General features: G+C 61.9%; 427 protein-coding genes, 7 tRNA genes, 1 other RNA gene, 1 pseudogene and 5 riboswitches. Of the genes and pseudogenes, 334 read left to right on the top strand and 102 right to left on the bottom strand.

The genetic code is table 11. From position 1 onward, the window contains the following. Positions 1-56 precede the first annotated feature (56 nt). The 7 genes from GS_RS15655 to GS_RS15625 all read left to right on the top strand — a co-directional run bounded on the left by GS_RS15655 (position 57) and on the right by GS_RS15625 (position 6,017). A complete protein-coding gene (locus GS_RS15655; protein ID WP_010943737.1) occupies positions 57-761 on the top strand; it encodes a lysophospholipid acyltransferase family protein in 705 nt (234 codons plus the stop codon). Position 762: 1 nt separating this feature from the next. After that, on the top strand, positions 763-942 hold the full coding sequence (locus GS_RS15650; protein ID WP_010943736.1) for a hypothetical protein: 180 nt from the start codon (positions 763-765) through the stop codon (positions 940-942). 6 nt (positions 943-948) lie between these two features. Continuing rightward, positions 949-1,350: a tetratricopeptide repeat protein gene (locus GS_RS15645; RefSeq protein ID WP_010943735.1), complete on the top strand. Its 402-nt coding sequence runs from the start codon at positions 949-951 to the stop codon at positions 1,348-1,350. 6 nt (positions 1,351-1,356) lie between these two features. Next, entirely contained in the window at positions 1,357-3,042 is a 1,686-nt protein-coding gene (locus GS_RS15640; protein WP_010943734.1) for a ribonuclease J, read from the top strand. 2 nt (positions 3,043-3,044) lie between these two features. Next, positions 3,045-5,333 (top strand): DNA translocase FtsK, encoded by a 2,289-nt coding sequence (locus GS_RS15635; protein WP_010943733.1) that lies wholly within the window; start codon positions 3,045-3,047, stop codon positions 5,331-5,333. Positions 5,334-5,406: 73 nt separating this feature from the next. Beyond that, complete coding sequence (locus tag GS_RS15630; protein WP_010943732.1) at positions 5,407-5,694, top strand: hypothetical protein; 288 nt, start codon at positions 5,407-5,409, stop codon at positions 5,692-5,694. Positions 5,695-5,708: 14 nt separating this feature from the next. Beyond that, positions 5,709-6,017, top strand: coding sequence for a hypothetical protein (locus GS_RS15625; protein WP_010943731.1), 309 nt, complete (start codon positions 5,709-5,711; stop codon positions 6,015-6,017). A gap of 28 nt (positions 6,018-6,045) precedes the next feature. On the opposite strand, the gene GS_RS15620 is transcribed toward GS_RS15625, so the two are convergent. Continuing rightward, positions 6,046-6,846 carry an IclR family transcriptional regulator gene (locus GS_RS15620; protein WP_010943730.1) on the bottom strand — a complete coding sequence of 267 codons (801 nt, stop codon included), beginning with the start codon at positions 6,844-6,846 and terminating at the stop codon, positions 6,046-6,048. A 430-nt stretch (positions 6,847-7,276) separates the two neighbouring features. On the opposite strand from GS_RS15620, the gene rho reads away from it, so the two are divergent. The 26 genes from rho (at position 7,277) to GS_RS15490 (ending at position 29,590) form a co-directional block, all read left to right on the top strand. Next, the gene (rho, locus tag GS_RS15615; protein ID WP_010943729.1) at positions 7,277-8,524 is read left to right on the top strand and encodes a transcription termination factor Rho; all 1,248 of its coding nucleotides are present in this window, start codon (positions 7,277-7,279) and stop codon (positions 8,522-8,524) included. Positions 8,525-8,669: 145 nt separating this feature from the next. Continuing rightward, entirely contained in the window at positions 8,670-8,867 is a 198-nt protein-coding gene (gene rpmE / locus GS_RS15610) for a 50S ribosomal protein L31 (protein ID WP_010943728.1), read from the top strand. Positions 8,868-8,957: 90 nt separating this feature from the next. Continuing rightward, positions 8,958-9,656, top strand: coding sequence for an FAD-dependent thymidylate synthase (thyX, locus tag GS_RS15605; protein ID WP_010943727.1), 699 nt, complete (start codon positions 8,958-8,960; stop codon positions 9,654-9,656). Next, complete coding sequence (locus GS_RS15600; RefSeq protein ID WP_010943726.1) at positions 9,653-10,606, top strand: DUF1385 domain-containing protein; 954 nt, start codon at positions 9,653-9,655, stop codon at positions 10,604-10,606. Before thyX ends, GS_RS15600 begins: the two co-directional genes overlap by 4 nt. Before the next feature lie 19 nt (positions 10,607-10,625). Then, positions 10,626-11,693, top strand: coding sequence for a peptide chain release factor 1 (gene prfA, locus GS_RS15595; protein ID WP_010943725.1), 1,068 nt, complete (start codon positions 10,626-10,628; stop codon positions 11,691-11,693). 25 nt (positions 11,694-11,718) lie between these two features. Beyond that, positions 11,719-12,573: a peptide chain release factor N(5)-glutamine methyltransferase gene (gene prmC, locus GS_RS15590; protein ID WP_010943724.1), complete on the top strand. Its 855-nt coding sequence runs from the start codon at positions 11,719-11,721 to the stop codon at positions 12,571-12,573. A gap of 56 nt (positions 12,574-12,629) precedes the next feature. Further along, on the top strand, positions 12,630-13,883 hold the full coding sequence (gene murA / locus GS_RS15585; RefSeq protein ID WP_010943723.1) for a UDP-N-acetylglucosamine 1-carboxyvinyltransferase: 1,254 nt from the start codon (positions 12,630-12,632) through the stop codon (positions 13,881-13,883). A gap of 64 nt (positions 13,884-13,947) precedes the next feature. Next, on the top strand, positions 13,948-14,586 hold the full coding sequence (gene hisG, locus GS_RS15580; RefSeq protein ID WP_010943722.1) for an ATP phosphoribosyltransferase: 639 nt from the start codon (positions 13,948-13,950) through the stop codon (positions 14,584-14,586). Further along, entirely contained in the window at positions 14,583-15,872 is a 1,290-nt protein-coding gene (hisD, locus tag GS_RS15575; protein ID WP_010943721.1) for a histidinol dehydrogenase, read from the top strand. The genes hisG and hisD overlap by 4 nt, the downstream gene beginning before the upstream one ends. A gap of 22 nt (positions 15,873-15,894) precedes the next feature. Beyond that, complete coding sequence (hisC, locus tag GS_RS15570; protein WP_010943720.1) at positions 15,895-16,947, top strand: histidinol-phosphate transaminase; 1,053 nt, start codon at positions 15,895-15,897, stop codon at positions 16,945-16,947. 25 nt (positions 16,948-16,972) lie between these two features. Continuing rightward, positions 16,973-17,560: an imidazoleglycerol-phosphate dehydratase HisB gene (hisB, locus tag GS_RS15565; protein WP_010943719.1), complete on the top strand. Its 588-nt coding sequence runs from the start codon at positions 16,973-16,975 to the stop codon at positions 17,558-17,560. 1 nt (position 17,561) lies between these two features. Beyond that, complete coding sequence (gene hisH, locus GS_RS15560; protein WP_010943718.1) at positions 17,562-18,191, top strand: imidazole glycerol phosphate synthase subunit HisH; 630 nt, start codon at positions 17,562-17,564, stop codon at positions 18,189-18,191. Beyond that, complete coding sequence (gene hisA, locus GS_RS15555; RefSeq protein WP_010943717.1) at positions 18,188-18,922, top strand: 1-(5-phosphoribosyl)-5-[(5-phosphoribosylamino)methylideneamino]imidazole-4-carboxamide isomerase; 735 nt, start codon at positions 18,188-18,190, stop codon at positions 18,920-18,922. The genes hisH and hisA overlap by 4 nt, the downstream gene beginning before the upstream one ends. Position 18,923: 1 nt before the next feature. After that, positions 18,924-19,685, top strand: a complete 762-nt coding sequence (gene hisF, locus GS_RS15550) for an imidazole glycerol phosphate synthase subunit HisF (protein ID WP_010943716.1) — start codon at positions 18,924-18,926, stop codon at positions 19,683-19,685. Next, complete coding sequence (locus GS_RS15545) at positions 19,682-20,008, top strand: phosphoribosyl-ATP diphosphatase (RefSeq protein ID WP_010943715.1); 327 nt, start codon at positions 19,682-19,684, stop codon at positions 20,006-20,008. Before hisF ends, GS_RS15545 begins: the two co-directional genes overlap by 4 nt. 145 nt (positions 20,009-20,153) lie before the next feature. Next, positions 20,154-20,351 (top strand): 30S ribosomal protein S21, encoded by a 198-nt coding sequence (rpsU, locus tag GS_RS15540; RefSeq protein WP_010943714.1) that lies wholly within the window; start codon positions 20,154-20,156, stop codon positions 20,349-20,351. 123 nt (positions 20,352-20,474) lie between these two features. Further along, positions 20,475-20,915, top strand: coding sequence for a GatB/YqeY domain-containing protein (locus GS_RS15535; RefSeq protein ID WP_010943713.1), 441 nt, complete (start codon positions 20,475-20,477; stop codon positions 20,913-20,915). A 95-nt stretch (positions 20,916-21,010) separates the two neighbouring features. Then, entirely contained in the window at positions 21,011-21,547 is a 537-nt protein-coding gene (locus tag GS_RS15530; protein ID WP_010943712.1) for a CvpA family protein, read from the top strand. Then, entirely contained in the window at positions 21,525-23,288 is a 1,764-nt protein-coding gene (gene dnaG / locus GS_RS15525) for a DNA primase (protein ID WP_010943711.1), read from the top strand. Before GS_RS15530 ends, dnaG begins: the two co-directional genes overlap by 23 nt. A gap of 30 nt (positions 23,289-23,318) precedes the next feature. Continuing rightward, entirely contained in the window at positions 23,319-25,052 is a 1,734-nt protein-coding gene (rpoD, locus tag GS_RS15520; protein ID WP_010943710.1) for an RNA polymerase sigma factor RpoD, read from the top strand. A 108-nt stretch (positions 25,053-25,160) separates the two neighbouring features. Beyond that, entirely contained in the window at positions 25,161-25,643 is a 483-nt protein-coding gene (gene ybaK / locus GS_RS15515) for a Cys-tRNA(Pro) deacylase (RefSeq protein ID WP_010943709.1), read from the top strand. A 35-nt stretch (positions 25,644-25,678) separates the two neighbouring features. Beyond that, positions 25,679-26,506 (top strand): SIR2 family NAD-dependent protein deacylase, encoded by an 828-nt coding sequence (locus tag GS_RS15510; RefSeq protein WP_010943708.1) that lies wholly within the window; start codon positions 25,679-25,681, stop codon positions 26,504-26,506. Between the two features lie 3 nt (positions 26,507-26,509). Then, complete coding sequence (locus GS_RS15505) at positions 26,510-27,685, top strand: THUMP domain-containing class I SAM-dependent RNA methyltransferase (RefSeq protein WP_010943707.1); 1,176 nt, start codon at positions 26,510-26,512, stop codon at positions 27,683-27,685. Positions 27,686-27,767: 82 nt separating this feature from the next. Then, a tRNA-Ile gene (locus GS_RS15500) sits at positions 27,768-27,844 on the top strand. 119 nt (positions 27,845-27,963) lie between these two features. Beyond that, entirely contained in the window at positions 27,964-29,082 is a 1,119-nt protein-coding gene (locus GS_RS15495) for a Nif3-like dinuclear metal center hexameric protein (protein WP_010943706.1), read from the top strand. Positions 29,083-29,131: 49 nt separating this feature from the next. Continuing rightward, entirely contained in the window at positions 29,132-29,590 is a 459-nt protein-coding gene (locus tag GS_RS15490; protein WP_235044920.1) for a hypothetical protein, read from the top strand. Here GS_RS15490 and GS_RS15485 read toward each other — a convergent pair. Both GS_RS15485 and GS_RS15480 read right to left on the bottom strand, forming a co-directional pair. Continuing rightward, on the bottom strand, positions 29,569-30,459 hold the full coding sequence (locus GS_RS15485) for an IS3 family transposase (RefSeq protein ID WP_010941223.1): 891 nt from the start codon (positions 30,457-30,459) through the stop codon (positions 29,569-29,571). The genes GS_RS15490 and GS_RS15485 overlap by 22 nt on opposite strands. Next, a complete protein-coding gene (locus tag GS_RS15480; protein ID WP_010941222.1) occupies positions 30,456-30,818 on the bottom strand; it encodes an IS3 family transposase ISGsu7 in 363 nt (120 codons plus the stop codon). Before GS_RS15480 ends, GS_RS15485 begins: the two co-directional genes overlap by 4 nt. 38 nt (positions 30,819-30,856) lie before the next feature. Between GS_RS15480 and GS_RS15475 the strand changes: the two genes are divergently transcribed. From GS_RS15475 to GS_RS15375, 21 genes are all read left to right on the top strand, one after another. Beyond that, the gene (locus GS_RS15475; RefSeq protein WP_235044919.1) at positions 30,857-31,207 is read left to right on the top strand and encodes a zinc ribbon domain-containing protein; all 351 of its coding nucleotides are present in this window, start codon (positions 30,857-30,859) and stop codon (positions 31,205-31,207) included. 27 nt (positions 31,208-31,234) lie between these two features. After that, positions 31,235-31,602, top strand: an RNA gene (gene rnpB / locus GS_RS15470) — RNase P RNA component class A. A gap of 32 nt (positions 31,603-31,634) precedes the next feature. Beyond that, entirely contained in the window at positions 31,635-32,165 is a 531-nt protein-coding gene (locus GS_RS15465) for a hypothetical protein (protein ID WP_235044918.1), read from the top strand. Between the two features lie 49 nt (positions 32,166-32,214). After that, positions 32,215-32,565 carry a hypothetical protein gene (locus GS_RS15460; protein ID WP_010943704.1) on the top strand — a complete coding sequence of 117 codons (351 nt, stop codon included), beginning with the start codon at positions 32,215-32,217 and terminating at the stop codon, positions 32,563-32,565. Positions 32,566-33,005: 440 nt separating this feature from the next. Beyond that, the gene (gene mraZ, locus GS_RS15455; RefSeq protein WP_010943703.1) at positions 33,006-33,482 is read left to right on the top strand and encodes a division/cell wall cluster transcriptional repressor MraZ; all 477 of its coding nucleotides are present in this window, start codon (positions 33,006-33,008) and stop codon (positions 33,480-33,482) included. 3 nt (positions 33,483-33,485) lie between these two features. Continuing rightward, a complete protein-coding gene (gene rsmH / locus GS_RS15450; protein WP_010943702.1) occupies positions 33,486-34,421 on the top strand; it encodes a 16S rRNA (cytosine(1402)-N(4))-methyltransferase RsmH in 936 nt (311 codons plus the stop codon). Positions 34,422-34,448: 27 nt separating this feature from the next. After that, positions 34,449-34,784 (top strand): cell division protein FtsL, encoded by a 336-nt coding sequence (gene ftsL, locus GS_RS15445; protein ID WP_010943701.1) that lies wholly within the window; start codon positions 34,449-34,451, stop codon positions 34,782-34,784. Beyond that, complete coding sequence (locus GS_RS15440; RefSeq protein ID WP_010943700.1) at positions 34,781-36,754, top strand: penicillin-binding protein; 1,974 nt, start codon at positions 34,781-34,783, stop codon at positions 36,752-36,754. The genes ftsL and GS_RS15440 overlap by 4 nt, the downstream gene beginning before the upstream one ends. A 31-nt stretch (positions 36,755-36,785) precedes the next feature. Then, positions 36,786-38,315 (top strand): UDP-N-acetylmuramoyl-L-alanyl-D-glutamate--2,6-diaminopimelate ligase, encoded by a 1,530-nt coding sequence (locus GS_RS15435; protein WP_010943699.1) that lies wholly within the window; start codon positions 36,786-36,788, stop codon positions 38,313-38,315. A gap of 14 nt (positions 38,316-38,329) precedes the next feature. Then, positions 38,330-39,742, top strand: a complete 1,413-nt coding sequence (gene murF, locus GS_RS15430; RefSeq protein ID WP_010943698.1) for a UDP-N-acetylmuramoyl-tripeptide--D-alanyl-D-alanine ligase — start codon at positions 38,330-38,332, stop codon at positions 39,740-39,742. Then, positions 39,742-40,818, top strand: coding sequence for a phospho-N-acetylmuramoyl-pentapeptide-transferase (mraY, locus tag GS_RS15425; protein WP_010943697.1), 1,077 nt, complete (start codon positions 39,742-39,744; stop codon positions 40,816-40,818). Before murF ends, mraY begins: the two co-directional genes overlap by 1 nt. A 1-nt stretch (position 40,819) precedes the next feature. Continuing rightward, the gene (gene murD / locus GS_RS15420) at positions 40,820-42,178 is read left to right on the top strand and encodes a UDP-N-acetylmuramoyl-L-alanine--D-glutamate ligase (protein ID WP_010943696.1); all 1,359 of its coding nucleotides are present in this window, start codon (positions 40,820-40,822) and stop codon (positions 42,176-42,178) included. Next, complete coding sequence (gene ftsW / locus GS_RS15415; protein ID WP_010943695.1) at positions 42,175-43,296, top strand: putative lipid II flippase FtsW; 1,122 nt, start codon at positions 42,175-42,177, stop codon at positions 43,294-43,296. The genes murD and ftsW overlap by 4 nt, the downstream gene beginning before the upstream one ends. Continuing rightward, positions 43,293-44,387: an undecaprenyldiphospho-muramoylpentapeptide beta-N-acetylglucosaminyltransferase gene (gene murG / locus GS_RS15410; protein WP_010943694.1), complete on the top strand. Its 1,095-nt coding sequence runs from the start codon at positions 43,293-43,295 to the stop codon at positions 44,385-44,387. The genes ftsW and murG overlap by 4 nt, the downstream gene beginning before the upstream one ends. Before the next feature lie 2 nt (positions 44,388-44,389). Continuing rightward, positions 44,390-45,778, top strand: coding sequence for a UDP-N-acetylmuramate--L-alanine ligase (gene murC / locus GS_RS15405; RefSeq protein WP_010943693.1), 1,389 nt, complete (start codon positions 44,390-44,392; stop codon positions 45,776-45,778). 18 nt (positions 45,779-45,796) lie between these two features. Next, positions 45,797-46,699, top strand: a complete 903-nt coding sequence (gene murB, locus GS_RS15400) for a UDP-N-acetylmuramate dehydrogenase (RefSeq protein ID WP_010943692.1) — start codon at positions 45,797-45,799, stop codon at positions 46,697-46,699. Positions 46,700-46,728: 29 nt separating this feature from the next. Then, positions 46,729-47,679 carry a D-alanine--D-alanine ligase gene (locus GS_RS15395; protein ID WP_010943691.1) on the top strand — a complete coding sequence of 317 codons (951 nt, stop codon included), beginning with the start codon at positions 46,729-46,731 and terminating at the stop codon, positions 47,677-47,679. An 11-nt stretch (positions 47,680-47,690) separates the two neighbouring features. Continuing rightward, complete coding sequence (locus GS_RS15390) at positions 47,691-48,521, top strand: cell division protein FtsQ/DivIB (protein WP_010943690.1); 831 nt, start codon at positions 47,691-47,693, stop codon at positions 48,519-48,521. 15 nt (positions 48,522-48,536) lie between these two features. Next, complete coding sequence (gene ftsA / locus GS_RS15385) at positions 48,537-49,772, top strand: cell division protein FtsA (RefSeq protein WP_010943689.1); 1,236 nt, start codon at positions 48,537-48,539, stop codon at positions 49,770-49,772. A gap of 51 nt (positions 49,773-49,823) precedes the next feature. Next, positions 49,824-50,975: a cell division protein FtsZ gene (ftsZ, locus tag GS_RS15380; protein WP_010943688.1), complete on the top strand. Its 1,152-nt coding sequence runs from the start codon at positions 49,824-49,826 to the stop codon at positions 50,973-50,975. A gap of 157 nt (positions 50,976-51,132) precedes the next feature. Continuing rightward, a complete protein-coding gene (locus GS_RS15375; protein ID WP_010943687.1) occupies positions 51,133-52,824 on the top strand; it encodes a radical SAM protein in 1,692 nt (563 codons plus the stop codon). Here the strand turns inward: GS_RS15375 and shc are convergent. Together shc and GS_RS15365 are read right to left on the bottom strand one after the other, a co-directional pair. Next, complete coding sequence (gene shc, locus GS_RS15370; RefSeq protein ID WP_010943686.1) at positions 52,811-55,003, bottom strand: squalene--hopene cyclase; 2,193 nt, start codon at positions 55,001-55,003, stop codon at positions 52,811-52,813. The two genes, GS_RS15375 and shc, sit on opposite strands and share 14 nt — an antisense overlap. Before the next feature lie 80 nt (positions 55,004-55,083). Next, complete coding sequence (locus GS_RS15365; RefSeq protein ID WP_010943685.1) at positions 55,084-55,695, bottom strand: TetR/AcrR family transcriptional regulator; 612 nt, start codon at positions 55,693-55,695, stop codon at positions 55,084-55,086. A 130-nt stretch (positions 55,696-55,825) separates the two neighbouring features. Here GS_RS15365 and GS_RS15360 point away from each other — a divergent pair, with 130 nt between their 5' ends. From GS_RS15360 to GS_RS15235, 26 genes are all read left to right on the top strand, one after another. Next, on the top strand, positions 55,826-56,707 hold the full coding sequence (locus GS_RS15360) for a radical SAM protein (protein ID WP_010943684.1): 882 nt from the start codon (positions 55,826-55,828) through the stop codon (positions 56,705-56,707). Positions 56,708-57,070: 363 nt separating this feature from the next. Further along, the gene (locus GS_RS15355) at positions 57,071-57,907 is read left to right on the top strand and encodes a sulfide/dihydroorotate dehydrogenase-like FAD/NAD-binding protein (protein WP_010943683.1); all 837 of its coding nucleotides are present in this window, start codon (positions 57,071-57,073) and stop codon (positions 57,905-57,907) included. Next, the gene (gltA, locus tag GS_RS15350; protein ID WP_010943682.1) at positions 57,904-59,316 is read left to right on the top strand and encodes an NADPH-dependent glutamate synthase; all 1,413 of its coding nucleotides are present in this window, start codon (positions 57,904-57,906) and stop codon (positions 59,314-59,316) included. Before GS_RS15355 ends, gltA begins: the two co-directional genes overlap by 4 nt. Before the next feature lie 398 nt (positions 59,317-59,714). Then, positions 59,715-61,805, top strand: coding sequence for a flagellar biosynthesis protein FlhA (gene flhA / locus GS_RS15345; protein WP_010943681.1), 2,091 nt, complete (start codon positions 59,715-59,717; stop codon positions 61,803-61,805). Next, positions 61,795-63,150 carry a flagellar biosynthesis protein FlhF gene (gene flhF / locus GS_RS15340; RefSeq protein ID WP_010943680.1) on the top strand — a complete coding sequence of 452 codons (1,356 nt, stop codon included), beginning with the start codon at positions 61,795-61,797 and terminating at the stop codon, positions 63,148-63,150. Before flhA ends, flhF begins: the two co-directional genes overlap by 11 nt. After that, the gene (locus GS_RS15335) at positions 63,147-64,076 is read left to right on the top strand and encodes a MinD/ParA family protein (protein ID WP_010943679.1); all 930 of its coding nucleotides are present in this window, start codon (positions 63,147-63,149) and stop codon (positions 64,074-64,076) included. Before flhF ends, GS_RS15335 begins: the two co-directional genes overlap by 4 nt. After that, positions 64,073-64,825, top strand: coding sequence for a FliA/WhiG family RNA polymerase sigma factor (locus GS_RS15330; RefSeq protein ID WP_010943678.1), 753 nt, complete (start codon positions 64,073-64,075; stop codon positions 64,823-64,825). Before GS_RS15335 ends, GS_RS15330 begins: the two co-directional genes overlap by 4 nt. A 26-nt stretch (positions 64,826-64,851) precedes the next feature. Further along, positions 64,852-65,580, top strand: a complete 729-nt coding sequence (gene flgF, locus GS_RS15325; RefSeq protein ID WP_010943677.1) for a flagellar basal-body rod protein FlgF — start codon at positions 64,852-64,854, stop codon at positions 65,578-65,580. Positions 65,581-65,678: 98 nt separating this feature from the next. Beyond that, on the top strand, positions 65,679-66,467 hold the full coding sequence (flgG, locus tag GS_RS15320; RefSeq protein WP_010943676.1) for a flagellar basal-body rod protein FlgG: 789 nt from the start codon (positions 65,679-65,681) through the stop codon (positions 66,465-66,467). A gap of 7 nt (positions 66,468-66,474) precedes the next feature. Next, positions 66,475-67,221, top strand: a complete 747-nt coding sequence (gene flgA, locus GS_RS15315) for a flagellar basal body P-ring formation chaperone FlgA (RefSeq protein ID WP_010943675.1) — start codon at positions 66,475-66,477, stop codon at positions 67,219-67,221. 99 nt (positions 67,222-67,320) lie between these two features. Continuing rightward, positions 67,321-68,001, top strand: a complete 681-nt coding sequence (locus tag GS_RS15310; protein WP_010943674.1) for a flagellar basal body L-ring protein FlgH — start codon at positions 67,321-67,323, stop codon at positions 67,999-68,001. A gap of 146 nt (positions 68,002-68,147) precedes the next feature. Further along, complete coding sequence (locus GS_RS15305; RefSeq protein WP_010943673.1) at positions 68,148-69,254, top strand: flagellar basal body P-ring protein FlgI; 1,107 nt, start codon at positions 68,148-68,150, stop codon at positions 69,252-69,254. A 142-nt stretch (positions 69,255-69,396) separates the two neighbouring features. Beyond that, the gene (locus GS_RS15300; RefSeq protein ID WP_010943672.1) at positions 69,397-69,777 is read left to right on the top strand and encodes a rod-binding protein; all 381 of its coding nucleotides are present in this window, start codon (positions 69,397-69,399) and stop codon (positions 69,775-69,777) included. 2 nt (positions 69,778-69,779) lie between these two features. After that, positions 69,780-70,067: a flagellar biosynthesis anti-sigma factor FlgM gene (gene flgM / locus GS_RS15295; RefSeq protein ID WP_010943671.1), complete on the top strand. Its 288-nt coding sequence runs from the start codon at positions 69,780-69,782 to the stop codon at positions 70,065-70,067. Between the two features lie 18 nt (positions 70,068-70,085). Further along, complete coding sequence (locus tag GS_RS15290) at positions 70,086-70,577, top strand: flagellar protein FlgN (RefSeq protein ID WP_010943670.1); 492 nt, start codon at positions 70,086-70,088, stop codon at positions 70,575-70,577. Position 70,578: 1 nt separating this feature from the next. Then, positions 70,579-72,012 carry a flagellar hook-associated protein FlgK gene (flgK, locus tag GS_RS15285; RefSeq protein ID WP_010943669.1) on the top strand — a complete coding sequence of 478 codons (1,434 nt, stop codon included), beginning with the start codon at positions 70,579-70,581 and terminating at the stop codon, positions 72,010-72,012. Positions 72,013-72,021: 9 nt separating this feature from the next. Then, positions 72,022-72,918, top strand: a complete 897-nt coding sequence (flgL, locus tag GS_RS15280) for a flagellar hook-associated protein FlgL (RefSeq protein ID WP_010943668.1) — start codon at positions 72,022-72,024, stop codon at positions 72,916-72,918. Positions 72,919-72,941: 23 nt separating this feature from the next. Next, on the top strand, positions 72,942-73,181 hold the full coding sequence (gene csrA, locus GS_RS15275) for a carbon storage regulator CsrA (protein WP_010943667.1): 240 nt from the start codon (positions 72,942-72,944) through the stop codon (positions 73,179-73,181). A 4-nt stretch (positions 73,182-73,185) separates the two neighbouring features. Continuing rightward, positions 73,186-73,665, top strand: coding sequence for a flagellar assembly protein FliW (locus GS_RS15270; protein ID WP_010943666.1), 480 nt, complete (start codon positions 73,186-73,188; stop codon positions 73,663-73,665). 290 nt (positions 73,666-73,955) lie between these two features. Beyond that, on the top strand, positions 73,956-74,786 hold the full coding sequence (locus GS_RS15265; RefSeq protein WP_010943665.1) for a flagellin: 831 nt from the start codon (positions 73,956-73,958) through the stop codon (positions 74,784-74,786). A 369-nt stretch (positions 74,787-75,155) separates the two neighbouring features. After that, positions 75,156-76,565 (top strand): flagellar filament capping protein FliD, encoded by a 1,410-nt coding sequence (gene fliD / locus GS_RS15260; RefSeq protein ID WP_010943664.1) that lies wholly within the window; start codon positions 75,156-75,158, stop codon positions 76,563-76,565. A gap of 33 nt (positions 76,566-76,598) precedes the next feature. Then, positions 76,599-77,033, top strand: coding sequence for a flagellar export chaperone FliS (fliS, locus tag GS_RS15255; protein ID WP_010943663.1), 435 nt, complete (start codon positions 76,599-76,601; stop codon positions 77,031-77,033). Beyond that, a complete protein-coding gene (locus tag GS_RS15250) occupies positions 77,030-77,452 on the top strand; it encodes a hypothetical protein (RefSeq protein WP_010943662.1) in 423 nt (140 codons plus the stop codon). The genes fliS and GS_RS15250 overlap by 4 nt, the downstream gene beginning before the upstream one ends. A gap of 65 nt (positions 77,453-77,517) precedes the next feature. Continuing rightward, positions 77,518-77,973 carry a hypothetical protein gene (locus tag GS_RS15245; RefSeq protein WP_010943661.1) on the top strand — a complete coding sequence of 152 codons (456 nt, stop codon included), beginning with the start codon at positions 77,518-77,520 and terminating at the stop codon, positions 77,971-77,973. A gap of 15 nt (positions 77,974-77,988) precedes the next feature. Continuing rightward, on the top strand, positions 77,989-78,792 hold the full coding sequence (locus GS_RS15240) for a PilZ-like domain-containing protein (protein WP_010943660.1): 804 nt from the start codon (positions 77,989-77,991) through the stop codon (positions 78,790-78,792). After that, positions 78,789-80,447 carry a CgeB family protein gene (locus GS_RS15235; RefSeq protein ID WP_010943659.1) on the top strand — a complete coding sequence of 553 codons (1,659 nt, stop codon included), beginning with the start codon at positions 78,789-78,791 and terminating at the stop codon, positions 80,445-80,447. The genes GS_RS15240 and GS_RS15235 overlap by 4 nt, the downstream gene beginning before the upstream one ends. On the opposite strand, the gene GS_RS15230 is transcribed toward GS_RS15235, so the two are convergent. Further along, a complete protein-coding gene (locus GS_RS15230; protein ID WP_235044917.1) occupies positions 80,444-81,943 on the bottom strand; it encodes a sigma 54-interacting transcriptional regulator in 1,500 nt (499 codons plus the stop codon). The genes GS_RS15235 and GS_RS15230 overlap by 4 nt on opposite strands. Positions 81,944-82,119: 176 nt before the next feature. Between GS_RS15230 and GS_RS15225 the strand changes: the two genes are divergently transcribed. Both GS_RS15225 and GS_RS15220 read left to right on the top strand, forming a co-directional pair. Continuing rightward, complete coding sequence (locus GS_RS15225) at positions 82,120-83,097, top strand: amidohydrolase family protein (RefSeq protein WP_010943657.1); 978 nt, start codon at positions 82,120-82,122, stop codon at positions 83,095-83,097. Between the two features lie 16 nt (positions 83,098-83,113). Further along, on the top strand, positions 83,114-86,524 hold the full coding sequence (locus tag GS_RS15220) for an acyl-[ACP]--phospholipid O-acyltransferase (protein ID WP_010943656.1): 3,411 nt from the start codon (positions 83,114-83,116) through the stop codon (positions 86,522-86,524). A gap of 75 nt (positions 86,525-86,599) precedes the next feature. On the opposite strand, the gene GS_RS15215 is transcribed toward GS_RS15220, so the two are convergent. The 12 genes and pseudogenes from GS_RS15215 to GS_RS15160 form a co-directional block, all read right to left on the bottom strand. Then, positions 86,600-87,400 carry an OmpA/MotB family protein gene (locus GS_RS15215; protein WP_010943655.1) on the bottom strand — a complete coding sequence of 267 codons (801 nt, stop codon included), beginning with the start codon at positions 87,398-87,400 and terminating at the stop codon, positions 86,600-86,602. 9 nt (positions 87,401-87,409) lie between these two features. Beyond that, entirely contained in the window at positions 87,410-88,174 is a 765-nt protein-coding gene (locus GS_RS15210; RefSeq protein ID WP_010943654.1) for a flagellar motor protein, read from the bottom strand. Between the two features lie 20 nt (positions 88,175-88,194). Continuing rightward, the gene (locus tag GS_RS15205; RefSeq protein ID WP_010943653.1) at positions 88,195-88,473 is read right to left on the bottom strand and encodes a flagellar FlbD family protein; all 279 of its coding nucleotides are present in this window, start codon (positions 88,471-88,473) and stop codon (positions 88,195-88,197) included. Positions 88,474-88,538: 65 nt separating this feature from the next. Further along, the gene (locus GS_RS15200) at positions 88,539-90,092 is read right to left on the bottom strand and encodes a glycosyltransferase family 9 protein (RefSeq protein WP_010943652.1); all 1,554 of its coding nucleotides are present in this window, start codon (positions 90,090-90,092) and stop codon (positions 88,539-88,541) included. Further along, positions 90,089-91,888, bottom strand: coding sequence for a CgeB family protein (locus tag GS_RS15195; RefSeq protein WP_235044916.1), 1,800 nt, complete (start codon positions 91,886-91,888; stop codon positions 90,089-90,091). Before GS_RS15195 ends, GS_RS15200 begins: the two co-directional genes overlap by 4 nt. 19 nt (positions 91,889-91,907) lie before the next feature. Continuing rightward, a complete protein-coding gene (locus GS_RS15190; RefSeq protein WP_164930460.1) occupies positions 91,908-99,098 on the bottom strand; it encodes a glycosyltransferase in 7,191 nt (2,396 codons plus the stop codon). An 11-nt stretch (positions 99,099-99,109) separates the two neighbouring features. After that, positions 99,110-102,484, bottom strand: coding sequence for a TDP-N-acetylfucosamine:lipid II N-acetylfucosaminyltransferase (locus GS_RS15185; RefSeq protein ID WP_010943649.1), 3,375 nt, complete (start codon positions 102,482-102,484; stop codon positions 99,110-99,112). A 24-nt stretch (positions 102,485-102,508) separates the two neighbouring features. After that, on the bottom strand, positions 102,509-103,666 hold the full coding sequence (locus tag GS_RS15180; RefSeq protein WP_235044915.1) for an aminotransferase class I/II-fold pyridoxal phosphate-dependent enzyme: 1,158 nt from the start codon (positions 103,664-103,666) through the stop codon (positions 102,509-102,511). A 48-nt stretch (positions 103,667-103,714) separates the two neighbouring features. Beyond that, entirely contained in the window at positions 103,715-104,830 is a 1,116-nt protein-coding gene (locus GS_RS15175; protein WP_010943647.1) for a NeuD/PglB/VioB family sugar acetyltransferase, read from the bottom strand. Next, positions 104,827-106,785, bottom strand: a complete 1,959-nt coding sequence (locus GS_RS15170) for a dehydrogenase E1 component subunit alpha/beta (RefSeq protein WP_010943646.1) — start codon at positions 106,783-106,785, stop codon at positions 104,827-104,829. The genes GS_RS15175 and GS_RS15170 overlap by 4 nt, the downstream gene beginning before the upstream one ends. Positions 106,786-106,825: 40 nt before the next feature. Further along, positions 106,826-107,599, bottom strand: a complete 774-nt coding sequence (locus GS_RS15165; protein WP_223106389.1) for a class I SAM-dependent methyltransferase — start codon at positions 107,597-107,599, stop codon at positions 106,826-106,828. 49 nt (positions 107,600-107,648) lie between these two features. Further along, positions 107,649-107,831: pseudogene (locus GS_RS15160) on the bottom strand (oxidoreductase); the annotation flags it as partial. Positions 107,832-108,397: 566 nt separating this feature from the next. Here GS_RS15160 and GS_RS17655 point away from each other — a divergent pair. Continuing rightward, complete coding sequence (locus GS_RS17655; RefSeq protein ID WP_164930458.1) at positions 108,398-113,836, top strand: chitobiase/beta-hexosaminidase C-terminal domain-containing protein; 5,439 nt, start codon at positions 108,398-108,400, stop codon at positions 113,834-113,836. A 158-nt stretch (positions 113,837-113,994) separates the two neighbouring features. Then, positions 113,995-114,375 carry a flagellar protein FlaG gene (locus GS_RS15150; RefSeq protein ID WP_010943643.1) on the top strand — a complete coding sequence of 127 codons (381 nt, stop codon included), beginning with the start codon at positions 113,995-113,997 and terminating at the stop codon, positions 114,373-114,375. Positions 114,376-114,565: 190 nt separating this feature from the next. On the opposite strand, the gene GS_RS15145 is transcribed toward GS_RS15150, so the two are convergent. Then, the gene (locus tag GS_RS15145) at positions 114,566-115,420 is read right to left on the bottom strand and encodes an HDOD domain-containing protein (protein ID WP_010943642.1); all 855 of its coding nucleotides are present in this window, start codon (positions 115,418-115,420) and stop codon (positions 114,566-114,568) included. A gap of 162 nt (positions 115,421-115,582) precedes the next feature. Here GS_RS15145 and yihA point away from each other — a divergent pair, with 162 nt between their 5' ends. The 23 genes from yihA (at position 115,583) to cobD (ending at position 138,830) form a co-directional block, all read left to right on the top strand. Next, the gene (yihA, locus tag GS_RS15140; protein ID WP_010943641.1) at positions 115,583-116,203 is read left to right on the top strand and encodes a ribosome biogenesis GTP-binding protein YihA/YsxC; all 621 of its coding nucleotides are present in this window, start codon (positions 115,583-115,585) and stop codon (positions 116,201-116,203) included. Between the two features lie 58 nt (positions 116,204-116,261). After that, positions 116,262-116,487: riboswitch (cobalamin riboswitch) on the top strand. Between the two features lie 87 nt (positions 116,488-116,574). Further along, positions 116,575-117,093 carry a bifunctional adenosylcobinamide kinase/adenosylcobinamide-phosphate guanylyltransferase gene (gene cobU / locus GS_RS15135; protein ID WP_010943640.1) on the top strand — a complete coding sequence of 173 codons (519 nt, stop codon included), beginning with the start codon at positions 116,575-116,577 and terminating at the stop codon, positions 117,091-117,093. 22 nt (positions 117,094-117,115) lie between these two features. Continuing rightward, positions 117,116-118,174, top strand: coding sequence for a nicotinate-nucleotide--dimethylbenzimidazole phosphoribosyltransferase (gene cobT / locus GS_RS15130; protein ID WP_010943639.1), 1,059 nt, complete (start codon positions 117,116-117,118; stop codon positions 118,172-118,174). Continuing rightward, a complete protein-coding gene (gene cobS / locus GS_RS15125) occupies positions 118,171-118,911 on the top strand; it encodes an adenosylcobinamide-GDP ribazoletransferase (protein WP_010943638.1) in 741 nt (246 codons plus the stop codon). The genes cobT and cobS overlap by 4 nt, the downstream gene beginning before the upstream one ends. A gap of 130 nt (positions 118,912-119,041) precedes the next feature. Next, a complete protein-coding gene (gene cobC, locus GS_RS15120) occupies positions 119,042-119,644 on the top strand; it encodes an alpha-ribazole phosphatase (RefSeq protein ID WP_041914029.1) in 603 nt (200 codons plus the stop codon). Between the two features lie 3 nt (positions 119,645-119,647). Continuing rightward, entirely contained in the window at positions 119,648-121,042 is a 1,395-nt protein-coding gene (locus tag GS_RS15115) for a cobyrinate a,c-diamide synthase (RefSeq protein ID WP_010943636.1), read from the top strand. After that, the gene (gene thiC / locus GS_RS15110; protein WP_010943635.1) at positions 121,039-122,346 is read left to right on the top strand and encodes a phosphomethylpyrimidine synthase ThiC; all 1,308 of its coding nucleotides are present in this window, start codon (positions 121,039-121,041) and stop codon (positions 122,344-122,346) included. The genes GS_RS15115 and thiC overlap by 4 nt, the downstream gene beginning before the upstream one ends. Then, positions 122,335-122,534: riboswitch (cobalamin riboswitch) on the top strand. It overlaps the preceding gene by 12 nt. A 119-nt stretch (positions 122,535-122,653) precedes the next feature. Beyond that, the gene (locus tag GS_RS15105) at positions 122,654-123,694 is read left to right on the top strand and encodes an energy-coupling factor ABC transporter permease (protein ID WP_010943634.1); all 1,041 of its coding nucleotides are present in this window, start codon (positions 122,654-122,656) and stop codon (positions 123,692-123,694) included. Beyond that, a complete protein-coding gene (locus GS_RS15100) occupies positions 123,681-124,196 on the top strand; it encodes a hypothetical protein (protein WP_010943633.1) in 516 nt (171 codons plus the stop codon). The genes GS_RS15105 and GS_RS15100 overlap by 14 nt, the downstream gene beginning before the upstream one ends. Beyond that, on the top strand, positions 124,193-124,948 hold the full coding sequence (gene cbiQ, locus GS_RS15095; RefSeq protein WP_010943632.1) for a cobalt ECF transporter T component CbiQ: 756 nt from the start codon (positions 124,193-124,195) through the stop codon (positions 124,946-124,948). The genes GS_RS15100 and cbiQ overlap by 4 nt, the downstream gene beginning before the upstream one ends. After that, positions 124,945-125,784, top strand: a complete 840-nt coding sequence (locus tag GS_RS15090) for an energy-coupling factor ABC transporter ATP-binding protein (protein WP_010943631.1) — start codon at positions 124,945-124,947, stop codon at positions 125,782-125,784. The genes cbiQ and GS_RS15090 overlap by 4 nt, the downstream gene beginning before the upstream one ends. A 1-nt stretch (position 125,785) precedes the next feature. Next, complete coding sequence (locus GS_RS15085; RefSeq protein WP_010943630.1) at positions 125,786-126,169, top strand: sirohydrochlorin chelatase; 384 nt, start codon at positions 125,786-125,788, stop codon at positions 126,167-126,169. Next, positions 126,169-126,810, top strand: coding sequence for a precorrin-8X methylmutase (locus tag GS_RS15080; protein WP_010943629.1), 642 nt, complete (start codon positions 126,169-126,171; stop codon positions 126,808-126,810). The genes GS_RS15085 and GS_RS15080 overlap by 1 nt, the downstream gene beginning before the upstream one ends. Next, positions 126,810-127,352, top strand: coding sequence for a pyridoxamine 5'-phosphate oxidase family protein (locus tag GS_RS15075; protein WP_010943628.1), 543 nt, complete (start codon positions 126,810-126,812; stop codon positions 127,350-127,352). The genes GS_RS15080 and GS_RS15075 overlap by 1 nt, the downstream gene beginning before the upstream one ends. A gap of 6 nt (positions 127,353-127,358) precedes the next feature. Beyond that, positions 127,359-128,447 (top strand): cobalt-precorrin-5B (C(1))-methyltransferase, encoded by a 1,089-nt coding sequence (locus GS_RS15070; protein WP_010943627.1) that lies wholly within the window; start codon positions 127,359-127,361, stop codon positions 128,445-128,447. A 44-nt stretch (positions 128,448-128,491) separates the two neighbouring features. Beyond that, positions 128,492-129,709, top strand: coding sequence for a bifunctional cobalt-precorrin-7 (C(5))-methyltransferase/cobalt-precorrin-6B (C(15))-methyltransferase (locus tag GS_RS15065; protein WP_010943626.1), 1,218 nt, complete (start codon positions 128,492-128,494; stop codon positions 129,707-129,709). After that, on the top strand, positions 129,691-130,416 hold the full coding sequence (gene cobI, locus GS_RS15060; protein ID WP_041914028.1) for a precorrin-2 C(20)-methyltransferase: 726 nt from the start codon (positions 129,691-129,693) through the stop codon (positions 130,414-130,416). The genes GS_RS15065 and cobI overlap by 19 nt, the downstream gene beginning before the upstream one ends. A 30-nt stretch (positions 130,417-130,446) precedes the next feature. Next, a complete protein-coding gene (cobM, locus tag GS_RS15055) occupies positions 130,447-131,241 on the top strand; it encodes a precorrin-4 C(11)-methyltransferase (protein WP_010943624.1) in 795 nt (264 codons plus the stop codon). Between the two features lie 30 nt (positions 131,242-131,271). Next, on the top strand, positions 131,272-132,327 hold the full coding sequence (locus GS_RS15050; protein WP_010943623.1) for a cobalt-precorrin 5A hydrolase: 1,056 nt from the start codon (positions 131,272-131,274) through the stop codon (positions 132,325-132,327). A 13-nt stretch (positions 132,328-132,340) separates the two neighbouring features. Then, entirely contained in the window at positions 132,341-134,731 is a 2,391-nt protein-coding gene (locus tag GS_RS15045; RefSeq protein ID WP_010943622.1) for a cobyric acid synthase, read from the top strand. 24 nt (positions 134,732-134,755) lie between these two features. After that, entirely contained in the window at positions 134,756-136,789 is a 2,034-nt protein-coding gene (locus GS_RS15040; RefSeq protein ID WP_010943621.1) for a sensor histidine kinase, read from the top strand. After that, positions 136,786-137,748 carry an adenosylcobinamide-phosphate synthase CbiB gene (cbiB, locus tag GS_RS15035; protein ID WP_010943620.1) on the top strand — a complete coding sequence of 321 codons (963 nt, stop codon included), beginning with the start codon at positions 136,786-136,788 and terminating at the stop codon, positions 137,746-137,748. The genes GS_RS15040 and cbiB overlap by 4 nt, the downstream gene beginning before the upstream one ends. Then, positions 137,745-138,830: a threonine-phosphate decarboxylase CobD gene (gene cobD / locus GS_RS15030; RefSeq protein WP_010943619.1), complete on the top strand. Its 1,086-nt coding sequence runs from the start codon at positions 137,745-137,747 to the stop codon at positions 138,828-138,830. Before cbiB ends, cobD begins: the two co-directional genes overlap by 4 nt. A 29-nt stretch (positions 138,831-138,859) precedes the next feature. Here cobD and GS_RS15025 read toward each other — a convergent pair whose 3' ends face one another. Both GS_RS15025 and GS_RS15020 read right to left on the bottom strand, forming a co-directional pair. Further along, entirely contained in the window at positions 138,860-140,230 is a 1,371-nt protein-coding gene (locus tag GS_RS15025) for a hypothetical protein (protein WP_010943618.1), read from the bottom strand. 13 nt (positions 140,231-140,243) lie between these two features. Continuing rightward, positions 140,244-140,708: a PPC domain-containing DNA-binding protein gene (locus GS_RS15020; protein WP_010943617.1), complete on the bottom strand. Its 465-nt coding sequence runs from the start codon at positions 140,706-140,708 to the stop codon at positions 140,244-140,246. 177 nt (positions 140,709-140,885) lie between these two features. Between GS_RS15020 and GS_RS15015 the strand changes: the two genes are divergently transcribed. From GS_RS15015 to fsa, 11 genes are all read left to right on the top strand, one after another. Continuing rightward, on the top strand, positions 140,886-141,305 hold the full coding sequence (locus tag GS_RS15015; RefSeq protein WP_010943616.1) for a Fur family transcriptional regulator: 420 nt from the start codon (positions 140,886-140,888) through the stop codon (positions 141,303-141,305). Then, the gene (locus tag GS_RS15010; RefSeq protein WP_010943615.1) at positions 141,306-142,286 is read left to right on the top strand and encodes a metal ABC transporter substrate-binding protein; all 981 of its coding nucleotides are present in this window, start codon (positions 141,306-141,308) and stop codon (positions 142,284-142,286) included. Beyond that, on the top strand, positions 142,277-143,029 hold the full coding sequence (locus GS_RS15005) for a metal ABC transporter ATP-binding protein (RefSeq protein WP_010943614.1): 753 nt from the start codon (positions 142,277-142,279) through the stop codon (positions 143,027-143,029). The genes GS_RS15010 and GS_RS15005 overlap by 10 nt, the downstream gene beginning before the upstream one ends. Before the next feature lie 14 nt (positions 143,030-143,043). Further along, a complete protein-coding gene (locus tag GS_RS15000; RefSeq protein ID WP_010943613.1) occupies positions 143,044-143,862 on the top strand; it encodes a metal ABC transporter permease in 819 nt (272 codons plus the stop codon). A 129-nt stretch (positions 143,863-143,991) separates the two neighbouring features. Continuing rightward, positions 143,992-144,441: a hypothetical protein gene (locus GS_RS14995; protein ID WP_010943612.1), complete on the top strand. Its 450-nt coding sequence runs from the start codon at positions 143,992-143,994 to the stop codon at positions 144,439-144,441. Positions 144,442-144,773: 332 nt separating this feature from the next. Further along, positions 144,774-146,873 (top strand): TonB-dependent receptor, encoded by a 2,100-nt coding sequence (locus tag GS_RS14990; RefSeq protein ID WP_010943611.1) that lies wholly within the window; start codon positions 144,774-144,776, stop codon positions 146,871-146,873. A gap of 5 nt (positions 146,874-146,878) precedes the next feature. Continuing rightward, positions 146,879-147,748 (top strand): TonB family protein, encoded by an 870-nt coding sequence (locus GS_RS14985; protein ID WP_235044914.1) that lies wholly within the window; start codon positions 146,879-146,881, stop codon positions 147,746-147,748. Positions 147,749-147,849: 101 nt separating this feature from the next. Then, entirely contained in the window at positions 147,850-148,269 is a 420-nt protein-coding gene (nikR, locus tag GS_RS14980) for a nickel-responsive transcriptional regulator NikR (RefSeq protein ID WP_010943609.1), read from the top strand. A 60-nt stretch (positions 148,270-148,329) separates the two neighbouring features. After that, complete coding sequence (gene folK / locus GS_RS14975; protein WP_010943608.1) at positions 148,330-148,821, top strand: 2-amino-4-hydroxy-6-hydroxymethyldihydropteridine diphosphokinase; 492 nt, start codon at positions 148,330-148,332, stop codon at positions 148,819-148,821. 18 nt (positions 148,822-148,839) lie between these two features. Next, positions 148,840-149,088, top strand: coding sequence for a YHS domain-containing protein (locus GS_RS14970; RefSeq protein WP_010943607.1), 249 nt, complete (start codon positions 148,840-148,842; stop codon positions 149,086-149,088). A gap of 43 nt (positions 149,089-149,131) precedes the next feature. Continuing rightward, positions 149,132-149,776 (top strand): fructose-6-phosphate aldolase, encoded by a 645-nt coding sequence (gene fsa / locus GS_RS14965; protein WP_010943606.1) that lies wholly within the window; start codon positions 149,132-149,134, stop codon positions 149,774-149,776. A gap of 84 nt (positions 149,777-149,860) precedes the next feature. Here fsa and GS_RS14960 read toward each other — a convergent pair whose 3' ends face one another. Further along, a complete protein-coding gene (locus GS_RS14960) occupies positions 149,861-150,457 on the bottom strand; it encodes a DedA family protein (RefSeq protein ID WP_010943605.1) in 597 nt (198 codons plus the stop codon). 89 nt (positions 150,458-150,546) lie between these two features. Between GS_RS14960 and GS_RS14955 the strand changes: the two genes are divergently transcribed. The 4 genes from GS_RS14955 (at position 150,547) to GS_RS14940 (ending at position 154,772) form a co-directional block, all read left to right on the top strand. Next, a complete protein-coding gene (locus tag GS_RS14955; protein WP_010943604.1) occupies positions 150,547-152,199 on the top strand; it encodes a putative manganese-dependent inorganic diphosphatase in 1,653 nt (550 codons plus the stop codon). After that, positions 152,196-154,013, top strand: coding sequence for a bifunctional homocysteine S-methyltransferase/methylenetetrahydrofolate reductase (locus GS_RS14950; RefSeq protein WP_010943603.1), 1,818 nt, complete (start codon positions 152,196-152,198; stop codon positions 154,011-154,013). Before GS_RS14955 ends, GS_RS14950 begins: the two co-directional genes overlap by 4 nt. Positions 154,014-154,031: 18 nt before the next feature. After that, on the top strand, positions 154,032-154,445 hold the full coding sequence (locus GS_RS14945; protein ID WP_010943602.1) for a lipoprotein: 414 nt from the start codon (positions 154,032-154,034) through the stop codon (positions 154,443-154,445). A gap of 81 nt (positions 154,446-154,526) precedes the next feature. Beyond that, entirely contained in the window at positions 154,527-154,772 is a 246-nt protein-coding gene (locus tag GS_RS14940; protein ID WP_010943601.1) for a YtxH domain-containing protein, read from the top strand. Positions 154,773-154,882: 110 nt separating this feature from the next. On the opposite strand, the gene GS_RS14935 is transcribed toward GS_RS14940, so the two are convergent. The 4 genes from GS_RS14935 to GS_RS14920 all read right to left on the bottom strand — a co-directional run bounded on the left by GS_RS14935 (position 154,883) and on the right by GS_RS14920 (position 157,339). After that, positions 154,883-155,173 carry a Dabb family protein gene (locus GS_RS14935; RefSeq protein WP_010943600.1) on the bottom strand — a complete coding sequence of 97 codons (291 nt, stop codon included), beginning with the start codon at positions 155,171-155,173 and terminating at the stop codon, positions 154,883-154,885. 41 nt (positions 155,174-155,214) lie between these two features. Then, positions 155,215-156,162, bottom strand: coding sequence for a sensor domain-containing diguanylate cyclase (locus GS_RS14930; protein ID WP_010943599.1), 948 nt, complete (start codon positions 156,160-156,162; stop codon positions 155,215-155,217). 192 nt (positions 156,163-156,354) lie between these two features. Next, positions 156,355-156,615, bottom strand: a complete 261-nt coding sequence (locus GS_RS14925; protein ID WP_010943598.1) for a hypothetical protein — start codon at positions 156,613-156,615, stop codon at positions 156,355-156,357. A 232-nt stretch (positions 156,616-156,847) separates the two neighbouring features. After that, positions 156,848-157,339 (bottom strand): ferritin-like domain-containing protein, encoded by a 492-nt coding sequence (locus tag GS_RS14920; protein ID WP_010943597.1) that lies wholly within the window; start codon positions 157,337-157,339, stop codon positions 156,848-156,850. A gap of 386 nt (positions 157,340-157,725) precedes the next feature. Here GS_RS14920 and GS_RS14915 point away from each other — a divergent pair, with 386 nt between their 5' ends. The 6 genes from GS_RS14915 to modC all read left to right on the top strand — a co-directional run bounded on the left by GS_RS14915 (position 157,726) and on the right by modC (position 162,829). Further along, entirely contained in the window at positions 157,726-158,274 is a 549-nt protein-coding gene (locus tag GS_RS14915; RefSeq protein ID WP_010943596.1) for a C-GCAxxG-C-C family protein, read from the top strand. A gap of 118 nt (positions 158,275-158,392) precedes the next feature. Further along, a complete protein-coding gene (locus tag GS_RS14910) occupies positions 158,393-159,208 on the top strand; it encodes a TOBE domain-containing protein (protein WP_010943595.1) in 816 nt (271 codons plus the stop codon). A gap of 235 nt (positions 159,209-159,443) precedes the next feature. Beyond that, positions 159,444-160,295, top strand: coding sequence for a ModD protein (gene modD / locus GS_RS14905; protein ID WP_010943594.1), 852 nt, complete (start codon positions 159,444-159,446; stop codon positions 160,293-160,295). 37 nt (positions 160,296-160,332) lie between these two features. Beyond that, a complete protein-coding gene (modA, locus tag GS_RS14900; protein ID WP_010943593.1) occupies positions 160,333-161,085 on the top strand; it encodes a molybdate ABC transporter substrate-binding protein in 753 nt (250 codons plus the stop codon). Between the two features lie 3 nt (positions 161,086-161,088). Next, positions 161,089-161,772 (top strand): molybdate ABC transporter permease subunit, encoded by a 684-nt coding sequence (gene modB / locus GS_RS14895; RefSeq protein ID WP_010943592.1) that lies wholly within the window; start codon positions 161,089-161,091, stop codon positions 161,770-161,772. Position 161,773: 1 nt separating this feature from the next. Next, positions 161,774-162,829: a molybdenum ABC transporter ATP-binding protein gene (gene modC / locus GS_RS14890; protein ID WP_010943591.1), complete on the top strand. Its 1,056-nt coding sequence runs from the start codon at positions 161,774-161,776 to the stop codon at positions 162,827-162,829. A gap of 5 nt (positions 162,830-162,834) precedes the next feature. Here modC and GS_RS14885 read toward each other — a convergent pair whose 3' ends face one another. The 19 genes from GS_RS14885 to GS_RS14795 all read right to left on the bottom strand — a co-directional run bounded on the left by GS_RS14885 (position 162,835) and on the right by GS_RS14795 (position 181,578). Beyond that, complete coding sequence (locus tag GS_RS14885) at positions 162,835-163,494, bottom strand: cation transporter (RefSeq protein WP_010943590.1); 660 nt, start codon at positions 163,492-163,494, stop codon at positions 162,835-162,837. 29 nt (positions 163,495-163,523) lie between these two features. Continuing rightward, the gene (locus GS_RS14880) at positions 163,524-164,210 is read right to left on the bottom strand and encodes a cytochrome c biogenesis CcdA family protein (RefSeq protein ID WP_010943589.1); all 687 of its coding nucleotides are present in this window, start codon (positions 164,208-164,210) and stop codon (positions 163,524-163,526) included. Beyond that, a complete protein-coding gene (locus GS_RS14875; protein WP_010943588.1) occupies positions 164,207-164,584 on the bottom strand; it encodes a thioredoxin family protein in 378 nt (125 codons plus the stop codon). The genes GS_RS14880 and GS_RS14875 overlap by 4 nt, the downstream gene beginning before the upstream one ends. Continuing rightward, the gene (locus tag GS_RS14870; protein ID WP_010943587.1) at positions 164,584-164,811 is read right to left on the bottom strand and encodes a thioredoxin family protein; all 228 of its coding nucleotides are present in this window, start codon (positions 164,809-164,811) and stop codon (positions 164,584-164,586) included. The genes GS_RS14875 and GS_RS14870 overlap by 1 nt, the downstream gene beginning before the upstream one ends. Before the next feature lie 25 nt (positions 164,812-164,836). Continuing rightward, on the bottom strand, positions 164,837-165,784 hold the full coding sequence (locus tag GS_RS14865) for a permease (RefSeq protein WP_010943586.1): 948 nt from the start codon (positions 165,782-165,784) through the stop codon (positions 164,837-164,839). Positions 165,785-165,798: 14 nt separating this feature from the next. Further along, complete coding sequence (gene arsB, locus GS_RS14860) at positions 165,799-166,851, bottom strand: ACR3 family arsenite efflux transporter (protein ID WP_010943585.1); 1,053 nt, start codon at positions 166,849-166,851, stop codon at positions 165,799-165,801. Beyond that, complete coding sequence (locus GS_RS14855; RefSeq protein ID WP_010943584.1) at positions 166,844-167,266, bottom strand: arsenate reductase ArsC; 423 nt, start codon at positions 167,264-167,266, stop codon at positions 166,844-166,846. Before GS_RS14855 ends, arsB begins: the two co-directional genes overlap by 8 nt. Before the next feature lie 55 nt (positions 167,267-167,321). Continuing rightward, positions 167,322-167,663, bottom strand: coding sequence for an ArsR/SmtB family transcription factor (locus GS_RS14850; RefSeq protein ID WP_010943583.1), 342 nt, complete (start codon positions 167,661-167,663; stop codon positions 167,322-167,324). A gap of 50 nt (positions 167,664-167,713) precedes the next feature. Then, entirely contained in the window at positions 167,714-169,021 is a 1,308-nt protein-coding gene (locus GS_RS14845) for an ABC transporter ATP-binding protein (protein ID WP_010943582.1), read from the bottom strand. 9 nt (positions 169,022-169,030) lie between these two features. After that, the gene (locus GS_RS14840) at positions 169,031-170,767 is read right to left on the bottom strand and encodes an ABC transporter permease (protein WP_010943581.1); all 1,737 of its coding nucleotides are present in this window, start codon (positions 170,765-170,767) and stop codon (positions 169,031-169,033) included. Next, a complete protein-coding gene (locus GS_RS14835; protein WP_010943580.1) occupies positions 170,745-171,605 on the bottom strand; it encodes a phosphatase PAP2 family protein in 861 nt (286 codons plus the stop codon). Before GS_RS14835 ends, GS_RS14840 begins: the two co-directional genes overlap by 23 nt. A 2-nt stretch (positions 171,606-171,607) precedes the next feature. Further along, positions 171,608-173,509 carry an LTA synthase family protein gene (locus GS_RS14830; RefSeq protein WP_010943579.1) on the bottom strand — a complete coding sequence of 634 codons (1,902 nt, stop codon included), beginning with the start codon at positions 173,507-173,509 and terminating at the stop codon, positions 171,608-171,610. A 185-nt stretch (positions 173,510-173,694) separates the two neighbouring features. Continuing rightward, positions 173,695-175,122 (bottom strand): heavy metal sensor histidine kinase, encoded by a 1,428-nt coding sequence (locus tag GS_RS14825; protein WP_010943578.1) that lies wholly within the window; start codon positions 175,120-175,122, stop codon positions 173,695-173,697. Then, entirely contained in the window at positions 175,103-175,774 is a 672-nt protein-coding gene (locus GS_RS14820; RefSeq protein WP_010943577.1) for a heavy metal response regulator transcription factor, read from the bottom strand. Before GS_RS14820 ends, GS_RS14825 begins: the two co-directional genes overlap by 20 nt. A 179-nt stretch (positions 175,775-175,953) precedes the next feature. Next, positions 175,954-176,700, bottom strand: a complete 747-nt coding sequence (locus GS_RS14815) for an acyl-CoA dehydratase activase (RefSeq protein WP_010943576.1) — start codon at positions 176,698-176,700, stop codon at positions 175,954-175,956. A 4-nt stretch (positions 176,701-176,704) separates the two neighbouring features. After that, the gene (locus tag GS_RS14810) at positions 176,705-178,000 is read right to left on the bottom strand and encodes a double-cubane-cluster-containing anaerobic reductase (RefSeq protein WP_010943575.1); all 1,296 of its coding nucleotides are present in this window, start codon (positions 177,998-178,000) and stop codon (positions 176,705-176,707) included. Between the two features lie 257 nt (positions 178,001-178,257). Beyond that, on the bottom strand, positions 178,258-178,695 hold the full coding sequence (locus tag GS_RS14805) for a DUF4418 family protein (protein ID WP_010943574.1): 438 nt from the start codon (positions 178,693-178,695) through the stop codon (positions 178,258-178,260). Positions 178,696-178,850: 155 nt separating this feature from the next. Then, entirely contained in the window at positions 178,851-180,485 is a 1,635-nt protein-coding gene (locus GS_RS14800) for a methyl-accepting chemotaxis protein (protein WP_010943573.1), read from the bottom strand. A gap of 157 nt (positions 180,486-180,642) precedes the next feature. Then, complete coding sequence (locus GS_RS14795) at positions 180,643-181,578, bottom strand: LysR family transcriptional regulator (protein ID WP_010943572.1); 936 nt, start codon at positions 181,576-181,578, stop codon at positions 180,643-180,645. Between the two features lie 270 nt (positions 181,579-181,848). On the opposite strand from GS_RS14795, the gene extH reads away from it, so the two are divergent. The 10 genes from extH to extS all read left to right on the top strand — a co-directional run bounded on the left by extH (position 181,849) and on the right by extS (position 191,785). Further along, positions 181,849-183,255, top strand: coding sequence for a selenite/tellurite reduction operon rhodanese-like protein ExtH (extH, locus tag GS_RS14790; protein ID WP_010943571.1), 1,407 nt, complete (start codon positions 181,849-181,851; stop codon positions 183,253-183,255). 67 nt (positions 183,256-183,322) lie between these two features. Continuing rightward, positions 183,323-184,543 carry a selenite/tellurite reduction operon porin ExtI gene (gene extI / locus GS_RS14785; RefSeq protein ID WP_010943570.1) on the top strand — a complete coding sequence of 407 codons (1,221 nt, stop codon included), beginning with the start codon at positions 183,323-183,325 and terminating at the stop codon, positions 184,541-184,543. Between the two features lie 39 nt (positions 184,544-184,582). Continuing rightward, positions 184,583-184,897 carry a selenite/tellurite reduction operon protein ExtJ gene (extJ, locus tag GS_RS14780; protein WP_010943569.1) on the top strand — a complete coding sequence of 105 codons (315 nt, stop codon included), beginning with the start codon at positions 184,583-184,585 and terminating at the stop codon, positions 184,895-184,897. A gap of 112 nt (positions 184,898-185,009) precedes the next feature. After that, positions 185,010-186,362, top strand: a complete 1,353-nt coding sequence (extKL, locus tag GS_RS14775; RefSeq protein ID WP_262421250.1) for a multiheme c-type cytochrome (seleno)protein ExtKL — start codon at positions 185,010-185,012, stop codon at positions 186,360-186,362. 125 nt (positions 186,363-186,487) lie between these two features. Then, entirely contained in the window at positions 186,488-188,359 is a 1,872-nt protein-coding gene (gene extM, locus GS_RS14765) for a selenite/tellurite reduction operon c-type cytochrome ExtM (protein ID WP_010943566.1), read from the top strand. Next, positions 188,292-189,557 carry a selenite/tellurite reduction operon b-type cytochrome iron-sulfur cluster-binding subunit ExtO gene (gene extO, locus GS_RS14760; protein WP_010943565.1) on the top strand — a complete coding sequence of 422 codons (1,266 nt, stop codon included), beginning with the start codon at positions 188,292-188,294 and terminating at the stop codon, positions 189,555-189,557. The genes extM and extO overlap by 68 nt, the downstream gene beginning before the upstream one ends. Further along, positions 189,512-189,907 carry a ubiquinol-cytochrome c reductase iron-sulfur subunit gene (locus GS_RS14755; RefSeq protein ID WP_010943564.1) on the top strand — a complete coding sequence of 132 codons (396 nt, stop codon included), beginning with the start codon at positions 189,512-189,514 and terminating at the stop codon, positions 189,905-189,907. Before extO ends, GS_RS14755 begins: the two co-directional genes overlap by 46 nt. Further along, a complete protein-coding gene (locus tag GS_RS14750; protein WP_010943563.1) occupies positions 189,904-190,524 on the top strand; it encodes a cytochrome b N-terminal domain-containing protein in 621 nt (206 codons plus the stop codon). The genes GS_RS14755 and GS_RS14750 overlap by 4 nt, the downstream gene beginning before the upstream one ends. Positions 190,525-190,538: 14 nt before the next feature. Then, positions 190,539-191,009: a selenite/tellurite reduction operon b-type cytochrome membrane protein ExtQ gene (gene extQ, locus GS_RS14745; protein ID WP_235044913.1), complete on the top strand. Its 471-nt coding sequence runs from the start codon at positions 190,539-190,541 to the stop codon at positions 191,007-191,009. Beyond that, positions 190,985-191,785 (top strand): selenite/tellurite reduction operon c-type cytochrome lipoprotein ExtS, encoded by an 801-nt coding sequence (gene extS, locus GS_RS14740; RefSeq protein ID WP_010943561.1) that lies wholly within the window; start codon positions 190,985-190,987, stop codon positions 191,783-191,785. Before extQ ends, extS begins: the two co-directional genes overlap by 25 nt. A gap of 77 nt (positions 191,786-191,862) precedes the next feature. Here extS and GS_RS14735 read toward each other — a convergent pair whose 3' ends face one another. The 6 genes from GS_RS14735 to GS_RS14710 all read right to left on the bottom strand — a co-directional run bounded on the left by GS_RS14735 (position 191,863) and on the right by GS_RS14710 (position 195,390). Beyond that, entirely contained in the window at positions 191,863-192,258 is a 396-nt protein-coding gene (locus GS_RS14735; RefSeq protein ID WP_010943560.1) for a bacteriohemerythrin, read from the bottom strand. 73 nt (positions 192,259-192,331) lie between these two features. Next, positions 192,332-192,916 (bottom strand): putative metallopeptidase, encoded by a 585-nt coding sequence (locus tag GS_RS14730; protein ID WP_010943559.1) that lies wholly within the window; start codon positions 192,914-192,916, stop codon positions 192,332-192,334. Between the two features lie 7 nt (positions 192,917-192,923). Continuing rightward, positions 192,924-193,208 (bottom strand): cytochrome c, encoded by a 285-nt coding sequence (locus tag GS_RS14725; RefSeq protein WP_010943558.1) that lies wholly within the window; start codon positions 193,206-193,208, stop codon positions 192,924-192,926. Between the two features lie 100 nt (positions 193,209-193,308). Then, complete coding sequence (locus GS_RS14720; RefSeq protein ID WP_010943557.1) at positions 193,309-194,070, bottom strand: acyl-CoA dehydratase activase; 762 nt, start codon at positions 194,068-194,070, stop codon at positions 193,309-193,311. After that, positions 194,067-195,041, bottom strand: coding sequence for a 2-hydroxyacyl-CoA dehydratase family protein (locus GS_RS14715; RefSeq protein ID WP_010943556.1), 975 nt, complete (start codon positions 195,039-195,041; stop codon positions 194,067-194,069). Before GS_RS14715 ends, GS_RS14720 begins: the two co-directional genes overlap by 4 nt. 7 nt (positions 195,042-195,048) lie before the next feature. Further along, the gene (locus GS_RS14710) at positions 195,049-195,390 is read right to left on the bottom strand and encodes a hypothetical protein (protein WP_010943555.1); all 342 of its coding nucleotides are present in this window, start codon (positions 195,388-195,390) and stop codon (positions 195,049-195,051) included. 216 nt (positions 195,391-195,606) lie between these two features. Here GS_RS14710 and murI point away from each other — a divergent pair, with 216 nt between their 5' ends. The 28 genes from murI to GS_RS14570 all read left to right on the top strand — a co-directional run bounded on the left by murI (position 195,607) and on the right by GS_RS14570 (position 238,593). After that, positions 195,607-196,425 (top strand): glutamate racemase, encoded by an 819-nt coding sequence (gene murI, locus GS_RS14705; RefSeq protein ID WP_010943554.1) that lies wholly within the window; start codon positions 195,607-195,609, stop codon positions 196,423-196,425. Further along, a complete protein-coding gene (locus GS_RS14700; protein WP_010943553.1) occupies positions 196,422-197,015 on the top strand; it encodes a GerMN domain-containing protein in 594 nt (197 codons plus the stop codon). The genes murI and GS_RS14700 overlap by 4 nt, the downstream gene beginning before the upstream one ends. Positions 197,016-197,108: 93 nt before the next feature. Next, positions 197,109-199,523, top strand: coding sequence for a homocysteine S-methyltransferase family protein (locus GS_RS14695; RefSeq protein ID WP_010943552.1), 2,415 nt, complete (start codon positions 197,109-197,111; stop codon positions 199,521-199,523). 64 nt (positions 199,524-199,587) lie between these two features. Next, complete coding sequence (locus GS_RS14690) at positions 199,588-200,049, top strand: hypothetical protein (protein WP_010943551.1); 462 nt, start codon at positions 199,588-199,590, stop codon at positions 200,047-200,049. A 39-nt stretch (positions 200,050-200,088) separates the two neighbouring features. Further along, positions 200,089-200,922 carry a transketolase gene (locus GS_RS14685; RefSeq protein ID WP_010943550.1) on the top strand — a complete coding sequence of 278 codons (834 nt, stop codon included), beginning with the start codon at positions 200,089-200,091 and terminating at the stop codon, positions 200,920-200,922. 42 nt (positions 200,923-200,964) lie between these two features. Continuing rightward, on the top strand, positions 200,965-201,909 hold the full coding sequence (locus tag GS_RS14680) for a transketolase family protein (protein ID WP_010943549.1): 945 nt from the start codon (positions 200,965-200,967) through the stop codon (positions 201,907-201,909). A 9-nt stretch (positions 201,910-201,918) separates the two neighbouring features. Next, a complete protein-coding gene (locus GS_RS14675; RefSeq protein WP_010943548.1) occupies positions 201,919-202,452 on the top strand; it encodes a type II secretion system protein in 534 nt (177 codons plus the stop codon). Positions 202,453-202,544: 92 nt separating this feature from the next. Then, positions 202,545-204,035: an ATP-binding protein gene (locus tag GS_RS14670; RefSeq protein ID WP_010943547.1), complete on the top strand. Its 1,491-nt coding sequence runs from the start codon at positions 202,545-202,547 to the stop codon at positions 204,033-204,035. Positions 204,036-204,145: 110 nt separating this feature from the next. Further along, positions 204,146-205,519, top strand: a complete 1,374-nt coding sequence (locus GS_RS14665; protein ID WP_010943546.1) for a sigma-54-dependent transcriptional regulator — start codon at positions 204,146-204,148, stop codon at positions 205,517-205,519. 632 nt (positions 205,520-206,151) lie between these two features. Continuing rightward, positions 206,152-208,578: an Ig-like domain-containing protein gene (locus tag GS_RS14660; RefSeq protein WP_235044912.1), complete on the top strand. Its 2,427-nt coding sequence runs from the start codon at positions 206,152-206,154 to the stop codon at positions 208,576-208,578. 165 nt (positions 208,579-208,743) lie between these two features. After that, the gene (locus tag GS_RS14655; RefSeq protein ID WP_235044911.1) at positions 208,744-209,484 is read left to right on the top strand and encodes a cytochrome c3 family protein; all 741 of its coding nucleotides are present in this window, start codon (positions 208,744-208,746) and stop codon (positions 209,482-209,484) included. A 36-nt stretch (positions 209,485-209,520) separates the two neighbouring features. After that, the gene (locus GS_RS14650) at positions 209,521-212,661 is read left to right on the top strand and encodes a multiheme c-type cytochrome (RefSeq protein ID WP_010943543.1); all 3,141 of its coding nucleotides are present in this window, start codon (positions 209,521-209,523) and stop codon (positions 212,659-212,661) included. A gap of 289 nt (positions 212,662-212,950) precedes the next feature. Then, positions 212,951-215,440 (top strand): right-handed parallel beta-helix repeat-containing protein, encoded by a 2,490-nt coding sequence (locus tag GS_RS14645; protein WP_235044910.1) that lies wholly within the window; start codon positions 212,951-212,953, stop codon positions 215,438-215,440. Then, entirely contained in the window at positions 215,437-216,126 is a 690-nt protein-coding gene (locus GS_RS14640; protein ID WP_010943540.1) for a carboxypeptidase-like regulatory domain-containing protein, read from the top strand. Before GS_RS14645 ends, GS_RS14640 begins: the two co-directional genes overlap by 4 nt. A gap of 72 nt (positions 216,127-216,198) precedes the next feature. Next, the gene (locus GS_RS14635) at positions 216,199-216,756 is read left to right on the top strand and encodes a lipoprotein (RefSeq protein WP_010943539.1); all 558 of its coding nucleotides are present in this window, start codon (positions 216,199-216,201) and stop codon (positions 216,754-216,756) included. A gap of 19 nt (positions 216,757-216,775) precedes the next feature. Further along, positions 216,776-217,684: a ResB-like family cytochrome C biogenesis protein gene (locus tag GS_RS14630; protein WP_010943538.1), complete on the top strand. Its 909-nt coding sequence runs from the start codon at positions 216,776-216,778 to the stop codon at positions 217,682-217,684. Between the two features lie 40 nt (positions 217,685-217,724). After that, entirely contained in the window at positions 217,725-219,638 is a 1,914-nt protein-coding gene (locus tag GS_RS14625) for a permease (RefSeq protein WP_010943537.1), read from the top strand. A gap of 59 nt (positions 219,639-219,697) precedes the next feature. After that, positions 219,698-220,018 (top strand): cupin domain-containing protein, encoded by a 321-nt coding sequence (locus GS_RS14620; RefSeq protein WP_010943536.1) that lies wholly within the window; start codon positions 219,698-219,700, stop codon positions 220,016-220,018. 44 nt (positions 220,019-220,062) lie between these two features. Continuing rightward, a complete protein-coding gene (locus tag GS_RS14615; protein ID WP_010943535.1) occupies positions 220,063-220,377 on the top strand; it encodes a GeoRSP system PqqD family peptide chaperone in 315 nt (104 codons plus the stop codon). A 16-nt stretch (positions 220,378-220,393) separates the two neighbouring features. Continuing rightward, positions 220,394-221,488 (top strand): GeoRSP system radical SAM/SPASM protein, encoded by a 1,095-nt coding sequence (locus GS_RS14610; RefSeq protein WP_010943534.1) that lies wholly within the window; start codon positions 220,394-220,396, stop codon positions 221,486-221,488. Positions 221,489-221,492: 4 nt separating this feature from the next. Further along, entirely contained in the window at positions 221,493-222,362 is an 870-nt protein-coding gene (locus GS_RS14605) for a GeoRSP system SPASM domain protein (RefSeq protein ID WP_010943533.1), read from the top strand. Between the two features lie 37 nt (positions 222,363-222,399). Next, a complete protein-coding gene (locus GS_RS14600; protein WP_010943532.1) occupies positions 222,400-223,305 on the top strand; it encodes a phosphate/phosphite/phosphonate ABC transporter substrate-binding protein in 906 nt (301 codons plus the stop codon). Between the two features lie 22 nt (positions 223,306-223,327). After that, positions 223,328-223,867: a hypothetical protein gene (locus GS_RS14595; RefSeq protein WP_010943531.1), complete on the top strand. Its 540-nt coding sequence runs from the start codon at positions 223,328-223,330 to the stop codon at positions 223,865-223,867. Then, the gene (gene yedE / locus GS_RS14590; protein WP_010943530.1) at positions 223,867-224,928 is read left to right on the top strand and encodes a YedE family putative selenium transporter; all 1,062 of its coding nucleotides are present in this window, start codon (positions 223,867-223,869) and stop codon (positions 224,926-224,928) included. Before GS_RS14595 ends, yedE begins: the two co-directional genes overlap by 1 nt. Before the next feature lie 394 nt (positions 224,929-225,322). Beyond that, entirely contained in the window at positions 225,323-228,262 is a 2,940-nt protein-coding gene (locus tag GS_RS14585; RefSeq protein WP_010943529.1) for a CxxxxCH/CxxCH domain c-type cytochrome, read from the top strand. A gap of 44 nt (positions 228,263-228,306) precedes the next feature. Then, positions 228,307-236,718: a CxxxxCH/CxxCH domain c-type cytochrome gene (locus GS_RS17725; protein WP_010943528.1), complete on the top strand. Its 8,412-nt coding sequence runs from the start codon at positions 228,307-228,309 to the stop codon at positions 236,716-236,718. A gap of 251 nt (positions 236,719-236,969) precedes the next feature. Then, positions 236,970-238,010: an ankyrin repeat domain-containing protein gene (locus tag GS_RS14575; RefSeq protein WP_010943526.1), complete on the top strand. Its 1,041-nt coding sequence runs from the start codon at positions 236,970-236,972 to the stop codon at positions 238,008-238,010. A gap of 49 nt (positions 238,011-238,059) precedes the next feature. Beyond that, the gene (locus GS_RS14570; protein ID WP_010943525.1) at positions 238,060-238,593 is read left to right on the top strand and encodes a hypothetical protein; all 534 of its coding nucleotides are present in this window, start codon (positions 238,060-238,062) and stop codon (positions 238,591-238,593) included. A 28-nt stretch (positions 238,594-238,621) separates the two neighbouring features. Here the strand turns inward: GS_RS14570 and GS_RS14565 are convergent, their stop codons facing one another. Then, on the bottom strand, positions 238,622-239,359 hold the full coding sequence (locus GS_RS14565) for a tetratricopeptide repeat protein (RefSeq protein ID WP_010943524.1): 738 nt from the start codon (positions 239,357-239,359) through the stop codon (positions 238,622-238,624). A 602-nt stretch (positions 239,360-239,961) separates the two neighbouring features. Between GS_RS14565 and GS_RS14555 the strand changes: the two genes are divergently transcribed. From GS_RS14555 to rplQ, 71 genes are all read left to right on the top strand, one after another. Then, positions 239,962-241,182, top strand: a complete 1,221-nt coding sequence (locus GS_RS14555; RefSeq protein WP_235044908.1) for an acyl-protein synthetase — start codon at positions 239,962-239,964, stop codon at positions 241,180-241,182. Beyond that, positions 241,148-241,339, top strand: a complete 192-nt coding sequence (locus GS_RS14550) for a hypothetical protein (RefSeq protein ID WP_010943521.1) — start codon at positions 241,148-241,150, stop codon at positions 241,337-241,339. Before GS_RS14555 ends, GS_RS14550 begins: the two co-directional genes overlap by 35 nt. 91 nt (positions 241,340-241,430) lie before the next feature. Beyond that, complete coding sequence (locus GS_RS14545; protein ID WP_010943520.1) at positions 241,431-242,774, top strand: cytochrome c biogenesis protein ResB; 1,344 nt, start codon at positions 241,431-241,433, stop codon at positions 242,772-242,774. Between the two features lie 47 nt (positions 242,775-242,821). Next, positions 242,822-243,649, top strand: a complete 828-nt coding sequence (locus tag GS_RS14540) for a cytochrome c biogenesis protein (protein ID WP_010943519.1) — start codon at positions 242,822-242,824, stop codon at positions 243,647-243,649. 36 nt (positions 243,650-243,685) lie between these two features. Then, positions 243,686-244,039, top strand: a complete 354-nt coding sequence (locus GS_RS14535; protein WP_010943518.1) for a hypothetical protein — start codon at positions 243,686-243,688, stop codon at positions 244,037-244,039. 259 nt (positions 244,040-244,298) lie between these two features. After that, on the top strand, positions 244,299-245,810 hold the full coding sequence (locus tag GS_RS14530) for a B12-binding domain-containing radical SAM protein (protein ID WP_010943517.1): 1,512 nt from the start codon (positions 244,299-244,301) through the stop codon (positions 245,808-245,810). A 487-nt stretch (positions 245,811-246,297) separates the two neighbouring features. After that, on the top strand, positions 246,298-248,952 hold the full coding sequence (locus tag GS_RS14525; protein WP_010943516.1) for a PKD domain-containing protein: 2,655 nt from the start codon (positions 246,298-246,300) through the stop codon (positions 248,950-248,952). A gap of 53 nt (positions 248,953-249,005) precedes the next feature. Continuing rightward, positions 249,006-250,067, top strand: coding sequence for a cytochrome c (locus tag GS_RS14520; RefSeq protein ID WP_010943515.1), 1,062 nt, complete (start codon positions 249,006-249,008; stop codon positions 250,065-250,067). A gap of 248 nt (positions 250,068-250,315) precedes the next feature. Then, a riboswitch (cyclic di-GMP riboswitch) is annotated at positions 250,316-250,390 on the top strand. A gap of 110 nt (positions 250,391-250,500) precedes the next feature. Continuing rightward, positions 250,501-250,575, top strand: a riboswitch (cyclic di-GMP riboswitch). Between the two features lie 86 nt (positions 250,576-250,661). Next, entirely contained in the window at positions 250,662-253,328 is a 2,667-nt protein-coding gene (locus tag GS_RS14515) for a 6-bladed beta-propeller (RefSeq protein WP_010943514.1), read from the top strand. 10 nt (positions 253,329-253,338) lie between these two features. Continuing rightward, positions 253,339-256,455, top strand: a complete 3,117-nt coding sequence (locus GS_RS14510; protein ID WP_235044907.1) for a cytochrome c3 family protein — start codon at positions 253,339-253,341, stop codon at positions 256,453-256,455. Between the two features lie 102 nt (positions 256,456-256,557). Then, complete coding sequence (locus GS_RS14505) at positions 256,558-259,239, top strand: CxxxxCH/CxxCH domain c-type cytochrome (protein ID WP_235044906.1); 2,682 nt, start codon at positions 256,558-256,560, stop codon at positions 259,237-259,239. A 115-nt stretch (positions 259,240-259,354) separates the two neighbouring features. Continuing rightward, the gene (locus tag GS_RS14500) at positions 259,355-261,487 is read left to right on the top strand and encodes a CxxxxCH/CxxCH domain c-type cytochrome (protein ID WP_010943511.1); all 2,133 of its coding nucleotides are present in this window, start codon (positions 259,355-259,357) and stop codon (positions 261,485-261,487) included. A 137-nt stretch (positions 261,488-261,624) separates the two neighbouring features. Further along, positions 261,625-262,932: a cytochrome c biogenesis protein ResB gene (locus GS_RS14495; RefSeq protein WP_010943510.1), complete on the top strand. Its 1,308-nt coding sequence runs from the start codon at positions 261,625-261,627 to the stop codon at positions 262,930-262,932. After that, positions 262,932-263,765 (top strand): cytochrome c biogenesis protein, encoded by an 834-nt coding sequence (locus GS_RS14490; RefSeq protein WP_010943509.1) that lies wholly within the window; start codon positions 262,932-262,934, stop codon positions 263,763-263,765. The genes GS_RS14495 and GS_RS14490 overlap by 1 nt, the downstream gene beginning before the upstream one ends. 106 nt (positions 263,766-263,871) lie before the next feature. Further along, entirely contained in the window at positions 263,872-264,960 is a 1,089-nt protein-coding gene (leuB, locus tag GS_RS14485; protein WP_010943508.1) for a 3-isopropylmalate dehydrogenase, read from the top strand. Between the two features lie 41 nt (positions 264,961-265,001). Beyond that, the gene (gene asd, locus GS_RS14480) at positions 265,002-266,105 is read left to right on the top strand and encodes an aspartate-semialdehyde dehydrogenase (RefSeq protein ID WP_010943507.1); all 1,104 of its coding nucleotides are present in this window, start codon (positions 265,002-265,004) and stop codon (positions 266,103-266,105) included. 69 nt (positions 266,106-266,174) lie between these two features. Next, on the top strand, positions 266,175-266,909 hold the full coding sequence (gene truA / locus GS_RS14475) for a tRNA pseudouridine(38-40) synthase TruA (protein WP_010943506.1): 735 nt from the start codon (positions 266,175-266,177) through the stop codon (positions 266,907-266,909). A gap of 104 nt (positions 266,910-267,013) precedes the next feature. Beyond that, a complete protein-coding gene (gene rplM, locus GS_RS14470; RefSeq protein ID WP_010943505.1) occupies positions 267,014-267,445 on the top strand; it encodes a 50S ribosomal protein L13 in 432 nt (143 codons plus the stop codon). Between the two features lie 33 nt (positions 267,446-267,478). Then, on the top strand, positions 267,479-267,871 hold the full coding sequence (rpsI, locus tag GS_RS14465) for a 30S ribosomal protein S9 (protein ID WP_010943504.1): 393 nt from the start codon (positions 267,479-267,481) through the stop codon (positions 267,869-267,871). 110 nt (positions 267,872-267,981) lie between these two features. Further along, complete coding sequence (gene argC / locus GS_RS14460) at positions 267,982-269,022, top strand: N-acetyl-gamma-glutamyl-phosphate reductase (RefSeq protein WP_010943503.1); 1,041 nt, start codon at positions 267,982-267,984, stop codon at positions 269,020-269,022. 15 nt (positions 269,023-269,037) lie between these two features. Beyond that, positions 269,038-270,855 carry a YgiQ family radical SAM protein gene (locus GS_RS14455; protein WP_010943502.1) on the top strand — a complete coding sequence of 606 codons (1,818 nt, stop codon included), beginning with the start codon at positions 269,038-269,040 and terminating at the stop codon, positions 270,853-270,855. A gap of 69 nt (positions 270,856-270,924) precedes the next feature. Then, positions 270,925-271,737, top strand: coding sequence for an electron transfer flavoprotein subunit beta/FixA family protein (locus GS_RS14450; protein ID WP_010943501.1), 813 nt, complete (start codon positions 270,925-270,927; stop codon positions 271,735-271,737). Positions 271,738-271,892: 155 nt separating this feature from the next. Continuing rightward, a tRNA-Thr gene (locus GS_RS14445) sits at positions 271,893-271,968 on the top strand. Positions 271,969-271,995: 27 nt separating this feature from the next. Further along, positions 271,996-272,081 (top strand) — tRNA-Tyr (locus tag GS_RS14440). A 110-nt stretch (positions 272,082-272,191) separates the two neighbouring features. After that, positions 272,192-272,268 (top strand) — tRNA-Gly (locus GS_RS14435). Positions 272,269-272,280: 12 nt separating this feature from the next. Continuing rightward, positions 272,281-272,356 (top strand) — tRNA-Thr (locus GS_RS14430). A 54-nt stretch (positions 272,357-272,410) separates the two neighbouring features. After that, entirely contained in the window at positions 272,411-273,601 is a 1,191-nt protein-coding gene (tuf, locus tag GS_RS14425) for an elongation factor Tu (RefSeq protein WP_010943488.1), read from the top strand. 53 nt (positions 273,602-273,654) lie between these two features. After that, the gene (gene rpmG / locus GS_RS14420) at positions 273,655-273,804 is read left to right on the top strand and encodes a 50S ribosomal protein L33 (protein WP_010943500.1); all 150 of its coding nucleotides are present in this window, start codon (positions 273,655-273,657) and stop codon (positions 273,802-273,804) included. A gap of 49 nt (positions 273,805-273,853) precedes the next feature. Next, positions 273,854-273,930: transfer RNA gene (locus GS_RS14415), tRNA-Trp, on the top strand. Between the two features lie 26 nt (positions 273,931-273,956). Continuing rightward, entirely contained in the window at positions 273,957-274,142 is a 186-nt protein-coding gene (secE, locus tag GS_RS14410; protein ID WP_010943499.1) for a preprotein translocase subunit SecE, read from the top strand. Between the two features lie 15 nt (positions 274,143-274,157). Next, positions 274,158-274,685 (top strand): transcription termination/antitermination protein NusG, encoded by a 528-nt coding sequence (gene nusG, locus GS_RS14405; protein ID WP_010943498.1) that lies wholly within the window; start codon positions 274,158-274,160, stop codon positions 274,683-274,685. 61 nt (positions 274,686-274,746) lie between these two features. Continuing rightward, on the top strand, positions 274,747-275,172 hold the full coding sequence (rplK, locus tag GS_RS14400; RefSeq protein ID WP_010943497.1) for a 50S ribosomal protein L11: 426 nt from the start codon (positions 274,747-274,749) through the stop codon (positions 275,170-275,172). Positions 275,173-275,189: 17 nt separating this feature from the next. Further along, the gene (gene rplA / locus GS_RS14395; protein ID WP_010943496.1) at positions 275,190-275,894 is read left to right on the top strand and encodes a 50S ribosomal protein L1; all 705 of its coding nucleotides are present in this window, start codon (positions 275,190-275,192) and stop codon (positions 275,892-275,894) included. 179 nt (positions 275,895-276,073) lie between these two features. Further along, on the top strand, positions 276,074-276,598 hold the full coding sequence (gene rplJ, locus GS_RS14390) for a 50S ribosomal protein L10 (protein WP_010943495.1): 525 nt from the start codon (positions 276,074-276,076) through the stop codon (positions 276,596-276,598). Positions 276,599-276,645: 47 nt separating this feature from the next. Beyond that, a complete protein-coding gene (rplL, locus tag GS_RS14385; protein WP_010943494.1) occupies positions 276,646-277,029 on the top strand; it encodes a 50S ribosomal protein L7/L12 in 384 nt (127 codons plus the stop codon). A gap of 162 nt (positions 277,030-277,191) precedes the next feature. After that, complete coding sequence (gene rpoB, locus GS_RS14380; RefSeq protein WP_010943493.1) at positions 277,192-281,304, top strand: DNA-directed RNA polymerase subunit beta; 4,113 nt, start codon at positions 277,192-277,194, stop codon at positions 281,302-281,304. 89 nt (positions 281,305-281,393) lie between these two features. Further along, positions 281,394-285,581 (top strand): DNA-directed RNA polymerase subunit beta', encoded by a 4,188-nt coding sequence (gene rpoC, locus GS_RS14375; RefSeq protein ID WP_010943492.1) that lies wholly within the window; start codon positions 281,394-281,396, stop codon positions 285,579-285,581. 133 nt (positions 285,582-285,714) lie between these two features. After that, positions 285,715-286,086, top strand: coding sequence for a 30S ribosomal protein S12 (gene rpsL, locus GS_RS14370; protein ID WP_010943491.1), 372 nt, complete (start codon positions 285,715-285,717; stop codon positions 286,084-286,086). 22 nt (positions 286,087-286,108) lie between these two features. Then, the gene (gene rpsG, locus GS_RS14365) at positions 286,109-286,579 is read left to right on the top strand and encodes a 30S ribosomal protein S7 (protein WP_010943490.1); all 471 of its coding nucleotides are present in this window, start codon (positions 286,109-286,111) and stop codon (positions 286,577-286,579) included. 41 nt (positions 286,580-286,620) lie between these two features. Then, positions 286,621-288,699 carry an elongation factor G gene (gene fusA, locus GS_RS14360; protein ID WP_010943489.1) on the top strand — a complete coding sequence of 693 codons (2,079 nt, stop codon included), beginning with the start codon at positions 286,621-286,623 and terminating at the stop codon, positions 288,697-288,699. 27 nt (positions 288,700-288,726) lie between these two features. Beyond that, the gene (tuf, locus tag GS_RS14355) at positions 288,727-289,917 is read left to right on the top strand and encodes an elongation factor Tu (RefSeq protein WP_010943488.1); all 1,191 of its coding nucleotides are present in this window, start codon (positions 288,727-288,729) and stop codon (positions 289,915-289,917) included. Between the two features lie 18 nt (positions 289,918-289,935). Next, positions 289,936-290,244, top strand: coding sequence for a 30S ribosomal protein S10 (rpsJ, locus tag GS_RS14350; protein ID WP_010943487.1), 309 nt, complete (start codon positions 289,936-289,938; stop codon positions 290,242-290,244). Between the two features lie 27 nt (positions 290,245-290,271). Further along, positions 290,272-290,904 carry a 50S ribosomal protein L3 gene (gene rplC / locus GS_RS14345; RefSeq protein ID WP_010943486.1) on the top strand — a complete coding sequence of 211 codons (633 nt, stop codon included), beginning with the start codon at positions 290,272-290,274 and terminating at the stop codon, positions 290,902-290,904. Between the two features lie 24 nt (positions 290,905-290,928). Then, a complete protein-coding gene (gene rplD / locus GS_RS14340) occupies positions 290,929-291,552 on the top strand; it encodes a 50S ribosomal protein L4 (RefSeq protein WP_010943485.1) in 624 nt (207 codons plus the stop codon). After that, a complete protein-coding gene (locus GS_RS14335; RefSeq protein WP_010943484.1) occupies positions 291,549-291,833 on the top strand; it encodes a 50S ribosomal protein L23 in 285 nt (94 codons plus the stop codon). The genes rplD and GS_RS14335 overlap by 4 nt, the downstream gene beginning before the upstream one ends. 24 nt (positions 291,834-291,857) lie before the next feature. Beyond that, a complete protein-coding gene (rplB, locus tag GS_RS14330; protein WP_010943483.1) occupies positions 291,858-292,682 on the top strand; it encodes a 50S ribosomal protein L2 in 825 nt (274 codons plus the stop codon). Between the two features lie 27 nt (positions 292,683-292,709). Continuing rightward, positions 292,710-292,991 carry a 30S ribosomal protein S19 gene (gene rpsS, locus GS_RS14325; protein ID WP_010943482.1) on the top strand — a complete coding sequence of 94 codons (282 nt, stop codon included), beginning with the start codon at positions 292,710-292,712 and terminating at the stop codon, positions 292,989-292,991. A gap of 22 nt (positions 292,992-293,013) precedes the next feature. Then, entirely contained in the window at positions 293,014-293,349 is a 336-nt protein-coding gene (rplV, locus tag GS_RS14320; protein WP_010943481.1) for a 50S ribosomal protein L22, read from the top strand. A gap of 17 nt (positions 293,350-293,366) precedes the next feature. Beyond that, positions 293,367-294,002: a 30S ribosomal protein S3 gene (gene rpsC / locus GS_RS14315; protein ID WP_010943480.1), complete on the top strand. Its 636-nt coding sequence runs from the start codon at positions 293,367-293,369 to the stop codon at positions 294,000-294,002. 18 nt (positions 294,003-294,020) lie between these two features. Further along, positions 294,021-294,443: a 50S ribosomal protein L16 gene (rplP, locus tag GS_RS14310; protein WP_010943479.1), complete on the top strand. Its 423-nt coding sequence runs from the start codon at positions 294,021-294,023 to the stop codon at positions 294,441-294,443. Further along, entirely contained in the window at positions 294,433-294,621 is a 189-nt protein-coding gene (gene rpmC, locus GS_RS14305; protein WP_010943478.1) for a 50S ribosomal protein L29, read from the top strand. Before rplP ends, rpmC begins: the two co-directional genes overlap by 11 nt. A gap of 12 nt (positions 294,622-294,633) precedes the next feature. Then, the gene (rpsQ, locus tag GS_RS14300) at positions 294,634-294,891 is read left to right on the top strand and encodes a 30S ribosomal protein S17 (protein WP_010943477.1); all 258 of its coding nucleotides are present in this window, start codon (positions 294,634-294,636) and stop codon (positions 294,889-294,891) included. Positions 294,892-294,904: 13 nt separating this feature from the next. Continuing rightward, positions 294,905-295,273: a 50S ribosomal protein L14 gene (rplN, locus tag GS_RS14295; RefSeq protein ID WP_010943476.1), complete on the top strand. Its 369-nt coding sequence runs from the start codon at positions 294,905-294,907 to the stop codon at positions 295,271-295,273. Between the two features lie 23 nt (positions 295,274-295,296). Continuing rightward, complete coding sequence (gene rplX / locus GS_RS14290; protein ID WP_010943475.1) at positions 295,297-295,623, top strand: 50S ribosomal protein L24; 327 nt, start codon at positions 295,297-295,299, stop codon at positions 295,621-295,623. A gap of 14 nt (positions 295,624-295,637) precedes the next feature. Then, a complete protein-coding gene (rplE, locus tag GS_RS14285) occupies positions 295,638-296,177 on the top strand; it encodes a 50S ribosomal protein L5 (protein WP_010943474.1) in 540 nt (179 codons plus the stop codon). Between the two features lie 19 nt (positions 296,178-296,196). After that, positions 296,197-296,382, top strand: a complete 186-nt coding sequence (locus tag GS_RS14280) for a type Z 30S ribosomal protein S14 (RefSeq protein WP_010943473.1) — start codon at positions 296,197-296,199, stop codon at positions 296,380-296,382. Positions 296,383-296,418: 36 nt separating this feature from the next. Beyond that, the gene (rpsH, locus tag GS_RS14275; protein WP_010943472.1) at positions 296,419-296,817 is read left to right on the top strand and encodes a 30S ribosomal protein S8; all 399 of its coding nucleotides are present in this window, start codon (positions 296,419-296,421) and stop codon (positions 296,815-296,817) included. A 28-nt stretch (positions 296,818-296,845) separates the two neighbouring features. Continuing rightward, on the top strand, positions 296,846-297,385 hold the full coding sequence (gene rplF, locus GS_RS14270) for a 50S ribosomal protein L6 (protein WP_010943471.1): 540 nt from the start codon (positions 296,846-296,848) through the stop codon (positions 297,383-297,385). Positions 297,386-297,403: 18 nt separating this feature from the next. After that, positions 297,404-297,772 (top strand): 50S ribosomal protein L18, encoded by a 369-nt coding sequence (gene rplR / locus GS_RS14265; RefSeq protein WP_010943470.1) that lies wholly within the window; start codon positions 297,404-297,406, stop codon positions 297,770-297,772. Between the two features lie 22 nt (positions 297,773-297,794). Further along, the gene (gene rpsE, locus GS_RS14260; RefSeq protein ID WP_010943469.1) at positions 297,795-298,283 is read left to right on the top strand and encodes a 30S ribosomal protein S5; all 489 of its coding nucleotides are present in this window, start codon (positions 297,795-297,797) and stop codon (positions 298,281-298,283) included. 21 nt (positions 298,284-298,304) lie between these two features. Beyond that, entirely contained in the window at positions 298,305-298,484 is a 180-nt protein-coding gene (gene rpmD, locus GS_RS14255; RefSeq protein ID WP_010943468.1) for a 50S ribosomal protein L30, read from the top strand. Between the two features lie 19 nt (positions 298,485-298,503). Further along, positions 298,504-298,950 (top strand): 50S ribosomal protein L15, encoded by a 447-nt coding sequence (rplO, locus tag GS_RS14250; protein WP_010943467.1) that lies wholly within the window; start codon positions 298,504-298,506, stop codon positions 298,948-298,950. Continuing rightward, complete coding sequence (gene secY / locus GS_RS14245) at positions 298,947-300,254, top strand: preprotein translocase subunit SecY (RefSeq protein WP_010943466.1); 1,308 nt, start codon at positions 298,947-298,949, stop codon at positions 300,252-300,254. The genes rplO and secY overlap by 4 nt, the downstream gene beginning before the upstream one ends. A 21-nt stretch (positions 300,255-300,275) precedes the next feature. Continuing rightward, complete coding sequence (locus tag GS_RS14240; protein WP_010943465.1) at positions 300,276-300,929, top strand: adenylate kinase; 654 nt, start codon at positions 300,276-300,278, stop codon at positions 300,927-300,929. Continuing rightward, positions 300,926-301,672: a type I methionyl aminopeptidase gene (gene map, locus GS_RS14235; protein ID WP_010943464.1), complete on the top strand. Its 747-nt coding sequence runs from the start codon at positions 300,926-300,928 to the stop codon at positions 301,670-301,672. The genes GS_RS14240 and map overlap by 4 nt, the downstream gene beginning before the upstream one ends. 30 nt (positions 301,673-301,702) lie before the next feature. After that, complete coding sequence (rpmJ, locus tag GS_RS14230; protein WP_010943463.1) at positions 301,703-301,816, top strand: 50S ribosomal protein L36; 114 nt, start codon at positions 301,703-301,705, stop codon at positions 301,814-301,816. Between the two features lie 23 nt (positions 301,817-301,839). Then, positions 301,840-302,208 (top strand): 30S ribosomal protein S13, encoded by a 369-nt coding sequence (rpsM, locus tag GS_RS14225; RefSeq protein ID WP_010943462.1) that lies wholly within the window; start codon positions 301,840-301,842, stop codon positions 302,206-302,208. 21 nt (positions 302,209-302,229) lie between these two features. Continuing rightward, complete coding sequence (gene rpsK, locus GS_RS14220; RefSeq protein ID WP_010943461.1) at positions 302,230-302,625, top strand: 30S ribosomal protein S11; 396 nt, start codon at positions 302,230-302,232, stop codon at positions 302,623-302,625. 37 nt (positions 302,626-302,662) lie between these two features. Then, complete coding sequence (rpsD, locus tag GS_RS14215; protein ID WP_010943460.1) at positions 302,663-303,289, top strand: 30S ribosomal protein S4; 627 nt, start codon at positions 302,663-302,665, stop codon at positions 303,287-303,289. 32 nt (positions 303,290-303,321) lie between these two features. Further along, positions 303,322-304,344 (top strand): DNA-directed RNA polymerase subunit alpha, encoded by a 1,023-nt coding sequence (locus GS_RS14210; RefSeq protein ID WP_010943459.1) that lies wholly within the window; start codon positions 303,322-303,324, stop codon positions 304,342-304,344. Between the two features lie 34 nt (positions 304,345-304,378). Continuing rightward, the gene (gene rplQ / locus GS_RS14205) at positions 304,379-304,906 is read left to right on the top strand and encodes a 50S ribosomal protein L17 (RefSeq protein WP_010943458.1); all 528 of its coding nucleotides are present in this window, start codon (positions 304,379-304,381) and stop codon (positions 304,904-304,906) included. A gap of 74 nt (positions 304,907-304,980) precedes the next feature. Here the strand turns inward: rplQ and GS_RS14200 are convergent, their stop codons facing one another. Continuing rightward, positions 304,981-305,160: a hypothetical protein gene (locus tag GS_RS14200; RefSeq protein ID WP_235044905.1), complete on the bottom strand. Its 180-nt coding sequence runs from the start codon at positions 305,158-305,160 to the stop codon at positions 304,981-304,983. Positions 305,161-305,380: 220 nt separating this feature from the next. Here GS_RS14200 and GS_RS14195 point away from each other — a divergent pair, with 220 nt between their 5' ends. The 3 genes from GS_RS14195 (at position 305,381) to GS_RS14185 (ending at position 308,213) form a co-directional block, all read left to right on the top strand. Continuing rightward, complete coding sequence (locus GS_RS14195) at positions 305,381-306,766, top strand: deoxyribodipyrimidine photo-lyase (protein ID WP_010943456.1); 1,386 nt, start codon at positions 305,381-305,383, stop codon at positions 306,764-306,766. Between the two features lie 127 nt (positions 306,767-306,893). Beyond that, positions 306,894-307,754 (top strand): GGDEF domain-containing protein, encoded by an 861-nt coding sequence (locus tag GS_RS14190; RefSeq protein ID WP_010943455.1) that lies wholly within the window; start codon positions 306,894-306,896, stop codon positions 307,752-307,754. A gap of 117 nt (positions 307,755-307,871) precedes the next feature. Then, the gene (locus GS_RS14185) at positions 307,872-308,213 is read left to right on the top strand and encodes a ferritin family protein (protein WP_010943454.1); all 342 of its coding nucleotides are present in this window, start codon (positions 307,872-307,874) and stop codon (positions 308,211-308,213) included. A 75-nt stretch (positions 308,214-308,288) separates the two neighbouring features. Here the strand turns inward: GS_RS14185 and GS_RS14180 are convergent, their stop codons facing one another. The 5 genes from GS_RS14180 to GS_RS14160 are packed head-to-tail and all read right to left on the bottom strand — an operon-like array spanning position 308,289 to position 313,464. After that, positions 308,289-309,419 carry an ABC transporter permease gene (locus tag GS_RS14180; RefSeq protein WP_010943453.1) on the bottom strand — a complete coding sequence of 377 codons (1,131 nt, stop codon included), beginning with the start codon at positions 309,417-309,419 and terminating at the stop codon, positions 308,289-308,291. Between the two features lie 2 nt (positions 309,420-309,421). Further along, positions 309,422-310,555 (bottom strand): ABC transporter permease, encoded by a 1,134-nt coding sequence (locus GS_RS14175; protein WP_010943452.1) that lies wholly within the window; start codon positions 310,553-310,555, stop codon positions 309,422-309,424. Beyond that, positions 310,552-311,520, bottom strand: a complete 969-nt coding sequence (locus GS_RS14170) for an ABC transporter ATP-binding protein (RefSeq protein WP_010943451.1) — start codon at positions 311,518-311,520, stop codon at positions 310,552-310,554. Before GS_RS14170 ends, GS_RS14175 begins: the two co-directional genes overlap by 4 nt. After that, entirely contained in the window at positions 311,517-312,449 is a 933-nt protein-coding gene (locus tag GS_RS14165) for an ABC transporter ATP-binding protein (protein WP_010943450.1), read from the bottom strand. The genes GS_RS14170 and GS_RS14165 overlap by 4 nt, the downstream gene beginning before the upstream one ends. Before the next feature lie 25 nt (positions 312,450-312,474). Further along, the gene (locus GS_RS14160; RefSeq protein WP_010943449.1) at positions 312,475-313,464 is read right to left on the bottom strand and encodes an efflux RND transporter periplasmic adaptor subunit; all 990 of its coding nucleotides are present in this window, start codon (positions 313,462-313,464) and stop codon (positions 312,475-312,477) included. A 170-nt stretch (positions 313,465-313,634) separates the two neighbouring features. Between GS_RS14160 and gnfR the strand changes: the two genes are divergently transcribed. The 4 genes from gnfR (at position 313,635) to nifK (ending at position 318,699) form a co-directional block, all read left to right on the top strand. Further along, positions 313,635-314,201 (top strand): nitrogen fixation two-component system response regulator GnfR, encoded by a 567-nt coding sequence (gnfR, locus tag GS_RS14155; protein WP_010943448.1) that lies wholly within the window; start codon positions 313,635-313,637, stop codon positions 314,199-314,201. A gap of 373 nt (positions 314,202-314,574) precedes the next feature. Beyond that, entirely contained in the window at positions 314,575-315,444 is an 870-nt protein-coding gene (gene nifH, locus GS_RS14150) for a nitrogenase iron protein (RefSeq protein WP_010943447.1), read from the top strand. Positions 315,445-315,622: 178 nt separating this feature from the next. After that, a complete protein-coding gene (gene nifD, locus GS_RS14145) occupies positions 315,623-317,062 on the top strand; it encodes a nitrogenase molybdenum-iron protein alpha chain (RefSeq protein WP_010943446.1) in 1,440 nt (479 codons plus the stop codon). A 167-nt stretch (positions 317,063-317,229) separates the two neighbouring features. Beyond that, the gene (nifK, locus tag GS_RS14140) at positions 317,230-318,699 is read left to right on the top strand and encodes a nitrogenase molybdenum-iron protein subunit beta (RefSeq protein WP_010943445.1); all 1,470 of its coding nucleotides are present in this window, start codon (positions 317,230-317,232) and stop codon (positions 318,697-318,699) included. Between the two features lie 114 nt (positions 318,700-318,813). Here nifK and GS_RS14135 read toward each other — a convergent pair whose 3' ends face one another. Continuing rightward, positions 318,814-319,746, bottom strand: coding sequence for a YeiH family protein (locus GS_RS14135; protein ID WP_010943444.1), 933 nt, complete (start codon positions 319,744-319,746; stop codon positions 318,814-318,816). Positions 319,747-319,854: 108 nt separating this feature from the next. Here GS_RS14135 and GS_RS14130 point away from each other — a divergent pair, with 108 nt between their 5' ends. Both GS_RS14130 and GS_RS14125 read left to right on the top strand, forming a co-directional pair. Beyond that, the gene (locus GS_RS14130) at positions 319,855-320,745 is read left to right on the top strand and encodes a LysR family transcriptional regulator (RefSeq protein WP_010943443.1); all 891 of its coding nucleotides are present in this window, start codon (positions 319,855-319,857) and stop codon (positions 320,743-320,745) included. A gap of 102 nt (positions 320,746-320,847) precedes the next feature. Next, a complete protein-coding gene (locus GS_RS14125; RefSeq protein ID WP_010943442.1) occupies positions 320,848-323,496 on the top strand; it encodes a hybrid sensor histidine kinase/response regulator in 2,649 nt (882 codons plus the stop codon). 102 nt (positions 323,497-323,598) lie between these two features. Here the strand turns inward: GS_RS14125 and GS_RS14120 are convergent, their stop codons facing one another. The 8 genes from GS_RS14120 to GS_RS14090 form a co-directional block, all read right to left on the bottom strand. Then, positions 323,599-325,848: a PAS domain-containing sensor histidine kinase gene (locus GS_RS14120; RefSeq protein ID WP_010943441.1), complete on the bottom strand. Its 2,250-nt coding sequence runs from the start codon at positions 325,846-325,848 to the stop codon at positions 323,599-323,601. 235 nt (positions 325,849-326,083) lie between these two features. Beyond that, positions 326,084-326,656 (bottom strand): rubrerythrin, encoded by a 573-nt coding sequence (rbr, locus tag GS_RS14115; protein ID WP_010943440.1) that lies wholly within the window; start codon positions 326,654-326,656, stop codon positions 326,084-326,086. 134 nt (positions 326,657-326,790) lie between these two features. Next, positions 326,791-327,828 (bottom strand): cytochrome-c peroxidase, encoded by a 1,038-nt coding sequence (locus GS_RS14110; protein ID WP_010943439.1) that lies wholly within the window; start codon positions 327,826-327,828, stop codon positions 326,791-326,793. Positions 327,829-327,908: 80 nt separating this feature from the next. After that, positions 327,909-328,310, bottom strand: coding sequence for a glutaredoxin family protein (locus GS_RS14105; RefSeq protein WP_010943438.1), 402 nt, complete (start codon positions 328,308-328,310; stop codon positions 327,909-327,911). Positions 328,311-328,343: 33 nt separating this feature from the next. After that, a complete protein-coding gene (locus GS_RS14100) occupies positions 328,344-329,747 on the bottom strand; it encodes a cytochrome b6 (RefSeq protein ID WP_010943437.1) in 1,404 nt (467 codons plus the stop codon). Between the two features lie 109 nt (positions 329,748-329,856). After that, positions 329,857-329,979 carry a hypothetical protein gene (locus tag GS_RS17720; RefSeq protein WP_262421247.1) on the bottom strand — a complete coding sequence of 41 codons (123 nt, stop codon included), beginning with the start codon at positions 329,977-329,979 and terminating at the stop codon, positions 329,857-329,859. A gap of 163 nt (positions 329,980-330,142) precedes the next feature. Continuing rightward, entirely contained in the window at positions 330,143-330,601 is a 459-nt protein-coding gene (locus GS_RS14095; RefSeq protein ID WP_010943436.1) for a Fur family transcriptional regulator, read from the bottom strand. A 233-nt stretch (positions 330,602-330,834) separates the two neighbouring features. Continuing rightward, complete coding sequence (locus tag GS_RS14090) at positions 330,835-331,404, bottom strand: cytochrome c3 family protein (protein ID WP_010943435.1); 570 nt, start codon at positions 331,402-331,404, stop codon at positions 330,835-330,837. A gap of 103 nt (positions 331,405-331,507) precedes the next feature. Here GS_RS14090 and GS_RS14085 point away from each other — a divergent pair, with 103 nt between their 5' ends. From GS_RS14085 to GS_RS14060, 6 genes are all read left to right on the top strand, one after another. Beyond that, positions 331,508-332,194: a YcbK family protein gene (locus GS_RS14085; RefSeq protein ID WP_235044904.1), complete on the top strand. Its 687-nt coding sequence runs from the start codon at positions 331,508-331,510 to the stop codon at positions 332,192-332,194. A gap of 215 nt (positions 332,195-332,409) precedes the next feature. Further along, positions 332,410-335,169: a bifunctional nitrogenase iron-molybdenum cofactor biosynthesis protein NifEN gene (locus GS_RS14080; RefSeq protein ID WP_010943433.1), complete on the top strand. Its 2,760-nt coding sequence runs from the start codon at positions 332,410-332,412 to the stop codon at positions 335,167-335,169. A gap of 81 nt (positions 335,170-335,250) precedes the next feature. Then, on the top strand, positions 335,251-335,640 hold the full coding sequence (nifX, locus tag GS_RS14075; RefSeq protein WP_010943432.1) for a nitrogen fixation protein NifX: 390 nt from the start codon (positions 335,251-335,253) through the stop codon (positions 335,638-335,640). A gap of 67 nt (positions 335,641-335,707) precedes the next feature. Next, positions 335,708-335,971, top strand: a complete 264-nt coding sequence (gene fdxB, locus GS_RS14070; protein ID WP_010943431.1) for a ferredoxin III, nif-specific — start codon at positions 335,708-335,710, stop codon at positions 335,969-335,971. A 28-nt stretch (positions 335,972-335,999) separates the two neighbouring features. After that, positions 336,000-336,329, top strand: coding sequence for a NifB/NifX family molybdenum-iron cluster-binding protein (locus GS_RS14065; protein ID WP_010943430.1), 330 nt, complete (start codon positions 336,000-336,002; stop codon positions 336,327-336,329). Between the two features lie 58 nt (positions 336,330-336,387). After that, complete coding sequence (locus tag GS_RS14060; RefSeq protein ID WP_010943429.1) at positions 336,388-337,185, top strand: NAD(+)--dinitrogen-reductase ADP-D-ribosyltransferase; 798 nt, start codon at positions 336,388-336,390, stop codon at positions 337,183-337,185. Between the two features lie 95 nt (positions 337,186-337,280). On the opposite strand, the gene GS_RS14055 is transcribed toward GS_RS14060, so the two are convergent. Then, entirely contained in the window at positions 337,281-338,747 is a 1,467-nt protein-coding gene (locus GS_RS14055) for a cytochrome c family protein (RefSeq protein WP_010943428.1), read from the bottom strand. An 86-nt stretch (positions 338,748-338,833) separates the two neighbouring features. Beyond that, entirely contained in the window at positions 338,834-339,763 is a 930-nt protein-coding gene (draG, locus tag GS_RS14050) for an ADP-ribosyl-[dinitrogen reductase] hydrolase (RefSeq protein WP_010943427.1), read from the bottom strand. A 440-nt stretch (positions 339,764-340,203) separates the two neighbouring features. On the opposite strand from draG, the gene GS_RS14045 reads away from it, so the two are divergent. From GS_RS14045 to GS_RS14025, 5 genes are all read left to right on the top strand, one after another. Next, on the top strand, positions 340,204-341,076 hold the full coding sequence (locus tag GS_RS14045) for a radical SAM protein (protein ID WP_010943426.1): 873 nt from the start codon (positions 340,204-340,206) through the stop codon (positions 341,074-341,076). 4 nt (positions 341,077-341,080) lie between these two features. Continuing rightward, complete coding sequence (locus tag GS_RS14040) at positions 341,081-341,884, top strand: GNAT family N-acetyltransferase (RefSeq protein ID WP_010943425.1); 804 nt, start codon at positions 341,081-341,083, stop codon at positions 341,882-341,884. Positions 341,885-342,081: 197 nt separating this feature from the next. Continuing rightward, positions 342,082-342,900, top strand: coding sequence for an electron transfer flavoprotein subunit beta/FixA family protein (locus GS_RS14035; RefSeq protein ID WP_010943424.1), 819 nt, complete (start codon positions 342,082-342,084; stop codon positions 342,898-342,900). 43 nt (positions 342,901-342,943) lie between these two features. Next, positions 342,944-344,287: an electron transfer flavoprotein subunit alpha gene (locus tag GS_RS14030; protein WP_010943423.1), complete on the top strand. Its 1,344-nt coding sequence runs from the start codon at positions 342,944-342,946 to the stop codon at positions 344,285-344,287. A gap of 55 nt (positions 344,288-344,342) precedes the next feature. Beyond that, complete coding sequence (locus GS_RS14025; RefSeq protein ID WP_010943422.1) at positions 344,343-346,328, top strand: heterodisulfide reductase-related iron-sulfur binding cluster; 1,986 nt, start codon at positions 344,343-344,345, stop codon at positions 346,326-346,328. Positions 346,329-346,436: 108 nt separating this feature from the next. On the opposite strand, the gene mscL is transcribed toward GS_RS14025, so the two are convergent. Next, the gene (gene mscL / locus GS_RS14020) at positions 346,437-346,868 is read right to left on the bottom strand and encodes a large conductance mechanosensitive channel protein MscL (protein ID WP_010943421.1); all 432 of its coding nucleotides are present in this window, start codon (positions 346,866-346,868) and stop codon (positions 346,437-346,439) included. A 199-nt stretch (positions 346,869-347,067) separates the two neighbouring features. Between mscL and GS_RS14015 the strand changes: the two genes are divergently transcribed. After that, on the top strand, positions 347,068-347,256 hold the full coding sequence (locus tag GS_RS14015) for a hypothetical protein (RefSeq protein WP_010943420.1): 189 nt from the start codon (positions 347,068-347,070) through the stop codon (positions 347,254-347,256). Positions 347,257-347,263: 7 nt separating this feature from the next. On the opposite strand, the gene GS_RS14010 is transcribed toward GS_RS14015, so the two are convergent. Together GS_RS14010 and GS_RS14005 are read right to left on the bottom strand one after the other, a co-directional pair. Then, the gene (locus GS_RS14010) at positions 347,264-348,016 is read right to left on the bottom strand and encodes a class I SAM-dependent methyltransferase (RefSeq protein ID WP_010943419.1); all 753 of its coding nucleotides are present in this window, start codon (positions 348,014-348,016) and stop codon (positions 347,264-347,266) included. Positions 348,017-348,032: 16 nt separating this feature from the next. Continuing rightward, positions 348,033-348,353: a heavy metal-binding domain-containing protein gene (locus tag GS_RS14005; protein ID WP_010943418.1), complete on the bottom strand. Its 321-nt coding sequence runs from the start codon at positions 348,351-348,353 to the stop codon at positions 348,033-348,035. A gap of 194 nt (positions 348,354-348,547) precedes the next feature. On the opposite strand from GS_RS14005, the gene GS_RS14000 reads away from it, so the two are divergent. Together GS_RS14000 and GS_RS13995 are read left to right on the top strand one after the other, a co-directional pair. Further along, on the top strand, positions 348,548-348,970 hold the full coding sequence (locus GS_RS14000; protein ID WP_010943417.1) for a GSU0071 family protein: 423 nt from the start codon (positions 348,548-348,550) through the stop codon (positions 348,968-348,970). A gap of 138 nt (positions 348,971-349,108) precedes the next feature. Then, on the top strand, positions 349,109-351,364 hold the full coding sequence (locus tag GS_RS13995; protein WP_235044903.1) for a PAS domain S-box protein: 2,256 nt from the start codon (positions 349,109-349,111) through the stop codon (positions 351,362-351,364). A 129-nt stretch (positions 351,365-351,493) separates the two neighbouring features. Here GS_RS13995 and GS_RS13990 read toward each other — a convergent pair whose 3' ends face one another. Both GS_RS13990 and GS_RS13985 read right to left on the bottom strand, forming a co-directional pair. Continuing rightward, positions 351,494-352,054: an OsmC family protein gene (locus GS_RS13990; RefSeq protein ID WP_010943415.1), complete on the bottom strand. Its 561-nt coding sequence runs from the start codon at positions 352,052-352,054 to the stop codon at positions 351,494-351,496. A gap of 155 nt (positions 352,055-352,209) precedes the next feature. Beyond that, entirely contained in the window at positions 352,210-353,127 is a 918-nt protein-coding gene (locus tag GS_RS13985) for a LysR family transcriptional regulator (RefSeq protein WP_010943414.1), read from the bottom strand. 307 nt (positions 353,128-353,434) lie between these two features. Between GS_RS13985 and GS_RS13980 the strand changes: the two genes are divergently transcribed. From GS_RS13980 to GS_RS13970, 3 genes are read left to right on the top strand one after another with little or no spacing between them, the layout of a single operon-like run. Beyond that, positions 353,435-354,571 (top strand): cysteine desulfurase family protein, encoded by a 1,137-nt coding sequence (locus tag GS_RS13980; protein ID WP_010943413.1) that lies wholly within the window; start codon positions 353,435-353,437, stop codon positions 354,569-354,571. A 13-nt stretch (positions 354,572-354,584) separates the two neighbouring features. Continuing rightward, positions 354,585-354,833 (top strand): GSU3529 family protein, encoded by a 249-nt coding sequence (locus GS_RS13975; RefSeq protein ID WP_010943412.1) that lies wholly within the window; start codon positions 354,585-354,587, stop codon positions 354,831-354,833. Positions 354,834-354,844: 11 nt separating this feature from the next. Then, positions 354,845-355,117: a GSU3529 family protein gene (locus tag GS_RS13970; RefSeq protein ID WP_010943411.1), complete on the top strand. Its 273-nt coding sequence runs from the start codon at positions 354,845-354,847 to the stop codon at positions 355,115-355,117. A gap of 56 nt (positions 355,118-355,173) precedes the next feature. Here GS_RS13970 and GS_RS13965 read toward each other — a convergent pair whose 3' ends face one another. The 3 genes from GS_RS13965 to GS_RS13955 all read right to left on the bottom strand — a co-directional run bounded on the left by GS_RS13965 (position 355,174) and on the right by GS_RS13955 (position 360,170). Further along, complete coding sequence (locus GS_RS13965) at positions 355,174-355,749, bottom strand: HDIG domain-containing metalloprotein (protein WP_010943410.1); 576 nt, start codon at positions 355,747-355,749, stop codon at positions 355,174-355,176. Between the two features lie 15 nt (positions 355,750-355,764). Next, positions 355,765-358,875, bottom strand: a complete 3,111-nt coding sequence (locus GS_RS13960) for an efflux RND transporter permease subunit (protein ID WP_010943409.1) — start codon at positions 358,873-358,875, stop codon at positions 355,765-355,767. Between the two features lie 176 nt (positions 358,876-359,051). Beyond that, positions 359,052-360,170, bottom strand: a complete 1,119-nt coding sequence (locus GS_RS13955; RefSeq protein WP_010943408.1) for an efflux RND transporter periplasmic adaptor subunit — start codon at positions 360,168-360,170, stop codon at positions 359,052-359,054. A 304-nt stretch (positions 360,171-360,474) separates the two neighbouring features. On the opposite strand from GS_RS13955, the gene GS_RS13950 reads away from it, so the two are divergent. Beyond that, on the top strand, positions 360,475-360,768 hold the full coding sequence (locus GS_RS13950; protein WP_010943407.1) for a hypothetical protein: 294 nt from the start codon (positions 360,475-360,477) through the stop codon (positions 360,766-360,768). 24 nt (positions 360,769-360,792) lie between these two features. On the opposite strand, the gene GS_RS13945 is transcribed toward GS_RS13950, so the two are convergent. The 3 genes from GS_RS13945 to GS_RS13935 form a co-directional block, all read right to left on the bottom strand. Then, positions 360,793-361,350, bottom strand: coding sequence for a MerR family transcriptional regulator (locus tag GS_RS13945; RefSeq protein WP_010943406.1), 558 nt, complete (start codon positions 361,348-361,350; stop codon positions 360,793-360,795). Between the two features lie 45 nt (positions 361,351-361,395). Then, positions 361,396-361,581 (bottom strand): hypothetical protein, encoded by a 186-nt coding sequence (locus GS_RS13940; protein ID WP_010943405.1) that lies wholly within the window; start codon positions 361,579-361,581, stop codon positions 361,396-361,398. A gap of 116 nt (positions 361,582-361,697) precedes the next feature. Further along, the gene (locus tag GS_RS13935) at positions 361,698-362,336 is read right to left on the bottom strand and encodes a LysE/ArgO family amino acid transporter (RefSeq protein ID WP_010943404.1); all 639 of its coding nucleotides are present in this window, start codon (positions 362,334-362,336) and stop codon (positions 361,698-361,700) included. A gap of 172 nt (positions 362,337-362,508) precedes the next feature. Between GS_RS13935 and GS_RS13930 the strand changes: the two genes are divergently transcribed. The 5 genes from GS_RS13930 (at position 362,509) to GS_RS13910 (ending at position 366,800) form a co-directional block, all read left to right on the top strand. Further along, the gene (locus tag GS_RS13930; protein WP_010943403.1) at positions 362,509-362,850 is read left to right on the top strand and encodes a DUF2845 domain-containing protein; all 342 of its coding nucleotides are present in this window, start codon (positions 362,509-362,511) and stop codon (positions 362,848-362,850) included. Positions 362,851-362,866: 16 nt separating this feature from the next. Then, positions 362,867-363,232 (top strand): hypothetical protein, encoded by a 366-nt coding sequence (locus GS_RS13925; RefSeq protein ID WP_010943402.1) that lies wholly within the window; start codon positions 362,867-362,869, stop codon positions 363,230-363,232. A 581-nt stretch (positions 363,233-363,813) separates the two neighbouring features. After that, complete coding sequence (locus GS_RS13920; protein ID WP_010943401.1) at positions 363,814-364,479, top strand: hypothetical protein; 666 nt, start codon at positions 363,814-363,816, stop codon at positions 364,477-364,479. A gap of 77 nt (positions 364,480-364,556) precedes the next feature. Then, positions 364,557-365,528, top strand: coding sequence for an SDH family Clp fold serine proteinase (locus GS_RS13915; protein WP_010943400.1), 972 nt, complete (start codon positions 364,557-364,559; stop codon positions 365,526-365,528). 183 nt (positions 365,529-365,711) lie between these two features. Then, complete coding sequence (locus GS_RS13910) at positions 365,712-366,800, top strand: IS5-like element ISGsu3 family transposase (RefSeq protein WP_010943399.1); 1,089 nt, start codon at positions 365,712-365,714, stop codon at positions 366,798-366,800. Between the two features lie 147 nt (positions 366,801-366,947). Here GS_RS13910 and GS_RS17640 read toward each other — a convergent pair whose 3' ends face one another. Further along, positions 366,948-367,196, bottom strand: a complete 249-nt coding sequence (locus GS_RS17640) for a hypothetical protein (RefSeq protein ID WP_235045040.1) — start codon at positions 367,194-367,196, stop codon at positions 366,948-366,950. On the opposite strand from GS_RS17640, the gene GS_RS13905 reads away from it, so the two are divergent. The 3 genes from GS_RS13905 to GS_RS13895 all read left to right on the top strand — a co-directional run bounded on the left by GS_RS13905 (position 367,092) and on the right by GS_RS13895 (position 370,678). Next, positions 367,092-367,973: a transposase gene (locus GS_RS13905; protein WP_235045033.1), complete on the top strand. Its 882-nt coding sequence runs from the start codon at positions 367,092-367,094 to the stop codon at positions 367,971-367,973. The two genes, GS_RS17640 and GS_RS13905, sit on opposite strands and share 105 nt — an antisense overlap. 127 nt (positions 367,974-368,100) lie before the next feature. Next, positions 368,101-369,459 carry a lipoprotein gene (locus tag GS_RS13900; RefSeq protein ID WP_010943397.1) on the top strand — a complete coding sequence of 453 codons (1,359 nt, stop codon included), beginning with the start codon at positions 368,101-368,103 and terminating at the stop codon, positions 369,457-369,459. Between the two features lie 331 nt (positions 369,460-369,790). Continuing rightward, entirely contained in the window at positions 369,791-370,678 is an 888-nt protein-coding gene (locus GS_RS13895; protein ID WP_010943396.1) for an MBL fold metallo-hydrolase, read from the top strand. A 39-nt stretch (positions 370,679-370,717) separates the two neighbouring features. Here GS_RS13895 and GS_RS13890 read toward each other — a convergent pair whose 3' ends face one another. Beyond that, positions 370,718-372,394, bottom strand: coding sequence for a metallophosphoesterase family protein (locus tag GS_RS13890; RefSeq protein WP_010943395.1), 1,677 nt, complete (start codon positions 372,392-372,394; stop codon positions 370,718-370,720). Positions 372,395-372,648: 254 nt separating this feature from the next. Here GS_RS13890 and GS_RS13885 point away from each other — a divergent pair, with 254 nt between their 5' ends. The 11 genes from GS_RS13885 to GS_RS13830 all read left to right on the top strand — a co-directional run bounded on the left by GS_RS13885 (position 372,649) and on the right by GS_RS13830 (position 387,429). Continuing rightward, a complete protein-coding gene (locus GS_RS13885) occupies positions 372,649-372,924 on the top strand; it encodes a cytochrome c (RefSeq protein ID WP_010943394.1) in 276 nt (91 codons plus the stop codon). A 290-nt stretch (positions 372,925-373,214) separates the two neighbouring features. After that, positions 373,215-373,805 carry a TIGR00730 family Rossman fold protein gene (locus GS_RS13880; protein ID WP_010943393.1) on the top strand — a complete coding sequence of 197 codons (591 nt, stop codon included), beginning with the start codon at positions 373,215-373,217 and terminating at the stop codon, positions 373,803-373,805. Positions 373,806-373,979: 174 nt separating this feature from the next. Then, positions 373,980-374,354: a hypothetical protein gene (locus tag GS_RS13870; protein ID WP_010943392.1), complete on the top strand. Its 375-nt coding sequence runs from the start codon at positions 373,980-373,982 to the stop codon at positions 374,352-374,354. A gap of 30 nt (positions 374,355-374,384) precedes the next feature. Further along, entirely contained in the window at positions 374,385-374,861 is a 477-nt protein-coding gene (locus tag GS_RS13865) for a DUF1003 domain-containing protein (protein WP_010943391.1), read from the top strand. Between the two features lie 42 nt (positions 374,862-374,903). After that, on the top strand, positions 374,904-376,394 hold the full coding sequence (gene glpK / locus GS_RS13860) for a glycerol kinase GlpK (RefSeq protein ID WP_010943390.1): 1,491 nt from the start codon (positions 374,904-374,906) through the stop codon (positions 376,392-376,394). Beyond that, positions 376,391-377,944 (top strand): glycerol-3-phosphate dehydrogenase/oxidase, encoded by a 1,554-nt coding sequence (locus GS_RS13855; RefSeq protein WP_010943389.1) that lies wholly within the window; start codon positions 376,391-376,393, stop codon positions 377,942-377,944. Before glpK ends, GS_RS13855 begins: the two co-directional genes overlap by 4 nt. 322 nt (positions 377,945-378,266) lie before the next feature. Next, positions 378,267-378,875: an NAD(P)H-dependent oxidoreductase gene (locus tag GS_RS13850; RefSeq protein WP_010943388.1), complete on the top strand. Its 609-nt coding sequence runs from the start codon at positions 378,267-378,269 to the stop codon at positions 378,873-378,875. After that, complete coding sequence (locus tag GS_RS13845) at positions 378,872-380,755, top strand: monovalent cation:proton antiporter-2 (CPA2) family protein (RefSeq protein ID WP_010943387.1); 1,884 nt, start codon at positions 378,872-378,874, stop codon at positions 380,753-380,755. Before GS_RS13850 ends, GS_RS13845 begins: the two co-directional genes overlap by 4 nt. A 75-nt stretch (positions 380,756-380,830) precedes the next feature. Then, positions 380,831-386,398: an excinuclease ABC subunit UvrA gene (uvrA, locus tag GS_RS17775; protein ID WP_010943386.1), complete on the top strand. Its 5,568-nt coding sequence runs from the start codon at positions 380,831-380,833 to the stop codon at positions 386,396-386,398. Between the two features lie 73 nt (positions 386,399-386,471). Further along, on the top strand, positions 386,472-386,867 hold the full coding sequence (locus GS_RS13835) for a response regulator (RefSeq protein WP_010943385.1): 396 nt from the start codon (positions 386,472-386,474) through the stop codon (positions 386,865-386,867). Beyond that, positions 386,860-387,429, top strand: coding sequence for a CheB methylesterase domain-containing protein (locus GS_RS13830; protein ID WP_010943384.1), 570 nt, complete (start codon positions 386,860-386,862; stop codon positions 387,427-387,429). The genes GS_RS13835 and GS_RS13830 overlap by 8 nt, the downstream gene beginning before the upstream one ends. Before the next feature lie 3 nt (positions 387,430-387,432). Here GS_RS13830 and GS_RS13825 read toward each other — a convergent pair whose 3' ends face one another. Further along, positions 387,433-388,200 carry a J domain-containing protein gene (locus tag GS_RS13825; RefSeq protein ID WP_010943383.1) on the bottom strand — a complete coding sequence of 256 codons (768 nt, stop codon included), beginning with the start codon at positions 388,198-388,200 and terminating at the stop codon, positions 387,433-387,435. 122 nt (positions 388,201-388,322) lie between these two features. On the opposite strand from GS_RS13825, the gene GS_RS13820 reads away from it, so the two are divergent. From GS_RS13820 to GS_RS13805, 4 genes are all read left to right on the top strand, one after another. Beyond that, positions 388,323-390,095, top strand: coding sequence for a transporter substrate-binding domain-containing protein (locus GS_RS13820; protein WP_010943382.1), 1,773 nt, complete (start codon positions 388,323-388,325; stop codon positions 390,093-390,095). 236 nt (positions 390,096-390,331) lie between these two features. Next, complete coding sequence (locus GS_RS13815; RefSeq protein WP_010943381.1) at positions 390,332-391,738, top strand: sigma-54-dependent transcriptional regulator; 1,407 nt, start codon at positions 390,332-390,334, stop codon at positions 391,736-391,738. 271 nt (positions 391,739-392,009) lie between these two features. Beyond that, complete coding sequence (locus GS_RS13810) at positions 392,010-393,338, top strand: anaerobic C4-dicarboxylate transporter (RefSeq protein WP_010943380.1); 1,329 nt, start codon at positions 392,010-392,012, stop codon at positions 393,336-393,338. 77 nt (positions 393,339-393,415) lie between these two features. After that, positions 393,416-393,787, top strand: a complete 372-nt coding sequence (locus GS_RS13805) for a response regulator (protein ID WP_010943379.1) — start codon at positions 393,416-393,418, stop codon at positions 393,785-393,787. Positions 393,788-393,860: 73 nt separating this feature from the next. On the opposite strand, the gene GS_RS13800 is transcribed toward GS_RS13805, so the two are convergent. Together GS_RS13800 and GS_RS13795 are read right to left on the bottom strand one after the other, a co-directional pair. Next, positions 393,861-394,820, bottom strand: a complete 960-nt coding sequence (locus tag GS_RS13800) for an RsmB/NOP family class I SAM-dependent RNA methyltransferase (RefSeq protein ID WP_010943378.1) — start codon at positions 394,818-394,820, stop codon at positions 393,861-393,863. Further along, positions 394,817-395,335 (bottom strand): FmdB family zinc ribbon protein, encoded by a 519-nt coding sequence (locus GS_RS13795; protein ID WP_010943377.1) that lies wholly within the window; start codon positions 395,333-395,335, stop codon positions 394,817-394,819. Before GS_RS13795 ends, GS_RS13800 begins: the two co-directional genes overlap by 4 nt. Positions 395,336-395,475: 140 nt before the next feature. Between GS_RS13795 and GS_RS13790 the strand changes: the two genes are divergently transcribed. Further along, positions 395,476-395,664: a hypothetical protein gene (locus tag GS_RS13790; RefSeq protein WP_010943376.1), complete on the top strand. Its 189-nt coding sequence runs from the start codon at positions 395,476-395,478 to the stop codon at positions 395,662-395,664. An 83-nt stretch (positions 395,665-395,747) separates the two neighbouring features. On the opposite strand, the gene GS_RS13785 is transcribed toward GS_RS13790, so the two are convergent. After that, a complete protein-coding gene (locus GS_RS13785) occupies positions 395,748-396,827 on the bottom strand; it encodes a hypothetical protein (RefSeq protein ID WP_010943375.1) in 1,080 nt (359 codons plus the stop codon). A 224-nt stretch (positions 396,828-397,051) separates the two neighbouring features. On the opposite strand from GS_RS13785, the gene GS_RS13780 reads away from it, so the two are divergent. From GS_RS13780 to GS_RS13715, 14 genes are all read left to right on the top strand, one after another. Then, entirely contained in the window at positions 397,052-398,539 is a 1,488-nt protein-coding gene (locus tag GS_RS13780; protein ID WP_010943374.1) for an AAA family ATPase, read from the top strand. A 21-nt stretch (positions 398,540-398,560) separates the two neighbouring features. Further along, positions 398,561-399,742 (top strand): MFS transporter, encoded by a 1,182-nt coding sequence (locus GS_RS13775; RefSeq protein WP_010943373.1) that lies wholly within the window; start codon positions 398,561-398,563, stop codon positions 399,740-399,742. 113 nt (positions 399,743-399,855) lie between these two features. Beyond that, positions 399,856-400,191 (top strand): c-type cytochrome, encoded by a 336-nt coding sequence (locus GS_RS13770; RefSeq protein WP_010943372.1) that lies wholly within the window; start codon positions 399,856-399,858, stop codon positions 400,189-400,191. A gap of 33 nt (positions 400,192-400,224) precedes the next feature. Next, positions 400,225-400,653, top strand: a complete 429-nt coding sequence (locus GS_RS13765) for a surface-adhesin E family protein (RefSeq protein WP_010943371.1) — start codon at positions 400,225-400,227, stop codon at positions 400,651-400,653. Between the two features lie 98 nt (positions 400,654-400,751). Beyond that, the gene (locus GS_RS13760; RefSeq protein WP_144011897.1) at positions 400,752-400,961 is read left to right on the top strand and encodes a hypothetical protein; all 210 of its coding nucleotides are present in this window, start codon (positions 400,752-400,754) and stop codon (positions 400,959-400,961) included. A 128-nt stretch (positions 400,962-401,089) separates the two neighbouring features. Beyond that, positions 401,090-401,737 (top strand): TetR/AcrR family transcriptional regulator, encoded by a 648-nt coding sequence (locus tag GS_RS13755; protein WP_010943370.1) that lies wholly within the window; start codon positions 401,090-401,092, stop codon positions 401,735-401,737. A gap of 143 nt (positions 401,738-401,880) precedes the next feature. After that, positions 401,881-403,092, top strand: a complete 1,212-nt coding sequence (locus tag GS_RS13750) for a hypothetical protein (RefSeq protein ID WP_010943367.1) — start codon at positions 401,881-401,883, stop codon at positions 403,090-403,092. Between the two features lie 15 nt (positions 403,093-403,107). Continuing rightward, complete coding sequence (locus GS_RS13745) at positions 403,108-403,803, top strand: cytochrome c (RefSeq protein ID WP_010943366.1); 696 nt, start codon at positions 403,108-403,110, stop codon at positions 403,801-403,803. Positions 403,804-403,837: 34 nt separating this feature from the next. Beyond that, positions 403,838-406,072 carry a C-type polyheme cytochrome OmcB gene (omcB, locus tag GS_RS13740; protein ID WP_010943369.1) on the top strand — a complete coding sequence of 745 codons (2,235 nt, stop codon included), beginning with the start codon at positions 403,838-403,840 and terminating at the stop codon, positions 406,070-406,072. Between the two features lie 478 nt (positions 406,073-406,550). Beyond that, complete coding sequence (locus tag GS_RS13735; RefSeq protein ID WP_010943368.1) at positions 406,551-407,204, top strand: TetR/AcrR family transcriptional regulator; 654 nt, start codon at positions 406,551-406,553, stop codon at positions 407,202-407,204. Between the two features lie 143 nt (positions 407,205-407,347). Beyond that, on the top strand, positions 407,348-408,559 hold the full coding sequence (locus GS_RS13730; RefSeq protein WP_010943367.1) for a hypothetical protein: 1,212 nt from the start codon (positions 407,348-407,350) through the stop codon (positions 408,557-408,559). A 15-nt stretch (positions 408,560-408,574) separates the two neighbouring features. Then, positions 408,575-409,270 carry a cytochrome c gene (locus GS_RS13725; protein WP_010943366.1) on the top strand — a complete coding sequence of 232 codons (696 nt, stop codon included), beginning with the start codon at positions 408,575-408,577 and terminating at the stop codon, positions 409,268-409,270. Positions 409,271-409,304: 34 nt separating this feature from the next. Continuing rightward, positions 409,305-411,611: a C-type polyheme cytochrome OmcC gene (omcC, locus tag GS_RS13720; protein ID WP_010943365.1), complete on the top strand. Its 2,307-nt coding sequence runs from the start codon at positions 409,305-409,307 to the stop codon at positions 411,609-411,611. A gap of 205 nt (positions 411,612-411,816) precedes the next feature. After that, positions 411,817-412,278, top strand: coding sequence for a hypothetical protein (locus GS_RS13715; RefSeq protein WP_010943364.1), 462 nt, complete (start codon positions 411,817-411,819; stop codon positions 412,276-412,278). Here GS_RS13715 and GS_RS13710 read toward each other — a convergent pair. After that, the gene (locus GS_RS13710) at positions 412,275-412,448 is read right to left on the bottom strand and encodes a hypothetical protein (RefSeq protein WP_164930457.1); all 174 of its coding nucleotides are present in this window, start codon (positions 412,446-412,448) and stop codon (positions 412,275-412,277) included. The two genes, GS_RS13715 and GS_RS13710, sit on opposite strands and share 4 nt — an antisense overlap. Before the next feature lie 90 nt (positions 412,449-412,538). On the opposite strand from GS_RS13710, the gene GS_RS13705 reads away from it, so the two are divergent. Further along, complete coding sequence (locus GS_RS13705) at positions 412,539-413,642, top strand: DUF3108 domain-containing protein (RefSeq protein WP_235044902.1); 1,104 nt, start codon at positions 412,539-412,541, stop codon at positions 413,640-413,642. Positions 413,643-413,662: 20 nt separating this feature from the next. On the opposite strand, the gene GS_RS13700 is transcribed toward GS_RS13705, so the two are convergent. Then, the gene (locus GS_RS13700) at positions 413,663-414,115 is read right to left on the bottom strand and encodes a hypothetical protein (RefSeq protein WP_010943362.1); all 453 of its coding nucleotides are present in this window, start codon (positions 414,113-414,115) and stop codon (positions 413,663-413,665) included. 371 nt (positions 414,116-414,486) lie between these two features. Between GS_RS13700 and GS_RS13695 the strand changes: the two genes are divergently transcribed. The 10 genes from GS_RS13695 to GS_RS13650 all read left to right on the top strand — a co-directional run bounded on the left by GS_RS13695 (position 414,487) and on the right by GS_RS13650 (position 424,990). Beyond that, positions 414,487-415,782 (top strand): hypothetical protein, encoded by a 1,296-nt coding sequence (locus GS_RS13695; RefSeq protein ID WP_010943361.1) that lies wholly within the window; start codon positions 414,487-414,489, stop codon positions 415,780-415,782. Beyond that, on the top strand, positions 415,779-416,252 hold the full coding sequence (locus tag GS_RS13690) for a cytochrome c (protein ID WP_010943360.1): 474 nt from the start codon (positions 415,779-415,781) through the stop codon (positions 416,250-416,252). The genes GS_RS13695 and GS_RS13690 overlap by 4 nt, the downstream gene beginning before the upstream one ends. Before the next feature lie 10 nt (positions 416,253-416,262). Beyond that, positions 416,263-418,338: a CxxxxCH/CxxCH domain c-type cytochrome gene (locus GS_RS13685; protein WP_010943359.1), complete on the top strand. Its 2,076-nt coding sequence runs from the start codon at positions 416,263-416,265 to the stop codon at positions 418,336-418,338. 69 nt (positions 418,339-418,407) lie between these two features. Continuing rightward, positions 418,408-419,385 carry a protein-methionine-sulfoxide reductase catalytic subunit MsrP gene (gene msrP, locus GS_RS13680; RefSeq protein WP_010943358.1) on the top strand — a complete coding sequence of 326 codons (978 nt, stop codon included), beginning with the start codon at positions 418,408-418,410 and terminating at the stop codon, positions 419,383-419,385. 104 nt (positions 419,386-419,489) lie between these two features. Beyond that, positions 419,490-420,065: a bidirectional hydrogenase complex protein HoxE gene (hoxE, locus tag GS_RS13675; protein WP_010943357.1), complete on the top strand. Its 576-nt coding sequence runs from the start codon at positions 419,490-419,492 to the stop codon at positions 420,063-420,065. Continuing rightward, a complete protein-coding gene (locus GS_RS13670; protein WP_010943356.1) occupies positions 420,062-421,774 on the top strand; it encodes a NuoF family protein in 1,713 nt (570 codons plus the stop codon). The genes hoxE and GS_RS13670 overlap by 4 nt, the downstream gene beginning before the upstream one ends. After that, positions 421,774-422,490 carry a bidirectional hydrogenase complex protein HoxU gene (gene hoxU, locus GS_RS13665; protein ID WP_010943355.1) on the top strand — a complete coding sequence of 239 codons (717 nt, stop codon included), beginning with the start codon at positions 421,774-421,776 and terminating at the stop codon, positions 422,488-422,490. Before GS_RS13670 ends, hoxU begins: the two co-directional genes overlap by 1 nt. A 38-nt stretch (positions 422,491-422,528) precedes the next feature. Next, complete coding sequence (locus GS_RS13660; protein WP_010943354.1) at positions 422,529-423,074, top strand: oxidoreductase; 546 nt, start codon at positions 422,529-422,531, stop codon at positions 423,072-423,074. An 8-nt stretch (positions 423,075-423,082) separates the two neighbouring features. Continuing rightward, positions 423,083-424,519: a Ni/Fe hydrogenase subunit alpha gene (locus tag GS_RS13655; protein ID WP_010943353.1), complete on the top strand. Its 1,437-nt coding sequence runs from the start codon at positions 423,083-423,085 to the stop codon at positions 424,517-424,519. 15 nt (positions 424,520-424,534) lie between these two features. Further along, positions 424,535-424,990, top strand: coding sequence for a hydrogenase (locus GS_RS13650; protein WP_010943352.1), 456 nt, complete (start codon positions 424,535-424,537; stop codon positions 424,988-424,990). Between the two features lie 4 nt (positions 424,991-424,994). On the opposite strand, the gene sfsA is transcribed toward GS_RS13650, so the two are convergent. Next, positions 424,995-425,693, bottom strand: a complete 699-nt coding sequence (sfsA, locus tag GS_RS13645; RefSeq protein ID WP_010943351.1) for a DNA/RNA nuclease SfsA — start codon at positions 425,691-425,693, stop codon at positions 424,995-424,997. Positions 425,694-425,832: 139 nt separating this feature from the next. Between sfsA and GS_RS13640 the strand changes: the two genes are divergently transcribed. Then, a complete protein-coding gene (locus GS_RS13640; protein WP_010943350.1) occupies positions 425,833-428,427 on the top strand; it encodes an InlB B-repeat-containing protein in 2,595 nt (864 codons plus the stop codon). Between the two features lie 85 nt (positions 428,428-428,512). On the opposite strand, the gene GS_RS13635 is transcribed toward GS_RS13640, so the two are convergent. Next, positions 428,513-428,589 (bottom strand) — tRNA-Arg (locus tag GS_RS13635). 140 nt (positions 428,590-428,729) lie between these two features. Between GS_RS13635 and GS_RS13630 the strand changes: the two genes are divergently transcribed. Further along, the gene (locus GS_RS13630; RefSeq protein ID WP_010943349.1) at positions 428,730-429,623 is read left to right on the top strand and encodes an MBL fold metallo-hydrolase; all 894 of its coding nucleotides are present in this window, start codon (positions 428,730-428,732) and stop codon (positions 429,621-429,623) included. Here the strand turns inward: GS_RS13630 and GS_RS13625 are convergent. Continuing rightward, positions 429,589-430,278: a DUF1573 domain-containing protein gene (locus GS_RS13625; RefSeq protein WP_010943348.1), complete on the bottom strand. Its 690-nt coding sequence runs from the start codon at positions 430,276-430,278 to the stop codon at positions 429,589-429,591. The two genes, GS_RS13630 and GS_RS13625, sit on opposite strands and share 35 nt — an antisense overlap. 217 nt (positions 430,279-430,495) lie before the next feature. On the opposite strand from GS_RS13625, the gene GS_RS13620 reads away from it, so the two are divergent. Continuing rightward, positions 430,496-431,953 (top strand): DUF3426 domain-containing protein, encoded by a 1,458-nt coding sequence (locus GS_RS13620; RefSeq protein WP_010943347.1) that lies wholly within the window; start codon positions 430,496-430,498, stop codon positions 431,951-431,953. Positions 431,954-432,155: 202 nt separating this feature from the next. Here the strand turns inward: GS_RS13620 and GS_RS13615 are convergent, their stop codons facing one another. Then, entirely contained in the window at positions 432,156-432,326 is a 171-nt protein-coding gene (locus tag GS_RS13615) for an indolepyruvate ferredoxin oxidoreductase subunit alpha (RefSeq protein ID WP_010943346.1), read from the bottom strand. A gap of 254 nt (positions 432,327-432,580) precedes the next feature. Between GS_RS13615 and GS_RS13610 the strand changes: the two genes are divergently transcribed. Continuing rightward, a complete protein-coding gene (locus tag GS_RS13610) occupies positions 432,581-433,846 on the top strand; it encodes an acetate kinase (protein WP_010943345.1) in 1,266 nt (421 codons plus the stop codon). Between the two features lie 144 nt (positions 433,847-433,990). Here GS_RS13610 and pta read toward each other — a convergent pair whose 3' ends face one another. The 8 genes from pta to GS_RS13570 form a co-directional block, all read right to left on the bottom strand. Next, positions 433,991-434,992, bottom strand: a complete 1,002-nt coding sequence (pta, locus tag GS_RS13605; protein WP_010943344.1) for a phosphate acetyltransferase — start codon at positions 434,990-434,992, stop codon at positions 433,991-433,993. Positions 434,993-435,112: 120 nt separating this feature from the next. Beyond that, positions 435,113-435,604, bottom strand: coding sequence for a molybdopterin adenylyltransferase (mog, locus tag GS_RS13600; RefSeq protein ID WP_010943343.1), 492 nt, complete (start codon positions 435,602-435,604; stop codon positions 435,113-435,115). Continuing rightward, positions 435,601-436,083: a cyclic pyranopterin monophosphate synthase MoaC gene (gene moaC / locus GS_RS13595; RefSeq protein WP_010943342.1), complete on the bottom strand. Its 483-nt coding sequence runs from the start codon at positions 436,081-436,083 to the stop codon at positions 435,601-435,603. Before moaC ends, mog begins: the two co-directional genes overlap by 4 nt. A 12-nt stretch (positions 436,084-436,095) precedes the next feature. Next, complete coding sequence (gene glp / locus GS_RS13590) at positions 436,096-437,313, bottom strand: molybdopterin molybdotransferase MoeA (protein ID WP_010943341.1); 1,218 nt, start codon at positions 437,311-437,313, stop codon at positions 436,096-436,098. After that, positions 437,268-438,008, bottom strand: coding sequence for an energy-coupling factor ABC transporter ATP-binding protein (locus GS_RS13585; RefSeq protein WP_010943340.1), 741 nt, complete (start codon positions 438,006-438,008; stop codon positions 437,268-437,270). Before GS_RS13585 ends, glp begins: the two co-directional genes overlap by 46 nt. 7 nt (positions 438,009-438,015) lie before the next feature. Then, a complete protein-coding gene (locus GS_RS13580) occupies positions 438,016-438,702 on the bottom strand; it encodes an ABC transporter permease (protein WP_010943339.1) in 687 nt (228 codons plus the stop codon). 72 nt (positions 438,703-438,774) lie between these two features. After that, complete coding sequence (locus GS_RS13575; protein WP_010943338.1) at positions 438,775-439,584, bottom strand: substrate-binding domain-containing protein; 810 nt, start codon at positions 439,582-439,584, stop codon at positions 438,775-438,777. Positions 439,585-439,612: 28 nt separating this feature from the next. Continuing rightward, positions 439,613-439,996, bottom strand: a complete 384-nt coding sequence (locus tag GS_RS13570) for a molybdenum cofactor biosynthesis protein MoaE (RefSeq protein ID WP_010943337.1) — start codon at positions 439,994-439,996, stop codon at positions 439,613-439,615. A gap of 72 nt (positions 439,997-440,068) precedes the next feature. Next, positions 440,069-440,187, bottom strand: a riboswitch (molybdenum cofactor riboswitch). Positions 440,188-440,385: 198 nt separating this feature from the next. Here GS_RS13570 and GS_RS13565 point away from each other — a divergent pair. The 17 genes from GS_RS13565 (at position 440,386) to GS_RS13485 (ending at position 460,363) form a co-directional block, all read left to right on the top strand. Next, positions 440,386-440,961: a TetR/AcrR family transcriptional regulator gene (locus GS_RS13565; protein ID WP_010943336.1), complete on the top strand. Its 576-nt coding sequence runs from the start codon at positions 440,386-440,388 to the stop codon at positions 440,959-440,961. 40 nt (positions 440,962-441,001) lie between these two features. Continuing rightward, positions 441,002-441,172 (top strand): hypothetical protein, encoded by a 171-nt coding sequence (locus GS_RS13560; protein WP_153304317.1) that lies wholly within the window; start codon positions 441,002-441,004, stop codon positions 441,170-441,172. 17 nt (positions 441,173-441,189) lie between these two features. Beyond that, a complete protein-coding gene (locus GS_RS13555) occupies positions 441,190-442,392 on the top strand; it encodes an efflux RND transporter periplasmic adaptor subunit (protein ID WP_010943335.1) in 1,203 nt (400 codons plus the stop codon). A gap of 73 nt (positions 442,393-442,465) precedes the next feature. Beyond that, positions 442,466-445,624: an efflux RND transporter permease subunit gene (locus GS_RS13550; RefSeq protein WP_010943334.1), complete on the top strand. Its 3,159-nt coding sequence runs from the start codon at positions 442,466-442,468 to the stop codon at positions 445,622-445,624. A gap of 157 nt (positions 445,625-445,781) precedes the next feature. Further along, entirely contained in the window at positions 445,782-447,164 is a 1,383-nt protein-coding gene (gene adeC / locus GS_RS13545) for an AdeC/AdeK/OprM family multidrug efflux complex outer membrane factor (protein ID WP_153304094.1), read from the top strand. A gap of 519 nt (positions 447,165-447,683) precedes the next feature. Further along, positions 447,684-448,070 (top strand): response regulator, encoded by a 387-nt coding sequence (locus tag GS_RS13535; protein ID WP_010943331.1) that lies wholly within the window; start codon positions 447,684-447,686, stop codon positions 448,068-448,070. A 171-nt stretch (positions 448,071-448,241) separates the two neighbouring features. After that, positions 448,242-449,204 (top strand): TAXI family TRAP transporter solute-binding subunit, encoded by a 963-nt coding sequence (locus GS_RS13530; RefSeq protein ID WP_235044901.1) that lies wholly within the window; start codon positions 448,242-448,244, stop codon positions 449,202-449,204. A gap of 42 nt (positions 449,205-449,246) precedes the next feature. Beyond that, entirely contained in the window at positions 449,247-450,533 is a 1,287-nt protein-coding gene (locus tag GS_RS13525) for an alpha/beta hydrolase (protein ID WP_010943329.1), read from the top strand. A 3-nt stretch (positions 450,534-450,536) separates the two neighbouring features. Next, positions 450,537-451,301, top strand: coding sequence for an MlaA family lipoprotein (locus tag GS_RS13520; protein WP_010943328.1), 765 nt, complete (start codon positions 450,537-450,539; stop codon positions 451,299-451,301). Positions 451,302-451,441: 140 nt separating this feature from the next. Next, positions 451,442-451,573, top strand: coding sequence for a hypothetical protein (locus GS_RS17715; protein ID WP_010943326.1), 132 nt, complete (start codon positions 451,442-451,444; stop codon positions 451,571-451,573). Positions 451,574-451,609: 36 nt separating this feature from the next. Beyond that, positions 451,610-452,683, top strand: coding sequence for an HlyD family secretion protein (locus GS_RS13515; RefSeq protein ID WP_010943325.1), 1,074 nt, complete (start codon positions 451,610-451,612; stop codon positions 452,681-452,683). Next, positions 452,680-455,472: a ribosome-associated ATPase/putative transporter RbbA gene (rbbA, locus tag GS_RS13510; protein ID WP_010943324.1), complete on the top strand. Its 2,793-nt coding sequence runs from the start codon at positions 452,680-452,682 to the stop codon at positions 455,470-455,472. The genes GS_RS13515 and rbbA overlap by 4 nt, the downstream gene beginning before the upstream one ends. Before the next feature lie 2 nt (positions 455,473-455,474). Then, positions 455,475-456,596 (top strand): ABC transporter permease, encoded by a 1,122-nt coding sequence (locus GS_RS13505; protein ID WP_010943323.1) that lies wholly within the window; start codon positions 455,475-455,477, stop codon positions 456,594-456,596. A 53-nt stretch (positions 456,597-456,649) separates the two neighbouring features. Continuing rightward, positions 456,650-456,928, top strand: coding sequence for a hypothetical protein (locus GS_RS13500; protein ID WP_164930456.1), 279 nt, complete (start codon positions 456,650-456,652; stop codon positions 456,926-456,928). Beyond that, positions 456,928-457,836 carry a putative 2-dehydropantoate 2-reductase gene (locus GS_RS13495; protein ID WP_010943321.1) on the top strand — a complete coding sequence of 303 codons (909 nt, stop codon included), beginning with the start codon at positions 456,928-456,930 and terminating at the stop codon, positions 457,834-457,836. The genes GS_RS13500 and GS_RS13495 overlap by 1 nt, the downstream gene beginning before the upstream one ends. 74 nt (positions 457,837-457,910) lie before the next feature. After that, complete coding sequence (locus GS_RS13490) at positions 457,911-458,792, top strand: DUF362 domain-containing protein (RefSeq protein ID WP_010943320.1); 882 nt, start codon at positions 457,911-457,913, stop codon at positions 458,790-458,792. 14 nt (positions 458,793-458,806) lie between these two features. Continuing rightward, a complete protein-coding gene (locus tag GS_RS13485) occupies positions 458,807-460,363 on the top strand; it encodes a 4Fe-4S binding protein (RefSeq protein ID WP_010943319.1) in 1,557 nt (518 codons plus the stop codon). 11 nt (positions 460,364-460,374) lie between these two features. Here the strand turns inward: GS_RS13485 and GS_RS13480 are convergent, their stop codons facing one another. Further along, positions 460,375-460,836 carry a DUF2127 domain-containing protein gene (locus GS_RS13480; RefSeq protein ID WP_010943318.1) on the bottom strand — a complete coding sequence of 154 codons (462 nt, stop codon included), beginning with the start codon at positions 460,834-460,836 and terminating at the stop codon, positions 460,375-460,377. 22 nt (positions 460,837-460,858) lie between these two features. Continuing rightward, the gene (locus tag GS_RS13475) at positions 460,859-461,296 is read right to left on the bottom strand and encodes a DMT family transporter (protein ID WP_010943317.1); all 438 of its coding nucleotides are present in this window, start codon (positions 461,294-461,296) and stop codon (positions 460,859-460,861) included. Positions 461,297-461,373: the final 77 nt, after the last annotated feature.

Here is a 461,373-nt window from a genome sequence, read left to right as displayed (position 1 = left end):
TTGACTCCCCTGCCAAAAAGCAGTAAGGTTAATCGGATATTTCCCCGGAGCCACCAATGCTTAACGGACTGATTTACCTCGCCTTTTTTATTCCGCTCTCCGGCTTCTTCAGCTTTGCGGCCCTTGTGGGGAGCCTGGTGGATGCCAGTGGCGGCTTTGCCCACCGCTGTGCCCTCGCCTGGAGCCGGATCGGCCTCATGATGGCCGGGGTGCGCCTCGACGTGAGCGGAACCGAGAATGTGCCGGCGGGAGAGCCGGTCATCTTCATGGGGAACCACCAGGGAAACTTCGACATTCTCGTCCTGTCGCGGGCCATTCCGCGCCGCTTCTCCTGGCTCGCCAAGGAGGAGCTCTTCCGTATCCCCCTGTTCGGCGCCGCCATGCAACGGGCAGGCTACATCCCCGTTGACCGGAGCGACGGCCGTAAGGCCCTGCGGAGTCTCGATGCCGCAGCAAAGCGGATCAGGGCAGGGGCCAGCGTCATCGTCTTCCCCGAAGGGACCCGCACCGCCGACGGATCGCTCCTTCCGTTCAAAAAAGGGGGATTTGTCCTGGCCGAACGGGCCGGGGTGCCCATTATTCCGTTCACCATCAACGGGAGCATGCAGGTGAATCCGCGCAACACCGTGAAGCTTGTGCGGGGTGCCAGGATCGCCGTCCGGTTCGGGACCCCGATTCCGACCTCCGGTGCCGGCGCCCTCAAGGGGACGCCGCTCATGGAACAGGTACGGTCCGCCATTCAGTCGGGGCTGGAGGGGTAGGATGCTCGCCTTGTCTTTTGTTCTCATCGGTGGCGGCCTCCTGGTGACGGCGTGGGGGCTTCCGGCGGCCCACCGGCTCCGGCGACCCTGGGGTGCGGTGGCTGCCCTTGCCGTGCTCGGCGGCGTGGTTTCCGCCCTTACGGGGGTTCTGCTGGCCGTGGTGCCGCACTTTTTCGGATAGGCTGCCATGACGGAACAAACCAAAACAGTCCTTGTCAATGTGACGGCGATTGCTCTTATCTCTGTCCTGCTCATCGTCGGGAATACCCTGTGGCGGCAGCGCACCCAGTTTTTGCGGGGTGAGGAGGCCATGGCGCGGGGAGATTACATGGCCGCCGTATCGGCCTATGAGGCGGCGCTCCACATGTATACCCCCCTGGGCCCCCATGTGGAGAAGTCGGCCAGCCGGCTCTGGGAGATCGGGGCCGGGCTCGAGCGGATCGGCGACACGGAGCGGGCGCTCATTGCCTACCGGGCACTGCGCAGCTCCTTTTACGCGGCGGCGTGGCTCGTTCAGCCGGGCCGCGAATGGATTGCCCGGTGCGATATGAAGATTGCGATGCTCGCCGGACGCGGCGGGCCGAGATGATACCCCATGGACACGGCACCCGCTGACATTACGGATAATGGGGGGCTGCGCATCATCCCCCTGGGGGGGCTGGGCGAAATCGGCCTCAACATGATGGCCTACGAGCACGGCGAGGACATCATCGTCGCCGACTGCGGCCTCATGTTCCCCGAGCCGCAGATGCTCGGCATCGACCTGGTCATTCCGGATATCACCTACCTGCGGGAACGGGCCGGCCGGGTGCGCGGCATACTCCTCACCCACGGCCACGAGGACCACATCGGTGCTCTTCCGTATGTCCTTCAGGAGCTCTCGCTCCCTCTCTATGGCACGGCCCTCACCCTTGGCTTCATTCGGGAAAAACTGAAGGAGTTCGACCTGGAGAGCGAGGTGGAGCTGAATGTCGTCAAGCCCCGCGACGTGGTGACGCTCGGCTGCTTCTCCGTGGAGTTCATCAGGGTGTCCCACTCCATCGTGGACGGTTGCGCCCTTGCCATTCGGACCCCGGAGGGGGTGGTGATCCATACGGGGGACTTCAAGATCGACCAGACCCCGGTGGATGGCGAACTGACCGACCTGGCCACCTTCTCCCGTTACGGGGACGAGGGGGTTCTGGCGCTCCTGGCCGACTCCACCAACGTGGAGCGCGAGGGGTACACCCTTTCCGAGCGGGTGGTGGGGGAGGCCTTTGACGAAATTTTCCCCCGCTGCGAGGGGCGGATCATCGTGGCCGCCTTCTCCAGCAACATCCACCGGGTCCAGCAGGCGGTGGACGCGGCGGTCCGCTGTGGCCGCAAGGTATTGCTCAACGGGCGCTCAATGGTGGCGAACGTGGCCATCGCGCGGCAACTGGGCTACCTGCGGATGCCGGAGGGGGTACTGACCGATCTGAAGGAACTCCAGCACCTTCCCAAAGAGCAGGTCTGCATGATTACCACCGGTTCCCAGGGCGAGCCCATGAGCTCGCTGGCCCGCATCGCCATGGACGATCACAAGCAGATCAAGCTGGAGGCCGGCGACACGGTCATCCTCTCGTCCCGTTTCATCCCGGGCAACGAGAAGACCATCTCCGACCTCATCAACCATCTCTATCGCCGGGGGGCCGAGGTCTTTCACGAGAAGGTCTCGGAGGTCCATGTTTCGGGCCATGCGTCGCAGGAGGAGCTGAAGCTGATGCTCAACCTCACGCGGCCCCGCCACTTTGTGCCGGTCCACGGAGAATACCGCCATCTGGTCAAGCATGCCCGGCTGGCACAGCGGGTCGGTGTGCCGGCGGAGCGCTGTCTGGTGGCGGTGAACGGCGACGTGATCCGCTTCGCTGACGGCCGGGGTGAGATCGCCGGCGCCGTGGAGAGCGGACGGGTCTACATCGACGGTAAGGGAATCGGCGATGTGGGCGAGGTTGTCCTCAAGGACCGCAAGCACCTGTCCGAGGACGGCATGGTGGTGGTGATCATCGCCATCAACCAGGCTTCCGGCGAGGTCATCTACGGGCCGGATATTGTTTCCCGCGGGTTCGTTTTCGAGGACGAAAGCCAGCAGTATCTGGACGAAACGAAAAAGATCGTCCTGGACCTCCTGGCCGGCATGAGCATCGAAACCCTGGGTGAGTGGGGCGAGGTCAAGCAGGAAGTGCGACGTATTTTGAGACGCTTCTTCAATAAAACGATAGAACGGCGACCGGTGATCCTGCCGGTTATCCTGGAAATGTAGGCATGGACGAACAGATCGATAAAAAGGAAAAACTGAAAAAGGAGATCCAGGGTATGGCCCTGGGCGCGCTGGGCGTTTTCATTCTCATCGCGCTCCTGTCGTTCAACGCCGGGGACCAGTCCTTCAACACCTACTCGTCGGAAGGTCAGCTCCACAACTTCGGGGGCAGGCTGGGGGCGGATCTGTCGGACCTGCTGCTCCAGGTGCTCGGTCTTGCCTCCTACGCCATCCCGGCAGGGCTCCTCTTTCTCTCCTACAAGCTGTTGCGCTTCAAGGAGCTTCGCTGGAAAGCCTACAAGGGAATCGCCTTCGGTACCCTCGTAGTCTCGCTGGCGGCCCTTTTCGCCTTCAATCTGGCAAAGACCGAGTTTCTGGGGCAGCCGGTTCTCACGGGCGGCGCCGTGGGATATAAGACGGCCTCGTTTCTCAAAACCTATTTCGGAATCACCGGAGCGCTGCTGATCATCTTGCCGCTTCTGGCCGCCTCGTCCATGGTGCTGTCGCGGTTCTCCTTCGTCCTGTTCGCCGATTGGTGGGTAGGGAGCCTCAGGGAGCGCTGGACGCGCCATCGGGAGCGGAAGGAGCTGAACCGGCAGCTGATGGATGCGGGTGATAAGCCCGAGAAGAAAAAGGCGCCGGAGATCAAGCCGGTTCATGTTGCGCTGCCGCCGCCGGAGCCGGTACGCAAGAAGGAGAAAAAGAAGGACGACGCCAAACAGGCCCCGCTCCAGGAGGCCTTCGATTTCGTCAAAGTGGAGGGTGAGCACCGGACCCCGCCCCTGTCGTTGCTCGATTCGCCGCCCGCGACCGAACGGAAGGTAGACCGAGATATTCTCACCATGAACGCCCGGCTTCTGGAGAAAAAGCTCAAGGACTTCGGCATCGACGGTGAAGTGGTGGAGATCTGCCCGGGGCCGGTCATCACCATGTACGAATTCGCGCCCGGCCCGGGCATCAAGGTGAGCCGGATCGCCTCCCTGTCCGACGATCTCTCCATGGCGCTCCAGTCGCTCTCCATCCGGATCGTTGCCCCCATCCCCGGCAAGGGGGTCGTGGGGATCGAGATTCCAAACCGGGAGCGGGAAACGGTCTTTCTCAGGGAGATATTCAGCGGCGAAGAGTTTCATGCCAGCAAGTGCAAGCTGCCGCTGGCCCTCGGTAAAGACATCGCCGGTGCGCCGGTGGTGGCCGACCTTGCCCGGATGCCGCACCTGCTGGTGGCCGGCGCCACCGGCAGCGGCAAGTCGGTGTCGGTTAACACCATGATCCTGTCGCTTCTCTACACCGCCACTCCCCGAGACGTGCGGATCATCATGGTGGACCCCAAGATGCTGGAACTCTCCGTTTACGAGGGGATTCCGCACCTGCTCCTGCCGGTGGTCACCAACCCCAAGAAGGCCGCTCTCGCCCTCAAGTGGGCCGTGGAGGAAATGGGCCGCCGTTACCGCCTCATGGCCGACAAGGGGGTCCGCAATATCGATTCCTACAACCGGACCATCGAGAAGCTGGAAAAGGAGGCCGAGGAGCTCAAGGCCCAGGAAACCGTGGTTGTGGAGGATGTGTCCGAGGAGCTCCCGGACGACGAGGCCGCCGCCATCGAGGAGTTCCTGGCAAGGAGCGACGAGCTGGAGCACGGTCACCTGCCGTATATCGTCGTTATCGTGGATGAGCTGGCCGACCTCATGATGGTGGCCGGCAGGGAGATCGAGGAGTCCATCGCGCGACTTGCCCAGATGGCTCGAGCCGCGGGCATCCATCTGATTCTCGCCACCCAGCGTCCATCCGTGGACGTCATTACCGGCCTCATCAAGGCCAATTTCCCGGCCCGGATATCGTTCCAGGTATCCTCCAAGATCGACTCGCGCACCATCCTCGACACTATCGGCGCCGAGGCCCTCCTTGGGATGGGCGACATGCTTTTCTTGCCGCCCGGCACCGCTAAAATGCAGCGGGTTCACGGCGCCTTCGTCTCCGACGCCGAGGTCCAGAGGGTGGTCGACTTCCTCAAGAAGCAGGGTAAGCCGGTCTACGACAAGTCGATTCTGGAGATGAAGGATGACGGCGGCAAGGGTGACGGCGAAGGCGATGAGGACCTGGTGGACGAGCGCTACGACGATGCCGTGCGGCTTGTGGCGGAAACGCGCCAGGCATCCATTTCCATGGTCCAGCGTCGGCTGAGGATCGGGTATAACCGCGCCGCCCGTATCATCGAGCGGATGGAGCAGGAAGGGATCGTCGGCCCCTCGGACGGCACGAGCAAGCCGCGAGAAGTGTTCATCAACAAGCTGTGACGGGCAGGAACCGCCGGAAGTCGTTTCCGCGGCAGCTGCCCGGAACTCGCCGGGCGGAAAAAGGAGGTGTCCCATGAGCTACAAAAAGGTCGTCGGGTTGGCCCTGCTGCTTCTGATGTCCGCCGCTCCCGCCAGGCCGGCTGACGGACCGGCCCCGGCACAGGGGAAAGACACCTGTCTTCTCTATCACGATAATTGTCCTGATCGGAAGGATGACATTTATCAGCGGATAGCGCGCCTCAGGCGGGAAATCGCCAAAGGTCCAGCAGTCTATACGCCCGAAGAATTGCGCACGCTCCAGCAGATGCTCGACGAGTATGAACAGCTTCTTGACCGACTCCTCTATCACAATACGGACTGATTGCCGCCGCTCACATGGACAAATTCCTGCTGCCCCTCTTTGTAATCAATCTGCTTCTTACCCTCACCGACGCCGCCGTGGGCTACCACGCGGCGCCGGCGCTCATGCGCCACTTCACTCCTGACGAGGTAACCGCCGAGCACTCCACGGCCGGCATGCGCGGCATGCTTGGGCTGGTTGTGGCGCTGTACATGTTTTTCAATTGTTACGGCTATTACCGGGGGAGCGGTGTGATTCTTCTCGTCGTTACCGGCGTGATCCTGGCCGACATGGTCGCCCAGATAGCGCTCAGGAAGCGGGCCGATCGACGAGGCGGAGAGTGACGCGGATGGAGTTCAGTACGGAGCGGCGTTACAGACCCGCGGTAGGAGCGGCATACCCGAGTTTCACCGAGATGGCCTCGGCGGTCCGGCATGCCAGGGGAGTCAGTTCGTCGCGTACCCGGCCATCGGTGAAGCGCATGGCCGGGCCTGAGATGATCACCGCACCGACCACCACCGACCGGTAGTCATGGATAGGGGCTGCTACGCCGCGGACGCCGATTTCCAGCTCTTCATTGTCAATGGCATGCCCCTGGGCAGCCACTTCTTTCAGGTGTTCCCGCAGCTTGTCCCGCTCAACGATGGTATTGGGGGTGAAGGGGGCCAGTTCCGTCCGGGAGAGATACCGTTCGAGGTCGTTTTCGGGAAGTCCCGCGAGCATTACCTTGCCCGCGGCGGTGCAGTAGGCCGGCAGGCGCGAGCCGAGGCGCGAAACGACCCGGACCGTGGCGTGGCTCTCCACACCGTAAAGGTAGACGCTCAGATTCTCCTTGAGAACGGCCACGTAAGCCGTTTCGTCGCACTCCTTCACGAGTTCTTCGAGGGCCGGCTTGGCGTAGGGGAGCAGCGCCATCTGGCGGATCATTGACTGGCGCAGCTCAAGTGTCCTGAGGCCGAGGCGGTAATTGCCGGTTATGGGGTTCTGCTCCACGTAGCCGCGCGACTCGAGGGTCGCCAAGAGCCTGAACACGTTGTTTTTGTGAAGCTTGAGCCTTCTGGATATCTCCGTGACGCCCAACTCGACCGCGTCCTCGGCATGAAACTGCTCAAGCAGGTCTAACGCATGGGAAACGGCCAGGATCATGTAGTCTGACTTGTCTTTTTTCTGCACGGTGGATCGCCTCTGGTTGGATTATTCCTCCCTGCGGGCAAGGGGGCCGGGGAGGGGCGCGGGAGAGAGCCCGTGCCAAACCGTTGATTCTTCGGACTATAGGACTCTGTCCTGTCTACGTCAACAGGTAATTGAGCTCATAAATGCTATTGACAAATGCCACGGAATCGGTTTAATTGAATTCCGTACGACCACGTTCCGCCGATTGACCTAGCAGACTACCCACAGCACAATTCATTTCGAGACAGGACCACTCAGCCGGTCTCACGATTCATACTGAACTTCAGCGTACGCACTATACTTCACAAAGAGCAACGTCCAGGGAACGCCTCCCCCACATTTAACGCGTCCACTTGCCTACTTATGATATCCATGTCCAGCAAAGCGCTCGCATGCGTCGGGGTCCATGCGCGCGCGTACAGGAGAGCCGATGAACCTGCAGGAGCTTAAAGGGAAAAAAATCAACGAACTGGCTGCCATTGCCAAGGGGTTGAACATTGAGGGCGCGTCCAGTCTGCGCAAGCAGGACCTGATCTTCGCCATTCTCAACGCCCAGACCGAAAAGAACGGCATGATCTTCGGCGAGGGGGTTCTGGAGTGCCTTCCCGACGGCTTCGGCTTTCTGAGGGCGCCGGATTACAACTACCTGCCGGGCCCCGACGACATCTACGTATCGCCGTCGCAGATCCGCCGCTTCAACCTCCATACGGGCGATACCGTTTCGGGGCAGATCCGTCCTCCCAAGGAGGGTGAGCGCTATTTCGCTCTTCTCAAGGTGGAGACGGTCAACTTCGAGCCCCCTGAGGTCGCCCGCGACAAGATTCTGTTCGACAACCTGACTCCTCTCTATCCCGACGAAAAGCTCAAACTCGAAACCGCGCCGGACAATATGTCGATGCGCGTCATGGAGCTTGTCTCCCCTATCGGCAAGGGGCAACGGGGGCTCATCGTGGCGCCGCCGCGTACCGGCAAGACGATGCTCATTCAGAACATCGCCAATTCCATTGCCGAAAATCACCCCGAAGTCTATCTGATCGTGCTGCTCATCGACGAACGGCCCGAAGAGGTGACCGACATGCAGCGCTCGGTCAAGGGGGAAGTAGTCTCCTCCACCTTTGACGAACCGGCCACCCGCCACGTGCAGGTGGCTGAGATGGTCATCGAAAAGGCCAAGCGCCTGGTGGAGCACAAGCGCGACGTGGTGATTCTCCTCGACTCCATAACCCGTCTTGCCCGGGCTTACAATACGGTGCTTCCTCCTTCCGGCAAAATCCTCACCGGCGGGGTTGACGCCAACGCCCTCCAGAAGCCCAAGCGCTTTTTCGGCGCTGCCCGCAATATCGAAGAGGGGGGGTCTCTGACCATCATCGCGTCGGCCCTGGTGGATACCGGCAGCAAGATGGATGAGGTTATCTTCGAAGAGTTCAAGGGGACCGGAAACATGGAGGTTCACCTGGACCGCAAACTGGTGGAGAAGCGGACCTTCCCGGCCATCGACATCAACAAGTCCGGCACCCGCAAGGAAGAGCTGCTGGTGGAGAAGAGCGCGCTCAACCGCATCTGGATTCTGCGCAAGGTCCTCCATCCCATGAACGTGGTCGACAGCATGGAGTTCCTCTTGGAGAAGCTCTCCGAGACCAAGGACAATCAGGCGTTTCTCGACTCCATGAGCAGGTAGCGGCACGGTTGCCGGCCAACCGCAAGCCCGGCCCGCATAGGCAAAAAAGCCTTGAAAAAATAAAATCAGGGTGCTAAATTCATACCTTTCCAGCACATAAAACGTGTTCATGACGCCGGGGTCGATGCCCCGCAAGGAGGACCATATGAAAGAAGGGATTCATCCGAAGTACAACGACGTGATGGTCAAGTGCGCCTGTGGCAACTCGTTCCAGACCCGTTCCACCAAAACCGAGATTTCGACCGAAATCTGCTCCGCCTGCCATCCTTTCTTCACCGGCAAGCAAAAGCTCATTGACACTGCCGGCCGCGTCGAGCGCTTCAGGAAGAAGTACGGCATGTAACATGGCCTCCGGCCATGCGGTTCCAGTGGAAGGGGATTTTGTCCAGGGCGAAATCCCCTTTGTTTTTAGTCTCTGGTTGGCGACGACAGTATGAAAATTGCCCTCCTCCAGCATACTCCCGATCCTGAAGCCGCCGTGGCGCTCGCGGCGCGGCTCTGCTACGCCTCCGTCGGCATCGATGAGTTGCGGGAAAAGCTTTCCGCCTCGGACGTGACGGCGTTCCTTGACAAGATCATGTCGCTTGGGCATCAGTCGGTGCTGGAGCATGCATCGTTCACCTTCGGCATCGAGGGGATTTCCCGGGCCGCCAGCCACCAGCTCGTGCGCCACCGCATCGCCTCTTATTCACAGCAGTCCCAGCGCTACGTGACCTTCCGCGGTGACGGCTTCCCCCGGGTTGTGCCCGGGAGCGTATCCGCCACGGAGAAGCGCCGGCAGGTGTTCGAATCGGCCATGCAGGCCTGCGCCGATGCCTACCGGGCTCTGGTGGACGACGGGGTTCCCGCCGAAGATGCCCGTTTCGTCCTCCCCAACGCCGCGGAGACGAAGATCATAGTGACCATGAATGCCCGTGAGCTCATTCACTTTTTCGGCCTCCGCTGCTGCGAGCGGGCCCAGTGGGAAATCCGGGCGCTGGCGGTGGAGATGCTGCGGCTTGTGAAGGGCGTTGCCCCCACCATTTTCCGGGATGCCGGTCCCGGCTGCCTGACCGGCCCCTGCCCCGAAGGAGGCATGACCTGCGGGAAAGCAGCGGAGGTGAAACGGTTGTTCAGGGAGATGTCCATATGACGCAACGGCTGAGAATGTTTCTGGTGCAGCTGCTCCTGGTTGCCGAACGGATCAATGTGGGCGGGCAGGCCGTGCTGGAAGGGGTGATGATGCGTGCCCCCCGGTCCATGGCTATTGCCGTGCGCCGGCCGGGCGGCGATATCGCCGTCAAACGGGAGGAGGTACCCCCTCTCTCTGAACGGTATCCCATTGTCAAATTGCCTGTTCTCCGGGGGGCGGTGGCGCTCTTTACCTCGCTGGCCATGGGGCTCAAGGCGCTCAATTTCTCGGCCAACGAGGCCATTGCGGAGGAAGAAGGGGAGAAGGAGGAGATTTCGTCCTGGGCCCTCGGGGGAACCATGGCGGTTGCCCTCGGCTTCGGTATCCTGCTCTTTTTCGTGCTGCCCCTCTATCTCACCAAGCTTCTGGTGCCGGTCATCGGCTCGTCCAATATCGTTTTCAACCTGGTGGACGGCGTCATCCGGGTTGTGGTGTTTCTCCTCTATATCGTATCGATCTCCCGCATGAGCGATATCGAGCGAGTATTTCAGTATCACGGGGCCGAGCACAAAACCATCTACGCCTTCGAGGCCGGCGATGAACTAACGGCGGCTACGGTGCAGAAATACAGCCGTCTCCACCCCCGGTGCGGCACGAGCTTTCTTCTCATTGTCATGCTTGTGAGCATCGTTATCTTCTCGCTCATTCCCAAGCTCTGGCCCTTCTGGATGAAAGCGGGCGCCCGGGTGGTGCTGCTGCCCGTCATCGCCGGGGTTTCCTACGAGTTTCTCAAGTGGAGCGCAAAAAATGACCAGAACCCACTGGTGAAGCTCATTATCGCCCCGGGCCTCGCGCTTCAGCGACTCACCACGCGCGAACCCGACGACAGCCAGGTGGAGGTGGCGATCCGCTCTATGACCGAGGCCCTGGAAGTGAACGACGGCTACCGGGATGATCGTCTGGTGGTGTAATCAACAAAGGACGCAGTGAATGTTCGAGAAGATAGAAGAACTGGAAGTACGTTACCACGAGCTCGAATCGTTGCTGGCCGACCCCGCGGTGCTTGGCAATCAGCCCGAATTCCGCAGGCTGTCCCGGGAGCATAACGACCTGACGCCGCTCATCGAGTCCTATCGCACGTACAAAAAGGTGCTGGAGGAGATGGAGGGGAACCGGGAGTTGCTGGCCGATCCCGAGATGAAGGAAATGGCCCAGGCCGAGCTGGAGGAACTGGAGCAGCGACAGGAGGAACTGGAAGGCGAAATCAAGCTCCTTCTCCTGCCCAGGGATCCAAACGACGACCGCAACGTAATTCTGGAAATCCGCGCCGGCACCGGCGGCGACGAATCGGCCCTCTTCGCGGGCGACCTGTTCCGGATGTATTCCCGCTTTGCCGAGCGCAACCGCTGGAAGGTGGAGGTCATGTCCGCCTCCGAGTCGGAGCGGGGGGGCTTCAAGGAGATCGTGGCCCTCATCGAGGGGCAGGGGGTATTTGCCAAGCTCAAGTACGAATCGGGGACCCACCGGGTACAACGGGTGCCGGAGACCGAGGCTCAGGGGCGCATCCACACGAGCGCCTGCACCGTTGCGGTTCTGCCCGAGGCCGAAGATATCGAGGTGGACATCAACCCGGCCGATCTCAAGATCGACGTCTACCGTGCCTCCGGGGCCGGCGGGCAGCACGTCAACAAGACCGAATCGGCAGTCCGGATCACCCACATTCCCACCGGGATCGTGGTGGAGTGCCAGGACGAGCGGAGCCAGATCAAGAACCGGGCCAAGGCCATGAAGGTTCTGAAGACCAAGATCCTCGACGGTCTCCATCAGGAGCAGAACGCACGGATCGCCGCGGACCGGAAACAGCAAGTGGGAAGCGGCGACCGGAGCGAGCGGATCCGTACCTACAACTTCCCCCAGGGCCGGATGACTGATCACCGGATCGGCCTCACCCTCTACCGCCTCGACTCTCTCATGGAAGGAGACATCGCCGAGGTGGTGGATGCGCTCCGCACTCATTATCAGATGGAGGCCCTGAAGGCCCAGGCCGAAGCGGCCTGATCCGCGCGGACAGCGGAGGCGGCAGATGACGGAAAAGCCGGAAATCTGGACCATTCGCAAGGTTCTCGACTGGACCAGGGGCTACCTGGCTGAAAAGGGAGTCGAGAATGCTCGCCTGGAAACCGAATGGCTCCTGAGCGCCGCCCTGGGGCTTGATCGGGTGGGGCTCTACGTCAATTTCGACAAACCCCTGAACCCGGAGGAACTGGCCGCCTGCCGCGGACTCGTGGCGCGCCGGGCCAAGCGGGAACCACTTCAGTATATTCTCGGTACCCAGGAGTTCTGCGGTCTCGACTTCGTCGTGACGCCGTCGGTTCTCATCCCCCGGCATGACACCGAGGTGATTGTGGAAGAGGCGCTCCGTCGCGCCCCCCATGCTGCTGCGGTCCTCGATATCGGTGTGGGCAGCGGCTGTATCGCCGTGGCCTTGGCCAAGCAACTTCCCCACGCCCAGGTAGTGGGAGTGGAGCAGTCTCCCGGCGCCATCGCCCTGGCCCAGCGGAACGCGGAACGGCACGGCGCGCGGGTGACCCTCTTCGAGGGTTCCCTGTTCGAACCCTTAGGAGACCAGCGGTTCGACCTGATCGTCTCCAATCCCCCTTATATCCCCACCGCCGACCTGGAGGCGCTTCAGCCGGAGGTTCGGGAGTACGAGCCCCGTGCCGCCCTGGACGGTGGATCCGACGGTCTCGATTTCTATCGGCTTATCGTTCCGGCCGCTCCGGAGTACCTGAATCCCGGCGGCTGGCTCATGGTCGAACTGGGCATCGGTCAGGCGGAGACGGTGCTCGGCATGTTCTCCCGTACCGGTTTCTGCGATTGTTTTACCGCTCAAGACCCCAACGGCATAGACCGGGTGGTCGGCGGAAGGATCGGATAGGCCGGGTTTCACGCGAGACTTGGCCCCGAACACACTATCACGACAGAGGCATTCCATTGGACAAGCTGATCATCAAAGGTGGAAAGAAACTGATCGGAGAGGTCTCGGTCAGTGGCTCCAAGAACGCGGCTCTCCCCATTTTCGTTTCCACCATCCTCGCCCCCGGCCTCAACGAGATCCGTAACGTTCCTTTCCTGCGCGATATCAACACAACCATCAAGGTCCTGGAATCCCTGGGTGCCGTGGTGGAAGGAAACGGCAACATCGTCAGGATCGATACGACCCACGTGAACAACGTGGAGGCCACCTATGATCTCGTGAAGACCATGCGGGCGTCGGTCCTGGTATTGGGTCCGCTGCTGGCCCGCCACGGCCGGGCACGGGTTTCCCTTCCCGGCGGTTGCGCCATCGGTGCCCGTCCCATCAACCTCCACCTCAAGGGGCTTGCCGCACTGGGCGCCGACATCCGGCTGGAGCACGGCTACGTGGAGGCCAAGGCGAAAAAGCTCAAGGGTGCCCGCATCAATTTCGACATTTCCACCGTTGGCGGCACTGAGCAGCTGATGATGGCGGCGGCCCTGGCCAAAGGGGAAACGGTTCTGGAGAACGCCGCCCGGGAGCCCGAGATCATCGATCTGGCCGAGATACTGATCAAGATGGGGGCGAAGATTGACGGTGCCGGCACCGACACCATCCGGATCACCGGGGTTAAGGAGTTGGCGCCGGTTGCCCACGACGTCATGCCCGACCGGATCGAAGCGGGCACGTTCATGGTGGCGGCGGCCATCACCGGCGGCGACATCAAGATCCGCAACATGAAGCTGGAGCACCTGGATGCGCTCGTGTTCAAGCTTCAGGATGCCGGCGTGGAGATCACCAATCGCGACAACGTGGTGCGGGTGAAGGGCCCCCGCCGTCCCAAGGCCGTGAACATCAAGACGCGCCCCTATCCGGGCTTTCCCACCGATATGCAGGCCCAGTTCATGGCCCTCATGTGCGTGGCCGACGGAGCGAGTGTCATCAGCGAGAATATTTTCGAGAACCGTTTCATGCACGTCTCGGAGCTGTTGCGCTTCGGTGCCGACATCACGGTCGAGGGGAGCACCGCCACCGTGAAAGGGGTGAAGAAACTGTCGGGCGCGCCGGTCATGGCCACGGATCTCCGGGCCTCGGCGTCGCTCATTCTCGCCGGCCTGGCAGCCGACAATACTACCGAGATCTCACGTATCTACCACCTGGACCGGGGATACGAGTCCATCGAAAAGAAGCTGGCCGGCCTCGGTGCCGATATCCAACGTGTAAAGGAGTGACCCGACGGCAGGCGCGGGTGCCGATGCAGGCCCCCGGCTCCTGGTCGCCGGTCCCTGACATGTCATGACCGACTACATTACCATCGCCATCCCCAAGGGGCGGATTCTCGAAGAATCAGTAACCCTCTTCGGCAAGATTGGAATCAACTGCGACGAGCTCCTCTCCAACACCCGAAAGCTCATCTTTGAAAACCACGAGCAGCGGATGCGGTACATGATCGTCCGGGCCACTGACGTTCCCACGTATGTGGAGTACGGCTGCGCCGACCTCGGTATCGTCGGCAAGGACACTCTCATGGAGCAGGAAAAGGACCTCTATGAGCCCCTGGACCTCAAGTTCGGCTACTGCCGGATGATGGTGGCCGAGCCGGCAGGACTTGCCCTGGACGACGACCCCTCCAGCTGGACCAACATCCGGATCGCCACCAAGTATCCCAACGTGACCGAGAAGTATTTCGCCCGCAAGGGGGTTCAGGTGGAGATCATCAAGCTCTACGGGTCCATCGAGTTGGCCCCGCTGGTCGGGCTTTCCGAGCGGATCGTGGACCTGGTGTCCACCGGGGAGACCCTGCGCCAGAACGGCCTGGTCGAGGTTGAGACCATCGCCGAGATCACCACGCGTCTCATCGTCAACCGGGCGAGCCTCAAGACCAAGCATCCCCGGATTACCGAGATCATCGAAGGGCTGGAGAAGCACGTATGAGATTCCTCGACATCAGGGATACGAACTTTGACGCGGAATTCGCTGCCATCCTCGCCCGGGGCGAGGAGACCGGCCGCGAGGTGGAGCAGGTGGTTCTCGACATCATCGCCGATGTCCGTGCACGGGGAGACGAGGCGCTCCTGGAGTACACCCGGCGCTTCGACCGGCTTGAGGCCGACTCCGTCGCCGCCCTCCAGGTGACCGAGGACGAGATCGAGTACGCCTTTGCCAAGGTGAAGGACGAGGAGATTGCCGCCCTCAAGCTGGCGGTGGAGCGGGTGGCCCGCTTCCACGAGAAGCAGAAGCAGGAGACCTGGCTCTCCACCACCGAGCCAGACATCCTTCTCGGTCAGATGGTGACGCCCCTGGAGCGGGTCGGGATCTACGTTCCCGGCGGCAAGGCGAGCTACCCTTCCAGTGTCATCATGAATGCAGTTCCGGCCCGAGTGGCCGGCGTCGGCGAGATCGTCATGGTGGCCCCTACCCCCGGCGGCGAGATCAACCCGCACGTTCTGGTGGCGGCGCGGCTTTCCGGTGTTGACCGGATTTTCCGGATGGGAGGCGCCCAGGCGGTGGCGGCCCTGGCCTATGGGACCGCGACGGTGCCCCGGGTGGACAAGATCACCGGCCCGGGGAACATCTACGTGGCCACCGCCAAAAAGCTCGTCTTCGGCCAGGTGGGGATCGACATGATCGCCGGACCCAGCGAGATTCTCGTCATCAACGACGGGAGCGGCACCCCGGCCCACATCGCCGCCGACCTCCTTTCCCAGGCGGAGCACGACGAACTTGCTTCATCCATCCTCATCACCACCGACCGCGGTTTCGGCGAGCAGGTGGCGACGGAGGTGGAGCGGCAACTGGCGCAACTCTCCCGGGAGACCATCGCCCGCACGTCGTGGGAGACCTACGGCGCGGTCATCGTGGCCGGTAGCCTGGACGAGGCCATCGCTTTCTCGAACCGGATCGCCCCGGAGCACCTGGAGCTTGCTGTGGCAAATCCCTTCGAGATACTGCCGCGGATCAAAAACGCCGGTGCTATCTTCCTCGGCCACTTCACCCCCGAGGCGGCCGGCGACTACCTGGCCGGCCCGAACCACACCCTTCCCACCGGCGGTACGGCCCGTTTCTTCTCCCCACTGTCGGTGGACGATTTCGTGAAGAAATCCTCTATCGTCTACTTCAGTGCGGCGGGGTTGAACCGTCTGGGCCGCGACATCGTCAGTATTGCCGAGATGGAGGGGCTGGAGGCCCACGGCAGGTCGGTAAGCATCCGCCTGAAATAACGAGAAACGACAGGAGCGCGCCATGCTTCCCTTTCGCTCAAATATTGCCGCCATGGCAGGCTATGTCCCCGGTTACCAACCTCCGGACGTGGCGTCGTGGATCAAGCTGAACACCAATGAGAACCCCTATCCGCCGTCGCCCGAGGTGGTGAAGGCAATCCTGGCGGAGTTAGGGGGTGACGGGGCGCTCCTGCGCACCTATCCCAGCGCTTCGAGCCAGGTGCTGCGGGAGACCGTGGGCGAGCTGTTCGGCTTCGATCCCGCGTGGATCATCATGGCCAACGGCTCTGACGAGGTCCTCAATAACCTGATACGGGCCTTTGCCGGCGAGGGGGAGGAAATTGGCTACGTGCATCCCTCCTACTCCTACTACGCGACCCTGGCCGAAATCCAGGGGGCACGGGTGCGGACTTTCGGCCTTACGGATGACCTTCGCATTGCCGGTTTTCCCGGCCGCTACGAGGGAAAGCTCTTCTTCCTGACCACCCCGAATTCGCCGCTGGGCTTCGCTTTTCCCCTTGCCTACATCGAGGAACTGGCAACCCGCTGTGCCGGGGTCCTGGTGGTTGACGAGGCCTATGCCGATTTCGCCGACGGTGATGCCTTGGATCTGGTGCGGCGACACGAGAACGTGGTCGTGACCCGTACCCTGTCCAAGAGCTATTCCCTGGCCGGGATGCGGCTTGGTTTCGCCGTGGCCCGTCCGGCGGTGATTGCGGCCCTGGACAAGATCCGCGATCACTATAACCTTGACCGTCTCGCCCAGGCCGCCTGCGTGGCCTCCCTGCGGGATCAGACATACTTTGCCGGGTGTACCCGCCTGATCCGCGAGACCCGCGAGTGGTTTTCCGCTGAAATCCGGACGCTCGGCTACGAGGTGATCCCCTCCCAGGGGAACTTCGTGTTTGCCGCGCCGCCGGACCGTGACGGTAAACGGGTCTACGACGGCCTCTACTCCCGAAAGATCCTGGTTCGTCATTTCTCCGACCCGCTCCTGGCCCATGGCATGAGGATTTCCATCGGCACGCGGGAGGAGATGGAGGCGACTCTCGCCGCCCTGAAAGAGATTGGCTAACTTCGATTCCCACGAGGAGGGTTCCATGTCCCGGAAAGCCACCATTGAGCGCGTCACCAAGGAAACCCAGATCAAGCTCTCCCTTGAAATAGACGGGACGGGCGAGGCGAAGATCTGTACCTCCGTGCCGTTTCTCGACCATATGCTCGACCTCTTTGCCCGCCACGGGCTCTTCAATCTTCAGGTGGACGCCACGGGGGACATCGATATCGATTTTCACCACACGGTGGAGGACATCGGCATCGTCCTCGGCCAGGCGCTCAAGGAGGCCTTGGGCGACAAGAAGGGGATCAGGCGCTACGGCCAAGCCACAGTCCCCATGGACGAAACCCTTGCCAGCGTGGCGGTGGACATCTCGGGGCGCCCCTACCTCGTCTACCACGTCTCTCTGCCCAAGGTGAAGATCGGCGAGTTTGACGTGGAACTGGTGCGGGAATTTTTTCAGGCCGTGGTAAACAACCTGGGCGCCAACATCCATGTGAACGTCATGTACGGCGACAATGTCCATCACATCGTCGAGGCGTGCTTCAAGGCGTTTGCCCGGGCCGTGGACCAGGCAACCCAGGTGGACTCCCGGATTCAGGGGGTCATGTCGACGAAGGGCAAGCTCTGATATGACCAAGATTGCAATTATCGACTACGGCATGGGGAATCTCCGGTCGGTCCAGAAGGGGTTCGAGAAGGTGGGCTTCGAGGCGGTTGTGACTGCCGACCCCAAGGTGGTGCTGGAGGCGGAAAAGATCGTCCTTCCCGGCGTGGGAGCCTTTCGCGACTGCATGCGCAACCTGGAGCAGGGGGGGTTCGTGGAGCCGATCCTCAGGGTGATCCGGGAGGGGCGCCCCTTTCTCGGCATCTGCGTCGGGATGCAGCTCCTCTTGACCGACAGCGTGGAGTTCGGCCTCTACCAGGGGCTGAACGTCATTCCTGGCCACGTCCTCCGTTTTCCCGAGGGGATGCGCGAAGGAGGCGAGGAACTCAAAGTCCCCCACATGGGGTGGAACCAGCTCTCCATCAAACGCCGCCCACCGGCCTTTGCCGAGGTGGAGGACGGGGCCAACGTCTATTTCGTCCATTCATACTATGAAATGCCCGACGACGAGAGTGTCATCGCCGCCACCTGCACCTACGGCGTCGAGTTCTGCGCCGCCATCTGGAAGGACAACATCGTCGCCACCCAGTTCCATCCCGAGAAGTCACAGGCGGTGGGGCTGTCCATACTCAAGAACTTCGGAGAGATGAAGTGATCGTCATACCTGCCATTGACCTGAAAGAAGGAAAGTGCGTCCGCCTCGAACAGGGGCTCATGGAAAAGGATACCGTTTTCTGTGACAATCCCGCCGACCAGGCCAGGGAGTGGGAGCGCCAGGGGGCGGAGCTGCTCCACATTGTCGACCTGGACGGCGCCTTTGCCGGCGAACCCAAGAACCGCGCCTCCATCGAGGCCATCGTCAAGGCCATTGCCATCCCAACCCAGCTGGGGGGCGGCATCCGGGACATTCCCACCATCGAGGCGTATCTCTCCCTCGGCATTGGCCGGGTGATCCTCGGTACTGCGGCCCAGCGGAACCCCGAACTGGTGGAGGAGGCCTGCCGCCTCTTCCCCGGCCGGATCGTGGTGGGGATCGACGCAAAGAACGGCATGGTGGCGGTCCAGGGGTGGGCCGAGGTCACCGGCGTCACGGCGGTGGATCTGGCAAAACGGTTCGAGGGATACGGCGTCGCCGCCATCATTTACACCGACATCGCCCGGGACGGCATGATGCAGGGGCCGAACATTGAAGCGACCAGGGCTCTGGCCGAGGCGATCTCGATCCCGGTCATCGCCTCCGGAGGGGTGTCGTCCCTGAAGGATATCGAGAACCTTATGGCCATTGAGACGAGCGGCATCGCCGGCGCCATCACCGGCAAGGCGGTCTACACCGGGGCCATCAATCTGGCTGAAGCGGTAGCACTCACGAAGCGGGGAGGGGCCTGAGATGCTGACCAAGCGGATCATCCCGTGTCTGGACGTGAAGGGCGGCCGGGTCGTCAAAGGGGTCCAGTTCCTGGAGCTGCGTGATGCCGGCGATCCGGTTGAGATCGCCGAGCTCTATGACCGCCAGGGGGCCGACGAGCTCACGTTCCTCGACATCACCGCCTCTTCCGACGAGCGGAGCATCATCATTGACGTGGTGCGCCGCACCGCCGAGCGGGTTTTCATGCCCCTCACCGTGGGTGGCGGGGTGCGGACCGTGGACGATATCCGCAATCTCCTCAACGCCGGGGCCGACAAGGTGTCCATCAACACGGCGGCGGTCCACCGGCCCGAATTCGTACGGGAAGCGGCGGAGCGCTTCGGTTCCCAGTGCACCGTGGTGGCTATCGACGCCCGGCAGGTTCCCGGCGAGAACCGCTGGGAGGTTTACACTCACGGCGGCCGCAACCCCACCGGCATCGACGCGGTGGAGTGGGCCCGTAGGATGGAGGAGTACGGCGCCGGCGAGATCCTCCTCACCAGCATGGACCGGGATGGCACCAAGGACGGCTATGACATCCCCCTGACCCGCGCCATTGTCGACGCGGTCTCCATTCCGGTCATCGCCTCCGGCGGGGTGGGAAACCTTGAGCATCTGTACGACGGCTTCGTCAAGGCAGGGGCAAGCGCCTGTCTTGCTGCGTCCATCTTTCACTATAAGGAGTACACCATCGGCGAGGCCAAGGAGTATCTCCGTCAACGGGGGGTTCCGGTCCGGTTATGAACGAGCGTGACGACATCCTGCAGGCAGTCTATGAGGTGATTCTCGACCGGAAAGGTGCTCTGCCCGAGAGCTCCTATACGGCGTCCCTCTTTCACAAGGGGATCGACAAGATTCTCAAGAAGGTCGGTGAAGAGGCGACGGAAGTCATTATCGCCGGTAAAGGGGGGAAGCGGGAGGAGATCGTTTACGAGACCGCTGACCTGCTTTTTCATACGCTGGTTCTTCTCGGTCATTATGATATTGCCCCGGCAGATGTGTACAATGAGCTCCGCCGTCGTTTCGGTACCTCCGGGCACGCCGAAAAGGCGAGCAGAAACGAGTAGTAGCGCCTCGGTATCCGAATAAAAACTTGACATTGACGCTTCTGCTGCTATTATGTCTCTTCTCGTAAAATTTTTCCGGCTCGTCGTCTGACTCTATCAGCTCAGATTTGCAGCGAATTTACATAGAGGAGGGAGGGGAATATGGATGCCGGGAGTAAAGGTCAAGGAAACTGAATCGTTTGAGCTCGCGCTGAAGAAGTTTAAGAAGCAGTGTGAAAAGGCGGGAATCCTCTCCGAGGTCCGCAAGCGTGAGCACTATGAGAAGCCGAGTATCAAAAGAAAGAAAAAGGCCATTGCCGCGCGCAAGCGTGCAATGAAAAAACAGCGCAAAATGATGGACTAGCGCGCTGAGGCCGTTACGTGTATGCCCGCGTGGCATGGAACGGTGTTGCGGACGCCTCCGCTTGGGGGGCGTCCGTTTGCCGCTTTCAGCGCTGGATATGGACTTGCGGGCCGGGGAGTTGCCATGTTGAGGGATCGCCTGAACGAGGAGATGAAAGCGGCCATGAAGGCCAGGGATGAGGTGCGACTTTCCGCCATCCGCCTCGTTCGCTCTTCGGTGAAGAACCGTGAGATCGAGGCGCGGCGTGAACTCTCCGAACAGGAAGTGACGGAAGTCGTTTCATCCCTCGTCAAACAACGCCGGGAATCGATCCGGATGTTCGGCGAGGCCGGACGTACCGACCTCGTGGAAAAAGAAGAGCGGGAGCTTCAGGTTCTGCTCGGCTTTCTCCCCCAACAGCTCACCAGGGAGGAGATCGGGGGGCTGGTGGCCTCGGCCATTGCGGAGACCGGTGCCCAGGGCGTCAAAGACATGGGGCGGGTGATGAAGGCCCTCATGCCCCACGTGGCCGGCAGGGCTGACGGATCGCTGGTTAGTGCCATCGTGAAGGAACAGCTTGCCTAGACGAACGTTTTCCGGTCTCTGAGTTCCGCGATCAGACCCTGGGGGCGATTCTCTGAATTGCCCCTTCTTCTTTTGATTCCAACAAGGTGCATGGCATGGGCCTTCTCGATATCCTGCTCTGGGGCGTAGTACTGGCATTTGCCGTCAAAGGGGTTCTCAAGGGGCTCGTCCGCGAGGTGTGTTCCCTGCTCGGATTTGTGGTTGGAGGATGGGCGGCGTTCTCCTTCCATCCCGCCGTCGGCGGGGTTCTTGTCTCCATGATTCATCTGCCCGCCCGCATTTCGTCCGCCGTGGCGTTTGTCGTCATTTTTCTGGGAGCTGCCCTTCTTTTTTACCTTCTTGGCCATTTTCTCACCGTGGTGATGTCGATTACGCTGCTCGGCGGGGTCAACCGGGTTGGCGGTGCCGTGTTCGGTTTGCTGGAAGGGGCATTTCTCCTCAGTATCATTCTCTACCTAGCCAGCGCGCCGCCTGTGCCGGCGGGGCTCCGGACATGGCTTGTCCGCTCGGCGACGGCGCGGGCGTTCATCGACGCCGGAAAAGGGATGGCCGAGGGGTGGCGCGGAAGCCATGGGTCGGAAGCTCAGACCCCGCAAATACGGGCTAAAGATGTCAAACATCCCCGACGATAAGATTAGGGAGATACGCGAGCGAGCTCCGATTCTGGAGGTGGTCTCGGATTATGTGAGCCTCCGGAAATCGGGCGCCAATTACCAGGGACTCTGTCCGTTCCACGGCGAGAAGACCCCCTCCTTCAACGTGAATCCGGCCCGGGGGATCTTTCACTGTTTCGGTTGCGGCGTTGGCGGAAATGCCATCACCTTTGTCATGAAGATGGAGGGACTGTCGTTTCCCGAAGCGGTCAAGTTCCTGGGCAAGCGGGTCGGTGTCGAAATCGAGGACCGTCCCGTTACCGCCGCAGAGAAACGGCGGCAGGACGAACGCGAAGAGCTCTATGGGATCATGGACCTGGCTGCCAGGCTCTATCGCGAGGCCCTGGAGCGAAACGAAGAGGCCGGCGCGGCCCGGCGCTACCTTGAAACGCGCGGTGTGGACCGGGAGACGTCCGAGGCGTACCGTCTCGGGTTCGCGCCGGACCGGTGGGATTATCTCTCGCGGCACCTGCAACACCGCAAGGTCTCCATGGATCTGGCGGAACGGCTGGGACTCGTGCGTCGGCGCGAGGGGGGCGGCTACTTCGATATCTTCCGCAACCGTCTCTTGTTTGCCATCACCGATATCCACGGACGCACGATCGGGTTTGGCGGCAGAGTCCTGGATGACTCGCTGCCCAAATACATCAACTCTCCCGAGTCGCCCATCTATCACAAGAGCGACGTGCTCTTCGGCGTCCACCTGGCAAAGGGCGCTCTGCGGGAGCAGGGCAGCGCCATTATCGTAGAGGGTTATTTCGATCATCTTGCCCTCTATCAGGCAGGGGTCCGGAACGTGGTCGCCACTTGCGGCACGGCCTTGACCGAAGGCCATGTGAAGCTTTTGCGGCGCTACGCCGGGAAAGCCTACACCCTGTTCGATGCGGATAGTGCCGGACGGAAGGCGACCGTGCGGGCGATCGACCTCTTTCTTGCGGAAAACTTCCCGGCCCACGTGGTGGAGTTGACCCAGGGAGAAGACCCGGACAGTTTCGTCAAGAAAGAGGGGGCGGACATCTTCCGGACACGGCTCGCCAAGGCCCGGCCGGCATTTGATTTTCTCTTCCGCGACCTGCTCGGACAGGTGGATGCGGGTACGGTAGAGGGAAAGCTGAAGGTGGCGAACGAGTTGGCGCCCCGCTTGGCAAAGCTCGCCAATCCCATCGAGCGGGAACTCTACGTGAAGGAGATCGCACGGGTTCTGGGTATTGATGTCCGTTCCCTGCTGCGTGCGTCGGGCGGAGCAGCCGGATCACGCCCTGACCCCCTTCCCCGCCCGACTGCGGAGCGCCGGCCACGTGGCGCCGGTCCCGAAGAGATGCTGCTTGCTCTCATGGCGCGATCCGCTGAAGTGGCAGATCGAGTCCGCCGCGGTGAGGCGGCGGGGCTATTCCGTCCCGAGCTTGCTCCCGTTGCCGATGCCATACTTGAGCGGCACAGCCGGCGGGTGGAGATTGACTGGGGGGAGCTTCTCGAACTGGTTGCATCCCCCGAGGAAAAGGGACGCATTGCGGCGTTCCTCGTCAACGACGATCATCTCGCGGACGTTGATGTCCATAAGGCCTTTGACCAGTGTCGCCAAGCCCTGGAGCGTGGTTCCCTCAAGCGGCTCAAGGACTTGGCCAGAGAGCTGGCTGCGGCTGATTCGGATACCCCCCGGTACCGGGAGCTGCTTGCCGAAATAGAGGCCTTGCGAAACAGGAAATCGCAGTTATCTTAAAGAGACCATGTGTGCAATGAGGTGAACTTGATGGCCAAGAAAAGCACGGACGAAGTCAAGCAACTCATCGACCTGGGAAAGGAAAAGGGATTCCTCACCTATGATGAGGTAAACGACCTTCTTCCTCCCGATATTTCATCCGAGCAGATCGACGACGTAATGAGCATGTTCGGTGAGATGGATATTGACATCGTCGATTCGGCCCAGAAGGTAAAAATCCCCAAGATGAAACTCGACCTGGAGGAAGAGGAAGAGATTGAAGGGGAACAGGAAGACTTCGAGTACGAGCCGGGCGCTCTGGGAAGGACAAGCGATCCGGTACGGATGTATCTGCGCGAGATGGGATCGGTGTCGCTACTCACCCGCGAGGGTGAGGTGGAAATTGCCAAGCGTATTGAGGAGGGCGAGCGGGATATCGCCGGCGTCATCCTCAATACCCCCATCACGGTGAAGGAGATCATCGCACTTGGCGAGAAGCTCCTGAGGGGGCAGGTCAGCGCCGCCGAGATCAGCAAGGAGGTGGAGGAAGAGGAGCTGGAGGAGGATGAAGAGGATGTGCAGAAGACCCGTCTTCTTGCCCAGGTGGAGGAAATTGCCGCCGTCGATGTCCGCCTTGCTGCCCTGAATGCCGAGCTGGAGGAGGAATCCCTTTCCGCCTCCCGTCGGCAGGAGTTGCTCGCTGAACGGCAGGAGTTGAAGGAAAAGCTTGCCGAGATGGTTACCTCCCTGCGTCTCAAGGATCGGCACATAGCCAAGATCGCCCAGCGGCTCAAGGAGTTGTCGGCCAAGGTTGATACCATTATGGCGGAGATTGCCGCCATTGAGAAGGAGGCGGGAGTCTCCGCCGACACCCTCAAGGAGATTGCCGCCAGCGAAGCTGTGGGAAAGGGGATCAAGCTTTCTCTGGAAGATGCTCAGAAGCACGAGAAGAAGGTGCGCTCAGCTGAGAAGAAACTGAAGAAGGTTGAGGAAGAGTCCGGGTTCAAGGCCCGTGAGCTTTCCGACGCCCTCAGGGCCATCGATCGGGGTGAAGCCAAGTCGAAGCTGGCCAAGTCGGAACTGGTGGAGGCGAACCTGCGGCTCGTGGTATCCATTGCCAAGAAGTACACCAACCGGGGGCTCCAGTTTCTCGACCTCATTCAGGAGGGGAACATCGGTCTCATGAAGGCGGTGGACAAGTTTGAGTACCAGCGCGGGTACAAGTTCTCGACGTACGCCACTTGGTGGATTCGACAGGCCATTACCCGAGCTATCGCCGACCAGGCCCGCACCATCCGGATTCCGGTCCATATGATCGAGACCATCAACAAGCTGATCCGGACCAGTCGCCAACTGGTGCAGGAAATCGGTCGTGAGCCGTCGCCGGAGGAAATCGCCGAACGGATGAATCTCCCCCTCGACAAGGTACGCAAGGTCCTCAAGATCGCCAAGGAGCCCATCTCACTCGAAACTCCCATCGGGGAAGAGGAAGATTCACACCTGGGGGATTTCATCGAAGACAAGGGTGTGGTTTCGCCTCTGGAGGCGGTCATCAAGGCCAACCTTTCGGAGCAGACCGCCCGCGTGCTTGCCACCCTCACCCCCCGGGAGGAAAAAGTTCTGCGGATGCGTTTCGGCATCGGCGAGAAGAGCGATCATACCCTTGAGGAGGTGGGGCAGGACTTCGAGGTGACCCGGGAGCGGATTCGTCAGATCGAGGCCAAGGCCCTGCGCAAGCTCCGCCATCCGAGCCGGGCCAAGAAACTCCGCAGCTTCGTGGAATAGCCGGCCTGCGCCGGAAAAACCAGAGGCCGCGCCGGTCAGACCCGACGCGGCCTCGCTGTTTTTGTGCCGAGCCGTCCGACCCTGACCGGCGGCACCGGGGAGGCTTTAATGGCCAAGGACAAGGCGCCGGTTACTCCGGCCATACGTCAACTACGGGCCGCAGGTGTAACGTTTACGGACCACGTGTATGCCTATGAGGAAAAAGGCGGAACAGCCGTCTCCGCCCGGGAGCTCGGCGTGGACGAGCATTGCGTGGTGAAAACGCTCATTATGGAAGACGAGGCGAAACGGCCGCTCATCGTCCTGATGCACGGCGACCGGCAGGTCTCCACCAAGGAACTGGCGCGGGTCATGGGTGTCAAAAGCGTGTCTCCTTGCTCCCCCGATACGGCAAACCGGCATTCGGGCTACCAGGTAGGTGGGACTTCTCCCTTCGGCACGCGGCATGCCATGCCGGTTTATATGGAGGAGTCGATTCTCGGTCTCCCGAGGATATATATCAATGGCGGCAAGCGTGGGTATCTGGTAGGACTCGACCCGTGCGAGGCGTGCCGCCTGCTTGATCCCATCCTCGTGCGGGTGGCCATCTGACGTTCGGATCAACTGGGTGTCGCGGGAGGTGATCCATGGAACTGCGTGAGCGATTCCTGCGTGCGGCCGAAGCGCTGCGGCGGGCCGAAGTGCTGGTCATCACTTCAGGGGCCGGCATGGGTGTCGATTCGGGGCTGCCCGACTTCCGAGGGGATAGCGGTTTCTGGAAGGCGTATCCGCCCTATGAACGGCTCGGCATTACCTTCGTTGGCGCCGCCAACCCGGCTCATTTTGAGAAAGATCCCGCCTTTGGCTGGGGATTCTACGGCCATCGGACCAACCTCTACCGTGCCACAGTCCCTCACGCCGGGTTCGGAATCATCAGGGCATGGATCGAACGCTACGGCCTCGACCATTTCGTGGTGACCTCCAACGTGGACGGCCAGTTCCAGAAGGCCGGGTTCGCCGAAGACCGTATTCTGGAAGTGCACGGTTCCATTCACCATCTCCAGTGCACCAAACCATGCACAATGGCTGTTTGGGAGAACCGGGAAACCATTCCCGTTGACGAGTCGACCATGCGGGCGGGACACATTCCCCGCTGCATCCACTGCGGCGACGTGGCGCGACCCAATATCCTCATGTTCGGGGACTATGGCTGGATCAGCGGACGAACCGCCCGGCAGCAGCGGAACTTCGACGAGTTTCTGACTGAAGTCAGAGGCCGGCGCGCGGTGGTGGTGGAGCTGGGGGCAGGAACGGCAATTCCCACAATTCGCTACCTGACGGAAGAAGTCGGCTCCCTTCACCAGGCCGTGGCAATCCGGATCAATCCCCGGGAGGCTCAGATCGGCGCCCCCCATATTTCTCTCGCATGCGGCGCCCTTGAAGGGCTTGCCGGCATCAAATCCTGTCTGGAGTAATTCATGTCGTCGGTTATTGTGCGCAAACGTACCGCAGTCACTCCCCTTTCGGGCGAGCATGCCTTCTTCGCCACCACAGCCAAGGGGGTTGAGGATGTCCTGGCCGCCGAGATGCGCGGCCTCGGTTTTCGCGGGGTGGCCATAGAGCGCGGAGGAGTGCGTTTCGCGGGCGATCTTGCCGCCTGCTACCGGGCCAACCTCTGGCTGCGGACCGCGAGCCGCATCCTCGTGCCGCTTGCCCAATTCCCCTGCGATTCACCCCAGCGGCTATATGACGGTGTCCGCTCCATCCAGTGGAACGACTGGCTCACCCCCGACATGACCCTGGCAGTTGAGTGCAATCTTCGCGATTCGGTTCTGACCCATTCAGGGTTCGTGGCTCTCAAGACCAAGGACGCTATAGTCGACACCATCCGTGACCGCCACGGCAGGCGACCCAGCGTGAATCCCAAGCAGCCGGATCTCGGGGTCCATGTTCATCTGGTCCGTAACGTCTGCACCGTGAGCCTTGACAGTTCCGGCGCCAGCCTCGACCGGCGCGGCTACCGTACCGAGGCGGGTGAGGCCCCGTTGCGGGAAACTCTTGCCGCCGCCCTCGTGGAGATGACGGGGTGGGACGGCACCGTTCCTCTCCTAGACCCCATGTGCGGCTCGGGTACCATCCTCGTGGAGGCGGCGCTCAAGGCGCTCAATCGGGCGCCCGGTCTCATTCGGGAGCGTTTCGGATTCCAGCACTGGCCCAGCTTCGACTCTTCACTCTGGCTCCGTCTTGTAACCGAAGCACGCCAGGGGGAGCGCACTTCACTTGAGTCCCCCCTCCTGGGGAGCGATCAGCAGGCTGACCTTCTCTCTGTCGCCGCAGCCAATGCCCGGCGGGCCGGTGTCGAGCAGCACATTTCCTTTACGTCTGGCGATGTGCGTGGCCTGACACCACCTCCCGCTCCTGGCATTATTCTCTTCAACCCTCCTTATGGCAGGAGGCTCGGCGATGAAGAAGGGCTTCGGGTCCTCTACCGCCAGATCGGTGACGTTCTGAAGCAGCGCTGCGCCGGCTATACCGCCTGGCTGCTCACCGGTGGGCCCGAGTTGGCCAAGGCGGTGGGGCTCAGGGCATCCCGGCGGATCGTCCTCTTCAACGGCCCCCTTGAGTGCCGTTTCCTGAGGTTTGATCTCTACTGACGGGTGCATTGGTCCGAGGGTGGCATTTCACAATTCCCTTGACGCCTTGCGTGGTTTGCCGTAAAGTTAAAGTTCGCTTTTCGGGCCTATAGCTCAGTTGGCTAGAGCAACCGGCTCATAACCGGTCGGTCCCAGGTTCGAGTCCTGGTGGGCCCACCACCCGACAACCAGGTAGGAAGATGCGGGGATGCCCCGAGAGCTCCGATTACGATCGCAGGAACTGATCAGACGAAAAAGAGTGCACGCCGAACGGTGGCACTCTTTTTCTTTTGCCTTTGATGATGACGCCAAAAGTCTCTGACATACTCGGAATTATTAATAAATTTGCTCCACCAGTTCTTGCCGAAGAGTGGGACAACGTGGGGTTGCTGGTTGGGGACCCGACCTGTGCCGTTTCACGGATCATGGTCGCCCTGGACGGCACCCGGGAAACCGTGGATGCCGCCATCGCCGCAGACTGCCAGCTCCTGCTCACCCACCACCCGTTCCTTTTCCGTCCCCTCAAGCGAATAACCGCCAACGATCCGACCGGGGCAACCGTGCTGCGGGCCATTTCAGGCGGGTTAGCCGTTATTTCGCTCCACACCAACTACGATATCGCCGATGGCGGCATGAATGACCTTCTGGCGCAACGGCTCGACATGTGCTCTGCTCACCCCCTGTCGGTGACGGCGACCGAAGAGCTGGTCAAGCTTGCGGTCTTTGTTCCCCTAGGCCATGAAGAGCAGGTGTCCGAGGCCTTGTTTCGCTTCAGCGGCACTGTGGGCACCTACCGGGACTGTTCGTTCAGAAGCGGCGGTACCGGCACGTTTCGTCCCCTTGAAGGGGCACGTCCCTTCCTGGGGACAGTCGGGGTCAGGGAGCAGGTGGCGGAAACCCGTATCGAGGTTCTGGTGCGCAAGGATGCGGTTTCGTCCGCGGTCTCAGCTCTCCTGAAAGCTCATCCCTACGAGGAGCCCGCCTTTGATCTCTACCCGCTTCTCAATCGCGGGGCTGCACAAGGCCTCGGCAGGATCGGCTATCTGGCGGAGGAGACGACGCTGGCTCTCTTTGCCGATGCCGTGAAAGCAAAGCTGGGACTTGCTGGCGTCAGGCTCGTGGGTGACGCGGGGAAGCGGGTGAAGAAGGTCGCACTCTGCGGTGGCAGCGGTATGTCACTGTTGCGTGATGCCCACCGTCAGGGAGCGGACGTATTCGTTACCGGGGATGTGAAGTATCATGAAGCACGGGATGCGGAGGCTCTCGGTATCGCTCTGCTGGATGCCGGGCATTTCGGCACGGAGGCCATCATGGTATCCGGAGTCGCGGAGCGGCTGACGGCTGATCTGGTCCTGAAGGGGTTCGAGGCTGACGTGGTTGCGTTCAATGGTGAGCGGGATCCATTCGTCTGGCGATAAACGGTTTCTTCCGGGAGACTGACAAACGGAGAACAGAGGGAGGTTGGTGTTGCGTAAACATCTCATACTGCTTGAGGAACTGCAGGAGCTCGATCTGAAGATCGACGGTCGCCAGGGAGAACGGCAGGCGCTTCTCGATCAGCTCGCCGAGCTGGACCGGCAGGTGGAAGAGGCACGGCTCGCCGTGGACGGCATCAAGGCCGAGCTGGCGGCTGCCGAAGAGGAGAAACTGAGCCTTGAAGCGAATCTGGCCGCGGAGGATGAGAATATTGTCCGCTCAGAGGCGCGGCAGAAGGAAATCAAAACCCAGAAAGAGTACCAGGCGATTCTGAAAGAGATCACTGCTGCCAAGAAGCAGAAGGGTGAGCTTGAGGAGCAACTCCTCCAGAAAACGGGACAAGTTGAGCAGTTCGTTGCCGATATTGTTGCCCGTGAGGGAGATATCAGCAGTGTAGCGCGCCCGGTACCCTGGACACAAGATAAGAGTCACGCAGCCTTCTTGAGTTGATACTCCTCGAAAGCCTGTCGTGGGCTTCTGAACCCGAGCTTTTCAACCAGCCACAGCCGGTTGTAACGATCCATGAAGTCAGCTACTGCCATCCTTACTTCTTCGATTGTGCGGTAATGGCGGCCATAGATGACCTGCTCTTTGATAGTCCGATTAAACCGTTCCGTCACCCCGTTGGTCTGCGGTTCGGCAACAAATGAGAAACTTGGGGCAATTCCCCAGAACTTGATCTGATTCTGGAAATGCTCTGAGAGGTATTGGCTGCCGTGATCCATCCTCAGTGCCAACCCTCGAGCAGCAGCGGCACCGACCGAGCCGAAACGGGCCTTGATTCCCATGGCGAGCGGCTGCAATGCGGCAAACCGGTCGCCATTCTTGGTCACATGCCAACCGACGCACTCGGCATTCCAATGCTCGACGGCGGTAAACAACCAGCACCACCCTTCTTCCAGGGTGAAGATCTTGGTGCCATCGGTACCCCACATGACGTTGGGGGCCGCCGTGATGATCTTGCCGGCGTGGTCCTTGGGCTGTCCCTGAACAACCCGGTGAGGGGAGAGCAGATTGTTCTCCCGCATGAGACGCAACACTCGTTTGCGGCCGACTTTTATCCCTTTGACGAAGCGTAGTCGTCCCCAGACCTTACGGTGCCCTTCGCCGACAAAGGGGGATGTCTCCAGGTCGGTCCGGATGAGAGAAAGTACCTCGTCGTCAGAGAGCGGTGTTTTTGGACCACGCTTGAGCAGTACAGCAGGCAATGTTTTTCTGCCTGCACGGCTATAGAACGACGAGCGGGGCACTCCCCAGGCAAGGCAGACGCGCTGAACGCCATAGGCTTTACCGGTGGCAGGGGAGATCGTAGCACTCATTTCTTCGATCTCCTCTGGGCCAAAGGGTGGGCACGCCTCGCTTTCTCCCGCAGTAGCTCGTTTTCCATGGTGATCTCACCGATGCGCTTGAAGGCTGCATCGAGTTCCGCTGCCAACGGATCACCTTCACGAGCCTTGAGAGCAGATTCTATCCCCTGGAGTGCTTTCTGATGCCACTCTTCCAGGCGATAGATTTCGATGCCCAACTCACGGGACAAGGCATCGATTGGTTCACCGCGCATCAACCGCAGGACAACCTCCTTTTTGCGGTTGGCGCTCCAACGTTTGACTTCCGGTGCTGCTCCAGTCGAGCTACGCTCTCCTTCCGCCGCACCGGAGACACTGACATCCTTTTCCATTGACGACCTCCTTGAACACCTAGATTTACCTCATTTTCGTGTCCAAGAAAACCGGGGCCGCCATAGGAGATATCAGCAGTCTGGAGGAGAATCTCGGAGCCCGCAAGGCGGAGCTTACGGCCGCGCTGGAGCGTCTCGATCAGGAGATTGCCTCTGATGCCTCCGCCAAGGCCGACACTGCCAAGGGGATTCCGGCGTCACTGCTCAAGCGGTACGAAGCCTTGCGCCTTCGCCGACAGGGCGTGGCTCTCGTGGCTGCCAGGAGCGGTAACTGCTCGGGCTGCAACATGAACCTGCCACCCCAGCTTTACAACTCGCTCTACAAAGGGGACGATCTGGTCCTCTGTCCTCACTGCCAGCGGATGCTGGTGCTCCGTCAGGACGCCTGACGCGGGCTTATTGAATAACGGCTTGGTCGAAGCAGAACAGATGGCCGCCCTTCGCGTGCGGGGGGAGGAAAGTCCGGGCTCCACAGGGCATGGTGCTGGATAACGTCCAGCGGGGGCGACCCCAGGGATAGTGCCACAGAGAGAAGTCCGCCCGCTCAGGCGGGTAAGGGTGAAAGGGTGAGGTAAGAGCTCACCGGGTTCGGCGGTGACGTCGGATGCCAGGTAAACCCCACCAGGAGCAAGGCCGAATAGGGAAGCGTCAAGGATGGCCCGTCCGTGCTTCCGGGTTGGCTGCTTGAGGCCGTCGGTAACGGCGGTCCCAGAGGAATGGTCATCGCCCGCCAAGGGGTAACCCGCGGCGGGAACAGAACCCGGCTTATGGGCTGCTTCGACCAGTTTTTTACAAGCCATGCGGTACCCCACCGCAATGAACTTGAAGAAATCGACTCTCTTCATGAATGATCAGAACGTCTGGCATGCCGCGGTGGCGGCGATCACCGGTCAATACCACCGACTTCCGCAGCCGGTCAGAGCGATGCTCCGGGAGAAGGGGGGCGCCATTTGCTCGGCCAAGGAGGAGTTGCACCGCTTGGCCCATGAGATGGGCAGTTCGGTGATCTGTGCCTCCTGCGGCGGCGAGTGTTGCCTGCGGGGAAAGTACCATTTTACGGTGGCGGACCTGCTGATTTATCGATCAACGAATGCTGAGCTTTTCGAGCCCCGCTTCGGCCGCGACTTCTGCCCCTATCTCGGCGACGCAGGCTGTCTCATGCAACCGTCACTGCGACCCTTCAATTGCATAACGTTTAACTGTGAGCGGGTTGAAGGGCTGTGGGAGCCGGAGCGGATTGAAGAGTTCTATCGCCGCGAACGGGAGCTTCGCCGTCTTTACAACGAGTTGGAGGTAGCTCTTGGCTCCCAGGTCCGCCAGGGACTTCTCATGGGCCAGTCCGACTGATCACGGCCGTTGTAAGATTCTATTTTCGAATACGGAGCAAGGGGGAGCAATGTCAACGGCCATCAACGATCTGGTCCTGGTCCACATCGACGGCAAGCCGGGATTCTATGCCCGCATCGAAGATGTTTCACCCGATGTGAAGCCCGGTTGGTGGCGGGTAAAGCTCTTGGTCCTCACGGTGCCCCTGGAAATCTATACCTGGATCCTTGAGGAGGCCCAGATCAACGGAACCCCCTTCACCATGGGAGGGACACCGATCCGGATGGAAAAAGTCGTGTCGCCCCTGGCGCGGGAGTCCGTCCCTCAGCCCCAGTCGCTGGAGCCCCCTCTCGACGAACCGCCGGACAAGGGGAAGGGGGCGAAGGTCGTTTCCCTTCTGGACCGGAAAAAAGATAAGTAATCCAAGGGGCCTCGCGCCCCTTTTTTCTTTCCTTCCTGCGTAGCTCTGCGTCGGACTTCATTCTCTCTCCGCTTCGGCGGCCTGTCCTCATGTCTGCTGTGCCCGCTCCGGCTCTGACGATCACCGTTACCGGTTTGTGTCCTGTCGGGAGATGAAAGACGGATTGTCCGGGGTGTTTCTTTCAGCTGTTTCACTGGCTTGAGGGCGTGCCGACATTGTTGGCCTGGATCGCCCGTTGGGCTGTTTGGCCGCCTGAGGTTGTTCGTGGGTGAAGTTCGGTATTTCACAGGCTTCAGGAGAGCGGTAACTGGTTGAAATAGAACTAAAACAATCACCTGAGTAATGGCCAGATTTGCCTTGACAACCCTTGGGGTGGCGGGTATAGTTTTTGGCACTAAGTGGTAAATTGTGGTAAATCGTGGCAAGGTGTGCCGGGGAATATGTTCAGGGGAATCTACGAGACAACTATTGACGCCAAGGGGCGAACGAGTCTTCCCGCCAAGTTCCGGGAGGTTCTCGTTGACGTTCATGGTGACGATCGTTTCGTGATAACCAACTCCGCGCCCGTTGATCTGGGGGCTGGCACCTTTAGCAGCGGTCTCCTGATATTTCCCTATGCCAAGTGGGTGGAGTTCGAGGAAAACTTTCGTTCCAGCAAGGGGCTGACCTCGGCCCAGCGCAACAGTATCATGCGGACGATCATCTCTCCCGCGGTTGAGTGTTGTGCCGACAAGCTGGGGCGCCTGCTGATTCCTCCCCATCTGAGAAAAGGGGCTGCCCTTGAGCGGGATATCCTTTTTGTCGGCGTGATGGACAAGATAGAAGTGTGGAGCCAAGCGGAGCGGGAGAAGGTTCGGATTCAGGATCTGAAGAATTTCCCGTCCGACTCTGAGACAGTAGCAGAGTTGGGGCTCTAGGTGATGACGTTTTCGCACCGTCCGGTCATGCCGGCCGAGGTGCTGGAGTATTTATCCCCCCGCCCCGGTGGGGTGTATGTGGACGGAACGCTGGGGGGGGCGGGGCATGCCCGGCTGATCCTTGAAGCGACGTCCCCTGATGGGATGTTGATCGGGTTTGACCGTGACCCTGCCGCCCTGGAGGTCGCTCGGGAGCGACTTGCATTATTTGGTGAGCGCTTCAGGCCTGTCCCCGGCAACTTTTCGGAAATGGGCCGCGTTCTGGCCGAGCTGGGAGTTGACGGTGTCGACGGATTTCTCCTGGATGTGGGGGTCTCCTCACATCAGCTGGACACGGCGGAGCGGGGGTTCAGCTTTCTGACCGATGCGCCTCTCGATATGCGGATGAATACCTTGGTGCCCGGCACCGCCGCGGACCTGGTCAACGATCTAAACGAACACGAGCTGGCCCGCATCATAAAAGAATATGGCGAAGAGCGATGGGCGCGGCGAATCGCCTCGTTCATCGTCAAGGCCCGGGTTGACGGACCAATCGAGCGAACGCTCCAGTTGGTCGACATCATCAAAGGGGCAATTCCGCGGGGAGCCTGGGAAGAGCGGATTCACCCGGCTACCCGGACCTTTCAGGCCCTTCGGATAGCGGTGAACGACGAACTTGGAAGCCTGGAGCGGGGCCTTGAATCCGCCCTGGGGCTGTTGAGGCCTGGCGGACGGGGGGTTGTGATCTCCTTTCACTCGCTGGAGGACCGGATCGTTAAAACCATGTTCCGCCGTTACGCCCAGGGGTGCACCTGTCCGAAGGAGCTTCCCCGCTGCGTGTGTGGCGGTGTTCCCCGGCTCCGTATCCTGACGGGACGGCCGGTAGTGGCGGGTGACGTCGAGGTGGCGGAGAACCCGAGAGCGCGCAGCGCCAAGCTGCGGGCGGCAGAAAAACTGTAGTATTTGCGGATGCTGAAGGAGGCGGAGATGGCGCAGGCACGGACGGAATTCAGCAAGGTTGCGGCTCCCAGGAAGCTGGAGGAGATGTACGCCCAGCGGGGCGATCTGTTTCCGTACCTTCTTGCGGTGCTGGTTCTGTTGACCCTCGTCTCGGTCTTTCACGTCTGGTCCCGCGTGCGTGTCGTTGACCTGAACCTGGAGGTCGCCGAGGTTGCCCGTCAACTCAAGGTGGCTCAGGAGGAGCAGAATCGCCTCAAGCTCGAGGTGGCTTCCCTCAAGACCCCGGCTCGAATTGAAGCTGTCGCCAAGGGTGAGTTGGGCATGGCACTTCCCACTGATCAGCAGGTGGTTGTTGTGAAATGAGATATGACGCGGAGAAATGGATAACTCTGCGCATCCGCTTTATTGGCGGTTTCTTCGTTCTCTTTTTCTCTCTCGTCGTTTGTCGGGCCTTTTATCTCCAGGTGGTCAAGCGCGACCACCTGCTCAAGCTTGCCGACCGCCAGCACCAGAAGATTGTCCCTCTGACGCCTGCCCGAGGGACCATATACGACGCAAATGGTTCGGCCCTCGCCGTGTCGGTGGAGATGGACTCCTGTTTCGCCGAGCCCAAGTCAATTGCGGACCTGGATGACGCGGCTGCGCGACTCTCCCCGGTTCTGGGTTTTCCGAAAGAAACCCTGCTCCGCAAGCTGCAGGGGAACAAGAATTTTGTCTGGCTCCAGCGCCGGCTGACGCCCGATGTGGTGAAAAGAATCCGGGCTCTGAATATTGATGGGATCGGTTTCGTCAAGGAAACCAAGCGGTTTTATCCCAACTCTGAAGTGGCCGCCCATGTCATTGGTTTTACCGGAGTCGACCCTGAAGGACTTGAGGGCATCGAGCTGCGTTACGACTCAACCATCCTGGGCGGCACCGGTTATCTGGTGACCGAGCGGGACGCCCTAGGCCGGGATGTGGCGCTGAAGGGGACAGTGATTCAGGACGGTGCCATGGGGCACAATGTCGTTCTGACCCTTGACAAGAATATCCAGTACATCGCTGAAAAGGAGCTTGCCAAGGCCGTTGACGGCAGCGGCGCCCGGGCCGGCACCGCGATCGTTATGGATCCCCATACCGGGCGGGTCCTGGCCATGGCCAACTATCCGACATTCAATCTGAACGCCCACGGCGCCTATCATCAGTCCCTCTGGCGCAACAGAGCAGTGGCCGACAGCTATGAGCCGGGATCAACCTTCAAGGTGTTCCTCATCGCCTCGGCCCTTGAAGAAAAAGTGATCCGACCGGGCGACAGGATCAACTGCGAGGGGGGCAGTTTTTCCATCGGCGGGCGGACCATTCACGATACCCACAAGTATGGGAGCCTGAGCATCCCGGAGATTTTGAAATATTCGAGCAACATCGGGTCAGCAAAGATCGGGAGTCGCCTCGGTGCCTCGAGGCTGTATTCATACCTGAGAAATTTCGGTTTCGGTGCGCGGACCGGTATTGACCTCCCCGGAGAGGCGGGGGGGACCCTCAGGGACTGGAACCAGTGGTACGGCATCGATCTGGCCACCGTCTCCTTCGGCCAGGGGGTGACCGCCAGTTCGATCCAGCTGGCCGCGGCCTTTTCCGCCATAGCCAATGGCGGAACGCTCATGAAACCGTACCTAGTTGAACGTGTCGTCGACAGCGAGGGTAACGTCATCAAGAGCTCCTCGCCGCAACCGCTGCGGCGGGTGGTTTCAGAGACAACTGCCAAAAACGTAGCCCGCATGATGGAAGGGGTAGCGGTGGAAGGCGGAACCGGTACCAACGCAGCAGTGGAAGGGTTCCGGGTGGCGGGCAAGACGGGAACGGCCCAGAAAGTCGACCCGGTGACGCGAGGCTACTCGCTCACCAAGCGGACGGCCTCATTCATCGGCTTTGTCCCGGCCGACCGGCCCCGTCTCACTATCCTCGTCATGGTCGATGAGCCCAAGACAAGCCCCTATGGCGGAGTTGTAGCGGCACCCGCCTTCAGCTCCATTGCGCTGCAGTCCCTCTGCTACCTGAAGGTGCCGCCCGACGGCATTGTCAGGAGCAAGCCGAAGGTGGTCGAGGCAAAGGCGGACCAGCCCACTGGAGACGATCTGTCCGCCGCGGAAGGAGAGATCGTCGACGCCGGGGAAGGGGTGGTGATGCCGAACTTTCGGGGTATGAGCATGCGTCAGGCGCTCAAAACCATGGAGGAGCGGGGGATCAACGTGAGGCTCATGGGAAGCGGTCGGGCTGTCGAGCAAAGCCCGCTTCCCGGTCACAGGGTTGGGCCGTCGGATCAGGTGTGGGTGAAGTTCGTACCATCGGCATGACGCCATCAAATACGCTCAATGGCGAGGAACCATGCGACTAGAAGATCTGGCACGGGTTGTTGATCCCATCGCGGTACGGGGGGATCTGACGCGGGAGATCAACGGGCTCTACTGCGATTCACGGCAGGTGAGGTCCGGTGGTCTCTTTTTCGCGTTAAAAGGGGTCGCGTCCGACGGGCATGACTTTATTGCGTCAGCCCGCGAACGGGGCGCCGTCGCCGTTGTGCTGGAGGACGAAACGCGAGCACCCTGCGGGATGGAATGGATCCGGGTCGGGGATGCGCGCCTCGCCATGTCGCGTATGGCGGCGCTTTTTTACGGACAGCCCACCGACGGCGTACCGGTCGTGGGCATTACCGGTACCAACGGCAAGACCACCACCACCTATCTGGTCGAGGCGATCATGTCCCGGGCCGGCATCCCGGCGGCAGTGCTCGGAACCATCAGCTACCGCTTCGGCTCGAAGCTCGTTCCCGCACCTCACACCACGCCGGAATCCGTTGAGTTGCAGGCAACAATCCGTGATCTGGTGGATGAGGGGGCGAAGGCTGTGGTAATGGAGGTTTCGTCCCACGCCCTGGAACAGCGGCGGGTAGATAGCTGCCGTTTCGATGTGGCGGTCTTCACGAATCTGACGCGTGACCACCTGGACTATCACCGGGACATGGAGTCCTATTTCGGCAGCAAGGCGCGGCTCTTTACGGAGTTGGTTGCGCCCGACGGGGTCAAGCCGCGGCGCGCAGCCGCCATCAACAGGGATGACTCCTACGGTGCCCGGCTGGTCGAGACTGCCGTCGCGCCGGTGATTTCCTACGGACTCGCGGCCGATGCAGCCGTGCGAGCCGAAAACGTTGTCTTCTCTGTGGACGGCATTGCGGGGACCCTGGTCACTCCGTTCGGGACGGCCCCGTTTCACTCGCACCTGCTGGGACGGTTCAACCTGTATAACATCCTCGCCGCCGTTGCCGCGGGGGTCGGCCTCGGGCTTTCCCTTGACGTCATTCTGGGGGGAATCGAGGGTGATGTCCGGGTCCCTGGACGGCTGGAGCGGGTTCACAATGAGCGCGGCGTAACGGTCCTGGTTGACTACGCCCACACTGGCGATGCCCTGGAGAATGTTCTGAAGACCGTGTCGGAGCTTGCGACAGGGCGGATTATTACTGTCTTCGGCTGCGGCGGCGACCGCGACCGCGGCAAACGGCCCGTGATGGCGGAAATCAGCGGACGCTACAGCCACCTGACCATCGTTACTTCCGACAACCCCAGGACCGAGGAGCCCGCGGCGATCATCAAGGAGGTTCTGACCGGAATCATACCCATGGGATTGCGGGAATACGATGCCCGTGAACTGAACCGGGGCTTTGTGGAGAAGGGGTTCACTTCGCTGGTATCCCGTCACGACGCTATCCGGCTTGCTGCAACGGTTGCCGTGGCGGGCGACATCGTGTTGCTGGCGGGCAAGGGGCACGAGGACTACCAGATCATCGGAACGGAAAAATTCCACTTTGACGATCGCGAAGAGGCGATCGCCGCATTCCGCTCATCGGACAGCGGAGAATAGGGTTGGACGGGGACGTGCTGTTTACGCTCGATGACATACTGGGGGCTACAGGCGGGGAGATCGTGGCGGGAGGCGAGACAATCGGAGCCTCCGGCGTTTCCACCGATTCGCGTACCGTGGAGCCCGGCGAGCTCTTCATCCCGTTGCGGGGTGAGCGATTTGACGGGCACGATTACCTGGACGCGGCACGTGCCCGGGGTGTGCGGCTGACCCTGGTTGAGCGGCAGTGGCTGGCGGGGCGTCAGCTCCCGGCCGATGTGACCTGTATTGTCGTGGACGACACGTTGCGGGCGTTGGGCGACCTGGCGGCATGCCACCGTCGGCGGTTTGACATCCCCGTTGTGGCGGTGACCGGGAGCAATGGCAAGACCACCACCAAGGAGATGTTGGCGGCGATTCTGGCCCGGACCGGCGAGGGACTGAAGACGGAGGGGAACCTCAATAACCTGATCGGTGTGCCCCGCATGCTGTTCCGGCTCTCCGGGGTCCACCGGTGGGCGGTGCTGGAAATAGGGATGAGCGAATTCGGTGAGATCGACCGGCTCGCCGAGATCGTTCGGCCCGACGTGGGTATCATCACCAATGCCTATCCGGCACACCTGGAAACCCTCGGCAGCGTGGAAGGGGTTGCCCGGGCCAAGGGGGAACTCTTTTTGAGGCTTGAGCCGGGCTCCAGTGCCGTCTATAACGCCGATGACCCGCTCATTGCCCGCTGTCCCAGCCCTGAAGGAGTGAAGCGCGTCTCTTTTGGGCTCAGGGGCGGCGACGTGACAGCGGAAGACGTGGAGAATCTGGGGAAAAAAGGGCAGCGGTTCACGTTACGGTTGCCCAACGGTCGTGTCACCGTTACCTTGCACGCCTTTGGCAGCCACAATGTGGCCAACGCCTTGGCCGCCGCTGCAGCAGCCCGCGTGCTCGGCGTTGCGCCCGAGGAGATCGCCCGTGGGCTCGGCGAATTCATGCCCTATGCTCGGCGCTTCAACCTGGAAGAAGTGGGGGACGTGGTGCTGATCGACGACAGCTACAACGCCAATCCAGCCTCTATGGCCGCAGCCCTGACCACCTTGCGGGAGATCAAAGGGAGCGGCCGGGCCGTCGCGGTGCTGGGTGACATGCTTGAACTGGGTATCGGAGCAGAAGAAGCTCATCGGCAATTGGGGCGGCTGGCCGCCACGTGCGTCGACCGGCTCTACGTGCTTGGTGCCATGGCGGGGACCGTTGCCGCCGGTGCCCTTGAAGGGGGGCTGGAAGAGCGCCACGTAACGATCGCCGCCGATCACGGCGAGATTGTTGCCGATCTGCGGCGGACGGCTGCAACGGGCGAGATGATTCTGGTGAAGGGCTCCCGCGGCATGGCCATGGATCGGGTCGCCGAGGGAATCAGAGAGGCGTTCGCCGCCTCCGGCGGCAAAGGGGGCCACGTCTAATGCTGTATCATCTGCTCTATCCACTGGCCGCCGACTTTCGGATCTTCAACGTCTTCAAATATCTGACGTTCCGGACCATCTATGCCGTCATCACTGCCCTGGTGGTTTCGTTCATCCTGGGACCGTGGGTCATCCGAAAGCTGGAGGCGCTCCAGGCCCGTCAGGTGATCCGAACCGATGGCCCCGAGTCGCACCTGAAAAAATCGGGAACCCCCACGATGGGGGGGATCCTCATCCTCGCATCCATCGTCATTCCGACACTGCTCTGGGCCGATCTGACGAACCGGTACGTCTGGACGACACTTTTCGTGATCCTCGGCTACGGCCTTATCGGCTTCACCGACGATTACAAAAAGGTGGTGGAAAAGGATACCAAGGGGCTCTCGCCTCGTCAGAAGATGTTCTGGCAGATGCTCATCGCGGGCGGAGCCGTCTGCTTCCTCGTCCTCGTCGCCGGCATGTCCACGGAGCTTTCGGTGCCCTTCTTCAAGCGGCTGCACCCTGACCTTTCCTATCTCTATATTCCCTTCGGCATGCTGGTTGTCGTGGGGGCGAGCAATGCCGTGAACCTGACCGACGGTCTCGACGGCCTCGCTATCGGGCCGGTTGCCATCAATGCAGCCACGTTTCTGCTTTTTGCCTACATTGCGGGGAATGCCAAACTTTCCAGTTATCTCCAGACTCCCTATGTGCCGGGAGCCGGTGAGCTGGCGGTCCTCTGTGGCGCCATGGTGGGCGCCGGCATCGGGTTTCTCTGGTACAACGCCTATCCCGCCGAGGTCTTCATGGGAGACGTGGGCTCGCTTTCTCTGGGGGGCGGGCTCGGCATCCTGGCGGTCATCACCAAGCAGGAGATGCTGCTGGTGATCGTGGGCGGCATTTTCGTGGTGGAGGCCCTGTCGGTCATCTTCCAGGTCGGGTCGTACAAGTACCGGGGCAAGCGGATCTTCCGGATGGCGCCCATCCACCACCACTTCGAACTGAAAGGGGTGGCGGAGCCGAAGATCATCGTCAGGTTCTGGATCATCACCATCATTCTTGCGCTAGTCGCCATTTCGACGCTGAAGCTGAGATAGCATGGACCTCAAAGGAAAGAACATACTCGTTGTGGGCCTCGCCCGGACCGGCGTGGCGGTTGCCCGTTTCCTCGCGGCGCAGGGCGCCCGGGTGACCGTGACCGATTTGCGGGACGAGGCCGCCCTGGCCGGGCCCCTGGAGCAACTGGCCGGCCACCCTGTGAGCTACGTGCTGGGACGTCACGACGAGGCCGACTTCGCTGCCGCCGAAACGGTGGTGGTAAGCCCGGGCGTCCCCCAGGAAAGCCCCTATCTCCAGGCGGCACGACGGGCCGGACGTGAGGTCATTACCGAGATCGAGCTTGCGTCCAGGTTCATCACTGCGCCTCTGGTGGCCATCACGGGCACCAACGGCAAGACGACCACCACGACCCTCACCGGCGAACTCTTCGCGGGATGCGGGTTCCGGACGTTCGTTGGAGGAAATATCGGCAACCCGCTCATCGAACTGGTGGAGACCGGGGCGGCAGTGGACCGGGTGGTGGTGGAGATCAGCTCCTTCCAGCTCGAATGGATCCGCTCGTTCCGGCCCACGGTCGCGGTGCTCCTCAACATCACCGAAGACCACCTGGACCGGTACGCCACCTATCAGGAGTACATCGACGCCAAGGCCCGGATTTTCAAGAACCAGACCGCGTCGGACTGGGCGGTCCTCAACGTGGACGATCCGATCGTGGCAGGTCTGGCCGGCAGGACGTGCGCTGCAGTGTTCCCCATGAGCCGGCAACGGGAGCTTGGCGAGGGGATATTCTATCGGGACGGGGCCATCATCTTCCGCCACGCCGGTCGCCAGGAGCGGTTTCCCACGGACCGCTTCAGGATCACCGGGGTCCACAACATTGAGAACATCATGGCGTCCCTTGCCGCCGCGCTGCTTCTGGGATGCGATGCCGACCGGGCGTTGGCGTGCGTTGAGGCGTTCGGCGGACTCCCCCACCGGATGGAACTGGTGCGCGAACTCAACGGTGTCCGGTACTTCGAGGACAGCAAGGCCACCAACGTGGGGAGCGTGGAAAAGGCGCTGGCTAGCTTCAACGACATCACCCTCATCGCCGGCGGCAAAGACAAGGGGGGCAGCTATGCCCCCCTCGCCGGACTCGTGGCCGAGCGCGTACGGCATATGATCCTGATCGGCGAGGCAAAGGATCGAATGGCCCGTGAACTGGGGCATCTCACGGACACCCGCATGGCAGTAACCCTGGAAGATGCCGTGGAACTGGCCGCCTCACTGACGCAGCCGGGGGGAGTGGTCCTCTTCTCGCCCGCCTGTTCCAGCTTCGACATGTTCCGCGATTACGAAGAGCGGGCGCAGCGGTTCCGCGCCGCCGTTGATGCGCTGAGTCCGGGAGGCACGCCGTGAACCTGGGCCTGAACGTAAAGGAGATCGAACGCTACGACCTCGTGATCCTCCTCATGGCGGTGGCTCTCACCTGCTTCGGGGTGGTGATGGTCTACTCGGCCTCCTCGGTCATGGCTACCAAAAAGTTTCACGACGGGTTCTACTTTCTCAAGCGCCAAGGGGTATACGCGCTTCTCGGCTTCGGCGTCATGGCCGTTGCCATGCGGATCGACTACCGCACCTGGCGCGAGTACGCTGTCCCGATCCTGCTGGGCTGCCTCTTTCTCCTGTTTCTCGTCTTCATCCCGGGGATCGGCGGAGCGGCCAAAGGGGCGTCCCGATGGATCAGACTGCCGGGATTCAACTTCCAGCCGTCGGAGCTAACCAAGATTGCGCTCATCGTCTACATGGCCTATTCACTCGATAAAAAGCAGGATAAGGTGAAATTCTTTTCCACGGGCTTTCTCCCGTACATGGTGCTCCTGTCCGTCGTCCTGCTGATTCTTCTCAAGCAGCACGACCTGGGCGCGGCCCTGACCATGGGACTGGTGGCAATTATCATGCTCTTCGCGGCGGGGACCCGGCCGCGCTACATCATCGCCATGGGAATGATGGCTCTGCCGATCCTCTACTTCCTCGTCATGAACGTTGATTACCGGCGGCGGCGCATCCTTGCCTATCTCAACCCGTGGGAGGACCCCACCGACACCGGTTTCCAGATCATCCAATCATGGCTTGCCTTCGGCAATGGTGGGGTGCTCGGCCAGGGTCTCGGTGAGGGCAAACAGAAAATGTTCTATCTCCCCGAGGCCCATACGGACTTCATTCTGTCGGTAACCGGCGAAGAACTGGGGCTTATCGGCGTAACGGTCATCGCCGCCATGTTCCTCATGCTGGTCCTGCGCGGCGTCCGGGTAGCGCTCATGGCCCAGGAGCCCTTCGGGCGGTTCCTGGCATTCGGCATTGCCACGCTGCTCGGGATCCAGTCGTTCGTCAACATGGCGGTGGTGACGGGACTCCTTCCCACCAAAGGCCTGGCGCTTCCCTTTATCAGCTACGGAGGAAGTTCATTGATCGTGACACTGTTCGCAGTGGGTATCCTTCTCAATATCTCGACGCGGCTCAAGGGGGCACCATGAAGCTGCTGATAGCCGGAGGGGGAACGGGCGGGCATCTCTTCCCGGGCATAGCGGTGGCCGAGGAGTTCCTCGCCCGCGACAAACAGAATGAAGTCCTCTTCGTGGGAACCTGGAAAGGGATCGAGGCGAGGGTGCTGCCGAAAACGGGGTACCGGCTCGAATGCATCACCGCAGCCGGTATTCGGGGCAAGGGAAGCCTGGCCCGGGCCAAGGGGCTTGCCAAATTCCTCTACGGCTACGCCCAGTCGCGCAAGATACTGAAGGAGTTCAGGCCGGACCTGGTGCTCGGCGTCGGCGGATACGCTTCGGCGCCCACCCTGATGGCGGCGCGGGGAATGCAGATCCCGCGCTTCATCCACGAGCAGAACGCTATCCCGGGCTTCACCAACCGGATGTTGGCCAAGGTGGCAGACAAGATATTCATCTCTCTTGAGGAGTCGCGGACGTATTTCCCCGAGGACAAGACGCTCCTGACCGGCAATCCGCTTCGCCGCCAGATACTGGAGCAGGTTGCCCTGGCGGAGTCCCGGGAGAGAGGCGATGACGCCTTCCATCTCCTGGTCTTCGGCGGGAGTGCCGGCGCTCACCGGATCAACCTGACCATGGGCGAGGCTCTGCCCTCCCTGAAGGAGGCGAAGGGGAGACTGCGGATCACCCACCAGACCGGTGAGAACGATCTGGAGGATGTCACCGCCGCCTATGAAGAGCAAGGCTTTACGGCTGATGTGGTGGCCTTCATCGACTCCATGGCCGATGCCTATCGCTGGGCCGACCTGATCGTCTGCCGGGCAGGGGCCACCACCCTCGCCGAGGTAACCGCCTGCGGCAAGCCCTGCATCTTCATCCCTTACCCCCATGCCGTGGACGACCACCAGCGCCGCAACGCCGAATCGCTTCTCAAGCGGGGAGCCGGGTTCGTCATAATCGAGCAGGAACTTTCAGGCGAGGTGCTGGCACAGGCGATCCGCGATCTCATGGACGACCCGGCGCGGCTCAAGGCTGTCGGCGAGGCGGCCCAGGAGCTTGCCCGGCTTGATGCGGCCCAGGCCATCGTCGACGAGATGGTGGCAAGCACAAGGAAAGAAGAGTAACCATGTACGGTAAAATAGAGAAAATTCACTTCGTCGGCATCGGCGGCATCGGCATGAGCGGCATTGCCGAGGTTCTCCTCAACCTGGGATATAAGGTGTCGGGCTCCGATCTGAAACAGTCCGATACCACCGACCGCCTCGCCTCGCTCGGGGGAGAAATCCGCTTCGGGCATGGCCGGGAGAATGTGGCCGATGTGGACGTGGTGGTAACCTCTACGGCGGTCCGTGATGACAATCCTGAGGTGGTCGAGGCCAAGCGGCGGATGATTCCGGTTATCCCCCGGGCCGAGATGCTGGCGGAACTGATGCGGATGAAGTACGGCATCGCCATCGCGGGCACCCACGGCAAGACCACCACCACTTCCATGGTGGCGACGGTTCTTACCCACGGCGGCATCGACCCTACCATCGTGATCGGCGGCAAGCTCAACACCCTCGGCACCAACGCCAAGCTCGGCCAGGGTCAGTTCCTGGTGGCGGAAGCCGACGAGTCGGACGGTTCGTTCCTGAAGCTTTCGCCCACCATTGCGGTGGTGACCAATATCGACGCCGACCACCTCGACTTCTATACCGGCGGGATCGAACAGATCAAAGACACCTTTGTCGACTTCATAAACAAGATTCCCTTCTACGGACTGGCGGTGCTCTGCCTGGAAGACCGCAACATCGCCGAGATCCTCCCGCGGGTGAAGAAGCGTTTCGTCACCTACGGCCTTTCGTCCCAGGCCGACATCCGTGCGACGCATATCCGGCTCGAAGGGGGCACCACCTCTTTTGTGGCCCATTACAAGGGATACCGCATGGGTGAGGTGTCCTTTTCCATGCCCGGCGCCCACAACGTGCTGAATGCCCTTGCCTGTATCGCAGTGGCCATGGAACTGGATGTCCCCTTCTCCCAGATCCAGGAAGGGTTCGCCACGTTCGGCGGGGTAGGACGGCGTTTCCAGGTGAAGGGAGAGGTGAACGGCATCACCGTGGTGGATGACTACGGCCACCATCCGGCGGAGATCCGGGCCACCCTGGCCGCCGGCAAGAGCGGCTGGCCCGAGAGGCGGCTCGTGGTGGCGTTCCAGCCCCACCGGTTCAGCCGGACCAGGGAACTGTTCGCCGAGTTCGTCACCTGCTTCTACGACGCAGATGTGCTGGTACTGACGGATATCTATCCGGCCGGCGAGGCCCCCATTGAAGGTGTGTCGGCCGAGCGGCTGGCCGAGGAGATCCGTAAGCACGGCCAGCGCGACGTGACCTACGTGGCCGATCGGGAGGCGCTTCCCGAGCACCTGCTGACGATCGTGCAGCCCGGGGACATCGTGCTGACCCTTGGAGCGGGAAATATCTGGCAGTCAGGCGAGGCGTTCCTCGCGAAGCTGGAAGAAGCCCGGCAGGCCTAGCGGGCACGGGACGGTTCTTTGAACGATCGGTTGGCGGCACGGCTTGAGGCGGAAGTGCGGGGGGAGATCCTCCGGGACGAGCCCATGGCGCGCCATACGTCGCTGAGGGTGGGCGGTCCGGCGGACTTCTTCGTCACCCCGGCCGATCCCGACGACATGCGAGCGCTCCTGGCGATTCTGGCCGAAACCGGCACTCCCTGGCTGGCTGTGGGGGGAGGCTACAATCTCCTGATCCGCGACGGAGGCTTTCGGGGCGTTGTTATTTCGTCGGCGCGCATGACTAGCCTGGAGCGGCTCGAAGGAAACCGGGCCGTGGTGGGGGCCGGGGTGGCCAACGGCAGGCTGACGGCCTTTCTCCGGAACGAAGGCCTTGCCGGCCTGGAGTTTCTTTGCGGGATTCCCGGAACCGTTGGCGGTGCCCTTGCCATGAATGCCGGAGCCCACGGCGGTGCCATTCTCGACCGGGTCGAAGAGATCCTGACCATTGGCACTGCAGGCTTCGAATGCAAGGGGCGCGAATTGCTCGATTACGGCTACCGGTACCTCAAGCTGCAACCGGGAGAGATCATCATCGGGGCTACGTTCGTGCTCGATTCCGACGATCCCCGACGGATCAGTGAGCGGATCGACGGGTGCCGGGCCCACCGGACCGCCAGCCAGCAGGTCGGCTTCCCCAATGCCGGGTCCTTCTTCAAGAACCCGCCCGGTCAGGCGGCCTGGCGACTGATCGAAGATGCGGGGCTCAGGGGAGCTCGGGTGGGGGGAGCCCAGGTGTCCGAGGTCCACACCAACTTTCTGGTGAACCGGGGTGGTGCCACGGCCGCCGATTTTCTGGCCCTGGCAGCGCGCATCAAGGATGCGGTGAAGCTCAAAAGCGGCACGGCTCTTGAAGAAGAAGTCAAAATTTTCGGCGATGAGTAAGGGGCTGTAGTGTCCCGCGCGGAGCGGCAATGACGAGGGATGAGCTGAAAACCACGAAGATAGGCGTACTTATGGGAGGACTCTCGGCTGAGCGCGAAGTGTCCCTTGCCAGCGGCGGCGCTGTGCTGAAGGCCCTCCAGAGCCGGGGATATGACGCGGTCCCCGTGGACGTCGGCCGGGATCTCCCGCAGGTTCTGGTCCGGGAGTGGATCGATGTTGCTTTTATCTGTCTCCACGGCCGCTACGGGGAAGACGGAACCGTCCAGGGGCTGCTGGAGCTCATGGGCATTCCCTACACCGGATCGGGGGTCCTGGCCAGCGCCCTTGCCATGAACAAGATCGTCGCCAAGGAGGTTTTCGCCGCGCGGGGGCTCACGATCGCTCCCTACCGGGTTGTGCGCCGGGGCGAGACAGTTGATCCCGTGGCGGAAGGGTTCGGCTACCCGGTGGTGGTGAAGCCGTCTCAGGAAGGGTCATCGGTGGGGGTGAGCATCGTCAAGTCGCCGGAAGAGCTCCCTTCTGCCCTGGAGCTCGCCTTCCGCTATGATGACGATATCCTGGTGGAGCGCTTCATCAAGGGGCGCGAGATCCAGATCGGGATACTGGACGACCGGGCCATGGGGGCCATCGAGATCGTTCCCGTGAACGAGTTCTACGACTTCGAGGCCAAGTATACCGCCGGCAAGGCCGAGCATATCTGCCCACCGGTACTCCCGGCGGAACTGCACCGCAGGCTCCTGGCCGAAGGGGAAGCGGCTCACCGCGCCCTGGGATGCTCCGGTTACAGCAGAGTCGATTTCCTCGTAACGGAAGGGGGCGAGTGTTATCTCCTGGAGGTGAACACCCTGCCGGGAATGACCGCGTTGAGCCTTCTGCCCGAGATCGCCCTCAAGGAGTCCGGGATCGGTTTCGAGGACCTGGTGGAGAGAATTCTGATTTCCGCTGAGCTGAAAATCAAGGGGGAAGGGGCCGGAAGCTAGGCGCGGAGCATATGCGCGATCTGCACGTCAAGACACGGATAAAGCCGGCCCAGACCCGCAACCGCGTGAAGCGGGAGCGTAAGCCGATCAACTGGCGCCCCCTCATTACCTGGGGAAGCCGGCTGGTCTGCGGCCTGGCCGGGCTGGCCACGGTGGGAGGCATCTGCTATGGCGGATACCGCTACCTATCCCAGTGGGAATTCGCGCCGCTGCCGCTGAAGGAGATCGAGGTTTCGAAGCTTCAGCGCCTGAAGCGGGACGATGTGATCGCACAGGCCGGGGTTCGTCCCGGTGATTCCATGCTCGGGCTGAGGCTGCGTGACATCGGCAGCCAGCTGGCCAAGAACCCCTGGATCGACAAGGTTCAGGTCAGGCGCTATTTCCCCCACACCCTCGCCATCGAGGTGGTGGAACGGGTGCCGGTGGCCGTGGTGAACATGGGATTCCTCTACTACATGGATGCCGGCGGCACGGTCTTCAAGCCGCTCACCCAGGGTGACAGTCTCGATTACCCGGTTATCACCGGAGTCGCCGAGGAGGACTTGGCGCGGGACCCCGTCGGTACCCGCGAGGCCCTGAAGGGGGCCGTGGCGCTCATGGATCAGTTGCGCAGGGGCAAAGAATTCACCCTGGCCGACGTATCGGAGATACACCTGGACAAGGGGTTCGGCCTTACGCTCTTTACCGCGGCCGGCGGAGTGCCGGTCCGACTGGGCAACGGCGGATACGAGGCCAAGCTCGCCCGCTTCGTCCGTATTTACGGGGAGCTCAGGGAGCACATGGCGGCGGTGGAATACATCGATTGCGACTATCTGGACAAGATCATAGTGAAAAAAGGCTAGCGAGGGGGGAACGGTATGTCGGGAAGAAGGGATAATCTGATCGTCGGGCTCGATATCGGCACGACGAAGATCTGTGCCATCGTCGGTAACGTGACCGAAGACGGCATCGACATCGTCGGCATCGGCACAAGTCCCTCCCGGGGGATGCGCAAGGGGGTCGTGATCAACATCGAGAGCACCGTCGAGTCGATCAAGAAGGCGGTCTCCGAGGCTGAACTCATGGCTGGCTGCGACATCCGCTCGGTCTACGCCGGCATTGCCGGCGGCCACATCAAGGGGATCAACTCCCAGGGTGTCATCGCCATCAAGAACCGCGAGGTGAGCTCCGAGGACGTGAAGCGGGTCATCGATGCGGCCAAGGCCATTGCTATTCCCATGGACCGGGAAGTGATCCACATTCTTCCCCAGGAGTTCATCATCGACGATCAGGACGGCATCCGTGAACCCCTCGGCATGAGCGGGGTGCGGCTTGAGGCCCGGGTCCACATCGTCACCGGCGCCGTGGCCAGCGCCCAGAACATCATCAAGGCCTGCAACCGCGCAGGGCTCGACGTGGCCGACATCGTCCTTGAGCAACTCGCCTCCTCCGAATCGGTCCTGTCGGCCGACGAAAAGGAGCTGGGTGTGGCGCTCATCGATATCGGCGGCGGCACCACCGACATTGCCATCTTCGTGGACGGCGCCATCAAGCACACGGCGGTTCTGTCGCTGGGAGGCAACCACCTGACCAACGACATCGCCGTGGGGCTGCGCACGCCCATGGCCGAGGCGGAGAAGATCAAGCAGAAGTACGGCTGCTGCATGGCATCCATGGTGGGCAAGGACGAAACCATCGAGGTGCCCAGCGTGGGCGGCCGCAAGCCGCGGGTTCTTTCCCGCCAACTCCTGGCTGAGATCCTGGAACCCCGGGTGGAAGAGATCTTCACCCTGGTCAACCGGGAGATCGTTAAGAGCGGCTTCGAGGATCTTATCGCTTCCGGGATCGTTATCACCGGTGGAACCACCATTCTGGAGGGGATGCCGGAACTGGCCGAGCAGGTCTTCAACCTGCCCGTGCGCCGGGGCCTTCCCCAGCAGATCGGCGGGCTCACCGACGTGGTCAACTCACCGGTCTATGCCACCGGCGTGGGACTCGTCGTGTATGGGAGCAAGAATGTGGGCATCCGTGAATTCCCCACGGCCCAGACCGACGAGAACATGTTCCGGCGGGTAACGCGCCGGATGAAAGAGTGGTTCGGGGAATTCTTCTGATTCGGTTCATTCACTTGCATCATCATAGTTAGACCAACAAGGGGGTAGGGTATGTTCGAGTTCGATGAAAGCATTGACCAGTGCGCAAAGATCAAGGTAGTCGGCGTAGGCGGCAGCGGAGGAAACGCAGTTAACACCATGATTGACAGCCAAGTAGGAGGGGTTGACTTCCTCGTGGCCAATACCGATGTGCAGGCCCTGCGCATCTCCAAGGCACCCACCAAAATCCAGATCGGGCGGCAACTCACCAAGGGGCTTGGGGCGGGCGCCGATCCCTCCAAGGGGCGCGAGGCCGCTCTGGAAGACCGGGAGCAGGTGGCGGAACTCCTCAAGGGCGCGGACATGATCTTCGTGGCCGCCGGTATGGGGGGCGGCACCGGTACCGGCGCGGCTCCGGTCATTGCCGAGGTGGCCAAGGAAGTGGGCGCCCTCACCGTGGGCGTGGTTACCAAACCCTTCTCCCGCGAGGGCAAGCAGCGCCTTTCCAAGGCCGACGAAGGTATTCGCGAACTCAAAAAACACGTGGATTCGCTCATCGTTATCCCCAATGACCGGCTCATTGGCCTCGCCGGTAAGTCCATGTCGATCATCGATGCCTTCAAGCCGGCTGACGACGTGCTCCGCCAGGCGGTCCAGGGGATTTCGGACCTCATTACCACCAGCGGCTTCATCAACGTGGACTTTGCCGACGTGAAGGCGATCATGAGCGAGCGCGGCATGGCCATGATGGGTATCGGCATCGCCTCCGGCGAGAATCGGGCCGTGGAAGCCGCCCTGCGCGCCATCTCCAGCCCGCTGCTGGAAGAGGTGGACATCTCCGGCGCCAAGGGTGTCCTGGTGAACATCGCCGGTTCCTCCTCCATGACCATGGACGAGTTCGAGGCGGTGAACCGGTCCATCCACGAGAAGGTCCACGAGGACGCCAACATCATCATCGGCGTCAGCATCGACGAAACCCTGGGTGACCAGCTCAAGGTGACGGCTATTGCCACCGGCTTCGGCGACCGCTTCGACATGGAGAAGGCCCGCCAGGAGCTGAAGAACGTCACCCCCTTCGGCAAGGCCGAGGTGAACCGCGACATCCCGACTTTTGTCCGCAACCAGCAGACCCGCGAGTCCTCGCTTTCGCGGCAGAAGGCGTTCTTCATCGACGACGAGGACCAGTACGACATCCCGACCTTCCTGAGGAAGTCCGTCGACTAGCAGCATTTTCCGGCGTGCCGTTCGCTGGTCGCGGCCGGCACGCCGGAACAGTTCCGGTCTCTGCTTTCATTCCCCGGCTCCCCATTTACCCCCTCCAGGGGGGCCGGGTCTTTTTTCCCTTTTTCCCTCTTCTCCCTTCGTGGTACCCTGATCCCCCATGTCGTGGAAAATCATCGAGAAAAACCGCCGTCTCCTGAGCCGGGAGGAGGGCTTTTCCCCCAAGCGGCGCGGTGGCAAACTGACCGTCTGCCTGGTCTACCCCAACCGTTATGCCGTGGGGATGAGCAACCTGGGATTCCAGTCGGTTCACGCCCTGTTGAACGAAGAGCCTGACATCCTCTGTGACCGGGCCTTCCTCCCCGATGCCGATGATCTGCGGGAGTATCGCAGGAGCGGCACGAAGCTCCTCTCCCTGGAGTCGGGGGAGCCTCTCGGCTCCTTTGACATCATCGCCTTTTCGGTTTCCTTCGAGAACGACTATCTGAACATCCCGGTCATCTTCGACCTGGCCGGCATTCCGCCCCTGGCATCGGAGCGGAGGCCCGCCCATCCCCTCGTTATGGCCGGAGGCGCGGCCCTGTTCCTCAATCCCGAGCCGGTGGCGGATTTTCTCGACCTGGTCTGCGTGGGGGAGGGGGAAGAGCTGCTCCAGTCGCTGCTGGAACTGATGCGGGCCGAGGGGATCGTCGAGCGGGAGTCTTTCCTTGCCCGGGCCGCGCGTCTGCCGGGGATCTATATTCCTGCCTTGTATGACGTGAGCTATGACGGCGTTCGCGTGGCCGGCCGCCGTGCGGGCCACGGGGCGCCGGAGCAGGTTGCCCGGTTGATGATGGCTGATCCTGACCGTCGGGAGAGCGTGTCCGGGATTTTGACGCCGGACACGGAGTTTTCCGACATGTACCTCATGGAGGTCTCCCGGGGGTGCCCCCGCGGATGCCGCTTCTGTGCGGCCGGGTTCATCTATTTCCCCTACCGCCAGCGCTCCCTTGATGAATTAAAGCGTCAGGCAGTGGAGGGACTGGCCCGTCGTGGGAAGATCGGCCTCGTTGGCGCAGCGGTCTCCGATCACCGGGACATCGGCGAACTCTGCCGGTTCATCCTTGAGCAGGGGGGGAAGGTGTCGGTCTCGTCCCTGCGGATCGACCGGCTCGACGACGGCATGATCGAAGTGCTCAAGGCGAGCGGCCACAAGACGGTGGCCCTGGCCCCGGAGGGGGGCAGCCAGCGGATGCGTGACCTGGTGCGCAAGAACCTGACCGAAGAGCAGATTCTAGCCGCCTGCGACCTCCTGATCGGCCACGATATCCTGAACCTGAAGCTCTACTTCATCATCGGCCTCCCCACCGAAACCATGGACGACCTGGAGGAAATGACGGCCCTGGTGGGAAAGATCCGCGAACGGGTCATTGATGCTGCCCGGAAGAACAAGCGGCTCGGGGAGATCATCCTTTCGGTGAATCCCTTTGTACCCAAACCGTTTACCCCGTTCCAGTGGTGCGGCATGGAGGATACGGCTTCTCTGGAGAAGAAGCTTAAATACCTCCAGCAAGCGGTAGGGAAGCTGTCAAACGTCCGGCTCATTGCCGAGAGCCCCAAGGACGCCTATCTTCAGGCGCTCCTCTCCCGGGGCGACCGCCGGCTCTCGGCGTTTCTGCTCCGTTCCGCCGAACTGGGGAGCTGGAAACGGGCCGCCCGGGAGTTCGATGTCGACACCGATTTGCTCGTCTACCGAAACATTCCCCTTGACGAAACGCTGCCGTGGGACGTCATCGGCAGCGCCGGCGTCGACCGGCTCAGGCGGGAATATCTGGAGGCGTTCCCCCGCCGTGAGGCCGTTATCGTTTCTTGATCCTCTCCAGCCAAGGCAGATGGAGGTCGCCGGGGGATGCATGGCGACGCTCGTCCTGACAGGCCTTTTGTCCTGAGCTGAGCCGTGAATAGACGCCGAGCGCCCACAGGGGAAAGAAGTGGCGGTACCCGTGGTAGCGCAGGTAAAAGACCCTCGGGAAACCGGTTCCGGTAAAATGTTTTTCCTCCCAGGTTCCCCATTGGTTCTGGTGGTCGAGCAGGTAGCGTACACCCCGCCGAACGGCCAAGCTGTTGACTTCTCCCGCGGCCATGAGCCCCAGGAGGCTCCAGGCCGTCTGGGACGGGGTGCTTGCCCCCTTGCCGGCCAGCGAAGGATCGTCATAGGAATAGCAGGTTTCTCCCCATCCACCGTCGTGGTTCTGGCATGACGCCAGCCATCCCACCGCCTTGCGGATATAGGGCTGCTGCATATCTTCACCGGCCTGCCTGAGGCCTGACAGCACCGACCAGGTACCGTAGATGTAGTTCACCCCCCAGCGGCCGAACCAGGCGCCGTTTTCTTCCTGTTCCGAGCGCAGGAACCCGATCCCCCGCGCGATGGGCGGAAACGTCCTGTCGAAACCGACCATGGAGAGAAGCTCGATGCAGCGTCCCGTCAGGTCAGATGTGCTCGGGTCGAGGAGCGCCCCATGGTCGGCGAACGGGATGTCGTTCAGGTAGTGGTAGTTGTTGTCGATGTCAAAGGCGGCCCACCCGCCGTCACTGCTCTGCATCCCGAGCACCCAGTTCACGCCGCGGGCGATCCGGTCGCGATAGCGCTCATTCTCCAGCGCGCCGGCCCGTAGAAGCGACATGATGACCTTCGAGGTGTCGTCCAGGTCGGGGTAGAGGGTGTTCTCGAACTGGAACGCCCATCCGCCCCCCTCCAGGTCGGGCACCTTCAGCGACCAGTCGCCGGGCGAGAGGATCTGCTGTGACAAGAGCCATTCAACAGCCTGCGTCGCCGCGGGGTGGCTCGCGGGCATGCCCGCTTCCATGAGCGCCGAAAGGCTCAGGCAGGTGTCCCAGATCGGAGAATTGCACGGCTGGCAGATGCTGCTGCTCCCTGTACCGTCCGCTGCCGCGTGGGCAGAGGGGGTGAGGGCAAAAGCCGCCGACATGCCGCTGTCAATGCACGTACCGTCTGTGCGGGGGGGGTCTGCTTCCTGCGGAGTCCGGTGCTGGAGCAGGTCGTCGATGGCCTGCAGTCCGCGAATATAGTCAGGGTCCCCTTCTCCGCAGCCGAGTACGCGGAGGGCCATGACCGCATAGGCCATGGCCGGGAAAATGGCGCCGATCCCGCCGCTGCCCTGCATGTGGGACCTGGTCCACTGTTCTGCTTCGGCAATGGCTTTCCGGTGCAGGGCGGAAGGAATGAATCGGTTGAAGCGCTTGAGCAGGCGGTCAAAGATGATGAAGGCGTTTTTCCGCCAGTACCCCGGTTGAAAGCCATCCAGGTGACGCAGTTTATCGGGCGGCGTGCTGAACAGTTCGGGGATCCCCTCCTCGGGCCGCAGCCGACACACGGGCTGTTTGGCGTAGAGCAGCAGCAGAGGGACAATGACGGTTCTCGACCAGTAGGAGACTTTGCTCAAATGGAAGAAAAACCACTGGGGGAGAAGCACGATTTCCACGGGCATTGCCGGCGGGGTATGCCAGGGAATCTGACCGAACAGGGCCAGCAGGATGCGCGTGAACACATTGCATCTGGCCGCGCCGCCGAGGCTGAGGACCATGAGGCGCGCGCGTATCATGTGGGGTGCCTGGGGTGAATGCCCCAGCACCTTGAGGGCGAGATACGCCTTGACCGTGGCGCTGATGTTGGCGAATCCGTCCTCGGCGTAGAGGGGCCAGCCGCCGTCGGGCAGTTGCCGGTCCAGGAGATAGTTCTCCAGCCGCTTCCCCAGTTCCGGGGAAATCTCCCTGCCGAGGAACCGCTGAAGCATGATGTACTCAGACGGTATCGTGACGTCCGCTTCTAGCTCGAAAACCCAGTACCCCTCCGGGTTCTGGAGCGCCAGGAGATACTCCTCCGCCTTTTTGACAGCCTGACTGCAGTGGACGGCCTTTCCCGATATCTCTTTTATGGGTGCGATGACGGTGCGTTCTTCCCCGGCCGGAGGTCCGGCCTTCTTGGTGCCGGCTATCACGGCAAACTTGTTGAGTATACCCTTTGCCATTCGTAGCTCCTTTCCCTTAGGCGGCAAGAAAATTAACTGCGATATCTTTGATTAACAGTGTAAATAATGCGATAAAAATTTTACGTGCCGAAGCCGGCGAGCAGCCCGTCCACCAGCGTTTCTGCCTGGAGGGCAGCGTCCACCAAGGGGAAGTCGGCAGTGTAAATTCGCGATGCCACGACGCCATGGGCAGCGGTCCACAACGTCTGTGCGAGGAGGTCCGCGTCCATGGGGCGAAGCATGCCAGCCGCCATAGCCTCTTCGACGGTCCGGAGAATATGAAAGTACATGCGCCGTCCCATGCTGTCCTTTTGTAGAAATTCCGTCGGCGAACCATAGACCACAGGACTGGTGAAGAACGCGACCTTGTAGTGGCCTGGATTCGCTAACCCGAACTCGATATAGCTCAGGAGGCAGAGACGCAAAACCTGCAGCGGCTCGCTGTGCCCCTTCGAGATGTCCAGGTAGTTCTGGAATAACGTGGCAAACAACTCTTCGCAGAGAGAGTAGAGGAGATCGTCCTTGTCGCGGAAATAGAGGTAGATGGTTGTGGGGGAATGCTCAATTTTGGCCGCAAGCTTGCGCATGGAGAACCGCTCGTACCCGATCTGGGAGAACAGTTCCCGGGCGGCGTCAAGAATCTCCTGGCGAAAAAGTGCCTTGTGCTTTTGTCTGCGTTCTCGTAAAGTCATAACGCTTAACACTGTTAATCGAGCTTTCCGCAAAGTAGAGGATCAAGAGTGTGCTGTCAAGCTTTGAATGGATGGGAGGATCGCCTGGTGCGGGACTATCGGCCGGCGTTCGGGGGGTGAGGAAGTGACCATGCCCACCTACATCGAACCCGTGTTCCGTCCGCCGAGCGAGGCGCGCAGTCTCATCTTTCAGATAACCATCGGCTGTTCCCAGAACCACTGCGTCTTCTGCGGCATGTACAAGATGAAGCGGTTCCGCCTGAAGCCCGAAGCCGAAGTCATGGCTGAGATCGACGGCATTCCGGCACGCTATCGCCCTGCTGTGGACCGGGTATTCCTTGCCGACGGCGATGCCCTTGTCTATCCCTTCGACGGGCTTGCCGCCATCCTCGACCGGCTGGCTGCGGTGTTCCCTAACCTCACGCGGGTGGGTTCCTATGCATCGCCCCGGAGCCTGACCACCAAGAACGTCGAGGAACTCAGGCACCTGCGGGAGAAAAAGCTCCGCATCCTCTATTTCGGGCTGGAATCGGGGGACGACGCGACGCTGGCCGCGGTCAACAAGGGATTTACGGCGGAAGAGATGGTCCGGGAAGCGTGCAAGGCCCGGGAGGCTGGCATGAAGCTCTCGGTGACTGCCATCCTGGGACTGGCCGGTCGCAGTCGCAGTCTTGAGCACGCCCGGGCCACGGCGGAATGGGTCAACCGGGTCAGTCCGGAGTATTTTTCCCTCCTCACCCTCTTCCACCGTCACAACGACGAATTCATCCGCACCCTCGACCAGTGCACAAGACGGGAGCTCTTGCACGAAGCGCGGGAGCTCCTTGCCCATCTGGCTCCGGCCAGGACGATTCTTCGCTCCAACCATGTCTCCAATTTCCTGGAACTGGCCGGCAGCTACCCCAAGGACCGGGAACGGCTCATTGCCGAGGTGGATACCGCTCTGGCACGGCTCGGCAGAATGCCCGGCTTCCTCGACGAGGTTCCCGCCTACGGGGAAGAATACTACTGAGGCGGAGTCCTGTTCCTTCCGCGGGCCTGGTCGCGGGCGGACAGGCGGCGCCGTGCCGGAGCTTTCGCATTGTAGCATGCCGATATTATTGGCAGTATTCTGTTCTGAAGTGTATGGCTGTATACGGTCTTGTCCCTGCTCTCCCCATTTGCTACCATTCTGCCCATAGCACGGCGGCTGCCCCGGAGTGTCACGCAACGGCATGATACGTCGCGGCTGCCGGACGTCTGCCGTATTCCCGCCAGCTTCGGCCGCACTCCGCTTCCCTCCGTTACAACGACGTAACCCCTGCGCCCCACGAGTCCATGAAGGCTCCGGCCGCCGCGAGATACCGGCGTTCATTTCTCCAGGAAAGGTGAGCGTATGTTCGATGTCATCAGCAACGAAGTCCTTGCCCCGAATCTCCACCAGTTGGTGGTCCGGGCACCCCGGATCGCATCGTCCCGCCTGCCGGGCCAGTTTGTCATAGTCAGGGCCGAGGCTGGCGAGGAACGGATTCCTCTTACCATCGGCGATGCCGATGCAGCGGCAGGGACCATTACTCTCTTTGTCCAGGCCATCGGGGCCTCCACCCAGCGCATCGTTGCCGTGCCCGCCGGAGGCCGGCTCCGCGATGTGGCCGGTCCTCTGGGCCTGCCGACCCACATCAGGAACTGGGGGCGCGTCGCCTGCATCGGCGGAGGGGTCGGAACGGCGGTTCTCTTTCCGCTGGCAAAGGCTCTGGCCGAAGCAGGCAATGAGGTGACTACCATCATCGGAGGCAGATCGGCCCGGTACATCATCCTCGCGGATGAACTGGGCGCCCTGTCCCGGGAACTTCTGGTAACGACCGAGGACGGAAGTCTGGGCGTTCAGGGATTCGTGACCCAACCTCTGGAGGGGCTCGTGGCCGATCCGGCGCGACGGCCCGGTGCGGTCTTTGCCGTGGGGCCTGTGCCGATGATGAGGGCGGTTGCCGAATTGACCCGTCCCCACGGCATCGAAACGGTGGTGAGCCTCAACCCGATCATGATCGACGGTACCGGCATGTGCGGCGGGTGCCGGGTTCTGGTGGGAGGCGAAGCAAAGTTCGCCTGTGTGGATGGTCCGGAATTCGACGGCCATCTGGTGGATTTCGACAACCTGGCCGATCGGCTGGCAACCTATCGCGAGTCCGAGGCCAGTCACGTCTGCCGGGTCGCCGGAAAGGAGGTCGCATGAGCACGGGTATGACCACCAGAGAGCGATTGGCCATTGACCGGGTCCACATGGTCGAACTCGATGCCGACAGCCGCAGCCGAAATTTTGACGAAGTGAACCGGGGCCTCACCCCGGAGGAGGCCGTGCGCGAGGCCCAGCGCTGCATTCGCTGCACGAACCGCCAGTGCGTGGCAGGCTGTCCCGTGGGGGTGTCGATCCCGGAATTTATCACGGCCCTGGCCGACGGCAACCTCAGGGAGGCTGCCCGGATCCTGACCAGGGACAATGCGTTGCCTGCCGTGTGTGGCCGGGTCTGTCCCCAGGAAACCCAATGCGAGGCCAGGTGCGTGCGTGGGATCAAGGGAGAGCCCGTGGCCATCGGGTATCTGGAGCGTTTTGTGGCGGACTGGGCCACGGCCAATGTCGCCGAGCTCGGTGACGAGCCGCTGCCGCCGCCAACAGGCAGGCGGGTGGCAGTGGTCGGCTGTGGTCCGGCCGGATTGACTGCCGCCGGGGAGTTGGCCCGCAAGGGACATGGCGTGACTATCTTCGAGGCGCTCCACGACACGGGCGGGGTGCTTCGCTACGGCATTCCGGAGTTCCGCCTGCCCAAAACCATTATCGATGCCGAGGTGGCGCGGCTTCTTGCACTGGGGGTGACGGTTGAGTGCAATGTCATCATCGGCAAGACGCTGACCCTCGCCCAGCTGCGGGAAGAATTCGACGCGGTATTCATCGCCAATGGCGCCGGCCTGCCGGTGATGCTCTCCATCCCGGGCGAGAATCTCAAGGGGGTCTATTCCGCCAACGAATACCTGACCCGGGTTAACCTCATGGGGGCCGGCCGCGACCCCGGCTCCACCACTCCCATCATTGCCGGTAAGCGCGTGGCCGTCATCGGCGGGGGCAACACCGCCATGGACTGCGTCCGAACCGCTCGCCGTCTGGGCGCCGAGCGGGCCATGATCATCTACCGCAGGAGCGAGGAGCAGATGCCGGCCCGGGTGGAGGAGATCAAGCACGCCAAGGAGGAAGGGGTCGAGTTCGTAATGCTGACAGCCCCCATCGCCATCGGGGGCGACAAGGACGGGTGGGTGGCCACCCTGCGCTGCCTGCGAATGGAGCTGGGCGCGCCCGATTCGTCGGGACGCCGATCACCGGTGCCGGTGGAAGGTTCCGCATACGACATTGCCGTGGATGTGGTGGTGAATGCCGTCGGTACCCGGGCCAATCCGCTCCTGACCGCCACGGCGCCGGAACTTAAACTGAACCGGTGGGGCAACATCGCCACCGATGACAACGGTGCCACGAGCGTTGCCGGCGTCTATGCCGGTGGCGACATCGTGCGAGGGGGCGCCACGGTAATCCTTGCCATGGGCGATGGGAAGCAGGCGGCTGCCGCGATCCACGACTGGCTGAACAGGCGGTGAGCTGATGACGGACTGTCCGTGTCCGTAACCGTGCGGGCGCCAAGCGCGTAACAGTGCGCTGCGGACAAAAAAAAGCCGCTCCTCCAGAGGGGGCGGCTTTTTTTTGTCCCTCTGGCACAATTCGGGTGCGGCAGGGATAATTCGTTTAATTTCAATAGGGTAAGTGGTGTGCAGTCAAAACATTGACGGGCAGATTTCAAAAACCTGTCGATGTGAATGACTATAATTCATATCGGTCAACTCTCAATATTCTTTAGCCCTTTCCATAAAAAAAGATTTTCCGCCCACCACGTTTCATCCAATGTTACCTGCTCGTTTCTACTTTAGTTAGCTGGCACAACGGTTGCACATAGAGTGGTGCGCACGAAAAGCGCTTGATTTTACGAGAGGAATTTCTCATGGCCAACACGGCGGTGGACGCAGTCGATCTCCAGCCTGCAAAAAGCAATTCGGATATCTATATGGCTGTGGCGCTGATCGGCGTCCTGGCCCTAATGATCATCCCGTTGCCGGCGTTTCTGCTGGACCTGTTCCTGGCCGCCAACATAACCATTGCGCTGGCAATTCTGCTGGTGGCCCTCTACACCCAGCAGCCTCTGGATTTCTCGGTATTCCCGTCGGTACTGCTGGTTACAACGCTTTTCCGGCTGGCGCTGAACGTGGCCGGCACCCGGCTCATTCTCCTCCACGGCAACGAAGGAGTCGATGCCGCCGGGCACGTGATCAAGGCCTTCGGCCAGTTCGTGGTCGGCGGCAACTATGTGGTCGGCGCGGTCATCTTCCTGATTCTGGTCATCATCAACTTCGTGGTCATCACCAAGGGTGCCGGCAGGGTGGCCGAGGTGGCGGCCCGCTTCACCCTCGATGCAATGCCCGGCAAGCAGATGGCCATCGATGCGGATCTCTCCTCGGGGCTCATCAACGAGAAAGAGGCCCGGCGCCGCCGGTCGCGGGTGTCACGCGAAGCCGATTTCTACGGCTCCATGGACGGTGCCAGCAAGTTCGTGCGTGGCGATGCGGTCGCCGGCATCCTGATCATGCTGGTCAACATCATTGGCGGGTTCATTATCGGGGTCTGGCAGAACGGCATGCCCCTGGAGGCCGCCCTCTCGAACTACACGCTGCTGACCATCGGCGAGGGGCTCGTGGCCCAGATCCCGGCACTCATCATCTCCACTGCCGCCGGTATTATCGTAACGCGCTCGGCCGACGAGAAGAACTTCGGCCACGAGATTTCGGGCCAGTTCCTCAACTATCCCAAGGCATTCTATGTCTCCTCGGGGGTTCTCTTCGCCTTCGGCCTCATCCCGGGGCTTCCCCATGTGGCCTTCTTCCTCCTGTCCGGAGCGGCCTACATGGCGGGCAGGCTGGCCAAGGAGAGAGCCCAGGTGGTGGAGGACGACCTCATGACGCTGCCGGCACCGGCGGAGACCGGGGAGTCCGGCGACCAGGCCGGCGCCATCCGCCCTCTGGACATGCTGGAGCTGGAGGTCGGGTACGGTCTCGTCCCCATGGTGGATGCGGCCCAGGAAGGCGAGCTTCTGGAGCGGATTCGCTCGATTCGTCGCCAGTATGCCCAGAAGATGGGATTCGTGGTGCCTCCGGTCCACATCCACGACAACCTGCAACTCAAGCCCCACGAGTACAACATCCTCATCAAGGGTGCCAAGGTCGGCGGCGGCGAGATGATCGGCCAGTACCTGGCCATGGATTCGGGCGCCGTTTCCATGCCGGTCGAGGGCGTCCGGACCACGGAGCCGGTATTCGGGCTCCCCGCAATCTGGATCAGACCCGAACTGAAGGAACAGGCACAGCTGGCGGGCTACACCGTGGTGGACAGCACCACCATCATCGCCACGCACATCAGCGAGATCATCCGCAAGCATTCCCACGAAATGGTGGGACGCCAGGAGCTCCAGCAGCTGCTGGACAACCTTTCCTCCTCCTTCCCCAAGGTTGTGGAAGACCTGGTGCCGAACCTCCTGAACTTGGGAACCGTGCTGCGTGTCGTCAGGAACCTGCTGCGGGAAGGGGTTTCCATCCGCGATCTGCGGACCGTGCTGGAGACCCTGGCCGACTACGGCGGGCTTACCAAGGACCCGGACACCCTGACCGAGTTCGTCCGCCAGGGACTGGGCCGCTCCATCGTGGAGCAATACAAGCGGGACGACGACACCCTGTGTCTCATCAGCCTCGACCGCCGGGTCGAGGAGGTCGTGGCCGAGGCGATCCAACCGTCGGATCAGGGGAGCTACCTGGCCATCGAACCCAATACGGCCCAGCTGATCCTCTCCGGGATTCGGCAGGAGATGGAAAAATTCAACCAGATCGGAACCCAGCCGGTACTGCTGGCTTCGCCGTCCATCCGGCGGCATGTCAAAAAGCTCACCGAGCGGTTCGTGCCCAATCTGGTCGTTCTGTCGCACAACGAGGTGCCGTCAGGCATAAAAATCCAATCGTTAGGGGTGGTGACGCTCAATGCTGGTTAAGACTTTCGAAGCGGTGGATATGTCCGAAGCCCTCCGGATGGTGAAGGCCGAACTGGGGCCCGACGCCATGATCATTTCTTCCAAGAAGGAGCGGAAGAAAGGTTTCCTCGGCTTCTTCAGCAAGCCCGTGATCAAGGTGACGGCGGCCCTTGAGGTGAAGCCGCGCCAGCCGGCGCCCAATCCCTACCGGGAAGCCCAGGAGCAGCACCTCTCGGCCAAGGAGATGCTGGAGAACTCCATGCTTGCCCCCCTGGCCCGCGAGCTGAAAGACCTGCGCCTGAAGGTGGAGCAGATGACGCGCCAGGAGGCGGAGGCCAAGGCCAAGGCCGCCGAGGCGCAAAGTCGCGAGGAAAGTGCCGCAGCCGCAGAGGCTCCGGCTGCCCGTGAGTTCAATCCGCGCTCCATCCCCAAGCAGGACCTGGAAGAGATGAAGAAGATCCTCTTCAAGACCCTGGCCGCAAAGGAAGCGGGGGCGGAGCAGTCCGCCGAGAAAGCAGATGCAGATCCGGCGCCGGCCAAGGCACCTCAGACCGAAACCGAAAAGGCATCTGGCGGCATCAAGGCGGCGCTCCGGGTGGTGGTGACCGAACTCCATCGCAAGGGGCTCGAGCGGGGCGCCATCAGGGCCGTCATGGACCACCTGAAGCCGGAGGCCCGCAAGGGGGGGACCGTGGAGGCGATCCGTTCGTTCCTGCCCCAGGCATTCAAGAGCGCCATCAAGTGCTCCGGCCCCCTGACCGTCAAAAAGAACGGCCCGCGGATCATCGCCCTGGTGGGACCGACAGGGGTCGGCAAGACGACCACCATTGCCAAGCTGGCCGCCCACTATGCCCTGCGCGAAGGGCACCGGGCCGCCCTGATCACCATCGACAACTTCCGGGTGGGTGCCGTGGAGCAGTTGAAGACCTACTCGCGCATCATGGGCGTGCCGGTGGAGGTGGCTGCCACCGCGGCTGAGTTGGAGGCGGCAATCGAGCTCCACTCCGACAAGGAGCTGATCCTGATCGATACGGCCGGCCGCAGCCACAAGGACAGCGAGAAGATCGAAGAGCTCAAGGGGTTCCTGGAATCGCGCTTCGCCATTGAGATTCATCTCTGTCTGGCAGCCACCACCAGGGACCGTGAGGTGCTGGAAATAGTGGAGCGGTTCGGTGTACTGTCGGTTTCCCGCGTGATCTTCACCAAGCTGGACGAGAGCGAGAGCTACGGCAGTATCGTTAACGCGCATCTGCGGACCAAATTCCCGCTTTCCTACTTCACCACCGGGCAACGGGTGCCCGAAGATCTTGAAATTGCAACTCCCGGCAGGCTTGCCGGGCTGGTTTTGGGGGAGAGTAAGCAATGAACCTCGCGGCGACAACGGGTGACCAGGCTGACAGCCTCCGTCAGCTTGCCACTTCCGTGAAAAAACAGCGCAAGGCAACGAAGCCCTCTGCCGGCGAAGGCCAGAACCAGAAGGGGGTTCGAGTCATCTCCGTGACCAGCGGCAAGGGCGGAGTCGGCAAGAGCAACGTGGTGGTGAACCTGGCTCTGGCCTTGGCCCGGCGCGGCAAAAAGGTCCTGGTCATCGACGCCGACTTGGGGCTCGGCAACATCGACGTGCTGATCGGCATTGCCCCCGATCATACCCTGAACGATGTCTTCTCCGGCAAGAAGCGCCTTGACGAGATCATAACCGAGGGGCCCGGCGGCATCCGCGTCATCCCGGCCGGCTCCGGGCTGCCCGACTTCACGTCCCTGGGGCTCCAGGAACGGGTGAAGATCATGGATGAACTGGACGCCTTGGAAGAGGATTTCGACATTCTCGTCATTGATACCGAGGCCGGCATATCGGACAACGTCACCTACTTCAACAGCGCCTCTCAGGAAATCGTGGTGGTGGTTACCCCCGAGCCGACCTCCATAACCGACGTCTATGCCCTGATCAAGCTTCTGGCGACACGCCATTCGGAACGCTACTTCAAGGTTCTGGTCAACATGGCCCGGGATACGGACGACGCCCTGCAGGTGTTTGCCAAACTGTCGAACGTGACGAGCCGGTTTCTTGACATCTCTCTCGATTACCTTGGATGCGTGGTGCGCGACGATGCCGTGCTTGAAGCGGTGAAGAGCCAGAAGCCGGTGCTGGAGCTCTGCCCCGATTCGGCTGCGGCCGGCTGCTTCACCACGCTGGCGCGGCGCATCCTTGAAAACAGCGGCGAGCGGCGCGTGAAGGGGAACGTTCAGTTCTTCTTCCGGCGCTTCCTCGGCGCACCGGTGGAGAACCTATGAATTGCATGCTGAAGGCATACGAGCAGGAGGCCCAACGGTCGGTGGCCCAGACCCGCGACGAACTCATCGTGAACCATCTGCCACTGGTCAAATTCCTGGTCGGGCGGATTGCCTCCCAGCTTCCCCCGCATCTGGACCAGGAAGACCTCATGAGCGCGGCGATCATTGGTCTGATCACCGCTGCGGAGCGCTTTGACCCGACCCGGGGCGTACAGTTCAAGACTTTTGCCGAGCAGCGGATCCGGGGAACCATTATCGATGAACTCCGTTCCCAGGACTGGCTGACCCGGTCTCTGCGGGACAAGTTCAAGAAACTGGAGAAGGAATTCGTGCTCCTGGAGCACCAGTTGGGGCGCAATCCCACCAGCGAAGAGGTGGCCACCGCCCTCAAGATGAGTGTGGACGAGTATTACCAGATGCTGGAGGAGATTCATCTCCTCTCCTTCGTCAGTCTGGATGAGTCCTGGGAGGACGACGACGGCAGCCCCTTCGGGCTCCTGGATATCCTGGCCGACACCTCCATCGAGAACCCCCAGAGCCAGCTCATGGCGCGCCAGATGCTCGATTCGCTCACCGAGTCCATTGAGTCGCTTCCCGAAAAGGAACGGTTGGTCATTACCCTCTACTACTACGAGGAACTGAACCTGAAGGAAATCGGCGCCGTGCTGGAACTGTCGGAGTCGCGCATCTCCCAGCTTCACAGCCAGGCCATCGTGCGGCTGCGGGCCAAGATGAAGAACATGAGGTAGGGGCGGCGCCCCGTGGAGGATACTCTATGAACAGCGGCATCTATTCGGCACTTTCCGGCAATATCGCAGCCATGAAGCGGCTCGACGTCCTTTCCAACAACCTGGCCAACGTGAACACCCCCGGCTTCAAGAAGGACCGGATGACCTTCGAAAGCCTCCTCCAGGCCGCCGGCAAGGTTCCCCAGGCCGGCACAACCGACGCTCCGGTCTACTCCGAAACCGCATTTTTCACCGACCATTCCCGTGGCTCGGTCTCCCAGACCGGCAATACGTTCGATCTGGCCATCGACGGCGACGGTTTCTTCGTGGTCAACACTCCTGAAGGGAAGGCATACACCCGGCAGGGGAACTTCAAGCTCGACGCAACGGGCAAGCTGGTGACCGCAGATGGTTACGAGGTTTCGGGCGGCGGTCCCATCGTCATCAACGGGAGTCGGGTGGAGATCAACGCCAGGGGGGAAATCCTGGTGGACGGCAGTCCGGTGGGAACTCTGGAGGTGGTTGATTTCCCCAAGCCCTACGCCCTCCAGAAGAACGGCAACGCCCTCTTCGTGCCCACCGATCCCCAGGCCGTGCCGCAGCCCGTACAGGGCGAGCCGGTGCGCCAGGGCTACCTGGAGCTGTCGAACGTGAGTGCCATCCAGGAGATGGTCCAACTGATCGAGACCCAGCGTTTCTTTGAAATGTGCTCGAAGGCGGTCAAAGCCTACGACGATATGGCCGGCAAGGCTGCCAACGAAGTCGGCAAAATCTAGGGATCCGGGACCTGTAATCCCGAGGGCGGATCGCGTCCGCCCAAGGCGCGCGCAATGCGCCCCTACAGAGTGCACAGGAACCATACAAGGAGAAAAACATGATCAGAGCATTGTGGACGGCGGCCTCAGGGATGCAGGCCCAGCAGACGAACATCGACGTCGTCGCCAACAACCTGGCCAACGTCAACACCGCGGGCTTCAAGAAGAGCCGAGCCGATTTCCAGGATCTCATGTACCAGAACCTGAAAACCTCCGGCGCCCCCTCCACGAGCTCGACCCAGGTACCGAGCGGCATCCAGATCGGCCTCGGCGCCAAGCTGGCCGCCGTGACGAAGCTGTTCAGCGAGGGGAACATCAATCAGACCGGCAATGAGCTCGATATCGCCATCGAAGGGGACGGCTTCTTCCAGATCCAGATGCCCGACGGCACCACGACCTACTCCCGCGCCGGATCCTTCAAGCGCGACGACCAGGGCAGGGTGGTCACTTCCGACGGCTATCCCATGCTCCCCGAGCTGGTGGTGCCCAGTAACGCCACCTCCATCAGCGTTGGCAACGACGGCACCGTGTCGGTCACGCAGGCGGGCCAGACGTCGCCCACCAATATCGGCAACATTCAGCTGGCCACCTTCTCCAATCCGTCGGGGCTCACCGCCCTCGGGCGCAATCTCTTCCAGGAGTCGGATTCCTCGGGCACTCCCACCACCGGCACCCCGGGGCAGAACGGGATCGGCACGCTGGCCCAGGGGTTCCTGGAGATGAGCAACGTGAGCGTCATGGAAGAGATGGTGAACATGATCGTGGGGCAGCGGGCCTATGAAGTCAACTCCAAGGCGGTCCAGGCAGCCGACGAGATGCTCCAGCAGGCCAACAATCTGCGGCGGTAAGTGAACCGTGAACGGTAAACAGCTGGCAAAGGGATGGTCGGTGATGCGCGCCGCGGCGATGGCCCTCATCGCCTGCATGATGTGCATCGGGGTCGCGTTCGCGACCACCGGGACCCAGGTGGTCAAGGAAGCCGGGATTCGGGCCGTGGTTGCCGAGTACGTGCGGGAGCGGACCGCCGGACTGGGGGTCGAGACGGAGATCCGTAAGATGGCTCCCATTGGTGATCTGAAATTGCCGGCGGGGACGGTATCCTACGAGGTTCAGGCGCCCCGCTCCTGGGAAGGGTGGGGCCGGGCCAACCTGGCCCTGATCGTCCGGGTCGACGACCGGGTGCAGCGGAACATCCCCGTGACCGTCGACGTGGAAGCTCTGGCTGATGCGGTGGTTGCCGCCCATCCTCTGGCACGGGGAGACATTATCACCAGCGACGATGTGACAGTGCAGAAGCGGGATATCTCTTCGGTAAACGGCAGGGTGTACCGGAGCATCGACGAGGTGGTGGGCAAGCGCGTCAAGAATGCGGTTCGGGCCAATACCCCCCTGAGCGGCGCAAGCATTGAAAAGGTGCCCCTGGTGAAAAGCGGCCAACTGGTGACCATCATCGCCGAAAGTCCCGCCCTGCGCCTCACAGCCACCGGCAAGGCTCGGGGCAACGGCGCCGAGGGAGACATTATCAAGGTCCAGAATATGGGGTCCTTGAAGGAGATCCCCGCGCGGGTGATCGATGTGGGCACCGTGCAGGTGGATTTCTAGGGGGAAACGAGCCTTTTTCGCCTTGACGGCGTCAGGTTGAGGGTTTGCTTGTCAGGACGAAAAATCTCGTTTTCTGACAGGGAGTGAGGAGATACGTCAGTGAAACGATTGGCCATGTCAATAATCTGTCTCGCCCTGGCCGGCTGCGCCGTGGAGAAGACCGAGGTGCGGACACCGACCTTTGACGAACAGCTCCGGCCGGCCCCGCCCAGCTATGCCAACGGCTCCATCTGGCAGGCGTCAACCACCGGCCTTGCCGTCGATCACAAAGCACGCAGCCGGGGCGACATCATCACCGTCCTGATCGTCGAGCAGGCGAGCGCCAGCAAAGAGGCCACCACCGACACCGAGCGCAAGGCCGAGGTGTCGGCCAGCGTCCCCTATCTCATGGGGCTGGAAAAGAGCTCAACCCTTTTCAGCAAGCTGACCAACGCCAATCCCAACAACCTGCTCGGGGCCAGCACCAACTCCAAGTACGAAGGGAGTGGCGCCACCACCCGCAAGGAAAACCTGCTGGCAACCATGACGGCCAAGATTACCGATGTCCTTCCCAACGGCAACTTCCTGATCGAAGGCCGGCGTAACGTGAAGGTTAACAACGAAGACCAGATCCTGGTGCTCCAGGGGACCATCCGCCCCCGGGACGTATCTCCGGACAACACCATCAGCTCGACCATGATCGCCGACGCGCGGATTTCCTACACCGGCAACGGCGTCATCAGCGACCGGCAGCGGCCGGGGTGGCTCATGAATATCCTGGATTATATCTGGCCCTTCTAGTGGAGGGAAACGCGCCTTTTCCGCAATCTCGGCGTTGGGCGTCGGAATTTCCTTGTGCGGCGTACCCCGGTACGCCTCCGCGGAATTCCTAGCCCGCCTTGACCTTGCAAAAAAATCGCGTTTCCGGAACCGAAGGTGGTTTGAAAATGGATAAACCCATGAAACGAATTTTTGTAGTCTTAGTCATTCTTCTGGTGCTTCCCCAGTTGGCCCTGGCGATCAGGATCAAGGATATCGCCAGTTTTGACGGGGTACGGGACAACCAGCTCATCGGCTACGGCCTCATCGTGGGCCTGAACGGTACGGGCGACAGCGACCAGACCAAGTTTCCGGTCCAGTCCCTGGCCAACGTGCTGGAGCGGATGGGCATCACCGTGAACCGCGACGATATCAAGGTGAAGAACGTGGCCGCGGTCATGGTGACCGCCGAGCTTCCCCCCTTCTCCAAGCAGGGGACCAGAGTGGACGTGCTCGTCTCATCCCTGGGAGACGCCAAGAGCCTTGCCGGCGGCACGCTGCTCATGACCCCTCTCAAGGGAGCCGACGGCCAGGTCTATGCCGTGGCCCAGGGAGGTCTGCTCACCAACTCTTTCTCCTACGGCGGCCAGGCGGCAACGGCCCAGAAAAATCACCCCACGGCCGGCCGGATTCCCAACGGAGCGCTGGTGGAGCGGGAGCTGCCCAACGTCCTGGCGGATCGGTCGCAACTGCGGCTCAACCTGCACCAGCCGGATTTCACCACGGCCACGCGCATCGCCCGGGCGGTCAACGAACAGTTCAAGGCCGGCGTAGCCAGCTGCAATGATCCCGGTTCGGTCGTGATCTCCCTCCCCGACGCCTATCAAGGACGGGTGGTTGAGTTTGTCGCCGATATGGAGCGCCTCGAGGTTCGCCCCGATAATCCGGCGAAGGTGGTCCTGAACGAACGGACCGGCACCATCGTCATCGGCGAGAACGTCCGCATCGACACCGTTGCGGTCTCCCATGGCAACCTGACTCTCCTGATCAAGGAAACGCCGAGGGTTTCCCAACCCCAGCCTCTGAGCCGCACGGGCGAGACCGTCGTAGTGCCTCGCACCGGCATCAAGGTTTCCGAGGAGAGCGGCGGATTGGCCGTGTTGCGCGAAGGTGCCAGCATCGGTGACGTGGTGCGCGCCCTCAATGCCCTGGGGGTGACGCCGCGGGACCTGATCGGCATTCTCCAGGCAATCAAGGCTGCCGGGGCCATGCAGGCAGAACTGTCGGTCATCTGACACCTGTCCTTGACTATACAGTATTTGCTGCACGAGAGGGCGCCCGCGGGTGCCCTCTCGTGCAGTTTGGCACATAACATGCTGTCCTCAGAACAGGGCCGGTAAGGCTAAAGTTTTTCAGAAGTTGGCCGATAGGTGAATCATGCGTACAAGTATGCCGACCGAAACTCTCATGTCAGACGCCGAAACGGCACGCGTCCAGCAACTGGCTTCCCGGGCCGGGAAGGCCGAGCAGGAACGGATGGCGGCAAAAAAGGTGGCCCGGGAGTTCGAGGCCGTATTCATCGGAATGATGCTCAAGTCCATGCGCGACACCGTGGCCAAGGATGACCTCACCGGCGGCGGCAGGGGTGAAGAGATATTCCGCTCCATGCTCGACCAGGAGTATGCCACGGCCTGTGCGGCGTCGGGCGGGCTCGGGCTGGCCCCCCTCATCGAGCAGCAGCTCCTGCCCCACGAAACGCAACCCTCCGTAGTGCCGGCGGCGAAGCCGGACGCGGATAAAAAGACCGGTGCCCGATAGCCATGCTGATTGATAACGATATCGTATCCCTTTCCAGCGTGGGGGCGCTTCCCGTTGCACCGCCGAAGGCGGACGCGGGGCAAGCAGCAGCGGCCGGAACGACGCCGGTAGCGGAGCGGGTAGAGCTCTCCATCGGCAAGTCGGCCATTGACAGCCTGAAGGATGCGGCCGGCAACGGCGAGTCATTCCGTGCCGAGCGGGTAGCGGAGGTCAGGCAGCAGATGATCGAAGGGGCGTACCGGGTCGACGCCCGCTCGGTGGCGATGCGCATGATAGGAACGAACGTTTAGCGAGAGGAGAAGCAGGGGATGGACAAAGGACTGTCACGGCTTGTTGAGCTTCTGAACGCCCGGGGGGCGAGCATGGAGGAAATGGTCAGGCTGCTGGAAGAGGAACGCGCGAGCATCGTGGCGCTCCAGGCCGAGCGCCTCCAGGCCGCGGTCGAGCAGAAGGTGCAGGTGGCGGCTCGCATGGAAGCACTGGACGGCGACTGCCGTCGGGTCATCGCCGACGAGGCCCGGGTCAGGGGCTTGGGCGAGGCAACCCTGTCACCCCTCCTGGCCGGAAACCCCTCGCCAGAGAAGACAGAGCTTGCCGGCCTCCAGACCAAGCTCTCGACCCTTGCCCAGGAGATAAAGGGAATGATTGCCGATAACCGGCGGCTGCTCGAAACTTCCATGGTTACGGTGGGTCGGTCCCTGGCATTTTTCCAGAGCCGGTTGACGGTTGCCGAGACGTATGGCAATTCCGGCTCCATGGTGGAACGTTCCTCCGGCGGCATCCTCCGGAAGGAGATCTGACATGAGTATCCTGAGCCTCCTCGACATAGCCAAATCGGGCATCACCGCGCAGCGTCTCGCTCTTGAGGTCACCAGCGAGAATATCACCAACGTGAACACGCCCGGCTATTCAAAGCAGACCACCGTCTTCACCACCGCCACCGTTTCACAGGAGCGAGGGTTCCCCCTCGGCAACGGGGTAAGGGTCGCGGAAATCCAGCGGGCCTATGACGATTTCCTCCAGATGCAGCTCAAGTCCGAAAACACCACCAAGGGGTGGAGCGACACGGTGCTTGCCTCCATGACGCGGGCCGAGCAGCTCTTCAACGAGTTTACCACCGATGGCCTGGGCAAGTCGCTGCAGGATTTTTTCAGTGCCTGGCAGGATCTGACCGCCAACCCCCAAGGCCAGCCCGAGCGGCAGGCGATCCTGGCGCGGGGACAGCAGCTTGCGGACCAGTTCAAGCGGGTCAACAGCTACCTCAATGACATCAGGACCGAGGCAAACCAGTCCCTGGAGGGGGTTACCGCCGACGTCAACGACAAGCTGCGGAAGATTGCCTCCCTCAACGAGCAGATCAAGCAGATCGAGGTTCAGGGCGCCCGGGCCAATGAGCTGCGCGATCAGCGCGATCTGGCCGTGCGCCAGCTCGCCGAAAAGGTCGGCATCACGTACATGGAGCAGACCGACGGCACCCTTAACGTGAGCCTCTCCCTCGGCCAGCCGCTGGTTCTGGGTAAGGATGCGGCAGTCCTTTCGCTGCAGCCCGATGCGGCCAATTCGGGCTTTTACAGGATCTACTCCACCGCCCCAGGCGGCAAGACTGCCGTGGACATCAGCTCCATCGTGGGAGGGCCGGGGAACGGCCAGGGTGAAATGGGGGGGACGCTCCAGGTCCGTGATTCTCTGGTGAACGGCTTTCTGGCCGACCTCGACGAGTTGGCCTATACGCTGGCAACCGAGGTGAACGCAGTGCACTCCAGCGGCTTCGGCCTCACCGGCTCCACTGGCCTCGACTTCTTCTCCACGCCGGCGACCATGGCGGGATACAGCGGGCTGGGCGGGATATCCGTCGCCATCTCCAATAGCAACGACATTGCCGCCGCCAATGCCGACCCCTCAGTGGGGGGGACCGGCAACAACACCAATGCCAAGGATATCGCCTCCCTGTTCGACAAGATCCTGCCCCTGTCGGGCGGAAATATGACCCTCGGCGGTTTCTACAACTCCCTGGTGGGGAAGGTGGGCGTATCGGTCCAGAATGCAGAGCGGAGCGCAACGCTGTCCGAGGGCGTTCTGAAGCAGTTGGACAATCTGCGTGAATCCCAATCGGGGGTCTCTCTGGATGAGGAGCTGGCAAACCTCATCAAGTATCAGAAGGCCTTTGAGGGGGCCGCGAAACTCATCAATACGGGAACCGAGATGATGGATGTCATCCTCGGGCTCGTTCGATAGGAAGGTGCCATGAGAGTTACTCAAAACACCACGGCAAACCTGGTTCTCAACAGCCTTCAGACGATCAGGCGGAGGACCGAAGAGCTGGAGCAGCAGGCTGCCACTGGCGTGAAGATCAACGCGCCGGGGGACGATCCGGTCACCGCCCAGCAGATTCTCCACATGAAATCGCTCATGGCGGCAGGGGACCAGTATTCGCGCAATATCTCCAACGGCATTTCCTGGCTCTCCATGACCGAGGCAGCCATGGACGAGATGGGGAACGTGCTCACCCGGGCCAAGGAGCTGACGGTACAGATGGCCAACGCCACCAGCGACGCCAAGGCCCGGGAGTCGGGCATGAACGAGATCGTCCAGCTCCGCAATCAGCTCATTCAGCTCGGCAACACCCAGCTCAACGGTCGCTACGTGTTCGGAGGATTCAAGAACGACACCCCTCCCTTCGATTCAACGGGCGCTTTCAACGGCACCGATGACAGCATTACCATCGAGATCGACCGGGGGGCCTTCGTGCCGATCAACTACTCCGGCGGCGAGCTGCTCAGGGGGGGGACTCCGCCGGGCTCCACCGGCACAGACATTATCGGGGTGTTCGACAACCTGATCACCGCTTTGGGTGCCAACGACCAGACCGCCGTCCAGGCGGAACTGCCGAACCTGGAGGATGCCCTTTCCCAGGTCCTGTCTACCCGCACCGATCTCGGTGCCCGCATGAACCGGCTCGAAGGTCAGAAGAACGTCATCGAGGAGATGAAGTTCAGTCTCACAAAAGTCCTCTCCGACAAGCAGGATGTGGACTTCATGCAGGTCATCAGCGACCTGACCAAGCAGCAGACGGCCTTTGAAGCGGCAATCGCGGCATCGGGGAAAATTTCACAGATTTCACTTCTTGACTACCTCTCGTAGGGGGAAGGGCGCCAGGAGGGCGTATGTTAGTACTGACCAGAAAAATGGGAGAAGTAGTCACCATCGGCGATTCCATCAGGATCAAGGTGGTGGAGATGAAAGGAAACCAAGTGCGGCTCGGCATCGAGGCTCCCAACGACATGCGCATCTACCGTGAGGAAATCTATATCAAGGTTCAGCGCGAAAACCAGATTGCCGCTTCGTGGAGCCTGGCGGACCTGGAGAAGGCGGTAACCTGCCTCGGCGCGGACGGGAAGGAGTAATAACGTGAACGTGACCACCACGCGCTTCGGCGAGATAGCAGTTGAAGAGGCGAAAATCATCACCCTCCCCGACGGGATGCTCGGATTCTCCGAGAAACGCTTTGTCCTGCTCACCCCGCAAAACATAACTCCCTTCTGTTGGCTCCAGTCAGTGGAAAACCCGGAACTGGCCTTCGTGGTGGTAGACACCAAGGAGTGTGCGTCGGACTATGCGGTGAAGCTCACCGCCGAGGAGAGCGAAAAGCTCTGCGTGAACGACGGCGATGAGGTAGTGCTGCTGGCGGTCGTGACCATGGCCTCCGATCCCTTCAATATTACGGTCAACCTCCAGGGGCCCATCGCTCTCAACCCGAAGCGGATGCTTGCCAAGCAGATCGTTCTGGAGGGGAGCAGGTATACCACCAAGCATCCCTTCTTTGATCAGGCTGCCAGGAGCAAGGCGCCCGGCAAGAGGAACGCGTCCGGCGAGGTTACGGCGGCGTGATCTGGTAACCAGCTGTAATCTTTGAACTGCCTTCCTGTTGTTCGTGGGAAGGCAGTTTTTTGCGAAAAAAATGAAGACGCAGCGATTTTTTTTCTAAAGCTTTTCCGGCTGCCGCCGATACGTGAACTAAAAGGCGGCGCTTCGCACGCTGACCGAAGATGAAAGCTGAAAGACGGGGCGTGAACGGCAACCGCGTCGGGCCCGGGTGGGCGCCGGCAACGTCAAGGCTTTCGGCTCACACACCCAAGGGGTAAGGAAACCCCGAATCACACTCAAGGAGGAAGTACACCATGGCACTCACAGTCAACACCAACGTCGCATCCATCAACGCCCAGCGGAACCTCAACGTAACTCAGCTCGCACTCGGCAAGTCCCTCGAGCGCCTCTCCTCCGGCTACCGGATCAACCGCGCCGGTGACGACGCCGCCGGTCTGGCCATCTCCGAGAACATGAGAGCCCAAGTCCGCTCCATGAACCAGGCCGTCCGTAACGCCAACGACGGCGTGTCGCTTGTGCAGACCGCTGAAGGCGCGCTGAACGAGGTCAGCAACATCCTGGTCCGGATGAGGGAGCTCGCCACCCAGGCCGCTACCGGTACCGTTTCTTCCGAGCAGCGTGGTTACATCGACTCCGAGTTCCAGGCCCTCAAGGGCGAGATCGACCGGATCGCCAGCTCCAGCGAGTTCAACGGCGCCAAGCTGCTGGACGGCACCTCCGCCACCTACTCGTTCCAGGTCGGTTCCCGCAACACCGGCAATGACGTGATCTCCGTCTCCATCAGCGCCGCCGGCGCCAGCTCCATCGGCGTGGGAACCGCCAGCGTCACCGGCAACAACGGTGCCGCCGCCAAGGCCGCCCTCGACTCCATCGACTCGGCAATCGCGAACGTGTCGAGCATCCGTGGTACCCTGGGTGCGGTCCAGAACCGCCTCCAGTCCACCATCAACAACCTCCAGGTGTCGGTGGAGAACCTCTCCGCCGCCGAATCCCGGATCCGCGACGTTGACGTTGCTTCCGAGACCGCAGCCCTGACCCGTGCCCAGATCCTGACCCAGGCCGGCACCGCCATCCTGGCCCAGGCCAACCAGACCCCGCAGTCGGCCCTTTCGCTCCTGCGTTAATCCGACTGGCAGCTCAGGTCATGCAGAGGGAGGGAGGCTTTGCCTCCCTCCCTCTTTTTGTGCATGAGGCGTACGCTGTCCCGCACCTACTTCTCCCGTAGCATTTCTTGTCGAAAATCTGACTTTTACTGTCCTGCTTCAGTGCAGACTCGGTCGGATTTTTGACTCCTTCCGCCACTCATCACTAAAGTTTTTCCCAGTCAGGTCGATACATATAAACAGGGGCAGCACCCCGGCAGGGTGATGCACCCACGGCAAGGGAGCTGCGTGGCCTGGAAGCGCCATACTCCTTCCCCGGAAGCGTTTTTTTGCCGTACTGTTCAAGGTGGAGCCGGTTTTGCATCTCCGGTTCCCGAGGAGGAAACGCACATGGCAAGTGTATCGTTTGGCGGATTGGCAACGGGACTGGACTCAAATACGCTCATTTCCCAGCTTATGTACCTGGAGCGCGCACCCGAGCGGATCCTGGAGAGCAAGAAGAGCACGATCAGCAGTCAGATCGATGTCTATACTCAGGTCACGAACTTGCTGAATTCGTTCAAGACCCTGGCTGCCGGGATGAATACCGCCACCGGTTTCATGGGCAAGACCACGTCAGTGGGGGACAGTACGGTCGCGACGGCCACATCGTCCAGCATCGCATCGCCGGGCAGCTTTAACCTGACGGTGAACTCCCTGGCAAAGAACGAGCGGCAGGTTGTTGACCAGGGATATGCCTCGGCAGACGCGCTCAATTTCAAGACCGGCACCTTCACCATCAGCGGCGTGGCCACTCCCATCACCATTGCCGAAGGCCAGAATTCCCTTCAGGGGATCGCCTCGGCCATCAATGCTTCCGGTGCGAACGTGACCGCGTCGATCATCAACGACGGTTCGGCGAATCCCTACCGGCTTGTTATCACCGGCAAGGACACGAACAATTACACCCTGAACTTCTCGGGGCTCACCGGCGATCCGGCCAGCGGCTCCGCCTATACCACGCCCACCATCACCAAGTCGGGTCCGACCTACCAGGCGGGAGCGGCTGCCAGTTTCTCCGTAAACGGCATCGCCATTACCAAGACCTCCAACATCGTCACCGACGTAATCCCGGGCGTGACTCTCACCCTGCTCAAGGAGGGGGGGGCAACCACTACGGTGACCGTGGGGAACGACACATCCGGCGTCACCAAGAAGATCAACGACTTTGTCGGCGCCTACAACGCAGCCATGTCGCAGATCAACAAGCAGTCCGAATACAATGCGACCACCAAGAAAGGAGGGGTCCTCTCCGGGGACTCTACCCTCCGCAGCGTGAAGACGCAGCTCCAGAACGTCCTGACCACTCCCGTGGCAGGGATAACCGGCAAATACTCCACCCTGGCCGATATCGGCATTACTACCGACCGGTCCAACGGCACGCTCACCGTTGACGCGACCAAGCTTGCCGATGCACTGGGCAGCAATTTCAACGATGTGGTGGAGCTCTTTACGAAAAACGGCGGCGTCTCCAACCTGGACACGGAAAAATATGGCGTTGCCGAGCAATTCAGGAAGGTCATCGATCGCTTTACCCATGCCTACGAGGGGCCGTCCTCCACTGCCAACGGCATCATTTCGAGTCGGGTGCGGGGGCTCAACGACACCATCAAGAGCATCGACGATCAGATCGATGCCATGGAAGTGAGGATGGAGCGCAAGGAAGAGGCCCTGAAGAAGCAGTTTACCGCCATGGAGACCCTTGTCAGCAGTCTTACAACGCAGGGGAATTCGCTTATAAGTTACCTGTACGGGTCGTAGCGATCGCACGAGTCAACACCAGGAGGAACAGGAATGCTGACCCCTTTCAACCAGTATCAGAACACCCAGGTCGGGACTGCCAGCCCGGAAAAGATCCTGATCATGCTCTATGACGGCGCTATCAACTTTTCGAAGATCGCCCTCGAGCGAATGGAGAAAAAAGATCTCGCCGGTAAGGGAAAGTACATCAGCAAGGCCCAGGCAATCGTTTCCGAATTGATGAATACCCTCAATCATGACGTGGGCGGCGGCATCGCGCAGCGCCTCGAGCAGCTTTATATCTATGTCATTGATGAGTATATCAACGCCAACATCAACAATTCGCCCCGGGCTCTGGAGAACGCGATCAGGATCCTGACCGTGCTCCGCGATTCCTGGGTCGAGGCGATCGATATCTGGAAGCGGGAGCGCGACGCCGTACCCCCTTCCGTGCATCAGCCGGGTTACGTGGCGGGACAGGCACGATGACAGCCGCGGACCTGACGGCATTACTGGCCAGTGGTGAAGAGCTCTACAACCTTCTCTTGTCCGAGGCGGAGGCGCTGCTGCGCAACTTCGACACCAACAGCTCCGAGGATTTCGAACAGGCGGTGGCGTGCCGCGAACGCATCATGACGTCCCTCGATGATTTTAACGGCCGCCTTTCCTCTCTGGCCTCCCAGGACAGTGGGCACGGGGATGCCGAGCAACTCCTGTCGTCATTTCGTCGTCTCCAGGAGGAGTCGACCAAGAAAATCGTCGAGCTTGACTCCCTCGTAATCGCCCTTGCCCGAGAACGCCTTGTTACCCTCGGCGAGGAGATGTCGGCCCTTGCCCGGGGCAGAAGCGCCCTCCATAGTTATGAGGGAGGACGGGAGGAGAGGCACAACATGAGCAGGACCGCCTGAGACCGGGCGGCCGTGCGGACCGGCTTGTCACTGGGCGCACAGCACCACATGCAAGGAGGCATTTGATGAATACCTATGCTGAAGCCAACAAGCGGCAGACGCCGCCCGGCCAGACCCCGGAAGACGGAACACTGATCGTTCGGGCCGTCCTCGATGACGGGGCCTCGCACGCTGCCGAACTGCAGCGGTTCACGCTGACCACGGCCGGCCTGTTCCGGGCGGGTAACGAGCGAGCGGCCCTGGACCACTATATTGAACTCCTGGGCGGTTTCGATATGCTCATCAGGGCGCTTGCCGATGTCGCCTTCGTACTCGGCGTCGATTTCTCCACCACCCCTGTCGGCAACGTGACGCTTGAGCGATTCGTGAGTCAACTCAACACGCTCCTCCAGGAAACCATGGCCGCCCAGCAGCGCAAAGACTGGGTCCTGATAGCCGATCTCCTCGAATACGAGCTCGCACCTCACCTGGAGCAGTGGCGGGAACTGTTTGCCGCGCTCGGGGATAAGGCTGCCCGTTGATCCCGGAGTACCGCCATGTCCGCTGATGGTTCCGAGTACGGACGGTACTTCGAGCAGCTCCAGAAGGTCAATCTCACGGTACGGCTGGGCGATACCGGCTCGTTTGACGGAACTGCCGCCATTACCTCGCTGAAGGGAAGCCTTGCCTGGCTCGAGTTGTTCGGCGCCGAGCAGCCGCCCCCCAATACACTCAGCGAGGGTGCCGAGGTTTCCGTCTCCGTCTGGACCGGAGGGGCCCTCTGCCGGTGCGATGGCCGGGTTGAGACGCTGCGTGACGACCGGCAGTTCGCCATCCGTCTCGTGGGAAGGGTTCGTGAGCTGCAGCGGCGCGAATATTTTCGCCTCGACGTCTCGATTCCGTTCAGCTACGAACTGCTGGCGGGGGTGTCGCCCGAAGAAGCCCAGGAGCGTTGGCTTCACGAGAGAATGGACTCATGGCGCTCTCCGGCAATGGTCCAGGAGGGGTCAAGCTGGCGGGTCGTGGACTGGAACGGTCGCGACATCCCATCCGCCCGGGCCAATCTGAGCGGCGGCGGCATGAGGTTCAGGGTTTCCGAGGATGTGGCATCGGGGACCCTCATGCTGGTCAGTCTCTTTCTCCCGCATCCCCAGCCCCGGGTGATCTGCGTCCTGGCCGAGGCCCTGCGCTGCGCCGAAATCACTCTTACGCTCCAGGCGGGAACCCACTACTCCCTCTCCATGAGGTTCATCACCATCAGCGACAAGGACCGCGAAGCGGTCATCTCCTACCTTTTTTCCGAGCAGCGTCGTGAGTTGATGTCGAAAAGCGATCGTTTTCAGATCGGGGGACGACGGTGAGCGCAGACCGGCCGGGGGCTCCGTCCTCCGGGGTGCGGATCATGCACGGCCGCAGGGGGCACCCTACGGCCCTGGTCATGGGCGAGGACGGCACCGAGACCTGTCTTCACTCCCTCTACGATCCGATCCACGAGGCAGACTCCTTTGTTGCGGGGCCAGTGGATGCTGCGGTCCTCGTTTTCCTCGGTACCGGCCTCGGCTACCACCTGCCCCGGTCCCTGGCGAACAATCCGCACGTCAGCCGCGTCATCCTCGTGGAGCGGTACCCGGAGCTGGCCGAACTTGCCGCGGCCCGGCTCGCCCAAGGATGGAGCGGACGGATCGACGTGGTTACGCTTCCCTCAGCCGGCAGGTTTCCACCTGACCCTGAGGAGCTTGATGCCGCAGCACTGTATGTCGTCCCCCATCCTCCCTCCGTGCGGGCACACCCTGCCTGGTACGACCACTACCGCATCCTGCTTGCCACCGTGGGACGGACGAATTCCGCCACGGATCGCCCGCACGCGGCTGGGCGCCCCTTCACGATCCTTGTTCCCTTTGAAGCCTACTATGTCCAGCGAGAGTGTATCCACGGGCTCGAATCCCTGGGGCACCGGGTCGTTGTTCTGGACTGCCGGGGGCGAGAAGGGGACGAAGCATCGCTTTTCGGTGAGGCGCTCCGTGGCGAACGGCCAGACCTGGTGCTGAGCGTCAACATGCGCGGTCTCGACCGGCGCGGCGTTGCGGCGGAAATGTTGCGGCGGCTCGGTATCCCGCTCGCCCTCTGGTTCGTGGACTCGCCGGAATTCATCCTCTACGGTGAGGCGTTGCCTCCCGCCGACGGATGCCATGTCTTTCTGTGGGAAAAGAGCTACCTGCCTGCAGTGGCCGCGCAGGGGTACCGGGTGTCGTACCTGCCGCTGGCAGCCGATGTCGGTTTGGCCAAGGCAGCCCGCGTGGATGAACGGTTCAGCGCAGGATTGTCCTTTGTGGGAAACTCGCTGGTGAGCGGTTTTCTGGCCCGTCTGGCCGTCAAGTTTCCGGTTACGCCTCAGGTCATGGCGTTCGCCGGCGAGGCGGTTGAGCGAATCATCGCCGCCCGGGGCGACCAGCTGCGGCTTGCCGACCAGCTTGTGGCCGAGGGTGCCCGTTTTCTGCCGGATGATGATGCCCGTCTTTTCTTCCGGGCCTACCTGCTCCACAGCGCCACCTCCGCCTACCGGACAAGGCTTCTGGGGCAGTTGCTTCCCCTGGGGCTTACCTTTTTCGGCGATCCGGACGGTTGGCGAAAGGTGTTCGGCAGCACCATAGATGCCCGTCCCGACGTGAATTACTTCAGGGAAACCCCGGCGGTCTACGCTTCCAGCGCTGTGAATGTCAACGCCACCAGCCTCCAGATGCCCCACACTGTCAACCAGCGGGTCTTTGACGTGCCCCTGTGCGGCGGTTTTCTCCTGACCGACCGGCAAGGGGCTCTGGATGAGCTCTTTGCCGAGAATGAGGTGGCGCTTTACGACGGGATCAGCGATGTGGCTGAAACGGCCCGGTTTTACCTGGAGCGGAAGGGGTTGCGACGGGAGATCGCGGAACGTGCCCGGTGCAGAGTGCTTGGCGAGCACACCTACGGGCACCGGATGCAGAAGGTGATTGCAGAGATTTTCGGGCGCCCGGTCTAGGGCCGGCCACGATTATCGCCGCGGGCGCACTGCTCCCGCTGCAGGTACTTTTTCACGGTTCTCCGGTCGAGATTGGCCCGCCTCGCCACCTCCTCGAAAGTCCCGTGGCGTTCATAGAGCAGGCGACAATATCCTGCCAGCAGTTCCTGAGCGTCACACTCCCTCTCTGCCGCCTCTTTGAGATACCGCGGCAAGTCACCGGCCGGTTCCGGTTTCGCCTCACCCCGGTAGTGTCCCGTCACCAGCACCCGCCGTACCGCCTGCTCCAGTTCCCGCACATTCCCCGGCCAGTGATACTCTTTCCCCACATCGCGCTCGATGGCCCGACGCAGCACTTGTACCTCCTTGTCCGGAGCAGCACCCGCCAGTCGGCGGAGGATGCCAGCGATGAGCTCGTTCAGTTCCTCGGGGCGCTCCCGTACCCGCTGCCGTAAAGGCGGAATGGTGATGACATCCGAACAAAGACGGTAGTAGAAGTCATCCCTGAACGCTCCCTCTTGGCGCAGGCGGGTCAGGTCTCGATTGGTGGCCGCGATGAGCCGTCCGCTGAAGCGGAGCCGCTGGTGACTTCCCACGGGGGAGAAAATCCGCTCTTGCACCACTTGTAGAAGTTTTACCTGTACCGGCAGTGAAACCTCGCCTATCTCGTCCAGGAATATGGCGCCGTGGGGAGTGCAACGACTGAAGACACCCTCGTGGTGGTCAATGGCACCGGTAAAGGCTCCCTTCCGGTGGCCGAAGAGCTCTGACTCCAGAATTCCCTCCGGGTACTGGGACAGGTTCACCGCCAGAAAGTTGCGGGTGAAACTCTCGCTGAACCGGCCGCTTCCCGGGTCAAAGGGGATGAACCCCGAACGGCCGATGGCCGCAGCAGCTGTGCCCTTGCCGGTGCCGGTCTCCCCGAGGATCAGAACGGAAAAGTCCTCCATGCGGTCCCAGAGATGCTGCTCGAACCAACGGATGTTGTGGGTGAAAAGGGTCTGCCAGAGATGTTCGCGCACCCGCCGCAGGGAAGCGCTGGAGCCGGCAAGTCCCTCGCGGATGAAGTAAAAGGCCCGGCGAATCTGGTAGAAGAGGGCAAGATAGCGGCGACTTTCACCACCCGGGAATCCCGCCTCGTCGAATGCGGCTTGGAATTTCCCGGCAAAGGGGACGGGGCAGGGCGTGTCGCCGGCCGCGGCCTGGTCGCGGATCAGCCGGTCGAAATCGTCGAGAAAACGGTGGTACAGATCAAAGAGGAGCACCGTTCGTATCGTTTCCCTCTCTGAGACTGGGACGCGGGTCAGACTGCCGCTCAGGGCTTCCCGCAGGGCGGCGGAGCGGTCCGCCACGCGGGCTATGGCGGCATCCAGCGCGCCTTTGCGGTCGACATCGTTTCCGGCCAGGGACTGGTCAAGCTCATCCCGGCTTTCGCTGAAGGGGTTGAGAAAGGCGGCCCGGGCGACCCGGCTGAAAAACTCACGCTCGGAATGCAGGATGGCTGTTAAACGCGTCATGCATTTTATGTATAGTATGTATGCATTAAATGTCAATATGGCTCGTGGAAAAGTGCCCCGGCTTCGGAGCTGCAGGAGCTAACCTCTTGACAGGATGATAGAATCTAGTGCATGGGGGGCTTGGCACATTCCCGGCAAAGGAGGAGGGAATCCAACATCCATTCTCCGGGGGATCCATGAGCGTCATAGACATTCATTGTCACACCGCAGGGGTCGGAGCCGGCGGCAGCGGCTGCTTCATTTCGACCCGTCTGAGGGAAAGCTGGAGGTACCGGTTCTATCTGGCATCCTTCGGAGTCACCGATGCGGAGCTCGAACGGGAAGGGGACGGCCTGGTCCTGCGCCGCCTTGCGGAACGGTTGGCAGTCTCGACCCGGGTCCAGGCCGCCGTGGTGCTGGCACTGGACGGTGCCATCGACTCCCGGGGAAACCTGGACCAGACCCGGACCGAATTGTTCATTCCCAATGACTTTCTCTCCGGCCAGTGTCGCAGGTATCCCAACCTCCTGTTCGGCGCCAGCGTCAACCCCCTGCGGCCCGACGCCCTGGACCGGCTCGATGCCGCGGCTGCCGCCAGCGCGGTGCTGGTCAAGTGGCTGCCCTCGATCCAGGGAACCGATCCGGCGGACCGGCGGCTGGTTCCCTTTTACCGGCGCCTTGCGGAACTCGGGTTGCCGCTGCTCACCCACACCGGCGAGGAGCAATCATTCACCCGGGCTGACAACAGTCTGTCAGATCCGAACCGCCTCCGCCTGCCCCTCGATGAAGGGGTTACGGTCATTGCCGCCCACTGTGCCACCAGCGGCAGGAGCGAGGGCCAACGGAACCGGCACCGGCTTCTGGCCCTGTTTGCAGCCTATCCCAACCTCCATGCCGATATCTCATCCCTTACCCAGGTTAACCGCCTGGGGCACCTTCAATGGGTCCTGAAGCACCGGGAACTCCACGAGCGGCTCCTGTACGGCACCGATATGCCCTTGCCCGCCACGGCGCTCACCTCGCCCTGGTTTCACCTCTTCTCTCTCGGTCCGTTCGCAGCCAGGCGCCTGGCTGCCATCCGCAACCCCTGGGACCGGGACGTGGCCCTGAAGCTGGCATTAGGGATGCCCGAGCAGATTCTACACAACGCGGCCGGTCTCTTGCGACTCGCCTGACGACACCGAGGTTACCATGAACTCCACAGACACCGGAACTGACACACTCCCTTCATCGTTCAAACGCCTCAATCTTGCTCAGGCCCTTGGGGCGCTGAACGACAACGTCATCAAGCTGATCATAGTCTTCTTTCTCATCAGTCATTTCGGTCAGGAGCGGGCGGCAACCGTGGCCGCCATCGGCAGCGCCGCCTTTGTGGCCCCGTTCCTCTTTTTTTCGGCCCTGGCCGGTTCTCTTGCCGACCGGTTCCCCAAGGGATGGATCATCGTTCGGGTGAAGGCCTTAGAGGTCGGGATTGCGCTGCTGGCCGTGGCAGGTCTCCTGATCGCCAGCCCGTTGCTGCTCGGAGCGGTGATCTTTTTGCTTGGCACCCACAGCGCCCTCTTTGCGCCTGCAAAATACGGGGTAGTGCCGGAGTTGGTGGCGCGGGAGGAGCTCTCCCGGGCCAATAGCCTCCTGGAGATGTGGTCGTTCCTGGCAATCGTGGGGGGAACGGCCCTGGCACCGTTTCTGGTTCAACTGGCCGGCGGCCGCCATGGCGTTGCGCTACTGGCCGGAGTTGCGGTGGCCTTGTGCGGACTCCTGGTAGCCCGCACCCTGCCGGAAACCAGTGCCGCCGCGCCGGAGCGTCAGGTGGTGTTGTCCCCGGCCGCCTACTGGCGTACCCTGCGGAGCCTGAAGCATGACGGGTACCTTCTTCTGGCGGTGCTTGGCGCAGCCTATTTCCTGTTTGTGGGGGCCTTCTGCCAGCTGAATCTTTTGCCCTATGGCATGAAGCTGCTGGGGTTGCCCGAGGAACAGAGCGGCTATCTCTTCGTAGCGGCTGCCGTGGGGATCGGCGTCGGTTCCCTGCTTGCGGGGCGTCTCTCGGGACGTACGGTGGAATTCGGCGTAGTCCCCATCGGTGCCGCGGGGCTCACCCTCTGCTCGTTCCTGCTGGCAACGCTGCCGGCACATCTCCCTTCTGTCCTGGTCGCGGTGACCCTGTTCGGGATGAGTGCCGGTCTTTTCATCGTGCCCCTCCAATCCTTCATTCAGCTCCGCGCTCCCGCCGACCGGCGCGGGGAGATTCTTGCCGCCTCAACCTTCCTTAGCTGGGTCGGTGTGCTCCTTGCGTCGGCATTGCTCTGGACCCTCACCGGTCCGCTGGGGATCTCACCTGCAGGGTGTTTCGGCGTCCTGGGTGCCATCACCCTGGTGCTTACCCTGGCGACACTCCGGGTGCTCCCCGACTTCCTGCTCCGCTTCGTGGCCCTGGTTGCCATGCGGCTTTGCTACCGCCTTGCCGTCATCGATGACCGCCACGTGCCGGTGGAAGGAGGAGCGCTCCTGGTGGCCAACCACGTTTCCTGGCTCGACGCGCTGCTGCTCATCGCCACGCAGCAGCGGCGGATCCGCTTTGTCATGGAGCGGGAAATCTACCGTACCCCCGTTTTGAAGCAGCTCTGCTCTCTGATGGGGGTGATTCCGGTGTCGTCAAAGGACGGGAGGAAAGGGCTTCTGGAGTTCATCGCGAGCGCCCGCGGAGCACTGGACCAGGGATACCTGGTCTGCATTTTCGCCGAGGGGGCCATTACCCGCAACGGTATGCTCAACCAGTTCAAGGGCGGCTTCGAGCGGATCGTGAGGGGCACGAGCCATCCCATCATCCCGGTTTACATCGGCGGAGCGTGGGGGAGCATCCTCTCCTATGCCCACGGCAAGCTCCTTTCCCGTTTCCCGTCGCTTCTCCCCTACCGGGTGACGGTCCTCTTCGGTGCGCCGCTCCGGGCGGGGAGCAGTGTCCACGACGTGCGCCGGGCCGTGATGGAGCTTTCCTGTGCCTGGTTCCAGACCCGCAAGTCCCGGCGTCGTCCGCTGGGAGAGCTTTTCGCCGAAACAGCCCGGGAGAACTGGCACCGTCTCGCCGTGGCCGACACCGGCGGCCGGGAGCTCACCTACGGCAGAGCCCTGACCGGCGCCGTGGCCCTGGCGGCCAGACTGAAGCCTTTCACTGCCGGGCAGGAGATGGCAGGGGTCTGTCTGCCCCCCACCGTGGCGGGCGCCCTGGTCAATCTCGCCCTCACTCTCAACGGCACCGTGCCGGTGAACCTCAACTACACCGCTTCAGCCGACGGCATACGCTCATCGCTTGACCAGTGCGGCATCAAGGTAACCATAACCTCCCGGCGCTTTCAGGAGAAGCTCGGTTCGTTGCCGGAATTCCCCGGCGTTCTGTACGTGGAGGATCTCCTGGCAGGCCTGACCGGCGGCGACAAGTGCCAGGCTTTCCTGAAGGCCCGCTTTCTGCCTCTGCGCCTGCTGGCAGGAAAGGCCGGATTCAGCGCCGACCAGCCGGCCACGGTCATCTTCTCTTCGGGCAGCACCGGTGAGCCCAAAGGGGTGATGCTGTCGCACCACAACATCATCTCCAACCTGGAGGCGCTCCGCATGGTCTTCCGCGCTACCCGGCGGGACAATATCTGCTCTGCCCTGCCGTTCTTCCATTCCCTGGGATTCACCGGTACGCTCTGGCTGCCCCTTCTTTCCGGTTTTTCCGTGGTCTACCATGCCAATCCCCTGGACGGCGAGACCATTGCCGCGACGGTCCGGGAGCGGCGGTCGACGCTCCTCATCGCTACCCCCACCTTTCTGATGGCCTATCTCCGTCGGGCAAAGCCGGAGGATTTCGCGTCATTGCGGCTCGTCATCACCGGAGCCGAGAAATTGAAGCCGAAACTGGCCGACAGCTTCCAGGAGAAATTCGGCATCCGGCCCATGGAAGGATACGGTGCCACTGAGCTGTCGCCGGTCATCTCCCTGTCACTGCCCGACGTGGAGATCGACGGTGTCCGTCAGGCCGGTTTCCGGGAGGGGAGCGTGGGGCTGCCCGTCCCCGGCGTGGTGGTGAAGATCGTGGAGCCTGAAACCCTTGAGCCGGTTGCCGAAGGGGTGACGGGGCTGATCCTCGTCAAGGGGCCCAACGTCATGCTCGGCTACCTCGGCAAGCCGGAGAAGACCGCCGAGGTCATCCGCGATGGGTGGTACGTCACCGGTGACCTGGGATACCTGGACGACCATGGCTTCCTCCACATCACCGACCGCCTTTCACGCTTCAGTAAGGTCGCCGGAGAGATGGTTCCCCATGGCGCGGTCGAGGATGCCCTCCATGTCCGCCTGGGTCAGGCGGGGTTGGTGGCGGTGACCGGGGTTCCGGATGAACGGAAGGGGGAAAGGATTGTAGTGGTCTACACCCCCGAGGCAGGGGACGCCGAAACGCTCCACAGGTTCATGACGGAGAGCGAGTTGCCCAATCTCTGGAAACCGGCACGGGACTGTTACGTTGCAGTGGAGACGCTGCCGGTTCTCGGCACCGGCAAGCTCGATCTGCGGGGGGTAAGGGCTGTCGCGCTGGCGGCAGTGGGGCTGGGCGGGGGATCCGTGTGAAAAGAACCCGCACGAAGTCGGTTGTCGTGTTGTAGAAGGTGCAAACGGAACGAGACGCGGCCGCAGGGACGGGCGTTACTGCGCCCTCTCCGGTTCTCCCCGCTCCCCTTCGCCGGAGAGGAGAACGATATCCACCCGCCGGTTCTTGGAGCGGCCTTCAGCGGTGTTGTTGTCGGCGATGGGGCGGTATTCGCCGAAGCCGGCAGCTGAAATGGCACCGGGATCAAAGTCGTAGGAGCGGGTGAGGAAGTGGACAATGTTGGTGGCTCGGGCCGTGGAGAGTTCCCAGTTGGAGGGGAACTGGACCGAGCTGATCGGCATGGTGTCGGTATGCCCCTCTACCCGGACCGGGTTGGAGTAGGCGGACAGAGACTCGGCAACCTTGGCCAGGAGCGGATAGGCGCTTTCCTTGACGATGGCGCTCCCCGAGTCGAAGAACCCCGCTTCCTTGAGACTCACCACCAGACCCCGCCGGTTTATGCCCACATTAACCTTATCCTGGGCTCCCTGCTTGATGAGATAGGCCTCGATGGACGATTTGATGGCCTGGAAATCCTTCTCCGTTGCCCGGATCCTCCCCTTGCTGTCGGCATTTTTGCCCTGACCCCGTCCCTTGTTGGTGAGATCCGGCGCGATTGACGGCATGATCCGCATGTCGGACGAATCCAGTACTGCCGGCCGGGGTGCCGAGCCGGTGGCGGTGAACCCGAACGATTCCCGCATGGACTGCATGACTTGCTCGATCTTTTCCTTGTCCGACTGGCCCATGGCGTAGAGGGTCACGAACACGGCAAACAGCAGAGTGATGAAGTCCGCGTAGGAGACGAGCCACCGCTCGTGGTTGGGTTCTTTCTCATGCTTCTTCGGCTTGGCCATGACGGAATGCTATCCCTTCTTGTCACCGGCGCCGTGCTGGAGGAACGCCTTGAGCTTCTGCTCGATGAAGTGGGGGTTCTCGCCGTTCTGGATGGCGATGAGCCCTTCGATGATCATGTTCTTGCAGATGAGTTCTTCCTTGATGCCGTGCTTGATCTTTGTGCCGAAGGGGAGACAGATGATGTTGGCGGTCATGAGGCCGTAAATGGTCGCAACGAAGGCCACGGCAATACCTGCCCCCAGTTTGGAGGAGTCGGACAGGTTGCCCATGACGTGGATGAGACCGAGCACGGCACCGATGATACCGATGGTGGGGGCGTAGCCGCCGGCCGCCTCGAAGAACTCGGCGCTCTGCTTAGCGTGTTCTTCGTAGTAGGTGACCTCGATCTCCAGGGTTTCCCGCAGTTTCTGAGGGTCGATGCCGTCCACGACAAGGGATATCCCTTTCTTGGTGAAGGGATCCTTCACGTTCTGGGCTTCCTGCTCCAGAGAGATGAGGCCGTTGCGCCGGGCCTTGGCCGCGTAGCCGATCAGGTCCTTGATGACCTTTTCAGGGTCGTTCTGGGCCGGCATCAATACCTTTTTGATATCCTTGGCCGCGCCAATGATCGTCTTCATGGGGAAGCTGACGAACGCCGCCCCGAAGGTGCCCCCGAGCACGATGATGGCCGCTGTGGGCTGGATGAGGGCGGTCAGGTGCAAACCTTCCAGCAGCGCTCCGCCGAACACCGCCCCGAATCCCATGACGAGGCCTATGATTGTCGCTATGTCCATACGTCGCCTGACCTTTCCTGTTAGTCGGTGTTATGGCCCGGTTTCAAGGGGCAGCGGGGGAGGTAGCTTCCCTCCATCTTGCGCCGGAGATACTTGCGGCCGTGGCCGCCGAGAGCGCGTTTCATCACCGACGACTTGAAGCTGATGATACGGGCGACGATGGCGTCGGTTTTTTCGATGACCAAGTAGCGACGGCCGTTGGAAAGAACGATATGGGTGTCCGGGGTTTCCTCGATGGCCTCGATGAGATCCGGGTTCACGAAAAAAACATCGCCGTCGAGACGTGTCAGTCTGATCATTGGAGTTCCTCTTCAGAAAATGGTCCGCTATGATATCGTTTCGGCCGCGGACCGGAAAACTTTAGCTACAGCAGTGCCGCCAGGCAGCGCCCGGTCTCGTAAAGGGAACGCGTCTCCCGCGCGATCCGCCCCAGCTCCTCGCCGGTGATGTTTTCACGCATGAGCGTCAGGAATTCGGTGACCGGGGCCAGAGGTTCGTGACGATAGCCCATGAGCTTCACCTCCGCCTCGATGGCCGACTCCTTCTCGCCGAGGCGCCGGATCTCGTCCACGGGCAGGGGCTTTTTCCGAGCCGCCCGGATGATGGCCTCTGTTGCTTCAATCCCCCGCCCCGTGAGCTCCCAGAAGGCCCGCAAGGTCTCGTCGCCGGGAGCACCGCACCCCTTCGTGCTTCCGTCGAAACATCCCTTCCAGGCGGATTCGCGCCGCTTGACCTGCTCTTCTTCCCAGGCGTCCACATTGAACAGGCCATCCCATGTCAGGTATCCGTCGGGAGCAAATGAACTCCGATAGACCCTCACGCCGGAAAAATCGGCATTCCCCAACCCATCAGCGCCGGCCAGGATCATGCGGCAAGCCGAGAAGACCGCCTCGGGAGAAATGGTGTCGCGGCAGACCGGATCGGCGCAGACCAGGCTGTAGGGGCAGGGCGAGCAGGGCAGGTCGGGCTGGAGCGCCAGGTGCCCTTCGCCATAGGGGCCGGTGCAGCGGAAAAAAGCCGGGCCAATGCAGAGCATGACCGCGGGCACGCCGGCCGCGGCGGCGAAGTGCATGGTGCCGGTGTCGTTGGATACCAGGGCCGCGCAGCGCCCCACCAGGGAGTAGAGTTCTTCGATCCCGGTTTCGCCCACCGCGTCCACGGCCGGCATTTCCATGGCGGCCATAGCCTGCCCGGCCAGGTGCTTTTCCACGGGAGCCCCGAAGAGGATGGTCCGTACCCCCAGTTCCCGCTGGAGCCGATCCGAGATGCGGGCGAAGTGCTCGGCAGGCCAGATCCGGGTCGCCTCGCTGGCCCCCAGCTGCAGTCCCACGAGGCGCTGCCCCCTGAGCCCATGGCGGTCCAGGAAGTCGTCGGCGAATCGCTCCCCCTTCTCCGTGGCGACCAGTTCTACCCGGCGCCCGTCTGGAGGGACCTCGCCCAGCCGGGTGAAGATATCCACCAGGTTGATGGCGTTATACTTGCGGATGTTGTCGTTGAACCAGCTGAAGATGTACTGCCCCCAGAGGGTCACGATGTTCCGCTCCCCGGCCTCGTCGGCCGAGATGCCGGTGCGGCGGCGGCTCGTGACGCAGGAGGCGAAAAAGGCGGAGAGGCGCGAACAGGTGATGTTGACCAGCAGGTCGTAGCTCCCCTCCTCCAGCTTCCGGACGAACTCATCCATCTTGAGGTAGGGCACCAGGGGAGAATCGCCGGTGGCGATGTCCCAGGCGATGTCCTGCTTGTTGAGGACGATGGTTCGGTCGATGCCGGGGAGCAGCGGCAGGATGCCGCAAAAGCGGTCCTCCACGATGGCGGTGATCCGGGCGCCGGGGTGGGCGCGGCGCAACGCCCGCACCAGCGGCGTCGTCTGGATCAGGTCCCCGTATCGGGCTATGGCGAGAAGGGCGATCTCTTTCATTCCGGAATTTTCTCCCAGAGGACCTCGACGTTCTGGAGCATGAGGAACAGCTTTTCGGCCCGGGAGAGTTTCCCCTGGCCGGTCACGATGGTGCCGAGCACATCGTTGAGGGTGAACCAGCGCTGGTCGGGGAGCGTGGCGAGCAGGCCGGCGAGCCCGGGATGCCGGTCCAGGTCGGCCATGATTTCGTCCCGCTGGTCTGCCCGCTGTCGGATCCGCTCGGCCAGGTGGGGGAAGGTGCCAGTCATGAGGGCCACCAGTTCAGCCATGCGGTGTTCGTAGGTATGCTCAGCCAGGACCCGGGCCATGCCGCGGCCCGCAACCTGCCGCCGTTCTTCGGGATCGGCCAGGAAGCGGCTGATCTTTTCCCGTGCTTCGTCAAGACAGCCGAAGGTTTCCAGCTCTCCCTCATCGAACAGCTCCGGCAGAAGCGCGCGGCGGTCCACCAGCTGGAAGGCCCCGCAGGCGGCCAGCTCGAAGGTCCGGGGGTTCACGAAGTCTCCGTCGGGCACCACCCCGTCGCAGGTGGTGGAGGAGTGGAGGTTCAGGTTCACGGCTGACGCATTGAAAATCTTGACCGTGGTCTCCGTGTCGATTCGTGCGCCACCCCGCTGGATGAAGGGGACCAGGGGCGAGGGGAAGGGCCAGTCGCTCCCCCAGATCCGGAAGGGGAAGTCGGTGAGTCCCTTGAAGAATATCTGCCGGTTGTAGTAGCCGGCCCCCACGAAGGAAAGGGGGCTGCCGAACTCTTCCCGTTCGGCCGGGGTCAGCTCCATTGGCCGGTGGACCGACGGTTCGGCGCAGGTGGGGAGGTAGGCATAACGGGTAACCCCGGCCCGGGCCAGTTCAGCGGCGAAGTTGTCCGTCTGGATGCCGAAGAAATAGGACGCAGCCGGTGCCGAGTCGCGCCAGTAGGGGAGTACCCGGTAGTCCTCCACGAACCAGAATGCCGTGGGGATTCCCCGGGCCTCGATCCGTTTCATGGTCTCGGGGAGGAGCGGCGCCTGGGCCAGGGCCAGGATCATGTCGGGCCGGGTCTCCCGGGCCCGCAGCTCAACCGCCTGGGAGAGGAGCGAGGTGAGCCCGGCGTGGAACGCCCGGCGGCTCTGGTTGAAGATGAATTCCTTGCCGAAATCCATGGCCGCGGCCAGCCGTTCGCTCTCGAAGGGGATCACCTGGTGCCCCAGGGCCCGCAGGGCACGTGCCGCGTGGTGGGCCGCCGGCAGAGAGCCGCCGTAGATGGGGTTCACCAGCAGGATTTTGAGTCCCCCCCGGGCCGCCGGGTCGTATCCGTCGGCGTACTGGGCAAGGGTGGCCATGTCCGGGCTGATCCGGACCGTGGCCGGATGGGCCGTGGTGTTGCCCCGCAGGAGGTGGTTATGGCGGCGTCGGATCAAGTCGGCGGGAATCCCTGCCATCAGTTCGAAACGCTCCAGAACGGGTACCAGGTCCGACGCCTCCAGGGCGGCTTTCAACAGCGCCAGGCTTTTTTCGATGACCGTACCGCCAAAGCCGAGGGTTGCCAGTTCCCGCAGATGGTGGCCGAGGCCGAAGCCGACCACGGTGAGCGGGGCATCCGGCGTGAACCGCTCTGCCTGTGCCCGTGCCCATTCCTGGGCCTCCCGTGTGGGGTTGTAGGGGGAATGGAGCCAGACCTCGCCGCTGCGGGCCGTGGGCTCGCCGTTGCGGGCCTCGCCGAGATGGAGATCTCCGCCCGGCGTCACGGCCTCAAGGCATTCGGCCAGGGGCGGATTGCGGCGATGCAGGGCCGCTATGTTCTTCTCGAAATGGGACATGGCCAACCGTTCTGCCTTCCTACATGGCTTGGGTGATCGCTTCCCGCAATTCCAGCCCCCCTTCGTAGTCGGAGGCAAAGAGGAGCACCGTCTCGATGCTCGACAGGGCCTCGGCATAGCGGCCCGCCTTGAAGCGGATGCCTGCCTGGGCGAAGACCATGTCCAGGTCTGCGGGGTGGTGCATCAGGTACCGGTCGAGCCGTTCTCCCGCTTCATCGAACCGGCCGGTGGCATAGGAGAGCCGGATCAGTTCGTGAAGGGCCGTGAGGCCCTCGGGGTCCGCATCAACGGCCCGGGCAAGGAGGCTGAACGCCTCGTCATGCTTGTTTTGCATGTTCCGGACCATCCCGAGCCCGCAGAGAGCCTTTGCGTTGGCGGGGTCCGCCTTGAGGGCCCTGTTGAACCAAGTGACCGCCTTCACCTGTTTCCCCTGGACCAGCGATACCACTCCGAGCCCCACCAGGGCTTTGAGGTTTGCTCCGTCGGCATCCAGGGCTTCCAGGTAACGGGCGGCCGCCTCGTCGAGCCGTCCCAGCTGGGCAAGGCAGTCCCCCATGTCGGCCAGGGCCGATGAATCGCCGGCCTCTGCGACCCGGGAGAAGGCCGTCAGGGCCTCCTCGTACTTCCCGTCTTCCTTGAGCCTGCGGGCTTCAGCTTCCGTGGCTCTTTCACCCGGCTCTTGGTCCTGCTCCTCCAGCTTCGCCAGCAACTCCATGGCCCCGCTGTAATCGGGGGAGAACACCAGCAGCCGCTCCAGGGCGTCACGGGCCTCGGCGTTCCTGCCGGCCATGTGAAGGAGTCCGGCACTGGCAAAGAGGATGTCGATGTCGCCCGGATGATGGCGCAGGTATGACTCAAGTCGCTTGGCCGCCTCGCTGAAGCGTCCCAGCTCATAGGCAAGCCTCACCGATTCGTGCACTGCGGTCAGGTTCTCCGGCTCGGCCTCAAGCGCCCGGCCGTAGAGCTCGAACCCTTCCGCGTTCCGTCCCTGGGCGCAGCGGGCCATGCCCAGGCCGCAAAGGGCCTTCGGGTCGGCAGGGTCGGTTTCCAGTGCCCGGCTGAAGGCGTCGGCCGCCTCGGCGATCCGTCGTGTCATATATCTGACAACACCGACCCCCACCAGCGCCCGCCCGTTGGTGGGGCACAGGGCAAGGCTTTCCTCGTAAAGGGCCAGGGCGTCGTCGTATTTCTCCAGGCTCGCCAGGCAGTCGCCGAGATCGACGAGCACGGAGTTGTCACCCGCTGTCACAATTTTGACCAGATGCTCGATGGCCTCCACGTACCGTCCTTCCGCCTTCAGGGCAAGGGCCTTTTCCCGCCCCGAAACGGACGGCGTTGCCGCCGCAGCCCCGGTGCCCGGTGTCGGCGTGACCTGCTGCGGAGCCGTCGGAGCTGACGACACGGGCGCCACGTCTGCCTGGTAGATGCGCAGCCTGCCGTCGGCCTGCCGTTCGGCCCGGTACCCCTCGGAACGGTAGATATCCTGATGATCGCAGCGGACCTTCCCTTCCCAGCGGGCCAGGAAGCGGCGGATGTTGGGGGTGTCGTGGTCCTTGCGACCCTCGCTGGTCTCCTCGAAGTGGATCAAAACGCTTTCGGGGGTGTAGAGGATGCGGCGGCCCCGCTCCCCGGCCCGGAGGCAGAAATCCACATCCTCGAAGCCGTTCACGTACCCCTCGTCAAAGCCGCCGAGCTCCGCGAAGAGCTCCTGTTTCACCAGCATGCAGGCGGCGGTCACGCACTGCATGAACCGCTTGCGGTTGACGGCCGGCGAGTCTGCCGGGAAGCCGTTGAAGATGTGGTAGCCGATGGACTGCTCGTTGAAGGCCACCCCGGCGTGCTGGACCCGGCCGTTGGGGTAGAGGAGCCTGGCCCCCACGATGTCGGCGCCGTCCTGCTCCGCGCCCTTGATGAGCCCGTCGAGCCACCCCGGATGGGGGATGGTGTCGTTGTTCAGGAAAACCAGGTACCGCCCCCGGGCGATCCGCCCCCCTTGGTTGCACGCCTTGGCAAAGCCCAGGTTCTTCAGGTTGGTCACGATGGTCACGTCCCCCGAAAGGGTGCGCAGGTACTCGGCGGTGCCGTCGCTCGAAGCGTTGTCCACGAGGATGACCTCGTAGTTCAGGGCCTGCTCCGTATTGAGGGCCAGGGCCTCCAGGCACTGCTTGGTGTACTCCGCCTTGTTGTAGAGGGGGACGATGATGGATACCTTCGGGGCGTCTGAGCCAGTGGCTGCGGCGACCGGCGCGAACGGTTGCGGTGAGATGGGCATCTGCTGCTCCTTGGCTGTGGTATCGGCACGGCCGGCGATCCGGCGCCAAGTGTCGAGGAAAAGGTGGCCGCGGCTCTTGAGGGTGTAGTTGGCGAGGACCTCGGTGCGGGCCGCCAGGGCCATGGCATGGCGGCGGGCCGGGTTGTCGATGAGGCTTTCGATGGCCGCCACCCAGGCGTCCACGTCGTAGCCAGCTATCAGGAGCCCCGTTTCCCCTTCCTTCACGCACGAGCGGTAGGGGGGGAGGTCGGCGTAGATGCCGGCTATGCCGCAGGCCGAGTATTCGAGCCACTTGATGTTGCTCTTGCAGCGGTTGAAGCGGTTGTCCTCCAGGGGGACGAGGCCGATGTCGATGCCGGAATTTTGCAAGGTGGCTGCGTATTCAGAGTAATTGCCTGTGAAGGGTATGAAGGTATAGCCAGGAAGTTTCCTGATACGCTCGGTGGCGCAGCCGAAAAAGCGGAACGCTACCCGGTGTCCGTACATTCGGGCGATGCGCTCCAGCGCCTCCTCGATCGGCGCCAGGTCCGCCTCATGCCCTGGTGTACCGGCATAGCCAATAATTACCGGAGCGCCGGTCGGGCGTGACGCCGGCGGAGCGGCCCAGAGCTTCTCGTCAAGGAGGTTCGGCAGAACATGGACTGTTCCCTTTCTTGGGAGAAGAGCACTGGCGAGAAGGTCGGTGGATACCGTTACCCCGTCTGCCTTGGCAAGAAGTGCGGAAACGAAAGGAGCACAGAGGGTGCTCAATTCCCGGTGCGGATTGTCCGGAGAATGGTCGGTCAGGAGGTCGTCAAACTCGTAGATGATCGGTTTGCCCGACGCCAGGGCCTTCTGCAGATGACGCTCTGTTTCTGGCCGAGGGAAGAACCGCTGGACGATGATCAGGTCGGCCCGGTCTATGGAGTCGGAGTTGATGAGATACTTTGTCCCGTCATTGGTAACGGCTTGAAGCAGCTCCACCTCATCAGAGAAGGCGCTTGCGGGGCCGGTGATCCTGAGCTGCATGCAGGCATGGGAGGGAAGGTCGAGGGAAAGCAGGGTGATGGTGAGCTTGCCCCCCGTTGTTTTCAGTGGCGAAACGTCAATGTCCGGTCGGTGAGTCCGCAACCACTCTGTGGCAAAGCGCGATTGCTGGAAGAGTGAAGTCGGGTCGTGAGCATAACGCTCCAAGTTTCGCTTGAAAGGACCGTGTACGTTTTTGCGACGCAGTTCGTCCTTCCACTTGCGGTAGTCTGCGTGGAGGTCCTCCTCCTGCCCGTCAAGGGCCACCAGGGTTGCACTGTCGATGGTCGCCGCTTTGCCCGCAGGAAGGTGGAAGCCAATCTCCTCGTCCTCCATGTAGGCGTTGAGAAGACCGGCGCAGCGGATCCGGAAGCCATAATCGGCGTCCTCCTCACCGTAAAGGCCATAATCCTCGCACCAGTTGCCGAGGAGCCGTTCGGTCCGCTTCGGGATCAGGATGCATGCCCCCCCCAGATTCCCCGGTTCCTTGATCCTGACCTGGCAGCCGTTCAGCTCGTAGAGGGGATAGCTGACGGGCTCGAAGTTGTAACCCGCCGCCCCGATCTGCGGCACCCTTTCAATCACCTCCACCAGTCGGGAGAGCCACCCCATTTTCTGGAAGACGATGTCATTGTCGAGCTTCATGTAGTACGGGGCATCGGGCTCCATTGCCCAGGCGAGGTTCGACGCCTTGGCCACCCCAACGTTTTCGTTCAAGAGGATCAGGTTGTGGATGACGCCCTGGGCTTGCAGCTTCCGCAGGAACTCCACGGTCCCGTCCTGGCTGTTGTTGTCGATGACGGTAAGCCGGTGAGGATAGTCGACGGTCCGCTCGAACGCCTCCAGGCAGAGTTTCGTGAAATCAAGGCGGTTGTAGGTGATCATGCCGATGTTGACGAAGCCCTGAGAGGAGTTCACCGGCACGGGGGGGGGCGGTGAAAAATGCTTCGCCACCAGTTCGGCGGTCTTCGCTGGGGTGAGCTGTGCCTTGGTCAGGGCAAGCACCTCCTTAATGAACGCCTCGTATCGGTCGCTGTAAGGTTTGTCGATGCCGGTATAGAGCCCCATGTTGTAGTCGGAGTATGGGCCGGAGATCCAGCTGGTCGGGTGCTTGAAGTGGAAGCAGAGGCCGTCCTGGTAGAGCATGGCGAAGCGAGAGTGGCATGCCATGATGGCCGCGTAGGCGTCGTCCCAGGCCCGTTCGCCGTAGATATATGGCTGGAAGCGGTGACGGTTCGACTGCCACCAGGAGCTCCTGCAGAGGAAGATATCGTAGCCGTTCACCTCCAGGTAGCCAGGGACGAGCCTGCCGTCCCCCTCCACCCGTTCCACCTCGTTGCGTGAGATGGCAACCGTTTCGATGCCGTCGGCTTGAAGGCGCCGCAACTCGGCGATGAGCGCGTCTGTCAGGACGATATCGCTGTTGGTGATGGCGAACCACGTAATTCCGTGGGCTGTTGCCCACTGGGCGGCGATATCGAAGAGGTCGATGACGAACGGCTTGCGCTTGCCGTCGATCTTCAGTTCTACGTTCGCGCTGCGCTCGAGCATTGTTGCTGTCTGCCAGTCGGCCGGCTCTAGGAGTTCGTCCGGGTAGCAGATGTTGAGGGGAATGATGCCCTTCGCTACAAGGGCGGTGATGCTAGCTATGCCGGTATCCTGCCGTTGCCGCTGCCCCGCGTCCCGGAAGGGGACCAGGTTGGCGGCGATGAGGATCGAGTCCGCCGAACAGGCAGGTGCTGCCAAAGATTTGACGGCACTTTTCCCTAGGAGTATGTTCTCATAGAGGTTGGTATAGCTCTCAGCCTGAACCCGCTGGGAATACTCCAGCTCAACCTTCTCCCTGCACCGTTCGCCAAGTTTGAGTGCTGATGCATTTGCGAGGCACCAACGGATTCCCTCAGTGAGCCCTGTGACATCCCCTGGTTGAGCCAGGTAGCCGTTCACCTTGTGTTCGATCATGTCGGGCATGCCCCCGATCTTGAAGCCGACCACCGGTATTCCGCAGGCCATCGACTCAATGACTGTGTTCGGGAGGTTGTCCTCCATTGACGGTAGGACAAAGAGATCGGCAAGGCTGTAGATTTGGGCTAGGCGAGTCTCATTGGAGATCGAACCGAAGTTCATCGTGAGGAATTCGCTGCTGAACTTGGTCTCCGGGAGAGGCCCGAATGACGCGAGCACCAGGTTGCGCTTGTCGGGAAGAGCTCTCAGGGCATCTACAAGATAGTGGAAACCTTTGCGACGGGTATCATAATCGGCACCGAACAATATCACCCGGGCGTGTTCGGGGATGTTGAACGACCGGCGGAGCTCGTCCTTCGGATGTGGGCGGAAAATGTCCGTGGGGAGTCCGTTGGGTATGACGTGGACCGGGAAGCGGGAAAGGAGCGAGCTGTTGCGGGCGCATTCAGCCAGCCAGCGACTCGGGGTTACGATAGTCAGGTCCAGGTCGGCGTACGCGGCCCGTTTGTCTTCCCAAATTTTTCGTGAAAGATCTTCTTTGTCACTGGAACCGAGTTGGGGACACGTACCGCATGAGCGGAGATATCCGGTGCACTCGCCGGCATAGTGGCAGCCGCCGGTGAAGGGATTCATGTCGTGGAGGGTCCAGACGATTTTTTTTCCCTTCAGGGCCGAGGAAGACGTCGGATAGTTGAGCAGTCCGGCCATCCAGTGAAAGTTGAGTATGTCGGCTCTCTGGAGTTCGGGGATATCCTCCAGGGAGAACCGGGAACGGGAGTCGGTAAAAATTTCAAGTCCTTCCGGCCGGTTTGTATAGCCTGCCAACTGTCCGCGCCACTTCCGGAAGAGTTCTTCCCATCGTCCTGCACCTTCGGCTGAGACAGTCGTCAAACCTCCGGCAGAATTGCTCAACAGCTTTATGGATGGATCTTCTGTGCTTTTACATAGCACAGCCATCAGTGCGTCGCTGCCGTACGCCTGAAGACCCCTGAGGAGACGATGGGTTGCTTTGCCGGCACCACCGAAGTCCATGGTGGAAAGGAGAGCAACGTTCAGCGGAGCCTTTCTGGATGCAGCCTCGGGAACGGCGTTCAAGCCGGCAGGTTCCCTTGGGGGCGGAGTTACAACAGGACCTCCGAAATACATATTGTAATGACTGATAAGGTCATAGTTCAGGACCACATCCGACGGGAACCGAATTGCGGGTGAATCGGCAAGAATGGTTTGGAAAAGGTCGGATTTTCCGCAGTGGACACCGGTGCCATCGAATCCTATGTTGTTGATGTGGGACTTGGTGGGGTAGATGTAATAGCCCTTGTTGAGATATACGGTGAGAACCCAGTTCAGGGTCCACACATCCTTCAATGTCCCGCGAAGAAGTCCCTCAATGTTGACCGGGATATCAACACCTCCTTGCGTTAAGTCGATGTTTGATTCCAGAGCTTTCCGGCAAAGCTTTACGAGATCGGTGTCGTAATGTTGCCATGCCCGTTTCCACGTTCCCCATCCCCAACTGCCAATGCGAGGATAGAAATAGAGGTCATAGGGGTGTTGCTCCTGCAGTCTGGACGGGATCGGAACCGTGTATCCGCTGATGCCGAAAATCTTCTCATTTTCTTCGTACCTGTCCAGGCAGTTTGACATGAAGTCGAAGAAGTGGCGTTGGGGTACGCAATCATCTTCAAGCAGGACCAGCCGGTCATGTAGTGAAAAAGCATAATTCGCAGACGAAACGATTGATTTTGCGAGCCCTTGGTTTTCTGTCTGGAATACGATTTCGGGGTGGGTCCACCGGATGCCTTCGAGCAGTTTCCTTGTTGCGCGAACTCCCTCCACGTCCTTGTCCGATTTGGGTGCATCGGCGAAAATGATCAGGTTCTGGATATTGTGGACCTCAAGGGCCTTGAGCATCTCCGCCGTGTGGTGCGGCCTATTGTAGCAAACAAGAATGACGGGCGTGGTATTCATTGGCGTTATGCTCACTTTCTGCGGGCAACTATCCGAATCTGGTAATTATTGTTCTGAATAGCCGTTTGCCGGCATATCCGGTGAAATTCCGCTTCGCCGACCTGGGCATAGACCTCTGCGAAATTGGGCGGCCATTGGTGCTGGATCGCCTCGACGCGTTCAACAGAGAATCCTGCCTGCCGGAACAGATTGCCCAGCGTCAACTGGTTCCAGGTGTAGAGGTGCATGTTGATGTCGTCGGGATTGTATTCTTCCCGTGTATCCTGGTGGGGGACGACAAAAACGGTCATCCCCCCCGGCTTGAGCGTCTTGATCAGGGCTTGGAGCGTTTCGAGCGGTGACAGCACATGTTCCAGCGCGTGGTTGGAGATCACCAGGTCTGCAGTTCCAAAGGGGATCTCCTCCGGAGACGCGAATGCTTCTACCCCCTGTGCCCATGCGGTTCTTCGGGCTGCTTCGTTCAGTTCTACTCCGATCTTCCTTGCACAGGTGATGTTTGAGAGGAGATATCCTTCTCCGCAGCCGAAGTCGAGTATAGTGTCGGAAGGTGTTATGAATTCGCTGAACTTAAAGAGGTTGGCTCTTCCGCCGAACGCACCGATGTTCTTTTGCCAATTGAAGTAGTCTTCATTGTAATGATTGGATCTGGACCGATTCCCCTCATAGGGATAGATGCTTTCAGATGAAAGGGTGGCTTTGATGTTTTCACGTGCCTCCCGATGTGACGGCATGAGGGCCAGTGCTGATCTGAAGTGTTCAAGAGCGTTATCGAGTTCATGGCGGCCCTGGTGGATTACGCCAAGATTGTTGTGGGCGGTGGCAAGCGGCTCTTGCATGACGAGGAGAGCGTTGAAGCATCCCTCTGCATCTGCGGTGTATCCTTCAGAATAGAGCTTTTCACCCGCCTGCAATATTCGGCTTGCGGTTTCGGCGATGGAGTGAGCATCGGTGCCGCCAACATTCGTATTCGCGTGAGATGCGGAGTTGTTGAATGAAGAAAATATTCTTACGTCTCTTTTTGTCAGGTCTACGACTAGAGACATCGGACGGTAGGGTGTTTGCACCCGCGGGTCGTGGTCCGGGGGCCTCTGAATAAATCCCTTCGCATAGTCGATCTCCCGCATCGCCGGAAGGTTATGCTCGTCGTAGTAGTGAAGGAATGAAATTTCTCCCGCTGTTCCAAAATTAGATTTTTCGACCAGGGTCTTAACCGTCTCGTAGCGGGGGAACCAGGCGTGCCCCGGATTTTCTCTGGTACCTCCTCCGCCGGGATCGAAGACGGGCGCTCCCGTTGCGTCCTTTTCCGTTCTGGCGTCAAGGATATCGCAACGATAGTCGGGGACGGAGAGCCGGAACACTGCGCCCGGTTTGAGTACACGATGGATTTCGTTAAGAACGGGGACGATCCGGTCATAGGCGATATGCTCCAGCACATCTTCAGCCTGGAAAGCGTCCACCGAGTTGTCGGCGAAGGGAAGGGGTCGGGTGATGTCGTGCCGGATATGGCGGTCGTTTTCCTGGGTTAGCGAGAGGCCGAGCCAGCCTTCGTACTCGGGGCGGTTGGGGATGTCGCCGGCGTAAAGGCGGAGGGGTGAGTTCCCCGCGCTCGTCGAGATCCCATGTGTAGGCTTGGGGAGGGTCCTGGTATCCTGCGGTTTTTTGCAGATAATCCAGTTGGCGCAGGGCACACCACGATGACCGTTCCGTGCTGATGCATCAAATCCAAATTCTTGGAGGAAATATTTTCCGAGGTCCCCGAAGTTTCCTTCTTCCATGATTTCAAACCCAGCCTGTTTGACCAGAAGACGGAAGCCGTCACGCCCGAAACGCCAATAGTCAGGCTCAAGGTGCCCATCGATGTAGGCGAAGGGTGCCCAGAAGAAAACGGTGCCTCCGGGGCGGAGTAACTTGTAAAGATTATTTACCATGGACAAGGGATTGGTGCAGTGTTCCAGGATGCTCAGGCAGAGGATGGTGTCGAACGTTTCCGGAGCCACTGGCAGATTCGGATCGCAGAAATCGGCTACTATGTCTACCGATGAGCTCTTGCCGTATTTGGTTACGGTGTCGCATCCCATCTCGCTGATGACGACACGAGAAACCGATTCCATGGTATGAATGAATTCGTGCCAATAACGGGGTGTGGACATGTCAAGGACGGTTCCTTTGATCAGATGGCGATGTGCCCACAGCCACTGCTCTTCATAGATGGATGGGGCGTGGCCGTTTTGCTCGTAAGGGCCTACGAAGTTGGAGCCGGGGAAATATTGGTGCTTGAGTTTTTGAATTAGTGAACCCTTCTCATTCGGTACCGTCATCTTAGATTGTCTTCCCTTTGAGCTGAAAATTGACTTCCATAGCTTTACGCATGCATCGTCCGAGAATTCCCTGCCGATGATCTCTGTGTTTCGCGCCGCCACATCCTCTTCAATATGCGAAAACTCGGCAAATGAAGCATGCCCCAAATTCCGCATATCGTAGACGGTGATTCCGTGTTTCATCAGCCAACTGTAGGACGTCGTGTCATGCCGCATATATACTTTCCTGCCGAGATACAACAACGCTACTGTGTTGCCGAGCCCTTGCTGACGGTTGTGGTTCATAACGGCGACATCAACTGAGCTGAGGTGGTCGGAATACTCCTTGAATGGGAGAACATCGGTCAGGGGGCAGAACCGACTTCCGAACAGTTTCATCCCCAACCGAATAATCTCGTTGCCATAGGATTTGTCACCGTAGGAGAGGGGACAGCAGACTCTCATGTTGTCGTTGTCGAGATGGATGAGGTGTTCGAATGCTTCTTCGTGGCAGTTTTCGCGTGTTGCAGAGTTGCCGACTTGAACGGTGATTATCTCCGACGGAGCGCGAGGTTTTCGTAGCGAATCAAGGTAGTCGTAATTGAGCAGCAACGGGTAGAACCCATGTGCACGGGTGGCCTTGGTGTCGTATACCTGTCGGGCGAGTTGATAATCCTCCTCTAAGACACAGATTATCCGACCGAAGTTCCGGATGACCTGTCTCCTTTTCTCCTCATATTCAGCAGGAAAGTCTGTCGTTCCTGCATTCCTGTAACAGTAAAGGTCGCCGCCCCAGAGCTTCCAACTGGTCTTGGGCAGAAGATCCTGGTTGCGGTGAAAGTAGTCGACCACTTCCCCGAAAAATAAGCCATGAATAATAATCTGTTCCGACTCGCAGAGGAGTCGCCGGACTTCCTGAGAGTTCAGGTCTGCGACCTTAACGCTGTTTCTGTATTGAAATTGTTTCGTCGAATCCCATGAGGCTCTGCCGCATATCAGAAAAATATGCTCGTTGATATCGAAGTGTTTCAAGAGCAGGTTGTGTAGCGCGAAAGAGTAGTCGCTTTCGAAAGCAATGTGACAGATCATAACGTGGCTATTCCTGTTTCATGTCTAGGAGAGTATGGAGCCGTTGATGATTCGTTTTATGAGAACGCAGATTGCATCAATATGCTCCAGTTCGACTGCCGTGCCCGTCGGCAGCAGCATGACCCGTCTCGCCAATCTTTCTGTCTTCGGCAGGAGCAGCCGTGAGTGTGGAAAGTACGAGCGATACGGTTCCATCCGGTGGCAGCCTGGGTAGAAATACCTCCGGGCGATGACGTTTTTCGCATGGAGTGCCTCTACCAAACGATCTCTGGATACTCCCGCCATCTTCTCGTCGATCTCCAGTACCACGTATTGATAATTGTTCCGTTCGGCCTCGTTGTACTCAATCACCGACACGCCCGGCAGCCCGGAGAGCCCCTGACGATAACGGTAATAGTTGGTGTGGTTGGTCTGGATGAACTCGTCGAGGCTTTCAAGGTTCGTGAGCCCCATGGCCGCGCAGATCTCCGTCATTTTGCCGTTGGTGCCAATATAGATGACGTTGTCGTAACCCTCGAAGCCGAAGTTCTTCATGAGCCTGATCTTCTGGGCCAACTCGTCATTGTCGGTTGCGACGAGTCCCCCCTCGAAGGTATTGAAGAACTTGGTGGCATGGAAGCTGAACACCTCTGCGTCGCCGAAGCCGCCTATCATTCGGCCGCCGTGCGAGCAGCCGAAAGCGTGAGCCGCGTCGAAGATAAGTTTTAACTTATGTTTTGCTGCTATCTCCGTAAGGGTGTTGACTGCACAAGGGCGTCCCCAGAGATGAACTCCGACGATGCCGGTTGTGCGGGGCGTGATCATTGATTCGATCTTCTTGGGATCGATATGGTGGGTCGTCGGGTCGATGTCGCAGAATACGGGGGTTATCTCCTGCCATTGCAAAGCGTGAGCGGTCGCCACGAAAGTGAACGGAGGCACTATCACCTCGCCGCTCATGCCGAGTGCCCGGGTGGTGATCTCGAGGGCGATGGTTGCATTGCACATGGCGATGCAGTTTCGAACGCCGAGAAACTCACTCATTTTTTGCTCGAGCTCTTGGACAAAAGGACCGTTATTGGTGAGCCAACGGCGGTCGAGCATGTCGTTGATGCGGGCAAGAAGTGCTTCCCGATTGCCGACATTGGGGCGCCCAACGTGGAGTTTTTCCTTGAATGAAGGGGGGGCGCTGGATTCAGTCATATTGTCGAAACTTGCATTAGGGTTCATATTCATTTGGCAACCATTACGTCAAATCTTGACGACGGTGTTGTCCGGCACATCGTGAAACACGTTGGCGCCGTTGGCTATAACTACGTTGCTTCCTATTGTTACTTTTGCGTAGATTGTAACGCCCATGCCGATCAAAGAGTTTCTTCCAACTCTGACTGCTCCTGCAAGCAGCGCACCGGGGGCCAGGTGGACGTGGTCGTCGATGATACAGTCGTGCGAGACGACGACTCCCGAGTTTATGAGACAGTAGTTTCCTACTGTGACATCGCTCCCGATAATGGCTCCTGCCATGATCTGGTTCCCTTCGCCGAGTTTTGCCGAAGGTTCGATTGATGCCTTGGGGTGTATGAGGTTAGGGAGATGAAAGCCGGCCTCCAATAGCCTCTCAAAAAGCTTGCATCTGTTCCGGTGATCCGGAATGAGTCCAATCCCGTTAACCGCAAGGGAGATGCCACTCTCTCTGGTCTTGAGTAGTTCCGGCATTGTGTCTCTTCCAATGACCGGGATTCCCAGCACTTCTGCGCCAATGTCCTGGATAGAGTCGAGAATTCCTGCGATTGTGAAAGATTGTGCCTGGCGCAGTATGTCTATGCATACTTTTGAATGTCCTCCGCCACCAAGGATGATGATTTTCTGCCTATTTACGGAAGATGGAGCTACTGTCGCTTTAACGGCTTTTTCCCTGCTGGAGAGATAGTGCTCTACGTCCTGCGCCGTAACCATCCCGAGACCATCAAATGCTCCTACATCGATATTGTGCTGTTTCATCAGAAGCAATGCCTTCTTGGAGCACCTCACGCCAGACAATGAAACGTCCTCGCTCTTTGTCTCACTCTCCTTGCGACGCTGAGAGTTCTTGTTGGAATTCTCTATTTCAACCTGTAATGCCTCCTTGGTTGATGCGAGCAAGGCCAACCTCTCGCCGACACTCACAATGTCTCCTTCGTCAGAGAAAAAATAGACATAGCCATCAGCCGGACTCGTAACGTCAATGACAGATTTTGATGATTCGATCAGGGCAAGTATCTCTCCTTCTTTTACAAAGTCATTGTTCACGACACAGAGTTTCTGGAGCAGGTACTGGTCGTCGCTGACAAATTCTCTGGGAATGATTATGTCCATTGTTTTCATCATTTGAAAATCTCCACAATACGTTCAAAGATTGATTCGGCATTTGTTATCAATCTGGATTCACGGCTGGCTGATGATGGAATGGTAGAGTCGTAACCGATACGACTGTAATGGGCAATGGGAAGCGAATGTTCAAGTATTCGGGCGGCTACCTCGCTGCCCAGGGCGGCTATGCTCGGTCCTTCTTCTACGGTTATCAGCCTCCTGGTTTTCCGTGCCGACTCAAGAATGGGGTATGCATTGAGAGGATTGATAATGCTCGGACATATGATCTCGCAGAGTATTTCGTTTTCGTCGAAAGCCGCGGCTGCGGCTATCTCAACCTCCGCAAGCATTCCCCCGTAACAGACAAGCGTCACTTGCGGATCTCCGGTACTTGGCGATATTCTGACGGTTGGGAATAGTTCGTCGGAAATATTGATGCGGAATCCAGGCATGGGAGTACTGTCTACGTGCTGAGTATAGAGGACCTTGTTTTCGATGATGAGAGTTGGCCTGCGGATCGTCTTGCACAGATTTCCAAAGATCAGGGCGGGAGAAACTCTATGGTTGTACGCAATGACCTCCAGATTCGGTATGCCGAGAAAAAATTTCTCCAAAGATTGGCTGTGTGTTGGGCCATAACCCCGACGTCCGCCCATGGGAGTGCGAATGATCAAGGGTACGTCGAGATCCTTGCCATACATCTCACAGAATTTACCGGCGTGTTGAAGCAGTTGGTCAAAGGTTAGAGTCATGAAGTCGCCGAACATTATCTCCACAACGGGAAGAAATCCGCTCAGTGCCAGACCGATGCCTACGCCTGTAATCGCTCCCTCGCTGATGGGGGTGTTCTTGACTCTTCCCGGGAACAACGTACTCAGATCCTTTGTGGCTTTGAAAGCTCCTCCGTAGGGGGCTTCAATGTCCTCCCCGATAATTACTGCCTTAGAGTTGTTTTCCAGAAGCGATTGCAATGATAAATTGATTGAGGTGATTATTCTTTGTCTGGCAAAGGATTCAGTTCTCCACGTAACTGATTGATACTGTCGAACACTGTTCGATGCCGGAGCGAAAGAACATAATGTCGCTTCCCTGGCTTTGGTGATTGCCTGTTGGATATTGCTGTCGATTTGATTGACGGTTTCAGCGACTCTTGGAACGTCAGATTCCAGTAGAGCATTTATGCTGTCCTGCCCAGCGTAGCGGCTGATCTCTACAGGGTCTCTAAGATCATCTCCCTTCGAGTGGGCTTTCAGCCGGTATGTATCAATTTCGAGCAATACAGGCTTTTGGTTCTTGCGTACGCAATCAACGGCCTCTTTTGCAGAGTCAAGCAGCCCGGCGATGTCCCATGTGTCACACTTGATATATTCTATGCCGAAGCCACGTACGCGGTCCCGTATATTGCCTGCCAATGTCAGGGATGTGGGTGTGGACTGAGCGTACTGATTGTTTTCCAGGACAACTAACAGTGGCAACTGCCATTTGGATGCGATGTTAAACGTTTCATAGATAACACCTTCTCCAAGAGTTCCATCTCCGATAAAAACCACTGAAATTGCATTGTTGCCTTGAAGCGCGTTTGCCAAGGCTCTTCCAGCCGCGACCGGCACCATTCCGCCTTGAATCCCGTTAGAGAAGAAGTTTTCTGTATGTAGATGCTGGCTACCTCCAACGCCTCCGCAGACACCGTCGTCTTTGCCCATGATTTCTGCGATAAGTCCATAAACATCACCAGTCAGGGCAATATAATGTCCATGACCGCGGTGATTGGAGAAAACTGTATCTCCCGCTTGCAGTGCGTTTGCAACCGCCACTCCGGTCCACTCCTGTCCGATACAGGTGTGGATTGTTCCGTTGAGTACTCCTTCAGAAAAGAGCTCCAATAGACGTTCTTCAACTTTTCTGATTGTGAGGGCAGTGACAGTCAGCTCATAGCAGTCTTTCATGAGCATATCGATCTTGCGCTTGTTCATTGAATCGCCATCCCTGAAAATACCAAGCTGTGTACAAATACTATTTTTTGCAAATGGCATATAAGGCACTGCAAAAATCAGGATATTCCATTCCCAGCCTGTAGAGTCCGTTGAGGTGTTCTGTCTGGAGGATTCCAGTATCAATGAGCTTGTCCATCTGAAAATCCGCAAGGGGTTTGAGCATTATACCGCCTTGAGCGATTATTGAAAGTCCGGCTCCTTCCAGATCGCGATTGAATGCTACCCGATCGTACACTCTCCTATGTCCATGGTTGATGTCGTTTTCGGTAAGGCCCTTAAGATCATCGATAAGGCCCATGTGGAGTGCAAGTTGACGTGAAAACGCTCGGGCATTGGGGACAACTGAAAAAATCAATCCGTCATCTTTAAGCATCTCTTTCAAAGACGACAGAACAATGGTAACGTTTTCAACGTGTTCGAGCACATAATTAGCACAAATGTAATCATACTTTTTGTTGTTCTCAGGTATAAAATCTTCAAATAAGGAATAGTGGAGTGTAACATTTGCGATGTTGTCTTCCAATCCTTGTTCATAGAATTGCTGAGATCCTTCTATGACATCAAGTTCTTTCACGCATTCGGAAAGTATCTTAGCCTCATACCCTTCAGCATATCCCAAAGACAGACATACAGATTTTGTATTGTTTGTCATGTAGGGCAAAAAAGTCCGCAATATAAGGTCCTTCATTGCCTGCTGCTGGTAAGAGCCAGCAGTTTTGTAGGTGCTGCATGCTTTATCCAGGAATTTCTTTTCGCATTGCATACCTGATGTACCCATGAACATATCCTCCATGCAAACTTAAGGAGTTTTCGTTTTCGCGCTAATGATGTCAGGCGACCGCGTGGAGATCGAACCGCTCGAACTCGACGAAAAACGAGACATTGTCGAAGTGTCGGTCGAGAATTCTCACAGATTCGCTCTTTTCGAGAGCCGCCACGAGCCGGTTGCCGGTGTCCCTGATTGCTTGGAGATGACGGGGTGCGATGTAGCCACCTGCGCCGATAAGGGCAAAATTATTGGTCATGGTCGGTTCTCCGGGGTTGTGGACTATTAGTCCAAGGATATATTGTCAGGAATAGTGACTGCAACCTACGTGCCGACGGCTTGGTGTGATGTAAGTTGCAAGAATTGCGTGTCAATTAGCGATTTTGCTTTTGTGGGTCAAAATGTTGAATGCTGTTGGGGCGAAATAATTGCGGCTCGCCGTTTTGTAGTTTGTTTTAGAGGGATTTCTCTAATTTTGATTCTGACTTGAACGCTTATACGTTCTGACCTCAGACAAAATGCATGCTTCGGTATTGAGGGAGAGAGTATTTCTCTTTGTCTAGCCTTGTGTCAATTTTGTGACATTGGTTAGTCAGTTCCTCCGCGTTCACCTAAATAGCTTGGAGTAGTTCCTCGATATCGATTTCGTTGAATCGAATAGATGTAAAGTTTTCTCCGTACCTGCCGATATATGTAAATAATGGGAAAACAACGATTCTCCCGCTGGAGTGTTTGTCAAGCATACTTCCCAGGGACGGGGCCATTCAGATGTATGGAGGTACTGTCATGGGAAGTTGGGGGAGAGGGATTTGGCGGCTGGCTGTAATGCGCGGTGGACTGGTGGTTGTGGTTTCTGCCCTGCTGCTCTTCGGGGGGGCGGCTGTGGCCATGCAACTCCCGGAGCCGGGCGAGATCGAGCGGCTCAAGGAGTCGGGCGAGTTCGAGAACCGGAAAAAGTTCGCCGAGGAGATCGGCAACCACAAGATTGATCCCGAGCTGGTGAAGAGGGCCGTCAACAAGGCTAAGAAGAAAGCCCTCCGCCAGCAGGGGTTCACGGCAAACGAGGCCGACCAGATGGCGGGAGCCTACGCACCGCCTCCCGCCTGGAGCGGCATGCCCACCACTGGCAGCGTGAAACTCTTTGCCCTCCTCATCGACTTCTCCGATTACCCTGCCGTAACGCCCCAGGCCACGGTCCATGACAAGCTCTTCGGCGCCGGTAACCCAGCCGAAGCCCCCTACGAGAGTCTCGCCGCATTCTACAGCCGCTCATCCTACGGCCTTCTCGATTTTTCCGGCGGGACGACGCTGGGGTGGTACCGGCCCGGCTACAGCCGGAGTGCAGTAACCCAGACGCCCGCCGGCCGCGAGAACCTCATCAAGGAGGCCCTCAACTACTTTAATACCCAGGGCCACGACTTCTCCCAGTACGACAACAACAGCGACGGCAAGATCGACTACTTCCTCGTGATCTGGACCGGGCCGGCCGGCCCCTGGGCATCGTTCTGGTGGGGCTACGCCACCTCGTTTTCGGACTTCAACTATCTCCTCGACGGGAAGCGCCTCGGCAAGTACTCCTGGCAGTGGGAGGGGAGCCCCTACGGTCAGCAGTTCGGCCCCCTGGTCACGATTCACGAGACCGGCCATGCCCTGGGGCTTCCCGACTACTACGACTACAGTGCTACTGCAGGACCCAAGGGCGGGGTTGGCGGCCTCGACATGATGGACCACAACTGGGGGGACCACAGCGCCTTCAGCAAGTGGGTTCTGGACTGGATCGACCCGGTGGTGGTGGCCGGCGGCTCCCAGACCATTACCCTCAACCCCTCCGCCACCTCCACCGACGCGGTCCTCATCATGCCGGGGATCACCTCCAGCGACCTCTTCGACGAGTATTTCCTGGTCCAGAACCGGCACCGCGCCGGCAACGACGTCCACTACCCCAACGACGGGCTCCTCATCTGGCATGTGGATGCGACACTCAACTCCTCCGGGACCAACTACCTCTATAACAATTCGGACACCGCCCGCAAACTGCTGCGGCTCATGGAGGCCGACGGCCTGGAGGAGATAGAGAAGAACCTTTCCTACAACACTGCCGACGCGGGGGACTACTACGTTCCCGGTGCTTCCTTCGGTCCGGCCACGGTTCCGTCGAGCAGGAGCTACGGGGGGCTCAATACCGGTGTCACGGTCACCAATATCACCCGTTCCGGCAACCAGGTGACGGCAGCGTTCAGCATCGGCGCCGCTGCTCCCTCGGGGACCGTCAAGATCAACGGCGGCGCCGCGGCCACCAATTCTACGACCGTTACCCTGAACCTCACGGCGGGGGGCGGGGCCAACCCGGTCTCCCAGATGCGCTTCAGCAACGATGACGCCACCTGGAGCGCCTGGGAAGCGTACAAAACCACCAGGACCGGCTGGACCATCCCTGCCAGCGACGGCGAGAAGACGGTTTATGCCCAGTTCCGGGACAACCTCCAGATCGAGTCGTCCAGCTACTACGATACCATTGACCTCGACACGGTTGCGCCGGTGGCGGTGGTTGTGGCCAACAGCCCCCTGGCGGGTCCGACCAAGGCGACCACGTTCGGCTTTGGCGTGAACGGCGGCGACGTCGTTTCATACAAGTACAAGATCAATAGCGGTGCCTGGTCGGCCGAGATCCCGGTTAAGACCTCCATGAATATCGTGGGGTTGGTAAATGGTTCCTATACCCTTTCGGTTGTCGGCAAAGATGCCGCAGGAAACTGGCAGTCCACGGCTTCGCCTACCACTGTTTCCTGGGATGTTGACACCATCAAGCCGGTGACGACGGCCTCTCCGGCGGGTGGGACCTATGCCGCCGCCCAGACCGTGACCCTTTCCTCCAGTGAAACCGCCACCATTTACTACACCACCAATGGAACAACGCCGACGACCGCCTCGCCCCAGTACAGCGGGCCCATCACGGTGACTCCCACGTCCACACTCAAGTTTTTTGCCGTGGATCAGGCCGGCAATGCGGAAGCAGTGAAGAGCCTGGTTTACCAGCTTCCTCCCGTGGCAGCGCTGACAGGTGTGCCGGCCGCCAGGACCAAGGCAACGGTCGCAGCCATCACGGTGGGGGGGGCTACGGCCGTTGCATACAAATTCCGGCTCGACAATGGCACTTGGTCGGCTGAAACGCCAATTGCCACGAAGATCAGCCTATCCGCGCTGGCCGCCGGCTCCCACACGGTGGACGTGATTGCCAAAAACGCGCTTGGCGCCTGGCAGACGACGGCGACCACCGCCTCCTGGACGGTGGACCTTGCCGCTCCGGTTACAACCGCGTCACTCGCCGCAGGGATCTACAAGCCGGGCCAGACAGTGAGCCTCTCCGCCAGTGAAACCGCCACCGTCTATTACACGACGAACGGGACCACGCCGACCACCGCGTCGGCCAAGTACTCGGCTCCGCTGGCCATCAATACGTCCACGACCCTGAAATTCTTCGCCGTTGACCAAGCCGGGAATGCGGAGGCGATAAAAACAAACATCTATACCATCACCCTGGTCAGCGGGACTCCTCCGACCACGACGAAGCTTGCCACCGCGACCCTGACGGTGGCGGGCATCGGTGTCTCGGCCTACAAATACTCGCTTGACGGCGGAGCACTGTCGGCCGAAATACCGGTTGCCACCAAAATCAGCCTGACCGCCCTTGGGACCGGTTTGCACACGGTATCGGTAATCGGCAAAACCGCAGCAGGGGTATGGCAGGTAGCCCCGACCGCTGTCAGCTGGACGGTCGAGCAGACCGCGCCGACCACCACTGCCTCCCCTGCCGGCGGCACCTATGCCGCATCCCAGACCGTCACCCTGACGGCGGACGAGACCGCGACCATTTACTATACGATCACCGGCCTTGCACCCACGACCTCTTCGGCAAAGTATACAGGCCCGATCACGGTTGCTCCGACCAAGGTGCTCAAGTTCTTTGCCGTGGACCAGGCGGGCAACGCGGAAGCGGTGAAGACCGAGATTTACGCTTTGCCTGTCACGGCAATTATTGCCGGAACACCGGCAGCGAAGACCAAGTACACGACCGCTACCCTGACGGTGGGAGGGAGCGGAGTGGTAGCCTACAAACGGAGTGTGGACGGTGGTGCGTGGTCGGCGGAAACCCCGGTTGCGACCAAGATCGCACTGACCGGCCTTGCCGCCGGCGCCCACAGGGTGGATGTCATTGCCAAGAACGCCGCCGGCGGGTGGCAGGATGATCAGGCCCCGACCACGGTCCAGTGGACGGTTGATCTAACTCCTCCAGTTACCACCGCATCACCGGCGGGAGGGACCTATGCGACGCCCCAGACCGTAAACCTTTCGGCCGACGAGACGGCCACCATCTACTACACGACGAACGGGACGACTCCCACGACCGCGTCGGCCAAATATGTCGGGCCGATTCCGTTGCCGGCCACCGCCACCCTCAAGTACTTCGCCATTGACCCCGCAGGCAATGCCGAGGCGGTGAAGACCCAGAGCTACGCCCTTCCGCCGTTGGCCGTGATCAACGGCGTACCTGTTGCGAGCAAGGCTACGTCCGTCACGCTCACCATCGGTGGTGTTGGTGTGGTTGCCTATAAATACAAGCTCGACGGCGGCTCCTGGTCCGCCGAGATCCCGGTGGCGACAAAAACGGCCATAACCGGCCTTTCGGAAGGGGCGCATACCGTCTCGGTCATTGGGAAGAGCGTGGCGGGCACGTGGCAGGCTACGTCGGTTGCCTCCTCGAAGTCCTGGATCGTCGACCTCACTGCTCCCACGACGGCCGCCTCGCTTGCCGCCGGAGTCTACAAGGGGGGGCAGGCAGTCACGCTGTCGCCCGACGAGACGGCCACCGTCTACTACACGACCAACGGCACAACACCCACGACCGCGTCTGCCAAGTACACCGCGCCGCTGACCGTTAATGCTACGTCAACGCTGAAATTTTTCGCAATCGATACGGCGGGGAACGTCGAGGCGGTCAAGACCTTCTCTTACGTCATCGTAACCCTGGCCGGTGCACCGGGCGGCACAACCAAGCTCACGAGCGCCACTCTGACCGTGGGCGGCTCCGGTGTTGCCGCCTACAAGTTCAAGCTCGACAACGGGGCCTGGTCGGCCGAGACGCCGCTGGCGACCAAAATCTCCCTTGCCGGTCTTGCTGCCGGAACTCACACGGTTTCCGTGGTCGGCAGGAATGGTTCCGGCGTCTGGCAGGCCAATGCCGACGCGACCACAGCTTCCTGGACCGTCGAGGTGGCGCCGCCTGTAACCAGTGCCTCGCCGGCGGGGGGCACCTATGATGCGCCCCAGGTGGTAACTCTCTCGGCCAATGAGACGGCCACCATCTACTACACCCTCACCGGTGCCGCGCCGACCACCGCCTCGTCCAAATACGCGGCGCCTGTCTCCGTTGCCCCCGGCAAAACCCTGAAGTTCTTCGCCGTTGATCAGCACGGCAACGCCGAGGCGGTTAAAACCGAAATTTATGCTCCGTCTCCTCTCGCGGTACTTTCCGGGACGCCGGCGACTTTTTCCCGTGCCACCTCAGCGACGCTCACGGTCGGCGGCACCGGGGTGGTCGCCTACAGGTGGAAGCTCGATAGCGGCGCCTGGTCTTCGGAAACCCCGGTTGCCACGAAAATTGTTCTTTCCGGCCTCGCCTCCGGTTCCCATGCGGTTGCCGTCCTTGGCAAAAACCTGGTCGGAACCTGGCAGGATGTGCCCACTGCCGTCGCGTGGACGGTTGATATTTCCGCGCCGGTGACCACCGCCTCGGTGCCCGGCGGAACCTATGCGAGTGCCCAGAGCGTAGAGCTTTACTCCAGCGAGACGGCCACCATTTACTACACTGTCAACGGTGCGGCGCCGACCACGGCTTCGCCGAAATATACCGGCCCGATCGTCATCGGTACGACCCAGAGCCTCAAATACTTTGCTGTCGATCAGGCAGGCAACGTCGAGGGGGTCAAGGCACAATCCTTCACGATAAAGCCGGCAGCCGTCATCAATGGTATTCCGGCTGATCCTACCACTGCGACAACGGCGACCTTTACCGTCGGCGGACCATACGTGGTTTCCTACAAGTACAAGCTCGACAATGGCGTCTGGTCAGTCGAGATCCCCGTTACGCAGGCACGGAGTCTTGCGGGGCTTGCTGATGGAACGCATATGCTTTCGGTGCTGGGCAAAAATGCTGGGGGCACGTGGCAGACCGTAGAGACAACGGCTGTCTGGACGATCCAATAGGGTCGTTACCCGAAGGACGAAGCCTGTCAGAACGAAGAGAGGGAGCACCGGGCTTCCTCTCTTCGTTTTTTTGTCCACTGTCATTTTCCTGCTAAAGTTTCCCTGCAGTCATCCGATATGAGGTCATAGGGAGTGTTATATTTTCAGGGAGAGATGCCATGAACATCGAAGCCACCAGTGGAACAGGGCCTTCCGCGGTTGCGGTTGTTCCGACAATCGTGGCCAAGTCACGGCAGGATGAAGAGGAAAAGCGCGCGGCGCGGCCCGTGGAGCAGGCTCGTGAGCCCGAGAAGGAGAGTGACAAGGGCAAGAGCGAAGAGGAGCGGGTCAAGGAGGCGACTGAACGGATCAACGAGTTCATCGAGTCGGTCAGCCGTGATCTCGAATTCTCGGTGGACAAGGACACCAACAGAACGGTCGTCAAGGTCCTGGCACGGGAAAGCGGTGAGGTGATCCGGCAGATCCCCGCGGAAGAGGTGCTCAAGATCGCCAGGATGCTTGACGAGCTCAAGGGGCTCATTATCCGGGAAAAGGCCTGATATGCGCTGAGCGTCGCTGTGGCGGCATCGTGCCGGGCGGGGAAGAGGGGAGCGACGGAGCGTTGAATTCCGTCTGCCGGCAGGGTGTTTGATCCAGTGTAATAAATCGGGTATTGACTGAAACGCAAAGACGCGCGGCAGAGAGTCGCGCGTCTTTTTTGTGCCTGTAAGAACCTGTTCGGGGCTGCGCTCAGTCGTTGATGAAGAAGCTCTTGTTCTCCTCGAAGGTCTGGGCGAACTGGTCCACGTCCCGCAAGATGGTCTCGGGCGTGTAGCCGAGCAGGTGTGCCTCCTGTGTTTTTGCCAGATCAAGCTCCTCGTCCGGGTGGCGTTCGCCGATGCCGAGTTTTTTGCAGAACTTGTCGGCCAGGCATGTGGTCGCGGTCAGGAAAAGATCGTACTGGTCCGTGAGCGTGGGGTTCGGAAAGTCATGGTGGTTCATGACCGCGGTGGAAAGGGCCTCCGGGAAGTTCCATTTGCGGATGACGAGCGCTCCCACCTCCGCATGGGAAAAGGAATAAATACTCCGCTCCACTTCCTCGAAGGGCAGCCCTTCATTGTAGCAACGCATCATCACCTGCTGGAATTTCGAAGGATCCAGGTCGTTCATGATGGTTTTGCCGATGTCGTGGAACAAGCCGGCCAGAAATGCCGTCTCTTCGTTGATGAACTTGCCGTTGGCACTGATGATCCGCGCGGCAATGGCGGCGCCGACGGCATGTTCCCAGAGCATTTTCTCCGTCAGGCCGAAGCGTTTGCATATCTGCTTGAGGGACGCGGCCACCACCAGGCTTTTCAGGGTCCTGAACCCAAGGAGCATGATTGCTCCGGACAGGGTGTTGATCTGGCGCTGGCAGCCATAGTAGGCCGAATTGGAGAGCTTGAGGATCCGCGCGGCCACGGCCGGGTCGGCGGAGACCGTCTGGGCGATTTTCTCGATCGTCACGTCCTCCTGCTCGATCATTTCAATGACCTTGGTGGCGACGAGCGGGATGGTCGGCAGGTCCACGGCGGAGAGAATGAGGGTTTCCAGTTCCTTGTTCATTAGGCACCTGTTCGTGGTCAGCGACAGCGGACGACAATAGTTCAAGTTTGTCATGCAATTTTCTCGCCGAAAGCGTGGTGTGCAGCCGGTCGCTTCCTCCGATTGCATTGGGGGAACCGAGGTGCTATTGTCGCACGGGCAGTTACTGTTTCAGGGGGGTCCATGGTGAATATCACGAGCGCGGAATTTGTTACGAGCGGTACGAGACCCGAGCACTATCCGCCCGGCGATCTGCTCGAGATCGCTTTTGTGGGGCGATCCAATGTCGGAAAATCGTCACTTATCAACGTGCTTGTTAATCGCAAGAGCCTGGTCCGGACCAGTTCGACGCCGGGACGTACCCAGCTCATCAACTTTTTCAGGGTGAACGGCAGCCTGATGCTGGTGGACCTTCCGGGCTACGGGTTCGCCCGTGTCCCGCCTGAGGTGAAGAGGCAGTGGGGCCCCATGGTCGAAACCTATCTGGCGGGCCGCTCCTGTCTCGCCTGCGTGGTGCTGATCGTGGATGTCCGCCGGACGCCGGCTGAAGAGGACCGGCTCATGCTCCAGTGGCTGCGGGCCTACGACATCCCCGTCCTGGTGGTCATCACCAAGTGCGACAAGGTCTCGAAGAACGAGCGGGCCAAGCAGGCGAGCCTGATCAGCCGGACCCTCGGCCTGGCTCCGGACGAGATGGCTTTCTTCTCGGCCCTTTCCCGCGAGGGGCGTGACGCCATCTGGGCGCGGATCGAGGCGATCATGGCCGAAGGACACTCCCCGTCAGTGGATGGCGCCCCGGAGTGACCGGCCGTCATGGGCGTTGACTTTTACTGCCCGCTCTGCTACAAGTCTTTGAACAATCGAATATTTCAAGCGTTCAGGTGCTTCCACTCCCACGGTGGAAGGTAAAAGGGAAAAGGGTGAGAATCCCTTGCTGTCCCGCAACTGTGAACGGTGATGAAAGCCGCAGCGATGCCACTGGAGAGTCCTTGTTGATGTGAAGGCGTGAAATACGCCTTCTTCCGGGAAGGCGCGGCGAGTAAAGTGATCCGTGAGCCAGGAAACCTGCCCGAACGCATGAGCAGCGGCCTCCGAGGAAGAGGTGCCGAAGCCATCGTCAATTCATCCACGGTATTCGAGCCCCGCCCCTTGTCAGGAGGCGGGGTTTTTCATTCATGGCACAGATCATTTTCTTAACGGGCGGCGCCCGTAGCGGCAAAAGCCGCTTGGCCGAAGAACTGGCAACCAGGCGGGGTACTCCCCTCGGCTACCTGGCCACCGGCTCTGCCGGTGACGGGGAGATGGCCGAGCGGATCGCCCGGCACCGGGAGCGCCGCGGCGATGCCTGGACCACCATCGAAGAACCCCTGGCCCTTGCCGAGTCCCTGGCGGCCCATGACGGCCGGTTCGCCGCAATCCTCGTGGATTGCGTCACCCTCTGGCTCTCCAATCTCCTCTTTTCCCTGGACGATCCAGCCCGCGTGCTCAAAGAAGTCGAACTATTGACACGGACATTCTCCTCCCTCCGGACTCCGCTCATCATCGTATCCAACGAGGTGGGCATGGGGATAGTGCCGGAGAACCGCCTGGCGCGCCAGTTCCGTGACCTGGCCGGCGAGGCCAACGAGCGGATCGCCGCCGCGGCCGACGAAGTCTATGTGACATTCAGCGGGCTCCCGCTACGCCTGAAATGAACCCTGAAAGACGAGGTACCCCATGACGCTGCTGACCGAAGCCCTGTCAAAAATATGTCCCGTAGATGCCGAACTCATGGCCCAGGCCCAGGCGCGGCTTGACAACAAGACCAAACCCATTGGCTCCCTCGGACGGTTGGAGGAGTTCGCCCGGCGCATGGTGGCCATCACCGGCAGCGTTGCGCCCGATACGAAGAAGAAGGTGGTCTTCACCTTTGCCGGTGATCATGGCGTGACCGATGAAGGTGTGTCGGCCTTTCCCCGGGAAGTGACCCCCCAGATGGTCTATAATTTCCTGCGGGGAGGAGCCGGCATCAATGTCCTTGCGCGCCACGTGGGAGCCCAGGTACGGGTGGTCGACATCGGGGTGGATCACGATTTCGGCGACACCCCCGGCCTCATTGTCCGGAAGGTGGCCCGGGGCACCCGTAATTTCGCTCGAGGCCCGGCCATGACCAGGGAGGAGGCGGTCGCCGCCCTGGAGGTGGGGATAGATCTGGCGAATGAGGCCAAGCGGGAAGGGATCGCCCTGGTCGGTACCGGCGAGATGGGTATCGGTAACACTACCCCGTCGGCTGCCATTATCGCCGCCTTCTCGGGGCTGCCGGTCCCGGCGGTGACCCACCGGGGGACCGGCATCGGCGATGAGGCCCTTGCCAACAAGGTCCGGGTTATCGAGGCGGGGCTGGCCCTGAACCAACCCGATCCGAAAGATCCTATCGATGTGCTGGCAAAAGTCGGAGGACTGGAGATCGCCGGCATTGCAGGCCTGATCCTCGGCTGCGCCGCAAACCGGCTGCCGGTGGTGGTGGACGGCTTCATCTCCACGGCCGGGGCCCTGGTGGCCTGCGAGCTCAATCCCCATGTGCGGGATTACCTCTTTGCGGCCCACCAGTCGGTGGAAGTGGGGCACCGGGTCATGCTCGACCGCATCGGCGCCGCCCCGATCCTGGACCTCCAGCTGCGGCTCGGCGAGGGGACTGGTGGGGCACTGGCCATGGGACTCATCGAGGCCGGAGTCAGAATTTTGACGGAAATGGCCACCTTTGAGGAAGCGGGCGTGGCGGAAGGGGACTATTGAAACTCTATTTCATCGCCCTTCAGTTTCTGACCGTCGTCCCGCTGCCGTTCCGGCTGCGCTGGGACGAGCGCGCCCTGGGACGCTCCATGGCATTCTTCCCCCTGGCGGGGCTCACTCTGGGAACACTGCTGGCCGGGGCCGACATGCTTTTCGCAGCGCTGGTGCCAAGGCCCGTCAGCGATCTCCTGCTGGTGGCGCTGCTGGCCGGGGTAACCGGTGCGTTGCACCTGGACGGTCTGGCCGATGTCTGCGACGGGCTGGCGGCTCGTGGCGGCAGGGAGCGTTTCCTGGCGGTCATGAAGGATCCCCGGGTGGGAGCCGTGGGGGTAGTGGGGCTCGTGCTCGGGCTGGCGCTCAAGTACCAGGCCCTGCTGGCGGTGCCGGACGACCTCAAGCGTCAGGCGCTCTTGCTCTTCCCTGCCGTGGCCCGCTACGCCCAGGTGCAGATGACCGTCGGCGCCAACCGCGCCCGACAGGATGGCCTCGGCGCCGCTTTCATCGCCGGGACCGGGATGTTCCAGCTGGTGACGGCCGGCACGATCACGGCCGTTGCAGCCTGGTTGCTGCTGGGCCCGGCGGGCATGGCCGTGCTTGCGGCATCCGTTCTTTTCACCGGCGGGTTCCGGTGGTGGTTCCATCGGCATCTCGGCGGGGTTACCGGCGATGTCATCGGCTGCGCCAGCGAACTGAACGAAATTCTCTGCCTGCTGGTCATCCTGGCCCTGCACCGGGGCTGACAGCCCCGTACGGAGACTGTCCTTCCATACTTCGATTCCTTGCCGGGAACACACAGGATGTAGAGGCAGGGGCTATGCCGTGAGGCTGCCCGAACAAACAACAGGGATATTTCCCTCTCTGGAACGGAACATGACACGCAAAACACGCATCTATCTCATCCGTCACGGCGAAGTGGAGGGGGCCGGCGTCCCCCGTTACAACGGACACAACGACGTGGGCCTCTCCGAGCGGGGTAAGGCCCAGTACCTGGAACTCCGCAAGCGGTTCGACGGGGTTCGGATCGCCGCCTGCTACACCAGCGACCTTACCCGCTGCGTCTGGGGTGCCGAGTCCCTGGCCGCCCACCTGAACGTTCAGCCGCAGCGCCACCCGGAACTGCGGGAAATCTGCATGGGCGAATGGGAGGCGAAGAGCTGGCAAGAGCTCCAGGACCGCTATCCCCACCAGTGGCAGGCACGGCTCAACGACCTGGAAGGCTACCGGGTGCCGGGGGGGGAAAACCTGCTGGACGTCCGGGCCCGGGTTATGCCCGCCGTCAATGCCATCGTTGAGCGGCACCGGGGGGAAGACGTCCTGGTGGTGGCCCACGGCGGCGTGAACCGGATCATCCTCCTGGAGGCCATCGGTGCACCCCTGGCCAACCTCTTTTCCCTTGAGCAGACTTACTGCTGCATGAACATCATCGACTACTTCGAGGATGGGCGTGCGGTGGTGAAGCTGGTGAACGGGTAGACCATGAAATCGATCATCATCGCCGCCCCGCACAGTGGCTCCGGCAAGACAACCATCACCGTGGGCATCATGGAATGCTTCAGGCGGCGCGGCCTCACCGTGGCACCCTTCAAGGTGGGTCCGGACTTCATCGATCCGGGCTACCACCGGCTGGTGACGGGGTTGCCCTCGGCCAACCTGGACGGCTGGATCTGTCCTCCCGAGTTTGTCCGGGCATCCTTTGCCCACCATGCCCTCAACGCCGACATGGCCATCATCGAGGGAGTCATGGGGCTCTTCGACGGGTTCGGAGGGATCGCCGACGAGGGGAGTACGGCCCAGGTGGCCCGGCTGACCGGTGCGCCGGTGATCCTGGTGGTGGATGCCCGTGGGCTGGCCAGGAGCGCCGCCGCCATCCTCAAGGGGTTCGCCGAATTCGATCCCTCGGTGCGGGTGGCCGGGGTCATCTTCAATAACGTGGGCAGCGACAGTCACGAGCGAATTCTGCGGGAGGCGGTGGGGCAGTCCCTGCCGGAGCTGAAGGTGTTCGGCTGTATCCCCCGGGACGACGGGCTTCACATCCCTGCACGCCACCTGGGACTTCTCACGGCGGAGGAACATCCCCTGTCGGGCGAGTTCCTGGATCACCTGGTGGAGGTGATTCGCGACCGGGTTGACCTGGGGCTGCTCTGGGGAGCGGCCAACCCCTTGGGCGCGCCGGTGCCCCGCGCCGAACCGATTCCCTGCCAGACCCTGGGCGGTTCGGTCCGACTGGCAGTCGCCCGGGACGAAGCCTTTTGTTTCGTCTATGAGGACAACCTCTGCCTGCTGCGCCGCGCCGGCGCCGAGATAGTCACCTTTTCCCCCCTGCGCGACGAGCGCCTGCCAGAGGATGTGGCCGGCGTCTACCTGCCGGGCGGCTACCCCGAGGTCTTCGCCGATGCCCTGGCCGCCAACACCGGGATGAAGGAGTCTTTGGCCCGGGCCGTGAACGAGGGGATGCCGGTTTACGCCGAATGCGGCGGTTTCATCTACCTTACGCGCGGGGTTACGGACAGCGCCGGGGAGCCTGAATCGCTCCACGAGTTCGTAGGGATATTCCCCGTGACAACCCGGATGCTTCCCCGCCGCAAGGCCCTCGGCTATCGCGAGGTTGAACTGGCGGCGGATACCATCATCGGCCCCGCCGGCACCCTGGCCCGGGGGCACGAGTTCCACTACTCGGAGATGGAAGAGATGCCCGCCGACGTGGAGCGTGCCTACCGGGTCCGCCGGGGCCCGGTTGACCTGGGGATGGAAGGATACCGTTACCGCAACTGTCTTGCCTCCTACGTCCACCTCCACTTCGGGAGCAACCCGGAGCTGGCCGCGGCGTTTGTGGCACGCTGCAGATCGTTCGTCACAAGGAGCCGTGTGTGAAAACCCAGATCGAACAGGCCCGCGAGGGCATCATTACCCCTCAGATGGCGGCCGTGGCCGCGGAGGAGCACGTCTCCCCCGAGTATGTCTGCCGGATGGTGGCCGAGGGGAAGGTCGTCATCCCCTGGAACCACGTGCGCGCGCCAAAGGCAGTCGGCATCGGCAAGGGGCTGCGGACCAAGGTGAATGCCTCCATCGGCACCTCATCGGACATCGTTGACTACGAGGCCGAGGTGCGCAAGGCCCGGGCCGCCCAGGAGTCAGGCGCCGACACCCTCATGGAGCTGTCCGTGGGCGGCGACCTGGACCGGGTCCGGCGCGAGGTCATCGCGGCCGTGGACCTGCCGGTGGGAAACGTTCCGCTCTACCAGGCCTTCTGCGAGGCGGCGAGGAAATACGGCGACCCCAACCGGCTCGACCCTGAGATGCTCTTTGACCTGATTGAGCGCCAGTGCGCCGACGGCATGGCCTTCATGGCGGTCCACTGCGGCATCAATCTCTACACCATCGAACGGCTCCGTCGCCAGGGGTACCGCTACGGCGGCCTCGTCTCAAAGGGAGGGGTGAGCATGGTGGGCTGGATGATGGCCAACGGCCGCGAGAATCCCCTCTACGAACAGTTCGACCGGGTGGTCGGTATCCTGAAGAAATACGACACGGTCCTTTCCCTGGGCAACGGCCTGCGGGCCGGCGCCATCCACGATTCATCGGACCGGGCCCAGATCCAGGAGCTGCTGATCAACTGCGAACTGGCGGAGATGGGGCGCGAGATGGGCTGCCAGATGCTGGTGGAGGGCCCCGGTCACGTCCCCCTGGACGAGGTGGAGGGGAACATCCAGCTCCAGAAGCGGATGAGCGGCGGCGCACCCTACTATATGCTCGGGCCCATCTCCACCGACGTGGCCCCCGGCTTCGACCACATCACCGCCGCCATTGGCGCGGCCCAGTCGAGCCGCTTCGGCGCCGACCTGATCTGCTACATCACCCCGGCCGAGCACCTGGCCCTCCCCAACGAAGAGGACGTCCGCCAGGGGGTAAAGGCGGCCCGGGTCGCCGCCTACATCGGCGACATGAACAAGTACCCGGAGAAGGGGCGCGAGCGGGACCGGGAGATGAGCAAGGCCCGTCGCGACCTGGACTGGCAGAGGCAGTTCGAGCTGGCCCTCTATCCAGAGGACGCCCGGGCGATCAGGGCCAGCCGTACTCCCGAGGATGAGGCCACCTGCACCATGTGCGGCGACTTCTGCGCCTCCCGGGGGGCCGGCAGGCTGTTTGCCGGCGATCTCAGGGGGGATAAGGTGTAGGGCTCAGGCAGTTTCAATCTGAAGAAGCATCCTTCCGGCGTAAGGGAAACCGGTGCAATACCGGTGCTGCCCCGCAACTGTGAGGGGGGACCGATGCCGCAGTGATGCCACTGTCCGAAGGGACGGGAAGGCGCGGCAGGCGGGATGATCCCCGAGCCAGGAGACCTGGCTGGAAGGCGACAACACACTCCGACCGAGGGGAAGGGAGGTTGTATGGGGAGCAGAGCATATCCACTGCGGCTATGAGGTCGTTCCGGCACGCGAGGGCAAGAACGGCGACGGATCATAACTTCATAGGGAGCACGCAATGAAACGAATTACCTTATATGCTGCCGGTTCGGCAATCATTGGCGCAATGCTGCTGGCCGGGCCCGCCCACGCCATGCACATCTCCGAGGGAATCCTCCCCCTGGGGTGGGCGGCGCTCTGGTTCGCCGTGGCGGCGCCCTTTCTGGCCCTGGGAATTCGGCGGGTGAACGAGCTGTCCCGCCACGATCTCTCCTTCAAGCCCCTGGTGGGACTCATGGCGGCGGTGGTATTCATCATCTCCTGCATGCCGATTCCGGTGCCCACCGCCGGTACCTGCTCCCATCCCTGCGGCACGGGGATCGCCGCGATCCTGGTGGGGCCCCTGGTCAGCGTGGTCATCACCACGGTAGCGCTCCTCATCCAGGCCCTCTTTCTGGCCCACGGCGGGCTTTCAACGCTCGGCGCCGACGTGGTGTCCATGGGGGTGGCGGGCTCCTTTGCCGGCTGGTTCGTCTTCCGGGGCATGCGCCGGCTGGGCGCGGGCCTTGCGGTGGCCGCCTTTGTCGCCGGGCTGCTGGCAGACTGGGCCACCTACCTGACCACTGCCCTGGAGCTGTCCTCGGGCGTGCGCGGGAGTGAGCCGTTTTACCCGCTGTTCTTGAAGATCGTTGCCGCCTTTGTCCCGACCCAGCTTCCTCTCGGCGTGCTGGAAGGGGCCATGACCGCCGGTATGGTGGTCCTGCTCCACCGCAAGCGCCCCGATCTGCTGGCGAAAATGGGGGTGGTCGATGCCGGTGGCCCGGGAGCCGGTCCCCGCCGGGCAACCGTGGTCATGCTGGCGCTGTTTTGCCTGCTCGCCTCGCTCCTTGTGGCGGGACCGTCGCGCGCATCGGAAAAATGGCCTGGCGTGGACGAAACCGTTGTGGAAAAGATTGCCGCGGAACACGGCCGTGAACCGCGGGACCCCCTCATCAATACCGACCAGGGTGACCTGCTTCTCTTCGTTTTTCTGCTGGCCGGCACAGTCGGGGGCTTTGCGGCGGGCTATTTCTGGCGTATGCTGGTGGCGGAACGGAGAACGTACGATGACCATACTTGAAACCTCCTGGGTCCAGGGCAATGACCGCGAGATTGAAGAGCTGGTGCGGCTCGTGAACGAGGCGATCGCGCTGGAGCTCAACGCATCCCGGCTCTACGCCCTGTTCCAGGACCTCTTTCCCGATGACGGTGAGTTCTGGCAGACGCTTTCCATCGAGGAGGAGAACCACGCGAACCTCCTGCGAAACGGTCGCCGCCTTTTCCTGCCCGAGGGGAGGTTCCCCCGGGAGCTCCTGCCCGAATCCCTCGAACCCCTGGTGGAGAAGAACCGGGAGCTGGAGACCCTGTTCGACCGTTACGAACAGACCCCTCCCAGCCGGGAGGAAGCCTTCAGGACCGCTCTCGTCCTTGAGGAGTCGGCGGGGGAGCTCCACTTTCAGCGGGCCATGGAGAGCCGGGCTCCCTCCTGGACCCTCAAGGTGTTTCAGACGTTGAACAATGATGACCGCGATCATGCCAACCGGCTTCGCGACTACATGGCGGCGAAGGGAATTGCCGAATGAAGCACGTCCTCAGCGCGTCTCCGGCCGATCATCCCCTGTCGCGGCTCGACCCGCGGGTCAAGCTCCTGACGGCCGGGGCACTGCTCGCCATGGTCATCAGCTGCACCGGCGGGCTGTTCCCGCTGCTGGCGGCGATCCTCTCCCTGGGGATCGTCGTCTCGTTGGGGGTGCCGCTCCGCCTGATCCTGCTCCGCTTTGCGGAACCGGCGTTCATCGCCGCCGTGGTCCTCCTGCTCAAGCTTTTCTTCAGCGGCGTCACGCCGCTTTTCACACTCCAGCTGCCCTGGCTGGAGCTTACCGCATACCGGGAGGGACTGCGGGAAGGGCTCCTCATCGCCGGCCGCATTGCCGCCGCCGTGTCGGTTGTATCGGCGGTCGGCTTCTCCTCCTCGTTCACCGACCTGATGGCGGCCCTGGCATGGCTGCGGGTGCCGCGCAGCTTCATCGAGGTGGCGCTGTTCGCCTGGCGCTACCTGTTCCTGCTCCTGGACGACGCCCAGGTGATCCACGCGGCCCAGCGGAATCGCCTGGGCTACAGCGGGCTGCGCCGGGGGATGCGCTCCTTCGGCACCTTGGCCGGCGCCCTGGTTCTTAAGGCCTTCGACAACAGCCAGACCATTACCACCGCCATGGTTCAGAGGGGGTACGACGGGAACCTGCCGCTGTTCAGGCACCGTCCGTTCCGGCCGGCCGAGGTGGCTCTGTCCGCCCTCTTCGTGGTGGCCATGGGAACCCTCTGGGGGATGCAGTGAGGTTTTCCGTGGACCTGAAGGCCTATGCCTATCCCGACGGTACCGTGGCCCTGTCGGATATCCGTTTCCAGGTGGCGCGGGGAGAATTTTGCGGCATCCTCGGCTCCAACGGCTCGGGCAAGACGACACTGCTCAAGATCATGGACGGGCTGATCAGGGAGTACGACGGCAGCGTGCTCCTGGACGGCCGGGACGTGCGGAGCCTCCAGCCGAAGGATATCTACCGCACGGTCGGGCTCGTGTTCCAGAACCCGGACGATCAGTTGTTCGCCCACACGGTCTTCGAGGATGTGGCCTTCGGCCCCCGCAACATGGGATTTGCCGAGGCCGAGGTCAAGGCGCGGGTGGAGCGGGCCCTGGAAGCCGTCGACCTGGCGGGCGCCGCGGCCAAGCAGATCCACCACCTGAGCTACGGCCAGAAAAAGCGCGCCTGCATCGCAGGGCTCCTGGCCATGGGGCATGAGGTGCTCCTCATGGACGAACCCACCGCCGGCCTCGATCCCATGGGAGAGTACCGGATGATGGAGCTGCTCACGCGGCTCAACCGCCAGGAGGGGGTGACCATCGTCATGGCGACCCACAGCGTCGATCTGGTGCCCCTGTTCCTTCACCGGCTCTACATCCTGAGCCGGGGGCGGATCGTTCGCGGCGGGCCGCCCGAGGAGGTCTTCACCGCTCCGGCCGAGATGGAGAGCGTCAAGCTGCGGCTTCCCCACATAGCCGAGCTCATCCACCGCCTGAAGCACGAAGATGGTGTCCCGTTCCGGCGCACGCCCCTCACCATCGGCGAGGCCCGGCGGGAAATCATGGAATTGATGGAAACCACAAGGAGTTGACATGAAGACTGCTATTCTGTTGATGGCCCATGGCAGCCGTATCCCCGAGGCGAATGACGCCGTGCGGGAGATCGCCGCCATGGTGAAGGAAATGACTGGGTTCGAGATTGTGGAGGTGTCGTTCCGGGAACAGCACCTGCCGGACATCCAGCAAGGGATCGATGCCTGCGTGGCCCAAGGCGCGGAGCGGGTTCTGCTGATGCCCTACTTCCTCTTTGTGGGGGCCCACGTGCAGGAGGACCTCCCCGAGGAGATGGCCGAGGCCCGCACCCGTTACCCTGCCGTGGAGTTCGCCATGGGAGGGCATCTGGGCGTGCACCGCAAGCTGGCCGAGGTGGCGGCTGACCGGATCGCCGAAGCCCTCGCCGCCACGGGGTGGCGCTGATGTCGGTCCACCTCCGCCCCGAGGAGATCGAGGCCGAGTCGTTCCGGATCATCGATGCCGAAGCGGGCTCCCACTCCTGGGGGCCGGACCAGTGGCCGGTGGTGCGCCGCGTCATCCATACCTCCGCCGATTTCGACTATGCCCGGAGCATGGTCTTCTCCCCCGACGCCGTGCCGCGCGCCCTGGCCGCGCTCAAGGCGGGAAGAGGCATCGTCACCGACACCACCATGGCCCTGTCGGGCATCGCCAAGCCGCGCCTGGAGCGATTCGGCATCTCCGTCTCCTGTTTCGTGGCTGATCCCGATGTGGCACGCCGGGCCCGGGAGCAGGGGATCACCCGCTCTATCCTGGCTCTACGTGCGGGGGCGTCGGACCGGGGTAACGGCATCTTCGTCATCGGCAACGCACCCACGGCCCTCTTCGAGCTGATCCGCCTGGTGCGGGAAGAGGGTCTGCGTCCCGACTTGGTGGTGGGCTTGCCGGTGGGGTTCGTTGGGGCCGCGGAGAGCAAAGAGGCGCTCCTGGCCCTGGAGCATGAGGTCCCGGAAGTCCCCTTCATCACCAACCGGGGACGCAAGGGGGGGTCCAACGTGGCGGCGGCGGTGGTGAACGCCCTGCTCATCATGGCTATGGAGGGGTAATGCGCAAAGCCAACAAGCGAATCACCGATTTCGACATCATCCGCCGGATGCTCGACACCTGTCACGTGGGGCGGCTCGGCACCCTGGGAGCCGACGGCTGGCCCCGGATCAAGCCCCTCAACTTCGCTTGGCACGAGGGGCGGATCTATTTCCACTGTGCCCTGGAAGGGGAGAAGCTCGACGATATCCGCCACGAGGACCGGGTCTGCTTTGAGGTGGACCTGCCCATCGCCTATGTGCGGGGAACGACGGAAACCCCCTGCCGGGCCGAGTACCTCTACCGCAGCGTGATCATGCGGGGCAGGGCGCGATTGGTTGAGGAGGCGGCCGAGAAGGTGCTTGCCCTCGACTGTCTCATGCGCAAATACCAGCCCGACGGTACCTGGGGTTCCTTCCCGGAGGAAAAACTGGCCATCACCGGCATCGTGCGGATCGACGTGGAGGAAGTGGTGGGCAAGGAAGAGCTGGGCAAGGACGAACTGCGGGAGCAGGCCCTGGCCATGCTTGCGTCGGGTGTTCCCCTCCCGGCGATCCTGGGGTAGGGTGCGGTGTCTGGCCGGGAGCTTCGCCACGGCTACACCACTGGTGCCTGCGCCGCGGCCGCGGCTGCCGGAGCGGCCCGGATGCTCCGGCGCCAGGAGCTGGCGGACGAGGCCGAGATCGTCCTGCCCCGGGGAGAGCGGGTGGCCTTCCGTCTCCACGGCCAGGAGTTCACCGAGACCTGGGCCACCTGCCACGTGGTGAAGGACGCCGGCGACGACCCAGATGTGACCAACGGCGCCGAAATCCACGCAACCGTCCGGCGCGAGGCCCTCAACCGGCCCGGCGCCCGGACCATGGTCTTTGTCACCGGCGGCCGCGGGGTGGGGACGATCACCAAGCCGGGGCTTGCCGTGCCGGTGGGTGAACCTGCCATCAACCCCGTGCCCATGCGCATGATCACCGAGGCGGTCAAGGCCGAGTTTTCGGTTGTCTGCCTTCCCCAGATCCTCACGGTCACCGTCTCCATTCCCAATGGCGAAGAACTGGCGAAAAAGACCCTCAATGCCCGCCTGGGCATCGTGGGGGGGCTCTCCATCCTCGGGACCACCGGCATCGTCCGGCCCATCTCGGCCAAGGCCTGGACCGACACCCTCGACGCCGCCATTGATGTGGCCCTGGCCTGCGGCTGCCGGACCCTGGTCCTCTCCACCGGCCGGACGAGTGAGCTGGTGGTCCAGGGGGCTCTGGCCGGGGAGCATCTGCGGGAAGAGGCCTGCGTGATGATGGGCGATCACGTGGGGTACGCGCTCCGGGCCTGCGCCCGCAAGGGGGCGGAACAGGCGGTTCTCGCGGGTCAGTTCGCCAAGCTCCTGAAGATCGCCTGCGGCCATGAGCAGACCCATGTCTCCTCCTCCGAACTTGACTTGCGGCTGCTGGCCGAATGGATCGCCGCCACCCCTGCCGCCTCGCATCTGGCGTCGCTCGTTGAAGGTGCCAACACCGCCCGGCAGGTGCTGGAGGCGTCGGGCAATGACCCCGCCCTCATGGAGCTGGTCTGCAGCCGGGCCCGGGAAGCGGCCCGGCTGCTGGCTCCTTCCCTGCGCATCAAGGTTTTGCTGGCGGGCTACGATTCAACGGTGCTATATTTCGGATAAAATGTTCGCTCTGTCCTGCAATTTGCCATAAAGGAGGTTTCCCCATGCCTCATCAGAAAATTTATCTCGTCGGCGCCGGCATCGAAGGGTGGGAGGGGTTCGGCTCCAAGGCCCTCGAAGTCATCAACGAGGCCGAGGTTCTCATCGGCCACCGGCGTCATCTGGACACCTTTCCCGAGTTCAAGGGGAAGAAGCAGGAACTGGGCGATCTCTCCATCCTCCTGGAGCAGCTGAAGAACACCGACAAGCGGACCGTTGTCCTTGGCTCCGGGGACCCCAACTTTTTCGGCATCGCCCGCTTCCTGCTCCGCAATCTCTCCAAGGACCGGATCGAGATCTTTCCCAACGTGACGAGCGTGCAGTACGCCTTTGCCCGGATCAAGGAACCCTGGGACGACGCCATCTTCGTCTCGGTGCACGGCCGGGGGCTCAAGCCCGCCGTGGACCGGATCGTGGCCGCCGAGAAGGTGGCGGTTCTTACCGACAAGATCAATACCCCCGCAGCCATCGCCCGCGAACTGATCGAGCGCGGCGCCGAGGGGTACGAGGCGTGGCTCTGCGAGGACATGGGGACGCCGGCCGAGAAGTTCACCCGCACCGATGTGAAGGGGCTGCTGGACATTGCCGCCTCGGAACTCAACATCCTCATCCTCGTGAAGGCATGGGAACCCCAGCTGGCCCAGTACCCGGTCATGGGCATCGCGGACGACGAGTTCGCCACGGCCAAGAAGCTGATCACCAAGCAGGAAGTGCGGGCCGTCACCCTGGCCAAGCTCCGGCTCCAGGACGACCTGGTCATGTGGGACATCGGCGCGGGCAGCGGCTCGGTATCCATCGAGGCGTCCAACCTCATGCCCAATGGCCGGCTCTTCGCCCTGGAGCGCAATCCCCAGTACGTGACCTTCCTGCGGGAGAACCTGAAGAAATTCGTGGCCCGCAACGTCGTGCTGGTGGAGGCGTTCGCCCCCGAGGGGCTCGATGAGCTGCCCGACCCCGACCGGGTTTTCATCGGCGGTTCCGGCGGCATGCTGGAGGAGATCATCGAGGCCGTGGACCGCCGGCTCAAGCCCGAGGGGGTCATCGTCCTCAACGCCGTGACCCTGGATACCCTCACCAAGGCGGTGGAGTTCCTGGAAGACCACGGCTACCTGGTGGAGGTGGCGTGCGTCAACGTGGCCAAGACCCGAGGGCTCACCGAGTACAAGATGTTCGAGGCCCAGAATCCGGTCTACATCATCTCGGCATGGAAAGGCGAAGAGTGAGCGGTTTCGCCAAAATTTACGCCGTCGGGGTCGGCCCCGGCGACCCGGAACTCCTGACCCGGAAGGCCGAGCGGATCATCCGCTCGGCCGATGTCATCTGTGCCCCCACCGGCGCCGCCGATGCCGCCAGCTATGCCCTTTCCATCGTGGAGGACCTCATCGATCCCTCCCGTCAGGAGGTGCTGCCCCTGGTCTTTCCCATGCGCAAGGACCAGGAGGGGCTCGACGCCTTCTGGGAAGATGCGGCCGCCCAGGTGGCCGAGCGGGTCCGGCACGGCAGGGATGTGGCGTTCATCACCATCGGCGATCCGTTTCTCTACTCCACGTTCCTCTACCTCTACCGTATCTTCCGGGAGTGCTATCCGGAAATAGCCGTTGAGATTGTGCCGGGAATTTCCAGCATTACTGCCGCCGCCGCGGTTGCCGGTGTCCCCTTGGGGATGGCTGCCGAGCGGATCGCCATCCTCCCCACCACCTACGAGGATGCGGACCTGCGCGAAACCTTCGCCCGGTACGACACCGTGGTCCTTATGAAGGTCAACCGGGTCTTCGACCGGGTCTACGCCCTGCTGAAGGAGCTGGGGCTGGAGCGGTGCGGGGTGTTCGTGCGCCGGGTCGGTTCTGCCGACGAGGAGGTGGTGTTCGATCTGGAGCGGCTCGTGGGGGAGAAGCTCGACTACCTGTCGCTGCTGATTGTCAGGAAGTAGCACCGAACGCCATTGGAAAGGTTGTTCCCCGTGTCATCTGTCGCTGATAACCCCATTGTCCACTTCGTCGGCGCCGGCCCCGGCGATGCCGAATTGATCACCGTGAAGGGTGCCCGGCTCCTGCGGGAGGCCAAGGTGGTGGTCTATGCCGGGAGCCTGGTGGACCGCGAACTGGTCCGCACCTACGCCCCCGGCGCCGAGGTGCATGACTCCGCCGCCCTGACCCTGGAGGAGACCACGGCGCTCCTGGCCCGGGCCGTGGCCGACGGCCGGCGGGCCGTGCGCCTCCACACCGGCGACCCCTCCATCTACGGGGCCATCCAGGAGCAGATGGTTGAACTGGACCGGCTCGGCATCGGCTACGAGGTGGTTCCCGGCGTGACGAGCGCCTTTGCCGCAGCGGCATCCCTGAAGCAGGAGCTGACCCTGCCGGAGGTATCACAAACGGTCATCATAACCAGGCTGGCCGGTCGGACCCCGGTGCCCGAGCGGGAGCGGCTGGCGGAGATCGCCCGGATCGGGGCGACGCTCGTCATCTACCTGTCGGTCGGCATGATCGAGCAGGTGGTGGCGGAACTCCTCCAGGGGGCCTACACGCCGGCTACCCCCGCGGCGGTGGTGTCCCGGGCGTCCTGGCCCGACGAGCAGGCGGTGGAGGGAACCCTTGCCGACATCGCCGACAAGGTGCGGAGCTCCGGCATCGGCAAACAGGCGATCATCCTCGTGGGGGACGTGCTGAAGGCGCGCCGGGAAGGGCTGAAGGCCCGGTCGCTCCTGTACGACGGCGGATTCTCGCACGAGTTCCGCACGGGGATTATCACGTAGCATTTCCCGCGGCAAAGGAGGTTAGGCGTCATGCGCATCGCCATCATCGCCATAACCCGCAACGGGGCCCGGCTCGGCTCCCAGCTGCGGGAGGGACTGGGCACCGCTGACCTCCACGTCCTCCAGAAGTTCGCGGGCCAGGCCGGGAAGGTGGCCGTGCCGTTTGCGGGGGATCTGAAGGGGCTTGTGGCGCGCCTCTGGCCGGACGTGAAGGGCTTTGTCTTCATCATGGCGGCCGGCATCGTGGTGCGGATGATCGCGCCATTGCTGGAGTCAAAGGACAAGGACCCGGCAGTGGTGGTCATGGACGAAGGGGGGCGGTTCGCCGTGTCGCTCCTCTCCGGCCACCTGGGCGGGGCCAATGAACTGGCTTGCCGTTGCGCCCACGTCACCGGGGCCCGTGAGGTGATCACTACCGCCACCGATGCCAACGATCTTCCCTCCTTCGATCTGCTCGCCAAGGAGGCCGGCTGGGCCATCGAGGACCTTTCCCGCATCAAGACGCTGAACGCCCTGCTGCTGGAGGGGGAAGAAATTGCCGTGGTGGACCCGACGGACCGGGTCAGGGCCTATTTCAACGGCAAGGCACGGCTCACGTTTCACGATACCTTTGTGCAGGCCCTCCAGAGCGGCGCCAAGGGGTTCGTCTTCGCCACCAATCGCCGGCTGCCGCCCCAATCGCAGTCCGACGCCCTGTTGATCCTGCGCCCGCGGAACCTGGCCCTGGGGATCGGCTGTAACAGCGGGACCCCGGCCGAGGAGATCGAAGAGGTCGTCACGGTCCAGCTCAAGCGCCTCTTCCTCGCCCTCAAGAGCGTGGCGGTCATCGGCTCGGCCATGGCCAAGCGCGGCGAGGAGGGGTTGCTCCGGTTTGCCGAGCGCCACTGCATTGAGCTCCGGTTCTACGAGAGCGAGGAGTTGAACGGCGTTGCCGTGCCGTCGCCGCCGTCGGCCCACGCCCTGGAGGCCATCGGCGCCGTTGGTGTGGCCGAGCCGTCGGCGGTGCTCGCGTCCAACGGGGGGAGCCTTCTGCTCAAGAAGGTCAAGAGCGGCAACGTGACCCTGGCCATAGCTGAAATCGTCTGATACGAGGTTTGTGATGTCCATACTCTACGTCGTCGGGATCGGTCCCGGCGACCTCGACCATATGACGTTCCACGCCACCGAAGCCATCGAGCGGGCCCAGGTGGTGGTAGGCTACAAGACCTACCTGGGGTTCATCGAGCCCCTGCTTGACGGCAAGGAGGTTGTCTCCTCGGGGATGATGAAGGAGGTTGACCGCTGCCGCGAGGCCCTGGATGCCGCTGCGGCGGGCAAAACCGTGGCGCTGGTCTCCAGCGGCGACGCGGGGGTCTACGGCATGGCTGGGCTGGCCATGGAGCTTGCGGCCACGATGACAGCCCCCCCCGAGATCGTGGTGGTGCCGGGAGTGTCGGCGGTGCAGGCGGCTGCTTCCGTTCTCGGCGCGCCGCTGATGCACGATTTTGCAGTCATCTCCCTGTCGGATCTCCTGACCCCCTGGGATGTCATCGAGCGCCGGCTCGTGGCCGCCGCGGCCGCCGACTTCGTGGTTGCCCTCTACAACCCCCGGAGCAAGGGGCGGGTCACGCAGATCGAGGAGGCCCGGACGATCCTGCTGGCGGCCCGCGCCTCCACCACGCCGGTCGGCATTGTCCGCAACGCCTGCCGGGAAGGGGAGACCCGGGTTGTGACCACCCTGGCGTCAATGCTCGACCATGAGATCGACATGTTTTCCCTGGTCATCATCGGCAACTCCGCCACCTTCGTGGATCGGGAGGGCCGGATGGTTACGCCGCGGGGCTATAAGGCCGGGCCCGGGGCCGAGGGACCAGGGGCCGGGGAACAGCAAAAGAACTCAGTCGATGGACAGTTGTCCGATTCTCCGTCTCGGATTTTGAATTCCCGGTCCCCGATTCCCGATCCCGGGTCCCCGGCTTCACATTCCCGGTCCCTGATGGTCGTCGGCACTGCCTCCGACGTGGGGAAGTCGGTTGTTACGGCCGGTATCTGCCGCATCATGAAAAACCGGGGCTTCTCCGTGGCGCCGTTCAAGTCCCAGAACATGGCCCTCAACTCGGCCGTTACACCGGAAGGCGGAGAGATCGGCCGGGCCCAGGCGGTGCAGGCGGAGGCCTGCGGCATCGAGCCCCACACCGACATGAACCCCATACTCCTTAAGCCGACCACCGACTGCGGCAGCCAGGTGATCGTCCAGGGGGCGGTGGTGGGGAACATGACGGTTCGGGAATACAACGACTACAAGCCCACCGCCTTCGAGAAGGCGCGCGAGAGCTTCGGGCGACTCGCCGCCGGCCATGACCTGGTGGTGATCGAGGGGGCCGGCAGCATCGCCGAGATCAACCTGAAGCGCCATGACATCGCCAACCTGAAGGTGGCGGAGATGGCTGGCTGCAAGGCCGTGCTGGTGGCGGACATAGACCGTGGCGGGGTGTTCGCCCAGATCGTCGGTACCCTGGAGCTTCTGGAGCCCCATGAGCGGGAGCGGATCGCCGGCGTGATCATCAACAAGTTCCGGGGGGATGCATCGCTCCTGGCGCCGGGCATCGGTTTCATTGAGGAGCGCACCGGTGTGCCTGTTTTGGGAGTGGTGCCCTGTTTCAGCGGCTTCCGTCTTCCCGAGGAAGACAGCGTGGCCCTGGAAAAGCGGAAAGCGGAAAACGGCGATCGGGGCCCGGCGGCAGATCGGCTGAACATCGGCGTGGTGAAGCTGTCACGCATCTCCAACTACACCGATTTCGACGCCCTGGAGGCGGAGCCGGATGTCCAGCTCACGTATGTGGAGGGTGAAGAGCAGCTGCGAGGACTCGATCTCCTCGTTATCCCGGGGAGCAAGGCGACCACCACCGATCTCTTCTTTCTCATGGAGCGGGGATTGTTTCCGGCGATACAATCGTTCACCGGCCCCATCGTGGGCATCTGCGGCGGGTACCAGATGCTCGGCAAGCGGGTTGCCGATCCCCATGCAGTGGAGTCCGACATCCGCGAGGCCGAGGGGCTCGGGCTGCTGGACGTGGTCACGGTGATGCTGGAGCAGAAATCCACCCATCGGGCCGCGGCCGAGCTGCTGCCGTCGGGGTTCCTGGTGGCGCCCCGCTGCCGGGGGGGGCTGGCCGGCTATGAAATCCACATGGGAGAGACGATCCTCGGCCCGTCGGTCCGTCCCTTTGCCCGGATCACGAGCCGTTCCGGCGCGCCGGTGGAGGTGCTGGACGGCGCCGTCTCCAGTGACGGCCGCGTGTTCGGCACCTACCTGCACGGTATCTTCGACAATGCCGTGTTTCGCACCTCGCTCCTCAACCGGCTGCGCAAGGCGAAGGGGTTGGCGGAGCGCCGGCCCGGACAGGGGGGCGACGATCCCTTCAACCTGCTTGCCGCGCACCTGGAGAAGCATCTGAACATTGATCGCATGCTGGAACTCTGCGGCCTCGGCGGGATGTTGCCGGAGTAGTGGTCTTTTCAGAGGAGATTCCCCGTGACCATAAAACGGAAAGTGCAAATCGTCATCATCCTGATCGCAATACATGTTGCAGTGTTCGTGGGATACCTGTTTCACTCGTCGGCCCAGGTCCATACGCGGGTGCGCCATCTCATCCCGGCGGTCGAATACCTGAGGGGCATTGCCCTGGCCCGGGCCGGCATGATTCAGCAGATGAAGGAGGTGGTCGATTATCTGGCCATCTCCGATCCTGCCGCCCGGGATGAATTCCGCAAGGGCGGCCAGTTGGCCGATGAGTCCTTTTCCGTCTGGATCGATGCCATCAAGGCGCAGAGGGCGCTGGGCGTTGCCGGCGAGGACGACGATCTTGAACTGGTCCAGGAGGTGCAGACCCGCTATGCCTCATGGGTTCGCACGGCCGAATGGTTTTTTGAGCTCCAGGACGCGGGCCGCGGCGATGAGGCGATGGCGCTGTTCCGCGATCGGCTTGAGCCCTATTTCGATCGGGAGGTGCTCCTGCCCGTGGACAAGGCCCTCGATGACGGAGCGGTGGAGGTGCACGTCGCCTTTCACAATCTATTAATGGCCGTGGGGCGGATCCCCTGGATGTCCGCGGAGGGAGTCCGGAACATCGAGCGGGGCGAAGCGGCCCTGGACGGCTTTCTTGCCGCCAACCACCTGCTGTTCGAGGTGACCGGGCAGCTCAAGGAGCTGATGAAGTATCTGCTCAACCAGCGCCAGGGCATCGAGACCGATCTTTCGCGGCTGGACTGGCAGGCCGGCCATGCCCTGGAGAATTTCCGGCAGCAGATGTGGAGCCTGGCACGCCAGGGTGACCCGACGGCATTGAAGGACGCTGAGACCGTTACACGGAGCTTCCAGGAGCTGACCGGGCTCATGCATCAGGCCGTGGCGCTCAAAAGGGCTGGGCGCGGGCATGAGGCGGTGGCTCTGGCCAACTCCCGCATGGAGGCGGTTCTCTACAAGACGCTCATGCCCATCATTTCCCGATCGCTGGATTCGGGCAGTGCCCAGATGCTCACCCTGACCGCCGCGGCCCGCTGGCAGGGCGTTCTTGCCGTTTCGCTCTTCCTGGTGATGGCGGTGAGCCTCATCCTCGGAACGAGCCGGTCCGTTCTCCGGGCCCTGGATTCGCTCATGGCCGGTACCTCGGCCATTGCCGAAGGGGATTTCTCCCACCGGCTCGATGCCCGGCGTTCGGACGAGCTGGGCGCCCTTGCCGTCTCCTTCAACACCATGGTGGAGCGCCTCCAGAAATCCCGACGCGACCTGGACTCGTTCGCCCGGCTTCTGGAGCAGCGAGTGTACGACCGGACCGTCCAGCTGGAAGAGGCGAACGAGGATCTGAGGCAATTCAGTTCATCCCTGAGCCATGATATCCGAACGCCCCTGTCGAGCATCGCCGGCTACGTGCAACTGGCGCGCGCCGAATGCGACGGCACCGAGAGCGAGCTGCTGCCGGATTTATTCACGGCCATTGAGCTTGCCACGGCAAGGATGAACGCCCTCGTCGACGCGCAGCTCGCCCTTGCCCGCGCCACCTGCAAGGAGTTGAACCTCGAGCCGGTGGACATGGCGGAAATAGGTCAGGCCGTGATAGATAACCTCCAATTCGCCGAGCCGCAACGGAAGGTAGGCTTCCAGGTGGCGGGCGATCTGACTGTGGATGGGGACATGGACCTGCTGGGCCTTGCGGTGGAGAACCTGCTCAGCAACGCGTGGAAGTACACGGCCATCAGGGATGAAGCCGTCATCGAGTTCGGGTCCCGGGACGAGGGGGATCGGCGGATTTACTTTGTCCGCGATAACGGTGCGGGATTCGATCCGGAGGAGATCAATCGTCTCTTCCGACCCTTCAGCCGGCTGCATGCAGCCGAGCAGTTCCCGGGGACCGGCGTCGGCCTCGCCACCGTGGCTCGGGTGATCCGCCGGCACGGTGGCCGCACCTGGGCCGAAGGTGCCGTGGACCGGGGTGCCACGTTCTTCTTTACGCTCAACGAAACGCCGCTGCCGGTGGTTGTGCCGCCACAGCCGGAGGAGAGCGCGTGACCGGCCCTGACCGGGTGGCCCTGCTGGTCCTTGCCGCCCTTGTTCTCGACTGGCTGCTGGGCGATCCTCGCTGGCTCCCCCATCCGGTGGTGGCCGTGGGCAGGCTTGTGACCGCCCTTGAACGGCAACTCCGCCGCCTGGTGACGAACGAGCGAGCAGCAGGTGTGATTCTGCTGGTTCTGACCGTCGGGATCACCGGGGGCACCGCCTGGCTGCTCGTTCTGGGCGCCGGACTGGTGCACCCCGTGGCCGGGTTCGCGGTAGAGGCGCTGTTGGGCTGGACCTGTCTGGCTGCCCGCTCGCTCCACGGGGAGTCGAAGCTCGTGGCGGATGCCTTGGCCGCCGGCGATCTCGCCGAGGCGCGCTTTTTCCTTTCCCGCATCGTAGGGCGCGATACCGCGGAACTCACCGAGCCGGAGATCTGGCGCGGCGTCGTGGAGACCGTGGCCGAAAACACCTCCGACGGCGTGATCGCCCCCCTGTTCTGGTTCATGATCGGCGGGGCCCCGCTGGCGCTCGCCTACAAGGCGGTAAACACTCTCGATTCCATGGTCGGGTACAAAAACGAGCGGTATCTTCATTTCGGCTGGGCTTCGGCACGGTTCGACGATCTGGTGAACCTGCTGCCGGCCAGGATCACCGGCCTGCTCATGGTGCTGTCCGCCCCGCTGGCGGGACTTTCCGGGCCGGGCGCCTGGCGGATCATGCGCCGGGACGGCCGCAACCATTCCTCCCCCAACGCCGGCATCCCCGAGGCTGCCGCGGCCGGAGCCCTTGGGGTGCGCCTCGGCGGCATGAATGTCTACTTTGGCCGGCCGGTGGCGAAACCGACCATCGGCGATCCCCTGAACCCTCTCGATCGCACGGCATGGCGCGGCGCCGTCCGGCTCATGTACGGCTCCGAGATCCTGCTGACGGGGTTCATGTTGTGCTACCTTTTTGTCCTGGAGCGTCCGTGACGAGCACCTTCGATCATGGCGGCACGGTCTTCGCCGTGGCCCGCGAACTCGGTATCCGGCCGGAGGATCTTCTGGACTTCTCCGCCAGCATAAATCCTCTGGGGCCGGCCCCTGCGGTGCGGGAGGCGGTGATGGCGGCCTTCGACCGGCTGGTGCACTATCCCGATAGCCAGGCGGCCGAGCTGCGAGATTCCCTGGCCCGCCATCACGGGCTGCCGGCAGAGTGCATCTGTGCCGCCAACGGCTCCACAGAACTCATCTACCTGCTGCCGCGCCTCGTGGGAGGCGGGCGTGGGCTAGTGGTGGCGCCGCCGTTCTCGGAGTACGCCAGGAGCCTGACCCGCGCCGGCTGGGAAGTGGGCTACCTGGACCTGGCGCCGGAGGAGGGGTTCGCCCTGGCGCCGGCCCTCCTCGACCAGCGTCTGGCCGAGGGATGGAACCTCGTCGTCCTGGCCAATCCGGGCAATCCCACCGGCAGTCTGATCCCCCATGACGACATGGTTGCGGTCCACCGGCTGTGCCGTGCCCGCGGGACCTTTCTGGTGGTGGACGAGGCCTTCATGGATTTCCGGGAAGAGGAGTCGGTGACGGGGTATGTGGCCCGCCAGGGGGGTGGCGTCGTGCTCCGCTCCCTGACCAAGTTTCATGCAATTCCCGGTCTGCGCCTCGGCTTTGCCGTGGCGGCTCCGGAGGATGCGGCCCGGCTGGCCGATCTGCGGGCACCGTGGAGCGTCAACACCCTGGCCCAGGCGGCCGGGCTCGCCACCCTGGTGGATGGGGAGTACGCGGCGCGAACGCGGAGACTGATCGAAGAGGAGCGGGCGGTTCTGGCGGCGGGGCTTGCCGCCATTCCGGGGGTGCGGGTCTATCCGTCCGCGGCCAACTACCTGCTGGCGGAACTGACGACCGGGCCGACGGTGCCGGCGCTGGCCGAGGCCCTGCTGCGGCAGCGGATACTGATCCGGGACTGCTCTTTGTTCCGGGGGCTGAACGACCGTTTCTTCCGGGTCGCGGTCCGGTCGCGCGCCGACAATGAGCGTCTTCTGGCGGCTTGTGCCGCGGTCCTTGCCCGGACCATGTGAGCGGGGGTGGACAGGAAGTGTGGCGGAGGTCAGGCTTTGCCGCCGCTGCGGAGGACCACTACCCGGCAGGCGGGAAGGGAGAGCTTTAGGCGGTCGATGCCGTGTTCGGTGACCGGGGCATTGCAGAGGGTGACGGAGCGGAGGCGGGGGAGGTGTCTGAGGGCCATGAGCCCCGCGTCGGTGACTGACGTATCGTAGAGGTACAGGCGCTCGAGCCCTTTCAGCTCCAGCAGGTGGGCCAACCCTTCGCCGGAGATGCCGGCGCCGGACAGGTAGATTTCCTCGATGCCGATGAGCTTCAGCAGGTGGGTGAGGTCGTCGTCGCCGGCGCCGTAGAGGAAGCAGGCCTGGAGGTCATGGGGAGCCAGGGTGCCGAGCAGGTCGAGACTGCCGGTGTCTCCCTCCGGTACATCAAGGCGCAGGGCCTTGCCCGTTGGGACCGCCACATCGCCCATGGCCTCGCCGAGGCGCTTCCAGTCCAGGAAGCTCCCTGAGCGCAGATCGCGCACGTAGAGCACGCCGAGGCTGCGTTCGGTCGGAAAGCGGACGGTGCGCAGGGACGCCTGGGGTGTGTTGATCGGCTCCGGAGGTGCGTCGCTCCGGGGGCTGACCTGGCTGACCTCGTTCAAATGCCGGCATGCGGCAAGGATTTCCGCATCCAGTTTCGCCGCCATCTCGGCGATTATGTCCCGCCCGCGCCAGCGAGCCTCCTGCACCCGCTGGACCAGCCGGTAGATGTCGCTGTTGCGCAGTTTTGCCGTTTCACGCTCCACTGATCTGATCCGGTCGATCACCCGAGCGATCCGCCGGTTCACCAGCTCCAGCTGGCCGGCCATCCCCACGACCACAGTCATCTCGGGTCCCGCTTCCCACTCCTCCATAATGGCGTGGAGCGTCACCCGGTCCTCCTCGGCGTAGGCCCTGTTCGCCTCGGCCATGAGCTTCTGCCGCAGCCGCCGGTTTTCGTCGTTTTCGGCCAGGTCGGGATGGATCGCCTTGGCGACCCGCCGGTACACATCCCGCAGGCTTTCGCCGGTCCCCGAATTCATCGTGGCGGGTTTCACCCGGGGGATTTCCGTTTCCGTCTCCCCGCCGCGCTCCTCGAACCGGCGCTCCTCGCTGAACCCGTCCCGCTCGCCCTCAGCCGTACGCTCTTCCCCATCGGCCATGGCCGCCTGTCGGCGTGCCCGCGCCAGTTCGGCCTTCAACTGGTCCAACTCGCTGATCCGGTCGGCCATTTTGTCGGCGTAGAGCTGCTCGAACTCCCGAATCTCTTCCCGCAGATCCTCCAGGTCGTGCTCCAGCCTGGAGAGGCGGCGCTCCAGGGCGTGGAACTCCCGTCGCTTGCGTTCAAGCTCCTGTTCGTCCGGGGTTGTTGTGCGATGGTAGCCAGTTCTCATGAAGTATCGGGGGTCAGGGAATGAACAGGGCCCGCTGGATGTCGGCAGGAAGCTCAGACGCGGGGCCGGAGCCGTAGCGCTCACGCTCCCAGAGGAAGAGGCCCGTGGTTTCGTCATGCACCCGCACCGGCGTCGTGCCGGCGAGGGGGATAATGGCATATTCCGCAGCGAAGACCGTGCATCCTGCCACGGCGTGCCCTCCGGTCATCGCTCCTTCCTGGTCGGCCAGGGAGAGATGGAGGTGGACAAAGGGGGTGCCGTCCTTGAGCGAGATGTTGCCGAGCCCTGCCGTGATCTCCAGGGGGGTATCGAGGGAAAACTCCCGGTAGCGCCGGGCCCTCTGGTCGTAGAAGGCGAGTCTCGCACGCTCCAGGGAGCCGATGACCTGGATGAGGCCGGCCTTGACGCCGCCTTCCACTGCCGCGGCCGTCAGCCCGCCCAGCAGGTCACCTTTGTGGGGAAGTCTGCCGATGAGCATGGGACCTCGCTTTCCGTCGGCCTTCGCGCGCCCGGAATTCCCGCCGCCGCGACCGACAGGGGCACTGTAGCCCATCTGTTTCCCCGAGTCAACGGAGGGATTTCCCCTCTTGACAAACAGCGGCACGGGGGTATTTTAAATGGAAATGATTTCTGTTTAACAGGAAACCTCCTGACCATGAAGCACTTTGACGATCTTCTCAGGGACCTCAACCTCCGCATTACCCCCAAGCGGCGTGCCGTGCTCGACATTCTTGCCGGCGAGGAGGGGTATGCGAGCCCCGAGGAGGTCTGGCGCAAGCTGAAGCTCCGTTTCGACCGGGTGGGGCTCCCCACGGTCTACCGAAATCTTGAGGAACTGGCCGCCGGCGGGGTGATAACCACCATCATTCATCCGAACCGGCAGCTTTACTACTATTACTGCGACCGTCGCGAGCATCACCACCACTTCGTCTGCCTCTCGTGCCGACGGGTGGAGGAGGTTGACGTCTGCGCACTGCCGGATCTGGAGAAACTCGTGGCCGGGCGGGTCGTGTCGCATATTTTCCAGGCCAACGGTTATTGCCGCGAGTGCCTGGCGCGGCAGCAGGGGGGATGAATGATGGGAAGCGTGCGTATCCTGGCGCTGGGAGTGCTGTGCGCCCTGGCGATCGTTCTGGTCGGATGCTCGAAAAAGGATGAGGGCAGGACTCCGGCGGCGCACGCCGGCATGTCGGTGGTGACGACGCTTTTTCCGCTCTATGATTTTGCCCGCAACGTGGCCGGCGATCGGGCCGAGGTGACGCTCCTCCTTCCGCCGGGGATGGAGCCTCACAGTTTCGAACCCCGGCCCGAGGATATCGTCCGTGTGAGCCGGGCAAGCCTATTCGTCTATACGAACCGCGCCATGGAGCCCTGGGCCGCGGACATTCTCAAGGGTGTCGGGGGCGGCGGACCCACGGTGGTGGATGCGAGCCGCGGCGCCCGACTGCTCGCTGCTGCGGGGATCCATGAGCACGGAGATCATCACAACGAAGGTGATCACCATGACGGGCCGCACGATGAGACGCGGATGGATCCTCACCTCTGGCTCGACTTCGCCAACGCCCAGCGGATGGTGGACAACATCGCTGCAGGGATGGCCGAGCGCGACCCTGCCAACCGGGAGGCCTACCTGGCCAATGCCGCCGCCTACAAGGCAAAGCTGGCCCACCTGGATGAACGCTATCGGCAGGGGCTCGCGTCCTGCTCCTCGCGGACCGTGGTTCACGGGGGACACTTTGCTTTCGGCTACCTTGCCGCCCGTTACGGCCTGCGCTACGAGGCCGCCTTTGCCGCCTCCGCCGATGCGGAACCGACCCCGGCCAAGCTGGCGGCCCTGGTGAAGCGGATCCGAACAGAAGGGGTCCGCACTATCTATACCGAGGAACTCATCGATCCCCGTACCGCCGAGACCATCGCCCGGGAGACGGGGGCGGCCATCCTGCCGCTCAACGGCGCCCACACCGTAAGCCGCGATGACTTGGCGCGGGGAGTCACGTTCATTTCTCTCATGGAAAAGAACCTGGAGAATCTGCGAAAGGGGCTTCAATGCCGGTAGATGCGGTAGCGGTCACGGGGGTGACGCTGGGATACCAGGGGACCGAGGCGTTGACCGACGTCTCCTTTGCCGTGGCGGCGGGGGACTACGTCGGCATCGTGGGGCCCAACGGGTCGGGGAAAAGCACTCTCATCCGCTGCATCCTGGGGCTCGCCCGCCCCGACCGGGGTGAAATTCGTCTCTTCGGCACCCCTCTGGCCGGTTTCGACCAGTGGCAGCGGGTCGGCTATCTTCCCCAGGGCCTCCAGTATTTCAATCCCCACTTCCCGGCCACCGTGGCCGAGGTGGTGGGGCTCGGCCTGCTGGCGGGACGCCGCTTTCCCCGCCGTCCCCGTTCCGGTGACGGTGCTGCGGTGACCCATGCCCTGGAACTCATGGGGATTGAATCCATAAGGGACCGGCTGGTGGGAGAACTGTCCGGCGGGCTGCGGCAGCGGGCGCTCCTGGCCCGGGCGCTGGTCAGCGGACCCGAGCTGCTGGTGCTGGACGAGCCGACCACGGCCCTGGACCCGGAGACGCGGGAGAGCTTCTACCAGACCATCCGCGACCTGAACCGTTCCCGGGGTACCACCGTCATCCTGGTAACCCACGACAGCGGCACCATCGGCAGTCATGCCTCCCGTTTCCTCTACCTGGACAAGCGGGTGGTTTTCTACGGCGGGTTCGACGAATTCTGCGGCTCCCAGGCCATGTCCGACTTTTTCGGCATTCATTCCCAGCACCTCATCTGCCACCGGCACTGAGGGGGGCGGTTTCCATGACGCTTCTCGACATCTTCCAGTACGGGTTTCTTCTGCGGGCCATGGTTGCCGGGTCGCTTATCGCAGCGCTCTGCGCCATCCTGGGCATCTTCCTGGTGCTGCGCCGCCTGTCGCTTATCGGTGACGGACTTGCCCATGTGACCTTCGGAAGCGTGGCCCTTTCACTCTTCTTCCGTCTGCCGTCGGTCCACGCGGCCCTGGCCGCCATTCCCTGCGTGCTCCTTTCGGCTCTGGGCATCCTGCGCCTTGCTGAGCGGGCCCGCATCTACGGCGATGCCGCCATCGGCATCGTCTCGTCCCTGGGCATTGCCACCGGCATCATGCTGGCAAGTATGGCGGGCGGATTCAATGTTGACCTGTTCAGCTACCTTTTCGGCAACATCCTGTCCATCAGCCCCTCTGAGCTGGTTCAGACCGGGATTCTCTTTCTGGTGGTGGTCATCGCGGTGGGGCTCTTTTCCCGGGAACTCTTCGCCATCACCTTCGATGAGGAGCTGGCCCGTACCTCCGGCATCCGGGTAGACCGGATCAACGGGGTGCTGGTGCTGCTGACCGGCCTCACGGTGGTGCTCGCCATGAAGGTGGTGGGGGTCATGCTCATCTCCGCACTCCTCATCCTGCCCGCAGTGGCCTCGCTCCAGCTGGCGCGGGGCTTTCGGACCGCCATCATCCTTGCTGTCGTCTTCGGCGTCCTGTCGGTGGTGACCGGGGTGGTGGTCTCCTTCCTGGCCAACCTTCCCACCGGCGCCACAATTATCATGATCAACTTCCTGGCTTTCGCCCTTGCCTTTACCCTGCGGAGGCTGCGGCGGTAATGGCCGCAGGAGTGGCACGCACGGTTGCATGCTGCTTGACAATTGAGTGAGGTCCAGTATTGTTACGTGACTGTTGATCGCTTGGATTGCGCCGACATTTTGCCTTGTTTCAAGGCCGGACGTTCCTACATGGGCACTAGACGCACTACCATCGCCATCGCATCACTGCAGCTGCTCCTCGTTCTGTTCGTCCAGGTCGTGCCGCTCATTCATGCCGTTGCCGGGGCACAGGCCGGTTTCGTGAAAAAGGCGGGGTGTCACTGCACCGACGGCGAGTGCTGCGCCGCCATGGCCGGCATGGCCCAGGAGTGTCGGTGCGAAGGCTCCTGCGCGGCCAATCGCCATAAGAAGGAACCCGACTGTTGCTCAACGGGTGAGGAAGTGCCCGTTATCTCCTGCGGTTGTTGTAACCGCGATCCCCTTTCCCCAGCCGCCGTCCCTCTCATCAAGTGGGAGTGCATTCCCCCTCTGTTCATCCTTGAGGCCGGGGTTACCCGGTGTACCGTCAACCTCTCGTCCTATTCGGGCATGCTGACCGCTTTCCGGCCCGAGCCCTCCATCCCTCCTCCAGAAGCCTAGTGTCCCGATTGGTTGGTTCTTCCTCGTAATTGTGCCCCTTTTGACTGCTGCCGTCGTTATGGCTGGGCCAGGTCTGTGTCGCCGCGCCTTGGCAGCAGGCAAAATGCCTCACATTACTTCCAAGGGCCAACCAAGCGAGACATCAGACCTGCTCCTATCGTGAGCGGCTGCAGCGTTTCCCAACAGGGAGCGGCCGGCGGCCGTTCATCGTATCCCCGACGCGGACTGTGTGCCGGTACGGCTGCGGTCTATCCGTACGCCGTCGCGCGGGGCGGGGTGCCTGCAGCGGCATCCTTGCGTCCTCTACGTCTATCCATTCACGGAGATATGTCATGCGAACTATCATATCCATGCTCTGCTGCACTCTTGCGGCCGCCGTGCCGGCGGCTGCCGAAAACCTCATCCTCGACGAAATCGTTGTCCGGGGCCAGAAAGAGTCCCCGCGCGAAGAGAGTCTGACCATCCGCGAAGTCCGCGAAAGCCCGGCCCGGGACATGGGGGAGGCCCTCCGCCAGGTGGAGGGGCTTTCCTACGTCCGCAAGGGAGCCATTGCCAATGACGTGGTTATCCGCGGGCTCCAGCGTGACAACATCAACGTCCTTATCGACGGGGTCCGCCTCTACGGCGCCTGTCCCAACAGAATGGATTCGCCCGCGTTCCACTTCGACTTCGCCGAGGTCGAGCAGATCCGGATCGTGAAGGGCCCCTATGATGTTGAAAACGCCGGCAGTCTCGGCGGCCTGGTAGACGCCGTGGGAAAGAAGCCTAAAAAGGGGTTCGGCAGCGATCTGTCGTTCACCTACGGCTCCTATGACAGCATCAATGCCTCGGGCACCGCATCCTATGGAACTGACCGTCTCGATGGCCTCCTGGGATACGCCTACAAGTATTCCAAACCGCCCGAGTCGGGTGATGGCAAGCGGATAACCGAGATATACCCAGCCACCAGCAACAACCGCTACCGCCCCGGCAGCATCGATTCGACCGCCTACGAGATCAACACCGGCTGGGCGCGCTTCGGCATCAACCCGACGGATAATTCCCGGACCGAGTTTTCCTACTCCTACCAGGATGCCGATCATGTCCTTTATCCCTATCTCCTCATGGACGCCGACTATGACCGGACCCACCGGTTCAACTGGAGCTACAGGATCGAGAAACTTTCGCCCCTGGTGAGCGAAGTGAAGCTCCAGGCATACTGGAACCGGGTCAAGCATCTCATGGACGACCGGTACCGGGAGACCTCAAATCCCGACAATGCCGCCCTCATGTACCGGACGTTCCTGACGCGGAACTACTTTATGTCGACCCTGGCCGAGACGGAGACCTGGGGTGCGAAGATGAACACCTCCCTGGCAGTGGGCTCCGGCACCCTCAAGGCGGGCATCGACTACTACAATCGCGGGTGGGACGCCACCAACACCATGCTCATGCGCAACGGCACGGATTGGGTCTATGGGGATTCCCCCATGATTCCCGACGTGACCATCCACAACACCGGCATGTTCCTGGAGTACACGGTGCCCCTGGCGGAACGCCTCAAACTCACGGCGGCCGCGCGAGGAGACCTGACCAGGGCTGAGGCCGACCGGCTTACCGCCGGGCGCATTGCCACGCTCTATCAGCCCTACTACCCGGGTCGTACTCTCTCCGCCGACACCGACTTCGGCGAGGCCAGCGGCAACCTCCAGCTTACCTGGACGCCGATCACGGGGCTTGAACTGTTCGCCGGCTTCGGCCGCGGCATCCGTACCCCTGACCCCCAGGAGCTCTACACGGGGCTTCAGCGGATGGGGAGCAACTGGGTCGGCAACCCGCTCCTGGAGCCCACCGTCAACAATCAGGGCGACGTGGGGGTCAAGTATGCGACGGACAGCTACTACGTGAATGCTTCTTTCTTCTACGGTTATCTCCATAACTACATCAATGTGACCGATCTTCCCGACCCCGACGGCGCCGGGCCGCTTCTGCGTGCCCGCAGCTACCGCAATGTGAACGCCACTCTCTGGGGTGGGGAATTCGGCTCCCAGTTCTCGCTGCCAGCCAACTTCTTCCTGAAGGCATCCCTGTCCTACACGAGGGGGAACAACGAGAGTGATGACCGTCCCCTGTCCGAGATCCCGCCCCTGCGGGGCACCATGGCCCTGCGCTACGACGTGGATTCCTGGTTTCTGGAGGTGGCCGAGAACTTCGCCGACCGGCAGGATCGGGTCGACGCCGCCCTCCAGGAGCAGGAGACCGCCGGCTGGTTCACCACTGACCTGAAGGGGGGTTTCACCTATGGGGGCCTTTCGGTCTACGCCGGGGTCAACAACCTGTTCGACAAGTACTATTTATCCCATCTTTCCTACCAGCGGGATCCCTTCAGCACCGGGGCCAAGGTGCCGGAGAACGGGAGAAACTACTACCTGACCCTGGCTTACCGGTTCTGACGGACATGGGCAGCGCCATGCGGTTCAGCGCGGCCACACCCGATCACGCCCCGGCGGAGGCATTGCGTGCCTCCGCCGGGGAGCGGCGGATTCTGGCCCGTGCGTTCCTCCTGTCAGGGGTGGCCCATGTGGCGGCTGCAGTGTGTGTGATGATGCCGGCTGGGGGGGGCACGCGGCTTCCTCCTGCCAACATCATCGTCGTTGAGCTGGGTGGTTCGGTCCTGTCTGCGGAGAAGCCGGTACCGGCCCTTTTGCCTCTGCCGCAACCTTCGCCTGTCCGGCGGCCCCCACTTCCGCTGCCGGTGAAGCCGTCGCCGGTACGGGACTCGTCGCCCCCTGTCGCGTTGTCGCCACCATCCGGCCGGACGCAGCCGACAGCCCCTGCCATTGCCCCCCTTGCCGCAGATCCGGCAGGTGCGATGGCTCCCTCACCTTCCGCCATGATGGTACCCGTGGCTCCCCCACAACCGGTTCAGGCGGCAGTGCCGCAGGCACGGGGCGATGGTCCGCAGGTAACGGTGCCGACAGTCCGCAGCCCCGAACCCCCGGCAGCCTCCACCGGTGCGGCCGATGCCGGCCGGATCCGCGTGGGTTACCAGTCCGTCCTCAGGGGGCTCATCGAGCGGTGCAAGGAATATCCGCCCCTGGCCCGTCGGGGACGGATGGAGGGAACAGCCGTCGTACGCGTGGTCCTGGCCCGCAGCGGAGCCGTCCGGCGCGATGAGGTGGCCCGTTCCTCGAGCCACGCGCTCCTGGACAACGCGGCGCTGCGGGCCGTCCGCACAGTGGGCCGCTTCCCCGCCGTGCCGCCTGAACTCGGCGGCGAGGAGCTCACCTTCGAGGTGCCTATCACCTTCCGGCTCACGGAGAAGTGACCGGGCACCCACTACGGCGGTTTTCTGTTTATCTCCCGTTGAAAGTGGTCTATCATTTCATCCGTTTTTGTGCTGTTCGCATCCCCGCATCGGAGTGTTCTATGGGAGAAACCATCAGATTCGGCGTATCCATCGACGAGAAGCTGCTGGAGAGCTTTGACGGGCTCATCGAGGAGAAGGGGTACATGAACCGCTCCGAAGCGATCCGCGACCTGATCCGCGCGGCATTGGTGGAGCTGAAGTGGGAAGTGGGAGACGAGGAGACCGTGGGTACGGTGACGCTCGTCTACGATCACCATGTCCGCGACCTTTCCGATAAGTTGACCGAACAGCAACACGCTCACCACGACAAGGTCATCTCGGCCCTCCACGTCCATCTGGATGCCCACAACTGTCTGGAGGTCCTGGTGGTGCGCGGCAAGGCCCGGGAGGTGAAGAAGATCGCCGACGAGCTCATCGGCGTGAAGGGGGTTAAGCACGGCAAGCTGGTCATGACCACCACCGGCGAGGAGTTGCACTGACGCTTTCCGGAGCGCGGCTCATGGATTGCAAAAATATCCCCGTTATGCTCTAATCGTCCGGTGGAATCCAACGTCTTCATAGCCCTCGGTTCGAACATGGGGGACCGGGAGCTGAACCTGCTGCGCGCAGTTGCCGAGATCGGCAAACTGCCGGAAACCCGAATAACCGCTCTTTCCGGCTTCTACGAAACCGAGCCGGTGGGGCCGGTGCCGGAACAGCCCGACTTCCTCAACGCGGTCCTGCGGATCGAAACCTCGCTCACCCCTCACCGGCTCCTCGAAGAACTCCAGCGGATCGAAACCGGCCTGTTCGGCAGGCGCCGGGAGATGTATCAGGGGCCGCGTTCAATGGATCTGGATATCCTCCTCTACGGGAGCCTGACCGTTGCCGTCGAAGGGCTCGTCATTCCCCATCCCCGGCTCCATCAGCGGCACTTCGTACTGGTCCCCTTGGCGGAGATTGCGCCGGATATGATTCATCCCGTGCAGGAGAAGCCGGTGCGGGAGCTGCTCGCTTCCCTGCCGCCGGGGGAGCGCGTCACCAAAACTTAGGAGATCAGAGTGGGACTTATGCGTCTGCTCGTCTGGGCTGTCCTCATCTACGTGGGATACAAAATCGTCAAGGGCTTCGTCTCCGACAAGAAGAAGGACGAGCCTGCGCCGCCCGAGCCGGTCCGGGAGGAGACCTATCAGGACCCGGTCTGCGGCGTCTATGTGACGGAGGAGGATGCCGTCATTGGTCGTCACGAGGGGGAGCGCCTCCACTTCTGCTCCATGGAGTGTCTGGAAAAGTACCGGCAGCAGCTCGAAAGCAAGTAATTGTCGCCATGGCGCCATCAATAATCAACCGGAGGTTTGCAGCATGAAATTTTTCATCGACACCGCTGACGTTAAGGAAATCCGCCAAGCCCACGACCTGGGACTCGTGGACGGGGTTACCACCAATCCGTCGCTTATCGCCAAGTCCGGCCGCAAGTTTGAGGACGTCATCAAGGAGATCACCGAGATCGTCGACGGTCCCATCTCCGCGGAAGTGGTTTCTCTGGAGGCTGCCGGCATGATCAGGGAGGCCGGGGAGCTGGCCAAGATCCACAAGAACATCGTCATCAAGCTCCCCATGACCCCCGAGGGGCTCAAGGCGTGTGCCGCCCTTACCCGTGAGGGGATCAAGACCAACGTCACCCTGATCTTCACCCCCATGCAGGCCCTGCTTGCCGCCAAGGCCGGCGCTACCTACGTCTCCCCCTTCGTGGGACGCCTGGACGATATCTCCCAGGACGGCATGGGGATCATCGACGACATCAAGACCATCTTCGACAACTACGGCTACCAGTCCGAGATCATCGTGGCCAGCGTCCGCAACCCCGTTCATGTCCTGAACGCGGCCCTCATCGGTGCGGACATCGCCACCATCCCCTACTCGGTCATGCTCCAGCTGGCCAAGCACCCCCTCACCGACTCCGGCATCGAGCGGTTCCTGAAGGACTGGGAAAGCGTGCCCAAGTAAGGGGAGAAGTGCAGTGCACCATGCAAAAAAGCCCCGGCGATGCTGTCCATTGCCGGGGCTTTTCATTCACTGGCGCCGATGCGCTTACTTCTTTCGCCGGTGCCTCCACACATAGACTGCTACCAGAGCCACGCTGAAGATCACTACTCCGATGAGGGCCTGGTGGGAATACTCCATGATCAGGTCGCGGTTCTCGCCGATGACGTAGCCGATCCAGGCGAGGATGGTACACCAGATGAAGGCTCCCAGCAGGGTGTAGAGGGTGAACGTGCCGTGGTGCATCCCGGCCAGGCCCGCGGGGAGGGAAATAAGGTGCCGGACCACCGGCAGCAGGCGCCCGATGAAGGTTGAAATCTCCCCGTGCTTGTGGAAGAATGACTCGACCCGAGCGAATTTCTCCTCGGTAATCCAGACATATTTCCCGTACTTGAGCAGGAGCGGCCGTCCCAGGTAGTGGGCGGCGAAGTAGTTGGCATAGGCCCCGGCGAGGCTCCCCGCGGTTCCCAGGAAGATGGCGAGCCAGATGTTCATCTCGCCCTGCTGGGCGAGATAGCCGGCCGGGGGCATGACCAGTTCGCTGGGCACCGGGAAGACCGAACTCTCCATGGCCATGAGGATGAAGATGCCCGGGTAGCCCATGGCGCCGATGGTGGCGACGAGCCAGTCGATGGCTTGATGCATGGCGGTCGAACCTCGTGTCGCTGGAGTGTGAAAGCACACCTCTATACCACGGAAACGGTGCCGGAGCCACAAAAAGAGCAGGAGCGGCAATGAAGAAGCAGATTTACGTCATCGGGCACCGCAATCCCGACACCGATTCCATTGCGTCGGCCATTGCCTACGCCCAATTCAAGAAGAAGCAGGGGGTGGCGAACGTGACCGCCGCCATGGCCGGCCAGCCGAACCCCCAAACCCGCTACATCCTGGAGCGGCTCGGGATCGAGCCGCCGGTCTACCTGGCCGATGTAAATCCCAAGGTGCGCGACGTGCTGAACCGCCGCCCGGTCACCGCCCGGCCGGAGGTCGCCCTCAGGGACGCTCTGGGGCTCTTTCACCGCCACGGGATTCGTGTTCTGCCGGTGGTCGACGCCGAGGGAACCCCGGTGGGGGTGGTTTCGCTTCTGAGGCTGTCGGAAAAGCACTTGGTGGCCGGCACCGACCGCAGGCGGGGTGTCGACACCTCACTGCGCTCCCTTGCCGCCTGCCTCGACGGAACCTTCCTTTCCGGCGGGCCTGCCGACGAGGTGGAGCACCTGCACCTGTTCATCGGCGCCATGCTGGAAGAATCCTTTTCCAGCCGGATCGAGGGGTATGACCCGGCAACGCTCCTGATCATGACCGGCGACCGGCGGAGTATCCACCAGGCCGCCATCGAGCGGGGTGTGCGCCTGCTGGTGGTGACCGGCGGGCTCCCCATTGCCGACGAGCTGGTGGCCCGCGCCCGGGAGAAGGGCGTAGTCGTCCTTTCAACCCCCCATGATACCGCCACCGCCGCCTGGCTGGCACGGCTCGCCTCTCCTCTCTCCCTGTTCATGGAGCCCGGCTTCGAACGGATCGGCGTGGCCGAGCCACTGGAGCACCTGCGGCTCAAGCTCCTCCATAGTCAGGAGCCGGCGGTCATTGCGGTGGAGGAAGACGGCACCATCGCCGGGGTGGCCACCAAGTCGTCCCTGCTGGCGCCGGTCCCCTACGCATTGATCCTCATGGATCACAATGAGCTGAGTCAGGCGGTGCCCGGCGCAGAAACAGTGGATATCCTCGAGGTCATCGACCATCACAAGCTCGGCAATCCGCCCACCAATCAACCCATCACCTTCATGGCGGCGCCGGTGGGGAGCACCTGCACCGTGGTTGCCTCCCTCTACCGCGAGGCCGGGATCGAGCCGGGCGAGCGGACCGCGGCCCTGCTGCTTGCCGGCATCCTCACGGATACGGTGATCCTCAAATCTCCCACCAGCACCGTCCGGGACCGTGAGATGATCGCCTGGCTAGAGGAACGGTCCGGGCTGGAACATCTTGCCTTTGGCAAGGAGATCTTCTCCGCCTGCGGCGGATTTGCCTCCCATGGTACGCCGGAGCAGGCCCTGCGCTCCGATTTCAAGCAGTTCACCGCTGGCGGCATGCAGTTCGGCGTGGGGCAGGTGGAGGTGGTGGGCTTCGACGAGTTTTTCGAGCTGAAGGATGCCCTGCGCGACTGTCTCCGGCGGGTGAAGGAGGTCGACCGCCTCGACCTGGCCGGCCTCATGGTGACCGACATCTATACCGAAACCACGCTGTTCCTGGCCGAGGGGAAGAACGAGATCGCCCACGTGATGGGGTATCCCCAAGTGGAGCCTCACCTCTATGAGCTCAAGGGGGTCATGTCCCGCAAGAAGCAGATGGTTCCCCACTTGCTCGGGGTGCTCGGGAAGGTGCAGGCATGACCTTTCTCGAACGGCTGCATGACGAGGTCCTCATCGGCGACGGAGCCATCGGCACCATGCTTTATGCCAAGGGGGTATCCCTCGACGCCAACGTTGAGCACCTGAACCTGGTGCGCCCGTCGCTGGTGCTGGAACTCCACCGGGAGTACCTGGCGGCCGGGGCCCGCGTTATCGAAACCAACACCTTCGGCGCCAACTGGACCCGGCTCGCGGCCATCGGTCTTGAGAAGAAGGAGCGTGAGATCAACCTCCGGGGTGCCCAACTGGCCCGGGAGGCCGCCCAGGGCACCGACGCCTTCGTGGCCGGCTCCGTGGGGCCCCTGGTCCGGATGAAGGGGGACGAACAGGAACTCTCCGCCCAAGAAACCGTCGACATCTTCCGGAGGCAGACCCATGCCCTGGCCGAGGGGGAGGTGGATCTCCTGATCCTGGAGACCTTCACCGATCTGGCGCAGATGAGGCACGCCCTGACCGCGGCCCGGGAAACGGGGCTGCCGGTGGTGGCCAACATGGCGTTCCTGGAAAACGGGAGACTCGCCGGCGGGATCGAGGTGGAGCGGGTAGCCGTGGAGCTGACTGCCGCCGGTGCCTGCGTGGTGGGCGCCAACTGCGGCGCCGGGCCATTGGAAATCCTCGGCACCATCCAGCGGATGGGCCGGGTGACGGATCTTCCCCTGGCGGCCTATCCCAACAGCGGATTTCCCGAATACGTGAACGGCCGCCATGTCTACCGGACCACCCCTGATTACTTCGCGGACCGGGCCGTGGAGATGGTCGGGGCGGGAGCGGCACTGGTGGGGGGATGCTGCGGCACCACGCCGGAGCACGTGCGGTGCCTGGCGCAGCGGCTGGCGGGGCTGCGGCCCGCGGCACGCACGGTTGCCGTTTCCGCCCTGCCCAAGGATGAGCGCAGACCGGAGTCCCGCGAGTATGCCGGCTTCCTGGCCCGCTGGGGACGTGAGCCCATTGTCACCGTGGAGCTGGATCCGCCCAAGGGGCTCGACTGCGCGAAGATCATCGAGGGGAGCAGGGCGCTGCGGGAGGCTGGGGCGGACGCCATCAACATCGCCGAGAACCCGCTGGCCCGGATCCGGATGGGTAACATCGCCCTGGGGAGCCTCATTCAGCGGGAGGCGGGAATCGACGTCATTGTTCACGTGACCTGCCGGGACCGCAACCTGCTGGGGCTCCAGTCGGACCTCATGGGGGCGAGCCTGTTGGGGATTCGCCACGTGCTGGCCGTCACCGGTGATCCCGCCCGTATCGGCGAACAGGCCGGGGCCACATCGGTGTACGATCTGAATTCCTTCGGCCTCATCAAGCTGCTGGCCGATTTGAACGCCGGAGTGAACGCTCTGGGCTCGCCCATAGGCGGAGGGACGGGGTTCGTCATCGGAGCCGCTTTCAATCCCAACAGCGCCCGGATGGAGGTCCAGGTGGAGCGCTTGGCCAGGAAGGTGGCCAACGGCGCCCGTTTTGTCCAAACCCAGCCCCTCTATGATGTGGCGCGGCTGGAGGAGATGGCGGAGCGGACGGCGCACCTGGGTATCCCCATCCTGCCCGGAATTCTGCCACTGGTGAGCGAGCGCAACTGCGAATTTCTCCATAACGAGGTGCCGGGCATCGTGATCCCCGAAGAAATCCGGCACCGGATGCGGGGAAAGGAAAAAGAGGACGGAGTGAGGGAAGGCCTCGCCATCGCCCGGGAGTTCATTGATGCGGTGCGGGACCGGGTGGGCGGATTCTACCTCATCCCTCCCTTCGGCAAATACGGTATTGCCGTGGAGTTGACGCGGTACATCAAGGGGACCTGATCCCCAGCGAGGCTGCCCATGAACGTTCGTCGAAACCTGTCACTTCTCCTCCTGGCCCTTGTCCTTGCCGGCTGCCGCAACCCCTACCTCATTGCTCAGCGTTTCGAGGACAGCTCCCGGGAGCACAATCGTCTCATGCGTTGGCAGGGCCTCGAACAGTCATGCGTCATCTTTGCCGGAGAACAAGTGAAGGATGTCTGCCTGGAGCGGGCCAGGGCGGCCAAGGATGTGTCCGTGGCCGACTACCGGGTGACGAGCACGGAGCTTGACGTGAACAAGGGGACAGCCACGGTCAGGGTTGAGGTTGATTATTTCATCCTTCCCTCAACCCGTCTCAAGACCTTGGTTGATGAGCAGCAGTGGCGTTATGTGGAGGACGAGGAGAAGGGAAGTCGATGGCTCCTGGTGACTCCGCCCCCCGAATTCAGGTAGGGTGAGCATCGGATGGTTTTATTGTCGGCCATTCTGTGCTATGTATAGAGGAACATCCAATCAACCACAAGGAGCGACAGCATGGCAGACAGCAAACACACGGAAACCGCGGCTATCCTCGCCTTCTTCGCCGGCGCCGCCCTTGCGGCTGGGGCGGCTCTCCTGCTGACCCCCAAGACCGGCCGCGAGGTGCGTGAAAAACTGGGTGATGTTACCGATGACGCGGTGTGCAAGCTCCGGTCGGCCGTCCGTGAGGCGAAATACAAGGTTGCCCCCAAGTCCAAGGACGACACCGGCGAATACGAAGGCGGCGGTTGCTGGATCTGACCCCGCACGTGTTCCCGCTTTCCGTGATATGAGAAAGCCCCGCGGCGCGCTGTTTGTGAACAGACGCACTGCGGGGCTTTTTTTGTGCTGGATGCGCTCCCGGCCGGCAGCTACGACTCGTAGTCCACGGCCACGATGGAGGAGCAGACCGACTTCATGTGCGGTACCACTTCTCCGGCATGGTACGGGTCTACCTGGTAGGCCTGGAGATCCGCCAGAGAGTCGAAGCGGGTCACGAGGGCCAGATCGTAGGACCGTTCGGACCGGATCACGTCAACCCCCACTTCAATGTGTCTGAGCAGGGGAACCTTGCCACGCATGCTCTCCAGCTTTTCGCGGGTGGCGGCGATGGTGGGGGCTGAAGGGTCGGTCAGCTTGAAAAATACGATATGCGTTATCATGGGGTTCCTCGTTGCAGTCGGTAGTGGACGGGTGCCCCGCGTCAGGGTGACGCGGACGGGGTGGCCGATGTTTCCGGCATCTCTTCGCCGAAGCCGATGCTCACACAGTTGCGGCCTGCCTGCTTGCTCCGGTACATGAGCGTGTCGGCCCGCTGCACCAGTGATTCGACCGTGTCATCCAGGTGGGACATGGTGGCGCCAACGGAGACAGTGACCCGGAGCAGCCGATCGTCCAGACGGAAACTCGACTGTTCAACCAGGTGCCGGAACCTGTCTGCGATGCGCGGCAGCTGCCGACGCGATATGTTGGCGAGCACGGCAATGAACTCCTCGCCCCCCCAGCGGCCAACCACGTCGAAAGAGCGGGCGCTGTTCACCAGGGTCTTGGCCACCATCTTGAGTACCCGGTCGCCGGTGTCGTGGCCATGGGTGTCGTTGATCTGCTTGAAGTGGTCAACGTCCAGGAAGAGGATGCCGAAGTGCCAGCCGTACCGTCGCATTTCTTCCAGGCGCGAGTTGAGGCTCATTTCCACGTAGCGGCGGTTGGCGATGGTGGTAAGTGGGTCGCAGAGGGCGAGGCGCTGGAGATTTTCCAGCTGCTGGCGCAGGGCGTGGCGCGGGGAGTGGTCGCCGGTCACCTCGACTGCCACCACCATCTGGCCATCGGTATCCTGAATCGGAGCCACCCTGAGGCAGACCGGAACCAGGTGGCCGTCCTTGTGGTGGAGAAAGCTCTCCTCATCCCGTTTTCGGCCGTCGGTGATGGTCTTTTCGATGGGGCACGCATCGGAGCAAATGCCGTTGCCGTTGGAATCGAGGTGGAGAAAGATGTCATGACAATTTCGGCCGATGACTTCCTTCTCCCCATAGCCCGTCAGCATCTGCGCACCCTTGTTCCAGTAGGTGATCCGACGCTGTTCGTCCACAAAGTAGATGCCGTCGTAGAGATTGTCGAGGACCTTCTTGTAGAAGCTGTCGTTGTTGGGCATGGGCGCTCCGCATCCCGCTCACGGTGACATAACGCATGATGGCAGAACTTGAAAACGCCTAACACTATCACAATCGTATGCGTATTACCAGTGCGGATGACATGCCGTAAGTCGGCGGGGCGCACACCCTCCCCCGGTCGGCCATGACGGTTGGCGACCCGGGGGGAGGGTGGACGGCTGTGGCGGCGGGTATCACGTGCCACCGTCGCCGGTTTCGGCGATGGCAGCGTGGTTCGGGCTGACCGTCTCCTCATCGATGATGGATGCGAAGCGGATGATGCCCGGAATAAGCTTGGTGGCCACTACAAAGGAGGCAAACCCCAGGAGCGCTCCCGCGAGCATGCCCGGATCCTCGGGTTCCGGCGGAACGGGAGCGGCCGCATGGGCCAGGACGGAGAGGACGACGAGCAGCGCCAGAAGCATGACGGCAAAGGTTAAACCAAGTACTTTCATTGCTTCCTCCTTTCAGGAGCGACGTCGGGCCTCTGTCTTCCAGCAGGTACTATCAGCGGATGAACGGGGACCGGCGACCCTCCCGCAGAAAAAACACGCGTTATCCTCGCGCCAACCATTGCCGCCAGGAACAGCCCGCCCGGCAGATCGTCGATAAGATTGCAGCCCCGCGCTCCGCGGCGGCGTGAGCCGGGCTCCAATGGTCAGCTGCGGGGAAACGCCCTGATGGCGACTACATCTCCCGCAGGTTACAGGATTCGCCCCAGCAGAGGTGCCACCGGGGCGCAGCGACAAAGTCGTGAATGCTCTCTACCGTGTCGTAGTGCCGGCGCTCCTCGGCGGCTATTTCCCGCAGGAGCGCCCGGGCTTCCTCGTCGCGCTCCCGCTCGGCCAGTTCTTCGCAGAAGCTGACGATGGCCGCTTCCACCTGCATGGCGTGCTCGTAGGCTGCCAGGTCGGTCTTGAGCAGGGCAAGGTGGGCGCCATCGGGGGCGAATATCTTCGCAAAGGCTTCCCGTGCCCGCTCCAGAGCTTGGGAGTCCGCATTGCAGTGGGCTGACGCTCCCCGTTTTATGGCCAGAAAGGTGTCGTAGAGTTCCTGCTGCTCCTCCGCAAGAATGGTAAAGACGGTTCTCACCCCATTCATGCTCGCTTCGGAAGCCAGGCGTCGAAAGTAGTCTTTTCCCATCTCCTCCATTTCCAAGGCAAAATCAATGACTTTCATTCCTTTCTCCTCCTCTTTTGCCATCGGTGGAATTGGTTAGACAAATTTCATGGTAGCACTGTGAATTTTGTTTACAATATGTATATTTTTTTTATGCCTCATTTTTTTCCAGTACCTAATGAAACAACAGCTCTGCCGGGTAATTAGGCAGGGCCGATTGTGGCGCGGAAAGGCGAGTTGTCAAATGTCCCATGATTAAAGGCTGTTGCGATGCGGAGGAGTGTGCGGCATGAAACCTGCTGAAAGCTTCGACAGGCTGTGGCCGGAAGCTGGCGCGATGGGTCGGTACCGGCAGGGCGATTGCTGCTCCGAATGGTTCTGCTATACTGATGCGGCTCAACCGGGGGAATCCCGGTCGAATTCACAACCGATAAGAGGTGACAGGAATGGATGTGGTCGATAAGGACAGTGCGGTAAGTAGGCGCCAGGTCCTGAAAATATCCGTAGACGCGGCCGGTGTGCTGCTGTCCGGCAGGGGGCTTGCCGTCGCCGCCGAGGCGGCCGGGCCGATTGAGAAACCGGTTGATCGGCCCGCGAAAGCGTCGAAACGCTTTCTTGCATCCATGAACTGCTCGCAGGCCATCTGCGAAGTCTACGGACCGTCCTTCGGCGTGCCGGCTGACGTTGCGGGTAAGATGGGAACCGGGTTTGCCGGCGGCATGGGGCTGGGGAGCGAGTGCGGAGCCGTCGCCGGCGCGGTGGCCGTGCTGGGGCTGAAATATGGTCCCGACACCGGCAGGACCATGGTAAAAGTTACAGAATTCATAGCCGAATTCCGCAAGAGATGCGGAGAGACCTCCTGCTCGAAACTTCTCAAAGTGGACATGGGGACCGCCGAGGGGATCAAGGCGGCAGCCGACAAGGGTCTCTTCACCAGCGCCTGTCCCGGTTACGTGAAAACGGCCGGCGAAATCCTCGAGAAGATGCTGGCCTGAGTCGGGCCGGGCATGTCCGGACTTTGAACCCTTCGCGCTTTACAGGCGGGATTACGGCGATATGCTTGATTACTAAATGCTGCGCCGGAGTGCTTCGTCTGGTTACCACGGGATACCAATGACCATGAAATGCAGTGGGCATGATATGGAGGTGGCGGGAACACTCTGGCTCCACAAGGCGGACCGCAAGTTTCTGGGGAGCGATCGGATTGGGCTCCTGGAAAAGATCGGAGAGTACGGCTCCATAACCAAAGCTGCCAAGGCCGTGGGGGTCAGCTACAAGACCGCCTGGGACATGGTGAACCACCTGAACAACATGGCCGATCGGCCGCTGGTGGAGCGGACGGCCGGCGGCAAGGGGGGAGGGGGTACCCGTCTCACCCAGGCGGGGACAGAGCTCATTGAGCAGTTCAGCATCATCCAGGAGGAACATCGCAGATTTCTCGACTCCATTTCGGAGCGGCTCGTCAACGGCGACAGCCTCTACACATTCCTGAGGAGGATAGCCATGAAAGTAAGCGCGCGGAACGTATTTCTCGGCACGGTCAGCGGGATCACCAAGGGGGCGGTCAACGCCGAAGTGTCCCTCACGCTCAAGGGAGGAACCCCCGTAACGGCGGTCGTGACCAATGCCAGCATCGACAGCCTGGGGCTTGCCGTTGGCAAGGACGCCTATGCCATCGTCAAGGCCAGTTCGATCATTATCGGCACTGACCTGCACGACGCCAAGGTGAGTGCCCGCAACATCATGTGCGGCACCATCGTCAAGGTAATCGAGGGGCCGGTCAGTACTGAGGTGGATGTGGAGATCGGCGCCGGGAATACCATCAGTGCCGTCATTACCCATGAAAGCGCCGTACGGCTCGGCCTCAAGGAGGGTGGACACGCCTGCGCCCTGTTCAAGGCATCGAGTGTGATTCTCGGCGTCAGCTGACAGGGGGCCGTTGTTCCGGGGGAGAGCACAGGGGTCGGCCTGCCCAAAGAATGTGCGCTCCCCTTTTTTTGTGCCTATCGTTATGTCATGAAGGTTATAGCGTTTGCCTGGCGAGAATGAGGTGTTGTCGGAAAAGACAATCAAACAAATGGGTTAGGCCCGGGCGGGCTTTTCGGCATCTAGCTTGCGTAAAGGAAATTGAAGGGCACCGCCAGGGGGGCCCCGGGAGAACAACATGTTGGACCGTCTGCCGGACAGCGAGCTCGATCGCTTTTTTGAAGAGGATTGTCCCTACGGCGACCTCACCACACATCTTCTCGGCATTGGCCGTCAGAAGGGGCGAATCACCTTTTCCACCCGGGAAGAAACCGTTCTCTGCGGTACCGAGGAGGCCGGCCGCCTCCTGGATCGGTGCGGTGCCCGTGTGGGGCGGATGGAGGAAAGCGGAACCCGCCTTTCTGCCGGGGTGGAGTTTCTGGTTGCCGACGGAGAGGCCGGATCCCTCCATGCGGGCTGGAAGGTGGCCCTCAACCTTCTGGAGTATGCCTCGGGGATTGCCACCCGCACTGCCCGGATCATTGCGGTGGCCCGGGCCGTCAACCCGGCCGTTGTGGTGACTACCACCCGCAAGTCGTTCCCCGGCACGAGGAAGATTTCCATCAAGGCAATTACCGCGGCCGGTGCAGTCCCTCACCGGCTCGGTTTGTCGGAGACGATTCTTGTTTTCCGGCAGCACACTGCGTTCCTGGGCGGACTGGAGCCGTTCCTCGGCATGATCGGCGACCTTAGGAAAAGGGCGCCGGAGACCGCCATCATGGTCGAGGCGGAGAGTGTCGCCGATGCTGTGGCCGTGGCCGCCGCCGGTCCCGATGTCCTTCAGATCGACAAGGTTGCTCCCGCCGATCTTTCGGCGCTTGTACCGCAACTGAGAAAGCTGGCGCCGATGACCAGGATTTCGGCCGCAGGCGGCATCAACGAGTCGAACGCGGCGGTTTACGCCGCCACCGGCGTTGACATCCTGGTCCTCTCGTCGGCCTATTTCGGCCGGCCGGCTGACATCGGCGTGCGGTTGGAGCCGGTGGTGTGAAGCCAGGGGGTACTCTTATACAAAAGGAGATTCATCGATGCGAACCGTTATGAAAAACCTGGTCTTCGCCTTCTGTTGCATCCTGTTTCTGTCGAACGCCGCCCCGGCCGCCGAGCTCAGCCTTTCCGTGGCCGCGAGTCTCAAGGAGGCGATCAATGAGCTCACGGCCGAGTACGGGAAAAAGAAGCCCGGAATCACGTTTCTGAAGAACTACGGCGCATCGGGCGCCTTGGCCAAGCAGATCGAGCAGGGGGCGCCGGCCGACCTGTTCATTTCCGCGAACAGGGAGTGGGTGGATTATCTCCAGAACCGCAAACTTACAGACGAGGCGAGCCGTTGCGCTTTTGCGTATAACTCGCTGGTGTTCGCGGGCACCACGAAACAGCCGGTAGCGGGGATGAAGGACCTGGCGAAACTCAGGAAGATCGCCATCGGCAGCCCTGGCAGCGTACCAGCTGGCGAGTACGCCATGGAATCGTTCAAGGCTGCCGGCATCGACAAGGCGCTGGATGGTAAGCTCGTCATGGCCAAGGACGTGCGTGAAGCGATGAAGTACGCCGAGCTGGGTGAAGTGGATGGCGCGTTCGTCTACCGGACCGACGCGCTGCTACTGGGGAAGCAGGCCCGTATTCTGTTCGCCGTGCCCGAAGGGCTCCATGATCGGGTCATCTACCCCATGGCCCTCACCACGACCGGGACCGGCAAGAAGGAGGCCGTGGAGTTCCTGCGCTTCCTCCAGTCGGCCGAGGCCCGGAAGGTTCTCGAAAAATACGGCTTTGCGGTGAAGTAGCCCATGGGTCCATTCACCCCGGCAGACATTGATGCCATACGATTGTCGGCGAAGGTGGCCGTGGCGGCTACCGTCGTATCCCTTCCCTTCGGCATTGCCGTCGCGTATGTCATGAGCTATCTCCCGTTCCGGGGGAAGACGCTGGTGGAGGCGTTTCTCAATCTGCCGCTTACGCTGCCGCCGGTGGTGATCGGTTACCTGCTCCTGTTACTGCTGGGGAAAAAGGGCTGGCTCGGCGGGATGCTGAACGAGGTGGGCATCCGGATCATTTTTACCTGGTATGCCGCGGTGATCGCTTCCGCGGTGGTGGGCTTTCCGCTTCTGGTCCGCTCCATCCGCATTGCCATGGAATCCATCGATGAACGTCTGATCCAGGCATCCCGCAGTCTGGGCGCCCACTGGTACGATACCCTGCTCACGGTCATTCTGCCCCTTTCGCTCCGGGGGATCGTGGCCGGCTCATCTCTCATGTTCGGCCGCAGTCTCGGCGAGTTCGGAGCAACGATCATCATCGCCGGCAACATTCCCGGTGTCACCCAGACCATGCCCCTGGCCATCTACGAGTATGCCGGCTCTCCGGGCGGCGAACAGGCTGCACTCACCCTCTGCCTCGTGTCGGCGGGGCTTTCCCTGGCTGTTCTCTTTGTTCACGAATATGTGGGGCGGCGCATGATGAGGAGGGACTGAGGTGGAGTTGATAGTGAGGATGGCGAAGTCCTTCGGCGAGTTCCGTCTCCGCGCCGACTTTACGGCTTCGGGGAGCAGGATCGGTATCTTTGGGGAGTCGGGGAGCGGCAAGTCGACCCTGGTCAATGTGCTGGCCGGCCTCGCATGCCCCGACAGCGGTGAAATTGTCCTGGACGGCGAGACGCTTTTCTCCGGTGCCGCCCGGCTGGATCTGCCGCCCGAGAAGCGCCGGATCGCGCTGGTCTTCCAGCATCCGCACCTGTTTCCCCACCTGTCGGTCAAGGGCAATCTCCTCTACGGCTGGAAACGCTGTGCCGTGGCCAACCGTCACATCCACATCGATGATATCGTTGACGTGCTCAGGATCGGCCACCTCCTGGGCCGCGGTGTCACGAATCTTTCCGGCGGCGAGAAACAGCGCGTGGCCCTTGGGCGCGCTCTCCTTTCCAATCCGCGGCTGCTGTTGATGGATGAGCCCCTGTCGGCGCTGGACGATTCCCTGCGCTTCCAGATCATCCCGTATCTGCGTGGGGCCTGCGAAACGTTCTCCATCCCGTACCTCTTCATTTCCCATTCCCTGGTGGAGATGCGCCTGATGACCGACCGGGTGATCGTCTACGATCGGGGACGCCAGGCAGCCGATACCACGCCGGACGAGCTTGCCCGCGTCCGGATGGGAACCAGTCCGGTCGGGTACATCAATCTCCTTCGGTTGACCGACCCGCAGCCTCGGGGAACCCTTTTTTCCTATGCCTGGGGCGACAGCCGGCTGGTGCTCAACACCCCTCCCGCCGGAGAAGAGCACCTCTTCGAGCTGTCATCCAAGGACATGATCCTGTTCAGGAAACATCCCGAGGCCATCAGTGCCCGGAATCTCCTCCGGTGCACCGTGGCGGGCGTATTCAAATCGGGGCGCAAGGAAGGGGTCGAGCTTGCCTGCGGCAGGGAGCGCCTGGTGGCGGAGGTGGCCGCCGAGGCGGCCCGGGAGCTGGAGCTGGTGGTGGGGAGCGAGGTCTACGTGGCGATCAAGGCGTCGGCGTTTCGTCGGCTGGGGTAGGGCCGTTAGCCTCCGTTGCTGCATCCGCAGGAGCAGGGGCATGCCATTCCGTCGGCTTTGCCGAAGGCCTCCCGCCCCTCTCGCACTGAGAGCCAGGCAATGGCCAGGGAGCCGAGGGAATCGAGCCAGGCGATGCCGGTCAGCTCATAGCCGGCGCTGGCAGCCAGGAGGACTGCCGACAACAGCAAGCAGGCCCGGCTGCAGGCGGCATCGGCCAAGATGGCCGGAGAGTTGAGCGCTCTCCCCACGTTCGTCTTGTGATGGATCAGCAGCCACATGAACGAGATCGATACCAGTGACACTGCGATCCCCCAGACGGTACTCTCGGGGCGGTGGCCGCTGTATATGCTGAGCCCCGCCGTCACTACCAGTCCTGCCGCCAGGAGGTAGAAGGCGCCTCCGGTGATCCGCAGTGCCCGGCGCTCGAAGGCGTCCCGGTCTTCCGTTCCCCCCCGCCGCACCCGTTGTACCATATGCCATATCCCCACTCCGGAGATCACTTCCACAAAGGAGTCGAGACCGAAGCCGAAGAGGGAGAGGGTCTCGTCCGCTACGCCTAACCCTACAGATACGGCCCCCTCAGCGATGTTGTAGATGATGGTGATGAGGGCCAGGAGCGCCGCTTTGCGGTAGAGTTCCGGGGAATGAGGAGATGTGGCTGGCATGGGGAATGAGTCTCCTTGGGCCTATAGGGTCAGAACGCCCGCCAGATGAACCATGCCCCGGCCAGGGCGATGACGGCACCGCTCCCCCGCTTTGCCCAGTGGGAGACGTTGGCCACTCCCCGGGAGGCGGCGAAGGCTTCAACGAAGCCGGTAAAGGTGCCGGCCGCGAGCATGAGGAGGCAGTGGCCGAGGGCGTAGGTGAAGAGGAGAAGCGTGCCGTAGAGGATGTTTCCTTGCAGGGCAGCGAAGGAGAGGATGACGACGAGAACCGGCGTGGCACACGGGGATGAGGCGACCCCGAAGAAGAGTCCCAGGAGGAGGGCCCCCCAGAATCCGCCCCGTTTCGGTCTGAATTGCGGCAGGACCGGGAGCCGCAGTTCGTAGAACCCCATCATCTGGAGCCCCATGGCCACCGCCACGGCGCCCACGGCCGCATACCACCATCCCCCCACCGTGCCGAACATGGTCCCCAGGAGGGCCGCCGCTGCGCCGAAGATGGTGAAGGTGAGCGATAGGCCCACGATGAAGGACAGAGAGTAGAGAAATGCCTTTTTCCGGCTCTCTGCCGCATAGCCTCCCACGAACCCCACCACCAGGGGAATCGTGGCCAGGACGCAGGGGGAGGCCGACGAGAGCACTCCCCCGACAAAGACCGCAACGAAGGCCAGGAAAGGCTGAGTCGCGACAATCTGTTCAATGTTGTCGAGGAAGCTCACCGTACCCCCAGGACACTCAGCTCCCTGACGATGTCGGCCCTGTCCATGAAGCCCATGTGGCGCTTCACTTCCGTTCCCCGGGCGTCGAAGAATATCTGGGTCGGGATCATCTGCACCCGGAACCGCTTCGCCGCGGCCTGGTTTCCATTGACGTCAATGAACAGGATGTTTGCCCTGCCCCGGTATTCCGCCGCCAGGGATTCCAAAATCGGCGCCATTTTTTTGCAGGGGATGCAGTATCTGGCCCCCAGGTCGATGACCGCCGGTTTTCCCGACGCAAGGGCCTGGCTGATGGCGGCGTCGCTGGCCGAGGGGAGTTCCGCGTGGGCAACGGTTGCGATGAGGAGAAGGGACAGGGCGGCAAGAGAGCGCATCACAGCATCCCCTTTATTTCATCCGCTGCCGGTACCTTACCGGAAAATTTGACGACGCCGTCAATCACCAGAGCGGGAGTGCTCATTACGCCGTACTTCATGATCTTCTGGATTTCCTCCACCTTGACCACTTCCGCCTCTTTGCCGCTCATCTCCACGGCCTTTTGCACATTTTCATAGAGGGTTTTGCATTTGGCGCAGCCGGTACCGAGCACTTCGATTTTCATGATCCGCATCTCCTTTCGCCAGCGACTACAGAATTGCGTTGAACAGGTATCCTACCATGGTTATGGCCACGGCGACCGTGCCGAAAAAGACCGCAAGGAGCCGATTTTTGAGGACGTTCTTCAGGATGATAGCTTCGGGGAGCGACAGGGCCGTCACCGCCATCATGAAGGCGAGGACCGTTCCCATGGCCATCCCCTTGGCTGTCAGAGCCTGGACAATGGGAATAACTCCTGCGGCGTTACTGTAGAGGGGGACCCCAAGGGCCACGGCCACGGGAACTGCGAAGGGGTTGTCGCGACCGGCCCAGTGTGCCAGGAAGTCCTGGGGGACGTAGCCGTGGATGAAGCCGCCAATGCCGATGCCAACGATCACGTAGGGCCAGATTTTCTTCAGAAGCCCCATTGTGTACTCCTTGCCGTAGGCGAACCGCTCCGGCCAGCTTTGCTCAGCTATCTCGGCATTACCCACCTGCATTTCCCAGACATAATCCTGGACGTATCTTTCCATCTTTAACCGGCCGATGACTGCGCCCGAAACAATTGCCACCAGGAGTCCCGTGCCGATGTAGAGTAGCGCGATTTTCCAGCCGAACATGCCCCATAGCATGATGAGAGCCACCTCGTTCACCATGGGAGAAGAAATGAGGAACGAGAAGGTGACGCCTAGGGGGACTCCCGATTCCACAAAGCCGATGAAGAGGGGCACCGCCGAACAGGAGCAAAAGGGGGTGACTACCCCGAGGAGTGCCGCCATGATGTTTCCGACATATTCCCGCTTGTGGGAGAGGATGCGTTTTGTCCGCTCCGGCGGGAACCAGGAGCGGATGATTGCCACGACGAAGATGATGACGGTCAGGAGGAAAAAGATCTTAAGGGTGTCGTAGATGAAGAAATTGAGGGCATCTCCCAGGTGGCTGCCGGGGGTGAGGCCGAAGAGATCGAAAACAAGGTAGTCGGCGAAGGGTTTGAACACGTGATACTCCCTTTTCAGGCAGCGGCCCGGAACCAGTGTCGTTGCAGCCAGAACGCCACGTTCACCAGCCCGATCATCACCGGCACCTCCACCAGGGGGCCGATGACTGCCGCGAAAGCCGCCCCCGAGTTGAGACCGAAGACCGCCACCGCTACGGCTATGGCCAGCTCGAAGTTGTTGCTGGCCGCCGTGAAGGCGAGGGTGGTGGTCTTCGAGTAGTCGGCCCCGAGCCGCTTTCCCATCCAAAAGGAGATCAGGAACATCACCACGAAGTAGATGAGCAGCGGCATGGCGATCCGCACCACATCAAAGGGAAGCTGGACGATGAGGTTCCCCTTGAGGCTGAACATGACCACGATCGTGAAGAGGAGCGCGATGAGGGTGATGGGGCCGATGCGGGGGACAACCTCCCGGTGGTAGCGCTCTTTACCCATAACGTTAACGCCGATGAGGCGGGTCAGCGCTCCGGCGAGGCACGGAATCCCCAGGTAAACGAAGACGCTTTCCGCGATCTGGCCGATGCTCACTTCCACAAGGCTCCCCGACAGGCCGAAGAGGGGGGGGAGCACTGTGATGAAGACCCAGGCGTAGGCGCTGTAGAAGAGGACCTGGAAAATGCTGTTGAAGGCCACGAGCCCGGCGGCGTACTCGGTGTTTCCTTTGGCCAGTTCGTTCCAGACGATGACCATGGCGATGCAGCGGGCCAGGCCGATCATGATGAGCCCTACCATGTATTCGGGCTTGTCGGGGAGAAATACGACGGCCAGGACAAACATGAGAACGGGGCCGATGAGCCAGTTCTGGACCAGCGACAGGGCGAGGATCTTCTTGTTCCTGAAGACCTCGGGCATCTCCTCGTACTTCACCTTGGCGAAGGGGGGATACATCATGAGGATGAGGCCGGCGGCGATGGGGAGGTTGGTGGTCCCCACCTGAAAGCGGTTGATGAACTGCTCCACGCCGGGGACAAGCCAGCCGAGCCCCACGCCCAGGGCCATGGCGGCAAAGATCCACACGGTGAGCCACCGGTCGAGGAAGGAGAGCCTGCGGGAGACATGCTCACTCATGGTCGCCTCTGTTCAGGCAGGAGATTAGTATGCACCTCATCTCGTCCCGCACCCGGCGATACTCGTCCATGATCTCCTCGTCCGTGCCCGCCGCCCGTGATGGGTCGTCGAACCCCAGGTGCTTCCGCCGGACTCCGCCGACGAAGATGGGACAGGTATCGGCAGCCTCGCTGCACAGGGTGATGACCCGGTCGAAGGTCTGACCGTCGAGCTCGGTGAGGTTTTTTGAGCGCTGGCCGGAGATGTCGATCCCCAATTCGGCCATGGCCCTGATCGCCCGGGGATTGACCGAGGTTGCGGCTGTTCCCGCGGAGCAGGCCTCCCACCGGTCGCTGAGGAAGTAGTTCACCAGCCCCTCGGCCATCTGGGATCGGTTGGCGTTATGGGTGCAGAGAAGGAGGACCCGCTGTTTCATTGAATCTCCTGGATAGTGGATATCCGGATAGGCGGATGGTTTGTCGCAAAAAAAATCAGGCGCAACGATTTCCCTGACCGAATCCGACGAGACGATCATGGTCGGCCCGGGCAACCGGATCCGAGTGAAGGTGTCGCGTCAGGATGGCCTGCAGTTCCCGGCGCTGGGGCGAGTCGGGCGCTACAAGGGAATAGTACACCCACACCCCTTCCCGGCGGTCGTCGACCCAGCCGGCGTTTTTGAGCTGGGCCAAGTGTCTCGATACGGTGGATTGAGGGAGTTCCAGCGCCGCCATGAGATCGCAGACGCAGAGCTTCTCTTCGGCCAGAAGGAGCGCCAGGATCCGGAGACGGGTTTCATCGGCAAGGGACTTGAATAAACGGGCCGCCTGTTTCATGAGGCTAGTGTATCCGGATAAGCGGATACGGTCAAGGCGTTAGTTGTGACTTACTGCCCCTCTTCGATGGGATTCTCCAGGCTCAGGAAGCCGGAGCTTTCATCATAGGCAAAGATCTCCGCGTTGCGCCCCCACTCAATGACGACCCGCAGTACCCGCTGAGCCTCGTCCTCGCTCAGGAAATCCTCCAGTTCCCGGAGGAAACGTTCTTCCGGCGCCTGGTTGCCGGGGCGCTCATCCAATACCCGGCGGATGTGAGCCGCGAGAGGGACCCGGCGCACCAGGTGCTCGGCAAAGATCTCCTTCTGCCGGAGGATGTCGGCCTCGGCAAAGCTTCGGCCCGACGGGGTGAGTTCCACGTCGCCGGCTTCCACCCGGGCGAAGCCCAGAATCTCCAGGGCCTCCAGGAGGGGGAAGAGGTGATCGACGCCGAGCCCCTGATCATCGGCGATTTCAGGAAGATCGGCCCGTCCACGGTAGGGTTCTCGGGCCAGGGCGTCGATGAGGCCCGTCAGGCGGGAGACGGACGCATCAGGGAGGCGGTGACCGATGGTGACCCCCTCGGGGCGTACGGCACCGCGCGGCTGCTCGGTCATGAGGGCGTAGACGTCGTCCACGAGCTTGCGGAACTGGGGAGCTTCCCGGTCCCGGGGGTGGGGGAGGGGGATCGGGACCTCTGCCACGAGCCGGCCGGGATTGGTTCCCAGGATGACGATCCGGTCGGCCAGGAGGACCGATTCCTCGATGTTGTGGGAGACGAGGATAATGCCGCGGGTGGGAATTCTCCGCTCGATCCAGAGTTCGATCAGGTCGGTCCGGAGGGTTTCTGCGGTGAGGACGTCCAGGGCCGAGAACGGCTCATCCATGAGGAGGAGGTCCGGCTCCACCACCAGGGCCCGGGCAAAGCCGACCCGCTGCCGCATGCCGCCGGAGAGTTCTTTGGGGAAGGCCGACTCGAAACCGTCTAGGCCGATCAGGTCGATGGCCTCCAGGGCGCGCCGGCGGCGCTCCGCTGCCGGTATCCGGCGGGCCCGCAGGCCCAGCTCCACGTTATCCAGGACCGTGAGCCACGGCATGAGGGCGAATGTCTGGAAGACCATTGCCACCCCTTCCACGGGGCCGGTAACCGGGCTGCCGCCGTAGCTGACGGTGCCGCCGCCGGGGGGGATGAGCCCGGCAATTATCCGGAGAAGGGTTGATTTGCCGGACCCCGACCGCCCCAGTAGCGCAACGATCTCCCCCTCGCGGACGGTGAGGGTCACGCCGTCGAGGACCAGGTGCTCGTCCCCTTCGGTCTTGCGATACGATTGCCGGATGCCGTCGAGCCGCAGCAGCTCGGCTGAAACTGGTTGGGTCATGGCGGGCTCCTAGTCGAGGCGGTACCTGGTCTGGGCCAGGAGGTAGAGCCTGCGCCAGAAGAAGCGGTTCAGGCAGACGACATACATGCTCATGACGGCGATACCCAGGACGATGTGGGGGTAGTCGCCCTGCTCCGTCCAACGGGCGATGGCCGAGCCGAGGCCGGTGGCGGTAAGGGTGGTTGGCCCCCAGCTCACCACCTCGGCGACGATGCTTGCGTTCCAGGTTCCCCCCGACGCAGTGACGAGCCCCGTGATCAGGGAGGGGAAGATGCCGGGAAGGAGGAGTCGCCGCCACAGCTCCCACCCCGACAACCCCAGGTTGGCGGCTGCCTCCCGCAGATCGTTGGGGATGGCCGAAGCTCCCGCGATGACGTTGAAGAGGATGTACCACTGGGTGCCGAGGATCATGAGGGGAGCGGTCCATATCTCCGGGTTGAGGCGGAAGCGCACGATCAGGACCACTGCCGCGGGAAAGAGGAGGTTCGCGGGGAAGGCGGCCAGAAACTGGGCCACCGGCTGGACGCGCGTTGTCCACCGGGGATTGAGGCCGATTGTTACCCCGATGGGGACCCAAAACAGCGAGGCCATGATCAGAAGGACAGCAACCCGCGCCATGGTTGCCAGGCCGAGGCCGAAGACGGAGAGGATCTCGCCGAAGGGGATCACGCTCACGAAGCGCGCCAGCTTCCAGAGTGCCCAGAGTGCCGCAACTGCGAACGCCGCGTTCCAGATCCGATCCATGATGCGCGCCGCAGGTCGCCCGCGATGCCGATGTTCGCCGGTGCGAGGTCTCCGTCTCCGGGGAAGGCGTTCGGTGAGCAGCTCAGGGAGGGCGCCGGCCAGGCTCAGTGCCCGGGCCAGAAACCGTGTCCGGGCAAAGAGGGTGAGGCACCACGACTCCGGCGCGATGCGCGCCTGGGAGAGTTCCACCCGGAATTTTTCGGCCCATGCCACGAGGGGACGGAAAAAGAGCTGATCATACAGGAGGATTACCGCAAGCATGGTTGCCAGTGCCCAGGCGATGGCCCCCATGTCCTGCCGGTGAATGGCAAGGGCCACGTAGGAGCCGATTCCGGGGAGGGTGACGGCGGTCTTGCCCACGGTGATCGCCTCGGAGGCCACCACGAAGAACCATCCCCCCGAAACGGACATCATGATATTCCAGACCAGCGGCGGTACCGCGAATGGGGCCTCCACCCGCCAGAACCGCTGCCAGCCGGAGAGGCCGAAGAGGGTGGCCGCTTCGCCCAGATCCCGGGGAATGGTCTTCAGGGACTGGTAGAAGCTGAAAGCCATGTTCCACGCCTGGGATGTGAAGATGGCGAAGATGGAGGCAGCCTCCACCCCCATGAGGCTGCCGGGGAACAGGGCGATAAAGCCGGTAACGGTCACCGAGAGGAAGCCGAGGATCGGCACCGACTGGAGTATGTCGAGGGTCGGGACGAGGATCGGGCTGAGCCGCCGGCTCTTGGCCGCCAAAGTGCCGTAGGTGAGGGTGAAGGCGAGGGACAGGCAGAGTGCCGCTCCCATGCGGATTACGGTGCGCAGGGCATAATAGGGGAGATGCCGGGGGTCCAGGGAGAGCGAGGGCACGATTTTCCCCGGAACAAAGGTTGCGGCCATTTCCCGGCTCCCCCATGCCAGGAGTGCCACGACTCCCAGGACGAGCAGGAATGCCGCCACGTCCCAGAGATTCGGCAGTGAGAGCGTTTCACGAAAGCTATGGCCGGCGCGGGACGACAAGGGTTTCTCCTGCGTCGTGCGCCGACTGCGTCATGCCCGGCATGTCGGGAACGGTCTGATGCGGCCTCCGCTCGTTCCAACCGTCGTCCGGTCCATTGTTTCCTGATCGATCCATGATGGTGCTGTTGCGCACCGATGGGGCCAAGAGCGGCCTGAATGCAGCGTAGAGCACCAGTGCCGCGAACCAGCAGACCGCAGCGGACCAGATGGTGTGGGAGAGGAAATGGGCGCCGCGGGCCATCTGGCCGTAGCCGTAGATGGTCCCGAGGGCAATGCCTGCCGTGAGCCCTGCCCGGGCGGTCGCCACCCGACGGTCCCGCAGGGCGAAGTAGATTCCCATGAGGGCATAGCCGCCTGCCGCGTGCCCCGCGGGGAAGCAGCGCCCTTTGTCGGGTCCGGGAGTAGGACCTTCAAAGAGCCTGGTGTAGGGAACGGTTCCGCCGTAACGCTCCATATCCCAGGGGCAGTGGCGGCCGGTCAGGTTTTTGCCGACGGCGACCAGGCCGGTGCCGAGACAGATGACCAGCAACAGGTAGAGCGCCTGCCACCGCCAGCGCTTGAGGCGTGCGATCTGGAACGAGAGGACCCATGCGATCAGTGAGAAACTCGCCACGACCACCACCAGGTCTCTGCCCCGCTTGTGGATGAGCCACTGGGCCCACCATGACTCCCGGGCGGGCCAGGTGCCTGAAGCGAAATCGTAAAATCGGTCGGCCAGGGCCAGGTCCACGTGGGTTATTTCGCAGGCCGCGACGGCGAAGCCGAACAAAAGGAGCGGTACGGCAAAGTGCCGGAGCCAGAACCCTGCATCCAGGGGGGCTGAGGATCGCGTCTCCATGGCTAGGGTATCCTGTTGAGCCGGTTTTTATAGATGTAGTTGGCCCCCTGGTACCAGGCGAGGGCTTCCTGGAGGAGCCGTTCATCCATGGGGAGCGGCTCGGTGGCACCGCTCCGGCGGTCGAAGCGGACGACGCCCACCCCCTTCTGGGGGCTCAGGATAAGGAGCCGGTCACCCTCGATGTAACCCAGTTTCTGGTAGGTGGAGATGAAGGCCCGCTCCGGACGGTTGGCAGCCTTGAGTATGTCGTGACCCAGGAAATCGGTGGTGTAGCTCATGTTCAGGAGCCCGAGCACGGTGGGGGCCACGTCGATCTGGGCCATCATCCGATCGACCCGTCCCGGCTTGACGTGATGGGGTGCGTAGACCAGGAGCGGGATCTCGTACTTTTTCACCGGCAGATCTGTTTTGCCGGCGCTGCTGGCACAGTGGTCGGCCACGAAGACGAACACCGTATCCTTGAACCAGGGTTCTTTGCGCGCCTCTGCGAGGAACCTGCCGATAGCATAGTCGGCGTACTTTACCCCCCCGTCGCGGCCGGTTTTTGAAGGGATGTCGATCTTTCCCGCCGGGTAGGTGAAGGGGCGGTGGTTGGAGGTGGTCATCACCATGCTGAAGAACGGCCTGCCCGCGGCAAAGGATGCGCGCGACTCCCGGATGGTTTTGCGGAAGAGGTCTTCGTCGCAGACTCCCCAGATGTTGGCGAAGGTGATTTCGTCCTGGGCAAAGCTGTTCCGGTCCACGATATCGAAGCCGTTGGCGGAAAAGAAGGCGTTCATGTTGTCGAAGTAGCCGTAACCGGCATAGATGTAGCGGGTATCGTACCCCTTTTCCTTCATGACCTCGCCCCAGGAGCGGAATCCGCCGTTGTCGGGGCGCTTGACGATGGAGGTCCCGGGGAGCGGCGGAATGGAGAGGCTGAGGGCTTCGAGCCCCCGGATGGTCCTCGTGCCGCTGGCGTAGAGATGAGAGAAGACGAGGGATTCCCGGGCCAGGCGGTCGATGTTCGGCGACAGCCCCCGCGTGTCGCCCCAGGCTCCCAGGAATTCGGCGCTCAGGCTCTCTTCCACCACCACGATGACGTTGAGCCGTTTCTCCCTCCCTTCGCCGGTTATCTGGCGGGTCATGCGGGGTGGGGGCGCAACGAAGTGGTTGTTCCGTTCTTCTACCATGTCCCGGAGGCGGGCCATGACCTGCTGGTTGTCACGGGTTGCGTAGAAGCGCGTGAAGTCCAGCTCGTTGTTGCGGAAGGCGGCGAACAGGCCGTAGAGACCGTTGCCTGCCAGTTCGTTGGCATAGCTGTTGGCGGAGATTGCAGTCGTGGAGATGTTCACAAAGAGAAGGGCTGCCAGGGGAAGGGCCAGGAGCGCTGCGCCGAGGCGACGCCTGCGTCCCGAAAAGGTGATGGCTGCTGCACGGTCGATGGCGCCCTGCAGCAGCCGGGTGAGGATCAGGGCCGCGGCCAGGATCGCGCCGAGGATCGGAACGAGGGGGTATGATTCGCGGATGTTGCCGATCACCTCGCCGGTGTAGATCAGATAGTCCACGGCAATGAAGTTGAAGCGGGTGGCGAATTCCTCGAAGAAGAAGTATTCGGCCACGGCGCCGAAGATGAGGGCGGCGATGATGACCAGGAACGCCGCCTGGACCAGCCAGGCGTGCTTCCTGTGTTCCACGAGCCGTCGTGGTGCGAGGATCAGGTAGAGGGCTGCCGGGATGAGAAGATAGGCAAGGGCGGCAACGTCGAACAGAAGCCCCGCCGCGTAGGCCTTTGCCACAAGGGGGAGCGTGAGCCCCGACCCCTTCGGAACCATGGTGAGGAGCACGGTTCGGGTCACGGTGGCGATGGCCAGGTAGATGAGCGAAAAGAGGGTGATGATGCCAAGGTTACGGCGCAGGTTCATGAAGGCTCCGCATGAAGGGATCATACTTCAGCAGACCATCATATCTGTGAGAACCTGACCGGATCATGACGGAAGGATGACAATTTTGTCATCCTGGTGTAACTGGAGCGTGGCGAGGCGGTGGCTGAGGATCTCTCTCCGTCCCCTTCGGGAGCCTCCAATGGTAGTTCGAAAGAAAAGAAAAACTACTGGCTGGCGAGTGGGAAGCGGAGCGTCACGGCGGTCCCCCTGCCCGGAGCGCTATCGATGGTCACGCTCCCCCGGTGAAGTTCCATGATAGAACGAACGATGGCGAGGCCGAGCCCGGTTCCCTGGGCATTGAGGGTACGGGCCTCGCTGCTGCGGTAGAACCGGTCGAAGACCCGTGGGAGGTCGTCCGCGGAGATACCGATGCCCGTGTCGATGACGGTCAGGAGTGCGGCGCCGTCATCGGCCCGATCGATGCTGACGGTAATCGTTCCCCCTGCTGGGGTGTAGCGGATGGCGTTGGAGAGGACGTTCCCGACGGCCCGTTGGAACAGGAGCGGATCGGCCGAAATCGTTCCTTCGCCGGTGCACGAGATGGCGATTCCCTTTTCCTCTGCCAGGGTGCCGTAGTAGTCCTGAAGCAGTTCCAGTTCATGGCCCGCGTCCAGGGGGACCGGTTCGATCCGCTGCTCGGCCCGGGCCAGGAAGAGAATGTTGTCGATGAGCCGCGAGAGCCGCTCGTACTCCTCAAGGCTCGACTCGATGACCCGGCGGTATTCTTCCGGAGAACGGGCCCGGGAGAGGGTCACTTCCGCTTCGCCCCGCAGGATGTTGAGGGGGGTGCGGATTTCGTGGGCCAGGTTGGCGGAGGAGGATTCAAGCCGCTCAAAGGAGGATTCGAGCCGGGTGAGCATCGCGTCGAAGGCGGCGGCGAAACGGGCCAGCTCACGAGGCCATACCCGGGCATCGATCCGTTCGTGGAGGGTTGTCACGTCAATGCGGCCAGCCGTCTCCGTGAGTTGGACCAGGGGGCGCAGCCCCCGTCGCACCACCACCACGTTGAGACCTGCCGAGAGAAAGAGTCCGGCCAGAAACACAAAAGCCATCTTCTGCTTGTATCCTTCAAGCATCTCCTCTTCTTCGGTTACGTCCAGCGCCACCTGGATCTGGCGGCTGTCCGGCGCTCGTCCCCCGTCGGTCCAGGCTGCGTTTACCAGGTAGACGCGGCCCTCGGGGGTCTTGAGCTTCTTCCCCCGGCCGATGGCGTGCGTGTCCCGGGCCGGCCGGGGAAACATGGCGGGCGGGGCAATGCGGTCCATTCCCCGCGTCTCCATTATGATATTTTTCCGGGCGTCGGCGATGCGGACCAGGTACCGGCTATCCTCGCGCATGCTCCCTTCCCACTGGACTTCCTGCTCAAGGTGCACTCTGTCTTCGGGGTAACGGACGATGATCGCCTCGATAACCCGGATCTTGTCGATGATGAAGTCGTTGTCCTCGAACTCCAGGTCGCTTACCAGGGCAAGGAACTGAAACACGATGGCAAAGAGGAGGACGCCGGTGGTGGCGAGGGTGGAGAGGACGGTGAGACGCGCGGCAAGGGAGAGCGTTCCCGGGGAGGGGCCGTCACTTCGCTTCAAGTACATAGCCTGCTCCGCGGACGGTGTGGATGAGCTTCCTCTCGAAGGGGTCGTCGACCTTGCGCCGTAGCCGACGGATCGCTACGTCGACGATGTTAGTGTCGCTGTCGAAATTGATTCCCCACACCTGTTCGGCGATGAGGGTGCGGGAAAGTACCTCGCCTTTACGGCGCAAAAGCAGCGATAACAGGATGAATTCCTTGGCGGTGAGGTCGATGGGCCTTCCCTCCCGCCGGGCCTTGTGCCCCACGAGATCCATCTCCAGGTCGTCAGCCCGCAGACGTTCCGGCTGGCGGGACGGCCCTCGCCGGAGAATGGTCCGTGCCCGCGCCAGGAGTTCCGAGAAGGCGAAGGGCTTCACCAGGTAGTCGTCGGCCCCCAGTTCAAGCCCTCGCACCCGGTCGTGCACCGCATCCCGGGCCGACAGGTAGATGACCGGCACCTCGCTCCCTTCTTTCCGCAGCTCTTCCAGTACTTCCCATCCGTCCCGGCCGGGCAGCATGATGTCGAGGATGATCAGGTCATAGTTCTCGGTACGCGCCAAGTGGAGGCCGTCGTCGCCGGATGCGGCGGTGTCGGCCGTGAAGCCGTTCTCCGCGAACCCCTTTTGGAGGTAGGCGGCGGCCTTCTTTTCGTCTTCGATGATCAGGACGCGCATGGAGATGTCGGGGCGCCGGGGTGGCGGATGGGGTGGATTTTTCTGGTGATTTTAGCGTCTGCGTCGGGATGTCGCAACCATTTTAACTGAGGGAGCGCCCGGCCGGCGATGCGCTGCCGATCGGGCGCTCCGGTGAGAGGGGAGGTAGTGGCCTGGCAGGGGGAAGGGGGCCGGTGATGTCAGTCAAGGGTGCCGGCGTGAAGGGCTGCACCCAGTGCCCCCATTATTTCCGGGCGCTCCGGCACCGTGAACCGAACCCCCAGCCGTTCCTCCAGCAGCCCGACCAGTGCACGATTGCGGGCGGCACCGCCGGAGAAGACGAGCCGGCGACCGTGGCCGGCTTTGTTCAGCATGGCGGCCAGGCGGTCGACGATGGCAAGGTGAACGGACCGCGCAATCGCCTCCGGAGGTGTCCCCCGGTTCTTGAGGGAGATGACTTCCGATTCGGCGAACACGGCGCACATGCTTCCGATGGCGTTCCCTTCCCGGGCGGCCAGGGCCGCCTCGCCGAACTCGGCAAGGGTGTAGCCGAGGGTGGCGGCCATGATCTCCAGAAACCGACCCGTGCCGGCCGCGCACTTGTCGTTCATCTGGAAGTTTTTCACCCGCCCCGCGCCGTCCAGGTTGATCACCTTGGAATCCTGTCCCCCCACGTCCAGTACCGTCTCGCATGAGGGGTCCGCGTGTCGCGCCCCCAGGGCATGGGCCTTGATCTCGGTGATGATCTCCCCGGCGAAGTGCCGCTGGGCCAAGTGGCGGCCGTAACCGGTGGACACCACCCGCCGGGCGTTGAAGCGGGCCAGGAGCAGTGCTGCCTGGTCGTGGGGGGCGAACCCGCTCTCCACGACCAGGCTTTCCGCCAGGATTCCATCCTTAACCGCGGCCAGCTTGATGGAACGCGAGCCCAGGTCGATCCCGATCAGCATCGTTTCAGCCCCGGATCTGCTCTATGAACGCTTCGATCCGCGTCTGGAGCTGCCCCACATCTTCGGGGGAGTAGTCGGTCTCGATGGCCAGGAACGGTATCCCCTCCCGCTCACACATCTCCCGCAGCTTGACCGCTTCGATGTTGTAGGTGTGGCAGAACTGGAGGCAGTAGTCGATGAGTCCCTGGGCGCCGGACGCCCGGTATTCGACCAGCACCTGCTCGATCCGGTCGTCGTTGGGGGTGAAGCAGGAGCAGTCGATCTTCATGTACCGGTCGGTCAGCAGGCTCAGTTGCTCGTCGACGGTGGCGGTGCTCTCGTCGGTCAGGTCCTTGTAGTACCGGGTACCGATACAGCTTTCCTCATTAACTACCACGGCGCCGGCGGATTCGATCAGGTGATGGAGCTTCCAGTTGGGGAGGGCCATCGGAGTGCCCGATACCATAACCCGTGGGGTGGCAGCGGGGGCAACGGCCACGCCGGCGGCGATCCGCTCATCCAGTTCATCGCAGAGCTCGTTCACGTTGGCGGTGAAGCGGGCCGGATCATCATAGAACGCGATCTGCTGGATGAGGAGCATATCCTTGCCGCTGATGGGCGAGGGGGTGTGGTGGCGCAGGTCGTTGAGGCGCTGGAGGGCGAGGCGCTTGGCGTTCATGACCCGGATGGCGGCGCCGATCCCTTCGGCCGTTGCCTTCCTGCCGGATACCTCCTCCATCTTTGAGGTAAAATCCTTTACCTCCTCCAGCCAGAGGGCTTTGTCCCGCGCCCGCTTCATCTGGGGAATCTCCATTACGTGAGTCGGCACTTCGCGGTCCAGGAGCTCCCAGGTCTTTTTCTTGGCATCGCAGGTAGTTTCGCCGTAGACCAGGTCGACGGCCTGGAAGTAGGGGCAAATCTTGCCGAGCTTGAATCCGAAGGCCGACTTCACCATGGGGCAGATGTTACGGGGCAGGACTTTCTCCGCATCGGGAATGGATCCCTGGGAGCCGCCGCACAGCCCCACGCAGATGCCGCCCACTGCCATGATGACCTCTTCGGGCACATATACGCAGAACGTTCCCACTACGGGGCGGCCGGCGTCCTTGGCCGTCACGAGCTCCTCGACCCGGCCGCTGTGGAGCTCGGCAATCATGCCGTCGAAGTACTCCATCCGCGCCGGCCTGTTCTTCTGGCTCAGATAGATGCCTCGGAATGCCTCGGTCAGCATTTTCGGCATGCCGCTAAACCGTTCAACGTTCATCCCCAGGCGTTCCCACAGTGCCGGGTTGGCCTTCACTTCAAACTGTTCCGGTGTCATCCGTTCCCCTCCTCAACAAGCGGTAAAATAATGCGTATTTCAATTGCATTGTATGCATATGTCAAATTGATAATATTTATGATTTAAAACAATGGCATTGTAATTATGAATAGAGTTGGAGAGATTGCACGAAGGTGAACCCGATGGGATAGTGCATGTTACCGTTCGGGGGCGGGTGAGCGGAGCATGGTTGCTGTGATCGACTTGTTGAGGGGGCTGGGTGTAAGGGTAAAAGGGGCTCTCCGACGGGTTACTGCTCAGGTGCGGCGGCGAAGCGAGGCGCGGAACCGGTCGAGTGATCCGATCGAGAAAAGGCCCAGCAGGCTGAAGAACACCTGAAAGGCTCCCAGGGCGAGGGCCGCTGGCAGGGTGCTTGCCCGGCACGGCATTCCCTCCGCGTGGCAGACGCCGGGAGTCAGCAGGTAGCCGTAGAAGAGGAGCCCCGCCAGCGTCAGGCACAACCAGAGAGCCCCTTTCGCAGTCGCAGTGTCGGGGGCGAACATGACAGCGCAACTGCATGCCATGGTGATGGCCCCGATTACGTAGGTCATGGCAGCCGCATCGCTGCACGGCATGAATGCGCCGAGCTTAGGGTCGATGTTCGAAGCGTGGATGCAGACGGGGGCAAGAATCCGGGGCAAAAGGAGCAGCAGGGCTCCGGATATGAAAAGTGCGGCCGCACTGAGTTGCTTCATGTGTACTCCCATTAGCGTTTGCCCATAGTTACCATTGAGTCCGTTGTTTGTCATCAAAAATGTACTCGCCCGATAGCGTTCCCTGCCTGCGTCACGTAACGAAAAAAGGACCCCCCGGATCGGAGGGTCCTTTTTTCGTTAACAGATGAAGACGGTCAGGCTGCGAGATGGAACTGGCCGATCAGGTGCTGCAGCTCTGCCGACAGCTGCGAGAGTTGCCGCGCGGCCGCCGCGGTTTCCTGGGCACCCCGGGCCGTCTGCTGAACCACATCGGTAATCTGCTGGATGTTGCCGCTGATCTCCGACGTGGTCGAGGTCTGCTGCTCGGCTGCCGTTGCTATCTGGTTGATCTGCATGGTCACACAGCCCACCTGCTCCAGGATCTCTTCCAAGGCCTTGCCCGACTGGGATGCCTCGGCCGTGCCGCGTTCCACTTCCCGCACCCCCTGCTCCATGGAGGCGACGGCCCCCTTGGTCTCCTGCTGGATCGCCTTGATCATGGTACTGATTTCCCTGGTAGCGCGGGATGTCCGCTCCGCCAGTGCCCGGACCTCGTCGGCGACCACGGCGAAGCCGCGCCCCTGTTCACCGGCCCGGGCCGCCTCGATGGCCGCGTTCAGGGCCAGAAGGTTCGTCTGGTCGGCGATATCCTCAATGGTGCCGATGATTTCACCGATCTGATCACTCCGGGCCCCGAGACTTTCCACGGTTCTGGCCGTCTCGCGGACCCGCTCGGCGATTCGCTCCATCTCGCCGACCGTATGGCGAATGACCTCCGAACCCTGGACCGCCGTATCGCTTGCCCGTCGGGACTCTTCAGCAGCGGCGGTGCAGTTCTGGGCGATCTCCGCCGAGGTGGACGCCATTTCCTCGCTGGCCGTGGCCACGGTACCGGTTTGTGCCGCCACCTCCTCCGCGCCGGTCGCCATTTGCTCTGCATTGGAGGTGAGCTGGCTCGCCGCCGCCGCCACCTGGGATGCATTTTCGGCCACGCCGGCAATGAGCCGGTTGAGCCGATCCGCCATGGTGTTGACGGCCTCGGCCAGTTGCCCGGTCTCGTCATTCTGTTCCATATCCAGGCGGTGAGCCAGGTCGCCCTGGGCGATGGCCTGGGCAAAGTCTACGACCTTCCTGAGCGGTACCGTGATCTGGCGAGAGACAAAGAGGCCGAGGACCACGGCGACAACCATGCCGATGAGGGCAAGAAGCATCATCTGGGTCAGTGCGCTTTGTGCCGCTGCCGCATTCATGTCTTTTCGCTTTTTCGCCCCGGCGATCTTCATGTCGAAGAGCTTCTTGATCGATTCATCGATCTTCTTTTCGAAGGCCAGCCCCTGGCTCCGCATGAGAGCCAGCGCTGTTTCCCGGTCTCCGTCAAGGGTCGCGGTGACGATTTCTTCCCGCACCGGTGCATACTCAGCGATGGTGTTTCTGAGGGCGTCGAATTCCTGCCGGATATCTTTGCTGAGGATGCTCTTGCCGAAATCCGCCAGCCCTTCGTCGATCTCCTTGTAGAACTTGGCGATGGAGTTTGCGTTGGCCTGGGCTCGGGCGGGATTGTCGTCAAGGATCATGCCGCGAATGTTGACCCGTGCCTTCTGGAAGGCGATGGCCACTCCGCCCATGGTGCCGAGGGGTTCGGTAACCAGATCGTACATTTCAGTGCCGGCCGTTTCCATGACGCGGATCTTCAGGGTGCCGATGAGGCCGACCAATCCTGCTATAACGGCCACGAGTACGAAACCCGCCACCAGTTTTGTGCTCAGATGCAAGTTCCTGATAACGCGCATCGTTCTCCTCTCCTTTCGGTCCAGCCCAATCGGATGGCTCGGCGTTGGCCGGATCCTTGATCGTGAACACACGTCGCGTGTGGTTATCTGTTGTTGCGTATCGGAGCATACCCGAATAACTTTAAGGAAAATTGAGATCGCCTGGAAGGTGGCGGCCTTACCGGGTGCGCCGGGAGGAGAACAGGGCAGCGGAGGAGGGGATGTCGTGGGCTGCAAAGAGCGTTTCAGTGAAGGCGTGAATAGCGGGAGAACACTCCATGTGCGGGCTGAATACAATGGTGCGGGGACGGAACGGGTCGAATCCGGCGATCCGGTGTGCGCGCAGTGTGCCGGCGCGAAGCTCGGCCTGAACGATCGTTGCCGAGACAAAGGCGATGCCGTTGCCGGCGCGTACCTGGCTGAGGATGAACGGGCAGTCGTCAAAGTATACGGTGTTGACGAACTCGTTGCCGTCGCGCCCGATGGAGCGCATGTTCCGGTCGAGAAAACGTTTGGCGCAACCGGTTTCGTTCTTGAGGTAGAGCCGCTCCCCCAGCAACCGGTCGATGTCCGGTGCAGGCATGTCGATGCCGCGCGCGGGGGCGCTGATGAAGATCATCTCGTCGGGGGGGAGCGGATACGTCCGGTAGCCGTTCAGGTCAAGATCGTCGCAGTGCTCGATGAGGGCGAGATCGAACCTGCCGCTTCTGATCCCGTCAAGAGCCTCCTCGGGCATGGCGAAAACGAACTTGAGATCTGTTTTCTCCCCTTTGTCGGCCAGAAAGGAGTCGAGGATTGCCGGAAGGCTGCCGATGCCGAAGGACGGGGTGCAGCAGAAGGATATCTTCTGCCTCGTTTCCTTGACACCAAGGCTGTCGAGAATTTGGCGCTCGATGTCAAGGATCGACTTGGCCTTTTCGATCAGCATTTTTCCGGCAGGGGTGGGTCTCAGCGTGGTTCCGGTACGCTCCAGGAGGGGGCGGCCGTAGTGTTCTTCCAGCAACTTGATGCGTCGCGAAACCGCGGACTGGGTGACGCAAAGCAGCCCTGCAGCCTTTGAGATGCTGCCGATGGTCGCGACCTTTATAAAAGTATTAAGAAGGATCAAATCCATTGTTTTATAGTGAGTTATGGATGTTATGCGTGTTGCGCATGGCTGTTATGAAAATGTTTCACTTCAAGTTATTACAAAAACGACGATATAGTTCAAGATGAAAAAAGAAAGTCATGATAAGCGGTTGCTTTGTGCGGCATTATTTGGCTCTAATTGTGTGGCACTTTTGTTGCAATAGCTGACGGGATAGTCGTTGTATTGCCTCGCACCGCGTGCGTGCGAGGCGCCGTTTCCTTCGGGGAGGGGCAATAACCAGTTAAAGGAGGTTGTATGGCGAAACAGGCATGGAGAAAGGGACGTGTCATGCTGGCGAGCATGCTCGGCGTTGTTGCGCTGACGCTGCTCACTCTGTGGGGCTGCGGTGGCGGGGGCTATGATCAGCCGGCCACATCTGCCGTCACGATGCAGACGGCCAATGCCCTGGTAACAGCAGAGCAACTCAAGGCATGGATTGACGCAGGACTGGTGAACAAGGCGAGCGGAAGCTACGACCGCGTTGTGATTCTCGACGTCTCCAGCAATGAAACCGATGGTTCCAACAAATACAACACCGTCGGACACATCCCCGGGGCACAATTGATTTCTGCCGGAGCGAATGCTTTCCAGGACAATACCCGTGCTGAAGGGCCCCTGAGTGTCACGGGCAACATGGTCTGCACCGGCGCAACCATGGACGCTCTGATTCAAAACGCGGGCATCGACGGAAATACGACCATCGTGCTCACCAATAACGCCAACAACACCATCAACGTGGCGCGGGCGTACACGACGTTCCGTTACTGGGGCTTCCCCAAAGCCCGTCTTAAGGTTCTGCAAGGCGGAAACCCCGCCTGGGTTGCCGCGGGTTATTCGCTGACCACGGCCGTGCCGACGATCCAGAAGTCAACTTACGGTGTGGCCCAGAACGGCACGAGCCGGGTAAACACCGACATGCGCGTCTCCCTGCCCGAGATGATCGCCTATGTTCAGGGAGTCGTTGCCGGTAACGCAAACAAAGTCTTTATTCTTGACACGATTCGTCCCGGCACGGTGTCCTCGACAACGGACCTCCTCGACGGCAACTTCTATACTCCGTTCGACGGCGCCATCAAGGGCTCGTACCGCTTCCCGTACGCCAACGTGGTTTCGCCTGCAAGCACTCTCTATTTCAAAGACGCGGCAACCCTGCAAACCGACATCAGTGCCGCAGTGGCCGGAGACGGTGTTACCACCCTGGGGGATGCGAACCGCGATTCTGCAAAGACCTTCATCGTCTTCTGTCGGGCCGGCAACGCTGCATCCGTGGCCTATTTCGCACTTGACGGCATCGCCTACTACAACTCCAACGTTGACGTCAAATGGTATGACGGCTCGCTGGGTCAATGGAACCTGATGGCCTCGTCGAGCCATACCGCCACCGATACGACCGGCGCTACGGTCAATGCCGGCGGCAAGCTGGCCGTCGGGTCTATCTGGGACACCACCCTCCTGACCGACAACCTGACCTGGAACGTTGGGCGGACCATCAGCACCACGAATCTTGCCCAGCGGCCTATTATCAACTACACGTCCCGGGTCTTCGGGGTTGAGCCGAGCTTCGCGCAAGGCAACCAGATTGAAGATGCCGACAGGGCCTACCGCAGCACCGTTACCGGTACGACCGGTGGTGGCGGCTCGACCGGTGGCGGTGGCTGCTAGCAGTGAGCGACGTTCTTGATCCCCGCCCCTCGGGGCGGGGGACTTCTCAATTAAAAGGAGCGAATGCATGATGAATATGCGCAAGATATCGACCATCTCCGGCGTCGCCCTCGGTACGGCCCTCCTGGCCGGCACGGCGTTCGCCGGTCCCCGGATCACCTTTGGCCCCGAAGACCAGGGCGCCCTCCAGATCGACTACAAGGGCCAGTTCCAGATGTCGATCCGCGACAACGGCTCCGGCGCCAACGGTGACGATACCACCACCAACTTCAACTTCCGCCGCAACCGTCTCGCCTTTATGGGCAAGTACGGCGATATGCTGAGCCTTTATGTTCAGACCGAATTCACCGAAGATCCCAACGTGGGTACCCTCGGAGTCGGCGACAACAGCGCCGACACGGAGTTCCAGCTTCTCGACGCCGTTATGCGTTTCAAATTCCACGATGGGTTCCGGGTCAATGTGGGTAAATTCAAGCACAACCTGACCCGTGAGAATCTCGAAGCGTGCGAAATGCCTCTGACCCTGGACCGGTCCCTCTTTATCCGCGCCCCCTATGTTTCGACCCGCGACGTGGGTGTGGCGGTCTGGGGTAACCTGTTCAACGACGTCTTCCAGTATCGCCTCGACGCGATGGAAGGCCGCAAGGCCGGCGACCGGGATGCCAACGGCTATTCTTCGCCTGATTCGAACTTCCGCTATACGGCCCGCGCTCACGTGACACTGCTCGATCCCGAGAAGGATTACGGCTACAAGGGTACCTACATGGGCGAGAAGCAGGTCCTGACCGTGGGCGCCGGGGTTCAGTACGAGCCGAACGTCGCTTATGGCAATGCCGCCACTCAGTCCGACTCCAAGGATTACACCGCCTGGACTGTTGACGGTTATTTCGAGTATCCGGTCGAAGGCTTCGGCACCATCACCGCTTCTGCCGCCTACGCCGACTTCAGCATGGATGACGCATATACCGTATCCACCAATGTGGACAGCGGTGCCATTGGCCTCAACGGCGAGAAAAACGGCTGGTATGCCAAGGCCGGTTACATGCTCCCCAACTTCCCGCTCCAGATCTTCGGCCGCTACGAGCGGTGGAGCTTCGCCAGCCTCAACAATGTGGTGGACCAGGACATCAACTGGTACGGCGTCGGCGCCAACTACTACATCTGGGGCCAGAACCTGAAACTGACGGCCGAGATCAGCAAGACCGACTTCGACAAGGAAGGCACGTACAACGGAGTCAAGAGCGAGGACTTCACCACGTTCATCACCCAGCTCCAGCTCCTTTTCTAGGGCTGAGCGCAGCACAACCACACGCAGGAGGTAAGAACAATGAAGAAGATCATGATGTCGATCGCGGCGGCTCTCGTGGCCCTTTCCATGGCGGCATTCGCCTTTGCCGCCGGCTCCTTCTCGGGGAAGGTCGTCAAGGTTGATGGCGAGAAGGTTACCGTCAAGGCCGAGAAAGTACCCGCCTGGGCCAAGAAGGGCGCCCATGTTCAGGCCAGCGGCGGTATGCCGACCATTGTCGAGGTGAAAGGCGACGAAGTCGTCCTCAAGTTCGGCAAGGCCAAGGCTGCCAAGATCAAGACGGACTCTTCCATGACCATCTCCGAATCCGCCGGCGACGCTCTCCAGGGCTGCTAGTCGGTTGTTATGACCGCCTCCCCGTCCTGGGGCGGGGAGGTTTCTTTTTATGGGCTGAAATTCGTTTATTGCAATACGGTTATTTATGTATGGCACAAAAAAGGAGTAGACCATGAAGCACAAAACCGCATGGCTGACCCTTGCTGCCGCAGCGCTTGCGCTCTGTGCCGCCGCACCGGTTTTTGCCGAAAAGGCGGGCATCGGCTGGCAGGAGACGATCGTTGCCAAGAGCGGCAAGGCAAAGACCATGGCCGAGTTGGCAAAGATGTATGATTCCAGCTCCTGCATCGAGTGTCACCAGGAAGTCCACGATGAATGGGAGCAGTCGATCCATGCCCGCTCAATCTTCGGTACCGGCCGGACTGCCGCCACCTTCATGACTGCTGTGGTCAACGGCCTCATGGAATGGGAATATTCGGGGGTGAAAAGCCCGTCGGACGTGAAAGTTGAGCACCTGATGGGATGCGCCAAGTGCCATCTCCCCCAACTGGCCGACGCCGAGGACTCGGTGGCCAAGGAGATCATCTCCACCATCGGCAGCTGGCAGGATGCACTGAGGAAAAAGGATTCGGCAAAGGCGGTTGAAGAGGCCGACAAGCTCAAGAGCCTCAACATCAATTGCCTCGTTTGCCATAACCGTAACGCCATCACCCACAAGTGGACCGACGGCTATCCCCAGGCCGGGGTAGTCTACGGCTCCAAGGAAGGGGAACACCCCTCTGCGGCATTCCCCACGATGAAGGTCAGTCCGATCATGTCAGAGTCCATCCAGTGCGGCCAATGCCACGGCTTGGGGCCGAACCTGGAATTGGATAACCCGACCCAGTGCTGCACCAGCTATGCGAGCTACCTCTGGGCCTACAAGGCCGAGGGCGGGCGGGAAAACTGCCAGGAATGCCACATGAAGAAGAGCAAGCTCGGGCACAACATGCAGAGCTACCGTGACCCGGGCATGGCCAAGGCCGCCGTTGAGTTCAAGGCCGAGGCCTATGGCTATCACTGGCGGGACGGGGCGCTGGTGACGCCCAAGGCAGTGGTGAAGGTCGAGATGACCAATCACGCGGGCCACTCGATCCCCGATGGCTGACCGACCCCCAACCGACTGGTTCTGTCGGTCATTGCAAAGACAAAAGACGGCGAAGAAGTGTTCAATCAGGAAAAGATCTACATGCCGGTGCCCCAGCAGCTGGCCCGGGGTGACCGGATGGGGCGCGGCCCCTATGAGAAAAGCGGTATGATCGAGGATACGGGTCTGCCGCCGGGCAAGAAGATCCACGAGCGCTTCGATATCCTCTTCCCCACCGAGGATGTGGTGGAGGACGGGAAGAAGGTTCGCAAGACCCTGGCCCACGATCTGGAAGTGGAGGTGAAACTCTGGTATCTCCCCTTCGGTTCAATGAATTCCGATCCGTTCCTCTGGCATGAGTTCACCCAGAAGGTGAGCATCAGCGCCAAGGGCAAGTAGCACCCACGCAGCACCTCCTTCATGTGATGGCCGGCAGCCGAACCGCTGCCGGCCCTTTTTTGCAGGGACCTTTGCCCGCATTCTGTGGTACCATTGCCCCCGTGCGTCATCGAGCGAACCATGCCATGAACAGGATTTCCGACGTCGTTCTCATGCTGGCGGTCGCCGTTATGTTCCTTAGTGCTGCCGGGTGCGGCAGCAGCGGGGGAGAGAACGCCTCGTGTCTCTCCTGCCACGGGAAGATCGAGCACGCCTCACCGGCCCATCCCTCCTGTGTCTCCTGCCACGGCGGCGACGGCCGGGCCCGGAGCAAAGAGGACGCCCACCGGACCATGTTCGCCCCGCGGAACCCCTCGGACCCGGCTGTCTGGGAAAAGAGTTGCGGTGCCTGCCACCCCTATCAGCTGGGCCGGGTCCGCTCGGGACTCATGTATACCAATACGGGGATCATCAGGAATATCCAGCTTACCTGGGAAGGGGAGGATGGCCGGCGCTACGGAGCACGGCAGGACGACCTTTACGACGCAGAGGGGAAGCGGGTCAGGGTCAACGGCGTGGCCGAACTGAACAACCTCTCGGGGGAGCTCTACCGCAAGTTCTGCTCCCTCTGCCACGTGGGGATCGAAAACCGCTATGCCTGGGGCGTGGGGCACGGCTCCGGCTGCGCGGCCTGCCACTTTCCCCGCAATGCCGATTCCGCCTATGAGGGCAGCGACCTGACCATGCGACTGCGTGGGCCCGCCGCGTCCAGCCACCGGATGGAAGGGCTCCCCGGCAACGACGTCTGCTTCCGCTGCCACAACCGCAGCGGCCGCATCGCTCTCTCCTACCTGGGGTTGAACGACGGCAACAACGGTCTCGTGCCGACCAGGGGAGGCTTCCCGGGCCCCCAGCTCACCAGCGGCAACCGGAACGTGACGAGCATCCCTCCCGACATTCACCACGCCCGGGGGATGGAGTGCATCGACTGCCACACCTCCCGCGACATCATGGGTGACGGTTATGCCTACGAGAACCTCTACCACCAGGTGGAGATTCGCTGCGAGGATTGCCACGGCAGTGCAACTTCGCCGCCCCGCTGGCGGGAGATCGTGCGGGAGAACGAGGAGGCGGTGCGGGAGTCGGCCCGCTACCCCGTGCAGATGCGGCCGGGCATGCGCATGATCGTTACCGCCAAGGGGCGCCCCTACTCAAATGTCTTCGTGAAGGATGGCAGGGTTGCGGTGCTCGGCAAGCGGAGCGGCAGGGTATTCACCAGCAAGGTCATTACCGGCTCCCCGGCCCACACCGTGGTCGGACACGACCGGCTCGAATGCACCGCCTGCCATTCCCGGGCGGTCCCCCAATGCTACGGCTGTCATACGAAATACGACAAGGGCCGCACCGGCACCGACTTCATCAAGGGAATGGACACCCCCGGGCTCTTCACGGAAACCGAGGATTACCGGATGCTCTATCCCTTTCCCCTGGCTCTGAACCAGCGCGGGGGCATTGCGCCGGTCACCCCCGGCTGCCAGACGTTCGTCACCGTGGTGGAGCCGGACGGCACCCTGTCCCGGGAGGGCTACGTCTCTACCTTCAAGGGGAAAAAGCAGCTCCGGTTCGCGCCGTTCTACTCCCATAACACCGGCGAACGGGCCATCGGCTGCGGCGAATGCCACGCCAACCCCGCCTTCCTCGGCTTTGGCCAGCATGTGACGGGAAAAGGGCGGATCGATGGCACATTGCGTTGTACCAAGAACGAAGCGAAGCCCCTGGACGGTTTCCAGACCATGGAGGGTGGTCTGGTACGGGCATTCTCCGCCATCACCCGCGAGAACTCACGCCCCCTGAACGACACGGAGGCAAAACGGGTTTGGCGGGCAAACCTTTGCATCGTCTGCCACACCCGGGCCGACGATCCCATCTACCGCAAGGAGCTCGACTATCGTGCGCTGGATGATGCTCTGCATCGCCGCCTGCTTACTGGCAGCGCCGGTCGCGCCGTGGCCCGCTGACGCCGCCACGGGCGAAAATTGCCGCGTCTGCCATCGGGATGTCCTTACCGGCCCCCATGCAGGCATCGGCTGTTCCCCCTGCCACGGCGACGACCGGGCCACTGTGCGCAACCCGGCACTCGTGGCCGACCGCGCCGCCCGGTGCGTGGCTTGCCACCGTGGATACGACCGTCTCTTCGACCACCCCATGACCACCCGGAGCGCGGAACGGCGCTTCGTGGCCGATACCCTGGGGCGAGCCGACGGAGCATTCTTCCGCAACCAGTGCGGCGGCTGCCACGTAACGGGCTGCCTCGACTGCCATCCCGGCGGCGGCCATGCCTTGGCCCGCCCCCGGGATGCCCAGTGTCTCTCCTGCCACCGGGGCTACTTCGTGGGCACCGACTACCACGGCCGGGCGCCCCGGGAGGATGCCCTGCGCTACCAGCGGGGTGAGCTGGCCAACGGCGAGACCTTCCTCCCCATGCTGCCCGACGTCCATGCCGAGGCAGGGATGGGGTGCGCCGACTGCCACTCCATGGCGAGCCTGGCTGCCGGCAAGCGGACCGCAAAGAGGTGCACCGACTGTCACACGCCGGATCCGCGGGTGGTTGAACACCGCATCGCCGCCCACCAGGACCGGCTCGAATGCGTTGCCTGCCATGCCGCGTGGGCACCCCAGGAGTACGGTACCTTCTGGCTGCGCTTCACCAACAGCCCCCGGCTCCAGTCCCGCTTCCAGGTGGTCACCCGTCAGGACGACTGGGTAAAGAGTGCCTATCTCAAGCGGCAGGACGCCCCCCCCCTCGCGCTCAACGAAGCGGGGCGGGTGAGCCCGGCCCGGCCCCAGTTCATCCTTTACCATTCGGATTTCCGCAACGAACGGGTAGTGGGGCAGGAGAACCGGCTCCTGGCAGCCCGCTGGAAGACCTTCGCCCCTCACACCATCCGGCGCGAAACGGTCATGTGCGACGGCTGTCACGACAACCCGCGGCGCTTTCTGCTGGAACCGCCCCACGAGCGGATCTACCGGACCCGGGCCGATGGCCTTTCTCTCGATTCCTTCTGGGACCGCACCGGCCAGCGGATTGCCAACGGTACGTTCATGGAGCCGGAGCGGGTGCGGCGCATGGGGGTGCGGACCCCCGAATACACGAAAGGGTATCTGGAACGATGGCGGGATTTGACCGGGGACGCCGGCGGTTCATCGCGGCGTTAGCCGCATTCACGGCCTCGCTGGCGGCGGCGTGGCGCTTTCTCGTTCCCGCGGGGCGGGGCGGGGGAGAGCGATTCACCGTTGCCAAGGCATCGATCCCCCCACGGGGCGCCCTTGTGTTCAAGGAACGGCACCTGGCGGTCATGAGGGATGGGGATACGCTCTATGCCCTTGACCTCACCTGCACCCATCTGGGCTGCACGGTAACCGTCACGCCGTCGGAGATTGTCTGTCCCTGTCACGGCAGCCGCTTCGACCTGAAGGGAAACGTTGCCAAAGGTCCCGCCGACCGTCCCCTGGCCCGCCATCGGGTGGAGGACCGGGGCGAGCGGGTGGAGATTGTCATCGGATGATCAAGGAATTCGCCAAACATCTCTTCCCCCGGGTGGTCCTGCGGGAGAACCTGCGGTTCAGCTACACATTCTGTCTGGGCGGACTCGCCTTTACGGCATTCTTCGCCCTGATCGTGTCCGGGGTACTGCTGCTGTTCTACTACCAGCCGACCCCCGACCGGGCCTTTGATTCGATTCTGTTCCTGGAGTCGACGGTTGTGGGGGGAAAGTACCTGCGGGCGCTTCACCGGCTTGCCTCCCACGGGTTCCTTTGTCTGATGTTCCTCCACATCCTGCGGGTCGTGCTCACCGGTGCCTTCCGGCCGCCCCGCGAACTGACCTGGGTGGTGGGGGTGGGACTCCTGGGACTGTCGGTGTTCGAGGCATACACCGGCTATCTGCTCCCCATGGACCAACTGGCCTTCTGGGCCACCCGTACCGGCATGGAGTTGCTGGCCACCTTTCCGGGCGGCGGCTGGCTCCGGGCCGTCCTTGTTCCCGACGGGGTGGGAGAGTCTCTATCGCTCCTGCGCTTCTACGCCCTGCACGTGGTCATCGTTCCGTTGGGCATCATGGGGCTGTCGTTTCTCCATTTCTACCGGGTACGCAAGACCAAGGGGCTGCTTCCCTATCTGTGAGAGGAGCGGATGCCGTGAGAGAACCTATGCATTGCGGTGAACCGGAGCGGGACCTGCGCCGCGGGCCCCGGGGTGGCGGGGAATACGTCCGGAGTTCTCCCTACTTTTTCCGTCCGGTCAAACGGGCCTTTGCCGCCGGACTGCTCCTGCTGGCGCTCCTCGCCCTGGTTGTCCCCGCGCCGCTCCTGGCCCCCGCCAACCCGGCCGCCCCGCCAAACCCGGCCAAATCGGCCTGGTTTCTCCTCTGGACCCAGGAGGTCGTGAGCCACGGCAACGGCTTCGCCTGGGGCATTGTGGCCCTCTCTCTCTGGTTCCTGCTCATGCCGTGGCTTGGCAGGCACCGGCCCGAGCGGGCCGTCTGGTTCGGTGAGGGTAACCGCGCCTCCTCGTGGCTCACGCTGGGAGCCTTTGCCGTCATTGTAGCCCTGACTGTGCTCGCCATGGTCTTCCGGGGGGAGAATTGGTCGCTCGTCTGGCCCTTCTGATCCTGATCGCCGCTCTTCTGTCCGCCTGCGTCGGACCGCCGCCGGGCGAGGGATGCCGCTCCTGCCACCGCCCCCACCATGCGGAAAAGGGCACCTGCGTCTCCTGTCACCGGGGTAACGGCAGAAGCACGCGTCTGGCCATCGCCCACTATCGGCTCGTGCCGGCGGAACTGTCTCATTTTACGATTCCCGGCAGCGTCCGGGTGAAGGAGGGAAAGCGCTTGGCAGAGCGGTTCGGCTGCCGCCGCTGCCATCGCCTGGGAGGAACGGGGACGCGCTTGGCCGCCGACCTGGACCGTCTGGTCGGCGATGACCCGGTGAGACTCTTCGTGGCAATCCGGCAGCCGGTTCTCTTCATGCCCGACTTCCGGTTCGACGATCGCCGGGCCTCCGATGTGGTGAATGCCATCATGGCCTTTGCCGGGGCCGCTCCCGCACAAGGGACCGCTGCCGTCCCTCTTGTCGTCCACTTCGAGGCCGTCCGCGCGAAGGAAGACAACCTGTTCGTCACCAAGTGCGGCGGCTGCCACCGGCTCCTTACCGCCGGCGAGGGAGGGCTGGGTGCCGGCACCGTCGCGCCGAACCTTTCCGGGCTCTTCTCCCCGTTTTACCCTACCCCCTTCAAGCCGGGCGAGCCCTGGACCCCCGAACGTCTCGGCCGCTGGCTCGACAATCCCCGCAGCGTCCGTCCCGGCGCCCTCATGTCACCGGTACCCCTCAACAAGGAAGAGAAGGCAAAGCTGGTTCTTTTCTTTCGCGTCAATCTCGAAAACTGAAGCATTACGGCTGAACGCAAAAGGGCCGCCATGCATCGTGCACGGCGGCCCGCCACTGCGAAACGTCTGCTTGCAGACTACTTGACGTACTTCGCGATTTCCTTGTCCATTTTCTCGATATGCCGCGATAGCCACTCGATCATCACATGGTTGGTGGTGATCACCAGAGAGAGCCCCGCTCCTTCGTCCCGGAACTGGCGCTTGAGCTCTTCCAGCCGGCGGGTGAACCCCTGGTGCTGCTGCTTGTGCTCCAGATAGTCGGGGTAGCCGTGCTGGCGCATGATCCGCTCTTCCGCGGCGAAGTGCTTCACCACGTAGTCGTCCAGGAAGTTGAAGAGCCGCAGGACCTCTTCGCCTCCTTTTCCTTGATTGCAGGCGGTCAACAGTTCACCGAACCTCCGGAACAGTTCCTTGTGCTGATCGTCGACTTCGACGACACCCGTCAGCAGATCATCTCTCCAGCCGATTGCCATGGCGATACCCTCGTGGTGGACGTTGTTACTTGTAGCATATCGGCAGCGTGCAGAGACTCTTTAGCACTCTTTTTTAAACACGTTCGCTTTTGATGCGCGGCACCGGGAACCTTCGCCCCACCAGGGTCCGGTGCCGGGTGCGCAGCTCCAGCATGTTTCCCTCAAGAAAGGCAAGCAGTTCAGTATCGCCATGGTCAGCCAGATAGATGTCAACCAGTTCTCCCATGCGGGTGTTGTAGCGGCGGGTCGAGCTGCCGTGGGCATAGTTACGGCCCGGAAAACGGCGGATGTCGCCGTCAAAGGCGGGGGAGATATGATACAGCTCGTGGAAGACCGTAATGAGTTTCTCGCGGAGGGAGAGATCAAGGAAGCGGGGGACCAGGAAGTAGATGACGTACAGAATCTCCACCTGGCGGTGAACAACCGTCGGCATGGTGCTGACCCAGGTATGGCGCCCCCGCCGCCGCTCCACCGACCGGGCTCCGCCGGGAAAACGGAGGGGGTGGATGCGGGCGTAGGTGCCGCGCACGCCGGTCCCCCGCGTAGAGGAAATGCAGACCAGGAGCCGGGTCGGATCGATATGCGCCAGCTCGGGAACACGGTCCGTCACGTGGGCGATGAGCCGCTCCAGTTCCCGGGTGACGTTCAGCACCCCCATGGTGCGGCTACTTGAACTTGTGGCAGAAAAGGCAGCGCATGGGGCCGTCCGCCGGTTTCACGGGGTGGTTCTTTGGGAACGGGATGCCGCCGGGCTTTTCGTGGTGGCATTCCACGCACTGGCGGTCCAGATCCAGCTTGCCCGCTCCTTGGGCGAATGCGTCGTAGAATCGCTTGTGATTGGTGTCGAGGGGAACCTTTTTTGTCCTTACTTCACCGGAGATGGCCCAGAATACTCCGACCACAACCACGATGAGAACAATAAAAAACCAGTCCTTTTTTGCAAGTTTCACAGGAAAACCTCCGGCCTTCTGGGATAGTTGTTCACGCATTCATGGGGGGGGAGCGCAAGCGGCCTCCCGCGGTAACCCGCTTGCGGCGCGACCGCGCTCCCTACATGCTGGCGCAGCCGATGGCGCCGTTGTGCTGCGGGTGCTCCGGCACGACCAGGGTACGCCCGGTAGCCTCCTCGAGGAGGCGGACCAGTGCCCGATTGTGGGCTACCCCGCCGGTGAGCACCACCGTCTCGGACGGAAAGCGCCTGAGCATGGGGAGCACCCGCTTTACCAGGGTCTGGTTGACTCCGGCGCAGAGCCGCTCCACGGGATATCCTCGCAGGATCTGGCCGATGAGTTCCGATTCGCCGAAGATGCCGCAGGTGGCATCGAGGGGCACAGGATCGTGCCAGTGGGACGAGAGTTCGGCGAGGGATACCTCCAGGATTGCCGCCATATTTTCCAGATAGCGGCCGCTGGAGGCGGCGCACTTGTCGTTCATCACGAAGTCGGTGAGCTTGCCGGCCTTCACGAGGGCCACCTTGGTGTCCTGCCCTCCCATGTCCAGGAGGGTGAAGTCGGCGAGTCCTGTCTGGGCAAGAGCTCCTGCCACGTGGGCCCGTATTTCCGACACCACCCGTGCGCCCCGCAGCGACAGGGTATTGCGGCCGTACCCCGTGACCACCACCGTTGCCCCCTCCAGCTCTTCGGCCGAGAAGAGACCGCTGGCGGCCAGGTCCAGGACCAGCTCTTCCCCTTCGAGTCGGCCGTAGCGCTTGTAGAAGGGGACCGTGTCGTGGTCCGCCAGGCGAATCACGTGCCCCTCCTGCACCAGGGCGAATTTCGCCTTTCTGCTGCCGAGATCGATCCCCAGATTCATGCCAGCATCTCCAGGAACCCTTCGATCCGGATTCTGGTTCGTGCATCCAGGGGGCCGGGTTTGTCACCTTCCAGGGTCAGCACCGGCAGGGGGAGCTTCTGGCGAACGATCATATCTTCGATCTGCCGGAAACAGAAGGACTGGACGTAGTGGATCACCGCGTCGACCTTGCGCCGCTCCAGCTCCATCAGGATGTCCGAGAGGCGGTGGAAGATGTCGTAGGGATAGGTATAGGCCCGGTACTGCTCAACCAGGTCCGGCGTGTCGAAGGGCATGGCGAACTGGCGCTGGGTTTCGTTGAAGACCACCCGGGCGTCGAGCGTTTCCACAAAAGGGTAGAGGTCGGTCATGATGGGGGGGACGCCGATGTAGGCGAGCCGTAGCCGCTGCCGGAAGGGCTCCCGCTGCCGCGCTTTTTCCAGGAAGGCGTCGACTTCCGCCTCGAACCGGTCCGGGTCGCTGTTCATGTCGCTCGTGCAGACCTGGAAGTAGTGGTTTTCCTGGCCGCTTACCCGGTTTTCATCCCAGGTGAGGCGGTCAATCTCCTTGACTTTGCGCCGAATTCGCCCCAGTCGCTCCCGCGAGAGCTTCACCGCGTCCCAGCCGACCCCGAACCGGCGCATGAGTTTTTCGATTTCGAAGCGCAGCCCTGCCGGGTCCCGGTCGTGGGGGTAGGCAAAGGGGATCGTCTCCACCCCCTTCAGCGACAGCACCTCCATGAGTGCCCTGGTGTTGCTGCAATCCCCCTCGGTCACGGCGATCAACTCGTGGATGCCGCACTCGACCACCGCCGCATAGATCCCCTTGATCCAGCCGCAGATGCTGCGGGGGAAGCCGTCCACCTCGGCCTCCTCGATCATCCGGGTGGCGTGGGGGCTGGTGATGAAGACATTGTTCAGGTCAACGGGAGTCATGCCCGCCGCCAGGACAATCTCCAGCGGGATGGTGGTTGTGAATCCGACACGGTGCACTGGGATGTTACTCCGATTTGATGAAGATGAAATAGATGAGAAATGCGCCAATCACGAGGCCGCCGAAGGCAAAGGGAAGGGTGGAGCCGAGAGTCAGCTCGTTTCCCTCTCCCGTCGGCAGGGTGAGCCGGATGAGAAGCGTAATGGAGATGATGGCGAAAACCGTCGACAGGACGAATTTCGATCTCTTGAACACCCCGTAAAAGATGACGATGGCCAGGATGCTGATGATCCACGGATTTTCCATGGCGCTTTTGAGCGTCAGGCTCTTTATGTACGCGATGATGTTTCCCGTCTCGAAGGGGCTGAGGGTCTCACGGGTCTTATCGAGCAGTTCCTGTTTTTCCATGGGAGCTCCAGGCGGCTATCGGTCTTTCACCTTGAAATGAAGCGGGGTTACACCATTGGGTGTCCGGGCAAATGGCTTGACAAGGTAATATGGCTTCCCTAGTATATACATTTTTAAGCGACGCAACAACTGAAAGCGCCGACCGTTTTCCCGGCAGGGATGCCCGTTGCCCACGGGCCGGCGATATCGGCGAGCGTCCGCGTGCGGAGAAGAATCGTGCCCTGGAAAGCCATAGGTATTTTCGACTCGGGGGTCGGAGGACTGACCGTCCTCAAGGAGATCATCAAGGTCCTCCCCCAGGAGGATACCATCTATTTGGGCGATACCGCCCGGGTCCCCTACGGGACCAAATCCCCTGAAACCGTCACCCGCTATAGCCTCGAAATCGCATCGTTCCTGGTGAAGCGCGACATCAAGCTCCTGGTGGTGGCCTGCAACACCGCTTCGGCCGCTTCCCTCGAAGCCCTCACCGAGCGGCTTCCCATCCCGGTAGTCGGCGTCATCGAGCCGGGTGCCCGCCGGGCCGTGGCCACCACGCGAACCGGCAAGGTCGGGGTTATCGGCACCGAGGGGACTATCCGGAGCAGTGCTTACGCCAAGGCCATCAAGCGACTTAATCCCGAGGTTGAGGTGATCACCCGTGCCTGTCCGCTCTTCGTTCCCCTGGCCGAAGAGGGGTGGACCGACAACGAGGTGGCGCGCCTGACGGCCCGCACCTACCTGGCCGGTCTGCGGGAGCAGGGGGTCGACACCATCGTACTCGGCTGTACCCACTACCCCCTCCTCAAGAGGGTCATCGGTGAAACCGTTGGTGAAGACGTCAGGCTCGTGGATTCGGCCGAAGAGACGGCGCGCACCGTGGCCGACATCCTGAGAGGGCGTGACCTGCTCCGGCCGGACGGTGAGCAGGGCAATCACCACTTCTTCGTCACTGATGTGCCTGCCGGCTTCATTCGGGTCGGCAACCGCTTCATCGGCGGCAGGCTCGGTGATGTCTACCAGGTGAGTCTCGATGCGGAAAAGGAGCGGCCATGAAGCGTTCCACCCCCCGTCGCCGGAGCCTTGTTCTGCTGGCGGCTTTCACCGCAGCGGCGCTGGTCATCGGTCTTCTCATGTTCGACAAATATCGTCAGCGTCACGAGCTTCCCACGGTTCAGCCCGTGCCTGGGGCTACCGGAAGTTTCAGGGTGACCCTGTTCTTTGCCGCCCCTGAGGGCGACGGGCTTGCCCGGGAAGGGCGCGAAGTCCCCGCCTGTGATCAGCTTGCCGATTGTGTCGATGCGGTCCTGGACGAGTTGATCAATGGTCCGTTGGGAGCGCTTCAGCCCACGGTTCCCCCCACGACAACCGTGCGTCACGTGCGAATCGAGGGACATACGGCGGTGATCGACTTCGGGCGTGAGTTGGCCGATGGTCTCCCCGGCGGCAGTTCCTCCGAGATGACAGCGGTCTATTCGGTGGTGAATACCGTCTGCTTCAATTTCCCCCAGCTCAAACAGGTCAGGTTCCTTCTGGACGGCGCCGAGGCCGAATCACTCACGGGACACCTGGACCTGCGCCAGCCGATAGAGCCCGATTACTCCAAAGAGCGTCCCGCCGAGCCGGAGCCCCGTCAGCCCCAGTGAGCGGGTGAGGGCAACGTCCGGTCGCCGGGCACTGGGGCTGCCCCGGGCGGCCGATCGAATCGATCCGTAACTATTGCCAAAGGTTGGTGAACCATGAAACAACCCTTTCTTCAGGCTATTGCCGAGCGGGTCCTCGTCCTTGACGGCGCCATGGGGACCATGCTCCAGGAGCGGGGGCTCAGACCCGGCCAGTCCCCCGAGGAACTCAACCTGACCCTGCCCGAGGTGGTTGCCGGCGTCCACCGGGAATACCTGGATGCCGGCGCCGATATCATCGTTACAAATACATTTGGCGGCAGCCGTGCCAAGCTGGAGCACTATGGCCTTCAGGACCGGGTCGCCGAGATCAATGCCCGGGCCGTGGCCATCGCGCGGGAGGTCTGCGGCGACCGGGCCTACGTGGCCGCATCAATCGGCCCCACGGGGCAGTTCGTGGAGCCGGTGGGAGATGTGTCGTTCGACGAGATGGCCGCCATCTTCCGCGAGCAGGCACAGGCGCTCATCAACGCCGGGGCGGACCTGATCACCCTGGAGACCTTTCTCGACATCAAGGAAATCCGTGCTGCGGTCATCGCCATTCGCGAGATTTCGCCGGAAACCCCCGTCATTGCCCAGCTTACCTTTGACAACGAGGGGCGGACCGTCCTCGGCACCTCGCCCGAGGCCGCCGCGGTGACCCTGGAGGCGGCCGGTGCCGACATCGTCGGCTCCAACTGCGGCCTGGGTCCCGACGGCATCTGCGATGTCATGGCGGCCATGCGACGGGTTACGCGGCTTCCTCTCATTTCCCAGGCCAACGCGGGGCTGCCGACGCTTGTGGACGGCGCCACCGTCTTCCCCGGCACTCCCGACGACATGACGGCGTTCCATGACCGGTTGCTGGATCTGAACGTCCGGGTCATCGGCGGCTGCTGCGGCACCACGCCCGCCCACATCCGCGCCATCAGGGAGGCCCTGGCCCTGCGGGATCAGTCCCTGCGCGCCTGTGGCCCGGCCGAGGGAGTTACCTTCCTCTCCAGTCGCACCACCGTGGTGGCCATTGGCGCAGGGCTTCCTGCCGCCATCATCGGCGAACGGATCAACCCCACGGGCAAGAAGGGATTTGCCCAGGAACTGCAGGATGGAAAGGTCTCCTACATCCGGCGGGAGGCCCTGGAGCAGACCGCCCGCGGCGCCGTCCTTCTGGACGTTAACGTGGGTACGCCGGGAATCGACGAACCGGCCGCCATGGAACGGGCCGTCGTTACCGTTGCCACTGCAGTTGGCGCGCCGCTGGTCCTTGATTCGTCCGATCCCGCCGCCCTGGAGCGGGGGCTTAAGGCCGCCGACGGCAAGGTGCTCCTTAATTCCGTGAACGGCGAAGCAAAGAGCATGGAGCGCGTTCTGCCCCTGGCACGGAAGTACGGGGCGGCCGTGATCGGACTTGCACTGGACGAGACGGGGATCCCAGAGACCGCCGAGGGGCGTCTGGCCGTGGCGGAGCGGATCGTCAAGGCGGCCGGCAAGGCGGGTATCCGGCGGCCGGACGTGGTGATCGATTGCCTCACCCTTACCGTGAGCGCCGAGCAGAAGCGGGCCATGGAAACCTTGAGAGCGGTGCGGCTCGTCAAGGAGCGGCTCGGCTGCCCCACGGTCCTCGGGGTCAGCAACATCTCCTTCGGCCTTCCCCGCCGGCCGCTCATCTCTTCGGCATTCTTCGCCATGGCCCTGGCTGCCGGGCTCGATGCCGCCATCGTGAACCCGAAGGAAGAGGAGATGATGGCTGCCTGGCATTCGTCAATGGTGCTTCTGAACCGGGATCCGAACGCCGCCGCCTACATCGCCGCCTATGCCGGCGTTGCTCCTCCCGCGGCCGAGCCGGCAGCGACGGGCGAGCTTCCCGATATCCGGCAGCGGCTCGCGCGGGCCGTAATAACCGGCGACGGAGAGGGAATCGTCTCCCTGGTGGAGGAAGCCCTTTCCCATGGGCTTGAGCCGCTCCAGGTGAGCAACGAGGGACTCCTGCCGGGACTGGAGGAGGTGGGGCGCCGCTTCGAGAAAAACCAGGTGTTCCTCCCCCAGGTCATGCAGTCGGCCGAGGCCATGCAGGCCGCGTTCGCGCGGCTCAAGCAGGAGATGACAGGAGAGGCGGAATCGAAGGGGACCATCCTCATGGCCACGGTGGAAGGGGATATCCACGATATCGGCAAGAACATCGTCTGCACTCTGCTGGAAAACCACGGGTTCCGGGTCATCGATCTGGGCAAGAACGTGCCGGCGGACCGGATCGTGGCGGAAGCCGAGCGCAACGGGGCCGATGCGGTGGGGCTCTCGGCCCTCATGACCACAACCATGACCGAGATGGAAAACGTGCTCGCCCGCCTCAGGGCTGCCGGCATCCGGACTTTCACCATGGTGGGGGGAGCGGTGGTGACCCAGGAGTATGCCGACCGGATCGGCGCAGACCTTTATGCCCGGGATGCCATGGACGCGGTGGCGCGTATAAAGGCGCTCCTCGGGGTGGATTAGTCATTGCGTTACGCGGAGTTGCGTGCTAGTTTAACCTGTTGCGTCTCTTGATGGATGGACAGCCATGAACGTCGGATTCAACCACAACGTCATGTACCGGGGCGAGATCTTCCATGTTCAGACGGAAGACAGCGGCATTGCCAATCCCCACATCATAACCCTCCTCTATCGGGGGGGGACCATCATCTGTTCCCGCAAGACGAGCTACGCCGATATCATCAAGATGGATAACCTGGATCAGGTGGTTCAGGAGCTCATGAAGGAACAACACAAGGACATGCTCCGCCGGCTCAAGAACGGCGAGTTTGACGACCGGGCCTTCCCCTCCCGGCAGCCGGCGCCGGCTGCCAAGCCTGCCGCTGCGCCGGAACAAGCGCCCGCAGTCGCCTCCACGCAGGTTGCGCCGGCCCCGCCGGCTGCCGCCCCGTCATCCCCACCACCGAAACCTCCCGCCAAACCACAGGAAAAACCGTCCAGCCTCGATGAGGTTATCCTCGATTTTCTCTTGGCAGACGATAAAGACTGAGACGAAATACACCCAACATCACCCACGGAAAGGACCATTGTGGACAGCGAAAAGATCAAGCAACTCGAAGAGACGGCCCGGCGGCTCAGGGTCGACATTGTCAAGACACTCCATTCGTCCCAGTCGGGGCATACCGGTGGTTCCCTGTCTGCCATCGATATGGTGACCGCCCTCTACTTCCACGAAATGAAGCATGATCCGACCAATCCGGCCTGGTCCGAACGGGACCGGTTCGTCCTCTGCAAGGGACATGCGGCGCCGGCTCTTTACGTGGCCCTTGCCGCGACGGGGTATTTCCCGAAAGAAGATCTGATGATGCTGCGGCGTCTCGGCAGCCACCTGCAGGGACATCCGGACAGCAAGCAGACCCCCGGTGTCGAGGTCTGCACCGGATCGCTGGGGCAGGGGCTTTCCATGGCCAACGGCATGGCCCTCGGCCTGCGTCTTGACGGCAGTGCGAGCCGGGTCTACGCCCTGTTGGGCGACGGCGAACTCCAGGAGGGACAGGTCTGGGAAGCGGCCATGGCCGCCGGTCACTTCAAGCTCGACAACCTCTGTGCCCTCATTGATGTGAACCGCCTCCAGATCGACGGCGAGGTTGAAAAGGTCATGAACGTGGAGCCGGTCACCGACAAGTTCCGCGCCTTCGGCTGGAACGTCATCGATATCGACGGTCACGACATGGCCGCCATCGTCGGCGCGCTGGCCCAGGCCGCGGAGGTCAACGGCCGGCCGACCGCCATCGTTGCCCGCACCGTCAAGGGGAAAGGTGTTTCCTTCTTCGAGAACAAGGCGTCCTACCACGGCGTCGCTCCCAGTGACGAGGAGCTTCCCAAGGCACTGGAGTGTCTCGGGGAGCAGTGCTACCTGTAACGTGCCGCGCGCCACATCACTGATCAGAAAGGACATTGACATATGAGCACCATGATCGCCACCCGCGACGCCTACGGCCAGACCCTCGCCGAACTTGGAGAGGAGAACGGCAGTGTCGTCGTCCTCGACGCCGACCTGTCCGGCTCCACCAAGACGTCGGTCTTTGCCAAGAAATTCCCGGACCGTTTCTTCAATATGGGGATCGCCGAGGCCAATATGGTCGGCACGGCCGCGGGCCTTGCCGCGGCAGGTAAAATCCCCTTTGTATCAACGTTCGCTATCTTTGCCGTGGGACGGGCCTGGGAGCAGGTTCGCCAGTCGCTGGCCTATCCCAAGGCCAACGTCAAGGTGGTGGCCACCCACGGCGGCATCACCGTTGGCGAGGACGGTGGCTCCCACCAGTCGGTGGAGGATATTGCCATCATGCGGGCGGTGCCGAACATGACGGTTATCGTCCCGGCCGATGGCCCGGAAACGGCCAGGGCGATCCGTGCCGCCGCCGCCCATCGCGGCCCGGTATACGTACGCCTGGGCCGCAACAAGGTCCCCACCGTCACCTCGACCGATACTCCCTTCGAGATCGGTAAAGGGGTCCAGCTTGCGGACGGTACGGACCTGACCTTCGTAACCACCGGCCTCATGACCGCTCAGGCTTTGGCCGCCGCGGAACTCCTGTCTCAGGAGGGTATCTCGGCGCGGGTGATCCATATGGCCACCATCAAGCCTCTGGACGGCGAGATTCTGCAGCGCGCCGCTCAAGAAACCGGTGCCATCGTTACCGCCGAAGAGCATTCCATAGTGGGCGGGCTTGGTGGGGCCGCTGCCGAATTCCTTGCGGAGAACTGTCCGGTGCCCCTCAAGCGGGTCGGAATTAATGACCGCTTCGGCCTGTCCGGCAAAGCCGAGGAACTGCTGAAATATTTCGGACTCATGCCGGCCGATCTGGCCGAGGCGGGGCGCGAGGTGCTCACGCGCAAGCGGCCCTGAGGAACGAGGGTGAGGAGAATCCTTGCATCCTCCGGCGGCTTCACCTTTGTCGGCGCCCTGATGATCGTGATTGTCATGGGAATCATGCTGGGGATCGTGGGGCAGAGCTGGCAGATGGTGATGAAGCGGGAGCGGGAGGAAGAGCTCCTGTTCAGGGGGAACCAGTACCGGATCGCCCTGGAGCAGTGGCACACTCCGACCAGATCGGGCGGAGGAGCCCCCAGGCCGCTCAATGACCTGAAGGATCTCCTCAAGGATCCCCAGAGCGCCGCGCGGCAGAAGTATCTGCGACGGCTCTACAAGGACCCGATCACCGGCAAGGATTTCGCGACCATCGTCCAGCCGGGCAAGGGGATCGTCGGCGTCATGAGCACCAGTGAGCAGGAGCCGCTCAAAAAGACGAACTTCCCCGATGAGCTGGCCACCTTCGAGAACCAGGACCAGTACAAGAAGTGGGTGTTCACCATCGTTGCCCCGGCCGGACAGCAGAATCAGGGGGCGCGGACGCAGGCAACCACATCGTCTCAGCAGTTGATTCAGTAGACGCGCTTCGGCTCCGGCCACGCTGATGTTTTTCTCGCTACTTACATTACCCGGCGGCTGTTCTTCGTGAACAGCCGGCCCATGGGGGCAGGTTGGTATTCAGAAGCCTCACAACACGTGTGATAATCATCCTGGTCGGCCTGCTTTCCGTGGGGATCGGTACCTTTACCTATCTTAACTTCAAGCGGGAGAAGCGCCAGCTGATCGCGGCGGCCCGCGAGAATACACTCCTGCTCCTCAATACCATTGAGCGGAGCATCTATCGTTCCATGAGCATCGGCGATACCCAGGACGTCCAGCGCATGCTGGAGATGGTCGGCAAGAGCCACTCTAAGCTCCTGGGGGTGCGGATATTCCATCCCCAGGGGGTTGTCCTCAAGTCGTCGCTCCCCTCTGAGATGGGCGGAACGGTGCCGGACGGAGACTACCAGCTCTTTGCCAACAATCTGCGGGAAGGGATCTTCGCCAGCGGCAGCCACGGTGAAGTCTTCGGCATGATCAAGCCGATCTACAACGAGGAGCAGTGCCACATCTGCCACGGTCGCAAGCGGCGGGTCATCGGAGTGCTCAACGTCAACTACTCCCTGGCGGATACCAATCGGCGCATCAACGAGGCGACCCGTCTCTTCCTCTTCTCCACCGGCGCCATCATCCTTTTTAGCGCGGCTGCTGTTTCTCTCGTCATGGTGCGTTTCGTGAGGCAGCCGCTCAATCGTATCGTGGAGAGCATGGCCCGGGTGGAGCAGGGCGATCTGAAGGTCAGGATGGTCAACGGCGGCCGGGATGAGATCGGTCGGCTCATAACCAGTTTTGACTCCATGGTCGACAAGCTCGACAAGGCCAAGCAAGAGCTGGAGCAGTATCACTTCCAGCAGATGGAGCGGGCCGACCGGCTTGCGTCCGTGGGAGAAATGGCCGCTGGTATCGCCCATGAGATCAAGAACCCGCTGGCCGGGATATCCGCAGCAATGACCATCATCCGCCAGGATTTCCAGGAGGAGGATCCCCGCCGGGAAATCATCGGCGAGGTAATCGAGCAGGTCAACCGTCTGGACAAGACGGTCAACGATCTTCTCTTCTTCGGCAAGCCGACCCATCCGGAGCCCGCTCCCACCGATCTGAACGATGTCTTGCGCAAGACCCTGCTCTTTGCCCTTCAGCACAAAGGCGGGAAGAACATCGAGAAACGGTTGGAGTTGCAGGAGCCGCTCCCCCTCGTTTTCGTGGACCCCAAGCAGGTGCAGCAGGTGGTGCTCAACCTGATCCTGAACGCCATCCAGGCCATGCAGGAGACCGGTGGCACCCTCACCGTTGCCAGCCGTATCGCGGAGCGCGAGGGAGGTTTGTGGGTCCGCGTGGAGGTGGCCGATACGGGGCCGGGTATTCCCGAGCCGATCATCAGCAAAATCTTCACTCCGTTTTTCACCACCAAGGCCCAGGGGACGGGGCTTGGCCTGGCCATTTGCCAGAAGCTCATCACGCAGCACGGCGGAACCCTCCATGTCTCGAGTGTGCTTAACCAGGGCACGGTTTTTTCCATCGACCTCCCCATGACCGAACTGGAGGCCGACGGTGCCGTATGAGGAATGGCCGGCGCGGGAAGAGCGCTGTGTGCATCAAAGGATTTCCCTATCTGCTGCCGGTAATGCTATAGTGGGTTCATTATACGATTCAATGCGTTAAAGGAGCTGCCGTGAGAAAGACAAAGATACTGGTGGTGGATGACGAACATCTCATCCGTTGGTCCCTCGAGCAGAACCTGAAGAAGCAGGGGTATGACGTGGTTTCCGCCGGTAACGGCGAGGATGCCCTGCGGATCGTCCGCGAGGAGCAGCCCGACTTGGTGCTGCTCGATATCCAGCTGCCGGGAATAAGCGGCCTGGAGGCTCTGGAAAAGATCAAAGAATACGATGAGGAAATCCTCGTCATCATGGTGACCGCTCACGGCGCCCTGGAAACAGCGGTTCATGCCATGAGGCTCGGCGCCTACGATTACATCAACAAGCCGTTCAATCTGGACGAAATGTCCATCGTCATCCGCAAGGCCCTGGAAACCTCCGATCTGCGTCGGGAGGTCCAGCGGCTCCGCAGCGAACAGTCGCGCAAGTTCGGCCCCCCAGACATCATCGGTGCCAGCCGGCACATGAAAAACGTCCTGGAAATGATGGAAAAGGTTGCCAAGAGTGATGCCTCCACGGTCCTGATCCAGGGGGAATCCGGCACCGGCAAGGAACTGGTGGCCAAGTGGATCCATTACCAGTCTGCCCGCGCGGAAAAGCCGTTTGTGGCCATCAACTGCGCGGCAGTACCTGCCACGCTTCTGGAAAGCGAGCTTTTCGGCCATGAGAAAGGCGCCTTTACTGACGCCAAGGTGATGAAAAAAGGGCTCTTCGAGTTGGCCGACGGGGGTACCGTTTTCCTCGACGAAATCGGCGACATGGAGATGGGAATGCAGGCGAAGCTCCTGCGCTTCCTGGAGGAAAGGACCTTCCGCCGGATCGGCGGCACCAAAGCCTTTGCCGTTGATGTCCGGATCATCTCCGCCACCAACCGCGACCTGCTGAAGGCCATTGAGGAGAAGAATTTCCGCAACGATCTCTACTACCGGCTCCAGGTGATTCCCATTTACCTGCCCCCGCTCCGGGAGCGCAAGGAAGACATCCTGCAACTGGTCAACCACTTCATCGAGGTGTTCAACCGCGAATTCAACAAGCACGTGACCGGCATCTCGAAGATGGCCGAGAAGCTGCTCCTGGAATACCACTGGCCCGGCAATATCCGTGAGCTCAAGAACGTGATCGAGCGGGCCATCATCCTCGGCAACGAAGATACGCTGCTGCTGGAGCACCTGCCCCTGGAGATCGTTGCCAAGGCATCGAACCAGACCACGGGCTTGGCGACCTTCAAGCTGCCGCCTGACGGGGTCGATATTGAAGAGGTTGAAAAGGAGCTGATCCGCCAGTCCCTGGAGATGAGTGAGTGGAACCAGTCCAAGGCTGCCAAGAAGCTGAACCTGGGAATCGATGCGTTCCGTTACCGGATGAAGAAGTTCGGCTTCCTTAAATAACCCGCCTCACCACTCGGTGGTTCTACGTCAAATAACGGCCCCCTGTCCCCTTTCGGGAATGCGCAGGGGGCCGTTTCCATTGGCCTGTCTGCCGCTTCTTGTGTCGCCGTGTCGATAATTTGTCAGTCTGAAGGCGTTTGCCAGTGGGCTTTTTTCGCTAGTGCCAATCCTGTCAAGGCCGCGGGCGGTATGAGAAGGGGAGTGGCAACGGGCTGTTGTCCCGCGTGAGCGGCGACTGTGTCAATAGGCCGTTTTGCAGTGTCTTTGGCACCATAATTGCTGTTCCTTAATGTAGGAGAACTATAATTTTGCCGTGCAATGGGGAGCCGCACGGTTCTCCCAATAACTCCGGAGGCATTGCCATGGTGCACAGGTCACCAGGACGATCGCTGTTTACTGCCTTCTCGCTGGCGTTAATTGTTATTTCGCTGGTTTCGAGCGCTTTTGCCATACCCGCTCCCGGGGTGGCAACACACGCTCCCATTACGGAGGGGATTCGCTCTCCACTTAGAATTGCGGGAGATGCCGCGGGCAACTTCTATGTCACCGATGCGCTTTCCGGTGGTGTGCTGAAGTATGACAATTCTGGTTATTTAACGGATGTCATCAGGACGGTCAAGTCTGCACAAGGCGTGGCTGTCGCCTCGGACGGCAGTCTGATAGTCAGTCAGGGTAATGGCGTGGTCATCGTCGACGGTGCCGGTTCCGTGACGGGACAGCTCGGCATCGGCGCCGGCCAGTTCAAAATGGCCAACGGTATCGCCGTCGATGATACCGGCTACATCTACGTGGTTGACAGCCTCGACAACTGCGTACAGGTATTCAATCCGGCCGGCGGTTTCGTGCGGCGGTTCGGCACGTTCGGTGCTGCTGCGGGCCAGTTTTCCACCCCCACGGGCATTGCCTTCGAGAAGCGAGCCCGCCACCTGGCGGTTGTTGACACGAGAAACGGGCGTATCCAGTTTTTCGATACGAACGGCACCTTTGTGAGGAGCATCGGCGCATTCGGTTCCGGTCCCCTGAAATTTACCGCCCCCCAAGGGGTTGCTTTCGAGTATTCCAACGATCCGACACCGGTTCTCAAACGGATGTATGTGGTGGACACCTTCCAGGGCCAGGTCCAGGTGGTGGAGCCGGCCGCGGTGCCGGTGTTTCTGGCCTATATCGGGGGATACGGTACCACCAACGGCAAGCTGATGGTCCCCTCGGATCTTCGCTTTGATCAGGCCAACGGCCGTCTGCTGGTTGTGAACGGCTACGGTAATCTGACTGTCTACGGCATTGACGGCGGTGGTCTGACAACCGACACCATCCCCCCCGCCCTTGACATCGATCCGCTGGTGAGCCCCTTCTACGCGCCGTCGCTCGAACTCCACGGCACCGTGGAAGCGGGGGCGTCGGTAACGGTGACGGCCGGCGGCAGGACCACGGTGGGTACGCTTTCCTTCCCGACGCCCACAACGTGGAGGGTTTCCCTGGCCGGCTTTGCCCCCGGCGAAACCGTCCTGACGGTCATTGCCCGGGATGCGGCCGGCAATACCAGCACCAAAACCGCATCGGTCACCTATCTGCAGCAGGCCCCCTATCTGACGGTCGACAGTGTTCCCGCAGCCGTGACCAATGTTTTTGCCCAGCACATCTCCGGGGCAGTCGAACCCGGTTGCGCGGTTACTGTGACCAACGCGGCCACCGGCATTACCGCCAACGCCACCGTGTTCGGCGATACCTGGAGCCATACGGTGGCACTCGCTCCCGGCGTGAACAGCGTGACAGTCAAGGCGGTGCGCCCCCTGAGCGCGGCAGCCCTGGCCGCTTTCTCCGCGATTCTCGATACCGCCGCTCCGGTCCTTACGGTCTCGGCCCTTGCCGACGGCAGCTATACCAGCGAACAGGTTCAGAACGTACGGATCGAGGCGAGCGATGCGCATCCGGGTGAGGTTGCCGTGAACGGCCGGCCGGTCACGATGACGAACGGTTCCGGCAGCACGGCGGTGACGCTCAGTCCCGGGGCCAACGTTATCACTGTTGCCGCTGCCGACCTTGCGGGCAACCTGACCGTGAATACGCGCACCATCTTCTACGATTGCGACCTCCCGGTGGTGACCTTCACGTCACCTGCTGACGGGGCCTTCGTTGCCGTCGATCATGTGACCGTCAGCGGTACCGTTGACCAGGCAGCCACCGTGACGGTTGCGGGCCATCCGGCACGGTTCGACGGCAGCGCCTGGAGTGCCGACGTGCCGCTCGTTCAGGGGCTCAATACGATCGAGGTGGTGGCGGTGGATTTTGCCGGCAATACGACCGCGGTGAAGCGGACCCTCACCTATGATGCGGGCAGTCCGGCGATCGTCATCACCTCTCCGGCCCAGGACATGGCGGTCAATCGTCAGGTCGTGGGACTGGTGGGGAGCGCGAACGACACGAGTCCCGTGACTGTAACAGCCGATGTGGACGGTGTGCCGGTTGAGGTAAGCACGGTCGAAGGGTCGTTCTCCCTGTCGGTGCATCTTGGCGAGGAAGGTGCCCACGCGGTCACCGTCCGGGCCACGGACGCCGCGGGCAACGCCGGTGTGGTGACGCGGACCCTTATCTACGACGTAACCCCTCCCGTCCTTACGCTTAATGAGGTTAACACCGTCTATCCGGCTGAACTCTCGGGAACGGTGGAGCGGGGCGCGACCGTGGCCGTAGAGGACCACAGCGGTACCGTCGGAGAGGTCGTCATCACAGAGGGCGCCTGGCACGCCGTCCTGACACTGGGAAGTTACGATCCCCATTCGCTGGCGGTGAAGGCCACCGATGCCGCGGGCAACAGCACGGTCCGGTCTCTGGTGGTGCGGGCACCTGACGGCGATGTCGACGGCGACGGCAGGATCACGGTGGCCGATGCCCTGGTGGCTCTCAGGATTTTCACCGGACAGCTGTCTCCCTCCGCATCCCATTTGGCCAGCGGGGACATCGGCCCTCTCTATCAGGGCAAGTCCCGGCCCAACGGGGTTATTGACCTGGTGGACGCGCTCCTGATCCTGAGAAAGGCACTCGGATTGCAAAGCTGGTAGTGAGCGGGCCGGATTGGTGCCGGGACGCAGCCTGAAGATGGATATATACGGAACGAGGTCGCACGGATGAAGAGTGTTGTGCAAGCGGTGATACTAGGGATGGTGATGACGGCCTGGACGGCTGTCTACGCGGGGAACAACAATATCCGCTGGACGGCACACAATATGTCCAACAATACGGATGCGGGCAGTGGGCTCACCCAGGGCCAGCGCCATTTCGTGAGCCTCGGTGTCGATCAGGTCTGCATTTTCTGCCATACGCCGCACTATTCAGAGCCGGCCAAGCCGCTCTGGAACAAGGTCATGCCGACACAGACATTTAAAATGTACACATCATCGGCAACCTTGACGAATACGGCCAAAGCGGTGACTGCGCCGGGACCCGAGTCCCTGCTCTGCCTCTCCTGCCATGACGGCAGGACCGCCATCAACGTCATCCATACCGGCAACTACGGGATTGCCGTGGGCAGCGACCAGAAAGTCGACATCGGGGGAGACTACGACGACCCCTTCGGCGCGCATCCGACCGGGGACTTCTCCCTCAACCTTCCCATGTTCGGCAGCGGGTACCGGGCTAACCTGGGGAAGACCGATGCGGACCCCTATGCGGGGAGCAACCTCATGGACGATCACCCCATCTCCTTCTCCTATGCCGCCGCCTACCAGGAAAAGGTGGATGCGGGGCTCTCGTCGCTGAGGCCCATTGAGACCCCCAAGTCCCAGGGTCTGCGGTTCTTCGGTCCCAACCGCGACCGGATGGAGTGTTCCACCTGCCACGACCCCCACGTGGCTTACGGTTACACCTATGATCGGCAGGATACCGGCGTGGGGGACAAATCCCTGACGCCCTTCCTCACCCGCAGCAATGAGGGGAGTGCCATGTGCCTCGCCTGCCATAACAAGTAATTGTACTGTCTTGTTTAGTTTATTCGGGAGCCAACCATGAACGGAATACTACAGAGGACTTTCGTCACGGCATTAGTGACGCTCTTCGTCCCGATCGCCGCGTGGGCCATCGACTATCCCCACGAACTCGGCAGCGTCAAGGGCTACAAGTGTTCCTCCTGCCATACCGTTCACAGCACCCTCGGTTCCACGGGGTACAACAACGTCTGCCTCACCTGCCACAACCCGAGCGATCCCTACGGCTCAGGCAAGCCCTTTGCCATGACCGACTTCGCCAACCCCTTCCGCACCTGGACGAGTGCCCGGCCGGCGGTGACGTACCAGACCTCCCACAACTGGATCGGCAAGGACGTGGTGCCCAAGGCGGGCGCGGTGGCTCCCACGGACGTCAGGCTCACCAAGTCGCTCCTCATCGGAACCGTGTCCTGCGCCCGCTGCCACAACATCCACGACCTCTATTCATCGGCCTACAACTCGAAACCGTTCCTCCGGGTGCGCAACGACGAGGACCAGCTCTGCCTCGACTGCCACCGGCCCCGCAAGACCGTTGACCACACCAGGGGATCCCACCCCGTCACGGTGAACTACTCGACCAAGGCCGCGGCCCGGCCCGACGAATTCTACAGCCCGCCGCGCAACAGCAACCCGGCCAACCCCACATCGGCCATGAGGATGTCGCGCAGCGGCGCGGTCGTCTGCACCACCTGTCACGGGGTGCACTACACCGACTCCAACAGCCGCACCTTCGACAATGCATCAAGCGCCCGGATGGGGCTCCTTTCCACGTCCCGGGGCATGCTGCTGCGCACGGACCTGAAGGGAAGGACCGTCAGCGATCCCAACATCTGCACCAACTGCCACAAGTCGGCCGACGACCCGGCAAACACCACTGCCCGCGTCAAGAACCACAACGGCACCAAGAACCAGAACGTCCAGTGCGCCGACTGCCACGGCGGCCACGTGGACGAGGCTGACGGGACCGCCCCCAACGCCTATCTCATCAACCGGTACATGAACATCTCCACCCAGTACGGAGCGGTCCGCAACGCCAAGGTCATGTACCAGTACACCTCGGTTACCCGGAAAAACTGGAACAAGGATGCCTTCGGCGTCTGCCTGGCCTGCCACTCGCCCCTGCCGGGAACCATCGGGCAGCACTCGAGCACCAACGCAGCCGACTGCCGGAGCTGCCACACCCACTCCCAGGGCTTTTCGGCCAACTGTACCCAGTGCCACGGCTTCCCCCCCACCGTCAACACGGCCGGCGGGCCTTCGGGCTACGGCAAGGACGGCGTTCGTGACTATTCAACCTCCGGTGTGTTCAAGAACGAAACCCAGACCCCCCACGCCCGGCATGCCGGCGGCGGTGCCAACTACAGCATAGCGTGCGACCAGTGCCACAAGGGCTTCAGTCACAATACCGGCACGTTCCAGGATGTGTTCGTCGACAAGACCGGCATCATCGCCAGTATCGGCTCCGGCGCCAACCCCACCTACAACCCGGCCGGCAACGGCACCTGTACGGCGACCTACTGCCACTCGGACGGCGCTCCCCGCAACGCTTCGCTGCAGGCCGTGGTCGGCGCGCCGGGCAATACGACGTTCACGTGGGGCAACGGCGTGGGCAAGCTGTCGGGCTGCAGTTCGTGCCACGCGGCATTTCCCCTGACCAACGCCCACCCGGCCCACTTCAACGCAGGGATCATGAACTGCCAGAACTGCCACTACGCGACGCTCAGCGGCCCCTCCACCATCAAGGACAAATCGGTCCACGTGGATGGCGTGAAAACCGTCGTCTTCAACGGCGTCGCCCGGGGAACCATCAACGTCGGCAGCGGTACCTACAATGTGAACACGGCGACCTGCAGCGTTGCCGGATGCCACGGCGACGGCCGCGGCGGCGCGCCGGTGACGACTCCCCAGTGGGTCGATCCGACGACCGGCGCGTGCGGTAAGTGCCACTACGCCACCCCCACCATCGCCGCCACGAGCGCCCAGACCATCGGGACCAACGGCCACGCGGCCCACCTGACCCTCGGCTATGGTCCCAAGGCCATCCTGGGGGCAACGGTATCCGCCTGCCAGAGCTGCCACACCTACACGACCTCAACGGCGATCACCCACGTGAACGGCTCCGTCCAGGTGGTTTCGGCCAACTGTACGTCCAGTTGCCACAAGAACGGCGCCACCTGGACCTCGGGCCGCGTGACCTGCGAAAGTTGTCACACGGGGCTCCTCTCGGTCATCGGCGGCAAGACCGCACCGGCAAAAACGAATTTCACCGCCAGCGGCCACGGCCAGGCCGGGGCCGGCTTCAACGCCAGCCGCCAGTGCGCAAGCTGTCACGATGCCGACAGCGGGCACATCAACGGCACTTCGGGCGACCAGAAGCGGATCGCCGTGAACGACTACACCCTCTGCGCAGGCTGCCACAATGACGCCATCAAGGTCCCCACCGCCACCAGGCGCAACGTGACCCGCCATGCCGTGGACCTGGGCAACTACACCATGGAGTGCAAGACCTGCCATGACGTCCACGGCACCGGCAACCGGGCCATGGTCCGGACCACCCTTGTTTTCGGGGCACTGACCTCCACCATCAGCTATGCCACCACGGCCGATCTCGTGCAGCTACAGGCTCCGTACCGCGGCGTATGCCAGACCTGCCACACCAAAACGAGCCATTATCGGCGCGGCGTCAACGAAGGATCCGGCCACCCCACAACCGGCTGCCTGAACTGCCACTCCCACCGCAACACGTTTGCCTTCAAGCCTAAGGCTTGCGACGAGTGTCACGGCTACCCGCCGACACCCAAGGGCTTCGTTGCCAGCCAGGCCAACTACTCGACGGCACGTCTCGAGAACTACTCGGGCGGCGGCGGCGCCCACGTGAAGCTGGGTCACCTCATGTCGAACCTGCGGCCGTCCCAGGGCTTCACCCCATGCCTCACCTGCCACTACGACGGTGCCGCGGCCCACGTGGGCGACGAGTCGGTCTGGGCCGGCGGCAGCACCCAGCAGAAGAAGTCGGCAGTGAACGTGAAGATCGATCCGACGTACAAGTTCAACGCTGATAAGGGACAGTGGTACTCGAAGCAGTCCCCGGATGCCACCGGCAGTTGCTGGAACGTCAGTTGCCACTTCCAGCCGACGCCGCGCTGGTCCGACGACAAGTAGCAGGCGAGACCGGAGCAGGGCAGCCGGCGAAATCATCGGCGGCTGCGAGCCCGGCACCGGAACGATAAGGGCATCGGCCGGAAGGTCGTTCCCGGCAGATGCACAGAGTGCGGTACGCACGGAAACAAAGGAGGAAAATCAGGTGAAGAAAAAAAGCTATATTCGTCCGAGGGTTGTCGGGAGCGCAGTGGTTCATCCCTGCTGAGAAACCGATCACAATCCCTAAAAGAGGTGCCGAACCGTATTCGTCGGCACCTCTTTTGCTTTTTGTGAGACTATGCTCGAACCCATGTCGCTCGCCAGAATCGCCGCCCTTTCCCTGACGCTGCTGTCCGCCCTGCTGTTCGGCCTCCCCGCCGGCGCGATCGCCGGGGTGATAACGTCCGATACGGTCTGGCAGGGGAACGTCACGGTCACGGAAGACGTCGTCGTGCCCGAGGGGGTCACCCTGACCGTCCGGGCCGGCACCGTCGTCACGGTCGCGGCCGCGGAAAGCACCAAGACCGACCCCGAATATCTCTCGCCCCTCACGGAGATAACCATCCGGGGGAGGCTGGCGGTTGAGGGCACCGTGACGGCTCCGGTCCGGTTTTCCGGCCAGGAGAAGAGGGCGGGAAGCTGGGCGGGAATCCTCATCGACGGCGGCACCGCCGCCATCAGGGAATGCCTGGTCGCCGACGCCGACAGCGGGATCTCCGTGGCGGAGGGGACGCTGCATCTCTCCTCGTCGACGCTTCGGGAAAACCGGTACGGCCTGGTGGCGCAGGGGGCAGCGTCGCGGATCACGGTGGAGGGGGCGAGGATCATCGAGAACGATTACGGCGTCCTATCCCTTCAGGGTGCCCGGGTGACCGCCCATGCCACCGAGGTGGCCCGCAACCGGAAGAAAGACGCCCACACGGCAGCGGTCCGGCCCCACACCCTGCCGAAGGGGCCGCCGGTCAACGAGGAGGCGCCGGTCAGCCGCCGGTACCAGGACATGGTCCTGCTGGGCGAGACCCTGTGGCAGGGGAGAATCCTGGTGGACGGCACGGTGAGGGTGCCGGAGGGGAGCCGCCTGGTCATCCTGCCGGGAACGATCGTCGAGTTTACCCGGCGGGACACCAACGGCGACGGCATCGGCGAAAACGGGATCATGATCCAGGGGCGCCTTTTGGCCAAGGGGACTCCCGACCGGCCCATCACCTTCCGTTCCGCCGAAAAGGACCGGCGCATGGGCGACTGGGATGCCGTCAACATCATGAACAGCTCGGCAGGCCAGAACCTGGTGGAACACTGCCGGATTGAGCACGCCTACCGGGGACTTCACTTCCACTTCTCCACGGTGGCGATCCACAACACCACCCTCACGAACAATTACCGCGGCATCCAGTTCCAGGAGTCGGTGGTGGCCTTGCACGGCAACACCCTTTGCGGCAATAAGAGCGGGGTTCAGGGGCGCGATTCTGAGGTTGAACTGGTGGACAACCTGCTCTGCGGCAACCAGGTGGGAGGGAATTTCTTCCGCACCACCCTCACGGTCCGCGGGAACAGGATCGTGGCCAACGGCAGGGAAGGGCTCCGCCTGCGCGAAGGAGCGGTAACGGTCAGGGAGAACCTGTTCGACGGCAACCGGTTCGGCCTCATGGCGGCCGATCTCTACCACGGCGAGGTCAACCGCAACAGCATCTCCGGCAACGCCGAAACGGGCATCTCCCTGAAAAACGTCGACTCTGTCGAGTTCGCAGGCAACGCGGTGACGGCCAACGGCCTGAGCGGCTTCAACATCCAGGATTCCGGCTCCCTGATCACGGGGAACCTGATTGCCGACAACGGCGAACGGGGGATGGGAATCCTGTCCTTTGCCGGGATCATCAGCGGCAACAATTTCGCCGGGAACGGTCTCTATGCCATCGATCTGGACGGTAGCGGCGATGTTTCCGCCCCCGGCAACTGGTGGGGGGGACGGGACCCGGCCCTGGTGATCAACGACCAGCGGGACGATCCGCGGCTGGGGCGTGTCGATTACGGCCGGCCGGGGGCCGCTCCCACCCCCTTTGTCTGGCCGCTGGCGACCGTGGCCGCCGATACGGTCTGGCGCGGCGTCATCACCGTGGCCGTCCCCACGACGGTACTCCCCGGCGCGGCCCTGACCGTTGCCCCGGGAACAACGGTGCAGTTCGCCGCCGGCACCGGCCTTGAGATCAAGGGCAAGCTCCTTGCATCGGGACAACGGGACGGCACGATCCGGTTCACCTCAGTCGACCGCAAAGGGCCCTCCGACTGGAACGAAATCCTGCTGGAATACGCCACGGGAAGCGTCATCTCCAACTGCATCGTCGAGTACGCCACCTGGGGCATTCACAGTCATTTCACGGATCTCGCCGTCACCGATTGCCTGATTCGGCACAATTACGGCGGCATGCGCTTCAGAAGCGGCCCGGTCCGGATCCGCCGCTCGATCTTTCGGGACAACACCATCGGCATCCGCTCGTACATCGGCAACGCCCTCATCGCGGAGAACCTGATCACGGCGAATGAAACGGGGATCTTCGTGCGGGAGAAGGGGGGCGGGCTGACGGTGACGGGCAACAGTCTCGTGGGCAACAGCGGCTACAACATGCGGATCGGCGATTTCAACGACCAGGACGTGAACGCCCGGGGCAACTGGTGGGGCGAGGGGGATCCGGGCGGGACGATCTTTGACGGCCGCCAGGAGCCGGGCATCGGCATGGTCCTCTACGAGCCCTGGCTGGACAAGCCGGGCCCGGTTGGGCCGGCAAACGGAGGGACGCCATGAGGGGAGCGGCGCTCCGGGCGACACTCTGGCTGGCGCTCACCGGCTTCCTGGCCGGCGCTGCGGATGCGGCGGTCCTCAGGGGCCGGGTGACGGACGTGGACGGCAAGCCCATGGCAGGGGTGAAGCTCTTTGTCTATGACTCGGCCCATGTCCGGCGGCCCGCAACCTTCATCTCACCGCCGTCGGCCGGGGACGGCACCACGGCCGTCAGGGTGCCGCCGGGAACCTACTGGGTGGTGGCGCGGCTCAAGCTGGACGAATCATACGGTCCGCTCATGCCGGGCGACAAGCACTCGGGGGAACCGGCCGTCATGGACCTGACCGCGGATGCCGAGATCGAGCAGGACTTTACGGTAGCCGATATCCGGGACCTGGGGCGCATGCGCCGGCCCTTGGTCGCAGATTTCGTGAAGCTGGCGGGACGGGTTCTGGACGGCGACGGGAACCCGGTGGCCAATGCCTTTGTGTTTGCGTCGGCCACCAGCGACAACAGCCGCATGCCCGACTACATCTCGGCCTGGACGGGGGCGGACGGCCGATACACCCTCATCGTCCCCGCGGGCCACAAGCAGTACGTGGGGAGCTCCAGGCGGTTTCCGCCGTCCACATGGCGCGCCTCGGCGGAATTCGTACCTTCCCCGGGCACAGCGGATAGTGCCCTGGACGTGGGGCTGGGGCCAGACTGAGAGCGCTCGTCACGGGCACGCTCCGAATCAACGCAGACAGCGGTCTGCACCACCATGGTAGACAGGTGACCAATGAAAAAGCTTATTTGCTGCATTGTTGCGGTTTCGGTTCTCGTGGGTGCGCACCTGGCAGGGGCCTGTGTCGGCAGGACCCTCCACATCGGCGTTCCCAACACGCCCCAGGAGAGATTGCTGGCGGAAATGATGTCCCTGCTCATCACCGAGCGGACCGGCACCGCGGTGAAGGTCCAGGTCTACCGGGACAGCCGGGAGCTCTACGGTGCCGTGAAAAAGGGCGACGTCAACCTGCTCGTGGAAACCCCCGAGCGCGCGCTGGAGGTGCTGGGTAAACCGAAGGCGGGTGACGGGGCGGCACGGGAGGCGATCAAGAGCGGCTATCGTTCAACCCTGAACCTTGCCTGGCTTGAGCCCTTCGGCGGCACGCCCTCGTATGCTCCCGTCCTGACGGTGGAAACTCTGAACAACTACCCGGCCCTGCCCAAGCTGCTGGCCAAGCTCTCCGGGGTGCTCACCAACGACGCCTACGCCCGGCTGCTGAAGTCGGCGGACGCCGGCGACAAGTCCAGAAAAGCGGTCAGAGACTTCCTGAAGTCGAAAAAACTGATCTGACCAGAGCGGACCATTCCCGGTGACTCTACTGAAACGGATAGGCCGGTTCCTGGCTTCCATGGAACTGGCGGTGGCCCTGTTCCTGATCGTTGCCGTGGCGGCGATCCCCGGCACGTTCGCCGGGACCAGGGCTCTCTACGCCCATCCGGCGTTTCTCTGCCTGCTGGCGGGAGTGGCGCTGAATCTCGTCTGCTGCACGCTGCGCCGGTTCCGGTCCCTTTCGGTGCCGGTGCTGATTCTGCATCTGGGCGTGCTGGTAATCTGCGGGGGCGTTGCGGCCCGGACGTTCGGCCACGTGGCGACCGTCAACGTCTACGAGGGAACCTCTGTTGACCAGGCCTACCGGTGGGACCTGGAGCGGGACGCTCCCCTCGGTGCCGACCTGACGGTCACGCGGATCAATCGGGAGTTTTACCCGATTCCGGTCAGGGTGGGGGTCCTCAGGGGCAGCGCGAAGGAGGCGCTCCACACTCTGAAGACCGGTGACAGCTTCACGGCGGGGCCCTATCGCGTGACGGCGGATTCCCTCCAGTTTCCCTCGGAGGTCCTCAGGCTCTCGGTTTTTCGCAACGGGCAGCTCGTCGGCACCTGCGATACCTCGGGAGAACGCAGCCTCCCCGCCGAGTTCCCCTACGACTTCAGGCTGGTGGCGTTTCAAAATCCGGTCCTGAAGCGGCTCTGGGTCGACCTGGCCTTGAGCCGCGATGGCGTTGCCATAGCGGAGGGTACGGCCGAGGTGAACGCCCCCTTCATCTGGAACGGCCTCTATTTCTACAACACCCAGGTCGGTACGGATGCGATGGGCATGTCTTTTGCTGGTATTCAGGTGGTCAGGGACCCGGGGAGGCCGTGTGTTTTCGCCGGGTTCGCCATGGTGGGGCTCGGTGCGGTACTGGCGTGCGCCAGGCGGTTGAGGAGGAAACAATGAATATCTCCGGCATCGGAACAGCCGGCACGGGCAGGGTATCGTGCTCGTGAATCCGTTCAGGGCAAAACCGAGGGAGGCCTGCGAGGTCCACGGACACCAGGCTGAGTCGGGGAACCGGATGCTGATCGTCATGGTTCTGATCTCGTTGTCCCTAGTGGTCTGGCACGTGTGGGGCACGGGCACCGGCGGGCACCTGGTCTCCTCCGATGCCGCGCCGGTTTCGTTCCCCGTGCTGCTCGGCAGCGAGCTCTGGGACCTGTTTTTCAGCGACCACGGGGTAATGGCCGAGCTCCGTGACGTGCTGCCCTATTTCATCGTGGGCATTCTCATTGCCGGCTACCTCCGGACCTTCAAGGTTGCCGTGAAACTCCAGGCATCCCTCAGAAAGTACGGGGCCCTGAGCGTCTTTCTCGCGTCCTTCGTGGGGATCATCACCCCCCTGTGCGCCTGCGGCACGGTGACCACCGCCATCAGCCTCCTGGTGGCGGGGATTCCCCTGGCGCCGGTCATGGCCCTGATGGTGACCTCGCCGCTGTTGAGCCCGTCAACCTATCTCCTTACCCTGAACGACCTGGGTCCCGAGTGGACCGTGGTCAGGACCATCTCCGCCTTCTCCATGGGGATCTTCGCCGGGCTGGTGACCCTTGCCCTCAGCAAGCGGCCCGGTTTCCGGAAGAACGAGATCTTCGTCGAAGGGGGGATCGTGCGGGGCGATTTCCACGACGAGGACTACCCGGACGAGCGGCTGCGGTGCAACTGCCGGCGGAAATTCGGCAACCGGGTCGCCGTCAGGACCGGCAACAAGTTCCTCATCTTCCTGGCCAAGTCCGCGGAGATGGTCTGGGTGGTGGGGAAGTACGTCATCGTGGGGGTGGTCATCGGCGCGGTGGTGGAGCGCTACCTGCCCAAGGAGTGGATTTACCGCTTCTTCGGCCGGACGGATCCCCTGAACATCGTCTGGGTGACCCTGGCGTCGGTACCAATGTTCCTGCACCAGATCAGCGCGTCCAGCATCGTCTACCATATCAAGGGAGCCCTGGGCGGGACCATGGACGCCGGGGCGGCCCTTGCGTTCATGATCGGCGGACCGGTGACCGCGGTGCCCACCATGGTGCTCTTCTGGACCTTTTTCAAGAAGCGGGTCTTCTTCCTCTACATGTTCGCCTGCCTTTCGGGGACGCTCCTGATTGCTTACGCCTTCCGGCTCCTGGTGTTCGTGCCGGGCGTGGATGTGGGCAATCCTCTCCTGCGGGGGGTCGCGTCGTTGTCCGGCGGCACATCCGCCGTGGTCCTGAAGCACGATCCCAACGTGCGGATGGTGATGGACCCCGCCGGCAAGGGGACCGTCGCCACCTACACCAATGCCGTGGACGGGCGGGGGGGGGTCGTGTTCGACGGGACGTACGGACGGTTCACCGCAGCCATGGCCGACCGCTACGACACCGGGGCCTACATCGGCAACATCGCCGACTGGCTCGAAGAGAATTCCCTCTCGGCCGCCTCCACCAGAATCCTCGTCTGCCGCCTCGGGGACGGTGCCGGCGGTGCCGCGGTGCTGCTGGGGGAGAAGGTCTTGGCCGAACTCGCGGCGCGGGGCTTCACCGTGAAGACGGTGGACCGGCGCGAGGTGCCGCGCCTCACCGGAGGGCTGCTGGCGGAGTGGGGCCAGGTCTGGCTCTTCTGCGGCGATGACGGCGCCGCCGGGCTCAGCGATGCCGAGGCGAAACTCCTGGCGGACCATAACGCCCGGGGAGGCGCCGCCCTGGTCGTGCCGCTGCCGTCAGCCGGCGCAGCGGATTTCCGCGGGGCCAACCTCTTCGCTTCCCGTTACGGGGTGACCTTCTCCGGTGTCGCCGACACGGGCGGGGAGGTGCGGGTTTCCACCGCCTCATCCGTCTTCAACCGGGCCTCCGCGTGGCTCGGCTCTGTTCTGAAGCTTGTCAGGAAGGCCTGAAGCGGGTACCTTGGGTACCCCATGAGCCGGGATGACACAACCACATTCAGGAGGAATGCATGAAATCACAGGTGCTCGACGTCCAGACCCTCAAAACGTTCAACGATGAAAAACGTCACCAGGAAACCATCTGGTCCGATGATCACGCCCGGGTGAGCCTCATCTGCATGAAGCCCGGCCAGGAGATCGTGACCCACACCCACCACGGCAGCCATATCTGGATGGTCATGGAGGGTACCGGCCAGTTCCAGTCCGGCGGCAAGACCCAGTCCATCACCACGGGGCAGATCGTGATCGTTCCCGCGTTCGAGGACCACGGCATCCGCAACGCTTCCCAGGAGAATCTGGTCATTGCCTCCATAACGGCGCAGGGGGATTAGGGCATTCACAACAACGGATTGTGAGAGCAAGGAAGGTAAGAAACGTGAAGACGATTCATCGCAACCCCGACGTCATGTGGCGCGAGGAGGCCGATGCCCTGGCCCGGGTCCTGGAGGCCCTGGACCGGGGCGAGGCGGTGGAGGAGACCGGCACCTCGGTCCTGTTCTCCGGTGGGACCATGCTCTCCCTCAACTATCTCGGCACTGAAATCTGGAAGCTCTGTGACGGCCGGACCCCGGAGGGCATCGTGGCGGAGCTGCTCCCCCAGTTCGAGGTGGACGAGGCGGTGCTGCGGGAAGATGTCCAGGCATTCCTGGACGAACTGGCCGTCAAGGGATTTATCCGCTATGCAGAATGACAGGGAAACCGCGACGGTGAGTTCGCGTGGCGAGCGCGGCGGCACAGGGGAGGCAACGCAGGCGCATCCGGCGATACGCCGGGGAGCCGGCGATGAGGCCACCGCTGCCAGCCGAGCGGACGCGCCGTCACTGGAAGCGCCCCTCACCATCAACTGGGCCATCAACAACACCTGCAACTTCGCCTGCCGCCACTGCTACAGCCGGGGGGACACCCACGAGGAACTCCCCCGGGACGTCCTTCTGGCATGCCTGGGAAAGGCGGCCGCTGCCGGGGTCTTTTCCGTCAATTTCGGCGGCGGGGAACCCCTCCTGCACCCGGGGCTGCTGGAGATCGCCCGGCACGCCAGCGGGTCGGGATTGCGGATTTCCCTGAACAGCAACGGCTGGCTCATTGACCGGGACACGGCGGCGGCCCTGCGGGACGCCGGGTTCACCAGGGTGGGTATCAGCATCGACAGCCACCTCCCCCGGGTCCACGACCGGTTCCGCGGCGTTGACGGCAGCCACGGCCGGGCCGTGGCTGCCCTGCGGCATCTGGCCGGGGCGGGCATCGCCACCTCTATCTCCACGGTGATCTGCCGGATCAATCACACGGCCATCGACGATCTGGTGACCTTTGCCCGGGAGCAGGGGGTGGGACAGCTCAACTTCCACAATTTCAAGTGCTCGGGGCTGGGTCTGTCCCACAGGGATGAACTGGACCTTTCGCCCGCCGAGTGGCGGGAGTTCTACCGGGGCGCCCTGGCCGCCAGGGAGCGGGAGTCGGGGCTCGACGTCTCCCTGGACGACCCGATCATCGCCCTCCTGGGAGCCCGCGATGCGGGGAGCCTCGTGAAGGGTAGCGTCTGCGGCAAGCTCTCCCTGAACATCAAGACCAACGGCGACATGACCCCCTGCGGCTTCATTCCCGTTGTCATCGGCAACATCGTGCGGGACGACCTGAAGCAGGTCTGGCGGGACTCGGCAGTACTGGCGGCGCTGCGTACCAAGAAGCCCACCGGCAAGTGCGCCGGCTGCAGCGCGTACGAGGACTGCCTCGGCGGCTGCTCCGCCCGGGCCCTGGCCCTCACCGGCGACCTTAACAGTCCCGACCCCCACTGCTGGGCATGATTCTATGGAACTTTCGTCTCCCATAACCATCTACTGGGATCTCCCCGCTACCGCGGCCGATCCGTCGCTCCTGCTGGCGATCGCCGCCGGGATCATCGACTGCCGGCCCCTCATGCTGAATGTAACGAGCACCGCGCCAACCTCTCCCGGCTGGCTCGGCGAAGTGCTGGAGCGGTTCCGGGGCGGCCCGGCCGCCGTTACCCTCACGATCCCCCCGCAGGCCCATGACGATACCGTCCGGGCCCTTGTTGCCCACGGGGCGGTGCGGGAGCTGCTCCTTGACGTGGACCATGCCGATCTGCTCGACTCCGGGGAGTGGCAGGACGAGCCGTCCGCCGGCGTATCCTATGCGGTGACCCACGGGAACTGGCGCGAACTCCCGACCCTTGTGCATTACTGTCTCGACCGGGGGATCACCCGGCTCGTCCTCCCCATGCAACGCCTGTACGGAGGCGAGCCCCCGTTCTTCCTCACCATGAACGAACAGCGGGAGCTGGCGAACGCCCTGGACGCCGAAGGCGGCGCCCAGCGCCTTGCCCTGACCATTCACGATCCGTTCCTCTGGCGGGCCTTCAACCCCGGCGTACCCTTTCCCCAGGGGGGATGCCAGGCGGCCAACACCATGATCGCCATCGCCCCCGACGGCGGTGTCTATCCCTGTCCCACCCTGCCGGTGAGGCTCGGCACCGCGGGCGAGATGCCCCTGCAGGAGCTCATTGCCTCGGAAGCGAAAAAGGCCCTCCGGCGCCGGCTCCTGGAGCATCCCCGCGCCTGCGGTGCCTGCGGCGAGCTGGCGGAATGCCGGGGGGGATGCCGCGGCAGGGCATACGTCATGCATCAATCCCTTGAGGGTGAAGACCCCTCGTGCTGGTAGCGGGTTAACCGCCCGGACAACGACAGGACTCCATGTAATGAATTTTTCGACCCTGACGCGATGTTTCATGCTGGCCCTCTTTGCCGCCTTCCTTGCCGGCTGCAAGCCCGAGGGGGCCCGGCCCGTGGTGAAGATCGGCTACATGCTCTGCAACAACGAGCAGGAGACCATGTCCCGCTTCCTCCCACTCACCCGCTATCTGTCCGACAGGTGCGGGGTCGACTTCGTGGCGGTGCCGGTGGATACCCACGATTTCGAGAAACGGTTCAAGTCCGGCGAGTTCACCTTTACCCACACCAACTCCCTGATCTACGTCATCCTGCGGGAGAACCACGGCGTCGAGCTGGTGGCATCGGAAAAGCGCGGCACCTTCGGCTCCCGTTCCGCGGGCGCCCTCATCGCCCGCAAGGGGAGCGGCATCGAAACACTCGACCACATCCGGGGGAAGAGGCTGGCCTTCGGCCCCATGCTGGCTCCCACCGGCTACCTGGCCGAGTACGACCTGATGCTCTCGGCCGGCATCAACCCGGAGCACGACCTGGGGACCTATTCCATCCCCTCGGGCTCCTTCAAGCACGAAAAACTCATCTACGGCGTCCTGCACGGCAAGTATGACGTGGCCGCCGCGCCGGTCCTCGACCTGGAAACCATGGCACAGGAAGGAAAGATCTCGGCGGACGACTTCGTCATCCTCGCCCAGAGCAAGCCGATCCCCTACTGCACCTTTGCCGTGGCCAAGGGAACCGATCCGGCCCTGGTGAAGAAGGTGAAGGACGCCCTCCTGGCCCTGAAGCCCGGCGACACCGCCGAGGTGGACGGGGAGCGGCTCAAGGTGCTGAAGGCCGCCTGGATCGACGGCTATGAAGATCTGCTGGACAGCGATTACGACCTTATCCGTGAAATGGCGAAGCGTGTCAATATGCCGCCATATCAGACGTACTGACCTGAAAAGGCTGGTTTTTCCAATGTTCACCGACACCTTCGACAAAATAACCTGGCTGCTCCTGGCCGTCGTCATTGCGGCTCTGGCCGGTGTTCTTGCAACGAATCACGGGGCAGGAGCAGGCAGGGCCGCGGGCCTCGGCAAGGCCGTGGAGCGTGAGATGGCCTATCGCGCCCGCGTCGAGCTGATCGCCAGGCTCTATGGGCCGGTGGAGGAGTTGCGCACGGCCGGCAACGACCAGGAAGCCCTCCTGAGGCTGAACGAGCTGATCCGAAGCTACCCCGGCGAGGCCCACGGCTACATCCTCAGGGGGGAGATCCTCCGGAAGATGGGGGCACTGGACGAGGCCGTGGCTTCCTTTGAGGAAGGGGTCAGGCTCAATGGCGATTACGTGGACGCACAGAGCCCCCTGTCACGGCGCCGCGCCATCGAGGGCCTGGTGGTCGAGGGGCTGGCGGGCATCGGCGGCCGGGCAGCCGCCAACCCTGGCAACCGGAGCCTGGCGGCGTCCCTGCGCAAGGTCAACTACCTGAAGAGTCGGCTGGCGGGAGGGTGCGAGTAGTGCTGCGGGATCGGCATTTCTGGATGGTGGTGGCGGCGGGGCTTTTCCTCGGCGGCCTCGGTGCGCTTCTGGCGGTCTGGGGTAATCCGGAGAACTCGGGAATCTGCGTTTCCTGCTTCATGGAGAACAGCGCCGGGGCCCTGGGGATGCACGACAACCCCCGCATGCAGTACCTGCGGCCTGAACTGATCGGCTTCGTGCTCGGCGCCGCGGCCAGCGCACTGCTCTTTCGCGAGTTCCGCTCCCGCGGCGGGGGCGCCCCCCTGCCGCGCCTCGTTGCGGGAGTGTTCCTCATTGTCGGCTGTGCCATCTTCATCGGCTGCCCCATCAAGCTCTTCCTGCGCCTGGCTGCCGGCGACCTGACCGCCGTTGCCGGCGTCGTGGGGCTGGTCGCCGGGGTCTGGGCCGGTCTCCGGGGGCTCGCCAACGGGGTGGAGCCGGGGCACCCGTCACCGGGCGTTGGTCACGGCGGCCCGCTGATCCCGGCCTTCTTTCTCCTGCTCCTGGTCTTTCTTCTCGTTCGCCCCGGTTTCATCATCTTTTCCGGCCAGGGGAGCGCGGCACAGCACGCTCCCGTTCCCCTTGCCCTGGGCGCCGGCGCGCTGCTCGGCGCCATGGCCCAGCGGAGCCGCTTCTGCATAACCGGCAGCATCCGTGATGCGTTCATCATGGGCAGACGGACCCCGGCCCTCTGGGGTGTGGTGGCCTTTCTGGCTGCGGCGGTGGCCGCCAACGTAGCCTTCGGCAGATTCAACCCCGGTCTCCACGGCCAGCCCGGCGCCCATCCGGAGCACCTCTGGAGCTTCCTCGGCATGGGGCTCGTGGGGTGGATTTCCGTCCTCATCGGCGGCTGCCCCTTCCGCCAGCTCATCAAGGCGGGCGAGGGGGACGCCGATGCGGGGCTCGTGGTGGTGGGGATGCTCATCGGCGGCGCCCTGGTCCAGTCGTGGGGCATTGCCGCCACGGCAGCCGGCGTTTCCCTTGCCGGCAAGGCCGCCCTTCTGGCGGGATTCGCCGCTGTTCTCGCCGCCTGCCTTTTCTGGCGGGCCCGTACCGCCTGACAGCCGATTATTTGAGTGTTTTTGTAGTGTTCTGAGGCGCATCCCTCCGGTGTTGTTCCTTTTTTTTCTCAAATGTAACAATGACTGTCTGCGACTGACTTTTCACCACATGAGTGTATATGCCATTTCACAGGGATCTCCGGGATAAAAGGCTCGGTTTTTGCTTTGCTTATTGACGCAGTGAAATAACAGTTAGTGATTTTGACATTTCATATTGTATTAAAACGGTAGGGTTAGAAATATCAAACGGTTAACCGATTTCACGCTGAATTAGTCTGTAATAATTAATATTTGTTATGCTTGCTGGTCGGTGATAAGGCGACAGCGGGCCGTTAAGGGGCTGCAAGAATTGTCAGTTGTCGGGTACTCCTGCGGAAAGAGGCGGAGGGTCGTCATGATTAATGTGTATATGAAATGGCACAGGGGCTGTGCACTGGCCGGTGCGGCAGTCCTGTCGGCGCTGGCATGTGCGGCTGCGCTCTTCGCGCTCGCCGGTACGGCCGCAGCCGGCACCATTACCGACTGTTCCGGCTGCCACGGCATGCCGCCGGTTGATGCCCCCTATCGCAACATCTCCACCGGCCGGTTCATGGGAAGCCACGACACCCATGCCTGGCTTAGCGCCGGAACCCCCAACTGCGCCATCTGCCACAAGATGCCCGCCACCTACAACCACCGCAACAACAACGTGGACTTTGTGACCACTATCAATAACTCGCGGCTCACGGCCCGTTACAGGAACCTTACGTCCTTCACCCGCACGGCGAGCCCGAGCTTCGGCACCTGCTCCAACGTCAACTGCCACTTCGAGAAGACGACCCCCCAGAACGGGGCCACGCCGCTCTACCTGGACGGCGGCAAGACGATCCAGCAGAAATGCGCCACCTGCCACAGCGCCCCTCCGGCGGACGCTCGCCACGCAAAGCATGCCCAGTACTACGGGGATGTGACCACGGCCTGCGTCAAGTGTCACCCCGACCATGCGGCCAAGCCGGGCAAGGGGGCGTTCTCCCATGCCACGAGCGCCGGCCGGCGGGGGCTGGTGATCCAGTTCACGGCATTTCCCAACACCGGCGGCTCCTTCAGCGGCGATGTGAGCTATCCCCTCTATCTCTACAACCCGTCCCGCACCGGCGCGTGCACCAACCTCTACTGCCACAGCCCCGGCACCAAGGCCGGCAGCTACGACCCTCCCAATCAGTCGCCCGACTGGGCAGGCACGCTCGGCACCAGTTGTCTCGGCTGTCACCGGGGGGATGCCGACTCCGGCTCTCCCATGCAGACCGGGTCCCACGGGGCGCACGTGGGGGTGAATGCCGCGGCGCAGATCGGTTGTGTCCAGTGCCATGGCGCAACAGTGACGAATTCCCGCCAGATCGGCGATCCGACGCAGCACGTGAACAAGAAGGCCGATATCTCCTTCGAGGCCGCCATCGGCAGCGCCGGAACCTACGGCGGCGCCGCCGGGCATGTGGCCAAGGACGTGGGCACCGCCTACGGCACCTGCCGGAATATCTACTGCCACTCCGACGGCGCCACCACCACGCCGCCGTTCAACGACTACGCCGTGACCTGGGGGGCGGCCGACTTCCCGACAGGCTGCACCGGCTGCCATGGCGGTCAGCAGGGGAGCGGCAACGTCATTGCGTCAAACAACCACCGCAAACACGTGGATGCAAGCTACAACGGCGGGCTCGGCACGGGTATCGGCTGCGTGGAGTGCCACGCCCCTACCGTTTCCGGGAACCTGACCATTGCCGATAAGGCCAGGCACGTAAACCGCTTCAAGGATTACTCCGGACAGCGGGCCGGCACGATCGCCGCCGGCACCTGCTCGAATGTCTACTGCCACAGCTCGGGCCAGCGCTCCCCGGCATACCGGACCATGGTGCCCTGGAGCGATACGGCGACCACCTACGGCTGCTCGTCCTGTCACGGCGCGTCCACCGCCGGCCCGGCCGGGGTCTTTGTCAGCCGGTTCGGCGAGCCCAACTACAACAACTACAGCTCTGCCGACCGTAACTGGTTCAACTCCCACAACCCGAAACACGTCAGGTCGGCCGGCGACTGCAGCACCTGCCACGCCGGCACCACCCAGAACGGCGTCTCCCTGGTGCCCGGCACGACCCTGCACGCCAACACCCAGAAGAACGTCACCTTCAACACCGCGGTCGCGGGCGGCAACAGCCCGTCCTACAACGACCTCAGCCGCCGCTGCACCAACGTCTACTGCCACTCCAACGGCCGGCAGACCGGCAGGGCCTACGCGACCCCCCGCTGGGGCGGTTCCGCCCAGAACTGCAACGCCTGCCACCCCATCGCCGGGTTGGGAGGCGCCCATGGCATCCACGTGGGAGGGATGATCCCGACCTTCTATGCCTATACCGGCAACCACCCGGTGGGAGCGGCCTATCGCTACGGCTGCGCCAACTGCCATCCGATGGATCCGGTGCACCACATCGACGGCCACATCGACCTCTCCCTCAGCAAGAACGATGTGAATGCCGGCGGGCTGAAAACGAAAAACGGCGCGACCAACGGCAGCGGACTCAATTCAGCCGGCAGCGGCCTGACCGGCACCACCGGCGCGTCGGTCAGGTGCGCGTCGGTCTACTGCCACAGCAACGGCTACGCCGCAAACCTGGTCTACGCCGCCACGCCCGACTGGTACGGCGGCAGCTTTGCCGGCGACCGCTGCGCCGCCTGTCACGGCAACTCGCCCAACAGCACCATTGCCGGGTCCTCGTCCCACTACAACAACCGTTTCCTCGGCTACACCGGCGTGGCAGGCGGCCACCAGATCGGCATCCACGCCATGAACATCTACAGCAGCCCGGGCAAGCGCGCCACGGCCGGCACCACCGGCAGCAGCAGCCATGGCAATGCAGCCACCGCCACCACCATCAGCTGCAACATCTGCCACTACGAGACCGTCACCACCGCCCGCAACGACGACAACGCGGTCTGCAAGACCTGCCATTACGACGGCAACGCCGTCGGTGCCCTGTCGGGCAATCGGGCTGCGATCGCGGACCGGTCGAAGCACGTCAACGGCCTCGTGGATGTGGCGTTCAAACCCGTGGCCGTCATCTCCAAAGCCCAGATGCGGCCGGCAAGCTTCGCCATCGCCACCTACAGCAGCGTCTGGAAGCGCAACGGCGGCTACAAGGTCTCCGGTGCCAACGATTCAGCCAAGCAGGCGCTCGACACGGCCACCATGTGGGACGGCGGCACCAAGACCTGCTCCAACATCGCCTGCCACAACGGCCAGAGCGTGAAGTGGACCGACAACAACGGCATTACCGAGTGCGTCAGTTGCCATTCGGCCATGTAGCCATGCAATAGACTTTCCGCCATCTACGCCACACGAGGGATTTTATGGAAACAGCGCTCGTCAGGAAAATCAGGGGAATGGGGATACGGACTAAAATCGGCATTACCGTAATGCTGGTGATGGCCTGTTTCCTGTACCAGGCCATGTTCCGGCCCCTGATCGGCGATACGGCCACCAATACCTATTACTTCACCCTTGATTCTGCAGCCGTAAACCTGGGCGCCGACGGCTACACCACGACCAGGACCAGCCGCGACGGCAAAATTTCCATGAAACCGGGTGTCTATACCACCTCCCGGTACGTTACCGCCTCCGTCAGCACCGCCGAGCAGAACATGATCAGGGCCTACGGGCCGGTCTATGCCACCAAGCAGACCCTCACCGCCCCGTCGGTCACCATCGGGATGCGGGATCGCAACGGCACCACCAACAACATGTACTGGAAGGCGTACGTGTACGCCTACAATCCGAAGGGGACCGCCAATAACGGCGTGCTGCTCTGGACCTCGGACGAGAAAGAGGCCCACCCGGCGGTCCAGACGCCGCTGGAGCTGACGTTTACCAACCCCCAGCCGAAGGATGTCGAGGCCGGCTACCGGCTCAAGGTGGTCGTCACCTGCCGGATGGCGAGCACCTCGTCGTCGGCGCGCTTCTACTGGGGCAACAGCACCAACTACTCCTATTTCACCGTGACCGAGGCCCCCTATGTGGCCAACTCGGTGACGGTCAACAACCTGTCCGACTACTACAGCGGCCAGCTCGCGTCGGTGACCCAGGGGGACGGCGCTATCCCCATGCTCAAGATGGACCTGTACTCCAACGTGAGCGGCGGAGCCACCTGGAGCGGCGGCAAGCTCGACAAGATCGGCACCAACACCAGCGTCTACGTGAACGAGGACGAGCCGGGCGACGTCACCTTCTCCATCTTCAAGGATGCCAACGGCGACGGGTTGTTCCAGAAGACCGACACCCAGGTCGGCGGGCCCTACACCTTTACCCAGCTCACCGGCCAGGCCTATGAGCTGGCAACCCCGCAGACCATTACCACGACGCCGCAGCGCTATTTCATCGTCTATAGTATCGCCCGGAACTCCACCTACGGCACCACCGTGGGAGCCCGGGTGGCCAACAGCTCCTACTTCGCGGTCACCGGCGCGGCCGGCGGCGTGGTGAACGTTACGAGCACCTCCTCCTCAACCCCCACCATCCAGTACGGCGGCACCGCGGTCACGAAGATCTATGCCGCGGACTGGGACGAGGGCACGACCCTGGCGGGGATTTCCGAAACGGGCGGCCCCTCCGCCACCGACACCGCCTGCATCACCAGCAACACCACCGGGTCAGGCTTCCCCCTCGTGGGCCTGCTCAATTACCCGAGCCACACCTGCGCCAGCGTTGCCGGGCGGGGATACTCCGCCACCACCGCCCAGCCCGATTTCATCAGGCTCTACTTCGCCGGGGCCGGATATCATTCGGTCATGAAAACCATCAAGGGCGGATCCTTTGTCTACCGGGTCTATACCCCCTTCGGCGGCGGCACGGTGACGCTGCAGCTCTTCTACGTGACCAGCGACGGGGTCAGGGTCAACGCCCCCATAACCTCCCGCTACACCACCGGCAGCTCGATCAGCCAGACCATCACCACCTCCCTGGCCGGACAGGATTTCAGCAATGTGCCGGCCGGCGCCCGGCTCGGCATCCAGATCGGCGTCACCGCCGGCATGCGCATCGGTCTCGGCAGCTCGGTCAATGCCCAGCTTATGGTGCAGGAGACTGCGGCCGAGAACGAAAACGTGGACGTGGGCAACGGCTCGGCCATTCCCAATGCCACTGTCTATGCCTCGGACGTCAATAAGGTCATCGACAGCTTCACCCTGACTGCGGCCAAGGCCAAGACGGTCACGGCCGTCACCATCAAGGGGAACGCCACGTTCACCGGCACCAATATCAAAGAGGTGAAGCTGTACGCCGATGCCGGCACCATCGGCACCCTTGACGGCAGCGACACCCTGCTCGGCTCCACCGCCACGATTTCCGGCAACACCGCGACCATCTCCGGGCTCAACCTGGCGATCAGCACCGCGGTCAGGCGCTACCTGGTGGTGGTGAACATCGGCGATGCCCCCAACACCAACGTGATCCTCACCGCCGTTGTCGACGACCTGACGGTAGCCTCCACCGGGGGGATCGGGGTGGACAACGACAGTACGTCGGCCACGCTGACCATTCTGCCCACGACCACCCTGAGCGATTTCATCGCCGCCGAGCCCCCCAACGCGATCATTCCCTGGAACGCCGGCCCCACCAAAGTGGATGCCTTCGGACTCAGGACCAACGGCGGCGTCAACGACACGATCCGCAACGTCACGGTCACCCTGTCGACCACCAGCGGGCTGCCGGCCGGCAAGGTCATCTCCGACTACGTGGGACGGGTGGATATCGTCACTGCCGCGGGCACGTCCCTGGGGCACCTGACCGCCCCCACCATGGCCGACAACTGGCAGGTCCCCACCACCGGCCTGGCCGCCACCCAGATCCCCACCGACTACTACGTGGCCATCACCCCCAAGGGGAACCAGGGGATCACCTTCACCGTCAAGGGCCGGGTAACGTCGGTGACCCATTCCAGGACGACGAACGCCCTGCTGGTGAACGATGCCGGCAGCGCCACCATCCTGATGGACGAAGAGCCTCCCAACGAATCGTCCCTCACGGCCGTCACCGGGACCTACCACAACGACACCGACCGGGCCGAAGTCAACCTGAGCTGGCTCGGCACCACCGATGCCGGCGGCCAGCCGGTCACCTACAAGCTGGTGCGCGGCCTGGGCAACGCGCCGGCCCCGCGTACCTGCACGGTGGATAACGCCAAGACCTTCCTGGCCTACCAGGGCCCCGCCACCTCCGTGGTCGACAAGGGGCTGGACGAAGGGGTCAACTACGGTTATCGCCTCTGTGTCATCGACTCGGTCAACAATATCAACGCCGGCGTCACCGCCAGCGCAACGGCGGCCATCAAGAACCGGTGCAACGAGCTGCCGGAGCTGATCGTCAACCCCACGGCGTCCTATGTCAAGGCGGGCACCACCGTCAAGCTGACCATCGGCATCAAGAACAAGGATACCGGGGTCTGCGGACCCACCACCTTCAGCCTCGTCACCCAAGGCACGAACATCGACGACAGCAACTTCACCGTTGCCGCCTTCGAGGCCAACGATTTTGTCATTTCGACCAACAACGGCTCGAAATACACGCACCTGGACATCACGGCCAAGCCGGGAGCCATCGAGGGGGCGGTCAAGACCTTCCACGTGAAAGTGGTCAAGAGCAGCGGCGGGGAAACCGTGTGCCCCGATCCCATCGAGGTCGTGGTCAACAAGTATGGCACCATGATGCACAGCAGCCTGCAGCTCGGTACCCAGAAGTACGGCAAGTGGGGTGTCAATTTTACCTGCAGTACGTGTCATTCTCCCGACGCGACCAACATCAAGCAGGTCAGGAATGTGATAACCACGCCCACCGGACCCCGTCCGGTCCTCTTCGACACGATCTCCACGGCCATCAATGCGAATGTCGCGGGCGTGTTCGGCAATGACAGGAGGAGCGGCACCGCATCCACCAACGTGTGCGAGGTCTGCCATCACCGGGCCCGGTTCCACCAGTACAGCGCCGCCAAGGTTGCCTGGAAGGATCATAACAACAACGGCGACTGCCTGAAGTGCCATCCCCACAGCATCGGCTTCAAGACGAAAGCCACCGGCCAGTCCTGCGACGACTGCCACGGCAATCCGCCCACCAGCTACGAGATGCTGGTGGTGCCGCCGACCGAGGTCCTGTTCCCCTTTGCCAGCAATGCCGGCTCCCATGGGAAGCACAATGCGCGGCAGGTGACATGTACGGCCTGTCACAGCAACGCCAACCACCTGGTCACGGCGACCCCCGACATGCAGTTGAACCTGGGTTTCAGCGTCGCTAACGGAACCTTCCCCGGCTTCGTGGGGAGCGTCACCACGGGCACGATACGCACCCTCGCGCCGGGCAACGACTATTCCTGGTCCGGCGCCGCGGGCACCACCATCCAGCAGGCCCCCAATACCATCATGACCTGCAGCGTCTATTGCCACGGCTGGGAGGGCAACGGCGGCTACAACACCGAACCGGCCTGGACCGGCATCACCCAGGTGGGGTGCGGCTCGTGCCATGCCGCCACGGCAGATGTCCCGCCGCCGTCGGGGAGCCATGCCAAGCATGCCGGCAACGAGCCCGGCTACGGCAACGGCATCGCCTGCGCCAAGTGCCACGGCTTTCGCAACTATTCCACCAGCGCGTCCCACATCAACGGCAACGTGGAATGGGACCTCGCCGCCAACAGCACTACTGCCAGGTACGCCGGAGTCGCGGCAGGCTCCACCGGCGCCAAGGCCCCCACCGCCCCGGGCAGCTACGGCACCTGCTCCAACCTGTACTGCCACAGTGATGTCCAGTCCAACAACGGCACCGGCGGTCCCACCAGCTTTGCAACGCCGGTCTGGGGCGGCTCCACCAACTGCAACAGTTGCCACCAGGCCGATCCCAACACCACCGGCGGCCATCCCCAGCACGCCGGAGAAGAGGTGACCGGCTTCGACTGCCGCATCTGTCACGCCAACGGCGGGAGCACCAACTCCCTCAACCATGGCAACAGCAAGATCAACTTCATGTTCACGGGCCTTGGGGAGAATACCCACTATTCCTACAGTTCCGCCAAGACGCCCGGTTCCGCCCCCTACGGCACCTGCTACAACGGCAACTGCCACGGCGCCCGCCGGACCCTCGCCTGGGAACCGCCGAACCACGCCGTTCCGCTCTGCGAGAAGTGCCACACCACCAGCCCGTCCGCCGCAGGGTTCTACAGCACCTCCGGACCCGGCAGCACCACGTCCAAGACCGATGCCTACGTGGGAGCGCACTTCCAGCACATCACCTCCATGCCCTTCAGGTATTCGGCCAGGATCGACTGCTCCGGCTGCCACCTGAAGCCCACGGGCCCCTACACCCCTGGCCACATCGATTCGGCCCTGCCGGCCGAGGTCATCTTCGGCGCCATTGCCGGCAGCGGCGTGCAGAACGGCTATTCCAGCGCAGAGCACCAGCCGTCCTACAACTATGCGAGCAGGGAGTGCAGCAACGTCTGGTGCCACGGCGGCGGCATGGCCTCCAACGTGGGGGCCGGCCCCTACGGCTCTGCCGTCACAGACGGCGCTTCCCTCGGCTCGCCGGCGCCCGCCGTCTGGAATTCTCCCTATCTCACCGGCGTGGGCACCAACGACTGCGTCAAGTGCCATGCTTTCCCGCCGGCAGCGCCGCTGCCCGGCTACACCCACTGGGACGACAACAACAACAGGCCGTTCGTCGCCAACCAGTGCATCCTCTGCCACAAGCATGTGGACAACACGGGATACGCCTTCAAGGACCCGAAACTGCACGTCAACGGCGTTGTGGACAGTTGCAATACCTGTCACGGCCGGCCGCCCGTCGACGAGGCCGGCATGACCATCCCGGCCGTGGGAGCCCTTACCCCCGGCATGGTGGGCGCGCACCAGGCCCACGCCCTCAATCCGAGCATCGGCAAGGATTGCAACGTCTGCCACTACCAGTACTCGCAGGAGATGCCGAGCTACGACATGGAGATGGGCTTCAACGCCTATGGCGGCAGGGTCACCAGCGGCACGTTCTACGGCTATTCGACCCTGTCCGACAACTACTCGCCGAGAATCGTCTACAAATCCACCAATGCGGGAACGGTGGTCCGCCGGACGACCAACGCGGATACCCTCAACACCTGTGCGAACCTCTACTGCCACGGCGGCGGAACGTCCACCCGGGCGGCGCTGCAGGGTGGGAGCAACACCAGGCCCAACTGGGAAGGCGGTTCGTCCCAGGCCGCGTGCGGCACCTGCCACGGCGTGACCGCCGACACCTACCATGCCACCGGGTCCCATGACGCCCACGTGAGCACCGCCTTTGGCAAGCCGCGTCTCGGCTGCTCCAACTGCCACGGCGTCAAGGAGAACAACTACCACGTGGACGGCAAGGTGGAATGGGCGTTCTACAGCACGGCCCAACGCCTGAACCAGAAGGTCGCCAACCCGCAGTACACCCCGGCCGCCGGCAACGGCACTGCCGGTGCCAGCGGCGCGACCAACGGCCTGGCGCCGAGCACCGCCTTCGGCACTTGCGCCGTCTACTGCCACAGCGACGGCAGGGGCAACTACGCCAGCCCGCTGCCGGTCTGGGGCGGCGCGCCCATGAACTGCGGCAGCTGCCACAAGAACCAGACCTCGGCCTTCACCGACAGCCACCAGAAGCATTCCGCCAGCTCCGCCAACGGCGGCTACGGCATCGACTGCTTCATCTGCCACCTGGGTTCCGGTTCCGGCAATCCCAAGCACGTGAACGGCGATATCGACGTGGTCTTCAACTCTACGGTGGTGGGCGTGACGGCCACTTACGACAGCGGTGCCAAGAAGTGCTTCAGCATCCTCTGCCACGACACCACGGCGGTGGCCGGACCCACCTGGGGCGTCCCGAGCACCGGCACCTATGACGGCGGCACCCACAAGCCCACCTGCATCGGCTGCCACAGTGGCGAGGTGAACACCCGCGCCGCGGTGATCCCGCAGTTCGGCGGCGAGTCGCACCACGTGCAGGGCGTGCAGATCAGCAACACGGTCTGCTACCAGTGCCACTGGGAGGCCAACGCAAACGGCACCGCCAATACGACCTATCACACCAGAACGGCCGGCCAGCCGGTCAACCTGGTCATCCGGACCACTACCTCAAGACCGGTAGCCTACACCGAGGGGAGCACCGGCACCGCCTATACCTCCAACGGCACCCGGACGGAGCTTGCCAAGCTCAACAGCAACTGCCTCGGCTGCCACAATGCCACCAACGCGGCCAGCCAGCCCTTCGGCGACGGCATGACGCCGACGCAGTACGCATGGGACGGCAAGAGCATTGCCGAGCGGTACAGCGTTGCCACTACCACCACGTGGGCCAAGGTCACCGGCAACAACACGGTAGCCAAGAGCCTCACCAAGGCCTATTCGGCCCACGGCCGCGCAGACCTGAACCAGCGGGGCTGGACCGTCGGGAACAGCACCACCGGCGAGGTCTATGCCAATACCAGCGGCACGGTCAACGTGCTCTGCTATGACTGCCACAACTCCCACGGCACCAGCGCCACCGGCATCATGAGCAGCTACTCCAGCGCCACCGGCCGCAACATGGGCGGTATCCTCAAGGCAACCAGCAACGGCATCGGCGGCTACACCGCCGACTACACGCCGTATGCGGGGGGCGATGCCGTCGAGCCCAACAAGAACGCCTACAACCCGGGTGCGGCCCTCTGCTTCGACTGCCACAATACCGCCAGCGCCGGCGCAACCGCTCCCTGGGGGTACGGTCCGACGGCCAGCGGCGGGACCTTCGGCTCCACCCAGGCCATCTACGGCTACCACGATACGCCGTACTTCGGCAGCGGCACCTTCGCCAACACCCAGACCTATGCCTACAAGGCATTGAACCCCGACAACAAGGGCGGGCACTTCGGCGCATCCTCCAGCCTGACCACCACCGCCGCCAAGCCCATCAACGGCCTCTGCACGCCGTGCCACGACCCCCACGGCGTGAGCCCGTCCCTGGGAGCCAACCAGGCCTATGCCGTACCCCTCCTCAAGGGGACCTGGGTCACCTCGCCGTACAAGCAGGATGCGGCGCCGGCCAGCAAAACCGAAGCCCGCGGCGGCGGCAAAAAGAGAAGTGCCATGAACGTCGGCAGCACGCCGGGCTACCGGATCGACCAGAACAGCATGGGGATTGCCGCAGCAGCGACACGCAGCCAGTGGACCTTCCCCAACAACGCATCCAGCCAGACACCGAGTACCATGCAGGGTACCACCGATGCCCAGTTCGCCGGACTCTGCACCGGCTGTCACGCCCAGGCCGACCTCAACAACACGGCAGCGCCGGCCACCTCGAACTGGAAGACCATGCGGCGGGTCCACAACACGGTCAAGGGATGGGCGACCGCCAGCGGGGGCAATGCCAACAACAAGGTCCACGCCTTTACCTGCTCCAAGTGCCACACGCCGCACAACGCCAAGCTGCCGCGCCTGCTGGTGACCAACTGCCTCGACGTGAAGCACCGCGGCCGGGCGGCCTCCGGCGGCAGCATGACCGGCCCAGCATCCCAGAGCGGATCCAAGGGGGCGGGTGTGGGTCGCTTCCCGCAGGGGGGCGGCGGTACGGGAGACCAGCCCTTGGGCACTGCGGGCAAGTGGTTCTTCGGCAAGGCCACTCAATCTACCAGCATAACCACAAACAGCCAGACCCTCTGCCACCAGAGCGCCACCGCCGGCGGCTCGACCTACTCGCAGGACGGGCAGTTGTGGAATACGAAGTCACCGTGGTAGGAACGCTACACACCGGATAGTGCACCTGCGGGTGCGGAAAGGACGTGATCAGATGAAAAAGCGCAGCTATGTCAAACCGCGGATCGTCGGCTCCGCCAACGTGCATCCCTGTTAGTCGACAGCCGGCCCGAGCACGGAGAGGTGAGGCTGCAGGGCGCCCCACCTCTCTTTGTTTGCAGCAGCATGGGGGCGGCGGGCCGGGAGAGGGCGCTGCGGCTGCGGCCCCACGCGGCGCGATTCAGGAGAAGGGAATGATAACGAGACTAGTGCTGGCGACCGCCGGTGCCGCGGTGGCGCTGGGCCTCCCCGCGGATGTCCGTGCCTATGAATACGAGCAGGAAGCGACCACGAAGCTCATGACGGACATGATCGTCGATCTGGGGGGGCACGACACGGTACGCAGAAACAGCGGCAAGACCGTGCGTTGCGGCGACGGCGGGACCAGAAGGGTTTCGATCGTCAGGCGGGGCGCGACCACCACCTATCGCGGCGACTACCGCAACTGCCGCGAACGGGGCTTAACCCGCGACGGTTTCTATGAAATCGTCTTCAAGGGGGACGAGATCGTCAGCAGCACGTCGAAACGCTCCGTCAACGGCGAGCTCTTTGACGCGGCCATGGCGGGAAACGCGGCCGGGGTGCGGAAGCTGATCCGGGCCCGGGCGGATGTGAACTACACCGAAAGCGTCGACAGAACCGAGGGCGGCACCATTGACGGGGTCTCTCCCCTGATGGTGGCGACCATGGCGGGGAGCCTGGATACGGTGAAGCTGCTGGTTGCCAATGGTGCCTGGGTGAACTATCTGAACAGTATGGCCGTCAATGCGCTCTGGATCGCGGCCCACAACGGACATCCGGAGATCGTCAGGTACCTGGCAGGGCGTGGGGCCTACCTCAACAACAGCAATGTCGAGGATGTCACGCCGCTGATGGCGGCCGCCATGAACGGCCACCTGGCGGTGGTGAAATTCCTGGTGGGAGCAAAGGCCGACATCAATGCGGTGCACAGGGACGGGGATACCGCGCTCATGTTTGCCCTGGCTCAAAACCGGACTGATATCGCACGGTTCCTGATCGATGCCGGGGCGGACGTTGCTGTCCGGAACAGGCACGGCGTCACCGCCCTGCTGATTGCCGTTGCCGAGGGTAACGAGGAAATCGTCAGGGCGTTGCTGGAGCGCAAGGCGGATGTCTCTGTCCGGACCGCTGACGGAAAGTCGGCCCTGGACGTGGCCCGGGCCAGGGGGATGGACGGAATCGCGAAGCTGCTGGAGGCGGCCGGCAGTTACTGACAGCGTGTTCCCGCTGACGGAAACGGAGACGCCGAGGGAGGTGCTGGAGATGAGGATTCCGTTCACACTGGTTTGTCTGCTGGCTGTCGGCCTGTGGGGGCCTGCGACGCGCGCCTCTGCCGCCGGAGCGGGAGTGGTGAATTTCGTCAAACCGGTCGTGCCGCCATCTGCCCTGGATGCCACCGATGACGGCAAGGGCAACCCGCTCTGCGGGGATGGGCTGGTGTTGCAGAAAAACGGGCGCTGCTGCCCCGAGGGGACCGCCAATGACCTCTGGCCCGGGGTGTGCACCCCCGTCGGGACCATCGAGGACCAGCTCTTTAACCAGGACGATATCACCTACTACTGCCCCAGTGCCGACATGTACATTGTCAGCGACAGGAGCAGGAACTGGTTTTCCTGCGCGGACAGCGGGTCGGTGCCTCTGTATGCGGCGGCACGGCAGTCCACGTTCTGCCGTGACCACGGGTATGGCTATCTGTTGAAGATCAGGCCCTGGGGGGTGGCCGGCTGCGTCCGGGTCGGCGACAGCCTGGGTGACGGCTGCATTGAAGCCGGCACCTGCTCCTTCAGCGGCCCGTAGCCGGCAGCAGAACCCCGTTCAGTCCCATTTACTGGCTCAGGCTTGCCAGGTCCATTTGGGCTTTGGTGTGCCCGCCTTCCGCGGCCTTGCGCAGCCATTTCACGGCTTCCGCCCGATCCTGCCTGACGCCTTCGCCCTTGAGGAAAAGGAGCGCAATGGTGTACTGGGCCCTGCTGTGCCCCTGCTCCGCTGCCCGGAGATACCACTTCGCCGCCTCGGAGATGTCCTTTTTCAGCTCCCTGCCCGTCTCGTACATGGTCGCTATTTCGTACTGGGCCCTGATGTTTCCCATCTTGGCCGCCTGCTGCAGCCATTTGACCCCCAGCGCCACGTCCTGTTTGACCCCCTTTCCGGTGTAATACATGTCGCCCACCTTGAACTGGGCGATCGCCATTCCCTGCTCGGCAGCCTTCAGATACCAGCTCAGGGCGGTGACCGGGTTCTCTTCGACGCCGCGCCCGTTGTCGTACATTTCTCCGATCCGGTGCTGTGCCTGGTCCAGGCCGAGATCTGCCGCCTTGTGGTACCACTTCAGGGCCTCCTGCTTGTTTTCGGGGACCCCGAACCCGTTGTCGTAGAGGGTTCCGATCCGGTAACAGGCCTGGGCGCCCCCGTCCTCCCTGTACTCCCGCAACGCCGTCTCATAGTCGCCGTTCCGGAATGCCTGCTGCCCGGCGGCAAAATCTGCCCATGACAGCGACGGAAGGGCAAGAGCCAGGGACAGGCCGGTAACCAGGGCGATCTTTCTTGTGGTGCGATTCAGCATGCTTTCCTCCGGTGATGTCTGTCTTTCCTCCGGTGATGTCTGTCTGTTCCCGCGCCAGAGTGGGTTTGCCCGCGTTGCCGCGGAGCTCCGGGGCGGCACGGGCCCCTTTTTCGCCTTGCCGGACAACGATTCGTCCGGATTCGCACATCATTGCCAGAAATGTACCAATCGTGGGCAGGTTGAAGGTGCCGCGGCCGCCGCAGCGAATGCGGGCGGCCTGCCGCGGGCTCGGGGCCGGGAACGGAGTGCGGGCAAGGCTCTGCATTGAGTCTGGTATATTCTTTGCTTTTAATTGGTGCTTTTGCATAATGGGCCTCATTTGCGGTGAAACAGCGGTGACTTTGTGGCTCGCATCGGCAGTAATCCGGTTATTCGGGTCGATTTTTGGCACGTTCGATCACCTGAGGCTATTCGCCGGCCTGTACGCGAAATCACGTGGCAGTATCAGCGGCGGAGCTGTCTGTCCCGGTCGTTGGCCTGCCGGCAGCGCTGCGATGGAAGATAAAAGTGTTGGGAAATTTTGACTAACGATTTATGATGCGCGCTCCGCCCTTGCTGACGCAGGTCGGCTTGCCAAGCGTGCCGCGGAAGGAGATCATTTGTTGAAAGACTACTCGCTCGAATCCGACTTTGTCCGGGAACTGGACCGGGACATCCTCTCCTACGTGGAAAAGGGGCTGGAAAACCGTGACGAGGACGGATTCAACGACCTGGCGCTGCGCTGCTTCGAGCTCCAGTTCAATACGGTGGAGCCCTACCGCCGCTTCTGTCTCGACAAGGGGAGGTCGCCCGGAAAGGTGGAGCGGTGGGAGGATATCCCGGCGGTCCCGTCCATGGCCTTCAAGAAGTTCGTCATGACCTCGTTTCCGGCGGAGCGGGCGGAGCAGCGCTACTTCACCAGCGGCACCACCGACCCCCTGAACAAGGGGAAGATACTGCGGGACCCGGCGGGGGTGACCCTCATCAATGCGGCCAACGGCCTCCTCACCAGGGAGTACGTGTTCCCCGACGTGGACCGGATGCGCATGTTCCTCATGGTTCCCTCCCCCGACATCGCGCCGGGCATGGGGATGGCGGTGGGGCTGGATGTGGTGCGGCGGATGTTCGGCTCCCCCGACAGCCGCTACCTCATCGACCGCCGGGGCCTGGACCTGGCCTTTCTCCTGTCCGCGCTCATGGAGGCGGAACGGACCGGGGAGCCGATCGTCATCATCGGGTCGACCGCCGGTTTCGTCTATTTCATGAATGCCTGTGAGCGGGACGGGGTCCGGTTCCGGCTTCCCCCGGGCAGCCGCCTCTGCGACGGCGGCGGCTATCTGGCCCAGTTCGGGGAGTGCTCCCGGGAGGAGTTCTATCTCAAATCAGCGGAGATCCTCCAGGTGGACGAGCACCACTGCGTGAACGTCCTCGGCATGGGCGAGGTGAGCACCAACTTTTTCGATAATGTCCTGAAGGATCACCTGGCCGGACGTCCCCTTGCCAGGGCCAAGGTCGTTCCACCCTGGACCCGGACCCGGGTGGTGGACGTGGAGACGCTCGAACCGGTACCCGACGGCGATCCGGGGCTGCTGCGCCACTACGACCTGGTCAACCGGGGGATGGTGGTGGCCGTCCAGACCGACAACGTGGGATTCATGACCCCCGGCGGCTTCGAGATCATCGGCCGCTGGAAGAAAACCTCCTGGGAGCTGGAAACCGAGGCCATCAAGCAGGCCCACGGCCCCCGCTTCATGACCCCCATTATCGAGTTCCTGTTGAAACGAAGTCTCAAAAAGGTGGGTAAGCTCCATGATAAGATTACTCGAACGAATGCGGGCCGCTGACGGGTCCGGGGAGCGGATATCCGACAGGATGCTCGGTACCGGCGAGGCCATGTGCACCTGTGCCGCCCTGGTGGCCGACATGATCATCGATGCCGGTCAGGAGGGGGCATCGGTCGCGGCCCTGCTGGAGAAGGCGAAGCGGGAGGGCGCGGGGTAGGAGCTCCTGGCGGAGGGTACTGTGCCTCCGCGCCGGATTCTTCCGTGCGTGGTCCGTTGGCGGCCCGTGCCGCCCGATGCAGGTTGAGGATATGATCAAACGTTTCTTTCTTGCCCGCTCAACGGTTCTGACCCTGATCATCCTGGTGCTGGGAGCGGTGGTTGTCGGCTATCTCTTCCCCCAGCGGTTCCTGCTCTCTCCGGCGGGCATGGACCGGTGGGCGCTTGACCACCCCTTTCTCGCAACCCTTTCGCGCACGCTGGCACTGGACCACGTGTACACGTCGCCCTGGTTTGCGGTCCTCCTGGCGCTGTTCATGGTTTCGCTGCTCTTCTCCACCTGGGAGCAGTTCACGCGCGCGCTCCGGCTGACCCGGGAAGGGGGGGTCGGCGGCAAAAGCCTGGTCCTTGCCTGCGCTCCGGAAACGGTTGCCGCCGCTGCCGGCAGGCTGGGCTATCTCCGGGTCCGCTCCGATGGCGATTCGATCCGCCTCGTAAAGAATCCCTGGGGCTACTGGGGCAATGTCCTGCTCCATCTGGGCATTGTCGCGGCAGTGGCTGCATCGCTTGTCATCCTCCTCTATGAAAAGCGGGGGTCGGTCGATCTCCTGGAAGGGGAGGTCCACGGAGTGGGGGATCCGTGGACACGGCAGGATATGGGGCTGCTGGCGGGGACATTCGCGCTTCCCGAGGCGGTGCGTCTCGACCGTGTGGTCCCCGAGTTCTGGCCCAACGGCAATCTCAAGCAGCTCACGACCGATTTCACGTTCATCGGCCCGGACGGCCGGAACAGCCCCTACTCCATGCATGTCAACAAGACGATCCGGCACAGCGGGATCAGGGTCTTCCAGGGCAAGTCGTTCGGCAGGGCCTTCTACGTGGGATTTCAGGATGCGAACGGGGCCTGGCAGGGCGATATCTTCATGGTCGACAGCCGCTTCACCGGCGACGACGCCCCGTTCAAGGACTTTACGGTCCCCTGGACCTCGTCGACGATCAGGGCCAAATACTATCCCGACAGTGACCGGCGGGCGCCCGTGGGTGACAACCCCCTGCTCCTGCTGCAACTGGTGAAGGCGGGGAAGGTGGTGGAGGAACTCTCCCTCACCGCCGGCGCGTCCGGGACCCTTGGCGGCCATCCCGTCACTCTCGTAAAGTCGGAGTGGTGGGGCGGCATCATTTTTATCGATACCACGGGCATGGAAGGAATATTCTTCGCCTTTCTGGTCATTGCCCTCGGCGGGGGGATGAGTTACCTGTCCCCGCCCCGCGAGCTCCTGGCCGTGAAGGAGGGGGAGGGATGCCGGCTCGCCTGGCGTGCCCCCCGGTTCGCGGAGCTCTACCGGGAGGAGTTCGAGCGCATCTGCCGCGAGTGCCTGCCGGCGGACGAGGCAGCCGGCGGGGACCGGGTACCGGGCGGGGGGCATCGGGGATGAGCCGCGTACGGCGCGGCCACACGTTCACACAGGGGTAAGGAGTACTCATGGATTCATCCTTTGCACACATCACCATAATTCACTGGGTAGCGGTGGTTGTCTACGTCATCGCCACCATCTTCAACGTATCGGGCCTCATGTTCCGCAAGGAGCGCGCCGTTGCCGTCAGCGAGGCCCTGGTGCTCGGGGGGCTCCTGGTGCACGGGATCGGCATCCTCTGGTGGTGGAAGATCGTCGGCCACGGCCCCTACATCGGCCGGTTCGAGGTCCTCTCCTCCCACGCCTGGGCCGTGCTGGCCCTGTTCATGGCATCCTCACGCTTTTTCCCCCGCATCAAGGCGGCGAGCATCCTGGTTTTCCCGGTCACCTTCCTCATGATCGCCGTGGGCCTGTTCATCGAGCCCCAGGCCAAGATGCTCCCCCCCACGCTGAGGAGCGTCTGGCTCGTCCTGCACGTGATCTTCTACAAGATATCGCTCTTCACCCTGCTGGTGGCCCTGGCGTTCTCCCTCTTCTACCTTCTCCGGAAGCGGACCGGGATCTCCTGGCTCCAGCGGCTCCCCGAACTGGAGATCCTCGATATCCTGTCATTTCGTTTTGCCGGCTTCAGCTTCACCTTCTGGGGTATCGCCATGGTGGCCGGAAGCATCTGGGCATACCAGTCGTGGGGGCGTTTCTGGGGCTGGGATCCGGTGGAGACCTGGTCCCTCATGACATGGATCGCCTTCGGCATTTACCTCCACCTGCGCCGTTTCTTCGGCTGGAACGGTGAGCGGGCGGCCTACCTCTACCTGATCTGCTTCGTTCTCTCGGTGATTTCGCTCCTCTTTACGCCGCTCATCGGTTCGTCGATCCATTCGGAGTATTTCAAGTAGAGATCCGGCGACCCTGCCTTCAGAAAGAGGCCTTGCATGAACGTGAAAAATGCAGCAGTGATTCTCAACGGCTTTGTCCATGACTTCGCGGCCGGCATCTGGCTTGCCGCCATTGCCGCCATTGTCCTGATCCACCGGATGCACGGCGGGCAGGCCGCGGAGATCGTTGCGATTCTCAACCGGCTGGAGCATATCTTCTTCTGGGCCAGCGTCGTTGCCATGGTGGTGATCATGGCCACGGGCGCCGGCCGGACCTTCACCTATGTGGAGAACTGGTACGGACCCGATGCGGAGAAGGTCCGCCGCCGGATGCTCATCATCAAGCACCTGGTCCTGTTTGCCGCGTTCGGCGCCGGTTATCTGTGCGTGTACGGCATGGTATTCCATTGAGGCATGGCCGCGTGTACGGCAGGTCAGTGACGCATCCGGCGGCTTCATCCGCGAACAGCCTCCCAGTCTTTCGACGACCCGGCTAAATGACGTTTTTTTGCCGTGACTCCACCGGAACCGCACTGCAGTTCCTTTTGGAGAAAATCGTTGTGTTCTGGTGAGGAATGTGGGATTTTTGAATTTTTATTAAACGCGGTCCATTTTTTGCTTTAGGCAACCCGTTGCGGTTTCCGCCTGTTATGGAATAGAGGAGCTATTGATGAAAAAAATAAAGCGTGTGGCGCTCATCACGCCCCCCTATCACTCGGGGGTCGTGGAATCAGCCGGCACCTGGCTTAATGTCGGATTTGTCTACATCGCCGGGTCTCTCAGGGCAGCGGGGTATGAGGTCGATTACTATGATGCCATGTCCCTGTGGCACACGTGGCCCGACATCAGGAGGCGGATCGAGGCGTTCCGCCCCGACGTGGTGGCCACCACCGCCTTCACCGCGTCCATCGTCGACGCGATCAGGCTGCTGCGCTTCGCCAAGGAGATCGATCCCGGCATCGTGACCGTGCTCGGCAATGTGCACGCCACCTTCTGCTACGACGAGATCCTCGCCCATGACCACGACGCCGTCGACTTCATCGTCCGGGGCGAGGGTGAAGTAACGCTGCCCCGGCTCTGTACCTGCCTCAATGCCGGAGACGATCCGTACAAGGTGGAAGGGCTCGCCTTCCGGCGGGACGGCGGCGTGGTGGTAACGCCGCGGGCGCCGTACATTCACGACCTTGACGGGCTCCCCATGGCCTGGGATCTGGTGGAATGGCCCATTTACACCTACCGGGCAAAGAACGACGCCCGGCTCGCCATCGTCTCCTCGTCCCGGGGGTGCAAGCAGCAGTGCTCCTTTTGTTCCCAGCAGCTCTTCTGGTCACAGTCGTGGCGGGCCCGCTCCGCCGAGAACTTCGTGGCGGAGCTTGAGATGCTCCACACCGTGCACGGCGTCCAGGTGGCCATGCTTTCGGACGAGATTCCCACCTTTGACCGGCAGCGATGGGTCCGCATCCTGGACCTGATGATCGAGCGGCAGGTTCCGGTCAAGCTCCTCATGGAAACGAGGGTGGACGACATCCTGCGTGATGCGGACATTATGGACAGGTACCGGGAAGGGGGCGTCGAGCATATCTACGTGGGGGTGGAGGCCGGCACCCAGGAGACCCTGGACCTTTTCAAGAAGGACACCCAGGTGGAGCAGTCCAAGCAGGCTATCGACCTGATCAACAACGCCGACATCGTCTCGGAAACCTCCTTCGTGCTCGGCATGCCCGACGATACGCCGGAATCCATTGCCCAGACCATTGAGCTGGCCAAGCACTACAATCCTGACATGGCCTTTTTCCTGGCCATAGCGCCCTGGCCCTACGCCGAGCTCTATCCCCAACTGGAGGAGTACGTGGCCACCAAGGACTACCGCAAGTACAACCTGGTGGAGCCGGTCATCAAGCCGAAGCACATGACCCTGGAAGAGCTGGAGCGCCAACTCGGCAAGGCGTCCCAGCAGTTTTTCATGCACAAATTCCAGAATCTGCACCAGCTATCGGCATGGAAGCAGGAATTCATGCTCTCGGTACTGGATCTCCTCATCAATCATTCCTACCTGGCCGGCCAGATGCGGGCCATGCTCAAGGAGGGAAAGGAGATGCCGGCCGAGGTAAAGGCGCTGCTGCGCGCGGTCGGCGAGCGCACGGGCGCAGCCCATCCCCACGCGGTGGCGCCGATCCCCTGATCGTCCCCGCCACTGTTCCCCCGGACACGGCTTTTCACGGCCCGGTCTTATCGCGAAGATGACCGGGCCGTTGTGTTTTCTTTGCGCACGGCAACCATAACCCCGTGAGGACACTCGCGTGTGTCGAATTTTTGAAGGCATCTGTCATTCTGTGGGCAGTTTGGCACAGGTACTGCTTAACGGTCTCTCATGTACCGGCAGTTGCGCAGTTACGTTGCATTGTCCGGCTATTTCGCCGGACATGACGGTTAAATGACTGTTGAGATGCCGCACTTGTTTGATTTTATGTGTGTTTTGAGGAGCCTTTCCGTATCTCTGTAAACGCTGCAATGTGTTGATTTGTCGTATTTTTCCCCTTGTTTTTTTAAGTAAGATGCGTTAATTTGTTCCGCCTGTGATGTGTTTTTGACATCGCTGTATATTGAATTGTGTATTTGTATTGTTAACCCGCCAGTGTGAAGAATCATTGAAAGGAGGACTTTGCGCTTTGAACAGGTCGAGGATTATCACCATTTTCCCGCAGATTCTGATGTGCCTGTGGGGGGTAGCCGTCATGCTGACGGCCGGTCCGGGAATTGTCCGGGATGCCCAGGCTCTTACCGCAACCGACTGCACGACGTGCCACACCGGGAGCACCTACGGCTCTATTCCCCAGCAACACCATGCGGTAGCCAGCAGCAAGGGCATCACCTGCCTCCAGTGCCACCGGGCGATCCCCGACGGATCGGGCGGATTCACCATCGAGGTGATCACCGACTGTATCGTCTGCCACGGCCAAGTGGACCACGCTGCGGCCCACAACATGGTTGCCACCGCGGCCGATTGCGCCCAGTGCCACACCCAGACCCCCGTGGCCGAGCACCTGAGCAGAACGTCGTCCTGCTCCACCTGCCATTCCAGCACGGCTCCCGCGGTGCAGAAGGCCATCACCGACGGCCGGGCCGGCGTCATGGTCAATTGTATCACCTGCCACGGCGCGGTGAACCACATTGTCCAGCATGACAGGGCATTCCCCTCTCCCGACTGCGTGCAGTGCCACGCCCAAGGGGTCGTCTTCGAACACCTGAACCGGACCTCCACCTGCGCCACCTGTCACGCCAGCACCCAGCCCGCGGTGCAGAAAGCCATCGCCGACGGCCGGGCCGGCATCGCCGTGTACTGTGTTACCTGCCACGGCACGGTGAACCACGTGCTTCAGCACGACAAGGTTTCCACGCCGGCGGATTGCTCCGGCTGCCACAATCAGGGGCCGGTCCAGGAGCACACCAACCGGACCTCCACCTGCGCCACCTGCCACAACAGTTCCAGCACCACGGTGCAGCAGACGATCACCCTCGGCCGGACCGGCACCATGGTTTCCTGCGCCAACTGTCACGGCGCCGTGAACCACATCCAGCAACACGACAAGGCCATGGCCAATGCCGACTGTGCCCAGTGCCACAACCTGGGGGTGGTGAACGAGCACCTTTCGCGGGCTTCAACCTGCGCCACCTGCCACTCGAGCGCCGCTCCCGCGGTCCAGCAGGCCATTGCCGCCGGCAAGGCGGGCACCACGGTCTACTGCTCCAACTGCCACGCGAACGTGAACCACGTCCAGCAGCACGACAAGGTGACCACCCCTGCCGATTGCGCCTCGTGCCATGGCCAGGGCGTGGTGTACGAGCACACGAACCGCTCTTCCACCTGCGCCACCTGCCACAACAGCACCAACGCCGCGGTGCAGAAGACGATAAGCGACGGCCGCGCCGGGATCACGGTCTCCTGCGCCAGCTGCCACGGGGCGGTTAACCACGTGGCCCAGCACGATCAGGCGCTTGCCTCTCCGGCCTGTGCCCAGTGCCACACCAAGAGCGTGCTCGACGAGCACCTGACCCGCACGTCTACCTGCGCCACCTGCCACTCCAGCAGCAGCACGGCGGTCCAGCAGGCCATTGCCGCGGGGCGGAGCGGCCAGGCGGTCTCCTGCGTGGACTGCCACGGCCAGGTGACCCACCAGAGCGCCCACGACGGCAAGGTGCTGGTCCCGTACGGCGACTGCAGCTCCTGTCATATTCCGAACCTGGTTGAGCTGCACGCTGTGAAGGGCTTTCAGTGCGCGGCCTGCCACGCCAGCGATAACGCGTCGGTGACGGCGGCGGTGCAGAAGGGGCTGGGCGGCACGCTCGTCTATTGTGCTGACTGCCACAGCGCCATCGGCGGCTTCGGCAACCACGCCGGGCAGCACGACATGGTGGGACTGCCCGCCCCCAACTGCGGCCAGTGCCATTCGGACAACGCGGTGACAGCCCATGAGAAGGCCGCCACACCGGTCTACTGCAACGGCTGCCATACGAGCACCAATGAGCTGTACGTCAAGACCATCAGCGACGGCATGGCTGGAATCCAGCAGAACTGCCGCAGTTGCCACACCATGATCCACGGCGGCGCCAACCGGGGCCCTTCGGCCAACGCGGGGGCTGACCGGACCGTTACCGTCGGCCAGGCCATCACCTTCTCCGGTTCGGGCTCCAGCGATCCTGACGGAAGTATCGTGGGGTATGTGTGGAACTTCGGCGACGGCACCACGGGAAGCGGGGTGAGCGTCACCAAAACCTACACCACGGCAGGCACCTACACGGTGACCCTTACCGTGACCGACAACAGCGGCGACACGGCCAGCGACACGGCGGTGGTGACGGTTCAGAGCCAGGCGGGCAGCAGTTCGGTGTTTGCGGACCAGGTGCTGTACCTGCAGCGGCTGAGCAGCGTCACCTCCTCTGACAGCAACAGCAACGACCTGACCTCGAAGTTCCGCGACAGCAACCTTGCAGACCGGTATCTGCTGCAGTACAAGAGTGGCGAGAACTACGTCATCGCCATGAAGCTGAACCGCGACGCCCTGACCGCAAGCAAGGTAGTGCTGCGGCTGTATGTCTCCTCCATCAGTTCGTCGCGGACGCTGCGCATCTATCCGTACCAGTCCAACGGCACATCGGTGAACAGCTACTACTCGGTGAGCTACAGCACGAGCAGCGCCGGCTGGAAAGATATCGACGTCACCTCCATCGCGCAGCGGATGAACGGCTACGGCTGGATGAAGTTCCGTGTCACCACCACCTCGAGCAGCCTCTATGTTGCCGAGGGGGCCTTCCTGGTGCAGTAGCGGGGAGGCGAGACGTGAACCACATCCAACTGACCGATCAATGGAGGAGCCCTATGAAACGCATAGTCATGACATTCGCAGCACTGCTCGCCATGGCCGTTCCGGCCATGGCGGGGCATGTGGCCGCGGTGGGGCAGGGGACCTGCTCCTTCTGTCACAAGAACAACCTGATCACGCAACACGGCGGCTTTGCGGCCACCGTCTGCCAGACCTGTCACAACAGTACGAACCAGGATGTAATGGACACCATCACCGCCGGTGTGGCGGGCCAGCAGTATGCCTGCTCCAATTGCCACGGCGCCCAGTCCCACCTGGACAAGCACGGCGACTACGTCGCCAACTTCAGCCAGTACAACGGGGTCCAGCCGAATGCTACGGCGGCGTGGACCTCGCCGACCGGGTACACGGCCGTGCAGCCTGCGACCAAGGAGTACCAGCTGTGCTATAAGTGTCACTCCACCTATGCGTTCTCCGCCACCAACGGCGTGAGCGCCATCGTCGGCCCGTCGGGCAAGCCCTTTACCGACAAGGCCCGGGAGTTCAACCCGGCCAACGCGTCGGCCCACCCGGTCCAGGTGCCCCTCAACAGCCAGACCGGCTCCGCCGCGCCGCGGGCTCTGCGGGCAAACCAGATGAAGGCACCCTGGACCGCCGTCGGCACCCAGGTGATGAAGTGCAGCGACTGTCACACCCCCGGCTCGACCGGTAAGTCCATGCTGATTACCGGCACCACCTGGCCCGCGCGCTCCGACGGCAAGCTCTGGACCTTGGGAGACGTGCGTAACAACACCGGCAACTGGCAGACCACCCTGTTCTGCGCCAAGTGTCACCCCCTCAAGGGAAGTGGCGGCTCCAGCGGCTGGTACAACAACGTTCACAGCGAAAGCGACCACGAGAACAATGTGGCCTGTGTCGCGTGCCATTCGGTGAGTCCGCACGGCCTGAACCACGGCCGGTTCATCGGCTACAACTCCGACCCCGCGCCCTATGCCTATATCGATTCCACCGGCAAGAAGGCGCAGGTCATGACGAACTTCAGGAAGGCATCGTCGCCGACCTCCTACGGGGAGGGGAACTGCACCGCCCTCACCAGTGCCTGCGACGAGCACAGGTAGTGGAAGACGTGGCCGGCAGCCGTCATTGGCTGCCGGTCGTTTTCCGGTCCTGGCGGGCTGCATGACCGGGTGCTCATCGCGGGTGTTTTCTTGAATGGTTGGGCCCGATCCGCGTCCGGGCATCCGGTGATTTCGCCGATGAAGACGCCAAGAGCCGGTTAGGCAACAATAATTGTTGTCTTGTTGCTTTTTTGTTTGAATTTTGATATCCGGTAAACATATCCGAAATAATAAATAGATAGCTGGATAGCCGATAAGACTAAACCATCCGCGAGGGTGGGGCGGAAAGCCCAGGGTCTCAAGGAGATGGCCGGGATGCCGAAGTATCTGATGATATGAGGCTCCCGGCTTTTTATTTTTTCTGTGCCATTTCTGCTGGTTGGCTTGTTTGTTGCATAAATAAAACGCAAAAGTAACAAAATAAATACTGGATACACGATAAGACTAAACCGTCCGCGAGGGCGGGGCGGAAAGCCTAGGGTCTCCTAGAGACAGCCGGGATGCCGAATTATCCGAAGGATAAGTGGCCCCGGCTTTTCTGCGCCCGCTGGACGGCGGGAAGCGGCAGACGCGGGGCGCCGGGAGGCTCGGGTGATGGTTGGTACGGTCCGGAAGCTGTTGGCGGCGGTAGTTGTCATTGTTGGTGCCCAAGCGGTCGGCATTGCGGGCGGCCTGGCGGCAACCCCGCCGCAGGTGACACCATTGCCGTCAGTGACGGACGGTCTCCGGTCTCCGGTCCGTCTCGCCACAGACTCTTCCGGCAACCTGTATGTCACCGATTCCCGGGGCGGCGGTATCGTGCGCTTCACCTCCACCGGCCGTTTCGACCGGTTGATCCCCACTGCCAAGGCGCCCCAGGGGGTTGCACTTACCGCGACGGGAAACCTGGTGGTGAGCCAGGGCGATTTTGTGGCCCTCATGGACCAGACCGGGAAAGAGTTGCGCCGTCTGGGTTCCGGCACGGGACAATTCAAGATGGCCAACGGTGTTGTTCTGGATGCGGCAGGCAGGATTTACGTAACAGACAGTCTGGGTAACTGCGTCCAGGTATTCACTGCCACGGGTGACTACCTGAGCCGTTTCGGAACGGCCGGCTTTGGCAGTGGCCAGTTCAATATGCCGACCGGCATTGCCTACGAGAAGATTTCCGGTCAGTTGGCCGTTGTCGACTCGCTGAACGGACGCATTCAGTTTTTTGACACAAACGGCATCTTTCAGCGGACCCTTTGTTCCTTCGGGTCCGGCCCCCTCAAACTCACGTTGCCCCAGGGCATCACCTTCGAGTATTCGGCCGGCGCAACCCCCACGCTGCTCAGAATGTACGTGGTCGACTCCTTCCAGAGCACCGTCCAGGTGATCGACCCGGCAGGAAGCGGCGCGTTCCTCGCGTTCATCGGTTCCTACGGCGCCGGCACCGGCCTGTTGAACGCACCCTCCGATGCCCTGTTCGATGCCGCGGGCAGTCGGCTCGTGGTGGCCAACGGCGCCGGCGACATGGTGCTGTACGGCATCGGCGCAGGCTATCTGCCGGTGGATACGACTCCGCCGGCGATCACCCTTGATCCGCTACCCGTGTCGACCCTGACCGCCTCGCTGGCCGTGGGCGGGTCCGTAGAGGCCGGGGCCACGGTGACGGTGTCGGTAAACGGCGGGGTCGCCAAGCCGGCCGTGACGAGCGGCTCGGGCTGGAGCGCCACTGTCGCCCTTACTCCCGGTCTCAACAGTATTACGGTGCAGGCCGTTGACGCGGCTGGCAATATTGCCACCGTCGGCGGGTCGGTGGTGCTGACTGTGACCAATACGTTCTTCTCCATCGGCCCCGTCCCGCCCCTGCTGAACACCACCAGCGTCACCCTGACCGGTTCCCGCGCCGCCGGCGTGTCCCTTGCGATTCTCAACGGGACGACGGGAGCAACCGCCGCCGTCACCTATCCCACTTCCTCCACCTGGCGCAGTGTGCTGAGCGGCCTCGCCGAGGGCGCCAACCTCATAACCCTCTCAACGGGTGGCGCCTCAGAAAGCCTGGTGGTGACCGTGGATACCCGCGCGCCGCAGTTGGTGGTCTCCACCCTCGCCAATGGAAGCCGGAGCGGGGTCAGGGTCCACAACGTGACCATCGCCGCCGTTGATCCTCACCTCCAGGGCGTTACGGTCAACGGCAAGGCTGTGACGCTGCTGAACGGTAGTGCCAGTATGCCGCTGGTCCTTGCCAACGGCGTCACCACGCTAACGGTCACGGCCACTGACCAGGCCGGCAACAGCGTAACCGACGGCCGCAGCGTTACCTTTGATCCGGCTGCGCCCGAACTGGCGGTGGTTGCGCCCTCCGATGGCAGCCGCACGAGGACGCCCGTTGTGGAGGTTGCCGGCACCGCCCCGGCCGGCGTCACCGTGACGGTGAACGGCGTAGTCGCCACGGTGAGCGATACGGGCTGGAGCAGGCGGGTGACTCTCGCCCCTGGCCTGAACACCATCGAGATCGGCGTTGCCGCCTCGTCGGGAGCCACGGCGCGCCTCAAACGCACGGTCTTTTACGATGCCGACGCACCCCAGGCGGTAATCGTCTCGCCGGCCGAAGACCTGGCAACCGTTGCCGAAAGCATCGTCATCTCGGGTGCCGTGGAAGATGGTGTAACCCTCTCTGCCACCGTGGACGGGGCTGCCGTGCCGGTTACCCTGACCGGCAGCGCCTTCAGCCTTACGGTGCCGGCGGGGCTCGAAGGGGCCCATGCCGTGACCGTGACCGCTACCGACGCAACCGGTGCCTCTGCCAGCACCACCCGCAACCTGGTGGTCGACCGGACTCCGCCGTTGCTGCTCATCGCCGGTCAGACCTCGCCGCCGCCGGCCGTCCTTGCCGGCACCGCCGGCCGGGATGCCACGGTGATGGTAAGCGATCGGTCCGGCACTCTCGGCCTGTTCGCCTCCTCCGATGGGGCCTGGAGCATCAATCTCGCCGGTACGCCCCATGACCCGGCGACCCTGCGGATTACCGCCACCGACGCTGCCGGCAACGTCACGGCGCGGAGCCTGTCTGCCCCCGTGCCGACAGGTGATGTGAACAGCGATGGCACGGTAACCATCGCAGACGTCCTGCGGGTTCTCAGGATCGCGGTAGGGGCCGTGGCGCCGACCGCCGACGACTACGCCGCAGCCGACGTGGGCCCCCTGGTCAACGGCATAGTTCGCCCCGACGGGAAGATTGACCTGCAGGATGCTATACTGATTCTGCGTAAGTCCATCGGCGTTCAAACCTGGTAGGGGGATCGCTATGAACAGGTGTGATCTTGGCAACCTTCGCCCCCGGCGGCAGTCGTTCGTTGAGAAACTGATGCAGGCCGGTGTCGTGGCGCTGGCCGCGACACTGGTTCTGGTCGCGGCTGCCCGGGCCATTGATCCTCCCCACGGCGCGGTCAGCGGCTTTACCTGTTCCACCTGCCACTCCTCCCATCTCTCCCTGGGGAGCACCGGCTACAACAACATCTGTCTTTCCTGCCACCGGCCCGGCGTACCCTTGGGTGGGAACCGCCCCCTCACCATGAACGACATGGCCAACCCCTTCGGCACGTACACGGGAGCCCGCCGCGGCATCATCTACCAGAATTCCCATGCCTGGACCGGTTCCGACACGGTGCTTCCCGCCGGCGCCCTGCCGCCGCTCTCGGCGGGGCTCACGGCCGGCGCGACGACTGGCGCGCTCTCCTGCACCCGCTGCCACGATCCCCACAACAACACCTATCCCCCCTACCTGCGGGGGGCCAACGATCAGGATCAACTTTGCCTGGACTGCCACCGGGTACGCAATACGTCGGACCACACGCGGGGGACCCACCCGGTGAACGTGAACTACGGGGCCGCAGCGGCAAAAGACCCCGCCGGGTTCCATCCGGCGCCGGTCAATGCCAATCCGGCCAACCCCACGGCCGCCATGAAGCTCGCGAACGGCGCGGTCCTCTGCTCCACCTGCCACGGGGTCCACTACGCCGACTCCAACAGCGCCACCTTCGACAACCATTCGGGGCACGGCACGCTGACCCCGTCGGCCGGGTTTCTCCTGCGGACCGACCTGAGGGGCGCCACTGCCGCGTCGGTCAACATCTGCACCAACTGCCACCGGCTGCCGAACCACGGGGCCAAGGGGCAGAACATCCAGTGCGCCGACTGTCACGGCGGCCACGTGGACCTGGCGGACGGCACCGTGCCCAACGTCTTCCTGGTGAACCGCTACATCAACGCCTCGTCCTCGTTCGGAGCCGTGCGCGGCAGGATGGTGTTCCTCCAGTACACCGCGGCAGCCCGCCGTATCTACAAGAATCCGGCCGGCACCGGCATCTGCCAGGCATGCCACCCTGTCCCCACCGGCGGCAGCTATCCGGCGGAGCACGCACTCGCCACGGGCACTGCGGCCGACTGCGCGGCCTGCCACTCTCACGGGAATGGTACCGGTGCCTTCTCCGCTGCCGGCGCCAGCTGCACCTCTTGTCACGGCAATCCTCCCCGGAGCTCAGCCACGGGCGGTCCTGACGGCGCCGCGGCCGGCTATGCGGTCACCGGCGTCAGCGAGGCGGCCACCCCCCACCGGCGCCACGCGGGAGGTGGGTCCGACTACGGTTACGGCTGTGCCCAGTGCCACCAGGGGAACAGCCACAACACCGGCACGTTCCAGGATGTTTTCAGGAATACGGCAGGTCTCGTGGCGGCCATGGCCGGCGCCGCACCGGCTTACAACTCAGCTTCGCGCACCTGTTCCGCCATCTACTGTCACAGTGACGGCGCCCCGCGCAACAGCGCGCTCACGCCGGTCCTGGCCCTGAAACCGGTGCCGGCCTGGACCAACGGTTCTGGTACCATCACCGGCTGCGCATCGTGCCACGCGGCACAGCCCGCCACCAACGCCCACGCCGCACACCTGGCCAAAGGGTACGGCTGTGCCCTCTGTCATGCGGCAACCGTGAGCGACAACGTCACCATATCCGACCGGAGCCGACACGCCGACGGCGTGAAAACGGTTTCCTTCAGCGCGACGAACCCGCTGGCCGCCGGCACTTCCTGGAACGCGGCCACCGCATCCTGCTCCGCCAGCCGGTGCCATTCCAGCGGCACCTCGGGGAGCGCCGGGGCGCCGGTCACGACGCCGGTCTGGACCAATCCCGCCACGGGCACCTGCGGCTCCTGCCACGCCACGTCGCCCGCCATCGCGGCGACCAGCAGCCAGACCATTGCCACGGGCCTTCACACCACCCACTTCTCGGCTGCTTACGGGGTCAAGCTCGGTACCTCGCTCACCGCCTGCCAGAAGTGCCATGACTACACAACGGCCAAGCACGTGAACGGCTCTGTCGATCTCCTGGCTTCTGCCTGTACCGGCTGCCATCCCCAGGGCGCTTCCTGGACGGTCGCGACGCGGTTCGCCTGCACCAGCTGTCACGCCGCCGTCCCCTCGATCATCAATGGCGTGGCTGCTCCTTACAAGGCCCGCTACGCGGTGAGCGGCCATGGACAGCCCGCCGCCACCTATGCCGCCAGCCGCGCCTGCGAAAGCTGCCATAACCCCGATGCGCCCCACATCTCCGGCGTTTCGGGGGATGCAACACGGCTCACCCTTCCCAACAACAATACCCTTTGTGCCTCCTGCCATGGCGATGCGGCCAAGGTTCCGACCGCGGCCAAGCGTAACCTTGCCACGCACGTGACTGCCAAGGGCGGGGCGGCAACGAGCCTCTGTTCGAGCTGCCACGACGTTCACGGCACCACCAACCTGGCCATGATCAGGACGGTCATCGGTGGCAAGGCCATCAGCTTCAGCAACCTGTCCAGCGGGTTTGTGAAGACAGTGTCCCCCTATGACGGCCTTTGTCAGGTCTGCCACACCGCCACCGGCCACTTCCGTGCCGGCCAGGCCCTGGATGGGCATCCCACCAAGAATTGTCTCTCCTGCCACTCCCATCAGGGGAGCTACGCCTTCCAACCGGTGGGAGGCGGTGCCTGCGACTCGTGCCACGGCTACCCGCCAGTGCCGGCCGGGTTTGTTACCGGCGCGGGCAACTACGCGGCCGGCAAGCCCGAAGACTACGCCGGGGGCGGTGGCGCCCACGTGGTGGCCAGGCACGTGCCGAAGACGGCTTCGCCGGTGGAGGGCTGGGCCAACTGCACCCCGTGCCACGGCAACGGTTCCCTTTCTCCGGCTACCCACACCATGGTCCTGCCGGTTACGCCAAGCAAGGTAACCATCGACCCGAGCGACCGGTACAAGTTCAACCATGCCCTGCCGCTGGGGGGTCAGCAGTACTCGGGCAAGCTTCTGGACAGCGGCGCCAACGCCACCGGCAGCTGCTTCAATGTCCGGTGCCACTTCAAGCCCTCAAAGAAGTGGAGCACGACGAAATAACAGGCCTGGCGCCGCAGGGTTGTCCGGCAGTCTGGCCGGTCGAAAGCGAGCCGACCGAGCCACGGAGATGACGCAATGGACGTGAATGGAAGGAGTACTGCAGTGAGAAGGATCGTTTCGACGGTAGCGGCGCTGGCACTGGCGCTCGTTCTCGGCGGCCATGCCCGGGCCGCCTCCACCTGTACTGACTGCCACGGCATGCCCCCCATCGATGCGGCCTACCGCAACATCACCACCGGCGGGTTCAAGGGGAGTCACCAGACCCACCAGCCGGCCACGGCCACCGACTGTGCCGTCTGCCACGCCGGCAGCGCCACCTTCGCCACGGACCACATGAACGAGAAGGTGGAGCTCTCCTCCAACATCAATGCATCTCCCCTGGCGGCGACTTACAGCAAGGGGGTCTTCTTCAACCAGACCTCCAATCCGGTCATGGGGACCTGCTCCAACGTCAACTGCCATTTCGAGAAGACCACCCCCACCTGGGCGGGAGCCAAGCTCGTCTCCCCCACGGACTGCGGCGTCTGCCACGGCTCGGCCCCTGCCACCGGCAGCCACCCGTCGCTTCTGGCCGCCGGCAAGAAGCACGGCGACTACTACGGCACCGGCACCGGTTCCTGCGTCAAGTGCCACCCGGATCACACGGTGGAGGCCAAGCCCTTTGCCCATGCCACGAGCGCCGGCAAGCGCCCCCTGTCGCTCCGCTTCACCGCGGCCCCCAACAACGGCGGTACCTACTCCAAGACGGCCAATCTTACCTATCCCAACTACCTTCCGAGCCGCAATCCCGCGCGGGACGGTTCATGCTCCGCCATGTACTGCCACAGCGACGGCAACGGCGGCGCAGCCAGGGCCACCGCCACCTGGGGCGGGACGCTTGCTGCCGACTGTACCGGCTGCCACGGGGGCAACGCCGCTTCGGCCGCTCCCATCATCACCGGGCTCCACGCCCAGCACGTGGACGCCGCAGCGGTCCTCGGAACCACCATCGAATGCGCCCGCTGCCACAACGGACCGGTCAGCGCCGGCAATGACCGTGCGGTTACCGGTGTGGCTGCCCACGTTGACGGCGTCAAAACGGTCGCCTTTGTGGGGGGCGGCACCTGGAATGCCACCGCCAAAACCTGTTCCGCCACTACCTGTCACTCCTCGGGCAAGGCCACGGCTCCCCAGCCGCCAACCCCCGCTTGGACCGGTGCGGCCATGGGGTGCAACGGCTGCCACGGTATCGTCGGCGGCACCTTCACGAGCATCGCCGGCGAGCCCAACTACGCCAACGCGGGCGCCGGCCTCCCCCTGGCCAACAGCCACCGCAAGCACGTGGTCATCGCCGCCGACTGCGGCGTCTGCCACGCCAATACCTCCACCACCGGAACTGCCATCAAAGCCGGCTCGACGATTCATACCAACGGCGTTATCAACGTGAACTTCAATACCCAGGCCGGCGCCACCGCCACCTGGGCCGCGTCCACCAAGACCTGCTCCAATATTTCGTGCCACGGCACCGCCAATCCGGTCTGGGGCGGAACCCTGCCGGCCGATTGTACGGGCTGCCACGGTGGCGGCGTAACGAGCGCTGCACCCATCGCCACCCTCAATCACCCGACCCACCTCTCCCGCGCCTATGGTCCCGGGAACTACCTGGGGACGGCCACGGCCGCCTGCCAGAGCTGCCACGACTACAGCGCCACCCAGCCCGACGCGAAGCACGCCGACGGCACTGTCCAGGTCCTGAACGCCGCGGGCAGCGCCTGCGTCAAATGCCACCCCGGTGCGCTCCCCGCCTGGACCAGCACCACCCGCATCGCCTGCACCTCGTGCCATGCGGCGACTCCGTCGGTTCTCGCCAACGGCGTGGCCGCCCCCTACAAGGCCAACTACGCTACCAGGGGCCACGGTCAGGCGGCCGTCACCTACAACGCCAGTCGTGCCTGCGAGAGCTGCCACGACGCCAATGGCGCCCATATTTCCGGTGTCCTGGGCGATGCCGTGCGGCTCGCGCTCCCCAACGACAACACCCAGTGCGCCTCGTGCCATAATGACCCGGCCAAGGTGCCGACCCCCAACGAGCAGAACGTGCTTTCCCATGTGACCGTCGCCGGGGGCGCGGCCACGAGCCTCTGCAAATCGTGCCACGATCCCCACGGCACCACGAACCTGGCCATGGTCCGCACCTCCATCGGAGGCAAGACCATCACCTTCACCAACCTGTCCAGCGGATTCGTGAAGACCGTGGCTCCCTATGACGGACTCTGCCAGGTGTGCCACACCGCCACCGGCCACTTCCGCTCCGGTCAGGCAATGGACGGACACCCGACCAAAAACTGCCTCTCCTGCCACGGTCACAAGGGTGGCGCCTACGCCTTCGCGCCGGCCACCGCCTGCGACTCGTGCCACGGCTACCCGCCGGTCCCGGCCGGGTTCGTCACCGGCACGGGCAACTACGCGGCCGGCAAGCCTGAAGACTATGCGGGGGGGGGCGGCGCTCACGTAGTGGCCAAACACGTTCCCAAAACCGCAGTCCCGGCGGAGGGTTGGGCCAACTGCACCATGTGTCACGGCAACGGCGCGCTCAACCCGGCCACCCACCAGATGGCCCTGCCGGTAATCCCGAGCAAGATCACCGTGGATGTCCGCGACCGGCTCAAGTTCAACCATAGTCTGCCGCTCGGACCCCAGCAGTACGACGGCAAGCTTCTTGACGGCGGTGCCAACGCCACCGGCAGCTGCTTCAACGTGAACTGCCACTTCAAGCCGTCCAGGAAGTGGAGCACCTCCAGGTAGAAAACTTCGCCACCGGCCGGAGGGAACATTTCCCCCGGCCCGGCATCCGGACAATGTTCTGCTACACTTGAGGGAATGTCCGTTTCAGTTCCGTTCTGCCGGAAAGGGAAAGACGATGGCGATCGATACAACGAGCGACAGGAAAGGGGTGGGCAGCGCGTTTGTCGGGGCACTGGCCCTGATGCTTGCCGTCGGCCTGGCGGACACGGCGGCTGCGGCCTCCACCTGCAGCGACTGCCACGGCATGCCTCCCATAGACGCGGCCTATCGCAACATCACTACCGGCGGGTTCAAGGGGAGCCATCAGACCCATCAGCCCGCAACAGCCCCGGCGGGAGCCTGCGCCGTCTGCCACACCGGCAGCGGGTCCTACGCCATGGACCACATGAACGGCACCATCGAGATGGCGTCGAACATCAATGCATCGCCTCTGGCAGCAACCTACGGCAAGGGGGTCTTCTTCAACCAGACCTCCAACCCGGTCATGGGGACCTGCTCCAACGTCAACTGCCATTTCGAGAAGACCACCCCTGTCTGGAGCAGCGGTCCCCTCACCGTGCCCGCCGGTTGTTCCATCTGCCATGGGCTTCCCCCTGCCGATGGGAGCCATCCTGCGGCCACGGCAGGCTCCGGCAGGAAGCATGGTGACTACTACGGTACCGGCACCGGTTCCTGCGTGAAATGTCACCCGGACCATGCGGCGGCGGCCAAGCCCTTTGCCCATGCCTCCAGCGCCGGCAACCGCGGGTTGATCCTCCGTTTTACCGCGGCACCCAATACGGCGGGAACCTACTCTAAGACCGCCAACCTGAACTATCCCAATTACCTGCCGAGCCAGACCACCGCCGCCAACCGCAACGGCACCTGCACGGCCATGTACTGCCACAGCGACGGCAACGGCGGCGCAGCCAGGGCCACCGCCACCTGGGGCGGGACGCTTGCTGCCGACTGTACCGGCTGCCACGGGGGCAACGCCGCTTCGGCCGCTCCCATCATCACCGGGCTCCACGCCCAGCACGTGAACGCCGCAGCGGTCCTCGGAACCACCATCGAATGCGCCCGCTGCCACAACGGACCGGTCAGCGCCGGCAATGACCGTGCGGTTACCGGTGTGGCTGCCCACGTTGACGGCGTCAAAACGGTCGCCTTTGTGGGGGGCGGCACCTGGAATGCCACCGCCAAAACCTGTTCCGCCACTACCTGTCACTCCTCGGGCAAGGCCACGGCTCCCCAGCCGCCAACCCCCGCTTGGACCGGTGCGGCCATGGGGTGCAACGGCTGCCACGGGACCTTGAACCCACTCGGTACCCCCGACTACGCCAGCGGCGGCTCCGGTACGGCCCTGGCCAACAGCCACGCCAAGCACGTGGCCGCGGCCGCCGACTGTGCCCTCTGCCACGCGAACACCACGACCACGGGCACCGCCATCAAGGCCGGATCGACGCTCCACACCAATGGAGCCATTGATGTGAACCTGGACACCACCAATGCTCGGGTGGGGGCCACGGCCACCTGGACAGCCGGAACCAAGACCTGCGCCACTGTTTACTGCCACGGCGCAACCCTCACGGGCGGCACCACAAAGAGCCCCGTATGGGGAGCGACTCTCACCGGTTGCGGCACTTGCCACGGCTTCCCGCCGGCAACTTCCGTTCATACAGGCAAGGTGGCCACCGACTGCACCGGCTGTCACCCCCACGTGAACGCCTCGGGCACCGGCTTCACCGACGCATCGAAGCATATCAACGGAGTTGTGGAGGCTTCGGGCGGCCACGCGGTTCCTTACTACACCCACAAGTCGCCGGCCCCCACCACGGCCCAGTGTTCGGGCTGCCACGCCAATGCCAGCGCAACTGCCCCCTATCCGGCCGGGACGTCTCCCAACTATACGGCGCCAGACTGCCGTTCGTGCCATGTGGTGAAGAGCCCCTACGGCGTTGCCGACTGCTCTTCCTGCCACGGCACCGCCGGCGCTACCGGCGTCAATCTGGGGCGCCCAACCGGCTCCACGTTCCCGAACATCGCCGGCCAGCACGGCAAGTCGGACCACCGGGTGGCCTGCAGCACCTGTCACGGAACCTACGGCACCGGACGTACCGACGGCACCCACGGGCCGGGCAACCACACGCCGTCGACCGTCTCTACCCGGGCCACCAAGGTCAACGTGACGCTGTCCACCTGGAACCCCACCACCCGCACCTGCGGGACGGTCTGCAGCTACAACCACGGTTCGAAGACCTGGTACTGACAATGCGTTGGAGCGTGGTTTCGCGGGGAGGACCGAGTCAGGCAGTCCTCCCCGCGAAACCGCCTTGCGACGGACGGCCAACGGCGGTAAGCTGAAGCGACGGCACTCATCAATCATCCCGGATCACCCCGATCTTCATGGATATCAGGCGATTCTTTCTTTCACGGACAACAGTCATCACCCTGATTGCGCTCCTGTTGGCGGCCGTCGTGGCGGCGTCCCTGGTGCCCCAGGCATTCCTCGCCACTCCCGATCAGATGGTGACCTGGCATCGGGCATATCCGTCTCTGGTCCCCCTGGCCGGGGTCCTGGGGCTTCATCATGTCTTCACCACCCCGTGGTTCGCGGGCATCCTCCTGCTTGCCCTCGTTTCCCTGACCCTCTCCACCGCGGAGCAGTGCCGGTCCGCCTGGCGGAAGACCTTTGCCCCGGCGCCTCCCGTTGATGAGGGGAGAACGGTTCAATTCGGGCGGGAAGAACTGACGGCCCGGCTCAGGCGCCGTGGCTATCTGCCCGTCGCGTCGGGCGAGACGCTCCGCTTCGTCAAGCACCCCTGGGGACACTGGGGCAATGCCTTTCTCCACGGCGGCATGGTGGCGGTCATCGCCGCCTCGCTCCTCATCGCCCTCACTCAGCAGCGAGGTTCCCTCGCCATGTTCGAGGGGGAGGTGTTCTACCCGACCGATCCCTGGAGCGTTGAGGAGAGGGGGCTCCTGGCCGGAAGGCTCGAGCTGCCGGAGCCGGTCCGCCTCGATCGGGTGCGCCTCACCTTCCGTCCCAATAACAAGGTGAGGCAGATCGCATCGGATCTGAGCTTTCTTCCTCCCGGCGCGCCCGAACATCGTGCGACCGTGGAAGTGAACGCCATGGTGAATCGGCGGGGAATCGTGGTGTATCAGTCCACCGACGCGGGGGACGCCTTCAGCGTAGAGTTCACCGATCCAGCCGGCCGCAGCGAGATCTTCCGTCTCCCCATCAATCATCCGGAGAGCCTGGCGGAGGCCGGTTACAACGATTTCCGCTTCCCCTGGAACCCCCTCAAGCTCCAGGCAAAATACTATGTGGATGCGGAGAGTAAGAGAATCGACAGCGAGCGTCCCCTTCTTGTCCTTCGGATGATGGACGACGAGCGGGAAACGGGGCGGGTCTCCCTTACGCCGGGGGCCACCGGCACCCTCGGCGAGTACCGGGTGCGACTTGCCGGCGTGCAGCGCTGGACCACCATCATCTTCGTGAAACTCACCGGCATGTCCGGCGTGTTCCTGGGGTTCTTTCTCATTATCCTGGGGGCGGCCCTGACCTTCTGCACCCCGCCCCGTGAACTGGCGGCCACCCCGAGAGCACCCGGCTGGCGCGTTGCCTGGCGGACGACCCGGTTCGGCGATTTCTACCGGGATGAAGGCGAGGCCCTGCTCAGGGAACTGGAAGGAAAGGGGCAGTTCTGATGACACCGACACCTTCATTCGCCGCCTACGTGGGGGCCCACTGGGCCGCCGTCGTCATCTACGTTATCGCCACCGTCGTCAATGTCTACGGCCTGCTCTTCAGGAGCGAGCCGGCCGAGCGGTGGAGCTATCGCCTGATCTCCGTCGGGTGGATGATCCATAGCGTTGTCATCGCCTATTGGTGGTGGGTGACGGGGCACGGTCCCTACCTCTCCCGCAATGAGGTCCTCTCCTCCGACGCCTGGATCGCCCTCACGGTTTTCATGTGCTTCCAGCGCCTCTATCCACGGGTCCGTCCGGCCAGTATCGTGGTCTTCCCGTCCGTCTTCCTGATGATCGCCCTGGGTCTTTTCTTCGATGTCCAGATCCGCACGCTTCCCCCCACCTTCAGCGGCATCTGGCTCGTGATCCACATTGCCTTCTACAAGATCGCCCTCGGCACCATCCTCATCGCACTGGCCTGCTCCATCTTTCTTGTCCTTAAAAAGCGTACCCCCTTTGCCTGGCTCCAGCGGCTCCCGGACCTGGAGAGCCTGGATCTCCACGCCTACCGCTTCGCCGGCTTCGGCTTCATCATCTGGGCCATCGCCATGCTGGCCGGCAGCATCTGGGCCTACAAATCGTGGGGACGGTTCTGGGGGTGGGACCCGGTGGAAAACTGGTCCCTCATTACCTGGATCCTCTTCGGCATCCACCTCCACCTCCGCCGCTTCTTCCGCTGGAGCGGCGAGCGGGCCGCCTTGTTTTACGTGGTCTGTTTCATTTTCTCCCTGGTGGCGCTCTTCTACACGTCGCACATGGATACCTCGATCCACATGGAATACTTCCGGTAGCGGTGTCGGGCCCCTTTTCGGATTTCCGGATTTTTGTTGACAACCATTTGTATTCACCAATAGAATTGAGAACTTTTGGAATTTTTACTGCAAGAAGGGGGTTCGGATGGCTCAGGTGTTCAAGGTGGCGGTTCTTCCCGGCGACGGCATCGGTCCCGAGGTGATGGCCGAGGCGCTCCGGGTGCTGGATGCCGTGGAGGCAAAATACGACGTGAAGTTCGAGCGGACCCACGCCAACGTGGGTGGCGCCGGCATTGATATCGAGGGGAAAGCTCTCCCCGAAACCACCGTGAACATCTGCAAGGCTGCCGACGCCATCCTCTTCGGCTCCGTGGGCGGACCCAAGTGGGAGTCGCTCCCTCCGGACGAGCAGCCCGAGCGGGGCGCGCTCCTGCCGCTGCGGAAGATCTTCGGTCTCTACGCCAACCTGCGGCCGGCCATCATTTTCCCGTCCCTCACCGGCGCCTCCTCCCTCAAGGAAGAGGTAATAGCCGGGGGCTTCAACGTGCTGGTCATCCGGGAGCTCACCGGCGGCATCTACTTTGCCCAGCCCAAGGGGATCGAAGGCGAAGGGCGCGACCGGGTCGGCTTCGACACCATGCGCTACAGCGTGCCCGAGATCGAGCGGATAACCCATGTGGCCTTCCAGGCTGCCCGCAAGCGGGGCAAGAAGGTCTGCTCCATCGACAAGGCCAACGTCCTCTCCTCGTCGGTTCTCTGGCGCGAGGTGGTCACCGGCATTGCCAAGGAATACCCGGACGTGGAACTCTCCCACATGTACGTGGACAACGCCGCCATGCAACTGGTCCGCTGGCCCAAGCAGTTCGACGTGATCCTGTGCGAGAACATGTTCGGCGACATCCTCTCGGACGAGGCGGCCATGCTGACCGGCTCCCTCGGGATGCTGCCTTCCGCGTCCCTGGCCGAGGGGACCTTCGGCATGTACGAGCCCTCCGGCGGCAGCGCCCCTGACATAGCTGGCCAGGGGATCGCCAACCCCATCGCCCAGATCCTCTCCATGGGGATGATGCTCAAGTTCTCCTTCGGCATGGTCGACGCGGCCGACGCCATCGACAACGCGGTGGCAACGGTGCTTGACCAGGGCTTCCGGACCCGCGACATCTACCAGCAGAAAGACGGCGAGAAACTCGTCAACACCAAGGAGATGGGCGACGCGATCATCGCAGCCCTGTAACGGCTCAACCAAAATTCATTCCCGAAAAAGGAGTTCTGCCTATGAAAGTCGGAATCGTCGGTTGGCGCGGTATGGTCGGTTCGGTCCTCCTCCAGCGGATGGTGGAGGAAGGTGATTTTGGCATCGGCATCGAGCCGGTCTTCTTCTCCACCTCCCAGGCGGGCCAGCCCGCCCCCATGAACGCGGGAACGCTCAAGAGCGCCGATGACATCGCAGAGCTGAAGAAGCTCGACATCATCATCACCTGCCAGGGGGGCGACTACACCAAGGCGGTTCATCCTGAACTCCGCAAGCAGGGATGGCAGGGTTACTGGATCGATGCGGCCTCAACCCTCCGGATGGAGCCCGATGCGGTCATCATCCTCGACCCGATCAACCGCAACGTCATCGACGCGGCCCTGGCCAAGGGGCAGAAGGACTTCATCGGCGGCAACTGCACCGTCAGCCTCATGCTCATGGGACTGGGCGGTCTGTTCCGCGCCGGTCTGGTGGAGTGGATGTCGTCCATGACCTATCAGGCCGCTTCCGGCGCCGGCGCTCCCAATATGCGCGAGCTCCTCTCCCAGATGGGTGTGCTACAGGGAGTAGTTGCCGAGGAGCTGAAGAATCCGGGGTCGGCGATCCTGGAGATCGACAAGAAGGTGACCGCTACCCTGCGCGACGGGTCCATGCCGATGAAGGAATTCGGCGGCTTCCCGTTGGCCGGCAACGTGCTCCCCTGGATCGACCGCGAGGTTGAGGACGGCCAGAGCCGCGAAGAGTGGAAAGGGTTTGCCGAGACCAACAAGATCCTCGGTACCTCCACCCCGATCCCGGTCGATGGCATCTGCGTCCGCGTCGGCGCCATGCGCTGCCACAGTCAGGCGATCACCATCAAGCTGAACAAGGACCTGCCGCTGGCCGACATCGAGCAGATCATCGCCAACGACAATGCGTGGGCAAAGCTGGTCCCCAACACCAAGGCCGATACCCTTGCCCAGCTCACGCCGGCAGCGGTTTCCGGGCTCCTCACGGTTCCCGTGGGCCGCGTGCGTAAGATGAAGATGGGGCCCCAGTTCGTGCAGGCCTTCACCTGCGGCGACCAGCTCCTCTGGGGTGCCGCAGAGCCCCTGCGCCGGATGCTCCGCATCCTGGTGGAAAAGTAGCGGCTCAGCCGCGAACGTACCGTCACGCAGTACCAGGACGCCCCGCCAGCGGGGCGTCTTCACGTTTCCATGCGGACCATCAAACTCATACTCGAATATGACGGCACCAACTATGCCGGCTGGCAGCTGCAGCCCAACGGTCTTTCCATTCAGGAGGTGGTGGAGGGCGCCTTGGCGCGCCTGCTCAAGGAGCCCGTGCGGTTGCGTGCATCGGGACGCACCGATGCCGGGGTCCATGCCCGGGGGATGGTGGCTGCCTTTGACACGGACCGGTCGATTCCCCTGCGCGCGTTTTCGGATGGTCTCAATGCCCTGCTTCCGCCGGACATCGCCGTGCGAAGCGCCGATGAGGCCCTGCCGGGCTTCAACCCGCGGTTTGCGGCCACCGGCAAGCATTATCGGTACACCATCCATCGGGGAGAGCGCCGCTCCCCCTTGGTCCGCCTCCAGTCATGGCACGTGCGGGGGGCGCTCAACCTCGCCGCCATGCGCGAAGCGGCCCGTCACCTGACAGGTGAGCGGGATTTCGCCTCCTTCCGCACTGCCGGCTGTGCCGCACGGACCACCATTCGCCGGGTGGATGCCGTGGAGATCAGTGACGACGGGGAGATGCTTACGGTGGATGTCCATGGCTCGGGCTTTCTGCGCAACATGGTCCGGATCATGGTGGGCACGCTGGTGGAGGTGGGGCGGGGGAAGCTGACGCCGGAGCACGTGGCGCAGATGGTTGTCTGCCCGGGCGTCGTTCCGGCCGGTCCCACCGCTCCTCCCCAGGGACTCTGTCTCCAAAAGGTCCGTTTCTGAGGAAAAGTTTTTGCTTGACAGCGTGTTGAGCCCATAGTACCATCCGTCCTTCGCTGAGAAAAGCTCGGTTTACACATTCATTCCATCCATGCTGTGAGGGTTCGATGAAAACGACGAAGGTTGCAAAGAAAGAAGAAGTGACCAGGGATTGGTACCTGGTTGATGCCGATAACAAGGTGCTTGGTCGCATGGCCACCGAGATCGCCAACATCCTGCGCGGCAAGAAAAAGCCGATCTACACGCCTAGCGTCGATACGGGCGACTTCGTCGTCGTTGTCAACGCCGCGAAGCTTCAGCTTACCGGCAACAAGCTGGCAGATAAGATGTACTATCATCACACCGGCTTCCCCGGCGGCATCAAGTCCATCACTGCCGGCAAGCTCATCGAGAAGAAGCCCGAGGACCTGATCCGCAAGGCGGTCAAGGGGATGCTCCCCAAGAACAAGCTTGCCCGCCACATGCTCAAGAAACTCAAGGTCTATGCCGGCCCCGAGCATCCGCACGAGGCCCAGCAGCCCAAGACCCTCGACATTTAATCGGATTACGAACGAACCATCAGGAGATTACGAATGGCAGGAATCAGCTACTACGGTACGGGTAAGCGCAAGTCGTCGGTCGCAAGGGTCTGGCTCAAGCCGGGCACGGGCGCCATCGTCATCAACAACAAGCCGATCGACGAGTACTTCGGTCGCGAGACCTCCAAGATGATCGTCAAGCAGCCCCTGGAGCTCGTTGAGAAGGTCGGCGCCTTCGACATCTATGTCAATGTCAGGGGCGGCGGTGACTCCGGTCAGGCCGGCGCCATCAAGCACGGCATAACCAAGGCCCTGCTGGAAGTGGATGTTGCCCTGCGTGGCACCCTGAAGAAGGCCGGCTTCATCACCCGCGACTCCCGCATCAAGGAGCGGAAAAAGTACGGCAAGCGGGCCGCTCGCAGAAGCTGCCAGTTCTCCAAGCGTTAATCGGCTTACGCCGTTTTCGGATGGACAGAGGGGAAAACCTGCGGGTTTTCCCCTTTTGCGTATTCAGGTTTCCGGTTCATCGTTCATTTCTCCAGGAAGGGGAGCGTGCCATGCTGAAAGTAGCCGTTGTCGGAGCAAGCGGATATACCGGTGTCGAACTTCTGCGCATCCTCCATTGTCACCCGGAGGTGGCGGTCACCTGCATCACGTCGGAGCAGAGCGCCGGCAAGCCCGTGTCCGACCTGTTTCCGTCCCTGCGGGGGCGCTACGCCCAGGTGCTGGAAAACCTCGAACCGATCCGGGTGGCGGAGAAAGCGGACATCATCTTCACGGCACTGCCCCACAAGGCGGCCATGGAAGTGGTTCCTACCTTCCTGAAGCTCGGCAAGCGGGTGATCGACCTGTCGGCCGACTATCGCTTCAACGATGCCGCCACATACGAGCAATGGTACGAGCCCCACATGAATCCGCACCTCCTGCCCAAGGCGGTCTACGGCCTGCCTGAAGTGCGCCGGGCTGCCGTCAAGGGTGCCAAGCTCGTGGCCAATCCCGGCTGTTATCCCACAAGCGTGATTCTCGGGCTGCAACCGCTCCTGAAGCATAAGCTTATCGAAACGGCGGGCATCATCTCCGATTCGGCCTCCGGTGTTTCGGGGGCAGGGCGTGGGGCCAAGGTGGACAATCTCTACTGCGAGGTCAACGAGGGGTTCAAGGCCTACGGCGTCGGCGGCGTCCATCGCCATACCCCCGAGATGGAGCAGGAGCTGTCGTTGCTGGCTGATGAGCGGATCACTATCACCTTTACCCCCCACCTTGCTCCCATGGATCGCGGGATTCTCTCCACCATCTACGGCAGGCTGCTCACTCCCGCCACTACCGCCGAGCTAGCCGGGCTCTATGCCGAGTTCTACGGGGGCGAGCCCTTCGTGCGGGTCCTTCCCGCCGGCGGTGTGCCGTCCACCGCCCATGTGCGCGGCTCTAACTTCTGTGACATTGGAGTGGTCGTGGATCAGCGTACCGGCAGGGTCATCGTGGTTTCAGCCATCGACAACCTGGTCAAGGGCGCCTCGGGGCAGGCGGTGCAGAATATGAACATCATGTGCGGGCTGCCCGAAGGGCTCGGCCTGGAGGGGCTGGCGCTCGTCCCCTGACGGCGCCTTCCGGCCATGTCGTTTCTCCCTGTCACCCGCGGCGAAGCCCTGAAGCGCGGCTGGGACGAGCTGGACATCGTCTTCGTCACCGGCGACGCCTACGTGGACCATCCCGCCTTTGGCGTGCCGCTCCTGGCGCGCTGGCTCGAGTTCCACGGTTTCCGCGTCGGGATCATTCCCCAGCCGGACTGGCGCTCCTGCGAGCCGTTCATGGCGCTGGGGCGCCCCCGGCTCTTCTTTGCCGTTTCCTCCGGTGCCATGGATTCCATGGTGGCCCACTACACGCCCGCCAGGAAGCTCCGGCACGACGATGCCTACACCCCCGGCAACCGTCACGGCGCCCGGCCCAATCGCGCCACCATCGTCTATACCTCCCGGCTGAAAGAGGCCTACCGTGACGTGCCGGTGGTGATCGGCGGCATCGAAGCGAGCCTGCGGCGCTTTGCCCACTACGACTACTGGGAGGACAAGGTCCGCCGCTCGCTGCTGCTGGACGCCAAGGCCGACCTGCTCGTCCATGGCATGGGCGAGCGCCCCATCCTGGAGCTGGCCCGCCGGGTGCGCACCGGCGAACCGTTCCAGGCCATTGCCGACATCAGGGGGACGGCGGTCGTTCTCGGCCGTGGTGCCGCGCCTCCTGCCGGAGTTGTGGAACTTCCCCCCTTCGAAGAGGTGGCCGCCGACCGTCACCGTTACGCCGAGGCGTTTCGCCTCCTTTCCCGCGAGCAGAATCCGCACTGTGCGCACCCCCTGGTGCAGCGGCACGGCGACCGGACCCTCCTGTGCAATCCTCCGGCCTATCCTCTGGAAGAAGCGGAACTGGACTCGGTCTATGCGCTCCCGTTTCAGCGGGCGCCTCATCCCTCCCATGGTGAGCCGATTCCCGCCTACGAACAGATCCGGGCCTCGGTCACTACTCACCGTGGTTGCTTCGGCGGGTGCTCCTTCTGCGCCATTACCCACCACCAGGGCAAGGTCATCCAGTCCCGCAGCGAACGCTCGGTGCTCGCCGAGGTGGAGCGGATGGCCGCCATGGCCTGGTTCCGCGGGAGCGTGAGTGACGTGGGCGGGCCCACCGCGAACATGTACGGCGTGCACTGCGGCAACACCCGGGGCGGTCACGCGTGCCGCCGGGAAAGCTGTCTCTATCCCTCGCCCTGTCGATACCTGGCGGTGGGCGGGGAGCGGGGAGCCGCTCTGCTGCGGGCGGTGCGGGGTGTCCGGGGGGTGCGGAATGTGGCGGTTTCTTCGGGCATCCGTTACGATCTGATGGAGCGGCAACCCGCCTACTTCCGGGAGCTGGTCGCCCACCACGTGGGCGGATTGCTCAAGGTTGCCCCCGAGCACATGGTTGCGCGGGTCACCGACCTCATGCGAAAGCCCGGCAAGGAGTCCTTCGACCGCTTCTTGGAACGCTTCCGCCGCGAATCCGCCCGGCTCGGAAAAAAGCAGTACATCATACCCTATCTCATGTCAGGTCATCCCGGTTGCACCCTGGATGATATGGTCGAGCTCGCTCTGTTCCTGAAACGGGCGGGGCTGAGGGTTGAGCAGGTGCAGGATTTCACTCCCACCCCCGGAACCCTTTCCACCTGCATGTACCACACGGGGCTCGATCCTTTTGCCGGGGCGCCTGTTCACGTGCCGCGGGGGGATCGGGAGAAGAGGTTGCAGAAAGCCCTGTTGCTCTGGCATCTGCCGACCGAGCGGCGTAACGTGCTCGATGCCTTGCGGGCTTGTGGCAGGGAGTCGGTAGCTCGTGAGCTTCTGGGGGGGGCGGCCGGTGGAGGAGGGGGGCGGTCCGGAAGCGGATTCCGGCCGGGAAGGACTTGACCGGGGTGGTGAGATGTTTTTTAATTGAAGCAGATCGAATTGCCGCCCCGCGAACCCAGGAGTGCCGCCATGCTCGTTATCTGTTGTGTGAAGCAGGTACCCGACACGACTCAGGTGCAGATCGATCCCGTTACCAATACCCTGGTGCGGGAGGGGATCCCATTTATCGTCAATCCTTACGATACTCACGCCCTGGAGGAAAGCCTGCGGCTCAAGGATCGTTATGGCGTTCGGGTGGCCGCTATCTCCATGGGGCCGCCCAATGCCGAAGCAACCATCCGCAAGGCAGTGGCGCTTGGCGTTGACCGGGCGATTCTGCTGTCCGATCGCGCCTTCGGCGGGGCGGACACCCTCGCCACGAGCAATGTCCTCTCCGCCGCAATCCGCAAACTTGCCGAAGAGGACGAAGTGGCGCTGGTCCTTTGCGGGAAGCAGACCATTGATGGCGATACGGCGCAGGTGGGGCCCGGCATCGCCACCCGTCTGGGTATGACCCAGCTTACGCTGGTGGACCGCATCGAGGGCATCGACATGGATGCCCGCACGATCCAGGTGCGCCGCAAGCTGGAGGGGCGGTACGAACTGGTTAAGGGACCGATCCCTGCCATGTTGACGGTGGTGCGGGAGATCAACCGGCCACGCTACCCCGCAGTTCCTGCCCGGCTCATGGCGGCTTCCTGCGCGGTGGAGGTCTGGAACAACGAGGTGTTGCGGCTTGATTCTGCCTCCATTGGACTCAAGGGCTCACCAACCTGGGTCAGCAGGATCTTTTCACCCGAGCGCGCAAAGGGACAGATCCTCGGTGACGGCGAGAAGGACCCTGCCGGGACGGCATGTCTTCTTGTCGATACGCTTCGCGCCAAGGATTTGCTGCCGTTCTAGTTCTCGGAGCGCTTGAGCGGAATCCATCGAGACCCCGGTCGAGGAGAGATAAATTTTCGCTTGACACGTGCGCGATAGTGGATTACAAATCTGATTCTTGTTTTTGCGAAAAAAACTTGACTCTGCGCGTGAAAGCGTGCATAAGAGTTTTTCGCGCTGGCGTAGCTCAACTGGTAGAGCAGCTGACTTGTAATCAGCAGGTTGCGGGTTCAAGTCCTGTCGCCAGCTCCATAAGCAACAAGGCTGTCTTCTTCGTCTGGAGGGATTCCCGAGCGGCCAAAGGGAACAGACTGTAAATCTGTCGTCGAACGACTTCGGAGGTTCGAATCCTCCTCCCTCCACCATACAATCTGCAGAAGTCCCGCATGGTCGGCCGTATACCCAGGAGACCTTAGGTTGCCCGTACTGGGGGCGACGTCGTGCGGAGACTTCAAGACGCTTCGATGACGATTTGGCGGGAGTAGCTCAGTTGGCTAGAGCATCAGCCTTCCAAGCTGAGGGTCGCGGGTTCGAGTCCCGTTTCCCGCTCCAAATTTCACATGCGCCCACATAGCTCAGGAGGTAGAGCACTTCCTTGGTAAGGAAGAGGTCACCGGTTCGAGTCCGGTTGTGGGCTCCACTTATTTCAACGAGAAGCTAATTCTCAAAATTGAACAGCTCGGAGGAATCCTGCATGGCAAAGGCAAAATTCGAGAGGACGAAACCGCACGTCAACATAGGAACGATCGGCCACGTAGACCATGGCAAGACCACGCTGACGGCGGCCATAACCAAGGTATTGGCAGAGCGCGGCCAGGCAGAGTTCCGTGGTTTTGACCAGATTGACAACGCTCCGGAAGAGCGCGAGCGCGGTATCACCATCGCCACGTCCCATGTGGAGTACGAGACCGAGAAGCGTCACTACGCCCACGTGGACTGCCCGGGTCACGCCGACTATGTAAAGAACATGATCACCGGTGCGGCGCAGATGGACGGCGCGATCCTCGTCGTATCCGCCGCCGATGGCCCCATGCCGCAGACCCGCGAGCACATCCTGCTTGCCCGTCAGGTTGGCGTGCCCTACATTGTCGTGTTCCTGAACAAGGCCGACATGGTAGACGACGAAGAGCTGCTCGAGCTGGTAGAGCTCGAGATTCGCGAGCTGCTCTCCTCCTACGACTTCCCGGGTGACGACATCCCGATCATCAAGGGGAGCGCGCTCAAGGGGCTCAATGGCGACAAGGACGAGCTGGGCGAAGAAGCCATCCTGAAGCTGATGGAAGCCGTTGACAACTATATTCCCGAGCCCGAGCGGGCCGTAGACAAGCCGTTCCTGATGCCTGTGGAGGACGTATTCTCGATCTCCGGTCGCGGTACCGTAGCCACGGGGCGTGTGGAGCGCGGAATTGTCAAGGTGGGTGAGGAGGTCGAGATCGTCGGGATCAAGGCCACTGCCAAGACCACGGTGACCGGAGTCGAGATGTTCCGCAAGCTTCTGGACGAAGGCCGCGCCGGTGACAACATCGGTGCCCTTCTGCGGGGGGTGAAGCGTGAAGACATCGAGCGTGGCCAGGTGCTTGCGAAGCCGGGGAGCATCACTCCGCACACCAAGTTCAAGGCCGAGGCGTACATCCTGACGAAGGAAGAAGGTGGCCGTCACACGCCGTTCTTCAACGGGTACCGTCCGCAGTTCTACTTCCGTACGACGGACGTGACTGGCGTAGTAGACCTTCCTGCCGGGACTGAGATGGTAATGCCTGGCGACAACGTGGCGGTGACGATCAACCTGATCACGCCGATCGCGATGGATGAAGGTCTTCGGTTCGCGATTCGCGAAGGTGGCCGTACCGTGGGCGCCGGCGTCGTCAGCTCCATTATCGAATAGTTCGGGCCGGGGCGGATATTATCCGCCCCGGTTTATGTGTGAAGGGATAAGCAATGAGAGATATCATCACCCTCGGCTGCACCGAGTGCAAGCAGAGGAACTACACGACCACCAAAAACAAGAAGAACACGCCTCAGAAGCTGGAGTTCAAGAAATACTGCCGCTTCTGCCGTACCCATACCGTGCACAAGGAAACCAAGTAGCAGCCTGTCGGTTCGGGGCTGCGAGTGTTTCGCGGCCCCCCCTGAACGCAGGCCAGTAGCTCTAACGGCTAGAGCGCCGGTCTCCAAAACCGGATGTTGGGGGTTCGAATCCCTCCTGGCCTGCCATTTTACAAGCATTGTGGGGTCCACGCGTGATCGCCAAAACAAAAGAATTTCTCACGGAAGTCAAAGCCGAGCTTGACAAGGTAACTTGGCCTACCCGCAAAGAAACCGTCTCAACCACCTGGGTCGTTGTCGCGATCGTCCTGCTCATCTCCGTCTATCTCGGCGTCTGCGATGTTGTGCTCGCCAAGCTGATGCGCATCATCCTGGGGTAAAGGACTCAATCAACTATGTCGAAGAAGTGGTACGGGGTACATACGTACTCCGGATTTGAAAATAAAGTGCGTCTTTCTCTTCAGGAGCGGGTCAAGAATCTGGGGCTCGAAGAGTTTTTCGGCGAAATACTCATTCCCTCCGAGACCGTTGTCGAGTTGAAGAAGGGCGAGAAGAAGACGTCGTCGCGCAAGTTTTTCCCGGGTTACATTCTCGTCAACATGGAACTAAACGACGAGACGTGGCATGTGGTCAAGGAAACCTCGAAGGTCACCGGTTTTGTGGGGGGGAACAATCCCTTCGCGATTCCCGACGAAGAGGTCGCGAAGATCACGCGGCGCATGGAGGAGGGGGCTGAAAAACCCCGTCCGAAGGTTGAGTTCGAGGTGGGCGAAACCGTCAGGGTCGTGGATGGCCCGTTCCTCAACTTTGCCGGCGTAGTGGAGGACGTCAAGCCCGACAAAGGGAAGCTGCGGGTCATGGTGAGCATCTTCGGACGCGCAACTCCCGTGGAGCTTGAATTCATGCAGGTAGAAAAGCAGTAGGACGCCGACTCCTGCTGACCAGATACGGAAAACGTCTCGTACGAGAAACAAGGAGTAAGCAATGGCCAAGAAGATTACCGGTTACATCAAGCTGCAAATCCCGGCAGCCAAGGCGAACCCGTCCCCCCCGATCGGTCCTGCACTGGGTCAGCACGGCGTCAATATCATGGAGTTCTGCAAGGCATTCAATGCCAAGACCCAGGCTGACGAAGGGACCATCATCCCCGTCGTCATAACTGTATATGCCGACCGCTCGTTCACCTTCATCACGAAGGTTCCGCCCATGTCGGTGCTCATCAAGAAAGCCGTCGGCATTGAGAGCGGTTCCAGTGTTCCCAATAAGAACAAGGTGGGCAAGCTTACCCGCGAACAGGTCAGGGAAATCGCCACCAAAAAGCTGCCCGACATGAATGCGGCCTCTCTTGAGGCGGCCATGAGGACGGTTGAAGGTACCGCCCGCAGCATGGGCGTTGAAATAGTCAACTAGAGAAAGGGTGGAAAGCGATGCCGAATACTGCGAAAAAGCACAGGGAGGCCCTGGCCAAGATTGACCGGAGCCGGACGTATCCCCTCGTGGAAGGTATAGAGAGCGTTAAGTCCGCAGCCTATGCCAAGTTCGACGAGACCGTCGAGGTTGCCGTGCGGCTGGGGGTTGACCCCCGCCACGCCGATCAGATGGTCCGGGGCGCCGTTGTTCTGCCCAACGGTCTCGGCAAGGACGTTCGCGTCCTCGTTTTCGCCAAGGGCGAAAAGGAGAAGGAGGCCCGCGAGGCCGGCGCCGATTACGTTGGAGCCGAGGATCTTGTCACCAAGATCCAGGAAGGCTGGTTCGAGTTCGATACCGCCATCGCCACCCCCGACATGATGGGCGTTGTCGGCAAGATCGGTAAGCTGCTCGGTCCCCGCGGTCTCATGCCCAACCCCAAGGTCGGCACGGTCACCTTCGATGTGGGGCGCGCCGTGAAGGAGTCGAAGGCCGGTAAGGTCGAGTTCCGAGTCGAAAAGGCCGGTATCGTTCACGCCCCTGTGGGTAAAGTCTCCTTCGACGCCGATAAGCTCAAGGAAAACCTGCTTGCTCTCGTGGAGGCGCTCCTCAAGGCCAAGCCCTCTGCGGCCAAGGGTACCTATGTCAAGAAGATCAGCATCTCTTCGACCATGGGCCCAGGCCTCAACCTCGACATTTCTGATGTCCAGGCAAAGCTTGTCTAGACGTCAATCCATATAAAGCCAAAGTCAAAGACAGCAGGTGTCCGGATGCTCATGTCCGGGCCTAAGCACACACAGGGCCTGCCGAGACTTGTGGTTAGTCGTAGGAATCAGTTATTCCCGCACTTTCTGACTTTGGCTGGGGCTCAGGCCCTCATACCAGACAGAAAGGAGGAAGGCGCTTGAATAAGGAAACCAAGCAACAACAAGTGGCGGAACTGCACGACAAGCTCCAGCGGGCCAAGGCGGTGTTTCTCGCCGATTTCCGCGGCATGAATGTCGAGCAGGCCACGACACTGAGAAATGAGCTGCGCTCGGCGGCCGTCGAGTACAAGGTTGTCAAGAATACGCTGCTGGAGCTTGCTTCCCGCGACACCGACAAAGAGTCGCTCTCCCAGCATTTTGCAGGGCCGACCGCCATCGCCCTGAGCTATGACGATCCGGTCTCCGCTGCCAAGGTGCTGTCGAAGTTTGCAAAGACCCAGCCGAACACCTTCAAGCTCAAAGCCGGCGTATTGACCGGCAAGGCTATCAGTGTTGCCGATATCCAGTCCTTGGCAGACCTTCCGAGCCGTGAGGTTCTCATCGCCAAACTGCTCGGAACGATCAACGCTCCGGTGGCGAACTTTGTTGGCGTTCTGGCTGCCGTACCGGGTAGCTTCGTCCGTGCGCTCAACGCGATCAAGGTCCAGAAGGAAGGCAACTGATTTTTTCAACCATCAACGGTAAGAACACATAACGGAGGAATAGGAAAATGGCAGAAATCACCAAGGCCGATGTCATCAGCTTCATTGAAAATATGACTGTTCTCGAACTTGCCGAGCTCGTGAAGGAGCTCGAGGACAAGTTCGGCGTCTCCGCCGCCGCTCCGGTGGCTGTTGCTGCCGCTGCTGCTCCGGCAGCCGCTGCCGAGGCCGCTGAAGAGAAGACTGAGTTCGACGTTATCCTCAAGAGCGCCGGCGCCAACAAAATCGGCGTCATCAAGGTCGTTCGCGCCCTTACCGGTCTTGGCCTCAAGGAAGCCAAAGACCTCGTTGACGGCGCTCCGAAGCCGGTCAAGAACGGCGTGTCCAAGGAAGAGGCTGAAGAGGCCAAGAAGCAGCTTGTCGAGTCCGGCGCTGAAGTCGAGATCAAGTAAGGCATCAGCCCACTGCTTCAGCATGCAGCCAAGGTCGCCACGCGCGGCCTTGGCTCTTCTATTTTAGTTCTGAAGCGGTGACCGTAGTGACGGGAGTGGGTGCCTAGTTTCCAATAATTCCAGTGGGTTGAATGCCCCAAGGGCATCGCCGAAGGAGAATATATGGCTTATTCAATTGCGAATAACCAGCTTCTGCGCAAGAATTTCGCCAAGATCAAGAAGATCATCGACATCCCCAATCTGATTGACATCCAGAAGAATTCCTACAAACGATTCCTCCAGATCGACACTCCCCCCGAGGCCCGCAAGAACAGTGGGCTTGAGGCGGTTTTTAAAAGCGTCTTTCCCATAAAGGATTTCAGCGATACTGCCTCGCTTGAGTACGTTACCTATACTCTTGGCGCTCCCAAGTATGATGTTGAGGAGTGCCACCAGCGCGGGATGACCTTCGCCGCTCCCATGAAGGTGAAGGTTCGGCTCGTGGTCTGGGACGTGAATAAGGATACCGGCGTCCGTTCCATCCGCGATATCAAGGAGCAGGAGGTCTACTTCGGCGAGATCCCGCTCATGACCGAGAACGGTACGTTCATCATAAATGGTACGGAGAGGGTTATCGTCAGCCAGCTCCACCGCTCACCGGGCGTTTTCTACGACCATGACAAAGGCAAGACCCACTCCAGTGGCAAGGTGCTTTATTCGGCACGGGTAATTCCCTACCGCGGCTCCTGGCTCGATTTCGAGTTCGACCACAAAGATATCCTCTTCGTGCGGATCGACCGCCGCCGCAAGATGCCGGCGACCGTGCTGCTCAAGGCACTTGGCTATTCCGCCGAAGCTCTGCTGAACTACTTTTATAAGAGCGAAGAGATCCTCGTCGCCGCCGAGGGCATGTGGAAGAAAGCCGATCCGGAGCTGCTCGCGAGCCAGAAGGCATCTGTCGACATCGTTGCGCCTAAGACGGGCGAAGTGCTGCTCAAGGCCAACCGCAAGTTCACCAAGGCAGCAATCCGCAAGATGACTGAGCACGGCATCACGCAGATTCCGATTACCATGGAGGAAGTGCTCGGCAAGTATGCCTCCAACGATATCGTTGACCCGTCCACCGGGGAAGTCATCGTAGAGTGCAACGACGAGATCACCCAGGCGCGCCTCGATGACATCAAGGCTAAGGGGATCACTGAGTTCAAGGTGCTCTTCATCGACAACCTCCATGTGACTTCATCGCTTCGCGATACGCTCATCGCCGACAAGATTGCGGCAACGGAAGAGGCTCTCATCGAGATTTACCGCCGCCTGCGCCCCGGCGATCCGCCGACCCTCAAGAGCGCACAGGCCCTCTTCGAGAACCTGTTTTTCAATGCCGAGCGGTATGACCTTTCTGCCGTTGGTCGTCTCAAGCTGAATTTCAAGCTTGGGCTGAACGTTCCCCTCGACTGCCAGACGCTGACGAAAGACGACGTGCTCGAGGTGGTGCGCTACCTGATCGACCTCAAGAACGGCAAGGGCACCATCGATGACATCGATCACCTGGGTAACCGCCGCGTGCGCGCCGTGGGCGAGCTGCTGGAGAACCAGTACCGGATCGGCCTCGTCCGTATGGAGCGGGCCATTAAAGAGCGGATGAGTCTCCAGGAGGTCGAGAACCTCATGCCGCACGACCTGATCAACTCCAAGCCCGTCTCAGCGGTCGTCAAGGAGTTCTTCGGTTCGTCCCAGCTCTCGCAGTTCATGGACCAGACGAACCCCCTCTCCGAGGTTACCCACAAGCGACGGCTCTCGGCCCTCGGACCGGGCGGTCTGACTCGCGAACGTGCTGGCTTCGAGGTCCGCGACGTACACCCGACCCACTACGGCCGGGTCTGCCCCATCGAGACTCCTGAAGGTCCGAACATCGGTCTCATCGCGTCCCTCTCCACTTACGCGCGCATCAATGAGCACGGCTTTGTGGAGACCCCTTACCGCATCGTCCAGGACGGCAAGGTAACAAGCGACGTCAAGTTTTTCTCGGCTCTGGAGGAAGAGGGGCATGCAATCGCCCAGGCCAACGCCGAGATGGACGCAGACGGCCGCTTCGTTAACGAATACGTATCGGCCCGCAAGTCGGGCGAGTTTCTGCTGGTCCACCGGGACGAACTCGAACTCATGGACGTTGCTCCCATGCAGCTCGTCTCCGTGGCCGCATCGCTCATCCCGTTCCTGGAGAATGATGACGCCAACCGCGCACTCATGGGGTCGAACATGCAGCGCCAGGCCGTGCCGCTCCTCAAGGCCGATTCGCCCCTCGTGGGCACTGGTATGGAGCGCGTCGTTGCCAAGGATTCCGGGGTGTCAGTGGTGGCGCGCCATACCGGCATCGTCGAGTCGGTCGATGCCTCTCGCATCGTTGTCAAGATCGACGAGGACGAGTTCGATGAAACCGGCACCGGTGTCGACATCTACAATCTGATCAAGTTCGCCCGTTCAAACCAGAACACCTGCATCAACCAGCGGCCGGTGGTCAAGGTGGGCGACCATGTCAAGCGGGGCGACGTCATTGCCGACGGTCCCTCCACCGACATGGGCGAACTCGCCCTTGGGCAGAATGTGGTTGTTGCCTTCATGCCGTGGGGCGGGTACAACTTCGAGGACTCCATCCTCGTGTCCGAAAAGCTCGTGAAGGACGACCGCTACACCTCGATCCACATTGAGGAGTTCGAGTGCGTTGCTCGCGACACCAAACTCGGCAAGGAGGAAATCACCTCCGATATCCCGAACCTCGGCGAAGAGGCCCTAAAGGACCTGGACGAGTCGGGGATCATCCGGATCGGTGCGGAGGTGAAGCCGGGAGACATCCTCGTGGGCAAGATAACCCCCAAGGGCGAAACCCAGCTTTCGCCGGAGGAAAAGCTCCTCCGTGCCATCTTCGGCGAGAAGGCGGGAGATGTCCGCGATACCTCCCTGCGCGTCCCGCCGGGGGTCGAGGGAACCGTCATCGGGGCCAAAATCTTCTCGCGCAAGGGGGCTGATAAGGACTCCCGTACCGAGATGATCGAGCGGATGGAAGAGGACAAACTGCGCAAGGATGAGCAGGACGAGATCCGCATCATCCGCAATTCCGCCGTGGGCAAGCTCAAGAAGCTCCTCGTCGGCAAGTCCGCTGCGGTCAAGGTGGAGGACAAGAGCGGCCGGACCGTCATCGCCAAGGGTGCCGCCATTACCGAAGAGGCCCTTGACGCGATCCCGCTCGATCGTTGGGACGAGATTTCCGTGTCCGGCGAGGCGGGGGTCGATGAGAAAGTGTCGGCGATTCTCCAGACACTCCAGCAGCAGATCGATATAATCCGTTACGTGTTCGATGACAAGGTCCAGAAGCTGAAGCGTGGCGACGACCTGCCGCCGGGCGTCATCAAGATGGTGAAGGTCTACATCGCCATCAAGAGAAAGCTCCAGGTGGGGGACAAGATGGCCGGGCGCCACGGTAACAAGGGTGTCGTCTCCCGTATCCTCCCCGAAGAAGACATGCCATACATGGAGGACGGTCGTCCGGTCGAGATCGTTCTGAACCCCCTCGGTGTTCCGTCCCGTATGAACGTGGGCCAGATTCTCGAAACCCACTTGGGATGGGCAGCCAAGGGCATCGGCTGGAAGATCGAAGAGATGCTTGAAAGCTACTCGCCGGCCGACCACATCAAGGGCTACCTCAAGGATGTGTATGGCACCACAGAGATGGACACATTCCTTGACTCTCTCGACAAAGACGAGCTCATGAACGTTGCAAAGCGGCTCCAGCGGGGCGTTGCTATGGCATCCCCCGTCTTCGAGGGGGCCTCGGAGGAGCAGATCCGGAGCATGCTCGATAAAGCCGGATTTGATGAAACCGCGCAGGTTTCCCTCTATGACGGCAAGAGCGGTGAGCCCTTCAAGCATAAGGTCACCGTCGGGGTCATGTATGTCCTCAAACTTCATCACTTGGTCGACGATAAGATCCATGCCCGCTCCATTGGACCCTACAGCCTTGTGACCCAGCAGCCGCTCGGCGGCAAGGCTCAGTTCGGCGGCCAGCGCCTCGGGGAGATGGAAGTCTGGGCCATGGAAGCCTACGGTGCCGCCTATGCGCTTCAGGAATTCCTGACCGTCAAGTCCGACGACGTGGCGGGCCGGACGCGGATGTACGAGGCCATCGTCAAAGGCAAGCACACCCTTGAGCCGGGGCTTCCAGAATCCTTCAACGTTCTTATCAAGGAACTCCAGTCCCTCTGCCTCGATGTGGAACTGCTCGAAGGGGATGAAGACTAGCAGCTTGTCCGGGCCGGCCGGCATCGTCCCACCGGCCCGTTGAAACGTACACGGAAAGCACTCACTCCTACGCTGAGGAGGATCAGACATTGGAAGATTTTTTCAGCTTTTTTGATAAACCGAAAGACCCGCTTCACTTCTCGGCCATTCGCATCTCCATTTCGTCCCCGGACAAGATCCGCGAACGCTCTTTTGGGGAGGTCAAGAAGCCGGAGACCATAAACTACCGGACGTTCAAGCCGGAGCGCGACGGTCTCTTCTGCGCCAAGATATTCGGTCCCACCAAGGACTATGAGTGCAACTGCGGCAAGTACAAGCGGATGAAGCACCGCGGCATCGTCTGCGAGAAGTGCGGCGTCGAGGTCATCCCCTCGAAAGTGCGTCGCGAGCGTCTCGGTCACATCGACCTTGCCACGCCCGTTGCCCATATCTGGTTCCTCAAGTCTCTCCCGTCGCGGATCGGCAACCTGCTCGACATCTCTCTAAAGGATCTTGAGAAGGTGCTCTATTTCGAGGCGTATGCCGTGACCAGCCCCGGAGACACGGGGCTTTCCATGGCTGAAGTCCTGACGGAAGACAGGTATCTCAAGGCCCGTGAGGAGCATGGCGACCGCTTCGAGGCCGGCATGGGAGCTGCGGCGATCCGCGACTGCCTCAAGGCCCTCGATCTGGACCAGCTTGCTGAACAGCTCCGGATAGAGATGATGGAGGCAACCAGTGAGGCCAAGCGGAAGAAGACCGCCAAGCGCCTCAAGGTAGTTGAGGCGTTCAAGGAGTCGGGCAACCGCCCTGAGTGGATGATTCTGGAGTGCATTCCGGTCCTCCCGCCGGAACTCCGTCCCCTGGTTCCGCTGGATGGCGGCCGTTTCGCCACTTCGGACCTGAACGATCTTTACCGGCGTGTCATTAACCGCAACAACCGCCTCAAGCGCCTCATGGAACTGCAGGCTCCGGAGGTCATCATCCGCAACGAGAAGCGGATGCTTCAGGAAGCGGTTGATGCCCTGTTCGACAACGGCCGCCGTGGCCGCGCCATTGCCGGTCCCAACAAGCGCCCCCTCAAGTCCCTTTCGGACATGTTGAAAGGGAAATCGGGCCGCTTCCGGCAGAACCTGCTCGGTAAGCGGGTCGACTATTCGGGCCGTTCAGTTATCGTAGTGGGCCCCGAGCTTCGCCTGCATCAGTGCGGCCTTCCCAAGAAGATGGCTCTGGAGCTCTTCAAGCCGTTCATCTATAACAAGCTGGAGGAGAGGGGCTTCGTCACCACCATCAAGAGCGCCAAGAAGATGGTGGAGAAGGAGCGGCCCGAGGTGTGGGACGTGCTCGAAGAGGTTATCAAGGAGCACCCGGTCATGCTTAACCGGGCGCCGACCCTGCACCGTCTCGGCATTCAGGCCTTTGAGCCGGTGCTCATCGAAGGCAAGGCGATCCAGCTCCATCCGCTCGTTTGTACCGCGTTCAACGCCGACTTCGACGGTGACCAGATGGCGGTTCACCTGCCGCTTTCCATCGAGAGCCAGGTGGAAGCCCGTGTACTCATGATGAGTACCAACAACATCCTCTCGCCTGCCCATGGCAAGCCGATCATCGTGCCGTCCCAGGACATGGTTCTCGGGATTTACTACATGACGCGCGAGCGGAATTTCGCCAAAGGCGAGGGCAAGATATTCTCGTCTCCCGACGAGGTCCGCATCGCTTTCGACGCGGGCGAGGTCGACATCCAGGCCCGCATCAAGGTCCGGATGAAGAACGTCCAGGCCGATGAGCAGGAACTGCCCGAGATCATTGACACCACCGTCGGCCGGATCATTCTGCGGGAGATTCTGCCCGAGGTGATTCCTTACTCCGCCATCAATAAGGTGATGAGCAAGAAGGAGCTTACGAACCTGATCGACGTCTGCTACCGCCTGGCGGGTAACAAGGAGACCGTTATCCTGGCCGACCGGCTCAAGGAAACCGGTTTCCGCTACTCGACCCTGGCGGGTATCTCCATCTGCATGAATGACATGGTGATCCCGGAAGGGAAGCAGGTGATCATCGAGAAGGCGACTGAAGAGGTTCAGGAAATCCAGAACCAGTACACCGAGGGTCTCATTACGGATGGCGAGCGCTACAACAAGGTTATCGACATCTGGGCGAAAGCCACGGAGGAGATTGCCAAGGAGATGCTCGACAACCTCTCCAAGGACACGGTCGTTTCCCCGGAGGGGCAGGAGATCAAGATTCCGTCCTTCAACTCCATCCACATGATGGCCGATTCGGGTGCCCGGGGTTCGGCCCAGCAGATTCGCCAGCTTGCCGGGATGCGGGGCCTCATGGCCAAGCCGTCGGGCGAGATCATCGAGACGCCGATTACCGCCAACTTCCGCGAAGGTCTGAACGTACTCCAGTACTTCATTTCGACGCACGGCGCCCGGAAAGGTCTCGCCGACACGGCCCTCAAGACCGCAAACTCCGGCTACCTCACCCGGCGACTCGTGGACGTGGCGCAGGATGCCATAATCACCGAGAATGACTGCGGTACCCTCGACGGGCTTGTCGTCTCCGCCCTCACCGAGGGGGGAGAGATCATCGAGCACATCGGCGACCGCATCCTCGGCCGGGTTGCACTTGACGATATCCTCGATCCGGTCACCGGCGAGGTTCTCGTCGCAGCAAGCCAGGAGATCGATGAAAACCTGGTGAAAAAGGTCGAGGACTCGGGGCTTGAGCGAGTCAAGATCCGGTCAGTGCTCACCTGCCAGAGCAGGCGCGGTATCTGCGCCAAGTGCTATGGCCGCGACCTGGCTCGCGGTCACTTGGTCAACCTCGGTGAAGCGGTCGGCGTCATTGCCGCCCAGTCGATCGGCGAGCCGGGTACGCAGCTCACCATGCGTACCTTCCACATCGGTGGTACCGCATCGCGGCATGCCGAGCAGACCTCGCTGGAAGCCCGGACCGAGGGACGCGTGAAGTTCATCAATATCAACAGCGTTGTCAACTCGGAAGGGCACCACATCGTCATGAACCGCAACGGTGAACTGGCGGTTGTCGATGAGACCGGCCGCGAGCGCGAGAAATACGCCATCGTCTATGGTGCCAAGATCAAGGCTGGTCCCGACCATGTGGTCAAGCCGGGCGAGACCCTTGCCGAGTGGGACCCCTACACCATCCCCATCCTCACTGAGGTTACTGGTCGGATCAAGTTCGGCGACATCGTCGAAGGGGTAACCATGGAGGAGCAGCTCGACGAAGTCACCGGGCTTTCCCGCAAGGTGATCATCGAGTCCCGCGATCCCGACAAGCGGCCACGTATCACGATCAAGGACGAGGCCGGCAAAACCGTCAAGATCAGTGAAATCGCCATGGGCCGCTATTTCCTTCCGGTTGGCGCCAATATCTCGGTCCAGGAAGACTCTTTTGTCAACGCTGGTGACGTTATCGCCAAGATTCCGCGGGAGACCACCAAGACCAAGGATATTACGGGCGGTCTGCCCCGCGTTGCCGAGCTTTTCGAAGCCCGCAAGCCGAAGGACTTTGCCGTCATTTCGGAAATCGACGGTCTCGTCACTTTCGGCAAGGATGCTAAGGGCAAGCGGAAGGTCATCGTTACCCCTGAGATGGGTGAGCCCAAGGAATACCTCATCCCCAAAGGCAAGCACATAAGTGTTCATGAGAACGATTATGTGCGGGCCGGTGAGGCTCTGATGGACGGGTCATCCAATCCCCACGACATCCTGAGGGTCCTCGGCCTCAAGGAGCTCGCGCGGTACCTCGTCGACGAAGTTCAGGAAGTCTACCGGCTCCAGGGCGTCAAGATCAACGACAAGCACATTGAGGTCATTGTCCGCCAGATGCTGCGCCGCGTTCGCATCAAAGACGTGGGGGACACGAGCTTCCTTATCGACGATCAACTCGAACGGTCTGTGTTCGAGGAGGAAAACGATCGTGTCCTCACTAAAGGAGGACGGCCGGCCATCGCTGAGCCGCTGTTGCTCGGTATCACCAAGGCGTCTCTCTCGACGGAGTCGTTCATATCGGCGGCTTCCTTCCGGGAGACGACAAAAGTGTTGACACAGGCTGCCATTGAAGGTAAAGTCGACAGCCTTCGTGGGCTTAAGGAAAATGTTATTATGGGCCGGCTCATCCCTGCTGGGACTGGGCTTTCTCGTTACCGTAACCTCAAGCTTGTTGCCGAGCAGGCTGCCGTTGAAGAGTTTGAGGTGGTTGAGCCCATGCGGCCCCAGGATGACTTTGATGTCGACATGGAGGATGATGTCGACTCGTTTGACGAGTAGAAAACAGACGAGGAGGGGTCAGCCCCTCCTCGAAAAAAATGAAAAAAGACTTGACAGTGTCTTGTCTGACTGATATTTTTGTCGCTTCCGCAGGGAGAATGCCCCTTTGGGCGGGTATTGGGAGAAGGGATATATGCCTACGATTAACCAGTTGATTCGCAGTGGCAGGCAGGGTAAGAAGGTAAAGTCGGATTCGCCTGCTCTCAAGAGTTGTCCGCAAAAGCGGGGGGTGTGCACCAGGGTGTATACCACGACCCCGAAGAAGCCGAACTCCGCGCTCCGTAAGGTTGCGCGGGTCCGCTTGACGAACGGAATCGAGGTCACTTCGTATATTCCGGGTGTCGGGCACAACCTGCAGGAGCACTCCGTTGTTCTTATTCGGGGTGGAAGGGTCAAGGACCTTCCTGGTGTCCGTTATCATATTGTTCGTGGAACACTCGACTCTGTGGGTGTTAAGGACCGGAAGCAGGGTCGTTCCAAGTATGGCGCCAAGCGGCCCAAGTAAACGACTTTGGTGAGAGGGTAATATGCCGAGAAGAAGAGAAGTTGCCAAAAGGGTTATTCTTCCCGACCCCAAGTTCAATGATCGGGTTGTTGCCAAGCTTGTGAGCGTCATAATGCTTGATGGCAAGAAGAGTACGGCTGAGCGCGCGCTTTATGGTGCGCTTGATATCGTGTCGCAGAAGGCTGGCGAGGAGCCTGTGAAGGTTCTTAAGAAGTGTCTCGATAATATTAAGCCTATGCTCGGAGTGAAGTCGCGGCGCGTTGGTGGCTCCACCTACCAGGTGCCGGTTGAGGTTCGGGCCGACCGCCGGGTGTCGCTTGCTATGCGTTGGCTTGTTCGTTATGCCAATGAGCGTTCCGAGAAGACTATCACCGACAAGCTCGCCGGTGAGATTCTCGATGCTTACAATAACCGCGGGGCTGCGGTGAAGAAGCGCGAGGATACGCATCGTATGGCTGAGGCTAACAGGGCTTTTGCGCATTATCGCTGGTAGTAGTAAGTAGCTGGTCTTTGAAACGCTAACTGGAGGGATTCGTGGCACGTCAGGTTTCGCTTGAAAAAACCCGTAACATCGGGATTATGGCTCATATTGACGCCGGCAAGACGACGACAACTGAGCGCATACTCTATTATACCGGTGTGACGCATAAGATTGGTGAGGTTCACGAAGGGGCCGCCACCATGGACTGGATGGAGCAGGAGCAGGAGCGGGGGATTACGATAACCTCGGCAGCTACGACCTGTTTCTGGGGCGACCATCGGGTCAATATCATTGATACTCCTGGTCACGTGGATTTCACTATCGAGGTCGAGCGTTCCCTGCGTGTGCTTGATGGGGCTGTTGCTGTATTCTGTTCCGTTGGCGGTGTTGAGCCGCAGTCGGAAACAGTCTGGCGCCAGGCCGACAAGTATCGCGTTCCTCGCATTGCCTTTATTAATAAGATGGATCGAGTCGGTGCCGACTTTTTTCGCGGCGTCGGCATGATTCGTGATCGCCTCAAGGCTAATCCTGTGCCGATTCAGCTGCCGATCGGGGCCGAAGATACCTATCGCGGGGTTGTTGACCTCGTCGAGATGAAGGCGATTATTTGGGACGAGGAGTCCCTGGGCGCCAAGTATCATGAGGCGGAGATTCCTGCTGATCTGGCAGAGATGGCGCAAGAGTACCGTGAGAAGCTCATAGAAGAAATTGCTACGTTTGATGATGCGCTGATGGAGAAGTATCTCGGCGGTGAAGAGCTCACTACTGACGAAATCAAGGCTGCCGTTCGCAAGGCAACGATCGATATACAAATCTGTCCGGTCATCTGTGGTTCTGCATTCAAGAACAAGGGGGTTCAGAACCTTCTTGACTCAGTGGTCGCATATCTTCCTTCGCCGCTGGACATTCCCGCAATTACCGGTATCGATGCCAAGTCCGGCGAGGAAATAACCCGCAAGGCGTCCGATGACGAGCCGTTCTCGGCTCTTGCCTTCAAGATCATGACAGACCCCTTTGTGGGTCAGCTCTGCTTCTTCCGTGTATATTCCGGCGTGCTCAACTCCGGTTCCTACGTGTATAACTCCACGAAAGAAAAGAAAGAGCGTATTGGCCGCCTGCTGAAAATGCACGCCAATAAGCGTGAAGAAATCAAAGAGGTCTATGCTGGCGACATCGCGGCGGCGGTTGGCCTCAAGTATACGACGACCGGCGATACGCTTTGCCCTGAAGATTCCCCGGTAGTGCTCGAGTCTATTGAGTTCCCCGAGCCGGTTATCGCTATTGCCATTGAGCCCAAGACGAAGGCCGATCAGGAGAAGCTCGGCATCAGTCTTCAGAAGCTTGCGAGTGAAGATCCTTCGTTCCGTGTCAGAACGGATGAGGAGACGGGTCAGACCATCATTTCGGGCATGGGTGAACTGCACCTCGAGATTATCGTTGACCGCCTCATGCGCGAATTCAAGGTTGAGGCAAACGTTGGTAAGCCGCAGGTTGCCTATCGCGAGACTGTTACCAAAAAGGTTAAAGTCGAAGGCAAATTCGTCCGGCAGTCCGGTGGTCGTGGTCAGTATGGCCATGTCTGGATCGAGCTTGAGCCTCAAGAGGCTGGCAAGGGCTACGAGTTTGTGGACGCGATCAAGGGTGGTGTTGTTCCCAGGGAGTATATCCCGGCAGTTGACAAGGGGATTCAGGAGGCGATGGAAACCGGGGTTCTCGCTGGTTATCCGACGGTTGATTTCAAGGTCGCCCTCGTTGACGGATCGTACCACGAGGTTGACTCCTCAGAAATGGCATTTAAAATTGCCGGTTCCATGGCCTTCAAAGAGGCGGCGGCTAAAGCAGGCCCCGTGCTGCTCGAGCCGATCATGTCGGTGGAGGTCGTTGTTCCGGAAGAATACATGGGCGATGTGATCGGCGACCTGAACTCCCGCCGTGGCAGAATCATGGGGATGGAGGGGCGTGCCGGCGCTCAGGTTGTCAGCGCAATGGTTCCGCTGGCTCAGATGTTCGGTTACGCCACGGACCTCCGTTCCGCCACACAGGGCCGGGCAACCTACACGATGACATTCGATCATTACGAGCAGGTGCCTAAGTCGGTATCCGAAGAAATCGTCGCAAAGGTTAAAGGCTAGTCAAATTCAGCGAGGGAGGAATCCTGCATGGCAAAGGCAAAATTCGAGAGGACGAAACCGCACGTCAACATAGGAACGATCGGCCACGTAGACCATGGCAAGACCACGCTGACGGCGGCCATAACCAAGGTATTGGCAGAGCGCGGCCAGGCAGAGTTCCGTGGTTTTGACCAGATTGACAACGCTCCGGAAGAGCGCGAGCGCGGTATCACCATCGCCACGTCCCATGTGGAGTACGAGACCGAGAAGCGTCACTACGCCCACGTGGACTGCCCGGGTCACGCCGACTATGTAAAGAACATGATCACCGGTGCGGCGCAGATGGACGGCGCGATCCTCGTCGTATCCGCCGCCGATGGCCCCATGCCGCAGACCCGCGAGCACATCCTGCTTGCCCGTCAGGTTGGCGTGCCCTACATTGTCGTGTTCCTGAACAAGGCCGACATGGTAGACGACGAAGAGCTGCTCGAGCTGGTAGAGCTCGAGATTCGCGAGCTGCTCTCCTCCTACGACTTCCCGGGTGACGACATCCCGATCATCAAGGGGAGCGCGCTCAAGGGGCTCAATGGCGACAAGGACGAGCTGGGCGAAGAAGCCATCCTGAAGCTGATGGAAGCCGTTGACAACTATATTCCCGAGCCCGAGCGGGCCGTAGACAAGCCGTTCCTGATGCCTGTGGAGGACGTATTCTCGATCTCCGGTCGCGGTACCGTAGCCACGGGGCGTGTGGAGCGCGGAATTGTCAAGGTGGGTGAGGAGGTCGAGATCGTCGGGATCAAGGCCACTGCCAAGACCACGGTGACCGGAGTCGAGATGTTCCGCAAGCTTCTGGACGAAGGCCGCGCCGGTGACAACATCGGTGCCCTTCTGCGGGGGGTGAAGCGTGAAGACATCGAGCGTGGCCAGGTGCTTGCGAAGCCGGGGAGCATCACTCCGCACACCAAGTTCAAGGCCGAGGCGTACATCCTGACGAAGGAAGAAGGTGGCCGTCACACGCCGTTCTTCAACGGGTACCGTCCGCAGTTCTACTTCCGTACGACGGACGTGACTGGCGTAGTAGACCTTCCTGCCGGGACTGAGATGGTAATGCCTGGCGACAACGTGGCGGTGACGATCAACCTGATCACGCCGATCGCGATGGATGAAGGTCTTCGGTTCGCGATTCGCGAAGGTGGCCGTACTGTGGGCGCCGGCGTCGTCAGCTCCATTATCGAATAACGTTGTTGCGAGGAAGAGATGCCAAGTCAAAAGATTAGAATCCGCCTTAAGGCATTTGATCATAAACTCCTCGACCAATCGGTCGGAGAGATTGTTGACACGGCGAAGCGCACCGGCGCCCGTGTGGCGGGTCCGATTCCGCTTCCCACCGTAATCAACAAGTACTGCGTACTTCGTGGACCGCACGTGGACAAGAAATCTCGCGAGCAGTTCGAGATTAGGACCCACAAGCGTCTCATCGACATTCTCGACCCGACCCAGCAAACGGTTGATGCGCTTATGAAGCTCGACCTTTCGGCCGGTGTGGATGTTGAAATCAAGCTCTAGCGAGAACTCTAGAATAGGACTGCAACCATGAAGAAGGGACTTATAGCGAAAAAGCTGGGGATGACCCAGATCTTTGCAGAAGACGGCAAGCGCATTCCGGTTACTGTCGTTCAGGCCGGTCCGTGTGTCGTGCTCCAGAAGAAGACCAGTGCAACTGACGGCTATGATGCTATTCAGGTTGGTTTTCTGTCCCAGGAGGCAAGAAAAGTCACCAAGCCTATGCTCGGCCACATCAAGGCGGCCGGCCAAGGCGCATTCGCACACATTCGCGAGTTCAGGCTCGATGATGTCGACCGCTATAATGTTGGCGACGTTATATCCGCGGACGCGTTTGAAGTTGGTGAGTATATCGATGTTACCGGCACCAGTATCGGTAAGGGCTTTCAAGGCGTTATCAAGCGCTGGGGCTTCCGTGGCGGGCGTTCTTCACACGGTTCCTGCTTTCATCGCGCCCCCGGTTCGATCGGCAGCTCAGCCTACCCCTCACGCGTCTTCAAGAACAAGAAGATGCCCGGCCAGCTCGGTAATGAAAGGGTGACCGTGCAGAGACTGCAGGTGGTTCGCGTTGATGCCGCCGACAATATACTGCTCATCAAAGGGGCGATTCCCGGGGCGAAAAATGGAATCGTCCTTGTGAAGGATACCGTCAAGCCTCGATAGACCGGCAGATTCTGGAGAATGAGTATGGCAACCATTGATGTGTTTGATATCAGCAAAAACAAAGTGGGTGTAATGGATCTCAATGACAACGTCTTCAATGGCGAGGTCAAAGAATATCTCATCCACGAGGCTATAAAGGTTCAACTTGCCAATCGCCGCGCGGGAACCGTGTCGGTAAAGAACCGTGCAATTGTTTCCGGTGGCGGCAAGAAACCCTATCGTCAGAAGGGTACCGGTCAAGCCCGTCAGGGCTGCATTCGAGCACCGCACTTCGTCGGAGGTGGTGTTGCGTTCGGTCCCCGTCCGAAGGTGTACAACCTCTCAATGAATAAAAAGGCGCGCAAGGCAGCCGTACGGTCTGCGCTCTCGATGCTTTACAAGGAGAACAAACTGTCCGTTCTTGACTCCTTTACTCTCCCGTCTATCTCTACCAAGGGATTCGTGACGGTGCTGAAGGCATTCGATCTGGCCAAGACGCTCGTGGTTGTGGACGAGCCGAATCTCAACCTTGAACTGTCGGCCCGTAACGTGAAAGATGTCAAAGTACTCAAGGCAGAACACCTGAATGTTTTCGACATCGTCAAATATAATAACATCATCGTTACCCAGTCGGCTGTTCGTACGATCGAAGGAGTGTTGCAGTCATGAACCTGTACGACGTGATAAAGAAGCCACTCATCACTGAAAAGACAACCATCGAGAAGGATTCGAAGAACGTCGTCTCCTTCGAGGTCGACCGCGACGCGAACAAGATCGAGATCAAGGAAGCTGTTGAGAAGCTTTTCAAGGTCGAGGTCGCCGAAGTTAACACGGTCAATGTCGCTGGGAAGGTCAAGCGTTTCGGCCGTCACTATGGCAAGCGTTCCAACTGGAAGAAGGCGTACGTGACCCTGAAAGAGGGAAGCAGCGTCGATTTCTTCGAAATATAAACCTGAGCAGTGGAGTGACATACCATGGCGATCAAGACATATAAACCTACTTCGGCGGGACGCAGGCACCAGACGTGCTCTGCGTTTGATGAGATTACAACATCAACTCCCGAAAAGTCTCTCATTGTCACCATAAAGAAGACTGGCGGCCGTAATAGCTTCGGCAGGATTACTGCCCGTCATATCGGTGGTGGACACAAGAAAAAGTACCGCATAATTGATTTCCGCAGGAACAAAGTGGAAGTCCCGGCCAAAGTCGCGAGCATCGAGTACGATCCCAACAGAAGTGCGCGGATTGCTCTGCTCCACTATGCAGACGGTGCAAAGCGTTATATCCTCGCTCCGCTCGATCTCAAGGTGGGCGACAGCATCGTTGCCAGTTCGAATGCTGATATCAAGCCGGGCAATGCGCTTCCTTTGCGCGCAATCCCGCTGGGTACAATCATTCATAACATCGAGCTTAAAATCGGGAAGGGTGGCCAGCTTGCCCGCAGCGCAGGTACCTTTGCTCAGCTCATGGCCAAAGAAGGCAAGTATGCTCAGGTGAAGCTTCCGTCCGGCGAAGTGAGGATGGTGCTGCTTGATTGCATGGCTACCATCGGCCAGGTTGGCAATATCGATCACGAGAATGTGTCTATTGGCAAGGCGGGGCGTTCTCGCTGGCTTGGGCGCAGACCGAAGGTTCGCGGTGTTGCTATGAACCCGGTCGATCACCCCCATGGTGGTGGTGAGGGTCGTACTTCCGGTGGTCGTCACCCCGTAACTCCGTGGGGTATTCCGACCAAGGGTTACAAGACGCGCAAGAACAAGACTTCAACCCGCTTCATTGTTAAGAAGCGTTCGAAATAACAAACAATAGTCCAAAGGATTGACACCATGGCTCGTTCGATAAAAAAAGGCCCCTTTGTAGATGATCATGTTGCCAAGAAGGTTGCCGCAGAGAGTGCAGGCTCCAAAAAGGTCATCAAGACATGGTCCAGGCGCTCTACCATTACTCCTGATTTCATCGGATTGACCTTTGCCGTGCACAACGGGAAGAAGTTTATTCCTGTCTTTGTCACTGAAAACATGGTGGGACATAAGCTTGGCGAATTCGCCCCGACGCGGACCTTTCACGGTCATGCGGCCGACAAGAAGAGCAAGCTCAAGAAGAAGTAATTCTTAAAAGGAGCATTCACAGATGGAAGCCAGCGCAAAATTGACATTTGCCCGCCTTTCACCGCGCAAGACACGTCTTGTCGTAGACATGGTCAGGGGCAAGGGAATACAGGACGCACTCACTATTCTGCGTTTTTCGCCGCAGGCGTCTGCGAAACTCGTATCCAAGCTTCTTCGGTCAGCTGTTGCCAATGCCGAGCAGAAAGGCGCTTCAGACGTTGACCGCCTCTACGTAAAGAGCATTTCCGTGGACGGTGGACCGGTACTCAAGCGCTTCGTGCCGCGGGCAATGGGCAGGGCAAGCAAGATCAGAAAACCGACCAGCCACATCACGGTGGTTCTGGCAGACAAGCAATAACGACTGGAGGTGGTGTCTTGGGTCAGAAAGTAAATCCTGTTGGATTCAGGCTTGGTGTTATACGGACGTGGGATTCGCGGTGGTACGCGGAGGCCGATTACTCGAAGCTTCTGCACGAGGATCTCAAGCTTCGTAATTTTCTTAAAAAGCGTCTCTACAATTCAGGCGTTTCCAAGATAGAGATTGAGCGGGCCGCGAATAAGGCCAAGATCAACATCTATACCGCCCGGCCCGGCCTTATCATCGGTAAGAAGGGCGCTGAGGTGGAAACCCTGAAGAAAGAGCTTGCCAAGCTCACTGACAAAGAGATCTACCTCAATATTCAGGAAGTCAGGAAGCCTGAGCTCGATGCGCAGCTCGTGGCGGAGAACGTTGCCCTTCAGCTCGAACGTCGTGTCGCATTTCGCCGCGCGATGAAGAAGAGTGTTACGTCCTCCCTCAAGTTCGGCGCCAAAGGTATCAGGATAACCTGCTCGGGACGTCTTGGCGGTGCTGAGATGTCGCGGACCGAATGGTACCGTGAAGGCAGGGTGCCGCTTCATACGCTGAGAGCTGATATTGACTACGGCTTTGCGGAAGCGAAGACGACCTACGGTATTATTGGTGTCAAGGTCCTCATCTTTAAGGGCGAAGTTCTCCCCGGTCAAAAATAGAAACAGGAGCTTTTAGCAATGTTGATGCCCAAAAGAGTTAAGCATAGAAAGCAGATGAAAGGGCGCATGAAGGGAGATGCGCAGCGCGGCGCTTCCCTCGCGTTCGGGGAATTCGGCCTCCAGGCGACTGAATGTGGCTGGGTTGATTCACGGCAGATTGAGGCCGCCCGTATCGCAATGACCCGTTACATTAAGCGGGGAGGAAAAATCTGGATTCGGCTCTTCCCGGACAAGCCCCTCACGTCTAAGCCTGCTGAAACTCGTATGGGCAAGGGCAAGGGATCCCCTGACTCCTGGGTTTGCGTGGTGAAACCCGGTAAGGTTCTGTACGAGATGGAAGGGGTAACCGAAGAGATCGCACGCGAGGCTTTCCGCCTTGCTGCCCATAAGCTTCCTGTTGGAACGAAATTTATCTCCAGGAAGGATGGCCATGAAAGCTAGTGAACTGAAAAATAAATCAATGGAAGAGTTGACGGCTAAGGCTGCAGAACTCTCGCAAGAGTTGTTCAACCTTCGTTTCCAGCTTCATACCGGGCGGTTGGAGAATACGGCGAAGATATCCTCCGTCAAGAAAGATATCGCCCGGATCAAGACCATCCTTAGTGAGAAAAGAGGCTAAAGAGAGGAAGCTATGAGTCAGCGCGGGAACAGAAAGACCCAGGTTGGGGTTGTTGTCAGTGACAAGATGGACAAGACAGTTGTTGTCAGGGTCTCGCATCTTGTGAAACATCCCGTCTATAATAAGTACATTAAGCGTAGTGTTAAATATAAGGCACACGATACTGATAATAGCTGCAAAACAGGAGACAGGGTGCTGATTGTGGAAACGCGCCCCCTGAGCAAAGACAAGCGCTGGAAAGTTCGTCAGATTATCGACAGGGTCGAATAGCAGGAGTGTTCACATGATTCAGATGCAAACTGTACTCGATGTGGCGGACAACTCGGGGGCCAAAAAACTTTTCTGCATAAAAGTGCTCGGCGGATCGAAGCGCAAGTATGCCGGGGTTGGCGACATCGTTGTTTGTTCAGTCAGGGAAGCTGTTCCTAACGCAAAAGTCAAAAAGGGCGATGTGGTCAAGGTTGTCATTGTTCGCACCGCAAAGGAAATCGGGCGTCCGGACGGTTCCTACATCCGATTTGACGATAACTCTGGTGTTGTAATCAACAACCAGCGCGAACCCGTTGGCACCCGTATTTTCGGGCCGGTCGCCAGGGAACTCAGGGCCCAGAAGTTCATGAAGATTATTTCTCTGGCCCCAGAGGTTCTGTAAATCATCTCCGTGGAGAAAGTTCAATGCTCGATAAAAAGTTTCATATCAAAAAGGGCGATACCGTCTCTGTCGTAACAGGCAAGGACAAGAGCAAGACCGGCACGGTCCTCCGTATTCTTCCGAAAAGAGATGGAGTGCTTGTGGAAGGACTCAATATCGTCAAGCGCCACACGCGTGCACGTGGTAATGAGCCTGGCGGCATAGTGGAAAAAGAGGCCCCCCTCCATGTGTCTAACGTAATGCTCTACTGTGGCAAGTGCGAAAAGCCGGTGAGGGCAAAGAAGGCCATCCTCGAAGACGGCAAGAAGGTTCGCGTCTGCGTCAAGTGCGGCGAAGCCTTTGATAAATAGGACTGGAGGGGAAGATGGCAAGGCTTAAAGAGCTTTATCATAAAGAGATCGTCGAACAGCTGACAAAAGACTTCGGTTATTCGAACGTCATGCAGGTACCGAAGATCGAAAAAATCGTCGTCAATATGGGGCTTGGTGAAGCGATCCAGAATGTCAAGATCCTTGACTCGGCTGTCGAGGAGCTTGCCGCAATAGCGGGACAAAAGGCCGTCATCACCAAGGCAAAGAAGTCGATCGCTGGCTTCAAACTTCGCCAGGGGATGCCGATCGGCTGCATGGTCACCCTGCGCCGCGAAAAGATGTATGAGTTCCTTGATCGACTCATCAACGTGGCGCTCCCTCGCGTTCGCGACTTCAAAGGCGTTTCTGCCAAAGGGTTCGACGGACGGGGCAACTACTCGCTTGGTGTTAAAGAGCAGCTTATTTTTCCTGAGATCAACTACGACAAAATCGACAAGATCAAGGGTCTGAACATAACCATTGTAACGTCGGCAAAGACTGATGAGGAGAGCAGGGCTCTTCTCAAGCATCTCGGCATGCCGTTCAGGCACTAACATCTGTGGAGGACTACCAGTGGCAAAGACATCAATGATCATAAAGGCTCAAAGGGGCAGCAAATTCAAGGTTCGCGAGTATAATCGCTGTCCTCTGTGCGGGAGACCACGGGCCTATTATCGCAAGTTCGATATGTGCCGGATCTGCCTGCGTAAGCTTGCCTCGGCCGGACAGATTCCCGGCGTGATCAAGTCAAGCTGGTAACCAGTTAAACGGTAAATATAAAGAGGAGTACGTTCCATGTCGATGACAGACCCCATTGCCGATATGCTGACGAGGATACGCAACGCCAACATGGCGCGACTGCAGAAGGTCGACATTCCCTCGTCGAACCTCAAGGTGAACCTTGCCAATGTTCTTAAGGCAGAAGGCTTCATCAAGAACTACAAAGTTATAGCTGACAGCCGCCAGGGCGTTTTGCGCGTCTACCTGAAGTATATTGACGAAAAGGACCCCGTGATCAACGAGATCAAGCGGGTCAGCAAGCCCGGGAGTCGTGTCTATGTCGGGAGCGATAAGATTCCGAGCGTGAAAAACGGTATGGGTGTAGCGATATTGTCGACCTCCAAAGGACTGATCACCGACAAGTCAGCCCGCGAAGCCGGGGTTGGCGGAGAAGTTCTCTGCACGGTGTGGTAATTATAAGGGATCAAGGAGTCATAACGTCATGTCCAGGATTGGCAAACGTCCTATTGAAATACCGAGCGGGGTCAAGGTCGAATTCAGTGATTCCGTCCTGACGATCGAAGGGCCCAAGGGAAAACTGTCGCGGCAGGTGATGGATGGAGTATCCCTTGAAATCACCCCTTCAAGCATTGAGGTCAAGCGTGCGGATGACGGCCTGAAAGCACGGTCTGCACATGGTCTCACCCGTACACTCGTGAACAATATGGTTGTCGGGGTAACGAAAGGCTTCGAGCGTGCCCTTGAGATCAACGGGGTTGGCTACCGGGCTGAAGCGAAGGGCGATGTGCTCAACCTCAGTCTCGGGTACTCCCACCCGATCAACTATGCGCTTCCGGCGGGAATCATCGTCGAGGTCGATAAGATGACCAAGCTTGTCGTGAAGGGGATAGACAAGGAACTCGTTGGTCAGACAGCGGCAAAGATTCGCTCGTTCCGCGGCCCTGAGCCCTACAAAGGGAAGGGGATCAAGTACGCTGACGAGAAGATTTTGAGAAAAGCCGGCAAAACAGGTAAAAAATAGCCGTTAAGGAGAAGAGAATTGAGTCCTCTTGCTCAGAAAAAAGTGGCCCACCTCAAGCGTAAGACGAGGGTGAGAAAGAAGATCCGCGGTACGACCGAGCGTCCGCGTCTTAATGTGTTCAAGAGCGCACAGCACATTTACGCTCAGATCATTGATGACACGACTGGAACCACGCTCGTTTCTGCCTCAACGGTACAGAAAGAGGCTTCAGAGAGCCTGAATCACTGCGGTAATGTCGAGGCTGCAAAACGGGTTGGCGCCCTGATTGCGAAGCGCGCTCTCGAAAAGAACATTGCGACCGTCGTGTTCGATAGAAACGGTTTCTTATATCACGGACGAATCAAGGCGCTGGCGGATTCGGCCCGTGAAAACGGCCTGACCTTCTAATCGGGAACAAGGAGGCATCAACTTGTACAAGATCAACCCCAATGATTTGAATCTTACGGACAAGGTTGTCCATATCAGCCGTGTTGCCAAGGTTGTTAAAGGCGGTAGGCGGTTCAGTTTTTCAGCCTTGGTTGTCGTCGGCGACGGTAATGGCTGTGTCGGTTACGGACTCGGCAAGGCGAACGAAGTCCCCGAAGCCATTCGCAAAGGGGTGGAGCAGGCAAAGAAGAACCTGATCAAAGTCCCGATTGTAGAAGGCCATACCATACCGTATGAAGTGCTTGGTCACTTTGGTGCGGGGCGCGTACTTATCAAGCCGGCTTCTGCCGGTACTGGTGTGATCGCGGGTGGCGCTGCCAGAGCCGTCTTCGAGGCGGCAGGTCTGCATAACGTGCTGTCTAAGTGCCTTGGATCTAACAACCCTCACAACGTGGTCAAGGCTGCTTTCAACGGTCTGGCGCAGCTGCGGAGCCCTGAAGAGATCATGGCACGCAGAGGCGTGACGGAATAGTGTGAGTTAACGGGGGAACGCATGTCGGCTGAACTTAAAATTACACTCGTCCGGAGCCATATCGGGACGACCAGCAAGCAACGCGCCGTACTCAACGGCCTCGGTCTGACCAAGGTCAACAAGACGGTCGTACTCAAGAACACTCCTGAAATCGTGGGTATGGTTCAGAAGGTCGCCCACATGGTGAAGGTAGTAGAGTAATCTCTCCAGAGGTGTATGAATGGAACTCAATGAACTCAGGCCTGCAGTTGGGGCAACCAAAGATAGAAAGCGGATCGGTCGTGGGCCGGGCTCAGGTCACGGTAAGACTGCAACCAAGGGACATAAGGGTCAGAAGGCCCGTAGTGGCGGCAGCGTCAAGCCCGGTTTTGAAGGCGGTCAGATGCCCATGCAGCGTCGTCTGCCCAAGCGTGGTTTTACTCCTTTGACCCGCAAGGAATACGCTCTCGTCAATGTCGGTCAGCTGGAAGTTTTTGAGGCTGGAAGCTGCATCGATGTTGAAGCGCTTCTCAATGCTGGGCTGATTGGGGGAGTCAAGGACGGTCTGAAGGTCCTCGCTGATGGCGATCTGACCAAGCCACTTACCGTCAAAGCGCATAAGTTCAGCGCAAAGGCTAAAGAAAAAATCGCGGCGGCAGGTGGTACTGTCGAGGAGATTTCACTTTGATCGATGCATTCCAGAACATCTTCCGAATACCTGAACTGAAGAAACGAGTGCTTTTTTCGCTGGGAATGCTGGCAGTTTACCGGGTCGGTTGTCATATCCCGACCCCAGGCATCGACAGCAACGCACTTGCGCACTTCTTCGCTCAAGCCCGTGGTACACTCCTCGGGCTTTTCGACATGTTTTCGGGGGGCGCGCTGGAGAAGCTGACCGTCTTCGCTCTGGGCATCATGCCCTATATTTCATCGTCCATCATTTTCCAGTTGTTGACGGTGGTTGTGCCTTCCATTGAGAAATTGTCCAAGGAAGGGGAGTCCGGCAGGAAAAAGATCATACAGTACACACGCTACGGTACGATAGTGCTCAGCGTGGTTCAGGCACTCGGTATCAGCATTGGCCTTGAGAGCATGCGCGGACCGGCAGGTGAACTTGTCGTTCCTAATCCCGGATGGGGCTTCAGGCTGATGACAGTCATCACATTGACCGCTGGGACGGCATTCATTATGTGGCTCGGTGAGCAGATGTCCGAGAAGGGGATCGGCAACGGAATCTCTCTTATCATCTTTGCTGGAATTGTCGCACGGATACCGACGGCCCTTCTCAATACTGGCCGCCTGATCAAGACGGGGCAGCTGTCACTGTTTGTGATCCTGCTTGTTGTGGCACTGATGTTTCTGGTAATTGCTGCAATCGTGTACGTTGAGCGAGGGCAGCGACGGTTGCCGATTCACTACGCGAAACGGGTTGTCGGGCTGAAGACATATGGTGGGCAGACCTCGCACTTACCACTCAAGGTGAATATGGCCGGTGTTATCCCGCCGATCTTTGCATCGTCCATCATCATGTTCCCGGCAACGGTCGCAAACTTTATAAACGTACCATGGGTCCAGACGGTTGCCAAAAGTCTGACTCCCGGCAACCTAGCCTACGAAATCTTTTATGTTGCCTTTATTATCTTCTTCTGTTATTTCTATACGGCTGTTTCGTTTAATCCCGTTGATGTTGCGGAGAACGTTAAAAAGCACGGCGGATATATACCCGGGATTCGTCCGGGCAAGGAAACGTCCGACTATCTTGATCGGGTGCTGACAAAGCTTACCTTTGCCGGAGCCTTGTATATCTCGGCTGTATGCGTTCTCCCGTCTGTGCTTGTCGGCAAGTTCAATTTGCCGTTCTACTTCGGCGGCACTGCTCTGCTCATTGCTGTAGGGGTTGGCATGGACACCGCGGCACAGATTGAATCCCATCTCATCACCCGAAGCTATGAGGGTTTTATGAAGGGTGTGCGGGTGCGGGGCGGGCGGTAATACTGGCGTGGAGTGTGCTGCATGAATCTGGTGTTTCTCGGTCCGCCTGGTGCCGGCAAGGGGACGCAGGCAAACCTGTTAACTCGTACGTATGAAGTCCCGCAGATTTCAACCGGCGAAATACTTCGCGCAGCCGTTAAGTCAAAGACCCCTATGGGGGTCAAGGCTAAAGAGTACATGGATCAGGGTGCACTCGTCCCTGACAGTGTCGTTGTCGGTATTGTAGAGGAGCGGCTAGCTTCGCCTGATTGTGCGTCCGGCTTTATCCTTGACGGATTTCCCCGTACCGTTGCCCAGGCCGATGCACTCAAGCAGGTGCTTGGTGCGTTGGGTAAGCAGATAGAGCACGTCGTCTCGTTTGAAGTCGACAAGGGTGTGCTTCTGGAGCGTATCGTCGGTCGCAGGGTGTGCCGTGCATGCGGACGGGCATTTCATGTCAAATTTGATCCACCCCTCGTTGACGGTGTCTGTGATGCGTGTGGTGGAGAGCTCTATCAGCGTGATGACGACCGCGAAGACACCATGCGGCGTAGGCTTGAAGTTTATGATGAGCAGACAGCGCCCCTGAAATCATATTATGAGGGTGAGAGGCTCCTGCGGAAAGTGAATGCTCTGGAGCCGATCGAAGATGTACAGCGTCAGATTGTGAAGCTTGTCGAGAGTTGTAACGGGTGATCATACTCAAGTCACCTCGTGAAATTGAAAAGATGCGGGTGTCCGCCAGGATAGTCGCTGAAGTTCTTGAGATTCTCAAGGCTTGCATTAGGCCGGGCGTAACCACTCTGGAGCTCAACGAGCTGGCCGAGCTTGAGGCGAAGAAGCGCAAGGCGCGACCGGCATTCAAGGGTTATAACGGTTTTCCCTATTCGCTCTGTTGTTCGGTTAACGAGCAGGTTGTTCACGGTATGCCGAATAGCCGGGAGTTGGTCGAGGGTGACATAATCAGCCTCGATTTTGGTGTTGTTGTTGACGGGTTTTATGGCGATGCAGCCGTTACCGTTCCCGTCGGAAGGGTAAAGCCCGGTGTGCTTGATCTCCTTGCCGTAACCGAAGAGTCGCTTTGTCGGGCGGTTGAGGCATCAGTAGTCGGCAACCGGCTTTCGGATATATCGCACGCAGTGCAAAGCTTTGTTGAGGAACGCGGCTATTCTGTTGTGCGCGAATTCGTTGGACACGGCATTGGTAAAAATCTTCACGAAAGCCCCCAGGTGCCCAACTTCGGAGAGCCGGGGCGCGGCGTGAAGCTCAAGGCCGGGATGGTACTGGCCATCGAGCCGATGATCAACGAAAAGGGGCATCAAGTTAAAATCCTCAGTGATGGATGGACCGCAGTCACCTGTGACAAGGGCATGTCGGCTCACTTTGAGCATACAGTGGCAATTACGGAGAATGGTCCGGATATACTGAGCAAGTTATAGCACCAGCGAAGCACGCGAAAGGAAATGTCTATGAAAGTCAGGGCATCCGTAAAAAAGATTTGCGACAAGTGCAAAATTGTTAAACGCAAGGGTGTTGTGCGCGTTATTTGTGAAACCCCGAAGCATTCCCAAAGACAGGGTTAAGAGACTAAGAGGAGGAGCTGGCATTGGCACGCATTGCAGGCATTGACCTACCGAGGAATAAGCGCATTGAGATAGCGCTCACGTACATTTTCGGAATCGGGCGCACGACCGCTCAGCGGATTCTGGCCGAGACCGGCGTTAGCGCAGACACGCGGACCGACAATCTTGCCGAGTCAGAGGTCGCCAAGATCAGGGACTACATCGACAAGAACCTCAAGGTGGAGGGTGACCTCCGTCGCGATGTGTCCATGGATATTAAGCGTCTCATGGATCTTGGATGCTATCGCGGCTTGCGCCATCGGAAAGGGCTTCCGGTGCGTGGCCAACGGACCAAGACCAATGCCCGTACGCGCAAAGGGCCTGCCAGAACTGTTGCAGGCAAGAAGAAATAGAACAAGCATTCTGGAGGAATAATGGCTAGCCCTTCTAAAAAAGTCGTTAGGAAAAAAAAGGAAAAGAAGAATATCCCCAACGGCGTTGCACATATCCAGGCAACGTTTAACAATACGATCATAACCATCACCGATCCCGTGGGGAACGTCGTGGCATGGTCTTCAGCCGGCTCCAAGGGCTTCAAGGGGTCGCGCAAGAGCACTCCCTTCGCCGCTCAGATCGCGGCTGAGGAGTGTGCACGCAAGGCTCAGGAGCATGGCATGCGGAGCGTGGAGGTTTTCGTAAAGGGACCGGGGTCCGGACGCGAGTCGGCCCTTCGCGCACTCCAGGCTGCCGGCTTCCACGTCAATTTCATACGGGACGTGACGCCGATTCCTCATAACGGCTGCCGTCCTCCCAAGCGCAGAAGAGTCTAACATTTCTCATTTATAGACACGAATAAGGAGGTCAGAGTTGGCTAGATATACAGGTCCTTCCTGCCGGCTGTGCAGAAGGGAGAACATGGAGCTGTTTCTGAAGGGTGAGCGGTGCTATACCGATAAGTGTGCCATTAAGCGGCGTAATTATCCGCCGGGACAGCATGGGCAGGGACGGCCGAAGGTCTCCAACTACGGCGTTCAGCTGCGCGAAAAGCAAAAAGTGAGGAGGATCTACGGCATCCTCGAGAAGCAATTTCGGAGCTATTTCCAAGAGGCGGATCGTCTCAAGGGAGTTACTGGTGAGAATCTGCTCTCGCTGCTTGAGCGCCGTCTGGACAATGTGGTGTACCGGCTTGGTTTTGCCGCTTCCCGCACCGAGGCCAGAATCCTCGTTCGGCATAATCACTTCACGCTGAACGGCAAGAAGGCGAATATTCCTTCGATCCAGCTCCGTGCTGGCGATGTCGTTGAACTCAAGGAAAAAAGCCGGAAGATAGCGTGTATCAATGAGTCTCTTGATGCGGTTGTGCGCAGGGGCATTCCCCAGTGGCTTGAGCTTGAGAAGGACGCTTACAAAGGTGTCGTGAAAACTCTTCCCGTGCGTGAAGACATTACGATGCCGATCCAGGAGCAACTGATCGTCGAGCTCTATTCGAAGTAATGTTCGCATAACCCGTCACAGGGAGGATATACATGTATAGAAACTGGCGCGACCTGATCAGTCCGAAGAAACTTCAGGTTGAAAGCGAGACGCTTACCAATAAATATGGAAAATTTTATGCAGAACCGTTTGAGCGCGGATTCGGCACGACTCTCGGCAACTCACTTCGCAGGGTCTTGCTTTCTTCGCTCCAAGGTGCAGGAATTACCTCTGTAAGGATCAAGGGGGTGCTTCACGAATTTTCTTCCATCCCCGGCGTAACCGAGGATGTTACCAATATCATTCTCAACCTTAAGGGCGTCAGCCTCAAAATGTACGGTACTGAGCCTAAGACCGTCCGGATTATCCATAAGGGTGACGGTATTATCACGGCAGGTGATATCATTACCGACCCCCAAGTCGAGATCCTGAATCCGGAACACCACATCGCCACATGCTCCAAGGATGCAAATCTTGAAATGGAGATGGTGGTGAAGGTTGGCAAGGGCTATGTGCCCGCAGACCGGAATCGCGATGAGAAGGCTCCCGTTGGCACGATTCCGATTGATGCCCTGTTTTCACCGATCCGCAAGGTTAACTTTACGGTTTCAAACGCCCGCGTCGGTCAGATGACCGATTATGACAAGCTGACGCTTGAGGTGTGGACCAACGGCAGCGTGATCCCGGAAGACGCGGTCGCCTTTGCCGCCAAGATCCTCAAGGAACAACTGAGCATTTTCATTAACTTTGACGAGGAAGCTGAACCGAGCGGCGAGGCTGAAGTTGGCGAAGGGGAAAGCCCCATCAACGAGAACCTCTATCGTTCGGTCGATGAACTCGAGCTTTCCGTGCGCTCTGCTAACTGCCTCAAGAACGCAGGCATTAAGCTTATTGGCGAGCTTGTGTCCCGGACCGAGGCCGAGATGCTCAAAACGCAGAACTTCGGCCGCAAGTCGTTGAACGAGATCAAGGATATACTCGCTGAGATGGGCCTTACGCTTGGTATGAAACTGGAAGGGTTCCCCGATCCGGAAGTCATGCGCAGGCTGCGCGGCGAGCGCAAGGATGAAGAATAATTCGTACGGTTGCCGGAAGAAAGGAACATAGGTCATGCGTCACAATAAGGCGGGAAGAAGGCTGGGAAGAACGACGAGTCACCGTATCGCCATGTTCAGGAACATGGTGACCTCGCTCTTTGCCCACGAGCGGATCACTACGACTGATGCCAAGGCAAAGGAGCTGCGCTCCATAGCCGAGAAGATGATCACCCTCGGCAAAAGGGGTGATCTCCACGCGGTGCGTCAGGCAGCCTCATATATTCGCGACAAGAAGGTCGTCACTAAGCTTTTCTCCACTATCGCGCCCCGTTATAAAGAGCGCGACGGAGGCTATACCCGTATCATCAAGCTGGGCATCCGGCCAGGTGATTGTGCACCTCTTTCCGTAATCGAACTCGTTGAAGAACAGTTCGAGAAGAAGGTGAAGAAGAGCAAGCCGACTGCGCCTGCGCAAGCTGTTGCCACCAAACCTGCGGTAGAGGAAACGCGCGAGGCTGCCGCTGCGCAGCCCCAAGAGCCTGAAGTCGAAATCTCCGAAGTCAAGGATCCGGCAGAGGAGTGCGAAGCCAAGGCCGACTAAGCCTGCACGATAGCTGAGTATGCAACAGAGAGGCACGGGAAACCGTGCCTCTCTTTTTGCGCTAACCCGATAGGTTACACGTACACGTCAATAAGTGCGCCCGAGCTGCCGGCCACAGCGCCCGCACCGCTGATGAGCGAAACAGCTGCACGCCCCTCCAGTTTCTGAGACTCCAGTACCTTATCCGCTACAAGCACGGATGATTCAGCTGCTCGCGCAACCGAGATGCCGGATGCTACGCTGCTTATGTTCACGTGAGCCCTCCTTTCCGACGTCAGGCCATATCGAGATGAACCCAACCGATAGTCACTAGGCGTGTCGGATATATCCTACGCATGTCCCCTCTGATATCTCATCGGCGCCGGGCGCCAGGACTTGAGCCGTGGAATGATACGCTCCGCTGAAAGGCGGTTGCATCGTCTCGGGGGAGCGATACAATAATGTTCCTGAACTTCGACAGTCACTGGGGGGACCATGAACTGCGGACGGATTCGTTCCCTGCTTCAGGGGGGGGAGGCCACGGCCGGGCCGGTGATATACTGGATGAGCAGGGACCAGCGCGTTGCCGACAACTGGGCTTTAATCCACGCCCAGAAGCTCGCACTGGCCCGTAGCGCACCGCTTGGGGTGCTCTTCTGTCTTGCCCCACGTTTTCTCGGCGCGACCGCACGCCAGTATCGGTTCATGCTCAAAGGGCTGGAGCAGGTTCGGGCCGCGCTGAATCGGCTTGATATTCCCTTCTTTCTCGTGACCGGTGATCCCAAGGGGGCGGTCGCGGCCTTCACGAGGCGGCACAGGGTTTCGTATCTGGTTACCGATTTTGATCCGCTTCGTGTCAAACGGGAGTGGAAACGGCAGGTGGCAGGGGAGATATCAATCCCGTTCGACGAGGTGGATGCCCATAATATAGTCCCCTGCTGGATCACATCACAGCGTCAGGAGTGGGGGGCATACACCATCCGCCCAAAGATACACCGGCTGCTTCCCGATTTCATGGAGCCGTTTCCGCCTCTGCAACGTCACCCGTTTCCGTGGCAGGGAGCGCTGCCTTCAGACGCCGAGTGGCGTGAGACTTTTACGGGGATGACCTTGGACGAATCGGTGCCCGAGGTCAGCTGGCTCGCGTCGGGAGAAGAGGCAGCGCAGGCCGCTTTGGCCAGATTTCTTGAAGACGGTCTGGCGGGCTACGCAACCCGGCGCAATAATCCTGCAGTAATGGGACAGTCGGGATTATCCCCCTGGCTCCATTTCGGCCAGCTTTCCGCCCAGAGGGTCGCGCAGGCAGCGTTTGCTGCCGCCGCGCCGATAGAATCGCGTGATGCCTTTCTTGAAGAATTGATCGTACGTCGGGAGCTTGCCGACAATTTTTGCTATTACAACGATGCCTACGACCGCTTCGACGGTTTTCCCGAGTGGGCGCAAAGAACCCTCAACCGGCATCGGCACGATCCTCGCCCCCAGTGCTATGAGCATGACGTGCTGGAGCAGGGACAGACCCACGATTCTCTCTGGAATGCAGCACAACTGGAAATGGTACGCTGGGGCAGGATGCACGGCTACCTGAGAATGTACTGGGCAAAGAAACTGCTCGAGTGGACCTCTTCGCCCGAAGATGCCCTCATGATTGCCATTCAACTCAACGACCGCTATCAGCTCGACGGCAGGGACCCCAACGGATACGCTGGCATTGCCTGGAGCATCGGCGGTGTCCATGATCGTCCCTGGGCAGAGAGACCCGTCTTTGGCACGATTCGCTTCATGAGCCGCGACGGCTGCCGGAGAAAGTTCGATACAGATGCCTACGAACGCCGGGTGATTATTAGTCCTGCCACATGTGCGGGAATAGCTCTGTGTAAATAACGGCACGTACAAGCAAGTTATTGATGAACGTCCTGATTTCTGGTAAGAATATCCAGCCGGGACAGTCGGAATAACCAGGGGCGCCCAAGGAGACTCCGGGGGGGCAGCCGCGGAGACGGGTGATCGTATGACTGAATTGACGGAGTTCGTAGAACGACAGTCGCGTCAAGTGCTGGTGGCGCTTGGCTACGTGCTCCTCATTCTTTTCGGCTTGGTCGACCACTTGGCTGACGGTCCGGGATTTGAACCGTTCTATGCCATCCCCGTGGCTCTCGTGACCTGGTATGGTGCGCGCACGGCCGGTTTTGCGGCCGCCTGCGCCGGCGGAATCGTCTGGGGGCTGGCAAACGGCGTGTTCATGGGTGAAGAGTTGAAGCCCGGCCCTACGCTGTGGACGCTTCTGTGGCAATTCGGACTGCTGCTCGCAATCGTTTTTCTGGTAGATACGGTCAAAAAATCCCGCCGGTTCATGGCGGCAACGGCGCGGACCGATCTGCTGACCGGCCTTGCCACGCGCACCTGCTTCGAAGAGCTCGCCCGGAGCGAAATCAGCAGGTCGAAACGGTACGGCCGACCTTTTACATTCATCGTTATCAGATTCAGCCCGCCTAATGGCGAACAGGCGGTCGGGCCAGGCTCTTTGCGGGATATCATGCCTGCGGCAGCTGTAGCCATCAGGCCGCAGCTTCGGGAAACCGATCTGTTCGCCCGGCTTGACGAGTTCACCCTGGCGGCGCTGCTGCCCGAGGCTACCCACGATCCGTCAAAGGTTGTGGTTCAGAAGATACTGGGCCTCCTTGCAGCGGTGCAGCGTGACCGGCGGTGGCAGCTGCGCTTTGGCGTCGGTGCGGTAACGTACGAGGCAGCGCCGGAGTCGACGGACGAGATGGTGAGACGCGGGGTGAAACTTGCCGATTCCGCAAGTCGTGCCGGTGGCGGAGCCGTCAAGTATGAAACCTGTCGGGACCCCGGCGCAGTGAACGGATGATTGGCGGCCGGGTGGCGATGCGTCTCCTGAGGGCAGCGGTCACTCCGCCGCTTTCGACAATGAGTGCCGGACGTATTCCGCGGGAACGCGATGAAACCATGGAAAGGGAGGTATCACATGCCTGACTTCGGAAATCCTTTTGCCGGACTAGCCAATGGACGCAAACTGACCCACGCGGAGCTCGTACGGGCAATCCGCTTCATGGTTGCAGCCGAGTACGAGGCGATCCAACTCTACATGCAGTTGGCCGAGTCCACGGACGACGAACTCGCCATTGCCGTTCTCAAGGATATTGCCGATGAGGAGCGGGTTCATGCCGGCGAGTTCCTGAAGCTGCTCTATCACTTGGCCCCTGATGAGGAAAAGTTTTACGCAGAAGGAGCCGAGGAGGTTGAGGAACTCGCGGAAGAGGTGAAAAAGCGGGCCAAGACCAAGGGTGGGAAATCGAAAAAGTCCTGACAGTGAGTATTGTCTTGGCATTCAGCTGAGCGCCCCGGAGCAATCCGGGGCGTTTTTCGTTCGAGAAGTGACGGGTTACCCCACCGATTTTTTGAATCGACCGACCGCAAAGAGCAGCACGACCGAACCCAGCAGTGCCAATGCGGCTAGCTGAGGCCACAAGATGCCGAGACCGATCCCTTTGAGGAAAATACCTCGAACAATGACGAGGTAGTAGCGGAGCGGGTTCAGATAGGTGGCATACTGGATGCTCGTGGGCATGTTTTCGATGGGAAACGCAAAGCCCGACAGGAGCATGGCCGGGAACGTGAACATGAACGAACTCATCATGGCCTGCTGCTGTGTCCGGCTGATGGTTGATATGAGCAGCCCGAATCCGAGGGTGCTCATCAGGAACAGGGCGGTTGAGCCGATGAGCAATAGGATACTGCCCCTGAGAGGGATTTTGAACCAGAAGAGCGCAATGCAGGTCACGATGGTGACGTTGATGTAGCCCACGATAGCGAACGGCACCAATTTGCCGACAATGAATTCCCATCGCTGGATTGGCGTGACGATGATCTGCTCCATGGTGCCGATTTCCTTTTCGCGCACCACGGCCATGCTGGAGAGCATCATTGTGGTGATCAGGACCATTGAGGCGATGACCCCCGGAACATAGTAGTTGCGGCTCTCCAGGTTTGCGTTGAACCACGCGCGGCTTTCCAGTTCGATGCCGTTGCCTCCCGTGGTCCTGCCGCTCTTTCGCAGGGAATAGTCGGTCAGGATCTGATCGCTGAACCGTTCGGCAATGGTTACCGAATAGCTCACGACGATCCTGGCGGTGCTCGGGTCAGTGCCGTCGACAATAATCGGGAGCGTTGCGGTTCGCCCGGCGCGGATGTTCTCTTCGAATCCCCGATTTATCTGCACCGCGGCCCGAACTTTTCCCCGATCCAGCAGATCGCGCAGTTCATCCCCCCGCTGCACCCGCTGGACGATGTCGAAGTAGCCGGAGCGCTCCAGCCGGGCAACGAGGTCGCGGCTCAGGGCACTGTTGTCCAGATCGTAAACCGCCGTGGCGATGTGCTTGACATCGGTGTTGACTGCGTAGCCGAAGAGGGTGATCTGGATCGCCGGGATAACGAGGATGATGAACCGCATCTTCGGGTCCCGCAGGATCTGGATTGCCTCTTTTATGAGCATGGTTTTCAAGCGATCAAACATGGCTAGCCCATTTTTTTGCGGAACTTCCGTACGGCCAGGGCGAAAATGAGCGTCCCGAACACGGCCAGGAAGAGGATGTCGCCGGCCAGCACCCTGATCCCGATCCCCTTCAGATAGATCCCCCGCAGGATGGTGACGAAATAGCGGGCCGGGATGGCGTGGGTGATTGCCTGAAGGGGGATGGGCATGTTGGCGATGGGGAAGACGAAGCCCGACAGGAGGAAGGCGGGGAGCAGCGTCGCCACCATGGCGAATTGGCTGGCCGCGAACTGACTTTTGCCGACGATGCTGATGAAGACGCCGAGGGCCAGGGCCACCAGGAGGAAGAGGATGGACGTTGCCAGAAGCAGCGGCCGGTCTCCCCGCGTGGGTACCTGGAAGATGAAGCGCCCCGCCAGGAGCGCCACCACGAGGTCGAAGAGGCCGATGCAGAAGTAGGGGACGAGTTTGCCTATGATTAGCTCCGCCCCGGTGAGAGGCGTGGAGATGAGCTGCTCCATGGTGCCGGTTTCCCACTCCCGCGCCACGGTGAGGGAGGTGAGGAGCGCGGCGATGACCATCATGATGACGGCGATGAGGCCGGGAACGATGGCGTTGCGGGAAACCAGGTCGGCATTGAACCAGACCCGCGGTTCCGGGGCCAGCGGCGGGCGGGGCGGCTGATCGGCCGAGCGCCGGATCTGGGCGATGATGAGGGACCGGCTGTACGTGCTGACGATGAATTCGGCATAGCCCAGGGCGGTGGTGGCCGTATTGGAATCGCTTCCGTCGACAATGGCCTGGACCCGGACCTGGCGGCCCGCCTGGAGATCCCCGGCAAAGCCGCGGGGGATGACGAGCGCCATAAGGGCGTCGCGCCGGTCGATGGCCCGTTCGATCTCCCGGTAGTCACCGGCGTATCCCCTGAGCGAGAAATAGCGCGAACCGCTGAACCGGCTCACCAGGTCGCGGCTGGCGGGCGTGGCGCTCTGATCCCAGACCACGAGGGGCACGTTGTCCACGTCAAGGGTCAGGGCGTAGCCGAAGAGAAAGAGCAGCATCATCGGGATGGCGATTCCCATGATGAGGCTCCGGATGTCCCGGAAGACGTGAATGAACTCCTTTCGGGCAACCGCTGTAATCCGCTGCAGCTTCATCGGCTGAACTCCCGCAGGGCGCCTTCTTCCCGATCGCGTGCTTCAATGAGGGATACGAAAACGTCTTCCAGCGAAGGAATGATCTTTTCGATGCGGTCGGCGGTGATTCTCCGGGCCGCGAGAACCCCTGCGATGGCCGGGACCGTTGCCACGGCGTCTTCCGTCACCACATGGAGCCCCCGGCCGAAGAGGGCGGCGTGCTTTACCCCGGGAATCGCCTCGATCTCTTCCATCAGTTCCTGGGGGCGGTCGCAGGCTACCTCCACGATTTCCTCAACCATCCGCTCGGTCTTTAACTCTTCCGGCGTGCCGAGGGCGATGAGCTCTCCCCGGTAGATGAGGGCGAGGCGGTCGCAGTACTCGGCCTCATCCATGTAGTGGGTAGTGACGAAGACCGTGACCCCCGCGCCGGCCAGGCGGTAGATCAGGTCCCAGAACGCACGACGGCTGATGGGGTCGACGCCGGAGGTGGGTTCGTCGAGAAAGACGATGGGGGGCTCGTGGAGGATAGCGCAGCCCAGCGACAGGCGCTGCTTCCAGCCGCCGGAGAGAATGGCGGTGCGGCTGCGGCGATGCTCTGCTAGCCCTGCCATGCCGATTACCCACTCCTTCCGCTCCTGCCGCCGCTCGACCGGAATTCTGTAGATGCCGGCGTAGAAGTCGATGTTCTCCTCCACGGTCAGGTCTTCGTAAAGTGAAAACTTCTGGCTCATGTAGCCGATGTTTTTTTTGATCTCCTCGGCCTGGCGGACGATGTCGAACCCGGCCACGGTGCCGCTGCCGGAACTCGGCGGCAGGATGCCGCAGAGCATCCGGATGGTGGTCGATTTGCCGGCCCCGTTGGGGCCCAGGAACCCGAAGATCTCCCCCCGCCGCACATCGAGGGATATCCGGTTCACGGCGATGAAGTCGCCGAAGCGGCGCTCCAGGTCCTGCAGGGTGACGGCGAATTCGGGCGCGGTCATGGCGCACCGTCCCGGGCGGGGAGGACCGACACGAAGACGTCCTCCAGGCTCGGTTCGATGGGGCGCAGACCCCTGAGAGGAAGCCCTTCCCGGGCCATGAGCGCCTCGACGGCGGAGCGGGTCCGATCCGGCGCCTCGGTCACCACGTGGACCCGGTCGCCGAAGAGCCCCACGGACGTGGTCCCGTCGAGTCCGGAGCGAAGGATGCGCGCCGCCTGGCGGGCGGCATCGGTGCGCACTTCGAGGATCGTTCCCCGCATCAGCCCCTTGAGCCGGTCAGGGGCGTCACAGGCCAAAAGCCGACCCTGGTGGATCAGGCCCACCCGGTTGCAGCGCTCCGCCTCGTCCAGGTAGGCAGTGGTCACGAAGATGGTCACCCCCTCCCGCAGGAGCTGGTAGAGGATGCGCCAGAAATCCCGGCGGGAAACCGGGTCGACGCCGTTGGTGGGCTCGTCGAGGAAGAGGATCCGGGGGGTGTGGATCAGGGCGCAGGCGAGCCCCAGCTTCTGCTTCATGCCGCCGGAGAGGTTGCCCGCTTGGCGGCGCCGGAATGGGGCCAGGTTGCTGAAGGCGAGCAGCCGGTCGATTGTTGCGTCGCGTCCCCGGCGGGGGATGCCGTAGATGTCGGCATAGAAGTGGATGTTCTCCAGCACCGTGAGGTCCGGGTAGAGGCCGAACCGCTGGCTCATGTAGCCGATTTCGGCCTTGATCGCCTCGGCCTCGCGCACCGTGTCCCGACCAAGCACTCGGGCCCGGCCTTCGGTTGGGTCCATGATGCCGCAGAGCATCCGCATGGTGGTGGTTTTCCCGGCCCCGTCGGAGCCCACGAGGCCGAAGAGTTCGCCCGGGGCGATGGTGAGGGTGAGGCCGTCCACGGCGGTGAGCTCGCCAAAGCGTTTGGTCAGGTTTTCGGTGTCGATGGCATGCATGGGTCAGGTATCCGGCGCTTTCCGGTCATGGACTCCCGGTGATGATCTCGGCATCGGCCGGCATCCCCGGCTTGAGCTCCCGGTTCGGGTTCGGGATGGCGATCTTGATGCGGTAGACGAGTTTCACCCGTTCCTTGTCGGTTTGAACGTTCTTGGGGGTGAACTCGGCCTCGGGAGAGATGAAGGTGATGGTCCCTTCGTAGCGCCGATCGGGCCAGGTGTCGTTTTTGATCCGCGCCTTCTGTCCCACCTTGATCCGCCCCAGGTCGGTTTCCGGGATGTAGGCCCTCAGCCAGGTGTTCGACAGGTCGCCGATCGTGATGATGGGGGTGCCTGCCGCCACCTGTTCCCCCGGCTCCACGTGCTTCGAGAGAACCAGCCCGTTCAGGGGGGCGGCCAGGGTGGCGTGGGAGAGGCGGGTACGTGCCAGGGCCAGGGCCTCGCGCGCCTGGTTGAGGCGGGCGCGGGCGGCGTCGATCTGTTCGCGGCGAGGTCCCCGGTGCATGAGCTCCTGCCGGGCCTGCACTTCGTGCAACTGGGCCTGGGAGGCATCTCGGGCAGCCTTTGCCGCATCGTAGTCGCGCCGGGAGATGACCTCGCGCCTGAAGAGCGCCTCCTGGCGGGCAAAGTCGGCCTCCAGCCGGTCGGCATCGGCCTGGGCGCGCTTCACGGCTGCGTCAGCCTGAGCGATCTCCTCCCGCCGGAAGCCGGTTTCCAGTTCACGCAATTGGGCCGCCAGTGCCTCTGCCTGCCGCCCCTCCCGGGCCACCTCCAGGCGGAGTTCATCGTCGTCCAGCCGCGCCACCACCTGGCCCGTCTCGACCATCACGCCTTCATCCACCAGGCGTTCGCGCACTGTGCCCGGTATCTTGAAGCCCAGTTCCACATCGGTGACCTCGATGTTGCCCGAAACCCTGACAATACCATCCGCAGTGCCGTTGCGACGCAGGAGCAGGGCGGCAATCACAGCCGCCGCCAGGAGAATCGCCGCGGCAATGAGTAGAGTCCTTTTCATGCACAACCCTCCGGAGCTTTCAGACGCTTTTTCTATTCTGGCACGATGAGCGGTGATGTAAAGACGTAATGACGGGGCCGGGCGAGAATAGGATTGGAACACTTTATGCTGAATAGAGGGGGAACAGAGGCGGGTTTTGGTGGATAAAACGAGATAAGGTGGTGATTTTAGTGCGAAGTGTCCTTATATGCGACGATGAACCGATTATCAGGATGAGCTTAAAAAATAAGCTCACGGAGCTTGGTTTCGATGAAATCGTGGAGTGCGGGGATGGCGAGCAGGCCGTTCGGATGGCGTTTGCCAAGCTTCCCGACGTCATCATTCTCGACGTGTCGATGCCGAAGAAAGACGGCATCGCGGCGGCCCGCGAGATCCGGCAGCGTCTGAAGGTGCCCATTATCCTGCTGACGGCCTGCTATGATGCAGACACGGTTGCGCGAGCACGGGAAAGCGGCATCGGCGGCTTCCTTGCCAAGCCGTTCCGGGAGCAGGACCTCTGGCCGGCCATCGAGCTGGCCTGTGCCCATGCCGAAGAGGTGGAGCTCCTCAAGGAGCAGGTTGAGGACCTGAAGGAAACCCTGGAGAGTCGCAAGATCGTTGAAAAGGCCAAGGGTATCCTGATGCAGAACCAGGGGCTCACGGAGCCCGAAGCGTTCCGCAAGATGCAGAAGCTGGCCATGGACAAGCGCAAGAGCATGCGCCAGATTGCCGAGGCGATTCTGCTGACCGAAGCGTAGCGGCGGGAACGGATGGTGGTAAGGGGGCGCCCGGTGGGCGCCCTTTCTATTTTTTAGGCAGTTGAAGGACTGCTGCGGACGGATGGATGAAAAACACAATGTGGCATGCTGTGTGTGATTAATTGTTGTGCAGATGCATGGGAAAGAGGCGGCCGTGGAAATTGCTTGCCTGTAAAGCTTAGTTAATTCAGTGTGTTGCTGGTTGGCATGGACGGTGCTATACCACTATCAAACATACAGACGAGAATACGCCGGAGTATTCGCTGCTGAACGCAGGCAAGGGCGCCACCATTAAACGGAAATGGGGCGCCTTTTTTGTTGCCCCGAACATTCCCAGGCAGTCCACGGATTGGTGGACGAAAGGAGACAGGACATGAGACAGGTAGCGATCTACGGCAAAGGCGGCATCGGCAAATCGACCACGACCCAGAACACGGTGGCAGGTCTCGCGACCCTCGGCAAGAAGGTCATGATTGTCGGCTGCGATCCCAAGGCGGATTCCACACGCCTCATCCTCCACGCTAAGGCACAGGACACGGTCATGGACCTCGTTCGCGATATGGGTACGGTCGAGGATCTGGAGCTGGAGGACGTGCTCAAGGTCGGCTTCAAGGATATCAAGTGCGTTGAGTCCGGTGGTCCCGAGCCGGGCGTTGGCTGCGCCGGCCGCGGCGTCATCACCGCCATCAACTTCCTGGAAGAGAACGGCGCCTACACCCCCGACCTGGACTTCGTCTTCTACGATGTTCTCGGCGACGTTGTCTGCGGCGGGTTCGCCATGCCGATCCGCGAGAACAAGGCCGAAGAGATCTACATCGTCTGTTCGGGCGAGATGATGGCCATGTACGCTGCCAACAACATCTCCAAGGGCATTCTCAAGTATTCTTCTTCCGGCAAGGTACGCCTCGGCGGCCTCATCTGCAACTCCCGCAACACGGACCGTGAGGCCGACCTTATCGAGGCCCTGGCCGCCAAGCTCGGCACTCAGATGATCCACTTCGTTCCCCGCGACAACCAGGTCCAGCGCGCCGAGCTGCGCCGGATGACGGTCATCGAGTATTCTCCCGAGCACAAGCAGGCCCAGGAGTACCTGACCCTGGCCCAGAAGATCATCGACAACAAGATGCTCGTGGTGCCCACCCCGCTGGAGATGGAAGAGCTGGAAGATCTCCTCATGGAATTCGGCATCATCGAGGCCGAGGACGAGTCGATCGTGGGTGTGGCCGAGGTGGCAGCGAAGTAGCGAATGCGTGGAGGCAATCCCGGCACCGGCGTTCGGGAGCGTGTGATGCGGCGCAGCACTGCTGTGCTCATGCCCTGCTACCCACCCCCTCACCGGGCCGGCCTCAAAATCGTTCGCCAACGGTTCCGCGCAACCAGGTAAGGGCGCACACTGTGCGGCCTTTGACAGGAGAATACTTATGTCCAATGCAGCCAAAAGAGTTGAAGGAATAACCAAAGAGTCGACTCAGGAGATGATCGACAAGGTGTTGGAGGTTTACCCGGAAAAAGGGCGTAAGAAGCGCGCTCCACACCTGGCCCCCAACGACGGCGTCAGTTCCTGCGTAAAGTCCAACCGCAAGACCGTTCCCGGCGTCATGAGCGCCCGGGGCTGCGCCTACGCCGGCGCCAAGGGGGTCGTCTGGGGCCCCATCCGCGACATGGTTCACATCTCCCATGGTCCGGTGGGGTGCGGCTGGTACTCCTGGGGTACTCGCCGCAACCTGATGAGCGGCATCAACGGGGTCACCAACTTCGGCATGCAGTTCACGTCGGATTTCCAGGAAAAGGATATCGTCTACGGCGGGGACAAGAAGTTGAAGCAACTGCTGGAGGAGGCCAAGGGACTGTTCCCGCTGGCCAAGGGGATTTCGGTCCTGTCCGAGTGTCCGGTGGGCCTCATCGGCGACGACATCAACGCCGTGGCCAAGCAGTCCGCCAAGGAGCTGGACATCCCGGTCATACCCTGTAACTGCGAAGGGTTCCGCGGGGTCAGCCAGTCCCTGGGCCACCACATTTCCAACGACACCATCCGCGACTTCATCATCGGCACCCGGGAGTTTGCCGAGCCCGAGAGCCCGTACGACATCGCCCTTATCGGCGACTACAACATCGGCGGTGACGTCTGGAGCGCCAAGGCGCTGCTGGAGGAGATCGGCCTCAACGTGAAGGCCACCTGGACCGGCGACGGCGAGTTGGACCGGATCGCCGCCACCCACACGGTGAAGCTCAACCTCATCCACTGCTACCGCTCCATGAACTACATGTGCCGCGTGATGGAAGAGAAGTACGGCATCCCCTGGCTGGAGTTCAACTTCTTCGGCCCCAGCAAGATCAAGGAGAGCCTGCGCGCGATTGGTGAGCGGTTCGACGACAGGATCAAGGAGAACGTGGAAAAGGTCATTGCCAAGTACGACCCGATCATGCAGGCGGTGATCGACGAGTATCGGCCGCGGCTCGAAGGGAAGAAGGTCATGATCTACGTCGGCGGTCTCCGTCCCCGCCACACCGTGGGCGCCTACGAGGACCTGGGGATGGTGGTTGTCGGCACCGGCTACGAGTTCGCCCACGGCGACGACTACGAGCGGACCTCCCCCGAGATGCCGGTCGATACGGTCATTTTTGACGATGCCTCCGAGTTCGAGCTGGAGAAGTTCGCCCATCAGATCAAGCCCGACCTGGTTGCCTCCGGCATCAAAGAGAAGTACGTGTTCCAGAAAATGGGGCTTCCCTTCCGCCAGATGCACAGCTGGGACTACTCCGGTCCCTATCACGGCTACCAGGGATTCCCGATCTTTGCCCGGGACATTGACATGGCGGTGAATAGCCCCACGTGGTCGCTGATCAAGTCGCCGTTCTAGACGGAGTCCGCTTTTCCGCCATCTCGGCGTGCCTTCGTCATCGTTTGTGCGGCCTCCGCGCTCTTCATCGGCGCCACGGTCCTGACGAAAATCGGCGTCGGATGGAAAAAACAAAACCAAACCCGGTCGTGGGACGGATTGGTCCCCGGCCGTAAAGGAGAATCGCCATGAGCAACCAACTCGGACTCGCCGTCAAGCCGGTCACCGAATACGATGACGCAGAAGTAAAGAGAGTCGCCGAATGGATCAACACTGAAGAGTACAAGGAGAAGAACTTCGCCCGCCAGGCCCTGGTGATCAACCCGGCCCACGCCTGTCAGCCCCTGGGGGCCGAACTGGTGGCCCACGCCTTCGAGGGGACCCTGCCATTCGTTCACGGTTCCCAGGGGTGCGCCTCCTACTACCGCTCCACCCTCAACCGGCACTTCCGGGAGCCGGCGCCGGCCGTTTCCGATGCCATGACCGAGGACGGCGCCGTGTTCGGCGGCCAGAACAACCTCCACGAGGGGCTGGAAAACGCCATCGCTCTCTACAAGCCCAAGATGGTCGCCGTCTTCACCTCGTGCATGCCGGAGATCATCGGCGACGACCTGACCGCGTTCCTGAAGAACGCCCGCAACAAGGGGATCATCCCGGCGGACATGCCGACCCCGTACGCCAACACCCCGAGCTTCAACGGCTCACACATCCACGGCTACGACGCCATGCTCCTTTCCATCCTGCAGACTCTGACCGCGGGCAAACAGGTGGAGGGTCGCTGCACGGGCAAGCTTAACCTGATCCCCGGCTTCGACGCCAATACCGGCAACTTCAGGGAGTACAAGCGGATTCTCGAGGCCTTCGGCATTCCCTACACCATCCTCGGCGACATCTCCGACGTGTTCGATTCGCCCCTGGACGGCACGTACCGCCCCTATCCGGGCGGCACCACGCTGGATGACGCCGCCGACTCCATCAACGGCAAGGCCACCCTCAACCTGGGGCCCTATTCGGCGGCAAAGACCTTCTCTTGGGTTAAAGACTCCTATTCCGGTAAGCATGCGTCCCTTCCCATGCCCATGGGAGTCACCAAGACCGACGACTTCCTCAAGAAGCTGTCGGAGCTCTTCGGCAAGCCGGTCCCCGAGAGTCTGAAGGAGGAGCGGGGCCGGGCCGTGGACGCCATGACCGATGCCCACCAGTACATCCACAACAAAAAGTTCGCCGTCTACGGCGATCCCGACCAGCTCCTCGGCTACGTCTCCTTTCTGCTGGAGATGGGCGCCAAGCCCTATCACATCCTCTGCAGCAAGGGGACAAAGAAGCTGGAGAAGGAAATCCAGGCGTTGCTCGATACCTCTCCCTACGGCGCCGGCTGCAAGATCTACATCAACAAGGATCTCTGGCACATGCGGAGCCTGCTCATGACCGACCCGGTGGACGCCATGATCGGTGACACCCACGGCAAGTTCGCGGCCCGCGACGCCGGTATCCCGCTTTTCCGCTTCGGCTTCCCGATCTTCGACCGGGTCAACAAGCACCGCTACCCGATCATCGGCTACCAGGGCGTGGTCAATATGCTGACCGAGATCTGCAACAAGTTCCTCGACATCACCGACGAGACTTGTGAGGACCGGTTCTTCGAGATGATGCGGTAAGTTGACTGCGTAGGTGCCTGTAGCTCTGCAGGCTGTGAGTGGGAGCCGGATAGGGATTCCACTTGCAGCCTGCAGAAATGTATGATGTCGGCACAGTATGCGTGTGCTCCTCCCTTATGCCGACCACGGCAATTTCAGAGCGACGAGCGTAAGCGCGCTCACCAGAACCCACAGACTAACCGCCTGAACCAGAGGCCTGATTCCGACCTGTTTCACTACCTCCCTGCTCAGCCCGGCTCCGACCAAGAACAAGGTTACGACAAGGCATTGCTTGGCGACGCCAGCCAGTTCTCCCCAGAAATGTTCATAGGACGGCAACAGTGTCCTGATGGCTGCCGCGCCGAGAAATCCGATGATAAACAGCGGAATCCGGGCTTGCTGCTCGCCACCCTTGATCAGGGAGGCCGCCATGACGACCGGTGCTATCCAGATGGCTCTGGTAAGTTTGACTGTCGTCCCGATGGCCAATGCCGTGGCGCCATATGCCGATGTGGCGCCTACAACGCTGCTGGTATCATGGATGGCCAGTCCCGACCAGACGCCAAAGGTATTCTGGTCAAGCTGCAACCAGTGCCCTACCAGTGGAAACAGCAGCAACGCAGCGGAATTAAGGGTAAAGACCGTTGCCAGCGCTACGGCGGTTTCGTCACTTTTCGCCTTCAGAACCGGCGCCATGGCTGCGATTGCGCTGCCGCCGCAAATGGCGGTGCCGAACGAAATAAGGGCCGAGGTGTTGGTGCCCGTCTTGAACAGCTTGCCGAGGCCATAGCCCACCAAGAGCGTGCACGAGATACCGATTACGCTGTACCAGATGGAATCCTTTCCGGTTTGTATCACCTCGCCGAGGCTGAGCCCGAAGCCAAGTCCGACTACCGAGGCCTGCAGGAGCATTTTGCTATACCGGGCGGTCTGCCGTGGCCACGGATTTGCCTGCAAAAGGCCGAGGGCTATTCCCATGACCAGGGCCTGGGCCGTGCCGACCCACGGGGTTGCGCACAACGCCAGAAGTATGGTGAATGTCCCCCTGCGCAGGTTGCTGCCGTTCATGTCGCACTCCTTTCTGCATCTATTTAGTTGCATCATAGACCACCTTGAATATAATAAAAAATGAGTAATAAAAATTATTATGATCAGTATTATTTATAAGGGAAGACGATGGCGATTAGTCTGAGGCAGCTGGAAATATTCGAAAAAGTTGCACAATGCGAGCATGTAACACAGGCAAGCACTCAACTCTTTCTGACTCAATCGGCCGTGAGCATGGCTATCGCCGAATTGGAGCGAGTGGCGGGGGCTCCGCTTTTCGAGAGGCGCGGCAAGCGGCTGCTCCTGAATGACCGCGGCCGGAAAATACTGCCTGAAGCAGAAGAGGTGGTCAGGAGAACCCGGGCGATAGAGCAGTTTTTGGAAGATTCCGCCGGCGAGCCAAGGGGGGTCCTGAATGTCGGCGCAAGCACCACGATCGGCAACTATATCCTGCCTGAGCTGATTGCCGAATTTTCGGGGAACTATCCCGATGCAAAGGTATTGCTTACTATCGGAAATGCCCACCAGATAGAGCACGCATTGGAAAAGGGAGAACTTGATCTCGGCTTGATCGAAGGGATTCCGCATTCCGGCGTTCTTGACTCCACTCCCTGGAAAAAAGATGAGCTCGTTGTCGTGGTCGGCAAAGGGCACCCATGGGCATGCGATGGCGCAGCGTCGGTGGAGATGCTGGGAAATGCCCCGTGGATCATGCGTGAAACGGGCTCCGGGACAAGGGAGGTTTTTGAGGGCGCGATGGCGGGGAAAGGCATCTCCTTCTCGATCAGCCTGGAATTAGGGCATACCGAGGCGATCAAGAAAGCAATTGAGGCGGGGCTGGGGGTAGGCTGCCTTTCGAGGATTGCCGTTAACAGGGAACTGGAACATGGTTGGCTGGTTGAAATTGCGTGTCCGCTGGATTTGAAAAGAACCCTGTCACTCCAGACCAGGCAATCCGGGTACAAGACCAGATTGCTGTGCGCGTTTTGGTCGCTACTGAATCGGCATAAGGATATATAGCCATGTCTGCGGTTTAGGTGTAGAATTCAGTTGCCTTTCGGCCTGAACCAAAGCTCCAATGCAGTGCCCGAAAGACCCGAACAGGCAGATTGTGGAGGGATAATGAAATTGATCCGGCAACTGCTGTCTGCTGCGGCCCTGACAGTCACAATCGGGGTTGTCACCTACTTCGCCGTTACCAGGTACGTCGTACACAAGGCGGAGGAGAACCTCAAGAGCATTATCCTCTCTCATCGATCATTCCATGCGTACATCCAGCAGGTGATGCATCCCACCTACTACAAGGCCAAGGATGAGGGCAAGATTGCCCGTGATTTCTATGCGCCGCAACTCCTCTCTTCATCCTACATGACCAGAGTCATGCACGGCCTCTTCAACAAGGAGCGGGAAAAGGAGGGGCTCCCGCTGGTGTACTACAAAATGGCTTCGCAAAATCCAAGGAACCCGGTGAACATTGCGGACGAGCGGGAGGCCTATCTCCTCGGGCTATTCAATACCCGGCGCGACCTCAAATCCCATTCCGAGATCAGGACCATTGACGGGAAAAAGTACCTTCTCTACGCCAAACCGTTTCTCGAAACCAATCAGGCGTGCCTGCGCTGCCACGGCAATCGCGCTGATTCGCCAATCGGGCTGCAGCAGATCTATTCCGGCCAGGGCGGTTTCAATGAGTCGGCCGGGACAATTCGTGCGATCGAATCGATCCGCATCCCTCTGGACGATGAATTTACAGCGGCATTCGTTGCCACGACCGCCTCATTGACGGCGGCAGTGATCCTCGCCGGCCTCTTTTTCTTCAACACGAGGCTGCGTCAACGCGTCAGGCAAAGCACCGAAGCACTTGCGGAAAGCGAAGAGAACTATCGCCACTTCACCACCCTCACATCGGACTATGTCCACAAGTGCTCGCGCAAGGGGAAGGAGCCATATCGAATCAAGTGGATCGGCGGTGCATTGAATGCAATCTCCGGCTACAGCAGCGAGGAGATGTTCGCGCGCGGTTGCTGGCTCTCAATAGTCCACCCTGACGATAAGCACCCGACGGCAGAGGCCCTTGCTAGCCTCAAGCCGGGCGATATCAGGGATATATCGTTCAGGATCATAGCCAAAGATGAGAGTATCCGGTGGATAACGGATTCCTGCCAGTGCGAACAAGGTGCAACGGAGGACGAACTGATCCTCTACGGTGCGGCCTCGGACACCACCGACCGCAAGAAGGCCGAAGCGTTGCTGCATTTAACCCGCGCCAGCGTCAATGCCGTATCCGACGCGATTTTCTGGATCACGCCCGACGCCCGTTTTGTAGATGTCAACGAGGCCGCGTGCCGCACTCTTGGCTATTCCCGCGAAGAACTGTTGAACCGTGGGGTCTTCGATGTAGACCCCGACTCCCCGCCTGAAGTATGGGCGCAGCACTTCCCGGAACTTCGCAGGCAGGGAACCCTCCGGTTCGAGTCGCGCCATCGCACTAAAGATGGCCGCATTATTCCGGTCGAGATCGTTGCCAACTATATTCGTCACGACAACGATGAGTTCAATTGTGCTGTTGTCAGGGACATCACCGAACGCAAGCGCGCTGAAGAAGAACACGAGAGCCTTGAGAAACAGCTCCTTCATGCCCAGAAACTGGAGAGCCTCGGCGTGCTCGCCGGCGGCATCGCCCATGACTTCAATAACATCCTGACGGCAATCGTCGGCAATACCGACCTCGCACTGATGCGTCTCAATCCCGAATCACCGGTGCGCGACAACCTGGCGCGAATCGAACGGGCTGCCAACCGGGCATCCGATCTTGCCAAGCAGATGCTCGCCTATTCCGGCAAGGGTAAATTCGTCATCGAACCGATCGATCTGAACCGGCTGGTCGAAGAGATGACCCATATGCTGCAAGTCTCCATTTCCAAGAAGGCCGTGCTCCGCTTCAATTTTGCCGACTCTCTGCCCACGGTCGATGCCGATGCCACCCAACTCCGCCAGATCATCATGAACCTGGTTATCAATGCCTCAGAGGCGATTGCCGATAAGAGCGGCGTCATCGCCATCAGCACGGGGTGCATGCAGTGCGACAGGAAGTATTTAAGCAACGCCTGGCTCAATGAGTCGATCCCCGAAGGACTCTACGTCTGGCTGGAGGTTGCCGACACCGGTTGCGGCATGGACAGGGAGACCGTGTCGAAGATCTTCGACCCGTTCTTCACAACCAAGTTTACCGGCCGCGGCCTGGGGATGGCTGCGGTGCTGGGCATCGTACGCGGGCACAAGGGGGCGATACGGGTCTACAGCGAGCCCGGCCGGGGCACGACGTTCAAGGTGCTCCTGCCGGCCGGCGACAAACCCAAAGACCTGTTCAATGGCGATCAGCAGAAGCAGGCGGTGTGGAAAGGATGCGGCACTGTCCTGTTGGTCGATGACGAGGAAACGGTTATCGGCATCGGTGCTGAGATGCTGAAAGAACTCGGGTTCGATGTCCTGACCGCCATGGACGGCCGCGAGGCGCTCGAAGTGTTTGCGCAGCACCAGGAAAAGATCTGCTGTATCATTCTCGATCTCACGATGCCCCATCTGGACGGCGAACAGACCTTCCGGGAGCTGCGGCAGCTCAAGCCCGACGTTAAGGTAATCATGTCCAGCGGCTATAACGAGCAGGAGATCAACCAGCGCTTTGCCGGAAAGGGGCTGGCAGGGTTCATCCAGAAGCCGTACCGGCTGTCCATGCTTAAGGAGACCATCAGGAACGTTCAGCAAGACTGACGTGAACCGCTTGATGTACCAGTCGAACTCTGTGTCCGCAGCAAAAAGGGCGCTCTCCATCGGGGAACGCCCTTTTCGCTGCAGGGAGGGAGTGCACGATCGTCAGATTTCAGGCAGGGAGAAATAGAACGTTGCTCCGCCGTTGACTTTGCCCTCTGCCCAGACCCGGCCGCCGTGCCGTTGGATGATCCGCTGGACTGTTGCCAGACCGATGCCGGTGCCGGGGAACTCGCCGCCGTGCAGCCGCTGGAAGGGGCGGAACAGTTTGTTCACGTAAGCCATGTCGAAACCGGCGCCGTTGTCCCTGACGAAGAAGACCGTCTCGCCATCGATCACGGCGCTGCCGATCTCGATTCGCGCCCGGGACGTCTTGGCGGTGTACTTCAGGGCGTTGCCCATCAGGTTGAGCAACACCTGCCGGATCAGGGTCCGGTCGGCCTGCGCCGTAAGATCGCCGGCAATGACCCAATCAACGGCGCGGTAGGGCTCGGTTTCCTGAAGCATCGATGCGACCGATGCCGCATTTTTGCTCAGGTTAACGGTGCCTTTACGCAACTCGACCCGGCCCACCCGCGAAAGCTCCAGCAGATCGTCGATCAGTTGCCCCATCTTGCCGCTTGCCGTACAGATGCGTTCGAGGTAGTAGCGGGCCTCCACGGGGATCTGATCGCTGTAGTCCTCGATAACCAGATTGCTGTAGCTGTTGATGTGCCGCAGCGGCGCCCGCAGATCATGGGAAACCGAATAGCTGAAGGATTCCTGCTCCCGGATGGCTTCTTCCAATTGGCCGGTTCGTTCCATGACGCGCCTGTCGAGTTCCCGGTTGAGCTTGCCGATGGTTTCCTCTGTCTGCTTGCGTTCGGTGATGTCCTGGATCGTCCCGATCATGCGGACCGGCCTGCCCTCGTTGTCGCGGGTGAACTCTCCCGTGCCGTAAACCCAGCGTTCCTGGCCGTCAGACGGGCGGATGATCTTGTACTCCATGTTGAACCATGTCCGCTCGGTGAGAAGCGACGCGAAGTAGTCCTTCATCTTCTCCCTGAACTCCGGGTGAATCAGATCGAGCCAGAATTCAAGGTTTTTGGGGGTAGCCGTGTGTATGCCGAAGATCCGGTCCAACTCGGCGGAGCATTCCCAATTGTCGTGCACGATATCGTAATCGTAGGTGCCGAGACAGCCGATCCGCTGGGCCTCCCGCAGCAGCCACTCGCGGTTGCGCAGCGCCTCTTCCGCTGTTTTGCGTTCGGTGATGTCCTGATGGGTGCCGATGAGGCGCAGGGCTTTTCCCCGGCGATCCCTGTTCACGGCCGACCCCCGGCCGAGAATCCAGCGCCAACTGCCGTCCTTGGCCTTCATGCGGAACTCTGCCTGGAAGCCCTGTGTTCTCCCCTCGACACAGTCTATGTTGGTGCTGATGGCCCGTTCCCGATCTTCCGGGTGCAGGAGCTCCATCCACACCTGGAAAGAGGGGGAGAAGTCCTCCGGCTCGTACCCCAGGATCCGGTAGTAGGCCGGGCTGAAGTAACCACTATCAGCCGCGATATTCCAGTCCCAGATGCCGTCGGTGGTTGCCTCCATGGCAAGGCGGAAGCGTTCCTCGCTTTTCCGGAGGGCCTCTTCGGTCTGCTTGCGTTCGCTGATGTCCCGGATAAAGGTGTGGAAGCAGCGCGAAGCGGGCTGAAACGTCGTGCTGACCTCAACGTCGATGACGGTGCCGTCTTTGCGGCGGTGGCGGACTTCGAAGCGCTCGGAACCTTGTTCGACGATGTCCCGGATGTGTTTCTGCGTCTCCTCCACGCTTTCGGTCGCGTCGATGTCGTGAAGGGACATGGTCAGCAGTTCTTCCCGGCTGTATCCCAGAATGTGGCAGCATGCGTCGTTGACTTCCACGACGTTGCCGTGGAGGTCTACCACCCAGAAGCCGTCCATGGATGTGCTCTTGATGATCCGGTAGCGCTCCGCGTGCTCCTGCAGCTGCAGCCGGACGTCCATGAGGTCGGTGATGTCATGCAGGATGCACATCAACTTGCCGCAGATCGACCCCGCGACCTCTACCAGGCGCCGGCTCCCGTCCTTCCTGGTTATGATTTCCCGCCGCACAACGGGAAACCCGGTTGCCCGGTCGGCGTCGAACCGACTCCTGGCCCTTTCGTGCTCGGAGCCGAACAGGGAGCGGAACCACGCGTCAAGGGATGAGAGTTCATCTCGCCGGTACCCGGTGAGGGCTTCAGTCGCACGGTTACAGAACACCCGCTCGTCCTCGATCAAAAGGGCCGGCGCCGGCATGCAGTCCACAACTGCTGTGAGGGTGCTCAGATCGGCTATATCACGTGACGGGGCTTCTGTGCTCATTCAGTCACCGGAGTGCAATGTTTGTGGGGGGAGTGTCGAGAGAAATGTTTATTCTATTTGTTTAGTATGCGCAGTGCAAATTAGTTTTTGTTACCATAATGCAACCAGCCTGGATGACGATTGCGCGTCCGGGGCCGCGGGCAGTCATCCCGGGGTGAAAACTGCATGTTCCGTGCCTTAAATAAAAAGGCGCGTCCCGCACCGGGACGCGCCTTGATGCTGCACCGGCGGCGCTTTACCAGTTTTCTCCGAGCAGTTCGAAGTGTGCCTTGGGATGGGCGCAGGCAGGGCACAGCTCCGGCGCTCCGGCGGCGGTGTGGAGGTAGCCGCAGTTGCGGCAGCGCCAGACTACTTCACCTTCGCGGGTGAAGACCCGGTTGTTCTCGATATTGGCGAGCAGGTCACGATAACGCTTCTCGTGCTGCTTTTCCGCCACGGAAATGGCCCGCCAGACCGCCGCGATTGCCGGAAATCCCTCTTCCTGGGCCACCTGGGCGAACGCCGGGTAGAGGTCGGAATGCTCTTCATGCTCGCCCATGGCGGCGGCCAGCAGGTTTTCGGCAGTGGTCCCGATCTTGCCAGAGGGGAAGCAGGCGGTGATTTCCAGGTCTCCCCCCTCCAGGAACTTGAAAAAGCGCTTGGCGTGCTCCTTCTCCTGGTTGGCGGTTTCCTCGAAGATGTCGGCGATCTGCACGTACCCTTCCTTGCGGGCGGCGGCGGCAAAGTAGGTGTAGCGGTTGCGTGCCTGGCTTTCGCCGGCAAATGACTTCAGCAGGTTCTGCTCGGTTTTGGTGCCTTTCAGTGACATGTACAGCTCTCCTTTCCAGCAGTGGTTGGAATATGTTCTATACCAGAATCGATGCGGCAACACCAGCGTGGGCCGCTGGCCGCTTCATTCATGAGGCCCCGCTTCGGCACGAGGAGGGGCGCAACGGGAGTCGCTTACAGTCTGGGGCGCGGTGTTGCGTCGGTGCTGGCCGGCATGATCGGATACACGACTTTGGGTTGCTTGCCGGTGAGGCTGCCGAGGAAGGCTGCAATGGCCTCGCTTTCATCATCGCTCAGCTTGATGCCGAACTGGGCGGAACCCATGACGGCCACCGCTTCCTTCAGGCTCCAGACGACGCCCGAATGGAAGTAGGGATAGGTGATGGCGACGTTGCGCAGGGAGGGCGCCCGGAACACGTACTCGTCCTTGGCGGTGTTCGTGACCGCAAACCTTCCCTTGTCGCCGAGGGGAAGGATGTTCTCCGCGGGCTTTTCCACGACCCCGAACGGGAAGTAGCCGGTACCGCCCAGATTGAGGCCGCCATGGCAGGCGACGCAGCCTTTGTCGAGGAAAAGCTTGAGGCCGGCGGTCTGTTTTCCGTCAAGGGCCTTTTTCTTCCCTTTGAGATACTGGTCGAAGGGGGAGTCGGGGGTGATCAGGGTCGCCTCGAACACCTCGATGGCCTTTGCCATGTTGTCGAAGGTCACCGGGTCCTTTTCGCCCGGGAACGCCTTTTTAAACAGGGCGACATAGTCGGGGATGCTGTTCAGGGTCTTAACCACCTGATCCGGCGTGTTGTTCATCTCGACCGAGGCCTGCACCGGACCTTTGGCCTGTTCGGCCAGATCCTTGGCCCTGCCGTCCCAGAACTGGGCGGTGTTGAAGACCGAGTTGAGAACCGTCGGTGCATTGCGGGGCCCCTTTTGCCAGCCGTGGCCGGTGGAGGTTGCCTGGAGGTCCCCGCCGCCCAGTCCCACGTTGTGACAGGTATTGCAGCTGATGAGATGGGAGGCGGACAGCCGCGGGTCGAAATAGAGCATCTTGCCGAGCTCCACTTTAACCGGCGATGCCGGGTTGCCCTTCAGGGTGGGCGCCTTGGCAGGAACCGGCTTGAAGAGGCCCTGGGCACGCTGCTGCAGCTCATCGGCGGCGAATGCCTCGCTGGTTGCGACTGCACAGAGGATGGCAAGCGACACGGACAATTGTTTCATGGATGATCTCCTCGATAGTTGTGTATTGAGTTGCTGCGTGCGACGGGCCCTGTCTTTCACCCACTCACCCGCGGGCATGGTCATTTTTCGGCCCCGCCATTGATCGCCTCTTCGAGCTTGGCCTTGTCGAATCCCTGCAGCCGCGTTTTTCCGGCGACAACGAACAGCGGGACTCCGCGACGTTCGTCCGGAACCTTCATGTCGTCAAAGATCTTTATCAGCTCCGCCATATACTCGTCGTCGGTGTCCACTTCCCGGTTTGTGAAGGGGATGCCCCGTTTGGCGAGGTATGCCTTCGCCTCGGCGCAGTGGGGGCAGGTGGACAGGGTATAGATAATGACATCGGGGAACTCTGTCGCTTCTTTCTGCTGCGGCGTCACTGCCGACTGGGGGGCGCTACCCGCCGCGGCAGTGCCGGCGGCGGGCAGTGCGAACATCCCTGCCAGCAGGGTCATGAGAACAAAACGGTACGATGCGGTCATTGAAGTATTTCCCCTGCCTGTCTCTGACGATTCTCACAGCTGGCGCATGAAGGCGACCAGGTCAAGCTTTTCCTGCTCGGTCAGGGTGGTTTCGGTGAGCAGATTGAAAAACTCCACGGTATCTTCCAGGGTCAGCAGACGGCCGTCGTGCAGGTAGGGGGGCGAATCTTTGATGCCGCGCAGCGGGAAGGTCTTGATGGGGCCATCGGCCGAAGCCATTCTGCCGTTGATCATCTGGGGCTTGAAGAAACGCTCCGCGCGAAGGTTGTGCATGGTGTTGTCCGTATAGTACGGGGCGGGATGGCAAACCCCGCATTTGGCCTTGCCGAAGAACAGCTCCTGTCCGCGCATCTCCGACTCGGTGGCCTTTCTCGGATCCAGTTTGCCGTCTATGCCCAGCTTGGGGGCCGGCGGGAAGTCCAAGAGGGCCATGAATTCCGCCATAGCGTGGACCTGGTGGCCCCGGTCGAGGATATTGATCCCTTTTTTGGTGGCAATGACCGGGTCACCGTCGAAATAGGCGGCCCGCTGCTCGAACTCGGTGAAGTCTTCAACGCTCTTCAGCGCCCGCTGCGAACCGAACAGCCGCTGGATATTCACCCCCCTGAGGGTCGGGGTGTCAAGGCGATGCCGGAATTCCTGGGGCCTGATATCGCCGACCAGGTGGGTTGTGGAGTTGCTGTGCCCGTTGGCGTGGCAGTCAAAGCAGGTGACGCCCCGGCTCGGCTGCTCCGAGCGCCGATCCTCGGTCTGGTTGAATTGCTGCTGCGGGAAGGGCGTCACCAGCAGTCTCAGCCCTTCCAGCTGCTTGGGGTTCAGGATGCCGTTGAACAGCTCATAGTAGTTGTTGATCGTGACCAGTTTCCCTTTCGACACATCGCCCAGGTCGGGGCGGGTCGTCAGGTAGATCGGTGCCGGGAATTCGGGCAGGAAATGATCGGGCAGGTCAAAGTCCAGGTCGAACCGGGTCAGATCCCGCGCCTCCTGCTTTTTGATCTCATCGATATGGAACTTGGGAAACAGCATTCCCCCCTCCGGATGATTGGGGTGGGGGAGGGGGAAAAATCCTGCCGGGTACAAATTCTTGTCCCGGATTTCCTCGGGGCTCATCCGGGCCAGCTTCTCCCAGGTCATTCCCTTGGGTAGCTTGACGCGGACACCTTCTTGCACTGCCTTGCCGTTGGCCATGGTGATGCCCTTGGCCGGGTGGTTGCCGAGATCGTAGCGCTCTGCCAGCAGATTCTGCTGCCGCTTCATGATCTCCGGTTTCGCGGCTTTCATCCGGGAGATGACCGAGGAGATACTTTCCGTTACCGCCACCGGAGCATAGCTGGTCACACTCTTTTCCGCCTGTGCCTGAACCATGGCTACCCCGGCCAGCACCCCGAGACACCCTCCCGCCAGAAGCCTCGTGAGCATCAACGTCCTTTTTTTCATGAGTTCCTCCTTGTGTTCTGTTGCGCCAATGGATCGACTTGCCATGGAATCGCCGGGCGGGAGGCCGGAAGTCTGCCCTGCCCGGCGCTGATCGGAAATTTCCCCGTTGTCAGTCGGCAGTCACATCGTTCAGCGGGATAGCCTGGGTGTCGACCACCTCTGTGCCGTAGGCCTGGTCGGCCTTGAGGCAGAGGGGGGCGACGGAATTGGTTGTGAGACGTTTCCTCTCCATTGGTCATCTCCTTTACGAATGGAATGCGCAACCGTCCGGGTCGCGTCGCTGCCGGACGCGGCAGCCTCGCAATCAGTCGGTTTATGGGCATGGAAGGGAGGTGGAAGCCTGGCTGTAATAATTATCAGGTAAGAATAATTACTAGTGGCTGGGCACAAAAAAGTTACGATGCCTTTTTCGCCTCAAGGCACTTGTTGCACACGCCGTATATCACGACGTTCTTGTTGTCGATCCGCCCCCAGGTTCTGGTCTCTTCGGGCAGGGGGGCCTCGTCGATGTGGTGCCACTGGAAATCGATTATTTCCTTGCATCTGCTGCAGATCAGGTGGTGATGCCGCATGCGTTTCGCCTCGAATCGCGACTGGCTTTCGACCGTCTCGACTTTATTGATTATACCGTGGTGCGCGAAGACCGCCAGGGTCCGGTAGACCGTATCAAGGGAGAGGGTGGGGTTGTCCCGGCGCAACCGTTGATGGAGCGTCTCCGCCGACGGATGGTCAGTAGAGGTGGCCAGTTGACGGTAGATCTCCAGGCGCTGATGGGTGAGCCGCAACCCGGCATCTCTGCATGCCTTTTCAAAGGCGTCCTCTTGTCCTGTGGTAAGTATGTTTGATTTCGGCATGGCACATGACCGTCCGCTTGTTGACTAATGATTCCATGTAAGAAAAATACCTAACAACTGGGGGTGAGTCAAGCCTTGGGTGAATTTTTTCCAAAAATGGCATTTCCCAGGTTTATGCGTTGTTCCGTTCGCAAGACATGAACATGGTTCTTTATGCCGGGCTGCACGCACGAAGAGCCGGAACATGTGCTGCCCCGGCCCTTCGCATGATTCCTCGTCCTTATCAGTCCCGGTCAGCGCCCCCAGGTGCCTCCCCAACTGTGGGGGTTGCTACCGTGGCAGTCGGTGCAGTAAACGGTCTGTCCGCTCACACCCTTCGCGATGGTCGCCTTGACCTTGGCATTGGTGCTGGTGTGACAGAGGTAGCAGACCGACAATGTGCTGGTGTATGAACGCCACCCCGAGTGGATGTTGATGACGTCGCTGCCGTGGCAACGGCTACAGGTGCTGACATTGTGCTGGACGTTGTCGTGGACGGAGGATGTGTGACAGGCCTGGCAGTCCCGCTGGACCTGAACGGTATATTGCCCCGAGTTGTCCGCCGTCATGGTGTGGCAGGCGAGGCACTGCTTACCCTTTTTCGTGATCAGGTCGTGGTGTCGGTTGACGTTGTTAGTGGAGGTATGGCATTTCGCGCAATCAGTGAACGCAAGGTTTAGATTCAGGGATGACCCCGAACCGCCCCAGGTACTCCTACTGTCACCCGAAGTGCCCCACCCCATGGCGTTTCCCGCCCAGCATGCCAGGGTGATGAACAGAATCCCCGCCGCAACCGGATTCGTTTTGTTGGAATGTCTGCGCATATATCCTCCTGTGAAAGACTTTATTGAGATTATTTTATGTGGAGTGATTCTATAAAAATTAAAGTAGTAGGGCAATGCAAAATTACGCATCAGTACCTATTTGGTGTTACTGGATAATGCGGACCGGGTGGTGCTACTCACTGAAAAAGAGCGGCCCCGGGGACGCAAGATTGACATCTCCCTCACCTTTTTGCTACCACATGACAACTGGTTTTCGGTGGAGGATGGCGTGTCGGATCATTATTTCAGCAGGCGGGGATTTCTCAGGGCATCACTGCTGGGGGTGCTCTGTCTCAGGGGCATAGGGTCTGCCCTGGCCACGGAATTTCTGGAAGAGAGCTACCCTGTCGGCAGGCTCTCCCTGCGTAACATTCACACGGGCGAGCACCTGTCGGTGACCTACCGGACTCCGGACGGCGAGGTGGACCTGGATGCCCTCAACTCCATCAACTGGCTGCTCCGCTGCCACTTCACCAACCAGCATACCGAAATGGACCTGGCGGTGATCGAATACCTGAACATGGTCGACAAGGTACTGGGGGGCGGCAGGGAGTTCCGCATCATCTCCGGCTACCGGTCCCCCGAATACAACCGGATACTCAGCGAACACAACGGCGCGGTGGCAAAGCAGAGCCTCCACATGGAGGGGAAGGCCATCGACATCGCCGTGCCCGGGGTCAGCCTGGCGGTCCTGCGGGATCTGGCCGCGGGCTTCCGGTGCGGCGGGGTCGGCTACTATCCGCACTCGGGCTTTGTCCACCTGGATTCGGGGCGCTTCCGCACCTGGTAGTGCATAAAAAATGAGCAAATCCATCCCGCAACGCTGGTTGTCCGGCAGCAATCCTGGTTGCAATTTCCCATGAAAACAGCACGTTATCGATTGGCACGTGGGGTGCAAAGGAGCGTTTGAACCATCAGTGAGCAGGGCAGAGACCGACGCGGCAACGACGCCGCCATTCTCCGGAATGGCGGCGTTTTCTTTTGCAGGAAACATTCGAGGTCACCATGGCAAGACCCGATTATTACGACACAACCGACTGCGAAACCCACGAAAAGGGTGCCCCGAAATTCTGCAAGAAATCGGAACCGGGGGAGGGCACCGAGCGCTCCTGTGCCTATGACGGCGCCCGGGTGGTGCTCATGCCGGTCACCGACGTGATCCATCTGGTGCACGGCCCCATCGCCTGCGCCGGCAACTCCTGGGATAACCGGGGTGCCCGCTCTTCGGGCTCCCAGCTCTACCGCAGGGGCTTTACCACCGAGATGCTGGAAAACGACGTGATCTTCGGCGGCGAGAAGAAGCTCTACCGGGCCATCCTGGAGCTGGCGGAGCGCTATGCGGGCCAGGCAAAGGCCATGTTCGTCTATGCCACCTGCGTCACCGCCATGACCGGCGACGACGTGGAGGCGGTCTGCAAGGCGGCCCAGAAAAAGGTCGCCATCCCCCTGATCCCGGTCAACACTCCCGGCTTCATCGGCGACAAGAACATCGGCAACCGCCTGGCCGGCGAGGTGCTCCTGAAGCACGTCATCGGCACCGCCGAGCCGCCGGTGCTGGGAGAGTATCCCATCAACCTGATCGGCGAATACAACATCGCCGGCGACCTTTGGGGGATGCTGCCGCTGTTCGACCGGCTCGGTATCCAGATTCTCTCCTGTTTCAGCGGTGACGCCAAATTCGAGGATCTCCGCTACGCCCACCGGGCGAAGCTGAACGTCATCATCTGCTCCAAGAGTCTCACCAACCTCGCCAGGAAGATGCAGAAGAACTACGGCATGCCCTACCTGGAGGAGTCCTTTTACGGCATGACCGACACGGCCAAGGCCCTGCGGGACATCGCCCGGGAGCTGGATGACGCCGTGGGCGGGCTGGAGAAGCGGATCATGCAGGACCGGGTGGAGAAGCTCCTGGAAGAGGAAGAGGCGCAATGCCGGGAGCGGCTTGCCCCCTACCGGGCACGGCTCGAAGGGAAGCGCTCGGTTCTTTTCACCGGCGGGGTCAAGACCTGGTCCATGGTGAACGCCCTGCGGGAGCTGGGGGTGGAGATCCTGGCCGCCGGCACCCAGAACTCGACCCTGGAGGATTTCTACCGGATGAAGGCCCTCATGCACCAGGATGCCGGGATCATCGAGGACACTTCCAGCGCCGGGCTCCTCAAGGTCATGTATGACAAGATGCCCGATCTGATCGTTGCCGGCGGGAAGACCAAGTTCCTGGCCCTGAAAACCAAGACGCCGTTCCTGGATATCAACCATGGGCGTTCCCATCCCTATGCGGGGTACGAGGGGATGGTGACCTTTGCGAAGCAGCTCGACCTGACGGTAAACAACCCCATCTGGCCAGTGTTGAACGCCAAGTCCCCCTGGGAGAAGTCCGATGAGGAACTGGCTGCGAGCGTGGCCAGGGCGGCCGGCCATGCCCGGGCCTACCTGGACGAGGACCTGAAGGATTCACGGGTCAAGGTCCCCACCAAGCCGGCCACGGTGAACCCCCAGAAGAATTCGCCTGCCCTGGGCGCAACGTTGGCTTACCTGGGCATCGACCAGATGCTGGCGCTCCTGCACGGAGCCCAGGGCTGCTCCACCTTCATCCGGCTCCAGCTCTCCCGCCACTTCAAGGAGCCCATCGCCCTCAACTCCACCGCCATGAGCGAGGACACCGCCATCTTCGGCGGCTGGGAGAACCTGAAGGCGGGGCTCGCGCGGGTCATGGAGAAATTCAGGCCAACGGTGGTCGGCGTCATGACCTCAGGTCTCACGGAAACCATGGGGGATGACGTCCGGAGCGCCATCCACCAGTTCCGGGAGGAGCACCCGGAGCATGACAACGTGCCCGTGGTTTGGGCGTCCACGCCCGACTACTGCGGTTCGCTCCAGGAGGGATACGCGGCGGCGGTGGAGGCCATTGTCCGGAGCGTGCCGGAGCCCGGCGCATCCATCCCGGACCAGGTGACGGTTCTCCCCGGCGCCCACCTGACCCCCGCCGATGTGGAGGAGGTCCGGGAGATCTGCGAGGCCTTCGGGCTCGATCCCATCATTGTGCCGGACATCGCCAATGCCCTGGACGGCCATATCGACGAAACGGTTTCGCCCCTGTCAACCGGGGGTGTCTCCCCCGAGCGGATCCGTCAGGCCGGCCGCAGCGCCGCCGCCATCTTCATCGGCGACTCGCTGGCAAAGGCGGCAGAAGCGCTCACCACCACCTGCGGCATGCCCAACTACGGTTTCACCTCCCTCACGGGCCTGGCCGAGGTCGACCGCTTCATGGAAACCCTGTCGGCCATTTCGGGCCGGCCGATCCCGGAGAAGTTCAACCGCTGGCGGAGCCGGCTCATGGACGCCATGGTCGACTCCCACTACCAGTTCGGGCTGAAGAAGGTTACCGTTGCCCTGGAAGGCGACAACCTGAAGGTTCTGACGAATTTCCTGGCAGGCATGGGATGCGAGATCCGGGCGGCCATTGCCGCCACCAGGGTCCGGGGGCTGGACGCCCTCCCGGCCGGGGACGTCTTCGTGGGCGACCTGGAAGACCTGGAGACGACCGCCAAGGGGTGCGACCTGATCGTAGCCAACTCCAACGGCCGCCAGGCCGCGGCCAAACTCGGCATCAAGGCCCATCTGCGGGCCGGGCTTCCGGTTTTCGACCGCCTCGGCGCCCACCAGAAAATGTGGGTTGGATACCGGGGAACCATGAATCTGCTGTTCGAAACGGCCAACCTGTTCCAGGCCAACGCGGGGGATGCCCAGAAGCTGGCCCATAACTGATTCGAGCCGAAATGCCTGCCGACTTCGCCGCGGCGCTGCCCGCACGCGCGAATCGGGCGGAGCTCAAGAAAGGAAGAACACATGAAAGTCGCATTCACAAGTACGACCGGCGAGATGATCGACGAGCACTTCGGCATGGCGAAGCAGTTCCAGATCTGGGACATCACGCCCGAGGGGGCGTCCTTCGTGGAAACTATCGCCATCGGCGCCCACGGCGATGACGAGGAAGACAAGATCGCGGCCCGGGCCAATGCCCTGAAGGAGTGCGCCATCGTCTACACCATGGCCATCGGCGGACCGGCCGCGGCCAAGCTCGTGGCCCTGAAGATCCACCCCATGAAGACCAATACGCCGGTGAGCCTGCAGGAAACCGTCGGCCGGCTCCGGGACGTCCTGAAGGGTAACCCGCCGCCGTGGCTCCGCAAGGCCATGAACAAGGGTGCGGAAGTGTCGTTCGAGGACAACGAATAGGCTAACCCGCTGCAGCGCACAACGGCGTGATCCTGCGCGATACATCACAGGATACGGAGGAAGGACAATGGCTTACATCACAGGGCTTAGAAGAAACAAGACGGAATACACCCCCCAGTTCGTCGTCTCCATCGACGAGGAAACCTGCATCGGCTGTGCCCGCTGCTACAAGGTCTGCGCCCACGACGTGCTCACCTTCGAAGAGGTGGACGAAGACGATTCGGCCAAGATGTACATGAAAGTGACGAACCCGGACAACTGTATCGGCTGTCAGGCCTGCGGCCGGACCTGCTCGAAGAAGTGCTTCAGCTTCGCGCCGGTTGAAATGTAACCGCCGATCTCCGGAACAGGAGGTACCCATGCTCATCGCGGTGACGTCCAGGGACGGCAGGGAGATCAATCAACATTTCGGTCATGCCGAGCGTTTCCTCATCTACGAAGTCGACGGCGGCGATGCCCGGCTGGTGGATGAGCGCAAGATCGAGCGTTACTGCACCGGTGAGTCCGACCACTCCCAGCGGGCTCATATCCTTTCGTCCATAGCCGGAGCCCTCGTCGGCTGCCGGGCGCTCGTCTGCGCCCAGATCGGACCGGGGCCACTGATGGAGCTGGAGCGGCTCGGCCTGGAAGCCTTCACGGCCGACGGCCCCATCAAGGCAACGCTCGTGGAGCTTGCGAAGGTTCTGTAGCTCTGGTGTCTCCGGGGTTCCGGAGCACCCCATTTCCTTCACAACGAGGTGACGGCCCATGCTCAGTTCGGGATTCAATCTCTGCAATCTCCCCCCGTGGGTCATCGCCTCCCGCCACTTCAACGATAACCCGCACCCTCTGGAAGTTCAGGGGGTGCGGCCCGCCAACCGGTTCCTCTTCGAAAAACTCGACGGTATTGCCTCGGCCGAAGAGCGCGGCACGGTCTTCAATGACTACATGTCGGTCAAGTTCCAGCTCCACCACTGGCAGGCCCAGCAGACGGACACGGCGCGCAAGAGCCTGAAGAACAGTTACCTGCGCTACCTGCGCGGCTGGATGATGGATTCCAACTCAGTCGAGGGGGCCGTGCTCAAGGGGTGGGTAGAGAGCCGCATGGGCATCGTCCCAACCTTCCACAAGGCCCGCATCGGCGGCATCCAGAGCGAGTCCTACTACACCTACGTGATGGACCGCACCGCCGGGAGCAAGAGGACCAATGCCATCAACTCCCAGCTGGACATCCTCTACGAATTCTGCCAGTACGAGCAGGCGCGCCGCATGGCCGGCGAACGCTGGATCACCCTCTACCGCGGCACCTTCGACGCCGATGACTATGACGTGGTGGAGGAGCTTGGCAAGCGGGAGAAGATCGTCCGCTTCAACAACCTGGTTTCCTTCACATCCGTAGAGGAGCGCGCATGGGAGTTCGGGTTCACCGTCTGGGAGATCCGGGCGCCGCTGTCGAAGATCTTCTTCTTCAACGACCTGCTGCCCAACAGCATCATGAAGGGGGAGGGGGAATACCTGGTGATCGGCGGCGAGTACCGGGTACGGCAGATCATGTGCACCATCTGACGGTACACCTCTGATGCAAAAAAGCCCCGGCGCCATGGCGGCCGGGGCTTTTTCGCAGGTATGCAACCGGAAGGGGCGCGGCAATTTCCTTGCTGCTAGGGCGCCGTCTTTACCGTCTCCTGTTTCACCACCATATCCACCACCGGCAGGGGGGGCACGCTCTTGATGCCGTAGATCTGCTCCAGGTCAATATCTTTGGGCACCGCTCCGAGCAGGGCCTCGGCCACCTTCTGGTCCGCCTGGCGGAAGCGGAGCTTCGCCTCCACGGTGATCCGGCCGACCCCCTCGGGCACCTGGATGCCGTAGTGGACGTCCTTCCACCCCTTGGGCGGAATGGTTTCATGCTTGGAGAAAGCCGTCACCACCCAGGGGTCGATGGCGAAATGGAAATCGCTCCCCATGCCGTCCGAGGTGAAGGCGCGCGCTTCAGCCGGCAGGCTTCCGTCGGGGTTGAGGGTGCCGCTGGTCATCAGGACCGTTCCCTGTTCATCTCTGGCCGTAATCTCGAGCCACATCTGCCGCACGTTGGTGAGTGATGTGGGCAGGTTGTGCCCGGCACGGATGTTTTTCACCCGCACCTTTAGCTCGGCGAGCCTGCCGCTCCGATAGACCGGGGTCACTTCAAGGTCGGCGGCCATCTTCAGTCGCTGGATCGCCATTTCGTACTGCCGCATGAGATTCCTGGCCAGTTCCTCGTCCCCGGCCTTTTTCGCGGCTCCCGCGGCCAGGTAGGTCAGCAGGAAGTTGGCGCCGTTGAAGTAGTGGCGGTACTCCTTGCGGTCGGGGATCACGAACTGGTCGGCTGAGCGCTTGAAGGTGTCGAGATCGACCATGTGACAGTCCTGGCAGAGGATCGACTTCTGGGCGTAGGGGCCGTGCTTCCACTCCAGGTAGGTTGCCTCGATGGGGAAGTGGGCATCATAGTGATAGACCTGGTGGCAGGAGGCACACAGGTCGGCCCGCAGGTGGAGGTCGGATTCCTCGCACTGGTGAAACCCACCGCCGCACTCCGGCGAGGGCTTGAAGGGGCCGCGCTTGACCAGCACCTGCCCATTGGCCGTTTCCACGCCGGGGGTCAGGATAAATGAACCGTTTTCGGGCTCATGGGACGGGGTCTGCCAGTGGGTGACGCCGCTGATGGAGTGGCAGACGTCGCAGGAGACACCCGCCATGGCCATGGAGGAAAGACCCTGGAAGCCGGGGCCCTTGATTTCGCCGGTGACCACGCCGACGGGGGAGTGACAGCCTTCGCACTGGCGGGAGATGCTGTGGCCCACGGCCTTCACGGCCTTGTTCAGCTCGCCCTGGTAGATCGGGTCCCTGAAGGCGAGGCTGTGGACCGATCCGTTCCATTCGTTGAACTGCTGCTCATGACAGGAACCGCAGACCTCGGGCGCGTTGAACGGCACGGTCGACTTGTTCCATTTGATGAGGGAAGGGTAGTAGGGGTAGAACTCCTTGTCCACGTCGAAGACCGGTGAGCGGGCCTGAACAGCTCCGGCGGCCGCCAGCAGCGCCGCGACAACGGCCAGAATCGTGAACAGGGCAGAGCGTTGCCTCATTGTTTCCTCCTTGAATCTAAATACGTGAGTTGTTTCGCACCGTTAGTTAAGGCGCACTAAAGGTGTACCAGCCCGGGGGGGAACCGTCAAGCGGGAGGCAACAAAATTCCGTTTCCGCTCCGAAGCGCCGGTGATAGTGAAATAAGGAGATCCGACAGGGTGTCGATCTCGTCCAGCACTTGCCGGTCCATCTTTTTGAGCCAGCGCCGGGGAATTTCCTCCATGCCGTAGTAGGCGCCGGCGACCATGCCGATGATGGCGCCGGTGGTGTCGGCATCCCCCCCTTGGTTGACGGTGGAGACGAGGCACTCTTCGAAGTCGCGGCCGCGGAAGAAAAAATGGAGCACGGTCTGCATGGTGTCGACCACGTAGCCCGTGGCGAGCCCCCGGTAGGGCTCAAAGGAAAAGGTGGGATGGCTTTCCGTGAGCCGGTCCGCTTCACGGCGCAGACGCGGCTTGGAAAAGCCGAGGACGGAGAGGTGGACGAGCCTGCCCAGTGTGATGCAGGCTGCGTCGGAAAGGGGGTGGTTGTGGGTCAGGTGTCCCTGCTCCACGGCACAGCGGCACAGGAGGTTGTCGTCCCCCATGGTGAACAGGGCTGTCGGCAGCATCCGCATGGCGGCGCCGTTGCCGGCATCCCACTGGTTGAACGGGGTTTCGAGCAGCCCCTTGAGCATGTAGTTGCGGATGCCGCGGCGGCAAGTGTCTCCAACGTCCACGGGCTTGGAGCGGAGCCATGCGGCGAATTCCTCGGCAATGGCCGTCAGGTTCCACTCCCCTGCCTTCGCCACTCCCCGGGCCACGCACAGTGACATGTCGGTATCGTCAGTCACCTGCCCCGGTTTGAGGCGCAGCCAGCCGCCGCCGACGATCTCACGCAGGACGCCGTGCTTGGCCTTGATCTCGCCCGTGGTCATGAATTCCACCGGCGCCCCCAGGGCGTCTCCCACTGCCAGGCCGATGAAGGCCGCCTTGGCGCGGGAACGAAGTTCTGCCGGCTCGCAGGAAAAGGTCATGCGGCATCGATTGCAAAAAACTGACCGGCATGCCCCAGCGATCCTCAACGCCCGACCGCCGGTTCTTTGCAACGCGGAGCCCTCCCGCGCTGCGACGATTGAGGCATACATGTGCCTAATGCCTGTCAGTCACTGCCCAACAATTAGTCACACTAGTGTGCGTGTATACGTTTGGCCCGGGTAAATGTTCTGCGATTTAAGGGTGTTGCCATGTGGGCGGGGACGCTTCTTCATTGTGGCACGCTTAGTGTTAAGGGAATGATACGGCATACGAAGACGTATCGCACACCACATACGAGGGAGCGCCCCGGCGGCGCCCCATTCACGCAGGCAAGGGAGCCCGGCGGTCGAGAGACCCCGGGCTCGTTGCGTTTCACGGCAAGGGCGCTGGGGATCCAAGATCGGCGCCCTTTTCAGTTCATCATCCACGGAGGTCGACTATGGCAACGTCCTGTGACCAGTTGAAGAAGATACAGGGACACCCCTGTTTTGGCGGCAATCACCACAAGAACGGCCGGATGCACCTTGCCGTGGCGCCCCGCTGCAACATCAAGTGCGGCTACTGTTCCCGCAAGCATGACTGTGCCAACGAGTCACGCCCCGGGGTGACGAGCCGGCTGCTCACCCCGGACGAGGCCATCGTCAAGGTGCGCGAGGTCATGGCGAGTCCGGTTGTGGGACCGATCATCAAGGTCATCGGCATCGCCGGCCCCGGCGATCCCCTGGCCAATGAGGAGACCTTCGAGACCTTCAGGCTCGTGGGGGAAGAGTTCCCTCACCTCATCAAGTGCATGAGCACCAACGGCCTCCTGCTCCCCGAAAGCATCGACCGGCTCCACGACCTGGGGCTCCACAGCCTCACGGTGACCCTCAACGCCCTCGACCCAGCCGTCGGCAGCCGCATCTACGGCCACATCCTCTATCACGGCACGGTGTACCGGGGGGAAGAGGGGGCGCGGATTCTCATCGAAAACCAGCTGGAGGGAATCCGGCGCGCCGTCGGCCTGGGCATGACCGTCAAGGTCAACACCGTCCTCATTCCCGGGATCAATGACGGGCAGGTCAGCGACATAGGACGTACGGTGAAAGAGTTCGGCGCCTTTGTCATGAACATCATGCCCCTCATTCCCCAGGCGGAACTGGCCCATGTCGTGCCGCCGACGCCGAAAGAACTGGACGTGGTCCGCCGCGCCAACGAAGCGGTCATCGGCCAGTTCAAGCATTGCCGCCAGTGCCGGGCGGATGCCGTGGGGCTCATCGGCGCCGAGTTGACCGTGGGCGAGTCGGCCTGCGCGCTGCCGCCCGCCCCCTGAGATCATGGAGATCGGTCCGTTCAACGGCGAATCCCTGGACCTGTTCCTGGCCCTGGCCCGTGCCGAAGGGTGGATCAGCGACCCCTGGGAGCTCACATTCCTGCAGCGGGCCTTTCCCGCTGGCTGTCTCGCCGCCACCCTGGCCGGTCGCCCCGTGGGCTTTGTCACGGCGGTCAGGCATGGCACTGGAGGGTGGGTCGGCAATCTCCTCGTCGAACGGGAATTCAGGGGGCGCGGGATCGGCGCCCGGCTCATGGAACGGGCCATGGAGGAGCTGATTGCCGCCGGCACGGAAACGGTCTGGCTGACCGCGTCACCGGCGGGCCGTCCTCTCTATGAGCGCATGGGGTTCCGCGAGCTGGACACCGTTACCCGCTGGGTCGGTGCCGGAGCTCCGGGAGAGGCGTCCGCCGGCGTGATGCCCCTGGAGGGGATGGTGGCGCTGGACCGGCAGGGGTGGGACGACCGGCGCGAGGCGCTCCTGGCGGCCGTGGCGGAGCGCGGCACCCTGCTGGCCGGAGACGGGGGGTTTCTCGTGGTACAGCCCTGCGGTGACGGCGTTCAGATCGGCCCCTGGTGCGGCGGCAACGGCTGCGCCACGGCCCTGCTCGCCGGGGCGCGCGCCGTGGCCGGGTCGGCAGGGAGGGTTGTGCTCGATACGCCGGCACGCAACGTGTCAGCTGCGGCGCTGCTGAACGCTGCCGGCTTCTCCGTGGCCGGCAGGACCTCGCTCATGTGCGTGGGGCGCAGTCCGGCATATGATCCCTCGACGCTATTCTCCCTGGCCAGTCTGGGGAGTATGGGGTAGGTTGCGGCGGTACCGGCATGGCGCATCGTCAGCCCAAATAATGGGCATGTTTTAGTGTAGATAAAAATATATGCCTACATTTTAAGCACACTATGCTTGATTAGCACTTTCTGTTTCTGTTATAGTGCCCGTCTGTTTAAAGTAAGGGCAGAACCCCTGCCTTCACGGCTGAGCCCTTGACGGGCCGGAGGATATGAATGCTCGCCATTTCCTGCATCAAACAAGTGCCGGATACCACCCAGGTCCAGATCGATCCGGTGACCAACACCCTCGTGCGGGAGGGTATCCCGTTCATCGTCAACCCCTATGACACCCATGCCCTGGAAGAGGGGCTGCGGATCAAGGACCGCTACGGCTTCAGGGCCGTGGCGCTTTCCATGGGGCCGCCCAATGCCGAAGCCGCCCTCAAGAAGGCGCTGGCCATGGGCGCCGATGAGGCGATCCTCTGCTCCGACCGCTGTTTCGGCGGTGCCGACACCCTATCCACCAGTAACGTGCTGGCCGCCGCCATCAAGCGGATCGCCGATGAGGCCGGCGACGAGATCGGCATCGTCTTCTGCGGCAAGCAAACCATTGACGGCGATACGGCCCAGGTGGGGCCGGGCATTGCCGTTCGCCTCGGGTTCAGCCAGCTCACGCTGGTGGACCGGATCGAGCACCTGGACGCGGCGGCCCGCACGATCAGGGTGCGGCGCAAGCTGGAGGGACGCTACGAGGTGGTGGAGGCGCCGCTGCCGGTCATGATTACCGTGGTGCGCGAGCTGAACCGCCCTCGCTATCCCACCGTTCCGCTGCGGCTTGCCTCCGTTGACGCCGCGGTCAAAGTCTGGAACAATGAGGTCCTGCGCCTTGACGTGAACAGCGTCGGCCTCAAGGGGTCGCCCACCTGGGTGAGCCGGATCTTTTCGCCGGAGCGGGCCAAGGGAGAGATCATCGGCGACGGCATGGTAGATCCGGTGGGCACGGCCAACCTGCTGATCAATCAACTGCTGGCAAAGGATCTGCTGGCGGTGTGACGAATCAACGCCTGAACGCGTGAACGCATAGACGAGGTATTCAATGACTCAACCGGTAAAACCGAAGAAACCCCGGGGCCGGGCACGGCTGATCGAAGGAAAGTGCATCGCCTGCGGCGCCCGGTGCCAGAGCGCCTGCCCAGTCAACTGTATCGACATGAACGACGCCGGCGAGCCGATCATTCTCAGCGAGAAGTGCATCGGCTGCGTCAAGTGCGTCAAGGTCTGCCCGGCCGAGGCCCTGGAGATGTTCTTCACCCCCGAGGAGCTGAAGATCCTCGAAGAGCTGGCTCGCCAGCAGGAGGCCGCCGGAGCCGGCGGGGCCGCCGAAGAGGTGGACGAGGAAGAAGCTGCCCTGGCCCGGATGCTCGCCGCTTATCGGGGGGTTTGGGTCTTCATTGAGCAGACCGAGGGTGAGCCGGCCAAGGTTTCCTGGGAACTGCTTGGGGTGGGGGGCGAGCTCGCCCGCAGCCTCGGCACGGAGCTGTGCGCCGTGGTCATCGGCCGCGACGTGGAGCATCTCTGCCGCGAGTCGTTCGCCTACGGCGCCACCAAGGCCTATCTGCTGGACCAAGAAGTCTTCCTTCACTACCGGACCGAACCCTACCTGGAAGCCTGCTGCTACCTGATCGGGAAGTACAAGCCCGAGATCATCCTCATGGGCGCCACCGGCATGGGCCGCGACCTGGCGGGCGCGGTGGCCACGCGGGTCAAGACCGGCCTGACCGCAGACTGCACCGGGCTGGACGTGGACGACAAGAGGAACCTGAAGCAGACCCGCCCCGCCTTCGGCGGGAACATCATGGCCACCATCATGTGCGACCGGTTCCGCCCCCAGATGGCCACGGTGCGGCCCCACGTCATGAAGATGCCGGAGCGGATCGAGGGTGCCACGGGCGAGATCGTCCGCGAACAGTGCGCCATCAACGAGGCCGACATCCTGACCAAGGTGCTGGAGATCATCCGGGACAAGAAGGGCGACCACGTGGACCTGGCCGGTGCCGAGTTCATCGTTTCCGGCGGCCGCGGCATGATGGCGCCGGAGAACTTCTCCATCCTCAAGGAACTGGCCGACGAACTGGGCGGGGTTGTGGGTGCGTCGCGCAGCGCCGTGGACGCCGGCTGGATGCCCCACGAGCGCCAGGTGGGCCAGACGGGCAAGACGGTGCGACCCAAGATTTACATCGCCTGCGGGATCTCGGGCGCAATCCAGCACCTGGTGGGGATGCAGGATTCCGACGTGGTCATCGCCATTAACCGCGACAAGGACGCCCCCATCTTTCAGGTGGCCACCTACGGCATCGTGGGTGACCTGTTCCAGATCGTCCCGGCCATTACCCAGCGCATCCGGGAGCTGAAGAATCAGGGTCCTGTGACCGGCGGCTAGAGGTCACAGCCCGACCAGTTCGCACTTCATCATCTCGCTCATTGCTACGAGGTTCATGTACATGCATCCGAATCCTGCCGTTTTTGCTCCACTGCTCCTGGCGTCCCTGGCATTCTTTGCCTGGAGCCTCTACCGCAAGCTGAGCCTTGTTACCCTCGGCCGCCCCGGCTACACGTTCCGGGGGGTCGGCGAGGGACTCAGGGAGATGCTGCTGTACGCCTTCGTCCAGAAGCGGGTGCTCCATAAATTCTTCGGCCTGAACCACCTGGTCATCTTCTGGGCCTGCATGGTTCTGGCCTTCGTGAACGTGGAATTCGTGGTGAGCGGCGTTTTCCCGGCGGCCCGCCTGTCGGCGCTGCCCGATGCCCTCTACGTGCCGATCCGGTTCCTGTCGGACGTCATGTCGGCCCTCACGCTGGTGGCCATTGCCATCGCCCTGGTGCGGCGGACCTTCTTCCCCCCTTATCCCGAGGCCCGCAGTTTCGAGTCGTACCTGATCCTCGTGCTCATCGCCGTCCACATGATCGCCTTTTTCGGGGTGAGCGCCGCCGAGATCGCCCGGGGCGAGGAGCGGGCCGCAGCCTTCATGCCGATCGCCTCCTTCTTCGGCGAATTCCTGGCCGATCTGACCCCCAAGCACATCGAGGCCACCTTCAATTTCTACTGGTGGCTCCATGCCGCCGCGCTCCTCTCCTTCATAACGGTGCTGATCCCCTTCACCAAGCATCTGCACGTCTTTACGGCCATCGCCAACTGCTTCCTCCATCCGGAGGCACGGCCCAACACCCAGCTCCCCGAAGTCTTCGAGGCGGGGCGCGCCTTCGGTGTCGGCCAGGTGGACCGGTTCACGGTCAAGGATCTCTTCGACCCCTTTGCCTGTACCAAGTGCGGTCGCTGTCAGCAGGTCTGCCCCGCCAACATCACCGGCAAGCCCCTGAACCCGCGCCAGGTGGTGAATGACATCAAGGTGAACCTCCTGGCCAACGGGCCGCTCCTTAAGCGGGGCGGGGTGCCGACCCTGCCGCTCATCGGCGACGGCGGCCCGGGGAGCGTGTCCGAGGAGTCCATCTGGGCCTGCACCTCCTGCGGGGCCTGCATGGAGGCCTGCCCGGTCTTTATCGAGCACCTGCCCAAGATCGTGGGAATGCGGCGTCACCTGGTCGAGATGGAGGCCCGGTTCCCGGAAGAGCTTCTGAACCTTTTCGAGAACATGGAGCAGCGCTCCAACCCCTGGGGCATCGCCCCCGGTGAGCGGACCAAGTGGGCGTCCCTCCTGGATGTAAAACCCTTTGCCAAGGGCGAGACCGAGTATCTCCTCTACGTGGGGTGCGCCGGCTCCTTCGACTCCCGCAGCAAGCAGGTGACGGTCAACCTGGCGACGATCCTCGACGCGGCCGGCATATCCTGGGGAATCCTCGGCAAGGACGAGAAGTGCTGCGGCGACAGCCTCAGGCGCCTGGGGAACGAGTACGTCTTTGACCGGATGGCCCGGGAGAATGTGGCTCTCTTCCGGGGGCGGGGGGTGACCAAGGTCATTGCCCAATGCCCCCACTGTTTCACCACCCTCAAGAACGACTACCGCCAGTACGGCATCGAGCTCGAGGTGATCCACCACGCGGAACTGATCCGGCAGCTCCTGGCCGAGGGCCGGCTGAAGCTCGACCGCCGGGTGAGCGATCTGGGGAAGATCATTCTCCACGACTCCTGCTACCTCGGGCGGCACAACGACGTCTATGAAGCCCCGCGGGAGGTGGTGGCCACGGTCACCGGCACTGCACCGACCGAGTTCGACCGGGCCCGGGATGAGTCGTTCTGCTGCGGCGCCGGCGGCGGTCGCATGTGGATGGAGGAGCAGACCGGCACCCGGATCAACCTGAACCGGGTCTCCGAAGCCCTGTCGAAGAACCCCGACACCATCTGCGTTGCCTGCCCCTACTGCATGACCATGTTTGAGGACGGGCTCAAGGACAAGCAGGCCGGCCAGACCCGGGTAAGAGACATTGCCGAGGTGGTGGCCGAGGGGATGCGGCCGGTTTCGTAGCACAGCATTCGGCAGTGGTTGGCAATGAAAAAGGGCGCTCCCGGCGGAGCGCCCTTTTTCGTGCCATCAAGCCGTTGAAGCGGTAATCGTGTCTCCGCCCGGATAAAGCTATTTCTGTTCCGACGTGCAGTGGGGGCAGCGGGTGGCCTTGATGGGGATGGCGGAGCAGCAGAAGGCGCACTCCTTGGTGTCGGGCGGGGCGGGCACCGGCTCCTTTTTCAGGCGGTTGATCTGCTTGATCACCAGGAAGATCACGAAGGCCACGATGACGAAGTCCAGGACCGTGTTGATGAAGGCACCGTAGCTGATGACCGGCGCGCCTGCGTCCTTGGCGGCCTTGAGGCTCTCGTAGCCCTTGCCCGACAGGTCGATGAAAAGGTTCGAGAAGTCCATTTTGCCCATCAGGAGGCCGATGGGAGGCATCACGATATCATTGACCACCGACGTGACGATCTTGCCGAATGCGCCGCCGATGATAACGCCGATGGCCAGATCGACCACATTTCCCTTCATGGCGAATTCCTTGAACTCCTTGAACATCATGCACCTCCGTGTAGTGGGCTGGTCGTTGGGCCGGCAATAACCTTTGTTGTACCACATCCCCGCCCGATTGGAAGGGAGAACGTGCCTCTTTTTGCAGGGCACTTGCCAGCGGGGGCGGGGCGGCTATACTGGTTTTCGTCGGCCACCGGGGATAATGGAGGATGATCGGCGCGGCCGAACGGGAGGAGGGGATACTATGACACACATCGAGACATCGCGGGTCAATGAGCTGCTGGCAGGGCACATGGCGATCATCAAGGAGTTTGCCGACAAGCTGGACGTGAACGGCGACCTCGAAGAAATCGAGGCAAACGTGGCGGAGATCGAGCAGGCCCTGGCGGACCTCAAGGGGGCCCTGGCATCCATACCCCACCGGCGGGGCTGACACCGCCCTACGCGATGCGCCCCACCCGCAGCGCCAGGGGCCAGACAATGGTTCGTCCCTCCTCCGGGATGCCCCAGGCGTCCCGCACCTCCCGGGCAAGCTCCGGCAGCGGATCGGTGCCGAGCCGTTGCCGGTATTCCCTGACTGCAGACCAGGTTGCCAGGTAGCCGAGCAGGTGCTCCAGTTCCCAGCGTGCCTCCATGGCAAAGGGAGGCGCAGCGATTTCGGGGAACGGGAAGGGGATGGAGCGGTAGCCGTCGTCCACGTGGGCCCGTTCGGGGGGCCAGTAGCGACCGATCACCTCGCGGTAGAACCGGCCGATGATCCGGTCCAGGTCCGCGTCGATGGAAAGCAGGCCGTAGCTGAAGGCGGCGAATACGGAGCCGGGTCGCCCGACCCGGCGCACCTCCGGGTAGAACCGGTCGAAGTCGAACCAGTGGAGAGCCTGGGCGGCCACCACCAGGTCAACGCTCGCACCGGGCAGCCCTGTCTGTTCCGCCGGGGCCACGCGGTACACGACCCCCTCGTGGGGGACGGCGCTGGCTATCTGGCCGGCGCTGGGGTCCACCGCGTAGACCCGGGGAAAGTAGCTGGCAAGGACCACCGATGCCTGGCCGGTGCCGCAGCCGCAATCGAGGGCGGCGTCCCGGCGGGGCGGAAGCCCGGCCAGCCACGCGAAGAGCGCGTCCGGATACTCGGGGCGATAGGTCCGGTACGCATCGGAAGTGTCGGAAAAATAGTCCTTGAACCCCTCCGCCATGGCGTCCTCTCCCTTTCTACTCGACCACCACCGCCGTACCGCTGGCCGAGACCATCAGCATCCCGTTCCCCTGTCCCATGACCTCGTAGTCAAGATCGACCCCCACCACGGCCGTGGCGCCCAGTTCTTCGGCCCGCTCCTCCAGTTCCCGCAGGGCGATGTCGCGCGCCCGCTGCAATTCCCGCTCGTAGGTGGCCGACCGGCCGCCCACCATGTCGCGGATATTGGCAAACAGATCCTTGAACAGGTTTGCGCCGAGGATAGCCTCGCCGGCAACAACGCCGCAGTAGCGGACGATCCGCTTTCCTTCGATGGTGGGAGTTGTGGTGATGATCATGGCGTTCTTGGTCTCCTTCCGGGGTGTGGATATCATGGAAAGCATACCCTCTCCGGCCGAACTCGCAAATGGCCCCGTGCCGGCCGGAGGGAACGCGACCGTCTCATATGACACGATGATGTGTAAAATGTTGTTTTGGAAGATTTTTTTAAGAGTTGATCAATTGCGCCGATACGTGTCACAGGGAGGTTGATATGGACACGTATATGATCGACGCGGAACTTGAACACTACCTGGGCGAACGCCTTTCCTCATCGAGCAGGCAGGCGCTGTGCCGTCTGCACGTACGGGCCTGCGCCCGGTTTCACGGTGCCGAGCTGGAGGAGTACCGGCGCCGCCTGCGGGCCCATGCCCGCGCTTACGCCCGCCTCGGGCGGATGCTCCAGTCCCCCTTCCGGCACATGGAGACGGCCCTCTTCCTGTCGAGCTTCACCCTGTTCGTTGCGGGCATCATTATGGTCGTCAATGGAGATCTCTCCGCCCTGGTGGCTTGCGGTACCGCAGCCGGACTCGTGGGGATGATCGAATGTGCCCGCAAGCTGGCCGGCCACTGGCACCGTTACGGTGTCATGGAAGCGGTCTACCGAGAGTTGGAAGAACAACTGGCGAACGGATAGTAGGCGTCGAACGCCCCCCCCTGACTGATCTCACGGTTCACGGTACCCGCATCGGCGTGATCATAACTGTTTGTTTGATCAATGATAATCTGCTATGCTCAGCCGACATTGCACAGAGATATCACCTGGTCGGCAAGGATGGTCGATTTCATGGCTTACGACGCGGCAAACGAAGAGTACAACGGACCCCCTGTGGACGCGGCAGCCTTCTGCGTTGCCGACGGCCAGGGGCGGCTGCTCGACGTCGGCGAGGGATTGTGTCTTTTGAGCGGCTACCCGCGGGCCGAGCTTCTCTCCCTGTCCCTGGCCGAGCTTGAAGCCGGCGGTTCCGGCACATGGCACACCGCGTTGATAAACACGGCAACCTCGGGCAGCCCGGCCCGCGCCGAGATCGGGCTCAGGCAGCGGGAAGGCGGTGTCAGGCAGGTGGAGGTGGAGGCGGCCTTCCTGCCGGCGCTGGGGCAGGTGATCCTCACCTTCAGGGACAGTGCGATATTCTCGCGAGTCCTGGCAGAGTTGAGGCAGAAGTCGGAAGAATGCGACACCTACTTCCGCAACAGCCTCGACCTGCTCTGCGTGGCCGACAACAGTGGGTATTTCCGGCGGCTCAACCCTGCATGGGAAGAGGTGCTCGGTTTCCCTCTCCATGAGCTGCTCGGCAGGAAGTTCATCGACTTGGTGCACCCCGACGACCGCGAGGCGACGATGGGGGCTATGTCCGACCTTGCGCACCAACGGCAGGTGAAGGATTTTACCAATCGCTACCGCGTCCGGGACGGTTCGTACCGGTGGCTCGAATGGCGCGCCGCACCGGCGGGGGACCTGGTGTTCGCCGTCGCGCGCGACGTGACGGACAGAATTCTCGCCCAGGAAAGGCTCTGCCGGAGCGAAGAGCGATATCGCCTCCTGTTCGAGGAGATGATGAGCGGCTGCGCTCTCCACGAGTTGATCTGCGACCGGGACGGCAATCCCGCGGACTACCGGTTCCTGGCGGTGAACGGGGCCTTTGAGCGGATGACGGGGCTTCGGGCCGCCGACATCGTCGGCAAGACGGTCCTTGAGGTGATGCCGGGCACCGAGCGCCACTGGATCGAGCGGTACGGGGACGTTGCCCTGTCGGGGCGGTCGGCGGAGTTCGAAGAATACGCGGGCGCGATCGGGAGATACTACAGCGTCCGCGCCTACTGCCCTGAGAGGGGGAAGTTCGCGGCGGTCTTCAACGACATCACCGAGCGCCGCCTCATGGAAGACGAGCTGCGGAGGCAGGAGCAGAGCCACCGGCTCGTCCTCGACAACATCCCGGACATCATCGCGCGGTTCGACCGCGAGCTGCGCCATCTCTATGTGAGCGCCGCCATAACAAGGGTGACGGGGTTCCCGCCGGAGCACTTCATTGGCAGGACCAACCGGGAGATCGGCATGCCGGACGAACTGGTCGATCGCTGGGATGCGGCGATCAACGAAGTCTTCTCGTCCGGGAGGGAACAGCGGCTCGAATTTACCTACCAGTCCCCTCGCGGCCTGCGCCACTTTGAAACCACGCTGATCCCCGAACGGGGTGCGGACGATTCGTCCGCCGCGGTCCTGGTCGTAAACCACGATATTACCGAACTCAAGAACGCCGAACTGGGGATGCGGCAGCTGAACGAGGAGCTTGAACGGAGGGTGGGGGAGCGCACGAGGGAGCTCGAGCTATCCAATCGCGAGCTGGATTCTTTCTGCTCGGCGGTTTCCCATGACCTGCGGGCGCCGCTGCGTCACATTGCCGGGTTCAGCCGGGTCGTCGCGGAGGACTACGGCGACCGGCTCGACCACGGGGGCCGTGATCTGCTCACGCGGATCGAAGGCGGTGCCCAGAGGATGGATACCCTGATCAACGAGCTGCTTAGTCTCTCACGGACGAACCGTTCACCCCTGGAATGTCACCCCGTCAACCTGAGCACCATTGCGATGGACGTCGTGACCGACCTGCGGGAGGCCGCGCCGGACCGGCTGGTGGACACGGAGATCGCGCCCGATGTCATGGCCCAGTGTGACGGCAACCTGATCCGCGTGGTATTGTCCAACCTGCTCGGCAATGCCTGGAAATTCACCTCCCGCACTGAGCGGGCGCGCATCGAGTTCGGCGTTATTCCGTCGGGCGATCAGCAGACGTTTTTTGTCAGGGATAACGGCGCGGGTTTCGACATGAATTTCGCCGACAAGCTTTTTGTCCCGTTTCAGCGGCTCCATGCCCGTGATGACTATGAAGGCACCGGCATCGGCCTCGCCACGGTCCAGAGGATCATCCATCGCCACGGCGGGAAAATATGGGCGGACGCCGCTGCCGACCGCGGCGCCACCTTCTGGTTCACCCTCGGGGACTGCCTCGGCGGCAGACCTGTTTCGCCCTGACTCCTACCCTGCCCGGTTGGTCCCGCACGAGCTCCAATCCAGTGTTTCCCCGCACAATAGCGTGCCTGCGCCTTTTCCTCCACTCCTGCGCGGCGCGTCACCCCTCCGCCGTTGCCGGCCCGTGTGGTATCAGCCCCGGTCCAGCAGGACCGCAACCGGCACCGGCTTGGCCACGGTGTTGTACACCGGCGAATACTTCTGAGCCATCCGGATGAGCTCCTCCTTCTGCCCGTCGGTCAGGTCCGCGTCGATGGAGAAGAAGACCCGGATTTCCCGGTATCCCACCGGCACCTCCTCGGACAGACCCAAGAAGCCCCGCAGGTCGATATCCCCCTCGTAGCGGGATTTCACTCCCCGCAGCGCAATGCCCCGGGCCGCCGCATGGGCCACCAGGCTCGTCGTGAGGCAGCCCGACAGGGCAACCAGGAGGTATTCCACCGGGTTGGCGCCCCGGTTCTCCCCCAGCAGCACCGGCGGTTCGTCCAGGTCGAACACCATCGGCTTCCGGGTGTCGTCTTCGGCGCAGGCTCCATAGAAGTCCTTTATGGTTGCCTGGTTGTGGGTTCCCCCCATCCATTGGTTGGTGGCGCGGAATTTGAACTGCGCTATCTCCGGCTTTGCCTTGATCTGCTCGATGGTGGCCATGAGCTGGTCCACGTTCACACCGTTTACTACCGTTGTCTGGGACATGGTGAATCCTCCTTTGCCGGGTCGTTGAGGCCCCTCTGCGCAAGGGGGCGAAGGCCGTGTCGGGAAGCGTGCGTTTTTCGGTGGCAGGGGACGGGCGGGCAGGGTGGTTTGTGCTCAAAAAATAACAGGCAATCCGGAGGTGTCAAGAATGGTAGCTAGGGCAACGGGAAAGAGCCGTACATCTCCGACAGCCGGTAGTATTCGTCGGTCTGGTCAATGAGGTAATCGGCAAAGGCGCGGTTTGCCCGCGAGAGCCCTGTCTGCCGTTTCCAGGCGATGAAGAGATCCAGGTGGAGGGGAGGGTCGCAGCGCAGCGCTACAAGATCCTTCTCGTCGGCGACCACCATCCGCAGCAGGAATGAAATCCCGACTCCCTCCAGGACCAGGTTCCTGATAAGAGAGAAGAGGTTCGACTCGAACACCGCCCGGGGGGCTTCCCCGACGTGGGCTGCGGCTTCGTCGATCAGTTCCCGCAGATGGTATCCCTCCTTGAAGAGGATCAGCGGTTCACGCAGCAGCTCGGCAAAGGGAACCGACTTCCGACCGGCCAGGGGGTGATCGGCCGGAACGCAGGCCACGATCTCCTCATGGAGGAGATGATGGTATTCCAGGTCCTCCGGGATGGCACCGCCGGCCACAACCCCCATATCGAGCTCTCCGCCCGCGACCATCCGCTGAATCCGCGCGGCGCTGTCACCGTACACCGATAGCTGCAGGGCAGGGTGACGCTTTTTGAACCCGGCGATGATCTTCGGGAAAAAGTAGGTGCTGAGCATCGGAGTCACCCCCACTCGTACCTCCCCCGCCGTTAGTCCACGGATGTCGGCCATCTCCCGCTCCGCCTTCCGCACGTCGTCAAGGATTGCCGTTGCGTGGCGCAGGAATGTTTCTCCCTCCGCCGTGAGGGCGATCTTCCGGTCGCTGCGGTTGAAGAGCGTAAGCCCCAGCTCGTCCTCCAGCTTCCTGATGGCGGTGCTCAGGGCGGGCTGTGCTATGTGGAGCGTTTCCGCCGCCCGGGTGAAGCTCAGTTTCCGGGCGATCTCGATGAAAAAGCGCAACTGTCTGATTTCCATGGGTGACCTTTCGTGCGGGTGTGAGCCGGTCAATGCTGTTAAACCATAGCTGATCGGTATGGGTTACAGGGGTGACTGCATTTGCAAAGACCGTTTCTGCGGGAAACCCGCAGTTGTTGTCAGGCGATCAAGTCCCTTTATCCCGTGTTTGTCCGCTGTGCATCCGGTGTTGGTTAATTATAGCATTCTGTTATCAAGACGATAAAAATAATCTATTGTATTTATCGAGTTCTCTTGCCTACTATCAGCACAGGGGCAAGAGCAGTGGCTCCGCGTCCCCACTCACCGTTCGGAGCGGGAGGATTGTATGACCGTCTACCTGGACTGTAATGCCACGACCCCCCTGGAGCCGGCCGTCATGGCCGTGGTGACCCGCTTCATGGAGCGGGATTACGGCAACGCGGCGAGCCCCATTCATGATTTCGGAGTGTTCGCGCGGCTGGCGGTTGAGCATGCCCGGGGCCAGGTGGCTGAGGTGGCGGCTGCCCGGCGGGACGAGGTGATCTTCACCAGCGGGGCTACCGAGGCCGACAACCTGGCGCTCCTGGGCCTGGCGGACCACGGCCTGGCATGCGGGCGACGTCATGTGATCAGCACGGCCGTCGAGCACAAGGCGGTGCTCGAACCGCTGGAAGAGCTGGCGCGCCGCGGATTCCAGGTGGAGCTCCTCCCCGTGGGGGCGTCGGGGCGGCTGGACCCTGACCGGCTGCGTGCGGCGCTCCGGCCTGACACCCTTCTCGTTTCCACCATGCACGTCAACAACGAAACCGGCGTGGTCCAGCCCCTGGCCGAACTGGCTGAGATCCTGGCCGGCCACGGCGCCTACTGGCACGTGGACGCGGCCCAGGGCTTCGGCAAGGAGATCGACGGTCTGCGCAATCCGCGGATCGACCTGATCGCCGTGAGCGGCCACAAGATCTACGCCCCCAAGGGGGTGGGCGCCCTCATCGCCCGCAAGCGGGACCGCGCCTTTCCGCCGCTGCGGCCCCTGATGCTGGGCGGCGGCCAGGAGCAGGGGCTGCGGCCCGGAACCCTGCCCGTCCCCCTCATTGCCGGTTTCGGCGAGGCAGCCAAGCTGGCGGTGCGCACCCACGAGGCGCGCTCCGCCGCCAACCGCGCCTTCCGGGAAAAACTCCTGGCCGCCCTGGCCCCACTGGAGCCGACCCTCAACGGCGACCAGGAGCACGTCCTTCCCCATGCCGTGAACCTTTCCCTGGCCGGGATCGAGGCCGACCGGGCCATCACCGCCCTCAAGGGGGTCATTGCCGTGTCGAGCACCTCGGCCTGCACCTCCCACACCCGGGCGCCGAGCCACGTTCTCACCGCCATGGGGCTTTCCCCGGAGCGGGTCGAGACGTCGCTGCGGCTTTCCTGGTGCCACCTGACCCCGGCCGTGGACTGGGACGAGGTCGTCTCCATCCTGCGCGGACTCCGCGCATCATGACGAGGAGGTTTCAATGACCGTTTTCGAAGAACTGGAACAGGCAACGCTCGCCCAGTTCGAGCAGGGCGAGCTCCCCCACTGGCTGGCCGACCCGGCCCTGGCCGTGGCGAGAACCCCGGAGTGCTACGCCGGCAAGGAATACCTGGTGGAGATTCTGGTGGCCCAGGTGAGGGAGTACGATCCCTACGCCGAGACCGGCTGCTGCAAGTGGGCCTACGACCACGAGGACATCAAGCGGACCCTGCGGTGGCTGGACGAATGAGGGGGGATGGCATGGATATCTTCGAGGAACTGCGGCGGGCCGTTGCCCGTGCCCGGGAGGAGAACGACCTGCCCGATTTCCTGGCCGAGCGGCTCTGCCGCATCGCCGGTCAGCCGGAGCGCTACCGGCACCTGGCGGCCGATATCGCCGACCTGGCCGGACAGGTGGCGCTCTACGACACCTACGGCCAGACCGGCTACATGGGGATGGGGGTGAACAACGCCGTGCTCGAAGGGAGCATCAGGCGGCTGGAGGAGGCGGGCCGCAGCCCGGCAGGTCAGTAGCTTTCCGCTGCCCGCCGGCTTGCATCCGGTCCCTGCGCCAGTTTTTCAACAGTCTGTCAGAGGGTGCCCCTGAGACCGATCTCCTCGGCCGCCGGTTTCATCCCCTCGATGGTTTCCCCGATCAGGTCGGCCGGCTCCATGCCGAGCATGGCGGCCCCCTGCTCGATGACCCCCCGGTTGGCTCCGGCGGCAAACGCCTTGTCCTTCCACTTCTTGAGCACGCTCTTCACCGGCAGGTCCAGGATGCTCCGGGACGGCCGGACCAGGGCGGCGGCCGCCACCAGCCCCGTCAGCTCGTCGATGGTGTAGAGGGTCTTCTCCAGGTCGGTGAGGGGCTCCACGTCGGTGCACAGGCCCCAGCCGTGGGCCAGGACCGCCCGGATGTACTCCTCGGGCCAGCCGCGGGAACGCAGGATCTCCGGCGCATGGGCGCAGTGCTCGTCCGGGTGGCGCTCGTAGTCGATGTCGTGCACCAGCCCGATAATCCCCCACATCTCCTCATCTTCGCCCCGCTTGCGTGCCATGTGGCGCATCACCGCCTCCACGGCCAGGGCGTGCCGCCGCAGGTTGTCGCTGGGCACGTACTCGGCGAGCAGGTTCCAGGCATCGTCACGGGTGGGTCGGTAGCTCATGGTGTCTCCTTGGGGTCAGGGATTGGTCGCCGCACCTTCGGCCGCCACCGTCGCCTCGCGCTCCCGGTCGCGGCTGTGGTCGCGGGCCACCAGCATGTAGATGGAGGGGACCACGAACAGGGTGAAGAGGGTGCCCACGAACATCCCCCCCACCAGCACGAGGCCGATGGAATTCCGGGCCGCAGCGCCGGCGCCGGAGACCAGGGTCAGGGGAAAGTGGCCGGCAATGGTGGCCGCGGTGGTCATCATGATCGGCCTGAGGCGGGTCATGGCTGCCTGGCGTACGGCGTCGTGCTTGGACAGCCCCTGGAGCTGGGGCTGGTTGGCGAACTCCACGATCAGGATGCCGTTCTTGGACACCAGCCCCACCAGGGTCACCAGTCCCACCTGTGAGTAGATGTTGAGGGTGGTGGTCCAGCCGTGGGTCCAGAAGGCCACGTTGGGGTCTGGCATCTTCAGGAAGGTGAAGATGAGTGCCCCGAATATGGCCAGGGGGACCGAGCCGGCCAGGATGACGAAGGGGTCCCGGAAGCTGTTGAACTGGGCCGCCAGCACCAGGAAGATCAGGACAATGGCCAGGGCGAAGGCCGGGAGGAACTTGTTCCCCTCGGTGCGGAGCTGGCGCGACTCGCCGGTGTAGTCGAGCACGTATCCCTGGGGCAGGATTTTTGCCGCCTCCCCTTCCAGGAAGCGAAGCGCCTCGTCCAGGGGGCGCACGGCCACGCCGCTCAGCTTGACCGCGTTCAGCTGCTGGAACCGGTTGAGGGAGCGGGGAACCACGGTCTCCTTCAGGCTGGCAACGGTGGACAGGGGGATGAGCTTACCCTCGGGGCCGGTGATGTAGACCGACGAGAGCTGCTCGGGGTTGAGGCGTCCCACCCGCTCGATCTGGGGGATGACCTTGTAGCTCCGTCCGGCGATGTCGAAACGGTTGACGAAGTTCCCCCCCACCATGGCGCCCAGATCGGCCCCCACCTGTTCCAGGTTGAGGCCCAGGGCGGCCACCTTGTCCCGGTCGATCTCGAACCGGGCCTCGGGCTGGTCGATCTTCACGTCGATGATGGGCGGAAAGGCGAACATGCCGCTCTGCATGGCCTTCAGCTGGAGCTTCTGGGCGAACTCGAGGATCTGGCCGGTCTCGGCGGTGGAGGCCAGGATGAACTCCACCGGGAATTGCCCGCCTCCGGGGAGGGCCGGCGGGGTCACCGGGAACATCTGGATGCCGGGGATGGCGGCCAGCTTTTGCTGAACCTCGGGCATCATCTGGAACACGGTCCGCTCCCGCTCGTCCCACGGCTTGGTGACCATGCCGCCGAAGCCCGAGTTGGGGAAGGTGATCTGGAAGGTGAAGTCGGTCTCGGGGATGCCCATGAACACCTTGTTGGCCGCGGCGGCGTAGCGGCTCGTCTGGTCCAGGGTCGAGTTGGCCGAGGCGTCCAGGATGCCGAAGATGACCCCCTGGTCCTCGGTGGGGGCCAGCTCCCGCGCCGACATAGTGAACATGGGGATGGCCAGGAGACTCACCACCAGCCAGACCGTATAGACTGCCGGCCGGGCGGCCAGGGTGGCGTCGAGCCAGCGGCCGTAGGCATCCTTGAGCCGGTTGAAGTCGCGGCTGATCCGTCCGGCCAGGCCGTGCTCGCCGGCGCCCGGCTTCAGGAACTTGGCCGACATGACCGGCGACAGGGTCAGGGCAACCACTCCGGAAATGGTCACCGCCCCGGCCAGGGTAAAGGCGAACTCCCGGAACAGGGAGCCGGTCAGCCCCCCTTGGAGGCCGATGGGGAGGTAGACGGCGGCCAGGGTGATGGTCATGGCGATGATGGGCCCCACCAGCTCCCGGGCGCCGAGGAACGCCGCTTCCAGGGGCGACTGCCCCTCCCGCATGTGCCGCTCCACGTTCTCCACCACCACGATGGCGTCGTCCACCACGAGCCCCACCGACAGGACGATGGCCAGGAGCGTCAGCAGGTTCACGGTGAAGCCGAAGGCCTGCATCAGGAACACGGCGCCGATGAGCGACACCGGGATCGCCACCACCGGCACCAGGGACGAGCGGAGGGAGCCCAGGAAGAGGAAAATCACCACGATGACGATGAGCAGGGTCTCGCTCAGGGTCTTGAGCACTTCCCGGATGGCGTTGTCGATGTAATCGGTGGCGTCGTAGGCCACGCGGGCCTGAAGCCCCGAGGGGAGGTCCCTCTGGATGGCCGCCATCTCCGTCCTTACCCGCTTGATCACGTCGAGGGAGTTGGCGTTGGGCAGGGGCCAGATCCCCATGAACACGGCGGTCTGGCCCGAGAAGCGGACCTCGGCGTCATAGTCCTCGGCCCCCAGCGACACGTCGGCGATGTCGGACAGCCGCACCAGGGCGCCGTCCTGGCGCCGCACCACCAGCTGCCGGAACTCCTCCACCGTGTTCAGGTTGGTGTTGGCGGTGAGGTTCACCTGGATCAGGGACCCCTTGGTCCGCCCCAGGGCGGCCAGGAAGTTGTTGGCCGCCAGGGCCTCGCGCACCTGGGCCGGGCTCACGTTGAGGGCCGCCATCCGGTCGGGCTTCAGCCAGATCCGCATGGCAAAGGTGCGGGCCCCCAGCACGTCGGCCCGCTGCACCCCCTGGATCGCCGAAAGCCGCGGCTGGACGATCCGCACCAGGTAGTCGGTGATCTCGTTCTGCTGGAGGATGTCTGAGGAGAAGCTCAGGTAGGCCGAAGCGAACTCGCTGTCGGCCGACTCGATGTTGATGACCGGCACCTCCGCCTCGGGCGGCAGGTCGCGGCGCACCTGGTCCACCTTGGAGCTGATCTCGGCCAGGGCCTTGGTGCCGTCGTAGTTCAGCTTCAGGCGCACCTTGATGGTGGAAAGCCCCAGGGTACTCTGGGACTCCATGTACTCGATGCCGTCTGCCGCGGCAATGGCCCGTTCCAGCGGCGTGGTGACGAAGCCCCGCACCAGGTCGGCGCTGGCCCCCACGTACACGGTGGTTACGGTCACCGCCGCGTTCTCGCTGCGGGGGTACTGGCGCACGTTCAGGCTGCGGATCGCCTGGAGGCCGGCGATGACGATGATCAGGCTGACCACCAGGGCCAGCACGGGGCGGCGGATAAAAAGGTCGGTAATGTTCATGGCGGTATGTGGAGCCTCGTTCAAGATACTAACAAGTGCATTGACTATTCGACCCCCCTCAGTCCCCCCTATACAATAGGGGGGAAGCCGAAGGCAGGGGGGTGAGATGAGCTGTCGAGTTGTCAGGTTTTGTCATGGTAACAAGCAGTTAGAAGCGTTGGCAGTTTTTGGGGTGTCTAATTATTCTCCGGATTCGGTGCCTGCTGGAACGTGGGGGCGAGCTTGTTGTCCACCACCGCGGCCTGGCCGTTGCGCAGCTTGAAGACGCCGGTGCTCACCACCTGCTCGCCCTCCTTGAGCCCGCTGGTCACCGCCACGAAGTCGCCCCGCTTGGTGCCGAGGCGCACGAACTGCTGGCGCAGCACCTTCCCCTTCTTGTCCTTGTCGTCCTCCACCACGAAGACCGAATCACTGTAGGGCGCGTAGAGCACCGCCGTGGCCGGGATGGCGAGCACCTTCTCCTGCACGGGAAGCCCCACCGCCACGTTCACGAACATGCCGGGGCGCAGCTTTTCCCCCCGGTTGGCCACCGTGGCCTGGACCTTGATGTTGCGCGATTCGGCATCCACCTCCGGATTGATGGCGGTGATCCGTCCCTCGATGGTCTCACCGGGCAGGGCGTCGCCGGTCACCCGCACCGTCAGCCCCTTGCGCAGCTGCGGCAACTGCTGCTGGGGCAGGGTGAAGTCCACGAAGATCGGGTCCATGGACTGGAGCGTCACGATGGGGTCCCCCTCCCGCAGGATCTGCCCCAGGTTCACCTGCCTGATGCCGAGGCGGCCAGAAAAGGGGGCACGGATCGACTTCTTGGCAATGGTGGCCCGGATGTTGTCCACCTGGGCCTGGGCCTGGTTGGCCGTGGCCACGGCGCTGTCGTGGTCGGCCTGGGCGATGATCCCCTCCGCCAGCAGCTGATCCGAGCGGCGCAGGTTGGCGCGGGCCAGCTTCGCCTCGGCCAGGGCGCCCGGCAGCTGGGCCTCCTCGTTGCTGGTGTCCTGGCGCAGGAGCAGGGCCCCCCTGGCCACCGGCGCCCCCGCTTCGAAAGCGATCTGCACCACCTTGCCCGGCAGCTCGGCGGCCACCGTGACCCCCTGCACCGCGGTCAGTGTGCCGACCGACGTGAGGGCCGTCTCCCACGACTCCGCCTTCACCGGTGCCGTTGAAACCGTTTCGGGGGGCGGCACGAACTTCTTGCCGTGATCGATCATGGTGCCGATCTGCAGCGCTTTGATGCCGCCGAGCACGGCAATGACCGCCACCAGGCCGATGATGGTGAGGATGATGCGTTTTTTCATGGTATGGGCAACTCCGTCCGGTATGAAAAATGGTGGCGCCGTCCCTTCTGCGTCGGACGGCGCCCTATGGTTATAACATCCTTAACAAACGATGCAATATGCTTTTACGCCTCCGGCCGGGCGGGGCGTGCGAGAATATTCTCCACCTGTAGGGGAATACTGTGCACTCAATGGCGGTACGGGCGGGTGGTCGGCCCGAAATGTCAGTATTATCAACTGGTATGCCGTTGGTACGGGTTGTGAAAAAGGGGACTATGACAGCGGCAACGATGTCGCATCACCACCCCCTGCAAGGAGAACAACGATGAACAAGCGAATCGCCACGGCACTCACACTTACCCTTTTATCCGTCATGCCCGCCCTGGCCGTCGAGCACGGGCCCGCCCACAAGACCATGGACGAACAGTGCGCCAAAGAGTGCGAGATGCTGGTGCGGAACTGCGCCCGCGAAACCGACAGCCTCCAGCAGAAGATCGCCCGGCTCCGGGCCGAGATCGCCAAGGGCACGGCCGTCTATACCGCGGACGAACTGAACCGCCTCGACAAGAAGCTCAAGGAGGCGAACCTGATCCTGAAGAACCTCATGGAAAACCGCTAGATTGCCCGGGACGCCTTCCCTGGTTCACCGCTCCGCGGCAGGGGGCGTCCCCGGTTCTTCCCCTCCGGCCGACCAGGCCCGGATGCTGAGCGCCTCGTGCTCCGGGATGCCCAGGGAGAGCAAAAACTGATGGTGGGCCTCGGGGCTGTGCTGCTCGAATTCGGTGTGGAGCCGCTTCATGGCGGCATCGTCCATGCCGGCGGCCCGGAGCATCGCCACGAACATCTCCTTGTCCACTGCCGTGCGGGGGCCCCCTTCACCCTTCAGGCGGAGCATCCCCGCCAGCATCCGTTGTTTCATCTGCAGCGCGCCGATCTCCCGGTTGATTTCAAGAAGGCGGCGGTGCAGCACGTCGGTGGCGCCGTCGCCGGCCGAAGCCAGAATGGCCTGGATTCCCCGGATATCCACTCCGGCCCGGCGCAGGGAACAGATGGTTTCGAGCCGGTCCCGGTCGGCGGGCGAATAACGGCGATAGTTGGACTCGCTCCTGCCCGAGGGCGAAAGCAGGCCGATCCGGTCATAGTAGAGCAGGGTGCTGCGCGACAGCCCGAACTGTCGCGCCAGTTGGCCGATCCGGTACATGGCACCTCCGGGATGGCCCCCGGCCATTAGCCGGGGGCATCCGTCCTACGCGTAGGTTCTGCGGATCTCGGCGATCCGTTCGGCCGGCAGGCCGAGCCACTCCAGAAAACTCTGGTGCCCGGCCGGGTTCTCCCGCTCGAACAGCCGATGCCACTGCGCCATGGCTTCGTCGTCCAGGCCGATGGCCCTGAACCTCGCCACCCACTCTTCCACCGTTACCGTCTGGTTCATCGTCATGCTCCTTTCTCAGCGTTGAAGGTCTGTCATGGCCGTGACGGAGATAACGCTAAACCGTGAACCGATAGACGGGTCAAGGTGAAAATATCACGCGATCCCGAACATCCCGTTCATCCTCCTGTCAGATCAGACCAGATCAGGTTCGCCGCAATCCCCCACATGGTGCAGCCCACCACAAGGTCCAGCGCCCGCCAGGCCGCGGGCTTGCGGAAGAGCGGCGTCAGCACCCTGGCCCCGTAACCGATCCCGTAGAACCAGGCCAACGAAGCTCCCATGGCCCCCAGGGCGAAGAGGAGCCGGGACCGTCCCGCGAACTGCCCCGCCAGGCTCCCCAGCAGCAGGACCGTATCCAGGTAGACATGGGGATTGAGGAGGCTCAGGGCCAGGGTGGTCAGGACCACCTTGGCAAGCCCGTCCAGGCTGCCGCCGTCGTCGGCCGCCTCCAGCTTCCCCGGCCGCAGGGCCGCGTGGAACGAGCGGAGCCCGTAGGCAAAGAGAAAGGCCGCCCCGCCCCACAGGGTGAGCCCCATGAGCCGCGGCGACGACCCCACCAGCGTGCCGAAGCCCCCCGCCCCCAGCCCGATCAGCACCGCGTCGCAGAGGAAGCAGACCGTGCACACCGTGAAGACGTGCTCCCGCTTGAGCCCCTGGCGCAGCACAAAGGCATTCTGGCTCCCGATGGCGATGATCAGTCCGGCCCCGAGGCCGAAGCCGCTCAGAAACGGCGCAATGGCAAGCTGGCTCGGCATGGTGTGGCGTCCCCCCTCTCGCCCCTGTTATAGCCGACCGCAGACCCGGACGCAAGACACACCTCCGTGACGGTGGGGCATTTTTCTTCATGTCCCTGTTTGACTTATGCCCTTCGGGCGGTTACACAGAAGTCATGGCACGGGATGGCCGGGGCCGTCCGAGGAGGGAACCATGAACGCACCGCTTCGCATCGTTATCGCCGCACTGCTGGCCACGGCAGCGCCCGCAGTTGGGGGCGCCACCGAAACAGGCACCATGATGTGCGCCAAGGGCATCGTCTCCATCGGGACCACGGCAGGGGAAGTGCTGGCCAAATGCGGCCAGCCCGCCACCGCCACGAGCCGCGAAGACAGAAGAGTCGCGCGTGAGTGGCAGAGCAGCGGCGGGCGGCGGCTGACCACCGTTTCCATTGATGACTGGATCTTCAACTTCGGTCCCAACCAGTTCCAGTACCAGGTGATCCTGGAAAACGGCCGCGTGGTGCGGATCGAGAGCCTGGATTACGGCTACTGAGCGGGAGGGGGGGCACATGCGCATGACGGGAGGACTCGGCACTATGAACAACGAAACCGCAGAATCCGGCACGGGCTGTCCCTCGAACCGGAGGAGAACACGAAACCTCGCGCCGCTCCTGTGCATCTGCTTTCTGCTGGCGCTCCCGCGTGCGGTGCCGTCCCATGCCGGGTACCCGGCGCCGAGCGAGGCCCAGTGCCGTGAAATGGTCGACAGCATGCTCCAGACGATGAAAACCGTGCCCGTAGAGCGCGAGCGAGACCGCCGCGAAGCCAGGGTCGTCCTCGACAAGGCAGAGAAGATCGTTCGCGACAACCGGCAGAAGGGTGCCAGCGAATGTGAAACATGGGCCGCAATCGGGAAGCTAGTTGTAGGTCAGTAGATTTATCAGGGAATGTATCGGCATGTCATCCGTGACGTTGTGATCCCCACCGCGTAAGGTCCCGCCGTCGCACCCGCCAGGGGCGATTGTTCCTTCCTTAAAATCGAACTTAGAACACCTCAATCCATCAGGATTTTCCTGTCTTGACGGCGCCGGTATGCCCTGAGATAGTCGTGCCATGTTTACATGATGGTGCTAATGAGCGGTGATTGTTACGTGGTGTGGACGCGCGCTATCCATTAATCAAGGTAGAGGAGCTTGCGTCTCCCGGGCAGAAGTGATGGGTATCCGAAGCACGGGGAGTGGCCGCATGGGTGGTTCAGGTGGGCAGCAGTGCAACGTTGAGTGATCTTGCCAAGATGTTCGGCCGAGACGTCTCATTCAATGGGTGGTGTAGTCAGAAGACTGGAACAGCGACGAGAAATAGATCAAGGAATTGCTGAAAGGTTAGGACGGGTGCGGCGTGAGCTTGAAGTTGCAATCTGTCAAGCCTGACCCCAGAAGCCTCTCTGAGCTTGAAGTTGCAATCTGTCAAGCCTGACCCCAGAAGCCTCTCCCAGAGCCTTTAAATCAGAGGAAAAATGATAGAGACCATTTACGGCATCTACAAAAGTAATTTGGCCTTCTTCGGCTGGGCTTCGGCATTAGTGAATTGTTTGCTGGTAGGGTGGATGTATTTCAATAAGCAGAGACACGAAAGAGAGTTGATCCAGTTAAAAGCTAAAGTCGAGCATGAAAAGGAACTCGAATTTGAGAAAAGGAAAAAGCTTTACGGAATGAAAGCCGAGCAATTCGAGAAGTATTTTCGCATGGTTGACGAGTTTAATAAAAAACAAAACGCGGAAATACCCAAGAGGATGCAACCACTATTTTCAGCCTATCTGAAGTCGATGCTTGAGGCAGGAAATGACCAAAACATGAGAAACGAAGCCATTCTGGCATTTAGTGATCAAGTACACGCCATCCTCGCTGATGGAATGGAAGACTACATGAAAATACAAGCCGAGACTCATTGCCTTAAATTGGTGGCCGGAGAGGCACTTGGAGAGATCCTTACACGGCTAGAGAAGCTTTACGGCGAGTCATTTCAACTTTCGCAGCAGTTTTTAAACGAATTTACGGCAATTTTGGGCGATCAGCCGAAGGTTGATGCCTACACGAACACCATCCGGCAAAAAGGGTTAGAGATGAAAGAAGCACTTGTCGAGCTCATGGAGCAAATGAGGCAAGAGCTCCAACAGATATAAAGACGATGCATAACAAAGCGCAACACCGGCCATGCCGGTGTGCTCACAGCCGTTGGGTAATTCTGAAGGAGGAATTTATGGCAGGGAAGAGCCTCAAAAAACCGACTACAATTGTAACTCCTGGAGTCAAGGAAGATGTTTCAGAAAAGGCGGATGAAAAAACTTATGACCTGAGAGACCCCTCACAATTAGTAGCGCTGTTCACAGAAAACGAGAATGAGGATTTCATCAAAATATCTCTGTCAAAATATATTGAGTCATTAATTCAATCCCATAACATGGCAAGCTATAACATTGTATTCTTGTATGACGAAACTAGATCTATAAGTAGATATCATTCAAATCAAATTTACGAAGCTGCTTCCAGTGCAACTGATAAAAAAGATATTTTGTTGATATTGCATAGCGGTGGTGGCCAAATCGAACCTGCTTATTTGATCAGTAAAACGTGTAAAAGTCTGACTAAGAAGAAATTTGTAGTAGGAATCCCGCGTCGCGCCAAATCTGCGGCAACTTTAATATCGCTTGGCGCTGACGAAATACACATGGGCTTGATGAGTGAACTTGGCCCGATTGACCCCCAAATAGGCGGCTATCCCGCTCTAGGCCTATCAAACGCCCTGAATACCTTGGCGGGTTTGGCTTGCCGATTTCCAGACTCAGCCGATATGTTTGCAAAATACTTAACTGACAACCTGAACCTAAAAGATCTAGGATACTTTGAACGGGTCAGTGAATCAGCATCACAATATGCGGAGAGATTATTGGCAGGTAAAAAATTTCCTGCTCCTAGTACTGCGCAAAGTTTGGCTAATCATTTCGTTAATCATTACAAAGACCATGGTTTTGTAATTGATTCTGATGAAGCTACAAACTTGCTTGGTTCCAATATTATAAAGCAGAACACAGCTGAATATTTGTTTGCGAATGAGTTATACAAGTTTTTGGATTTTGCTAGCTTTTTATTTAGCTATTTCAAAAAGAAAGAATTTTATTATGTAGGCGATATAAGGTCCGGATTATCAACTAGAGATAAACGTAACACTTGAAGTGATTCAACCAGGGAGATGCACCTGGCCTAAAAACCAGTCGGGTGATCTCCCACACCGTTATACACCAAATAAAGGAGGCTATAACAGGTCTTTGAAAAACTATCAGTATTTAGGACCATTTTGACACAGTTTTGTGCTATCATGGCGCGCATAACAAGCTGATATTCCAGGAGAATAAATATGCGCGGTCTTGAGCAACAATCTGATGCTTTGTTCGTTTATCTCTCGCCGGAATCCTTCGTTCCCAAAGACCATCCCCTTCGGCCGATTCGGCAAATGGTAGATGCGGCACTGGAAAACCTTTCGCCGGTGTTCAGTAAGATGTACTCCCATACGGGCCGGCCCTCGATTCCGCCGGAGCGCTTGCTCAAAGCCATGCTGCTTCAGGTGCTGTACTCGATTCCCAGTAACGTCAAGCTGGTTGAGCAGATTCACTTCAGTATCCTGTTCCGCTGGTTCCTTGGCCTGGGCCTGGATGATCCAGTTTGGGATAATTCCAGCTTCAGCACGAATCAGGAGCGGTTGATCGAGACCGATGTTGCCACGCAGTTCCTGGAGGCAGTACTTGATCAGGCGAAATGCAAGAAACTGCTCTCCAAAGATCACTTCAGTGTTGATGGCACCCTGATCCAGTCATGGGCCTCCATCAAGAGCTTCAAGTCACGGGACGATGATGACGGGCAACCGCCTGCCGGCAAGAATCCGGGCCGTGATTTCCAGGGTGAGAAGCTGAGCAACGCGACTCATGCATCCACTACCGATCCTGAAGCGAAGCTCTATCGCAAGGGGATCAACCATGAACCGCGATTGTCGTTTGCCGCCCACCTGCTGACCGAAAACCGTCACGGCTTGGTTATGGCAAGCAGGGTGACCATTGCCGATGGTTTTGCCGAACGGGAAACCGCCAAGAGCTTGATTGCCAAGGTTGCTTCCGGCACGCGGCGTAGAACGATTGCCGCCGACAGGAACTATGATACCCACGACTTCGTTAGGGCCATGCGGACTCTGAAAGTTACGCCGCACGTCACGCAAAACCACAAGAAGAAGGGCGGTTCATCCATCGATGGCCGCACCACAAGGCATGACGGCTACGGAGTTAGCCAGACATTTCGCAAACGAATCGAAGAGGTCTTTGGCTGGCTCAAGACCGTTGGACTGTTCCGCAAGACCCGCTACAGGGGAGTCAGGAAGATCGACTGGCACTTTACCCTGGCAGTAACAGCTTACAACTTGGTCCGAATGCGAAACCTGGGGGTATGTACCACCTGAACGGGGCAAATGCGCCCGAAAGGCAATGATAAGGCCGATTAACAGGCCAAAAACGAGTTTCAAAGAGCATAATTTTAACGAGTAAAACAGCTAAGTTGCCAAATTTTGCCCCAATGAGGGGCCTTAACCGCTCAATCGGTGAGTTTTTCAAGACCCTGATAATAAAGAAAATAGGGTCAGGCTTGAAAGATTGAAAGATTGCGATAGTCTTTTCGCATGGCACGCAAACCCCGCATACATTACCCCGGCGCTTTGTACCATGTAATCCTCCGCGGTAACGCCCGTCAGGATATATTTCACGATCCCGAGGACCGTTACCGCTTTTACCTGTTCCTGCAGGAAGGGGCTGAGCGCTTTGGCCACAGGATACTGGCCTTCTGCCTGATGACCAACCATGTCCACCTCGCGGTTCAGGTAGGAGAGGTCCCCTTGTCACGGTTCATGCAGAACATAACGTTTCGCTATACGCGTTGGCAGAATTGGCGGATGGGGAAGACAGGCCACCTTTTCCAGGGACGATACAAATCCTTTCTAGTCGATGGTGATGCATACCTTCAGGAACTGGTGGCATACATCCACCTTAACCCCGTGCGCGCCGGCATGACGACGAAGCTGGGCAGCTACACGTGGAGCAGTCATAGGGCCTACCTTGGCAAGGAGATCATCCCCTGGCTGAATACGGAAACCGTGCTTGCCACCTATTCATCGGATACGTCAACTGCTCGTAAGCAGTATGCAACATTCATCTCAGACAGAGTCAAAGAAGGCCATCGAGAAGAATTCCACGGCAAGGGGAGTTCCGATAGCCGTGTTATTGGCGATGACCATTTCGTGGAAGCAATACTTGAACGTGCAGACAGGCTGCCGCTACGAAGACCTGGGCTCGATATGGTAGTCGAGGTGATAAAGCGGCTCTACCGCCTTGATGAAGAAGAGCTTGCGTCTCCCGGGCAGAAGAGATGGGCGGCCGAAGCACGGGGAGTGGCCGCATGGGCGGTTCAGGAGTTCAGCAGTGCAACGTTGACTGATCTAGCCAAGAGGTTCGGCCGAGACGTCTCATCCATGAGTGCTGCAGTCAGGAGACTGGAACAGCGACGAAAGATAGATCAAGGAATTGCTGAAAGACTAGAACGGGTGGGGCGTGAGCTTGAAGGTGCAATCTTTCAGGCCTGACCCCATGACCCTGACCCCATGACCCAAAAAGACCTTCAACTGTTGATTGGTGCAGGAAACTGCTTGATAGCGATCGATATCGTGTCCGGAAATTCTATCCGGAATTGCACGCAAAAGGCCCTTCACGATGATTTCATCTGTTCATAATTTTGTCCTGACAACCGCGACTTTTATCGCTGCGATAAGCATGATTTCCTGCGGCGCTGATTCTGCAGATTCTACTCCAAGCCTGCCTGCCCAACGGCCGTTTTACGATTTTCAGTACAACCTTGATCAACTGACGGTCGGCATCAGGTTGTTTCACCCTGATTATCCATATTCACCACGAATCGATATTTACGAAGGCGCTACTCTCTGCGATTCGCACCCTCTCACGTCACAGACCGGGAATTTGACATTGCAGAACAGCTCCAAGTGCCGGGACTTCACCATCAACCTTCAGTATGTTCCTGCTGCTAATGCCTGTCAGCCGGGGGGGCTCTACCTGCAGTCAGGTAGTGTTACGAATCCCGCTGACGGCCAGACAACCAATTACACTGCCATGACTCTGGCGGCTTGGGACCAGAATTACAATAGGGTGGTGCCCTGGCTCACGCCATTCGATACACCAAACCTCTTGAGCCAGATGTCTCAATCCGATTATGTGCATGCGGACCCGCTCAGTACTGTGGGGCAGTGGACATATCGACTGGATTATGCATCATCTGCCATTCCGCCGGATGGCTGTTCGCTCCAGACAAATCTCGATGTGAGCATTTCCCCTGCGGATGAAACCTTGGGAGCGCGCGTGCACAACTACACCATACGCGAGACGAACGTTGGCGGGCAAATAACCGCCAGTGTCACCCCTAATACTGCGGGCGCACCAACGGCGTCTGTTACGCTTGATGGAACAATAAGGCATCTTTCCTTTGTTGGCCTGGATGTCCTGCGGGAAGCCAATATTCAAGCGTCTATGGCGTTCGATTCACCAGCTCAGGTTAGCCCGGTCACGGCCATGTTCGCTCCAATGCGGCCTTATGTCAAAATTGAATCAGAACTCTTTCTGAACTCTCTCAATGGATTCCCGATTGGGTCATTGGCATCGCATGTGGCGAAGTTTTTTTCGACCATCACTATGCCACTCATGGGCTTCTACGATCCATTGTCGTTAGAGCCGCAAGTAAATGCGAACATCGGCGTATCGTTGGCAACGCCACTTTCTATCCAAGGACAAGTTGAATATGTTGTCACGCCCATCGCACTGATCCCGAATTACACATTTAGGCCGGGGTTCGATGACCGAACCGATTGTACGGCCGTGCCTGATCCAGGGCTATCCTGCAGGCTGGACAGCATTATAACCAACTACAACGCCACGAACGGCGTGCCTGACAGTGCCGCGCGTTACATTCTGGACGTCACTCTGTATAGCCGAACAGGCGGAACGTATTATCCGGTAATCGACATGCCAAAGGTCGTGATTCCGGTATCTGAGACGAACTAGCATGAGCAGATGTGCGGGAACGCCGGACGGGACAACGCGCGGTTAACAGGAAAGAATTATGAACCGTCACGCAGGTCGCGCCGCGACACGTTGAACAAGACCAAGGACTCTTGACTCCGTCGCCGAACTAAGATAAAGGATCAATATGTTGAAAAGAACCTCCACAGCCCTGATCGTCGTAGTCGTCACCTTGTGACGACTCGTAGCTTGCCTTGTTAACGCAAGGAGCGCGGGTCACCTTCCCGCGCTCTTTTCGTATCCGCTTCTTGGAATCGAAGGTCGCGAGGGGGAAACATCTCGCGACTATTTTATTTCCAAAAGGAGCACTATCATGCAGATCACCCCACGTATCCATGCCATCAACATCCCCTTTACCGTGCCAACCCCATCCGGAACTATTAACCGATCAGTCAACGTATTTCTTTATTGCGGCGCAAAAATTACCCTGATTGACAGCGGAGTTGCTGGATCAGAACAGCATATTTCCCAGTATCTAGAGCAAAGAGGACTTCAGCTACAACAGATTGAACACCTTATCCTTACTCACTCGCACCCTGATCACATTGGTGCAGCTATGGAAATACAAAGGGCAACCGGATGCCGTGTTTCGGCTCATACGGCTGAAAGGAGCTGGATTGAAGATATCAATCTCCAAGAAAAGGAGCGGCCTGTTCCAGGGTTTCAAACCCTTGTGGGTGGATCAGTTTCCGTTGATAATCTGCTTTATGACGGCGAAACTATCCTCATCGATCAAGGCATTTCTTTGAAAGTCATACATACCCCAGGTCATTCAGCGGGCTCAATCTCATTATGGTGCCCATCTGAGAAGGTGTTATTTACTGGCGATGCCGTGCTTGTACCTGGAGATATGCCCATCTTTGACAACTATCAACTTGCTGTTGATTCCCTAGTGAAATTGGAGGCTATTGAGTTGGAATGGCTTTTGTCAGCATGGGATGAGCCAAAGCAGGCTACCGAAGCTAAAATATTGTTCAGAGAAAGCATAGACTGGCTTAAGAAAATTAACGCAGCGGTGCATAACGCAGCTAGCATTCTTGGAACTGAAAATCATATGGAGATATGTCGCAATGTGGTGGCAGAGCTTGGCCTTCCGCAATTTGCAGTAAATCCCCTCGTTTCACGTTCACTCATGTCTTGCCTTGCAATACATACCAACAACAAAGGCCGGGGCATTACGCCCCGGCCCGGTGCTGTTTGAATTAGCCGCTGTCTGCCGCGCTGCCGCGGGGAGGCGGCGTTATTTTTTCCGGCACGTTTCCGCGAAGCCGGTCACGGCGAAGTCGCCCTGGTGATTGACCACTGCCCAGGCGGTTTTGGTGCTCGGGTCGATGCCGTAGGTGCCCAGCCCGTAGCCCGGCTTCCAGGCACCCTTGACGAATTTCGCGCTGCCGCCGGCGTTCATCTCCACCGCGTTCACCCAGGTGCCGTCCGCATCCCTGGCTGCGAGGCCGAAAAGTCCCCGCCCCAGGTGCTCGGGCCGGGCCTTGTCCGGGTCGTAGGTCAGGGAGAGGGTATAGACGTCGGTCTGGCTGCTGCCCAGGTCGGCCATGCCCCACAGGGTGAGGATGTGGCTGGCCGTGTCGCTGTCGGCGTCGCGGCGGCGGTTGTCATGATGGCCGTGGCCCCGGCCGTGCCGGTGCTGCTCCCGCGGGGTCCAGCCGGTATCGATGGCCTTGGTGAGGGCGCGGCCGGCGTAGTCCGTGCCCGTGCTGGCGTTGGTGCCGTCGAGGATCCGGGCGGTGGTGCCACGGAAGCTGTCCTGCACGGCGGTGTACGACTGGCCCTGGGCCACCGTGAATTCCTTGCCGTTGAGGCTGTAGCCGAAGGTTTCGCGCTTGGTGAAGTGGCCGCTGAGGGCGGGGGTGACGGTCAGGTCGCAGTCGCCGTTGCAGCCGTTGGGCGCGGCATAGTGGTCAACGGTGACCCGAGGCCCGTCCACGGTTACGATGTAGTAGCCGATGGCGAACAACTCCTGGGCGATGGGGATCTCGCGGGGGCCGCCGAAGGCGGGGACATTGTACTTCTCGTCATTGGAGGGGACCTGTGGGATGTAGAACTTGTAGCTGTTGGAGGAGGTGATGATCTCCTGGACCCGGGCGTTGGTGTCCGGGCTGGTGATGATGGCGCGGTGATGCATGTGGTCGTGGCCGCCGAACTGGTAGCGGACGCCGTTGTTCTGCAGGCTGGCGAGGAAGGCGTTGCGGGCCGCCACATTGCCGGAGCTGTTATAGGCGGGGTTCGAGCCGAACAGGTCGTCGGCGTGGTTCTGGCCGATCAGGTTCTTGTGGCTGAAGACGAAGGCGTGGCTGTCGGAGGGCCGCGATGCGAGCTGGGTGTCGATCCAGCCCTGCTGGTCGATGATGTTGTTGGTGGAGCTGTTCAGGTAGTTGGTCCCGTCGGTGCGGGTGAACTGGTCGAGGAGCACGAACCGGGCGTTGTTGTAGTCGAAGGAGTAGCTGAGGCCGTTCAGCGCGGCAAAGGGACTGCTGAAGTTGGTGGCGCCGAAGACGTTGGGGCCGCCGGCCGTGGTCTGGGGGAAGGCGGCGCTGAACCAAGCGGTGGACGCCTGGGAGCTTTCATGGTTGCCGCGGAGCGGGTAGAAGCCGATGCCGGCGTCGTAGAGGGGCTGGGCCGCGGCGGCGCGGGTGGCCAGGGAGGTGGGGTAGGTGCTGTCGGACTTGTCGGTCAGGTCGCCCACCTGGATGACGAACTTCACGTCATGGGCGATGAATTCCTGGTTGAGCTGGTTGATGATGCCGACCGCAACCGTGTCGGGGTTGATGCCGTCGAGGTTGGATTTCCACTGGGTGTCTGACATGACGCCGAACTTCCACGGCTCGGCCAGCGCGGGCGCGGCAACGAGCAGTGAGGCCAGGGCGGCCAGGGCCGAGGCGAAACGGAACAGGTGTTTCATCTTTCTCTCCCTCTCGGTGGATTCGGCTGCCGGAGCAGCCGTCGGGAGGAAAGTGTAGACCCGCCATGTTGCAGGTCGGTTGACGTTGGGTTAAAAGACTATAACGTGTGTCTCCATCCACCCGTTCCCGGAATCTGCCCCGGCTTGCCAGGTGATGCATGACACTGCTGGAGTATCGGCGCACATCGGTCTAGACTGGGACATCATCTGCCCGGGGACGGGATATCCCCTGACGGCGGCAATCGGGAGACGCAATGAAACTGAGCAGACGCGACGGTATCTTCCTGGTGATCATCCTGGCACTCATCACCGTTCTGGTCCTGAATCGCGGTTCCGAGCAGGGGAAGCCGCTTCCGGCCGACGACGCGCACCGCCCGTTCAGCGAGGCACTGGCCAGGGGCGCGGACCGGGAGACTACGGAGCAGGGGTGTGTCCGCTGCCACGCCACCGCCGCCCGGCCGCTGCCGCCGGGGCACCCGCCCAAGGAGCAGTGCCTGTTCTGCCACCGCCCAGCGCCCGCCACGCGCTGACCATCCGCCACGTTAGCGCGCCGCGGTGCAAGCAAGCCGCTCGGGAACGGCTACGGCAGCAGAACAAACCGGTTACTCCTGGCGGGCATCGTTTTGTGACAACGTGATTTCCCGCTGAAAAAGCGTTTTGCCCGCAGGCAGGCGTGTGCTAAGTTTTTTCTTGTGCCGGGTTTGCCCCGCGCGTCCAATCGGACATCCGGCGGGCGAGGGCGGCGACGAGGCCGTAACAATCACTCACGCTCCAGCCCACATCTGTGTGACGGTGGGCGGTGCCGGCAAAGGAAAGAGACATGAAACGCATCTGCGTGTTTTGCGGTTCCAGCCCCGGCGCGCGGCCGGCTTATGCCGGGGCGGCGCGGGAGCTCGGGCGGCTGCTGGCGGCAACGGGAATCGATCTGGTCTACGGCGGGGCGAGCGTCGGCCTGATGGGGATTCTGGCCCGGACCGTGCTCGATGGCGGCGGCCGGGTGACCGGCGTCATCCCCCGGATGCTGGAGGAGAAGGAGATCGCCCTGACCAGGCTGAGCGATCTCCGGGTGGTGGAGTCCATGCATGAGCGCAAGGCCCTCATGGCGGAGCTGTCGGACGGATTCATCGCCCTGCCCGGCGGGATCGGCACTATCGAGGAGTTCGTTGAGGTGCTCACGTGGCTGCAGTTGGGCATCCACGGCAAGCCGTGCGGCCTGCTGAACAGCGACGGCTATTACGACCGCCTGCTGGACTTTTTCGACCACATGGCCGCGGAAGGGTTCATCCGGCCGGAATGCCGCGAAGCCGTGCTGGTGGACCGGGACCCGGCGGCGTTGCTGAAGAAGATGAGTCTCTACCGCGCGCCCGTCCCGGACAAGGTGGAGTGGGCGCTGAAGATGGATAACGCGTGAATGTGGAGCGGATCGTGCCGGGCCACGGCCGCTGTCCACCAAGAAGGACCTGCGGGAAATGAAGGAATATCTCCTGCTCTTCGACGCCCGGGCGTGCGAGCTGGCGGCCGGGGCGGTGGATGCCGGGCATGAGGCGGACCGCCGGGGCTGAAATCGCCTGTAAGTGAAACGACTATGAACTATACCCATGAATTCGACGAAGCCAGCGGCATCTGCACGATCCGGGTCACGGGCGTGTTCCGCCGCCCCGAGGACAGCGACGAGTTGAAGCGCTTTGCCGCGGATTTTTTCACCAGCAACGGCTGCCGCCTGTTCCTGATCGACGTATCGCAGACGGAGCTCATCGCCGGTACCATGCCCACCTTTTATGCCGGCACCCCGCAGGGAGAGCTGGCCCGGGTCCTCAGGCAGGTAAAGACGGCGTTCGTGCGCCGGAGCCTTACGGAAGACGATCATTTCCTCGAAACCGTTGCGGTCAATCGCGGGTTCAAGCTCCGTGCGTTCGACTCGATCGACAAGGCCGTCGCATGGCTTGCGAGAGGTACCTGATAGTCCTTATCCACGCCCAAGGAGGTTCCCATGCGCCGCCCCGTTTTTCCGGCACCCTACCGGCACGAGCACGCGCCGGTGAAGAACGTCAATGAAGTCGTCCGGGATCAGTTGACGGCAGGGCAGAGGGCGGCCGACTGGATCGCATCCAGGGTCGGCTCCTGGCAGTTCATCATCGGTCAGTCGGTGCTTCTCACCGTGTGGGTGATCCTGAACATCACCGCGTGGATCAGGCACTGGGACCCGTACCCCTTCATCCTGATGAACCTCGTCCTGTCCCTGCAGGCGGCCTACACCGCGCCCATGATCATGATGAGCCAGAACCGGCAGGCCGCCCGCGACCGGATCGAGGCCCACAACGATTACGAAGTCAACCAGAAGGCCGAGGCGGAAATCAGGGCCATTCTCGACAACCTTGCCGCCCAGAACGCCGCGATCGCCGAGGTGCACGCCATGCTCGATGAGCTGCGCGGGCGGCTGGCGGACAGGGGTCAGCCCAACGCCTGAGACGGCGCCCCCGCCTCATTCATCCGGCAAAGGAGTCCTGCCATGAGCTTCATCCTCGCGCTTGACCAGGGGACGACCAGTTCCCGCGCCCTGGTATTCGACCATGACGGGAACGTGCTCGGGCTCGCCCAGAAGGAGTTTCGCCAGATATTCCCCCAACCGGGCCTGGTTGAGCACGATGCCGAGGAGATCTGGGCCTCCCAGCTGGGGGTGGTGGTGGAGGCCATTGCCCGGGCCGGGATCACCGCCGCGGACATTGCCGCCATCGGCATCACCAACCAGCGGGAGACGACGGTGGTCTGGGATCGCCGCACCGGCCGGCCGATCCACCACGCCATCGTCTGGCAGGACCGGCGCACGGCCGGCGAGTGCGACCGGCTCAGGGCCAAGGGGCTGGAGCCGACCTTCCGCAACAGGACCGGGCTGGTGCTGGACCCCTACTTCTCGGGCACCAAGCTGGCCTGGCTGCTCGATAACGTGCCCGGGGCACGGGCCAGGGCCGAGGCGGGGGAACTGGCCTTCGGTACGATCGATTCCTGGCTGGTCTGGAACCTGACCGGCGGCGAGCGGCACCTGACCGATGCCAGCAACGCCTCCCGGACGCTCCTGTTCAACATCCACGACGGCGCCTGGGACCCGGAACTGCTGGAGCTGCTCCGGATCCCGCCCGCGATCCTGCCCCAGGTGGTGGCCTCCAGCGAGGTCTACGGCGAGACCGCCGCCCGCTTCCTGGCGGCGCGCATCCCCATCTGCGGCATCGCGGGGGACCAGCAGGCGGCGCTGTTCGGTCAGCTCTGCGACCGGCCCGGGATGGTGAAGAACACGTACGGCACCGGCTGCTTCATGCTGATGCAGACCGGCGAGCGGCCGGTGCTCTCGGGGCGGAACCTCCTGACCACCGTGGCCTGCCGACTGGGCAACCGGACGGAGTACGCCCTGGAGGGGAGCGTGTTCGTGGCCGGCGCGGCGGTGCAGTGGCTGCGGGACGGGCTCGGCATCATCCGCACCTCGGCGGAGGTGGAGACGCTGGCCGCCTCGGTCCCGGACAACGGCGGGGTCTACCTGGTGCCGGCCTTTGCGGGGCTGGGCGCTCCCCATTGGGACCCCTACGCCCGGGGCGCCCTGCTGGGCATCACCCGCGGCACCACCGCCGGCCACATCGCCCGGGCCACCTTGGAGAGCATCGCCTTCCAGACGGCCGATCTCCTGGAGGCCATGGAGGCCGATGCGGCTACCCCGCTGGCCGAACTGCGGGTGGACGGCGGCGCCACGGCCAACAACATGCTGATGCAGTTCCAGGCCGACCTCCTGGGGGTGCCGGTGGTGCGGCCCCGGGTGCGCGAGACCACGGCCCTGGGCGCTGCCTACCTGGCCGGGCTGGCGGTGGGCTACTGGCGGGACCGGGCCGAGATCGGCCGGCTCTGGCAGGCGGAGCACACCTTTGAGCCGGCCATGGACCGGGACAGGGCGGCGGAGCTGCGCTCCACCTGGAGCAGGGCCCTGGAAAGGTCCCAGGGGTGGGCGCAGCCATGAAGCGCGAGGATCTGCTGCGGCATCTGGCCGAAACCGAGGTCTGGGACATGATCGTGATCGGCGGGGGCGCCACGGGCCTCGGCACGGCGGTGGAGGCGGCCGGCCGCGGCTACCGGACCCTTCTCCTGGAACAGGGGGACTTTGCCCAGGGGACGTCCAGCCGGAGCACCAAGCTGATCCACGGCGGGGTCCGCTACCTGCAGCAGGGAAACCTGACGCTGGTGCTGGAGGCGCTGCGGGAGCGGGGCCTGCTCATCCGCAACGCACCGCACCTGGTCCACAACCTTTCCTTTGTGGTGCCGCTCTACGACTGGTGGGAAGGGCCCTTCTACGGGATCGGGCTCAAGCTGTACGACGTCCTGGCCGGCAAGCTGGGGCTGGGGCCGTCCCGCCTGCTGTCGCGGGAAGAGACCCTGGGCCACATCCCGACCGTGGAGCCCCACGGCCTGCGCGGCGGGGTGATCTACCACGACGGCCAGTTCGACGACTCCCGCCTCGCGATCAGCCTGGCCCTGACCCTGGCCGACCTGGGCGGGGTGGCGCTCAATCACTTCCCGGTGACCGGCATCATCAGCCGCGACGGTCTCGTGGCCGGGGTGGAGGCGCGGGACCGGGAGACCGGCGGCGCCTTCAGGATCATGGGGCGGGCGGTGATCAATGCCGCCGGACCTTTCGTGGACGGGGTGCGGCGGCTGGCCGACCCGGCGGCCCGGGACCTCATCGCCCCGAGCCAGGGGGTGCACCTGGTGCTGGACGGCTCGTTTCTGCCCGGCGACAGCGCGATCATGGTTCCCCACACCGACGACGGTCGCGTCCTGTTCGCGGTCCCCTGGCACGGCCGGACCGTGGTGGGCACCACCGATACGCCCATCCCGGCGGCCGGGCTGGAGCCGCGCCCGCTGCCGGAAGAGATCGACTTTCTCCTGTCCCATGCGGCCCGCTACCTGACCCGGCATCCCGAGCGCCGGGACGTGCTGAGCACCTTCGCCGGCATCCGGCCCCTGGTCCGCAGCGACAGCGGCGGCGACACCGCCTCCCTTTCCCGGGACCACACCCTGCTGGTGGAGGGAAGCGGCCTGGTCACCATTGCCGGCGGCAAGTGGACCACCTACCGGAAGATGGGGGAGGACACGGTTACCGCCGCTGCCCAGGTGGCCGGCCTGGACCATCGGCCGTCGGTCACGGAGACGTTGCGTATCCACGGCTGGCAGGAGGATGCGACGGAGGGACCGCTGCAGGTCTACGGCAGCGATGCCGCAGCCCTGGAGCAACTCCTGCGGGAAAACGCCGCCTGGCGTGAGCCCCTGCACCCGGCGCTCCCCTACTGCGCCGGGGAGGTCGTCTGGGGGGTGCGTCACGAGTGGGCCCGCACGGTGGAGGATGTCCTGGCCCGCCGCACCAGGGCGCTGCTGCTGGATGCCCGTGCCGCCGTGGCCGCGGCGCCGCGGGTGGCGGAACTGATGGCGCGGGAGCTGGGACGGGACAGCGACTGGCAGGCGGCGCAGGTTGCCGCGTTTACCCATCTGGCCCGGGGCTACCTGCCGGAGTGAGAAATCTTTTCACGAACCGGGAGCGGAGTTTTCGCGCCGGCGCGGTAGATGTAGTCTATCCGTGCCGGATGCCACCCCGCTTCGCTCCGCGTGCCTCTCGCACCGCCGCTGTACGGCTCATTTCGCTACCGGCCTGAAACTCACCCTGACGGGTTCAGACAATCAGGCCGGTGGCCGCTCCATTTCGCCTACAGCGGCAGGCGCTCGGGCACAGTCGCTCCGTCGGTGTGGCATCCGGCATCGACTCAGGGGCAAGAAAAGAACCGCGCCGGATCGACGCCATTTCTTGACATGGGATAGGCATTTCCCTATACCTTCCAGCATGAACAACATACTCATCCTCTTCGCGCATCCGCGCTTCGAAAACTCGCGGACCAACAGGTCGCTGCTGGCAGGCCTCCGTGGCCTGGAGTGGGTAACCATCCACGACCTCTACGAACAGTATCCCGATTTCAATATCGACGTGGCCCGGGAGCGGGAACTTCTGCTGGCTCATCAGGTCATCGTCTGGCACTACCCCTTGTATCTCTACGGCCCCCCGGCCATCATCAAGCAGTGGATGGACCTGGTCCTGGAGCATGGCTGGGCCCATGGCCAGGGGAGCTACAACCTGGAGCGCAAGCCGATTTTCGCCACGATCACCACCGGCGGCACCCGGGCCAGTTACGCCCGGGGCGGGTTCAACCGGTACACCATTCCCGAGCTGCTCTATCCGCTGGAGCAGGCGACCCATCTCTGCCGGATGGACTGGCTCCCCCCATTCGTGGTCCAGGGGACCTACCGCCTCACCGACGGCATGCTGGCGGACTGTGCCGACCAGTACCGACAGATCCTGCTGAAGCTGGCCCAATCCCCGCCCCTGGAGCAGATCCGGGGGTACGAGTTCCTGAATGACTGGATTTCGGCCCTGAACCGGAAGGAGGCGCCATGACCGACACCATGCTCGGTCAGGCCGTGGTCTACCTTGCCGCGGCTCTGTTCTGCGTGCCCATTGCCCGGCGCCTGGGCATGGGGTCCGTCCTGGGCTACCTGCTGGCCGGGATACTGATCGGCCCCTTCTGTCTCGGGTTTGTGGGGCGTGAGGGGGAGGACATCATGCACTTCGCCGAGTTCGGCGTGGTCATGATGCTCTTCCTGATCGGCCTGGAGCTGGAGCCGGCCCATTTCTGGCGGATGCGCACCACCATCCTGGGGCTGGGGTCGCTGCAGCTGGCCCTGACCACCTGTGCCCTGACCGCGGGCCTCCTGCTGCTGGGCCTCGACTGGCGGGGAGCCCTTGCCGCGGGCCTGGCCCTTGCCATGTCGTCCACGGCCATCGTGCTCCAATCCCTCAAGGAAAAGGGGCTGGGCAACTCTCACGCCGGGCTGAGCTCCTTTGCGGTGCTCCTGTTCCAGGACATCGCCGTGATCCCGATCCTGGCCCTGCTCCCGTTCCTGGCCATCCAGGCCGGCGGGGGGGCCGTCCACGGGGATGCGCCCTCCCTGCTGGACGGGCTGCCGGTCTGGATGAAGGCCGGCTCGGTCCTCTTCGCCGTGGTGGCGGTGGTGGTCATGGGGCGTTCCATCGTGGTCCCCTTTCTCCGCATCGTCACCAAGGCCAGCGTCCGCGAGCTCTCGGTCGCCGCGGCGCTGCTGATCATCGTTGCCATAGCATACCTGATGGAACTGGTGGGGCTGAGTCCGGCCCTGGGCGCCTTCCTCGCCGGCGTGCTCCTGGCCAACAGCGAATTTCGCCACGAACTGGAGAGCGACATCGAGCCCTTCAAGGGGCTGCTGTTGGGCCTCTTTTTCATTGCGGTAGGGGCCTCCATCAACTTCAGGCTGCTGACGGACAAGCCGGCCACCATCATTTCGCTGGTGCTGGCCGTCATCCTGGTCAAGGCAGTGGTGCTGGTCGTCGCGGGGCGGCTGTTCCGCCTTTCCTTCGACCAGAACAGCATCTTCGCCATCGGCCTGTCCCAGGTGGGGGAGTTCGCCTTTGTCCTGTTCGCTTTCATCGACCGGCTGGGGATCATCGGGCGCGACTGGACCGATACCCTGATGGCGGTGACGGCCATCAGCATGACCATGACCCCCCTGCTCCTGCTGGCGAACGAACGGCTGGTGCTGCCCCGGTTCGGCACCCGGGAGCGGGAGGAGCAGGAGGCCGACCTGATCGATACGGAGCACCCGGTCATCATTGCCGGGTTCAGCTCCTTCGGCAGCACCCTGGGGCGCTTCCTCCGCGCCAACGGCGTGGAAGCGACCATTCTCGACAACGATTCCGACCAGGTGGACCTGCTGCGGCGCATGGGGTTCAAGGTCTTCTACGGGGACGCGACCCGGCTGGATATCCTCCGTTCGGCCGGGGCCGACAGCGCCCGCGTTCTGTTCATCGCCATCGACAGCCCCGCCACGGTCAACAAGCTGGTTGCCACGGCGCGGAAGCATTTTCCCCACCTGAAGGTCATGGCCCGGGCCGGCACCAACCTGGACGCCCACGAACTCCTGGACCTGGGAGTGCGGGACATCTACCGCGATTTTCTCGACACCTCGGTGCGGGCCGGGGTGGACGTGCTGGCGAGCCTGGGATACCGGCGGTACGGCGCCACCCGCGCCGGCCAGGACTTCATCAGGTACGACGAGTCCGCCATGCACCACCTGGCGCCCCACCGCCACGACGAGTCCAGCTATATCTCCACCGCCCGGGAACAGATCCGGCTGCAGGAGCAGTTGCTGGCCGGCGACCGCACCGCCAACCATACGCATCATGATCACGCCTGGGATACGAGCACGCCGGTCACGGCGGCAGAGGGAGAGACGCAGCCCTGACACCGTCGCGTCGGTACTCGGTGTCCCCATCGTTTCCATCGCGTTGCGCCCGTTTGCCTGTTATACTCTCTCCCCATGGCCCACGAATCGATCTCCATCCGCAATGCCCGCCAGAACAACCTGAAGAATCTCGATCTCGACCTTCCCCTGGGCGAGTTGATTGTCGTCACCGGCGTTTCCGGTTCGGGGAAGTCGTCGCTCGCCTTCGATACGGTCTACGCCGAGGGGCAGCGGCGCTACGTGGAGACCTTTTCCCCCTATGCCCGTCAGTTCCTGGAGCGGATGGATCGCCCGGCCGTGGACCGGATCGACGGCATCCCCCCGGCCATCGCCATCGACCAGACCAACCCGGTCCGCACCTCCCGCTCCACCGTGGGTACCATGACGGAACTGAACGACCACCTGAAGCTCCTGTTCGCCCGGGCCGCGCGGCTCTTCTGCCGCGGCTGCGGCCGGCCGGTACGGCGCGATACGCCCGAGAGCATCGCGGATGAGCTGCTGGCGCGGGATGCCGGCGCCGGGGCCGCCGTGCTGGTTACCTTCCCGGTGCCGGTGCCGGCCAATTTTTCCACCGACGAGGTGAAAGGGTTCCTGGCCGGCCAGGGATACACCCGCATCTACCGGGAGGAGGAAGGCATCCTGGAGGTGATCCAGGACCGCACCCGCCTGGCACCGGCGAACCGTTCCCGCCTGGTGGAGGGGATGGAGGCGGCGCTGCGCGTCGGGCACGGGCGGGTGTTCGTCCGTCCCGCCGGCGAAGGTTCCGCGTCGGAACCGTGGCGCTTTTCCAGCGACCTCCACTGCCCGGACTGCGACATCTCCTACCAGGACCCGGCGCCCCACCTCTTCTCCTTCAACTCGCCGGTGGGGGCCTGCGCCACCTGCCGGGGGTTCGGCCGGGTGATCGGCATAGACCTTGGGTTGGTGATCCCGGACGAATCCAGGTCCCTGGCGGACGGGGCGGTGAAGCCGTGGCAGACCGAGAGCTACCGGGAATGCCGGGACGACATGATCTCCTTCGCCACCAAGCGTGGCATCCCTGTCAACGTGCCCTGGCGGGAGCTGGCGCCGGAGCAGCGCCGGTGGGTGCTCGAGGGGGAGGGTTCCTGGGAGGACGGGCTCTGGTACGGGGTGCGGCGCTTTTTCGACTGGCTCGAAACCAAGAGCTACAAGATGCACATCCGGGTCCTCCTCTCCAAGTACCGGGCCTACACCCTCTGTCCCGCCTGCGGGGGGGCGCGGCTCTCCCCCGATGCGCTCCTGTGGCGGCTCGGGACAACGGAGGAGGCCGACCGGGTCCTGCCGCCGGAAGAGCGGTTCCGCCCCCAGGGGATGGAGTTGCCCGATGAGGTTCTACGCCACCTCCCCGGCCTCACCATCCACGATGTCATGCTCCTGCCCCTGGAGCGCTGCTCGTCGTTTTTCGGCGGCTTGGCGCTGCCGGCCCCCCTGGACGAGGCGGCGGACCTGCTGCTGCGGGAGATCCGCGTCCGCCTGGGCTACCTGGGGGAGGTGGGGCTCGGCTACCTCACCCTGGACCGCCAGTCGCGCACTCTCTCCGGGGGCGAGGTGCAGCGGATCAACCTGACCACGGCCCTGGGTACCTCCCTGGTGAACACCCTGTTCGTCCTGGACGAGCCCTCCATCGGCCTCCATCCCCGGGACATGGGGCGGGTGATCGGCGTGCTGCGGCAGTTGCGGGACGCGGGCAACACCCTGCTGGTGGTGGAGCACGACCCCCAGGTGATGCTCGCCGCCGACCGGTTGCTCGACCTTGGCCCCGGTCCGGGCGAGCGGGGCGGCGAGGTGGTCTTCTTCGGCCTGCCCGCGGCAATTCTGAACGAGCAGCGCTCCCTGACCGGCGAGTATCTGGCGGGGCGGAAACAGGTGGCCACCGGCGACGGGCTCCGGCCGGTTAGGGAGGGGCATCATTCCCTGGAAATCCTCGGCGCCGCCGCCCACAACCTCACGGGGGTCGACGTCCGCATTCCCCTGAACCGCCTGGTCTGCATCACCGGCGTCTCCGGCTCGGGCAAGTCGACCCTGGTCCAGGAGGTGCTGCACCGGGGGCTCCTGAAGCTCAAGGGGAGGCCGACGGAGCCGCCGGGGGCGCACGCTGCCATCCGTGGTGCGGAGCTGATCGGCGATGTCGTTATGGTGGACCAGTCCCCCATCGGCAAGACCACCCGCTCCAACCCCGCCAGCTACGTGGGGGCCTTCGACGCCATCCGCAAGCTCTTCGCGGCCGAGCCCCTGGCCAAGGAGCGGGGCTATACCACCGGCACGTTCAGCTTCAACGCCGGCACCGGCCGCTGCCCTTCCTGCGGCGGCAACGGCTTCGAGCATGTGGAGATGCAGTTCCTCTCCGACGTCTACCTCCGTTGCCCCGACTGCGACGGCAGCCGCTACCGCCCCGAGGTGCTGGAGGTGCGGCTCGTGCCGGGAGGGGGCGGGCGCCCCCTGTCCATCGCCGACGTGCTGGAGATGACCGTGACCGAGGCGGTGGCTTTTTTCGCTGATCAGCGGGAGGTGCTCCGGCGCCTGGAACCGCTGGAGGCCGTGGGGCTCGGCTACCTCCGCCTGGGCCAGCCGGTGCCGACCCTTTCCGGCGGTGAGGCCCAGCGCCTGAAACTTGCCGGCCACCTGGCCGAAGTGGGGGGGCGGAGACGCACGGGGGCGGGGAACCTTTTCCTGTTCGACGAGCCCACCACCGGCCTCCACTTCGAGGACATCGCCCGGCTCCTGGCCGCCTTTCGCCGGCTGCTGGAGGCCGGGGACTCCCTGGTGGTGATCGAGCACAACCTGGACGTGATCAGCGCCGCGGACTGGCTGATCGACCTGGGGCCCGAGGGGGGCGACGCCGGGGGACGGGTGGTCTGCGTCGGGACACCGGACCAGGTGATGACGTGCCCGGAAAGCCATACCGGCCGAGCCCTGCAGGAGTACGGGGAGGAACTGGCCGCCCTGGTGCGGGCATCGACTCAGCCGGCGGCGGAGGCGCTCCCCGCCGTGGTGCCGGACCGGTCCATCCGCATCGTCCATGCCCGGGAGCACAACCTGAAGAATGTCACCATCGCCGTGCCCCGTGACCGCTTCACGGTCATCACCGGCATCTCGGGGAGCGGCAAGTCCACCGTGGCCTTCGACATCCTCTTTGCCGAGGGGCAGCGGCGCTACCTGGAATCCCTCAACGCCTACGCCCGCCAGTTCGTCCAGCCCGCTGCCCGTCCCGACGTGGACGCGGTCCTCGGCATCCCGCCCACGGTGGCCATCGAGCAGCGGACGAGCCGGGGCGGGCGCAAGAGCACCGTGGCGACCATGACGGAGATCTACCACTTCCTCCGCCTCCTCTTTGTGAAGCTCGGGGTCCAGCACTGCCCCGACTGCGGCATCCCCATCACCCCCCAGACCCCGGACGCCATCGCAGCCCGGCTTCTGCGGGAGCTCCGGGGGAAGCGGGTGGCGCTCCTGGCACCGCTGATCACGGCCCGGAAAGGGTACTACACCGACCTGGCCGCGTGGGCCGCGGGCAAGGGCTTCACGCACCTGCGGGTGGATGGCGTCATGACCCCGGTGGAGCCCTGGCCACGCCTCGACCGCTTCCGGGAGCACGACATCGACCTGCCGGTGGGGGAGATTGCCGTGTCGGCCAAAGGGGAGGGGGAACTGCGGCAGCTTCTCGACCGGGCCCTGGTCTTCGGCAAGGGGGTGGTGCGGGTGGCGGTGACGCACGCCGACGCCGGCAGCCAATCGAAAGCGGAGTTGCTCTTTTCGACGCTCAGGGCCTGCACCTCCTGCGGCCAGAGCTTCCCCGAGCCCGACCCGCGGCTCTTTTCCTACAACTCCCGCCACGGCTGGTGCCCCCGTTGTTTCGGCACGGGGCTGGAGATCCCCGGCTTCGACGCGGAGCAGACCGGCGAGGAGATCTGGTGGAACGAGTGGTTCGAGGGGGAGGAGCAGACCTGCTCCGCCTGCCGCGGCGCCCGGCTCAACCCCGAGGCCCTGGCGGTCCGTTTCCGGGACCGGAATATTGCCGAGCTGACGGCCCTCACCGTGATCCAGGCTGCCGCCTTTATCGCCGAACTGGGTCTTGAGGGGCGGGAGGCGGCCATCGCCCGCGATATCGTGGCCGAGATCACGACGCGGCTCGCCTTCCTGGGCGAGGTGGGGCTCGGGTACCTGTCCCTCGACCGGGCGGCCCCGACCCTCTCCGGCGGCGAGGCCCAGCGGATCAGACTGGCGGCCCAGCTGGGCTCGAACCTGCGGGGGGTCTGCTACATCCTGGACGAGCCCACCATCGGCCTCCACCCCCGGGACAACCGGATGCTGCTGGACACCCTGCGGAAACTGGAGGGGAAGGGGAACACCATCGTGGTGGTGGAGCACGACGAGGAGACCATCCGCCGGGCCGAGCACGTCATCGACCTGGGCCCCGGCGCCGGGGTCAACGGCGGCCTGGTGGTGGCCGAGGGAACCCTGGAGCAGGTCATGGCGGCCCTGGACTCCCTCACGGGGCGCTACCTGGCCGAGCCCCTGCGCCATCCCCTGGTGGAGCGGCGACCTGCGCCGCCGCCGGATGCGCCGGCCATCCAGGTGTTGGGGGCCACCCTCCACAACCTGCGGGAGATCGACGTGTCCTTCCCGCTCCGGCGTCTGGTCTGCGTGACCGGCGTCTCGGGGAGCGGCAAGAGCACCTTGGTGCGCAACGTTCTCCACGCCGGGCTCCAGGGGCTTCTGGCCCACGGCAGGGGGGCCCATGCCGTGGCCGGGTGCCGGGAGATCCGGGGCTGGGACCAACTCACCCGCGTGCTGGAGGTGGACCAGACCCCCATCGGCAAGACGCCCCGTTCCTGTCCCGCCACCTACGTGGGATTCTGGGACGCCATCCGGAAACTCTACGCCGGCACTACCGAGGCGCGGCTGCGGGGGTACGGCCCCTCCCGCTTCTCCTTCAACGTGAAGGGGGGGCGGTGCGACGAGTGCGAGGGGCAGGGGGTGAAGACCATCGAGATGAGCTTCCTCCCCGACGTGAAGGTGGCGTGCGAGGTGTGCGGCGGCCTCCGCTTCACCCCTGAAACCCTTATGGTCCGCCATCGGGGGAAATCCATCGGCGACCTCCTGGCCATGAGCGTGGACGAGGCAGTGGAGTTCTTCGCGGCCCACCGGTCGATCCTTCACCCGCTCCAGCTTCTGCAGGACGTGGGGCTCGGCTACCTGACCCTGGGCCAGCAGAGCCCGACCCTTTCCGGCGGCGAGGCCCAGCGGATCAAGCTCGTTACCGAGCTGGCCAAGGCAAAGCCGGTGAAGGATGCGCTCCGGGTGCCTCGCACCGCCTCCCACTCCCTCTACATCCTGGACGAACCCACCATCGGCCTCCACATGGCTGATGTGGAGAAGCTGGTACGAGTCCTGCACCGGCTGGTGGAGGCGGGGAACTCGGTCATCGTCATCGAGCACAACCTGGACGTGATCGCCGAGGCCGACTGGCTCATGGACCTGGGGCCCGAGGGGGGTGACGGCGGCGGGCGCATCGTGGCCCGGGGGACGCCGGAAGAGGTGGCCCGGATGGGGGATGTGTCCCACACGGGGAGGATTCTCGGGGAGTTTTTGCGGGAGCGGCGGCGCGCCGGTCCGTCAGCGTAGCGGCAATGTCATGGGGAGGCCGGGCCGTCCGGCGGTTCCGTCCCCCGTTTTTTCATGGTCAGGGAGGTGTGCGATGGATGTTCGGGTGATGCTGGTGGACGACGAGGCAATGGTCAGGGCAGCCGTGGAAGACATGTTCCGGGTGAAGGGGGGCGCCATCACGACCGCTGCCGGCGGCGAAGATTGCCTCGCTCAGCTTGAGGCGGGATTCCGGGGGGTCATCCTGATGGATGTGATGATGCCGCGTATGAACGGCTGGGCCACGATCCGCGAGATCGTGCGGCGGGGACTCTACGAGGGGAACATCATCATCATGCTGACGGGCATCGGGGAGCCGGACAGCCAGATGGAGGGGCTCCAGGAATATGTCAGCGATTTCCTGGCCAAACCCATCGACCCCCGGCAGCTGTACGAGGCCGTCCAGCACTACCGCCTGCTCCTGGCGGAGGAAGCCGCTCCCCATGTTTAACGGCAATATCGTCGTCATAGGAGTTTCCACCGGCGGCCCCATCACTCTCAAGACGCTGTTTTCCACGCTGCCCCGGCTGGAAGCCGCCGTTATCGTGGTCCTGCACATCCAGCCCGGCATGGATGAGCGGGTGGCCCTGAGCCTGGCCAAGGTGTCCGTTATGCCGGTCAACCTGGCCAAGGATGGTGAATACCTCCGGACGGGCCATGTCTACCTGGCCCCGGGCGGTTGCCATCTGGCCCTGGAGGGAAACCGCCGGATCATGCTGGTCAGCGGCCCTCGGGTGAACTATGTCCAGCCGTCCGCCGACGTGACCATGAAATCGCTGCAGCGGTCCCGCAGCAACGTGTTCGTGGGGATCGTGCTCACCGGCATGGGGAACGACGGGGCCGAGGGAATCCGTCACATCAAGTCGATCGGGGGGATCACCATCGCCCAGGACCGGGAAACGTCGTCGGTGTACGGGATGCCCCGCTCCGCCATCGCCACCGGAGCGGTGGATTACGTGCTCCCCGACGTGAAGATGGGCAAGCTGATCGAGCGTCTGGTGAACGGGGAGTAGCGGTCAGCGGCCCGTGGCCCGCTTTGGGCCGCCGGTGCGTGCATTGTGCTGGCGAAGTTCCCGGGCGAGTCGCTCCATTTCCGTCATGCTCACCACGTTGCCTGCTACGAAATACTGGCCGAGGCGCGTCTGCCGCGAACGCTGGCGGAAGAGCAGGAGCTCCACCTGGCGGGGGGTGAGGAAGCCGAACCGGATGGCCTTTTCGCCAAAACGGCCGGGGTGATGGCCGGCGGAGAGAATGGTCCGGACCTGGGTGTCGTCGAGCCAGCCCCAGTGGGTCGCGAGGGCGCCGATGGGGGGGCGTCCCGCCCGCTGCCAGGCCAGGGCCCGGATCAGGTCCCGGTAGGAGATCATGCCGCGGTAATAGAGGTATCGGCCCAGTTTCAGGGGGCGCTGGGGCAGGTGACCCTGATAGAATCCGTCCCGGGGGCCGTCGTCCCGGGGTCGCTCCCGCCCGGCGGATCTCCTCCTGCCCGCGGACTGGCACGGGCTTTCGTGCCGGGCGAGTCCTTCCTCCCGGTGTCTGAAAAAGGCGCACATGAGGTCGTAGGCCTCGCGCACCTGGCGGAACAGCTCGGCCTGGCGCTGCTGGAGATGGGGAGATTCGTGGCCGAAGAGGTCCGGGTGGGTTTCCCGTGCCCGTTGCCGGAAGGCGGCCTTGGCGCCGCTCGGCTGGAGGTAGTGGAGGAATTCGCGCGACAGATCGACATCGGGGCCGAAGAGCTGCCGACAGGCATCCAGGAGATGTGTCTCTGATAAGGGTGTGTTCACGGGCAGTGCCCCCGGGCTGATGGACGGCTCGTCTGGGTGTTATACTATAGTGACCCGTCCGATACAAGCGCCGGGATCGGTCCGTGCCCGCGCGACCGATTAGCCGGAAAGGAGGCTCCGCCATGGGCGGCCGCTTCGCATGCATGTCCTGCCGGTGGAAGATTCCGCCCGTCCCGTTGCCGGGGCGCGGCTACCGGTACCTGGCCGTGCTGTTGACGGTGCTCGCGGCGCTGGTCCTTGTGGCCGTGGGAACAGCGTCGGCCGCCGACGCGCCCCGCGACCGGCATCGCACCATCGTCGTGGGCGGCGATCGCGACTACCCCCCCTACGAGTTCATCGACCAGAACGGCAAGCCCGCCGGCTACAACGTGGAACTGACCCGGGCCATCGCCGAGGTGATGGGGATGACGGTGGAGTTTCGCCTCGGCGCCTGGTCGGAGATGTTCTCCGCCCTCAAGAGCGGTCGGGTCGACGTGCTCCAAGGGATCTCGTGGTCCGAGAAGCGGGCCAGGCAGATCGATTTCACCCCGCCTCACACCATTGTCTACCATGCCATCTTTGCCCGGCGCGATTCGCCCCCTGCCGCGGGACTTGAGGATCTGAGGGGCAGGAAGGTGGCGCTCCACCGGGACGGGATCATGCACGAGTACCTGGCGGAGCGGGGCTACGGCAAGGACCTGGTCCTGACCCCGACCCCGGCGGACGCCCTCCGGCTCCTGGCCGCGGGGGGGTGCGACTACGCGGTGGTGGCCATGGTTCCCGGCATGTACATCATCCGGGAGAACCGGCTCACGAACCTGGTGCCCGTGGCCCGGAGCATCGCGGCCCAGCGTTACGGGTATGCAGTCCGCCAGGGGGATGCGGAGCTTCTGGCCCGCTTCAGCGAGGGGCTCGCCATCCTCAGGAAGACCGGCCAGTACGAGGCGATCCGCGCCAAGTGGCTGGGGGTGCTGGAGCCCCAGCCGGTCCGCTGGCAGGAGATCGCCAAGTATGCGGCGGTGGTGGTGATTCCCCTGCTCGTCATCCTCGGCGGCACGGTGCTCTGGAGCCATTCGCTCCGGCGGCAGGTGGCCCAGCGGACCGAATCCCTTTCCCGGGCCCTGGAGGAGGTCCAGCTTAACCAGCAGCAGCTCCTGCAGGCCGACAAGATGGCTGCGCTGGGCATCCTGGTTTCCGGCGTGGCCCACGAGATCAACAACCCCACCGGCCTCATCCTGCTGGACGTGCCGATCCTGCGCAAGATCTACAATGATGCGGCCCCCATCCTGGAGGAGCGCTACCGGACGGAGGGGGACTTCACCCTCGGCGGGCTCCGTTACTCACGGGTTCGTGAGGAGGTGCCGCGGCTTCTGGACGAGATGCAGGACGGGGCCAAGCGGATCAAGCGGATCGTTGAGGACCTGAAGGACTTTGCCCGGCGCGACGACGTGGGCGGCAAGGAGCTGGTCGACCTCAACGGCGTGGCCCAGGCGGCGGTACGGCTGGTGGATGCCTCGCTGCGCAAGGCCACGACCCGCTTCACTGCCCGCTATGAGCCCGACCTGCCGCGGGTGCTGGCAAACGTCCAGCGGATCGAGCAGGTGGTGGTGAACCTGGTCCTCAACGCCTGCCAGGCCCTGCCGGACCCGAGCCGGGGTATTGAGCTGGAGACCTCTTTCGATCCGGCCGTTGGGTGTGTGAACCTGCGGGTGCGGGATGAGGGGAGCGGCATCGCGCCGGAAAACATCCCGCGCCTCACCGACCCCTTCTTCACCACCAAGCGGGAGAGCGGCGGCACCGGCCTGGGGCTCTCGGTATCCGCGGGCATCATCAAGGAGCATGGGGGAGCCCTTTCCTTCGAGTCGGCTCTTGGCGAGGGGACCACGGTTACGCTTTCTCTGCCGGTTATCGCCTGATTGTTGCGCTGACTGTGGCGATCGGGAGGCGGAGGGTTCGCTCAGAAAAGAGTCCAAGCGTCGCCGGTCGGGTTTCATGGGGGCTGATCGGCCGTTTCCGGCGCTTTCCCTTCGGGTGACGTCCGGTGCTTTTTTGCGGGGACTCTTTTCTCCGCGAGCCCTCCGCCCCCCTCCAGGAACCGTATGCGGTGGGACGGAAGGAGAAAAACCACGTCAATGATGGAGTCCATTCACTTATGACCGAGAATCGCTATCCCCCCTTCGGCATCCTTCTGGTTGACGACGAACCGGCCTGGCTCCGTTCCCTCTCCCTGACCCTGGAGTCGTCCGCCGGCATCACGAATACCATCCTCTGCCAGGACAGCAGGGACGTTCCGGCGCTGCTGGAAGGGGGCGGCATCGGCCTGGTACTCCTGGATCTCACCATGCCCCACCTGTCGGGGGAGGAACTCCTCGCCACGATCAGCGAGAGACACCCCGAGGTGGCGGTCATCGTCATCAGCGGCCTGAACCAGGTGGAGACCGCGGTCCGCTGCATGAAGCTCGGGGCTTTCGACTACTTTGTCAAGACCGACGAGGAGGACCGGCTCGTGGGGGGAGTTCTCCGGGCGGTCAGGATGCTGGAGCTGCAGCGGGAGAACCGGGAGATGTCGAGCCGGCTCGTCTCCGGCGGCCTGCGGCACCCGGAGGCCTTTGCCGGCATCGTCACCGCCGACCGGGGCATGCTTTCCCTGTTCGCCTACATCGAGGCAGTGGCCGTGAGCCCCCAGCCGCTCCTCATCACCGGCGAGAGCGGGGTGGGCAAGGAACTCCTGGCCCGGGCCGCCCATACCCTGAGCGGCTGCAAAGGGCAGCTGGTGGCGGTGAACGTGGCCGGGCTGGACGACACGGTCTTCGCCGACACTCTCTTCGGTCACGTGCGCGGCGCCTTCACCGGTGCCGAGACGGCGCGGCGCGGCATGGTGGAGGAGGCGGCCAACGGTACCCTGTTCCTGGACGAGATCGGCGACCTGGGCATCCCCTCCCAGGTTAAACTCCTGCGGCTCCTCCAGGAAGGGGAGTACTTTCCTCTGGGGAGCGACCAGCCCCGGCGGCTCCGGGCGCGGGTCATCGTCGCCACCCACCGCAACCTGGCGGCCCGGGAGGCTGCCGGAGAGTTCCGGCGCGACCTCTACTACCGGCTCCGCACCCACCAGGTCCATATGCCGCCCCTTCGGGAGCGGAAAGGGGACATCCCGCTCCTGCTGGACCATTTCCTGGCCGAGGCAGCCCGCACCCTGGGAAAGAAAAAACCCACGCCACCGCCGGAACTGGCCCAGCATCTGGCCACCTACAATTTCCCGGGTAACGTGCGGGAGTTGAAGTCGATGGTTTTCGATGCGGTCAGCGTCCACCGGGACCGGATGCTCTCCATGGAAAGCTTCGTCAGGGCCATCGGCGGCACGGAAGAACCCGCCGGTACTCCGCCGCCCACTTTGAACCCCTTCGCCGGGTTCGACAAGCTCCCCACCTTTACCGACGCCGCCGAGTTCCTCGTGGAAGAGGCCCTCAATCGTTCCGGCGGTAACCAGACCCTCGCCGCCCGACTCCTCGGCATCTCCCAGCCCGCCCTCTCCAAGCGGCTCAAGATGATGCGGAAATGAACCCCCATAACCGGAGGTTATAGCGATAACCTTGGTTATGGTTGTTTTAACCTGCCGAAATAACTGATAGTACCTGCAGCGGTTCATTGCCGGCATAACCGCAGGTTATGCCGGTTTCCCTCCTGAAATATCCCTGTAAAAGACAATTTTCATAATTAAAACAGCCTCTTGCACGGTGTTGTCGTCCTTGGTATCCCCCTTGCTCATTGAAGGGTGAATCTGACAGACAACAGGTGCGGATCCAACGGGTCCGACCTAAGGGGAGGCAGTTATGATGATGTTCTGGATCCAGTTCGTTCTCGTTCTCGGCGCGGTCCTGATCGGTATCCGCAGGGGTGGGGTGGCCCTGGGCCTTATCGGAGGACTCGGCGTGTCGCTCCTGGTGCTCGGCTTCCGCAGCTCTCCGTCGGAGCCCCCCATCGCGGTCATGCTCATCATCCTGGCGGTGGTCACCGCCTCGGCGACCCTGCAGGTGGCCGGGGGGCTCGACTACCTGGTGCAACTGACGGAGAAGCTGTTGCGGGCCCACCCCAAGTACGTGACCATCCTGGCCCCGCTCTCCACCTTCTTCCTGACGGTCTGTGTCGGCACCGGCCACGCGGTCTATGCGCTGCTGCCGGTCATCGCCGACGTGGCCATCAAGACCGGTATCCGCCCCGAGCGGCCCATGGCCATCTCCAGCGTTGCCTCCCAGATGGGGATCACCGCCAGTCCCGTGGCCGCGGCAGTGACCTTTTTCCTCGGCTTTGCCTCCAAGTCCGGCTATCCCGTGACCCTCATCGACATAATCTCCGTCACCATGCCGGCCGGCGTGATCGGCGTGCTGGTGGCCGCTGCCTGGAGCTTCAACCGGGGCAAGGACCTGGACAAGGACGCCGAGTACCAGGAGCGCCTCAAGGATGCCGAGTTCCGCAAGGCCCTTGATGTCGATGTCACCACCCTGGACAAGAAGATCAGCACCACCGCCAAGGTGTCCGTGGCCCTCTTCTTTGCCGGTGTGGCCACCATCATCCTCTTTGCGGTGTTTCCCGACCTGCTCCCCCTCAACGGCGAAAAGAAGCCGGTGCCCATGACCACGGTGGTCCAGTTCATCATGCTCGCCTACGGCGCCTTCATCATGTTCGCCGCCGACGTGAAGGCCAAGGACATCGCCCACTCCAGCGTCTTTACCGCCGGCATGATCGCCGTGGTCTCCATCTTCGGCATCGCCTGGATGAGCGATACCTTCATTTCCGCCAACAAGAAGTTCCTGGTGGACAACATCGGCGTCATGGTCAAGATGGCCCCCTGGACCTTTGCCATCGCCACCTTCTGCATCTCCGCCTTTGTGAAGAGCCAGGCTGCCACCCTGGCCATCACGCTCCCGCTGGGCCTTGCCCTGGGGCTACCGGTCCCGCTGCTGCTGGGGCTCATGCCGGCCAGCTACGCCTACTTCTTCTTTGCCTTCTATCCCAGCGACCTTGCAGCCATCAACTTCGACCGTACCGGCACCACCCGCATCGGCAAATACCTCCTGAACCACAGCTTCATGATTCCCGGCCTGATCGGGGTTAGCGTCTCCACGCTGGCGGCCTATGGGATTTCACAGTTCGTGCTGTAAAAGAAGGGCAGCGACATGAGGCAGTCCGGGGGGGGTATCCCCCCTCGGGTATCAGGGGGAGCAGCAATGGAGGAGTCATGACGGGAGAGAGCGGTGGCAGGCGGATCCTTCTGGTGGAATGCGACGGAGAAAAGCGGAAGAGCCTCGGTTTCGTGCTGAGGCTTGCCGGCTACCGGGTGACGCCGGTACGGACTTCCTACGAGGCCCTCGACTGGGTGGTCAAGCGGCAGGGGGCGCCGGAGCGGTTCTTCGCCCTGGTGCTCGGTTCCCTGACCTGTGCTCCGGACGGGGCATGGCTTGTGGGTCGGCTGGATCGCTCAGGGGCCGCGCTCCCCATCCTCCTGGTGTCCGACGCTGACCCCAGTGCTGCCGAAATGGCGGGGCCTGTCATTGCCTGCCGGCCCGAAGAAGTGACCAGGCATCTCGAACTTCTGGCAGGCAGCGAATGATCCCTTGTTTGCACTGCCCGCCCGGGCAGTTCATCACTCCTACCCACGAGCGTCCCCGCCGAAGACGGGTTCATCAATCAGACGATTTGCGGATGAGGCAGAGGAAAAAGCCGTCCATCAGCCGGTCGGGGAGGATACGGACCGCCCGCGCCAGGTCGGGATGGAGCTCCTTCCCCTTCCAGCGGGTGAGGCCCGGCCGGCGGTTCGGCAGGGGCAGGTCCACGGCACAGACCCGGAGGTTGTCCCCATCCCGGCGCAGGACATCGTTGACGATCAGTTCGTTCTCCTCCGGCGAGAAGGAGCAGGTGCAGTAAAGCAGCAGTCCGCCCGGACGCAGGGCCTCCAGGGCCGAGCGGATGAGCCCCCGTTGCTTGCGGGCCGCTTCCTCCACCTTGCGGGGGCTCCAGTGGGCCCAGCTCTCCGGGTTCAGGCGCGTGAAGCGGGCCTCGGAGGAACAGGGCGCGTCCAGCAGCACCCGGTCGAACATCTCCGGGCACTTGCGTCCCACGCTCCGGCCATCGGTCAGGTAGGTCCGCACCATGGTGGCCCCCTGATGGTCCAGGTTCGCCTTCATCCGGAAGAAGCGCCCTCGCACCGCCTCCACGGCCGACAGGCGTCCCCGGTTTTCCATCATGGCGGCCATCATGGCAGTTTTGCCGCCGGGAGCGGCAGCCAGGTCAAGCACCGTCTCCCCCGGCTCGGGCGCGAGGGCCAGGGGCGCGGTCATGCTGGAGAGGCTCTGGATGTAAATACGCCCCTCCCGGAAGGGGGGCGACTCGGTCAGGGCGCGGCGCCTCTCGCCGTCAACGGTGAAAGCCAGGGGATACCAGGATACCGGCACCGGGTCGAATCCGGCGCTTTCCAGCTCCCGACGGGTCTCGTCCGGGTCGCCCTTCAGGGGGTTGAGACGCAGCGAGGTGGGCTTCTCCTGGCTGAAGCTGGCCAGGCATGCGTCGCGCAGGTCCGGAGGGAGCACTTCCTCCATGAGTGCCAGGAACGGGACGGGAAGGGGCGGCAGACCGGTGTCTGTCATGGGGTGCCTGCCTCCTCATCGCCCACGGGGAGGCGGTAGAGGGTATCATCGTGCTCCGGCGGGGAAAGCCGCCGCTTCAGCCCCTTGATCCCTTCCCTGGAGAAGGGATTCTCCGCGTCGAAGAGATCGCCCATCTCCTCTTCCAGTGCCTCCGGGTCTTCGCCCGCCTCCAGGCGCCGCATGGCCTCATCGAATGCCGGGCCCAGGTTCATGCCCGTGGCCTCCTGGAGCTTCCGCATGAGGCGGGCCACCTGGCGCGGATCATCCTCGTTCAGCCCCTCCATTTCGCCGGCAAGGCTCCTCATGGCCCGTTCCAACTGTTCATCGTCCAGGTCGGGCATCCCGTCCAGGGGCTCGTCCGGCCGGTTCCGGGTTATGGCGAAGCGCGATACCCGGCGGTCGAGCCCCGGCCGGCCGCACCGGGGACAGGCCGGGCTTGCGGTGGTGTTCACCCGCCGGGCAAGGAAGTTGAAAATGGTATGGCAGTCGGCACAGTAGAATTCGTAGACCGGCATGACGGACCTCCTGGTTGCGGGCTCCATGATCGCCCAGCACGAAGGCTAATGATTTCCGGTCGTCAGGTCAAGGGGGTAAGAATGGCCAATCCGGTGGTATACTCTAACTAAGAGGACGATGCCTGGAAGGGAGGTTTGCCATGACCATCGAGACAATCAAAGCATGGTGCACGGTGGAAGAGGCCGTAGCGAAGTTCGGCGTGGAGCGGGCGAAGCTCCTGGGATGGGTGGAAGACGGGCTCGTCCGGGCCGAGGAAGAAAAGGGCAAGGTGGTCCGGCTCAACATGGACGACGTGGAACTGAAGGTTGAGGAGATGACCGGCCTCTGAAGCCGGCGGTCCGGTCCGGCAGAAAAGAGAAGGGGCGCCGCCCTCCCGGGAGCGGCGCCCCTCGTGCGTGGGGTCGGAGCAGGCTACACCGCCAGGTCGATCTGCTGCACGGTGCCGACGGATCCCTTCTCGCCCACGAAAATACCGGTGCTTCGTACTGAGCCGAGGAGTTGGTTGTCGCCGTCTTTCAGGTCGAACGGGGTCGATTGGTTACCGAGATAGATGGCCCCGATCCCGGCCTGGCCCAGACCGGTCAGGGTGCCGGCTGACGTGGCGGATGCGCCGGTCCATACCTTGAGTTGACTGAAGACGGCGTCCCGCTCGTCGATCCAGCCGTTGCCGTCATCGTCGTAGGCGGCCAATTCGGCGAATCCCTCGCCGGTGGCGGGGCCGAAGAGTTCGCTCCCGTTGTTCACGACGCCGTCGCCATTGCGGTCCAGGGCCAGGTAGCCGCTGCCGGAGCCCAGCGAGGCGATCCGGTCCGCGGTGCCGTCCGCATCCAGGTCGAAGGAGAAGCGGAGATCGGTCAGTTCCGCTGCCGTGCCGTTGAAATTGATGACCAGGGGATCCTTTTTCACCGCATCGCCTGCTCTCAGGCTCACGCTTGTTTCGCTGAAGTGCTCGCGCTCCATGAGCATTCCCAGGTCGAAGCGGATTTCCTGCCCATCGGCGGTCCGGATCACCCCCGACGCAGCAAAGGCGGTGCTTTCGAATTCGTAGCGTGATTCGTAGAAATCGTACTCGATGCCGAAGCCTGCCCCTCCGTCCTCGCCGCCCGCGGCGGCTCCTTCCCCGTCGGCCGTGTCGGCGGCCTTTTTCGCCTCTTCCATGTCGAAGACCCTGATCGAGCGGCCGGTCAATTGTTCGATCAGGTCTTTCAGCAGTCGCAGGCGGGGCTCCAGGTTGTCCTCGGCACAGCCGCACCCTGCTTCTTCGGTATCTTCCGCGGCCTGCTTCTTCTCCGCGTTGCGGGCATGCGCCTCCGCCGCCCTGCTTCGTTCCGACAGATCGACCCGGTCCGGGCCAAGGCCGATCCCCCGTTCCTCCCCTTCGAAATCCGGCCGCTCGTCGCCGATCCACATCTTCAGCGACTCCTTTCGCTCGTATCGCTCGATGGATACGTGGCGGCTGCCCATGGTGATGTCCGATCCCGTAATGACCATCCCTGACTCCTTTCGTCCCTGGGGTGCGGCTCCTTGCCGCGCCGTTCCGTTCCCGCCGCCCGTCCGGGCCTGCCGAAACCCTGTCCTGCTCCCTGGCATACTGCCTCGTATTGAACGTATCGGACACTTTTCGCCGGACTTGAGAAATCATTTACGGGGCGGTATGGTACGGTACACTTGAATGGCCGCTGCCGTCCTGACGCGCGCGGCTGCGGGGAGGGCACATGGAACAGCTGACCGTGCAGGGGCTCGTGCGGCTCATGGGGGCAGGGGCAAATCTGGTGTGCGTGGTGACCGACAACGAGCGGCGCACCGAGGCCATCGTGGGGCAGGCGACAGCCCGGCTCAAGGGGGCGGGTTCGCCGCTGGTCTGGACCTGCACCGACGGCTTCACCCGCGACGGCACGGTGGTGCCCGGCACCGTGGACCCCGTGGCGGCCCTGGATCATGCCTTGGCCCACCCGGCACCGCTGATGACCCTGTTCAAGGACCTTTCCTGGTTCTGGAGCGACAATCCCTACGTCATCCGCAAGCTGAAGGAATTCGCCGTCCGCGCCCGGGGGAAGGCGGCCGTGGTCCTGGCCAGGGACGAGTCGGTGCCGGCGGAGCTGCGGGAGGATATCGTCGTGCTCGGCCAGGGCCTGCCGGGAATAGGGGAGATCACCGCGTTTCTGGGGCAGCTCAAGGAGCGCGAGCCGGTGCTGGCCGCGGCTTGCGCCGGCCATCCCGGGCTTATGGATCACCTGGTGGTGGCGGCCCAGGGGCTCGACCTCGTCGACATCGAGCGGGGCGTGCGGGCCTTGCGGAACGTCCCGGAGGCGGCTGGTCACGAGATGGTGCGCTCCCTGTTCGAGACCAAGCAGGCCGTGATCCGCCGTAGTGGCATCATGGAGTTCGTGGCCAACGATACCGCTCCAGAGCAGGTGGGGGGGATGGAGAACCTGAAGGCCTGGATGGAGCGGCGCGAGCAGGCCTTCGGCCTGGAGAGCATCGCCTCGGGAGCGGCTCTCCCCAAGGGGATTCTCATGATGGGGATTGCCGGCTGCGGTAAGTCCCTGTTCGTGAAGGCCATTGCGGCCCGGTGGCGGCTGCCGCTCATACGCCTCGACATGGCAGCGGTCTACGACGGCAGTTTCGGTACCCCTGAATCGAGCCTGCGCAAGGCATTTCGCACCGCCGAGGCCGTTGCCCCCTGCGTGCTCTGGATCGACGAGATCGAGTCGGGGATCTCCGTGCAGGGGTTCAAGGCCGAGGGGGGGCCGGCATCGCGGCTGCTGGGATCGTTCCTCACCTGGATGCAGGAGAAGAAAGCGCCGGTCTTCGTGGCGGCCACGGCCAATGCCATCGAAATGCTGCCGGCCGAGATCATCCGCAAGGGGCGCTTTGACGAGGTCTTCTACGTGGGGCTCCCGGACGCCGGCGCCCGGGAGGATATCTTCCGCATTCACCTGGAGCGGCAGAAGGCGGATAGTGCGCGGTTCGACGTGCCGCTCCTGGCCGGCTCCACCAAGGGGTTCTCCGGTGCCGAGATCGAACAGGCGGTGCTCTCCGCCGCCTTTGAGGCCCGGGCGGACCGGCGCACCCTGACCCAGCAGGACGTCATCGTCGCCGTGAGCCGCACCGTGCCGCTCTCGGTCACCATGGCCGAACAGATCAAGAAGATCGAGGCGTGGGCCTTCAAGCGGGCCGTGCCGGCGGCGGGCAAGTTCTAATCTTCAATTTCGGGGCGTTTCATGTTTTCAGGCATCTCCGGCAACGTGCTCATCCTGGGGGTGGTCAGCTTCCTGACCGATGTCTCCAGTGAGATGATCTATCCGCTACTCCCCCTCTTCCTGACGACTGTGCTCGGTGCCGGCCCTGCGTTTCTCGGCGTGATCGAAGGAGTGGCCGAATCGACCGCGGCGCTGCTGAAGCTCGTCTCCGGCATCGTGTCCGACCGGACCAGAAGCCGCAAGGGGCTGGTTCTGGGGGGGTACGCCCTGTCGAGCCTGGCACGTCCCCTGGTGGCTGCGGCAACGGGCCCGGTCGCGGTACTGGCCATCCGCTTCGCCGACCGGGTGGGGAAGGGGGTGCGGACCTCCCCCCGGGATGCTCTCATCGCCGACTCTTCCGATCCCTCGGTCCGGGGGAAGGCCTATGGCTTTCACCGGGCCATGGATCACGCCGGAGCCCTCGTGGGCCCCCTGCTCGCCACCCTGCTCCTGGCCGGCGCCGCCCTGGACCTGCGGACCGTGTTCTGGCTCTCGGCCGTACCAGGGCTTCTGGCCGTACTTCTCATCATTTTGCGGGTCCGCGACGTGGAGCGGAAGCGAACCAGCGACGGAAGCGTTCTGGGGGCGATACCCAGGGATGGGCTCCGCCGGTACCTGGCCGTCCTCGTCCTGTTCACGCTGGGCAATTCCTCCGACGCCTTCCTGCTGCTGCGGGCGAGCCAGCTCGGGGTTTCGCCGGCGCGCATCCCGCTGCTGTGGGCCTTTTTTCACCTGGTGAAGATGCTGGCGTCCACTCCCTTCGGCGCCCTGTCGGACCGGATCGGCCGTCGGCGGGTCATCGTTGCCGGCTGGGCAGTCTACGCCCTGTCGTACCTGGGGTTTGCCGCTGCCGCATCCGAGCCGGCCTGCTGGCTGCTCTTCGCCGTCTACGGCACCTTCTACGGGATGACCGAAGGGACCGAAAAGGCGTTCGTCGCCGATCTCGTCCCCGCCGAGGCCCGGGGCGGCGCCTTTGGCTGGTACCATTTCGCCGTGGGCGTCGGGGCGCTGCCGGCCAGCGTGCTCTTCGGGTTGATCTGGGAGAGGGCCGGGCAGGGAGCGGCATTTCTGTTCGGCGCGGCGCTGGCAGCCCTGGCGTCAATCCTGCTGCTCGTCCTGGTGAGGGAGGACCCGCCGGAGGCGCAGAGCCCGCGGAGCTCCTGACCGAGCACCCCGCTTGACAACAGGCGCGGGCAATCTATCATTTTCAAATATTCGGATGCATTTCCCGCACGGCGTCGCGGGGGGCATAAATTCACCGACAACGAGGTATCGACATGAAACATTCCATCGCAGTAGTTGCCGCCGTGGTGGCGGTTGGTCTGTCGTTCGGCGTGGCATCCGCCAAAGGCAAGGGGGACAAGGACCTGAAGCGCGGCGAAGAGCTGTTCAAGCAGCACTGTGCCGTGTGCCACCCCGAGGGGGGCAACATCGTGAACCCCCAGAAGCCCCTCGGCAAAGAGTCCCTGAAGGCCAACAAGATCACGTCCTGGAAGGATATCGTCAAGACCATGCGGAATCCGGGGCCGGGAATGAGTACCTTCGACGCCAAGGCGATCCCGGACAAGGATGCCAAGCTCGTTGCCGAGTATATCCTCAAGACCTTCAAGTAATCCGGAGCCGCCTCCGGGAGAAAGGATTCTGTCATGACGATAGTGGTACGTCTGCTTTCGGCCGTCGCTATCCTCGCGTTGACGGCGGGAAGCGTGCTGGCCGCCGAATGGGTGGTGCTCGACGAGGACCCTATGCTCTCCAATTTTTATTATGATTCCTCGTCCGTGAGCCGGGACAAGGAGGGGATGGTCTCCGTGTGGACCAGGGCCATCTATTCCGAGGAGGGCAAAGCCGATGCCCTCGACACCATGGGAAACCCTCCGGCGTTCAAGGACCTGAGCCACACCCACTTCCTCTACACCATCGACTGCAAGGCTGCAAAATCCCGCCTGGAAAAGGTCATCCACTTTGACGACAAGGCGGAGCCCATCAGGGAGTACAACCTCTCGGGCAAGACCGACTGGGAGGCGATCGACGAGTTCACCCGCCTGGGGCTTCTGCAGGAAGCCGTCTGTCAGTAGCTGGCAACGGAAGCGAAGCCGGCCCGTCCGTGCCGGCTTCGCTTCTCATCCCATCTCCCCCCTGTCTACTCTTTGTGGCCCCTTTCGGGGTGTCGGTTTTGGGCACCACCTTCGTCAATTCGCCATTTGACAGAATGTTGAGCCAATATTTTGACTTTGCCGTTTTTGGGCAGGGCGGGATGGCGTTGTTCTGTGACGGTTTGTCTTCGGCAATGACCATTCTTTGTTTCTTCGCAGTTTCAGCGCTTTATTTCCCAATAGCAGAAATGTTTAAAGTTGTCGCCACGCCAACCGATATCAACTTCTAGTAGTTGATTGTCCCGGTATGGAATTGGCCCGCCTTTTGCTCATTAGTGCAGAAACCTTGATCTGAAGATTTTTTTTTGGCCCGGAAATGTAAGCAAGCGCTTACATAGTCAGCCCACCGGGAGGGGCAATGGGAGTTGTCAAAGGCGACAAGCCGTTTGACTCATTCAATGCAACCAGGGAGCGGATCCTCGAAACGGCCCTCGGTCTGTTCTCGACCAAGGGGTACCTGGGAGCCACGACCCGCGAGATCGCCCGACAGGCGGGCATCGCGGAGGTGACGCTCTTCCGCCATTTTCCCTCCAAAGAAAAACTTCTCGAAGAAGCGATCACCCGTTATTCCATTTTGCCGTCGCTGCGCGCCTTCGTGCCCCGGGCGCTCGCCATGCCCTACGAGGATGCGCTGGCGGCCATGGCGAACATCCTTTTGGACACGCTGATCCAGCTGAAGGACTGGCTTCGGATCATGCACGCGGAGGTCCAGCGCTCGCCTGAGAAGCTGCTGGGGGTGTACCACACGTTTTTGGACGAGCTGTTCGAAGTGATCGCGTCCTATTTCCGTGAGCTGCAGCAGCGGGGCAGCATCGGCAGTTTCGACCCCGAGCTTGGTGCGCGGGTGTTTCACGCCATGTTCTACTGTTTTTTCAATATCGAAGAGGTACTGCTGCGCAAGCAGTACCGTCCCACGGACCGAGAGAAGGCCGTGCGGGAATTCGTCCGGATGTTTGTCCACGGCACGGGCGGTATCGGCCGTACGGACTATGCCAGGGCATCGTAACCGCGCTGATCAGACGCGCCAAAAGTGATCAACGGTTGTGATAGGGACGGGAGACGGCCGAAGGAGGTGATGTCAGCAGCCGCCGTGATCCTGCCGGAACAAGCTTCGAGTTGCAGATAGAATGAAGAAAGGAGGTCCACTTAATGGGAATCAAAGGGTTCACTCGACTGCTCCTGCTCGGTTCCGTGCTGACCGCGTCCACGGCCTGGTCCGCAGAGATCCATGGCAGGAGCTCGACCCAGCTGCTCTGGTTCAACAACTACTTCAACGATCAGAGACAGATAGAGCTGGGTGAGTACCTGCGGATGTCGGTCACGAACCTGGACAAGGCTGGCAAGGCCTCTTTGTTCGGTTACGGGCGGATGACGCAGGACCTGAACAACGGAGAAGGGTTCAACGGCAGGCTCTACTACCTGTACGGCGAGTACCGGGGACTGTTCGACAAACTGGACATCCGCCTTGGCCGTCAGTTCGTCAACCTAGCGGCAGGCACGGCGATCATCGACGGCGGTCAGGTAGACCTGAACAACGCCGGCCCGATAGGGCTGACGGTATTCGGGGGCCGGAACGTGATTTTCTCGCTGGACGAGGAAAACGGTCACGGCGGCGACCTCGCGCTGGGTGTAGCGGCCTACCTGAACGGGTTCAAATCAACGGACCTGGAGGTGAGCTGGTTCCGCAAGTGGGACGACTGGAACATCGCCCGCGACACCTTGGGAGCGAGCGTCAAGCAGTACCTGTTCAACAACCTGCGGGTCTACGGCAACACGCGGTACGACGTGGTATCGGAGACCTTCAGCGAGGTGCTGGCCGGAGCCAAGTACTATCCCACCTCGAACCTGGTTCTGACGGGAGAATGGTACCAGAGCTACCCGGTATTCGACGCCACCTCGATCTACTCCGTGTTCGCGGTCGATCGGTACCAGGAAGCAGTGTTCCGTGCCGACTACACGATCACCGAGCAGATCGCGGTACACGGGGGCTACACCCGCCAGTGGTTCGAAGGCGGCGCCAACGGCAACATCTACCAGGCGGGTCTGAGCGTCCGTCCGGTGGAGCCGCTGCAACTCAACTTCGAGTACGACAACAACCAGGGCTACAACGGCAAGACCCACGGCTTCATTGCCGATGCGTACTATGACGTGACCAAGAGCCTGCAACTGTCCGGCGGCATCGCCTACGACACCTACCAGCGGGACGTACTGTCCGACGACGAGATCGCGCGGCTGTACTGGGTAGGGGGCAAGTACCGCCTGGCGAAGAACATGTCGGCGTCCCTGCGCGTCGAGAACAACGTCAACGCAGTCTACGACAACGACGTTCAAGGGCGTTTCGTCTTTGACTACGACTTCTAGAAAGGGGGGAAATCCGTGAAGAAATGGTTTATCGCGCTCTTGCTCCTGACGGTGTCGGCCTTCACGGTCCAGATGGCACTGGCCGACAAGATGTCGCACAAGGAGTACGCCACCACCCCCATCGGCGAATGTAATGCGTGCCACAAGGGTGAGGGCATCGCCCCCAACCATGACGCCGACTGGGTTCGTGGTCACCGCGTCGTGGCCAGCCGAGCGGGAAAGAACTGCGCGGACTGCCACGTCCAGCAATTCTGCCTCGACTGTCACCAGGGCGGCGGGATCGAAGCCGACCTGTCGACGCGGACCTTCATGAGGGACTACGTACCCAAGAGCCACCGGAGCAACTTCCTGAGCATCCACCCGACCAAGGCTCTGGACAACCCTCAGACCTGCACGCGTTGCCACGACCAGTCGTACTGCAACGAGTGCCACGCCCGGTTCCCGAAGGGATCCCTGCGGATCAAGTCTCACCTGATGCTGGGACCGAACGGTCAGAAGTACAGCTTCGGGCTTGGTGAGCACGCAATCGAGGCACGCCGCAACCTGCAGTCGTGCCAGACGTGTCACCCCGAGGGGGATGTGTGCATCCAGTGCCACTCCAGCGGTAAGACGAGTCCGCACCCGCGGAACTGGAACAGCATCAAGAACAATTACAAGGATCGGGCCGGGAGCCGGGTGTGCACGAAGTGTCACCTTCCTGGTACGTACTAATTGAGAGCACCACACACCACAAGGAGGAAATGGCATGAGTAGAAAAGTAACAAAGTATTCTGCTGTGCTTGCGGTTTCGTTGTTCGCGGCGGCGCTTGCCGGCTGCGGCTCCGAAAACAAGGAGGGGACGGTCGGAACCGGCCCTGGCGGCGTGGCAACCGTGGGCGATAGCGCCTGCGTCCAGTGTCACAGTGCCGTAACCGAAGCTCTGACCGGCGAGAGCCTCATTGCTCAATATCAGAAGAGCTCACCCCACAACACAGCAGGCCTGGGCTGCGAAAGCTGCCACGGCGGCGGCGCGCAGCACAACGGCGTGGGCCCCATCCCGTTCGCTCAGCCCGACGCCAGCCGTTGTGCCGACTGCCACGACGGTACCACTGCCGTGGCAACCAACTCGGACACCGCATTCGCCGAGTCGCGGCATAACATCCAGACTATCCGCAGTGGCGCCACCTGCCGTCGCTGCCACACCCACGAGGGCGCCGTTCTCTCCAATATCGCCGGCTACACCGGCGACTTGGCAACCCTGGAAGACACGGTCAACCAGAACAAGGTTCCCCTCGTCAGCTCCTACTCGCAGATTTCCTGCGCCACCTGCCACGAGCACGGCGGCGGACTGCGCACCATCAAGGCCACCAACGGCGCTGCCGGTCCTGTCGTAAACTGGGACCCGAACAACAACCGTACGGTTGACCAGTTCGACCTCTGCACCAGCTGCCACAACATGTACAGCTACAATGGCTCGACCCTGCTCACCAACGGCGTGCCCGTCAACGGCGTCGCCACCGGCACGGTGGGTCACCATGAGACCACCTGGTACCGGATCATCGCCACGACCCACTTCGACAACTATTCGACCGGTCCCCAGGCCGGTGCTGGTGCAAGTGGCACCAACGCCAAGGTTGAAGGTTACGTTCTTCGCCGTACCGGCGCCAACCCCTGCTTCGACTGTCACGGTCACGAGGCGAAGACCAACACCCGTCCGGGTCGCGATGCTACGATCCACACTGACTGGGCCAAGTCTGCCCACGCCGGTGGCCTGCTGACCGCCAAGTACAATGCCGTTGGCGCCCTGACCGGTGCCGCTGCCGTCAACGCGGCCATGAACGCCTATGTGGACGACACCACCGCCATCGCCTGGACCCACTACAACTGGGATGCGAGCAGCCGCGGTTCCTGCCAGCGCTGCCACACCGCCACCGGCGCCGCTAATTTCATGAGCAACCCCGCCGGGTATGATCCGACGGGCGCAGGCAACAGCTTCTCGCACCTGCAGGGTTGGTCTGCCGCCAACGGTTCCAAGCAGAACGAACTGCTCTACTGCTGGGGCTGCCACACCAACGCCGGCACCGGTGAGCTGCGCAACCCGGGCGCCATCACCGAAAATTACGCAGGTGTTAACTCCACGAGCACTGGAACTACTGGCACAGCTGTGACCATATCCTATCCGGATATCGCCGGTTCCAACGTCTGCATGACCTGCCACCTCGGTCGCGAAGCCGGCGAAAACATCAAGGCCATCACCGATGCGGATGGTATCCTTGGTTTCGTGAACTCCCACTACCTCGCCGCCGGCGGCCAGCTGTTCGGCAAAACCGGCTATGAGTACGCAACCCGCAGCTATGCCAAGCCGACCTTCTTCGCCCACGACAAGATCGGCACCGCCGCTGCCCCCGGCACCGGCACCAACGGCCCCTGCGCCGGCTGCCACATGACCACCCCGAACTCTCACTCCTTCCTGCCGGTGACCAAGGACGGCACGGGTGCCGTTACCGCCATTACCAGCACTGCCTGCGCCACCTGCCATGCCGGCGCTTACGCCCTTACCCCCGAGGCTCTGACCGCCGAGGAAGAGGAGTATGTGGCATCCCTTGAAGCCCTCAAAGCTGCCCTGGCAGGTAAGGGGATACTCTTCTTCAACGCCCATCCGTATTTCTACAGAGATACGAATGCCAACGGTATTGGCGATCCTGGGGAGCTTGTTTCCTCTAACGCCTTCACCAACTGGGCCGGTGTGTACGGACTTGCCCTCTGGAAAGACGTCATGGGTGCAGCGTTCAACGCCAACCTGCTGATCCACGATCCGGGCGGCTATGCCCACAACCGCTTCTATGTCAAGCGGCTGATCTGGGATTCCATCGACTTCATCTATGACGGCGTGCTGAACAACGACGTCACTGCCGCGATCGATGCCCAGGTAACGGCGACTCGACTGGACAGCGCCACGGCAACGGCCGCCAAGGCCTACCTCGGCACGACCCGTCCGTAATAGCGGACGCGACGTTCCGGCGCATCATTTGATGCACAACCGCAAAGCCGGTCTCCCTTTGGGGGGGCCGGCTTTGCTCTTTTTGTCTGTCACACTGTGTGCACTTATTGATTGCATACGTATACCGCAAGCAGATCATGCTTTCCGCCTCGATCTATCAGGCGAACGTATTGGATAGGGAACTGTCCGCCTGAGCGTGATCGTCGACTTTTCCTCTCATTGTTCCATTCTCATGCAGTTTTTTTAGACTAATTTACCTCGAAAATTTGACAAAATGGCAACCCGCTTTAAACTCATTCCCATTAGCTCATGAGTTGCTCCGACTGGCTGTCTTCACCGCCCGTTCCGGCTTTCAGTCGCAGGAGCCTGGCTAGCTTCCCCCTCTTCCGAGTGTTTAGTGCATTACGTAGACACGATCTTCCATGAGTGAAGGTTGTGCGCAGGTCCCACTGATGGGACGACGGACAAGGAGGTTGCCTTGTCGTGCTCGGTTGTCAAAGGTGAAGGCCCGTTCGATCCGTTTACCGTGACCCATGAGCGGATCCTCGAAACGGCCCTCGGTCTGTTCTCGACCAAGGGGTACCTGGGAGCCACGACCCGCGAGATCGCCCGACAGGCGGGCATCGCGGAGGTGACGCTCTTCCGCCATTTTCCCTCCAAAGAAAAACTTCTCGAAGAAGCGATCACCCGTTATTCCATTTTGCCGTCGCTGCGCGCCTTCGTGCCCCGGGCGCTCGCCATGCCCTACGAGGATGCGCTGGCGGCCATGGCGAACATCCTTTTGGACACGCTGATCCAGCTGAAGGACTGGCTTCGGATCATGCACGCGGAGGTCCAGCGCTCGCCTGAGAAGCTGCTGGGGGTGTACCACACGTTTTTGGACGAGCTGTTCGAAGTGATCGCGTCCTATTTCCGTGAGCTGCAGCAGCGGGGCAGCATCGGCAGTTTCGACCCCGAGCTTGGTGCGCGGGTGTTTCACGCCATGTTCTACTGTTTTTTCAATATCGAAGAGGTACTGCTGCGCAAGCAGTACCGTCCCACGGACCGAGAGAAGGCCGTGCGGGAATTCGTCCGGATGTTTGTCCACGGCACGGGCGGTATCGGCCGTACGGACTATGCCAGGGCATCGTAACCGCGCTGATCAGACGCGCCAAAAGTGATCAACGGTTGTGATAGGGACGGGAGACGGCCGAAGGAGGTGATGTCAGCAGCCGCCGTGATCCTGCCGGAACAAGCTTCGAGTTGCAGATAGAATGAAGAAAGGAGGTCCACTTAATGGGAATCAAAGGGTTCACTCGACTGCTCCTGCTCGGTTCCGTGCTGACCGCGTCCACGGCCTGGTCCGCAGAGATCCATGGCAGGAGCTCGACCCAGCTGCTCTGGTTCAACAACTACTTCAACGATCAGAGACAGATAGAGCTGGGTGAGTACCTGCGGATGTCGGTCACGAACCTGGACAAGGCTGGCAAGGCCTCTTTGTTCGGTTACGGGCGGATGACGCAGGACCTGAACAACGGAGAAGGGTTCAACGGCAGGCTCTACTACCTGTACGGCGAGTACCGGGGACTGTTCGACAAACTGGACATCCGCCTTGGCCGTCAGTTCGTCAACCTAGCGGCAGGCACGGCGATCATCGACGGCGGTCAGGTAGACCTGAACAACGCCGGCCCGATAGGGCTGACGGTATTCGGGGGCCGGAACGTGATTTTCTCGCTGGACGAGGAAAACGGTCACGGCGGCGACCTCGCGCTGGGTGTAGCGGCCTACCTGAACGGGTTCAAATCAACGGACCTGGAGGTGAGCTGGTTCCGCAAGTGGGACGACTGGAACATCGCCCGCGACACCTTGGGAGCGAGCGTCAAGCAGTACCTGTTCAACAACCTGCGGGTCTACGGCAACACGCGGTACGACGTGGTATCGGAGACCTTCAGCGAGGTGCTGGCCGGAGCCAAGTACTATCCCACCTCGAACCTGGTTCTGACGGGAGAATGGTACCAGAGCTACCCGGTATTCGACGCCACCTCGATCTACTCCGTGTTCGCGGTCGATCGGTACCAGGAAGCAGTGTTCCGTGCCGACTACACGATCACCGAGCAGATCGCGGTACACGGGGGCTACACCCGCCAGTGGTTCGAAGGCGGCGCCAACGGCAACATCTACCAGGCGGGTCTGAGCGTCCGTCCGGTGGAGCCGCTGCAACTCAACTTCGAGTACGACAACAACCAGGGCTACAACGGCAAGACCCACGGCTTCATTGCCGATGCGTACTATGACGTGACCAAGAGCCTGCAACTGTCCGGCGGCATCGCCTACGACACCTACCAGCGGGACGTACTGTCCGACGACGAGATCGCGCGGCTGTACTGGGTAGGGGGCAAGTACCGCCTGGCGAAGAACATGTCGGCGTCCCTGCGCGTCGAGAACAACGTCAACGCGGTCTACGACAACGACGTTCAAGGGCGTTTCGTCTTTGACTACGACTTCTAGAAAGGGGGGAAATCCGTGAAGAAATGGTTTATCGCGCTCTTGCTCCTGACGGTGTCGGCCTTCACGGTCCAGATGGCACTGGCCGACAAGATGTCGCACAAGGAGTACGCCACCACCCCCATCGGCGAATGTAATGCGTGCCACAAGGGTGAGGGCATCGCCCCCAACCATGACGCCGACTGGGTTCGTGGTCACCGCGTCGTGGCCAGCCGAGCGGGAAAGAACTGCGCGGACTGCCACGTCCAGCAATTCTGCCTCGACTGTCACCAGGGCGGCGGGATCGAAGCCGACCTGTCGACGCGGACCTTCATGAGGGACTACGTACCCAAGAGCCACCGGAGCAACTTCCTGAGCATCCACCCGACCAAGGCTCTGGACAACCCTCAGACCTGCACGCGTTGCCACGACCAGTCGTACTGCAACGAGTGCCACGCCCGGTTCCCGAAGGGATCCCTGCGGATCAAGTCTCACCTGATGCTGGGACCGAACGGTCAGAAGTACAGCTTCGGGCTTGGTGAGCACGCAATCGAGGCACGCCGCAACCTGCAGTCGTGCCAGACGTGTCACCCCGAGGGGGATGTGTGCATCCAGTGCCACTCCAGCGGTAAGACGAGTCCGCACCCGCGGAACTGGAACAGCATCAAGAACAATTACAAGGATCGGGCCGGGAGCCGGGTGTGCACGAAGTGTCACCTTCCTGGTACGTACTAATTGAGAGCACCACACACCACAAGGAGGAAATGGCATGAGTAGAAAAGTAACAAAGTATTCTGCTGTGCTTGCGGTTTCGTTGTTCGCGGCGGCGCTTGCCGGCTGCGGCTCCGAAAACAAGGAGGGGACGGTCGGAACCGGCCCTGGCGGCGTGGCAACCGTGGGCGATACCGCTTGCGTCCAGTGTCACAGCGCTGTCGTGGATCCGCTGACCGGCGAGTCCATCATCACGCAGTACACCCGCTCATTCCACTACAGCAAGGGTGTCGGCTGCGAAGGCTGCCACGGCGGCGGCGCCCAGCACAATGGCGTCGGTCCCCTGCCGTTCCCGCTGGCCGGCCAGAGTGAGGCCCAGATAGCCGCCCGGTGCGCCTCCTGCCACAATGGTGTGATTGCTCCCCTGAGCAGCTCGCCCAATTTCGTCAACGGCAACCATGCCAACCCCTTTGGCGGGGAAGAGGCCAAGGAAAACCTCTGCAGCCGCTGTCACTCCCACGAAGGAGCCATTTTCGGGGCACAGGCGGGCTTCACCGGCGACGGGAACATCCTGAGAAACGCCGCCTACCAGCCGGTGTATCCCCAGGACCCCGAGACCTTCAACGTCATGACGTGCGCCACCTGCCATCAGCACGGCGGGGCTCAGCGTCAGGTCTTCACCCAGATCTCGACGGCCGGCGTGCCGAATAGCCGGCGGACGGTGGCCTGGGATCCGAACCGCAACAGCATCAATGATCAGTACGACCTCTGCACCAGCTGCCACACCGTCAACACCATGACCGGCACCCTGATCGGCAGCGGCAACGTTCTCCAGATCTTCACCAGCAACGCCGTCGGCTCCGGCACCAAGAGCGTGACCACGGCCCCCTTCTACCACAACACCCGTTGGTTCCGGACCCTGCCTTCGACCCACTACGACTTCCCGGAATCCAAGACCACGGCCAGCGGCACCACGATCGAAGGGTATGTAATCCGGCGCAATACCGCCAACCCCTGCTTCGACTGCCACGGTCACGAGTTCCAGACCAACACCCGGCGGCTGGCCGGAGCGGACCGGCCTAACACTATTTTCCTCGACTGGGGACAGTCGGCCCATGGTGGCAAGCTCCTCCAGGCCAAGGTGGCCGCAGCGGCCCTGGCGAGCTCCGGCGCGGCTGAAGTGGACGATGTCATGAAGGCCGGCGCCACCGACGCCACGGCTCCCGGCTGGACCCACTACAACTGGGACGATACTGCCAGCCGCGGCGCCTGCCAGCGCTGCCACACTTCGACCGGCGCCTCGAACTTCCTCAACAACCCCGCCGGATATGACAGGACCGGCGCAGGCAACAGCTTCACTCATTTGGCCGGCTGGACCAGCAGCAACAAGCGGTCCGACCAGAACGAACTGCTCTACTGCTGGGGCTGCCACACCAAGGCCGGCACCGGTGAGCTGCGCAACCCCGGGGCCATCACCGAGGTTTATCCTGGGATCAACTCAACGAGCACTGGAACTACCGGTTTGGACGTTACGGTTTCCTATCCTGATATCAAAGGGTCTAACGTGTGCATGGGGTGTCACCTCGGGCGTGAAGTTGGCGACAACATCAAGGCAATCACCGACGCGGATGGTATCCTTGGCTTCGTGAACTCCCACTATCTCACCGCAGGCGGCCAGCTGTTCGGCACCACCGGTTATGAGTACGCAACCCGCAGCTACGCCAATCCGGCCTTCTTCCAGCATGACAAGATCGGCACCGCCGCTGCCCCCGGCACCGGCACCAACGGCCCCTGCGCCGGCTGCCACATGACCACCCCGACCTCGCACCTGTTCCTGCCGGTGACCAAGGACGGCACGGGCGCCATCACTGCCATTACCAGCACTGCCTGCGTCACCTGCCATGCCGGTACCTTTGCGCTCACCCCCGAGGGACTGACCGCCGAAGAAGAAGAGTACGTGGCATCCCTTGAAGCCCTCAAAGCGGCTCTGGCCGGCAAGGGAATCCTCTTCTTCAACGCCCATCCGTATTTCTACAGAGATACGAATGCCAACGGCATTGCCGATCCTGGGGAGACTGTTTCCTCGAACGCCTTCACCAACTGGGCTGGCGTGTACGGGCTTGCCCTCTGGCAAGATGTCATGGGCGCTGCATTCAACGCCAACCTGCTGATCCACGATCCGGGCGGCTATGCCCACAACCGCTTCTACAGCAAGCGTTTGATCTGGGATTCCATCGACTTCATCTTTGACGGCGTACTGAACAACGACGTCACGGCTGCGATCGATGCCCAGGTAACGGCGGCTCGACTGGACAGCGCCACGGCAACGGCCGCCAAGGCCTACCTCGGGGCGACCCGTCCGTAATAGCGGACGCGACGTTCCGGCGCATCATCCGATGCACAACCGCAAGGCCGGTCTCCCTCCGGGGGGCCGGCCTTGCACTTTTCAGGCGCAGTCTGCCCCGCCGCTGCGCGAGGACAGCTGCCGGGTTCACCGGGAATGTCTGCAATCCCTCCGTGATGCGAAAAAAGGAGCTTGCCGGAGCAACGTGAAAAGGAGAAAATACGCCATGCAACGATTTTTTGCGGTACTACTCGTGATGATCTTTATCGGTTCGGCGGCATTGGCCGCCGGCGGCCTCGACGGTTTTCTGGGCAATCTCAATGTCGAGGCAAGGGCCGATCCGACCGGTTTTGCCGGCAGGCTGAGCGCTCAGTTCGGTGTGCCCGGCGCACAGGTCAGCGTGGTGCTGGGGTCGGTCCGGGAGCCTGCGGATGCCTTTATGGTCTACCAGTTGGGGCAGATGACCCATAAACCGTACGAAACAGTGCTGAAGACCTATCAGGCCAATCAGGGCAAGGGATGGGGGGTGATTGCCAAGCGTCTCGGCATCAAGCCCGGCTCCACCGAGTTCCATGCCCTGAAGAGAGGTGATTTTGCCCTGACCGGCAAGCCATCCCATGCTTCCCACGATGATCATCATCACGGCACGGAAAAGGGTAAAGGAAAAGGCAAGGGGAAGGGACACTAAGTAACGATCGGGTCAGCGGCGTTGCACCGGATCGCGCCGGGGTTCATGGGCCCCGGCAGTTCTTCGGGCGAGGCGTGGTCGTGGCCGGGGTGGGTGCTTGGGGGCCGCTCGGCGATGGCGTGACGCCGGGGATGCGGAGCCGGGACGTCCGGTTGCCGATACGATTCCATCTATAGATGCAGCGCAGAGGGGGCGCTCCGGTACCCCCTCTGCGCTTCGGACCATGCATGGATTTGCCGGTTAAATCATATCGATTCGCTGTGTTTGTCGTACTCTCCGGGCTTGTGCACGTGGCGGGACTGTGTGTATTCCCGAGCATCGGCATTCTCGATCTGGGTACACCGGTTCTGCCCATGGCGGACGTCAGCATTTCGCTCCGCGAACCGGAGACGTCTGTTCCGCCTCTCCCTGAGGTGCAGTCGCCGCGTGAGAGCGTCGACCCAGGGGAGACGGTGCCGCCAGGCGAGCGGAGCGTCGCTACAGCTCCGGAGCGCGCGGACCAGCCGAACGCTTCGTCAGTCGCCCGCGAAGCCGCCCCGGCCGCCGAGGCTCTGTCGCCTGTAGCGCCGGAGGTCGCGGCTGTAGCTGCCCCCGTGTCTGAGCCCGCCGCATCATTCGAGGCCGTGGCTGATGCAGCCCCTGCTGCCAGGCCGCAGCACCTGGAGGTCATGCCGCCGTTGCGCCGGGCTGGGGAGTTTCTCGCACCGGGCCGGGAAAAGCTCACCTACCGGATCACCATGCTCGGCATTCCCGTGGGCGAGGCAATGATCGAGGCGGTTCGGGGGCGGGAGCGCGAGGAAGTCACCATCACCACGCGCGTCAGGTCCTATCCGGTCATCTCTGCGATATACCCGGTGGATGATGTGATAGAAACCCGGCTCGTTGCCGGCAACTACCTGATCACCAGGATCAGGCAGCGGGAAGGAACCTTCACGGGGGACAGCGGCTTTACCCTGATGATGCGCGAAAAAAAGGCCTTCTGGGCCGACCGCCTGCGGAACCGCTACGCCACGCATCTCCTGCCGCGGGAGGACGTGACCGATATTGTTTCGGGATTCTATTTCCTTAGAAACAAACGGCTTGAGGTGGGGCAGCCGGTGGTGCTCCACCTGTTCGACAGCAACGAGTACGCTCCCACTACGGTCGCGGTGCTGCGGCGGGAAGGGGTAACGCTGCCGGGGGGACGGACCGTTGATACGCTGGTTGTCCATCCGCTTCTGAAGACCGCCGGTATCTTCAGGAGAACCGGTGACATGATGATCTGGGTCACCGACGATGCTTACAAGGTTCCCGTGAGAATGGACACGGCCATCTCCCTCGGTCGGGTGCGGGCGGAACTCATATCAGCGGAAACCGGGGACTGACTCCGGCTTCACGGTCTGCATCACAGCCCCATAACCTTCCTCGAGCATGCATCGGCTTCGTTCAGCCGCGATTCCAGCCACTTGCACATTTCCTTGAATACCTCGATGTCACTGATTTCAGCCAGGTTCCTGAGGTCGATGACGATGCCCGTTTCCCGCTGGACAAGGATTTCCATGTCCCACGGCTCGCACTCTTCCATCTGTCCGACCCGGTAATTGTTCTTGCAGGGGATGTAATCGGCGAAGTTATTCTTGAAGTAGGTCATCTTGGCGACGCAGAGATCGTAAAAACTGAAGACCAGTTCGATGATGTGGCAGTTCCTGAGTGCCCGCTGGGTCGCGTAGGGATGATCGGGTCGATTGCCGAACCGTCGTACCCAGTAAATCTTCCCATTGATGTCCTTGGGAACAAGGCGGTATTTCCCGATGAGTTTTCGTTTCTCGTCTGAAAGCTCGGCTAGGGCATCCCTCATGTCGGTATTTCCTCCCCCCTCCCGTTTGATGTCGAATAAACAGTGTGTAGGCGCATGCTCTCTGACATGTCGATCGGTTTTGCTGCTTGCCTCAATTAGCAATATCGATGCCCTTGTGGCACGTTTTTGATTGTTTAGTAGATTTAAGGAGATGCAACTGCGAGGGAGACGATGGTGTTGTATCGGTGGATTCATTTGACCCAATCGGTGGGGCAAATCTCCCAGTTGTTGGCACGCAGGGGCGGCATCGTATTTCCCGAGTCGTGAGGTTGACAACAGGAGGCCGGGGAATAGACTCTTCTAGTATCGAATCTGTAAACATGATGGAGTTGGCGAAGTTACCGCCACCTCCCCTTTTTAAGGAGGGAGCAATGAAACAGCGATTGCAGTTCCTTGCGCTGGCCATCGCCTCGCTGCCCGGCATGGCCGGCGCGGCTGACGTGGCGGTGGATGCCACTACGCTCATCCGGCTGGAAGAGCGCAGCGTTCCCGGGTTCAAGGACGAGACCCTGGCGCCGGCTACGCAGTTCCTCGGCATCGATGTGGAAAAGCTTGCCGACGGCAATCTTTCTTTCCATCTCTATGGCTGGGGGCGGCTCGATCTGGCCGACAAGAGCACCGATGGGGGCTCAACCGATGGCGACCTTGCCTATGCCTACCTGGCATACCGGTTCCCCCGGGCCGACGGACTCCTCAAGCTGGGCCGGTTCTACGTCTACGAGGGGGTGGCAGCCGAGCACGTGGACGGTGTCAGCGTTCGGACCGACCTGGCCGGCGGCTTCACCGGCTCCCTCTTCGGCGGGGTGCCGGTGAGGCTGAACATGACCGACCGGAATAAGGGGGATGCCATTGCCGGCGGTCGCCTGGGTTGGCGGCTTCCCGGCTACCTGGAGATCGGCGCTTCGGCCCTGTACGAGGCCAATACCGATACCGGCCTCACCGGCACCCCGGAAAACTACCGGCAGCTGGTGGGGGGCGACATCTGGCTCGCACCGTTCAGGATGGTCGAACTCCGTGGCACCACCAGCTACAATACCGCCACCGACGGCTTTGCCGAGCACAGCTACCTCCTTCTCGTAACCCCGATGAAAGGTGTGTCCGTGTCGGGGGAATACAACGATTACAACCTCGAACACTTCCTCGCCACCACCAATAACCGCTCCCTTTTCAACATCGATCGCGATACGACGCTGCGCAGCTACGGCGGCAGCGTTGCCTGGACCGTGGCCAAACCCCTGGAGCTGATTGCCGACTACAAGCGGATCAACTACCACCGGGCCGACCGGGGCAATACCCATCGCTACGGCGGCGAGGTGCGGATGACCCTGGCCGAACGCACGGTCCGGGCGGGACTTTCCTACCACCGGGCCGATGCGGATGTTTCCGCCAATGCCTACCACGAGGTCCGGGCCTATATCCTGCGCGACGCAACGCGCTATCGGGCCAGCGTCGATGCCATTGCTCATCTCTACGACGACGCCGTGCAACCCTATGGCGGAGACAACGCCTACGAGGTGATCGCCTCCCTCGGGTGGAAGATGCTCCCGAACCTGATGCTGTCGGGCGATATCAGCTATGGCGAGAATCCTCGCCTGGATTCGGAGACCCGCGGCGTGGTCCGGCTTGTCTATAACTTCAGCCATTCGGGCAAAGGAGCGGCGAAATGAAACCGATACAGCTCTTCATTGTTGCAGTGGCCGTGACGGGCGCCCTCACCCTGACCGCCTGCACCCATATGCTTTCGAAGGAATCGAGCCTGCCGTCCTGGCATCCGGAATCACTGGCCACGGGGCGGGTTGACTGCACCGAATGCCACGAGGACCGGGCGCGAGGAGTGCTCAAACCCTATGCCGCCTTCAGCCACACGCCGGTCTTCGTGCGCGACCACCGCTACTATGCCGGCCAGGATGACCGTCTGTGCGCGTCATGTCACAAGCGGTCCTTCTGCTACGACTGCCATGCCAACGAACTGGAGATCAAACCGTCGGTCATGCACGGGGACCGGCCCGACCGGCAGCTGGTCCACCGGGGCGATTACCTGACCCGGCACCAGATCGACGGCAGGATCGACCCGACCAGTTGCTTCCGCTGCCACGGCCGGACCAACAATGAGCAGTGCGTTGCATGCCACAGATAGGAGGCTCACGGTGAAATCGACAATCGTTCGTTTCCTGACTGTATTCTGTGTCGGGCTTGCTCTCTGGGGCTGTTCCAGCGGCAGTGGAGACGCTCCGGCCATCGACCCGACAACCGGCAGACACCCCGCCAACTGGATCGAGACCCACTGGGGTGAGTTCCGGAAGGACCGGGATCAGTGCGTCTCCTGTCACGGCTCATATCTCGATGCCGGCCAGTCGGGAGGCATCTCCGGGGTGAGCTGCTTCAGTCCCAACCGGGGAGCGCAGGTCTGTCACGCCACCGGTCCGGCCGGCCACCCCGCGGGCTGGGGAGCAGCAGACCAGCATGGCCGCTCGGGGGCCATGGCCGCCCCGGCCGTGGCGGCCGGCTTCGCCTACTGCAGCAGGTGCCACGGTGCTCTCTTCGATAATGGGCCGGCCCGCTCCTGCTTCGCCTGCCATACCAACGCGCCCCACCCGGACGCTCCGTGGCACGGCACCACTGCATCGGGGACCAACCACATATTCGTTGACCAGGGCAATGCCCCCGAGTGTGCCAAGTGTCACGCCACCGGCGCCAACTCGACCCTGCAGCCCACGACGCCCGCGCCTGCTGGAACTCCTGCCGGCTGCTTCAACAACACGCTCTGCCACGGCGCAGAAGCGGGGCATCCCGCCGGGTGGAGCGACCCGAACAGCGCCAACTTCCACGGGCCCAGGGCAAAAGCGGCCGATTCTCCCTCCGGAGGATTCAGCTATTGCAGAAGATGCCACGGCGCCAACTACCAGGGCGTCGGCACGGCGGTCAGCTGCTTCTCCGCCACTGTGGGAGCCTTCTCGTGCCACAACGGCGGCGCGCCCGCCATTGCACCTCATTCTCCGGCACCCTGGCGCGCTGCCCGGACCCACACCAACACCGACACCACCAACGCCGCCTCCTGCGCCGCCTGTCACGCCAACGGCGCCAACTCAACCCGCCAGCCCACGACTCCTGCACCGGCGGGCACGGCTGCGGGCTGCTTCAACAATACCCTGTGCCACGGTTCCGACGTCCAGCCTCCCCACCCGGTCGCCGGGGCCTATCTGCCATCTGCGCAGCATGGTGCCGACGCCATCAACAGGAATAATAACGGCACCGGCCTGAATACCTGCCAGCCCTGCCACGCCACGCCGGCCAGCGGCGCCAACCCGCGTTTCAACGTGCCGCGGGGCGCTACGCTCACCGCTGGTTGCGAGACCTGCCACACAGCGCGAACGGCCCATCCCACCCCCTGGCTCATCGGGCGCGGAACCACCCAGGGCGTGACCAACCAGCTGCGCCACTCGACCCTTGCCGTCCTCGCCACTGCCGGCACCGCAGTCACCAACTACTGCACGCTCTGCCATGGCGCCAATCTCGATGGCGCGGGCGGAGTGGCTCCTTCCTGCGTTTCGGGATCGAGCAGGCTGAACATCGCTGGCGTAAACGCGGTCTGCCACTTCAACGCCGTTGCCGTGAAGGACTCCGGCACCGGGCTCTTCAACATCCAGACCGGCTGTGTCTCGTGCCACGGCAACCCGCCGGTGGGTTCGACCTTCCCGAACCGGGACCTGCAGCACACCGAGCATCTCTTCCCGAACGTGACCTGCGGCTCCTGTCACAGCGGGGCCGGCTACGCCACCGTTCTGCATGGCAACGGGACGGCCAACGTGGTCCTGTCGGCGACCTTCCAGGACAAGGACGGCGGGGCACCGGCCTATAATGCAGGCACCGGTACCTGCTCGAACGTCAGTTGCCACGGCGGACAGACATCGCCACCCTGGCCCAGCGGCCAGATCAATGTCAGCACCGACTGCGCCTCGTGCCATGCTTACGGCACCACCCAGTTCAACAGCTTTTCTTCTGGCGACAAGCGGCACCACACGGAGATAACGCTGGTGTGCTCCGAATGTCACGACACCACTAAGCTGGCGACCACCCACTTCACGAATCTCCAGACCTCGGCCATGGAAGGGCCGGCATCATCGACCCTGCTCGATTCGCTGAACTATGATCCGGCCACGAGAAGCTGCCTGTTCACCTGCCACATCGGCAACGAGAACCATACGAGAAGCATGACGTGGTAGCGGGGCCGGACTGACGGAAGGCCGGAAAGGCGGGGCAATCCCCCGCCTTTCCGGCGAAGGAGCACGGTTATGAAGAACAGCCGCTTCACCCTTCCTTCCCATGAAATTTCACCCGAGGAGGCCTTCTTCAATCGGCGCACGTTCCTCAAGGCCCTCGGTTTCGCCGGGCTCAACGCCTGGCCCCTCCTGAACGCCTGTACCAACTACGCCATGGAGCGGCGGGAACTGGGCGGCACCCTCGTCAACCTCAAGACCCTGCCGGCGCGGCCCAACGCGCGCTACCCCCTGGACAGGCCCCTCACCGACCGGCAGGAAGCGGCCATGTACTGCAATTTCTACGAATTCACCTCGGGTAAGGACGTCTGGCGTTACGTGGATCAATTCATCACCCGCCCCTGGCAGATTTCGGTGACCGGCTTGGTGAAGAACCCCAAGGTCTTCGACGTGGATGAACTGGTCCGGACTATGCCCCTGGAGGAACGGACCTACCGTCACCGTTGCGTCGAGGCCTGGGCCATGGCGGTTCCCTGGGTCGGCTTTCCCCTGGCCGAGCTCGTGAAGCGGGCCGACCCGCTGCCGGGTGCCACCCATCTGCGGTTCCTCTCATTTTTGCGCAAGGATCAGGCCCCCAACCAGAGCGGCCTGTTCTCAACCGACCTCTGGCCCTACCATGAGGGGCTTACCCTGGCCGAGGCCACTAACGAACTGGCCTTCCTCGCGGTGGGGGTCTACGGCCGGGAGTTGCCGAAGCAGCACGGGGCGCCGATTCGTCTGGTCCTGCCTTGGAAGTACGGTTTCAAGAGTATCAAGTCCATCGTGGAGATCAGTTTCACCGACCGGCAGCCTTCCACCTTCTGGAGCAGTCTGGGTCCGGACGAATACGGCTTTTGGGCCAACGTGAACCCGGACGTCGATCATCCCCGCTGGTCCCAGAAGAGCGAGCGAATGCTCGGCACGGGAGAGCGACGGCCCACGGTCATCTTCAATGGCTACGGCGAGCACGTGTCCCACCTCTACCGGCCACCGCGGCGGGAGTTCTTTTATTGAGCCCGCGGCCGCCTTGAACGCATAAGGCTTCACACATATTCCACGGTCTGTTAAGATGCGTGTTCGTCATCGCCCATTACCCCGTTGCGGCAGAGGAGAACAGCGTGAACTCCACGGATAATTCGCCAGGGAAGGGCACGCCCGACGGGCTTGCCGCCGATCCGCGCTTCAAGGTGGTCGAGCGGACCCTGAAACAGTATCAGTACCGGGCCGATGCGCTCCTGGAGGTGCTTCACGTGGCCCAGGAGACCTTCGGCTGCCTCAGCGACGAGCTGATGACCCATGTGGCCCGGCAACTCCGCGTTCCGCCCAGTCGCGTCTATGGCGTCGCCACCTTCTATCATTTCTTTACCCTTGAGGCCCGGGGCGAACACTCCTGCGTGGTCTGCACCGGCACCGCCTGCTATGTGAAGCGCTCGGCCGAGATCGTGACGCGCCTCGAAAACGAGTTCGACGTGAAAGCCGGTAAAACCACGGCCGACGGCAAGCTTACCCTGTCGACGGTCCGCTGCCTCGGCAGTTGCGGGCTGGCCCCCATTGTGGTCCTCGACGGGGAAACCGTGGGGCGCTGTACCCCCGATTCGGCCGCCGCCGCCGTCCGGGTCATGCTGGCGGAAAAGAGCCCGGCCCGCGCAGAAACGGTCCGCCCGGTTCGCCGCCGCAAGGGTGAAGGCCAATGAACCCCGCCGATCTCCATGCCATGGCCCGGGAAGAACAGGCCCGCCAGGAGGCGCTGCGGTGCCGTATCATGGTCTGTGCCGGTACCCCCTGTCTTTCCGCCGGCGCACTGGCGGTCCTGGACGCGCTGCGCCAGGCGGTGGAGGAGAGCCGGCTCGATGCGGAGATCGAGGCCGTCAGCACCGGCTGCATGGGGCCGTGCAGCCGCGGTCCCCTCGTGAAAGTGGCAGTTCAGGGGAAACCCGAGATCGTCTACGAGCGCGTCACCCCCGAACTGGCCCGCCAGATTCTCTACTCGGTGGTGAAGGGGCGCCGGCCGCCGACGGCCTCGCCGCTGCCGCCGGATCACCCCTATTTCACCCGCCAGATGAAGATCGTCTTGGCCAACTGCGGTTCCATCGACCCCGAGCGGATCGAGGAGTATGTGGCCACGGGGGGCTACGATGCCCTTGCCCACGCCCTGCACGAGATGACCCCCGAGGATGTCTGTCGCGAGATCTCCGCTTCGGGACTGCGGGGGCGGGGGGGGGCCGGCTATCCGGCCGGCGTCAAGTGGAACCTGGCCCGCAAGGCGCCGGGCGAGCGGAAATACGTGGTGGCCAACGGCGACGAGGGGGACCCGGGCGCCTACATGGACCGCTCCGTCATGGAGTCGGACCCCCACCGCATCCTGGAAGGAATGGCCATTGCCGGCTACGCCATCGGCGCGGATCAGGGCTACATCTACGTCCGGGGCGAGTACTACCTGGCCGGAAGGCGGCTCGAGGCCGCCATCCGCGACGCCGAGCGCAAGGGGCTCCTGGGAAGCCGGGTGCTCGGCAGCAACTTCAGTTTCCGCATCGACATCCGCACCGGCGCCGGCGCCTTTGTCTGCGGCGAGGAAACCTCGCTCATGGCTTCCATCATGGGGCGGCGCGGACAGCCCTGGCACCGGCCGCCCTATCCGGCCCAGCGGGGGCTCTGGGGGTGTCCGACCCTCATCAATAACGTGGAGACCCTTGCCACCGTCCCGGCTATCATCGGACGCGGGGCCACCTGGTACGCCGGCATCGGCTCGACCCGGAGCCCGGGAACCAAGGTCTATGCCCTGGCCGGCCAGGTGGAGACCGCCGGCCTGATCGAAGTCCCCATGGGTACCACGCTGCGGGAGGTGGTGTTCGACATCGGCGGCGGAATCCCCGGCGGCAAGCGCTTCAAGGCTGCCCAGTCGGGCGGCCCTTCGGGCGGCTGCATTCCGGCCGAACACCTGGACACCCCCCTCGATTACGAAAGTATGGAGCGGATCGGCACCATCATGGGCTCCGGCGGACTTATCATCATGGACGAGACGAGCTGCATGCCCGACGTCGCCTCGTTTTTCCTCGATTTCTGCCGGGACGAGAGCTGCGGCAAGTGCATCCCGTGCCGCGTCGGCAGCATGGAGATGCACCGGCTGCTGCGCCGCATAACCTCCGGCACCGCTTGGCCGGACGACCTGCGCCGGCTGGAGGAGCTCTGCGATCTGATGGGCGCCACGAGCCTCTGTGGTCTCGGCCAGACCGCGCCCAACCCGGTGGTGAGCACCCTGCGCTACTTCCGGCACGAATACGAGGCCCACATCCGCGAGCGCCGCTGCCCGGCGGGCCGCTGCACCATGGCTGCCGAGCAGGAGCCCGGACCCGGCGGCAAGGCACTCCTGCACGCCGTCGGCGTCCCTGGGGAGGTAGGCTGATGCCGGTCATTACTCTGACCATCGACGACGAACTGATCAGCGGTCGCGAGGGGGAAACCCTGCTCCAGGTGATCAAGGAACACGGCATATCGCTCCCCACCCTCTGTCACATGGAGGGGCTCTCCGAGCGGGGCGGCTGCCGGCTTTGCATCGTGGAGGTGGCGGGCAGCCCCCGGCCCCTCCCCGCCTGCACCACTCCGGCGCGCGAGGGGATGGTGGTGCGGACCCGGAGCGAGCGGCTGGAGAACTACCGGCGGATGCTCGTGGAGCTCATGCTCGCCGAACGCAACCACTACTGTGCCGTCTGCGTCTCCATCGGCCACTGTGAGTTGCAGCGGGTGGCCGCCGAAATGGGGGTCGACCATGTCCGCTACGAATACCTTTCGCCCAAGCTGACCATGGATCTCTCCCACGAACGCTTCGGCCTGGACCATAACCGCTGCATTCTCTGCACCCGGTGCGTCCGGGTCTGCGACGAGATCGAAGGGGTGCACACCTGGGACATCTCCGGGCGTGGAGTGAAAAGCCGAATTATCGCCGATCTGAATCGCTCCTGGCGGGAGAGTGGCACCTGTACCAGCTGCGGCAAGTGCGTTCAGGTTTGCCCCACCGGTGCCCTGTTCCTCAAGGGGGCGGTGGTCGGCGAGATGGTCAAGGACCCGACCATGCTCGCCCGGGTGCTGGAAGGGCGGGAGAAAAAGGAGTGGGAAGGATGACGCCGTCTGGGGGGATAACACGGGGTGCGCCCGGAGGAATGGAACTGATCGGCAGCGGCCGGCTCCGGCTTGCCACGGTCTGGCTGGGAGGCTGCTCGGGGTGCCACATGAGCTTCCTCGACCTGGATGAGTATCTCCTGGAACTGTCCCAGGCGGCCGACCTGGTCTACGGGCCGTTCGTGGATGCCAAGGAATTCCCGGCGGGCGTGGATGTGGCGTTGGTGGAGGGGGCGGTAACCAATCGTGCGAATCTGGCCATGGCCGGTATCATCCGTCAGCGGAGCCGGACCGTGATCAGTTTCGGCGACTGCGCCATCACCGGTAACGTTACTGCCATGCGCAACCTTCTCACCGTTGCCGAGACCCTGGATCCCTTTCGCTGTGACGGCGAGGCCTCGCCCGCCTTCGACTATGCGGCAGTGCCCCAGCTTCTGCCGCGGGCCCTGCCGCTCCACCAGGTGATTCCGGTGGACGGCTACATTCCCGGCTGTCCGCCTGGCCCGGACCGGATCCGGGCAGCCATTGAATGCATGCTGCGGGGAGAGCCGGTACACCTGGCCCCCGGCATGCTCACGTTCGGATAGGTATCTCCATGTCCCGCACCATAACCATAGATCCCGTCACCCGTATCGAAGGGCACGCGACCATCACCATCCGGCTCAACGATGCCGGTGCCGTGGCCGATGCTAGGTTTCACGTGACCGAATTCCGCGGGTTCGAGCGGATATGCATCGGCCGCAGCATCTGGGAGATGCCCGGCATCACCGCCCGCATCTGCGGCATCTGCCCCGTGAGCCACTCCATCTCCGCTGCCCGTGCCGGCGATGCCATCCTCGGCGTGGAGATTCCCCCGGCCGCAGTCCACCTGCGCCGGATCGCCAATCTGGCCTCTCTCATCCAGAGCCATGCCCTGAGCTTCTTCCACCTCTCCGCCGCCGATCTTCTCATGGGTATGGACGAGGAGCCCTCCCGCCGCAACCTCTGGGGCCTGGTGGCGCACCACCCGGAGGTGGCCCGCGGCGGCATCCGTCTCCGTCAGATCGGCCAGAAGATCGTAAGCGACGTGGCCGGAGAGAGCATCCATCCCTCCTGGGCGGTGCCGGGCGGAGTCCGTGAGCCGCTCTCCCCGGAAGGCCGGGACCGGATCGCCGCGCTTCTGCCCGAGGGGCTCGCCATCGTCCGGGGCGCCCTGGGCATGCTTGACGGCATCTACGCCCGCCACGAAGCCGAAATAACCGCGTATGGGGACTTTCCCTCGCTCTTCGCGGGGCTGACGGCATCTGACGGCGGTCTGGAGCACTACGACGGCTCCCTCCGCTTCACCGATTCGGCAGGCGTCCACGTGGATGAGCTTTCCCCGGAGCACTACGCCCAGGCCGTAACCGAGCGGGCCGAGCCCTGGAGCTACATGACCTTCCCCTACTACCATCCCCATGGCGACCGGGAAGGGGGGGGGATGTTCCGGGTGGGGCCCCTGGCCCGGTTAAATATCTGCGACCGCGCCGGGACCCCCGAGGCCGACCGCGAACTTGCCGCGTTCCGGCAGGTGCGCGGCGCCGGCGGCATGGTCACCGGCAGTTTCCACTACCACCATGCCCGGCTCATCGAGATCCTCCACGCCCTGGAGCGGATCGGGATGCTCCTGGACGAGCCGGACATCCTGGATCGCCACGTCCGGAGCGAGGCCGGAGTGAATCGGCCGGCCGGTGTCGGCTTCTGCGAAGCGCCCCGCGGCACCCTCTTTCATGACTACGAGGTGGATGACGACGGCATTGTCAGCCGTGTGAACCTGCTTATCGCCACCGGCATGAACAATCTGGCCATTAACCGGACCATCCGGCAGGTGGCGGCGGAGTTCATCAGGGGAGGGGAGTTCACGGAAGGGATTCTCAACCGGATCGAGCACGGTGTGCGGGCCTATGATCCCTGCCTTTCCTGCGCCACGCATGCCTACGGCAGGATGCCGCTGCGGGTGATGCTCCTGGGGCCGGACGGGACGGTGCTGGATGAGGCGAAACGGGGAAGATAGCGAGAGGGGCAGGTCATGGTCCTGCTGATCGGCTACGGCAATCGCCTGCGGCGCGACGATGGGGCCGGGGCGGTCCTTCCTGCGATGGTGGAGGGGGGCTCCCCTCTGGGCAGCGTGCGTGCCGTCGAAGCCCATCAGCTCCTGCCCGAGATGGCCGAGGAGATCGCCGCCCCGGAGGTGACCGGCGTCATCTTTTTTGACGCCTGCCCGGCCGTCGGCGGCATGAGCTCGGTGGCTGCCGTCTCTCTGGCGGCTTCATCCGGCGAGGGTGCCCTGGGGCACCACCTGGCTCCCGAGCTGCTTCTGGCCTATGCCGGGAAGCTTTACGGCCGGACCCCGCCGGCATGGCTCGTGACCGTGCCGGGAGAAGATTTCAGCCACGGGGAAGGGTTCAGCGATAGGGCCCGCGCCAACCTGGCTGAGGCCGACCATGTGGCCCGCGCCCTGGTGCTGAGGCTGTCCGGAGGGTGAGGGATCATTCCCCGGCAAGCACCGGCAGCCGCTCCGTGAGCCGGATTTCCTCCGGCGTTACGAGCGCCCGGTAGGCCAGGGCTTCTACCCCGGCAGTCACGGCCTGCCGCAGAAGCCGGCCGTACACCGGGTCAATGGCGTCCGCCGGGGCCACGGCAGACCCGTCGCCACGCTGGACCACGAAGAAGATCACTCCCCGGTCCCCCTGCCGCACCACCTCCATCAACTCCCGCAGGTGTTTTTGCCCCCGTTCCGTCACGGCGTCGGGGAAGAGGGCCGTTCCCCCTTCCACGAGGGTCACATTTTTCACTTCGACCCAGCAGCGGCCAGGCCCTTCCAGCAGCAGATCCACCCGGCTGTTCGTCCCGTAGCGGACTTCGGGCCGGATGCGCTCATACCCCAGGAGTTCCGCGACGGTGCCGTTTTCAATCCCCTCCCGGACGAGCCGGTTGGGGAGGCCCGTGTTTATCCCCGCCCAGTAGCCGTCAGCCATGACCAGTTCCCAGGTGTAGGCGAGGCGCCGCTTCGGATTGTCGCTGAGAGAAAGGAACACGGCGCTTCCCGGCTGGCAGCATCCTTTCATGCTCCCCGAGTTCGGGCAGTGGGCGGTGACCACCGTCCCGTCGTCGAGGCGTACGTCGGCCAGGAAGCGCTGGTAGCGCCGGATCAGGGTGCCGGAGTAAAGAGGTCGTGGCAGAATCATGCCTGACAGATAGCACGCCGGCGATGTGATGGCAACAATCTGTCGACAGGCTGTCTTCACGCGGTGGAAATGATGTCTGGAAAATTAGAGTGGTCCCAGGTAGAATGTCTGCCTGAGTGTCAGTGCACGGAGGGGTAAGATGATCGGATTGATGATTCGGGTTGCAGGACAGCTTGGCCGTTACGCTCGTCTCCTGCCGGCAACTGCCGGCATGGTGCTCGTGCTGCAGGTAGCCGCCCAGGCCGATGTTTTGACTATCAACGGCGGTGCGAAGTTCACCAACTATCCCATGGTGACGCTCGGCATCAATGCCGCCCTGCACGGGGGAACCGTGCAGGCGATGCGCTTCAGCATCGACGACAGCACCTGGACAGACTGGGAGCCGGTTGCGGCATCAAAGCGCTTTAAGCTGACTGAACCGCTCAGTCTTTCCTTTTACGACGTATTCCTCCAGTTTCAGCAGGACGGGGTGGCGGTCCCCGATCCCCCTTATCCCGCCGCCATCGTTTATGACGACCTCATCGATACCGGCTTTTTCGGCGGCCAGGGAGTGGCATTGTTAGGCGGCACGGGGAGCGACCGGGGCAAGGGGGTCGTGGTGCAGCCGGACGGCAAGCTGCTGGTGGTCGGCACCGTGGAGCAGGCGGCGGGCAATACCGACATCGTCCTCTGGCGACTCACGGCGCAGGGGGAGCCGGACACCGGCTTCGGGGTTCAGGGTTCAGTCGTGATTGACGCGGGCACGGCTGACCGTGCCGCCGGCGTGGCGTTGCAGGGCGACGGCAAAATTCTCGTTCTCGGTACCGTGGGAAGTGCCACTACCGCCTGGGAGGTTCGACGCTACGATTCAGCCGGCGTACTTGATACCTCTTTCGGCACGGGCGGGAAGTACCAGGAGGGGGCCTCCGGCGCCAACGAGGCCGGAAATCTGCTGGTTCAGCCCGACGGCAGGATCGTGATTATCGGCTCCAGGGATGTTGCCGGAGCGAAAAAAATCCAGGTGATCCGTCTTACGGCGACCGGAGTGCTCGACAGCGCCTTCAACGGCAATACCGGCTACTACCGGCCCAACCTTCCCGGCAACAGTTTCGGGAATGGAGTAGCGCTCCAGGCGGACGGGAAGATACTGCTCGTCGGCACCTATGCTAACCCGAGCGGCGAAACCGATCTCTTTGTGCAGCGACTCAAAACCGACGGCACCCTCGACAACTTTAATGACGGATTGAATAATTTCTTCATGGCCGGCGATGCCGGCAACGACGAAGGCCTGGGGATAGCCGTCCAGCCTGACGGCAAAATCGTGGTGGTAGGGGCCTATCAGTGGGGTGCGGGTGACACGGATATCTGGGTGCTCCGCCTCAATGAGAACGGTACGCGGGACAATGATTTCAATGCCCCGGTGGGGGATTACAAGGATGGCGACGTGTATAACGACAGGGCCGAAGCACTGGTGATCCAGCCTGACGGCAAGATCGTTGTGGTGGGGTCCTTCGGTTACGCGACCGACACCGATATCCTTGTGTTCCGACTCAATGCCGACGGAACTACAGACAACACCATCTACAATTTCTACGGGTTCTATACCATCAATTCGGGCGATGACGAAGGACAGGGCGTAGCGCTCCAACCCGATGGAAACATTGTCCTGGTGAGCACCTTCACCCGGGAGGAAGGCGATACCGACATCCACGTCCACCGGATCTTCGGCCGGAAGGAGACCCTCAGCGTTTCGACTACGGGTGGGGGCAGCGTTGCCGATGATCTGGGCGCCTTTACCTGGGTGGATCTGTCGGGAGAAGGCGACTACCTTCAGGGCGATTCGGTTGCCCTCACCGCGGCTCCTGCAACCGGCTATGTCTTTACGGGGTGGGGCGGCGACTGCGCCGGCACCTCTCCCGTCTGCACGGTAACCATGGATGGTGCGAAGAACGTGACAGCATCCTTCTCCCTGGATCGGCCGGCCGCGCCGACCGGTCTCTCCGGCGTGCCGGGCAATGGTACGGCGGGCATTTCCTGGACCGCCAGCCAGGAGTCGGGCATTACCGGCTACAAGGTTTACTACGGTATTACATCGGGTAACTATGCGACCCCCGACCCGGTTGGCACTACCCCGGCACATGTGATTTCCGGCCTGATGAACGGCGTTACCTACTACATTGCTGTATCGGTACTCAAGAACGGCGTGGAAGGACCGAAATCGGCCGAAATCACCGTTACGCCCGGCATCAACCTCAGTGTGACCGTTGTCGGCACGGGTGGCGGCACCGTGTCGAGCGCGCCGGGAGGCATTAGCTGTCTCGACGGTTCAGGGTGCAGCGCGGTCTTTAATGCTGCTCCGGTGGTGCTCAGCGCAACGCCGAGCGCTGGATCGATTTTTGCCGGCTGGTCGGGTGCCTGCTCCGGTACTGATGGCTGTACGGTTACCCAGTATGGCCCCGTGGCCGTGACGGCAACATTCACGAAAATGCCTCCCGTGAAGCTTACTGCGGGAACCACGAGCTATTATTCAACAATCGCTGAGGCCTATGCCGCGTGCATCGGGGGAACTTCATGCACCATCGAGACCCAGGCGACCGAGCTTGCCGGCAACGTGACCTTGGCAAACGCCATAGCCGTGCTCTTCAAGGGAGGGTATGACGCAACGTTCTCGTCCAGCCCCGGCTTAACGACGTTGCAGGGCGTTGTTACGGTGGGTAGGGGCTCGCTCACGGCCCAGAATGTGGTCATCCGCTGACCGGGAGCCACGGCCAATGAAAAAACCCCGCCGGGCTTCATGCCGGCGGGGTTTTTTGCAAGCGAATTCGCTTGGTTCATGTAAATGGCGGGCGATACTGGATTCGAACCAGCGACCTCAGGCTTCGGAGGCCTGCGCTCTATCCAACTGAGCTAACCGCCCGCGAATCTCTATTGATACACCATCATCGATGATTTCACAAGAGGAAAGTTTTTTCGATGCCGGTCTCTGAATCCATGCCGCGGTTGTGTTTAGGTGCACCCTTTTGCTACACTGGTCGAAAATTTCAAGGTTCGAGGGTCATGAAGAACGTACCTGTCATCCTTCTTGTCGTGCTCTGTCTCGTTGTCGGCTTTACCCCCGCCCAGGCTGCCCATTACGAAATAAAGCAGATGGAGGAAGGGGTATATGCGGCCATTGCCCTGCCGGAGGGAAAGGCCGCCAGCAACGCGATGATTGTGGTTACCCCCTATCAGGTAATCTTGGCGGGAGCCCATTTCATCCCCGAAGGGATCCGCGAGTTGATCGACGCAATTGCCGAGATCACCCCCATTCCTCTGCGCTACGTGATACTTACCCACCATCATCCCGGCTATAATCATGTGGATTTCGACTTTCCCGCCAACGTGGAGATCATAACCTCCTGGCAGACCTGGCAGTCTCTCAGGGGGGAGTCGCGCCAGCTTCGCAATCACGTGACCTTCTTCGATAAAGGGTTGACCCTCATCCGGGGGAAAACGGTCCTGGTCCTGAACAGTACCGAGTTCGGTCACCGGGAAGGTGACATCATCATCTACCTTCCGAACGAAGGGGTGCTCTTTACGTCGGATCTCTTTTACAACGACGTGGTGGGGTACATGGGGGAAGGGAAGATGCGTGATTGGGTCGTCACTCTGGAAAGCCTGGAAGCGGTGGGGGCAAAGCACGTGCTTCCCGGCCTCGGTGATGTGTCCGACCGTGCCGGGCTCAGGCGGTTCAGGCTCTTCTTCAAGGAATTTCTCACCGAGGTTCTGCGTCACATCGAGGCCGGCAGGAGTCTTCCCGAGACAAAGGCCCAGTTCAGGCTACCGCGTTACGACGCCATGCCCGGCTTCCGCACGTTTTTCGACGTGAACGTGGAGCGCGCCTACCTTGATCTCAAGGAAGACCTGGAGGCCGCCGCTACTTCGACACAGAGCCGTACACCGGCACGGTGATTTCGGGTTTGCCCGGCATATCGGTCTTGATGATGATGAATCCGCTCAGGAACCGGTCTTCCGGCCGGGGTGCCACCGATATGGTGATGGAAGTGCTTTCGCCGGGCTTGATGCTCTGTTTGCCGGCTGTCACCTTGACCTGCGGCATAGGGGAGGTGGCGGAGGTTATCTTCACGGGGCGGTTTCCCTTGTTGTCCACCGTCACGGTGAATGTCCCGCTTGTTCCCGCCTTTATCTGTCCCAGGTTCAACTGCCGGGGCGCCACAACCAGTACCTCGCTGACAACCCCCGTGAGGGTGAGCGTGTAATTCGGGTTTGCAGGATCATTGGTTTCGACGGTTATGGTCTTGGTGACCTTGCCGCCGAACGTGGTCGAGTCGAATGTGGTCTTGAGTTCAACGCTTCCTCCCGGCTCGATGGTTTTGCGGGGGAGGCTGATCACGGTGCAGCCGCAGGATGATTTGGTCCTTACGATCGACAGAGGGGAGTCTCCCTTGTTCTTCAGCGTAAAGACATGATCGAGCTTTTTCCCTTGAGGGATGGTTCCGAAATCAAAAAACGGCTTGTCCACCGACAGGGTTGGTGCGGCGAATGCCGCAGTAACGCACTGAAGGAGCAGCATGATGGTCAGTAATGGGGCGAGCCGTTGGCGCATGCGCGTTCTCCGATTGCTGAAAATATTTTGAACCATGGCTGGATTCTTTTCATGGCTTCCTTGAAATGGTATAGCATAAAGGGGGGGCTGGTGACCATATTGAATTGACACTAAGTGCCCTTATCTGTTATAGAAAAGTCCGAAATTACCGACTCGGCGCCGTTTTTTGCCGTGGCGGCCTTCTTCCGCTGCCCCACCTCTCACCGTGGAGTGACCAATGATCATCCAGTGTGCGCAATGCAGCAGCAAATTCCGGCTTGACGACTCCAAGGTAACAGCCGCCGGCATCAAGGTCCGTTGTTCCAAGTGCCGACATATTTTCGTCATAAAAAAAGAAGCTCCCGCGGAAGAGCCGGATTTCGACTCGATTCTGCAAGGGCTGGATGCAACGGAGGGCAGGGGTGCTTCCGCTGCCGCCGTGGCCGCGTCCCAGGAGCCAACGCAAGAGAGTGAACCGGCTTGGGCGCCTCAGCAGGCCCAGGCTCCGTCATTTGCTCCCGCTGATTCTGATGCCGAGGAAGCCGCCGACAACCTGGCGGTTTCCTCGGGAATACCTTCAGGCCCGGCCGCTACTGATGAGGATTTTTCGTTCGACTTCGGCGGAGAACCAACGGCAGGGAGCGAAAACCAGGCGGGGCAGTCAACTGCTTCGGAGCCGGAGGTGTTTGATTTCGGTGGATTCGAAGAGGAGTCTGTCACGGAAGAGCAGTCGCGGCCGGCCGAACCTGAAGCTGCGTCTGCCGTTGGCGGATTCGGGGACGGGATCGCCTTTGGCGAGGTGAGTCCCGAGGCCTTTGCTGCCGCGACTGATGCGGGGGGGCGGGAAGAAGGTTCCACCGGCGACTTTGCTTTGGAGTTCGAGGAGGGGGTGGCAAAAGAAGATGCCTCCCCGAAGATCGAGGCTGAAGAAGAAGCGGAACCTTTCGATTTCGGTGAGCTTGATCTCGGTATTGATGAGACTGCGCCGGAGCCCGAGCCCCGTGATCGCACCCAGCAGGCGACAGTCGCAGCGGTTCCTGAGCAGCCTGTGACTGAACCCGCTGTAACGACAGCACCGTTGTCCCCCCTTGATGTTCCCTTTGGAGAGGAGGAGGCTCCACCTCTTGTCATCTCGTCACGCCGCAAGGGGCGCTCCCTGCTTCCCCTCGTTGCCATTGTGGTGTCGGTCCTCGTGATCGTAGCCCTTGCCGGGTTCGGCTTCTACTTCTTCAAGGAGGGCCCTGCCGCCTTCAATAAGCTCGGCATCGGCTTTGTGGCCGAGTGGCTCGGATTTGAAGCGCGGGAGGAGGGAGGGATCGGCCTTGACAAGGTCAGAGGGGGGTATCTGGCCAACGCGGAGGCGGGAGAGGTTTTCGTGATTCGCGGCGAAGCCATTAATAACTACCGCAAGCCCCGGGCGTCCATCCAGGTGAAGGGCGCGCTGCTGGGGTCGGGAGGCCAGGCGGTCGTGCAAAAGATTGCCTACTGCGGCAACAGCCTGAGCGACGAACAGATAGCCTCGCTCCCCATGGCAAAGATCGAGTCAGCCATGAATAACCAGTTCGGCGATTCCCTGTCGAACCTGGGAGTCCAGCCGGGTAAGAGGATCCCCTTTGTGATTGTTCTGGCAAATATCCCCCGGGAGGCGACTGATTTCACCGTGGAGGTGACCGGTTCAACTGTTGCCACCCAGTGAGTATGAGGCCCGATCAAGCATCCTGACCTGTGGTACAGATGGGGCTAGCGAGGCAGATTCTCTGATTGGGTGGATTCGACCAGCTATTGAATAGTGGACAACGAAAAAGGCCGGCATGAAAGCCGGCCTTTTTCGTTGTCAGAGCAAAAAAATACCGGCACGACGTATGTCATGCCGGTATTGAAGTGGTACGACCTGTCGGTTAGGCTGCGCTGATAGCGCTTACCGGGCAGGTGTCGACACAAGCGCCGCAGTCGATACAGGTATCTGCATCAATCTTGTGCTTGTCACCGGCCGGTGCAATAGCGTTGACCGGGCAGGAATCGACACAGGCGCCGCAGTTGGTGCAGTCGTCGGAAATAGCGTGGGACACGGTATACCTCCTTATAAAGTGTTTTCTAAAAGCGGCGTAAACATATCACAGGGCTTCTGTGAAGTCCAGAGGAAAGGTTTTGCCGGTCAGACCCTGCCCCTTAAAAAAACTTGAATTCGACTTTTCCGTATTGTATATGTAAAAAACAGTTTTATTTTTCTGTCCCCATCTGTATCATCTCTCTTAAATCATCTTGAAATTGCTTGTTTTATTCGCGTTGAACAATTTTTATTTTCGCTCAATCAGGAGGAATGATGATCATACTTGCCCTCAATTGCGGCAGCTCATCGGTGAAGTACCAGCTGTTCGACTGGGAGAGAAAAGAGGTCGTTGCCAAGGGTATGGTGGAGCGGGTCATTATCGGCGACTCGTTCATCATGCACGAGGTGCCGGGTCGGGAAACGTACCGAAAAGAGTATGAGTGTCCCGATCACCAGGTGGCCATCGATCTGATCATCAGGACCGTCGTGGATGCAGATCATGGCGTTCTGAAGGATATCAACGAGATATCCGCGGTCGGTCACCGGGTCGTCCACGGGGGGGAAATGTTCACCCGTTCGGTGCTCATTGACGAAAAGGTGCTGGACGCGGTCAAGGAGGTCCAGCATCTGGCCCCCCTGCACAACCCCCCCAACATCGCCGGTATCGAGGCCGCTCAGGCGGTTCTCCCCCACGTTCCCCACGTGGCCATTTTCGATACGGCGTTCCATCAGACCATGCCCGAGCATGCCTACCTCTATCCGCTTCCCTACGAGTGGTACGAAAAATACGGTGTGCGTCGCTATGGCTTTCACGGTACGTCCCATCTCTACGTATCGAAGCGGGCTGCCGTTCTTCTCGGCAAGACGCCTTCCGAGTGCAACATCATCACCATGCATATCGGCAACGGGGTGTCCCACTGTGCCATCAAGGGTGGAGTTTCCGTTGATACGAGCATGGGGCTTACCCCCCTCGAAGGTGCCGTCATGGGGACTCGCTGCGGCGACATCGATCCGGCCATCCCCGCGTTCATGATGCAGAAGGAAAATCTTTCCGCCAAGGAGATCGACAGCATCCTCAACAAGAAGAGTGGGGTGCTCGGGGTGACCGGTCGCTTTACGGACCGCCGCGACGTGATCGAACATGCGTCCAATGGTGATCATCGCTGCAAGGTGGCTCTTGATATCGAGGCCTACCGTCTGAAAAAGTACATCGGGACCTATATGGCCGTGCTGGGGCGCCTCGACGCCGTGGTCTTCACCGCCGGTGTGGGGGAGATGGGGTGGCCCATTCGTGAGAAAACCATCGAGGGCCTTGAAGGAATTGGCATCAAGCTTGACCGCGAACGGAACAAGGGGGCCATGACCCGCAAGCGGGAAAGCCTCATCACTACCGATGACTCCCCCATCAAGGTGTTCGTCATCCCCACGGATGAAGAGCTCGTCTTTACCGAGGACGTGGTGGCCATTCTCAACGGCACCTACACCGATCACATGAATTTCGACTATTCGTTTGCACGGACGGACTTTGTGAGAAAGTAACGATCCGCACAACGGATCCTGAAACGCTGAAGGCCGTCGGGCAGCAGTCCGACGGCCTTTTTGCGTGGATGATGGAGATGGGGGAGGGCAAAAGGCCGCCGGGGGATGTCGGCGGCCTTTTGTGGTGCTTCGTTCGCGGACTGGTTATCCTTGGGCCTGGACCGCGGTAATGGCGGCAACATTGACGATGTCTTCCACCGAACAGCCCCGGGAGAGGTCATTCACCGGCTTTGCCAGGCCCTGGATGATTGGGCCGATGGCCTCTGCGCCGGCCACTCGCTCCACGAGCTTGTAGGCAATATTGCCGGCGTCCAGGTCCGGGAAGATGAGAACGTTGGCCTTGCCGGCCACGGTGCTGCCCGGGGCCTTGCGCTCGCCCACCTTGGGAAGGAGGGCCGCGTCGGCCTGGAGTTCACCGTCGATCTGAAGCGCGGGGTCAATGGCCTTGGCCAGTTCCATTGCCTTGAGAACCTTGTCCACGTCGGCATGGGATGCGCTTCCCTTGGTGGAGAAGGAGAGCATGGCCACCCGGGCGTCCACGTCGAGGAAGGCCTTGCAGTTGCGGGCGGTGGCCACGGCGATGTCGGCCAGGGCCTGGGCATCGGGGTTGGGGTTTACGGCGCAGTCGGCAAAGAAGATGATGCCGTTTTCGCCGAAGGACGGGGTCTTGGTGACCATGAAGAAAAATGAGGAAACCGTTTTGATCCCCTTGGCAGGGCCCACGGTCTGAAAAGCTGCCCGGAGCACGTCGCCGGTGGTGCCGGTGGCGCCGGCCACTTCTCCTCCGGCGTCACCCTGGCGGACCATCATGCCGGCATAGTAGAGGTTGTCTGCCGCAGTGAGGAGCTTCAGTGCGTCATCCTTGGAGAGTCCCTTGCTCTTGCGGAGTTCCACGAAGGCGTCGGCATATTCGTTGAGCTTGGGAGACGTGGCCGGATCGATCAATTCGACCCCGGAGATGGTGGCGCCGAGGTCGGCCGCTTTCCTGGCGATGGTGTCGGCATTGCCAAGCATGACGACTTTTGCCAAACCCTGTTCCACGATCTGTTGGGCGGCGGCATACATCCGGTCATCATAGCTCTCCGGGAGCACAATTGTTTGCAGGTTGTTCCGGGCTTTAGCCCTGATTTGGTCCATCAGACCCATGGTCGATCCTCCTTGGTCTAAAATTAAAACGGAATTCTAGTGTATAGCCCATACCAGGGACCCGGTCAACAAAAAACCCGGCGTGGGCCGGGTTTCGGGATGGCTGAAAGAGAGATTGCTTCAGTGTACTGGGGCGCAGTCGCGGGTGTCGCCCTGGATTTTTTCAACGGCGTGCGGTACGGCCGGCCAGACCGCTTCCAGGTTTTCAACAGCGCCACGGGGGCTGCCGGGAAGGTTGATGATCAAGGCGGTTCCCCTGATCCCGGCCACGGCCCGAGAGATCATGGCGTTGGGGGTCTTCTGGAGGCTCCGCATCCGCATCACCTCGCCGAAACCGGGGATGAGTCGATCAAGAATCGTCATGGTGGCATCGGGGGTAACGTCCCGGGGGGAGACTCCGGTGCCGCCTGTTGTGAGGATCAGGTCCGCGTCTCCCGCGTCGGCCCATGCAGCGAGGCGGGCGGAGATAAGGTCCGCCTCGTCGGGGATGATCTCTGTGCGCACCGTTTCGACGCCCCGCTCCGCCAGCCATGCGACGAGGGCCGGGCCGCTGGCGTCGGCCCGTTCGCCCCGGGAGCCCTTGTCGCTCAGGGTAAGAATCGCCGCCTTCATTGTCCTTCCTCCCTCTGCCAGGTGCCGCTCTTCCCCCCCTCCTTGAAAAGAAGGCGAATCTGACCGATGGTGATTCCCTTGTCGGCCCCCTTGCACATGTCATAGATGGTGAGAGCTGCCACGGCCGCCGAGGTCATGGCTTCCATCTCCACGCCGGTCCGCTCGAAGGCCCGTACCGTGGCTCTGACGGTGACGGTGCCGCAGGCCTGGTCGGTATCGAAATCGATTGCCGCATGGTGGATGGCCAGCGGGTGGGAAAGGGGGATCAGCTCCGGTGTCTTCTTGGCGGCGGCGATACCCGCGATCCGTGCCACGCCCAGGACATCGCCCTTGGTGGTCCGGCCGGCCAGCAGGTCGGCCAGGGTGTCCGGCTGCATTGACACCGTGGCGGCGGCCGTAGCGGTGCGCAGGGTCGGCTGCTTGCCGCTCACGTCCACCATGATGGCCCGTCCCTGGTCGTCAAAATGGTTGAAGGACATACGCGATCTCCCTTAGCGTTCCAGCATCGTAACGTCGTCCCGCAGGATCATCATCTCCACCTCGCTTCCGGCCGGGACGACCGAGGCCTCCCGGGGAAGCAGCACCAGAGCGTTGGCATTGACCATGGTCCTGAGAATGCCGGTGTGCTGCTCACCGGCAGTGGATGCCACCAGACGGCCGTCCCGTTCTGTCGCCTGTACCCGGAGGAAGTTTACCTTGCCCGGTTTCTTGCGTGCCTCTTCCAGCAGAGTGGCCTTAACAAAGGGGCGCACCACGCGGCTGTGTCCCATCATCCGCAGGAGCGCCGGACGGACGAAGAACTCGAAGGTGATCATGGTGGAGACCGGGTTGCCGGGAAGGGAGAAGACCGGTACCGGACCATGCATGCTGAAAGCGGTGGGGCCGCCGGGTTTCATGTCGACCTTCCAGAAGAGCTGTTCAGCCCCCAGTTCGGCCAGGACATCGCGGACCAGGTCGCGGTCGCCGGCCGAGACGCCGGCCGACGTGATGAGAACGTCGGCTTTAAGCCCTTCGGCAAGCTTTTCGCGATGGCTTTCCCGGTTGTCGCGGGCGATGCCGATGATAACTGGTTCGGCGCCGCACTGGCGTACCGCGGCTGCCAGGGACAGGGCGTTGGAGTTGATGATCGTACCCGGTGCGGGGGACTCGCCCAATTCGACCAGTTCGTCGCCGGTGGACAGAATGGCGACCCGGGCCTTGCGAAATACCGGCACCAGTGCCTTGCCGAAGGATGCGAGCATGCTGATTTCGGGGGGCTGGAGCAGGGTGCCGCGGGGGACGACGATATCGCCCGTGGCGACATCTTCTCCCTTGAAGCGGATGTGCTGGCGACGCGCGACCGTGGCCATGATCCGGACCGCGTCGCCTTCATCTTCGGTTTCTTCCACCGGCACCACCGCGTCGCAGCCGGACGGGACCGGTGCGCCGGTCATGATCCTGATGGCGCAGCCGGGCTCCACCGGACCGGCGGGCCGGCCGCCGGCGGGGATATAGCCCGTAACCTTCAGGGATACCGGAGTCTCACCACAGTCGTCGGCGCGCACGGCAAAGCCGTCCATGGCGGAGTTGTCGCAGAGGGGCATCTCCCAGGGGGCGATCAGGTTCTCGGCAAGAACCCGGCCGACGGCCTCCAGGATGCCCACCCGCTCGACGCCGAGCGGCGCTACGCGATCGAGAATAATGCTGCGGGCTTCGGTGAAAGACGGCACAATTCGTCTCCTTCGCTGCTGGATAATTTGACGCCCGTAAGTGGGTTGGCCAGTTCGCCCGCCACCAGGTGAATGCGATCTCCTCCCAGCCGCTCCGCATGCTCGGGATCGTGGGTGGTCATGATGACCGTGGTCCCATCGGCCGGCAGACCGGCGATGATGGAGGTGAGGAGCTCACTCGTTGCCCGGTCGACGTTGGCCAGGGGCTCGTCCAGAAGCAGGATGCTCGTTCTGAGTGCCAGCGCCCTGGCCAGGGCGACCCGCTGGGCCTCTCCGCCGGAGAGCTCACGGGAGCGACGATCGCCGAATCCGCCGAGACCCACAAGGGTCAGGGCACTCTCGACCCTGCTCTTTAGTTCTTCACCGTGGACGCCGCGAAGTTTGAGCCCGTAGGCCACGTTGGTGAAAACACTGCCGGTGAACAGGTACGGAGACTGGTGCACCAGGGTGACTTGGCGCCGCAGGTGCTGAAGTGATCCATTGTTCCAGCGCACCGTCCGGTCGCCGAAGACGATTTCGCCGCTTGTGGGTGCCGTGAGGAGAGCCAGGTGGGAGAGGAGGGTGCTCTTCCCAGCACCGTTGGCGCCGGTGAGGGTATAGATTCTGCCGCTGCGCAGCGTGAGCCGGTCAATGGCAAGGACGGTCCGGCCGGCGTAGGTAGTGCGTATGTTGGTGAGCCGGATGCATTCGCTCATGGTGCTGTCACCTCTGCTGCAGGGCGTTGAGAGCCATGTTGACGATCAGCGCGACCGCCATGAGGATGAGCCCCAGGGCGAGCCCCAGGGCGAATTCCCCCTTGCCGGTCTCCATGGCGATGGCGGTCGTCATGGTCCGGGTATGGCCCCGGATGTTGCCGCCGAGCATCATGGCAACTCCCACCTCGGCGATGACCCGGCCAAAGGCGGCAATGAGCGCGGCCATGATGCCGAAACGCATTTCCAGTACCAGTCGTCGGATACTTTCGAACGGCCCGGCGCCCAGGGTGAGGGCCGTTGGGACGATGCGGGGATCGGCACCCTTGATGGCGCTCATGGTCAGGTTCGCCACGATGGGGATGGCCAGGAGCGTCTGACCCACGACCATGGCCCAGGGGGTGAAGAGAAGGCCGAATTCGCCCAAGGGTCCCTGGCGGCTGATGAGGCTGTAGACAAAGAGTCCCACCACCACCGTGGGCAGGGCCATGAGGGTGTTGAGCAGCGTCACCACGGCCCGCTTGCCGGGAAACTCAGCCACCGCCACCGCCACTCCCGCAGGCACGCCGGCCAGGGCAGCGAACAGGGTCGACCAGAGCGAGACGACGATCGACACGGTCACCGCGCTCACCACGTCCGGGTCGCGGGAGGCAATGAGCTGGAGGGCGGTCGTCAGGGATTCGGAATAAAAGTCCATGGCTTCGGATGAAAGCGAACCGCTGACCGGTCACAGATACCCCCGATCAGCGGTTCAATGCTATGATGATTTCTATTTCTTGTAAATAAAGAAGACCGGCTCGCCGTGGGCCTTGTAGTCGGAGATGATCTTCAGCCCCTCCGGGCCGGTGACGTAGTCGATGAGTTTCATGGCCAGGTCATATTTGACGTGGGGGAATTTTTTCGGATTGACGGCCATGATCCCGTAGGGGTTGAAGAGCCCTTTTTCACCCTGGAACAGGATCACGAGGTCGGTTTTGGCGCCCTTGAAGGCGTTGTAGGTCCCCCGGTCGGTCAGGGTGTAGGCGCGCCGCTCGGTGGCCATGGTGATGACCGGTCCCATGCCCTGGCCTGCTTCTACATACCAGTTTCCTTTAGGATCAACGCCGGCGGACTTCCAGAGGTCAAGTTCCTTGGTGTGAGTGCCCGACTTGTCGCCCCGGGAAATGAAGGTGGCTCCTTTTGTCGCGAGCAGCTTCAGGGCCTCTGCGGCGGTCTTCGCCTTGGCGATGCCTGCCGGATCGTTTTTCGGGCCGACGATGACGAAGTCGTTGTACATGACGTCTTTGCGGTTCACGCCGAAGCCGTCGGCCACGAACTTGTCTTCCAGCTTGCGGGCATGAACGAAGACCACATCAACATCGCCCGCTTCGCCCAGTTTCAGGGCCTGGCCGGTGCCCACGGCTATCACGTCGACTTTGACATTGTTCTTCTTCTCGAACGGGGGAAGAAGAACTTTGAGCAGTCCCGAGTCCTGGGTGGAGGTTGTGGTGGACATCTTGAGGCGCTCCTCGGCGCCGGCAACGGTAACGAGCATGAGGAGTGCAACGAGGGTTGCCGCGAACGAACGATACATTTTCATGGGCGAGTCTCCTTTGGGTGGATTGCTTCTACTCTACAAACTTCTCCCGCTTGTGAACGGTCGACATTTTCTTGAGACGGGCGATGCCGTGCCGACAGGCGGAAAAAGCGTCCTCGCTGTTAGGGGAGCTTGCGGCCGCAAGAGAGATGATCTCTCCGACGCCCAGACATCCCTCCCGCCTGATCAAAAGGACGTCTTCCAGTTGCCACTGCTGGCGCAGCTCGGCGGAGATTGCCTCCAGTTCCTCGATCGCACCAGCGTCGAACCGGTAGTCGATGCAGGCGGTAGGCGCGCTGTTGCCGGCGTCCTGTTTCACCACGGCGTAGTGAAGGACAATCGAGCCTGAAGTCCCTTTTGAGAGAAGCCCGTAGGCAGATGTGGGATCGATGGGGGTGTCGGTAATGATGACCATGGATGCTTCCTCCCGGGATTGAATAGGGGCGGAAAACACAAAACCCCTTCCTGCTGGAAAGGGTCTCTGGGCGCACGTGGCCCGGAATCTCCTTTCCAGAGGGGAGGCGCTGCCGTTTCCAGCAACACCCGTCGGCCGGCCGCCGTGGGAATGTTCCTGGTAGGCGGATGGGCTCGGAGATAACAAAATATGTAACTGCAAACTCTAAAGGACAAAATCATGCACGGCGTGTGGGCGCATGTCAATGTATACATTTGATTGCCTGTAAGTACTAAGAGCTGTTCCGGGATGGGGACGGATAACGGGGTAGGTAAAAAAGTCTGGACTCGGGGGATGAAAACTTATAGTCTGGAATGAACGTTCATTCTGGTAATGGAAGTGAGGTATCTATGTCGAAGCTGGAAAAACGGGACGAGATCGTCCGCGCGGCTCTCGAACTCATTGCCGAGCACGGATTTCATGGCGCTCCAATGGCGCTCATCGCCGAGCGGGCAGGGGTAGGGGCCGGCACGATCTATCGATATTTCGAGAACAAGGACGTACTGATCAATGAGATGTATCAGGAACTGGAGGAGAAGATCTTTCCGGTCATCACGGAGGGATACGGGGAGTTGAAGGCATTTCGGGAACGCTTTCTCCATCTCGGCACGGCGCTCCTCCGGTACTTCATTCAGAATCCTCTCGATTTTCGCTATCTGGAGCAGTTTCACAACTCTCCCTACGGTGTGGCGACCCGCCGGGAACGCCTCCTGGGGGTGCGGGAGGGGTGCGATGTCTATTTTCATCTGTTTGAAGAGGGGATTGCCCAGCAGGTTCTGAAGGATGTCCCGTTGCCACTCCTCTTTGCCCTGTCCTTCGGTCCGCTTCTGGCCGCTGCGCGGGACCACATCCTCGGATTCATTGAACTGGACGATGCCCTCATAGCCCGCACGATCGAGGCGTGCTGGGATGCGGTGAAAAGGTAGGAGACTCTGTAATCTCCTGTCGTTGATTGGCTAAGAATGAATGTTCATTCTTGATGCGGTGGAGGACGCTGTTCATGGGGCGAATCCGCTGAAAGGGAATGGCGCGTATGACACTGTTTATCGTAGCAACCATGGCGGTCTGGGCCCTGACGGCTATTATCGCTTTTTTGGGGAAAAACAAGTAACTGGCCGTGAGGCCGGCAATTTATGAACAGTATCGAGGTGTGTATGCAACCCATGTACAGAACACGACTGATGACCGTAGTGGGACTTCTTGCGGTCGGGATAATGATGGTCGGTTGCGGCAAGAAGAACGCTGCAACTCCCCCTGCCAGCGGCCCTCCCGAAGTGGGGGTGATCGTTGTCAAGCCTGAGCGCGTTGCCCTGACCACGGAATTGCCGGGCCGGACGTCGCCGCTTCTGATTGCCGAAGTTCGCCCCCAGGTAAGTGGGATCATCCAGAAGCGCCTGTTTGTCGAAGGTTCCGACGTGAAGGCGGGGCAGGTCCTCTACCAGATTGACCCGGCCACGTACCAGGCGGCCTTTGCCAGTGCCAAGGCAGCCCTTGCCCGGGCCGAGGCCAATCTCATTCCGGCACGGCTGAAGGAAGAGCGCTTCCGTGACCTGGTCAAGATCAAAGCCGTGAGCCAGCAGGACTATGACGACGCCAATGCCGCCCTCAAACAGGCCGAAGCCGACGTGGCTTCCGCCAAGGCTGCGGTGGAGACGGCCCGGATCAATCTGGCCTACACGAAGGTGACCGCCCCTATCTCCGGCCGCATCGGCCGCTCGGCCATCACCGACGGGGCACTGGTAACCGCCAATCAGGCCACGGCCCTGGCCACCATCCAACAGCTCAGCCCTATCTATGTGGATGTCACCCAGTCCAGCGCCGAGTTGCTGAAGCTGAAGCAGAATCTGGCCAGCGGCATTATGAAGGACAACGCCGCGGCCCAGGCCAAGGTCAAGCTCCTGCTGGAAGACGGTAGCCCTTATCCGTTGCCGGGAACGCTGAAGTTTTCGGAAGTGACCGTTGACCAGAGCACCGGCTCAATCACCCTGCGGGCGGTTTTCCCCAACCCGAAGCAGACCCTGCTCCCCGGCATGTTCGTGCGCGCCATCGTGGAGGAGGGGGTGAGCGACCAGGCGATGTTGGTTCCGCAGCGGGGTGTGACCCGCAATCCCCAAGGTGAGGCCATGGTCCTGGTGGTGGGGGCCGAGGAGAAGGTGGAGCCGCGGGTAATCAAGGTCGTCCGGACCGTGGGGGAGAACTGGCTGGTGAGCGACGGCCTGAAAGCCGGCGACCGGGTCATTCTGGAGGGAATCCAGAAGGCACGGCCGGGCACGCAGGTTAAAACCGTGCCGTTCGCGGCAAAACCGGAGGCTGCTGCCCCCGCGGCAGCGAACCAAGCGGCGAGTGCCAAAAAATAGGCTGACAGCGTTGCGATCCTAAGGCCCCGCCTCCCTGTCACCACGGGGGAATACGCATTAAGGAGCTTCTTTCATGTCCCGCTTTTTCATAAACAGACCAATTTTTGCCTGGGTCATCTCCATCATGGTCATGCTGGGGGGGCTTTTGGCCATCAAGACCCTGCCGGTCTCCCAGTATCCGCCCATCGCGCCGCCCCAGATCACCATCAACGCCATGTATCCGGGGGCTTCGGCCCAGACGGTGCAGGATACGGTTACCCAGGTCATCGAGCAGAAGCTGAACGGCATCGACAACCTGATCTACATGTCGTCCACCAGCGACTCGGCCGGGGCCGTGGCCATCAACCTGACCTTCAAGGCCGGCACCGATCCCAATATCGCCCAGGTTCAGGTGCAGAACAAGCTGCAGCTGGCCACGCCGCTCCTCCCCCAGATCGTTCAACGGCAGGGGATCCAGGTGGTTAAGTCCACCAAGAACTTCCTGATGATCGTCGGTCTGGTCTCGGAAGACGGTTCGTTGACGCGCGATACCCTGACCGACTACCTGGTCTCCAACGTTCAGGATATCATCAGCCGCACCGAAGGGGTGGGCGAGGTAACGGTCTTCGGTTCCCAGAACGCTATGCGGATCTGGCTGGATCCTGCAAAGCTGAACAATTTTCATCTGACCACCAATGATGTAATTGCAGCGATTCAGGCGCAGAACGCTCAGGTTTCGGCCGGCCAGTTCGGCGGCAGCCCTGCCGTCCACGGGCAGCAGCTGAATGCAACTATCACCGCCCGCACCCTGCTCCAGACGCCGGAGCAGTTTAACAACATCATCCTGCGCACGAACCCCGACGGCTCCACGGTCAAGCTGAAAGACGTAGCCGAGGCCAAGGTCGGTACTGAGAATTACGATATCGAAGCACGCTACAAGGGAAAACCGCTGGGCGGCATGGCGATCAGGCTGGCGGCCGGCGCCAACGCGCTGGATACGGGTGAGCGTGTCAAAGCCAAGATGGAGGAGCTCTCCCGCTACTTCCCCGCCGGCATGAAGGTTGTCTACCCCTACGACACCACCCCCTTTGTGAAGATCTCCATCAAAGAGGTGGTCAAGACCCTGGTCGAGGCCGTCTTCCTGGTCTTCATCATCATGTTCCTGTTCCTGCAGAACATCCGGGCGACTCTTATTCCGACCATCGCCGTGCCGGTTGTTCTCCTGGGGACCATGGGGGTGCTGGCGGCCGCGGGGTTCTCCATCAACACCCTGACCATGTTCGCGCTGGTTATCGTCATCGGCCTGCTTGTCGACGACGCCATCGTCGTGGTGGAGAACGTGGAACGGATCATGTCCGAGGAGGGGCTCTCTCCCCACGACGCCACCATCAAGTCCATGGGGCAGATCACCAGCGCTCTTTGGGGAATCGCCACCGTGCTGTCGGCCGTCTTCCTGCCAATGGCTTTCTTCGGCGGTTCCACCGGCGTTATCTACCGCCAGTTCTCGATCACCATCATTTCGGCCATGATCCTGTCGGTACTGGTGGCCCAGATACTGACGCCGGCCCTCTGCTCCACCCTGCTCAAGCCGGTTGAAAAAGGACATACCCCGGGTGAATGCGGCTGGTTCTGCCAGTTCTTCCGCCACTTCAACAAGGGGTTCGACTGGGCACGGGAGAAATACGAAGGGATTGTCGGCCGCTCCTTCGGCAAGCCGGTCCGGTACCTGGTGGTTTACGGCGGTATCGTGGCGGTAATGGTGTTCTTCTTCCTGCGGCTGCCGACGGCCTTCCTGCCGGACGAGGACCAGGGGTTCATCATCTGTCAGGTCCAGTTGCCCGCCGGAGCCACCAAGGAGCGGACCATCAAGGTCATCGAGGAGCTTGAGCACCATTTCCTCGAGCGGGAGAAAAAGACCGTGGAGGCCATCATTACCGTGGCCGGCTTCAGCTTCGCCGGTCGCGGCCAGAACATGGGCCTCGCCTTCGTCAAGCTGAAGGATTGGGAGCTGCGCCCGACCCCCGACCTCAAGGCGCCGGCCGTTGCCGGCAGGGCCATGGCGGCATTTTCAAAGATCAAAGACGGTATGGCCTTTGCTTTTTCACCGCCGGCGGTGGTGGAGCTGGGGCAGGCCAACGGCTTTGACTTCATGCTGCAGGACCGCAGCGGCCTGGGACATGACAAGCTGATGGAGGCTCGCAACCAGCTGTTGGGCATGGCCATGAAGAATCCGAAGCTGATGGCGGTTCGTCCCAACGGCCAGGATGACTCCCCACAGTTCAAACTTGATATCGATGATGTGCGGGCCGGAGCGCTGGGCGTGTCGCAGACCAGTATCAACGAAGTTCTTTCAACTGCCTGGGGCAGTTCCTACGTGAACGACTTCATCGAGAACGGGCGGGTCAAGAAGGTCTATCTCCAGGCCGACGCAAGGTACCGCATGCTGCCGGAAGATATCGGCAAGTGGTATGTACGCAATAACAACGGGGAGATGGTGCCGTTCTCCGCCTTTGCCACCGCCCACTGGCAATACGGTTCACCACGTCTGGAACGCTATAACGGTATTCCGTCCGTGGAGATCATGGGCCAGGCCGCGCCGGGGGTGAGCACCGGCGAGGCCATGGCCGAAATGGAGAAGATGGCGGCTCAGCTGCCTGCGGGCATCGGCTATGAATGGACCGGTCTTTCCTATGAGGAAAAACAGGCGGGTGCCCAGGCTCCAGCCCTCTATGCCATCTCGCTGCTGGTGGTGTTCCTGGCCGTGGCCGCCCTGTACGAGAGCTGGACGATCCCCTTCGTCAACCTGCTGATGCTTCCCCTCGGCCTGGTGGGCGCGGTGACCGCCGTTACCCTGCGGATGCTTCCCAACGACGTCTATCTCCAGATCGGCCTCCTGACCACCGTGGGCCTTTCCACCAAGAACGCCATCCTGATCATCCAGTTCATCAAGGAGCAGCTGCATCACGGGCACGATCTGGTGGAGGCCACTCTCCTGGCGGTGAAGATCAGGTTGCGGCCGGTCATCATGACCTCGCTGGCGTTTTTCTTCGGCACCCTGCCGCTGGCGCTCACCAAGGGGGCCGGGGCCGCGGCCCAGAACGCCATCGGTACCGCCGTGACCGGCGGCCTCCTCTCGGCCACTTTTATCGACCTGATTTTCATTCCGTTCTTTTTCGTGATGGTGTCGAAACTCTTTGCCAAAAAGCAGACTGCCGTACAGCCGCCCGCTGACACAGCGTCGGAGGTGAATTGAGATGAGTATGTTCGGAATAACACAGAGTAGCAGAGCAACAGAGCAACAATCTGATCCCGCTGCCACCGTTTGTCGTGCAGCCAGCAAGCGATCGCAGAGAGTTTCCGGTTTTGCGCCAAAGCCTTTCTCTGTTGCTCAAGTGCTCTATGTTTCAATTATGACATTGACCCTGGCCGGTTGCACCACCATGGCCCCCAAATACGAGCGGCCCGCCGCTCCGGTGCCAGTCGCGTGGCCCGAAGGCCCCGCCTACAAACAGACGGCGTCCGCAACTGAAAAGCCGGTGGCCGACATCCCCTGGCAGGAGTTTTTCGTGGACGAGAAGCTGCACAAGCTGATCGCTCTGGCTCTGGAGAACAACCGGGACCTGAGGGCCGCGGCTCTCAACATCGAGCGCTCCCGAGCCCAGTACCAGATCCGGCGCTCGGATCTCTTCCCGAAGGTGGACGCCAGCGCCGGCGCAACGTTCACACGGCAGCCAGAAGGCCTGTCGGCCACGGGCCGGGCCGATACCATCGATCAGTACAGTGTCGGACTCGGGGTCAGTTCCTACGAACTGGACCTTTTCGGCCGGGTACGCAGTCTCAAGGACCAGGCACTGGAACAGTACCTGGCCACTGAGCAGGCCCGGCGTAGCGTCCAGATCAGCCTCGTGTCGGAGGTTGCCGTCAACTACCTCACCCTCGCCGCCGACCGCGAGCGGCTGAAACTGGCACAGGAAACCCTGGCGAACCAGCAGGAGTCCTACCAGCTCACCAAGAGCCGCTTCGATGCAGGCGTCTCTTCGGCTCTCGATCTGCATCAGGCCCAGACCAGCGTCGACGCCGCCCGGGTGGACATCGCCCGCTTCACCACCCTGGTGGCCCAGGATGGGAACGCCCTGAGTCTGGTGGTCGGCTCGCCCGTGCCGGCGGAACTCCTTCCGTCGGCACTTTCCGACACCCTTACCGCCCTGAAGGATGTGGCGCCGGGCCTGCCGTCCGACGTGCTGTTGCGGCGCCCCGATATCCTCCAGGCCGAGAACCTTCTGAAGGGAGCCAATGCCAACATCGGTGCCGCCCGGGCCAACTTCTTCCCCCGCATAACTCTGGTGTCCAACGTTGGCTTTGGCAGCGATGATCTGGCCAAGCTCTTCTCCGGCGATTCCTTCACCTGGAGCTTCGCACCCCGGATCACGCTCCCCATCTTCACTGCCGGAGCGAACCAGGCCACGCTGGAGGTGGCGGAAGCGGACCGCAACATCGCCGTTGCCCAGTACGAGAAGGTGATTCAGACCGCCTTCCGTGAGGTGGCCGATGCCCTGGCCCAGCGCGGTACCATCGACGACCAGCTTACGGCCCAGCAGTCCCTCTCCGATGCCACGGCCGAGAGCCATCGGTTGTCCCAGGCCCGCTACGAAAAGGGGGTGGATAACTATCTGCAGGTGCTCGATTCCCAACGGGCCCTGTACAGCGCCCAGCAGAACCTGATCGGTGTCCGCCTCGTCCGGCTTCTCAATCTGGCGACCCTTTACAAGGTGCTGGGCGGTGGGAGCGAGTAGCGGGCGGGGAACCTGAGGGCAATCACGGATACAGAGCGCAACTTCATCGAATGCTTGAAGTAGTCCACGAGGAATTGATCTATGGACCGGAACAATTTTCAATTTAAGGATTCGTCAGCGGCACGCACCTATATCAGTGGAATTGCCTATCAATACGATAACCCTGAACACATGATGGAGTTCCTCCGTGCTTGCGATATTGTGTGCGCTGCATTGGTACGTAATTTGTTATATGAATGCAGATATAGGCGTATACAGAGAGGTTGTTTGAGTGGTGAATCCGGCAGTAACGACGATATTCAGTCAGATTGCGTAGAAATGCGTGATAGCTATGTCATGTCTTACCAGGAATTCACTAAAGCAAAAGATAGGTTGCAGAAGATAGTGGGTAAATTGAAAATTCCCTACTAAGCATGATGCTGTGCGTAGTTGTATTTGATCGGGTAACTCTATCGTGTTGGCTGTTCATATGTTGTACTCTGACAGGCAGGCAAGGGAAATTGTCGCAGAGGTGCTCATATGGGAAGAATTAACGTTCTTATCGTCGACGATGATGTCAATTTTTTATATGTTCTGGGTTTGCTCCTTGAGTCAAAAGATCTGGAGGTCACTTCAGCCTCGCGTGGAGCAGAAGCAGTCGACATCGTGCGGAAAACCACGTTCGACATGGTCATAACCGATTTCAGCATGCCGGGTATGAATGGTCTTGAACTGGCGGCTGCCGTAAAAGAACTGCATCCCGACCTCCCGGTCATGATGGTTACGTGCGAAGTGACATCAGATCTCATTGAAATGGCTACAGATGTCGGCATCTGCCGGGTTTTGGACAAACCGGTCAATGTGGGACGGCTGTTGGCGGACATCCGGCACTTTTCCCGGAGGAAAGGCCGGCATACACCCGCCTGAACAGAGTGCGCATCGCGACCGTGTGCCGGATAGGTTCTCCCGAACAAACACGGGAAAGGGTGGTATCCTTTCCGGTAGTGGTTCTGGCGAGACAGACTTAGCGTATCGAACATCCATCCTCCACGCTAGAGGAGGAAGTGACCGATGACCTGCTTCTCCAGATTCATACCGTTGAAACTGTCTCTTTTGGCGGCAGTGACACTGCTCCTGACGCCCGCGGCCCTTCCCGCATTTCCGCAGCACACGCTTTCAATCGGTTCCGGGAACACCACCGGTTCCTACTATGTCTCGTCCAGTGCCATAGCCAAGATATTCAACCGGCGCAGCGCCGAATACGGCATGCGGCTCGCCACCGTTTCGTCCCAGGGGTCGGTGGCCAATGTGGAAAGCGTCTCGGAGGGGAGAACGGCCTTCGGGATAGCCCAGGACGACGTACTGCGGGATGCGTCGCGGGGCGCCGGCAGATGGGCGGGAAAGAGTCAACCGGGCCTGCGAGCCGTTCTCGGCCTTCCGGTTGAAGCCGTGACAGTCGTCGCCGCAGCGGATGCCGGTATCAGCCGGATGGGAGACCTCAAGGGCAAGCGGGTCAACATCGGTGCCGAGGGATCCTTCGACCATGACTATGCGGTGACCCTGCTCCGTCTCTCCGGCCTCGTTCCCTCAGACGTGGTCATCTCGACCCATCCCGCCTCGCTTGCCTCCGAACTGCTGCAGAAGAACGATATCGACGCCTACATTTATACGGTGTCGCATCCGAACCTTGCCGTCATGGAGGCCAGCACCGGCCCCCGGAAGGTTGTCCTCGTGCCCCTCGACACCTCGCTGATCGAACGGGTGACGGCCGAAAACCCGCTTCTGCTGCCCGCGGTGGTTCCCACCAGTTCCTATCCGGTGCTGGAGCACGCCGGGGTGGTGCCGACCATCGGTATCCGGTCGATACTGTTCACCCGCTCCGACATGGCGGAGGAAACCGTTTATCGCCTGGTGCGGGATATCATGACGAACTTCGATCTTTTCAGGCGCCAGCACCCGTCCCTGCAGGTCCTTTCTCCCCGTGAGGCTGCCGACGCCGCGGTCATTCCCCTCCATCCCGGAGCCGAACGCTTTTTCCGGGAGGCGGGCACCGCCCCCTGAGCCGCGGGCGGTGCGCCCACAAACCGTTTTCCGGAGGACACCATGAAGCGGTTCATCGTCCTGTTTTTCCTGGCGGCGTGTTTCCCCCTGGCTCCGAACGCGGCGGCCGCGCCTCAGTCATATTTTTATCCCTTCGTAAATCCCTATGAGGCAACCGTCATGGAGTTGCCGAGAAATTTCGAGGTCAGGCTTCCCGAGAAGGTCCCGTCCCGGGAGTTCACCCTGAAGGTGTTTCCCGCCCGCGAGATCCCGCCGGCCTTCTGGTACGAAGATGGTCTCGTCTGCACCCTGGCCTACCAGAACCATCGGGCACCCCTGGTCTTCATCATTGCCGGAACCGGGGCCAGCCACAACACCCCACGCATGGTAAAGCTCCGGAGCGCCCTGTACCAGGGTGGGTTCCACGTCATCTCCCTGACGTCGCCAACCCATATGGATTTCGTGGTGAACGCCTCGTCGGGGCTCCCGGGGGATCCCCTCGACGACGCGCGGGATCTCTACCGGGTCATGGAGATGGCCTATGACGCGGTGCGGGATACCATAGACGTTTCGGGCTTCGATCTTGCCGGCTACAGCCTTGGCGCGTTCAACGCGGCGTTTGTCGCCCGGCTCGACGAAGAGGAGAAACGATTCAATTTCAGCAAGGTTCTTCTCATCAACCCTCCGGTCAGCCTGTATGAGTCAGTGGCGGCCCTGGATCAACTGCTGGTGGAGAACGTCCCGCAGGGGATGGAGCAGTTCGACGCCTGGTTCCGCAGCGTTTTTGCCGAATTTTCCCACGTCAGCAGGGAGGTGGGGCCGGGAAGTCTCAGCGGGGATTTCATCTACAGCGCCTATAAGCGGTTTCCTCCCAATGAGGAGAATCTTGCCGCACTCATCGGCCTTTCTTTCCGCATGAGTGCGGCCAACATGATTTTCACCGCCGACGTCATGAACGGTGGCGGCTATATCGTCCCCAGAAATGCGAGGCTCACCGCCACCTCGTCCCTCACCCGCTACGCCACGGTCTCGTTGCACACGCGCTTCACCGACTATTTCGACGAATGGTTCTTTCCCAACCGCCGGCACCGCGAACCGTCCCTGACCCGTCAGGCTCTGCTGGCGCGCATGAGCCTCCGTTCCCAGGAGGCCTACCTGCGGAACGCGGACAAAGTCGGGCTGATCCATAACGAGGACGATATCATTCTCGCTCCGGGAGATATCGACTACCTCCAGGGAGTCTTTGGCGGACGAGCCCGGTTGTTCCCCACCGGTGGCCACATGGGAAACATGTTCCACCCCGACGTGGTCTCATTCATGATCGATTTTCTGGCCGGGAAGGAGAGGTGAGCCATGGGCACCGTCCTTGCGAGAATCAAGCTCCTGTTGGTGATCCTTGCGGCCCTTCTGCCGGCGGCGGGATGCAGTAGCCTTCCCCAGGCGGTTCCCGCCGGCGCCTTGCCCCTGCGCACCTACGAGGATGTGGTCAAGGAGGGGATGTCACCGATGTTTGAAGTGGACGACTCCCTGGAAGGTTTCAACCGGGGAGTATACCGGTTCAACTACTATTTCGACGAGTTCCTGTTCCGTCCCGTTGTCCGCACCTACGAAACCATCATGCCCGATTACGCCGAAGAACGGGTTTCCAGTGCCATCGACAACATCGGCGAAGTGGGCAACCTCGCCAATAACCTCCTGCAGCTCAAGTTCAAGGCCGCCGGTATCACCGTGAGCCGCTTCGTCATCAACTCCACTGTCGGCGTTGCCGGGCTCTGGGATCCGGCCGGCGCCTGGGGCCTCAGGCGCCAGCCGGAGGATTTCGGCCAAACCCTCGGCCGCTACGGGGTAGGGAACGGCTCATATCTCGTCCTTCCGGTCCTGGGGCCATCCAATGTCCGGGACACAACCGGCCTTGCCGTGGACTCGGCAGCCTTCACTCTGGCCGGTCCCGCTGCCTGGGTCGACAATGCCGCCATTACCGCGGCCTACACCGGCACCTCCGCCGTGGACAGGCGGCACCGGATACCGTTCCGCTATCGCCAGACCGGTTCGCCGTTCGAGTACGAATTGCTCCGGATGCTGTACACCATGAAGCGGGAGGACGACGTGGCCAACTGACGGAGCTGGGGGAGGCCGTCACCCGTGCCGGCCTGAGCCGGCGGATTGCCGCGGGAATCGGAACCGTGGGTGATGCGTGGGGACGTGGCAGCGGCGATTGGAGATGCCCGGTACTACCTGAAGACGCGAAAGGAGATGTCGTGAAACCAGCCAGGATAGCCCTCTATGTGCTTATCGCGCTGCTCGCCATGATGGCGGCCCTGTATGTGTTAACCAGAGAGCCGCACCCGGATTGGCCCATCAACCTGATCCACCTTCTGTTCAAGCACTGAGCCGTCTGCGTTCCGGGAGCAGAGAACGGGGGAGCCATGACCGGTCAATGGAGAAGATTGCTGATTCGGATCGCCGTGGTGCTGGCGCTGGCGGCCCTGGGTTTTGCCGCGTGGCAGAAATTCGGCGGGAGCAACAGGGACAAGGGGCTGGTCGGCGGCAACGGCCGCATCGAGGCGGTGGAGATAGATGTGGCCGCCAAGGCTGCCGGCCGGGTCAGGGAGATACTGGTGCGCGAGGGGGATTTCGTCACCGCCGGCCAGGTGGTGGCGGTTATGGACACGGAAGTCCTTGAAGCCCAGCTCCGCGAGGCCGAGGCATATTATCGCCAGACGCAGACCGCCATCGCCACGGAGCGCAGCCAACTGGCCCAGAGGGAAAGCGAGAAGGCGGCGACTGTGGCGGTGGTCGGGCAGCGGGAGGCCGAGCTCGTCAATGCCCGCAAACGGTGGGAACGTTCCGCTGAGCTTGCAGCAAAAGGAGCCATGTCCCAGCAGGAAACCGATGATGACTATACGGGATTCCAAAGCGCCGCAGCCGCCGTAAGTTCGGCCCGGGCCCAGGTTGCCGCCGCCGAGGCTGCCATTGCAACGGCCCGCACCCGGGTGGTGGGGGCGGGGTCCATGGTCGACGCCGCCCGGGCCACCATTGAGCGGATCCAGGCGGATATCAGGGACAGCGCCCTCAAGGCCCCCCGTGATGGCCGGGTCCAGTACAAGGTCGCCCAGGTGGGCGAGGTGGTCGGCGCCGGCGGACGGGTTCTCAGTCTTGTCGATCTGAGCGACGTTTACATGACGTTTTTCCTGCCCACTGCTGCGGCAGGCAAGGTTGCGCTCGGAACCGAGGTGCGGCTGGTACTGGATGCCGCTCCCCGGTACGTGATTCCCGCCAGGGTGTCGTTTGTTTCCGACGTGGCCCAGTTCACCCCCAAGACCGTGGAAACGGCCAGTGAACGGGAGAAGCTGATGTTCCGCGTCCGGGCCCAGATCCCCGTGGAGCTCCTCAAAAAGCACATCACCCGGGTTAAGACCGGCCTCCCCGGCATGGCCTACGTGCGGCTCGACACCGCTACCCCGTGGCCGGAACGCCTGACAACGGGACTCGTACAATGAACGCGCGGGAACCGGCAGCCGCCGAGCAGCCCCCCGTGGTCCGGCTGAAGGGGGTCGGTCTCCGTTACGGCAAGACCCCGGCGCTTGAGAATATCTCCCTTGATCTCCCCGCCGGCTGCATGGTCGGATTCATCGGCCCCGACGGGGTGGGTAAATCGAGCCTCTTCTCGCTCATCGCCGGTTCCCGGGCGGTCCAGTCCGGTGCCGTGGAGGTGCTCGGGGGGAGCATGGCCGACCGTGGCCACCGGCGCACAGTCTGCCCCCGGGTGGCCTTCATGCCCCAGGGGCTCGGCAGGAATCTCTATCCCACCCTGTCGGTCTTCGAGAATGCCGATTTCTTCGCCCGCCTTTTCGGCCACGGCCGCCGGGAGCGGGAGCGCCGCATCCTTGAGCTGTTGCGGGCAACGGGCCTTGAGCCTTTTTCCGATCGGCCGGCGGGCAAACTGTCCGGCGGCATGAAGCAGAAGCTGGGTCTGTGCTGCGCCCTGATTCACGACCCTGATCTTCTGGTCCTGGACGAGCCCACCACCGGCGTCGACCCCCTGTCGCGCCGCCAATTCTGGGAGCTCATCGACCGCATCCGCGCCAAACGGCCAGGGATGAGCGTGCTGGTGGCCACCGCCTACATGGAAGAAGCGGCACGTTTCGACTGGCTGGTGGCCATGAACGGGGGGCGAGTCCTGGCCACGGGCTCTCCGGCCGAACTTCTGGCCCAAACCGGCACTGCCGCCCTGGAAGAGGCGTTCATCGCCCTTCTTCCCCCATCCCAGCGGGAAGGTCATCGGCCGGTAGAGGTTTTTCCCCGGGAAACCGACGTTTCCGCCGAGGCAGCCATCGAGGCCCATGGCCTTACCATGCGCTTTGGCGAGTTCACGGCCGTCGACCACGTGAGCTTCCGCATCGGGCGGGGGGAGATCTTCGGCTTCCTGGGCTCCAACGGCTGCGGCAAAACGACCACCATGAAGATGCTGACCGGCCTCCTGCCGGCCAGCGAAGGGGAGGCGTGGCTCTTCGGCCGTCCCGTGGACTCCCAGGACATCGATACCCGCCGCCGGGTCGGCTACATGACCCAGTCTTTCTCCCTTTACGGCGAACTGACGGTGCGGCAGAACCTGGTGCTCCACGCCCGTCTCTTCAGGCTGCCGGAAAAGGGGATCCCGGCCCGGGTGAAGGAGATGGCGGAGCGATTCGGTTTGGTGGAGGTGATGGAGAGCCTCCCCGATGCCCTGCCCCTGGGGCAGCGCCAGCGGCTTTCCCTGGCGGTGGCCATGATCCACGGCCCGGAGATGCTGATTCTGGACGAGCCCACCTCGGGGGTCGATCCGGTGGCCCGCGATGCGTTCTGGCATATCATGCTCGACCTGGCGCGCCGGGACGGGGTCACCATCTTCATCTCAACCCACTTCATGAACGAGGCCGAGCGTTGCGACCGCATCTCGTTGATGCACGCGGGGCGGGTGCTGGTGAGCGACACCCCGGCTGCCCTGATCGAAAGACGGGGGGCAGCGAGCCTGGAAGAGGCCTTCATCGGCTACCTTGAGGAGGCGGCCACGGACTCCGATGCCATGGCGCCGCCTCTGCAAGAGCACGCCCTTTCCCCTCAACCGCGCGCTCCCTCTGACCTCGGTCCGGCCAGGGAGGGAGGACCCGAAGGGGGCGGCTTCTTCAGCCTGCGCCGCCTGTTCAGCTACACCCGGCGCGAGGCATTGGAACTGCGCCGGGATCCGATCCGCCTGACCCTGGCGCTCCTGGGGAGCGTTATCCTCATGCTCGTCATAGGATATGGCATCAACCTGGACGTGGAGAATCTTTCCTTCGCGGTCCTCGACCGGGACCAGACCACCCTCAGCCGCGATTACGCCCTTAACCTCGCCGGTTCACGCTACTTCAACGAACGTCCTCCCATCATCGACTATGGCGACCTGGACCGGCGCATGCGGGCCGGCGAGATCAGCCTGGCCATCGAGATCCCCCCCGGCTTCGGCCGAGACCTGCGCAGGGGGGCTCCGGTGACGGTGGGGGCCTGGATCGACGGCGCCATGCCCACCCGTGCCGAGACGGTGCGCGGCTACGTGCAGGGGATGCATGCGCAGTGGCTGTCGGTCCTGGCCCGGGAGCATGCCACGGCTCTCTCCGGGGCCGGGGCTGCCACCATTGAAACGCGCTTCCGCTACAACCCCGACGTGAAAAGCCTGCCGGCCATGGTGCCGGCGGTCATTCCGCTGCTGCTCATGATGATTCCGGCCATGCTGACCGCTCTGTCCGTGGTGCGGGAAAAGGAGCTGGGCTCCATCGTCAATCTCTACGTCACTCCGGTCACCCGGCTGGAATTCCTCCTCGGCAAGCAGGGTCCATACGTGGCACTGGCCATGCTCAACTTTCTCCTCCTCACCGCCCTGGCCGTCTTCGTGTTCCAGGTTCCCCTGAAGGGGAGCTTCCCAACCCTTGCCACGGCCGCGTTCCTCTACGTAACCGCTGCCACCGCGCTGGGACTGGTGATCTCCACCTTCATGCGGAGCCAGATAGCGGCCCTCTTCGGAACGGCGCTCCTGACCCTCCTGCCTGCGGTCCAGTTTTCCGGCATGATCGACCCGGTTTCCTCCCTCGAAGGGGCAGGGGCCATGATCGGCAGGGCGTACCCCACCACCCATTTCCTGACCATCGCCCGGGGCACCTTTTCAAAAGGGCTCGATTTCCATGACCTCTACTCCTCATTCCTTTCCCTGGCACTGGCTGTCCCCATCCTGACCGGCCTCGGGGGAGCATTGCTCAGGAAACAGGAGCACTGACCATGCGGCCTGCAAACATTCTCCATCTCGGCATCAAAGAGCTCCGCAGCCTGCTGCGGGATCCCATCATGCTCGTCCTGATCGTCTATGCCTTCACCCTCGCCATCTACTCCGGCGCCACGGCCATGCCCGAAACCCTCCACAACGCTCCCATCGCCATTGTGGACGAGGACCACTCCCAACTCTCGCGGCGCATCGTCGATGCGTTCTATCCCCCCCAGTTCGTCCCGCCTGTCCTTATTGGCCGAGCCGAGATGGACGCCCGGATGGATGCCGGTATTGATACCTTTGCCATTGATATTCCCCCGGATTTTCAGCGCGACGTGCTGGCCGGCCGCTCCCCCGCTATCCAGCTCAACGTGGATGCCACCCGCATGAGCCAGGCCTTTGCCGGCAGCGGCCACATTCAGACCATTGTCAACGGCGAGATCGCGAGTTTCCTCCAAAGATACCGCTCGAACCATGCCCCTCCGGTGGATCTGGCACTGCGGGCGCGGTTCAACCCGGAGTTGAACAAATCGTGGTTCGGGGGGGTCATGAAGGTCATCGACAACGTGACCATGCTTTCGATTATTCTCACCGGGGCGGCGCTCCTCCGCGAGCGGGAGCACGGCACGGTCGAGCACCTCCTGGCCATGCCGGTAACTCCCTTCGAGATCATGACGGGCAAGGTGTGGGCCATGGCCCTGGTGGTACTCGCCGCCACGGCCTGTTCACTCCTGTTCGTGGTCCAGGGGCTTCTGAAGGTTCCTGTCGAGGGCTCCATCCTCCTGTTCCTGGCCGGTACGGCTCTGCACCTGTTCGCTACCACTTCCCTGGGGATTTTCCTCGGCACCCTGGCCCGCTCCATGCCCCAGTTCGGGCTCCTGGTGATGCTGATCCTGCTGCCGCTGCAGATCCTTTCGGGTGGGACGACCCCCCGGGAGAGCATGCCCGGCTTTGTTCAGGCCGTGATGCTGGCAGCCCCCAATACTCATTTCGTCATGCTTGCCCAGGCAATCCTCTACCGGGGTGCCGGGATTTCCGTGGTCTGGCCCCAGTTCGTCTCCCTTGCCCTGATTGGCGCGGTGCTGTTTGCCGTGTCTCTGGCTCGCTTCCGCAAGACGATCGGGACGATGGCGTAAGCCTGCCCGGCGCGCCACGCCGCACGATATGATGTACCATCGAATCATATGTGATGCCGATCCCGGGTGGCGTCCTGGGGAAGGCAACCGGCACATCCACGGATCCCGCCTTGAACGCCGCTACCAGGATGGCCCGTGCGGCAGAGCCGGCGACCCTCCGCACGGGCAGGGCCGTGGCTGCGGCGGCCCTTTCCGCGCCTCTGCTACGGAGTTGTTTCCATGGCGGCGTTTATGTGGCACTCTACCCGATGCCTGACGAGGCACGGATTACTGGCCATCTGCGGACCATTGGCCGCCGTGCCCGGCAAACCCGTTCCCTGGAGTCGTTCTGATGAAAATAGCCATTGTCGGCGCCGGAGCCCTGGGGCTCTACTACGGCGCGCTGCTGCAGCGGGCGGGGGAGGACGTGCATTTTCTTCTGCGCCGCGATTTCGAGGCAATCGTTCGCAACGGCCTCAAGGTATTCTCCACTGACGGTGACTTTGTCCTCCCCCACGTGAAAGGATACCGGACCCCTGATGAGATCGGTGCCGCAGATCTGGTTCTGGTGGGGCTGAAGACCTTTGCCAACGATCGGTATGAGGAGTTGATCCGTCCGCTGGTGGGGGCTGAGACCCGGATCCTGACCCTTCAGAACGGGTTGGGGAACGAGGAGGCACTGGCCGCCCTGTTCGGCCCTGAGCGGGTCATCGGCGGGGTGGCCTTTCTCTGTTCCAACCGGGGTGAGCCGGGAGAGGTGCACCACCTTGGTGCGGGCCGGATCACCCTGGGCGAATTTCTTCCCCGCGACCGGGAATGGACCGAGGCGCTGGCCGCCCTGTTCGTGCGGGCAGGAGTGGAGTGCCGTGCAACCGGCGACCTGAAGCGGGCCCGCTGGGAGAAGCTGGTCTGGAACATTCCGTTCAACGGCCTGTGCGCCCTGCTGCAGCAGCCGGTCAACCTGCTCCTGGCGCGGGATGCGAGCCGCACGCTGGTGCGGGAGATCATGCATGAGGTGATTGCCGCGGCCAATGCCCAGGGGTTGACCGTGCCCATAGCCCCGGCATACGCGGACAGCATGCTGGAATTCACCGACAGGATGGGCGAATACAAACCCTCCATGCAGATCGACCGGGAAGAGGGGAGGCCCCTGGAGATCTGGGCCATCTTCCGGACGCCCCTTGCCTACGGCAGCCAACGGGGTATCGCCATGCCCCGGGTGGAGATGCTGGCAACGCTGCTGGAGCAGTCTGCCGGCTAGTTTTTCCTGGAGCGCTGCCGTCTCTATGGTATCCTTGGAAAGCGTGAATTCTATGTCGAGCCGGGGAGGAAACCATGGAACGACGCACGTTTCTGAAGCTCGTGGGGCTGTCGTCCCTCTTTGCCGAAGGGGCATTCCGGCGGCTGTTCGCGGCACCGCAGCCGACAGTGGCGGTGGCGCGGGGAAAGGACTATGCCCGCACGACCCGGAGCGCCCTCGCGCTTCTGGGCGGTATGAAGCGGTTCGTGAAACCGGGGGATGTGGTGGTCCTGAAGCCCAACATGGGGTGGGACCGGACCCCTGCCCAGGCAGCCAATACCCACCCGCTGGTGGTGCGCGCCCTGGCCGAGGAGGCCCTGGCCGCCGGAGCGAAGCGGGTCAAGGTTTTTGACCGGACCTGCAACGACGAGCGCCGCTGCTATGTGCAGAGCGGCATCAGCGACGCCCTTAAGGGGATGAAGGGGGTGGAGCTGAAATTCATCGAGAACGAGCGGTTCCGGCGGGTCCCCATCAAGGGTGCGGTGCTCCCGGCGTGGGAGCTCTACGACGAAGCGCTCTCGGCCGACGTCTTCATCAACGTGCCGGTGGCCAAGCATCACGGCCTGTCCCGCCTGACCCTGGGGCTCAAGAACGTGATGGGTGTCATGGGGGGAAATCGGGGGAGCATCCATCGCCATCTGGATGATGCCCTGGCCGACATCAACAGCGTGCTCAAGAGCCATCTGACGGTCATCGACGCCACCCGCATCCTGACCGATCATGGACCCCAGGGGGGAAGCCCGGCCGACGTGAAGGTGATGGATACGGTCATCGCCTCCACGGACATCGTGGCTGCCGATGCCTACGCCACCACCCTGTTCGGGCTCAAGCCCGAGGATATTCCGGTCACCGTGGCGGCCCACAAGCGGGGCCTCGGCGAGATGAACCTGAAGCGGGTCCGCATCGTCACGGCCTGAGACATGGGACTCCCATGAAACGGATTACCTCGGCGCGGATCAGCCAGCTCCTGTTTCTGGTCCTCTTTCTTGTCCTCTTCATTAACACCGAGTACCGGGGCAGGGACGAGATCAATGGGGCGGTTAACGCCTTCTTCCGAGCTGACCCGCTGGTGGCGGCAGCGTATCTCCTGGCGGCAAAGGCATTCACCTGGCTGCTGCTCCCGGCGGTGCTGCTCCTGGTTGCCACGGCGCTCCTGGGGCGCTTTTTCTGCGGCTGGATCTGTCCCCTCGGCACTATTCTCGACCTCCTCGGCGGCCGGTTCCGCCGGCGGGGCGCACCCTCCCTGTTCACGGGAAATGCCAAGTACTGGGTGCTTCTTCCTCTGCTCGGCGCAGCCCTGGCCGGCATCAACCTGGCCGGATTGCTGGACCCTCTGGCCATCCTCGTACGGGGTCTCGCATTCTCCCTCCATCCCCTCTTGGGCGACACGACCCGTGGCGCCTGGGTCGGGCTCTACCGGGTGCTGGGGGAGGGGCGAGACCTGCTGGCTCCGGGCTATGCCCTGATCCGCGACCATGTCCTGCCATTCCGGGAGACGGCCTATCCCCTGGCCTTCCTCTCCGCCCTCATCCTGGCGGGGGTGATCGGGCTGGAAGGATGCGAGTCCCGCTGCTGGTGCCGCCGTCTCTGTCCCCTGGGCACGCTTCTGGGGCTTGCCGCCCGCTTTTCGCCGTTCAATCGCCGTCCTGAAAAACTCTGTGCCGACTGCCGCGCCTGCAGCGGACTCTGTCCCACCTCTTTCGACCGGGAGATTCTTCAGAAGGAAGAGTGCATCTTCTGCATGGAGTGTGCGGTGCGGTGCCCCTCGGCGCGGGTCCGCTTCCTGCCCGGTTCGCCCCTGGCCGGGGAGGGGCCGCTTCTGCCCCAGCGCCGGGTTCTGCTGGGTGGCGTTATCGGCGGGCTCCTGGCGGCCAGGTTTTTCCGTTTCCGCGATCCCGCGGCACAGGCGCGTGTGCTCCGTCCGCCGGGGGTGCGGGACGAGGGGGCATTCCTCGCCGCGTGCGTCCGGTGCGGGGAGTGCATGAAGGTCTGCCTGCGGAGCGCCCTCTATCCGGCGGTGCTGCAGTCAGGGGTGGAGGGGCTCTACACACCGGTGCTGATCCCCCGGCTCGGCTACTGCGAATACAACTGCACCCTCTGCGGGCAGGTCTGCCCCACCGGAGCCATCCCGAACCTGCCGGTGCCGGCCAAGAAGCGGGAGGTCATCGGCAAGGCCGTGTTCGACCGCAACCACTGCCTCCCCTTTGCCAAGAAGATCAACTGCATCGTGTGCGAAGAGCACTGTCCCATCCCCGCCAAGGCGATCCGCTCGCGCCGGGTTCTGGACACGGACGACCAGGGGCGGCAGGTGGAACTGCTGGTCCCCTACGTGGTGGATGAGCTGTGCAATGGCTGCGGGATCTGCGAGAACGTCTGTCCGGTGGAGGGGAAGGCCGGAATTGAGGTCTTTGCGGTGAAAGACCGGACGCCGCTCAGGGAGTTTCAAGGCCCGGTTCCGGTTGAGAAGGGCGGCGATCCCTATGGTTAGCGGCCTGGATGCTACCTGCGTGCCCGGATTCGCGCCCGCACCAACACGGCCACTACGATGAGGTTCACGAGGAAGGTGCCGATTTTGACGGCAGAGATGGAGACAACGAGTTCATAGACTTCGAGGGGTAGGTAGATGCCGCCCGAAACGATGCCGAGCCATTCGGCCCAGGGGCGGGCCCGCCAGAGCCCCCAGGCCTCGGTGAAGCGCAGTCCGGCATAGCCGAAAGCACCCAGCGCCAGCAGCCTCAGCCGCCCGTCGCTGGCCGCGTTCGCCGCTTCCAGGAAGATGCGCGGAATCCGGCTTGCCGGGTTCAGGTGGAAATGGGAGACGATCTCCTCGGCCAGAGCCTGGACGTCATGGTGGATCAGGGCGAGCAGGCCCAGGCCAGCGGCAATCACAAGGGCTCCCTTGGCCCCTTCGAAGAGGGCGACGGTGCGGACGCCGGCAATGTCGCGGCTGTTCGGTTCCATGGCAGGGACTCCCCGGCCGGGTCTAGCGCCGGAACACCAGCGCCGCGCCGATCAGCAGAAGCACCACGCCGATGCCCCGCTTCAGGTCGAAGGGGGCTCCCTGGTAGCCGAAGAGCCGGTAGTGGTCCAGCAGCAGGCCGGTGGCCAACTGGGCGGCGATGGTGGCCGCCATGGCCGCGGCGGTGCCAATGCGGGGGACAGCGAAGATGACCAGGGTGACGTAGAAGGCGCCGCACAGCCCACCGGTCAACTCCCACCAGTTCGCCGCGGCGACGCCGCGCAGGCTCCCCCTTCCCACCAGGATGCTCACGATCAGGAGCGCCAGGGCCCCCACCGCGAAGGAAACGGTGGAACTCTCGATCACGCCCGTCTTCTGGGCCAGCCGGGCGTTGATGGACGGCTGGACGGCGATGAACACGCCGCCGCACATCATGAGGAGAAAGAGGACGAGGTTCGACATGAAAGCCTCCGGGGCGCTGATGGGTGCGGAGGCATTGTACGTTCACGGGGCGGGGATGGCAAGGAAAGAGACGTAAA

Source organism: Geobacter sulfurreducens PCA, from assembly GCF_000007985.2.
In the GTDB taxonomy this organism is placed as follows: Bacteria; Desulfobacterota; Desulfuromonadia; order Geobacterales; family Geobacteraceae; genus Geobacter; species Geobacter sulfurreducens.
Note: the sequence above shows the minus strand (reverse complement) of the source record. Positions and strands in the feature narration are given on the sequence as shown.

What these genes read in the sequence shown, in the direction of transcription:
- GS_RS15655 (WP_010943737.1), top strand. Translation starts at nt 57, where the DNA reads ATGCTTAACGGACTGATTTACCTCGCCTTTTTTATTCCGCTCTCCGGC.
- GS_RS15650 (WP_010943736.1), top strand. Translation starts at nt 763, where the DNA reads ATGCTCGCCTTGTCTTTTGTTCTCATCGGTGGCGGCCTCCTGGTGACG.
- GS_RS15645 (WP_010943735.1), top strand. Translation starts at nt 949, where the DNA reads ATGACGGAACAAACCAAAACAGTCCTTGTCAATGTGACGGCGATTGCT.
- GS_RS15640 (WP_010943734.1), top strand. Translation starts at nt 1,357, where the DNA reads ATGGACACGGCACCCGCTGACATTACGGATAATGGGGGGCTGCGCATC.
- GS_RS15635 (WP_010943733.1), top strand. Translation starts at nt 3,045, where the DNA reads ATGGACGAACAGATCGATAAAAAGGAAAAACTGAAAAAGGAGATCCAG.
- GS_RS15630 (WP_010943732.1), top strand. Translation starts at nt 5,407, where the DNA reads ATGAGCTACAAAAAGGTCGTCGGGTTGGCCCTGCTGCTTCTGATGTCC.
- GS_RS15625 (WP_010943731.1), top strand. Translation starts at nt 5,709, where the DNA reads ATGGACAAATTCCTGCTGCCCCTCTTTGTAATCAATCTGCTTCTTACC.
- rho (WP_010943729.1), top strand. Translation starts at nt 7,277, where the DNA reads ATGAACCTGCAGGAGCTTAAAGGGAAAAAAATCAACGAACTGGCTGCC.
- rpmE (WP_010943728.1), top strand. Translation starts at nt 8,670, where the DNA reads ATGAAAGAAGGGATTCATCCGAAGTACAACGACGTGATGGTCAAGTGC.
- thyX (WP_010943727.1), top strand. Translation starts at nt 8,958, where the DNA reads ATGAAAATTGCCCTCCTCCAGCATACTCCCGATCCTGAAGCCGCCGTG.
- GS_RS15600 (WP_010943726.1), top strand. Translation starts at nt 9,653, where the DNA reads ATGACGCAACGGCTGAGAATGTTTCTGGTGCAGCTGCTCCTGGTTGCC.
- prfA (WP_010943725.1), top strand. Translation starts at nt 10,626, where the DNA reads ATGTTCGAGAAGATAGAAGAACTGGAAGTACGTTACCACGAGCTCGAA.
- prmC (WP_010943724.1), top strand. Translation starts at nt 11,719, where the DNA reads ATGACGGAAAAGCCGGAAATCTGGACCATTCGCAAGGTTCTCGACTGG.
- hisG (WP_010943722.1), top strand. Translation starts at nt 13,948, where the DNA reads ATGACCGACTACATTACCATCGCCATCCCCAAGGGGCGGATTCTCGAA.
- hisD (WP_010943721.1), top strand. Translation starts at nt 14,583, where the DNA reads ATGAGATTCCTCGACATCAGGGATACGAACTTTGACGCGGAATTCGCT.
- hisC (WP_010943720.1), top strand. Translation starts at nt 15,895, where the DNA reads ATGCTTCCCTTTCGCTCAAATATTGCCGCCATGGCAGGCTATGTCCCC.
- hisB (WP_010943719.1), top strand. Translation starts at nt 16,973, where the DNA reads ATGTCCCGGAAAGCCACCATTGAGCGCGTCACCAAGGAAACCCAGATC.
- hisH (WP_010943718.1), top strand. Translation starts at nt 17,562, where the DNA reads ATGACCAAGATTGCAATTATCGACTACGGCATGGGGAATCTCCGGTCG.
- hisF (WP_010943716.1), top strand. Translation starts at nt 18,924, where the DNA reads ATGCTGACCAAGCGGATCATCCCGTGTCTGGACGTGAAGGGCGGCCGG.
- GS_RS15545 (WP_010943715.1), top strand. Translation starts at nt 19,682, where the DNA reads ATGAACGAGCGTGACGACATCCTGCAGGCAGTCTATGAGGTGATTCTC.
- rpsU (WP_010943714.1), top strand. Translation starts at nt 20,154, where the DNA reads ATGCCGGGAGTAAAGGTCAAGGAAACTGAATCGTTTGAGCTCGCGCTG.
- GS_RS15535 (WP_010943713.1), top strand. Translation starts at nt 20,475, where the DNA reads ATGTTGAGGGATCGCCTGAACGAGGAGATGAAAGCGGCCATGAAGGCC.
- GS_RS15530 (WP_010943712.1), top strand. Translation starts at nt 21,011, where the DNA reads ATGGGCCTTCTCGATATCCTGCTCTGGGGCGTAGTACTGGCATTTGCC.
- dnaG (WP_010943711.1), top strand. Translation starts at nt 21,525, where the DNA reads ATGTCAAACATCCCCGACGATAAGATTAGGGAGATACGCGAGCGAGCT.
- rpoD (WP_010943710.1), top strand. Translation starts at nt 23,319, where the DNA reads ATGGCCAAGAAAAGCACGGACGAAGTCAAGCAACTCATCGACCTGGGA.
- ybaK (WP_010943709.1), top strand. Translation starts at nt 25,161, where the DNA reads ATGGCCAAGGACAAGGCGCCGGTTACTCCGGCCATACGTCAACTACGG.
- GS_RS15510 (WP_010943708.1), top strand. Translation starts at nt 25,679, where the DNA reads ATGGAACTGCGTGAGCGATTCCTGCGTGCGGCCGAAGCGCTGCGGCGG.
- GS_RS15505 (WP_010943707.1), top strand. Translation starts at nt 26,510, where the DNA reads ATGTCGTCGGTTATTGTGCGCAAACGTACCGCAGTCACTCCCCTTTCG.
- GS_RS15495 (WP_010943706.1), top strand. Translation starts at nt 27,964, where the DNA reads ATGATGACGCCAAAAGTCTCTGACATACTCGGAATTATTAATAAATTT.
- GS_RS15485 (WP_010941223.1), bottom strand. Translation starts at nt 30,459, where the DNA reads ATGAGTGCTACGATCTCCCCTGCCACCGGTAAAGCCTATGGCGTTCAG.
- GS_RS15480 (WP_010941222.1), bottom strand. Translation starts at nt 30,818, where the DNA reads ATGGAAAAGGATGTCAGTGTCTCCGGTGCGGCGGAAGGAGAGCGTAGC.
- GS_RS15465 (WP_235044918.1), top strand. Translation starts at nt 31,635, where the DNA reads ATGAACTTGAAGAAATCGACTCTCTTCATGAATGATCAGAACGTCTGG.
- GS_RS15460 (WP_010943704.1), top strand. Translation starts at nt 32,215, where the DNA reads ATGTCAACGGCCATCAACGATCTGGTCCTGGTCCACATCGACGGCAAG.
- mraZ (WP_010943703.1), top strand. Translation starts at nt 33,006, where the DNA reads ATGTTCAGGGGAATCTACGAGACAACTATTGACGCCAAGGGGCGAACG.
- rsmH (WP_010943702.1), top strand. Translation starts at nt 33,486, where the DNA reads ATGACGTTTTCGCACCGTCCGGTCATGCCGGCCGAGGTGCTGGAGTAT.
- ftsL (WP_010943701.1), top strand. Translation starts at nt 34,449, where the DNA reads ATGGCGCAGGCACGGACGGAATTCAGCAAGGTTGCGGCTCCCAGGAAG.
- GS_RS15440 (WP_010943700.1), top strand. Translation starts at nt 34,781, where the DNA reads ATGAGATATGACGCGGAGAAATGGATAACTCTGCGCATCCGCTTTATT.
- GS_RS15435 (WP_010943699.1), top strand. Translation starts at nt 36,786, where the DNA reads ATGCGACTAGAAGATCTGGCACGGGTTGTTGATCCCATCGCGGTACGG.
- mraY (WP_010943697.1), top strand. Translation starts at nt 39,742, where the DNA reads ATGCTGTATCATCTGCTCTATCCACTGGCCGCCGACTTTCGGATCTTC.
- murD (WP_010943696.1), top strand. Translation starts at nt 40,820, where the DNA reads ATGGACCTCAAAGGAAAGAACATACTCGTTGTGGGCCTCGCCCGGACC.
- murG (WP_010943694.1), top strand. Translation starts at nt 43,293, where the DNA reads ATGAAGCTGCTGATAGCCGGAGGGGGAACGGGCGGGCATCTCTTCCCG.
- murC (WP_010943693.1), top strand. Translation starts at nt 44,390, where the DNA reads ATGTACGGTAAAATAGAGAAAATTCACTTCGTCGGCATCGGCGGCATC.
- GS_RS15395 (WP_010943691.1), top strand. Translation starts at nt 46,729, where the DNA reads ATGACGAGGGATGAGCTGAAAACCACGAAGATAGGCGTACTTATGGGA.
- GS_RS15390 (WP_010943690.1), top strand. Translation starts at nt 47,691, where the DNA reads ATGCGCGATCTGCACGTCAAGACACGGATAAAGCCGGCCCAGACCCGC.
- ftsA (WP_010943689.1), top strand. Translation starts at nt 48,537, where the DNA reads ATGTCGGGAAGAAGGGATAATCTGATCGTCGGGCTCGATATCGGCACG.
- ftsZ (WP_010943688.1), top strand. Translation starts at nt 49,824, where the DNA reads ATGTTCGAGTTCGATGAAAGCATTGACCAGTGCGCAAAGATCAAGGTA.
- GS_RS15375 (WP_010943687.1), top strand. Translation starts at nt 51,133, where the DNA reads ATGTCGTGGAAAATCATCGAGAAAAACCGCCGTCTCCTGAGCCGGGAG.
- shc (WP_010943686.1), bottom strand. Translation starts at nt 55,003, where the DNA reads ATGGCAAAGGGTATACTCAACAAGTTTGCCGTGATAGCCGGCACCAAG.
- GS_RS15365 (WP_010943685.1), bottom strand. Translation starts at nt 55,695, where the DNA reads ATGACTTTACGAGAACGCAGACAAAAGCACAAGGCACTTTTTCGCCAG.
- GS_RS15360 (WP_010943684.1), top strand. Translation starts at nt 55,826, where the DNA reads ATGCCCACCTACATCGAACCCGTGTTCCGTCCGCCGAGCGAGGCGCGC.
- GS_RS15355 (WP_010943683.1), top strand. Translation starts at nt 57,071, where the DNA reads ATGTTCGATGTCATCAGCAACGAAGTCCTTGCCCCGAATCTCCACCAG.
- gltA (WP_010943682.1), top strand. Translation starts at nt 57,904, where the DNA reads ATGAGCACGGGTATGACCACCAGAGAGCGATTGGCCATTGACCGGGTC.
- flhA (WP_010943681.1), top strand. Translation starts at nt 59,715, where the DNA reads ATGGCCAACACGGCGGTGGACGCAGTCGATCTCCAGCCTGCAAAAAGC.
- flhF (WP_010943680.1), top strand. Translation starts at nt 61,795, where the DNA reads ATGCTGGTTAAGACTTTCGAAGCGGTGGATATGTCCGAAGCCCTCCGG.
- GS_RS15335 (WP_010943679.1), top strand. Translation starts at nt 63,147, where the DNA reads ATGAACCTCGCGGCGACAACGGGTGACCAGGCTGACAGCCTCCGTCAG.
- GS_RS15330 (WP_010943678.1), top strand. Translation starts at nt 64,073, where the DNA reads ATGAATTGCATGCTGAAGGCATACGAGCAGGAGGCCCAACGGTCGGTG.
- flgF (WP_010943677.1), top strand. Translation starts at nt 64,852, where the DNA reads ATGAACAGCGGCATCTATTCGGCACTTTCCGGCAATATCGCAGCCATG.
- flgG (WP_010943676.1), top strand. Translation starts at nt 65,679, where the DNA reads ATGATCAGAGCATTGTGGACGGCGGCCTCAGGGATGCAGGCCCAGCAG.
- GS_RS15305 (WP_010943673.1), top strand. Translation starts at nt 68,148, where the DNA reads ATGGATAAACCCATGAAACGAATTTTTGTAGTCTTAGTCATTCTTCTG.
- GS_RS15300 (WP_010943672.1), top strand. Translation starts at nt 69,397, where the DNA reads ATGCGTACAAGTATGCCGACCGAAACTCTCATGTCAGACGCCGAAACG.
- flgM (WP_010943671.1), top strand. Translation starts at nt 69,780, where the DNA reads ATGCTGATTGATAACGATATCGTATCCCTTTCCAGCGTGGGGGCGCTT.
- GS_RS15290 (WP_010943670.1), top strand. Translation starts at nt 70,086, where the DNA reads ATGGACAAAGGACTGTCACGGCTTGTTGAGCTTCTGAACGCCCGGGGG.
- flgK (WP_010943669.1), top strand. Translation starts at nt 70,579, where the DNA reads ATGAGTATCCTGAGCCTCCTCGACATAGCCAAATCGGGCATCACCGCG.
- flgL (WP_010943668.1), top strand. Translation starts at nt 72,022, where the DNA reads ATGAGAGTTACTCAAAACACCACGGCAAACCTGGTTCTCAACAGCCTT.
- csrA (WP_010943667.1), top strand. Translation starts at nt 72,942, where the DNA reads ATGTTAGTACTGACCAGAAAAATGGGAGAAGTAGTCACCATCGGCGAT.
- GS_RS15265 (WP_010943665.1), top strand. Translation starts at nt 73,956, where the DNA reads ATGGCACTCACAGTCAACACCAACGTCGCATCCATCAACGCCCAGCGG.
- fliD (WP_010943664.1), top strand. Translation starts at nt 75,156, where the DNA reads ATGGCAAGTGTATCGTTTGGCGGATTGGCAACGGGACTGGACTCAAAT.
- fliS (WP_010943663.1), top strand. Translation starts at nt 76,599, where the DNA reads ATGCTGACCCCTTTCAACCAGTATCAGAACACCCAGGTCGGGACTGCC.
- GS_RS15250 (WP_010943662.1), top strand. Translation starts at nt 77,030, where the DNA reads ATGACAGCCGCGGACCTGACGGCATTACTGGCCAGTGGTGAAGAGCTC.
- GS_RS15245 (WP_010943661.1), top strand. Translation starts at nt 77,518, where the DNA reads ATGAATACCTATGCTGAAGCCAACAAGCGGCAGACGCCGCCCGGCCAG.
- GS_RS15240 (WP_010943660.1), top strand. Translation starts at nt 77,989, where the DNA reads ATGTCCGCTGATGGTTCCGAGTACGGACGGTACTTCGAGCAGCTCCAG.
- GS_RS15230 (WP_235044917.1), bottom strand. Translation starts at nt 81,943, where the DNA reads ATGACGCGTTTAACAGCCATCCTGCATTCCGAGCGTGAGTTTTTCAGC.
- GS_RS15225 (WP_010943657.1), top strand. Translation starts at nt 82,120, where the DNA reads ATGAGCGTCATAGACATTCATTGTCACACCGCAGGGGTCGGAGCCGGC.
- GS_RS15220 (WP_010943656.1), top strand. Translation starts at nt 83,114, where the DNA reads ATGAACTCCACAGACACCGGAACTGACACACTCCCTTCATCGTTCAAA.
- GS_RS15215 (WP_010943655.1), bottom strand. Translation starts at nt 87,400, where the DNA reads ATGGCCAAGCCGAAGAAGCATGAGAAAGAACCCAACCACGAGCGGTGG.
- GS_RS15210 (WP_010943654.1), bottom strand. Translation starts at nt 88,174, where the DNA reads ATGGACATAGCGACAATCATAGGCCTCGTCATGGGATTCGGGGCGGTG.
- GS_RS15205 (WP_010943653.1), bottom strand. Translation starts at nt 88,473, where the DNA reads ATGATCAGACTGACACGTCTCGACGGCGATGTTTTTTTCGTGAACCCG.
- GS_RS15200 (WP_010943652.1), bottom strand. Translation starts at nt 90,092, where the DNA reads ATGAAAGAGATCGCCCTTCTCGCCATAGCCCGATACGGGGACCTGATC.
- GS_RS15195 (WP_235044916.1), bottom strand. Translation starts at nt 91,888, where the DNA reads ATGTCCCATTTCGAGAAGAACATAGCGGCCCTGCATCGCCGCAATCCG.
- GS_RS15190 (WP_164930460.1), bottom strand. Translation starts at nt 99,098, where the DNA reads ATGAATACCACGCCCGTCATTCTTGTTTGCTACAATAGGCCGCACCAC.
- GS_RS15185 (WP_010943649.1), bottom strand. Translation starts at nt 102,484, where the DNA reads ATGATCTGTCACATTGCTTTCGAAAGCGACTACTCTTTCGCGCTACAC.
- GS_RS15180 (WP_235044915.1), bottom strand. Translation starts at nt 103,666, where the DNA reads ATGACTGAATCCAGCGCCCCCCCTTCATTCAAGGAAAAACTCCACGTT.
- GS_RS15175 (WP_010943647.1), bottom strand. Translation starts at nt 104,830, where the DNA reads ATGATGAAAACAATGGACATAATCATTCCCAGAGAATTTGTCAGCGAC.
- GS_RS15170 (WP_010943646.1), bottom strand. Translation starts at nt 106,785, where the DNA reads ATGAACAAGCGCAAGATCGATATGCTCATGAAAGACTGCTATGAGCTG.
- GS_RS15165 (WP_223106389.1), bottom strand. Translation starts at nt 107,599, where the DNA reads ATGGAGGATATGTTCATGGGTACATCAGGTATGCAATGCGAAAAGAAA.
- GS_RS17655 (WP_164930458.1), top strand. Translation starts at nt 108,398, where the DNA reads ATGCGCGGTGGACTGGTGGTTGTGGTTTCTGCCCTGCTGCTCTTCGGG.
- GS_RS15150 (WP_010943643.1), top strand. Translation starts at nt 113,995, where the DNA reads ATGAACATCGAAGCCACCAGTGGAACAGGGCCTTCCGCGGTTGCGGTT.
- GS_RS15145 (WP_010943642.1), bottom strand. Translation starts at nt 115,420, where the DNA reads ATGAACAAGGAACTGGAAACCCTCATTCTCTCCGCCGTGGACCTGCCG.
- yihA (WP_010943641.1), top strand. Translation starts at nt 115,583, where the DNA reads ATGGTGAATATCACGAGCGCGGAATTTGTTACGAGCGGTACGAGACCC.
- cobU (WP_010943640.1), top strand. Translation starts at nt 116,575, where the DNA reads ATGGCACAGATCATTTTCTTAACGGGCGGCGCCCGTAGCGGCAAAAGC.
- cobT (WP_010943639.1), top strand. Translation starts at nt 117,116, where the DNA reads ATGACGCTGCTGACCGAAGCCCTGTCAAAAATATGTCCCGTAGATGCC.
- cobC (WP_041914029.1), top strand. Translation starts at nt 119,042, where the DNA reads ATGACACGCAAAACACGCATCTATCTCATCCGTCACGGCGAAGTGGAG.
- GS_RS15115 (WP_010943636.1), top strand. Translation starts at nt 119,648, where the DNA reads ATGAAATCGATCATCATCGCCGCCCCGCACAGTGGCTCCGGCAAGACA.
- GS_RS15105 (WP_010943634.1), top strand. Translation starts at nt 122,654, where the DNA reads ATGAAACGAATTACCTTATATGCTGCCGGTTCGGCAATCATTGGCGCA.
- GS_RS15100 (WP_010943633.1), top strand. Translation starts at nt 123,681, where the DNA reads ATGACCATACTTGAAACCTCCTGGGTCCAGGGCAATGACCGCGAGATT.
- cbiQ (WP_010943632.1), top strand. Translation starts at nt 124,193, where the DNA reads ATGAAGCACGTCCTCAGCGCGTCTCCGGCCGATCATCCCCTGTCGCGG.
- GS_RS15085 (WP_010943630.1), top strand. Translation starts at nt 125,786, where the DNA reads ATGAAGACTGCTATTCTGTTGATGGCCCATGGCAGCCGTATCCCCGAG.
- GS_RS15080 (WP_010943629.1), top strand. Translation starts at nt 126,169, where the DNA reads ATGTCGGTCCACCTCCGCCCCGAGGAGATCGAGGCCGAGTCGTTCCGG.
- GS_RS15075 (WP_010943628.1), top strand. Translation starts at nt 126,810, where the DNA reads ATGCGCAAAGCCAACAAGCGAATCACCGATTTCGACATCATCCGCCGG.
- GS_RS15065 (WP_010943626.1), top strand. Translation starts at nt 128,492, where the DNA reads ATGCCTCATCAGAAAATTTATCTCGTCGGCGCCGGCATCGAAGGGTGG.
- cobI (WP_041914028.1), top strand. Translation starts at nt 129,691, where the DNA reads ATGGAAAGGCGAAGAGTGAGCGGTTTCGCCAAAATTTACGCCGTCGGG.
- GS_RS15050 (WP_010943623.1), top strand. Translation starts at nt 131,272, where the DNA reads ATGCGCATCGCCATCATCGCCATAACCCGCAACGGGGCCCGGCTCGGC.
- GS_RS15045 (WP_010943622.1), top strand. Translation starts at nt 132,341, where the DNA reads ATGTCCATACTCTACGTCGTCGGGATCGGTCCCGGCGACCTCGACCAT.
- GS_RS15025 (WP_010943618.1), bottom strand. Translation starts at nt 140,230, where the DNA reads ATGAGAACTGGCTACCATCGCACAACAACCCCGGACGAACAGGAGCTT.
- GS_RS15020 (WP_010943617.1), bottom strand. Translation starts at nt 140,708, where the DNA reads ATGCTCATCGGCAGACTTCCCCACAAAGGTGACCTGCTGGGCGGGCTG.
- GS_RS15015 (WP_010943616.1), top strand. Translation starts at nt 140,886, where the DNA reads ATGAAGCACTTTGACGATCTTCTCAGGGACCTCAACCTCCGCATTACC.
- GS_RS15010 (WP_010943615.1), top strand. Translation starts at nt 141,306, where the DNA reads ATGATGGGAAGCGTGCGTATCCTGGCGCTGGGAGTGCTGTGCGCCCTG.
- GS_RS15005 (WP_010943614.1), top strand. Translation starts at nt 142,277, where the DNA reads ATGCCGGTAGATGCGGTAGCGGTCACGGGGGTGACGCTGGGATACCAG.
- GS_RS15000 (WP_010943613.1), top strand. Translation starts at nt 143,044, where the DNA reads ATGACGCTTCTCGACATCTTCCAGTACGGGTTTCTTCTGCGGGCCATG.
- GS_RS14995 (WP_010943612.1), top strand. Translation starts at nt 143,992, where the DNA reads ATGGGCACTAGACGCACTACCATCGCCATCGCATCACTGCAGCTGCTC.
- GS_RS14990 (WP_010943611.1), top strand. Translation starts at nt 144,774, where the DNA reads ATGCGAACTATCATATCCATGCTCTGCTGCACTCTTGCGGCCGCCGTG.
- GS_RS14985 (WP_235044914.1), top strand. Translation starts at nt 146,879, where the DNA reads ATGGGCAGCGCCATGCGGTTCAGCGCGGCCACACCCGATCACGCCCCG.
- nikR (WP_010943609.1), top strand. Translation starts at nt 147,850, where the DNA reads ATGGGAGAAACCATCAGATTCGGCGTATCCATCGACGAGAAGCTGCTG.
- GS_RS14970 (WP_010943607.1), top strand. Translation starts at nt 148,840, where the DNA reads ATGCGTCTGCTCGTCTGGGCTGTCCTCATCTACGTGGGATACAAAATC.
- fsa (WP_010943606.1), top strand. Translation starts at nt 149,132, where the DNA reads ATGAAATTTTTCATCGACACCGCTGACGTTAAGGAAATCCGCCAAGCC.
- GS_RS14960 (WP_010943605.1), bottom strand. Translation starts at nt 150,457, where the DNA reads ATGCATCAAGCCATCGACTGGCTCGTCGCCACCATCGGCGCCATGGGC.
- GS_RS14955 (WP_010943604.1), top strand. Translation starts at nt 150,547, where the DNA reads ATGAAGAAGCAGATTTACGTCATCGGGCACCGCAATCCCGACACCGAT.
- GS_RS14950 (WP_010943603.1), top strand. Translation starts at nt 152,196, where the DNA reads ATGACCTTTCTCGAACGGCTGCATGACGAGGTCCTCATCGGCGACGGA.
- GS_RS14945 (WP_010943602.1), top strand. Translation starts at nt 154,032, where the DNA reads ATGAACGTTCGTCGAAACCTGTCACTTCTCCTCCTGGCCCTTGTCCTT.
- GS_RS14940 (WP_010943601.1), top strand. Translation starts at nt 154,527, where the DNA reads ATGGCAGACAGCAAACACACGGAAACCGCGGCTATCCTCGCCTTCTTC.
- GS_RS14935 (WP_010943600.1), bottom strand. Translation starts at nt 155,173, where the DNA reads ATGATAACGCATATCGTATTTTTCAAGCTGACCGACCCTTCAGCCCCC.
- GS_RS14930 (WP_010943599.1), bottom strand. Translation starts at nt 156,162, where the DNA reads ATGCCCAACAACGACAGCTTCTACAAGAAGGTCCTCGACAATCTCTAC.
- GS_RS14925 (WP_010943598.1), bottom strand. Translation starts at nt 156,615, where the DNA reads ATGAAAGTACTTGGTTTAACCTTTGCCGTCATGCTTCTGGCGCTGCTC.
- GS_RS14920 (WP_010943597.1), bottom strand. Translation starts at nt 157,339, where the DNA reads ATGAAAGTCATTGATTTTGCCTTGGAAATGGAGGAGATGGGAAAAGAC.
- GS_RS14915 (WP_010943596.1), top strand. Translation starts at nt 157,726, where the DNA reads ATGGATGTGGTCGATAAGGACAGTGCGGTAAGTAGGCGCCAGGTCCTG.
- GS_RS14910 (WP_010943595.1), top strand. Translation starts at nt 158,393, where the DNA reads ATGACCATGAAATGCAGTGGGCATGATATGGAGGTGGCGGGAACACTC.
- modD (WP_010943594.1), top strand. Translation starts at nt 159,444, where the DNA reads ATGTTGGACCGTCTGCCGGACAGCGAGCTCGATCGCTTTTTTGAAGAG.
- modA (WP_010943593.1), top strand. Translation starts at nt 160,333, where the DNA reads ATGCGAACCGTTATGAAAAACCTGGTCTTCGCCTTCTGTTGCATCCTG.
- modB (WP_010943592.1), top strand. Translation starts at nt 161,089, where the DNA reads ATGGGTCCATTCACCCCGGCAGACATTGATGCCATACGATTGTCGGCG.
- GS_RS14885 (WP_010943590.1), bottom strand. Translation starts at nt 163,494, where the DNA reads ATGCCAGCCACATCTCCTCATTCCCCGGAACTCTACCGCAAAGCGGCG.
- GS_RS14875 (WP_010943588.1), bottom strand. Translation starts at nt 164,584, where the DNA reads ATGCGCTCTCTTGCCGCCCTGTCCCTTCTCCTCATCGCAACCGTTGCC.
- GS_RS14870 (WP_010943587.1), bottom strand. Translation starts at nt 164,811, where the DNA reads ATGAAAATCGAAGTGCTCGGTACCGGCTGCGCCAAATGCAAAACCCTC.
- arsB (WP_010943585.1), bottom strand. Translation starts at nt 166,851, where the DNA reads ATGAGTGAGCATGTCTCCCGCAGGCTCTCCTTCCTCGACCGGTGGCTC.
- GS_RS14855 (WP_010943584.1), bottom strand. Translation starts at nt 167,266, where the DNA reads ATGAAACAGCGGGTCCTCCTTCTCTGCACCCATAACGCCAACCGATCC.
- GS_RS14850 (WP_010943583.1), bottom strand. Translation starts at nt 167,663, where the DNA reads ATGAAACAGGCGGCCCGTTTATTCAAGTCCCTTGCCGATGAAACCCGT.
- GS_RS14845 (WP_010943582.1), bottom strand. Translation starts at nt 169,021, where the DNA reads ATGACCCAACCAGTTTCAGCCGAGCTGCTGCGGCTCGACGGCATCCGG.
- GS_RS14835 (WP_010943580.1), bottom strand. Translation starts at nt 171,605, where the DNA reads ATGGAGACGCGATCCTCAGCCCCCCTGGATGCAGGGTTCTGGCTCCGG.
- GS_RS14830 (WP_010943579.1), bottom strand. Translation starts at nt 173,509, where the DNA reads ATGAACCTGCGCCGTAACCTTGGCATCATCACCCTCTTTTCGCTCATC.
- GS_RS14825 (WP_010943578.1), bottom strand. Translation starts at nt 175,122, where the DNA reads ATGTACTTGAAGCGAAGTGACGGCCCCTCCCCGGGAACGCTCTCCCTT.
- GS_RS14820 (WP_010943577.1), bottom strand. Translation starts at nt 175,774, where the DNA reads ATGCGCGTCCTGATCATCGAAGACGAAAAGAAGGCCGCCGCCTACCTC.
- GS_RS14815 (WP_010943576.1), bottom strand. Translation starts at nt 176,700, where the DNA reads ATGCTGATCGGGATCGACCTGGGCTCGCGTTCCATCAAGCTGGCCGCG.
- GS_RS14810 (WP_010943575.1), bottom strand. Translation starts at nt 178,000, where the DNA reads ATGACACCGGAACAGTTTGAAGTGAAGGCCAACCCGGCACTGTGGGAA.
- GS_RS14805 (WP_010943574.1), bottom strand. Translation starts at nt 178,695, where the DNA reads ATGAAGCAACTCAGTGCGGCCGCACTTTTCATATCCGGAGCCCTGCTG.
- GS_RS14800 (WP_010943573.1), bottom strand. Translation starts at nt 180,485, where the DNA reads ATGCGCGTTATCAGGAACTTGCATCTGAGCACAAAACTGGTGGCGGGT.
- GS_RS14795 (WP_010943572.1), bottom strand. Translation starts at nt 181,578, where the DNA reads ATGGATTTGATCCTTCTTAATACTTTTATAAAGGTCGCGACCATCGGC.
- extH (WP_010943571.1), top strand. Translation starts at nt 181,849, where the DNA reads ATGGCGAAACAGGCATGGAGAAAGGGACGTGTCATGCTGGCGAGCATG.
- extI (WP_010943570.1), top strand. Translation starts at nt 183,323, where the DNA reads ATGATGAATATGCGCAAGATATCGACCATCTCCGGCGTCGCCCTCGGT.
- extJ (WP_010943569.1), top strand. Translation starts at nt 184,583, where the DNA reads ATGAAGAAGATCATGATGTCGATCGCGGCGGCTCTCGTGGCCCTTTCC.
- extM (WP_010943566.1), top strand. Translation starts at nt 186,488, where the DNA reads ATGAACAGGATTTCCGACGTCGTTCTCATGCTGGCGGTCGCCGTTATG.
- GS_RS14755 (WP_010943564.1), top strand. Translation starts at nt 189,512, where the DNA reads ATGGCGGGATTTGACCGGGGACGCCGGCGGTTCATCGCGGCGTTAGCC.
- GS_RS14750 (WP_010943563.1), top strand. Translation starts at nt 189,904, where the DNA reads ATGATCAAGGAATTCGCCAAACATCTCTTCCCCCGGGTGGTCCTGCGG.
- GS_RS14735 (WP_010943560.1), bottom strand. Translation starts at nt 192,258, where the DNA reads ATGGCAATCGGCTGGAGAGATGATCTGCTGACGGGTGTCGTCGAAGTC.
- GS_RS14730 (WP_010943559.1), bottom strand. Translation starts at nt 192,916, where the DNA reads ATGGGGGTGCTGAACGTCACCCGGGAACTGGAGCGGCTCATCGCCCAC.
- GS_RS14720 (WP_010943557.1), bottom strand. Translation starts at nt 194,070, where the DNA reads ATGAATCTGGGGATCGATCTCGGCAGCAGAAAGGCGAAATTCGCCCTG.
- GS_RS14710 (WP_010943555.1), bottom strand. Translation starts at nt 195,390, where the DNA reads ATGGAAAAACAGGAACTGCTCGATAAGACCCGTGAGACCCTCAGCCCC.
- GS_RS14700 (WP_010943553.1), top strand. Translation starts at nt 196,422, where the DNA reads ATGAAGCGTTCCACCCCCCGTCGCCGGAGCCTTGTTCTGCTGGCGGCT.
- GS_RS14695 (WP_010943552.1), top strand. Translation starts at nt 197,109, where the DNA reads ATGAAACAACCCTTTCTTCAGGCTATTGCCGAGCGGGTCCTCGTCCTT.
- GS_RS14690 (WP_010943551.1), top strand. Translation starts at nt 199,588, where the DNA reads ATGAACGTCGGATTCAACCACAACGTCATGTACCGGGGCGAGATCTTC.
- GS_RS14680 (WP_010943549.1), top strand. Translation starts at nt 200,965, where the DNA reads ATGAGCACCATGATCGCCACCCGCGACGCCTACGGCCAGACCCTCGCC.
- GS_RS14655 (WP_235044911.1), top strand. Translation starts at nt 208,744, where the DNA reads ATGTCCAACAATACGGATGCGGGCAGTGGGCTCACCCAGGGCCAGCGC.
- GS_RS14650 (WP_010943543.1), top strand. Translation starts at nt 209,521, where the DNA reads ATGAACGGAATACTACAGAGGACTTTCGTCACGGCATTAGTGACGCTC.
- GS_RS14645 (WP_235044910.1), top strand. Translation starts at nt 212,951, where the DNA reads ATGTCGCTCGCCAGAATCGCCGCCCTTTCCCTGACGCTGCTGTCCGCC.
- GS_RS14640 (WP_010943540.1), top strand. Translation starts at nt 215,437, where the DNA reads ATGAGGGGAGCGGCGCTCCGGGCGACACTCTGGCTGGCGCTCACCGGC.
- GS_RS14635 (WP_010943539.1), top strand. Translation starts at nt 216,199, where the DNA reads ATGAAAAAGCTTATTTGCTGCATTGTTGCGGTTTCGGTTCTCGTGGGT.
- GS_RS14620 (WP_010943536.1), top strand. Translation starts at nt 219,698, where the DNA reads ATGAAATCACAGGTGCTCGACGTCCAGACCCTCAAAACGTTCAACGAT.
- GS_RS14605 (WP_010943533.1), top strand. Translation starts at nt 221,493, where the DNA reads ATGGAACTTTCGTCTCCCATAACCATCTACTGGGATCTCCCCGCTACC.
- GS_RS14600 (WP_010943532.1), top strand. Translation starts at nt 222,400, where the DNA reads ATGAATTTTTCGACCCTGACGCGATGTTTCATGCTGGCCCTCTTTGCC.
- GS_RS14595 (WP_010943531.1), top strand. Translation starts at nt 223,328, where the DNA reads ATGTTCACCGACACCTTCGACAAAATAACCTGGCTGCTCCTGGCCGTC.
- GS_RS14585 (WP_010943529.1), top strand. Translation starts at nt 225,323, where the DNA reads ATGATTAATGTGTATATGAAATGGCACAGGGGCTGTGCACTGGCCGGT.
- GS_RS17725 (WP_010943528.1), top strand. Translation starts at nt 228,307, where the DNA reads ATGGAAACAGCGCTCGTCAGGAAAATCAGGGGAATGGGGATACGGACT.
- GS_RS14575 (WP_010943526.1), top strand. Translation starts at nt 236,970, where the DNA reads ATGATAACGAGACTAGTGCTGGCGACCGCCGGTGCCGCGGTGGCGCTG.
- GS_RS14570 (WP_010943525.1), top strand. Translation starts at nt 238,060, where the DNA reads ATGAGGATTCCGTTCACACTGGTTTGTCTGCTGGCTGTCGGCCTGTGG.
- GS_RS14565 (WP_010943524.1), bottom strand. Translation starts at nt 239,359, where the DNA reads ATGCTGAATCGCACCACAAGAAAGATCGCCCTGGTTACCGGCCTGTCC.
- GS_RS14550 (WP_010943521.1), top strand. Translation starts at nt 241,148, where the DNA reads ATGATAAGATTACTCGAACGAATGCGGGCCGCTGACGGGTCCGGGGAG.
- GS_RS14545 (WP_010943520.1), top strand. Translation starts at nt 241,431, where the DNA reads ATGATCAAACGTTTCTTTCTTGCCCGCTCAACGGTTCTGACCCTGATC.
- GS_RS14540 (WP_010943519.1), top strand. Translation starts at nt 242,822, where the DNA reads ATGGATTCATCCTTTGCACACATCACCATAATTCACTGGGTAGCGGTG.
- GS_RS14535 (WP_010943518.1), top strand. Translation starts at nt 243,686, where the DNA reads ATGAACGTGAAAAATGCAGCAGTGATTCTCAACGGCTTTGTCCATGAC.
- GS_RS14530 (WP_010943517.1), top strand. Translation starts at nt 244,299, where the DNA reads ATGAAAAAAATAAAGCGTGTGGCGCTCATCACGCCCCCCTATCACTCG.
- GS_RS14520 (WP_010943515.1), top strand. Translation starts at nt 249,006, where the DNA reads ATGAAACGCATAGTCATGACATTCGCAGCACTGCTCGCCATGGCCGTT.
- GS_RS14515 (WP_010943514.1), top strand. Translation starts at nt 250,662, where the DNA reads ATGGTTGGTACGGTCCGGAAGCTGTTGGCGGCGGTAGTTGTCATTGTT.
- GS_RS14510 (WP_235044907.1), top strand. Translation starts at nt 253,339, where the DNA reads ATGAACAGGTGTGATCTTGGCAACCTTCGCCCCCGGCGGCAGTCGTTC.
- GS_RS14500 (WP_010943511.1), top strand. Translation starts at nt 259,355, where the DNA reads ATGGCGATCGATACAACGAGCGACAGGAAAGGGGTGGGCAGCGCGTTT.
- GS_RS14495 (WP_010943510.1), top strand. Translation starts at nt 261,625, where the DNA reads ATGGATATCAGGCGATTCTTTCTTTCACGGACAACAGTCATCACCCTG.
- GS_RS14490 (WP_010943509.1), top strand. Translation starts at nt 262,932, where the DNA reads ATGACACCGACACCTTCATTCGCCGCCTACGTGGGGGCCCACTGGGCC.
- leuB (WP_010943508.1), top strand. Translation starts at nt 263,872, where the DNA reads ATGGCTCAGGTGTTCAAGGTGGCGGTTCTTCCCGGCGACGGCATCGGT.
- asd (WP_010943507.1), top strand. Translation starts at nt 265,002, where the DNA reads ATGAAAGTCGGAATCGTCGGTTGGCGCGGTATGGTCGGTTCGGTCCTC.
- truA (WP_010943506.1), top strand. Translation starts at nt 266,175, where the DNA reads ATGCGGACCATCAAACTCATACTCGAATATGACGGCACCAACTATGCC.
- rplM (WP_010943505.1), top strand. Translation starts at nt 267,014, where the DNA reads ATGAAAACGACGAAGGTTGCAAAGAAAGAAGAAGTGACCAGGGATTGG.
- rpsI (WP_010943504.1), top strand. Translation starts at nt 267,479, where the DNA reads ATGGCAGGAATCAGCTACTACGGTACGGGTAAGCGCAAGTCGTCGGTC.
- argC (WP_010943503.1), top strand. Translation starts at nt 267,982, where the DNA reads ATGCTGAAAGTAGCCGTTGTCGGAGCAAGCGGATATACCGGTGTCGAA.
- GS_RS14455 (WP_010943502.1), top strand. Translation starts at nt 269,038, where the DNA reads ATGTCGTTTCTCCCTGTCACCCGCGGCGAAGCCCTGAAGCGCGGCTGG.
- GS_RS14450 (WP_010943501.1), top strand. Translation starts at nt 270,925, where the DNA reads ATGCTCGTTATCTGTTGTGTGAAGCAGGTACCCGACACGACTCAGGTG.
- tuf (WP_010943488.1), top strand. Translation starts at nt 272,411, where the DNA reads ATGGCAAAGGCAAAATTCGAGAGGACGAAACCGCACGTCAACATAGGA.
- rpmG (WP_010943500.1), top strand. Translation starts at nt 273,655, where the DNA reads ATGAGAGATATCATCACCCTCGGCTGCACCGAGTGCAAGCAGAGGAAC.
- nusG (WP_010943498.1), top strand. Translation starts at nt 274,158, where the DNA reads ATGTCGAAGAAGTGGTACGGGGTACATACGTACTCCGGATTTGAAAAT.
- rplK (WP_010943497.1), top strand. Translation starts at nt 274,747, where the DNA reads ATGGCCAAGAAGATTACCGGTTACATCAAGCTGCAAATCCCGGCAGCC.
- rplA (WP_010943496.1), top strand. Translation starts at nt 275,190, where the DNA reads ATGCCGAATACTGCGAAAAAGCACAGGGAGGCCCTGGCCAAGATTGAC.
- rplL (WP_010943494.1), top strand. Translation starts at nt 276,646, where the DNA reads ATGGCAGAAATCACCAAGGCCGATGTCATCAGCTTCATTGAAAATATG.
- rpoB (WP_010943493.1), top strand. Translation starts at nt 277,192, where the DNA reads ATGGCTTATTCAATTGCGAATAACCAGCTTCTGCGCAAGAATTTCGCC.
- rpsL (WP_010943491.1), top strand. Translation starts at nt 285,715, where the DNA reads ATGCCTACGATTAACCAGTTGATTCGCAGTGGCAGGCAGGGTAAGAAG.
- rpsG (WP_010943490.1), top strand. Translation starts at nt 286,109, where the DNA reads ATGCCGAGAAGAAGAGAAGTTGCCAAAAGGGTTATTCTTCCCGACCCC.
- tuf (WP_010943488.1), top strand. Translation starts at nt 288,727, where the DNA reads ATGGCAAAGGCAAAATTCGAGAGGACGAAACCGCACGTCAACATAGGA.
- rpsJ (WP_010943487.1), top strand. Translation starts at nt 289,936, where the DNA reads ATGCCAAGTCAAAAGATTAGAATCCGCCTTAAGGCATTTGATCATAAA.
- rplC (WP_010943486.1), top strand. Translation starts at nt 290,272, where the DNA reads ATGAAGAAGGGACTTATAGCGAAAAAGCTGGGGATGACCCAGATCTTT.
- rplD (WP_010943485.1), top strand. Translation starts at nt 290,929, where the DNA reads ATGGCAACCATTGATGTGTTTGATATCAGCAAAAACAAAGTGGGTGTA.
- GS_RS14335 (WP_010943484.1), top strand. Translation starts at nt 291,549, where the DNA reads ATGAACCTGTACGACGTGATAAAGAAGCCACTCATCACTGAAAAGACA.
- rplB (WP_010943483.1), top strand. Translation starts at nt 291,858, where the DNA reads ATGGCGATCAAGACATATAAACCTACTTCGGCGGGACGCAGGCACCAG.
- rpsS (WP_010943482.1), top strand. Translation starts at nt 292,710, where the DNA reads ATGGCTCGTTCGATAAAAAAAGGCCCCTTTGTAGATGATCATGTTGCC.
- rplV (WP_010943481.1), top strand. Translation starts at nt 293,014, where the DNA reads ATGGAAGCCAGCGCAAAATTGACATTTGCCCGCCTTTCACCGCGCAAG.
- rplP (WP_010943479.1), top strand. Translation starts at nt 294,021, where the DNA reads ATGTTGATGCCCAAAAGAGTTAAGCATAGAAAGCAGATGAAAGGGCGC.
- rpmC (WP_010943478.1), top strand. Translation starts at nt 294,433, where the DNA reads ATGAAAGCTAGTGAACTGAAAAATAAATCAATGGAAGAGTTGACGGCT.
- rpsQ (WP_010943477.1), top strand. Translation starts at nt 294,634, where the DNA reads ATGAGTCAGCGCGGGAACAGAAAGACCCAGGTTGGGGTTGTTGTCAGT.
- rplN (WP_010943476.1), top strand. Translation starts at nt 294,905, where the DNA reads ATGATTCAGATGCAAACTGTACTCGATGTGGCGGACAACTCGGGGGCC.
- rplX (WP_010943475.1), top strand. Translation starts at nt 295,297, where the DNA reads ATGCTCGATAAAAAGTTTCATATCAAAAAGGGCGATACCGTCTCTGTC.
- rplE (WP_010943474.1), top strand. Translation starts at nt 295,638, where the DNA reads ATGGCAAGGCTTAAAGAGCTTTATCATAAAGAGATCGTCGAACAGCTG.
- rpsH (WP_010943472.1), top strand. Translation starts at nt 296,419, where the DNA reads ATGTCGATGACAGACCCCATTGCCGATATGCTGACGAGGATACGCAAC.
- rplF (WP_010943471.1), top strand. Translation starts at nt 296,846, where the DNA reads ATGTCCAGGATTGGCAAACGTCCTATTGAAATACCGAGCGGGGTCAAG.
- rpmD (WP_010943468.1), top strand. Translation starts at nt 298,305, where the DNA reads ATGTCGGCTGAACTTAAAATTACACTCGTCCGGAGCCATATCGGGACG.
- rplO (WP_010943467.1), top strand. Translation starts at nt 298,504, where the DNA reads ATGGAACTCAATGAACTCAGGCCTGCAGTTGGGGCAACCAAAGATAGA.
- GS_RS14240 (WP_010943465.1), top strand. Translation starts at nt 300,276, where the DNA reads ATGAATCTGGTGTTTCTCGGTCCGCCTGGTGCCGGCAAGGGGACGCAG.
- rpmJ (WP_010943463.1), top strand. Translation starts at nt 301,703, where the DNA reads ATGAAAGTCAGGGCATCCGTAAAAAAGATTTGCGACAAGTGCAAAATT.
- rpsK (WP_010943461.1), top strand. Translation starts at nt 302,230, where the DNA reads ATGGCTAGCCCTTCTAAAAAAGTCGTTAGGAAAAAAAAGGAAAAGAAG.
- GS_RS14210 (WP_010943459.1), top strand. Translation starts at nt 303,322, where the DNA reads ATGTATAGAAACTGGCGCGACCTGATCAGTCCGAAGAAACTTCAGGTT.
- rplQ (WP_010943458.1), top strand. Translation starts at nt 304,379, where the DNA reads ATGCGTCACAATAAGGCGGGAAGAAGGCTGGGAAGAACGACGAGTCAC.
- GS_RS14195 (WP_010943456.1), top strand. Translation starts at nt 305,381, where the DNA reads ATGAACTGCGGACGGATTCGTTCCCTGCTTCAGGGGGGGGAGGCCACG.
- GS_RS14190 (WP_010943455.1), top strand. Translation starts at nt 306,894, where the DNA reads ATGACTGAATTGACGGAGTTCGTAGAACGACAGTCGCGTCAAGTGCTG.
- GS_RS14185 (WP_010943454.1), top strand. Translation starts at nt 307,872, where the DNA reads ATGCCTGACTTCGGAAATCCTTTTGCCGGACTAGCCAATGGACGCAAA.
- GS_RS14180 (WP_010943453.1), bottom strand. Translation starts at nt 309,419, where the DNA reads ATGTTTGATCGCTTGAAAACCATGCTCATAAAAGAGGCAATCCAGATC.
- GS_RS14175 (WP_010943452.1), bottom strand. Translation starts at nt 310,555, where the DNA reads ATGAAGCTGCAGCGGATTACAGCGGTTGCCCGAAAGGAGTTCATTCAC.
- GS_RS14170 (WP_010943451.1), bottom strand. Translation starts at nt 311,520, where the DNA reads ATGACCGCGCCCGAATTCGCCGTCACCCTGCAGGACCTGGAGCGCCGC.
- GS_RS14165 (WP_010943450.1), bottom strand. Translation starts at nt 312,449, where the DNA reads ATGCATGCCATCGACACCGAAAACCTGACCAAACGCTTTGGCGAGCTC.
- GS_RS14160 (WP_010943449.1), bottom strand. Translation starts at nt 313,464, where the DNA reads ATGAAAAGGACTCTACTCATTGCCGCGGCGATTCTCCTGGCGGCGGCT.
- nifH (WP_010943447.1), top strand. Translation starts at nt 314,575, where the DNA reads ATGAGACAGGTAGCGATCTACGGCAAAGGCGGCATCGGCAAATCGACC.
- nifD (WP_010943446.1), top strand. Translation starts at nt 315,623, where the DNA reads ATGTCCAATGCAGCCAAAAGAGTTGAAGGAATAACCAAAGAGTCGACT.
- nifK (WP_010943445.1), top strand. Translation starts at nt 317,230, where the DNA reads ATGAGCAACCAACTCGGACTCGCCGTCAAGCCGGTCACCGAATACGAT.
- GS_RS14135 (WP_010943444.1), bottom strand. Translation starts at nt 319,746, where the DNA reads ATGAACGGCAGCAACCTGCGCAGGGGGACATTCACCATACTTCTGGCG.
- GS_RS14130 (WP_010943443.1), top strand. Translation starts at nt 319,855, where the DNA reads ATGGCGATTAGTCTGAGGCAGCTGGAAATATTCGAAAAAGTTGCACAA.
- GS_RS14125 (WP_010943442.1), top strand. Translation starts at nt 320,848, where the DNA reads ATGAAATTGATCCGGCAACTGCTGTCTGCTGCGGCCCTGACAGTCACA.
- GS_RS14120 (WP_010943441.1), bottom strand. Translation starts at nt 325,848, where the DNA reads ATGAGCACAGAAGCCCCGTCACGTGATATAGCCGATCTGAGCACCCTC.
- rbr (WP_010943440.1), bottom strand. Translation starts at nt 326,656, where the DNA reads ATGTCACTGAAAGGCACCAAAACCGAGCAGAACCTGCTGAAGTCATTT.
- GS_RS14110 (WP_010943439.1), bottom strand. Translation starts at nt 327,828, where the DNA reads ATGAAACAATTGTCCGTGTCGCTTGCCATCCTCTGTGCAGTCGCAACC.
- GS_RS14105 (WP_010943438.1), bottom strand. Translation starts at nt 328,310, where the DNA reads ATGACCGCATCGTACCGTTTTGTTCTCATGACCCTGCTGGCAGGGATG.
- GS_RS14100 (WP_010943437.1), bottom strand. Translation starts at nt 329,747, where the DNA reads ATGAAAAAAAGGACGTTGATGCTCACGAGGCTTCTGGCGGGAGGGTGT.
- GS_RS17720 (WP_262421247.1), bottom strand. Translation starts at nt 329,979, where the DNA reads ATGGAGAGGAAACGTCTCACAACCAATTCCGTCGCCCCCCTCTGCCTC.
- GS_RS14095 (WP_010943436.1), bottom strand. Translation starts at nt 330,601, where the DNA reads ATGCCGAAATCAAACATACTTACCACAGGACAAGAGGACGCCTTTGAA.
- GS_RS14090 (WP_010943435.1), bottom strand. Translation starts at nt 331,404, where the DNA reads ATGCGCAGACATTCCAACAAAACGAATCCGGTTGCGGCGGGGATTCTG.
- GS_RS14080 (WP_010943433.1), top strand. Translation starts at nt 332,410, where the DNA reads ATGGCAAGACCCGATTATTACGACACAACCGACTGCGAAACCCACGAA.
- nifX (WP_010943432.1), top strand. Translation starts at nt 335,251, where the DNA reads ATGAAAGTCGCATTCACAAGTACGACCGGCGAGATGATCGACGAGCAC.
- fdxB (WP_010943431.1), top strand. Translation starts at nt 335,708, where the DNA reads ATGGCTTACATCACAGGGCTTAGAAGAAACAAGACGGAATACACCCCC.
- GS_RS14065 (WP_010943430.1), top strand. Translation starts at nt 336,000, where the DNA reads ATGCTCATCGCGGTGACGTCCAGGGACGGCAGGGAGATCAATCAACAT.
- GS_RS14060 (WP_010943429.1), top strand. Translation starts at nt 336,388, where the DNA reads ATGCTCAGTTCGGGATTCAATCTCTGCAATCTCCCCCCGTGGGTCATC.
- GS_RS14055 (WP_010943428.1), bottom strand. Translation starts at nt 338,747, where the DNA reads ATGAGGCAACGCTCTGCCCTGTTCACGATTCTGGCCGTTGTCGCGGCG.
- draG (WP_010943427.1), bottom strand. Translation starts at nt 339,763, where the DNA reads ATGACCTTTTCCTGCGAGCCGGCAGAACTTCGTTCCCGCGCCAAGGCG.
- GS_RS14045 (WP_010943426.1), top strand. Translation starts at nt 340,204, where the DNA reads ATGGCAACGTCCTGTGACCAGTTGAAGAAGATACAGGGACACCCCTGT.
- GS_RS14040 (WP_010943425.1), top strand. Translation starts at nt 341,081, where the DNA reads ATGGAGATCGGTCCGTTCAACGGCGAATCCCTGGACCTGTTCCTGGCC.
- GS_RS14035 (WP_010943424.1), top strand. Translation starts at nt 342,082, where the DNA reads ATGCTCGCCATTTCCTGCATCAAACAAGTGCCGGATACCACCCAGGTC.
- GS_RS14030 (WP_010943423.1), top strand. Translation starts at nt 342,944, where the DNA reads ATGACTCAACCGGTAAAACCGAAGAAACCCCGGGGCCGGGCACGGCTG.
- GS_RS14025 (WP_010943422.1), top strand. Translation starts at nt 344,343, where the DNA reads ATGTACATGCATCCGAATCCTGCCGTTTTTGCTCCACTGCTCCTGGCG.
- mscL (WP_010943421.1), bottom strand. Translation starts at nt 346,868, where the DNA reads ATGTTCAAGGAGTTCAAGGAATTCGCCATGAAGGGAAATGTGGTCGAT.
- GS_RS14015 (WP_010943420.1), top strand. Translation starts at nt 347,068, where the DNA reads ATGACACACATCGAGACATCGCGGGTCAATGAGCTGCTGGCAGGGCAC.
- GS_RS14010 (WP_010943419.1), bottom strand. Translation starts at nt 348,016, where the DNA reads ATGGCGGAGGGGTTCAAGGACTATTTTTCCGACACTTCCGATGCGTAC.
- GS_RS14005 (WP_010943418.1), bottom strand. Translation starts at nt 348,353, where the DNA reads ATGATCATCACCACAACTCCCACCATCGAAGGAAAGCGGATCGTCCGC.
- GS_RS14000 (WP_010943417.1), top strand. Translation starts at nt 348,548, where the DNA reads ATGGACACGTATATGATCGACGCGGAACTTGAACACTACCTGGGCGAA.
- GS_RS13995 (WP_235044903.1), top strand. Translation starts at nt 349,109, where the DNA reads ATGGTCGATTTCATGGCTTACGACGCGGCAAACGAAGAGTACAACGGA.
- GS_RS13990 (WP_010943415.1), bottom strand. Translation starts at nt 352,054, where the DNA reads ATGTCCCAGACAACGGTAGTAAACGGTGTGAACGTGGACCAGCTCATG.
- GS_RS13985 (WP_010943414.1), bottom strand. Translation starts at nt 353,127, where the DNA reads ATGGAAATCAGACAGTTGCGCTTTTTCATCGAGATCGCCCGGAAACTG.
- GS_RS13980 (WP_010943413.1), top strand. Translation starts at nt 353,435, where the DNA reads ATGACCGTCTACCTGGACTGTAATGCCACGACCCCCCTGGAGCCGGCC.
- GS_RS13975 (WP_010943412.1), top strand. Translation starts at nt 354,585, where the DNA reads ATGACCGTTTTCGAAGAACTGGAACAGGCAACGCTCGCCCAGTTCGAG.
- GS_RS13970 (WP_010943411.1), top strand. Translation starts at nt 354,845, where the DNA reads ATGGATATCTTCGAGGAACTGCGGCGGGCCGTTGCCCGTGCCCGGGAG.
- GS_RS13965 (WP_010943410.1), bottom strand. Translation starts at nt 355,749, where the DNA reads ATGAGCTACCGACCCACCCGTGACGATGCCTGGAACCTGCTCGCCGAG.
- GS_RS13960 (WP_010943409.1), bottom strand. Translation starts at nt 358,875, where the DNA reads ATGAACATTACCGACCTTTTTATCCGCCGCCCCGTGCTGGCCCTGGTG.
- GS_RS13955 (WP_010943408.1), bottom strand. Translation starts at nt 360,170, where the DNA reads ATGAAAAAACGCATCATCCTCACCATCATCGGCCTGGTGGCGGTCATT.
- GS_RS13950 (WP_010943407.1), top strand. Translation starts at nt 360,475, where the DNA reads ATGAACAAGCGAATCGCCACGGCACTCACACTTACCCTTTTATCCGTC.
- GS_RS13945 (WP_010943406.1), bottom strand. Translation starts at nt 361,350, where the DNA reads ATGTACCGGATCGGCCAACTGGCGCGACAGTTCGGGCTGTCGCGCAGC.
- GS_RS13940 (WP_010943405.1), bottom strand. Translation starts at nt 361,581, where the DNA reads ATGAACCAGACGGTAACGGTGGAAGAGTGGGTGGCGAGGTTCAGGGCC.
- GS_RS13935 (WP_010943404.1), bottom strand. Translation starts at nt 362,336, where the DNA reads ATGCCGAGCCAGCTTGCCATTGCGCCGTTTCTGAGCGGCTTCGGCCTC.
- GS_RS13930 (WP_010943403.1), top strand. Translation starts at nt 362,509, where the DNA reads ATGAACGCACCGCTTCGCATCGTTATCGCCGCACTGCTGGCCACGGCA.
- GS_RS13925 (WP_010943402.1), top strand. Translation starts at nt 362,867, where the DNA reads ATGCGCATGACGGGAGGACTCGGCACTATGAACAACGAAACCGCAGAA.
- GS_RS13920 (WP_010943401.1), top strand. Translation starts at nt 363,814, where the DNA reads ATGATAGAGACCATTTACGGCATCTACAAAAGTAATTTGGCCTTCTTC.
- GS_RS13915 (WP_010943400.1), top strand. Translation starts at nt 364,557, where the DNA reads ATGGCAGGGAAGAGCCTCAAAAAACCGACTACAATTGTAACTCCTGGA.
- GS_RS13910 (WP_010943399.1), top strand. Translation starts at nt 365,712, where the DNA reads ATGCGCGGTCTTGAGCAACAATCTGATGCTTTGTTCGTTTATCTCTCG.
- GS_RS17640 (WP_235045040.1), bottom strand. Translation starts at nt 367,196, where the DNA reads ATGGTTGGTCATCAGGCAGAAGGCCAGTATCCTGTGGCCAAAGCGCTC.
- GS_RS13900 (WP_010943397.1), top strand. Translation starts at nt 368,101, where the DNA reads ATGATTTCATCTGTTCATAATTTTGTCCTGACAACCGCGACTTTTATC.
- GS_RS13895 (WP_010943396.1), top strand. Translation starts at nt 369,791, where the DNA reads ATGCAGATCACCCCACGTATCCATGCCATCAACATCCCCTTTACCGTG.
- GS_RS13890 (WP_010943395.1), bottom strand. Translation starts at nt 372,394, where the DNA reads ATGAAACACCTGTTCCGTTTCGCCTCGGCCCTGGCCGCCCTGGCCTCA.
- GS_RS13885 (WP_010943394.1), top strand. Translation starts at nt 372,649, where the DNA reads ATGAAACTGAGCAGACGCGACGGTATCTTCCTGGTGATCATCCTGGCA.
- GS_RS13880 (WP_010943393.1), top strand. Translation starts at nt 373,215, where the DNA reads ATGAAACGCATCTGCGTGTTTTGCGGTTCCAGCCCCGGCGCGCGGCCG.
- GS_RS13870 (WP_010943392.1), top strand. Translation starts at nt 373,980, where the DNA reads ATGAACTATACCCATGAATTCGACGAAGCCAGCGGCATCTGCACGATC.
- GS_RS13865 (WP_010943391.1), top strand. Translation starts at nt 374,385, where the DNA reads ATGCGCCGCCCCGTTTTTCCGGCACCCTACCGGCACGAGCACGCGCCG.
- glpK (WP_010943390.1), top strand. Translation starts at nt 374,904, where the DNA reads ATGAGCTTCATCCTCGCGCTTGACCAGGGGACGACCAGTTCCCGCGCC.
- GS_RS13855 (WP_010943389.1), top strand. Translation starts at nt 376,391, where the DNA reads ATGAAGCGCGAGGATCTGCTGCGGCATCTGGCCGAAACCGAGGTCTGG.
- GS_RS13850 (WP_010943388.1), top strand. Translation starts at nt 378,267, where the DNA reads ATGAACAACATACTCATCCTCTTCGCGCATCCGCGCTTCGAAAACTCG.
- GS_RS13845 (WP_010943387.1), top strand. Translation starts at nt 378,872, where the DNA reads ATGACCGACACCATGCTCGGTCAGGCCGTGGTCTACCTTGCCGCGGCT.
- uvrA (WP_010943386.1), top strand. Translation starts at nt 380,831, where the DNA reads ATGGCCCACGAATCGATCTCCATCCGCAATGCCCGCCAGAACAACCTG.
- GS_RS13835 (WP_010943385.1), top strand. Translation starts at nt 386,472, where the DNA reads ATGGATGTTCGGGTGATGCTGGTGGACGACGAGGCAATGGTCAGGGCA.
- GS_RS13830 (WP_010943384.1), top strand. Translation starts at nt 386,860, where the DNA reads ATGTTTAACGGCAATATCGTCGTCATAGGAGTTTCCACCGGCGGCCCC.
- GS_RS13820 (WP_010943382.1), top strand. Translation starts at nt 388,323, where the DNA reads ATGGGCGGCCGCTTCGCATGCATGTCCTGCCGGTGGAAGATTCCGCCC.
- GS_RS13815 (WP_010943381.1), top strand. Translation starts at nt 390,332, where the DNA reads ATGACCGAGAATCGCTATCCCCCCTTCGGCATCCTTCTGGTTGACGAC.
- GS_RS13810 (WP_010943380.1), top strand. Translation starts at nt 392,010, where the DNA reads ATGATGATGTTCTGGATCCAGTTCGTTCTCGTTCTCGGCGCGGTCCTG.
- GS_RS13805 (WP_010943379.1), top strand. Translation starts at nt 393,416, where the DNA reads ATGACGGGAGAGAGCGGTGGCAGGCGGATCCTTCTGGTGGAATGCGAC.
- GS_RS13800 (WP_010943378.1), bottom strand. Translation starts at nt 394,820, where the DNA reads ATGACAGACACCGGTCTGCCGCCCCTTCCCGTCCCGTTCCTGGCACTC.
- GS_RS13795 (WP_010943377.1), bottom strand. Translation starts at nt 395,335, where the DNA reads ATGCCGGTCTACGAATTCTACTGTGCCGACTGCCATACCATTTTCAAC.
- GS_RS13790 (WP_010943376.1), top strand. Translation starts at nt 395,476, where the DNA reads ATGACCATCGAGACAATCAAAGCATGGTGCACGGTGGAAGAGGCCGTA.
- GS_RS13785 (WP_010943375.1), bottom strand. Translation starts at nt 396,827, where the DNA reads ATGGTCATTACGGGATCGGACATCACCATGGGCAGCCGCCACGTATCC.
- GS_RS13780 (WP_010943374.1), top strand. Translation starts at nt 397,052, where the DNA reads ATGGAACAGCTGACCGTGCAGGGGCTCGTGCGGCTCATGGGGGCAGGG.
- GS_RS13775 (WP_010943373.1), top strand. Translation starts at nt 398,561, where the DNA reads ATGTTTTCAGGCATCTCCGGCAACGTGCTCATCCTGGGGGTGGTCAGC.
- GS_RS13770 (WP_010943372.1), top strand. Translation starts at nt 399,856, where the DNA reads ATGAAACATTCCATCGCAGTAGTTGCCGCCGTGGTGGCGGTTGGTCTG.
- GS_RS13765 (WP_010943371.1), top strand. Translation starts at nt 400,225, where the DNA reads ATGACGATAGTGGTACGTCTGCTTTCGGCCGTCGCTATCCTCGCGTTG.
- GS_RS13755 (WP_010943370.1), top strand. Translation starts at nt 401,090, where the DNA reads ATGGGAGTTGTCAAAGGCGACAAGCCGTTTGACTCATTCAATGCAACC.
- GS_RS13750 (WP_010943367.1), top strand. Translation starts at nt 401,881, where the DNA reads ATGGGAATCAAAGGGTTCACTCGACTGCTCCTGCTCGGTTCCGTGCTG.
- omcB (WP_010943369.1), top strand. Translation starts at nt 403,838, where the DNA reads ATGAGTAGAAAAGTAACAAAGTATTCTGCTGTGCTTGCGGTTTCGTTG.
- GS_RS13730 (WP_010943367.1), top strand. Translation starts at nt 407,348, where the DNA reads ATGGGAATCAAAGGGTTCACTCGACTGCTCCTGCTCGGTTCCGTGCTG.
- omcC (WP_010943365.1), top strand. Translation starts at nt 409,305, where the DNA reads ATGAGTAGAAAAGTAACAAAGTATTCTGCTGTGCTTGCGGTTTCGTTG.
- GS_RS13715 (WP_010943364.1), top strand. Translation starts at nt 411,817, where the DNA reads ATGCAACGATTTTTTGCGGTACTACTCGTGATGATCTTTATCGGTTCG.
- GS_RS13710 (WP_164930457.1), bottom strand. Translation starts at nt 412,448, where the DNA reads ATGGAATCGTATCGGCAACCGGACGTCCCGGCTCCGCATCCCCGGCGT.
- GS_RS13700 (WP_010943362.1), bottom strand. Translation starts at nt 414,115, where the DNA reads ATGAGGGATGCCCTAGCCGAGCTTTCAGACGAGAAACGAAAACTCATC.
- GS_RS13695 (WP_010943361.1), top strand. Translation starts at nt 414,487, where the DNA reads ATGAAACAGCGATTGCAGTTCCTTGCGCTGGCCATCGCCTCGCTGCCC.
- GS_RS13690 (WP_010943360.1), top strand. Translation starts at nt 415,779, where the DNA reads ATGAAACCGATACAGCTCTTCATTGTTGCAGTGGCCGTGACGGGCGCC.
- msrP (WP_010943358.1), top strand. Translation starts at nt 418,408, where the DNA reads ATGAAGAACAGCCGCTTCACCCTTCCTTCCCATGAAATTTCACCCGAG.
- GS_RS13670 (WP_010943356.1), top strand. Translation starts at nt 420,062, where the DNA reads ATGAACCCCGCCGATCTCCATGCCATGGCCCGGGAAGAACAGGCCCGC.
- hoxU (WP_010943355.1), top strand. Translation starts at nt 421,774, where the DNA reads ATGCCGGTCATTACTCTGACCATCGACGACGAACTGATCAGCGGTCGC.
- GS_RS13660 (WP_010943354.1), top strand. Translation starts at nt 422,529, where the DNA reads ATGGAACTGATCGGCAGCGGCCGGCTCCGGCTTGCCACGGTCTGGCTG.
- GS_RS13655 (WP_010943353.1), top strand. Translation starts at nt 423,083, where the DNA reads ATGTCCCGCACCATAACCATAGATCCCGTCACCCGTATCGAAGGGCAC.
- GS_RS13650 (WP_010943352.1), top strand. Translation starts at nt 424,535, where the DNA reads ATGGTCCTGCTGATCGGCTACGGCAATCGCCTGCGGCGCGACGATGGG.
- sfsA (WP_010943351.1), bottom strand. Translation starts at nt 425,693, where the DNA reads ATGATTCTGCCACGACCTCTTTACTCCGGCACCCTGATCCGGCGCTAC.
- GS_RS13640 (WP_010943350.1), top strand. Translation starts at nt 425,833, where the DNA reads ATGATCGGATTGATGATTCGGGTTGCAGGACAGCTTGGCCGTTACGCT.
- GS_RS13630 (WP_010943349.1), top strand. Translation starts at nt 428,730, where the DNA reads ATGAAGAACGTACCTGTCATCCTTCTTGTCGTGCTCTGTCTCGTTGTC.
- GS_RS13625 (WP_010943348.1), bottom strand. Translation starts at nt 430,278, where the DNA reads ATGCGCCAACGGCTCGCCCCATTACTGACCATCATGCTGCTCCTTCAG.
- GS_RS13620 (WP_010943347.1), top strand. Translation starts at nt 430,496, where the DNA reads ATGATCATCCAGTGTGCGCAATGCAGCAGCAAATTCCGGCTTGACGAC.
- GS_RS13610 (WP_010943345.1), top strand. Translation starts at nt 432,581, where the DNA reads ATGATCATACTTGCCCTCAATTGCGGCAGCTCATCGGTGAAGTACCAG.
- pta (WP_010943344.1), bottom strand. Translation starts at nt 434,992, where the DNA reads ATGGGTCTGATGGACCAAATCAGGGCTAAAGCCCGGAACAACCTGCAA.
- mog (WP_010943343.1), bottom strand. Translation starts at nt 435,604, where the DNA reads ATGAAGGCGGCGATTCTTACCCTGAGCGACAAGGGCTCCCGGGGCGAA.
- moaC (WP_010943342.1), bottom strand. Translation starts at nt 436,083, where the DNA reads ATGTCCTTCAACCATTTTGACGACCAGGGACGGGCCATCATGGTGGAC.
- GS_RS13585 (WP_010943340.1), bottom strand. Translation starts at nt 438,008, where the DNA reads ATGAGCGAATGCATCCGGCTCACCAACATACGCACTACCTACGCCGGC.
- GS_RS13580 (WP_010943339.1), bottom strand. Translation starts at nt 438,702, where the DNA reads ATGGACTTTTATTCCGAATCCCTGACGACCGCCCTCCAGCTCATTGCC.
- GS_RS13575 (WP_010943338.1), bottom strand. Translation starts at nt 439,584, where the DNA reads ATGAAAATGTATCGTTCGTTCGCGGCAACCCTCGTTGCACTCCTCATG.
- GS_RS13570 (WP_010943337.1), bottom strand. Translation starts at nt 439,996, where the DNA reads ATGGTCATCATTACCGACACCCCCATCGATCCCACATCTGCCTACGGG.
- GS_RS13565 (WP_010943336.1), top strand. Translation starts at nt 440,386, where the DNA reads ATGTCGAAGCTGGAAAAACGGGACGAGATCGTCCGCGCGGCTCTCGAA.
- GS_RS13560 (WP_153304317.1), top strand. Translation starts at nt 441,002, where the DNA reads ATGTTCATTCTTGATGCGGTGGAGGACGCTGTTCATGGGGCGAATCCG.
- GS_RS13555 (WP_010943335.1), top strand. Translation starts at nt 441,190, where the DNA reads ATGCAACCCATGTACAGAACACGACTGATGACCGTAGTGGGACTTCTT.
- GS_RS13550 (WP_010943334.1), top strand. Translation starts at nt 442,466, where the DNA reads ATGTCCCGCTTTTTCATAAACAGACCAATTTTTGCCTGGGTCATCTCC.
- adeC (WP_153304094.1), top strand. Translation starts at nt 445,782, where the DNA reads ATGACATTGACCCTGGCCGGTTGCACCACCATGGCCCCCAAATACGAG.
- GS_RS13535 (WP_010943331.1), top strand. Translation starts at nt 447,684, where the DNA reads ATGGGAAGAATTAACGTTCTTATCGTCGACGATGATGTCAATTTTTTA.
- GS_RS13525 (WP_010943329.1), top strand. Translation starts at nt 449,247, where the DNA reads ATGAAGCGGTTCATCGTCCTGTTTTTCCTGGCGGCGTGTTTCCCCCTG.
- GS_RS13520 (WP_010943328.1), top strand. Translation starts at nt 450,537, where the DNA reads ATGGGCACCGTCCTTGCGAGAATCAAGCTCCTGTTGGTGATCCTTGCG.
- GS_RS13515 (WP_010943325.1), top strand. Translation starts at nt 451,610, where the DNA reads ATGACCGGTCAATGGAGAAGATTGCTGATTCGGATCGCCGTGGTGCTG.
- rbbA (WP_010943324.1), top strand. Translation starts at nt 452,680, where the DNA reads ATGAACGCGCGGGAACCGGCAGCCGCCGAGCAGCCCCCCGTGGTCCGG.
- GS_RS13505 (WP_010943323.1), top strand. Translation starts at nt 455,475, where the DNA reads ATGCGGCCTGCAAACATTCTCCATCTCGGCATCAAAGAGCTCCGCAGC.
- GS_RS13500 (WP_164930456.1), top strand. Translation starts at nt 456,650, where the DNA reads ATGCCGATCCCGGGTGGCGTCCTGGGGAAGGCAACCGGCACATCCACG.
- GS_RS13495 (WP_010943321.1), top strand. Translation starts at nt 456,928, where the DNA reads ATGAAAATAGCCATTGTCGGCGCCGGAGCCCTGGGGCTCTACTACGGC.
- GS_RS13490 (WP_010943320.1), top strand. Translation starts at nt 457,911, where the DNA reads ATGGAACGACGCACGTTTCTGAAGCTCGTGGGGCTGTCGTCCCTCTTT.
- GS_RS13485 (WP_010943319.1), top strand. Translation starts at nt 458,807, where the DNA reads ATGAAACGGATTACCTCGGCGCGGATCAGCCAGCTCCTGTTTCTGGTC.
- GS_RS13480 (WP_010943318.1), bottom strand. Translation starts at nt 460,836, where the DNA reads ATGGAACCGAACAGCCGCGACATTGCCGGCGTCCGCACCGTCGCCCTC.
- GS_RS13475 (WP_010943317.1), bottom strand. Translation starts at nt 461,296, where the DNA reads ATGTCGAACCTCGTCCTCTTTCTCCTCATGATGTGCGGCGGCGTGTTC.